General features: G+C 37.3%; 418 protein-coding genes, 1 tRNA gene and 8 pseudogenes (2 of these 427 running past the window's edge). 239 read left to right on the forward strand and 188 right to left on the reverse strand.

Annotation, left to right across the window (positions count from 1 at the left end; translation table 11 throughout):
• From Q2T41_RS06810 to Q2T41_RS06825, 4 genes are all read left to right on the forward strand, one after another.
• A protein-coding gene (locus Q2T41_RS06810; RefSeq protein WP_304435456.1) for a phospholipase D family protein crosses the window boundary here: on the forward strand, positions 1-76 show its 3' end. Its footprint begins 656 nt before the window's first position; only the last 76 of its 732 coding nucleotides appear in the window; the start codon falls outside the window, past its left edge; the stop codon is at positions 74-76.
• A 232-nt stretch (positions 77-308) separates the two neighbouring features.
• Entirely contained in the window at positions 309-1,493 is a 1,185-nt protein-coding gene (locus tag Q2T41_RS06815) for an integrase core domain-containing protein (RefSeq protein ID WP_304435457.1), read from the forward strand.
• 61 nt (positions 1,494-1,554) lie between these two features.
• Complete coding sequence (locus Q2T41_RS06820) at positions 1,555-2,022, forward strand: type II secretion system protein GspG (RefSeq protein WP_304435458.1); 468 nt, start codon at positions 1,555-1,557, stop codon at positions 2,020-2,022.
• Between the two features lie 499 nt (positions 2,023-2,521).
• Positions 2,522-4,174: a hypothetical protein gene (locus Q2T41_RS06825; protein WP_304435459.1), complete on the forward strand. Its 1,653-nt coding sequence runs from the start codon at positions 2,522-2,524 to the stop codon at positions 4,172-4,174.
• A gap of 197 nt (positions 4,175-4,371) precedes the next feature.
• Here the strand turns inward: Q2T41_RS06825 and Q2T41_RS06830 are convergent, their stop codons facing one another.
• The 3 genes from Q2T41_RS06830 to Q2T41_RS06840 form a co-directional block, all read right to left on the reverse strand.
• Entirely contained in the window at positions 4,372-4,935 is a 564-nt protein-coding gene (locus Q2T41_RS06830; protein WP_304435460.1) for a PIN domain-containing protein, read from the reverse strand.
• Positions 4,925-5,380, reverse strand: coding sequence for a helix-turn-helix domain-containing protein (locus Q2T41_RS06835; RefSeq protein WP_304435461.1), 456 nt, complete (start codon positions 5,378-5,380; stop codon positions 4,925-4,927). The genes Q2T41_RS06830 and Q2T41_RS06835 overlap by 11 nt, the downstream gene beginning before the upstream one ends.
• A 419-nt stretch (positions 5,381-5,799) precedes the next feature.
• On the reverse strand, positions 5,800-6,342 hold the full coding sequence (locus Q2T41_RS06840) for a hypothetical protein (RefSeq protein WP_304435462.1): 543 nt from the start codon (positions 6,340-6,342) through the stop codon (positions 5,800-5,802).
• Between the two features lie 265 nt (positions 6,343-6,607).
• On the opposite strand from Q2T41_RS06840, the gene Q2T41_RS06845 reads away from it, so the two are divergent.
• The 4 genes from Q2T41_RS06845 (at position 6,608) to Q2T41_RS06860 (ending at position 10,627) form a co-directional block, all read left to right on the forward strand.
• Entirely contained in the window at positions 6,608-7,792 is a 1,185-nt protein-coding gene (locus Q2T41_RS06845; protein WP_304435457.1) for an integrase core domain-containing protein, read from the forward strand.
• Positions 7,793-7,834: 42 nt separating this feature from the next.
• A complete protein-coding gene (locus Q2T41_RS06850; RefSeq protein ID WP_304435463.1) occupies positions 7,835-8,221 on the forward strand; it encodes a hypothetical protein in 387 nt (128 codons plus the stop codon).
• A 497-nt stretch (positions 8,222-8,718) separates the two neighbouring features.
• Positions 8,719-9,069, forward strand: coding sequence for a hypothetical protein (locus Q2T41_RS06855; protein ID WP_304435454.1), 351 nt, complete (start codon positions 8,719-8,721; stop codon positions 9,067-9,069).
• 919 nt (positions 9,070-9,988) lie between these two features.
• The gene (locus tag Q2T41_RS06860; protein WP_304435464.1) at positions 9,989-10,627 is read left to right on the forward strand and encodes a polysaccharide deacetylase family protein; all 639 of its coding nucleotides are present in this window, start codon (positions 9,989-9,991) and stop codon (positions 10,625-10,627) included.
• Here the strand turns inward: Q2T41_RS06860 and Q2T41_RS06865 are convergent.
• Positions 10,619-10,741: a hypothetical protein gene (locus Q2T41_RS06865; RefSeq protein ID WP_304435465.1), complete on the reverse strand. Its 123-nt coding sequence runs from the start codon at positions 10,739-10,741 to the stop codon at positions 10,619-10,621. The genes Q2T41_RS06860 and Q2T41_RS06865 overlap by 9 nt on opposite strands.
• A 71-nt stretch (positions 10,742-10,812) precedes the next feature.
• Here Q2T41_RS06865 and Q2T41_RS06870 point away from each other — a divergent pair, with 71 nt between their 5' ends.
• The 5 genes from Q2T41_RS06870 to Q2T41_RS06890 all read left to right on the forward strand — a co-directional run bounded on the left by Q2T41_RS06870 (position 10,813) and on the right by Q2T41_RS06890 (position 16,846).
• A complete protein-coding gene (locus Q2T41_RS06870; protein WP_304435466.1) occupies positions 10,813-11,451 on the forward strand; it encodes a hypothetical protein in 639 nt (212 codons plus the stop codon).
• A gap of 1,249 nt (positions 11,452-12,700) precedes the next feature.
• Positions 12,701-13,729, forward strand: coding sequence for a serine hydrolase domain-containing protein (locus Q2T41_RS06875; RefSeq protein WP_304435467.1), 1,029 nt, complete (start codon positions 12,701-12,703; stop codon positions 13,727-13,729).
• Between the two features lie 450 nt (positions 13,730-14,179).
• Entirely contained in the window at positions 14,180-14,656 is a 477-nt protein-coding gene (locus Q2T41_RS06880; RefSeq protein ID WP_304435468.1) for a hypothetical protein, read from the forward strand.
• A 397-nt stretch (positions 14,657-15,053) separates the two neighbouring features.
• Complete coding sequence (locus tag Q2T41_RS06885; RefSeq protein WP_304435469.1) at positions 15,054-15,704, forward strand: SGNH/GDSL hydrolase family protein; 651 nt, start codon at positions 15,054-15,056, stop codon at positions 15,702-15,704.
• A 215-nt stretch (positions 15,705-15,919) separates the two neighbouring features.
• Entirely contained in the window at positions 15,920-16,846 is a 927-nt protein-coding gene (locus Q2T41_RS06890; protein WP_304435470.1) for a ketopantoate reductase family protein, read from the forward strand.
• A gap of 120 nt (positions 16,847-16,966) precedes the next feature.
• On the opposite strand, the pseudogene Q2T41_RS06895 reads toward Q2T41_RS06890, so the two are convergent.
• A pseudogene (locus tag Q2T41_RS06895) lies at positions 16,967-17,933 on the reverse strand (IS110 family transposase).
• Positions 17,934-18,275: 342 nt separating this feature from the next.
• On the opposite strand from Q2T41_RS06895, the pseudogene Q2T41_RS06900 reads away from it, so the two are divergent.
• Together Q2T41_RS06900 and Q2T41_RS06905 are read left to right on the forward strand one after the other, a co-directional pair.
• A pseudogene (locus tag Q2T41_RS06900) lies at positions 18,276-18,644 on the forward strand (DUF6157 family protein).
• Positions 18,645-18,772: 128 nt separating this feature from the next.
• Positions 18,773-19,093, forward strand: a complete 321-nt coding sequence (locus Q2T41_RS06905) for a putative quinol monooxygenase (RefSeq protein ID WP_304435471.1) — start codon at positions 18,773-18,775, stop codon at positions 19,091-19,093.
• Between the two features lie 44 nt (positions 19,094-19,137).
• Here the strand turns inward: Q2T41_RS06905 and Q2T41_RS06910 are convergent.
• Together Q2T41_RS06910 and Q2T41_RS06915 are read right to left on the reverse strand one after the other, a co-directional pair.
• Positions 19,138-19,401: pseudogene (locus tag Q2T41_RS06910) on the reverse strand (transposase); the annotation flags it as partial.
• A gap of 29 nt (positions 19,402-19,430) precedes the next feature.
• Positions 19,431-19,676, reverse strand: coding sequence for a hypothetical protein (locus tag Q2T41_RS06915; protein WP_304435472.1), 246 nt, complete (start codon positions 19,674-19,676; stop codon positions 19,431-19,433).
• A gap of 18 nt (positions 19,677-19,694) precedes the next feature.
• Here Q2T41_RS06915 and Q2T41_RS20720 point away from each other — a divergent pair.
• From Q2T41_RS20720 to Q2T41_RS06945, 7 genes and pseudogenes are all read left to right on the forward strand, one after another.
• A pseudogene (locus Q2T41_RS20720) lies at positions 19,695-19,796 on the forward strand (integrase core domain-containing protein); the annotation flags it as partial.
• Positions 19,797-20,096, forward strand: coding sequence for a hypothetical protein (locus tag Q2T41_RS06920; protein WP_304435473.1), 300 nt, complete (start codon positions 19,797-19,799; stop codon positions 20,094-20,096).
• Positions 20,097-20,290: 194 nt separating this feature from the next.
• Entirely contained in the window at positions 20,291-20,791 is a 501-nt protein-coding gene (locus tag Q2T41_RS06925; RefSeq protein ID WP_304435474.1) for a DinB family protein, read from the forward strand.
• An 8-nt stretch (positions 20,792-20,799) separates the two neighbouring features.
• A complete protein-coding gene (locus tag Q2T41_RS06930) occupies positions 20,800-21,294 on the forward strand; it encodes a DinB family protein (RefSeq protein ID WP_304435475.1) in 495 nt (164 codons plus the stop codon).
• A 122-nt stretch (positions 21,295-21,416) separates the two neighbouring features.
• Entirely contained in the window at positions 21,417-21,914 is a 498-nt protein-coding gene (locus Q2T41_RS06935) for a hypothetical protein (RefSeq protein WP_304435476.1), read from the forward strand.
• Positions 21,915-22,170: 256 nt separating this feature from the next.
• A complete protein-coding gene (locus Q2T41_RS06940; protein ID WP_304435477.1) occupies positions 22,171-22,920 on the forward strand; it encodes a hypothetical protein in 750 nt (249 codons plus the stop codon).
• 244 nt (positions 22,921-23,164) lie between these two features.
• On the forward strand, positions 23,165-24,382 hold the full coding sequence (locus Q2T41_RS06945; RefSeq protein WP_304435478.1) for a DUF3089 domain-containing protein: 1,218 nt from the start codon (positions 23,165-23,167) through the stop codon (positions 24,380-24,382).
• A gap of 314 nt (positions 24,383-24,696) precedes the next feature.
• On the opposite strand, the gene Q2T41_RS06950 is transcribed toward Q2T41_RS06945, so the two are convergent.
• Together Q2T41_RS06950 and Q2T41_RS06955 are read right to left on the reverse strand one after the other, a co-directional pair.
• Entirely contained in the window at positions 24,697-24,843 is a 147-nt protein-coding gene (locus Q2T41_RS06950; protein ID WP_304435479.1) for a hypothetical protein, read from the reverse strand.
• Between the two features lie 5 nt (positions 24,844-24,848).
• The gene (locus Q2T41_RS06955) at positions 24,849-25,235 is read right to left on the reverse strand and encodes a transposase (RefSeq protein WP_304435480.1); all 387 of its coding nucleotides are present in this window, start codon (positions 25,233-25,235) and stop codon (positions 24,849-24,851) included.
• Between the two features lie 204 nt (positions 25,236-25,439).
• Between Q2T41_RS06955 and Q2T41_RS20725 the strand changes: the two genes are divergently transcribed.
• The 17 genes and pseudogenes from Q2T41_RS20725 to map all read left to right on the forward strand — a co-directional run bounded on the left by Q2T41_RS20725 (position 25,440) and on the right by map (position 35,300).
• A complete protein-coding gene (locus tag Q2T41_RS20725; protein WP_367186906.1) occupies positions 25,440-25,571 on the forward strand; it encodes a helix-turn-helix domain-containing protein in 132 nt (43 codons plus the stop codon).
• A 67-nt stretch (positions 25,572-25,638) separates the two neighbouring features.
• Positions 25,639-25,827, forward strand: a complete 189-nt coding sequence (locus Q2T41_RS20730; RefSeq protein WP_367186907.1) for an ankyrin repeat domain-containing protein — start codon at positions 25,639-25,641, stop codon at positions 25,825-25,827.
• Positions 25,828-26,375: 548 nt separating this feature from the next.
• Positions 26,376-26,696 (forward strand): annotated as a pseudogene (locus Q2T41_RS06960) (transglutaminase domain-containing protein); the annotation flags it as partial.
• A 310-nt stretch (positions 26,697-27,006) separates the two neighbouring features.
• A complete protein-coding gene (locus tag Q2T41_RS06965) occupies positions 27,007-27,819 on the forward strand; it encodes a hypothetical protein (protein WP_304435481.1) in 813 nt (270 codons plus the stop codon).
• A gap of 92 nt (positions 27,820-27,911) precedes the next feature.
• Complete coding sequence (locus Q2T41_RS06970; RefSeq protein ID WP_304435482.1) at positions 27,912-28,082, forward strand: hypothetical protein; 171 nt, start codon at positions 27,912-27,914, stop codon at positions 28,080-28,082.
• Between the two features lie 38 nt (positions 28,083-28,120).
• Positions 28,121-28,351, forward strand: a complete 231-nt coding sequence (locus Q2T41_RS06975) for a hypothetical protein (protein ID WP_304435483.1) — start codon at positions 28,121-28,123, stop codon at positions 28,349-28,351.
• 120 nt (positions 28,352-28,471) lie between these two features.
• Positions 28,472-28,942, forward strand: a complete 471-nt coding sequence (locus Q2T41_RS06980; RefSeq protein ID WP_304435484.1) for an anthrone oxygenase family protein — start codon at positions 28,472-28,474, stop codon at positions 28,940-28,942.
• Between the two features lie 474 nt (positions 28,943-29,416).
• Complete coding sequence (locus Q2T41_RS06985) at positions 29,417-29,566, forward strand: hypothetical protein (protein ID WP_304435485.1); 150 nt, start codon at positions 29,417-29,419, stop codon at positions 29,564-29,566.
• 366 nt (positions 29,567-29,932) lie between these two features.
• Positions 29,933-30,505, forward strand: coding sequence for a hypothetical protein (locus tag Q2T41_RS06990; RefSeq protein WP_304435486.1), 573 nt, complete (start codon positions 29,933-29,935; stop codon positions 30,503-30,505).
• 248 nt (positions 30,506-30,753) lie between these two features.
• Positions 30,754-31,101, forward strand: coding sequence for an alpha/beta fold hydrolase (locus tag Q2T41_RS06995; protein WP_367186908.1), 348 nt, complete (start codon positions 30,754-30,756; stop codon positions 31,099-31,101).
• 19 nt (positions 31,102-31,120) lie between these two features.
• Positions 31,121-31,492 (forward strand): alpha/beta fold hydrolase family protein, encoded by a 372-nt coding sequence (locus Q2T41_RS07000; RefSeq protein ID WP_304435488.1) that lies wholly within the window; start codon positions 31,121-31,123, stop codon positions 31,490-31,492.
• A 68-nt stretch (positions 31,493-31,560) separates the two neighbouring features.
• Entirely contained in the window at positions 31,561-31,938 is a 378-nt protein-coding gene (locus Q2T41_RS07005; RefSeq protein ID WP_144802569.1) for a DUF2200 domain-containing protein, read from the forward strand.
• A 182-nt stretch (positions 31,939-32,120) separates the two neighbouring features.
• On the forward strand, positions 32,121-32,612 hold the full coding sequence (locus tag Q2T41_RS07010) for a GNAT family N-acetyltransferase (protein ID WP_144802572.1): 492 nt from the start codon (positions 32,121-32,123) through the stop codon (positions 32,610-32,612).
• A 367-nt stretch (positions 32,613-32,979) separates the two neighbouring features.
• Positions 32,980-33,438 (forward strand): YybH family protein, encoded by a 459-nt coding sequence (locus Q2T41_RS07015; protein ID WP_144802575.1) that lies wholly within the window; start codon positions 32,980-32,982, stop codon positions 33,436-33,438.
• A 207-nt stretch (positions 33,439-33,645) separates the two neighbouring features.
• Positions 33,646-33,849: a hypothetical protein gene (locus tag Q2T41_RS07020; protein WP_304435489.1), complete on the forward strand. Its 204-nt coding sequence runs from the start codon at positions 33,646-33,648 to the stop codon at positions 33,847-33,849.
• Between the two features lie 11 nt (positions 33,850-33,860).
• Complete coding sequence (locus Q2T41_RS07025) at positions 33,861-34,301, forward strand: DsrE family protein (RefSeq protein ID WP_179213186.1); 441 nt, start codon at positions 33,861-33,863, stop codon at positions 34,299-34,301.
• Between the two features lie 236 nt (positions 34,302-34,537).
• A pseudogene (gene map / locus Q2T41_RS07030) lies at positions 34,538-35,300 on the forward strand (type I methionyl aminopeptidase).
• Positions 35,301-35,337: 37 nt separating this feature from the next.
• On the opposite strand, the gene Q2T41_RS07035 reads toward map, so the two are convergent.
• The gene (locus tag Q2T41_RS07035) at positions 35,338-35,715 is read right to left on the reverse strand and encodes a Fur family transcriptional regulator (protein ID WP_304435490.1); all 378 of its coding nucleotides are present in this window, start codon (positions 35,713-35,715) and stop codon (positions 35,338-35,340) included.
• 89 nt (positions 35,716-35,804) lie between these two features.
• On the opposite strand from Q2T41_RS07035, the gene Q2T41_RS07040 reads away from it, so the two are divergent.
• From Q2T41_RS07040 to ribA, 22 genes are all read left to right on the forward strand, one after another.
• Positions 35,805-36,806, forward strand: coding sequence for an NAD(P)/FAD-dependent oxidoreductase (locus Q2T41_RS07040; RefSeq protein WP_304435491.1), 1,002 nt, complete (start codon positions 35,805-35,807; stop codon positions 36,804-36,806).
• Position 36,807: 1 nt separating this feature from the next.
• Positions 36,808-37,053 carry a hypothetical protein gene (locus Q2T41_RS07045; RefSeq protein WP_304435492.1) on the forward strand — a complete coding sequence of 82 codons (246 nt, stop codon included), beginning with the start codon at positions 36,808-36,810 and terminating at the stop codon, positions 37,051-37,053.
• Position 37,054: 1 nt separating this feature from the next.
• On the forward strand, positions 37,055-37,684 hold the full coding sequence (locus Q2T41_RS07050) for a class I SAM-dependent methyltransferase (protein WP_304435493.1): 630 nt from the start codon (positions 37,055-37,057) through the stop codon (positions 37,682-37,684).
• A gap of 248 nt (positions 37,685-37,932) precedes the next feature.
• The gene (locus tag Q2T41_RS07055) at positions 37,933-38,520 is read left to right on the forward strand and encodes a DUF1684 domain-containing protein (RefSeq protein WP_304435494.1); all 588 of its coding nucleotides are present in this window, start codon (positions 37,933-37,935) and stop codon (positions 38,518-38,520) included.
• Between the two features lie 62 nt (positions 38,521-38,582).
• Positions 38,583-41,846 (forward strand): FIDD domain-containing protein, encoded by a 3,264-nt coding sequence (locus Q2T41_RS07060; RefSeq protein ID WP_304435495.1) that lies wholly within the window; start codon positions 38,583-38,585, stop codon positions 41,844-41,846.
• Between the two features lie 167 nt (positions 41,847-42,013).
• On the forward strand, positions 42,014-42,289 hold the full coding sequence (locus Q2T41_RS07065; RefSeq protein WP_304435496.1) for a hypothetical protein: 276 nt from the start codon (positions 42,014-42,016) through the stop codon (positions 42,287-42,289).
• A 348-nt stretch (positions 42,290-42,637) separates the two neighbouring features.
• Positions 42,638-43,015, forward strand: a complete 378-nt coding sequence (locus Q2T41_RS07070) for a hypothetical protein (RefSeq protein ID WP_304435497.1) — start codon at positions 42,638-42,640, stop codon at positions 43,013-43,015.
• A 357-nt stretch (positions 43,016-43,372) separates the two neighbouring features.
• On the forward strand, positions 43,373-44,323 hold the full coding sequence (locus tag Q2T41_RS07075; RefSeq protein ID WP_304435498.1) for an SDR family oxidoreductase: 951 nt from the start codon (positions 43,373-43,375) through the stop codon (positions 44,321-44,323).
• 10 nt (positions 44,324-44,333) lie between these two features.
• Positions 44,334-44,996: an NAD-dependent epimerase/dehydratase family protein gene (locus Q2T41_RS07080; RefSeq protein ID WP_304435499.1), complete on the forward strand. Its 663-nt coding sequence runs from the start codon at positions 44,334-44,336 to the stop codon at positions 44,994-44,996.
• An 8-nt stretch (positions 44,997-45,004) separates the two neighbouring features.
• Positions 45,005-45,916 carry a helix-turn-helix domain-containing protein gene (locus tag Q2T41_RS07085; protein ID WP_304435500.1) on the forward strand — a complete coding sequence of 304 codons (912 nt, stop codon included), beginning with the start codon at positions 45,005-45,007 and terminating at the stop codon, positions 45,914-45,916.
• 3 nt (positions 45,917-45,919) lie between these two features.
• Positions 45,920-46,435: a hypothetical protein gene (locus Q2T41_RS07090; RefSeq protein ID WP_304435501.1), complete on the forward strand. Its 516-nt coding sequence runs from the start codon at positions 45,920-45,922 to the stop codon at positions 46,433-46,435.
• Between the two features lie 84 nt (positions 46,436-46,519).
• Positions 46,520-47,086: a Crp/Fnr family transcriptional regulator gene (locus Q2T41_RS07095; RefSeq protein WP_304435502.1), complete on the forward strand. Its 567-nt coding sequence runs from the start codon at positions 46,520-46,522 to the stop codon at positions 47,084-47,086.
• 50 nt (positions 47,087-47,136) lie between these two features.
• Positions 47,137-47,592 (forward strand): DoxX family protein, encoded by a 456-nt coding sequence (locus Q2T41_RS07100; RefSeq protein WP_304435503.1) that lies wholly within the window; start codon positions 47,137-47,139, stop codon positions 47,590-47,592.
• Between the two features lie 163 nt (positions 47,593-47,755).
• On the forward strand, positions 47,756-48,016 hold the full coding sequence (locus Q2T41_RS07105) for a hypothetical protein (RefSeq protein WP_304435504.1): 261 nt from the start codon (positions 47,756-47,758) through the stop codon (positions 48,014-48,016).
• A gap of 521 nt (positions 48,017-48,537) precedes the next feature.
• Positions 48,538-48,984 (forward strand): hypothetical protein, encoded by a 447-nt coding sequence (locus Q2T41_RS07110; RefSeq protein WP_304435505.1) that lies wholly within the window; start codon positions 48,538-48,540, stop codon positions 48,982-48,984.
• Between the two features lie 253 nt (positions 48,985-49,237).
• The gene (locus tag Q2T41_RS07115) at positions 49,238-49,462 is read left to right on the forward strand and encodes a hypothetical protein (protein WP_304435506.1); all 225 of its coding nucleotides are present in this window, start codon (positions 49,238-49,240) and stop codon (positions 49,460-49,462) included.
• Between the two features lie 68 nt (positions 49,463-49,530).
• On the forward strand, positions 49,531-50,730 hold the full coding sequence (locus tag Q2T41_RS07120) for an amidohydrolase family protein (RefSeq protein ID WP_367186836.1): 1,200 nt from the start codon (positions 49,531-49,533) through the stop codon (positions 50,728-50,730).
• Positions 50,731-50,858: 128 nt separating this feature from the next.
• On the forward strand, positions 50,859-51,836 hold the full coding sequence (locus Q2T41_RS07125) for a DUF3887 domain-containing protein (protein ID WP_304435507.1): 978 nt from the start codon (positions 50,859-50,861) through the stop codon (positions 51,834-51,836).
• Between the two features lie 193 nt (positions 51,837-52,029).
• The gene (locus Q2T41_RS07130) at positions 52,030-52,437 is read left to right on the forward strand and encodes an RDD family protein (RefSeq protein ID WP_304435508.1); all 408 of its coding nucleotides are present in this window, start codon (positions 52,030-52,032) and stop codon (positions 52,435-52,437) included.
• A gap of 204 nt (positions 52,438-52,641) precedes the next feature.
• Positions 52,642-53,181, forward strand: a complete 540-nt coding sequence (locus Q2T41_RS07135) for a sigma-70 family RNA polymerase sigma factor (RefSeq protein ID WP_304435509.1) — start codon at positions 52,642-52,644, stop codon at positions 53,179-53,181.
• Between the two features lie 56 nt (positions 53,182-53,237).
• Positions 53,238-54,119, forward strand: coding sequence for a PhzF family phenazine biosynthesis protein (locus tag Q2T41_RS07140; protein ID WP_304435510.1), 882 nt, complete (start codon positions 53,238-53,240; stop codon positions 54,117-54,119).
• Positions 54,120-54,256: 137 nt separating this feature from the next.
• Positions 54,257-54,892 carry a GTP cyclohydrolase II gene (ribA, locus tag Q2T41_RS07145; protein ID WP_304435511.1) on the forward strand — a complete coding sequence of 212 codons (636 nt, stop codon included), beginning with the start codon at positions 54,257-54,259 and terminating at the stop codon, positions 54,890-54,892.
• A gap of 20 nt (positions 54,893-54,912) precedes the next feature.
• On the opposite strand, the gene Q2T41_RS07150 is transcribed toward ribA, so the two are convergent.
• On the reverse strand, positions 54,913-55,524 hold the full coding sequence (locus Q2T41_RS07150) for a class I SAM-dependent methyltransferase (protein ID WP_379921409.1): 612 nt from the start codon (positions 55,522-55,524) through the stop codon (positions 54,913-54,915).
• Between the two features lie 138 nt (positions 55,525-55,662).
• Positions 55,663-57,465 carry a DUF885 domain-containing protein gene (locus tag Q2T41_RS07155; RefSeq protein WP_304435512.1) on the reverse strand — a complete coding sequence of 601 codons (1,803 nt, stop codon included), beginning with the start codon at positions 57,463-57,465 and terminating at the stop codon, positions 55,663-55,665.
• Positions 57,466-57,666: 201 nt separating this feature from the next.
• Between Q2T41_RS07155 and Q2T41_RS07160 the strand changes: the two genes are divergently transcribed.
• From Q2T41_RS07160 to Q2T41_RS07210, 11 genes and pseudogenes are all read left to right on the forward strand, one after another.
• Positions 57,667-59,199, forward strand: coding sequence for a carboxylesterase/lipase family protein (locus Q2T41_RS07160; protein WP_304435513.1), 1,533 nt, complete (start codon positions 57,667-57,669; stop codon positions 59,197-59,199).
• A gap of 159 nt (positions 59,200-59,358) precedes the next feature.
• The gene (locus Q2T41_RS07165; protein ID WP_304435514.1) at positions 59,359-59,802 is read left to right on the forward strand and encodes a hypothetical protein; all 444 of its coding nucleotides are present in this window, start codon (positions 59,359-59,361) and stop codon (positions 59,800-59,802) included.
• Positions 59,803-59,860: 58 nt separating this feature from the next.
• Positions 59,861-60,079, forward strand: a complete 219-nt coding sequence (locus tag Q2T41_RS07170) for a hypothetical protein (protein WP_304435515.1) — start codon at positions 59,861-59,863, stop codon at positions 60,077-60,079.
• A gap of 50 nt (positions 60,080-60,129) precedes the next feature.
• Positions 60,130-60,834, forward strand: coding sequence for a hypothetical protein (locus tag Q2T41_RS07175; protein ID WP_304435516.1), 705 nt, complete (start codon positions 60,130-60,132; stop codon positions 60,832-60,834).
• A gap of 146 nt (positions 60,835-60,980) precedes the next feature.
• Positions 60,981-61,145: a hypothetical protein gene (locus tag Q2T41_RS07180; protein WP_304435517.1), complete on the forward strand. Its 165-nt coding sequence runs from the start codon at positions 60,981-60,983 to the stop codon at positions 61,143-61,145.
• Between the two features lie 92 nt (positions 61,146-61,237).
• Positions 61,238-61,801 (forward strand): TetR/AcrR family transcriptional regulator, encoded by a 564-nt coding sequence (locus Q2T41_RS07185; protein WP_304435518.1) that lies wholly within the window; start codon positions 61,238-61,240, stop codon positions 61,799-61,801.
• Between the two features lie 62 nt (positions 61,802-61,863).
• Positions 61,864-62,427, forward strand: coding sequence for a carboxymuconolactone decarboxylase family protein (locus tag Q2T41_RS07190; protein WP_304435519.1), 564 nt, complete (start codon positions 61,864-61,866; stop codon positions 62,425-62,427).
• 274 nt (positions 62,428-62,701) lie between these two features.
• Positions 62,702-63,352, forward strand: coding sequence for a hypothetical protein (locus Q2T41_RS07195; RefSeq protein WP_304435520.1), 651 nt, complete (start codon positions 62,702-62,704; stop codon positions 63,350-63,352).
• A gap of 154 nt (positions 63,353-63,506) precedes the next feature.
• Positions 63,507-63,896, forward strand: coding sequence for an MBL fold metallo-hydrolase (locus Q2T41_RS07200; protein WP_304435521.1), 390 nt, complete (start codon positions 63,507-63,509; stop codon positions 63,894-63,896).
• A gap of 35 nt (positions 63,897-63,931) precedes the next feature.
• Positions 63,932-64,718: pseudogene (gene speB / locus Q2T41_RS07205) on the forward strand (agmatinase).
• A gap of 52 nt (positions 64,719-64,770) precedes the next feature.
• Positions 64,771-66,114 carry an MptA/MptB family glycosyltransferase gene (locus Q2T41_RS07210; RefSeq protein WP_304435522.1) on the forward strand — a complete coding sequence of 448 codons (1,344 nt, stop codon included), beginning with the start codon at positions 64,771-64,773 and terminating at the stop codon, positions 66,112-66,114.
• 78 nt (positions 66,115-66,192) lie between these two features.
• Here Q2T41_RS07210 and Q2T41_RS07215 read toward each other — a convergent pair whose 3' ends face one another.
• A complete protein-coding gene (locus Q2T41_RS07215; protein ID WP_304435523.1) occupies positions 66,193-66,315 on the reverse strand; it encodes a hypothetical protein in 123 nt (40 codons plus the stop codon).
• A gap of 35 nt (positions 66,316-66,350) precedes the next feature.
• Here Q2T41_RS07215 and Q2T41_RS07220 point away from each other — a divergent pair, with 35 nt between their 5' ends.
• The 12 genes from Q2T41_RS07220 to argH all read left to right on the forward strand — a co-directional run bounded on the left by Q2T41_RS07220 (position 66,351) and on the right by argH (position 78,511).
• Complete coding sequence (locus tag Q2T41_RS07220) at positions 66,351-66,965, forward strand: GNAT family N-acetyltransferase (protein WP_304435524.1); 615 nt, start codon at positions 66,351-66,353, stop codon at positions 66,963-66,965.
• A gap of 155 nt (positions 66,966-67,120) precedes the next feature.
• Positions 67,121-68,308, forward strand: a complete 1,188-nt coding sequence (locus Q2T41_RS07225) for an argininosuccinate synthase (RefSeq protein WP_304435525.1) — start codon at positions 67,121-67,123, stop codon at positions 68,306-68,308.
• Positions 68,309-68,481: 173 nt separating this feature from the next.
• On the forward strand, positions 68,482-69,456 hold the full coding sequence (argC, locus tag Q2T41_RS07230; protein ID WP_304435526.1) for an N-acetyl-gamma-glutamyl-phosphate reductase: 975 nt from the start codon (positions 68,482-68,484) through the stop codon (positions 69,454-69,456).
• 98 nt (positions 69,457-69,554) lie between these two features.
• Positions 69,555-70,349 carry a pyrroline-5-carboxylate reductase gene (gene proC, locus Q2T41_RS07235; RefSeq protein WP_089260780.1) on the forward strand — a complete coding sequence of 265 codons (795 nt, stop codon included), beginning with the start codon at positions 69,555-69,557 and terminating at the stop codon, positions 70,347-70,349.
• A 59-nt stretch (positions 70,350-70,408) separates the two neighbouring features.
• Complete coding sequence (locus tag Q2T41_RS07240) at positions 70,409-71,536, forward strand: aspartate aminotransferase family protein (protein ID WP_304435527.1); 1,128 nt, start codon at positions 70,409-70,411, stop codon at positions 71,534-71,536.
• Positions 71,533-72,729 carry a glutamate-5-semialdehyde dehydrogenase gene (locus tag Q2T41_RS07245; protein WP_304435528.1) on the forward strand — a complete coding sequence of 399 codons (1,197 nt, stop codon included), beginning with the start codon at positions 71,533-71,535 and terminating at the stop codon, positions 72,727-72,729. Before Q2T41_RS07240 ends, Q2T41_RS07245 begins: the two co-directional genes overlap by 4 nt.
• Before the next feature lie 111 nt (positions 72,730-72,840).
• The gene (proB, locus tag Q2T41_RS07250) at positions 72,841-73,605 is read left to right on the forward strand and encodes a glutamate 5-kinase (protein ID WP_304435529.1); all 765 of its coding nucleotides are present in this window, start codon (positions 72,841-72,843) and stop codon (positions 73,603-73,605) included.
• Entirely contained in the window at positions 73,602-74,546 is a 945-nt protein-coding gene (locus Q2T41_RS07255) for a Rossmann-fold NAD(P)-binding domain-containing protein (RefSeq protein ID WP_304435530.1), read from the forward strand. Before proB ends, Q2T41_RS07255 begins: the two co-directional genes overlap by 4 nt.
• Position 74,547: 1 nt before the next feature.
• Positions 74,548-75,303 (forward strand): SDR family NAD(P)-dependent oxidoreductase, encoded by a 756-nt coding sequence (locus tag Q2T41_RS07260; RefSeq protein WP_304435531.1) that lies wholly within the window; start codon positions 74,548-74,550, stop codon positions 75,301-75,303.
• 1 nt (position 75,304) lies between these two features.
• Positions 75,305-76,084: an acetylglutamate kinase gene (argB, locus tag Q2T41_RS07265; RefSeq protein WP_304435532.1), complete on the forward strand. Its 780-nt coding sequence runs from the start codon at positions 75,305-75,307 to the stop codon at positions 76,082-76,084.
• A 1-nt stretch (position 76,085) separates the two neighbouring features.
• Positions 76,086-77,150 (forward strand): M20 family metallo-hydrolase, encoded by a 1,065-nt coding sequence (locus tag Q2T41_RS07270; protein ID WP_304435533.1) that lies wholly within the window; start codon positions 76,086-76,088, stop codon positions 77,148-77,150.
• Positions 77,151-77,233: 83 nt separating this feature from the next.
• Positions 77,234-78,511, forward strand: coding sequence for an argininosuccinate lyase (argH, locus tag Q2T41_RS07275; RefSeq protein ID WP_304435534.1), 1,278 nt, complete (start codon positions 77,234-77,236; stop codon positions 78,509-78,511).
• Here argH and Q2T41_RS07280 read toward each other — a convergent pair.
• Positions 78,508-79,389 carry a YihY/virulence factor BrkB family protein gene (locus tag Q2T41_RS07280; RefSeq protein WP_304435535.1) on the reverse strand — a complete coding sequence of 294 codons (882 nt, stop codon included), beginning with the start codon at positions 79,387-79,389 and terminating at the stop codon, positions 78,508-78,510. The genes argH and Q2T41_RS07280 overlap by 4 nt on opposite strands.
• 235 nt (positions 79,390-79,624) lie before the next feature.
• On the opposite strand from Q2T41_RS07280, the gene Q2T41_RS07285 reads away from it, so the two are divergent.
• On the forward strand, positions 79,625-87,280 hold the full coding sequence (locus Q2T41_RS07285) for a BspA family leucine-rich repeat surface protein (RefSeq protein WP_304435536.1): 7,656 nt from the start codon (positions 79,625-79,627) through the stop codon (positions 87,278-87,280).
• A gap of 4 nt (positions 87,281-87,284) precedes the next feature.
• Positions 87,285-88,211, forward strand: coding sequence for a PorP/SprF family type IX secretion system membrane protein (locus tag Q2T41_RS07290; protein ID WP_304435537.1), 927 nt, complete (start codon positions 87,285-87,287; stop codon positions 88,209-88,211).
• Positions 88,212-88,227: 16 nt separating this feature from the next.
• Here Q2T41_RS07290 and Q2T41_RS07295 read toward each other — a convergent pair whose 3' ends face one another.
• The 4 genes from Q2T41_RS07295 to Q2T41_RS07310 form a co-directional block, all read right to left on the reverse strand.
• Positions 88,228-89,070: a pseudouridine synthase gene (locus tag Q2T41_RS07295; RefSeq protein WP_304435538.1), complete on the reverse strand. Its 843-nt coding sequence runs from the start codon at positions 89,068-89,070 to the stop codon at positions 88,228-88,230.
• A gap of 75 nt (positions 89,071-89,145) precedes the next feature.
• A complete protein-coding gene (locus tag Q2T41_RS07300) occupies positions 89,146-90,051 on the reverse strand; it encodes a geranylgeranylglycerol-phosphate geranylgeranyltransferase (RefSeq protein ID WP_304435539.1) in 906 nt (301 codons plus the stop codon).
• A gap of 11 nt (positions 90,052-90,062) precedes the next feature.
• On the reverse strand, positions 90,063-91,001 hold the full coding sequence (locus Q2T41_RS07305) for a mevalonate kinase family protein (protein WP_304435540.1): 939 nt from the start codon (positions 90,999-91,001) through the stop codon (positions 90,063-90,065).
• 129 nt (positions 91,002-91,130) lie between these two features.
• Positions 91,131-92,225: a diphosphomevalonate decarboxylase gene (locus Q2T41_RS07310; RefSeq protein ID WP_304435541.1), complete on the reverse strand. Its 1,095-nt coding sequence runs from the start codon at positions 92,223-92,225 to the stop codon at positions 91,131-91,133.
• Between the two features lie 81 nt (positions 92,226-92,306).
• Between Q2T41_RS07310 and Q2T41_RS07315 the strand changes: the two genes are divergently transcribed.
• A complete protein-coding gene (locus Q2T41_RS07315) occupies positions 92,307-92,780 on the forward strand; it encodes a TspO/MBR family protein (protein WP_089260795.1) in 474 nt (157 codons plus the stop codon).
• A gap of 18 nt (positions 92,781-92,798) precedes the next feature.
• Here the strand turns inward: Q2T41_RS07315 and Q2T41_RS07320 are convergent, their stop codons facing one another.
• The 7 genes from Q2T41_RS07320 to Q2T41_RS07350 are packed head-to-tail and all read right to left on the reverse strand — an operon-like array spanning position 92,799 to position 101,264.
• Positions 92,799-93,344 (reverse strand): DUF1697 domain-containing protein, encoded by a 546-nt coding sequence (locus Q2T41_RS07320; protein ID WP_304435542.1) that lies wholly within the window; start codon positions 93,342-93,344, stop codon positions 92,799-92,801.
• On the reverse strand, positions 93,341-94,621 hold the full coding sequence (locus Q2T41_RS07325) for a BaiN/RdsA family NAD(P)/FAD-dependent oxidoreductase (protein WP_304435543.1): 1,281 nt from the start codon (positions 94,619-94,621) through the stop codon (positions 93,341-93,343). Before Q2T41_RS07325 ends, Q2T41_RS07320 begins: the two co-directional genes overlap by 4 nt.
• Entirely contained in the window at positions 94,621-95,367 is a 747-nt protein-coding gene (locus Q2T41_RS07330) for a glycerophosphodiester phosphodiesterase (protein ID WP_304435544.1), read from the reverse strand. Before Q2T41_RS07330 ends, Q2T41_RS07325 begins: the two co-directional genes overlap by 1 nt.
• 6 nt (positions 95,368-95,373) lie before the next feature.
• Positions 95,374-97,146 (reverse strand): alpha-amylase family glycosyl hydrolase, encoded by a 1,773-nt coding sequence (locus Q2T41_RS07335; RefSeq protein WP_304435545.1) that lies wholly within the window; start codon positions 97,144-97,146, stop codon positions 95,374-95,376.
• A 57-nt stretch (positions 97,147-97,203) separates the two neighbouring features.
• Positions 97,204-99,507 carry a glycoside hydrolase family 65 protein gene (locus tag Q2T41_RS07340; protein WP_304435546.1) on the reverse strand — a complete coding sequence of 768 codons (2,304 nt, stop codon included), beginning with the start codon at positions 99,505-99,507 and terminating at the stop codon, positions 97,204-97,206.
• Positions 99,508-99,562: 55 nt separating this feature from the next.
• Positions 99,563-100,231, reverse strand: a complete 669-nt coding sequence (gene pgmB / locus Q2T41_RS07345) for a beta-phosphoglucomutase (RefSeq protein WP_304435547.1) — start codon at positions 100,229-100,231, stop codon at positions 99,563-99,565.
• 13 nt (positions 100,232-100,244) lie between these two features.
• Positions 100,245-101,264 (reverse strand): LacI family DNA-binding transcriptional regulator, encoded by a 1,020-nt coding sequence (locus tag Q2T41_RS07350; RefSeq protein ID WP_304435548.1) that lies wholly within the window; start codon positions 101,262-101,264, stop codon positions 100,245-100,247.
• Positions 101,265-101,594: 330 nt separating this feature from the next.
• Between Q2T41_RS07350 and Q2T41_RS07355 the strand changes: the two genes are divergently transcribed.
• Both Q2T41_RS07355 and Q2T41_RS07360 read left to right on the forward strand, forming a co-directional pair.
• The gene (locus Q2T41_RS07355; RefSeq protein WP_304435549.1) at positions 101,595-104,717 is read left to right on the forward strand and encodes a SusC/RagA family TonB-linked outer membrane protein; all 3,123 of its coding nucleotides are present in this window, start codon (positions 101,595-101,597) and stop codon (positions 104,715-104,717) included.
• A gap of 20 nt (positions 104,718-104,737) precedes the next feature.
• A complete protein-coding gene (locus tag Q2T41_RS07360) occupies positions 104,738-106,351 on the forward strand; it encodes a RagB/SusD family nutrient uptake outer membrane protein (RefSeq protein WP_304435550.1) in 1,614 nt (537 codons plus the stop codon).
• A gap of 417 nt (positions 106,352-106,768) precedes the next feature.
• On the opposite strand, the gene Q2T41_RS07365 is transcribed toward Q2T41_RS07360, so the two are convergent.
• A complete protein-coding gene (locus Q2T41_RS07365; RefSeq protein ID WP_304435551.1) occupies positions 106,769-108,421 on the reverse strand; it encodes a solute:sodium symporter family transporter in 1,653 nt (550 codons plus the stop codon).
• Positions 108,422-108,815: 394 nt separating this feature from the next.
• On the opposite strand from Q2T41_RS07365, the gene Q2T41_RS07370 reads away from it, so the two are divergent.
• Genes Q2T41_RS07370 through Q2T41_RS07390 form a run of 5 tightly spaced genes read left to right on the forward strand, consistent with a single transcriptional unit; the run spans position 108,816 to position 118,518 of the window.
• Entirely contained in the window at positions 108,816-112,175 is a 3,360-nt protein-coding gene (locus tag Q2T41_RS07370) for a VCBS repeat-containing protein (RefSeq protein WP_304437418.1), read from the forward strand.
• On the forward strand, positions 112,165-115,416 hold the full coding sequence (locus Q2T41_RS07375; protein WP_304435552.1) for a VCBS repeat-containing protein: 3,252 nt from the start codon (positions 112,165-112,167) through the stop codon (positions 115,414-115,416). The genes Q2T41_RS07370 and Q2T41_RS07375 overlap by 11 nt, the downstream gene beginning before the upstream one ends.
• A gap of 3 nt (positions 115,417-115,419) precedes the next feature.
• Entirely contained in the window at positions 115,420-116,766 is a 1,347-nt protein-coding gene (locus Q2T41_RS07380) for a vanadium-dependent haloperoxidase (protein WP_304435553.1), read from the forward strand.
• A gap of 2 nt (positions 116,767-116,768) precedes the next feature.
• On the forward strand, positions 116,769-117,668 hold the full coding sequence (locus tag Q2T41_RS07385; protein WP_304435554.1) for a GyrI-like domain-containing protein: 900 nt from the start codon (positions 116,769-116,771) through the stop codon (positions 117,666-117,668).
• Positions 117,661-118,518, forward strand: coding sequence for a hypothetical protein (locus Q2T41_RS07390; protein WP_304435555.1), 858 nt, complete (start codon positions 117,661-117,663; stop codon positions 118,516-118,518). Before Q2T41_RS07385 ends, Q2T41_RS07390 begins: the two co-directional genes overlap by 8 nt.
• A gap of 3 nt (positions 118,519-118,521) precedes the next feature.
• Here the strand turns inward: Q2T41_RS07390 and Q2T41_RS07395 are convergent, their stop codons facing one another.
• Positions 118,522-122,244 carry a metallophosphoesterase gene (locus Q2T41_RS07395; protein ID WP_304435556.1) on the reverse strand — a complete coding sequence of 1,241 codons (3,723 nt, stop codon included), beginning with the start codon at positions 122,242-122,244 and terminating at the stop codon, positions 118,522-118,524.
• A 57-nt stretch (positions 122,245-122,301) separates the two neighbouring features.
• On the opposite strand from Q2T41_RS07395, the gene Q2T41_RS07400 reads away from it, so the two are divergent.
• Positions 122,302-123,519, forward strand: a complete 1,218-nt coding sequence (locus Q2T41_RS07400) for a Pycsar system effector family protein (RefSeq protein ID WP_304435557.1) — start codon at positions 122,302-122,304, stop codon at positions 123,517-123,519.
• Here Q2T41_RS07400 and Q2T41_RS07405 read toward each other — a convergent pair.
• Positions 123,508-125,880, reverse strand: coding sequence for a GAF domain-containing protein (locus Q2T41_RS07405; RefSeq protein ID WP_304435558.1), 2,373 nt, complete (start codon positions 125,878-125,880; stop codon positions 123,508-123,510). The genes Q2T41_RS07400 and Q2T41_RS07405 overlap by 12 nt on opposite strands.
• 110 nt (positions 125,881-125,990) lie before the next feature.
• Here Q2T41_RS07405 and Q2T41_RS07410 point away from each other — a divergent pair, with 110 nt between their 5' ends.
• From Q2T41_RS07410 to Q2T41_RS07460, 11 genes are all read left to right on the forward strand, one after another.
• Positions 125,991-126,887 (forward strand): metallophosphoesterase family protein, encoded by an 897-nt coding sequence (locus tag Q2T41_RS07410; RefSeq protein WP_304435559.1) that lies wholly within the window; start codon positions 125,991-125,993, stop codon positions 126,885-126,887.
• 4 nt (positions 126,888-126,891) lie between these two features.
• On the forward strand, positions 126,892-128,067 hold the full coding sequence (locus Q2T41_RS07415) for a helix-turn-helix domain-containing protein (RefSeq protein WP_304435560.1): 1,176 nt from the start codon (positions 126,892-126,894) through the stop codon (positions 128,065-128,067).
• A gap of 75 nt (positions 128,068-128,142) precedes the next feature.
• Positions 128,143-129,264: an acyltransferase family protein gene (locus Q2T41_RS07420; protein ID WP_304435561.1), complete on the forward strand. Its 1,122-nt coding sequence runs from the start codon at positions 128,143-128,145 to the stop codon at positions 129,262-129,264.
• 115 nt (positions 129,265-129,379) lie between these two features.
• The gene (gene aqpZ / locus Q2T41_RS07425) at positions 129,380-130,069 is read left to right on the forward strand and encodes an aquaporin Z (RefSeq protein WP_304435562.1); all 690 of its coding nucleotides are present in this window, start codon (positions 129,380-129,382) and stop codon (positions 130,067-130,069) included.
• 101 nt (positions 130,070-130,170) lie between these two features.
• Positions 130,171-131,487 (forward strand): gluconate:H+ symporter, encoded by a 1,317-nt coding sequence (locus Q2T41_RS07430; protein WP_304435563.1) that lies wholly within the window; start codon positions 130,171-130,173, stop codon positions 131,485-131,487.
• 10 nt (positions 131,488-131,497) lie between these two features.
• Positions 131,498-131,965, forward strand: a complete 468-nt coding sequence (locus tag Q2T41_RS07435; RefSeq protein ID WP_304435564.1) for a RidA family protein — start codon at positions 131,498-131,500, stop codon at positions 131,963-131,965.
• 5 nt (positions 131,966-131,970) lie between these two features.
• Entirely contained in the window at positions 131,971-133,083 is a 1,113-nt protein-coding gene (locus Q2T41_RS07440; RefSeq protein WP_304435565.1) for a D-TA family PLP-dependent enzyme, read from the forward strand.
• A gap of 2 nt (positions 133,084-133,085) precedes the next feature.
• Positions 133,086-134,150, forward strand: a complete 1,065-nt coding sequence (locus tag Q2T41_RS07445; RefSeq protein WP_304435566.1) for a dipeptidase — start codon at positions 133,086-133,088, stop codon at positions 134,148-134,150.
• Positions 134,151-134,154: 4 nt separating this feature from the next.
• A complete protein-coding gene (locus Q2T41_RS07450) occupies positions 134,155-134,517 on the forward strand; it encodes a hypothetical protein (protein ID WP_304435567.1) in 363 nt (120 codons plus the stop codon).
• A gap of 84 nt (positions 134,518-134,601) precedes the next feature.
• Positions 134,602-134,769 carry a hypothetical protein gene (locus Q2T41_RS07455; RefSeq protein WP_304435568.1) on the forward strand — a complete coding sequence of 56 codons (168 nt, stop codon included), beginning with the start codon at positions 134,602-134,604 and terminating at the stop codon, positions 134,767-134,769.
• A gap of 115 nt (positions 134,770-134,884) precedes the next feature.
• Entirely contained in the window at positions 134,885-135,538 is a 654-nt protein-coding gene (locus Q2T41_RS07460) for a hypothetical protein (RefSeq protein WP_144802783.1), read from the forward strand.
• Between the two features lie 23 nt (positions 135,539-135,561).
• On the opposite strand, the gene Q2T41_RS07465 is transcribed toward Q2T41_RS07460, so the two are convergent.
• On the reverse strand, positions 135,562-137,736 hold the full coding sequence (locus Q2T41_RS07465) for an acylase (protein ID WP_304435569.1): 2,175 nt from the start codon (positions 137,734-137,736) through the stop codon (positions 135,562-135,564).
• Positions 137,737-137,783: 47 nt separating this feature from the next.
• Entirely contained in the window at positions 137,784-138,830 is a 1,047-nt protein-coding gene (locus Q2T41_RS07470) for a TPM domain-containing protein (protein ID WP_304435570.1), read from the reverse strand.
• A gap of 160 nt (positions 138,831-138,990) precedes the next feature.
• Between Q2T41_RS07470 and Q2T41_RS07475 the strand changes: the two genes are divergently transcribed.
• Complete coding sequence (locus Q2T41_RS07475; RefSeq protein WP_304435571.1) at positions 138,991-140,730, forward strand: ABC transporter ATP-binding protein; 1,740 nt, start codon at positions 138,991-138,993, stop codon at positions 140,728-140,730.
• Here the strand turns inward: Q2T41_RS07475 and Q2T41_RS07480 are convergent.
• From Q2T41_RS07480 to Q2T41_RS07500, 5 genes are all read right to left on the reverse strand, one after another.
• Complete coding sequence (locus Q2T41_RS07480) at positions 140,715-140,864, reverse strand: hypothetical protein (protein ID WP_304435572.1); 150 nt, start codon at positions 140,862-140,864, stop codon at positions 140,715-140,717. The two genes, Q2T41_RS07475 and Q2T41_RS07480, sit on opposite strands and share 16 nt — an antisense overlap.
• 120 nt (positions 140,865-140,984) lie before the next feature.
• Positions 140,985-141,317: a 2Fe-2S iron-sulfur cluster-binding family protein gene (locus Q2T41_RS07485; protein WP_144802792.1), complete on the reverse strand. Its 333-nt coding sequence runs from the start codon at positions 141,315-141,317 to the stop codon at positions 140,985-140,987.
• A gap of 263 nt (positions 141,318-141,580) precedes the next feature.
• Complete coding sequence (locus Q2T41_RS07490) at positions 141,581-142,639, reverse strand: NAD(P)/FAD-dependent oxidoreductase (protein WP_304435573.1); 1,059 nt, start codon at positions 142,637-142,639, stop codon at positions 141,581-141,583.
• Positions 142,640-142,708: 69 nt separating this feature from the next.
• Entirely contained in the window at positions 142,709-142,948 is a 240-nt protein-coding gene (locus Q2T41_RS07495; protein ID WP_089260826.1) for a NifU family protein, read from the reverse strand.
• A gap of 5 nt (positions 142,949-142,953) precedes the next feature.
• Positions 142,954-144,096, reverse strand: coding sequence for an Mrp/NBP35 family ATP-binding protein (locus Q2T41_RS07500; protein ID WP_304435574.1), 1,143 nt, complete (start codon positions 144,094-144,096; stop codon positions 142,954-142,956).
• A 227-nt stretch (positions 144,097-144,323) separates the two neighbouring features.
• Between Q2T41_RS07500 and Q2T41_RS07505 the strand changes: the two genes are divergently transcribed.
• A complete protein-coding gene (locus tag Q2T41_RS07505; protein WP_304435575.1) occupies positions 144,324-145,982 on the forward strand; it encodes an amidase in 1,659 nt (552 codons plus the stop codon).
• A 203-nt stretch (positions 145,983-146,185) separates the two neighbouring features.
• On the opposite strand, the gene Q2T41_RS07510 is transcribed toward Q2T41_RS07505, so the two are convergent.
• The 13 genes from Q2T41_RS07510 to Q2T41_RS07570 all read right to left on the reverse strand — a co-directional run bounded on the left by Q2T41_RS07510 (position 146,186) and on the right by Q2T41_RS07570 (position 173,005).
• Positions 146,186-146,851: an ABC transporter ATP-binding protein gene (locus Q2T41_RS07510; RefSeq protein WP_304435576.1), complete on the reverse strand. Its 666-nt coding sequence runs from the start codon at positions 146,849-146,851 to the stop codon at positions 146,186-146,188.
• A 68-nt stretch (positions 146,852-146,919) separates the two neighbouring features.
• Positions 146,920-149,370, reverse strand: a complete 2,451-nt coding sequence (locus Q2T41_RS07515; protein ID WP_304435577.1) for an ABC transporter permease — start codon at positions 149,368-149,370, stop codon at positions 146,920-146,922.
• Between the two features lie 12 nt (positions 149,371-149,382).
• Positions 149,383-151,791, reverse strand: a complete 2,409-nt coding sequence (locus Q2T41_RS07520) for an ABC transporter permease (RefSeq protein ID WP_304435578.1) — start codon at positions 151,789-151,791, stop codon at positions 149,383-149,385.
• A gap of 34 nt (positions 151,792-151,825) precedes the next feature.
• Positions 151,826-154,216, reverse strand: a complete 2,391-nt coding sequence (locus tag Q2T41_RS07525) for an ABC transporter permease (RefSeq protein WP_304435579.1) — start codon at positions 154,214-154,216, stop codon at positions 151,826-151,828.
• A 42-nt stretch (positions 154,217-154,258) separates the two neighbouring features.
• Positions 154,259-156,658, reverse strand: coding sequence for an ABC transporter permease (locus Q2T41_RS07530; RefSeq protein WP_304435580.1), 2,400 nt, complete (start codon positions 156,656-156,658; stop codon positions 154,259-154,261).
• Between the two features lie 258 nt (positions 156,659-156,916).
• Positions 156,917-159,346: an ABC transporter permease gene (locus Q2T41_RS07535; protein ID WP_304435581.1), complete on the reverse strand. Its 2,430-nt coding sequence runs from the start codon at positions 159,344-159,346 to the stop codon at positions 156,917-156,919.
• A 36-nt stretch (positions 159,347-159,382) separates the two neighbouring features.
• On the reverse strand, positions 159,383-161,815 hold the full coding sequence (locus tag Q2T41_RS07540) for an ABC transporter permease (RefSeq protein ID WP_304435582.1): 2,433 nt from the start codon (positions 161,813-161,815) through the stop codon (positions 159,383-159,385).
• A 152-nt stretch (positions 161,816-161,967) separates the two neighbouring features.
• Positions 161,968-164,313: an ABC transporter permease gene (locus Q2T41_RS07545; protein WP_304435583.1), complete on the reverse strand. Its 2,346-nt coding sequence runs from the start codon at positions 164,311-164,313 to the stop codon at positions 161,968-161,970.
• A gap of 101 nt (positions 164,314-164,414) precedes the next feature.
• Complete coding sequence (locus Q2T41_RS07550) at positions 164,415-166,889, reverse strand: ABC transporter permease (RefSeq protein ID WP_304435584.1); 2,475 nt, start codon at positions 166,887-166,889, stop codon at positions 164,415-164,417.
• A gap of 23 nt (positions 166,890-166,912) precedes the next feature.
• The gene (locus tag Q2T41_RS07555; protein ID WP_304435585.1) at positions 166,913-169,330 is read right to left on the reverse strand and encodes an ABC transporter permease; all 2,418 of its coding nucleotides are present in this window, start codon (positions 169,328-169,330) and stop codon (positions 166,913-166,915) included.
• A gap of 147 nt (positions 169,331-169,477) precedes the next feature.
• Positions 169,478-170,173 (reverse strand): ABC transporter ATP-binding protein, encoded by a 696-nt coding sequence (locus Q2T41_RS07560; protein ID WP_058104953.1) that lies wholly within the window; start codon positions 170,171-170,173, stop codon positions 169,478-169,480.
• A gap of 170 nt (positions 170,174-170,343) precedes the next feature.
• On the reverse strand, positions 170,344-171,666 hold the full coding sequence (locus Q2T41_RS07565) for an efflux RND transporter periplasmic adaptor subunit (protein ID WP_367186837.1): 1,323 nt from the start codon (positions 171,664-171,666) through the stop codon (positions 170,344-170,346).
• Positions 171,653-173,005, reverse strand: a complete 1,353-nt coding sequence (locus Q2T41_RS07570) for a TolC family protein (RefSeq protein WP_304435586.1) — start codon at positions 173,003-173,005, stop codon at positions 171,653-171,655. The genes Q2T41_RS07565 and Q2T41_RS07570 overlap by 14 nt, the downstream gene beginning before the upstream one ends.
• A gap of 202 nt (positions 173,006-173,207) precedes the next feature.
• Here Q2T41_RS07570 and Q2T41_RS07575 point away from each other — a divergent pair, with 202 nt between their 5' ends.
• A complete protein-coding gene (locus tag Q2T41_RS07575) occupies positions 173,208-174,572 on the forward strand; it encodes a sigma-54-dependent transcriptional regulator (RefSeq protein WP_304435587.1) in 1,365 nt (454 codons plus the stop codon).
• On the forward strand, positions 174,572-175,918 hold the full coding sequence (locus Q2T41_RS07580) for a sensor histidine kinase (protein WP_304435588.1): 1,347 nt from the start codon (positions 174,572-174,574) through the stop codon (positions 175,916-175,918). Before Q2T41_RS07575 ends, Q2T41_RS07580 begins: the two co-directional genes overlap by 1 nt.
• A gap of 1 nt (position 175,919) precedes the next feature.
• Here the strand turns inward: Q2T41_RS07580 and Q2T41_RS07585 are convergent, their stop codons facing one another.
• Genes Q2T41_RS07585 through Q2T41_RS07605 form a run of 5 tightly spaced genes read right to left on the reverse strand, consistent with a single transcriptional unit; the run spans position 175,920 to position 179,388 of the window.
• Positions 175,920-176,264: an MGMT family protein gene (locus tag Q2T41_RS07585; RefSeq protein WP_304435589.1), complete on the reverse strand. Its 345-nt coding sequence runs from the start codon at positions 176,262-176,264 to the stop codon at positions 175,920-175,922.
• A 14-nt stretch (positions 176,265-176,278) separates the two neighbouring features.
• The gene (locus Q2T41_RS07590) at positions 176,279-176,905 is read right to left on the reverse strand and encodes a LysE family transporter (protein ID WP_304435590.1); all 627 of its coding nucleotides are present in this window, start codon (positions 176,903-176,905) and stop codon (positions 176,279-176,281) included.
• Between the two features lie 4 nt (positions 176,906-176,909).
• Complete coding sequence (gene trmB / locus Q2T41_RS07595; protein WP_304435591.1) at positions 176,910-177,578, reverse strand: tRNA (guanosine(46)-N7)-methyltransferase TrmB; 669 nt, start codon at positions 177,576-177,578, stop codon at positions 176,910-176,912.
• A gap of 52 nt (positions 177,579-177,630) precedes the next feature.
• The gene (locus Q2T41_RS07600; protein WP_245838911.1) at positions 177,631-178,701 is read right to left on the reverse strand and encodes a sensor histidine kinase; all 1,071 of its coding nucleotides are present in this window, start codon (positions 178,699-178,701) and stop codon (positions 177,631-177,633) included.
• Complete coding sequence (locus Q2T41_RS07605) at positions 178,702-179,388, reverse strand: response regulator transcription factor (RefSeq protein ID WP_089260845.1); 687 nt, start codon at positions 179,386-179,388, stop codon at positions 178,702-178,704.
• 184 nt (positions 179,389-179,572) lie between these two features.
• Between Q2T41_RS07605 and Q2T41_RS07610 the strand changes: the two genes are divergently transcribed.
• From Q2T41_RS07610 to Q2T41_RS07635, 6 genes are all read left to right on the forward strand, one after another.
• Positions 179,573-182,398, forward strand: a complete 2,826-nt coding sequence (locus Q2T41_RS07610) for a TonB-dependent receptor (RefSeq protein ID WP_304435592.1) — start codon at positions 179,573-179,575, stop codon at positions 182,396-182,398.
• Positions 182,399-182,439: 41 nt separating this feature from the next.
• Positions 182,440-184,494, forward strand: coding sequence for a beta-helix domain-containing protein (locus Q2T41_RS07615; RefSeq protein WP_304435593.1), 2,055 nt, complete (start codon positions 182,440-182,442; stop codon positions 184,492-184,494).
• Between the two features lie 335 nt (positions 184,495-184,829).
• The gene (locus Q2T41_RS07620) at positions 184,830-185,171 is read left to right on the forward strand and encodes a hypothetical protein (protein ID WP_304435594.1); all 342 of its coding nucleotides are present in this window, start codon (positions 184,830-184,832) and stop codon (positions 185,169-185,171) included.
• A 146-nt stretch (positions 185,172-185,317) separates the two neighbouring features.
• Complete coding sequence (locus Q2T41_RS07625) at positions 185,318-185,626, forward strand: T9SS type A sorting domain-containing protein (protein WP_089261254.1); 309 nt, start codon at positions 185,318-185,320, stop codon at positions 185,624-185,626.
• A gap of 183 nt (positions 185,627-185,809) precedes the next feature.
• Positions 185,810-186,133, forward strand: coding sequence for a T9SS type A sorting domain-containing protein (locus Q2T41_RS07630; protein WP_304435595.1), 324 nt, complete (start codon positions 185,810-185,812; stop codon positions 186,131-186,133).
• 76 nt (positions 186,134-186,209) lie between these two features.
• Positions 186,210-187,187 carry a LuxE/PaaK family acyltransferase gene (locus Q2T41_RS07635; RefSeq protein WP_304435596.1) on the forward strand — a complete coding sequence of 326 codons (978 nt, stop codon included), beginning with the start codon at positions 186,210-186,212 and terminating at the stop codon, positions 187,185-187,187.
• On the opposite strand, the gene Q2T41_RS07640 is transcribed toward Q2T41_RS07635, so the two are convergent.
• The 3 genes from Q2T41_RS07640 to tyrS form a co-directional block, all read right to left on the reverse strand.
• Positions 187,184-187,633 (reverse strand): hypothetical protein, encoded by a 450-nt coding sequence (locus Q2T41_RS07640; RefSeq protein ID WP_144802849.1) that lies wholly within the window; start codon positions 187,631-187,633, stop codon positions 187,184-187,186. The genes Q2T41_RS07635 and Q2T41_RS07640 overlap by 4 nt on opposite strands.
• Positions 187,634-187,702: 69 nt before the next feature.
• Entirely contained in the window at positions 187,703-188,008 is a 306-nt protein-coding gene (locus tag Q2T41_RS07645) for a hypothetical protein (protein ID WP_304435597.1), read from the reverse strand.
• A 319-nt stretch (positions 188,009-188,327) separates the two neighbouring features.
• Positions 188,328-189,626 carry a tyrosine--tRNA ligase gene (gene tyrS, locus Q2T41_RS07650; protein WP_304435598.1) on the reverse strand — a complete coding sequence of 433 codons (1,299 nt, stop codon included), beginning with the start codon at positions 189,624-189,626 and terminating at the stop codon, positions 188,328-188,330.
• Positions 189,627-189,730: 104 nt separating this feature from the next.
• Here tyrS and Q2T41_RS07655 point away from each other — a divergent pair, with 104 nt between their 5' ends.
• Entirely contained in the window at positions 189,731-190,741 is a 1,011-nt protein-coding gene (locus tag Q2T41_RS07655; RefSeq protein WP_304435599.1) for an NAD-dependent epimerase/dehydratase family protein, read from the forward strand.
• Positions 190,742-190,744: 3 nt separating this feature from the next.
• Here the strand turns inward: Q2T41_RS07655 and Q2T41_RS07660 are convergent, their stop codons facing one another.
• The 3 genes from Q2T41_RS07660 to Q2T41_RS07670 are packed head-to-tail and all read right to left on the reverse strand — an operon-like array spanning position 190,745 to position 193,213.
• Positions 190,745-191,149: a DUF4296 domain-containing protein gene (locus tag Q2T41_RS07660; RefSeq protein ID WP_304435600.1), complete on the reverse strand. Its 405-nt coding sequence runs from the start codon at positions 191,147-191,149 to the stop codon at positions 190,745-190,747.
• Entirely contained in the window at positions 191,146-192,483 is a 1,338-nt protein-coding gene (locus Q2T41_RS07665; RefSeq protein WP_304435601.1) for a dihydroorotase, read from the reverse strand. The genes Q2T41_RS07660 and Q2T41_RS07665 overlap by 4 nt, the downstream gene beginning before the upstream one ends.
• Before the next feature lies 1 nt (position 192,484).
• Positions 192,485-193,213 carry a polyprenol monophosphomannose synthase gene (locus tag Q2T41_RS07670; protein ID WP_304435602.1) on the reverse strand — a complete coding sequence of 243 codons (729 nt, stop codon included), beginning with the start codon at positions 193,211-193,213 and terminating at the stop codon, positions 192,485-192,487.
• A 128-nt stretch (positions 193,214-193,341) separates the two neighbouring features.
• On the opposite strand from Q2T41_RS07670, the gene Q2T41_RS07675 reads away from it, so the two are divergent.
• The 3 genes from Q2T41_RS07675 to Q2T41_RS07685 are packed head-to-tail and all read left to right on the forward strand — an operon-like array spanning position 193,342 to position 196,426.
• A complete protein-coding gene (locus Q2T41_RS07675; protein WP_304435603.1) occupies positions 193,342-195,021 on the forward strand; it encodes an ArnT family glycosyltransferase in 1,680 nt (559 codons plus the stop codon).
• The gene (locus tag Q2T41_RS07680) at positions 195,021-195,674 is read left to right on the forward strand and encodes a DUF4271 domain-containing protein (RefSeq protein ID WP_304435604.1); all 654 of its coding nucleotides are present in this window, start codon (positions 195,021-195,023) and stop codon (positions 195,672-195,674) included. Before Q2T41_RS07675 ends, Q2T41_RS07680 begins: the two co-directional genes overlap by 1 nt.
• 8 nt (positions 195,675-195,682) lie before the next feature.
• Positions 195,683-196,426: a uroporphyrinogen-III synthase gene (locus Q2T41_RS07685; protein ID WP_089260858.1), complete on the forward strand. Its 744-nt coding sequence runs from the start codon at positions 195,683-195,685 to the stop codon at positions 196,424-196,426.
• A gap of 51 nt (positions 196,427-196,477) precedes the next feature.
• Here the strand turns inward: Q2T41_RS07685 and pckA are convergent, their stop codons facing one another.
• The 4 genes from pckA to Q2T41_RS07705 form a co-directional block, all read right to left on the reverse strand.
• The gene (gene pckA, locus Q2T41_RS07690; protein WP_304435605.1) at positions 196,478-198,094 is read right to left on the reverse strand and encodes a phosphoenolpyruvate carboxykinase (ATP); all 1,617 of its coding nucleotides are present in this window, start codon (positions 198,092-198,094) and stop codon (positions 196,478-196,480) included.
• 233 nt (positions 198,095-198,327) lie between these two features.
• Positions 198,328-199,479 carry a glycerate kinase gene (locus tag Q2T41_RS07695; protein ID WP_089260860.1) on the reverse strand — a complete coding sequence of 384 codons (1,152 nt, stop codon included), beginning with the start codon at positions 199,477-199,479 and terminating at the stop codon, positions 198,328-198,330.
• Positions 199,476-200,948, reverse strand: a complete 1,473-nt coding sequence (locus Q2T41_RS07700) for an SLC13 family permease (protein WP_304435606.1) — start codon at positions 200,946-200,948, stop codon at positions 199,476-199,478. The genes Q2T41_RS07695 and Q2T41_RS07700 overlap by 4 nt, the downstream gene beginning before the upstream one ends.
• A 41-nt stretch (positions 200,949-200,989) precedes the next feature.
• The gene (locus Q2T41_RS07705; protein WP_144802880.1) at positions 200,990-201,397 is read right to left on the reverse strand and encodes a DUF423 domain-containing protein; all 408 of its coding nucleotides are present in this window, start codon (positions 201,395-201,397) and stop codon (positions 200,990-200,992) included.
• Between the two features lie 81 nt (positions 201,398-201,478).
• On the opposite strand from Q2T41_RS07705, the gene Q2T41_RS07710 reads away from it, so the two are divergent.
• Entirely contained in the window at positions 201,479-202,852 is a 1,374-nt protein-coding gene (locus tag Q2T41_RS07710; RefSeq protein ID WP_304435607.1) for a saccharopine dehydrogenase family protein, read from the forward strand.
• Between the two features lie 63 nt (positions 202,853-202,915).
• Entirely contained in the window at positions 202,916-203,386 is a 471-nt protein-coding gene (locus Q2T41_RS07715) for an Lrp/AsnC ligand binding domain-containing protein (RefSeq protein WP_304435608.1), read from the forward strand.
• Here the strand turns inward: Q2T41_RS07715 and Q2T41_RS07720 are convergent.
• The 4 genes from Q2T41_RS07720 to leuS form a co-directional block, all read right to left on the reverse strand.
• Entirely contained in the window at positions 203,383-203,883 is a 501-nt protein-coding gene (locus Q2T41_RS07720) for a GNAT family N-acetyltransferase (RefSeq protein WP_304435609.1), read from the reverse strand. The two genes, Q2T41_RS07715 and Q2T41_RS07720, sit on opposite strands and share 4 nt — an antisense overlap.
• Positions 203,884-203,948: 65 nt before the next feature.
• Entirely contained in the window at positions 203,949-204,644 is a 696-nt protein-coding gene (locus tag Q2T41_RS07725) for a zinc metallopeptidase (protein WP_304435610.1), read from the reverse strand.
• Positions 204,645-204,779: 135 nt separating this feature from the next.
• A complete protein-coding gene (gene ald, locus Q2T41_RS07730) occupies positions 204,780-205,880 on the reverse strand; it encodes an alanine dehydrogenase (protein ID WP_089260867.1) in 1,101 nt (366 codons plus the stop codon).
• A gap of 434 nt (positions 205,881-206,314) precedes the next feature.
• Positions 206,315-209,137 carry a leucine--tRNA ligase gene (gene leuS / locus Q2T41_RS07735; protein WP_304435611.1) on the reverse strand — a complete coding sequence of 941 codons (2,823 nt, stop codon included), beginning with the start codon at positions 209,135-209,137 and terminating at the stop codon, positions 206,315-206,317.
• Positions 209,138-209,271: 134 nt separating this feature from the next.
• Between leuS and Q2T41_RS07740 the strand changes: the two genes are divergently transcribed.
• The 6 genes from Q2T41_RS07740 (at position 209,272) to Q2T41_RS07765 (ending at position 214,701) form a co-directional block, all read left to right on the forward strand.
• A complete protein-coding gene (locus Q2T41_RS07740) occupies positions 209,272-211,149 on the forward strand; it encodes a T9SS type B sorting domain-containing protein (protein WP_304435612.1) in 1,878 nt (625 codons plus the stop codon).
• A gap of 66 nt (positions 211,150-211,215) precedes the next feature.
• Positions 211,216-212,094, forward strand: a complete 879-nt coding sequence (locus tag Q2T41_RS07745; protein WP_089260870.1) for a cell division protein FtsX — start codon at positions 211,216-211,218, stop codon at positions 212,092-212,094.
• Positions 212,095-212,103: 9 nt separating this feature from the next.
• Positions 212,104-212,367, forward strand: coding sequence for a DUF3098 domain-containing protein (locus Q2T41_RS07750; protein ID WP_089260871.1), 264 nt, complete (start codon positions 212,104-212,106; stop codon positions 212,365-212,367).
• Complete coding sequence (locus Q2T41_RS07755; protein WP_304435613.1) at positions 212,368-213,165, forward strand: undecaprenyl-diphosphate phosphatase; 798 nt, start codon at positions 212,368-212,370, stop codon at positions 213,163-213,165.
• 29 nt (positions 213,166-213,194) lie between these two features.
• Positions 213,195-213,908 carry a tRNA pseudouridine(55) synthase TruB gene (gene truB, locus Q2T41_RS07760; RefSeq protein WP_144802897.1) on the forward strand — a complete coding sequence of 238 codons (714 nt, stop codon included), beginning with the start codon at positions 213,195-213,197 and terminating at the stop codon, positions 213,906-213,908.
• A gap of 64 nt (positions 213,909-213,972) precedes the next feature.
• Entirely contained in the window at positions 213,973-214,701 is a 729-nt protein-coding gene (locus Q2T41_RS07765; protein ID WP_304435614.1) for a hypothetical protein, read from the forward strand.
• On the opposite strand, the gene Q2T41_RS07770 is transcribed toward Q2T41_RS07765, so the two are convergent.
• Genes Q2T41_RS07770 through Q2T41_RS07790 form a run of 5 tightly spaced genes read right to left on the reverse strand, consistent with a single transcriptional unit; the run spans position 214,684 to position 220,463 of the window.
• Complete coding sequence (locus Q2T41_RS07770; RefSeq protein ID WP_304435615.1) at positions 214,684-215,328, reverse strand: thioredoxin family protein; 645 nt, start codon at positions 215,326-215,328, stop codon at positions 214,684-214,686. The genes Q2T41_RS07765 and Q2T41_RS07770 overlap by 18 nt on opposite strands.
• Before the next feature lie 23 nt (positions 215,329-215,351).
• Positions 215,352-216,755 (reverse strand): TolC family protein, encoded by a 1,404-nt coding sequence (locus tag Q2T41_RS07775; protein ID WP_304435616.1) that lies wholly within the window; start codon positions 216,753-216,755, stop codon positions 215,352-215,354.
• A 2-nt stretch (positions 216,756-216,757) separates the two neighbouring features.
• Positions 216,758-218,110 carry an HlyD family secretion protein gene (locus tag Q2T41_RS07780; protein WP_304435617.1) on the reverse strand — a complete coding sequence of 451 codons (1,353 nt, stop codon included), beginning with the start codon at positions 218,108-218,110 and terminating at the stop codon, positions 216,758-216,760.
• Positions 218,111-218,116: 6 nt separating this feature from the next.
• Positions 218,117-219,784, reverse strand: a complete 1,668-nt coding sequence (locus Q2T41_RS07785; protein WP_304435618.1) for a peptidase domain-containing ABC transporter — start codon at positions 219,782-219,784, stop codon at positions 218,117-218,119.
• On the reverse strand, positions 219,777-220,463 hold the full coding sequence (locus Q2T41_RS07790) for a TetR/AcrR family transcriptional regulator (protein WP_304435619.1): 687 nt from the start codon (positions 220,461-220,463) through the stop codon (positions 219,777-219,779). The genes Q2T41_RS07785 and Q2T41_RS07790 overlap by 8 nt, the downstream gene beginning before the upstream one ends.
• A gap of 202 nt (positions 220,464-220,665) precedes the next feature.
• Here Q2T41_RS07790 and Q2T41_RS07795 point away from each other — a divergent pair, with 202 nt between their 5' ends.
• The gene (locus Q2T41_RS07795; protein WP_304435620.1) at positions 220,666-221,232 is read left to right on the forward strand and encodes a DNA-3-methyladenine glycosylase I; all 567 of its coding nucleotides are present in this window, start codon (positions 220,666-220,668) and stop codon (positions 221,230-221,232) included.
• A gap of 18 nt (positions 221,233-221,250) precedes the next feature.
• On the forward strand, positions 221,251-221,835 hold the full coding sequence (locus Q2T41_RS07800) for a hypothetical protein (RefSeq protein ID WP_304435621.1): 585 nt from the start codon (positions 221,251-221,253) through the stop codon (positions 221,833-221,835).
• Positions 221,836-221,848: 13 nt separating this feature from the next.
• Here Q2T41_RS07800 and aat read toward each other — a convergent pair whose 3' ends face one another.
• Together aat and Q2T41_RS07810 are read right to left on the reverse strand one after the other, a co-directional pair.
• Positions 221,849-222,499: a leucyl/phenylalanyl-tRNA--protein transferase gene (gene aat / locus Q2T41_RS07805; RefSeq protein WP_304435622.1), complete on the reverse strand. Its 651-nt coding sequence runs from the start codon at positions 222,497-222,499 to the stop codon at positions 221,849-221,851.
• A 91-nt stretch (positions 222,500-222,590) separates the two neighbouring features.
• Entirely contained in the window at positions 222,591-222,965 is a 375-nt protein-coding gene (locus Q2T41_RS07810; protein WP_089260882.1) for a DUF3127 domain-containing protein, read from the reverse strand.
• Between the two features lie 126 nt (positions 222,966-223,091).
• On the opposite strand from Q2T41_RS07810, the gene Q2T41_RS07815 reads away from it, so the two are divergent.
• A complete protein-coding gene (locus tag Q2T41_RS07815) occupies positions 223,092-224,240 on the forward strand; it encodes a sensor histidine kinase (RefSeq protein WP_089260883.1) in 1,149 nt (382 codons plus the stop codon).
• Between the two features lie 3 nt (positions 224,241-224,243).
• Entirely contained in the window at positions 224,244-224,600 is a 357-nt protein-coding gene (locus tag Q2T41_RS07820; RefSeq protein ID WP_089260884.1) for a hypothetical protein, read from the forward strand.
• Here the strand turns inward: Q2T41_RS07820 and Q2T41_RS07825 are convergent.
• The gene (locus Q2T41_RS07825) at positions 224,587-224,979 is read right to left on the reverse strand and encodes an HIT family protein (protein ID WP_089260885.1); all 393 of its coding nucleotides are present in this window, start codon (positions 224,977-224,979) and stop codon (positions 224,587-224,589) included. The genes Q2T41_RS07820 and Q2T41_RS07825 overlap by 14 nt on opposite strands.
• Before the next feature lie 75 nt (positions 224,980-225,054).
• Positions 225,055-225,531, reverse strand: coding sequence for a transcription elongation factor GreA (greA, locus tag Q2T41_RS07830; protein ID WP_089260886.1), 477 nt, complete (start codon positions 225,529-225,531; stop codon positions 225,055-225,057).
• 132 nt (positions 225,532-225,663) lie between these two features.
• Between greA and Q2T41_RS07835 the strand changes: the two genes are divergently transcribed.
• Positions 225,664-226,101 carry a Rieske (2Fe-2S) protein gene (locus Q2T41_RS07835; RefSeq protein ID WP_089260887.1) on the forward strand — a complete coding sequence of 146 codons (438 nt, stop codon included), beginning with the start codon at positions 225,664-225,666 and terminating at the stop codon, positions 226,099-226,101.
• Here Q2T41_RS07835 and Q2T41_RS07840 read toward each other — a convergent pair whose 3' ends face one another.
• The 3 genes from Q2T41_RS07840 to Q2T41_RS07850 all read right to left on the reverse strand — a co-directional run bounded on the left by Q2T41_RS07840 (position 226,102) and on the right by Q2T41_RS07850 (position 229,278).
• Positions 226,102-226,767, reverse strand: coding sequence for a beta/alpha barrel domain-containing protein (locus Q2T41_RS07840; RefSeq protein WP_304435623.1), 666 nt, complete (start codon positions 226,765-226,767; stop codon positions 226,102-226,104).
• A 105-nt stretch (positions 226,768-226,872) separates the two neighbouring features.
• Positions 226,873-229,047: a TonB-dependent receptor gene (locus tag Q2T41_RS07845; RefSeq protein WP_304435624.1), complete on the reverse strand. Its 2,175-nt coding sequence runs from the start codon at positions 229,045-229,047 to the stop codon at positions 226,873-226,875.
• Between the two features lie 30 nt (positions 229,048-229,077).
• Complete coding sequence (locus tag Q2T41_RS07850) at positions 229,078-229,278, reverse strand: hypothetical protein (protein ID WP_304435625.1); 201 nt, start codon at positions 229,276-229,278, stop codon at positions 229,078-229,080.
• Between the two features lie 98 nt (positions 229,279-229,376).
• Between Q2T41_RS07850 and Q2T41_RS07855 the strand changes: the two genes are divergently transcribed.
• Positions 229,377-231,815, forward strand: a complete 2,439-nt coding sequence (locus tag Q2T41_RS07855) for a hybrid sensor histidine kinase/response regulator (protein WP_304435626.1) — start codon at positions 229,377-229,379, stop codon at positions 231,813-231,815.
• On the opposite strand, the gene Q2T41_RS07860 is transcribed toward Q2T41_RS07855, so the two are convergent.
• The 8 genes from Q2T41_RS07860 to Q2T41_RS07895 all read right to left on the reverse strand — a co-directional run bounded on the left by Q2T41_RS07860 (position 231,812) and on the right by Q2T41_RS07895 (position 238,857).
• Positions 231,812-233,182, reverse strand: a complete 1,371-nt coding sequence (locus Q2T41_RS07860) for a sigma-54-dependent transcriptional regulator (protein ID WP_304435627.1) — start codon at positions 233,180-233,182, stop codon at positions 231,812-231,814. The two genes, Q2T41_RS07855 and Q2T41_RS07860, sit on opposite strands and share 4 nt — an antisense overlap.
• Positions 233,183-233,365: 183 nt before the next feature.
• Positions 233,366-233,683, reverse strand: a complete 318-nt coding sequence (locus tag Q2T41_RS07865) for a hypothetical protein (RefSeq protein ID WP_304435628.1) — start codon at positions 233,681-233,683, stop codon at positions 233,366-233,368.
• Positions 233,684-234,750: 1,067 nt separating this feature from the next.
• Positions 234,751-235,053, reverse strand: a complete 303-nt coding sequence (locus tag Q2T41_RS07870; RefSeq protein WP_304435629.1) for a hypothetical protein — start codon at positions 235,051-235,053, stop codon at positions 234,751-234,753.
• 205 nt (positions 235,054-235,258) lie between these two features.
• The gene (locus Q2T41_RS07875) at positions 235,259-236,797 is read right to left on the reverse strand and encodes a DUF4301 family protein (RefSeq protein WP_304435630.1); all 1,539 of its coding nucleotides are present in this window, start codon (positions 236,795-236,797) and stop codon (positions 235,259-235,261) included.
• Entirely contained in the window at positions 236,794-237,357 is a 564-nt protein-coding gene (locus Q2T41_RS07880; RefSeq protein ID WP_304435631.1) for an AAA family ATPase, read from the reverse strand. Before Q2T41_RS07880 ends, Q2T41_RS07875 begins: the two co-directional genes overlap by 4 nt.
• Positions 237,318-237,950, reverse strand: coding sequence for a nicotinamide riboside transporter PnuC (pnuC, locus tag Q2T41_RS07885; protein WP_304435632.1), 633 nt, complete (start codon positions 237,948-237,950; stop codon positions 237,318-237,320). Before pnuC ends, Q2T41_RS07880 begins: the two co-directional genes overlap by 40 nt.
• A complete protein-coding gene (locus Q2T41_RS07890; RefSeq protein ID WP_304435633.1) occupies positions 237,934-238,194 on the reverse strand; it encodes a thiamine-binding protein in 261 nt (86 codons plus the stop codon). Before Q2T41_RS07890 ends, pnuC begins: the two co-directional genes overlap by 17 nt.
• A gap of 24 nt (positions 238,195-238,218) precedes the next feature.
• On the reverse strand, positions 238,219-238,857 hold the full coding sequence (locus Q2T41_RS07895) for a 4'-phosphopantetheinyl transferase family protein (protein WP_304435634.1): 639 nt from the start codon (positions 238,855-238,857) through the stop codon (positions 238,219-238,221).
• 83 nt (positions 238,858-238,940) lie between these two features.
• On the opposite strand from Q2T41_RS07895, the gene ahcY reads away from it, so the two are divergent.
• A complete protein-coding gene (gene ahcY / locus Q2T41_RS07900; RefSeq protein ID WP_304435635.1) occupies positions 238,941-240,257 on the forward strand; it encodes an adenosylhomocysteinase in 1,317 nt (438 codons plus the stop codon).
• Positions 240,258-240,326: 69 nt separating this feature from the next.
• On the opposite strand, the gene Q2T41_RS07905 is transcribed toward ahcY, so the two are convergent.
• A complete protein-coding gene (locus Q2T41_RS07905; RefSeq protein ID WP_089260902.1) occupies positions 240,327-240,911 on the reverse strand; it encodes a DUF3332 domain-containing protein in 585 nt (194 codons plus the stop codon).
• A 214-nt stretch (positions 240,912-241,125) separates the two neighbouring features.
• On the opposite strand from Q2T41_RS07905, the gene Q2T41_RS07910 reads away from it, so the two are divergent.
• Entirely contained in the window at positions 241,126-241,647 is a 522-nt protein-coding gene (locus Q2T41_RS07910) for a 5' nucleotidase, NT5C type (protein ID WP_304435636.1), read from the forward strand.
• Positions 241,648-241,726: 79 nt separating this feature from the next.
• Here the strand turns inward: Q2T41_RS07910 and Q2T41_RS07915 are convergent.
• The 4 genes and pseudogenes from Q2T41_RS07915 to Q2T41_RS07930 form a co-directional block, all read right to left on the reverse strand.
• Positions 241,727-244,608 (reverse strand): annotated as a pseudogene (locus tag Q2T41_RS07915) (TonB-dependent receptor).
• 186 nt (positions 244,609-244,794) lie between these two features.
• On the reverse strand, positions 244,795-245,055 hold the full coding sequence (gene rpmA / locus Q2T41_RS07920; RefSeq protein ID WP_089260903.1) for a 50S ribosomal protein L27: 261 nt from the start codon (positions 245,053-245,055) through the stop codon (positions 244,795-244,797).
• Between the two features lie 37 nt (positions 245,056-245,092).
• Entirely contained in the window at positions 245,093-245,770 is a 678-nt protein-coding gene (gene rplU / locus Q2T41_RS07925) for a 50S ribosomal protein L21 (protein WP_304435637.1), read from the reverse strand.
• 87 nt (positions 245,771-245,857) lie between these two features.
• Positions 245,858-246,322 (reverse strand): DUF4199 domain-containing protein, encoded by a 465-nt coding sequence (locus tag Q2T41_RS07930; RefSeq protein ID WP_304435638.1) that lies wholly within the window; start codon positions 246,320-246,322, stop codon positions 245,858-245,860.
• A gap of 179 nt (positions 246,323-246,501) precedes the next feature.
• On the opposite strand from Q2T41_RS07930, the gene Q2T41_RS07935 reads away from it, so the two are divergent.
• Positions 246,502-247,824 carry a M16 family metallopeptidase gene (locus tag Q2T41_RS07935; protein WP_304435639.1) on the forward strand — a complete coding sequence of 441 codons (1,323 nt, stop codon included), beginning with the start codon at positions 246,502-246,504 and terminating at the stop codon, positions 247,822-247,824.
• 4 nt (positions 247,825-247,828) lie between these two features.
• On the forward strand, positions 247,829-249,904 hold the full coding sequence (locus Q2T41_RS07940) for a M16 family metallopeptidase (RefSeq protein ID WP_367186840.1): 2,076 nt from the start codon (positions 247,829-247,831) through the stop codon (positions 249,902-249,904).
• A 64-nt stretch (positions 249,905-249,968) separates the two neighbouring features.
• Here the strand turns inward: Q2T41_RS07940 and Q2T41_RS07945 are convergent, their stop codons facing one another.
• Both Q2T41_RS07945 and Q2T41_RS07950 read right to left on the reverse strand, forming a co-directional pair.
• Entirely contained in the window at positions 249,969-250,712 is a 744-nt protein-coding gene (locus Q2T41_RS07945) for a head GIN domain-containing protein (RefSeq protein WP_304435640.1), read from the reverse strand.
• A gap of 83 nt (positions 250,713-250,795) precedes the next feature.
• Positions 250,796-251,674 (reverse strand): DMT family transporter, encoded by an 879-nt coding sequence (locus Q2T41_RS07950; protein ID WP_304435641.1) that lies wholly within the window; start codon positions 251,672-251,674, stop codon positions 250,796-250,798.
• A gap of 148 nt (positions 251,675-251,822) precedes the next feature.
• On the opposite strand from Q2T41_RS07950, the gene Q2T41_RS07955 reads away from it, so the two are divergent.
• Both Q2T41_RS07955 and Q2T41_RS07960 read left to right on the forward strand, forming a co-directional pair.
• Positions 251,823-252,176, forward strand: a complete 354-nt coding sequence (locus Q2T41_RS07955; protein ID WP_304435642.1) for a heavy-metal-associated domain-containing protein — start codon at positions 251,823-251,825, stop codon at positions 252,174-252,176.
• 4 nt (positions 252,177-252,180) lie between these two features.
• Complete coding sequence (locus Q2T41_RS07960) at positions 252,181-252,633, forward strand: hypothetical protein (RefSeq protein ID WP_304435643.1); 453 nt, start codon at positions 252,181-252,183, stop codon at positions 252,631-252,633.
• Between the two features lie 5 nt (positions 252,634-252,638).
• On the opposite strand, the gene Q2T41_RS07965 is transcribed toward Q2T41_RS07960, so the two are convergent.
• Genes Q2T41_RS07965 through mutY form a run of 6 tightly spaced genes read right to left on the reverse strand, consistent with a single transcriptional unit; the run spans position 252,639 to position 258,196 of the window.
• Positions 252,639-253,775: an MBL fold metallo-hydrolase gene (locus Q2T41_RS07965; RefSeq protein ID WP_304435644.1), complete on the reverse strand. Its 1,137-nt coding sequence runs from the start codon at positions 253,773-253,775 to the stop codon at positions 252,639-252,641.
• A gap of 25 nt (positions 253,776-253,800) precedes the next feature.
• Positions 253,801-254,751: a pyridoxal-phosphate dependent enzyme gene (locus tag Q2T41_RS07970; RefSeq protein ID WP_304435645.1), complete on the reverse strand. Its 951-nt coding sequence runs from the start codon at positions 254,749-254,751 to the stop codon at positions 253,801-253,803.
• A 10-nt stretch (positions 254,752-254,761) separates the two neighbouring features.
• A complete protein-coding gene (gene gldD / locus Q2T41_RS07975; protein WP_089260912.1) occupies positions 254,762-255,319 on the reverse strand; it encodes a gliding motility lipoprotein GldD in 558 nt (185 codons plus the stop codon).
• On the reverse strand, positions 255,309-256,637 hold the full coding sequence (locus tag Q2T41_RS07980) for a gliding motility-associated protein GldE (protein ID WP_379921251.1): 1,329 nt from the start codon (positions 256,635-256,637) through the stop codon (positions 255,309-255,311). The genes gldD and Q2T41_RS07980 overlap by 11 nt, the downstream gene beginning before the upstream one ends.
• Positions 256,638-256,657: 20 nt before the next feature.
• A complete protein-coding gene (locus Q2T41_RS07985) occupies positions 256,658-257,119 on the reverse strand; it encodes a single-stranded DNA-binding protein (RefSeq protein WP_144802999.1) in 462 nt (153 codons plus the stop codon).
• 27 nt (positions 257,120-257,146) lie between these two features.
• Entirely contained in the window at positions 257,147-258,196 is a 1,050-nt protein-coding gene (gene mutY, locus Q2T41_RS07990) for an A/G-specific adenine glycosylase (protein ID WP_304437420.1), read from the reverse strand.
• A 127-nt stretch (positions 258,197-258,323) separates the two neighbouring features.
• Between mutY and Q2T41_RS07995 the strand changes: the two genes are divergently transcribed.
• Complete coding sequence (locus Q2T41_RS07995) at positions 258,324-258,614, forward strand: HU family DNA-binding protein (RefSeq protein ID WP_027065813.1); 291 nt, start codon at positions 258,324-258,326, stop codon at positions 258,612-258,614.
• Positions 258,615-258,872: 258 nt separating this feature from the next.
• Positions 258,873-260,420, forward strand: coding sequence for an Rne/Rng family ribonuclease (locus Q2T41_RS08000; protein ID WP_304435646.1), 1,548 nt, complete (start codon positions 258,873-258,875; stop codon positions 260,418-260,420).
• A 55-nt stretch (positions 260,421-260,475) separates the two neighbouring features.
• On the opposite strand, the gene Q2T41_RS08005 is transcribed toward Q2T41_RS08000, so the two are convergent.
• A complete protein-coding gene (locus Q2T41_RS08005; RefSeq protein WP_304435647.1) occupies positions 260,476-262,119 on the reverse strand; it encodes a hypothetical protein in 1,644 nt (547 codons plus the stop codon).
• Positions 262,120-262,234: 115 nt separating this feature from the next.
• On the opposite strand from Q2T41_RS08005, the gene Q2T41_RS08010 reads away from it, so the two are divergent.
• A complete protein-coding gene (locus tag Q2T41_RS08010) occupies positions 262,235-262,720 on the forward strand; it encodes a regulatory protein RecX (protein WP_304435648.1) in 486 nt (161 codons plus the stop codon).
• Here the strand turns inward: Q2T41_RS08010 and Q2T41_RS08015 are convergent.
• The 4 genes from Q2T41_RS08015 to bioA all read right to left on the reverse strand — a co-directional run bounded on the left by Q2T41_RS08015 (position 262,717) and on the right by bioA (position 267,334).
• Complete coding sequence (locus Q2T41_RS08015; RefSeq protein WP_304435649.1) at positions 262,717-263,589, reverse strand: cupin-like domain-containing protein; 873 nt, start codon at positions 263,587-263,589, stop codon at positions 262,717-262,719. The two genes, Q2T41_RS08010 and Q2T41_RS08015, sit on opposite strands and share 4 nt — an antisense overlap.
• A gap of 76 nt (positions 263,590-263,665) precedes the next feature.
• A complete protein-coding gene (gene bioB, locus Q2T41_RS08020; protein ID WP_304437421.1) occupies positions 263,666-264,760 on the reverse strand; it encodes a biotin synthase BioB in 1,095 nt (364 codons plus the stop codon).
• A 102-nt stretch (positions 264,761-264,862) separates the two neighbouring features.
• On the reverse strand, positions 264,863-266,056 hold the full coding sequence (locus Q2T41_RS08025) for a beta-ketoacyl synthase N-terminal-like domain-containing protein (RefSeq protein ID WP_089260920.1): 1,194 nt from the start codon (positions 266,054-266,056) through the stop codon (positions 264,863-264,865).
• A 9-nt stretch (positions 266,057-266,065) separates the two neighbouring features.
• Entirely contained in the window at positions 266,066-267,334 is a 1,269-nt protein-coding gene (gene bioA / locus Q2T41_RS08030) for an adenosylmethionine--8-amino-7-oxononanoate transaminase (RefSeq protein ID WP_379921257.1), read from the reverse strand.
• A 69-nt stretch (positions 267,335-267,403) separates the two neighbouring features.
• Here bioA and Q2T41_RS08035 point away from each other — a divergent pair, with 69 nt between their 5' ends.
• On the forward strand, positions 267,404-268,894 hold the full coding sequence (locus Q2T41_RS08035; protein WP_304435651.1) for an ArnT family glycosyltransferase: 1,491 nt from the start codon (positions 267,404-267,406) through the stop codon (positions 268,892-268,894).
• Here the strand turns inward: Q2T41_RS08035 and bioD are convergent.
• From bioD to Q2T41_RS08050, 3 genes are read right to left on the reverse strand one after another with little or no spacing between them, the layout of a single operon-like run.
• Positions 268,880-269,497 carry a dethiobiotin synthase gene (bioD, locus tag Q2T41_RS08040; protein WP_304435652.1) on the reverse strand — a complete coding sequence of 206 codons (618 nt, stop codon included), beginning with the start codon at positions 269,495-269,497 and terminating at the stop codon, positions 268,880-268,882. The two genes, Q2T41_RS08035 and bioD, sit on opposite strands and share 15 nt — an antisense overlap.
• A gap of 7 nt (positions 269,498-269,504) precedes the next feature.
• Entirely contained in the window at positions 269,505-269,888 is a 384-nt protein-coding gene (locus Q2T41_RS08045) for a putative signal transducing protein (protein WP_304435653.1), read from the reverse strand.
• Between the two features lie 7 nt (positions 269,889-269,895).
• Positions 269,896-271,053, reverse strand: coding sequence for an aminotransferase class I/II-fold pyridoxal phosphate-dependent enzyme (locus Q2T41_RS08050; protein WP_304435654.1), 1,158 nt, complete (start codon positions 271,051-271,053; stop codon positions 269,896-269,898).
• Between the two features lie 298 nt (positions 271,054-271,351).
• Between Q2T41_RS08050 and Q2T41_RS08055 the strand changes: the two genes are divergently transcribed.
• From Q2T41_RS08055 to Q2T41_RS08075, 6 genes are all read left to right on the forward strand, one after another.
• Complete coding sequence (locus Q2T41_RS08055; protein ID WP_304435655.1) at positions 271,352-273,628, forward strand: PAS domain S-box protein; 2,277 nt, start codon at positions 271,352-271,354, stop codon at positions 273,626-273,628.
• Positions 273,625-274,023 (forward strand): response regulator, encoded by a 399-nt coding sequence (locus Q2T41_RS08060; RefSeq protein WP_304435656.1) that lies wholly within the window; start codon positions 273,625-273,627, stop codon positions 274,021-274,023. The genes Q2T41_RS08055 and Q2T41_RS08060 overlap by 4 nt, the downstream gene beginning before the upstream one ends.
• A gap of 78 nt (positions 274,024-274,101) precedes the next feature.
• The gene (locus tag Q2T41_RS08065; RefSeq protein WP_304435657.1) at positions 274,102-275,892 is read left to right on the forward strand and encodes a M61 family metallopeptidase; all 1,791 of its coding nucleotides are present in this window, start codon (positions 274,102-274,104) and stop codon (positions 275,890-275,892) included.
• A 2-nt stretch (positions 275,893-275,894) separates the two neighbouring features.
• Positions 275,895-276,428, forward strand: coding sequence for a GNAT family N-acetyltransferase (locus Q2T41_RS08070; RefSeq protein ID WP_304435658.1), 534 nt, complete (start codon positions 275,895-275,897; stop codon positions 276,426-276,428).
• Positions 276,429-276,507: 79 nt separating this feature from the next.
• Complete coding sequence (locus Q2T41_RS20745) at positions 276,508-276,996, forward strand: DUF2975 domain-containing protein (RefSeq protein ID WP_367186841.1); 489 nt, start codon at positions 276,508-276,510, stop codon at positions 276,994-276,996.
• Between the two features lie 2 nt (positions 276,997-276,998).
• A complete protein-coding gene (locus Q2T41_RS08075; RefSeq protein WP_304435659.1) occupies positions 276,999-277,205 on the forward strand; it encodes a helix-turn-helix domain-containing protein in 207 nt (68 codons plus the stop codon).
• Positions 277,206-277,257: 52 nt separating this feature from the next.
• On the opposite strand, the gene Q2T41_RS08080 is transcribed toward Q2T41_RS08075, so the two are convergent.
• The 7 genes from Q2T41_RS08080 to Q2T41_RS08110 form a co-directional block, all read right to left on the reverse strand.
• Positions 277,258-277,536: a F0F1 ATP synthase subunit delta/epsilon gene (locus Q2T41_RS08080; RefSeq protein ID WP_089260930.1), complete on the reverse strand. Its 279-nt coding sequence runs from the start codon at positions 277,534-277,536 to the stop codon at positions 277,258-277,260.
• An 82-nt stretch (positions 277,537-277,618) separates the two neighbouring features.
• Positions 277,619-279,127 (reverse strand): F0F1 ATP synthase subunit beta, encoded by a 1,509-nt coding sequence (atpD, locus tag Q2T41_RS08085; protein ID WP_304435660.1) that lies wholly within the window; start codon positions 279,125-279,127, stop codon positions 277,619-277,621.
• Positions 279,128-279,294: 167 nt separating this feature from the next.
• Complete coding sequence (locus Q2T41_RS08090; protein ID WP_304435661.1) at positions 279,295-280,830, reverse strand: SGNH/GDSL hydrolase family protein; 1,536 nt, start codon at positions 280,828-280,830, stop codon at positions 279,295-279,297.
• Between the two features lie 20 nt (positions 280,831-280,850).
• On the reverse strand, positions 280,851-283,634 hold the full coding sequence (locus Q2T41_RS08095; RefSeq protein WP_304435662.1) for a TonB-dependent receptor: 2,784 nt from the start codon (positions 283,632-283,634) through the stop codon (positions 280,851-280,853).
• Positions 283,635-283,821: 187 nt separating this feature from the next.
• Complete coding sequence (gene glmS, locus Q2T41_RS08100; RefSeq protein ID WP_304435663.1) at positions 283,822-285,666, reverse strand: glutamine--fructose-6-phosphate transaminase (isomerizing); 1,845 nt, start codon at positions 285,664-285,666, stop codon at positions 283,822-283,824.
• Between the two features lie 153 nt (positions 285,667-285,819).
• Complete coding sequence (locus Q2T41_RS08105) at positions 285,820-287,751, reverse strand: DUF4270 domain-containing protein (protein ID WP_304435664.1); 1,932 nt, start codon at positions 287,749-287,751, stop codon at positions 285,820-285,822.
• A 5-nt stretch (positions 287,752-287,756) separates the two neighbouring features.
• Positions 287,757-288,566 (reverse strand): glycogen/starch synthase, encoded by an 810-nt coding sequence (locus Q2T41_RS08110; RefSeq protein WP_089260936.1) that lies wholly within the window; start codon positions 288,564-288,566, stop codon positions 287,757-287,759.
• A 103-nt stretch (positions 288,567-288,669) separates the two neighbouring features.
• On the opposite strand from Q2T41_RS08110, the gene panC reads away from it, so the two are divergent.
• The 6 genes from panC (at position 288,670) to radA (ending at position 293,666) form a co-directional block, all read left to right on the forward strand.
• Entirely contained in the window at positions 288,670-289,515 is an 846-nt protein-coding gene (panC, locus tag Q2T41_RS08115; RefSeq protein ID WP_304435665.1) for a pantoate--beta-alanine ligase, read from the forward strand.
• 13 nt (positions 289,516-289,528) lie between these two features.
• Positions 289,529-289,879, forward strand: coding sequence for an aspartate 1-decarboxylase (gene panD, locus Q2T41_RS08120; protein ID WP_089260938.1), 351 nt, complete (start codon positions 289,529-289,531; stop codon positions 289,877-289,879).
• Between the two features lie 2 nt (positions 289,880-289,881).
• The gene (locus Q2T41_RS08125) at positions 289,882-290,847 is read left to right on the forward strand and encodes a lysylphosphatidylglycerol synthase transmembrane domain-containing protein (RefSeq protein ID WP_304435666.1); all 966 of its coding nucleotides are present in this window, start codon (positions 289,882-289,884) and stop codon (positions 290,845-290,847) included.
• Between the two features lie 26 nt (positions 290,848-290,873).
• Positions 290,874-292,016: an alpha/beta hydrolase gene (locus Q2T41_RS08130; RefSeq protein ID WP_304435667.1), complete on the forward strand. Its 1,143-nt coding sequence runs from the start codon at positions 290,874-290,876 to the stop codon at positions 292,014-292,016.
• A gap of 43 nt (positions 292,017-292,059) precedes the next feature.
• Positions 292,060-292,230, forward strand: coding sequence for a hypothetical protein (locus tag Q2T41_RS08135; protein WP_179213190.1), 171 nt, complete (start codon positions 292,060-292,062; stop codon positions 292,228-292,230).
• 74 nt (positions 292,231-292,304) lie between these two features.
• Positions 292,305-293,666 (forward strand): DNA repair protein RadA, encoded by a 1,362-nt coding sequence (gene radA, locus Q2T41_RS08140; protein ID WP_304435668.1) that lies wholly within the window; start codon positions 292,305-292,307, stop codon positions 293,664-293,666.
• A gap of 104 nt (positions 293,667-293,770) precedes the next feature.
• Here radA and Q2T41_RS08145 read toward each other — a convergent pair whose 3' ends face one another.
• On the reverse strand, positions 293,771-294,811 hold the full coding sequence (locus tag Q2T41_RS08145) for an aldo/keto reductase (RefSeq protein WP_304435669.1): 1,041 nt from the start codon (positions 294,809-294,811) through the stop codon (positions 293,771-293,773).
• 68 nt (positions 294,812-294,879) lie between these two features.
• A complete protein-coding gene (locus Q2T41_RS08150; protein ID WP_304435670.1) occupies positions 294,880-295,644 on the reverse strand; it encodes an exodeoxyribonuclease III in 765 nt (254 codons plus the stop codon).
• 125 nt (positions 295,645-295,769) lie between these two features.
• Here Q2T41_RS08150 and Q2T41_RS08155 point away from each other — a divergent pair, with 125 nt between their 5' ends.
• The gene (locus Q2T41_RS08155; protein ID WP_304435671.1) at positions 295,770-296,291 is read left to right on the forward strand and encodes a hypothetical protein; all 522 of its coding nucleotides are present in this window, start codon (positions 295,770-295,772) and stop codon (positions 296,289-296,291) included.
• 26 nt (positions 296,292-296,317) lie between these two features.
• Positions 296,318-298,405: a TonB-dependent receptor gene (locus Q2T41_RS08160; protein WP_304435672.1), complete on the forward strand. Its 2,088-nt coding sequence runs from the start codon at positions 296,318-296,320 to the stop codon at positions 298,403-298,405.
• Between the two features lie 4 nt (positions 298,406-298,409).
• Here the strand turns inward: Q2T41_RS08160 and Q2T41_RS08165 are convergent, their stop codons facing one another.
• Positions 298,410-299,954, reverse strand: coding sequence for a glycine--tRNA ligase (locus Q2T41_RS08165; protein ID WP_304435673.1), 1,545 nt, complete (start codon positions 299,952-299,954; stop codon positions 298,410-298,412).
• Between the two features lie 37 nt (positions 299,955-299,991).
• Positions 299,992-300,891 (reverse strand): DUF8428 domain-containing protein, encoded by a 900-nt coding sequence (locus tag Q2T41_RS08170; protein WP_144803075.1) that lies wholly within the window; start codon positions 300,889-300,891, stop codon positions 299,992-299,994.
• 41 nt (positions 300,892-300,932) lie between these two features.
• Here Q2T41_RS08170 and Q2T41_RS08175 point away from each other — a divergent pair, with 41 nt between their 5' ends.
• Together Q2T41_RS08175 and Q2T41_RS08180 are read left to right on the forward strand one after the other, a co-directional pair.
• Entirely contained in the window at positions 300,933-301,634 is a 702-nt protein-coding gene (locus Q2T41_RS08175) for a ComF family protein (protein WP_304435674.1), read from the forward strand.
• A 51-nt stretch (positions 301,635-301,685) separates the two neighbouring features.
• Positions 301,686-303,302 carry an Ig-like domain-containing domain gene (locus Q2T41_RS08180; RefSeq protein WP_304435675.1) on the forward strand — a complete coding sequence of 539 codons (1,617 nt, stop codon included), beginning with the start codon at positions 301,686-301,688 and terminating at the stop codon, positions 303,300-303,302.
• Positions 303,303-303,324: 22 nt separating this feature from the next.
• Here the strand turns inward: Q2T41_RS08180 and Q2T41_RS08185 are convergent, their stop codons facing one another.
• Both Q2T41_RS08185 and Q2T41_RS08190 read right to left on the reverse strand, forming a co-directional pair.
• Positions 303,325-304,110, reverse strand: coding sequence for an amidohydrolase (locus tag Q2T41_RS08185; RefSeq protein ID WP_304435676.1), 786 nt, complete (start codon positions 304,108-304,110; stop codon positions 303,325-303,327).
• Positions 304,111-304,117: 7 nt separating this feature from the next.
• A complete protein-coding gene (locus tag Q2T41_RS08190; RefSeq protein ID WP_304435677.1) occupies positions 304,118-304,582 on the reverse strand; it encodes an ankyrin repeat domain-containing protein in 465 nt (154 codons plus the stop codon).
• Positions 304,583-304,701: 119 nt separating this feature from the next.
• On the opposite strand from Q2T41_RS08190, the gene Q2T41_RS08195 reads away from it, so the two are divergent.
• From Q2T41_RS08195 to Q2T41_RS08205, 3 genes are all read left to right on the forward strand, one after another.
• Entirely contained in the window at positions 304,702-306,900 is a 2,199-nt protein-coding gene (locus Q2T41_RS08195; RefSeq protein ID WP_304435678.1) for a PAS domain S-box protein, read from the forward strand.
• A gap of 5 nt (positions 306,901-306,905) precedes the next feature.
• A complete protein-coding gene (locus tag Q2T41_RS08200) occupies positions 306,906-307,310 on the forward strand; it encodes a response regulator (RefSeq protein WP_089260951.1) in 405 nt (134 codons plus the stop codon).
• A 162-nt stretch (positions 307,311-307,472) separates the two neighbouring features.
• Entirely contained in the window at positions 307,473-307,880 is a 408-nt protein-coding gene (locus Q2T41_RS08205; protein ID WP_304435679.1) for a response regulator, read from the forward strand.
• Between the two features lie 2 nt (positions 307,881-307,882).
• Here the strand turns inward: Q2T41_RS08205 and Q2T41_RS08210 are convergent, their stop codons facing one another.
• The gene (locus Q2T41_RS08210; protein WP_304435680.1) at positions 307,883-309,253 is read right to left on the reverse strand and encodes a DUF5689 domain-containing protein; all 1,371 of its coding nucleotides are present in this window, start codon (positions 309,251-309,253) and stop codon (positions 307,883-307,885) included.
• 11 nt (positions 309,254-309,264) lie between these two features.
• The gene (locus tag Q2T41_RS08215; RefSeq protein WP_304435681.1) at positions 309,265-312,009 is read right to left on the reverse strand and encodes a carboxypeptidase-like regulatory domain-containing protein; all 2,745 of its coding nucleotides are present in this window, start codon (positions 312,007-312,009) and stop codon (positions 309,265-309,267) included.
• Positions 312,010-312,113: 104 nt separating this feature from the next.
• Here Q2T41_RS08215 and Q2T41_RS08220 point away from each other — a divergent pair, with 104 nt between their 5' ends.
• Positions 312,114-313,157 (forward strand): endonuclease/exonuclease/phosphatase family protein, encoded by a 1,044-nt coding sequence (locus Q2T41_RS08220; protein WP_304435682.1) that lies wholly within the window; start codon positions 312,114-312,116, stop codon positions 313,155-313,157.
• A 12-nt stretch (positions 313,158-313,169) separates the two neighbouring features.
• Here the strand turns inward: Q2T41_RS08220 and Q2T41_RS08225 are convergent, their stop codons facing one another.
• From Q2T41_RS08225 to uvrC, 9 genes are all read right to left on the reverse strand, one after another.
• Entirely contained in the window at positions 313,170-313,766 is a 597-nt protein-coding gene (locus tag Q2T41_RS08225) for a 3-keto-disaccharide hydrolase (protein WP_304435683.1), read from the reverse strand.
• 15 nt (positions 313,767-313,781) lie between these two features.
• Positions 313,782-314,222 (reverse strand): hypothetical protein, encoded by a 441-nt coding sequence (locus tag Q2T41_RS08230; RefSeq protein ID WP_304435684.1) that lies wholly within the window; start codon positions 314,220-314,222, stop codon positions 313,782-313,784.
• A gap of 94 nt (positions 314,223-314,316) precedes the next feature.
• Positions 314,317-317,025, reverse strand: a complete 2,709-nt coding sequence (locus tag Q2T41_RS08235; RefSeq protein ID WP_304435685.1) for a TonB-dependent receptor — start codon at positions 317,023-317,025, stop codon at positions 314,317-314,319.
• Positions 317,026-317,196: 171 nt separating this feature from the next.
• On the reverse strand, positions 317,197-318,834 hold the full coding sequence (gene pgi / locus Q2T41_RS08240) for a glucose-6-phosphate isomerase (RefSeq protein WP_304435686.1): 1,638 nt from the start codon (positions 318,832-318,834) through the stop codon (positions 317,197-317,199).
• Position 318,835: 1 nt separating this feature from the next.
• Positions 318,836-320,119, reverse strand: a complete 1,284-nt coding sequence (locus tag Q2T41_RS08245; protein WP_304435687.1) for a M23 family metallopeptidase — start codon at positions 320,117-320,119, stop codon at positions 318,836-318,838.
• A 1-nt stretch (position 320,120) separates the two neighbouring features.
• Entirely contained in the window at positions 320,121-321,089 is a 969-nt protein-coding gene (locus Q2T41_RS08250) for a tryptophan 2,3-dioxygenase family protein (RefSeq protein ID WP_304435688.1), read from the reverse strand.
• A gap of 7 nt (positions 321,090-321,096) precedes the next feature.
• Positions 321,097-321,876, reverse strand: a complete 780-nt coding sequence (locus tag Q2T41_RS08255) for a DUF3108 domain-containing protein (protein WP_304435689.1) — start codon at positions 321,874-321,876, stop codon at positions 321,097-321,099.
• Positions 321,877-322,230: 354 nt separating this feature from the next.
• Positions 322,231-324,525: a patatin-like phospholipase family protein gene (locus Q2T41_RS08260; protein WP_304435690.1), complete on the reverse strand. Its 2,295-nt coding sequence runs from the start codon at positions 324,523-324,525 to the stop codon at positions 322,231-322,233.
• Positions 324,503-326,296: an excinuclease ABC subunit UvrC gene (uvrC, locus tag Q2T41_RS08265; RefSeq protein ID WP_304435691.1), complete on the reverse strand. Its 1,794-nt coding sequence runs from the start codon at positions 326,294-326,296 to the stop codon at positions 324,503-324,505. Before uvrC ends, Q2T41_RS08260 begins: the two co-directional genes overlap by 23 nt.
• A 502-nt stretch (positions 326,297-326,798) precedes the next feature.
• Here uvrC and Q2T41_RS08270 point away from each other — a divergent pair.
• Positions 326,799-327,371: a 5-formyltetrahydrofolate cyclo-ligase gene (locus tag Q2T41_RS08270; protein WP_304435692.1), complete on the forward strand. Its 573-nt coding sequence runs from the start codon at positions 326,799-326,801 to the stop codon at positions 327,369-327,371.
• Here Q2T41_RS08270 and Q2T41_RS08275 read toward each other — a convergent pair.
• From Q2T41_RS08275 to ileS, 4 genes are read right to left on the reverse strand one after another with little or no spacing between them, the layout of a single operon-like run.
• Positions 327,350-328,012, reverse strand: a complete 663-nt coding sequence (locus tag Q2T41_RS08275; RefSeq protein WP_304435693.1) for a lipoprotein signal peptidase — start codon at positions 328,010-328,012, stop codon at positions 327,350-327,352. The two genes, Q2T41_RS08270 and Q2T41_RS08275, sit on opposite strands and share 22 nt — an antisense overlap.
• Positions 328,013-328,045: 33 nt before the next feature.
• The gene (locus Q2T41_RS08280) at positions 328,046-328,663 is read right to left on the reverse strand and encodes a DUF4097 family beta strand repeat-containing protein (protein ID WP_304435694.1); all 618 of its coding nucleotides are present in this window, start codon (positions 328,661-328,663) and stop codon (positions 328,046-328,048) included.
• Positions 328,664-328,701: 38 nt separating this feature from the next.
• On the reverse strand, positions 328,702-329,085 hold the full coding sequence (locus Q2T41_RS08285; RefSeq protein ID WP_089260967.1) for a TraR/DksA family transcriptional regulator: 384 nt from the start codon (positions 329,083-329,085) through the stop codon (positions 328,702-328,704).
• Positions 329,086-329,088: 3 nt separating this feature from the next.
• Positions 329,089-332,487, reverse strand: a complete 3,399-nt coding sequence (gene ileS / locus Q2T41_RS08290) for an isoleucine--tRNA ligase (RefSeq protein ID WP_304435695.1) — start codon at positions 332,485-332,487, stop codon at positions 329,089-329,091.
• A gap of 186 nt (positions 332,488-332,673) precedes the next feature.
• Between ileS and Q2T41_RS08295 the strand changes: the two genes are divergently transcribed.
• The gene (locus Q2T41_RS08295) at positions 332,674-333,045 is read left to right on the forward strand and encodes a hypothetical protein (RefSeq protein ID WP_089260969.1); all 372 of its coding nucleotides are present in this window, start codon (positions 332,674-332,676) and stop codon (positions 333,043-333,045) included.
• 53 nt (positions 333,046-333,098) lie between these two features.
• On the opposite strand, the gene Q2T41_RS08300 is transcribed toward Q2T41_RS08295, so the two are convergent.
• The 4 genes from Q2T41_RS08300 to Q2T41_RS08315 all read right to left on the reverse strand — a co-directional run bounded on the left by Q2T41_RS08300 (position 333,099) and on the right by Q2T41_RS08315 (position 339,014).
• Positions 333,099-335,510 carry a TonB-dependent receptor gene (locus tag Q2T41_RS08300; RefSeq protein ID WP_304435696.1) on the reverse strand — a complete coding sequence of 804 codons (2,412 nt, stop codon included), beginning with the start codon at positions 335,508-335,510 and terminating at the stop codon, positions 333,099-333,101.
• Entirely contained in the window at positions 335,503-336,231 is a 729-nt protein-coding gene (gene recO / locus Q2T41_RS08305; protein ID WP_304437422.1) for a DNA repair protein RecO, read from the reverse strand. The genes Q2T41_RS08300 and recO overlap by 8 nt, the downstream gene beginning before the upstream one ends.
• A gap of 123 nt (positions 336,232-336,354) precedes the next feature.
• Positions 336,355-337,698: an NADP-specific glutamate dehydrogenase gene (gdhA, locus tag Q2T41_RS08310; RefSeq protein ID WP_304435697.1), complete on the reverse strand. Its 1,344-nt coding sequence runs from the start codon at positions 337,696-337,698 to the stop codon at positions 336,355-336,357.
• 161 nt (positions 337,699-337,859) lie between these two features.
• Positions 337,860-339,014, reverse strand: coding sequence for a cystathionine gamma-synthase (locus tag Q2T41_RS08315; RefSeq protein ID WP_304435698.1), 1,155 nt, complete (start codon positions 339,012-339,014; stop codon positions 337,860-337,862).
• 84 nt (positions 339,015-339,098) lie between these two features.
• Between Q2T41_RS08315 and Q2T41_RS08320 the strand changes: the two genes are divergently transcribed.
• Positions 339,099-339,842: a DUF3298 and DUF4163 domain-containing protein gene (locus tag Q2T41_RS08320; RefSeq protein WP_304435699.1), complete on the forward strand. Its 744-nt coding sequence runs from the start codon at positions 339,099-339,101 to the stop codon at positions 339,840-339,842.
• On the opposite strand, the gene Q2T41_RS08325 is transcribed toward Q2T41_RS08320, so the two are convergent.
• Positions 339,839-340,300 (reverse strand): DinB family protein, encoded by a 462-nt coding sequence (locus tag Q2T41_RS08325; RefSeq protein ID WP_304435700.1) that lies wholly within the window; start codon positions 340,298-340,300, stop codon positions 339,839-339,841. The two genes, Q2T41_RS08320 and Q2T41_RS08325, sit on opposite strands and share 4 nt — an antisense overlap.
• Before the next feature lie 100 nt (positions 340,301-340,400).
• On the opposite strand from Q2T41_RS08325, the gene Q2T41_RS08330 reads away from it, so the two are divergent.
• Both Q2T41_RS08330 and Q2T41_RS08335 read left to right on the forward strand, forming a co-directional pair.
• The gene (locus tag Q2T41_RS08330; protein WP_304435701.1) at positions 340,401-340,754 is read left to right on the forward strand and encodes an arsenate reductase family protein; all 354 of its coding nucleotides are present in this window, start codon (positions 340,401-340,403) and stop codon (positions 340,752-340,754) included.
• Entirely contained in the window at positions 340,751-341,668 is a 918-nt protein-coding gene (locus Q2T41_RS08335; RefSeq protein ID WP_304435702.1) for a DMT family transporter, read from the forward strand. Before Q2T41_RS08330 ends, Q2T41_RS08335 begins: the two co-directional genes overlap by 4 nt.
• A gap of 12 nt (positions 341,669-341,680) precedes the next feature.
• On the opposite strand, the gene Q2T41_RS08340 is transcribed toward Q2T41_RS08335, so the two are convergent.
• Positions 341,681-342,301 (reverse strand): GntR family transcriptional regulator, encoded by a 621-nt coding sequence (locus tag Q2T41_RS08340; protein WP_144803147.1) that lies wholly within the window; start codon positions 342,299-342,301, stop codon positions 341,681-341,683.
• 98 nt (positions 342,302-342,399) lie between these two features.
• Positions 342,400-342,876: an acyl-CoA thioesterase gene (locus Q2T41_RS08345; protein WP_089260978.1), complete on the reverse strand. Its 477-nt coding sequence runs from the start codon at positions 342,874-342,876 to the stop codon at positions 342,400-342,402.
• A gap of 122 nt (positions 342,877-342,998) precedes the next feature.
• Here Q2T41_RS08345 and Q2T41_RS08350 point away from each other — a divergent pair, with 122 nt between their 5' ends.
• The 5 genes from Q2T41_RS08350 to trxA all read left to right on the forward strand — a co-directional run bounded on the left by Q2T41_RS08350 (position 342,999) and on the right by trxA (position 346,791).
• Positions 342,999-343,973 carry an NAD(P)H-dependent flavin oxidoreductase gene (locus tag Q2T41_RS08350; protein WP_304435703.1) on the forward strand — a complete coding sequence of 325 codons (975 nt, stop codon included), beginning with the start codon at positions 342,999-343,001 and terminating at the stop codon, positions 343,971-343,973.
• Between the two features lie 27 nt (positions 343,974-344,000).
• On the forward strand, positions 344,001-344,963 hold the full coding sequence (locus Q2T41_RS08355) for a YheT family hydrolase (protein WP_144803156.1): 963 nt from the start codon (positions 344,001-344,003) through the stop codon (positions 344,961-344,963).
• Between the two features lie 169 nt (positions 344,964-345,132).
• Complete coding sequence (locus tag Q2T41_RS08360; protein WP_089260981.1) at positions 345,133-345,612, forward strand: c-type cytochrome; 480 nt, start codon at positions 345,133-345,135, stop codon at positions 345,610-345,612.
• Between the two features lie 152 nt (positions 345,613-345,764).
• Positions 345,765-346,466, forward strand: coding sequence for a DsbA family oxidoreductase (locus Q2T41_RS08365; RefSeq protein ID WP_304435704.1), 702 nt, complete (start codon positions 345,765-345,767; stop codon positions 346,464-346,466).
• 28 nt (positions 346,467-346,494) lie between these two features.
• Complete coding sequence (trxA, locus tag Q2T41_RS08370; RefSeq protein WP_304435705.1) at positions 346,495-346,791, forward strand: thioredoxin; 297 nt, start codon at positions 346,495-346,497, stop codon at positions 346,789-346,791.
• Here trxA and Q2T41_RS08375 read toward each other — a convergent pair.
• Positions 346,788-347,828, reverse strand: coding sequence for a lactonase family protein (locus tag Q2T41_RS08375; RefSeq protein WP_304435706.1), 1,041 nt, complete (start codon positions 347,826-347,828; stop codon positions 346,788-346,790). The genes trxA and Q2T41_RS08375 overlap by 4 nt on opposite strands.
• A 219-nt stretch (positions 347,829-348,047) precedes the next feature.
• On the opposite strand from Q2T41_RS08375, the gene Q2T41_RS08380 reads away from it, so the two are divergent.
• The gene (locus Q2T41_RS08380) at positions 348,048-348,329 is read left to right on the forward strand and encodes a hypothetical protein (protein WP_304435707.1); all 282 of its coding nucleotides are present in this window, start codon (positions 348,048-348,050) and stop codon (positions 348,327-348,329) included.
• 10 nt (positions 348,330-348,339) lie between these two features.
• On the opposite strand, the gene Q2T41_RS08385 is transcribed toward Q2T41_RS08380, so the two are convergent.
• Positions 348,340-349,965, reverse strand: a complete 1,626-nt coding sequence (locus Q2T41_RS08385; RefSeq protein WP_304435708.1) for a SulP family inorganic anion transporter — start codon at positions 349,963-349,965, stop codon at positions 348,340-348,342.
• Between the two features lie 83 nt (positions 349,966-350,048).
• The gene (locus Q2T41_RS08390; RefSeq protein WP_304435709.1) at positions 350,049-351,020 is read right to left on the reverse strand and encodes a phytanoyl-CoA dioxygenase family protein; all 972 of its coding nucleotides are present in this window, start codon (positions 351,018-351,020) and stop codon (positions 350,049-350,051) included.
• Between the two features lie 147 nt (positions 351,021-351,167).
• Between Q2T41_RS08390 and Q2T41_RS08395 the strand changes: the two genes are divergently transcribed.
• Positions 351,168-352,016 carry a helix-turn-helix domain-containing protein gene (locus Q2T41_RS08395; RefSeq protein ID WP_304435710.1) on the forward strand — a complete coding sequence of 283 codons (849 nt, stop codon included), beginning with the start codon at positions 351,168-351,170 and terminating at the stop codon, positions 352,014-352,016.
• A gap of 107 nt (positions 352,017-352,123) precedes the next feature.
• The gene (locus Q2T41_RS08400) at positions 352,124-352,651 is read left to right on the forward strand and encodes a DUF421 domain-containing protein (RefSeq protein ID WP_304435711.1); all 528 of its coding nucleotides are present in this window, start codon (positions 352,124-352,126) and stop codon (positions 352,649-352,651) included.
• Positions 352,652-352,703: 52 nt separating this feature from the next.
• Here the strand turns inward: Q2T41_RS08400 and Q2T41_RS20750 are convergent, their stop codons facing one another.
• Positions 352,704-352,961, reverse strand: coding sequence for a hypothetical protein (locus Q2T41_RS20750; protein WP_367186842.1), 258 nt, complete (start codon positions 352,959-352,961; stop codon positions 352,704-352,706).
• Between the two features lie 162 nt (positions 352,962-353,123).
• Positions 353,124-353,618, reverse strand: coding sequence for a hypothetical protein (locus Q2T41_RS20755; RefSeq protein ID WP_367186843.1), 495 nt, complete (start codon positions 353,616-353,618; stop codon positions 353,124-353,126).
• A 121-nt stretch (positions 353,619-353,739) separates the two neighbouring features.
• Here Q2T41_RS20755 and Q2T41_RS08410 point away from each other — a divergent pair, with 121 nt between their 5' ends.
• Complete coding sequence (locus tag Q2T41_RS08410) at positions 353,740-354,741, forward strand: NAD(P)H-dependent glycerol-3-phosphate dehydrogenase (protein WP_089260991.1); 1,002 nt, start codon at positions 353,740-353,742, stop codon at positions 354,739-354,741.
• On the opposite strand, the gene Q2T41_RS08415 is transcribed toward Q2T41_RS08410, so the two are convergent.
• The 3 genes from Q2T41_RS08415 to Q2T41_RS08425 all read right to left on the reverse strand — a co-directional run bounded on the left by Q2T41_RS08415 (position 354,738) and on the right by Q2T41_RS08425 (position 358,554).
• The gene (locus tag Q2T41_RS08415) at positions 354,738-356,405 is read right to left on the reverse strand and encodes a glycerol-3-phosphate dehydrogenase/oxidase (protein WP_304435712.1); all 1,668 of its coding nucleotides are present in this window, start codon (positions 356,403-356,405) and stop codon (positions 354,738-354,740) included. The genes Q2T41_RS08410 and Q2T41_RS08415 overlap by 4 nt on opposite strands.
• Before the next feature lie 138 nt (positions 356,406-356,543).
• Positions 356,544-358,034 (reverse strand): glycerol kinase GlpK, encoded by a 1,491-nt coding sequence (glpK, locus tag Q2T41_RS08420; RefSeq protein WP_304435713.1) that lies wholly within the window; start codon positions 358,032-358,034, stop codon positions 356,544-356,546.
• 163 nt (positions 358,035-358,197) lie between these two features.
• Complete coding sequence (locus Q2T41_RS08425; protein WP_089260994.1) at positions 358,198-358,554, reverse strand: hypothetical protein; 357 nt, start codon at positions 358,552-358,554, stop codon at positions 358,198-358,200.
• Between the two features lie 79 nt (positions 358,555-358,633).
• Here Q2T41_RS08425 and Q2T41_RS08430 point away from each other — a divergent pair, with 79 nt between their 5' ends.
• From Q2T41_RS08430 to Q2T41_RS08465, 8 genes are all read left to right on the forward strand, one after another.
• A complete protein-coding gene (locus Q2T41_RS08430; RefSeq protein WP_304435714.1) occupies positions 358,634-359,158 on the forward strand; it encodes a CvpA family protein in 525 nt (174 codons plus the stop codon).
• A gap of 187 nt (positions 359,159-359,345) precedes the next feature.
• Positions 359,346-359,825, forward strand: a complete 480-nt coding sequence (locus tag Q2T41_RS08435; protein ID WP_304435715.1) for a CAP domain-containing protein — start codon at positions 359,346-359,348, stop codon at positions 359,823-359,825.
• Between the two features lie 287 nt (positions 359,826-360,112).
• Positions 360,113-360,619, forward strand: a complete 507-nt coding sequence (locus tag Q2T41_RS08440) for a CAP domain-containing protein (protein WP_089260997.1) — start codon at positions 360,113-360,115, stop codon at positions 360,617-360,619.
• A gap of 108 nt (positions 360,620-360,727) precedes the next feature.
• Positions 360,728-361,270: a 3-hydroxyanthranilate 3,4-dioxygenase gene (locus Q2T41_RS08445; protein ID WP_304435716.1), complete on the forward strand. Its 543-nt coding sequence runs from the start codon at positions 360,728-360,730 to the stop codon at positions 361,268-361,270.
• Entirely contained in the window at positions 361,267-361,641 is a 375-nt protein-coding gene (locus tag Q2T41_RS08450) for a DUF1304 domain-containing protein (protein WP_304435717.1), read from the forward strand. Before Q2T41_RS08445 ends, Q2T41_RS08450 begins: the two co-directional genes overlap by 4 nt.
• Before the next feature lie 78 nt (positions 361,642-361,719).
• Positions 361,720-363,273, forward strand: coding sequence for an L-piperidine-6-carboxylate dehydrogenase (gene amaB, locus Q2T41_RS08455; RefSeq protein ID WP_304435718.1), 1,554 nt, complete (start codon positions 361,720-361,722; stop codon positions 363,271-363,273).
• 577 nt (positions 363,274-363,850) lie between these two features.
• Positions 363,851-364,765 carry an OmpA family protein gene (locus Q2T41_RS08460; protein WP_304435719.1) on the forward strand — a complete coding sequence of 305 codons (915 nt, stop codon included), beginning with the start codon at positions 363,851-363,853 and terminating at the stop codon, positions 364,763-364,765.
• 31 nt (positions 364,766-364,796) lie between these two features.
• Positions 364,797-365,396, forward strand: a complete 600-nt coding sequence (locus Q2T41_RS08465; RefSeq protein ID WP_304435720.1) for a helix-hairpin-helix domain-containing protein — start codon at positions 364,797-364,799, stop codon at positions 365,394-365,396.
• A gap of 60 nt (positions 365,397-365,456) precedes the next feature.
• Here Q2T41_RS08465 and Q2T41_RS08470 read toward each other — a convergent pair whose 3' ends face one another.
• The 4 genes from Q2T41_RS08470 to Q2T41_RS08485 all read right to left on the reverse strand — a co-directional run bounded on the left by Q2T41_RS08470 (position 365,457) and on the right by Q2T41_RS08485 (position 369,515).
• Positions 365,457-366,455: an acyl-ACP desaturase gene (locus Q2T41_RS08470; RefSeq protein WP_089261266.1), complete on the reverse strand. Its 999-nt coding sequence runs from the start codon at positions 366,453-366,455 to the stop codon at positions 365,457-365,459.
• A gap of 64 nt (positions 366,456-366,519) precedes the next feature.
• Complete coding sequence (locus Q2T41_RS08475; RefSeq protein ID WP_089261003.1) at positions 366,520-367,254, reverse strand: metallophosphoesterase family protein; 735 nt, start codon at positions 367,252-367,254, stop codon at positions 366,520-366,522.
• Positions 367,251-368,333: a TFIIB-type zinc ribbon-containing protein gene (locus tag Q2T41_RS08480; RefSeq protein ID WP_304435721.1), complete on the reverse strand. Its 1,083-nt coding sequence runs from the start codon at positions 368,331-368,333 to the stop codon at positions 367,251-367,253. Before Q2T41_RS08480 ends, Q2T41_RS08475 begins: the two co-directional genes overlap by 4 nt.
• A gap of 48 nt (positions 368,334-368,381) precedes the next feature.
• Complete coding sequence (locus tag Q2T41_RS08485) at positions 368,382-369,515, reverse strand: SPFH domain-containing protein (RefSeq protein ID WP_304435722.1); 1,134 nt, start codon at positions 369,513-369,515, stop codon at positions 368,382-368,384.
• A 181-nt stretch (positions 369,516-369,696) separates the two neighbouring features.
• Between Q2T41_RS08485 and Q2T41_RS08490 the strand changes: the two genes are divergently transcribed.
• Positions 369,697-370,641, forward strand: coding sequence for a carbohydrate kinase family protein (locus tag Q2T41_RS08490; protein WP_304435723.1), 945 nt, complete (start codon positions 369,697-369,699; stop codon positions 370,639-370,641).
• Position 370,642: 1 nt separating this feature from the next.
• The gene (locus Q2T41_RS08495; RefSeq protein ID WP_304435724.1) at positions 370,643-372,583 is read left to right on the forward strand and encodes an alpha-amylase family protein; all 1,941 of its coding nucleotides are present in this window, start codon (positions 370,643-370,645) and stop codon (positions 372,581-372,583) included.
• Positions 372,584-372,756: 173 nt separating this feature from the next.
• Here the strand turns inward: Q2T41_RS08495 and Q2T41_RS08500 are convergent, their stop codons facing one another.
• From Q2T41_RS08500 to Q2T41_RS08510, 3 genes are read right to left on the reverse strand one after another with little or no spacing between them, the layout of a single operon-like run.
• Positions 372,757-373,893, reverse strand: coding sequence for an ATP-binding protein (locus Q2T41_RS08500; RefSeq protein WP_089261008.1), 1,137 nt, complete (start codon positions 373,891-373,893; stop codon positions 372,757-372,759).
• Positions 373,894-373,914: 21 nt separating this feature from the next.
• Positions 373,915-374,667 (reverse strand): SDR family NAD(P)-dependent oxidoreductase, encoded by a 753-nt coding sequence (locus Q2T41_RS08505; protein ID WP_304435725.1) that lies wholly within the window; start codon positions 374,665-374,667, stop codon positions 373,915-373,917.
• An 11-nt stretch (positions 374,668-374,678) separates the two neighbouring features.
• The gene (locus Q2T41_RS08510; RefSeq protein WP_304435726.1) at positions 374,679-375,554 is read right to left on the reverse strand and encodes an aldo/keto reductase; all 876 of its coding nucleotides are present in this window, start codon (positions 375,552-375,554) and stop codon (positions 374,679-374,681) included.
• Positions 375,555-375,713: 159 nt separating this feature from the next.
• Here Q2T41_RS08510 and Q2T41_RS08515 point away from each other — a divergent pair, with 159 nt between their 5' ends.
• The 16 genes from Q2T41_RS08515 (at position 375,714) to Q2T41_RS08590 (ending at position 392,377) form a co-directional block, all read left to right on the forward strand.
• Positions 375,714-376,715: an AAA family ATPase gene (locus Q2T41_RS08515; protein ID WP_089261011.1), complete on the forward strand. Its 1,002-nt coding sequence runs from the start codon at positions 375,714-375,716 to the stop codon at positions 376,713-376,715.
• A 100-nt stretch (positions 376,716-376,815) separates the two neighbouring features.
• A complete protein-coding gene (locus Q2T41_RS08520) occupies positions 376,816-377,682 on the forward strand; it encodes a DUF58 domain-containing protein (protein ID WP_144803230.1) in 867 nt (288 codons plus the stop codon).
• 5 nt (positions 377,683-377,687) lie between these two features.
• Positions 377,688-379,349, forward strand: coding sequence for a hypothetical protein (locus Q2T41_RS08525; RefSeq protein WP_304437423.1), 1,662 nt, complete (start codon positions 377,688-377,690; stop codon positions 379,347-379,349).
• Positions 379,350-380,348: a vWA domain-containing protein gene (locus Q2T41_RS08530; RefSeq protein ID WP_304435727.1), complete on the forward strand. Its 999-nt coding sequence runs from the start codon at positions 379,350-379,352 to the stop codon at positions 380,346-380,348.
• Position 380,349: 1 nt separating this feature from the next.
• A complete protein-coding gene (locus Q2T41_RS08535) occupies positions 380,350-381,396 on the forward strand; it encodes a vWA domain-containing protein (protein ID WP_089261015.1) in 1,047 nt (348 codons plus the stop codon).
• Entirely contained in the window at positions 381,389-382,243 is an 855-nt protein-coding gene (locus tag Q2T41_RS08540; RefSeq protein ID WP_304435728.1) for a tetratricopeptide repeat protein, read from the forward strand. The genes Q2T41_RS08535 and Q2T41_RS08540 overlap by 8 nt, the downstream gene beginning before the upstream one ends.
• A 56-nt stretch (positions 382,244-382,299) precedes the next feature.
• Positions 382,300-384,027 (forward strand): BatD family protein, encoded by a 1,728-nt coding sequence (locus Q2T41_RS08545; protein WP_089261017.1) that lies wholly within the window; start codon positions 382,300-382,302, stop codon positions 384,025-384,027.
• 2 nt (positions 384,028-384,029) lie between these two features.
• On the forward strand, positions 384,030-384,791 hold the full coding sequence (locus Q2T41_RS08550; RefSeq protein WP_089261018.1) for a tetratricopeptide repeat protein: 762 nt from the start codon (positions 384,030-384,032) through the stop codon (positions 384,789-384,791).
• A gap of 57 nt (positions 384,792-384,848) precedes the next feature.
• Positions 384,849-385,145, forward strand: coding sequence for a hypothetical protein (locus Q2T41_RS08555; protein WP_144803246.1), 297 nt, complete (start codon positions 384,849-384,851; stop codon positions 385,143-385,145).
• 72 nt (positions 385,146-385,217) lie between these two features.
• Positions 385,218-386,810, forward strand: coding sequence for a SulP family inorganic anion transporter (locus tag Q2T41_RS08560; protein ID WP_304435729.1), 1,593 nt, complete (start codon positions 385,218-385,220; stop codon positions 386,808-386,810).
• A 39-nt stretch (positions 386,811-386,849) separates the two neighbouring features.
• Positions 386,850-387,677 carry a universal stress protein gene (locus tag Q2T41_RS08565; protein ID WP_304435730.1) on the forward strand — a complete coding sequence of 276 codons (828 nt, stop codon included), beginning with the start codon at positions 386,850-386,852 and terminating at the stop codon, positions 387,675-387,677.
• A 6-nt stretch (positions 387,678-387,683) separates the two neighbouring features.
• Positions 387,684-388,316 (forward strand): carbonic anhydrase family protein, encoded by a 633-nt coding sequence (locus tag Q2T41_RS08570; RefSeq protein WP_304435731.1) that lies wholly within the window; start codon positions 387,684-387,686, stop codon positions 388,314-388,316.
• A gap of 181 nt (positions 388,317-388,497) precedes the next feature.
• A complete protein-coding gene (locus tag Q2T41_RS08575; RefSeq protein WP_304435732.1) occupies positions 388,498-390,372 on the forward strand; it encodes a SulP family inorganic anion transporter in 1,875 nt (624 codons plus the stop codon).
• 70 nt (positions 390,373-390,442) lie between these two features.
• The gene (pheS, locus tag Q2T41_RS08580) at positions 390,443-391,462 is read left to right on the forward strand and encodes a phenylalanine--tRNA ligase subunit alpha (RefSeq protein WP_304435733.1); all 1,020 of its coding nucleotides are present in this window, start codon (positions 390,443-390,445) and stop codon (positions 391,460-391,462) included.
• 9 nt (positions 391,463-391,471) lie between these two features.
• Positions 391,472-391,867 (forward strand): hypothetical protein, encoded by a 396-nt coding sequence (locus Q2T41_RS08585; RefSeq protein ID WP_089261025.1) that lies wholly within the window; start codon positions 391,472-391,474, stop codon positions 391,865-391,867.
• Between the two features lie 51 nt (positions 391,868-391,918).
• Complete coding sequence (locus tag Q2T41_RS08590) at positions 391,919-392,377, forward strand: hypothetical protein (protein ID WP_304435734.1); 459 nt, start codon at positions 391,919-391,921, stop codon at positions 392,375-392,377.
• A gap of 3 nt (positions 392,378-392,380) precedes the next feature.
• Here the strand turns inward: Q2T41_RS08590 and Q2T41_RS08595 are convergent, their stop codons facing one another.
• Positions 392,381-392,851 carry a CYTH domain-containing protein gene (locus Q2T41_RS08595; protein WP_304435735.1) on the reverse strand — a complete coding sequence of 157 codons (471 nt, stop codon included), beginning with the start codon at positions 392,849-392,851 and terminating at the stop codon, positions 392,381-392,383.
• Between the two features lie 52 nt (positions 392,852-392,903).
• Between Q2T41_RS08595 and dinB the strand changes: the two genes are divergently transcribed.
• From dinB to Q2T41_RS08625, 6 genes are all read left to right on the forward strand, one after another.
• The gene (gene dinB / locus Q2T41_RS08600) at positions 392,904-394,007 is read left to right on the forward strand and encodes a DNA polymerase IV (protein ID WP_304435736.1); all 1,104 of its coding nucleotides are present in this window, start codon (positions 392,904-392,906) and stop codon (positions 394,005-394,007) included.
• 108 nt (positions 394,008-394,115) lie between these two features.
• Complete coding sequence (locus Q2T41_RS08605; protein ID WP_074670558.1) at positions 394,116-394,535, forward strand: hypothetical protein; 420 nt, start codon at positions 394,116-394,118, stop codon at positions 394,533-394,535.
• Positions 394,536-394,688: 153 nt separating this feature from the next.
• Complete coding sequence (locus Q2T41_RS08610; protein WP_304435737.1) at positions 394,689-395,774, forward strand: efflux RND transporter periplasmic adaptor subunit; 1,086 nt, start codon at positions 394,689-394,691, stop codon at positions 395,772-395,774.
• A 16-nt stretch (positions 395,775-395,790) separates the two neighbouring features.
• Positions 395,791-399,033 carry an efflux RND transporter permease subunit gene (locus tag Q2T41_RS08615; protein ID WP_304435738.1) on the forward strand — a complete coding sequence of 1,081 codons (3,243 nt, stop codon included), beginning with the start codon at positions 395,791-395,793 and terminating at the stop codon, positions 399,031-399,033.
• Positions 399,026-400,474, forward strand: coding sequence for a TolC family protein (locus tag Q2T41_RS08620; RefSeq protein WP_304435739.1), 1,449 nt, complete (start codon positions 399,026-399,028; stop codon positions 400,472-400,474). Before Q2T41_RS08615 ends, Q2T41_RS08620 begins: the two co-directional genes overlap by 8 nt.
• 301 nt (positions 400,475-400,775) lie before the next feature.
• The gene (locus Q2T41_RS08625) at positions 400,776-401,300 is read left to right on the forward strand and encodes a PAS domain-containing protein (protein WP_304435740.1); all 525 of its coding nucleotides are present in this window, start codon (positions 400,776-400,778) and stop codon (positions 401,298-401,300) included.
• A 70-nt stretch (positions 401,301-401,370) separates the two neighbouring features.
• On the opposite strand, the gene pyk is transcribed toward Q2T41_RS08625, so the two are convergent.
• From pyk to Q2T41_RS08650, 5 genes are all read right to left on the reverse strand, one after another.
• Positions 401,371-402,813: a pyruvate kinase gene (gene pyk, locus Q2T41_RS08630; RefSeq protein ID WP_304435741.1), complete on the reverse strand. Its 1,443-nt coding sequence runs from the start codon at positions 402,811-402,813 to the stop codon at positions 401,371-401,373.
• A gap of 2 nt (positions 402,814-402,815) precedes the next feature.
• Complete coding sequence (locus tag Q2T41_RS08635) at positions 402,816-403,280, reverse strand: IPExxxVDY family protein (RefSeq protein WP_089261034.1); 465 nt, start codon at positions 403,278-403,280, stop codon at positions 402,816-402,818.
• 116 nt (positions 403,281-403,396) lie between these two features.
• Entirely contained in the window at positions 403,397-404,131 is a 735-nt protein-coding gene (gene rnc, locus Q2T41_RS08640) for a ribonuclease III (protein WP_089261035.1), read from the reverse strand.
• A gap of 10 nt (positions 404,132-404,141) precedes the next feature.
• Entirely contained in the window at positions 404,142-405,392 is a 1,251-nt protein-coding gene (gene fabF, locus Q2T41_RS08645) for a beta-ketoacyl-ACP synthase II (protein WP_304435742.1), read from the reverse strand.
• Between the two features lie 107 nt (positions 405,393-405,499).
• Complete coding sequence (locus Q2T41_RS08650; RefSeq protein WP_008269813.1) at positions 405,500-405,733, reverse strand: acyl carrier protein; 234 nt, start codon at positions 405,731-405,733, stop codon at positions 405,500-405,502.
• 290 nt (positions 405,734-406,023) lie between these two features.
• Between Q2T41_RS08650 and purN the strand changes: the two genes are divergently transcribed.
• The 4 genes from purN (at position 406,024) to Q2T41_RS08670 (ending at position 410,215) form a co-directional block, all read left to right on the forward strand.
• Complete coding sequence (gene purN / locus Q2T41_RS08655; RefSeq protein ID WP_304435743.1) at positions 406,024-406,599, forward strand: phosphoribosylglycinamide formyltransferase; 576 nt, start codon at positions 406,024-406,026, stop codon at positions 406,597-406,599.
• Positions 406,599-407,231 carry a ribonuclease H1 domain-containing protein gene (locus tag Q2T41_RS08660; RefSeq protein ID WP_304435744.1) on the forward strand — a complete coding sequence of 211 codons (633 nt, stop codon included), beginning with the start codon at positions 406,599-406,601 and terminating at the stop codon, positions 407,229-407,231. Before purN ends, Q2T41_RS08660 begins: the two co-directional genes overlap by 1 nt.
• Before the next feature lie 114 nt (positions 407,232-407,345).
• Complete coding sequence (locus Q2T41_RS08665; RefSeq protein ID WP_304435745.1) at positions 407,346-408,272, forward strand: PfkB family carbohydrate kinase; 927 nt, start codon at positions 407,346-407,348, stop codon at positions 408,270-408,272.
• A gap of 44 nt (positions 408,273-408,316) precedes the next feature.
• The gene (locus tag Q2T41_RS08670) at positions 408,317-410,215 is read left to right on the forward strand and encodes an amidophosphoribosyltransferase (protein WP_304435746.1); all 1,899 of its coding nucleotides are present in this window, start codon (positions 408,317-408,319) and stop codon (positions 410,213-410,215) included.
• Between the two features lie 864 nt (positions 410,216-411,079).
• Here the strand turns inward: Q2T41_RS08670 and Q2T41_RS08675 are convergent.
• A complete protein-coding gene (locus tag Q2T41_RS08675) occupies positions 411,080-411,688 on the reverse strand; it encodes a superoxide dismutase (RefSeq protein ID WP_089261041.1) in 609 nt (202 codons plus the stop codon).
• A 119-nt stretch (positions 411,689-411,807) separates the two neighbouring features.
• Here Q2T41_RS08675 and Q2T41_RS08680 point away from each other — a divergent pair, with 119 nt between their 5' ends.
• The 4 genes from Q2T41_RS08680 (at position 411,808) to Q2T41_RS08695 (ending at position 420,369) form a co-directional block, all read left to right on the forward strand.
• Positions 411,808-414,903, forward strand: a complete 3,096-nt coding sequence (locus Q2T41_RS08680; protein ID WP_304435747.1) for a UvrD-helicase domain-containing protein — start codon at positions 411,808-411,810, stop codon at positions 414,901-414,903.
• Between the two features lie 4 nt (positions 414,904-414,907).
• A complete protein-coding gene (gene kbl / locus Q2T41_RS08685) occupies positions 414,908-416,101 on the forward strand; it encodes a glycine C-acetyltransferase (RefSeq protein ID WP_304435748.1) in 1,194 nt (397 codons plus the stop codon).
• A gap of 113 nt (positions 416,102-416,214) precedes the next feature.
• Complete coding sequence (locus Q2T41_RS08690; protein WP_089261044.1) at positions 416,215-417,558, forward strand: OmpA family protein; 1,344 nt, start codon at positions 416,215-416,217, stop codon at positions 417,556-417,558.
• A gap of 69 nt (positions 417,559-417,627) precedes the next feature.
• Positions 417,628-420,369: a PD-(D/E)XK nuclease family protein gene (locus Q2T41_RS08695; RefSeq protein ID WP_304435749.1), complete on the forward strand. Its 2,742-nt coding sequence runs from the start codon at positions 417,628-417,630 to the stop codon at positions 420,367-420,369.
• Position 420,370: 1 nt separating this feature from the next.
• On the opposite strand, the gene Q2T41_RS08700 is transcribed toward Q2T41_RS08695, so the two are convergent.
• Complete coding sequence (locus Q2T41_RS08700) at positions 420,371-421,081, reverse strand: SDR family oxidoreductase (RefSeq protein ID WP_304435750.1); 711 nt, start codon at positions 421,079-421,081, stop codon at positions 420,371-420,373.
• A gap of 115 nt (positions 421,082-421,196) precedes the next feature.
• On the opposite strand from Q2T41_RS08700, the gene Q2T41_RS08705 reads away from it, so the two are divergent.
• The gene (locus Q2T41_RS08705) at positions 421,197-422,516 is read left to right on the forward strand and encodes a sugar porter family MFS transporter (RefSeq protein ID WP_304435751.1); all 1,320 of its coding nucleotides are present in this window, start codon (positions 421,197-421,199) and stop codon (positions 422,514-422,516) included.
• A 561-nt stretch (positions 422,517-423,077) separates the two neighbouring features.
• Here the strand turns inward: Q2T41_RS08705 and Q2T41_RS08710 are convergent.
• The 5 genes from Q2T41_RS08710 to Q2T41_RS08730 form a co-directional block, all read right to left on the reverse strand.
• Positions 423,078-423,344 (reverse strand): family 43 glycosylhydrolase, encoded by a 267-nt coding sequence (locus Q2T41_RS08710; RefSeq protein WP_304435752.1) that lies wholly within the window; start codon positions 423,342-423,344, stop codon positions 423,078-423,080.
• 209 nt (positions 423,345-423,553) lie between these two features.
• Complete coding sequence (locus tag Q2T41_RS08715; RefSeq protein WP_304435753.1) at positions 423,554-423,745, reverse strand: VOC family protein; 192 nt, start codon at positions 423,743-423,745, stop codon at positions 423,554-423,556.
• Between the two features lie 8 nt (positions 423,746-423,753).
• Complete coding sequence (locus tag Q2T41_RS08720) at positions 423,754-423,924, reverse strand: VOC family protein (protein ID WP_304435754.1); 171 nt, start codon at positions 423,922-423,924, stop codon at positions 423,754-423,756.
• A 64-nt stretch (positions 423,925-423,988) separates the two neighbouring features.
• Positions 423,989-424,612, reverse strand: a complete 624-nt coding sequence (locus tag Q2T41_RS08725; RefSeq protein WP_304435755.1) for an MFS transporter — start codon at positions 424,610-424,612, stop codon at positions 423,989-423,991.
• 193 nt (positions 424,613-424,805) lie between these two features.
• Entirely contained in the window at positions 424,806-425,282 is a 477-nt protein-coding gene (locus tag Q2T41_RS08730; RefSeq protein WP_304435756.1) for an MFS transporter, read from the reverse strand.
• Positions 425,283-425,662: 380 nt separating this feature from the next.
• On the opposite strand from Q2T41_RS08730, the gene Q2T41_RS08735 reads away from it, so the two are divergent.
• From Q2T41_RS08735 to Q2T41_RS08745, 3 genes are read left to right on the forward strand one after another with little or no spacing between them, the layout of a single operon-like run.
• Positions 425,663-425,884 (forward strand): hypothetical protein, encoded by a 222-nt coding sequence (locus tag Q2T41_RS08735; protein WP_304435757.1) that lies wholly within the window; start codon positions 425,663-425,665, stop codon positions 425,882-425,884.
• Positions 425,827-428,649, forward strand: a complete 2,823-nt coding sequence (locus Q2T41_RS08740) for a SusC/RagA family TonB-linked outer membrane protein (protein ID WP_304435758.1) — start codon at positions 425,827-425,829, stop codon at positions 428,647-428,649. Before Q2T41_RS08735 ends, Q2T41_RS08740 begins: the two co-directional genes overlap by 58 nt.
• 11 nt (positions 428,650-428,660) lie before the next feature.
• Entirely contained in the window at positions 428,661-430,259 is a 1,599-nt protein-coding gene (locus Q2T41_RS08745) for a RagB/SusD family nutrient uptake outer membrane protein (RefSeq protein ID WP_304435759.1), read from the forward strand.
• Positions 430,260-430,397: 138 nt separating this feature from the next.
• Here the strand turns inward: Q2T41_RS08745 and Q2T41_RS08750 are convergent, their stop codons facing one another.
• The gene (locus tag Q2T41_RS08750) at positions 430,398-431,240 is read right to left on the reverse strand and encodes an AraC family transcriptional regulator (RefSeq protein ID WP_304435760.1); all 843 of its coding nucleotides are present in this window, start codon (positions 431,238-431,240) and stop codon (positions 430,398-430,400) included.
• Between the two features lie 493 nt (positions 431,241-431,733).
• Here Q2T41_RS08750 and Q2T41_RS08755 point away from each other — a divergent pair, with 493 nt between their 5' ends.
• Both Q2T41_RS08755 and Q2T41_RS08760 read left to right on the forward strand, forming a co-directional pair.
• Positions 431,734-434,814 carry a beta-L-arabinofuranosidase domain-containing protein gene (locus tag Q2T41_RS08755; RefSeq protein ID WP_304435761.1) on the forward strand — a complete coding sequence of 1,027 codons (3,081 nt, stop codon included), beginning with the start codon at positions 431,734-431,736 and terminating at the stop codon, positions 434,812-434,814.
• A gap of 81 nt (positions 434,815-434,895) precedes the next feature.
• Entirely contained in the window at positions 434,896-437,610 is a 2,715-nt protein-coding gene (locus tag Q2T41_RS08760) for a DUF5695 domain-containing protein (protein ID WP_304435762.1), read from the forward strand.
• Between the two features lie 111 nt (positions 437,611-437,721).
• Here the strand turns inward: Q2T41_RS08760 and Q2T41_RS08765 are convergent.
• The 3 genes from Q2T41_RS08765 to Q2T41_RS08770 all read right to left on the reverse strand — a co-directional run bounded on the left by Q2T41_RS08765 (position 437,722) and on the right by Q2T41_RS08770 (position 438,646).
• Positions 437,722-437,795 (reverse strand) — tRNA-Ala (locus Q2T41_RS08765).
• Positions 437,796-437,849: 54 nt separating this feature from the next.
• Positions 437,850-438,059: a hypothetical protein gene (locus Q2T41_RS20760; RefSeq protein WP_367186844.1), complete on the reverse strand. Its 210-nt coding sequence runs from the start codon at positions 438,057-438,059 to the stop codon at positions 437,850-437,852.
• 17 nt (positions 438,060-438,076) lie between these two features.
• Positions 438,077-438,646 (reverse strand): universal stress protein, encoded by a 570-nt coding sequence (locus Q2T41_RS08770; protein WP_367186845.1) that lies wholly within the window; start codon positions 438,644-438,646, stop codon positions 438,077-438,079.
• Between the two features lie 53 nt (positions 438,647-438,699).
• Between Q2T41_RS08770 and Q2T41_RS08775 the strand changes: the two genes are divergently transcribed.
• From Q2T41_RS08775 to Q2T41_RS08805, 7 genes are all read left to right on the forward strand, one after another.
• Positions 438,700-439,200, forward strand: a complete 501-nt coding sequence (locus Q2T41_RS08775) for a GNAT family N-acetyltransferase (protein ID WP_304435763.1) — start codon at positions 438,700-438,702, stop codon at positions 439,198-439,200.
• An 11-nt stretch (positions 439,201-439,211) separates the two neighbouring features.
• On the forward strand, positions 439,212-440,546 hold the full coding sequence (locus Q2T41_RS08780) for an MATE family efflux transporter (protein ID WP_304435764.1): 1,335 nt from the start codon (positions 439,212-439,214) through the stop codon (positions 440,544-440,546).
• Between the two features lie 20 nt (positions 440,547-440,566).
• Positions 440,567-441,334 carry an enoyl-CoA hydratase/isomerase family protein gene (locus Q2T41_RS08785; protein ID WP_304435765.1) on the forward strand — a complete coding sequence of 256 codons (768 nt, stop codon included), beginning with the start codon at positions 440,567-440,569 and terminating at the stop codon, positions 441,332-441,334.
• Between the two features lie 207 nt (positions 441,335-441,541).
• A complete protein-coding gene (locus tag Q2T41_RS08790; protein WP_304435766.1) occupies positions 441,542-441,970 on the forward strand; it encodes a hypothetical protein in 429 nt (142 codons plus the stop codon).
• 56 nt (positions 441,971-442,026) lie between these two features.
• Entirely contained in the window at positions 442,027-442,476 is a 450-nt protein-coding gene (locus Q2T41_RS08795; protein ID WP_089261086.1) for a 6-pyruvoyl trahydropterin synthase family protein, read from the forward strand.
• A gap of 83 nt (positions 442,477-442,559) precedes the next feature.
• Positions 442,560-443,543, forward strand: a complete 984-nt coding sequence (locus Q2T41_RS08800; protein ID WP_304435767.1) for an endonuclease/exonuclease/phosphatase family protein — start codon at positions 442,560-442,562, stop codon at positions 443,541-443,543.
• An 86-nt stretch (positions 443,544-443,629) separates the two neighbouring features.
• Positions 443,630-444,397: a UDP-2,3-diacylglucosamine diphosphatase gene (locus Q2T41_RS08805; RefSeq protein ID WP_304435768.1), complete on the forward strand. Its 768-nt coding sequence runs from the start codon at positions 443,630-443,632 to the stop codon at positions 444,395-444,397.
• Positions 444,398-445,036: 639 nt separating this feature from the next.
• Here Q2T41_RS08805 and Q2T41_RS08810 read toward each other — a convergent pair.
• The 5 genes from Q2T41_RS08810 to Q2T41_RS08830 all read right to left on the reverse strand — a co-directional run bounded on the left by Q2T41_RS08810 (position 445,037) and on the right by Q2T41_RS08830 (position 449,586).
• Complete coding sequence (locus Q2T41_RS08810; protein WP_089261089.1) at positions 445,037-446,299, reverse strand: MFS transporter; 1,263 nt, start codon at positions 446,297-446,299, stop codon at positions 445,037-445,039.
• Between the two features lie 106 nt (positions 446,300-446,405).
• On the reverse strand, positions 446,406-446,771 hold the full coding sequence (locus Q2T41_RS08815; protein ID WP_245838922.1) for a hypothetical protein: 366 nt from the start codon (positions 446,769-446,771) through the stop codon (positions 446,406-446,408).
• Positions 446,772-446,965: 194 nt separating this feature from the next.
• The gene (gene recJ / locus Q2T41_RS08820; RefSeq protein WP_304435769.1) at positions 446,966-448,654 is read right to left on the reverse strand and encodes a single-stranded-DNA-specific exonuclease RecJ; all 1,689 of its coding nucleotides are present in this window, start codon (positions 448,652-448,654) and stop codon (positions 446,966-446,968) included.
• Between the two features lie 101 nt (positions 448,655-448,755).
• On the reverse strand, positions 448,756-449,097 hold the full coding sequence (locus tag Q2T41_RS08825; protein ID WP_304435770.1) for a four helix bundle protein: 342 nt from the start codon (positions 449,095-449,097) through the stop codon (positions 448,756-448,758).
• 60 nt (positions 449,098-449,157) lie between these two features.
• The gene (locus Q2T41_RS08830) at positions 449,158-449,586 is read right to left on the reverse strand and encodes an OsmC family protein (RefSeq protein ID WP_304435771.1); all 429 of its coding nucleotides are present in this window, start codon (positions 449,584-449,586) and stop codon (positions 449,158-449,160) included.
• 123 nt (positions 449,587-449,709) lie between these two features.
• Here Q2T41_RS08830 and Q2T41_RS08835 point away from each other — a divergent pair, with 123 nt between their 5' ends.
• From Q2T41_RS08835 to Q2T41_RS08845, 3 genes are all read left to right on the forward strand, one after another.
• The gene (locus tag Q2T41_RS08835; RefSeq protein ID WP_058104690.1) at positions 449,710-450,312 is read left to right on the forward strand and encodes a carboxymuconolactone decarboxylase family protein; all 603 of its coding nucleotides are present in this window, start codon (positions 449,710-449,712) and stop codon (positions 450,310-450,312) included.
• Positions 450,313-450,760: 448 nt separating this feature from the next.
• The gene (locus tag Q2T41_RS08840) at positions 450,761-451,177 is read left to right on the forward strand and encodes a hypothetical protein (RefSeq protein WP_304435772.1); all 417 of its coding nucleotides are present in this window, start codon (positions 450,761-450,763) and stop codon (positions 451,175-451,177) included.
• On the forward strand, positions 451,177-451,371 hold the full coding sequence (locus Q2T41_RS08845) for a helix-turn-helix transcriptional regulator (protein ID WP_304435773.1): 195 nt from the start codon (positions 451,177-451,179) through the stop codon (positions 451,369-451,371). The genes Q2T41_RS08840 and Q2T41_RS08845 overlap by 1 nt, the downstream gene beginning before the upstream one ends.
• A 19-nt stretch (positions 451,372-451,390) precedes the next feature.
• Here Q2T41_RS08845 and Q2T41_RS08850 read toward each other — a convergent pair whose 3' ends face one another.
• From Q2T41_RS08850 to Q2T41_RS08885, 8 genes are all read right to left on the reverse strand, one after another.
• Entirely contained in the window at positions 451,391-451,963 is a 573-nt protein-coding gene (locus Q2T41_RS08850) for a uracil-DNA glycosylase family protein (RefSeq protein ID WP_304437424.1), read from the reverse strand.
• A 109-nt stretch (positions 451,964-452,072) separates the two neighbouring features.
• Positions 452,073-452,417 carry a HopJ type III effector protein gene (locus tag Q2T41_RS08855; RefSeq protein ID WP_304435774.1) on the reverse strand — a complete coding sequence of 115 codons (345 nt, stop codon included), beginning with the start codon at positions 452,415-452,417 and terminating at the stop codon, positions 452,073-452,075.
• A 30-nt stretch (positions 452,418-452,447) separates the two neighbouring features.
• The gene (locus Q2T41_RS08860; protein ID WP_304435775.1) at positions 452,448-453,419 is read right to left on the reverse strand and encodes a transporter family protein; all 972 of its coding nucleotides are present in this window, start codon (positions 453,417-453,419) and stop codon (positions 452,448-452,450) included.
• A 3-nt stretch (positions 453,420-453,422) separates the two neighbouring features.
• Positions 453,423-454,460: a cytochrome-c peroxidase gene (locus Q2T41_RS08865; RefSeq protein WP_304435776.1), complete on the reverse strand. Its 1,038-nt coding sequence runs from the start codon at positions 454,458-454,460 to the stop codon at positions 453,423-453,425.
• A gap of 51 nt (positions 454,461-454,511) precedes the next feature.
• Complete coding sequence (locus Q2T41_RS08870; protein ID WP_304435777.1) at positions 454,512-455,348, reverse strand: MbnP family protein; 837 nt, start codon at positions 455,346-455,348, stop codon at positions 454,512-454,514.
• Positions 455,349-455,522: 174 nt separating this feature from the next.
• Positions 455,523-455,759 (reverse strand): hypothetical protein, encoded by a 237-nt coding sequence (locus tag Q2T41_RS08875; protein WP_304435778.1) that lies wholly within the window; start codon positions 455,757-455,759, stop codon positions 455,523-455,525.
• Between the two features lie 235 nt (positions 455,760-455,994).
• A complete protein-coding gene (rsmI, locus tag Q2T41_RS08880) occupies positions 455,995-456,666 on the reverse strand; it encodes a 16S rRNA (cytidine(1402)-2'-O)-methyltransferase (RefSeq protein ID WP_304435779.1) in 672 nt (223 codons plus the stop codon).
• 61 nt (positions 456,667-456,727) lie between these two features.
• Positions 456,728-457,417: a DUF8457 domain-containing protein gene (locus Q2T41_RS08885; RefSeq protein ID WP_304435780.1), complete on the reverse strand. Its 690-nt coding sequence runs from the start codon at positions 457,415-457,417 to the stop codon at positions 456,728-456,730.
• Positions 457,418-457,522: 105 nt separating this feature from the next.
• On the opposite strand from Q2T41_RS08885, the gene Q2T41_RS08890 reads away from it, so the two are divergent.
• The 5 genes from Q2T41_RS08890 to Q2T41_RS08910 all read left to right on the forward strand — a co-directional run.
• Positions 457,523-458,167, forward strand: coding sequence for a thymidine kinase (locus Q2T41_RS08890; protein ID WP_089261102.1), 645 nt, complete (start codon positions 457,523-457,525; stop codon positions 458,165-458,167).
• On the forward strand, positions 458,160-459,269 hold the full coding sequence (gene alr, locus Q2T41_RS08895) for an alanine racemase (protein WP_304435781.1): 1,110 nt from the start codon (positions 458,160-458,162) through the stop codon (positions 459,267-459,269). Before Q2T41_RS08890 ends, alr begins: the two co-directional genes overlap by 8 nt.
• Before the next feature lie 79 nt (positions 459,270-459,348).
• Complete coding sequence (mscL, locus tag Q2T41_RS08900; protein ID WP_144803424.1) at positions 459,349-459,756, forward strand: large conductance mechanosensitive channel protein MscL; 408 nt, start codon at positions 459,349-459,351, stop codon at positions 459,754-459,756.
• 237 nt (positions 459,757-459,993) lie between these two features.
• Entirely contained in the window at positions 459,994-460,983 is a 990-nt protein-coding gene (locus Q2T41_RS08905; protein ID WP_304435782.1) for an aspartate-semialdehyde dehydrogenase, read from the forward strand.
• An 85-nt stretch (positions 460,984-461,068) separates the two neighbouring features.
• Positions 461,069-461,373: the 5' portion of a prolyl oligopeptidase family serine peptidase gene (locus Q2T41_RS08910; RefSeq protein WP_304435783.1), read on the forward strand. Its footprint extends 1,852 nt past the window's final position; only the first 305 of its 2,157 coding nucleotides appear in the window; its start codon is at positions 461,069-461,071; its stop codon lies off the right edge, out of view.

The raw sequence follows: 461,373 nt of genomic DNA on the forward strand, positions 1-461,373 counted from the left end.
CGGAATTGAAAAAGCTGGTCAATATGGCAAATTTGTAATATGGCCAGAAGGTATTGCAAAACACCTAACCGAATAAAAAAACTGTTTACAACAATGGCTATAAGTAATTGCTTGTTCTCGTCTACTTCTGAAAATCCTAGCGGATTTTCAGTTTGGTGTGTACTTGCAAAGTTTCGTGCTAACCCACGCAACTACTCATAGCCCAACCGTTGTAGCACATTTGGTACGATATACAAACATCCTTTACAAAGTTATAGAAACATCGTTTACACTTTTTAAGTTGCATTTGGAACCAACATTCAGATGCTATGCCTTGGAAAGAACATACGATTATGGAACAAAAAATTGAATTTATCTGTGAATGGCGAACTGGAAAATACACCATCACGGAGCTTTGTAGAGGCTTTAAAATCTCAAGACCGACGGCCTACAAAATCATTGCCCGGTTTGAAAATGAAGGCTATGAAGGGCTAAGGGAACTCTCCAGAAAACCACGTAGCCCACATCCCAATGCTACCAATGAAAAGGTGGTGAACCGTATTCTTGAATTGAAGGAAAAACACAAGGCATGGGGCGCTAAAAAGTTGCACACCTTGTTGTATAAAGATTTCCCCGATGAAATAATCCCAACGGTCTTGACCGTACACAACATCCTTAAAAAACATGGTTTGGTGCCGCCTCAAAAACGGCTTAGAAGAGTGAAGCCAATACACCCTGTTTTCGACCCAAAAGAGTGCAATGAAGTGTGGAGTGCGGACTATAAAGGAAAGTTCCTCATGGGCAACAAAATTTACTGTCATCCGCTCACCATTGCAGACTCAAAGAGCCGATTTGTATTTACCGCAAAAGGGCATTACAAAGAAAACCTTGCCTCTGCAAAAGCCGAGTTCAAAAGGGTTTTCAGGAAATTCGGCATCCCCGGACAAATCCATACCGACAATGGAAGCCCATTTGGTTCTGTTGCCGCAATACAAAGATTCACCAGGTTATCCTATTGGTTCATCGAACTGGGAATCATGCCCGTGTTTTCTGATCCGGCACAGCCACAACAGAACGGACGGCATGAACGAATGCACCGCGACCTGAAGACCGCCTGTGCCAAGCCTTCAGCTTATGACCTGAAAGCGCAACAAAGGCGTCTGAACCAATTTGTAAAAGAATATAATCACGTAAGGCCACATGAGGCATTGGACATGAGAACACCCGCTTCGGTACATGAATTTTCAACAAGACCATTCCCAGAAAAAATACCACACTTTGATTACGATTCCAAAATGAAAGTCTTAAAAGTCACCCAAAATGGAGCTATAAGATGGAAGGCCTATAATTGGGTTTACCTTTCCGCTTCGCTCCAAGGTAAACATATCGGGGCCCTGGACATTGGCAATGGTATTTGGAGGGTATTTTATAGAAACGTATTTTTAGGATACTTTGATGAACATGTGTTTAGAAAAAAAGAACAATCAGTGAGGTTAGAAACTAACTTAGTGTAAACTCTAATCTATAACTTTTGTAAACAATGTATATTAACGAACATTAACCAAAACCAACTAAATGATTGAATTAATACTTTCGACTTTAGCAGAGTTTGGACTAATTCGTGAAGATTATAAACATCGAAAACGAATAAGAATAAAGGAGAAAGAAAAAGGTACGAAAAGACCTATTCAAAAATACCTTCTGCAACCGAGTTCCATAATGGTCATTTCGCTTTTAGTAGTTGGAAGTTTAAGTGCATTCCTATTTTTTGGTTATCAAAGAATGTCTATCTATCCTGATAAAACTGAAAAAGAAATAGCTGAAATGAGCGAGAGAATGGAAAATTGGAATGAAAAGTTCGGAAAATACCCAACGGACCTGAATGAATTAATCGGAAATAGTCCTTTGAGAAAAGATTGGAAAAAAGACGCTTGGAATCGAGAATATAAATTTACGATTACGGAAAAGGGAAAAGGATTTTTGATTACGTCTGCTGGTTCGGATGGGAAGTTTCATACTGAAGATGACATTAAATCGAAATAAAAGAAATTTAAAAATTGTTAGACTTTATATAATTAGTTTAATCTGTATTGTTGGTTATTTCTTGATGGAGAATAATAACATAATAGAAGTACTAGTTGAAAAATCGAGTGATTTTTTCCCAATTGAAGTTACCGGTAAGTTTATTACACTTGTTTTCACAGGAATACTCCAATATGGATTATTAGCTGTCGGAATATGTATTTTTTTAATGCTAAGTTTTATACTAATCAGAGAAAAAATTAAAAGCTATTGAGCAAATAAAAACGTGCTACAACAAAGCCTAAACGTAATGCGGACTTTTGGGCAAAACTGAAAGATCTGTATATATTTATAAAGTCGCTAAATCTTATGGATTTAGCTTTAAAATAGAAAAATAAATCAAAACAATAAGCTTTAGCTTCGTGCGCAGACGGAAACGAAAAGTTTCCTTGCCTCCGCACTACGCTTAGCCCAACCGTTAGCTGCAAGCTGAAAAAACCTATTTCAGGACAAGAAAAATATGAGTGGAAAGAACAGTATTAGAGGTTATTTGTTTCAGTCATTAATAGCTGTCTTAAATTCGTTAAACAAAGATTGGGAAACAATTTGTGTTGAACCAAATACAGAAAAAGACAAGATAGATATAATATGGACTTCTAGCGAAAACATAAAGTCAGTATGTCAGGTTAAGTCTTCGATTAATAACTTTAGTACAAACGGCATTCTTCGTTGGATAGATGGCTTGAGAAGCGATAATATAAATGCAGAACACTATGTTGTTCATTTAGTCGGAAACTCTACCGCCACAACCAAAAAATTCTTCAATGGAATTGCATCTAAAGATGAATCTGATTTCCCAGAGGAGTTTAAAGAACTCTTTTTAATTAAAGATAAAATTCGCGTACATCTAGACCCCGATAATATTGAGACTTTGGAATATGCCCTAACATCAAAATTAGACGAATTCCTATTCACAAAAGATATTCTCACCGATTATCCAACCAAGAAATTAATTGCAAATGGAATGGTTAATCAAATAATTCGTATTTCAACACGGGGTAAAAGTATTACTAAAAAACAGTTTGAAGATAATTTATTAGAATGGTTGAGATTTAATTATGACGACCTAATCACCTCAGATAAAGCAAATTTTGAACTTAGTTTTTATTTAAGTAATCGTGTAAAATTTCAAAATCACATTAACAAAATATCAATCGAGGAAATAGTACCAACAAATCTATACCAGCAAAAAAAGATAGTCTTTAAGAAGTTATTTGATGAAATAAGTAAATTCAATTTTGAAGTTAAAACATTTGAAAAGCCCGTAGACTATACCGATATGAATTCAGTCTTGAATATATCGTTTACAAATCCATTTAATTATAAAGACAAACCAGTAATTATAAATTCATACGAGATTAAACTTATCACCAATGCAATTAATAAAATTTTAAACCAGAAACCCGAAAAGGAGTTTTTCAATTTTGGAAACTTGACAGAATCAAGAAAGATGAAAAATATTAGTTTTGGTAATGATGAAGTTAGTCTTAAAGGTAATGAAGTTGAAAAAGAAAAGAAAAAACTTTATGACGAGTTTTATAGGTCAGCACTTAAACTAATGGATTTACATAAATTGTGGAACAAATTATCTAAATTCTCAATGTTGCCAATAGTTATAACAAACAAAGGTTCAGCTCATAGAGAAAATATTAAAATTCAATTAATGTTTCCAAAAGAGGTAAAAATCTACAAATCAAAAAATTTCCCTATACCAGAAACGTTACAAATTTTGAGAGATTTGAATTCGGAAAATAGCTATTTGATTAACAACTTAAAACACAATCAAGATAGTTTAGTGAATGAATATTATCAGGGCTATCCAATGCACGAACCTATTAATTTTAGTCCTTTAGGTCATCAACATAAAGATTTTGAAATCACAAAAATGCGTAGTGTTTTAAATTATCATTTCGATTTTAAATACTACTATGATAATCCCAAATTCACCATTCTTGAGTGCGAAATTGATGAACTAAATACCAATCAATCTATTTCGTTTCCCTCATATATTTTTGTTTGTAGTAAATCTAATTTTAATATTGAATATAAGATAACTTGTAAAAACGAACCTGAAACCATTAAAGGACAGTTATCGTATAAAGCCAGCAGCTAACAAAACCTATAAACAATACGGGCTTCGGGCTTAAACGAAAGGTTTGTGTATTTTTATAGAGTCCGCAAAATCTTTAGGATTTTGCTTTAAACAAGGAAAAGAAAAAACAAAACAAAAAGATTTTGCTATGTGCGTGGCGGAAAGCAAACGCCAGTTTGCTCCCGTACTGTTCATAGCTAAACCGTTTCATTAATTTCTCAAATCAAAGAGTGTAAATAATCAGCGGAATCCTTAAGACCATTTTTTCTTAAAATATCTAAGACCTCGAACTCATCCAAATCAGGATTTCTTCTATTCAAAACTAATTTACGGAACGCCTCAACAGCCTTCTCATGATTTAAATCGATTATATCGGTAATAAAATCATCTGCTGATTTTACGGACAAACCAAATGTCGCTAAATACTTTTCGGGAAAATCTTTTAGATTATTGGTTACTATTACATTAGCATTTGTTTTTATAGCAGCAGCCATAACATGTCTGTCCTTTAAATCTGGTAAAGTTAAAGTTTCAATTAGCGGTTCATAATTCGAAACAAATGCGTCAGGAAATGCTAAATTAGCCATATTAGCTCTCTTTTTTGCTATTTCTTCGCTAACACCTTTTCTCTTCATTACGCTTTCCCACTCATCAAAAATATGATTACTCCATTTTGGTGTAAACAATTCATAATGTGCAAACCAAAATAACACATCCCGAATTTCAATCGGATAAATAATGTTTGTGTCTAGGACAGCTATAAATCGGACACTATGAATCATACAAGCCTAGTTCTTCATCCGAATTCATAATATCCATCAAAATCTTCTCTTGATGGGCTTTCATCTCATTCTTATAATTAACTACATCTTCAAACTTAACTCTTCTATGCTTTCCAACCTTAGCAAAAGGAATTTTACCATCCTCTAGCAATTTGACAAGATGAGGTCTTGAACATCCTAAAAATTCAGCCGCTGATTGTGTGGTCATTTCTGTAGCCATTGGAACTAGAGAAATAGGCTTTCCTTCACTAGTAGCTTTTAATATTTTAGCTAATAATTTTAGTGCTTTTAATGGAATCTTTATCTTTTCTGAAGTTTCCTCAATCTCAATTTCAGGATTTTTGTTTGTAAGTTCTTCCAAAGTAGCAGCTAGAGCATTATAAGACTCCATAGCTGTAAGTTGCTCTTCCTTTGAGGGTCTTTTTATGTTCTTATATTGTTGCATTTCAATTTCAGTTGTTAAGGTTTTACACAAAAATAAACGAAATAAACGAAACGATGTTGCAAGAGATAGTTAAAATTATTATGCCAAAATAAAACTAATGACAACAATGGCTATAACAAATAGGGCATAAAGTGCTATATTTAATGGCTTGGTCGTGTTTGCCAAGTCCGCCAAATCTTTTGGATTTGGCAATAAAAAAAAGAAAACTAATTACCAAACAAAAAGCTTTAGCTATGAGCTAGACGGAAAGGAAAGTGCTTATCCGCCGCCCTACTTGCCATAGCCGCACCGTTGGCAAACATTTTAAAAGATAATAACATGAATTATAATTTCCACGGACCAGATGATGAAGATTTTGATTTTCCAGACCTTCCGACTGAAAACCCATCACCAGACACGACCGAAATTGATATAGATATTTAAAGTGTTGTAAAAAACGCTATAATTAAATACAATGGAAATAAAACTGCAACAGCTATCATGTTGTTTTTTAGTTTGCCTTGTCGTTTCTCGTTTTTAATTAAGTTGTAATCTATTTTTTCTTGCACGACTTCAATGTCCTGTATTATGAACGCAAGATAATTTTCATTGCCATTTAATTTTGGATTGTTCAAAAATTGAGGTAAAGCTAATTTTTTAGGGATTCTCCCTTTTTGCATAATTTTTCGAGGAAAAATTAACCTACCTAGTTGGATTAAAATAAAAACCAAAACAGCGACAAAGCAGAAATTTAATAAGATTATTTTTTCAAAACCTCCTAAAACCATTTTATTAAAAGTGTATCCAATAACGGCCGATAGTACTGCAAACAAAAGTAATATGATGGAATAGGCCCGACTTGTAATTTTGTTAGATTCGACCAAAGTATAGTCCAAATAATCCTTTGCTTCACTAAGAATAAATTTTACCGACTCAATGGGAATGGATTTCCAGTTAGACTTATCAATTTTGAATTTGCTCATATATTGTAAATTTAATTAATACTGTAAATAAAAACGATTTGCCAACAAAACCTATAATTAATTGCTTGAGTCTTTGCCAGTCCGAAAATCCTAAACGGATTTTCTAATTAAGCGTGTATTTATTGTATTTTGGGCTATGAACACGCAACTAATCATAGCTAAACCGTTAGCTTTAATGTGGTACGATATACAAACATCCTTTACAAAGTTATAGAAACATCGTTTACACTTTTTAAGTTGCATTTGGAACCAACATTCAGATGCTATGCCTTGGAAAGAACATACGATTATGGAACAAAAAATTGAATTTATCTGTGAATGGCGAACTGGAAAATACACCATCACGGAGCTTTGTAGAGGCTTTAAAATCTCAAGACCGACGGCCTACAAAATCATTGCCCGGTTTGAAAATGAAGGCTATGAAGGGCTAAGGGAACTCTCCAGAAAACCACGTAGCCCACATCCCAATGCTACCAATGAAAAGGTGGTGAACCGTATTCTTGAATTGAAGGAAAAACACAAGGCATGGGGCGCTAAAAAGTTGCACACCTTGTTGTATAAAGATTTCCCCGATGAAATAATCCCAACGGTCTTGACCGTACACAACATCCTTAAAAAACATGGTTTGGTGCCGCCTCAAAAACGGCTTAGAAGAGTGAAGCCAATACACCCTGTTTTCGACCCAAAAGAGTGCAATGAAGTGTGGAGTGCGGACTATAAAGGAAAGTTCCTCATGGGCAACAAAATTTACTGTCATCCGCTCACCATTGCAGACTCAAAGAGCCGATTTGTATTTACCGCAAAAGGGCATTACAAAGAAAACCTTGCCTCTGCAAAAGCCGAGTTCAAAAGGGTTTTCAGGAAATTCGGCATCCCCGGACAAATCCATACCGACAATGGAAGCCCATTTGGTTCTGTTGCCGCAATACAAAGATTCACCAGGTTATCCTATTGGTTCATCGAACTGGGAATCATGCCCGTGTTTTCTGATCCGGCACAGCCACAACAGAACGGACGGCATGAACGAATGCACCGCGACCTGAAGACCGCCTGTGCCAAGCCTTCAGCTTATGACCTGAAAGCGCAACAAAGGCGTCTGAACCAATTTGTAAAAGAATATAATCACGTAAGGCCACATGAGGCATTGGACATGAGAACACCCGCTTCGGTACATGAATTTTCAACAAGACCATTCCCAGAAAAAATACCACACTTTGATTACGATTCCAAAATGAAAGTCTTAAAAGTCACCCAAAATGGAGCTATAAGATGGAAGGCCTATAATTGGGTTTACCTTTCCGCTTCGCTCCAAGGTAAACATATCGGGGCCCTGGACATTGGCAATGGTATTTGGAGGGTATTTTATAGAAACGTATTTTTAGGATACTTTGATGAACATGTGTTTAGAAAAAAAGAACAATCAGTGAGGTTAGAAACTAACTTAGTCTAAACTCTAATCTATAACTTTTGTAAACAATGTATATTAACGAACATGTTGAAAAAAATGGAAAACACCACTTGGGACAATGGAAAAGAGGAGCGGAAAAAGTGGTGGAGTGAAAAAAGACTGAAATATAATCTGGGTTTAATAATTAGTGGGTTTTTAGCATTTATTGCTTATTCATTGGTAGTTCAATATGTTATTCCTCCCGCCCCAGACGTGGAAATAACTTTGTTTACAATTATCTTTCAAGGAATAGCTTACTTAATTATGATGGGAATTGCCAATGTTTTCTATAATATTGGACAGTTCTCAGAGAAAATTATAAAGCCTAAAAATGTTGACGGATTCAGAAAATGGACTTTTAATATTGGATTCTGGATTTCGTGTTTTCTTCCTTTTTCAATACCAATAATTTTATTGGTGTATTATTTATGATAGAACCTTTCAATAATGGAATAGAAGGCAAAAGATAATGGAAAACACTAAAGCTAACAAAACCTATAAACAATACGGGCTTAGGTTTTAAAAGCTAAGGTCTGCGTATATTTATAATGTCGCGAAATTTTTGGGATTTCGCTTTGACACAAAAAAAGAAAAAACAAAACCAAAAGATTTCGCTATGTGCATGGCGGAAAGCAAACGCTAGTCTGCTCCCGTACTGTTCATAGCTAAACCGTTGTGTGCTATATTGACAACACCGAAATTGCTGAATGGACATTTTCTTCTTCTACATCCTCATATTGATTGTCTTGTTACTAATAATGGCTGGAATTGTTTGGATAGGTTATTGGATTCCAAAAAAACGTGGTAAAAAAAAACTAGGAAAAGTCATCGCTGGAATTTTAGCCACCGGATTTGTGCTTTTAATACTAGCATATATTTTCGATGACCATTTATTCTTTAAATCGGATGCGAGAAAAAATTTGGCGGAAATGAACATTGAATTGATTGACGACTTTAAAATTTTATCTAATGAAGACGGTGGGCTTATGGATTTTTATCACACGTTCAGGCTAAAAATTAGCGGAAAGGACAAGGATAGGATGATTGACGAGATAAAAGCTTCAATCGGTTACACCGATTCAATTCAGGAATATAGATATCTACCTAGTGAAGCAGAATACAGATATCATGGAGATACATTGAAAGCAAATTATCAAACGGAAAGGGAATACCGAAGGGAAATATTTTATCCGAATGGACAGGGGTATACTCCAACGTACAAGATTATCAGTATTTCGAAATCAAAAAATGAGCTGAAATTTGAACATATTTTGGACTAAAAATACAGCACACAACACGGTGTATAATTAATTGCGGTCGGAATTTCCAAGTGGAAATTCCTGCAATCAATTATCTTTATAGTCGGGCGGACATTTTCCGTTGGAAAAGTCCGCAACTAATCATACACGAACCGTTGTGGTTAATTTAGTACTGAATGCAAAAGACAAAAAAATATATAAAAATCCTGATTTTTGTGATATCAACTTTAGGATTTCTTGACTTAATAATAAATCCAAAACCCTTTCATTTTTTAGGGACAAAATTGAATTTCGCAACTTCTCTTTTGACTATAATAGGACTTCTTATTCTGACCTTAAAAGAGATTTTAAATGATAGATTTCAGATTTCAGAAAAAATCTTGAGTGGAATTAAAATCGGAATTTTGATGCTATTTCTGATTTATCTAAATGTATTTCTTAAATGGTTCACTTTTGTTGGCTATGTGGAATATGTTGTAGTGACTTATTTGACTTTGCCAATAATCTTTATTTTAAAAGACATTATGCCCGACACAATAAAATCAAAATATTTAATATTAATCGGAATTTTAATATTGTTGCCGACATTAATCTATTTTGGGTTCTTTTACGAGTCATATGAAGATTATTCAAGTGACGGAACGCCAATAATGTTTGTTCATCAAAGAATTAGAAATTGGATATGTTACATCGGAATAACATTAATTTTGACATCAATAATTAGAGAAAAAACTAACCACAACACGGTGTATAAAACATAGCTAATAAGTGCTTAACCGAGAGGTTTCTGCTTATTAAAAAAGACCGCCAAATTTTTAATTTGGCTTTTAAAAAGAGAAAAATTAAAACAAAATATAAAAATTAGGCTATGTGTTAATCCGAAAGCATAGCGTCTTTTTACACGCTACGTTTCATACACAAGTCCGTTGTGCGTCATTTGATGAAACCTCTGAAATACATATTAATATTTGGAATTTTGATTTACGGTTGTCAATCAAACCGAGATGGATATCAAATAACGGAGCGGACTGAAATAATAAAAAAAGATAATTGCGAAGTTCCGATTTCCTATCCTGAAATAAGTGGTTTAGCCGACAAGGAAAAAGCACGAAAACTGAATAAAGTTCTAAAAGAGTTTCCTGAACACGAATATTACGCAAATAACTGTGAAGAACTTGGAGAAAGTAATGTAAAAGGCGATTATCGAGTATTGTTAAAAACGGACAGTATTTTAAGCATTGAATTCCGAACTTTAATTGAGCGGAAAAATAAAAAAGTTGATACGATTTATCATTCAGTTGTTCTTAATCCGAAAGCAAAAGACACGACTGAATTTGGGATTGTTGGAATTGAGCCAAATGAAATAATCCCAAACTTTGAACGCGGAAAAATTTATCCGTATGTCAAAAAATATAGTACGGAAAACAATAATTACATAAATCTATTAGCCTACGAAACAGGAAGTAATTATGTGATTACTTGGGCTATTTCTGACAAGGATTTTATAGTTTACGTTGGTGGCGAAGGAGAATGGTTTGGGAATAACCGAATAAAAATTCCATTGAAAGAATTAAAATAAAAACGAACGCACAACAATGGCTATAAGTAATTGCTTGTTCTTGCCTATTTCTGAAAATCCTTTCGGATTTTCAGCTTGGTGTGTACTTGCAAAGTTAAGTGCTAAACCACGCAACTACTCATAGCCGAAACCGTTGTGTGTAAGTTTAAACAAATTCTCAATTGAAAAAAATCTTCCTCATATTTTTGGTTGCCTTGTTTGTTGATTGCAAAACTGAAACGAACAAAATCAAGCAGGAATCGGAAAATTCAATCGTAAGAAAAGACACCACAATTGAAAAAGAAACACCAAATTATTTTCAATATGAAGAATATAAGGTTGGACATGTTAATGATGGTTACGGAAAAAGATTTTATATCGATTCATTACACTACAATGCCGTGGTAAAATACTATCCGTCGGATAGTACAAAATTGTGGTTTAAACACTATGATGACTTTGTAAATGACACAACGTTATTTAAAGAATATTACAAAAACGGCAACTTGAAATTTATCAAAAAGAAAACTTACCACAATTTCATTCCGATAGGTGTCTGGGAGTTCTATAAAAGAAATGGTGAGCTAAAAGAGACTTTGGATTTTGACAATAAATATTATGTTTCTTTTCAAAAGGCAATAACTATTGCGAAAGTAAACGGAATTAAAAAGCCATTTGAAACTCAAATTTCGGGAGACAGTACTTGCTGGAAAATAATTCACTGGAGAAATGTAAAATTTGATTCATTATCAAATCGGGGGTTAGATGTTGGTAGTGGAATTGAAATCAATCGATTTAATGGTCATGCGGACAAATTTCAAACCGAAAGAAGAAGGGTAAGATAAAAACCTACACACAACACGGTGTATAATTAATTGCGGTCGGAATTTCCAGTTGGAAATTCCTGCAATCAATTATCTTTAGTCTCCGGTGGACATTTTCCGTTGGAAAAGTCAGCAACTAAACATACACTAACCGTTACCAACTATTTGAAAATTCAGTTTTAAAAAAATAGACTAAGTAAGAAATGAAAAATTACAATATGTGGAATATCGCAATCTGTTTTATAATATTAGTAATTACTTTTTTTACTTTTCAGGATGTTGAGCCAAGTATGGGAAAAGCAATGTTATTTATATATTTTATGTATCCAATATTTGCTATTTGCGCATTAATGTTCATTATAACTTTAGTAATTGGAATTTCTAGAAAAAAGCTTTTTAATATTTATACTTTACTAAATATTGGGATGATTTTTTTGACTGGAACTTCACCTTTTTGGTTAATATGATGAATTTAATATTCACATAAAAGCACAACGCAGATGGACTTCACTCAGACGGAATAAATTGCGGACGGAATTTCCAATCATTACCGCCTTAAAAAAGAATACGTAATGGACTTGTTACTCGGTCGAATCTAAAAAATAAGAAAAACGCAACTGAAACCAAACAATGGAGAGAATAAAAACAGTTGGTAACAATACCTATAGCAAATAGGGCTTAAAGTGCTATATTTAATGGCTTGGGTTTAACTAATAAGTCCGCCAAATCTTTTGGATTTGACAATTAAAAAAGAAAAAAATAATTATAAAACAAAAAGCTCTGGCTAATAGACCAGACGGAAACGAAAAGTTTCCTTGCCTGCCCTACTTGCCATAGCCGAGACGATGATGTTGCATTCTCCTACGTCGACCCTATGTGCTACATCTCGTACCTCGATTCTCACACAAAGGGAAATGCAACATCATCGCAGCGCTATGTCAGATCACATTAAACCGTAGGATAAGGGTAACTTTTCTAAGTACGACGCTTAACGGAAGAAAACAACCCAACATATCACGTCACTATATGTAATTTATTCATAACTGTTTATTTATTAACGAATTCATGTGTTCGCTACGCTCGGAAGGACCGCCATATTTTATTCCCAATACCGTCGAAAACCAAAAAAGGTTCTCACTATATTTCCATAAAATATCGCGGACTACACATAGCGCTGCGTTAGCAAATATTAGAGAAAAACTGTAACACAAAAGAAATCAATTAGTCTAAATAATAAACATCAATCGAATAAATCAAAATGACTAAAATTATGACCAAAATCTTTCTGCTATGCCTAATTATTTCTCTTTTTAGTTGCAAGAATAATGAGAATATCGATACTTATTTAAACGACCTTCATGAAAAAGGACAACTTAACGGAAATGTATTGGTAACGAAAGACGGAAAAACTCTCTACGAAAAGTCATTTGGTTATACAGATGGCTCAAAAAACACAAAATTGACTATGGAATATCGATTTAATATTGGTTCAATATACAAGGAATTTCCAGCAGTTTCAATAATGCAACTACAAGAGAAAAATCTAATAAATTTAGACGACAAAATTTCCAAATATATTCTTGAATTACCAAATTGGTCTGAAGAGATATCTGTTCAAAATTTATTACAATATTCAAGTGGATTGCCAACAATTGGTTGGGACATTTATTTTAGCAAAGGAATTAATGTAAATGATAATGATATACTAGAAGAGCTGAAATCTATTAAAAACCTTGAATTTGAGCCAGGTTCAGATTATTTATATTCAAATAGTAATCCCATTTTGTTGATTAAAATAGTGGAGAACATAACCAAAACCACGTTTAATAGATATTTGCAAGAAAATATATTCAATGTTTATGGGATGGAAAATACAATCATTAAAGAACAATATCCATATAAGGATAGAACATTAATGGCAATTCCTTTCAATGCAGATTTTAAAGAAGATGATTACAAACTATCAACAAAAAGTCTTTTATTCAGTTCGACCGCCAGAAATATGACAAATTGGTTTGAAGGATTGGGAGATTTTAAGGTTATCAATAAAAAATCTGTAAAAAAACTATCCAAACAAGCTAAAAAAGGTGATAATATTCAATCGCCTCTTGGATATTCCGTATGGGAAAATGATAAGATTATCGAGCATTCTCATCACGGTTCAACTGCGAGTTACGAATGTGTTGCACGAAGATTTAAACAAGACAGAATTACCATTGTGGTCTTAACAAACCAAAAGCACCAAAATGTTTTTGAAATATCAGATAAGATTTATGAAATTATAAAAAAAGATAAATAACATTTGCTAACAATGGCTATAAGTAATTGCTTCTACTCGCCTACTTCTGAAAACCCTCGTGGATTTTCTGTTTGGTGTGCACTTGTATAGTTTCGTGCTAAACCACGCAACTACGCATAGCCGAAACCGATGATGTTGCATTCTCCTACGTCGACCCTATGTGCTACATCTCGTACCTCGATTCTCGCACAAAGGGAAATGCAACATCATCGCAGCGCTATGTCAGATCACATTAAACCGTAGGATAAGGGTAACTTTTCTAAGTACGACGCTTAACGGAAGAAAACAACCCAACATATCACGTCACTATATGTAATCTGGACCGCCATTTTTTATTCCCAATACCGTCGAAAACCAAAAAAGGTTATCACTATATTTCCATAAAATATCGCGGACTACACATAGCGCTGCGTTGTACTTAATGTTGAAAAAACAAACTACTATCAAAATTTGAGAAAAAAAGAAATTTATTGGCTGGTTGGAACTATCGGACTTGTGCTTATTTTGACGCTAACCTTATTTGGTCTAGATGGATTCAAAACAGACTCTACTCTGGACATAAACATCCATGACACTTATTTTGTAATTGCAAACTTTCATTTTGTCACTTTACTTTTTGTTTTCACATTTTTTGTGGTCTATCTCCTAAGAACAATTAGACGAAACTTTAAAAACACTACAGCAAATTTTATTCTAATTATGGTTACGATTTTATTGGTGCTAATTATTGGAAAAACTATTGGAATGTTGGACTTTTTTAGTTTACCCTCTGATGATGGGACATATGTTCAGGACAATAATCCTGTGGGACAAATAATGCGTATTTTATCGAAAATTTTGTTTGGCTTTCAAATCGGACTTCTTTGTTTACTGGCATATTGTGGATTTAAAACTGGACGGAATTACAACTCTGAAGAAAAACACTAAGTACAACAAAACCTATAAACAATACGGGCTTAGGGCTTAAACTTCAAAGACTATGTATATTTATGGTGTCGCGAAATCTTTGGGATTTCGCTTTGACACAAAAAAAGAAAAAGCAAAACCAAAAGATTTCGCTAGGTGCGTGGCGGAAAGTAAACGCTAGTTTGCTCCCGTACTGTTCATAGCTAAGACGTTTAATTTTATGAGAAACATTCTACTGCTTACAATTTGTCTAATAATATCAAGCTGTCGAGCTCAAAAGAAAGAGGAAACAGAAGAGGTAAATGTACTTTTCATAGGGAATAGTTTGACCTATTACCACGATATGCCACAGACTGTTCAAGAGATGTTAAATGAAACCGACCCAAACATTATAATAGAGCAAAGCACATTTCCTGGTATGTCCCTAACTCGACATTTAGAGAACATAATCATATCGAGAACCGACGACGACAATATTAGTACAAGAAAAAAAACTGAAGGAGAAAAAACAGAAACTGAAATTAAGGTTGCGGAGAAAAAATGGGACGTTGTAATTTTACAAGAAGGAACTGTCGATCTTCTTATTCCTGAATTGAGGGATTTGGCTGTAAATAAAGCAATTGAAAAAATAAAGACACTTGTTAACAACCCTGAATGTCGATTCATATTTTTTACTACATGGCCATCAGAAAGACAATACCCAAAGGAATATTGCCGAGGCGGGGGTAGAATTGATGAATCATTAGATGATATGCAAGATTATTGTTCGCCAAAAATTGAAAACTATGAGCAGGAATTTGAACTTATTGACAATGGACATAGCTTGCTTGCGAAAAAAAACGGAATGCTGAAAACGGACAACGGAAAGCTATATCGTATGGTTAAGGAAAATAAACCTGATTTAGCTTTGTTAGAAGACCCTATTCACCCGAATGAAAATGGAGCTTTTTTAAATGCATGCGAGTTTTACGAAATTCTATCGGGTAGAAAAGCATCGAATTTAAAAACGAATGGACAAATCGAGCCTCAAATTGCGGAGTATTTAAAAAATATTGCGGGGAAAAACTAAAGATAACAAAGCTTAAACGTAATGCGGACTTGGAGGCAAACGGCAAAAGTCTGAGTATATTTATGAAGTCGCTAAATCTTTGGGATTTAGCTTTGAACAAGAAAAAATAAAAACTAAACCAAAAGCTTTAGCTTCGTGCTTAGACGGAAACGTAAGGTTTCCTTGCCTCCGCACTACTCATAGCCGAGACCGTTAGCTACAAGCTGAAAAAAAATATGAAGAACACTGAAATATATATTATTGGCTCGGGAGCAATTGGTAAGGCATTAGCTGTATTTTTAAAAAGGGAAAACAAACAGGTAAAAATCATAAGAGGTAGTATTGATAATATTCCAAATATAACAACGGACATAACCGTTGTTGGCAAGGATTACACTTTTAAAGAGAAGGTCGTTACCACTACATTTAGTAACCTATCTTCTATAAATGGAATTGTTTTAATTACTACCAAAACATTTGGCAACACCGAAATTGCAAAAAAACTCAATGCCTTAGAAGGCAATTTTGTTATTATCTTACTTCAAAATGGTCTTAATATAGAACGACCATTTAAAAATTTTAACAAGGTTTACCGTTGTGTTTTACTTTCAACAAGTCAAGTTACAGGTGAAAATGAGATATCCTTTAAAACTGTTTCAGCTTCACCTGTTGGAAACCTGGAAGGACAAAACGAAGGACTTGATAATTTGATTAGAGAGGTTAGTACTCCAAAATTTGAATTTCGTGAAGAGTCAAATATTAGTAAATATGTTTGGACTAAAGTTATCGCTAATTGTGTTTTTAATACAATTTGCCCTTTGCTGGAAATAGACAATGGGATTTTTCACCGTGATTTAGGTGCCAAGCATTTGGCGGAAGGAATAATTGAAGAATGTGTCTCATTGGCTAAGGTTAAAGGGATTCATCTTGACAGTAACGAAGTAATGGAAAACTTAATATTAATTAGTCAAAAGTCTGATGGACAGTTAATTTCCACCTATATGGACATTCTGAATAAGAGACAGACTGAAATAGAAAGTTTAAATTTAGAAATTGCTAAAATTGCTGATGAAGTAGGTCATCCAGAATTGGTGAAAAACACAAGAATCTTAGGGCAACTAATTTTGATTAAGTCGAACTTAATAAATTATAAAAGCCTGTAGCTAACAAAGAACTGAGGTAAAAAACAAACAAATTCTTCCTTAATCCGAGACAATACTATTCTAGGCTCATAGATTCTAAAATCAGATTCTTGAGCTTTTTTCATTCAACTTATCTGCTATTTATTCAGGCAATATTGAAACGTAGGTTTCATCATAGGGCCTTCTAGATTTTGCAATAGCAAAGGACTGTTTTAATAGTTTGTTGGCAACCGCTATCAATGCCGATTTCTTGCTCTTACCCTTGTTCACGATACGCTCATATACCTCTCTGCATGCCTTGTTATGTTTACAGGCATTGAAAGAACATAAAAACAACAGATTACGAAGCTTTCTATTGCCGACCTTACTTATTCGCGCTCGACCCCTTACACTGCTCCCGGAGTCGTATCGTTGGGGTTATACCTACGTAACTACAAAGCTGTGCTGCGGTTTCGAACTTACTGAAACCATCAGTGACCACGATTAAGAACAAGGCAGTCTTTTGACCTATATCAGGTATTGACATCAATAAAGTCAATTGCTCCTGTTGGTCCGCTTTTACCAATGACAGAATCTTTGATTCGATTGCCGTCACTTCTTTATTGAGCTGTTTCTTGTTGCGTATCAAGGAACGATAAACAAACTTTGAGGGTATGCCCAGAACTGCTTCCCCATGTATTTTGTTCTTGGTCGCCGTACGTTGTTTTAAATAGGTATCCAATAACCGGAACAACTGCAAACATTCGCTCTGGGTATCCGTCAAGGCATTGTAAATAGGAACTTCGTTGATAAGGGCATATTCACATATAGCCTTGGCACCGCTCTTGTCCGTTTTTACCTTGGCAAGTTTCATTTGAACGAAACGTTTGACGGATTATGGGTTCACTACTGAAACTACTACCCCATTTTTGTAAGGAAACTGCGCAAGTCTATAGTGATAGTAACCGGTAGCTTCCATAACGGCCAATGAACCTTTGGGTAGTTCCTTAAGGAATTTCTTGAATCTAATTTCATCGTTCTTGTACTGATCGTGACCTACGATACTACCATATACATCAAAGACATCCTTACTGATGTCGACTCCGAAAGTTTCGTTATATTTATTCATAAGTAATGATTTATGAAAGAACTGGCTACCGGTATCACAACTACTTGAAAACGAGATCAAGGTCCCACAGAACTGAACGTGATCTGAGTAGTAAAAGAGAGAGGAATATCAATGTTGTCGAAGTCCGAAGCTTCACCGTGTATAGTAACCTTAATTCTCTCTTTTGTTCTTTCTAGTTATATCAACAATTTACTGAGAATCAAACTTAAGCCATATGAAAATAATTGCGGTTTAGTCCTAAAACAAAGGTAGTTGCATATTTGCTACATAAACGTTAGCTGCAAGCTGAAAAACATACCGAATGAAAGAACATAATACAAATTATAAAACACCTTTATCGAAGTGGCACCAGATTGTCCTGTAGATAAAGGAACTGAACTACCTGAAAGAAATGAAAAAAAGTCAATAGCAAATTATCAGTTGGATATATTAAAAATCAATCCTTACAAATAGACCTCTGATGATGTTTTCTTTAAGGTTTTTGCAATATGAAACGACTTGATTGAACAAGATATGACGGCAGAACGTAAAAAATTCTTTTCAAAAGGAAAACCCTGTTTCAGAGCATCACCATTAACGAAGAAATATGGTTTTGGAATTCATTCAGATACTGGAGGAAAGGTAGCGATGTTCCCTATGGAATCGGAAGAATATGAGAAATTCATAAAACGAAAGGACTTAAAAGTCGTAAAGGCTATGAGGTCAAAGTAATAGTTAACCAAAAAAACATTGGAATGAAAAAAGAAGCCATAATCTTAATATTCTGTCTCGCTTTTTCTTGCTTTTTAAAAGTCAATGCTCAAGAGTCAGAGAAGCAAACTGAACCACCAATCGAGAAAATGGATAACTCGATTAAATATGCATTGCACGGAAAACTTATAGCTCAAGAGGGAAAAGGTAATGAACTGGCTAAAATTCTGCTTTATGCTGCTTCATTAATGAAATCTGCAAAGGGTTGTCATCTTTATATTGTTGGCGTTGGCAACAATAATCCTGACGAAATTTGGATTACCGAAATTTGGGACACTAAAGAAGACCACGATAATTCTTTGAATGTTGCTGGAGTTAGGGAACTGATTGGAAAAGCGTTACCTATTTTAAACGGCAGACCAGAAAAAGGACAGGAATGGAATATATTAGGTGGAACAGGAATAGATTAAAAGCCGGCAGCCAACTAAGAACTGAGCTAAAAAACAAATAAAATTTAGCTCAATCTACCCACAAAATTTCTATCATAATCCAAACCTGATTTTGATATTCCGTAGGCCTGTTTTATACGTTTATTACAAACAGCTATTAGCGCAAGTTTTTTTCTTTTACCCTTTCCAACTATTCGGTCAAATAATGCCTTACATTGTGGGTTATGTACACTTGCCGTAAAGCTGCATAGAAAAAGATGATTTCGTAGCAATGGATCTCCAATCTTACTGATTCTGGTTCTGCCTTTCACGCTGCTGCCCGAGCTCCTTTCATTGGGAGCAAGTCCAAAAAAGGAAGTTACCTGGGATGCACTCTCGAAGTCACGAAAGCATTGGTAGAAACTATCAAGATCATTGCCGTCCTCCTTCCTATTCCCGGTACGGTGTTCAACCTTGAATACAAGCCTTGTTCGTTCGATTTTATCAACTGTTCCATTTCAATTTCGAGCAGACCTATTTCCTTGTCCAAGTTTTTTATCTGTCTCTTTATAGATCTTACAAGTTTATCCTTTGCTTGACCACCTGTCAATAACGAATGTAACATGTTCTTAAGAGCCGTTCGCTGTTTGAAGTACCTTCAGCTTATGACCTGAAAGCGCAACAAAGGCGTCTGAACCAATTTGTAAAAGAATATAATCACGTAAGGCCACATGAGGCATTGGACATGAGAACGCCCGCTTCGGTACATGAATTTTCAACAAGACCATTCCCAGAAAAAATACCACACTTTGATTACGATTCCAAAATGAAAGTCTTAAAAGTCACCCAAAATGGAGCTATAAGATGGAAGGCCTATAATTGGGTTTACCTTTCCGCTTCGCTCCAAGGTAAACATATCGGGGCCCTGGACATTGGCAATGGTATTTGGAGGGTATTTTATAGAAACGTATTTTTAGGATACTTTGATGAACATGTGTTTAGAAAAAAAGAACAATCAGTGAGGTTAGAAACCAACTTAGTGTAAACTCTAATCTATAACTGTTGTAAACAATGTATATTAACAAACATTGTAATGGTGAATACTTGAACGGTTTTATCGTTTAATTAAGTATCTTGTAATCTCATAGTTTAGTAATTTTAATCCGCTACCGCCTATACTCGAATACTTTGGTGGTGATTTTGATAACGCACATCAAATCAAAAAGTAATTTCTGAAATATGGACTATACTCCTAAACAAGGTTTTCCTTATTACTATGAATTAGCCAAGGAAGATGATGTACAATCAATGTTCTCATCTACCCCAACTTTAACACTACTTAAAACAATCAACGAGGAAAATGCGAACTACCGATACGCCTCAGATAAATGGAGCATTAAACAAATAATAGGGCATATCACCGACCACGAAAGGATAAAGATGTTCAGAGCTTTTCAATTAAGCAGAAAAGAGAAAGTTCAACTTTGGGGCTATGACCAAGACTTTTTAGTAATGAACAGTAGATTTGATGAATTGAGCAAACAGATACTACTAACAGATTATATCAACATCAGGAAGGCATCTTTAAGTTTTATAGAAACGCTGTCGCCAGAACAATTAAAAATAAAGGGAATTGCAACGGAACGCGAAATTTCACTTGAGGAATTTCTTAAAACAATAATTGGCCATGAAAGGCATCATTTAAACATTGTTAAAGAGAAATATTTGAATAAAAAATGATAAAGGAAATGAATAAAATGATAAAAGAAACTCTTTGGAGACAATTTGGAGCCAGTATTGATATGCTCGAAAATGCAATTCAACTCTGCCCTGCTGAATATTGGGATTCAAAGAACAAATTTTGGTACAATGCCTATCATTGCCTATTCTGGTTAGATTATTATCTCACCCTAAAACCAGCGGATTTTTCACCTCCAGCACCTTATTCCCTATCCGAATTTGACCCGTCTGGAGCTATGCCCGACAGGACATATAGTAAAGGCGAAATGCTTTCATATCTTGAGCACAGTAGAAAAAAATGTATAGTATTAATTTCTGGATTAACCGACGGACTTGCTAATTCCAGATGGATTAATGATAACAAAAACTATTCAGTGTTTGAAATATTACTCTATAATATGCGGCACGTTCAACATCACGCTGCCCAACTGAATTTGTTACTACGACAAGAGATTAACGATTCACCTAAATGGGTTTCAGTAACGGAGCATAAAATGAACTAAAAAACGACAGTTAATACAGTTTAACCTCAAGAACGGCGGAAATTCCAAATCATAATTTCACACCTTTTTAATATTTAGGTTCGTCAGTAACACAAAACGTTGTGTATAATTAAAAATAAATTATGGAAGTGTTAAAACTAGCTATCGAATGGGCAAAAGCCGAAGTAATCTCAACACGTTTCTTTATTTTATTCGCAATTGTATTTTTAATCGCAAGTGTTGGCTTTTGGCAATTAGGAAAAACAGATTTATCAAAGGCTTATGTCATACCAACGTTAGCAACAGGTATATTACTATTAATAATTGGCAGCGGCACTAATTACGCCAATATTCAAAGAGTTAAACAGTTTAAAAAGGACTTTAATACAGATGAAACTGCCTTTTATAAGTCCGAAATTGAACGTTCTGAAAGCACTTTAAAGCAATTTAGAGTTGTATTTAAAGTTGTTCCAATATTAATAATTGTAGCTGCATTATTAATTCTATTTATTAATACACCAACTTGGAGGGCAATTAGTATTACCACCATTTCAATGTTAATTGTCATTTTGTTAATTGACGGAAATGCACAATCAAGAATTGAGAACTACCATAAAGAATTAAAATTTCTGGACTTATAAATGAAATAAAAAAATAATTCTACACAACCATGGCCATAGCAAATAGGGTATAAAGTATTATATTTAGTAGCTTGAACGTATTTACATAGACCGTAAAATCTGTTATATTTAGCTATTTAGAAAATAAAAAATAATTACAAAACGCTACCTGCCCATTTGAATAATTATGAAATCGACAACTATTATAGTTTTTTTACTTTTTACAACTCTTACAAGCTGTCAATCGAAAAATATACTTACGCAAAATAATTATAAATTGATAGTTGACGACGACGGAATTTTAGTGGAGAAATTTGATTCAACTGTAGATGACGAAAATAGATATAATCATAATAATGTTATTTACAAGGTGGGCAATTGTTTCAAATACAAATTTGAACATATAACAGTTGACAACAGAAAAAAATTCTTTAAAATAATAGCGGATAATAGTGGTTGGGAATTTGTAAATGAAGAAGACAAAAATCAAACACCTATCAAATCTTTAACCATGGAAGTCGCCAATGGAAACCCATTGGCTAATTATATTCCAGATAATAATCAAACCGTTTTAATTTACAAATTAACGGAAGATAGTTACTCTACCACAGGAGCAATTGAAAATGAAGGAAATATTTGGATACATCCACCAAGAGATAAGTATTTTGAAATTTTAGAATTAAATCCCTTTCCATACATAAAAGCACCTTACGAAATAGGTAATAAATGGAGTTGGAATTTAATAATTGGCGATATGTGGGCGGACGGACGATGGAAACTTTGGCAAGGACAAATTGAAAACAAATATGAATATGAAATAACAGATAAGCAAACTTTAAAAACGGACATAGGAAAAATTGAATGTTTTGTTATTGAATCGAATGCAATAAGCAGAATTGGAGAAACAAAACTTACTGCATATTTTAATGTAGATTATGGTTTTGTTAAATTGGACTATATCAATATTGATGGTAGTAAAACAAATTTGGAATTGGCGGAACATGTAGAAAAGAAAAACTTTAAATAACAAAACATAAATGCAATGCAGGCTTTACGGTGAAACCGAAAGGTCTGTGTATCTTTAGTAAGTCGCTAAATCTAATAGATTTCGCTTTGGGCAAAAAAAAAAGAATAAAAACTAAACAATTAGCTTTAGCATTGTGCTTAGTCGGCAACGAAAAGTTTCCTGGCCTCTGCACTTAGACCAGCCGTTAGCAACAAGCTGAATTAAACTATTTAGATGATAGAAAGTCTAAAAGAAAAAAAATTGAATGAAAAATCCAATTTTAATAGTGCTAATCGCTTTATTTTTTTCTTGTTCAAAAAATGATTCTATAGGATTAGAGCAACCTGAAGAAATTGAAACAATCAAAATCCCATCTTCTTCTATTAACTATAATTCTTTAGATAATTGGGCATTTCACCCAAATAAGACAACCATCTTATCCAATTACAACTTAGATATAGATGTTATTGATGAAAATTTACAAGTTGAACAAACTATTCAGATAACAAATAATTCCAACACCAATACTGGTATTGATGTTTTTTGGGTACACCCTACCCAAATTACGGATAACTCATTTATTGGAAATGTGGACATTGCAGACCAACCAAGTACAATAATATCATTGACAATATTGGCCCAAGGTGGACTATTATCGCGATATGGTAGAATGTATGCCCCAAGATACAGGCAGTCGACAGGTCTGGTTTACCGAGATGAAAACATAGATAAAGAACTACAAGCAAACATAATTGCAATATCTTATAGCGATGTAAAAGCAGCATTTCTTGATTATCTTAATAATCACAATAATGGTAATAAAATAATTTTAGCTGGACATTCTCAAGGCTCATACCTATTAGGAATGTTATTACGAGATCTGTTTGACAATGATGCAAACTTAAGAAGTAAGTTAGTAACTGCGGCTCTAGGAGGTATGGGATATGTATATGCGCAAGAAGGAGAATACAAAGGTGGATGGTGGAAAAACATTCCATTATGCACTACAACAAATGAATGTGGATGCATAAATAATTGGGCATCGTTTGATGAAGAACAGGAATTTATTGATATAAATTTTAGCTTACCTGAATTTAACCCATACCTTATTAATAGTGGACTTGTTTACCGTGCTTTTGATGAAAATCAAGATTGGTTTGTACAAGATTTTAGCTATTACGGAGAGACTAGCACACCTTTAGAAAACTACATAACACCAAATGCAAATTACAATCTAGGAAATGGGGCTAATTTTATAGCTTTCAATGGTTTATATAATGTTAGACTAAAAAGAGATGGTGTTCAAAAAGTTGTATTGAGTGTTGACCATAATCCACTAATAAACGACCAAAGGCCTAACGACTTGGAAAGTGAGCAAAATAGCCCTAATTATGTAGATTTAGGTTACCACACAAAAGATTATCATATCTATATATGGTCATTGATGCAACAAATAGATGAAAAACTTAATAATTGTCAATAAAGGCCAATTCGCATCAACCTGTACTATAATAAGGCCTTGACCAGTACTTAAGACACATAATATTTTCTTTATTCTTTAAACCACCTTTTTTTCTTTAAACAAAACTTGCTCAGCATACTATGTGTGACACCCCTTTTCACTAGGGTTCACCTGCATCTGTATGGTTATAAGCTATCATCAACCAGGTCACTTGCTATAGAAATATAATTCCTGTTCCTTAGATTATTCACATTGTTCCGTGATACGGGTTTTCATTACTACTCTGTGAGCTTTATAATGATTTTTCTTTTGATTACCCTTAATATGATTAACGACTATCCGATAAGGTGTCCACGTTTTAATGACCACCAGTGTTCTACTTTGCTGTTTTTTCCTTCTTTGATAATGATACTTTTAGAGCTCCTTCTATGGTGCTGCGATAGTTGGTCTGCAATACCAAGCCCGTACATATAGTCTACCATGCCGCCTAAACAAAATTACTTTTAATGAACCGATAAGTATGCGGCGTTAAGCCCAATGTCCTAGAATTGCCGCCACTTTGATGAACCCCAGGAGCAAAACCCACATAACCCTCCAAATGTTTGATGCTATTAAAGCGCCTGATCTCGTCAAGCTCGCATAAAATACCACAGTTTACGATAGCGCCTATACCGTGTATACTGCGCAGCACCATATTACCTTTCTTATGGTGCTTTATGCAAGACCTTCTGAGCTGTGTTAACACATCCCATAGTTCTAGGTCCAAGAAACAAAAAACGCATACCGCTGTCCAAAGTTGCTTTTGTGGACGAATTTGCGAATACCATATCGTCCAACCATTTTCTATTCCTATAACTTCAATAATCGTTGTCAAATTCTTCCAGCTCTTTAATACCGAAATATTACAACTGTTTTCTAATATAATTTTTATCCTACGGAAACCCTAAACCAGATGTTGCGAAGACAGAAAAGACTCTATAACTCTTCTTTATCAATGTCAGGCACATTGATAATTTTAATCAAATTTTTGGGGTCACACCCTTCCAATATATTTCAAGAAAAATAAGCCAAACGCCAAATATTGAAAACCAATAAAAACATAAAAAAGATTGCTTTTGATATTGGTTATTCAAGTTTTGGTAATTTTAGTAGCTATTTTAAAAATATTGAGAGGAAATCGCCAAGTGCGTTACGAAAAAGTAAAAAGTGATATATAGTAATTCAGTAAACGCTTTTATTATTTCATTTGTAGAAAAGACATTATTACTAAAACCCTAATATCAGTATTTTTCTGCACCCTAACTGGTCCAGCTAAAAATCCGTCTAAAGTTAATGCATTACATTCTGCAATAGCAAAAGAGAACCATGAGCTGTGCAAATTGTTAATCGAATATGGAGTGGATGTGAATACAGTCCAGATGCAAAATGTAACAGCATTGCATTCCGCAGTACACAGAGGAAATTAGGATTTAGTAAAACTTCTAATTGAAAATAATGCGTCAATTACATTAAAAATGGACAATGAAGATACTGCTTTGGTTATTGCCGAACGTGAAAGGCATAAAAATATAGCGGATTATCTTTTGAGTAAATAAAACCGAAAAAGTAGCGGTTTGGGTATTAACTCAAACCGCTATTATGTTTAATTAAATATATTATTGTCAGAAAAGTAGTAGCTATTATATCCGCTACTGTTCTTATAAAAATCGCTAGGTATAGGCTTAAATTAAAATACATGGCAAAATACTTATACAAACTAATTCTCCTTTTTGCATTCAATAATGTAAATGGGAATCCTAACTATTAAAAAATTGACAGGGATTCAAAAAGCGTTCCTGATTCATTAAAAACTACAGATGAAATCGCTGAATACCTGAATACTTAACCTCAAGACTAAAAAGCGAAGATGAAAAAAATAAGGGCACTCTACATATGGATTACCCACAATATTAAATATGATTTAAGCCAAATCAATAGTGAGTTTCAGTATAGTTCTTAAGATAAAAAAGTAGAGGAAACTATAAAAACTCGCAAAGGTATTTGTGGCCATTATGCCCAGCTTTTTCATTCCATGTGCAATTTTATAGGAATTGAATCCTTTGTAATTGCGGGCTACACTCGGCAATTGGACAGCAACGAAATTTTGGAATTGAACCATGCTCATAATGCCGTTAAAATAAATGATAATTATCTATTTGTTGATAATACTTTTGCAGCTGGGTTTGTTGACTACAAAGGCTATGATGTACATGAATTTTCAGATGATTACTTTTTAATCCCTCCGAAGGCCTTTATAAAAACGCACGTGCCATTTGACCCTATCTGGCAATTCTAGATAACCCAATAAGCAATATGGATTTTAAAAACAAAGACTTCTCCCAGCTCAAGCATATGCCTAACTATATTTAGAGCAAATAGGGCATAAAGTGTTATATTTAAAGACTAAGGCGTGTTTGCTAAATCCGTTAAATCTTATGAATTTAGCTTTGGAACAAAATAAGAAAAAAGAAAACCTACCTGTCAGCAGGCAGGCAAAAGGCTTTAGCTATGTCGGCAGAAGGAAACTTGCCAGCGCGCCAACTGGTCCACTGCTTTCGCAGATGTCCTATTTCCGTACTACACTTTGCTCAACCATTAGGCATCATATGAATCTAAAATTGTCCTTATTAATCTTCTTGTGGGTTATTCTTAATTCGTTTGGACAACAATGTGAATACCAGGAATACTTTCTTTTAACCGATTTAGCAAAAGATCAGACTTCCAAAAAGGAATATAAGGCCGCAAAAAATAACTTTAAACAAGCCTTCTTAAAAACTAGTTTTCCCTTGGGGCATGATTTGAGTTATGCCTTATATGTGGCCGACGAGACGAATGATGATGAATGGGCTTTATTGATAGCAAAACAGCTTGCGAAGGGAGGTATTCCATTGAGATACTTCGTGAAATTCAAGAAAAGAAAATGGTACAAAAGATTTGTATCAGAATTCCACAGCTTAAATCAATACCATGAAGAAAATTTCAATTTGGAAATACGCGTTCGTTTTCTAGAATTATCTAAGAAAGACGCTGATTTTACTGAGAAGTATCATTGCTGGCGTGTTCGGGAAATAGAACTAACCAAGGAAGAGTTAATAAACGATGCCACGGAACGATTAAACGACTTCAAGGAATTCAACCAAAAATATGGTTTCCCAAATGAACAAACGATGGGATACAATTATAATAGACGTTTAAATAGAATAGAACCTTACCCTGTTGGAGCAATGATGATTCATATTTATCAAATGGGAGTTTTGCTATACCAAGATTCAATACCAAATTTTGTATGTACCGGGGGACTGCACCCTAGTTATAAAAAAAATCTAAAAACGATTCGCGGATTTGGTAATAGTACGGGAGTTAAACAAGAAATTGAGGCTAGATTTGCAAAATTCAGGGGCGAACCTATTAACCATTAACACGACTGCTTTTCATACGGATAATTTCCTTTGGAAATATATGCAACAAAATCATAGCCGAGGACGTCTTATTTAATTTGAATAATTAAACTTTGAAAAATAGTATCATATTGACTATTGGTATTTTATTTGTTAATATCTCCATAGGACAAGAAATAGAACTGAAACTCAATATTCTTGGGTGCCCATTTGTTCAAAATGGCGAAAATCCAAATTGGTTTGAATTGATAAAAGCAACAGCATCAGTACCTGAGGCTCGTTAATAAAACAGGCCAAATCTCACAATAAAATTATTAATGATGTGTCTACAATCGGTGGCGGTTTTATTGGAATATCGCTTTCTTCTACCGTACTTAATAAAACAAACAAAGGAATTGATAAATATAATCTTTCCATAAAATCCAATTCTGCCAATAGTGTTAAACCTGAATCTAAGATTATAGCAAACATCAACGGATTTGGGCTTTCAACGCGCTTTTTAAAAAAACTATGTATAACAAGGTCTAAAATTCACTACTTGCGGATTTCCTAAACGGAAATCACGCACAAAAAACTACCTTTAGGTTCGGCAGGATCGTCCTACGAATGAATCTCAGCAAAGAAACATAACCTAACCGTAATGCGTCATGCCAAAAACTTAAACACTATAAAGATGAAACAGCTTATTCAATTTTTAGACATAACCCTAACTGGACTAATTGCCGGTGTAATATTCGGAATTTGGATTGGCAATAATCCTCAAGACTTATCAGCAGTTACTTATGTTGAGCAACAACAGAATACCATTAGAGCTTTGAATGTACTGATGCCAATTCTCGGATTAATCTCAATTATACTTACAGGAATATATGCTGTTCTATCTAAAGGTGAAAAATTAAACCGAAACTTATTACTTCTTGCAACTGCCTTCCTGATTATAAGCGGACTAATCACCCGTTTCGGTAATCAACCAATAAATGCTATTGTCATTACTTGGAAACTTGAAAACATTCCAGACATCTGGAGCACATTAAGAGATAAATGGTGGTCATTTCACATCATGCGAACTCTTTCTGCAATGACAGGTTTCGCATTAATTGTATATGTATCAATTTTTAAAAAAATAAAAGGCAGCAACGTATAACAATGTTTACAGCAAATTGGCGTAATACTGTAAATTCAATGATGGTTGCCTTTTTAACTTCGTCCCAGTTCAAATAGTATTGAAGTACTAAATTGCCTACTTGCAACATAATAAATGATGTTGTCGAATTATTTATAAAATTGTTCAATGTTTTTTATAGGTATTCATGTGTTCGCTACGCTCGGAAGGACCGCCATATGTTATTCTCAAAACCGTCGAAAATCAAAAAAGGTTTTCACTATATTTCCATAAAATTGCCCACCAACGTTACAACCCGCCCACTGCTGTCGCAGATGTCGTACATAGCGCTGCGTTGTAAACAATATGGAAAATAGAAATCCAATTATAGTTTATCTTATTTTTATTTTATCATTTACTTTTTCAAATTGCACACTCGCTCCTTGTACAACAGACTCTGATCTTGACTATGTCACGGAAAATCCAAATCCTAAATTTTTAGTTGGCAAATATGAATTGGACACTAAAACGTTGGAAAACGATGTGTTTAGAAATTCAGAGAATTTGGAATTAATTATTAATTCTGACCAAACATTTCGAATCACTAATTTACCCATTGCCGGGTGGCAATTTGGAGTGTTCCAGAAAAAAAGAAAATTCTATTAAATAATAGGAAAATGGGAAACAACCGCAGGCAAAAATGAGTTTCTAAGCAAGGAAAATTCCATTTTTCATGCTAGCTATAAAGTTGAAGGAGACTCATCAAACTACAGTGGCTCTTGGAAAATTTATGCGAAAGACGGCACTGCTGTTATTTTCTATGGTTTTGGCGATCCCGACAATTGTGAGGCTGTGAGATTTATACAAATACAGGAATAAACACTGATTACAACAAAGGCTAAAATTCACTACTTGCGGATTTTCTAAACGGAAATCACGCGCAAAAAACTACCTTTAGGTTTGGCTGGATCGTTCTACGAATGAATCTCAGCAAAGAATCATAACCTAACCGTTATAAAAAATTTAGAAAATTTGAAACGTTTACTTTTTTTAATAGTACTATTTGTAGTTTCCTGCTCAAGCACTTCTCAATTGCCTAGACCTGAAATACAATCCGAAATTCTAGCCTCCAAATTGAATTCACATGGAATTGCCGCCATAAATCCAACTTATAAAAAATCATATTATAGAATCTTACCTTACTTGCTTTTTAATGAAAGTGGCACTTTTAATGAAATTCAAGGTGATTTTTATAATGTAAAATTCAATGTCAATTCTAACTTAAATATTATGCCGGGATTTTGGCGTGATTATGGAAAATATAAAAATTCTTTAATAGTTCTAATAGCAATGAGTAGGTCATCAACGCTACCAATAAAAGGAATACCTATTTCTGTTGAATCAAGTAAACATGGAGTTTTTGAAAAGAAGAAATTGATTGGAAATAGTCAGGTCAATAAATCTCAACAACGAGTTTTATTTGTAAAAATGCTTGAATTGGAAAATCGATATGATGTTTTGAATAAAATTAATGACGACGTAATAACCGTTAAGATTGGCGAACAGGTTTACACATTTTTAAACCCTGAAATTAAACTGGATTAAAACGTTTTATAACACAACCTAAATGTAACGCGGGGTTTTAGTCAAAACCGAAAGGTCTGTGTATATTTATAATGTCACTTAATCTTATGGATTTTGCCTTGGACAAGAAAAAACAAATCAATACATTTTAGCTTCGTACGCGGACAATAATAAACCAGTGCGCCAATGTACTAATCCAATATAACATTTGGCTTATCTCTGTACTAAGCTTAGCTAAAACATTATAGTTCGTAACACAGTAGCACTAAATAGGATTCGGATTTTCAGAAAAGCTTACCGAGAATGGTAGTGATTACGGGTTTAACGCAGATTTATGGCATAAATTAATGCTTAAACTTGGGTATCATAAATATGGACTTCAAGGGGGAGATATTGGTGCGGGTATTAGCATAAGAATTGCACAAAAATATCCTGAAAGCATTATCGGGTTACATTTGAACTACATATCAGGTTCTTATGTGCCATATTTTAAAGAAAATGAACCTATGGACCCCCACATCTTAAGTACCAAAAATCTACCCGGTTGTGGAACGAACGGGAAGGTTCTTATGCTTTGGTCCATAGCACAAAACCTTTGTCATTGGCATATGGATTAAATGACTCCCCTATTGGACTTTGTGGGTGATAATAGAAAAATTTAAGGCTTGGAGCGATAACGATGGGAATATTGAAAATAGTTTCACAAAAAAAGAATTATTGGCAAACGTTACATTGTATTGGTTAACTCAAACTATACATTCATCAATTAGAATGTATCATGAAATCAGTAATAATCCACTAAAATTTGGAAAAGACGATTTTGTAAAAACTCCAGTTGGTTTCGCAATGTTTCCAAAAGAGATTCCCGTACCGCCCAGAGATTATATTGAAAAAGGGTTTAATATTGTTCATTGGACTAAAATGCCTAAAGGAGGACATTTTGCGGCTCTGGAACAGCCTAAATTGTTGGCTGATGATATGATACGATTTTTTATAAATTTGAAATAAAAAAGCACAAAACTTCATACAGAACTATACCTAAACGTTGGTAACGTTAAACTTAAAATCTAACTATAATGAAAGTTACAGCTGAAAAAAACGAAAAAATAGGTGCAATGACCTTTGCATCTGTTTATCCTCATTACTTAAACAGGTTAGAAAAAAACGGAAGAACTAAAGCTGAATTCCATAAAGTAATAACATGGCTAACTGGATTTGATGATAAAACGATTCAGGAATTGATAGATGAAAAAGCCACTTTTAAAACATTCTTTCAGAAAGCTAAATTAAATCCTAATGCACACCTTATTAAAGGCGTGGTTTGTGGCTATAGAATTGAGGAAATACCAGATGAATTTGAATTGTATAGAAACTGTAGATATTTGGATAAGTTGTATGATGAACTCGCAAGAGGTCGTAAAATGGAAAAAATATTACGTGTTGAAAAAAAGTAAAACCGGTGCCAATTAATACCACTTATAAGCATTGCGGCATTTTGGGATAATTAATCTCTTTTTGTTGTATGATGTCCGTAAAATCTTTAGAATTTCACTATTTAAATGGCATAAGGCAAAAAGTTGTTAGTTCCCAACTTGGTTAAAGCTAAATTGTCATAGGTAATCAAGAACCTATAAAAATGATTATTAGAAAAGCAAAAGAATCCGATTTTGACCAGGTTTGGCAAATATTCTCTGAAGTCATTAAAACCGGGGACACCTATGTATTTAATCCAAATACTCCTAAAAAAGACTTGAAAAAGCATTGGTTCGCTGAATATATGGAAACTTATGTAATGGAAGAGAACGAACGAATACTAGGAACATACATTCTTAAACCCAACCAAATTGATTTAGGAAATCATATTGCAAACTGTAGTTATATGGTAAATCCTGATATGCAAGGAAAAGGCGTTGGAAAAAAACTTTGTGAACACTCACTTAAAATGGCAAAGCACCATAATTTCGAAGCTATCCAGTTTAACATTGTGGTTAGCACAAATAAAGGAGCAGTAGCATTATGGAAAAAATACGGATTTGAAATTATTGGTACCACTCCTAAAGGTTTTAGACATTCTGAATTAGGACTGGTTGACACTTACATCATGTATAAAAATTTGAAAGAAGAGTAACCAAAAATAGGCACCATTTAATATATTTTGAACTAAAAATATTACCCCAGCTTCAATATAATATAAAATTTTATGTGCTGTTTCGCTACTGATAATTATATCCTGTTTTATCGCAGTTTATGATTACTAGAAAATACCATTGCCATTACACTACATTAAAACCAACTATTTACCAATAGTAATATTCTTCAGAAATATTGGACAATGACAGTTGACTAAAAGTCCTTACCTATTTCAGGAAAATTCTAACGTTTATCTATTAGGAATATATTTCCTAATTTAAATGCACGAACGGCGCAACTAATTATATACTAGTAAGTTGTAAACTAAAAAACGAACTAATATGAAAAGATTAAAATTTTATCTAATGATACTTATGGCAGGGTTTTTCATTGGATGTAAAAATGAGAAGATAAAAGATAGTGCAACAAAACCAACAGATGCTGAATTAACAGCCCTTATAACTGAGCAGGTAGACAGTCTTTATTCCGTTTATGAACGATTTGACTATGATTGGATTGAATTTTACGCTGACAACTACACTGCTATTTACCCAGATTCACCAATTCAACATTTAACCAAAGATTCCTTAATAGCACAATGGCAAAAAATTTACGCTAAATATGATGTACAGCTTATTCATCGTGGAAGACCAACTATCATTCCGTCTGAAGATATGGCTATTTCATACAACACTTTTAATGAAATATTCATCAATAAGGAAAGTACGGACACCATTAAAAATGTAGGAACCTATATTGTTAATTGGAAGAGACAACCAGATGATTCTTGGAAAATAGTATTTGAAACTTTACAGAATCATTAAAGCTGCACACGGCAACATTCACCCTGTTTCATAAAAAAAATGAACAAATAGATTATTCAAGTTGTTATAGAACATCCATTATGTAAAATCGCAAATAGTAACTTTAGGGTGTAAAGCTAAGGTCTGTTTATATGTATAAAAGCTGCTAACCACAAGCTGAATATAGCCGAGTCATGGTAGTGCAAGTACTATCCACTTTAGAACGGAATGAAAACATATAGCATTAGTGGTTTTGGTGCCGGTACTAGAGTGTTTGAACATTATCCCCTTACACAAGAATTAATTTCAGTTAATTGTACCAAACCAAAAATACAACTCCGGTCCAATAAAAGTAAATACATTGTTTGGTTTTCCAATTGCCAAGGAATGGCTATTTATTCTGTATTTTTAACTAAACCAATATCTACTTAAATATAGAATTCATGGGCAATATTTTCAAAATCGTATTAATAGTTATGGTAATGGCTACTACCGTGACAGTAGTTCATGGTCAAAAAAAATTAGACCAGCAAACCGTTACAGATTTACAAAAAACACCTAAATATGGCTTTATACTAACTACGGAAAGGCATTTTAAAGGGGTACTAAGCATGTATGATTTGCTCATTGAAAACGGTGTTTCAATAGAAAATTACGAGATTGTTGTTAAAGGTAAAGTGGTTACCCAATTGGTGAAAAATTCTGAACTGGAAAAGTTTTTTCAAAAATATAAGGGAAAGGTCAAGGTAAGCGTCTGCAGTGTTGCCATGGAAAAATTAGGCGTAGCGGAAGAGACGCTGTTTGATGGTCTTACTATCACCCCAACTGCTTCTGTACGGATGCTTCAATTACAAGCAAATGGGTACAATACTTTGACGTACTGATACAGATAACGATATTTAGAAAATTCCGATATTGTTAAATATATTTAACGGACAAATGAAAAAAAGAACAATCCCTATAATTATTACAGCTTTGACCGTGACACCAAGGTTTTTATAGTACTCTTTATAGTAATCATACAAAACCAAAAGATTTTGCCAAGTGTATGGCAGAAAGCAAAAGGTAATTTACTGCCGAATTGTTCATTACAAAACCGTTACCCCATTAAAAAAATGATATGTCAATAACGAAAGAATCTGAATTAATAGGAATGCAAAAAATTAGTGAAGTTGTTGGAACTACACTAAAATTAATGAGAGAATATGCTAAAGTTGGGATGTCAACTAAAGAGCTTGATGAATATGGAGGTGAAATTTTAAAGGGTTACGGAGCTAAATCTGCACCATACGAAACCTATGGATTCCCTGGTTACACATGTATAAGTGTAAATAAAGAAGCAGCACACGGAATACCATCAGAGAAAAAAATATTAAAAGAAGGAGATTTAATTAATATTGATGTATCAGCAAAACTAAATGGTTTTTGGTCTGACAATGGTGGTTCTTTTGTTCTTGGAAAAGACATTCATAATCACCAACCTCTTGTAGAAGCTTCTAAGAATATTTTACGCAAAGCAATAAACAATATAAAAGGTGGAGTGAAAATTTCAGAAATTGGATATTTAATAGAAACCGAAGCAAAAAATCTGGGATAAAGTCATTAAAAACTTGGCTGGTCACGGCGTTGGTAGAAGTTTACATGAAGAGCCTGCAAATATATTAAACTACAGAGTTAAATGTAACAGGGAACGATTTAAGAAAAATACAACGGCAGCAATAGAAACTTTTATTTCAACAAGGTCAACTATTGCCGTAGAATTGTATGCTGGTTGGACCTTAGTCGGAAACAAAGGTGGATTTGTTACCCAGCACGAACAAACCATACTTGTAACTGATAAACATCCTGCTATCTTAACAGAATCCAACGATATTTGGGGTTAAGCATATGGATAAATAGCTTTTTTGGGCATTTTAAAACTTACGAACAGTCATTACAAGTTCCCGTAAGAACACAATTTGCGTTTTGAACTTCATACCCATTAGGAACCGAATATTCAACAGGTACTTGCAGGCATTCTATAGAATCACACGACAAACATCTAAAATGAAAATGATGTTGAACAACTTCTGGTTGATTCTCACATTTTTTGCAAATGGCAAAATATTGCTTGCCATCTTCCGCTACAATTTTATGGACTATATCATCCTCACAAAATCTATTTAAGACCCTGTAAATTGTTGCCCTATTGATTTCAATATCCAACTGCCGCTCAATAGCATCTTGACTTAATGCTTTTCTGGAACTTAAAAGTAAGTTCAACACGGCTTCTTTTGTTGGCGTATTTCTTCTATTCATAATTTATTGCGAATAAGTTGCAATAATACGGAAAAACTGTATATTTGACAACAATTACTATTGCGACAATTTCGCGTTAAAGATAGTTTATGATAAGAAGAGAGGTTATAAGACTTTTTGGAGTATCCGGTTTAGTAACTATACTGTCAAAACCTTTATCGGTCTTCGCACAATACACCAACAAAATGAAAAAAAAAGAGTTTGAAGTCATTATTATTGGCGGGAGTTATGCTGGACTTTCCACAGCAATGAGTTTAGGCCGTTCATTGAGAGATACATTGATTATAGATGCCGGTAAACCGTGCAACCGCCAAACACCGCATTCCCATAATTTTCTGACCCAAGATGGGAGCACGCCTCAAAAAATAGCTGAAATTGCCAAGAATCAATTATCTAAATATGACCATATTAATTTCTATAACGGACTTGCCGTAAGTGGAAAAAGAATTCATAAAGGCTTTGAGATAACCACATCTAATGGAACTATTTTAACTGCAAAAAAACTGGTTTTTGCCACAGGGATCAAAGACATAATGCCTGACATAAATGGCTTTGAACAATGTTGGGGAATTTCGGTAGTACATTGCCCCTATTGCCACGGTTATGAAATACGTAATAAAAAAACCGCTATAATCGCCAATGGGGAAAGAGCATTTCACCTTGCATCCTTAGTACACAACCTAACCAAGGAAATAACCATCATTACCTCCAATATAAAAGACTTTGAAGAAGATCAGCTCAAAAAATTACAAAGGAACGCTATTCATATTGTAGAAAAAGAAATTGCAATTATTGAACATAAAAATGGCCAATTAGAATTTATTGTTTTCAAGGATGGAAGTAAAGAAAATTATGACTGCGCCTATGCTGCAGTTCCGTTTATGCAAAATTCTACCATACCTGAGGAATTAGGCTGTAAACTCACCGAACATGGACATATACAGGTCACTGCTATGCAAAAAACCACAGAAGATGGAATTTTTGCCTGTGGCGATAATAGTACATTAATGCGTTCCGTTGCAATGGCAGTTTCCAGTGGTAACATTTCAGGCGCTGTTATCAATAATGAACTAACTCAAGAGCATTTTTAATATGGTTGAAGTACTTATAACAAACGTAAAATTAGAAGGTCACTCAGAAGAAATTCTGCATTTCCTAAAAAACGGCTATCCAACATTAAAAATAAATTTTGATTTGGAGGATTTCAACAGACCATATCCTTGTGGACATTCTATTTTAAGGATAGAAGGAAGATGTATAGATACTGTTGCCATTATACGGCAACTTAGAAAAAAAGGAATTGAGTGTGATTTATTAGATGATAAAATCTGTGTGTAGTATGGCAGTATTTTGGGAAACGGCTTTTAAAAACAAGAAAGAGTTGTGGGGAATGAACCCTGCAAAATCCGCTGAGTTAACAAAGGATTTTTTTGTAGAAAATAAAATAAAGAACGTGCTAATACCAGGTATTGGATATGGACGAAATGCACAACCATTTATTGAAAATGAAATTGCAGTTACGGGAATTGAAATTTCAAATACCGCAATTAAACTTGCCAACAAGCATTACGGTACTGATCTAAATATCTTTCACGGCTCCGTAACCAAAATGCCTTTTGATGACCAAAACTATAACGGAATTTTTTGCTTTGCCCTAATTCATTTATTGGGTAACGAGGAAAGAAAAAAGCTGATAAAAGACTGTTACCATCAACTGAGAGAAAACGGTTATATGGTCTTTACCGCTATAAACAAAAATGCTTCTCAATTTGGAAAAGGAACAAGGATCAGTAAAGACCGCTACGAAATTCATAAAGGCGCAAAAATATTCTACTACGACCAAGAATCCGTTAAAGAAGAGTTTGAAAAGTACGGCCTTATAGAAATAATAGAAATTGAGGAAAATCAACCCATGTACTTAATTAAATGTAAAAAAAGTACTAACAACGCAATCACAACAAACAATTAAGAAGTTATATTCCGGGCACCTATAAAAACGGGCAATTATTTTGAAGCACGCGTTGCTCATATTTGGAAATTAAACGATGGTAGGATTATTAGTTTTGAGCAGTTTGTAGTCAGTAAGTCCGTAGACGAAACAATACGTTAAATTACTCCCTAACCTTGCCAACATTTTGGTAGAAAATTTAAACTAAATTAAGTGTGATATACTTAAAATGGATAGTTTAGAGTTAGTATTACAACAATCTTATTACCATGACAAAAACGTTAACCCTACTTATCATTTTGCAATTATGTATAGCAAATGCCCAATCTTACAACCAATCGGTCTTGGATTTTCAACAACATTTAAACGAGGAATACAAAAACCCAGATGAATCACCTCTTGATAAAAAAGATTTAAAACGGTTTAAAGGTCATGATTTCTTTCCAATCAATGAGAAATATAGGGTAGTTGCAAAATTTACTAAGATTATGAACCCTACCCCATTTTTAATGAAAACCACAACAAGTAGACTTTCTATGTACGAGGTCTACGGGGTCGCTAATTTTGAGTTAGATGGACAAGAATATCAACTTAACGTTTATCAAAATCATAAACTTAGGGAAACTGAAGAATATAAAAATTATTTATTTCTTCCGTTTACGGATTTAACCAATGGCGATCAGACCTACGGTGGTGGTCGGTTTATTGACTTGGAAATTCCCGAAGAAGAAACTATTGTTATTGATTTCAATAAGGCATACAACCCTTATTGCGCCTATAATTCCAATTATTCCTGCCCCATTCCGCCAAAAGAGAATGATTTAGACACCCAAATTATGGCCGGAATAAAAAAATAAAAGTACTTACCCAATAAATATTGGCATTAGGATGTTATCTCCTAGTACAACATACGTTACTTATGCTTAAAAGCTTCCCTATCATTGTATTTATCCTGTTTTACAATGTCATTTCAGCACAAATTACCTTAACGCATAATATTGGTAACACCCCCATTAAAACCAACATGACTTCTTGCCAATATGAAGAATCATGGTCTAGGGCTTTTACGCTTTCTGATTTTGGCATTTCTACTGCAGATCAATTTATCATTACCTCTGGACAGGTTGCCATTAGTAATTCTTATGAAGGTGCAAGATTGATTTTTAATTTTTATAGCCTAAATTCCGAAGCACCTGAATATAACCCCCAACGTATTAGTTACGGAAATTTAGTGCTTGCTCCTGAAATTGGGGATACCCCAGAAATTGTTCAGATAGAGTTTGCTAGCCCAATAACGATTCCTGCAGGGGTGGAAAGAATTTTAGTAGAGGTAACTCAAATGGATGATATTTATAATGATGCGTATAAAAAAGTTTCAATTGCAGGAACGGAGTTTGATAATGACACCTCTTGGTATAGAGGGTGTAGGGTATATTACACCCATATAGCTACCGAAAATTTGATTCCCGCAGTTCCCGATGCCAACTTTTTTATAAATGTAACAGGTTATAAGATTACGCCGTCCAATTTAGGTTCTATAACAACCTTAACGAATAATCCATGTGGAGACCCAATAAAAACTTCTATGTTCTCTTGTTCTTATAGCAAACTTTTCTGGGCAAGACTATTCACTCTTGAAGATTTTGGAATTTCAACAAATGAAGAATTGACCATTAATTTAGGTCAAATAGGAATTACCAGCTCGGATGGTGGTACTGGTATCCAGTTCAATATTTACGAAGTGGATGAAAACTTTCCTGACTCATTTTCAGAAACGAATTTGATAGGTAGTAGCCAAGTACAAAGACTCCCTTATGTTTCTGATTATTACCCACAGATAATAACCGTCAACTTTGAAACCCCCATAACCGTTCCAAGTAATGTGACTAGAATTTTAGTAGAAGTTACGAATGTCATTTCTTGGGGAAGTGGAGTGTTTTTTGTTGCTGGAACAGAACAAGACGTAGGTGATTCCTGGTATAGGGGCTGTGGTTCTGGGTCACCTGGTTATAGTATGGAGGATTATGTAAGTATGGTGGACCCTGCTTTTAGAAAACTTGGGGGGTATCCTGATGCAAAATTTTACATTAATGTAACCGGAAATGTAAATCATGTGACCAATGACTTCTCCATGAACATTTCAAATATCTGTTCAGATTTTTTAAAGGAGTTTAGCGTGACTCCCACGGATAATATGACCTCCATAGCCTGGGATTTTGGTGATCCGGCCTCGGGTGTTGAGAATAGTTCAACGAATTTTTCACCATTCCATGATTTTTCTGCTGATGGTACATATACCATTACCGCAACGGTCACCGCAACCGATGGCAGTATTGAAATACTAACGGAAACCATAGATGTAAAAGAACCTCCAAATGCGTATGGCATTGATGATATCTACGCTTGTGAAGATAGTTATAACACCGGTGTTTCATCATCGTTTAATGTTGGGCAAGTAACCCAACAAGTTCTCGGTGGACAAAATAATATGACGGTCACTTTTATTGATGGCAGTGGCAATTCCTATACCTCACTACCCAATCCGTTTACCAATTCCATTAACAATAGGGAAACAATTACTGTAAGGGTGGCCCATAACAATGCCCCATGTTGTTATTCTGAAACCAGTTTCGATTTGATCGTAAACCCTATTCCAGACCTTTCCTCCGTTACAGACCTTATTGTTTGTAGTAATGAAACAGATGGTTTCGCCACTTTTGATTTGGAACAAGTGCAGCAAGCTATTTTAAGTGGCAACAATATAAATTCAGTTGCTTTTTATCGCGAAAATGGAAATCAAATACAGGCTCCTTTAGACTCGGTTGAAAACCAGACCATAAACGAAGAGGTAATAACGGTTAAAGCATATGAAAATGTGAACAATTGTTATAATGAAACAACGTTTAAACTAATGGTCAATCCGTTACCCATAGCACACGATTTGGATATTCTAATTGGTTGTGATGACAATGGTGATGGTATCTCGGAGTATTTTGACACATCAATGGTAGAATCACAAGTGTTGAACAACCAAATGAACCTAACAGTTTCTTATTTTGATGCCAATGGTAATTCGTTGCCAAGCCCATTGAACAATCCGTATACAAATACTATTGCCGGTGAAGAAACCATAACCGTGAGGGTTACCAATACGCAGACCAGTTGTTATGGCGAGACTCCTTTGGTCTTAAGAACATCTACCCGGCCACAATTGAACATGCCGTCTACGGTATATGCCTGTGATTTGGGGAACGGTTTCGCCAATTTTGACCTTTCTCATATTGAGGAGGAAATTATAGGATCCCAAACAGGATTGAACCTTTTTTATTTTGATGCCAATGGAGTAGAATTAGGTAGTCCGCTAACTGCTTCTTATAAAAATAGTATACCATGGAATGAAACGATAACTGTACGTGCCGAAAACGTATTGAATGCTTCGTGTTATGAGGAAACTAGTTTTAATTTAATAGTAAACGAACTACCTACAACGACTCTTGAAAAAAGTTATTATTTATGTCATTTAGAGCCATCGCTATCGATTGAAGTAGAAAGTGGTTTTGATTATTACAGTTGGAGCCATGAAAATGAAGGCGCCATTTCTAACACCCATGAAGTAGACTTGGTGCATGCCGGTAATTACACCCTCACCATTGGCAAGAGAACCAATGATGAATATTGTGAAAACAGCTTTGAATTTGAATTGATACGTTCTACGCCACCCACAATAACAGAAGTGAGGTACAAAGATCTGTCCGATAATGATTTTATTGAAATATTAGCTTCCGGAGATGGTGATTTTGAATATTCTTTGGATGGAGTGAATTTTCAAGATAGCAATTACTTTTCCGATGCTATCGGTGGCACCTATACCGTAATGGTAAGGGATAAGGAGGGTTGCGGCCAGGATAGTGCAGATGTAATACTAATAGATTATCCAAAGTTTTTTACACCGAACAATGATGGCAATAACGATTACTGGCAGATTTTTGGAATTGATCAATATCCGGATGCTTATGTACATATTTATGACCAATATGGAAAACTATTGGCCCAACTAACTCCAAATGATTTAGGTTGGGATGGTTTGTTCAATGGAAAAGAGATGCCAACCAATGATTATTGGTTTAAAATCAATTTACAAAATGGCACCATTTTTTCTGCACATTTTACGCTAAAAAGATAAAACTATAATTATTACAAACCTGAAGATAAATTTTCAGTTTTTTCCATAAATAACATTCAGTTCAAAACTCTATCTTTAGGTTAGGCCAATTATAAATAAATCATTGTAACTTGATTGACGGATAAATTAATTAGTAATGCACTATTTTAGTTTTAATAGTATTTGAAATGAATAAAGTCAATTTTTCTGAACTTACCGAAGAGGAGCTTAAAATTGAGAAAAAGAAACTAGATAAAAGAAAAGTTACCAATGCCTTGCTAATTGGTTTTTTAGCAGCAATAGTTGCAGTAGGATTAATCTCTTGGATATTAGGTTCTAAAAAAAATCCAATAGCATTACTCCTTCCCATGCTTTTTCCAATTTACTTTATTTATCGAATAAGCAAAAAATCTGAAAAGGACAAAGCCTTAGAAGCTGTATTGAAGGAAAGGAACTTAAAATGAAAAACAGATATAAAAATTATAATGACTACCAAGAAAATAGGTAGACATAGTTAGACCCATTCATCACATTACGGCAGGAATAAAAAAATAAACAATCTTAACCAGTATGTTGGCCTTATGGTTGAAGTTTAAAAGGTGTGTTAATCAGCTATTTTTCTGTTCAAGTCTATCCCCATTCTTACCCTATTACCATAAAAAGGAACCGTAAATGCGAATACGCTAAAACGTAATATTATTCTATTCATTAGAATTTGCAAAGGCACATGCCGTATCAAAAAAAATTATTACCTTAATGGCTTACACCCGGTTTACGGGTAGTTTGCTTCTAAAATCCAAAATTTCAAAACCATGAAAATCAACAATATTTTAATAGGTGTTTTTTCTCTTATCACGTTTACTGCATGTGCACAGCATGAAAAAAGTGACCATATGGAATTAGCAACTGCCGTAACCGAACTGAAATTGAAAACGGAAAATTTTGATGAATTAAAGAATTTTGATTGGAATATGGTCAAGGAAATTTTTCAAGAAAACAATACCGATCAAGAAATCACCCTTGCCATTGCATATGTGAATACCTCTGAAGTTGACAAATCAAAAGTTAGAATTGATAATTTTGAAATGGAATTTACCGGGAAACTAGCTGACTTGGATAATTTGACCGCAAGGCTTAAAAAATCGATTGACAAATTGGATGAATTTAACGTTCAAAATACCAATAACTAAAGTTGATAATAGCATTTTACAACTACCTTAAGCTACATCCTTTATAATCATATGGGGTTTTTATGGAATTGTTGATATCAGTTATCGTCTGTCTAATTATTCCATGAAATACACTTGCAACAAATAAAAAAGGTTGCATTTTATCTACTTAATGTATTTCCATAGGCAAACACATATTAAATGCTATAACAATCGTTCAATAAACATTCTTTTCCCTCAGCCTACCCTAACAACCTTAACTTGTCCTTTATAATTCAACCAAAAAGTATACGTCTTTCGAAAATCCGTATACAGTATTAAGCTTACTCCTGCCCGACCTTTGACCTGTACTTTTCATTAGTATTAAAAAAAGGCAAAATGGATACAAATCAATATGGTAAAACGGGATGGACACCGGACAGCATTGAAAACCTGAATGGTAAAATTTTCATTATTACGGGCACTACTAGCGGAACAGGTTTTGAAGCAGCAAAAATTTTACTTTCAAAAGGCGCAAAAGTGGTCATGCTTAACAGGAACCCAAAAAAGGCAGCGGACACCATTAAAACGCTAAAACAAGAATTAGGCAACCACATTGATGTGCTAGCCATACAAATGGACTTGGCGGTACAAGCTTCCGTAAAAAAAGCAGCCAAAGAAGTTCTAAGTACCGTTACCCAAATAGATGCGCTTATCTGCAATGCGGCTATTGCCCAAGTACCTAAACAGATATTAACGGTTGACGGTTGGGAAAGTCAAATGGGCACGAATTACTTTGGCAATTTCACGCTTCAGGCATTATTGTTTCCGCTCATTAAAAAATCCAAGGGACGCATTGTAACTGTTGGAAGTATGGGATATGACATGGGAATTAAAACCATAAAATTCGACGACCTCAACTGGGACAATGATTATACGCCAAATGAAGCCTATAGTCAAAGTAAACTGGCACAGATCATGACTATCTATGAACTACAGGATAAATTGGCTGCAGCAGGCAAAACAGATGTAAAAGCATATGCTTGTCACCCGGGTTCATCAAGAACCAACCTAATTAATACAAGTGGTAGTTTTGTGATGAAATTTATCTTTAACTTAATGAAATTATCTCCTCTGACACAATCGGCAGAAAAAGGGGCCTACCCGCAACTCATGTGTGCCACAGAACCAAATTTGGACCAAAGTGGTTTTTACGGCCCAACGGGGAGAAACTTTTGGACCGGTCCGGTGGGGGCACATAAATTGGAACCGCATGCCAAAGATAAAGCAGTGGCTAAAAGACTATGGGAACTTTCAGAAAAAGAGACCGGTGTAAAATGGAATATTTAAAGCAAAACAAATGAACGTAATAATTACAGGCGCTACAGGAATGGTTGGCAAAGGTGTTTTGTTAGAATGTTTAGATGATAAGAGAATTAAAAAAATCCTCTTAATAAATAGATCTTCTATAGGCCTTAAAAATCCTAAAATCAGTGAAATCATCCATCAAAATTTCACTGATTTTAGTGCCATTCAACATACTTTTAAAGCGTACAATGCCTGTTTTCATTGCATGGGAGTTTCTTCTGCTGGAATGACAGAAGAACAATACTATAAACTAACCTATACCGTTACAGAGGCTTTGGTCAATGCTACCTTTGAAGCCAACCCAAATTTAACCTTCGTTTATGTTTCAGGGGAAGGCACGGACAGCACTGAAAAAAGTAAAACCATGTGGGCAAGGGTAAAAGGTAAAACAGAAAATTTTATATTTAACAAAGGCTTTAAAGATGCCTATGCGTTTAGACCAGGAGTTATTTTACCAAAACGTGGAATTAAATCTAAAACTAGACTGTACAATGTTTTTTATGTACTAACACGTCCTTTTTTTTCAATAATGCAAAGAATGAAATCCGTTACTACTACAATAACCATAGGTAAAGCCATGATTTCTTTAGTAGCAAGGCCTCAAAATTTGAAAATCTTGAATGGTAGAGCTATTAATGAAATACTATTGAACTGATTAAAATTATGCAACACTTTAAAACATTAGCATCGTATTTAGATTATTTAGGATTGCCCAGACCAGAGCATCCTATGTTGAGCGTGTTCAATTCTAAAGGTGATGGTTTTTTGCCTTGCCCTAGAGAAAGTTCGCCTGCAATTACCAATGATTGCTATTCCATAAGTTTTAAAAAGTATGTGGATGGAGATTTAAATTACGGGCGAACCCAGTATGATTTTACCAATGGCGCCTTAATTTTTATAGCACCCAGACAGGTCTTGCAATGGGACAAAAGTGTGGTATTCGAACAAAAAGGGTTTTCCATAAACTTTCATGAAGATTTTTTAAAAGGAACGGCATTGGCCCATCAAATTAAAAAATATGGGTTCTTTTCCTATTCGGTCAACGAAGCGTTGCATCTATCGCCAAAAGAAGAAAAGCAATTGGAATCCATTGTAGAAAATATTGAAATTGAATATCAAAATAACCAAGATGTATTTAGTAAGGAAATCATTATTTCTCAATTGGATACGCTATTGAAATATGCCAATCGATTTTATGAACGCCAATTTTTACATAGAAAGGAAATAGCCAACAATTTATTGGAGCAATTTAACCAACACCTTACCCAGTATTTTGAATCGGGACAATTACAGGAAAAAGGCATTCCAAGTATAGAGCAGATAGCTGATAAGATGTCCGTTTCTAAACGTTATTTAAGTGATACGCTGAAAAAGGAAACAGGTAAAACTACCACTGAGCATTTGCAATTACTCATAATTGATGAAGCAAAGAATATATTGCTGCAACCCAGTAAGAGTATTTCTGAAGTGGCCTATGAACTAGGGTTTGAATATCCGCCCTATTTTTCAAGATTGTTCAAGAAAAAAGAAGGAATAAGTCCAACCCAGTACAGGGAAAAATATAAACTGAATTAAACTATGGAAATTTTAAAACTAGCCACGGAGTGGGCAAAAGCCGAGGTATTCTCTACACGGTTCTTCATCATTTTCGCCATTTTATTTTTACTGGCAAGCATCGGGTTTTGGCAGTTGGGAAAAACAGATTTAGCAAAGGCTTACATTATTCCAACCTTAGTTGCAGGTATACTTCTTATGACCATAGGTCTCGGTCTTTTTTATACCAACAAATCTAGAATCAATCAATTTGAAAAAGAGTTCAATGCAGATGCACCTGCCTTTTATCAGTCAGAAATAGAACGTACCGAAAGTACCTTAAAAGAGTACACCGTTGTATTTAAGGTCATTCCTATCTTAATTATTATTGCTGCATTGCTAATCCTCTTTATCCAAACTCCCACGTGGAGAGCCATAAGCATTACAACAATTGCGATGTTGACCGTTATCATATTGGTTGACGGAACGGCATATTCAAGAATTGAAGCCTACCATACAGCATTGAAATTGATAGATTTAAAAAACTACATCAAAAAATAAAACCTATCTTATAATAGGAGTTAGCGGTTCAGGTAGTGTCCTGAATTAAAACGGCCAGCAACAAGAAGAACTAAACAACGGTCAATGTATAGGATTAGAGCTTTTTTTGAGGAAATTGTGACAATTAACGATGAAGATTGGAAACTGTTCTCCTCTAAACTTGAAAAAACCGAATATCCCAAAAAAACCATACTATTAAAAACGGGACAAACAGAAACGTATCTTTCGTTCATTGAAAAAGGAGCGGTTAGGCTTTATATCCCAGGTTTGGAAAACGATCTTACATTTGGTTTCTGCTTTGAAAACCAATTTGTTTGTGCATACGATTCGTTCATAAGGCAATCTCCTTGTACGTATCAGCTAGAAACATTGTCCAAGACGATCTTATGGCGTATCTCCCATACAGATTTACAAGAAATATATGCCCGGACAGCAATAGGCAATACCATTGGTAGATTGACCGCTGAAAACCTATATTTAATAAAATCAGATAGGGAACAATCACTTTTAAACCAAACTGCGCAAGAACGTTATTTGTCGCTCTTTAAAAATAGACCAAATCTTTTCAAGGACATACCATTGAAATATATTGCTTCCTATATTGGCATAACCCCACAAGCTTTAAGTAGAATTAGAAAGCGAATTTCTTAACCTGGGTTCATTGTTTGAAGCGCCAATAGTCTTCAACTTTACAATAAAAAATGAAACCCTTAATTGTTTTACTAGTTGCCACATTAATTACAGGAATAGCCTTTAAATCCATACATGGAACGTACGAGATTTCCTTGTACGCTAGAATTGGCATGTCCGTAATGCTACTCTTCACTGCAATAGGTCATTTTATGTTCACTGAAGGGATGGCCATGATGATTCCCAATTTCATACCGTACAAAAAAGAAATAGTCTATTTTACCGGGATAATTGAAATTTTTGGTGCAATTGGGTTACATATTCCACAATATATAACGTTGACAGCCTATCTACTAATTTTGTTTTTTATTTTGATAATACCAGCAAACATAAAAGCTGCAATTGAACATATAGAGTATCAAAAAGCCACGTTTAACGGACATGGATTGTACTATTTATGGTTCAGAATTCCGTTACAATTATTTTATATAACATGGGTATACTTATCCTCGATCAAGTACGGTTAAAGACCTAGAAAAACTCTAAACGAACTATATTAGTTATAGCTACATATCAAATTATTTATAAACATTTTTATGAGAAAATTCACACAGATTTGTTAACATTAAAGAACAAGAAATTTTTGGTCCAAATTTTATCCTAATACTCATTTTTTAAAGGAAACAATAAATGATGAACACAAATTTCAAATTTATTATCGGTTTAGTTTTAGTCTTAAGTTTTCTTTCCTGCAAGAGTAATAGGGTAGCCCTAAACCATCTTGAAGGATTATGGTTGCTTACGGATAATGAAAAGAATTTGAAATATGTAAAAATTGATGAGACCAAAGAACATTATGGATCTATCTTAAAAATAGCAGAGGACAGCACCATCATTGATTCGTACGTCATGAATTGTTTATTTGGAACAGGCAAATCAAAATTCTACTGAAGGTACTTGGAATATTGCCAAAAATTCAAAGTACATTTTAAGCACAGTTCCTATTGACCTTCAAGGTCATAATTTTAAAATACTAAAACTTAACGACACCAGTTTTATTTTGAATAAATGTCGATAAGAAAAAAACAGCACTTGCTCAAAATGGCCATAATCCTTAAGTGCAAACATGTACAATTGGTCAACAATAACCGCTGTTTTACATTCTAGAACAGGAAAAAAATCATTTTCAACACTGTCCCGGCACATTAAGTTTTTTACTAAATTTCCCAAGAATAGTAAGTACTCCTATCTATGCCAATTTTTAGAATATTAGATTAGTGCCTACTACTATCCAAACTTAAAAACTTGAGCCTGAAATAAGAAACAGAACATGAGAATGTCAAGTTTAGGATACATGAAAAACATAGGATTTCAAAAAATTCAATCAAAACTAAAAAGAACTATACAATTCAATTTTTCAACTGAAATCAAGAACCTAATATGTTGTGGTATGTTAATACAGAAACCGATCAATGTCCATTCTAACTAACTACCAAGAAATTCTGGTGGTAGATAAGGGTATCGAGGAGCTAAAAAAATCGATCCTCCATGAAAAGCACATTTTTGTCAAATGGATTTCGCAAACGGATTGTATCCTAAGCCTACCATTTTCAATTGGTACAAACTACGCCCTTGATTTAAACAATGATGCAAAAAGCGCAATCATTGTATATGCAACCTTTTCTAACTTGTCTAAAACAAGAACACAAATTAAACTATATACAACGTTTAAATATGGTCTGTTGTTAATACTGTTAATTCCTATTATTATGTTGGCTTTGGAACTAACTGTAGACCTGGGAATTCCGTTAGCCTTTTATTTTGTTTTTCCTATTGTTTATGTAATGCTCTTAATTTTTATTAGGGCCGAGGAAAAAAAACTAATCAACCGGTTTAAAGGTCTTATAATTAATGTGTAGTCCATTTGGGATATTAAAAACAACGATATTATTTATTCATACACTTTAAAAGAATAAGGGCAAAACAAGCACTAATCCTTCAAACGAAACTTGTGAAAATTTTAATTACAATTTGATAAAAGCGGTTGCTATAACCCTAAATAATTTAGAATTACCTACCATACCACATATACCTTGGCAACAGTAAACACTTCAAAATCAATTACATTTCTTATACTTGTACTACCCCATGGCAAACATAAAACAAAGCTTTATGAAAAAGGCTATAGTACTATTTATCACAATATTGGCATTATCATGCCAAGAAACCCAAGAGCGACTAAAACTGACAAAAGGGGTATATATTTCAAACATTACCATCATTACCTCAGAAGACGGCAACTACCATCCGTATAATGGTCATTTGGTAATCAATAACGATTCTATTGTTTACCTCGATAAAAAAAACCTACCCTTAGTGGCACTTTTGAACAAATAGATGGCACGGGTAAATATATTATTCCCGGCCTAATAGATAGTCACGTTCATATTACGGAAGTTCAAGGAATGTTGCCCCATCATATGGAAGCCAACCCAGAACTCGCCAAACAATTTACCTCGCAAATGCCCAACAGTTACCTGTATTATGGCTTTACCTCACTCATTAATCTTGGTGGCATATCCAATGAACAATTAACCGCTATCAATACCCGGCCTATTCATCCGGATATTTACCATACAGGTCGCTCTGGGGCATCCGTTGCAAATGGTTATCCAATGAATTTTGCACCGGAACAATACCGGTTTGAATCTACCCCAAATTTTATTTACCTGGAAAGCCAGGCAGCACATATCCCTGATAAATACGATCCTGCGGACCACACACCTAAGGAGGTAGTGCAACGTATAAAAAATACAGGAGCCATTGCCGTGAAATCCTATTACGAATCAGGATTTAGGGGCATGCCAAAATTACCCGTGCCCACAAAGGAAATCATGAGCGAATTAATATCAGAATCGCACGTCAACGATTTGGTATTGACCGTGCATGGCAATTCCCTAGAGGCTCATTCCTTTTTGGCAGATGTAGGGGTAGATGTCATTGCACATGGGTTATGGAATTGGGAAACCTATAGGGATGTACCATTAGATTCACTACCGCTAGAAGTAAAACAAACCTTGGATAAAATAATAGAAAAACAAATAGGCTACACCCCCACCCTAACCGTCCTTTCCGGTGAAGAGGCACTAGCGGACCTAGCCTTTCTTGACCAACCCGAATTACAAAAGGTAGTACCCAAAAAATTGCTAGATTGGTATAAAACCGAAGAAGGACAGTGGTTTGCCAAAGAACTTTTCAGCGAGCTTGAAACCGGTGAGGTGCATAAGATATATGGCAATATCCAGGCACATGCCATGCTTGCGTTAAAATACCTTTCCGATCACAATGCATTACTGTTATTTGGTACGGATACGCCCTCTGCTCCAACATATGGCAACCAACCGGGCCATAATGGGTATTGGGAACTGCAATTGATGAAAGAGGCCGGTGTACCATTGGATAAAATCTTATCTTCAGCTACGATCAATAATGCCAAAGCATTTCATTTAGATGCTAACATAGGTTCCATAAAAACAGGTAAAAAGGCCAATATGCTCATTTTAACCAAAAATCCTTTGCTGGATATTGAAGCTTACAACGCTATTGAACATGTAATAATTGGAGGCAAACTGGTCACTAGGGAGGATTTGGCTGTGAAAAATTAATGGCTAGGCAAGGTACATAACTTGTTAAGGGCATATTGATGAATATATTTCCTGATGAGGCTGAAAAGACCTTATACGTACAGCCTGTATACACAACGCAGTATTTTATATTTTAAACAACCTAACACATGATGAAATCAATAATACCAATGCTACTTCTAATGCCATTATTATTCTTTGGTCAAGAAGAAAAAGAAACCATAAAAAAAGTAGCCAACGAATTTCAGGAATTATATAATGCAGAGCAGTACAAGGACATATTTGAGCTCTTTGCCCCAGATATGAAGTCGGCCCTACCATTGGAACAAACCACCGATTTTCTAAAAGGTCTTAAGAGCCAAGCCGGTAAAATGGTGAACAGAACATTCATTACTTATGAAAATGGCACTTACGCTTCGTACAGAACTAATTTTGAGCGGGCACTCTTGGCCGTAAACATTTCGCTTGATAAAACAGGAAAAATAAACGGGTTGTTCGTTAAGCCCTTCAAAGATCCCGATCTGCCTAAGGTTGTAAGGAACACTACAGATTTTATACTACCCTTTAATGACGAATGGACCATTTTCTGGGGAGGAGACACCAAGGAATTAAACTATCATGTAAATAACGAGGCCCAAAAAAATGCATTTGATATCGTCATTACGGATCATACTGGAAAATCATATAAAACCGACGGAAAAACAAACGAAGACTATTACGCCTTTGGTAAAGAACTTATTGCTCCCTGCAATGCGGAAGTTGTTCTGGTCGTGGACGGTATAAAGGACAATATTCCCGGAGAGATGAATCCTATCTATGTTCCTGGCAATACGGTCATCTTAAAAACAGACCTGAATGAATTTCTATTTTTTGCCCACTTTAAACAAAATTCTATTGTAGTAAAGCAAGGACAGCACGTAAAACAAGGAGATTTATTAGGACTTTGTGGAAATTCAGGTAATTCATCAGAGGCCCATTTGCATTTTCATTTGCAAAATATAGAGGATATGAACAAAGCCACTGGGGCAAAAAGCTACTTTACCAATATTCTTGTGAACGGGGAGCTTAAAAAGGAATACTCACCTATTAAAGGGGAAAAGGTCCAGAACAAAACAAAAACACCTTAAATGATTCAGGTAACAACCTAACACCTATTAAAGCGCCAGTAATACACAAACCAAATGCCTTTTCAATGCCATTGCAACAAAAAACAAACTAGGAACGCGATAAGCAAAGCTTTAGTTAACTTATTCTAAATCAGCTTAAAAAATTACTAAATTTATCCGTAGCCATCGCGCCAATCATACTAAAAATAACGCCATGCAAGTCCTAACAAAATCCGATTACGCTATATTGCCAGATCGTATAAAAGCAGCAATTATTGATGCATTGCTTTTAATAGCTGCAATGTACGCAGCCTCAGAACTATTGAATTTATTTGACAATGTCCCCAATTATGTTCGTATTGTCATAGCCGTACTATTGTTCATTTTATACGACCCTCTTTTTACGAGTCAATTTGGTGGTACAATTGGCCACTCCTTTAGTAATATTACGGTAAGAAAAGATACTGATAGGGAAAATTATATTGGCTTTCCCTCCGCCCTTGTGCGGTTTATTTTCAAATTCACCTTAGGCTGGGTATCTCTTTTAACGGTAACCGGAAATAAAAAGAAAAAGGCCGTACACGACTATATTGCAAACTCTGTAGTAGTTACTGACAAATAAATAAACACCTGTAAAAAGCTGAATTATAGGATTTGCTTTGCCACTTTATTTTCATGTTATTTCATACATAAACAATTTCCTGTTTCCAGAAAAACTATGATTTAGTCCCTTGATAGGAAAACGAACATGCTTAATTTATTACTATATTGATAAACTCACTGTTCATAACTGACAGTGGTGTACAAAAGTTTGTAGATTTAAGGCATGGAAAAGGAAATCACGATTATTTGGAAAGACCTTAGCGAAGAACTCTTTACGTTTATTTTAAACAAAGTTAAAGATAAGCAATCCGCAAAGGATATACATCAGGAGGTTTTTATTAAAGTAATGACCAACATCCATCAATTAAAGCAACTTTCCAGACTTACTTCATGGATTTATCAAATTACCAGAAATAGTATCATTGACCATTTTAGAGGTATTCAGAAAAAACAGGACATTTCAGTAGCCGAAATTGAATTGCCCGTTTTAGAGTCCAACAATTTTGACTATTCAAGACTCAGCCACTGTATCAACCAAAAAATCAATGCCCTATCCCAACAGCATAAAGAAGCAATTGTGCTGACTACTTTTCAAAATTACTCCCAAAAAGAATTGGCCGCCCATTTAAAAATCTCCTATTCCGGCACAAAATCCAGAGTGCAAACAGCCAAGAAAATTTTAAAGGAAACGATTTTGGATTGCCCTAATGTAACATCTGACAAAACCGGCAAATTATTGGATTTTAAAAAAAATGATTTTTAACTCCGTCTTTTTCCTCTCCTCTACGTCCCTATTATATAACATAAAAATTGTATCCTATGGACAATTCTAAAAAAACAGTTACCGTACAGATTTTGAACGCATTTGCAGAAAATGGCCAAGGTGGCAATCCTGCAGGAGTGGTATTAAATGCAGATGACTTATCGGTTCAGGACAAGCTTCAAATTTCAAAACAGGTGGGGTTGTCAGAGACCGCTTTTGTTTCAACATCAAAGACCGAAGATTTTAAATTGGATTTTTTTACGCCTACCAGACAAATTGCCCATTGTGGCCATGCTACCGTAGCAACCTTCTCCTACCTTAAACAACTAGGTAAACTGAAAAAAAATATATCTTCCAAGGAAACCATAGATGGTAAGAGATCCATAGAACTTAAAGGAGATTTAGCTTTTATGGAACAACTGGCGCCGACCTATACCCAAGTAGATGAACAAACCCATGTCATTTTGAAGTCATTGGGAATTCAACAAACGGACTTATTACCCAATGCCCCTATTCTCGTAGTAAATACGGGCAATTCTTTTTTAATGGTACCCGTAAAAGATGAAAATGTACTTGCAAAACTAACCCCACAATTTCAATTGATTACCGAACTCAGTAACACACTAAATCTAATTGGCTATTATGTATTTGCTCCCAGCACCCAGTATGATGCCACGGCCAGAATGTTTGCCCCTAGTTACGGCATACTGGAAGAATCGGGAACTGGTATGGCAGCAGGACCCTTAGCATGTTATTTGTATGACAAACTGCATATTACAAAGGAGGCGTTTCATATTCAACAAGGAAAATATATGTCAAAACCTTCTCCCAGTTTGATCATTGTGCACTTAAAATTACAACAGCATAGTATTAAAAGTGTAATGGCGGGCGGAAAAGGTATCGCTTCCAAAAAAATGAAAATTATTATTAATGCTTAAGTTTTTTGGTGCAAAAAAAAAGAAAGGTCTCCGTTTTGGTTGTTCAACGATGTTTTCCATGAAATTTGAAATTTCTTATACTACTTTAATATTTATCCGTTGAAATGTAATTAGTTTTGTTCTGTACGACAAAGTAGATGGAAAAGAACGGTTTTGTTCCATTTTATTTGAAATTAGTAGATTTTATCATGAACATTCAATATTCGAATACCGCACAATTACCAACGGCATATGGAAAATTTAACATCATTTCCTTTAAGGAAGAAGGTGTTGATTTTGAGCATTGTGTACTTTACAAAGGGGAACTAGAGACTAAGGAAAATGTGTTGACAAGGTTGCATTCAGAGTGTCTTACCGGAGATGTGTTCGCTTCAAAAAAGTGCGATTGCGGAGAACAGCTTGAGGAAAGCCTAAGGGCCATTGCCGAAAAAGGTAGCGGTATTGTGCTGTACTTAAGACAGGAAGGTAGAGGTATAGGACTTTTTAACAAAATTAACGCCTATGCATTACAGGATGAGGGACAAGATACTATACAAGCTAACCATTCCTTGGGGTTTGATACGGATTTGAGGGATTTTACCATTGCGGCCAAGGTTCTTGAACATTTAAAAGTAAAATCCATAGAACTGTTATCAAACAACCCGGAAAAAATTGAAGTATTGGAAAATGCCGGAATCATTATTACAAAAAGAGTTCCGCTCATCACCAAAACTAATGTACACAACCAAGATTACCTAAATATAAAAAAGGTAAAGCTTAAGCATTTACTTTAACTCCAAAAACCAACTAATCCTTAAAATACTTGGTATAATTTGGTTACGATTTTCCCTTTGGCAACCTGCAGACTCAATAATTGAGTCTCCTTTTTTACCTTGAAATTGAACGGTGGGGCCAACAAGTCTACCCCGCTATGGTTTTTTAAACGTATGCCCTGCCCCGATATGATATCCTTGTTGGGTTCAAATTCTTGATCAGGCAAATGTTCGGTAAGCAGCACATATTTATATTGGGCCAATTTTTCCACGATCTGTTGTATTTCCTGATTGCTAAGATGTTGTAAAACTTGCCGTACCACTGCACAATCCGCTTTGGGCAAGGGGTCTACGGCAATATCCAAACAATGAAATTCCAAATTTTCCTGGAGAAATGTTTTTTGATTGTGAACTATAAGACTTTCAACTATATCAATAGCTATATAATGCGCTGTGTAGGCTACTAATGTACTGCCTATATTAAAATCACCACAACCAAGATCGCACACTCGTAAAGGGCGTTCAAAGGAACCTAGGAACGAGGAGACTACCTCTATATAAGGGGTTACGATCTTTGGTAAGTGAGACCCTTCTCCGGAATAAAATGCTGTTCCGTTTTCTCCCCAAAGTTGCATGGCATAAACCTGTTCCATAGCCGCCTTGGTGGGCCATGGTCTTTTTACTTTTTTAGATGTATTCCCTTTCACGATGCCGTACAACTATTGTCCTTACTGATATAGAAATGCCATAAGGTATTCATCCTTACAGCACTTTACAATAAATTAAAGCATTTACTTTTGTGTGGCTATCCATGTTCTTACCCTACGTTCTAATAATTCTAATGGTAAGGCTCCGCCACCAAGTATGGTATCATGAAATCCTTTGATATCAAAGCTATCGCCCAATTCAGTTTCTGCCATTTTACGTAATTCTTGAATCTTGAGCATCCCTATTTTATAGGATGTTGCCTGCCCTGGCATCACCATATACCGCTGTACTTCCGCTTTCATGGCTCCCTGGGCAATAGATGAATTTTCAGTAAAGTACTTTATACCGTCAGCTTCCGTCCATCCCTTGGCATGTAAGCCCGTATCGACCACTAATCTAATGGCCCGCCAAATTTCGTTCACCAAACGTCCAAAATCATAGTATGGATTTTGATATCCGCCCATTTCCTTGGCCAATGCTTCTGAATATAAGCCCCAGCCTTCACTGTACACACTAAAACCGGCCTGCGTCCTAAACTTAGGTACGGATTCCAATTCCTGTGCAATGGAGATTTGCATGTGGTGCCCAGGATTACCTTCATGATAGGCTACGCCTTCCATTGTTGATTTTGGCATAGCGTTCATATCCGATAAATGCACATAGTAGGTCCCTTTTCTGGAACCATCCGGGGTACCTGCAGAATAATGTTGTGGCGCACCGTCCTGCTCACGAAATGCTTCCACTCGTTTTACCTGTAATTCCGCTTTGGGCAAAATGCCAAAATAGTCCGGTAGCTTCTTGGTCAAATCGTCCAAATATTTTGTGGATTCATCCAAGTATCCTTGTCTTCCTTCATCCGTATTTGGAAAAAAAAACTGCTCATCAGAATTTACGAACTTAAAAAATGCGTTTAAATCGCCCTCAAATCCTACGTTCTCCATTATCGCCAACATTTCACTCTTTATTCTAGCTACCTCCTTTAAGCCTATTTCATGAACCTCATCCGCGGTCATACCGGTGGTGGTAAATACCTTTAAACGATAGTTATAAAAATCTTTGCCATTTTCATGCCTACTAACCCCAGTGGGCTTTTCTTCTGCATTATCCACTTCGCTTTCCAACCAACTCAACAGATCGGCATATGCCGGCTTAAAATAGTCATTGATCGCTTTTTCCGATTTCCCGATTAGTTCCGTCGCCTCTTCTTCCGTAATCTTATCCCCGGTCAAAAGCGCGTTTATCTTACTTTTCATATCATTAAAGACAGGCGTACCGTCCTTTAAAGCCTTTGTTTGGACAATTACGGTTTCAAAGGCAAACCTTGGCGGCAATATACCCGCTGCAGCCTGCTCCTTTGCACGCACTACCAGTTGATTCATTGCCCTACCTGTTTCCTTGATTCTGGAGATATAGGAATTCATATCCGCAATACTGTCCACTTTATGAAAGTTGATCAAGTAACTGGGCAACCGTGTATGCATGCCATGCATTTGGTCAAACACATAATCCATATGGCTATAGGCCTCACCTTCTTTCATGATTTCATATTGGTACGTCCATAGATCATAGGATGTGCGGTCCGCATCGCTTAAACTATCATAATCAAACTTTTCATGCAGCTCCTTTGTACTTGCCGCCATCCACGCCAATTCGTTTTCCTCTGCCGCTTTGCTAAGGTCATCGATTTTATCATATTGGTCCTTTCTTCCTTGGGCGGTAAGTGCCAACGGACTCATTTGCAACCGTTCTTCGTATTTGTCATCAAACCATTGGTTCAATTCTGCTGTTTGGTCAATTATGGGCTTTTCTTCTTCCTTACAAGAGGATACCATTAGTAATGCCGTTAAGAACACGCCTTGAGTTACTTGGGTTAGTATTTGTTTCATGTTTGATCAGTTTATATTTAGTTAGTTAAATACTCATAAGATATGATTAGGGAGGTAATTTAAAGATATAGTAAATTGTTTATACCAGCTTCATCAGTACCTATCAAAAAGAAAATAACAATGGGATATTTAGTACCTTGTGATGTCCTCCATAAAAATCAAGACTAACAACAAAAAGTAAATGAACTATAAAACAAATCCATGAAATATTTGCATCTGCTACTTTGTTGCCTAACCTTAGGCTGTAATTTCCACAGTGAAACCATTGTTGATACGGACAAGGGTAAAATAGAAGGGCGTTATAACACGGATAAAACGGTGCGTATATTTAAAGGTATTCCCTTTGCCTCACCTCCAGTAGGTAATTTAAGATGGAAAGCTCCGCAACCGGTTTTATCTTGGAACGGAATTCTACAATGTACCGAATTTGGGCCAAGCCCCATTCAAAATACCCCGGAACCTTTCTATTGTTGGACAGAAGAGTTTATTGCCTTACCCGAACCTTTAAATGAGGATTGCCTATACTTGAACGTATGGACGACTGCAAAGAACAAAACAGAAAAACAACCGGTTTTTGTATGGATCTATGGTGGCGGACTTTCAAGTGGTTCTGCCAATTGTGCTATTTATGATGGTGAGGAATTGGCCAAGAAAGGCGTTGTATTCGTAAGTTTTAACTATCGTGTAGGTATACTTGGTTTTATGGCTCACCCAGAGTTGACTGCTGAATCCGGGAAAAATGCATCGGGCAATTATGGAATAATGGACCAAATAGCCGCCTTAAAATGGATAAAGAACAATATTGCCTCATTTGGTGGCGACCCTAACAATGTAACTATCGCCGGACAGTCGGCAGGGGCGTTTAGCGTGAATACCTTAATTGCCTCTCCCCTTTCCGATGAGTTGTTCCATAAGGCCATATTACAAAGCGGGGGTCTATTGGGAAGCACAAGGACACAATCCCTGGCCGATGCCGAAGCTACCGGAATACGCTTTATGGAAAAGGTCAAGGCAACCACTATCAACGAATTACGAAATTTACCTGCGAAAGATGTACATCTTATCAGTAATGACACCAATGTAGGGCGGTTTGGCATTACAACAGAAGGCTACGTAGTTCCTAAGGATATAATAGGCCATTTTAAAAATGGCAGACAGCATCAAATACCTATAATAAGCGGCTGGGTAACCGGGGACGGAAATTTTTTAGGAGATAATGAAATGACCGTTGAGGCTTATTATAACGAGGCCCAAGAAGAATACGGCGCTAAGGCATCGGATTTTCTAACTATTTTTCCTGCCGAAACAAAAAAGGATGTCAAAAAAGTAAAAAGCAAATTGGGTATGCTGCACTTTGCGGGAGTGCCATCACATCTCTTGGCAACGTATAACACACAACCCACCTACCTATACCAGTTTGGTCACGTACCACCGGATAAACAGGGTTTTCCCAATTACGGAGCTTTTCATACAAGTGACGTTCCCTATACATTGCACACCTTGCATACATGGAAACGGAATTGGCAACCAAGTGACAAGATGATAGAGGACGTACTTTCTTCTTACTGGGTGAACTTTGCAAAAACCGGAAACCCAAATAATGACGGTCTACCCACTTGGAATTCTTACGACGAACAAACTGGAAATATTATGGTCATAAAAGATAATGAACCAAATTCTGAAGAAGGGTTTCTTGGCAATGAATTAAAATTCTTGACGATCAATAGGGATTGAAAGTTTAATCTATTACATCTAATAACAATTTAATCACCTATCAATTAGCCTGTTATGTGAAATTATAGTGCGAAACCGATTTTTTATATTTTCGATTATTTTCGTTTTTTAAATATTATCTTCCATTATCGAAAATAAACGAAATATACCGATGCTATTATGAAAACCTATATACTCACTATTGTAGTGCTCATTTTGAATGATCATTTATCTTTTTCACAACACCGGCAGAATGCCTTACCAGAAAACAACACGGCATTTGCCTACTGGTTAAAAAAATATATTCCGGAAAACTATAAAAATGCCACTTTTGACCATCTTAACGATTGGTTTCAGGTTAATTTGCCAGAACATAAGCTTACCATTAGTTGGGGAAAAGTAACCTCTACACAATCTGAACTTAGGGAAGTTGAAGGGTTAACAGAAAACGAGTCTCTTTTTATAGGTAGACAAAAAGAGGAAAATTGGACGGATCTGCCAGGTATTGAATACTACCCTGAAATAGGCTATTATATTACCCAATACAAAGAGGCCACCATGGGCAGTTTTAAAGTTAGGCCTTTGACCATACTACAGTTTGATGGAGATTCTAAAAATTCATAGATGAGTTGGTTAATGCCTTTTCCCGGACATCTTCGGTTTCCGAGCATGATTTTATCTATTGGGTCAAAGATTACATAAACAACATCTACCCTCACAAAAAGTAGCATATCACGGTGCATGGTACCAATCTGTCATACCGGAACTTTACCTAACGGTCACTTGGGGAACAATGGACAAACAGCAAATGGTCATTAAAGACCTTTATGGGGTACGTGAAGACAAATCATTTTTTATCGAAAAAATTCTGTTGAAGATTGGAATAAATTTCCGACCATAACTCACAAGCAAGGTCTTGGCTATTACCTATCTACTTATAACGCATCTATCATGGGCAATTTTCTGGTAGGCAATAGGTGCGTAATCCAATTTAACGGCAATGCCAATGCGTTCGTTGACCAAATGTACCAAGCATGGCAAGCATCTGCACACTTTTATCAACATAATGGCACTGAACCTACAGCAGGTATAGGATATCAACCATTTCCTAAAAACGTAAGGGTAACCAGGGTAAAACATTTTGATAATATGTGTTGGAAAATTGCCGCTGCCGGTGGTACCTGGTATTTTGAAAATGGGGAAACAGATGGTAAAACTGGCTTTAGCAGTGCCTTTGATCAAGCCGGCAATGATTGGATCGGGAACGATGCGGATAAAGGCTATAATACCTCATCATCCAATGGAGGTAAAGATGAGTACCGGGGCTGGCCAAACTTTGGAGTAGGTAATTTTAACCATCCACAGCGCAAAAGCAACGCTACATCTTATTGGCCGGATGCAAAAGGAAATCCATTAGCATTTAATCACGTCCTAGAGGGCGATCATTTAATCATGAGAACTTCAAACGAAACGTATGATCTGGAATATCACATTTACCCTACACATGCCACTATTAAAATAATAAAGGTGAAAGACAACAACGCATTTTTATATGAAGGTCCTGTGGAAGGCGAACAAGAAGCACCGATAGAAAAAGATTATTATGTATTGAAGGATGGCGTCCATAGAACATTTGTAGAAGGCGGTTTAGGTTAGTTAAATCCTGAGTTCGGCAACAAATTTCCTTCCCCTTACTTCTATTTGGCCGATAGTGACCCTAAGGATACCCAGATTTTTATGTTGGAGTAAAAGACAGAGGTCCAACTGCTGCAGGAGATGAAGGTTGGCGACAAGGCGATAATATGGCAATCTTCAGTTATGGAAGGGATGAGGACAAGCGCGCTTATACCGGTAACGAGACCATATGTGTTTTTGGATTTTACCCTAATGGCCCACATGATCAGATTTCAACCTTCATTAAATCTAAATTAAAGCAACCCTTTACACCGGTCATGAAAACGGATTGACACCAAAATTTAAACATGCTTTACACAAACATTTGTTAAAAGGTTTTTATATAACTAAACGAATGGTTAGTTTTGTAATGGATTTATAGCATATGGCGCGTAAAAAACAATATATAGAAAGTGAGGTTATTGACAAGGCAATGCAATTGTTCTGGCGTAACGGATATGAAAGTACTTCTATGCATATGTTGGAGCGTGAAATGGGCATTAATAAATTTTCAATTTATTCCAGTTTTGGCAATAAGCATGGTGTTTTTTTAGAATGCTTAAAATCTTACAAAACACGTGTACATGCCATTTTTGAAAAATTTAAAAAGGCCAAAAATGGCGTTGAGGATATTAAGGCATTTTTTTACGACTCTGTTGCAATAGGAAATATGAACGGAAATCAAAAAGGCTGCCTAGTTACTAATACATACTATGAATTTGCCCATAGTGATGATCAATTGGTGAAAGAGGAAATGGAAAGTTTTATGAAGGACCTCAAACAACTTTTTATAGAAAAACTTAAAATAAACACTGAAAAGGACCTTGCTACTATAGAGCAACAGGCCAATTATTTGTTACTTGCCAAACATGGCTTGGCGGCGGCAACAAAAGTAAATTCCAACAAAGAAATTGAAGATTATATTGAAATGACATTCAATAACATTTAACCCTTTTTTTTAACCTAAAACTAAACGATTGTTTAGTTATTATTTTATTTAAATTTTATATTATGACAACATTAAAAGTACATAACATTGCATCTGCTCCTGAAGGAAGTAAAACGCAATTAGAGGAATCCGTAAAAAGCTTTGGAATGCTTCCTGGGCTACATGGAGTTCTTGCCGGATCACCCCCATTGTTACAGGCATACAAATCATTACATGAACTATTTACAAACTCATCGTTCAACAATGATGAGTTGACCGTAGTGTGGCAAACGATCAATGTAGAGCATGCCTGTCATTATTGTGTGCCCGCGCATACTGGAATTGCAAAAATGATGAAGGTTGATGATCGCATAACCAATGCCCTTCGCAATGAAACACCATTGGAAAATACCAAGCTAGAGGCGCTACGTAAAATGACCTTGACCGTTGTTAGAAATAGAGGCCATGTAACCTCTGATGATTTAGAGGCGTTCTACGCCGCAGGTTATGGTGAACAACACGTATTGGACATTATTTTGGGTGTATCTCAAAAAGTGATCAGCAATTATACCAACCATATTGCCAACACACCGGTAGATGCCCCTTTTCAAAAATTTGCATGGTCCAAGGATAATGTAGGCGTATAGCCCTTAAAAATAACTAGGCAAACCTTCTACCCTTACGGTAGAAGGCTTTTTGTTTCAAACTACTTATTTATTGATCCGCGCATTCCCCCACGCCAACCAAGACATTTTTTTTTATCAAAATTCAAGCCCTTCAATGTTAGCTGTGTTTAAAAAATACTATTGTGCCAATAAACACTTTATTCCGTTGCATAGATTCCTATACCATAAGCTCTTGGTGAAAATTAGATTTTAAGAATATGTATCTTTAGCGCACCATTAACTAAAGCTTGATTTCATGTACAAAAAAACATTATTCGTAGTATTGACTACTCTATTACTTACCTCTTGCTGGAAAGATAAAAGTCCAGAAGACCTTATACGCTTAAAGGATAAATTTAAATCACAGGTCAACGCATTTGAAAACAAAAAAGAGACCGCTAATAAAAATGTAAATAAGGGCTTGGCATCTTTGAACGCTTTAAAAAGTGCTTTGGAAGAAACCAAAAACGAGGACAAGGAATTCGCCAAGGTTTATGGGGATTGGGAAAAAGTAGATCGCCGTGTTCAAATCCTAAACAAGGAATATGAAGATTTAAAGGATAAGGCATCCAATCTATTTGCTGCCATGGAAAAGCAAACAAACAGCCTTAGTGACGAGACCAGTAAAAAAACCCTTTTAAGCGCCATAGAAAAGGCCCGTGACAAATATAATGGCACCTTGGCCAATACCTCTAAAGCAATAAATAAACTAAAATTACTTCATGGAGATGCCGTAGAAGTGGTCAAAGCTTTGGAAGTTGCAGCGGCACTTAATTCTTTTGATAATATCAACGACCAAATGAAAAGTATTGAAGGTAGGGTAGACGGTATTATGCAAGAACTTAATGTAGCCGTAGTTGAAAGTAAAAAGTTATATGAAAAAAAAATTACGGAATTAGGTGAGTAACCTTGCTACCCCAACCCTTATTTAACTTTATTTCAATCTATTTCTTGCTTGATTAACGGTATCGTTTTACAACTTTTTTAAAATTGATTATTTTAAAACGGACCTCTAATTACAGTGGTTGCATGAATGTTTTTGTAAAAATAAATCGCATAAAATGAAACAAATAATTTTCCTATTAAGTATTGTATTCATATTTGGTTGTAATTCAAAAAAACAGCAAACAGGTAATCCCTCTAATACTTCAAGCAAACTTAAGAGCAACAAAGACGAAATACCTGAAGGTATACGCAATTACCCCTTATTCGATGCCAATGTAGTAGCGCCAACCCAATTTTTTGATAATATTTATTATGTAGGATTTAAAGGGGTTGAATCTTTTATTGTCGCCACTTCGGAAGGCTTTATCCTTATAGATGCAATGTGGACCTCAAATGAAGTAGAAACCGTCATTGTTCCCAATATTAAAGAACTTGGATTGGACACCAATTCCATAAAAAACTTATTGTCAACCATAAACATGTTTCTTTTTGAACAACGTTTTTAGTATTATAAATATTGAATTGTAATGCCCTTTAACTTATGCAAAATATTATTATTCAAGGTATAAATTGGGACGCAAAATCCTCTTTTCAAAAAGGTCCTGCCAAAGCTCCAAAACAAATAAGAAAGGCTTTATACAGTGACTCCATGAATCTATATTCAGAATTGGGCACATCCATAGAGCACCAAACAATTGTTGATGCTGGAGACTATGTAATAACCGACTATTTTGACATAGAATCCATCACAAAAAATAACCTTTCAAAAAAAACTGCCCAAAATACTTACTCTAGGTGGCGACCACTCGGTCACCTTTCCAATTATAAAAGCGTTTCACGGTTTTTATCCTAAATTGGACATACTACATATTGATGCACATGCCGATCTGTACCATGCATATGACGGAGACCCTTACTCCCATGCATGTCCGTTTGCCCGGATAATGGAAAACGGTTATGCGGTAAAACTAGTTCAGGTAGGTATCCGAACCTTAAACCCACATCAGGCGGAACAGGCAAAAAAATTTAATGTAGAATTGCACGAGATGCGCAATTTGGATATCAATACAATATCCAAATTTGAAAACCCAGTATATATTTCATTGGATATGGACGGATTTGACCCTGCCTTTGCCCCAGGGGTTTCACACCATGAGCCAGGCGGACTTACTTCTAGGCAAGTCCTAGATTTAATTCATTGTATTGATACAAAAATTGTAGGAGCAGATATTGTGGAATACAATCCAGATAGGGATTTTCAAGATATGACCGCTTACCTAGCCGCCAAAATGATGAAGGAACTTTTAGGTAAAATGCTACAGTCCTAAACAAAATATATGCAAAAATCTTATATTGCCTTAATACAAAACCTAACCAATAATGCCTAATTCCCTAAGTACATTTTTGAAGCTACATAAGGTTTCAATACTTTTGGCAGTGATGGGTTCAGTGTTTTATATCACTTTTGCCTATTATCTTCCCCGTACAGATTTTATAAAATTGTTGACTTTATTTGTAGCCCTGTTTTTCCTGTGCTACAAATTAATACAGTTTGAAAAATGGAATTTTAAATTTCTTTTGGCAATAGGTATTTTCTTTAGGCTACTATTTACCATTGCAGAACCCAATCTATCACAAGATTTTTATCGTTTTATTTGGGATGGGCATTTAGTAGCCAACACTATGAATCCGTATTTACACATACCCCAAGAACTGATATTAGCACCTAATAATAGCATCCCCAATGCACAGCAACTTTTTAATGGTATGGGCAGCCTTAGTGCAAAGCACTATAGTAATTACCCACCTTTGAACCAGTTCATATTTGGGCTTTCTTCTTTAATTGGCGGAAACAGCATTTTAGGCTCTCTTGTTATAATGCGCGGTGGCATAATCATGGCTGATATTGGCATTCTTTATTTTGGAAGAAAGTTGCTGAAAAACCTGAACAGATCACCTCAGTTGATTTTTTGGTATTTCCTTAATCCACTGGTTATTGTTGAATTAACGGGTAATCTTCATTTTGAAGGAGTCATGCTATTCTTCTTTATAACTGCCATGTACTTATTATCAATGAAAAAGTGGCATTTGGCGGCAGTAGTCATGGGATGTTCCATTTCAATAAAATTGGTGCCTTTATTGTTTCTCCCCCTATTTTTCACCTATTTGGGCTGGAAGAAAAGCTTATTATTCTATGCCATAACGGGACTTACATGTCTGCTCCTGTTTTTACCTTTTTATACCCCATTATTTATAGACCATTATATGAGTACCCTTAGGCTTTGGTTCTCCAATTTTGAATTCAATGCCAGCTTATATAATATAACAAAATATACTGCCATGCATTTTGATGCCAAACCATGGGAATTCATAAAAGAAAATGGAAAAATAACACCTTGGGCTACAATTACGATAGTTCTCCTATTTACTTTTATACAGAAAAAACGCAATTTAAATGCAGTACTAGCATCAATGATGTGGGTATTGACCCTTTATTATTTTATGTCCACTACGGTACACCCGTGGTACATTATCTTTTTGGTGTTGCTAGCCCTATTTACTTCCTTTAGATACGCCTTGGTTTGGTCTATGGCCATAGTCCTGAGCTATTTTGCCTATTCCCAATTAGATTACAAGGAAAATTTATGGTTGTTGGCCATTGAATATATTTCAGTATTTTGCTTTTTAAGCTTTGAAATTATTGCACAACGTAACAAAAAGTAAAGTTTTTGTAAAAAAATAACCATCGTTGATGTCGATTAAATATAATTTGTACATTTACCCCGTAATGAACGAAGAAATCTACTTTTTATACAGTACCGTGAGTCCAGTTGCTCTTGCACGTCCGTTCACATCTCGCCGTCGTCGCCCGTAAGGGTAATATATATTTATGGAATTAGGTGAGTCCATTTCCGCACAGAACATCAAAACTTTTTTTTACACTTTAAATCCAATTGGCAATGAACTTAATTGTTGCTAACGAATCACATTTTAAATACGCACAAGACATTTGCGATACCATTGCAGAATCTGCAAAGATCCGTGGTACCGGAATTGCTAAACGTACCCCGGAATATATTCAAAAAAAACTTTCCAACGGTAATGCTATATTAGCCTTGGACGGAGAAAAATTTGCAGGTTTCTGCTATATAGAAGTCTGGGGACACGAAAAATTTGTAGCAAATTCCGGCCTTATAGTACACCCGGACTATCGTGGTCAAGGACTTGCCAAAAAAATAAAGGCCAAAGTATTTGAACTTAGCAGAAAGAAATTCCCAGATGCCAAAATCTTTGGCATTACCACAGGTTTGGCCGTTATGAAAATTAACTATGAGCTTGGTTATAAACCGGTAACCTTTTCTGAACTTACTGATGATCCAGAATTCTGGAAAGGCTGTCAAACATGCAAGAACTTTGATATTCTTACACGTACGGAACAAAAAATGTGCCTATGCACCGGTATGCTTTACGATCCAGCACATAACAAAAAACCGGAAGAAGGAAAGCAGATGAACGGAAAGGCATTTACTAGGTTAAAGAGTATAAAGGAAAGTCTGTTCTTGAAAAAGAAATAAGAGTGTAGAGAATAGAAGTTAGGGAGCTTAAAATGACTTGTACCAATTACAGATTTAATGATCGAAGCCTAATTTCTTTCTTCTAACCTCTCAACGCTAAACTTATAGAACCAAAATAAATAATTATCCGGCTTGCCGGAATTGAACATCATACAATGAAAAAATTAGTACTAGCATACAGCGGCGGATTGGATACTTCTTATTGCGCCAAGCATTTATCAAAGGACAAAGGATTTGAAGTTCATGCAGTAAGCGTGAACACAGGAGGTTTCTCTGTAAAGGAAATAAAGGAAATTGAAAAGAAAGCCATTGAATTAGGGGCGTCTTCTTACACCTCTATTGATGCCGTACAGACCTTTTACGATAAAGTAGTGAAGTATCTTATTTTCGGTAACGTACTTAAAAACAATACTTACCCCCTTTCCGTAAGTGCAGAACGAATTGTACAGGCCATAGAAATTGTTAACTACGCTAAAAAAATAGGCGCTGGTTATATTGCCCACGGTAGTACAGGCGCCGGTAATGACCAAGTACGTTTTGATATAATTTTCCAGATCATTGCCCCGGAAATTGAAATCATCACTCCAATCAGAGATAATAAACTAGCTAGGGAAGAAGAGATAGGATACTTAAAAGAAAACGGTGTAGATTATCCTTGGGAAAAAGCAAAATACTCTATCAATAGAGGACTTTGGGGTACTTCCGTTGGTGGTGAAGAGACATTAACTTCAGAAAAACCTTTACCAGATAGTGCCTACCCAAGTCAATTACAGGAAAAGAACCCTACAGAGGTGAAACTTACTTTTGAAAATGGCGAATTGGTTGCTATTGATGGCGCAAAAGACAACCCCGTTGCAAATATTGAAAAACTAGAGGCTTTGGCATCTAAATATGCCATTGGCAGGGATATTCATGTTGGCGATACTATTATAGGTACCAAAGGTAGAGTTGGTTTTGAGGCTCCTGCTTCCTTAATTATTATAAAAGCACACCACTTATTAGAGAAACATACGCTTACAAAATGGCAACAATATCAAAAAGAGCAACAAGGGAACTTCTATGGTATGCTATTGCATGAAGGCAATTACCTAGATGCTGTAATGCGCAATATAGAAACCTTCTTGACAGATACCCAAAAAACGGTTTCTGGAGATGTATTTGTAGGCTTATATCCATTTCAATTTAGGTTACACGGTATTTCATCTAAACATGATTTAATGACCGATGCTTTTGGCAAATATGGCGAGGTCAATAAAGGATGGACAGCAGATGATGCCAAAGGATTTATTAAGATTCTTTCAAATTCCGGTAAAATCTACAACCATGTAAATGGGGATAAATAGTTAGGAGTTAGGAGTTAGGAGTTAGGAGTTAGGAGTTAGGAGTTAGGAAAAAATAGTATTAAGTACTGAGTACAAAGTATTAAGTGAAAATTTAAAATATTGGATAAAGTACTTCGTACTTAATACTTATTACTTGATACTTTTTACTTAATACTTATTCAGAAAATAAAATTATGATTAAAGCAGGTATTATTGGCGGTTCTGGTTATACGGGAGGTGAGCTTATTCGCATCTTATTACATCACCCGGCAACTGAAATCGATTTTGTATTCAGTACTACTAGAGCTGGAAAAAAGGTAACAACGGCTCATCCAGATCTATTGGGTGTTACGGATATTGCGTTTACGGGTAATGTAAATTTAAATGTAAACGTTGTTTTTCTCTGTTTAGGCCATGGTAATTCTACCACATTTTTAAACGAGCATCATTTTTCAAAAGATACCGTAATCATAGATCTGAGCAATGATTTTAGATTACACGCCGATGCCAATTTCAATGGTAAGGAGTTTGTTTATGGTTTACCGGAATTATTCAAATCTGATATTGAAAATGCAAAATATATAGCTAATCCAGGTTGTTTTGCAACTACTATCCAATTGGCATTGCTTCCATTGGCTAAAGCTAAGTTATTGGACAACGAAGTACATATAAATGCTGTAACCGGTAGTACCGGCGCGGGTGTTAGTCCGTCTGCCACTTCGCACTTTTCATGGAGAAACAATAATGTAAGCTGGTACAAGCCTTTTACACATCAGCATTTAGGGGAAATCAACGAGAGCTTACATTCATTTCAAAAAGATACTGGTAATCTGTATTTTATGCCCAATAGAGGGAATTTTACCCGTGGTATTTTGGCGACTTCTTACACCAAATTTGAAGGCGGTTTAGAAGATGCTAAAAAAATCTATCAGGAATTTTATAAGAATGCGGTGTTCACCCAAATATCAGATGAGCCCATCAATTTAAAACAAGTGGTAAATACAAATCAGTGTCACATCCATTTACATAAACATGATGATGTGCTATTGATTACTTCTGCCATAGATAACTTATTAAAAGGTGCATCTGGGCAAGCGGTACAGAACATGAACTTAATTTTTGGACTGGAAGAGAACTTGGGCCTTAATTTAAAAGCGGGCGTATTTTAACATAATTAAGCATTGGGCATTTTGTACAAAGCCAAATACATAATATTGTAACCGTTTTGTACCGTTTAATCTGCCCTTGATAAAACAACGACACTAACATGAAAATAGCAATTATAGGAGCTGGAAACTTAGGACTTTCAATAGCCACGGGTATTTTGAACAGCAATGGCGCCACCAGTATGTATTTGACCAAACGGGATATAAAGTCCATTGCCGATTTTGAAAAATACGATAAGGTTACCGTAACGGATGACAATAGACTGGCCGTACAACGATCTGATATCTTAATATTTGCCGTACAACCCGTACATTTTGCTGAAATTTTGGAAAGTGTAAAGGATCTATTGACAGACAACCATGTGTTGATTTCTACCATTACCGGTTTTGGAATTGCTAAGATCGAGGCCGTCATAGGAAAGGACCATTATATTATTAGGAGTATGCCCAACACGGCTATTTCGGTCGGCAAATCCATGACCTGTATCTGTAGTAATGAAAAAGGTAAGAAAAGGGTTGAGCTTGCAAAGGCAATTTTCAATAGAATGGGACATTCCATGGAAATTCCTGAAAGTCAAATGCAGGCGGCAACCGTTATCTGTGCAAGTGGGATCGCTTTTTGGATGCGCTTGATACGTGCCACTACCCAAGGGGCCATACAATTAGGGTTTGATGCCCATGAAGCACAGGAATTAGCTATGCACACCTGTAACGGAGCTGCAAGCCTGCTTATTGAATCAGGCAATCATCCGGAAGAGGAAATCGATAGGGTCACCACACCCATGGGATGTACCATAAAAGGCCTGAACGAAATGGAGCACCAAGGACTAAGCTCATCCCTAATAAGGGGAATAGTGGCATCTTTTGACAAAATTACCGAGTTTAAGAACAGCTGAGCGTTACGAACATGCCTGCTTAAAATTTAATATGAGCTATTAACGAAAAGTGATAAAATATGAAATTATTTGACGTTTACCCTTTATATAATGTAACCCCGGTCTCATCTCAAGGTATTGTAGTGACGGATGAAAAAGGACAGGAATATTTGGATTTTTATGGCGGTCATGCCGTAATCTCCATTGGCCACACGCACCCGCACTATGTAAAACGGCTAAAAGATCAGTTGAATAAAATAGGCTTTTACAGTAACGCCGTTCAAAATCCATTACAGGAAGAGTTAGCGGAAAAACTGGGTGCGGTATCCAATTGCGAGGATTATAACTTATTTATGTGCAATTCTGGGGCAGAGGCAAATGAGAATGCCCTAAAAATGGCATCATTTGTTACCGGTAAATCCAAGGTCATTGCTTTTAACAATGGTTTTCATGGACGTACCTCAGCCGCGGTGGCCGCAACGGATAACCCCTCGATCAACGCCCCTATTAACCAACAACAAAAAGTTACTTTTCTAACGCTCAACGATATTAAAAGTTTTGAGAATGAAATTGTCAAAAAAAATATCTGTGCAGTTATAATTGAATCTATACAGGGTGTTGGCGGTTTGGATGAACCTACTTCGGAATTTTACCAAAACGTGGCCGCTTTGTGTAAAGAGAACAATGTCATGTTAATTGCAGATGAAGTACAATGTGGATTTGGCAGAAGCGGTAAATTTTTTGGTTTTCAACATCATAACATTAAGCCGGATATTATCAGCATTGCAAAAGGTATGGGCAACGGTTTCCCCGTTGGCGGAATTTTAATTCATGAGCGCATTAAAGCTAAATACGGTATGTTAGGTACAACCTTTGGAGGTAACCATTTGGCATGTACCGCAACCTTGGCCGTATTGGAAGTCATTGAAAATGAAAATTTAATTGCCAATGCAGAAAAGCTTGGACATTATTTTAGGCAAAAGGCAACAGAAATACCGCATGTAAAACGAGTAAAAGGAAGAGGTTTAATGCTTGGTTTGGAGTTCGATTTTCAAGTAGCGGAATTACGTAAGAAATTGATACATGAACATCATCTCTTTACTGGTGGTGCCAAGGATAAAACCGTTTTAAGAATATTACCGGCCCTGAATATCACGGAACAACATCTAGATGCATTCTTTGTGGCCCTCAAAACCGCATTATCATGAGTATAACCCTAAGCCTTGAAAAACGAAATGCGGTATTGTTATGCATGGCAGAATTGATAAGGCAAGAAGAATCCATTTTATTATCCGCCAATGACAAAGATTTAACTTCTTTTGAATCTGGGGACATTGCAATGACAGACCGTTTAAAGGTCAATAAAAAAAAGGTGGGGGAAATGATACTTTCCCTAAAGCAATTGGCCGCACAGGATGATCCGCTATATGTAGAGCGTTTTAAGTTTACCCATGATAACGGATTGGAGATAAGCAATAGAACGGCTCCTTTTGGAACCATAATGATTATTTACGAATCTCGGCCAGATGTTACTATTGAGGCTGCAGGAATTGCGTTCAAATCAGGAAATAAAATACTATTAAAAGGAGGTAAGGAATCGTTGAATTCCAATTTGGTACTGGTCAACCTTTGGCATAAGGCCTTAGAGGCCTGTGACTGTTCCAAGGAATGGGTAACATATTTAAATTATTCTAGGGAAGAAACACAACGGTTTTTGGAAAACCCTTCCCAAAAACTAGATCTGATCGTACCAAGGGGTGGTGAAAAACTCATTGCTTTTGTTAAAACACATGCACAATGTCCAGTTATTGTTAGCGGGCGGGGCAATAATTTCGTCTATGTCTCACATGAGGCAGACCTACAAATGGCACTCGATGTTATTGTAAATGCCAAGACCACTAAAATTTCCGCTTGCAACGCCGTGGATAAAGTGATTATTTCCAGAGATTTACCTCGAAAAATGGAATTCTTAAATCATTTGGTACAGACCCTAAGAAAATATAACGTGGATATCATAACCGATGCAAAATTGGCAGGCTTGGAAGGAACGACCAAAATGGACAATGAATCAGTTTGGTATGAGGAATTTTTAGATTACAAAATTGTAATAGGACAAGTACCTGATGTAGATGAGGCTATACAACACATCAACACGTACGGAGGTGGCCATTCGGCTGCCATAATAACCGTAAATGAAGAAGAAGCATCGGTTTTTATGCAATCTGTGGATAGTGCCGCAGTTTACCACAATGCATCTACCCGATTTACGGACGGTGGGCAATTTGGACTAGGTGGTGAGCTTGCTATCAGTACGGATAAGTTACACCAACGCGGCCCTATTGGCCTGCAGCATTTGGTGACTAACAAATGGTATGTAAAAGGAAACGGACAAGTTAGATAAGTGATTCGTTGTTCGTTGTTCGTTGTTCGTAAAATAAATAACAATAGTGTCGGGTTATGCGCAATCGAAACCTAAAAAAGGGCTAATAGTTAAGACTAAAAGCAAAGAAGCATGTTGAAAAAGAGAATTTTATTAAAAATTGGTTCCAATACCCTAACCAAGGATACCGACCATATTTCTCGCGGTAAAATTGAGGATATAGGAAGGCAAATTGCGGCATTAAAGGACCAATATGAATTCATCATTGTGAGTTCCGGAGCTATAGCCGCAGCAAAGCAATTTGTAAAACTAGAACATAATGGCGAGGAAATTGATGTCAAGCAAGCTCTTGCATCCATAGGACAACCACATCTTATGAGGATTTTCCAGGAAAATTTCCGTGAATTGGGCTTATTTACCTCCCAATGCCTTTTATCCTATTCTGACTTTGAAAAAGAAGGTTCAAAAATAAATATTAAGAACACCATTAACGTTTTGGTCGCCAATAACTTTATCCCCATAATCAATGAGAACGATACCGTTGCCACAGATGAAATCAAGTTTGGGGACAATGATAAATTGGCCGGTCTAACCGCTGCCCTTCTTGCAGCAGATATTTTAATAATCGCGACCAATACGGATGGTATTTACACTAAGGCCTCATTGGCCAGCAATACCCCTAAAACCATTACGAGTGTATCCGATCTTGATGAGTTGAGCCAAGAAATAGGCGACTCTAAATCCACACACGGTACCGGGGGTATGCAGTCCAAGATAGATGCCGCAACAATTGCCAAGAACGCAGGCATAGAAACTTGGATCACCAATGGCCTTGCGGATAATTTCATAATAGATGCTATTGAAAACAAAAGTGTATTTACAAAAATAAAAGCATGAAGAATTACCTTTCCATAAATGATATAGATGTATTGTCCAATTGGGTAAAAGAAGCCATATCATTAAAAAAAGACCCTAAAAAATTTAAGAAACTTGGTAGCGATAAGACGATCGGACTCCTATTTTTCAACAATTCTCTACGTACCCGATTAAGCACACAAAAGGCCGCAATGAATTTGGGTATGGATGTGATTGTAATGAATTTTGGAAGCGAAGGGTGGGCGTTGGAATATGCCGATGGCACTATTATGGACCAAGGCACATCTGAACATATAAAAGAGGCGGCGCAAGTAATTTCCCAATATTGTGATATCATTGCCATACGTGCATTTGCCGGTCTGATAGATAAGAAACTAGATGAAGCGGAAGAAGTATTGAACGGATTTAAAAAATATGCCAATGTTCCCATCGTTAACATGGAAAGTTCCGTTGGGCATCCATTACAGGCCCTTACCGATGCCATTACCATGGAAGAACATAATTTTAAAAACAATCCTAAAGTGGTATTATCTTGGGCTCCCCACCCTAAATCCTTACCGCACGCCGTAGCCAATTCCTTTGTGCAAATGATGCAGAAACAACATGCGGAATTTGTAATCACCCACCCAATAGGATATGAACTAGACCCTAACATCACAAAAGATTGTACTATTGAGCACGACCAAGAAAAAGCTTTAGAAAACGCCGATTTTGTTTATGTAAAAAACTGGAGCAGCTATAACGATTATGGTCAAATAAAATCGCAAGACCCAAACTGGCAAATGACGCTTAAGAAATTAGGCAAGGCAAAATTTATGCATTGCCTACCCGTACGTAGAAATGTAGTGGTAGCAGATGAAGTTTTGGATAGTGACCAATCTTTGGTCATTGAGCAGGCAAACAATAGGACCTATGCGGCGCAGTTGGTACTAAAAAAAATACTGGAGAATTTAAAATACTAACGTGGGCCATAAACTTGAACATAAGGTAGCGATAGTAACAGGGGCAACCAGCGGCATGGGCAAAGCCATTGCAAGATCCTTTGTTGCCAATGGCGCCAGCGTTGTATTATCTGGCAGGAATATAGAACGTGGTAAAAAGTTGGCAAAGGAACTAGGAGATCAGGCCCTGTTTTTAAGTGGTGATGTAAGCATTGGTACCTATAACGAACAACTTGTGCGGTTGGCCGTGGAACGATTTGGAAGATTGGATATCCTTTCCTTGAATGCCGGAATTTTAGGTATAGGTAGTGTCACAGATTTAGAGGAACACGTATGGAATACCACGTTACATACCAACCTTTCCTCTATATTTCTCCTTTCAAAATATGCCATTCCAGAATTGCAAAAGCAACCGGGAAGTTCAATACTTATCAATGCCTCTATAGCCGCCTATAAAAGTTTTCCGCAACATCCGGCATATTGTGCCTCAAAGGCGGGTTCTCTTGCCTTAATGCGCCAAATGGCGGTAGAGTACGCCCCAAGCATTAGGGTAAATGCCATGTGTCCAGGACCTGTAGACACCCCATTGCTACATGATTCCGCCAAAGCGTTCAACGATCCTTCCAAGGCCGTGGAAAATGCCGGTAAGAGTACACTTTTAAATAGGCTTGGAAAAGCTAGTGATGTTGCCAACCTAGCGTTGTTCCTGGTTTCTGAAGATGCGTCTTGGATTACAGGTTCTGCAATGACCATTGATGGAGGTAAAATAAACACATAACATGAAAGAAGTAGTTTCCATAGTTAAAATTGGAGGTAACGTTATTGAGGATGACCATGCCCTAGACCAATTTTTGAATTCCTTTTCTAAATTAAAAGGACCAAAAGTATTGATTCATGGAGGTGGAAAATTAGCCACCAAATTGTCCACTAGATTGGGCATACCATCTAATATGGTAGATGGTAGACGTATTACGGACAAGGAAACCGTAGATGTCATTACCATGGTGTATGCTGGTTTGGCCAATAAAAAAATTGTAGCCCAACTTCAGTCCAAAGGTACTAATGCGTTAGGTATGAGCGGCGCGGACGGCAATAGCATTCAAGCTCATAAAAGACCTGTAAAAGAGATAGATTATGGTTTTGTTGGCGATATTGACGAGATAAATTCCAAAATGATCGCCAATTTATTGGGTACAGGAATTACACCTGTATTTTGTGCTATTTCCCATGATGGAAAAGGTCAGTTACTAAATACCAACGCAGATACCATAGCCGCTGAAATTTCCATTGCAATGGCATCTTATTATGAAGTTATACTATATTATTGTTTTGAGAAAAAAGGGGTTTTAATGCATATAGAGGACGAAAATTCGGTCATAGAACATATAAACAGAACAACCTATAAGGAACTTTTGGACAAAGGTATCATTGCCGATGGCATGTTGCCCAAGCTACATAACTGCTTTCATGCATTAGAGCACAATGTTGCAAAGGTATGCTTGGGAGATGTGGGCATGCTCCAAAAAAACGCAGAACTGTTCACTACCATAACGCTTTAAAATGAATCAAGAACAACTTACGAAAAGCGCACTTGAATTACTTAAAAATTTAATTGCAATAGAATCTTTCTCCAAAGAAGAGGATAAGACCGCAGCTGCCATACAGGCTTGGTTGGCCAGTTATAATATCCCAACCGAGCGAGATATAAACAACGTTATTGCCAAAAATAAATATTGGAATGATAGTAAACCTACACTGCTCCTAAACTCCCACCATGATACGGTTAAACCAAATACGGCCTATACCAAAAATCCGTTTGACCCTCATATAGAGGATGGTAAGTTATTTGGACTCGGAAGTAATGATGCCGGCGGACCATTGGTATCACTTTTGGCTACATTCGTTAATTTTTACGAGGCCGAAAACCTCAACCATAACATTTTAATGGTGGCTTCCGCAGAAGAGGAAAATGCCGGGGAAAATAGTCTTAGGGGGCTATTGCCCAAACTTCCACCAATTGACGTGGCCATTGTAGGAGAACCTACCCTTATGCAGTTAGCCATAGCGGAAAAAGGTTTGGTCGTTTTTGATGCTGTGGTAAAAGGCACCCCATCACATGCCGCACATCCTAATACGGACAATGCAATCTATAATACAATTGATGCACTCAATTGGTTCAAGAATTATAAATTCAAAAAAACTTCAGAGGCACTTGGAGATGTAAAATTGACCGTTACCCAAATTAATGCCGGCACCCAGCACAACGTAGTGCCTGCACATGTAGATTTAGTCGTAGATGTAAGGGTTAACGATGCATATTCAAATAAGGAAATAGCAGATATTTTGAAGAAAGAGGCCCCTTGTTCTATCAAGGAACGGTCTTTACGTTTAAATTCTTCTAAAATAGACAAGGACCATCCTTTGGTACAATCCGGTATTGCGTTGGGAAGGTCCACTTACGGCTCTCCCACCCTGTCCGATCAGGCGGCATTAAGTTGCCAATCCTTAAAATTAGGACCAGGTGATAGTACACGTTCCCATTCTGCCAATGAATTTATTTATGTTCATGAAATTGAGGAAGGCATAGATTTGTATATTAAATTATTAAAAGGATTTTTGCAATAGGCAGTTCACTTAGAATTAACATACCATACTGTACGGATAGCATATTTAAATATGATATTTGAACTACTAATTGAAATTGAATTATGAAACTTTGGGATAAAGGATTTAGCACTGATAAAAAAATAGACCATTTTACAGTGGGCAATGATAGGGAGTTAGACCTTCACTTGGCAAAATATGATGTCATAGCCTCAAAAGCCCATGCGAAAATGCTAGGCAAAATTGGTTTGTTGACCACTAAGGAAACCAAGGAATTGGTAGATGAGCTAAATCTAATTGCAGCCAGAATTGAAAAAGGTACGTTTTCTATAGAAAAATCCTTTGAGGACATGCATTCAAAAATTGAATACATGCTTACTTTGAGCCTAGGAGATACCGGTAAAAAAATACATACCGCACGATCAAGAAACGATCAGGTTTTAGTGGCCATGCATCTTTATTTAAAAGATGAATTGAAAGAAATTAAGTCAATGACAAAGTCCTTGTTCAACCTTTTAATAGTAAAGGCGGAAGAACACAAGGAGGTACTGTTGCCTGGTTATACCCACCTACAAATAGCCATGCCGTCCTCTTTTGGGCTTTGGTTCTCTGCCTATGCTGAAAGTTTAATAGACGACCTATATTTTATAGAGGCCGCTTTTAAAGTAGCGGACCAAAACCCGTTGGGAAGTGCCGCAGGATATGGCAGCTCTTTTGATATAGACCGTAGTTTCACCACAAAGGAAATGGGCTTTGAAACAATGAAATATAATGTTGTAGCAGCTCAAATGAGCCGTGGAAAGGCAGAAAAAGCTGCAGCCTTTGGTTTGGCAAATATTGCCGCAACCCTCTCTAAAATGGCTATGGACATATGTCTTTACATGAGTCAGAACTTTAATTTTATTTCTTTTCCGGACGAGTTGACCACAGGCTCAAGTATAATGCCGCACAAAAAAAATCCGGATGTATTTGAATTGATAAGAGGTAAATGCAACAAACTCCAATCCATTCCCAATCAATTGACATTAGTCATCAACAATCTTCCCAGCGGATATCATAGGGACCTTCAATTGGTAAAGGAAATTATTGTACCTGCCATTCAGGATATGAAAGCCTGTATTGAAATACTTACTTTCAGCCTTAAGGAAATACAAGTTAACACTGCTATTCTGGAAGACCCTAAATATGACTATTTATTTAGTGTGGACACCCTTAACGAGCTTGTGCAAAATGGTATGCCGTTTAGGGATGCCTATAAAAAAATGGGTATGGAAATTCAGGAAGGTACATTTTCACCAAAAAGGGATATACATCATACCCATGAAGGAAGTTTAGGTAACTTGTGCCTAAAAGAAATTGCGGAAAAGATGAAAAAGGTCTAGTCCCTTTTCACATACTTGTCCGAATATATTTTGGTGAATTGTGCACCAAATGTAACGATCAAGCTAGAGTACGAAACCCAGAGCATAACCAAAATTATGCTTCCGGCGGCTCCATATGTTGACCCAGGCTCTGCCTTTCCAAAATAGAAAGCCAAAGCATATTTTCCAATTAAAAATGAAAAAGTGGTCAATGCGGCCCCTACTTTAACCGCCTTCCAACGTACAAGGGTACTGGGTAAATACTTGAACATTGCGCCAAACAACAAGTAGATAAATGTGAGTGACAATAGAATATCCAAAACAAAACCCAAAGCTAACATGCCTTCTGGCAACAACCTGGACAAATGAGCTGAAAAAGCGGATAAAAATGAAGTAAGTACAAAACTTATAAGCAATAAAAAACCGAATATTAGTATGAAACCAAATCCTTTCAACCGCATGAAAAGTGTAGAAAGTACTTCATTGGTATATTTTGGTTTTGCATTCCAAATATCGTTCAACGCATTTTGTAATTGATAAAATACTCCGGTCGCACCATAAATGAGAACCCCAACCCCTAGAATAGTGGCAATTACGGAGGTATTTTCGCTACCTCTATCTGCAATCATTTCTTGGATAGATTGTGCGGTTTCCGGCCCCATAGCAGATGAAATCTCGGCGAATAATTCTCCACGCACAATTTCTTTTCCCCATATACCTCCTACCAGTTCCAAAATCAATATTAAAAGACCCGGTAATGAAAGTATAGCGTAATAAGCGATTACGGCACTTATTTGAAATGGTTCTTTAGCCATCCATGCCTTAAAGGTATCTACCATTAACCTTGGTAGATGCCTAAAATTAAATGTGGATGTATTTAAATCTTGGGTATTAGACATTAAGATTATTTTTTGCTGACCCTAAAATATACCATGTTCAAAACCCACACTGATTCTATTGCGTAAAATACTACCCCTTAAGCAATAACGAACCATATACAATTAACTGATTTTGACCAACTTCAACAGTATTGTTATGGTTCACACTTATTATTTGCCCTTACACAACAAATAATTTTAACACTTAGCGTTCATTATCATATTTGATGATACTACATCGCACAAAACCAACAACATGCCTAACTTAACGAAAGTTATATCCCTCTTACTTTTATTCATAAGCATAAACCTATCCTCCCAAGAATTTACGACCATTTGGACTACCACTAATAGTAGTTCCGGCTCTTCGGGGAACAATGAAGTCAGCATTCCTACCAACCCTGCATATACCACATATAATTATAATGTAGATTGGGGAGATGGTACTTCAAATGCCAATGTAACCGGCAATATAGTACACACGTACGCCACCTCTGGAACCTATACCATAAAAATCAGCGGTAGTTTTCCCGCTATATATTTTAATGATACCGGAGATAGAAATAAAATCATAGAAATTTTAGATTGGGGAAACATTCAATGGCAAAGTATGGAAAATGCCTTTTTTGGATGTGAAAACCTAAATTTTGATGCTATAGCCGCTCCGGACCTATCCCAAGTAAGCAGTTTAAAAAATACGTTTAGGGAATGTTATTCATTTAACGGAATTGTTAATTCTTGGGATGTGAGCAACGTAACGGATATATCAGGAATGTTTGCAAGTTGCTCCGTATTTAATAGGCCATTGGACAACTGGACGACGAACTTGGTTACCGATATGTCTGAAACATTTAAAAACTGTTCATCGTTCAACGAACCATTGGACAATTGGAATACATCTGCAGTTTCCTCCATGAAAGAAATGTTCTATTCCTGTGTGAACTTTAACCAAAACATCAGTAACTGGAACGTTAGTCAAGTTACGGACATGGCCGGTATGTTCGTTGCCTGTAGAAAATTCAATCAACCTTTGGGCAATTGGGACGTAAGCCAAGTTACCGATATGAACTTAATGTTCTTCAGGACCAACGACTTTAACCAAGACCTTAGCTCATGGCAGGTAGGCAATGTTACAGATATGACCCGTATGTTTCACGAATCTGCCATTAGTTATCCTATGAAAGACTGGGATGTTGCCAAGGTAACCTCTATGCAGCAAATGTTTGCCGATACCCCTAATTTTAATCAACCTTTGAGCAATTGGGATGTAAGCAATGTTACCAACATGGCCCAAATGTTCCGTAATGCAAGACTTTTTGACCAACCGTTGAATGATTGGGATGTATCTGCAGTAACGACCATGCAATCTATGTTTGCAGGAACTTCATCCCCTACCTCTACGTCATTTAACCAGCCTTTGAACAATTGGGACGTTAGCAACGTAACGGATATGAGCTCTATGTTCTACAATAGCACTACGTTCAACCAAAATATCAATAACTGGAACGTTTCATCAGTGACCAATATGTCACAAATGTTCCGCAATGCAGACGCCTTTAACCAACCCTTGAACAATTGGAACGTTAGCAATGTAAGCAACATGCAATATATGTTTCAACAAAATGATGGTTTTGACCAACCCTTGAACAATTGGACAACGAGCAGCCTTACCAATATTTCATTTATTTTTGCCAGTAATTCTATTTACAACCACCCTCTCAACAACTGGGACGTAAGTAAGGTAACCAACATGGGAAGCGCATTTAACAATGCTTCCGCGTATAATCAAAACCTTGGGGTTTGGGATATAGGTTCCGTTACCAATTTAGGTAATATGCTTTCTAACAGTGGTATCTCCCAACAAAATTACGATGCCATCCTTACCGCTTGGTCCAACCAAACGGTACGTACAGGATTAACCTTAGGCGCAACCAATCTACAATATTGTGATGCCTTACCACAACGGCAGAGTTTGATCGATGATGATGGATGGAACATTTTAGGAGATGCCGTAAACTGCTCTTACGTACTTTGTACGGATATTACCATGCCACATGCCAGTGATACCGCTACTCCCGCAAATAGTGATATACGTTGGGACCCTGCCCCAAATGCAGATGGTTATAGGGTTACCATAGAAGTTGAAAGAGGTGGCACAAGAAGTTATGTAAGTATAAACGGCAACCCTGCAAACAATTATGATATTGGAAATGTAGTGGGCGTAAGTTTCACCAATGAGTTTTTGGCTGGGGATACGGTATTTGTAACCGTAGTTCCGTACAACAGCGAAGGCCCTGCCACAGGATGCCAGGAGATTAGTTTTACCGTGGTTGAAAGTTGGGTCAATAATCCCGATGCGTTTAAATTCACGATCGACACCAGAAATTTAGATACCCAGTCTACGGCCACTAATCAATATAGATTACAATTGTTAAGTAGCTTGGATTATGATTTTAATATAGATTGGGGAGATGGACAATACAACAATAATGTAAGTAGTGATATTACCCATACCTATTTGGCCCCAGGTATATATACCATATCTATTATAGGAGATTTCCCATCATTTTACCATGCCTCCTCCAACAGGGACAACCTTAAATTAATTTCAATGGACCAATGGGGATCGCAGGTATGGGAAAGTATGAGACAAACATTTTACTTCTGTGAGAATATGGAGTATAATGCTACGGATATCCCTAATTTGTCTATGGTGACAGACATGCGAAGTATGTTCAGAAGAGCAACTTTGTTCAATACCAACATCAATAATTGGGATGTAAGCAATGTTACGGACATGAGCGCCATGTTTTACCAAGCATACATTTACAACCAGCCCATGGATACCTGGAATGTAAGTAATGTCACCAGAATGGACAATATGTTTGATACCGCAAATGAATTCAATCAAAATATCAACGGTTGGGATGTTTCAAAGGTTACCAGTATGTATAACATGTTCTCCAATACGGACAATTATAACCAACCATTGAATAATTGGAATGTATCCTCCGTAACCTCTATGCGCCAAATGTTCCAAAGAGCAGATGTCTTTAACCAACCTTTGGATAATTGGGATGTTTCATCGGTAACCAATATGCATGAAATGTTCTATGATGCAGAACTATTTAATCAAAATATTGATAATTGGGACGTAAGCAATGTTACCCTTACCAGTGGTATGTTCTATAGCGCTAAAGCATTTAACCAACCCTTAAACTCATGGGATGTTTCTAAAGTAACCAATATGTCATCTATGTTTTATGGTGCCAGTGTATTTGACCAACCGCTTAACGATTGGACCGTAGACAATGTAACCAATATGTCCTCAATGTTCAGCTCAGCAACTTCATTTAATCAAAATATTGAAAGCTGGAACGTAACCAATGTTATCAGCATGTCCTATATGTTCAATTACGCCACCTCATACAACCAAGCACTAAATAATTGGGACGTAAATTCAGTAGTGAATATGAGCGGCATGTTCAGGGGCACCCAAAGTTTTAACCAACCCTTAAACAATTGGGATGTAAGTGCAGTGGCCAATATGAGCGCTATGTTTGAAGATGCCATTATTTTTAACCAACCTCTTGACAACTGGAACGTAAGTTCCGTAACATTAATGGAGTCCATGTTTGAAGATGCCGAGGCATATAATCAACCTATGAACAATTGGAATGTTTTTGTAGTTACCAATTTTGAATCAATGTTCCAAAATGCTGCAGTGTTCAACCAACCCTTAAATAATTGGAATACCGAAAAAGCCAAAAATATGGCCTCAATGTTTTATGGGGCAAATGTTTTCGACCAAGATATTGATTCCTGGAACGTAACCTATGTAACCACTATGGCAAATATGTTTAGGGAGGCATATGCGTTCAACAGGTCCTTGAACAGTTGGAACGTGGCATCTGTAAATACAATGAGCAGCATGTTCCAAAACGCAACCAGTTTTAATGAAAATATAGCGGGTTGGAACGTTCGTGGGGTCACTACCATGCAAAATATGTTCAATGGAGCTAGCTCTTTTAACCAAAATCTCAATAATTGGCGTGTTTCCGGTGTGGATAATATGGATTATATGTTTAGGGACGCTACCGCTTATAATCAAGCTATGGATTTATGGAATTTAGGTGATGTAAGTATGCGCTCCGCTTTTTATAATGCAACTACTTTTAACCAATATCTGGGAGATTGGGATATTAGTGGTGTCAATAACATGACCGATATGTTGGACAATACGGCGCTAACTAGGGAAAATTACGACAATACTTTAATTGCTTGGTCTGATCAAACCCTTACCAATGGAATTACGTTAGGTGCACAAGGATTACCCTATTGTGATGCCCAAGAAGAAAGATTGTCCATCATGACCAGTTTTGGTTGGACATTTGATTTGGATGTTCGCGATTGCCCTATACCCGAGTGTACATTATTGGCGTCCCCATTAAATGGCGATACAGATGTACCGGTAAATACGAACATTACATGGGAACCCACTTTGTTTGCCCAAGGATATCGGTTAACCGTAGGCACCTCTGCAGGAGGTAATGATATCGTGGACGATGAAACCATTATCAACGAAACATCCTATGAATTTGCAACCAATTTCAATACAGGGGATATCATATTTGTAACTTTAATTCCTTTTAACGATGAAGGGGAAGCCGTTGGTCCGTGTACGGAAGAAAGCTTTACCATATCCAATGATCCCGCAACTATACCTGAATGTACTTCCTTGACAGCTCCCTTAAACGGAGCCAATGACATTTCCGTTGGCACAGATTTAAGTTGGAACCCTATTTCCAATGCAGATGGCTACCTATTAAATGTGGGTACATCGTCCGGAGCTACTGATATCTTGAACGGATTAGATGTGGGCAATACCATACATTACGAATTTACCACAGATCTACCGGAGGACAGTGATATTTATGTTACTATTACCCCATATAATGATGAGGGCAACGCCACTTGTACAGAAGAAGTTTTCCATACAGAAATAATTCCCGTACCTCCTACCTGTACCAATCTAACACTGCCCCTTAATGGTGCCGTTGATGTTGCTAAAGACACTCATTTGACTTGGAACGCCATATATAATGCTACAGGATATTTGGTCAAAGTTGGTACGACTGCCGGAGGAAATGAAGTTGCGAACAATATAGATGTAGGCAATGTTACCACTTATGATATTCCTGTAGACCTGCAGGAAGGAAGATTACATTATGTAACGATTACACCGTATAATTTGGAAGGTGATGCCGCTAACTGTACGGAAGAGACTTTTACTACTGGAGATTCCAGTATTCCCCCTTCATGTACCATGTTGACCTCACCTAGCAACAATGCTACCGGTGTTGATCCAAGTACCAATCTAACCTGGGTAGAACAGACCTCGGCTACAGGATATTTACTGACCGTAGGAACTTCATCGGGTGGTTCGGATATTTTTTCCGGAGACGTAGGTAACGTCATTACCTATGATCTAGCAACAGACTTGCCTGAGAATACTACAATTTTTGTTACTATAACTCCTTATAACGACAACGGCAATCCAACATGTGGCGAAGAACGTTTTACTACCAACGGTCCTCCCCAGTGCACAAGCCTATCAAGCCCTGCAAATTTAGCGGTCAATGTACCCGTAGACACAGGTATTGAATGGAATGCTACTGCCGGTGCAGTTGGTTATAAGTTAACGGTAAACGCTAGTATTACTACAGCAAACAATGTTATGGGGCTAGACATATCTTCAGGAACTACCTATAACTTTCCCAATAACTTTGAACAAGGGGAAACGGTTACCGTGACCATTGTTCCTTACAATAGTTTTGGTGATGCGGTAGGCCCTTGTACTCCAGAAAGCTTTACCATTGTTCCACCACCTAGACCAAATTGTACAACGTTAACAGAACCTCTTTCCAATGCGGTAGATGTTAACACGGACACTAACATAGAATGGACACCCGTTATAGGCGCCGAAGGTTACAAATTAACCGTAACGGCCAGTAACAGTACGGCAAATAATTTAACGGATACCAATGTTACCACAGGTAACTCCTATAATTTCCTCAATGATTTTGAACAAGGGGAAACCGTAACGGTAACCGTAATACCTTATAATACTTCAGGTGATGCCATAGGGTGTAATTCAGAATCTTTTACCATTAAACCTGTACCTAGTTGTACAACCTTAAGCGCACCGCTAAATGAAGCTACAAATGTAGATTTGGACACTTCTATTTCATGGAATGCAGTGAGCGATGCGATCGGATATTTTGTATCTGTAACCGCAAATGCCAGTACTGCAAATAATATAACCGAACTTAAAACTACGGATACCTCGTATACTTTTAATTCCAGTTTTGACCAAGGTGAAACGGTATCCGTACAAATTGTTCCTTATAATGAATCAGGAAACGCCATTGGCTGCGCTACGGAACGTTTTACCATAGAGTCCGTACCGGTTTGTACCAACTTAATATCACCTGTAAATGGTGCAATTGACCTACCTGTTGACCCAACCTTGGAATGGATGCACATTGATACAGCTGTGGGGTACAGACTTTCAGTAACGGCGAGCAGTAGTACAGTAAACAATGTTATAGATCTTGACATAACTTCTGGCAACACCTATACGTTCCCTAACGAATTTGAGCAAGGGGAAACGGTTACCGTTTCCATTACTCCCTACAACGATGCCGGTGAAGCTATAAACTGCCCAGCAGAAAGCTTCACGATAAAACCAATTCCTAACTGTACCAATCTTAATTCTCCGGAAAATGGTCAAGTGTTGGCACAGGTAAATGAAATATCCTGGAATGAGGACCCTTATGCAAACGGTTATAGGCTAACAGTAACGGCAGATTCTAGCACGATCAACAATGTTGACAATTTGGACATTACAGATACGTCGTACACATTTCCTCAGAATTTTAATGAGGGAGAAACCGTAACGGTTACCATAGTTCCCTACAATGAGCTTGGAAATGCAGCGGGATGCTCTCCCGAAAGTTTTACCATACGCCCTTTACCTGTATGTACCGATCTAAATGCACCATTGCAAAATGGAATAAATATCCCCGTTACTACAGATATAGAATGGAACAGTGTGTTTGATGCCGATGGCTATAGAATATCGGTAGGTACAACACCCAACGGTACGGATATTGTTGAAAACGAAGATGTTGCATCTTTGACGAGCTACACGTTCGCAGAAAATCTTCCATCGGAAACAATGATCTATGTAAGCATAATTCCATACAATACATCGGGAGATGCTCAAAATTGCTCGTATGATAGCTTTGAAACCGGTAGGATAGCTCCGGATTGTGCCACAATAGTATCCCCTGCAAATGGGGAACGTGATGTTCCGTTGGAAAGTGTTATAACATGGAACGAGGTAGAAAAAACAGATGGTTATCGCATATCTATTGGTACTTCATCACAAAAAAATGACCTGGCAGACAATTTGGATATGGGTACGGAAACAAGCTATACACACCCTGAAGAATTCCCTTTTGGCACTGAAATCCATGTAACCATAACGGCCTATAATACTGTTGGAGACGCAATGGATTGTGATAAATTTACCTTTACCACTTTAGTACCGGAAGACGATACAAAATACGGATTCTCACCAAATGGAGATGGTATAAATGACTATTGGCATATTGAACATATAGAATATTATCCGCAAAATGTTGTCACCATTTATAACCGTTGGGGCGATATGGTTTTTCAAATTGAAAATTATGATAATGCATCACACATTTTCTCGGGAACCGCCAATATGAAAACCAAAATGGGAGCGGATATACTGCCATCTGGTACTTACTTCTTCAATATACAAATAGAGGGTGAAACTATTTTAAACAAAACTCAAGGTTTCCTTGTATTAAAGCGATAGTCACATGAAACATTTATATAAAAACATCGCTTTTGCAGCACTACTTTTCATATTTGCCATACATAGCATTTTAGCACAACAGTCACCTAGTTTTTCTGAATACAATTATAATCCGTATTTGGTAAATTCTGCTTTTGCCGGATTGGCCCCAAGCGCGGAAATAGGCATAAGTAATACAGGTTTTTTTAATCAAATAGAAGGAAGTCCCACAAGTTTTGCACTTAGTTTCCATAGTCCGTTCAACAGAGGCAAGATAGGACTTGGTGCCGGACTCATAAGGGATGAGATCGGTGTAACCACTTCAACGAGTGGTTTTGCAACCTATTCCTATAAGATTTTCTTTGATACAAAAAAGAATAGACCCTATTGGCAAATATATACGCCCAACTCACTATCTTTTTCCATCTCTCCTGGTGTACAACAATACCAGGACAATCTATTGGAATTGGGCATAATGAACGATCCTAATTTTGCAATGAACATTAATGCGACCATACCTACGGTGGGCCTAGGTTTTCTTTTAAATCTAGCGGACGTTTATGTTGGCTTGTCCACACCCAATGTAATTGGTGATTTATTGGTTTCTGATGATAATGTGGAAATCAACGTCCCTTATTATGGATATTTGGGATACCGGTTTTTCTCCAATAAATTTGAGGAACTGATGGTCAAGCCCAACTTACTTTTAAAGTATGAAAAAGGATCTCCATTTCAAGTAGATATGAATGTTGCCATAAGTTTTAAAAATAAATTTGAACTTGGCACAGGGTATAGGACAAACTCCTCAATAAATTTATTGGCAGGAATTTATCTGTTTAAAAATATAAGGGCCATTTACAGTTACAATATTGCCACGAACAATTCTCCTCTGGGCAATTCCCACGGAATAATTGCTACTTATAGATTTGGCGAAGGATTCCCTACAGAGTAATTAAGAAAACATAGGATTATTTGATCATTTTTAGATTAATGATTTCTTGTTGGGTCAAATACCTCCAATGCCCTCTAGGTAAATCCTTTTTGGTCAACCCGCCATAAACTACCCGGTCCAATCTTTGAATATTGTAACCCAAGGTTTCAAACAGGCGCTTAACAATTTTATTCCTGGAACTATAGATTTCAATCCCTACCTCTCTCTTAGGTGCATCTGCGATATAACTGATGTCCTGCACGCGTACGGGTTTTTCATCGACTACAACACCTTCCTGTATCTTCTTTAAATCTGCGCTACGTAGTTCAACATCCAGCACTACATGATAAATTTTGCGCATTCCGTTTATTGGACTTTTCAAAATTTTGGTCATACTACCATCATTGGTAAAAAGTAATAAGCCGGTATCTTCCTTTTCCAATTTATCTATCGGTAACAATTTTGATTTCGAGGCACTTGAAATTAATCCAGAAACATGCCTTTTGCCCTTTTCATCCCTAATTGTAGTAACAAAGTCCTTTGGTTTGTTAAGCAGCACATATTCCTTTTTTACAGGGTTCAGTAATTGACCATCAAACTTTACCTCATCTGTCAGTTTTACTTTATAGCCCATTTCGGTAATTGGCTTACCATTGACCGTTACATTACCTGCAGCAATGTAAATGTCCGCATCTCTACGTGAACAAACACCAGAGTTGGCCACATATTTATTTAGACGTATAGAATTTGGATCGTAGGGCTTGTTTGGTGTAACATTCTTTTTTATTGGCGCATTGCCACGGGCGTAGCTTTTTTTCTTGAAATTACCACCCTGTCTACCTGAAGCCTTTTTTCCCCTACTTGAATCATCCCTACTCATAACTGTACCAATTTTATACAAAGGTAGCAAATTGCACTACCGTTCAAATTTTTATCTTCAACATAATCCTAGGAACTACAAAATTCTATTGAGTACCAAGTCAATATCTATTAACAATATACTAAAGACCCCCGCTACAATGATAAGTTTTAGAATATTATGCAACCATACATAATCTTTCTTGTTCTTTGATTTTAACAACAAAATAATGAACAAAAGAAGTAATCCTATACACCCGATAAAGTAAAAATTCATATAACCAATATCAAACTTGAATATCAATAATAATGATGGCAATAGGGTAAATAAAATTAAACATGTAATAATCGTTTTAGAAATGTTAGCCCCATAAATTATAGGTATAGTACTATAATTTTGCGCAACATCACCAGAAATATTTTCCAGATCTTTTACCATTTCACGTGCCAAAATCAGTAAAAAAAGAAATATAGCATGGACAAAAATTACATTCTCAAAATTTTTATAATATACAAATACCACAAAGAACGGTGTTATGGCCAAAGTAGCGGAAATAAAATTTCCCAATAGGGGAACTCTCTTAAGTTTATGGGAGTATAACCAGATTCCAAAAATATAGGATGAAAAAAAGAATACGGCCCTGAACGAAACATAACTTGCCGCAATAACCGCCAAAAAGTTCAATACGAAATAAGTAGTCAATTTAAAGCGTTGGCTCACCAAACGATCCAACATACTTTTTCTTGGTTTGTTGATGAGGTCTTTTTCTGCATCATAAAAATTATTAATGATATAACCTGCCGCAATGACCATGGCAGATGCCATGACGATAACCAATAAATTAACATCAAAAACCACTTGTCTTAAAGGTAAATCTGGCGCTAAAATATAAATAGAGGCTAAATATTGCGCTAAGGCAATCACCAAAATATTATAGCCCCTTACTACCGAAAAAAGACTCAGTACCTTTAAAAGTAAGAGTTTGTTTTTTCTATTGAGCATTTTGGTAGGTCCTAAAAATTATAAACGACCTCTAGTTTGTAGTCCTTAAGTGCAGTTTGTGCTTTTTCAAAATCTTCCGTAAAGCCTAAAATATATCCTCCACCTCCAGATCCGCATAATTTAAGATAATAGTCATTGGTTTCTATCCCTTTTTTCCACAGTTCATGAAATTTTACTGGAATCATAGGTTTAAAATTATCCAAAACAACATGGGACAATTGTTTTAAATTACCGAACAATGACTTAATGTTGCCACTCACAAAATCCTCTACACAGGCATCTGTATGCTTAATAAATTGATTTTTGAGCATATTACGGAAACCATCATTCTTCATTTGCTCCATGAATATCTGTACCATAGGGGCAGTTTCACCTACAGTACCGCTATCCAGTAAGAATACGGCACCCTTACCTTCACTGTTTTGGGAAGGTATACTGGTAGATTCTATATTATCCTTGGAATTTATAAGTATAGGTAAACTTAAATAACTATTCAATGGGTCTAGTCCAGATGATTTTCCATGGAAAAACGACTCCATAGCCCCAAAAATAGATTTAAGTTTTAAAAGCTTTTCCCTGGTCAGGTTTTCCAACACCGTAATCTTATCCTTGGCATATTTATCATAGATTGCGGCTACCAAAGCACCGCTACTACCTACCCCATACCCTTGTGGTATAGAACTATCAAAATACATTCCTGATGAAATGTCGTTTTTAAGCAGTTGCAAATCAAATGTCACAAAATCATCATCATTTTCTGATAGTTCTTCCAAATAATCTGCAAAGGCAGCTAAACTTTTATTTGATTTCTCTGCTTCTGGTGATAGAACGGAATCAGATTTTAAAGCGCCATTATAAAAATTATAAGGTATAGATAATCCTTTGGAGTCTTTAATGATTCCATACTCCCCAAAAAGAAGAATTTTTGAATAAAATAATGGTCCTTTCATATGTAAAGTCTTGGCAAATATCTAAAAAACTAACCAAATATGATCAAAGATTCAGTTAAAGTTTAACCTTTTACCTATAAAGGTTAAACAAAATATATATGATATATTATACATAACGTCTGTACAACCTTAAACGTATATTACTTTTTTTTTTGCTCCTTGACCTATTTGGTCGCAAATATACTGTCCGTTTTGACAAAAAGGAACTAATTTCTCCTTAATGAAAGAAAACACCTTATCTTTTTCATTTTCAGGGTATAATACATGTACATTAGCTCCTGCATCCAATGTAAAACAAACATGTGTATTGGAGGTTTCCCTAAATTCCCAAATTGCATTAATAATAGAAAGTGTATTGGGTTTCATTAATATAAAATACGGGTTACTGGTCATCATCATGGAATGTAGGGTAAGCGCCTCACTTTCTACAATTTTCATAAATTCCTTTATATTACCACTTTCCAACACTCCTATAATTTTTCCTAAATTATCATCTGCCTGCTTAAATCTATTTGCAGCAAAAGGATGGCCGTGCATTAAATCATGACCCACTGTACTGCTAACCTGTTTTTCACCTTTATCAACCAATAATATGGTATCGTGAAAATTATTAAAAATGGGGTGTACGTCATAGGGAAAAGGAATTCCATAAAGATTTGAACTACTTTCTACATAATTACTTTTACCCCATTGCACCAAAGGTCCGTTTATGCTTCTACATGCACTACCAGAACCCAATCTGGATAAAAAAGATGCTTTTCTGTCAAAATAATCATCTGTCATATTTTTAGTAAAACTTCGTTCCATCTCCATGAGGCACAAGGCCAGGGCAGACATTCCACTTGCAGAGGACGCAATACCGCTACTATGCGGAAAAGTGTTGCTGGTATGTATTGAAAGCCTATACTCCAACAAAAAGGGCATATAGGTAATTATGCGCTTAAAAAAGGTAGTTATCTTCGGCTTAAATTCCTCTTTGGGCAACCCTTCAAAATAAAGATCGAAAGAAAAATCCGAAGCCCTTTTCCCTAACTTTACATATTCAATTTTTGTTGTGGTAGAGCAAGCATTGAGCGTAAAACTGATTGATGGATTTGCCGGAATTTGATTTTCCAGCTTGCCCCAATATTTGATCAAGGCAATATTGCTAGGTGAAGTATACTGAACAATACCATGATCTTTATCTAAAATTAACGAATCGGGAATAAAATCTGTTTCAATCATTGAATATTCTCTTTGCGCAAAGATAGTTTTTAGGACCGTCAATTAAAATAAATCCTTATTTTAGAGCTAAACACCTACAGATTGAAAAGCAAACTTACCTATGTAACCATTGGCATATTAGTATGCTTAACCATTGGCTTTCTTGCTAGTGTAGCCACCCAAAGTTCTGTAAATACGTGGTACACTACATTGAACAAACCAGCATTGAACCCTCCAAATTGGGTATTTGCCCCTGTATGGACCGTTCTTTATATATTTATGGGTATTTCAGCTGGTTGGGTATGGGCCAAAGGATTTTACCACAAATGGGTGAAAACCGGCCTCTATCATTTTGGCTTTCAATTGTTATTAAATGCCTTATGGAGTATTATCTTCTTTGGTCTAAGACAACCATTTTTAGGTCTTTTGATCATCATAACCCTTTTAATAGTATTACTATTGACTATTAAATGGTTTAAATTGGTAAGTAAACTTGCCGCTATATTGTTGGTACCTTATGTGCTATGGGTTTGTTTTGCCACCTATTTAAATTATAGTATTTGGATATTAAATTAGATTGACTGCACCCACTACCTATTGTTCTTTGGCCATTGCCCATAATTTATGCATAGTCCTATAATTTCTTGTGGTCGCCGTAATGTTCAACCGTTTTTCAATTAAATTGTTGTTCAATTTTGCCTTTCCATAACCTTGGTTACACTTAAGATAGATACAGTTTTCCTCTACTTGAAATGTTTCATTTTGAAAAGATTCTAATTTGAGCTCATTTACCCTCTCAATAGCGGGTTTTTGAAATGGCAAAACAAAATATACCCTATTCCCCAAAATCTCCTTTTCATCTACATATGGATTTTGCTTTAGTATTTCCGTTACTTCGTTTACCGTTTTTACTAAAACAGGCACATCAAAACCAAATTTGTCCGCAATGGCCTTTGCTAACTGATTTTTTAAAAAATTAATATTGGTTTCTTGACATTTAAAGATCATATTACCGCTTTGAATATATGTCCTAACATTCTGGAATCCCAAACCTGAACATAACTCCCTTAGTGATTGCATAGCCATTTTCTTTGTGCCACTTACATTAATGCCCCTTAAAAAAGCTATATAAGTATTCATTCCTTTTTTTTCTGTCCCAAATTGTCCACTACCCCTTTTGCGGCCAGATAACCCCCAGTCCAAGCATTTTGAAAATTAAATCCACCCGTAATGGCATCCACATTAATGATTTCACCAGCAAAAAATAAATTAGGTATGAGCTTACTTTGAAAATTTTTAAAATTGACCTCTTTTAAATCCAAACCACCTGCGGTCACAAATTCTTCCTTAAAGGTACTTTTACCATTAACCTGGTATACCCCTTTTGTCAATTGCTCGGCAAGGGCCATCAATTGTTGTTTAGAAACTTCTGGCCAAGTAATCTCATCTGCAATATGCGCAGCTCTCACTAAATTCACCCATAAGCGTTTGGGTATTTCCAACACTTTGGTCCTTAAAACAGTTTTCTTCTCTACTTGTTTTACTTGCATAAACAATTCCAAAAGTCCATTTTGATGATATTCCGGAACCCAATTTACCTGTATCTTGAATTGATATCCATATTGCTCAAGAACCCTGGCTCCCCATGCGGACAATTTTAAAATAGCGGGGCCACTCATCCCCCAATGGGTAATCAGTAAAGGACCATCCGTAGAAAGTAACGTATTCAATTTATCCTTGGCTACAATTTTCCCCTGTTTTCTTTTGGGCAAAACCTCTACCTCAGCATAGGTAGATACACCTGGTATACTGGCAATCCGTTCATCCTTTATATTGAAAGTAAACAGGGACGGCACCGGTGGTATTATGGTATGCCCTAAATCTTTGATCAGCTTCCAAATCTTAGGGTTGCTACCCGTAGCCAATACCAGCTGCTTGGCTTTCAAATTTCCGCTAGTCATCAATACATTCCAATATGCACCTTCATCACTTTCTTCTTGTACCAGCCCAGTAACCGAGCATAGTGTCTTGACTTCAATCCCCAAGCGTTCAGCTTCGGAAAGAAAACAATTTATTATGGTTTGGGAACTATCTGACTGCGGAAACATTCTGCCATCTTCCTCAATCTTTAAGGCCACCCCTCGTGCTTCAAAAAAACCTACGGTATCAGCACTGGCATATTGATGAAAGGGACCTAACAATTCCTTTTCCCCTCTGGGATAATTCTTACTTAGCTCGCTAGGGTTAAATTCCGCATGGGTTACATTGCACCTGCCCCCACCGGATATCCGCACTTTGGTCAACACTTCCTTGCCTCGTTCCAAAATTGCTATTTTCGCTGCTGGCAAGGCCTCTGCAATATGAATGGCCGTGTAAAAACCGGCCGCGCCTCCCCCTACGATCAGTACATCGTACATTAGCGAACCCTTTCAGGAAAATTGGTGATAATACCATCAACACCAATTTTTTTCATAGCAGTAATATCTTCAGGTTCGTTTACGGTCCAGGTATAGATTTTTAGTCCCGCATCATGAATTTTATTGGCCATTTCTTGATCTAGTTTTTCAAAAAAGGGATTTATGGCCACTGCATTCAATTCTTTTGCAACCTCTATGGCATCCTCTGGATTATCCTCTGTAAGAACAGCAATGTCTATTGTTGGATTGTATTTTCTCATTTCCCTTAATTCATCCCAATTAAAACTTGAAATCAAAAAATTATCCGGTGACCAGTTTCGTTGTTCAATATAAAAATTAGTAATGAAGTTAACCTTATCCGCCGTGCCGGCCCCTTTTAATTCTATGTTCAACGCCACTTTGTTATTGATAAGTTTTAATACATCTTGCAGCGTAGGAATCTTATGCCCACCATCCACGATCAATTGATGAAGCTGTATAATGTTATATTCCTCAATATTGCCAGGGCCATTGGTCAATCTATCTACCGTATCATCATGAAAAACTACAATTTCTCCACTTTTTATCTTAAAGACGTCTATTTCTATCATATCTACCCCAAGATCCAATGCTTTTTGTATGGATGGCAGTGTGTTTTCAGTTTCATGCCCCATGGCTCCTCTATGCCCTATGACCAGCGGTTCTTTCATATTACAGGATATTAATGATGTGCAAATCAACAAAAAGATTAAAATCTTATTTAACATAACGTCTTATTTTAATTCAAAAATAAAGGATTCCAACGGATTTAAATTGACATCTATATGACCCTCGCCACTTCTAATCTCCAATTGATGCTTACTTCCGTATAGTATATCTATCAAATCATAAGATTCTCCCGTCAACTGCCACTGGTTTACAACATCTACGGGAAGTTTTAAATCAAAGGAAAAATGTTCGTTAACATCAAAATTAACGACCACAATAAGTTTTTGATTGGAAGACCAGCGCACATAGGAAAGAACTCTATGATTATAATTTTCAGTAAGTTCCTTATTATAAAAATGAATTTCACGGTAATGCCCCATTAAGGCATCACTCTGTATGGTGAAGTTTAACAACCTCTTATAAAAATCGCGCAAATCCGCTTCATTTTTATTGAGCTGTCCACCGTCAAATTTTTTATTGTTTACCCACCTTTGATGGTGCGGAACACCAATATAATCAAAAATAGATGTTCGTGAAGGACTACCAAAACCAGCATGTTCGGCCGCAGGTTCCCCAACTTCCTGTCCAAAATAAATCATTGTTGGCGATGTCCCTATTGTTGCAGATACGACCATTGCAGGTTTCCCAATTTCGGCATTGCCTACGAATTCCGGACTTGCTATTCGTTGTTCATCGTGATTTTCCAAAAAATGAAGCATATGGTGTTCTATATCCTGAAGGCCGTTTTGAACCACCGGCAGGTGATCGGACCACCCGTAACCTTTCATAATATGCTTTAAACCATCATAAAAGTCCACCTTGTCATACAAATAATCCATTTTACCCTTATGGATGAATGTCCTGTACAAATCCGGATTATAGACTTCCGCCATTAAAAATGCATCTGGATTTTTCATTTTAATGGATGAATTCATAAAACTCCAAAATTCAACAGGTACCATTTCTGCCATATCATACCTAAAACCATCTACACCCATTTGTAACCAGTACAGTGCTATATCCCTAAATTTCCTCCATGAACTGGGTACGGTTTTCTTTTTCCAGTAATTAAAATGCTCTTTATAATCCTGTTCCCCATAATCATTGGGCAACATATCAAAATCCAAAGCTCCATCTGGACTTACCCCGTAATTTATACGTACAGTTTCATACCAATCGTTCATGTCCGGTTGTGGACTTCTTGATCCGTTCCCTGTCCATTTTGCGGGTACCTCAACCAAAGTGGCATTAGGTATGTCTAGGGTATCGCCGCCCAAAGGCCTATACCCATCTCTCCATACAGGATGTTGAAAGGTTGAACCCGGTATATAATAGAAATTGTTATCCTTTTGGTATTGAACAGATGTATCGTCACCAAAACCAAAATCGGTTACACCATTTGGGTTCGTTATACCTTCATACCTTCTTGCAACATGATTGGGCACAATATCAATAATCACCTTCATACCTGCATTATGGGTACGCTCAACCAAAGACTTGAACTCTTTTAACCTATTGGATGGGTCAATTGCCAAATCTGGGTTAACATTATAATAATCCTTTACTGCATATGGTGAACCAGCTCTCCCCTTAACCACATTGGGATCATCATTAGAAATACCATATTCGGTATAATCATTAATTACTGCGTGATGTGGAACCCCAGTATACCAAATATGTGTTACACCCAAATTTTTAATCTCTTTCAATGCCTTTTTGGTAAAATCCGCAAATTTACCTACGCCATTTTCTTCAATGGTACCCCAAGGCTTATTAGCGGTTTCAGTGTTTCCAAAAAGTCTTGTAAAAACATGGTAAATAACAATTTTCCTATTCATTGACACAATATCATATTTCTTGTCCTTTCTAAATTATAAAGTATAGACCTACCGTTTTTAAACAGTAATAATCTCATCTGGATAAAGCACCACCTTTTCACCGTTGACCCTTATTGAAACTTCCTTAGAACCTGACAATTGAAAGGTTACGGCCTTGGCACTAACATGAACCTTAATAATCCTGTTTCTAAAGTTCACCTTAAAGGAATATGCATTCCATTGTTCCGGTATTTGTGGCTGAAAGGATAATTTATCATTGATTACCCGCATACCGCCAAAACCTTCAACAATGCTCATCCAGGTACCTGCCATTGATGTTATATGTAACCCTTCCTCGACTTCTTTATTATAATCGTCCAAATCCAATCTAGAAGTTCTCAAGTAAAAATTATAAGCCTGTTCCATTCTACCCAACTTTGCAGCTTGTATACTATGTACGCAAGGAGACAAGGAAGATTCATGTACGGTAAACGGCTCATAAAAATCAAAATGCTTTTGTAATTGTTCCAAGGAGAAATCTTCTTCAAAAAAATAAAATCCCTGTAGGACATCTGCCTGTTTAATATAGGGCGACCTTAAAATTCTGTCCCAGCTCCATTTCTGGTTTATGGGCCTATCGGTTTTAGGCAAATCGTTCACTTTTACCAGATGTTTGTCCAAAAAACCATCCTGCTGTAAGAACACTCCATATTTTTTATCGTATGGAAAGTGCATGTTGACAGCTACCTTTTTCCAAGATTCACATTCCCTATCCGTGAGTTTGGTCTTTCCAATAATACGATGGTAATCATCCGGATATCCATTCTTTACTTTATCCAATTGTTCCAAAGTATAATCAATACACCATTTGGCCAAGTAATTTGTATACCAATTGTTGTTCACATTATTCTCGTATTCATTAGGGCCGGTAACACCCAGCATGACATACTTATTTTTATCCTCGGAAAAATTGACCCGCTGATGCCAGAACCTAGCTATACTTATCAAGACCTCCAGACCCATTTCCGGAATGTAGCTATAATCACCGGTATACCTGTAATAATTGTATATAGCAAAGGCTATTGCCCCATTTCTATGGATTTCCTCAAAGGTTATTTCCCACTCATTATGGCATTCTTCACCATTCATGGTCACCATAGGATATAGAGCCGCACCATTGCTAAACCCTAATTTTGTAGCATTCTCTATTGCCTTCTCTAAATGATTATATCTATATTTCAACAGTTTTTTGGCTACCTTATCATCTTTTGTAGCCATGTAAAACGGAATGCAATATGCTTCTGTATCCCAGTAAGTACTACCTCCATATTTTTCTCCCGTAAACCCTTTTGGACCAATATTCAATCTAGAATCTGTTCCTAAATAGGTTTGGTTAAGTTGAAAAATATTAAAACGAATACCCTGTTGCGCCTTTACATCTCCTTCTATGACGATATCGCTCATTTCCCAAATAGATGCCCATGCTTTTTTCTGTAGCTCCAACAAACCATCAAATCCTAAAGAGATGGCTTTAACAAGAACTGTATTGGCAGCGGTCACAAGCTCGTTTGCCTTATGATTTCTAGAGACGGTATACCCGCCAAATTTTGTTAATGTAATGGTTGTGCCCGCAAGTACCTTTTGCTTAAACTCTAAGGAGGCATAGGTTTCGTTGCGTTTACCTACCTCTCCGGCGATATGCTTACCGTCATATTGTAAAGTAGCCTGCATAAATGTACAGGTTTGAAAATTTGTTTTCATGGTATGCGCCTCTATAAAGGCCCGGTCACCTATAATGGAAGTGTTGGTGGTATTCCAAAATTTATCGTCCCAGTTACTATCCTCATTGGTTATACCACTATCCAAATAAGGTTCAAAAACAACTTCCGCATTGGCCTTTAGAACCTTTATTGAATATGAAATTGCACCTATTTCGTCTATATCCAAACTTAAGAAGCGCCTTACCGTTACTTCAATCTCAATATTATTTGAAGTAACCGCTTCAAAGCTTCTGGTATAACAACCCTCCTTCATGTTCAGCTCCCTTCTAAAAGCCGAAACCTTTTTACAGGTAGATAGATCTAGCTCCTGTTCATTAATGTAGACCCTGATTCCTATCCAATTTGGTGCATTGAGCACTTTTGCAAAATATTCAGGATATCCGTTTTTCCACCAGCCTACACGTGTTTTATCAGGATAATACACCCCGGCGATATAACTACCTTGGAATGTAGCACCGGAATAGCTTTCCTCAAAATTGGCCCTTTGACCCATTGCCCCATTTCCTATACTGAAAATGCTCTCTGATGATTTAACATTTTCCTTATCAAAACCCTCTTCAACAATGCACCATTTATCTGCCTTTATATAATTCTGATTCATACATTTAAATTCATTAGTCCGTAAAATTAAGTGAACTTTATGCAGATATCCCTATCTACTTTGCAAGATTTTTTTGCACCAGAGATGCAATGAAATCCGTACCCATCTCCGTGAAATCCTTAAAATTATAGTGTGCATCGCTGAGCACATTTTCCTCTCCTATACCTATACTGGTCATATTGGCACGATTTGCCGCTTCAATACCCGCAACCGCATCCTCAAAAACTACACAGCCTTCTGGATCAACCTGTAAATTACGCGCTGCAATTAAAAATACTTCTGGATCAGGCTTGGCCTTCGTTACCTGGTTCCCGTCCACAATACTGTCAAAATACGATAAAAGGCCTACCTTCTTTAATATGGGCCTGGCATTTTTACTTGCAGAGCCCAATGCAATTGGAATGTTCTTATCCTTTAAATAATCTAATACGCGCGGTACATCCGGTAGAATTTCACTGGAGTCCATGTTTTCAATATAAGCTAGATAATCAAGGTTCTTTTCAACCATCCAAGTATCAAACTGTTCTTGGGTCGCTTTAACCTGGCCAATATCCAGCAATATTTCCAAACATCTTTTTCTACTTACTCCCTTAAAAAGCTCATTTTGCTCAACCGTGAATTCAATTCCCAGTTCATTGGCCAATTTCTTCCAAGCCAAATAATGATACTTGGCGGTATCTACGATAACCCCGTCCAAATCAAAAATAAATCCTACTTTTTTCATAGCTGCAAAAGTATCAATTGATGGTGGATCCACGTTTAATTAATGTAGCATTTATGATTTCGGTCTTAAACGGCTCCTCTTCTTCCAAAGATTCCATTCTTCTTATCAGCATTTGGGCCGCCCTTTCTCCCATAATGTCTCCATGTTGGGCCACCGTGCTCAAGCTAGGATGGGAATATTTGGACAGCATACCGTTGGTGAAAGCTATTATTGAAATATCATCTGGAACCTCAAATCCCAGTTCCTTAATAATATTCATACATTGCACTGCAAATATTTCGTTTACGCACAAAACAGCATCTATTTTATGCCTTTTGAAAAAATCCCTGATCAAGCTGTCGTTCTCCATATTGTAAGGTAGTGTCAGTATCAAATTATCGTCTACCGCAATATTATTTTTGGATAAAGCCGATAAATATCCGTCCCTTCTATATTCACTTACATTAAAATAGTTCTCAGTAGTTACCAGGGCTATTTTGCTAGCACCACTATTAATAAAGTGTTGTGTTGCCTCAAACGCAATTTCCTTGTCGTTCAATATGACTTTATCACAATCGATCTCTGATGTTACCCGATCAAAAAGCACCACAGGTATTCCTTGACCTATAAGCTCCCGCAAATGAGTAAAATCATTTTTAAGTTGGGTCTCAGCACTTAACGAGAGAATAAATCCATCTATACTGCCGTTGGCAAGCATTTCCATATTTATTACCTCCTTATCAAATGACTCATCGGATATACATACTATAACATTATATCCTTTTTGATTGGCATATTTTTCAATACCCCTAAATACCGTTGTAAAAAAATGGTGTACAATATCCGGTATGACGACACCTATATTCTTGGTTCTTTTATTTTTTAGGCTAAGGGCAATATTATTGGGCCGATAATTATAAAATTTGGCGAATGCCTTGATCTTATCCTTGGTATCCTTACTGATTTCAGGACTATTTTTCAATGCCTTGGATACGGTGGAAATAGAAACATCAAGTTCCTTGGCAATATCCTTAAGTGTAATTTTTGGCTTCAAAACAGGTAGTTTAAATTAAAAAATTTTAAGATAAGAACTTAAAGTCTTTCTAAAAATTAAAAGGGCATTTTTGGTCAAAAATTGGCATTTTAAATAAAATAAGTATTTTTATATCATAAATTATTATCCTATATTCTCAATTAGCATTTATCTAAATTATGAATTGTATAAATTAAAGGGGTTTGAACCATTAACCTCATAATTATTTAAAGTTATCAACACGAAACCGTTTTCGTAGTATTTTATATTAGCCCACATATATACCGAAGTCTACATTTTACATATTTTTAACACTTGAAATTATATTAACTCAACTTAAATTAACAATTTATGAAGATTACATTAGTTAAAAGCTTGTTGGTACTAAGTACATTTTTGTGCTTTAGTTTAACGCAAGCTCAAGAAGTATCTGGTACCGTATCGGACGCCAGTGGACCTTTACCCGGAGCTAGTGTTCTTGAAAAAGGCACTACGAACGGTACACAGACCGATTTTGATGGTAACTATACCTTAACTGTTGAAGATGGAGCAGTACTTATTGTTAGTTATATCGGATACAAAACACAGGAAGTTGCCGTAAATGGTAGAAGCACTATAAACTTTTCTCTTGAAGAAGATGCCGAAGCTCTTGAAGAAGTTGTTATCATTGGTTATGGTACAACGACGGTTAAAGATGCAACAGGCTCGGTAACCGCAGTTACTGCAGAGGACTTTAACGGAGGTAACATTGCTTCTCCAGAACAATTGATTCAAGGTAAGACTGCAGGTGTCAATATTCAGGAAACCAGTGGTGAACCAGGAGCAGGTATTCAAATCAACATTAGAGGTTCTAACTCGGTTCGTGCCAACAACAACCCATTGTTTGTTGTTGACGGTGTTCCATTAGGTGGTGGAGACACTTCTCCACAAGGTGAAACCGGTTTTGGTCAAAGTGCCGTTAAAAACCCGTTGAACTTTATCAACCCTAACGATATTGAAAGCATTAGTATATTAAAAGATGCTTCCGCAACCGCTATCTACGGTTCTCGTGGTGCAAACGGTGTTGTTATCATTACAACAAAAAGTGGTAAAGGTAGCAGCCAAGGTGTTTTTGACTTTTCAAGTTCTTTGAGTATAGCTACAGCAGCGAATACTTTTGATTTATTGGATGCCTCTGAGTTCCTTTCTGGGGTTACTTCTGTTGGTGGAGATGCCAGCGCCGTAAATTTTGGGTCCAATACAGATTGGCAACAAGTAGTATTACGTTCTACTGCTTCTCAAAACCAAAACTTATCCTATTCCAAAAATTATGGAAACGGAAATGTTAGGGCTACTTTTGGTTACGGAAAGCAATTTGGTATCGTTGAAAATTCCGATCTTGAAAGAATTACAGGGAGAATTAATTTAAACCATAGATTCTTGGATGATAAATTGGTCCTTGGACTTCAGACATCCATCGCTAGAATAAACGATTCCCAAGCGCCCATTAGTGCACAGGCAGGTGCAGCCGGTGATGTATTAGGTGGTGCTTATGCCGCCAACCCAACATGGCCAGCCAGTTCTAGTTTTAATGCAGGCGGACTTAACGTAAACCCACAAAATGCTTTGGACGAAACCCAAAACATTACAAATACAAACAGATATTTATTGAATGGTTCTGTTCAGTATAACTTTACCTCAGAAATTTCCGCAAAATTAAATGCGGGTCTTGATATTGCAGAAGCATCAAACACTTCTGTGATCTCTAGGGATATCAATAATATTAACGGTGTTTCTGGTGTAGGTCGTGGAAACTATGGCGTTTTGGAAAGAAACAACAAAACGTTAGAAGCTACGGTCAACTATAACAAGGAGTTTGAAAATTCTAACCTTGAGGCCTTAGTAGGTTTTGGATACCAAGATTTTAGAACGTTTGGTTTTAATGGAGGTGGTAGAGGATATACTACTGGCGACTTAAACCAAATGGGTGCTGACCTAAGAAGTGCTGTATCTGATTTACAGAATGCAGTAACAGGCTCATATCAACAAGCTTACTATGCACCCAATACAGGTGGTGTATTGGTAAACAGACTTCTTCCAACTGTTGCTCCTCAGGAAGCATTGGGCAGAAGCCTAAACAGTGCCGTAACTTCAGTATTTACAAATGCTTTTGACAATACTGACGAGTTACAGTCATTCTTTGCCAGGGTTAACTATACCTTAAATAACAAATATTTATTTACAGGTACAATGAGAGCGGATGGTTCTTCAAGATTTGGACCTGAAAACCAATACGGATACTTCCCTTCAGGTGCATTTGCATGGAAAATGAACGAAGAAGATTTCGTAGGAGAAAATGTATCTACCCTTAAATTACGTTTAAGTGCGGGTATTACTGGTAACCAAGATGGTTTAGGTTATGGTAACTTTGTTGCAAGACAGCGTTTTTCTGATTTAGTTATACAGCAAAACCTTGAAATTAACAACAACGGTACTGAAATTGTTGCTACTGATAGACCTGACCTTAAATGGGAATCTTCTTTCAACTTAAATGCAGGTATCGATTTTGGTTTTAACAACGATCGCTTTAGCGGTAGTCTTGATGTCTATAGAACAGAAACGACAGATGTATTGTTACAAACACCTCCTGCAGCTCCTGCAGTTGACCCGTTCCAATTCCAAAATGTTGATGCCAGCATTATCAACCAAGGTATTGAACTTGCATTGGCGTATGATTTTATTCAATCTGAGGATGCTACATTCTCCGCTGATTTCAATATCGCATACAACAACAACGAAGTACAGAATTTTGCCGGTTTAATAGATACGGGTGAAGTTAATGGTCCTGGTTTAACCGGTGCCTTCGCACAACGATTTGCTTCTGGCCAATCTTTATATTCTTACTACCTACCAATATTTACTGGTTTTGACAGTAATGGTTCACCAACTTATCAAGATGTTGATGGAAATGGGACGGGTGACCCGTTCCAAGACAAGACTTTTGTTGGAGAGGATGCCTTACCTGATGTTACTACGGGTCTAAGCTTAAATTTAAAAGTGAAGGATTTTGATGCGTCCGTATTCTTCCAAGGACAGTTTGGTTTCTCTGTATACAATAATACAGAAAACGCTTACTTTACAGCCGGTGCACTTTCTAACTCTAGAAACGTTACACAAAATGTACTTACTAGTGGAGAAGACCCTGGAGCTTCTGCAGATGCATCTACAAGATTCTTGGAAAAAGGAGATTTCGTACGTTTCCAAAATGCTAGCATTGGCTACAATGTTCCATTATCCGGAGAAGGTGCCTTAAACTCATTACGACTGTCAATTACTGGTCAAAACCTATTCTTAATTACTGACTATAGTGGTTTAGATCCTGAAGTTACCGCAAATACCGGTGATTTAGGTTCAGGTGTGCCATCAAGAGGATTGGATTATGGCTCATACCCAAGACCTAGAACAATCACTTTTGGTATTAACGCATCATTTTAATTAAAAAAAAATTGTATATCATGAAAAACAATCATTTTAAAATCTTAACACTTTCTATTCTATCGTTGGTAGGGGTCTCCTCTTGTACCGACTTAGAAATAGAAGAAACAGATTCAATTATATCTGATGGGTTCCAAGGCTTGGCCGACCCTTCATCTACCGTAACCAATTTATACGGTTCTCTTGCCGGACAATATGCAGGGCAGGACAATTACTTTGCCTTACAGGAAGTAACTTCAGATGAACATTTAATTCCTACCCGTGGTGGTGACTGGGGTGATAATGGTTTATGGAGAGTATTGCATACCCATGACTGGAACGGACAACATGCATTTATCACAAATGTATTTCAGTTGTGGAACGGTAATCAATTGCAAGCTTCTCAGGTTTTAGACTCAAGAAGTAACCCTTCCGCAACAAACATAGGGGATGCAAGCTTTATTAGGGCTTATAGTATGTGGGTTATTTTGGACAATTATGGACAAGTACCTTTTAGGGATACTTCATTACCTTCCACATCAGTTCCTGAAGTATTGACAGGGCAAGCTGCAGTAGATTTTATCCTAGCGGATATTGAGACTGCCATTGCCAATGCTCCTGCAACACAAGCAGCTAGTGGTGAAGCTAACTTAAGAGCCAGTAAAGCAGCGGCTAGATATTTAAAAGCTAAGGTTCTTTTAAATAAGCATATCTATGTTGGTGGTGAACCAAATGGTGCAGATATGGCCGAAGTTATTTCTTTGGTTGATGCCATTACCGCAGATGGTTATGCATTGCAAGAAGGTTATTTTGACTTATTCTTACCAGATGCAGATACTGAAACTATTTGGGCTTTAGAAGCCAATACCATTAACAAAGTGGTAATGGGACTTCACTATAACAACACCAGTATTCAAGGTGGTGGTTGGAACGGGTTTAGTACCCTTGCTGAATTCTATGATCTTTTTGAAGGTGATGCCGAATTCAACGAACTGGATGCCAACCAAGAACCAGCAAACGGACAGGAAGAGCGTAGAGGTGGTGTGCCAACAATTGGTGTTCCTTTTGACAACCAACCTTATGCATCAGAATTGGATGGATATGTAAATGGTTCCAATGTTGGATATGGTTTCCTAATCAACCAACAATATGCTTTGGATGGTACTCCTTTAAAAGACAGGCAAGGTGCCCCTTTAACTTTCAAAAGAGAATTTAAAGATGGTACAGGTGCTGTTAATTTCATTAACAATGATGAAACTACAGGTATTAGAATCCAAAAGTATGCCGCTAGAAATGGGGAAGCTTCTATTAGTCATCAAATTGTATTTAGATATGCAGATGCCCATTTAATGAAAGCAGAAGCTATGTTCAGAAGTGGTGGTGACCCAACATCTATGATCAACGACCTAAGAACAATTCGTAATACTGAGGAGTTACTAGGTACTGTTACCGCACAGGATATCTTAGATGAAAGAGGAAGAGAATTGTATCAAGAGGCTTGGAGACGTAATGATTTAATTCGCTTTGGCCAGTTTGGCAGAGATTGGTTGTTCAAGGCACCTGGAACAATTGATAACGATGATTATAACGTTTTCCCAATTCCACCAGCACAATTATTGGCAAATCCAAACTTGGTACAGAACCCAGGTTATTAATAAGTTAAGTTAAGTGTAAGTAAAAGGACCTCCATTTTTGGAGGTCTTTTTTTTTTGCACTTATACCATTGGGTTTAAGGATAAAAACATTTTTATTACATGTTAGCAGCTATTCTAACCCCAATTACCAACCTACAATTATAGAAAGGAATTGTCATTCCTAGTAGCCAGACCTATTAAGAAATTCCTGATTTTTAATAGTATTTAAGGTTCACAATAAATGTATTTAATTACATTCTGCCCTACCAGATACATCTATACAAGCCATATAAACAAATAATAAATCTGCAATGCTAAAATTATACCCGTTCGATACAGATACCATGTTACCCATGCATAAAAAAAAACCTTAAGCAACTTTTAAAGTTACCTAAGGTGTTTATTCCAAATTCATTTTACCATGAATTTAACTTGATATTATTTAGCAAAGTATATATAGATACCCACTACAATACAGCATATAGCAATACCGACTTGATTTACGTATTTGTATGGTGTAATGGATACTTGATTGGTATATTCCAACACAAAAGGTTCCTTCCTAGGCCTTAATGATCCTATAATCAGCATGATTACTATGTTGGTGATAAACAGAATCGCCATTATATGCAAATAATGAGGATATGCTTCAGCCTCAATTAGCTTTAGTGCACCGGCATCCGTAATTCCATTTGCATTGGCCTGCGCCAAGGCATCATCAACAAATTTATTTTTAAGCCAAAACTGGCTAATGATATATAATGCCGAACCAGAAAGTATTCCAATTTTTGCAGCCAATGCAGGAACTCTCTTTGTTAAATAGCCTACAACTATTATAGTGAAAATTGGTATACTGTAAATTCCGTTTATTTCTTGCAAATAATTGAACAAACTACCTGCATTGGCAATTAGCGGAGCTATAAACATTGCCGCCAGCGCCAAACATATTCCAAATATCTTACCATATTTAACTACGGTAGTTTCAGAAGCATCCTTATTGATATGTTGTTTATAGATGTCGATACCAAAAAGGGTTACGGAACTATTTAACACACTATTAAACGAACTCAATATGGCACCAAAAAGTACCGCGGCAAAAAAACCAACCAAAGGTTTGGGCAATACGGCCCTAACAAGTTCTGGATAGGCCAGGTCACTTGAATCTAAATTACCGTCAAAATAATGATAGGCGATCATTCCCGGTAAAACTAAAATTAATGGCCCCAATATCTTTAAAAACGATGCCAGTAATAAGCCTTTTTGCCCTTCTGCAAGGTTCTTGGCGCCTAAGGCTCTTTGTATAATTTGTTGGTTGGTACCCCAATAAAACAATTGCACTAACATCATTCCGGTAAAGATGGTACTAAAAGGTACTTCTTGACCTGTATTACCGGTAGAATCAAATCGTTCTGGGTTTGTGCTCATTAGCGTATCCAAACCACCAAACACACTACCGTCACCAATAGCCATCAATCCAAAAATGGGTATTAAAAGCCCCCCCACCAATAGCCCTATGGCGTTAATGGAATCAGAAACGGCAACCGCCTTTAAGCCCCCGAACACCGCATAAACGGAACCGATGATACCTATTCCCCATATACATATTACCAATGCCGTACTATCCGTTACGTTCAACAATTGCGGTACATTGAACATACCGCTGATAGCCACTGACCCTGAATATAAAATTACCGGAAGCAAAACCACTACATAACCGGTAAGGAAAAGACCAGAGGTCAATGTTTTTGTAGCAACATCAAACCGTTTGGCCAAAAATTGAGGCACTGTAGTCAAACCACCTTTTAAATATCTGGGCAATAAGCATATAGCGGCAACAACGATGGCAATGGCAGCCAATGTTTCCCATGCCATTACGGACAATCCGTCCGTATAGGCACTACCGTTAAGTCCAACAATTTGTTCCGTAGAAAGATTGGTCAGCAACAATGATCCTGCAATTACCCCAGCCGTTAAACTTCTGCCTCCTAAAAAATAGCCGTCAGAAGATTGTTCATCTGTACTTCTTGTCGCAAAATATGATACTATGGCCACCAATAAAGTAAAGCCTAAAAAAGATAAAATCCCTATCATTTGGTATGTTGTTTATGATTAAGTCAATGCTAAATATATTGGATTATTTTCATTACTTCTAAAATAGGACCATGAAAAACATTTTTATCACAATTAAACACCTAATCTATAACGATTTCGATAAATATTAACATACAGTTTTTTCAATAAAACGCAACAAATAGTAGGTATTTGGCTATCTTGCAATTTAATTTTCCGTATAGTGAATATGGAGTTTAAAACCAATTTTAATAGTTTTACAACATCATATTTATCGAGATGAAATTAGAGTTGACCATCTGCAAAAAAAAGGCATCTTGCAACGCTGATTATTTACTTATAAAGTTCATTTAATAATATGACATTTTCCTTGTCCATACCCCAATACAAATTGATATTTCAAACATACTTTAAAATGGGTCCGCAGTCGCTTAAACTCCTCTGCTTAAGCTTGCTCACACTTTTATGTATTTCCTGCGACCCAAAAGAACAAAAAGATACTATCGATACCAATTCTCCAGAATCTACTTTATTTACCCTTTTAGAGCCAAAAGAATCAGGTATTGAATTTGTAAACAAAGTGGAAAATTCCAAAGAATTCAACATATTCAAGTACAGGAACTTTTACAATGGCGGAGGAGTTGCAATAGGTGATATTAATAATGACGGATTATCAGATGTTTTTCTTACCGGAAACATGGAACCCAACAAATTGTATTTGAACAAAGGCGGGTTAAAATTTGAGGATATATCGGAAAAAGCAGGAATTCAAGGTAGCAAACCATGGTCTACCGGGGTAGTAATGGCAGACATTAATAATGACGGCTTACTAGATATATATGTAAGTAATGCGGGCAATATGGAAGGTAACAACCATGATAACGACCTCTACATAAATAATGGGGACGGTACATTTACAGAAAAAGCGCATGAATATAATTTGGCAGAAACAGGCTTTTCTACCCATGCCTCTTTTTTTGATTATGACAAGGATGGTGATCTTGATGCCTATATCCTGAACAACAGTAATATTCCCGTAAGTAGTTTAGGTTATGCCGAACAACGAGATGTAAGGGCTCAGGATTGGGAAGGCGTTCCTAAAATTTTTAGGGGTGTTGGCGATATGCTTCTGAGAAACGACAACGGAAAATTTGTTGATGTTAGTGAACAAGCGGGTATTTATGGCAGTCTTATTGGTTTTGGACTGGGAGTAATGGTTACCGACATTAACAATGATCTATACCCGGACATTTACATTTCCAATGATTTTTATGAACGGGACTATTTATATATCAACAACCAAGATGGAACATTTAGCGAGGAAATTCAGGAATGGACAAACCATTTAAGCCTGTCGGCAATGGGTATTGATATGGCAGATATAAATAACGATGGGCTGACAGATATTTTTATTACAGATATGCTTCCGGAACCGGACCAACGTGTAAAATCTGTAATGGAGTTTGAAGGATATAATGTCTTTAAGCTCAAACAAAGTAAAGATTTCCATCAGCAGTATATTCAAAATACCTTGCAACTAAATAACGGGAACGGCTCTTTTTCTGAAATTGCCTATTACAGCGGTATTGAAGCAACTGATTGGAGTTGGGCCGGTTTATTGTTCGACATGGATAATGACGGGTTAAAGGATATATATATTACCAATGGTATTAACCATGACTTGACAGATTTGGATTTTGTAGATTTCTTTGCCAATGAAATCATTCAAAAAATGGCATTGACCGGAAAGAAGGAATCCATTGATTCCATTATCCAGAAAATGCCGGTTACACCACTTCCTAATTATGCCTACCGTAACAATGGCGATTTAACCTTCAGTAAATACAACAAGGAATGGGGTTTTGAAATTCCAAGTCGTTCTAATGGTACCGCCTATGGAGACCTGGACAATGACGGTGATTTAGATCTGATCGTCAATAATGTTAATATGGAAACCTTTGTATATAGAAACAATGCAGAATCTAAAACCGACAACAATTATATTAAATTGAATTTTAAAGGTGCGGATGGCAATAAATTTGGTATAGGAACTATTGCACGTTTATATTACCCAGACAATATAATTGACCAAACATTAATGCCCTCAAGAGGATTTCAATCTTCTGTAGAATACGCTATGACCATAGGTTTGGGCACTACCTCAATATTAGACTCCATTAGAATTATTTGGCCAAACGATGCAACAGAAAAATTGGTGAACGTAAAAGCCAACCAGACCCTTACATTCGTTCAAGATAATGCAAAGGAAATATTTAAAGTCGCAAAAAAACCCCAGGCAACCTTGTTGAACGAAATACAAAATAGTACGCTTTTACAGCATGAAGAAAACAATTATGTAGATTTTGACAATGAAGGATTAATATCAAGATCATTATCTGAAGAAGGACCTGGAATGGCCATTGGCGATGTGGACAATGATGGCAATGAAGATATATTTATTGGTGGTGGCAAAAACCAATCTGGCGCATTGTACTTGCATAAAGGTAACGGAAAGTTATCCAAGCCTATTTTAAACCATTTTAAAGACGAGGCTTCTTACGAGGACACTTCTGCCGCTTTTCTTGATGCAGATGCAGATGGCGATTTGGATTTACTTGTAGGGACTGGTGGCAATGAACTGAGAATGCAGGCCACATATGGCATACGCCTATATCTTAATGATGGTAAAGGTAACTTTACCTTAAGCACGGAAAAATTACCCTCTACCAATAAAAATGTTGCTGTCATTACCCCTTCGGATTTTGACGATGACGGGGACATGGACATTTTTGTTGGTTCAAGAAGTGTAGTAGGTACCTATGGTATAGATCCGGACCATTTATTATTATTGAATAATGGCGATGGCACTTTCACGGATGTTACGGAACGCAGGGCATATGACCTAAAGGATGCCGGCATGATCACCGATGCCAAATGGCTTGATATGGACGGTGACGGCAAAAAAGATTTGGTCACGGTCTCTGATTGGGGCAGTCCAAAAATTTATAAAAATTCTGGCAGAAGATTAAGCAATTTTAAAAGTTCGTTAGATAGTTTAAGTGGATGGTGGGGCGCAGTTGAAGGATACGACCTTGACAATGATGGTGACCAAGATTTGATCTTAGGGAACATGGGCAGCAATCTACATTATAAACCTACCACCGGGCAACCTATGAGAATGTGGGTCAACGATTTTGACAATGACGGTACCATTGAACAGATTACTACACAACACTATGATAATGGAGATTATCCGTTACATCAAAAAAAGGAATTGACCTCACAGATTCTAGCCCTAAAAAAGAAAAATATCAAAGCTTCTGAATATGCGAACAAAACCATTCATCAGCTTTTTGATAAGGATATACTCGATAATACTATTATAAAAGAAGCACGTATCTCAGAATCCATTATAGCGATCAATAATGGTAACGGTAATTTCACAATACAAATTTTACCTCCCCAAGTACAGTTTTCCTGTATTTGTGGAATTCAATGCCTGGATGTGGATAAAGATGGTAATCTAGACTTGGTCATGGCGGGCAACAACTTTGAATTTAAACCTCAATACTCTAGATTAGATGCCAATTATGGTAATGTCCTTTTAGGGGATGGAGCACTTAACTTTACATGGCAAAATTACTTGGACAGCGGATTTTTTATTAGAGATGAGGTCAAACAATTGAAAATAGTTAAGGACAATAAGGGCAATGAATTCATAATAGCGGCCATTAACAATGAACTGCCCAAACTGTACAGCTTAAATGAAAAATAGATTATCAATACTTTTCTTGCTCTTGGTCATTGCAAGCTGCACCAACAAAGGTGGCGAAGTCTTTACCAAACGTTCACCTAAAGATTCTGGTATTACGTTTGAAAACACGCTTACAGATTCAAAAGACCTGAGCATACTGGATTATCTTTATTATTACAATGGCGGCGGTGTGGCCATTGGGGACATCAACAACGACAGCCTGCCCGATATCTTTTTTTCCGGCAATCAGGTCAAGAACAAGCTGTACCTTAATAAAGGTAATTTAGAATTTGAGGATATCTCCAAGAGTGCCGGAGTTGAAGGCAACAGTTCATGGAATACAGGTGCCGTAATGGGAGATATCAACGGAGACGGTTTGTTGGATATTTATGTATGTGCCGTGGTTGGCCTTAACGGGTTTAATGGTTACAACGAACTATATATCAACCAAGGCAACAACACATTTATGGAGAGCGCTGCCCAATATGGGTTGGACTTTGAATCCTATAGCTCTTCGGCCGCTTTTTTAGATTATGACCTTGATGGCGATTTGGATATCTACCTATTGAACCATGCCGTGCATTCACAAGATTCTTATGGCACAGCTTCCTTACGAACAAAGCGTACATACGAAACCGGTGATAAGCTATTGCGCAATGACAATGGCAAGTTTACGGATGTTAGTGAAGAGGCAGGTATTTACGGTGGCATCAATGGATATGGATTGGGCATTGCGGTTTCTGATTTTAATCAAGATGGCTACCCTGACCTTTATATAGGAAATGATTTTCATGAAGATGATTATTATTACCTTAATAATGGCGATGGCACTTTTAAGGAAAGCTTAAGGGAGTATTTTGGACATACCACTAGGTTTTCTATGGGAAGTGATGTAGCGGACATTAACCATGACGGGCTTCCTGATCTTATTTCATTAGATATGTTAGCGGGAGATGAGAAAGTCCTAAAATCATCAGATGGGGATGATGATATTCAAATCCATAAACTAAAGACCGGCAAATTTGGGTACTATAACCAATACACACGAAACATGCTGTTCATCAACCAACCAAATGGTACATTCTTGGAAACCGCATTGTTGAGCGGTGTTGCAGCTACGGATTGGAGCTGGAGCGCGTTGTTTGGAGATTATGACCAAGATGGTGAGCAAGATCTGTACATTAGTAACGGTATTCCAAAAAGGCCCAATAATCTGGACTACATCAATTACATTTCCAACGAAAACATTAAACAAAAAATCAATAATACCAACCTTGTTGATCAAAAGGCATTGACACTAATGCCTTCTGGCTATGTGAGCAATATGGTGTTCAAGGGAGCAGCAAACCTTAAATTTATTGATGAATCACAAAATTGGCTAGAAAAAGATTCCATTATTTCCGGTGCCACGGCCTATGGGGATTTGGATAACGACGGGGACCTTGACCTTGTGACGAACAATCTCAACCATCCTTCATTAATTTTGGAAAACACTACCAATGCACAGCGTAATTGGCTCAAAATTAAGTTGTCCTATCAAAAAGGTAACAATTTTGGCATAGGGACAAAAATATATGCATATACCAATGGTGTGCAGCAATTTAAAGAGCTTTATACTGTAAGGGGGTTTCAAGCATCATCAGAACCCGTGATACATTTTGGTTTCAATACGGTAGAAAAAATAGATTCCATTAAAATTGTATGGCCAAACAAAAAATATCAGACACTCAAGAATATTCCTGTCAACCAAACATTATATATTCAGCCAGAAAATACCAAAACTGTTCCGGTAAAGGCTAAAAACGGTGCATCCTTGCTCTTTAAAAAATCAGCCAATAATCTAGGGATAGATTATGTACATATAGAGGACTCATATAGTGACTACTTACGCCAGAAATTGATTCCATATCAGATTTCTGATAGAGGCCCTGCCGTTAGCATTGGAGATCTGAATGGTGATGGAACGGATGATATATTTTTTGGCGGGGCTAAATACGTTGCATCACAAATATACATTCAAGGAGATACGTTATTTCAACAAAAGCAGTTTCCAAAAGTTAAAAATGATAGTATCAAGGAAGATATTTCTTCCTTGATTGCCGATTTTAATGCGGATGGCAACAATGACCTCATGATAGGTACCGGGGGAGCGGATTTCTTTGGACAGATGAAACCATTGACAAATTCTTACTACACCAATAACGGACAAACTATGGTGGAAGCAGAATTACCCCAACTTTATGAAAACACGGCAGTTCTGTTAAAATTAGATTTTGACCATGATAATGATATAGATGTGTGGGTAGGAAACCAGTCCATTACCGCAGATTATGGAAACAAACCCAACAGTTATTTATTGGAGAACACTAATGGGTCATTTTCAATTTCCAACCAAAACGTCTTTAAGAATTTAGGACTTGTTACAGATGCCCTTATTGCCGATTTCAATAATGACGGCTGGGAAGACATCATTGTTATAGGTGAATGGATGTCCCCTAAATTTTTTCAGAACAATAATGGCATTTTTACCGAGGTCAATGTATTGCACAATGACAAAATAAACGGATTATGGCAAGCAATTACAAGTTTTGATATCGATGCGGACGGAGATTTAGATTTTCTTTTAGGGAATTGGGGCACAAACACCAAATTTTCGGCTACGCAAGAGCACCCAATGCGTATGTATTATGGAGATTTGGACCTAAACGGGTCTACAGAAACAGTCATCAGCACATATAAAAGTGGCAAAAATTATCCCATTGACGGACTTAAGGAATTGTCCAGCCAATTGGTATTTTTACGTAAAAAATTCACCGATTATAGCTCATTTGCCGGAAAATCAATAGAAGAAGTTCTGGGCAAAGAAGCCATTAAAAATACCGAGATTTTGGAAGTTCATACATTAAACTCCGGATTTTTAAGAAATGATAACGGTAAATTCTCGTTTATTCCTTTTAATTTTGAATTACAAACAGCTCCGATCATGGACTTTTTGGAATATGATTTTGATGGTGATACCAAGACCGAAGTTTTGGCCGCCGGAAATTATTTTGGGGTTAAACCCTACCATGGGCGTTTTGACTCGTTTCCCGGTGCAATGATCGCCCAAGGCCCAGCGGTATCGCTAACAGGTGATCTAGGCCTTGATCTTAAGGGAAAATCAATTAGGAACATGCAAACTATCACATTTAAAGGACATACGTACCTACTGCTAACATTCAACAATGAAGCGGCACAGGTATATCAAATACTTAAACAATAGAACATGAAAAAGTATCTTGCTTTACTATGTTTTGGTTTACTCTTTTTAAATTGTAAAAAGAAGGATGAGCCAATACAAATTACCCCGGAAGAACTACACAACTCTATAGATTTAGTGGTGGATATCATGATCCATGATATTTTTTCTCCCCCGGTCGCAAGTAGAATTTTTGCCTACCCAAATATTGCAGCATATGAAATTATTGCCCAGGTTAACCCTGAATACAATTCATTGGCAGGACAGGTAACAGATTTAAAACCAATACCTGAAATAGACACTGTACAAGGCATAAATCCTCAACTGGCAGCATTGATCGCCCACATGAACATAAGTAGGCAATTAATATTTTCAGAAGATAAATTTGATGTTCTTCAGGATAGTTTGTTTACCCAATGGAAAAATCAAAATGAGACAGAATTTGAGGTTTCCAAGACCTATGGACTAAAAGTCGCCGAGCATATCAAGGACTGGATGGGAAAAGATCAATATAGCCAAACCCGTACCATGCCAAAATTTACCGTTAATACAGACGAAGCGGCAAGGTGGCAACCTACCCCACCGGCCTATATGGATGGTATTGAACCCCATTGGAACAAAATACGTCCTTTTGTATTGGATTCCGCAGCCCAGTTCAAACCCATTCCGCCACCGGAATTTTCATTGGATAAAGACTCCCATTTTTATAAAGAGCTAAAGGAAGTATATGATATAAATAATGAAATCACCAAAAACGGTGATGAGTCCGAAGAAGTGGCCATAGCCAAATTTTGGGACTGTAACCCTTATGTCTCCGTTACCAGGGGGCATTTAATGTTCGCTACCAAAAAAATTACACCCGGTGCACATTGGATAGGAATAACCAAAATTGCCTGTAGAACTACAGAATCTAATTTTGATGATACGGTATATGCCTATACTAAAACCTCCTTGGCCATTGCAGATGGATTCATAAGTTGTTGGGACGAAAAATACAGAAGTAATCTGATAAGACCGGAAACCTTGATCAACCAGCATATTGATGAAAACTGGAAACCCATTTTACAGACCCCTCCGTTTCCTGAATATACCAGCGGGCATAGTGTGGTTTCTGGCGCGGCCGCTACTGCCCTGACCAGTATTTTTGGAGAGGATTTTTCTTTTGAGGACGATACTGAAATACCTTATGGACTTCCGGTCCGTTCATTCAATTCCTTCAATGAAGCTGCAGATGAAGCGGCCATTAGCAGAATGTATGGAGGTATTCACTACCGTGCCGCCGTAGAGGTTGGCGTAGGACAGGGAAGAAAGATCGGTGCATTATTGAACTCAAAAATTAAAATGAAAAACACAAATTCAATAGCCCAGAACTAAACATGAAAAAAGGATTTACCATTGCAACTACCATTATTGTCATTGGCTTACTTTGGTACTTTTTTATAAAACCACAAGATTACCAAGTAAGGGTATTGGCAAAATCATTTCCAGGAACCATCAACCAATCATTGAAGTCATGGAACAACACTTTGCCAAACGCTACCATTCAGCAACTAAACGACCTAAACCATCTTGAGCAAAAAATAACTTTTGGAGATTCTACCAATATCTATAACTGGGAAATTACACCAATAACGGATTCAACCTCCAAATTAAAGGTTGATATTAAAGATGTGGACCATAGTTTTTTCAATAAACTTTATGTTCCGTTCACGGATACCGATTTTGAAAAAAGATCACGTAAAACGGTAACCGAATTTATGGAGAGCCTAAACCAACATTTAAAGGATATCAAAATTACATTTGAAGGTATAGAAGAATTGCCGTCTACCTATTGCGCTTGTGTTGAACACACCACCATACAAAGCAATAAGGCATTTGCCATGATGAAAAGTTATCCGTTTTTAAACTCGGTCATTATCAATAATGAAATACAAATGAACGGTATTCCATTCATAGAAACCACTGAATGGAATATGCAAACGGACAGTATTTCGTTCAATTTTTGTTATCCAATTATCCGAACAGATTCCTTACCTACGATAAAGGATGTTGTTTTTAAGGAATTCATAGGCAAAAAATCATTGAAAGCTACATATAACGGTAACTATATGACCTCTGACAGGGCTTGGTATTCTTTGTTGGATTATGCCAAAGCAGAAAATATTTCCGTAGAACAAACCCCAATAGAATATTTTTTCAACAACCCTAATATGGGCGGAGATGCGTTGCGATGGAAGGCCGAAATATTCTTGCCCATAAAAGAGACCGATGAATAAATTTCTTCCTGTTTTAATCATAGCGGCATCTGTACTAATTTCATGTACCAATTATGGTCAACTGAAAGTGGTTACGGACCTACCCTCTAGCCTAGAAGAAATTTCTGGAATGGTCACCTATAATGATTCTACAATTTGGGCCATTGAGGATAACGGCAATAAAGATGAAATCTATCAAGTGGACCAAAAAGGTAAAATTCTAAAAAGCCTGAAGGTTAAAAATGGGGACAATACGGATTGGGAAGACCTGACCAAGGACAAAGACGGCAATCTTTATATTGCTGACATTGGGAATAACGCCAATACAAGAAAAAATCTAGTTATCTATAAAGTTCCCAACCCCTCCCAGGAACCAGGAGAAAAAATAGATGCCGAACAAATTGCATTTTACTATCCAGAACAAAAAAAATTCCCCCCAAATAGAAACGCCCTATTTTATGATGCAGAAGCTATATTCCACAAGAACAACAAATTATTTATTGTAACGAAAAATAGATCTAACCCATTTACAGGTGAGGCATTCATTTATACCGTACCAGATAGCAAAGGAACTTACGAAGCATCGCTGATTGGGACTTTTACCCCTTGTATAGATTGGAAATTATGCCAGATTACCGCAATAGATATTTCTCCAAACGGGGAGAAAATTGTAGCTCTCAGCTATGGTAAACTATTTGTTTTTACAAATTTTAGCTGGGATGATTTTTCCAATGGCAAAATGGAAGAAATAGATTTGGGTGCAAGAACCCAATTAGAATCCATTTGTTTTATAGATAATAAAACCATTTTACTTGCTGATGAAAGAAGCCATGGTACGGGTGGCAATCTGTACACCTACACACTTCCTTAAACCTTAAAATCCAAATCCCAGACCAAAACTAAACCTTGCCCCATCATCACTTGCAAACAATGCCGTATTAATAGAAATAACGTCTGAGGCATTCAAGAAAAAACCACCTCCATAAGAAGTATGCCAACGCTTGGAACTTATTTCCGGATACCACACCCTACCATAATCAAATCCACCAAAAATACCCATGGCCATTGGCAAAAGAGAAGTACGTTTCTTTTTTAGGCTTAAGCGTATATCCGTATTTTGGTAAAAACTGGTCTTCCCGGTGAACCGCTGGTTTCTAAAACCACGAAGTCCGTCCGTACCCCCAATACTTGCCGCTTGATAAAATTCATAACCGTTACCTACATTAAAATGTGCCTTCCATTTGGTGGCCAACACCAATCTCCCATTTGGTACCAGCCTATAATCGAACCCTAATGAAGGAATAATATACCCAAAATCTCCACCACCTTTGGAAATATTGTCCTTAAACCCAACATTTACACTGGTAGACATGCCCATGGTAGGAAAAGCTTCATTGTCCTTATTTTCATAGGAATAACCTGCATGAACCCCTAAAAAATCACTGTTTGTTTCTTCTCCGTTTTGTTGATAGAACGTATTTATAAACCTATCCGCCGTTTCTTCTACACTGATATTTTGATAGGAAACCCCAAATTTAACTTTTGCCCCCAGTTGACCCCGCCACACCAAGGATGGGGAAAATTCTATTTGTCTCAATTTGACCCTATTGTAATCCAATTCCAAATCATCATCAAGGTTTACGGTGTTGTTACCAAAACCAAAAAAGTTGACGGCAAAATTAGGACTGGTAAATCTTGCATGTAATTCAGCGTTCCAATTCTCTAAAATATGTGCAAATTCTCCCTGATATTTAAAATCAAAGCCACTTGTAGCAAAATAATAAGAAGCTGCAAACGTATGTTGTTGAGTAAATGGATTTTGTCTAAAACCATTATAAGTATATGTATTTAAAAATCCAATACGCACCCCATCATCCGGATTAAAACCTATGGTAGGTATAATTTGGTTAAAGCTATTTCTAACATTTAAAGGCTGGTAAGTATTTAACTCATAATCATCTGAGCGCTTTACTTTTGCCCCGGACGTTTCTTCAAATGTATTTTTCTTGCTCTTAAAATCATAGAGTGCCACATTTCTACCATTGCCAACTTTATATAAATCATTATTTTGACCACCAATGACCCTAACTTTTATTCCCTTAAAATTTGAAGGATTCTCAATTTCAAAAATATCATCGTCATCTAAACCATATACCCAAATTTCTTTGGTATCCGCTTTTGTAAAAATTTTATGATAGAAAAGTTTTTCCTTTTTATCATCTATATTCCTATACACCTTTACTTCCGTTTGCCTTTCGTTTAGCCTATGAATTTCAAACCAATCGTCTTTATCAGTACCTGCAACCACTGCATACTTATTAAGGACACCATAATATTCTTGGGCCGTTTCCCGTATATGACTCAGCCGTGCCAACAAAACTTTCTTTATTTCATCTATGGTTTCATCCCTAACCTCATCCGGAAAAGCGGTAAACGCTTTATCTATTACTTCCGGAGTTAAATTCTTTTGCAAATAATCCGCTTGCGCCAACCATTGGCCTTTTTCCGTTTCGCCCAATAAAGCCAAGTCCAATACATAGGTTTTTGGAGATGAATTAAAGCCTTTGACACTTCTTATCTCTTCCGTAAAACCTTCCATTAAACGTAACCCCGGTATAATACGGGTTGCAATGTTCATTAAGGCACCATCGCCCATTTTGGAAAACACCTGATCACGATCCCTGGGTACAGGTCTATAGATTATTTTATCTCTCTCCTTGTCCTTAAATTCTGCCCACCTCCATTGGTCTACATGTCTATCCCAGTCTCCCAAAGCCATATCAAACAATCTTGCCCGTAGGTATAAATCTTTGTCCACCTCATATTTTTCATCATCCCGTAAATCTTCCAACATACTATCTGTACTCTTAAGCTCATTGGAATATCCAAAACTTGCCAAATTTCCATGGCCATCACCGGCATGTTCCTCTATCATATAAAGTTCGTCACCAAAAGTATCGTTGTATTCCTTTAGAGCAGGTTGTTTGGGAACATAATACAATACGGGATTGGTATGGTAAAGTCCCACGGCATCAGAAAGTGCCGCAATGGTAAAAGGCCCATAAGGATGCGACCCAGTATAAAAATCCTGTAATAGCTCTTGGGTATAGGTTTCCTTTAAGTCTTCCAATACATACTGGTCTTGAAATGCCATGGACTGCAGGTAAAGTTCAGCACTTTTTTTCAATGCCCTCATTACATATTCCCTACCGTCCTTTCGTTGTAACCGCAATGATTTGGATTGATGACCGCCCCCTTTCCTTACGGGTATAAGACCCCCCATTAACGTATCCAAATTAACGGTTGGTGCTGTAATTTTGGTGCCATAATACTTGCGGTAACGTTCTCCCCAAATAGTCCTGAAAAATTTACTCTTATCAATATCCTCTTGCGTATATACCGACGCTTTTACGGTTTTAGGAAATGAATCCGTATACTCACCCGTATACTCTACTTGGGTAGGTGGCAATACGGTATTGGTAAACAAAAACTCTTCATTGCCATTAGCCCCAACACCATAGAACCTAACCCTAGACGAACCGTCTTTGTATACTTCTAGTGTGGCATAGCCCATTTTTCCGGTATTGAACTGCGACCCGTTCAATAATCTAGTGGTACCTTCCTTGGCCCCAGATCCGCTTACAATTTGCGGTGTATTGTTTTCAACAATGTATTGTAAAGTGTGTTCGTGACCGGAAGCGAATATTACACGATCGGAAAATTGGGCCAAAGTAGTTACCCTTTTCATCAATTCATTGTATCGCTTGTTGTTCAGATCCTCAACAGATGCACCGGAAGTATTTCTAAGTATATTAATAAATGTTCCCAATACGGGTACCGGTACAGGAAGTTCTTTGGGATAGAATTGTTTACGTAATGAAAATTGGCCACCATGGGGACCATAACTTGTGCTAGGGTGATGCATGGCTATAATCGTAGTTCTATCCCTATAATCCTTTATGGCGTCCTCCAATTCCAGAAAAAATTTCTCCCTACTTTTAATATCGCATTTATCGTTCATATCCGGGCGTTTGTCCCAATTCGTCAAGTACCACTCCGTATCTATCGTAATAATAGCAACATCATCCGATACCTCTATGACATCCAAGGGACATCCATTTTCTGGTAAAAATGGGTCTTTTTCTTTCTTTTTCAATGCATCCTTGATATAGTTCTCTTCCCGCTCAAGACCAATTAAACCTTCTGTATACCAATCATGATTTCCTGGTATGAACAATGGTCTACCCTTAAAATTATCAAGGGTCTTCAACTGGGCATCAAGATCATTTTTGGCATTAAAATATGCGACTGTAGAATCCTTGGGGTCTGGCAAACCAGCAGGATATATATTGTCTCCCAAAAAAATAGCAGTACTGTTCTTTTTCGCTTTGTCCAGTCTTTTCTTGAAAATTTTCAAGGCAGCGTTCATATCTCCCATTGGGGACAGGCCAGCATCACCTATAAGATAAAACGTATGGATTATTTCTTTTTCCTCTTGAACGTCCAACGCATATTTTTCATCTACATATTTAGTATCAATGGTGGCGCAACCGGTAATTACGGATACTATTAATAGGTAAGCATAATATTTTCTCATAGTAATGTAACCCTCTTTAAAATTTTGTAATTTGGGTATTTCTAACCAAAATTTCCTATGTCGAATATCTTAGCCAAGGCACAAGATTTTGTGACCGATCTACTTACTAACAAGTTGGATAAGAATTTCCTATATCATAACCTCAGGCACACTCAACGTGTCGTTAAAAGTACTAAAGAATTATTGGACTCATGTTCTCTATCCGATCAAGAAAGGGAATTATTACTACTTGTTGCCTGGCTGCATGATACAGGATACACCAAAGGGATAATAGATCATGAGGAGAACAGCTGTACCATAGCCGAGACTTTCCTAACAAAGGAAGGTTATGAACCCAATAAAATAGAACAGATAAAAACGTGTATACTGGCCACAAAATGGAATGCAAAGCCATCTAATTTAATGGAGGAAATCATAAGGGATGCGGATTCCTCACATTTTGCCCAAAGTAGTTATATTGAAACATCTGAATTACTACGTGAGGAGCTAAAATTACTGGGGGTTAAAAATTTTAGCCAAAAGGAATGGTTGCAAGGCAACATTCAAGTATTTAGAACAGACCACCAATATTACACGGACTATGCCAAGGAACATTGGTCAGAAAAAAAAGATAAGAATTTAAAAAAGCTGATCAAGGATAAAAAATCCGAGAAAAAAATTGCAAAAAAAGAACGGCTCAAAGCCAAATTTAAGGGCGAAAGTCCAGATCGGGGCATACAGACCTTATATAGGGTTACGCTTAAAAATCATATTACCTTAAGTGACATTGCGGATACCAAGGCCAATATTCTTCTTTCTGTGAATGCTATCATAATATCGTTGGCATTATCCAATTTAATTCCAAAATTGGACAACCCGTCCAACGATTATCTGATATACCCAACCGTAATTTTTGTTCTCTTTGCTATAGTATCAATGATATTAGCGGTTTTGGCAACTAGACCCAATGTAACCAGTGGTTCTTTTACCAAAGAAGATGTGGCCAACAAAAATGTGAATTTATTGTTTTTTGGTAATTTTCATAAAATGAAATTAGGGGAGTACGAGTGGGCCATACAAGAAATGCTAAAGGATAAGGATTACATATATTCTTCCTTGACCAAAGACCTTTATTTTTTAGGAATAGTGCTCAATAGAAAATACACCTTGTTGCGTTGGACCTACACTATATTTATGATAGGCATGATCCTCTCCGTTATTGCATTTGCAATCTCGTTCAAGTTCTATGGCCCGGACAGAAAACTAGAATTATTGAGCCAAGTACTATTCCTTTAAGGTATCGATCAAATCATTGTAAGTATAGGTTTTATCCGGAGCTTTCTCCGTTTTGTATAGGATTTCGGCACGTATGGCCTTAAGACCCGATACGCCCTGCAACCCCTCCAACTCAACAATCTCTATTTTGTTGGTAAAATAACCTTTAGATTTTAAGAACTTAATATATCTTAAATACTCCAGCTCATCTTTTTTCTGTGAATACACGATTGAAAGCATGCCTTTCTTGGTCAATCTTTCCTCGGTTCCCTTAATATATGATTTGTCTATCCTTTTCTTGATTACCTCATAACGGGCGTTATAGGTTCCATCAACATCAAATTGTTTTTCATCCATTCTAAATCGAATGGATAATGAGGTATTGTACACCAGTATTAATGAGGTGGCGTCTAACGGAACGGGCAACTCAGGTTTTAGGGCATAGTGTACATTTTCCATTTCACACATTACCTGTAATTGCCAAAGTCGAAGATTATTAAGATATAGCTGGTTATATTCCAAATCTTCTGATATAGATTCACCAATGTACATATTATGTTCTACTCCATCCGTCTTAAAGCGCTCATAATAATGTGGATACATGTTTTGTGCACTTTCTTGCTTCTTATCAATAACGGCAGATAATTTTTTATTGATCAGGGTTACACTTTCATCATAGTTTTTTCTATGATCGTAATAGGAACCCGTACCCATATCAATCTTTGCCTCATAGGCAAGAATATGTTTTTCAATGGTACTATCGGATTTTTTTAAATGCTCAAAAACCGGTGTGATTTCATCGTGTACAAAATCAAATATGGCCTGCTCACTATTGGTGTACAACATTTCCTTTATACTTTCAAGGTGATTGTTCACCCTAAATATCAATTCTTCATAAATGGGCAGGTGCCACTTATCCATAGCCAAAGTAAGAACATTGGCTATTTCAGAAAGCTGTATCATTAAATCTCGCTGAATGGCAAGGTTTCTGGCCTTGGAAGAATCCTTAATATCAATTTGACCAAATAGCGGATACACATCCTTAAAGATAATTTCCCTGAACGCAGTTGGTCTTCCTTCCAACTCATCTCCCATAAACCTTTTGGCCTCTTCCTGAAATTTCCAATATACAGAGGAATGCACAGAGGTACATTCATTCTGTATAATTGCATCTATCCTATTATTTTCCTCATTTTTGGCGCGTACCACAGCAGATACGATAAAGGGCATTACATCGTCTAGCTTTTGCGCATTTACACCATTCAGCACTCCTTTTCGTTCAGAAACTACTTCTAGAACGCCCAATAATTTTCCTTCAAAGGCAATGGGAGCAAAAATTGCACTCTTAATTTGCTGCTCCTTTAATGCAGTATAAGGCTCCACACCCCCATTTGTCTCCACAAAACGGTCAATATCGGTTATGATGAAATAAGCATTGTCATTGATTAACTTGTCATACGACTCCATGCACAAAGCGGTCTTGCAGCTTAAATGATCTTGACCATGTAAAAGAAAACTATTGAAGCTCATGCCTATAATCTCCTCAAACCTATCGCTCTTGGAATCATATGAGGCAAAACCCACCTTTATATTGGGCAGTTTAAAGAAGGATTTGAAGGTCTCTTGCAATTCCTCCATGAAATTTACGGGACGCAAATTATTCTTGGAAATCAATTTTGATTTTATATCTGATATAGCCTGCTCTGCCGTAACGTCAAACAAGTTTGCTATGACAAAACCCTTGCTAATAAAACTTTCTGGCGGAATCTTCTCCATCCACAATGCTACGTCATATGGGTTTTCCAATAATTCATCTACATCGTCCTGGGTAATGTCTTTTGCTTTTTCAGTAGCAATAATCTCTATAAAATCTGCATTGTATAAAATTCTGTAGTGGCGCATAACCCCCTGCGCATCTGGTATATCATAAAAATAAGGTCTGCTAAAATCAAATTCAAATCCATAGTGGAAATTCAAGATCACAACACAGCTCATGATATAGTCCATATCTTCGCCAAGGCTTCTCATTTCTGGCTGATATTCCTTACCAGCTTCACTGATTATCTTTTGAAAGCGTTTTGTTGACTTAATGATAACATCCCTGTACGGCAACGTGGCAACCTTAATTTCGTTGGTACTCAATGCCTCGGTAAAGGTATCCTGTAAAATTGTATCGATAACCTCCTTGTATTCTTCCAATAGAGCAAAATCCGTAAATCCGTCACGCAGTTCCGGATATTGGCTTTGGGCATCCAATATGCGTTTGGCCGTTGCGGCCAAAAAAGGGTCATCTCCGGTCAATTGTTCCTCATACTTCCGCAGAAGTTTGTCAAAACTGACCAGATGCTTTAAAGGCATAACACTATTGTACGGATGGTTCATGTAATTCTTAGTCTACATTTATGCTGTAAAGTTACAAAACACCACAAGTTTTTTGGAAACTACTCCCATATGGTTGGCGGGATTTTCGGATATTTAACGAAAAATAGACCATGTCATCGGAAACCAGACTTAATAAAGCCCTTAAAAATGCCAAAGTCCTTTCCTTTGACGATACTTCCAAATTCATTCTGTTTAGTGACTGTCATAGAGGCGACAATAGTTTTGCCGATGATTTTGCCAATAATAGAAACATTTACTATCACGCCCTAAAATTCTATTTTTCAGAAGGATATCAATATTGCGAGCTTGGTGATGGTGATGAACTATGGGAAAATATTCACTTTGAATCTATTTTTGAAGCACATAAAAATGTATTTAAATTATTAAAACAGTTTCATCTAGAACATAGATTGCACATGATCTGGGGCAATCATGATATGGTCTACAAGGATGAAGCTTATGTTAAAAAACACCTTTCAAGTTATTTTGAGCCTATTGACGATAAGGACAAATCGCTCTTTGAGGGCATAAAATACCATGAGGCCATTATATTAAGGCATAAGGATACCCAACAAGAAATTTTTCTTACCCATGGCCACCAAGCAGATTGGTGGAACTATACTTTTTGGAGATGGGGCCGATTTTTAGTCAGGGTCCTTTGGAAACCTTTACAGGTATGGGGCATTGCCGATCCTACCTCTCCCGCAAAGAACTACACGGAACTTATAAAAGTAGAACGGCGTATAAAAAAATGGATTTTAAAGCACAACCTTTTGGTTACGGTCATAGGGCATACCCACAGGCCCCGTTTTCCAGAACCTGGTGATATCCCCCTTTTTAACGATGGTAGTTGTGTGCACCCTAGGAGTATAACAGGAATTGAGATAGAAAACGGAAAGATTTCATTGATCAAATGGCAGATCAACACAACCGATGATGGTACTTTACGTGTTGTACGTATTTTACTTGAAGGTCCCCAAAAACTAGAGGACTATAGAGAAAAGTAATGTAATGGTTACAATAAACGAACTTATAGACCAAATTCCTGTTAGGCATAATCTAACATCGGGCATTATGTTGTTGGGGGTGGTACAAAACATCTTTATAAGTCTTATAATGTTGTTAAAAAGTAAGGGAAACCCGCCCTTAAAATATTTGGCCCTAGCAATTTTGTTCGGTGCCATAATATTTTTAGATGTATATGTCTGTTACACCGGGCTAATGAAGCATGTACTTTTTTTAAACGATTCTACGGAACCTTTGGTCCTTTTATTAGGACCCATGATTTATTTTTCCATTTATGGTTTCTTAAAGCGGAGGCACATATCCCTAAAACAAGGTTGGTGGCATTTTGTGCTTCCAGTGGGCTATTTTATGTCTCAAATTCCTTTTTACCTTGCACCACTATCAGTTAAACTTAATGCTTATCTAGGTGCATATTTTAATGATTTTCCCACTGCTAACGTAACAGAAAACTTTAATTACAGCTATCATTTTTTCAAGGATATTTTTGATTGGCTTATTCTGATAAGTCTTTTAACCTATACCATCCTATCAATGATCTTGGTTAGGGAAGAACATGCTAGAATTACTCAAAATGCGTCTACCGGCAACTATGCCAAATATATATTTACAAGAAACTCCGCGCTTATACTGTGTTTCTTTTTCTTACTTGTCTTTTGCGTATTTTATGTATATGATGATGATAAGGGTGATCAATATATAGCAATTTTTGAAACCGTAGTGGCATTTGCAACCACCTATATTATAGTTTCGGAATCACGCTTTTTTGATAAATCTTGGGTAGCGGACAAATATGAAACTTTAGGAAAACCTACCAAACAAATTTCATTTAAGGAAATAGAAACATTTGTTGATACAGAAGAGTATGTGCTATCCATAAATGCAAGTTTAAATGACCTGGCCGGACGCTTACAGATGCACCCCAACCAAATTTCAAAGGCAATTAATCTAGGGTTTGGCTCAAACTTTAATTCCTACATCAATTCTAAACGAATAGCCCTTGCAAAACATAGACTTATAGATGCGCAATATAACCATCTCACCATTGAAGCTATAGGAGCATCTGTTGGTTTTAAATCCAAATCTGCCTTTTACAATGCTTTTAAGAAAGAAATAGGGTCTTCCCCTTCAAAATTTCAAAAAACAATTTATCCAAAATTGTAATTGTGGAGAGATTGGCGGTCCATTAAAACCACAAAGACATCTAAAATCTTCAAATTTGACCAAAACTTAACGGTCATGGATAAAAGGTTTAGAAGATACGATTTGGATTGGTTGCGTGTATTTGTCTTTTCGCTATTAATATTCTATCACGTGGGAATGTTCTTTGTTCCTTGGGGGTGGCATTTAAAAAACAATATCATTTATGAATGGCTAACCTGGCCTATGCTTTTTTTAAACCAATGGAGATTGCCCATTCTATTCCTTATTTCTGGTATGGGAACCTACTACGCTTTTTCTAAACGCACCCTGTTGGAATTTAACAAAGAACGTTTTCTACGATTAGGTGTGCCCCTGCTCTTTGGTATGTTGGTCATTGTACCCCCTCAAATTTATTTTGAACGTCTGGCGGAAAATCAATTTCACGGATCCTATCTGGAATATCTTGGTACTATTGCATATAAGGGTGTTTACCCAGAAGGTAACATTAGCTGGCACCATTTATGGTTTTTGCCTTACCTATTAATATTTTCCATTCTGCTATCCCCCGTTTTCATTTTTTTAAAACATAGAAAAAATAAACTGATCAGTTGGACCAAGGGAATACTTCATAAACCACTGGGACCTTACATTTTTATAATACCATTGTATTTGCTAGAAGCATTTATGGAACCTTTTTTTGATATTACCCATGACCTCCTTAATGACTGGTTTAACTTCACTTCTTCCATGACCTTGTTTTTCTTTGGCTTTGTCCTTGTTGCCAATGAAGAGGTTTTCTGGATAGCTCTATCAAAAATCAGACAAAAAGCACTGAGATTTGGTATTTTAGGATTTATAGGTCTACTCTTAATCTGGCAATTGGAAGATGGTTACGTGGTACATTTTACTGAAGCATTTTTAAAAGTCTTTAATTTTTGGTCATGGATTCTTGTACTATTGGGCTATGCAGCAACCTATAAGAACAAACCAAGCAAATACCTAAATTATGCCAATAGAGGAGTATACCCATTTTACATCCTGCACCAAACAGTCACAATTGCATTGGCCTATTATGTAAAGGATTTAAACTGGGGGCTGCTTACCAAGTCATTTGTTCTTATCATAGGTACATTCCTAATTTGCTGGTTAATCTATCATTTTATAATCTTAAAAATAAAAATTTTACATCCCCTATTTGGATTGAAAAAAATGGTTTAACATCTCATTGATCATAAAAAACTAGTTTAAAAAAACGCCCTAAAACTTCAACAATTATGTGACTTACATAAGGTTTTGGTTTCTAAATATATAGAATCAATTAAACCTTATTAAAATGAAAAAATTTATTGCAGAATTTATCGGGACGCTATGGTTGGTCTTAGGTGGTTGCGGTAGTGCCGTCCTTGCAGCAGGATTTCCAGAAATGGGTATTGGCTTTGTTGGGGTATCCTTGGCCTTTGGACTCACCGTGGTTACCATGGCGTACGGCATAGGCCATATTTCCGGATGTCATTTAAATCCGGCCGTATCCATTGGTCTCTGGGTAGGGGGACGTTTTGACGGTAAAGATCTATTTCCTTATATCATTGCCCAATGTATGGGGGCTATTGCGGGTGCTGCCATACTATTTCTTATTGCTTCGGGTAAATCAGATTTTGTATTGGGCAATTTTGCCGCCAACGGTTATGGAGAGCATTCCCCGGGAGGATATAGTATGACTTCTGCATTCTTCATTGAAGTGGTTATGACCTTTATTTTTCTTTTTGTGATTTTAGGTTCTACATATACAAAGGCCCCAAGAGGATTTGCCGGCTTGGCCATTGGCCTTTGCCTTACGCTTATACACCTTATTAGCATACCGGTCACCAATACTTCTGTAAACCCTGCCCGTAGTACCAGTCAAGCACTTTTTGTCAACGATTGGGCACTAGGACAACTATGGTTGTTCTGGTTGGCCCCAATTATCGGTGCTATTCTAGCAGGAATTGTCTACAAAGTTATCACCCCCGAAACTACGGATTAAGTTATTTTCACATTAAGAATACGCATCATATTAATATAAAATATGATGCGCTTTTATTTTATGGTATATTTAAAGTATCAACCAATCAACTCAACTTTAACATGCCATTATTCATTGTAATTTTAGGAATACTTCTACTCTTTGTACTTATTGCCCGTTTTAAATTAAATGCTTTTATCACCTTTATCATCGTATCCCTGTTCGTTGGTATCGCAGAAGGTATGGACCCCTTAAGTGTTGTGGACTCCATTCAGAAAGGTATAGGCAATATATTAGGTTTTCTCGTCATTATTTTAGGTTTGGGAGCCATGTTGGGCAAATTGGTGGCAGATAGTGGCGCTGCCCAACGTATAACTACAAAACTGGTAGAAAAATTCGGTAAAAAGAATATTCAATGGGCCGTTGTCCTAACGGGGTTTATAGTAGGTATTCCCATGTTCTATTCCGTTGGTTTCGTAATTTTGGTACCCTTGGTATTTACCATTGCCGCAGCTACCGGGCTGCCCTTATTATATGTTGGACTTCCAATGTTGGCCTCCCTCTCGGTAACCCATGGATATCTGCCGCCACACCCAGCCCCTACTGCATTGGCATCTATGTTCAATGCCGATATTGGCAAGACATTATTATACGGTATTTTAGTGGCCATCCCAGCAATTATCGTGGCAGGACCCTTATTTTCAAGAACTTTAAAAAATATAAACGCTACCCCTTTAAAGGAATTTATAAATCCTGTAATTTTAAAGGAAGATGAAATGCCCAGTATGGCCAATAGTATCATCAGTGCACTTTTACCCGTAATTCTTATAGCAATTGCCGCTCTTGCCCAACTCTTTATGCCTACGGATTTCTTTCTAACAAAAATTTTGGTGTTTATGGGTAATCCTGCCATAGCCATGTTGATTTCGGTATTGGTGGCTATTTATACCTTGGGATTGGGACGAGGCAAAAGTATGGCGGAAGTTATGGGGTCGGTAAGCAGTGCCATTACCGGTATTACCATGGTACTTCTAATCATTGCCGGATCCGGAGCTTTAAAACAGGTATTGATCGATAGTGGAGTAAGCGAATATATTGGTGGTATTTTGGAACAATCTTCAGTATCTCCTTTAATTTTAGCTTGGCTGATCGCTACGGTCATCCGTGTTTGCGTAGGTTCCGCAACCGTAGCCGGTTTAACGGCAGCAGGTATTGTACTGCCATTGGTGCAAGGCACCGGAGTTAGTCCAGAATTAATGGTGCTAGCCATTGGTTCCGGAAGTTTAATGTTATCCCACGTAAACGATAGCGGCTTTTGGCTCTTTAAAGAATACTTCAACTTGTCCGTAAACGATACCCTTAAAAGTTGGACCGTTATGGAAACAACTGTAGGGGTTATGGGGTTGATCGGTGTTCTGGTAATAAATATGTTCATTTAAAAAAATAAATATGCAAAAGAAACCTTCTGAAATAATTAAGGAATTAGGGTTGGTACTTCCACCCGCACCGCCACCTGCAGGATTGTACAAACCGGTTCTTGTCGTGGACCATTTTCTTTATATATCCGGACAAGGACCCATGCAGAATGATGGTTCTTTGATCATTGGCAGAGCAGGCGATGATATGACCATGGAAGAGGCAAAATTAGCCGCAAGGCAAGTGGCCTTGACCATGCTATCCACTATACAGACCCATTTTGGCGATATCGATAAAATTAAACGTATTGTAAAGACCTTGGGAATGGTAAATTCCACTCCAGATTTTGGGCAGCAACCTTTGGTCATTAATGGTTTCAGCGAACTTATGGCAGCTATTTTTGGTCCCGATAACGGTGTTGGTGTTCGTAGTGCAGTTGGTATGATACTACCTGGCGGAATACCTGTTGAAATTGAGGCTCATTTTGAATTACATCATTAAATCTCATGAAAGACGACCACTGGTATTCCTTACACTATCCTGAGGAGGTTATTTCCCCCTCACTGCTTGTCTATCCAGATAGAATACAGCATAATATCAATACCATGATTTCTATGGTAGGTGATGTAAATAGATTAAGGCCCCATGTAAAAACCTTCAAAAATGCCAACATCATTGGAATGCAAATGTTATCTGGAATCCACAAATTTAAATGTGCCACGATTCCCGAAGCGGAATTGCTTGGAGATTGCAACGCCAAAGATGTCCTATTGGCAATGCAACCTATTGGCCCAAATACTAAACGCTTTGTTGAACTCATAAAAAAATATGGCAACACCAAATTCTCTACCCTCGTAGACAACGCCAAAACTGTAAATCTGCTAGGTGATCTAGCTAAAGCTAATAATATTAAAATTCCGCTGTGGATAGATATCAATAACGGTATGAACCGAACAGGTTTAGCTCCTGACCAAAAAGCATTGGCCCTATATAGAGCATTAAATGAACATGAGCATTTAATTGCCGAAGGTTTACATGTGTACGATGGTCATTTACGAAATACGGATCCCACTATACGCCAAGCAGATTGCAGTACCGCTTTTGAACCAGTATTAAAATTAAAAGCCGCTATTGAGCAACTACGGATACCAAATCCAAAAATAGTGGCTGGTGGTTCACCAACATTTCCATTTCACTGCAAGCGGAAAGATGTGGAGGCCAGCCCAGGTACCACATTACTTTGGGATTCCGGCTATGGAAATCTTTTTCCAGAGATGAATTTTTTACCTGCGGCAGTTTTAATAACACGTATACTCAGCAAACCCACTACTGGTATTCTTTGTTTTGATCTAGGTCATAAATCCATAGCACCGGAAATGCCTTTTCCCCGAATAGAATTTTTAGACCTTGAACACAGTAAGCAAATTAGTCAGTCAGAAGAGCATTTGGTAGTTGAATATGACGACCTTACCATACCTGAGATAGGTGATGTGCACTACGCAGTTCCTAAACATATTTGTCCTACCGTAGCTAAATACGATACCCTTACCGTCGTTAAAGATAATGAGGTTATCGATCATTGGCCGGTAACTGCAAGAACCCAAAAATCTACTATTTAAACATGTTTATATTCGATGCCCATTTAGACCTATCTATGAATGCCATGGAGTGGAACCGCGACCTTACTTGGTCTGTTGAAGATATTAGAAAAGGTGAGCAAGGTATGACCGACAAACCGGATAGAGGTAACAATACAGTATCGTTAGATGCTATGCGAAAAGGTAATATAGGGCTCTGTATGGCAACGCAAATTGCCCGTTATGTCCATAAGGACAATACACTACCGGGGTGGAAATCACCCCAACAGGCATGGGCACAGACACAAGGGCAACTGGCATGGTACAGAAGCATGGAAGATGCTAAAGAAATGGTTCAAATCACCAACAAAACCCAACTTGATGCGCACCTGGAACTTTGGAAAACCGATAATGAAAAGAAACCTATTGGCTATATATTAAGTTTAGAAGGTGCAGATTCTATCATTGATATCTCATACTTAAAACGTTCATATGATCAAGGGTTACGCGCCATTGGCCCCGCACATTATGGCCCCGGCACATATGCCCATGGTACCAACTCATCTGGTGGAATAGGTACCAAAGGAAGAGCGCTATTAAAGGAAATTCAACGTTTAGGAATAATTTTAGACGTAACCCATCTATGCGATATCAGTTTTTGGGAAACTATGGTGAATTATGACGGTCCTCTTTGGGCCAGCCACAATAATTGCAGGGCCCTAGTTAACCACCATAGGCAATTTACAGATGAACAGATCAAGGAAATTATATCACGTAAAGGTGTTATTGGTGTTGTACTTGATGCTTGGATGATGGTTCCAAATTGGGAAAGAGGGGTTTCTACACCGCAATCTGCAGGGGTTAGTCTACAGCAAATGCTCGATAATATCGATCACATTTGTCAACTTGCCGGTAATGCCAATCATGTAGGCATTGGTTCTGACCTAGATGGCGGATTTGGAAAAGAACAAGGTCCTGCCGATGTAGATACCATTGCAGATTTGCAAAAAAGCGTACATTTATTAGAAAACAGAGGGTATGCACCTCTAGACATTGAGAAAATAATGAGCGGAAATTTCATTTCATTCGTAAGGGAAAATTTAAAATAATGTATTGAAAAAATTATACGCATATTTAGTCTCACTCATATTATTGCTCGGACTTTCGGCAAATCGGGTATGTTCAAGTACATGTAACTATTCGCGCATAAATTTTGAAATTTCTTTATTTGATCCATCTAGGGAGTATTTAACCTATCAGGATAACCTATCTGCCCCATACCATCAAAACACTGCAATTGCTCCTAACACCTCTGGTATTTGTAAAAGTATCCGTGGTATAACTATAGTTTCCGAAAGTAGATTACAGCTTAAACTAAAAAGTCAGAACCTTATCTTTTCAACAAATGCAACAGGTATAAAACAAGCTACATTTCTTAATTCAATCTTTTCCTCTATATATCAAAGAACTGCATAAAAGAAAATAATCTTTAAGATTATTTTTTAGTGTACCAAGTGTACGCATGATAAAACCTATCTCTACTAATTTATCATCACTTTTATGCATTGCAAAAAAATCAACAAAGCCTTCCTTTGGCTTAAAAGGAAGGTAACCATCGTTATGGCTGCGGTCATGATAGGAATATCAAACGTTATTTATGAAGAAGAAAAGATGATTCATGGTGATTTCATCAAAACAGAGCAAAAACAAGAAAAAGACAGCGACTAACACTGCTAACAGCTACATTTCAACGAATTATATGATAATGAATTAATTTTTAACGAAGCCTTAAGTGCCCATGGCAGGGTATTTGTTATCTTTATTTCATCATATTGAGTAATAAATGAGAAATTCTTTTTTTCTTTTAATAGTTATGGTTTGTTGTGCATTAACCAAGGTTTCCGCACAGTCCGAATTTCCTACTCCAAAACCCTTAAAAATTGAGGCGGCAAAACCTATTGAGCCGCAAGGCAAGACAAGTACGGGTAATGCTTTAAATATGCCTTCTCTGATCAAGGAACAGCCCAATATTGATATGAATTCCAGAAATCCGGTAAAAATGTTGCCCGATGAAGAATTGGTACAGGCAGGCACGGGCATGAAAATTGACCCAAGGGTTGGTCCTGGAGAGCGCCTAAATGGATCTGGACAATTTTTTGCAGACCAGTATTTAGGAGATATTAAAAGTAACGGAAAATATATTGGTATTGTTTGTAGAGATCATGAATATGTAGACGGTGACCGTGTTAAGATTTATATGAACGATATGGTCATTGAGCAAAATCTATTACTGACCGGAGCTTTTAAAGGAATTAATGTAGACCTACAAGATGGCTTTAACCGTTTGGACTTTGAAGCTTTGAACCACGGTTCCTCTGCACCTAACACCGCACAGGTAGATGTGTACAATGATAAAGGAGAGCTGATCTACTCTAACAAATGGTTATTATCCGCGGGTTCTAAGGCTACTTTGATCGTTACCAAAGAATCAATGTAGTCCTAATTTTTTACTTAGTTTTTTTACTTACCAGGAACATACGTGCGTTTTGCGTTTTTTAGAACATCATTACGATAATAAAGTACATCTTTCCAATTTGCATTCCTGTAACTATCAATCTGATCGTTAAAATGTGGCGAACCGGGATTACCACTTTGTCCGCCTGCCAGAATACTTTTAGCCTTTACCGTATCCCCAAATTCAACAACTGCGGCAAAACTGTTGCCCCTTGTACCATATAAATTTTTAGCACCATCCGTTGTATACCGAGCGCCATAAGCGGCCAATGCCCCCCACCTACCGGATGCAAAGCCTATAGGAATGCTTGGTTGTGCATCATCAAAATGTTGTACAATATCTCCTGTAGTTCGCTGATATCTATTTACCGTTCCCCACGGCATTTTCCACGTACCAAAATCCGCCGTTAGTTCATCAATCACCTCTTCAAATATCTTTAATGCTTCTTCTGTATGTATACCAAAATAAATCATACGTTCCATGTCACTCAACCCTTCCGGATGCGCTGCCCTACTGCCCATTGCCGTTCCATAAAAGTGGGCCAAGGTCATAGCTACTTGATCTTCTCCAGTAGTGTAATCCCAATCTTCTAAAATTTTTATTGGTCCCCTTAATTTTGGATTTTTATCGTCATGCGAATTATAAGCCTTTACCAATCCAGGAATGAGCGCCTTAAAGGCTGGTAAAAATGGATCATGTGCCAATTGAATTAAACTATCTATGGTATATCCTTTACGATCTTTCAATAAGCCAATAGCATGTACTCCCCTAAAATTCTCTTGATCCCTGGACATATAATAGGGGTAATCTTCTTTGCTAGGACTAAATTCCAACGCTGCAGTATACGGAGTAGAATTACAATTCTGGATCCAACCATTTTCAGGATTCTTTATTAGAATATTTTCATCTACGGTATGCAATCCTTGCCAATCTGTCTTAGGGTCACTACCATCTACAGGTTGGGAATAGTTGAACTGAACGTCTCTTTTTGGAACAAAATTTCCATGAAAGTATGCAATGTTGCCTTCCGCATCTGCATAAACCGTATTGTTGCTTGAGTTGGTTCGGATATCCATCATGGTCCTAAAACCTTTGTATCCACTTTGTTTTGTACGGATAAACGATTGTTCCAAGGCTTTTACAGGTTCCCACATCATGGCAGATGCCGTCCATTGCCCATCGGCAACATGGGTTATGGGTCCGTGGTGCGTTCTGTATGCAGGAAATTTTTTCTCTTTCAATACTTCTCCATCCAGATACTTTAATATTATTTCAGACGATGCCACAGGACGTAATTCTTCTCCGTATTGATACATCAATTCGTCATCGTTTTTTATAATCGTTTCCTTGAATTCATCCATAACATCGGTATAGGTTGATGTATGCATCCATCCGGTTTTATCGTTAAATCCTTGGTAAACGAAAAACTGGCCCCAAGTTACCGCACCATAGGCATTTAATCCCTCTTCAGAAACTACATGAACTTCTCCCCTAAAATAAAACGAGGTATGCGGATTGATCAATAACAAAGGGTTACCGGACCGTGTCAGCTTACCCGTAATTGCAATTCCGTTAGAACCTTGAGGCTCCTCCACTTCCTTCTCTTTATTTAATTGCAATATTTCCATCTTGGGCAGCTCCATATCACTCTCATAAAAAGCGGCGATCTTCCTAGTAGAAATGCGCTCAATATCCCCACCAATAGAGCCTTCACTAAAATACATGGGCATCCATGGTTCAAAATGCGTCAGCAATTTCGGTTTTACTTCTGGGTGCGTATAGAGATAGTAATTTATTCCGTCTGCAAAAGCATCACATAACTCTTTTAACCAAGTAGGACTCTTTTCATAATTCGCTTTAGCCTCTTCTTTGGTCATGAACAGTTTTGCGCGCAAATCGCTGTACAAGGCTTCTTCACCAACTACTTCTGCCAATCTACCCGTTGCCCATATGTAGTTTTGCTCTACACGGTTAAAATCATCCTCGCACTGTGCATACAACAATCCAAAAACGGCATCTGCATCTGTCTTACCATAAATATGAGGCACACCATAACCATCCCTTATAATCTCAACATTTGCCGCTTGTGCCTCCCACTTATTCACTTTGGGGTTACCGGCTTTCTCCGTATTACAAGATAAAAATAGGATGAAGACCAACACATAAACTATTTTATTCATAACCACTATACTTTTAGATCATTAAGGCTTATAAATGTACTTTATTTTTACCAGCTGCCACTTGCACCACCACCGCCAGAACTGCCGCCCCCGCCAGAAAATGAACTAGAACTACCACCAGAAGAACGACTGCCCGAACCAAATGAATGGCTTCCTGATGAGGAGAATGTTTTTCTATAATAAGTCTTGTCATTTTTTAACCATGAAATACTTAGTTTGTCCTTGCCCGTTATTTTTAGTTTTATAAATGCAATGATAGCCGCTATACCAAAAAAGGGTAACAATAGCCATAATAAAAGCTTTGGTTCATCAAAAATGTGCATTACCATATCTTGGTCAGACGTATAAATACTATATGCAATGAACAAAGGAATTACCATGAACACCATACCAAACAAAGTTGATATAGAGCCTCCTAATAACATAAAAATACCGGGCAGTACACCTAACTTACCAATGAACACCCCTCTAAACACCTCTATTACGTTTTGATAACTCCTAAAGAAGAAAAAACCACCTACACCCATGAATATGGAAAGAAAAACACCAAGGAAGATGTTCATGTAAAGTTTTTCCTTGTCATGTTCATCAGCTATTTCTTGTTTAAATTCTTCTAATGCTTCGGGGTCATTAAGAAATTCAATAAGCTGATTCGTCGCATGATCAATACCATTAAAATATGCCTCTTCCTTAAAATTAGGAATCATGGTATTTCTTATGATTCTTGAGGCAACGGCATCGGTAATATAAGGCTCTAACCCATAACCTACCTCTATTCTTACTTCTCGGTCCAATTCTGAAAATAGAATCAGTAGTCCGTTATCTTTTCCTTCTTGACCAATTCCGTTTTGGTTGAACAGCCCATTGGCATAAGTCTCAATGGTTTCATAACCTAGTTGCTCTATAGTTACAATGACCAATTGATTGGTAGTAGCGGTTTCAAAATCTACCAAACGCTGATTTAAATCCATTTCTTGTTCTGGCGTAAAAATGTAGGCACTATCGGTTACAAAATCACGCAGCTCATAATATTGTTCTTGAGCATTGGCACACAAACCAATTAGAAGAAAAAAGAAGATCGTTTTTTTAAACATTGAGCGGTAGTCTGGTTACTCAAATATAAAAACCTTTATCGATACCTTACATCAATATCAAAATCTATTCTAGATTCGGTTAAACTTTAGAATTGAAGTAACTTGCGATTCATTACCGGTAGGTCTTGACCGGACATTAAAAACCAAACAAATTACCCCAATGGCAGAAAAAAAAGTAAGTATACTAACCGCATTTAAAACTATAATTTGGCCCAGAAGAAAACTTGTGTTATTGGGTTTATTATTGATCGTTATCAGTAAAGCGGCCAGTTTTGTGGCTCCGGTATCCTTGCGTTATTTTCTGGATGATATTGTTCCCAATAAAGATTATGATCTGTTAAAAGTTTTGGTGGCCGTGGTTATCCTATCCTTTTTGGTTCAGGCAGTCATGTCCTTTTTATTGACCAAAGTTCTTAGTATACAGGCCCAATATATGATTTCCGAACTACGAGCACAGGTTCAAAAACAAGTTCTTTCCTTGCCCATACGTTTTTTTGACAATACAAAATCAGGTGCGTTGGTATCCAGGATAATGAGCGATGTGGAAGGTGTACGTAATTTGATCGGTACCGGACTCGTACAATTGGTAGGAGGTACCATTACGGCGGTGGTTTCACTCATTTTATTATTGAGAATTAGCCCAACCATGACCTTGCTGACCTTTATACCACTTATTCTTTTTGCCCTTATAGCGCTAAAAGCATTTAAAATTATACGACCTGTTTTTAGGGAACGTGGAAAAATTAATGCGGAAGTAAAGGGTAGGTTGACCGAAACCCTTGGAGGTATACGTGTCATTAAAGGTTTTAATGCTGAAGAACAAGAGAGTAAGGTTTTTGAGGAAGGTGTTGACCGTTTGTATCAAAATGTGAAGAAAAGTTTGACCGCGACCGCAATTATGACAAGTTCATCCACATTTTTACTAGGCCTTGCTACTACGGGCATAATGATGGGGTTTGGAGGGTATAAGATGATGCAAGGAGAATTGACCACGGGCGAGTATTTTGAATTTACATTTTTACTTGCGCTGATGGTGGCCCCTATTGTTCAAATGAGCAATATTGGGAGTCAATTGACCGAAGCCTTGGCCGGATTGGACCGTACCGAAGAATTGATGAACAAAGTATCTGAATCTGATGAAAAGAACCGTACGATCAACCTGAGCAATATAAAAGGAGACATGGTTTTCAATGATGTGTCCTTTGCATACGAGGAGGACAAGGAGGTTTTGCACAACATAAGTTTTGAAGCGAAACCTGGTGACGTCATTGCCTTGGTGGGTAGTTCAGGGTCTGGAAAATCTACTATTGCTGGCTTGGCCGCCAGTTTTTTAAATCCAGACTCAGGAGAGATTACCATTGACGGGGTCGATATGGCCAAAGTGGACCTGACGAGTTTTAGAAAATACTTGGGAGTGGTTCTGCAGGATGATTTTTTATTTGAAGGAAGTATTAGGGAAAACATTCTTTTTCCAAGACCCGATGCTTCTGAACAGGAATTACAGGATGCAATCAAAGCGGCTTATGTTAATGAATTTACAGATCGCTTTGAGGATGGATTGGATACCGTAATAGGAGAGCGTGGTGTAAAACTATCTGGTGGGCAACGGCAACGAATAGCCATTGCAAGGGCCGTACTGGCCAACCCAAGAATCTTGATTTTGGACGAGGCAACCTCAAATCTGGATACCGAAAGTGAATCATTAATACAAAAAAGTTTGGCCGAACTTACCAAGGGAAGAACAACCTTTGTCATAGCCCACCGCTTGAGCACCATTAGAAAGGCCAATCAAATTTTGGTCATTGAAAACGGACGTATTGCGGAACAGGGCACCCATGAAGAACTGATTGCCAAAGAAGGCAGATACCATAACTTGTTCACCTATCAGGCAAGGATATAAGATTGTTGTTGTTGGTTGTTGGTTGTTGGTTGTTGGTTGTTGGTTGTTGGTTGTTGGTTGTTGGTTGTTGGAAAATAAAAATATGTCAATTCGAGTGAATTGTCAAAGTATAAGAAGATTTGTATCGAGAACACTCATTTATATCTCAGATATTCTCGATACACTTTTATATCTATGCTTTACTGCAAACTACAATCACGCGAAATGACTATAGTTCTGGAAAACCATTGTATTGTTTTATTGATAAGAAACAGTTATACATCCTCTGGAGCTAGCTCTACTTTGAGTCCGTCCATTTCTTCAGAAATATGCAATTGACAACCTAAACGCGAATTTTCCTTAACATTAAAAGCTTCGGACAACATGGCTTCTTCGTCATCGCTCATTTCCGGCAATTCGTGGTCAGATTCCACATAACACTGACAAGATGCACACATTGCCATACCTCCACAAATACCTATGGTTCCTTCTGGTGCCAGTTCATACGAACGTACCACTTCCATAAGGTTCATATTCATATCCGTAGGAGCATCTATTTCGTGGGTTACTCCGTCGCGGTCTATTATTGTAATTTTTATATCGGTCATTAATAGGGTTTAGTAGTTAGAGCTTAGTTTATTCACTGAATTAGTACGTAAAGTATTCTATAAATTTCATTTGACTTTTCAATTAACTCAACTGTTTTTCTTAACAACACTTGACGCTTCAAGTTTAAAGATTTTTTAGAAACTAAAACTCTTAAATCTTGTGATTTTTACCACACCTTTAAATCTTGAAAACGCTGTATCTTCATTGCACAAAATCACTAGTTCACTTTTGCACTATTTCACTAATGAACTAATTCACTTATTTATTCAATCTTCTTCACCACTGCTTTAGGCGCTTCTTTTTTAGTTCCATCAAAACCGCTTACACCACCTACCGTAGTATATTTCATAACGTACTTTTTATCTGGATGAATTTTCTGGAAAGCGCTTTGACACATTAGCGTTGCCTCGTGAAAACCACATAGAATCAGTTTTAGTTTACCAGGATAGGTATTGACATCGCCTATGGCATAAATACCGGGAATATTGGTCTGATAATCAAATGTATCTACCTTAATTGCATTCTTTTCTATTTCTAGTCCCCAGTCGCCAATAGGTCCCAATTTTGGGGATAGACCAAACAAGGGTATAAAATGATCAACCTCCAATACTAGTTCTTCCTTAGCATCGGATATTTTTCTAATTAGAACAGATTCCAATATATCTTCGCCATTTAAGGCAATAATTTCAGCGGGAGTAATCAGATTAAGCTTGCCTTGATTCTTCAGTTCCTGAACTTTTTCTACAGAATCCAAAGCGCCCCTAAACTCATTTCTTCTGTGCACCAATGTCACCTGTGCAGCTACATCTGCCAAAAATATACTCCAGTCCAATGCAGAGTCTCCACCCCCAGCAATGACCACCCTTTTATTACGGTACACTTCAGGGTCCTTGATCATGTAAGCAACACCGTTGTCCTCATATTTGGACAAGTTATGCAACAGGGGTTTTCTAGGCTCAAAACTGCCCAAACCACCGGCGATTGCCACAATAGGGGCATGGTGTTCCGTTCCCTTATTTGTAATGACCACAAAAGTACCGTCGTCTAATTTCTTAATGGTTTCCGCTCTTTCACCCAACGTAAATCCGGGCTGAAAGGATTTTATCTGTTCCATTAAGTTATTTACTAAATCACCGGCCAATATCTCTGGAAATCCAGGAATATCATATATGGGTTTTTTGGGGTAGATTTCAGCACATTGACCACCTGCCTGTGGCAAGGCATCGATCAAATGACATTTTAATTTTAATAGTCCTGCTTCAAAAACGGCAAAAAGACCCGTAGGTCCTGCGCCAATTATCAATATATCGGTCTTAATCATTGAAGAAATCGTTTACGCCTTTCAAAATTATAAATCCATTGATTCATAAAGTATGATAATCATCAAGGTTTAACCACCTATATTAATTACGTTCTGTATTTGTGGCGCATATTTCTTAATGGTCATTTCCACACCGCTTTTAAGGGTCATTTGATTGACGCTGCAACCAACACAAGCGCCTTCTAACCTTACGGTTACCGACTCTTCCTCAACAGAGATCAGGCTTATGTCACCCCCATCACTCTGTAAAAAAGGTCTAATTTCAGCCAAAGCTTTTTCAACATTCAATGTTAGTTCTTCAAACGTCATATCTACTATTTCTTAACTGCAGCACAACCTGCCATTGTTGTAATCTTTATTGCTTCCGTAGGTGGTAAAGTCTTATTTCTACCTACAACTTCCAGTACTACCTGCTTGGTAATCTCCTCAAATGCAGATTCTACAGGTGTTTGCGTCTGTAAAGCGGCGGGTCTTCCTACATCGCCCGCTTCACGAATACTTTGCACCAAAGGTATTTCTCCCAAGAAAGGTACGTTTAAATCTTCTGATAGATGCTTGGCACCTTCCTTTCCGAAAATATAGTATTTATTCTCCGGTAATTCCGCAGGTGTAAAATAGGCCATATTCTCAATAATTCCCAATACCGGAACATTAATGGATTCTTGTTGGAACATAGCCACCCCCTTTCTTGCATCTGCAAGGGCCACTTCCTGTGGGGTACTTACCACAACGGCTCCCGTTACCGGTAACGACTGCATTATACTTAAATGAATATCTCCCGTACCCGGTGGAAGATCGATCAGCATAAAATCCAATTCGCCCCAATGTGCATCAAAAATCATTTGGTTCAAAGCCTTACTGGCCATTGGCCCTCTCCAAATTACCGCTTGATCTCTTTGGGTAAAGAACCCTATCGATAACAATTTAACCCCATAGCTTTCTACAGGTTTCATTTTAGATTTACCCGCTACATTTACCGCCAATGGTTTTTCATTGGCCACATCAAACATAATGGGCATGGAGGGTCCATAAATATCAGCATCCAAAAGGCCAACCTTAAATCCCATTTTTGCAAGGGTTACCGCCAAATTAGCGGTAACGGTAGACTTGCCCACCCCCCCTTTACCGGAGGCAACAGCAATTATATTGGTAATACCTGGAATTGGTTTCCCCTTTATTTCATTGACCTTATTGGGCTTTGCCACAGGGGCTTCCACCTTTACATTGATCTTGATCTTAGCTTTCTCATAGACCTCCCTATGTATAATCTTTAAAATCTCGACCTCCGTTTTCTTTCGCGCCTGTAAACTTGGGTTCTTAATCGTTATATCTACCTCAACCTCATCACCAAAAATTTGAACATTGGTTACCGAACCGCTCTCTACCATATTCTGACCTTCACCAGGAACCGTAATTTGCTCTAAAGCTTTAAGGACATCTTTTTTCTCTATCTTCATTATATAAATTCATTCTTGACCTGCCCGTTTGCAAGTAGGTTACAAAGATAATCCTTAGATGTTAGATTATGAAGTTAGCGTATTGAAAATGAAGATGCCATTATAAATAGAATCTGTTATTGCCATAAGTTAAATTCTTACGGAAATCTGGCTTTTCAATAAGCGGAACCTAGCAAAATCTGTACCTTAGAATTCCAGCACAATTTAAATAATAGCACGCCCCAGCCATGATACGCATAAGACCACTTTTTACATTTATAACACTCTGTTTTATTTTAGCCTGTTCAGGCACCAAAAATCAATTTTCAAAAAAAGATGTTCAACGCTCCCAAAAACTTGTAGGGCTTAATTTTGACAAAAAATATATTGATACCCTTTACCCCTACCTACAGCGAAATAAAGAAGGTTTTGACAGTTTAAGAAAATACACTTTGGATGCCAACACCATTCCTGCCGTACAGTTTAACCCCCTACCCTTGAATTTTATACCGCGTGCGCACAAAGGTTTTCCTGATTGGAAAATTCCTGCAGATGTTGGGCTTCCTGCAAAAGAAGCCGATCTGGCCTTTTTTACCATTCCAGAACTAGCATCCCTTATTAAAAACAAAAAAATAAGTTCCGTAAAACTTACGCAGTTCTTTATTGACCGTTTAAAAAAATATAGCCCCATACTTCAATGCACTATTACCATTACCGAAGAAATGGCACTGAAACAGGCCAAACTACTAGATGAAGAGCTTGCCGCAGGCCTTTACAGAGGTATCTTACACGGCATACCCTATGGAGTAAAGGACTTGATGGCAGTAGAGGGCTATAGAACCACTTGGGGCGCAGCACCGTATAGAGACCAAGAAATTAATATGACGGCCACGGTGGTCAAGAAATTACAGGCTGCGGGTGGGGTTTTGGTAGCAAAATTGGTCTCCGGCTCCTTGGCTCGTGGTGATGTATGGTTCAATGGCAAGACCAAAAACCCATGGGATACGGATCAAGGGGCCTCTGGCTCCTCTGCAGGTTCCGGCGCAGCAACTTCGGCCGGATTGGTTCCTTTTGCATTGGGAACGGAAACATTGGGCTCTATAACCTCACCCAGTACCCGAAACGGAATAACAGGTTTACGCCCCACGTACGGTAGGGTAAGTAGGCATGGCGTAATGAGCTTAAGCTGGTCAATGGACAAAGTAGGGCCTATGGCCAGAAGTGCAGAAGACTGTGCCATTGTGTACAGTGTAATAGCCGGAAAAGATTCCCTGGACGCTATGACCATGGATTTTCCTGACGGATTTGACCCTGCACGAAATTATAACAATCTAAAAGTTGCCTACCTAAAGAAAGATATAGAAAAAGATTCCTCGCTTAGCAAGGCCAATGTAGAAAAAGCCATTAAGACCTTTATAGAGATGGGGATAGACCTACATGAAGTGGAATTGCCAAAGGATATACCCTACTCTAGCTTTGATGTTATCCTAAGAGCAGAAGCCGGTGCATTTTTTGACGACTTGGTCCGTTCTAAAAATGTGGACAAAATGGTGGAACAAGATCAACGCTCAAGGGCCAATTCTTTACGCCAGGCGCGGTTTATACCAGCGGTAGAATATTTACAGGCCAATAGGCATAGACAGGTATTGATAGAGAAAATGCAGACAATCATGAAAAATTTCGATGTACTCATCTCACCGTCATTTGGCAATAGGCAATTGATCATTACCAACCTTACCGGTCATCCTGCCATAGCCATACCAACAGGACTGGACAAGGAGAAACACCCAACAAGTATTACCTTGGTGGGCAACCTATATGACGAAGCAAGTATACTCTTACTTGCCAAAGCATTCCAAGACCAAACTACGTTCGATGAAATGCATCCTGAAGGGTATACAGATTAGTTAGTGGTTGGTGGTTGTTGGATGATTGAAATTCCAAATTAAGTCCAGAACTATTTGTTTTTAAATGGATTATGACAACCTCATTATTCAATTAAAAAATTGCAAATGGATACGTTAACTGATATTCTAAAATAACAGTCTTACCCTAAGGTTCTCAACTAGGATCAAAATGACATTCCGTGAAAATCCAATTTTCAATACCGTTAAATCTTTCTACCGTCCAAAAGGTTGATAATTCTTGAACCATAGCCGGCATTTTTTTCCGAATGGGTTACTTGAATAATGGTTACACCATCTTCCTTGTTCAATTTTTTGAACAGTTCCATAATTTCCTCACTTTGTTGCGAGTTTAAATTTCCGGTAGGCTCATCGGCCAATATTAATTTTGGATTGCCGATCAATGCACGGGCTATACCTACCAATTGTTGTTGCCCTCCACTAAGCTGGGTCGGAAACAAATCTTTCTTGCCCACAATATTAAATCTATCCAACATATCTGCTACCAAGGCTTTTCGCTCAGAGCCTTTTACTTTCTTATAAAGCAAAGGCATCTCTAAATTTTCCTCTACCGTAAGTTCATCTAATAAATGATACGATTGAAACACAAAGCCGATATACTCTTTGTACAAATTAGATCGGTATTTTTCTTTTAAGTTATGTACAGATTCACTTAAGAAATCATACTCACCTTCATCAAAAGTATCTAACATACCAATTACGTTCAGCAATGTAGATTTACCTGAACCGGAAGGCCCCATAATAGAAATGAACTCCCCTTCTGCAACCTCTAGGTTTATATCCTTAAGCAAGAAAACACGTTGCCCGCCTTGTTGAACCCATTTAAAAATATTTCTTAATTGTAATAACATCTTATATATAGTGAATTAATTGATTAGTAATATAGTGTATAAGTGGTTGATGGTTAAAATCATATTTATTATTCCGCTCTTAAACTTTTAACAGGATTTATATTAGCGGAATTTACCGTTTTTACCATCATAATCATCAATGAAACCAATACCATTGCCAATCCGCTGATGGCAAAAATCCACCAACTGATTTCTGTCTTATTGGCAAATTCCTGAAGCCAGATATATAATCCGTACCATGCAAGGGGTGCCGCAATGACAAATGCTATTAAAACCAGTTTTAAAAAGTCTTTTGACAGTAAAAAATTAAGCTGTATTAAATTGGCACCAAGTACCTTACGTATTCCTATTTCCTTGGTTCTACGTTCCGTGGTGTGTATGACCAGACCAAACAGCCCTAAACAGCTGATCAGAATTGCAAGACCGGTAGCCCATTGTAACAAGATTGAGGTTTTTTGCTCACTTTCGTAAAAACGTTTTACGGTATCATCCATAAACGTGTATTCAAAATCAGATGACGGGTACAGCTTGTTCCAAATCGTTTCAATTTTAGAAAAAGTAGCAGGCCAATCACCGGTGTTTTTACTGTTCAATTTAAAATGAATGGTTTTGAACTGTGTCCACCTACCCCTATAGGAACCTCCTGTGAACGCCATTGGAGCCACACCATATTTTAAGGAATGTTGGTTAAAATCATCCATTACTCCAACAATGGGCAAGTTTTCATCATCCACCTTTAGATTTTTGCCCACTATATCTTCTGGTTCCGTTATTCCCAACACTTTTAAATACGATCTGTTGACCACAAATTCCCGAATGGAATCGTTCAATGGCATTCTACCGGCCACCAACTTTAAATCATAAAGTTGAAAATAACGGGCATTACCGTACATCAATTGTAAATTAGAGTTTACTTCCTTATCCCCTTCAACGAACTTAACACCCATGCTCATTGTAGAAAATGATGCCGGCGGATTTCCAGAAAGTACCACCTGATCAACTCCCGGCAATTCCTCCATCTGGCGAACGAACCTTGCTCGTTTTACGGCAGAGGTATCTCGCCATGGTGTTCGGAAATACGCAATAGCCTCTGTTTTAAAGCCCATATCCTTTTTCATGATATAGTTCAATTGCTTACCCACCATTAATGTAGCAATGATAAATACCTGTGCAATGACAAATTGAAATACGGTTAAATATTTTCGTAACGAACCCTTATCCGAACTGGGCAGTACCCGCTGTTTCAACACAGAAACCGGTTTGTACTTGGACATGACAATAGCAGGATAAAAACCCGATAAGACCGTTACCAAGAACAACATGAGGATTATACCCATAATTATCCAAGGATTATAGAAAAGTTCAAAAGTGAGTCCCTTAGGTATGAAATCCGAAAATTGGGCAAGCAGCCATTTGGACAGGAAAAAAGAAAGTGTTGCAGCGGCCAAACTCAAAATGAACGTTTCTCCCAAGAATTGGAGTACCAACTGCTTCCTTGAACTTCCCAAGGTTTTTCTGATTCCTATTTCCTTTGCTCGTTGTATGGCTTGGGCCGTATTTAAGTTGATAAAGTTTATACATCCCAAAAGGACAAGAATCACCGCCAAAATCAATAAACTTTTTAATGCCGATAACGAAGTGCGACTATCATCAAAATCAAATGTATGATAATTTGGATTTAAGTGAATATCCGCCAAGGGTTGCAAATGGTATGCACTGGTTCTGCCTATTGCCACCATTTCCGGTTCATCATGCTCTTTTGCTATACGTGAAAGGGTTTCTTGAACCTTTACAGGGTCTGCCCCTTGGGATAATTTCATAAACAATTGAGAGGCCGAGTTGGTATTGTTCCAATTTGCTTCGTTCACGGCATTGGTCATATCTTGGGTAGCAGCGGTTTTTAAAGAGATGAATTCTTCAAAAACAATATCCGTTCTTCCTTTAAAATTTTCCACAATGCCCGATACAGTTGCCAAAATAGTATCATTATAAACTACGGAATTTCCAATAATATTTTGCAGTTCCTGATCGGGGAAATATTTTTTTGCCCGTTCCTGGCTCAAAACAACCCTATTTGGCTCCGTTAGAGCATTATCGCTATTACCCACCAACCATTGATAATCAAACACCTTAAAATAAGAGGGGGAGGCATAGGCCACAAATTCAGGATCTTTGAACAAGTGACCCGTTGCCTTATTTTGTACATGTAACGGGAATGCTGTGAATATTGGTGCAACAGCATTAAACTCGTTCATTTTAAGGTCCACCAACGCTTGCGCCAATGGCACGGTTACGCCTGCATTGTAAAAATCTCCATCCGGACTTTTAAAGGACGTAGTAACCCTATATATTTTATCCCCATCTGGATGAAACTTATCAAAAGTAAGATCATAAAATACCATTGCCCCAATTACAAAAGCAGCGCTAAGACCAATAGAAAGCCCTAAAATGTTTATCAAGGAAAACACTTTATTTTTCCAAACATTACGAAATGCGATTTTTAAATAATTACGTAGCATATTGGTTTAAATTTATTCCGTTCGTAAACTTTTTACCGGGTTGGCCCTAGCTGCCGAAATAGTTCGCGAACCGATAGTAAGCAAAGCAATAAGTACGGCAATAGAACCCGCACCTATAAAGAACCAAACACTAAGATTTATTCTATAGGTATAGTTTTGCAACCATTCTCGAATTACCAACCAGGCAATTGGCGAGGCAATTATAAAAGCCACGAAAACCAACTTCAAGAAATCTTTTGTAAGAATATAGGTGATAGAGACTACACTGGCACCTACTACTTTTCTAATACCTATTTCTTTGGTGCGTTGTGAAACGATTAACAACGACATTGCAAATAGCCCCATACAACTTAATATAATTGCCAGTACAGAACCACTAGTTATCATTTTGGCCGTTGTCTTTTCTCGTTTAAAGGTTCTATCTACATTTTCATCTAAAAACGACCCTAAAAATTCAGCATTTGGTTCAAGCTTTTTCCAAGCATTTTCCAGAGCTGTAAAAGCGTTTGCCATATTGTTCGGCGCTACTTTGACATAACCGTATGTTATGCCCCATTCCCTGCTGATATAAAATGTAATTGGCTCAATAGCCCTGTCCAAATCATTGAAATTATAGTCTTTTACTACCCCTAAAACAGGATAATACACCCCATCATTAATTTCCAATTGAGCGGTTAAAGGATCCTCTGCCCCTAATTCTTTTGCCATGGCTTCATTGATTACAACACCTAAACTATCTGCAGCACTTTCAAAATTTCTGCCAGCAACCATGTTGATGCCCAAGGTTTTAACAAACTCATGATCTACAACCAAAAAATTAGTGGTTACAGCACGCCCCTCATATTCAAAACCAATTTTACTTGAAGACCTACTGCCGTCTCTTCCTAATCCTAAATTATTATCTGCGCCACTGATTGATATAATATCTGGATTCCCTTTTAATTCATCTCGAAGTAATTCTACAATAGTATTGCTGTTTATCTTGCCATTTAAAGGGAATGAAACTACCTGCTCTTTATCATAACCTAAATCTTTATTACCCATGTAATCAATTTGCCCCCATAATACCAGTGTCCCAGTAATCATTAAAATGGCGATACCAAATTGAAATACCATAAGCACGTCTCTCACGCTATTACTTCCGGTAGATTCTAGTTTACCTTTTAAAGATTGTATGGTACCTAAGCGGCTCATTAACAATGCAGGATAACCACCAACAAAAATTGTAATTAGTATTACTATACCCATTAACCCCAGCAAAAATGAAGGCTTCAAAAGCATATCTGCATTCACATTGGTATTGAACACCGTTTTAAAATCTTTTAAAAACGCAAAGCTCAATAATACACCTATACCTATTGATACCATAAATACGAAAAGACTTTCGCCCCAAAATTGGAAAAACAATTGCTTTTTTTGAGCTCCAAGAGTTTTTCGCATTCCTATTTCTTTTAATCGTTTGGCAGATTTGGCGATACTCATATTAATATAGTTAACACATGCGATGAACAAAATTAAAAATGCAACACCAAGAATTAAATAGGGTAGGCTTCTACTTACTACTACAGTACCACTTTTAAGACTGGCAAAGTGCACATCGGTCAATGGAACCAAATTCAAATTTATATATCGACCATCTGAGTCGGCAGACGCACCGTCTCTTATTAACATTTCTATATTCTTGTTGTAATGAAAATCCACATAAGACCGACTACTTTTTTCAAAACCTTCTGCTGTGACCCCATCCTCTAATTCTACGTATACATCATGATATTGCGAATCCCAGTGATCCTTTAAATCCAAATAATCTCGATGGCCTTCAAAACGGGCAACTATCTCAAAACCTAAATTACTTTGCGAAACAACATTTTCTGCAATGGCACTGACCCTAAATGGCTTTTCTTGGCCACTTATTAATAAGTTGAAGGTTTTCCCAATTATATCTGTTGAACCAAACAAATTGTTTGCCGCTTTTTTAGTCAATACTACCGAAGACAAATCATTTAAAGGGGTATTTTGGTCGCCACTACTAATCGGAAAATCGAACATGGAAAAGAAATCTTCATCTACCCATACGACATCCATATCAATTTCTTTATCGGCCTGTATTGCTAATGTACCATCTTGCAAATATCTCGTAATGCGCTTTACCCCTGGTACCTCGTTTGCTAAAGTAGGTGAAAAAGGAGCTGGATGAACTGTGCCTGCTTGCGGACCTTTGGGTGTTTGTAGCGTTTTTACAATCTTATAAATGGCATCTCCATTTTTATGAAAACCCTCAAATGATAGTTGATACATGGCTGCCATTCCCAATAATATGGCAACGGCGAAAGCCACAGATAATCCAATTACATTTAAACCCGTATTCAGCTTATCTTTTATTAAGTTTCTCCAAGCAATTTTTAAATAGTTTATAAACATGATTCTCGTTTTTGATTGATTGATGACGTATCTATCACTCCGTTCGTAAACTCTTTACGGGATTCGCCAAAGCCGCACTTATGGCCTGAAAACTAACCGTAAACAGCGCTATTAAAAGGGCTAGAATTCCTGCTAATGCAAACACGGTCCAACCCAAGTCAACCCTATATGCAAAATCTTGCAGCCAATTGGTCATTAGCCAATATGCCATTGGGAACGCAATGGTAACAGCAACCAAAACCAATTTGAGGAAATCCTTGGACAACATTTGCGCAATACCTAATACAGAAGCGCCCAATACCTTCCTGACACCAATTTCCTTTTTACGTTGTTCTGCCGTATAAGCCGCCAAGCCAAAAAGACCCAAACAGGCTACAAAAATTGCCAATACGCAAAAGATAAGCCCCATGAACACTGTCTTACGTTCTTGTGCATAAAGGCGTTCCATATTTTTGTCCAAAAAGACATATTCAAAGGCGGCATCTGAAATAACGGATTCAAAGGTTGATTTCAATTGGTTCAACGTTTCCGTTAGGTCTGCACTTTTAACCCGCATAAGCACAAAGGATTTAGCCTCACTTCTATAATTATGGAACGCATAGGCCCCTATTGGCCTATGAAGAGATTCGTAATTAAAGTCATCCACTATTCCGGTTATTTTTGCTTTATTACCAAAACCTCCTATCAAAACATTTTTACCTATTGCTTCTTCCGGTGAATACCCCAAATAGTCTATAGCCTTTTTGTTCAAAACAACTTCTATAAGCGTATCTCCTTCCTGTTTTACCAATGGCAATGTTTTACCTGCCAACAGTTTTAATTTTAATAGCTCAATAATTTCGGCGTCAGAATGATTAGTACTTAATTGGAGACCGCTTTCATCGTTCTCATTTTTGAACAACGTACGTCCGCTAACGGAAATGCCCGGAAAACCTTGGGCCATGGCTACATCAGATACCGAACTTAGTGATTTAAACTCCTCTACCAATGTTTGTTTAATAGCTGCTCCACGTATTCCTCCCGTGGTTACAGCAATTGTATTTTCAGGCTCATAACCCAGTTTCTGTTGCTGCATAAATTGTAATTGCTGGTAAATAACCGTTACGGCAACTATTAAAACCACCGATGCCGCAAATTGCAGAACCACCAATCCTTTCCTTAAAGTTATAACCCCTTTACCACTATTGGCACCTGTATTTAAAACAGCTTTTGGTGAGGACCTGGAAAGATAAAAAGCAGGATAGGAACCGGCAACCAAGCTGGTAATTAACCAGAACGAACCCAATCCTAATAACATTTCTACGTGTAACAACAATGAAATTTGCAATTCCTGACCTGTTATAGCATTAAATGCCGGAATCAATAAAGCCGAAATACCTATACCAATGAGCAGGGAAATAAATGTTACCAAGCCTGTTTCCGCATAAAAACGTACAACCAAACTTTTTGAGGATGCCCCTAAAGTTTTATTTATACCAACATCTTTGGTACGCTTTTGCGATTTTGCCGTCATCAAGTTCATGTAGTTGACACAAGCGATCAATAAAATCAATAGTGCAAGAAATGTCAAGTTGCGTATTTCAGCAATGTCCCCAATATTGTTTGAATAGGAATTGACATATCCTGCAGAAAATAAATGTACTTTTTCCAAAGGCTGCAATGAAAACGAGAACCATTGCCCTGCCTTATCTACATTTTTATCCAAAACCGTTTGCATTTGCATCTCTGTGGTAGCAACAGATGCATTAGGTTCTAACTGGACATAGGTCTCAAAACTGGAATTTCCCCAACTTGGCTCCTTATACGCAAAAGTGGAACTAAATGAACCTATGGCATTATATGAGATCGAACTGTTGGACGCAAAATCCTTAAAAACACCTATAACCTCTAAATGATCTTCATTGTCCACTAAAATAGTTTTCCCAATAGGGTTTTCACCGCCAAAATATTTTTTTGCCGTACTCTGGGACAACGCTACCGTATTGGGTCTTTCCAAAGCCTTGTATGATTTGCCCTCTACGATCTGTATATTAAAAATCTCAAACAGTTCCGGGTCGCACCAGTAAAGTTCTTTTTCTAAAAAATTGGTGTTGCCAACCTTAACAAAAGCTGTTTCGCCAAAACCATGTCTTAAGATGCGGGCCGCTTTTTTTACGGTAGGTATATCAGTCTTAAGCGCTGGAGCTACTGCCGCGGGTGCCGTACACAGTACTTGCTTATCATAACTTTCATCAGTATGGACCAAAACCCTAAAAATATCTTTCTTTTGCTCATATTCTGAATCAAAACTCCGTTCATAACTGATAAATAAGAATAGGACAATGGTAATGGCCAAGCCAAGGGAAAGCCCTAAAATATTTATTCCTGAGAACAATCTATTTGTCCTTAGACTTCTCCAAGCAATTTTTAAGTTGTTATTGAACATGATTTATATTTTTGGTTTGATTGATACGTTATGACCTTTCCCTTATTCTGTTCGTAAACTTTTCACCGGGTTTGCCCTTGCTGCCTTAATAGCTTGAAAACTTACCGTGGCAATGGTCACTAACATTGCGCCCAACATGGCTACCGCAAAAATCCACCATTTGAGTACTACTCTATACGGATACTCCTGCAACCATCCGTTCATAATGAAATAAGCTATAGGTACGGCAATAAAACAAGAGATAACCACCAGTTTTAAAAAGTCCTTGGACAACATATTCCATACATTGAAAATAGACGCTCCCAATACCTTACGCACCCCTATTTCTTTCTTTCTTTGCTCGGCTACAAAAGATGTCAGGCCAAATAACCCCAAACAACTTATTAAAATTGCCAGTGCCGTAAATACTCCCGAGAGTGTACCAATACGTTCTTCCGATGCAAACTTTTGACCATATTCGCTATCTATAAATTCATATTCAAAAGGAATATCCGGAAAATGCTCCTTAAACACATTCTCTACGGTAGCAATACTCTGCGATGCATTGTTATTAGGATTCAACCTTAGGTTATAGTAACTGGCATTATTGAACCTATCATACACATAAACACCTTGTTTTACCGGTTCATAAGGTGATTGGGTGATCATGTCTTGAACAACACCTATAATTTTTAATGGCGGATTAGGGTCTTCTTCGTCATCGTCTCGTAGCAGCTGCCCTACAGGATTCTCCATACCCAGATATTTCTTTGCGGTTTCATTGATCAACACCCCTAATGAATCAGTTGCAAAATCTCTTGAAAAATCGCGCCCTTCTAAAATTTTAAGATTTAGGGATTTTGCGTACTCCGGTGAAACTTCTGTCCACGCTAGATCTTCTTGAAAACCTTCTGGTTTGCCTTCCCATGTAAAGCCGCCTCTATTAGACCATATTTGGGTTGTTGGGCTGCTCGATGTTGACATTTCCACTACCGCTCCAGATCCTATGAATTCGGTTCGCATTAAATCATATTTCCCCACAAAATCTTGACTAAAAGTAGGTATCTGTATCAACCCTTCCTTATCATACCCAACAGGTCTATTTTTTGCAAAATTGATTTGCTGCATCACAATCACCGTACCTATAATAAAAGCTACCGAGACCGTAAACTGAACTACAACCAATACCTTTCTTGGCAACCCTGCATACTTTCCGGTCTTAAACGTACCCTTAAGCACATCTACCGGTCTAAAAGATGATAGGTATAACGCCGGATAGCTACCTGCCAACAAGGAAGTGAACACTATAAACACCAATGACACCATCCAAAACATACCATTATTCCACGGAAAGGATATTTCTTTTCTAGATAGTTCATTAAATCCGTTCAAGGAAAGTAATACCAACAATATGGCTACTACAAATGCAAAAACAACCACAAGAAACGATTCGCTCAAAAATTGATAGATTAATTGCCCTCTTTGAGAACCAATAGATTTACGTATGCCAACTTCCTTGCCCCTTTTCTCTGAACGGGCGGTACTCAAATTCATAAAATTGATGCATGCCAACAGTAATACAAAAGCTCCAATGACACCAAATAACCACACGTACTTTATGCGCCCACCTTCTTGTTTTCCATTCTCAAAACTGCTACGCAAATACCAATCTTTCATTGGGAACAAAAAGATCTGCGGATTAAATTGAGCTGTATCTTCGTTTAAATCTTTCTTTACGTTTTTAATATTATTGGTTACCTGCTCAATGGTTGTATTATCTGCCAATTGTACGAACATTTGAAATGAATTGTTGCCCCATTGATCTTCGGCATTTTTTATCCATTCGTTCACTGCCAAATACTTCTCCCAAGGAATAATATAATCGGTATCGTTAAATGAATTATTGACAGGTATATCCCTGTACACCGCGCTTACATTCAACTTGTGCTCATTACTTACGGTAACCGTTTTACCTATGGGGTCTTCATTACCGAACAAGGCATCTGCCGTTGATGCTGATAACATAATGGAATTGATCTCCCGTAGCCCATCTTGCTCTCCTTTAATAATTTCCAGACCAAAAAGCTCAGGTCCATTTTGTTGCATGTAATTACCTGGTCTAGATATGCTCTTTTCACCATATTTTAAGTAATGGTCATTAGTCCAAGAACACATGACCAAATGCTTAAAGTTATCACCGTAACCATCTCTTAAGGCTTTCTCCAAAGGTCTTGGTATGGCAGGTCCTGTTCCTGTTTCGCCATTAAAGGTTTGCGATTGAAAAACTTGAGCTATACTTTCTTTATTCTTGAAGTAGCTATTATAGGACAGCTCATCTTGGATCCAAAGCCCAATAATTAAAGTTACCGCCATACCAAGGGCAAGTCCGCCCACATTTATAACGGTATACCCCTTATTCTTAAGTAGATTTCGCCAAGCAACTTTTAAATAGTTCTTAAACATGATCTTTCGTTTTTTGATTGATGATTAGTTGATGCTAAACATTGATTGATTGATTGATTGATGATATAAAATATGAAACTAATTCCGTGCCACTATAGTAAACATCTAATTATCAATTACTTAAAATAAAAATACATTCTCGTGTGTAAAATATTTTGACAAAAGATGTACAATATATTTACAATGACTACTTAAAAATTAGAATGTTACACCATTGTCATCAATGCTAAACCAAGTTTTGACCATACATTTCAAAAATTACTCTGAACGCAAGCTTTTTACGGGATTTGCAGCTGCTGATTTTAATGATTGCAGTCCCACGGTCAAAAATGTGATTACCATAACAAGTACACCACTTGCCAAAAATACCCACCACTTAATTTCAATACGATACGTAAATCCCTCTAACCATCTAGAGATAAAGTAATAGGCTATTGGTGATGCCAATACAAAAGCAATGAGTACCAGTTTAATAAAGTCTTTCGTTAGTAATTTAACTACTGACCGTACACTTGCGCCCAACACTTTACGTACACCTATTTCTTTTTTCTTTTGCTCCGCTACATATGAGATAAGTCCAAATAAGCCCAAGCAGCTTATGAATATTGCTAAAATGGTAAATCCTACAGAGATAAACCCTAAACGCTTTTCTTCTTCGTATAACTTTTCTACTTCTTTATCTACAAATCTATAATCAAAAGGGATGTTACTTAACGTAGATTTCCATTGTTGTTCCAAACCTTGTAGCAACTGACCATAATTTTCTGTGTTCGCCTTAATAAACAGCCAATTAGGTTCCGTCTCCTTATGCAAGAACAAAGGCTGAATCTCTTCTTTTAAGGAAGCAAAATGATAGTTTTTTACCACACCTATAATTCGTAATTCGTCAATTTCATCGCCATAACTTTGCATCAAAGTGGCACTTAACGCGTTTTCAATATCAATATTAAAAGCCTTTAACGTAGCCTCGTTCACTATGATCTGGTCTACGGTATCGGCAGCATTGAAATCCCTACCTTTCAACAATTCTATACCCATGGTGTTAAAATAGCCATCGCTAACGCCGTTACGTTTTACCACTGTTTTATTTTCCTTATTTCCGCCTGGCAAGTAAAATCCATTATCTGCCAATATAATTTCCGACGGCGAATAATTTCCACTTGACACTTGTAATACGCCCGGTACTTTTAAAAATGATGCTTTTAAAGATTCAAACTTATTAGATGATTCTTCGGTCCCTACCCGCAATGCCAATAGGTTATCTTTTATATAACCTAAGTCTTTGGTTTGGGCATATTTAAACTGTTGGCCTATAATAATTACCGTACTTATTAAACATATAGAAATTACAAATTGAAATACTACTAAAGCCTTTCTAAAGGTACCGCTACCAGATTGTAAAATAGCCGAACTTTTTAATGCTCTCACCGGTTTTATAGAAGACAGGACTATAGCAGGATAAACACCTGAAGCCAAACCTGTAATTACGCCTATAGCCAATAATATTACCAAAATCTGCCATTGGTACAAACTTGTATAGGTCAATGATTCCTGTGTTACTTCATTTACAAATGGCAAAAGCAATATAACTATAGGAATACTGATCAACATAGCGAATATGGACAGTAACAAAGACTCGCCCAAAAATTGCCGCATTAATGCATTTTTACCTGCGCCAACTACTTTTCTAACCCCAATTTCACGCGCCCTTTTACTAGCCCTAGCCGTACTAAGATTTATAAAATTAATACATGCCACCAATTGTATAAAAAATGCCAAACTCAGTAAAAAATAAAGGTAGGTACTATTGGATACGCGACCCAGCTGATTTTTTCTACCGTTGGAGTACAAGTGAATATCAGTAACCTTTGTAAGCTCTAGCGTCTTACTGCTCATACCGGCATCTTTTAAATCTTGCGCTCCTCTATCTTCCATAAACTGGGGCAATTTCCGTTGAAGACCTAAGCCACTACCATTTGAGGTCAATTTCACATAACTGTAGGCAAAATTATTGGTGGCAAAGCTCTGGAAGTTCTGTACAAAGGTCCCCATTCCCGGAGTACTCATGCTTACAATGTAACTAGGATTAAAATGCGTTTTATAAGCCTTTTCATCATAAACTCCTTTTACGGTAAGGGTTAACGCACTTTCCCCACTGCCCCAAACTACAGTTTTGTCCAAAGGACTGGTTTTGCCGAATAACTTATCGGACAAGTATGATGACAGCATTACGATATTGGGTTCATCTAAAGCCGTTTTTACATCACCTTCAAGTATTTTAAAATTGAATACTTTGAAAAAAGTTGAATCTGCCAAATAGACCCTTGGTTCATAGTAAGCATCTTCGCTATTTGTCGCTCTTATTAATGGACTGAAAAATACATCGGTCAACACAACTCTGGTTGCTTCTTCTACCTCGGCAAAATCTTCTTTTAACGCAAATGCTATTGGTGGCGACGAGGTGGCGGAATCAAAAGATTCTTGACCATCACGATCTATAATTGTCTCCACCCTATAAATTGATGACGCCTGGTTATGGTGCTGATCATAACCCAACTGCGCAAATACATATAACAATATTACTAAACAGCTTACGGTACCCAGCGTAAGACCCAATAAGTTGATGATAGTTTGCTGCTTGTTCTTTATTAAATTACGCCAAGCTATCTTGATATAATTCTTTAACATGATGTTCTTTTTGATTGATGAAGTTTGATGCTTTACTTATTCTGACCGTAAACTCTTAACAGGATTTACAATTGCCGCTTTTATACTTTGGTAGCTTACTGTTAGTATTGCCACGATAATGGCAAGCACAGCCGCCAACAGGAATAACCCAACACCAATCTCAATTCTGTATGAGAAATCTTCAAGCCATTTATTCATGACATACCAGCCTATAGGCAAAGAAATCAAAATGGCTACGCCCACTAATTTTAGGAAATCTACCGTAAGTCGGTAAGAAATTTGACTTACAGTAGCTCCCAACACTTTTCTAACACCGATTTCTTTTGTTCGTTTTTCGGCATTAAAGGCAGCTAATCCAAATAATCCCAAACAAGCAATAAAAATGGACAGCATAGTAAAAATGAAAAATATCTGACTCAGTTTTTGTTCGGCTTCGTAGGTGGTGTTAAAGGCTTCGTCCATAAACCGGAAATCGAATGGTTGACCTGGCGCCATGGTGTTCCACGTATTTTCAATGGCTTTAATATTATCTATATAATTTCCACCACTCATTCTTACCGCCATGTTCTGTGCATTTGAATTTAAATGCATCCCCAAGGCACCTATATTAGTTCTTAACGTTCTATAATGAAAGTCTTTAACTACCCCTATTATGGTATAATATGTAGGGTTTTCTTGTTCTATTTCTTCTGAAATACGTAATCCTAAAGCTTCTTCTGCCGTTACATTTAAAATAGGCAGCGTAGCTTCATTTATAATCATAGCTGTGGAGTCTGATGCATACGTCGGATTAAAATCGCGACCGGCAACCAGTTCCATTTCCATAGTTTTTAGATAATCCGTATCTACATCCCACTCTTGCATTTGAATGGCACTTTCTTGATCTCTAGAACCTTCTTCAAAGAACGAACTATCTGATCGCCATGAAGGTGTTGGGTAATAATTGCTTAATGTAGCGCTCTCTACAAAACCCATATTCGCAATCTGTTCTTTAAAAGCATTGGTTTTGAACCCTAATGCTCCCAATTCATTTATTAGCAATACTTGGTCCTTGGAGAAGCCCAAATCTTTATTCTGTATGTAATTCAATTGCTGAAATACTACCAAGGTGCTGATAATAAGAAATACCGAAATTGAAAATTGAAAAATTACCAAGGCATTACGTACCCTACCATTGCCCACACTTTCAGAACTGTTACCTTTTAACGTTTTAACAGGTGTAAACCTCGACATAAAAAACGCCGGATAACTTCCTGACAACAGCCCAAGTAACATAGTTGCCCCCAATAACGCCAACCAGAATAAGGGCCGCGTAAACGGAATTTCAATTGATTTACCTGTAAAGCCATTGAAAAACGGCAAAGCTACCAGTGTAATCAATAGTGCCGCTAACAAAGACACAAATGCAATTAATCCTGATTCGGTTAAAAATTGAAAGACCAAATTCAGTTTATTTGAGCCCAAGGTTTTTCGCACCCCTACTTCTTTTGCTCTCTTTAACGAATGAGCCGTAGACAAATTCATAAAATTAACACTTGCCAATATGATCAAGAACAGCCCAATAAAAGAAAGAATGTAGATATTCTGAATACTGCTCGTTGCACTCATTTCCGAGCTTTTATCTGAATGCAAATGAATATCGGTCAAGGGCATGGTGTGGTACCTAATATAATTACCGGATGCCGCAAACGACTCTGCCGTCATACCAGGAAAATATTTTTGCGCCCATGGCAACATATAACGCTCTAACATACCTTGTAAGGGCTCTTGAAAATCTTCAGCCTTTGCACCGGGAATTAACTTTATAAATGTAAAATAATTATTACCGCCCCAATTATCTTCCCTGGATGCCACATTGCCCGCCATTGCCAAAAACACACTATAATCATTGAAATAAGAATTTTTGGGCATATCTTCTATGACACCGGTTACCGTATAGGTATCTGTATTATCCAACAATAAATTTTGACCTATAACATCTGTAGAACCAAAATGTTTTTCTGCTGCAGTTTTAGTAAGCACCAAAGAGTTGATACCCGTTAATGCCGTTTTGGCATCACCCGCAAGTAAGTCTATCCCAAAAAATTCAAAAACAGTGGAATCGGCATAGGTGATATGGTTTTCCTTGGCACTTCTGTTTCCCCCAACTTTCTTTACATAAGCACTACCTATGGTCCTAAAACGCACTGAAGCTTCTACCTGTGGATAGTCTCTCTTTAAGGTTTCCGCCATTGGTGCGGCAGCTTCCCCTGCCTTAATTTCCGCTCCACCAAATTTGATATCAGAGTCTATACGATAAATCCTATCTGCATTGGCAAACATTTTATCATAACTAAGCTCATCGTAGATATAAAGCGATATAATTAATGCCCCCGCCATTCCTATGGCTAGACCGAAGGTGTTTAGAAAAGTGAAAAAGGCTTGCTTTTTTAGACTCCTCCAGGCGATTTTTAGATAGTTTTTAAACATGGTTCTCGTTTTTTGATGCTTGATTACGGAGTATCAAATTCTATTTCTATGCCAAGAATACAAAATATTGATTTTCAATTATTTATGTAAATACACAAAATACTAAGTGTCAAATATTTAGACAGATTATGTCCAATATATTTACAAAGCCACTACTCCGTTCTTAGACTTTTTACCGGGTTTACCCTTGCTGCATTAATAGCTTGAAAACTAATGGTCAATAACGCTATTACAATGGCTACCGCACCGGCAATTATGAACGCCCAAACATCGATTGACGTTCTGTATGCAAAACCTTCTAACCAATTCTGCATTAACAACCAGGCTATTGGCGTTGCAATGACTATGGCCATACCTACCAATTTCATAAAATCTTTAGATAATAAGCCCACAATACCTGTAACACTTGAACCAAGCACTTTTCGCACGCCTATTTCCTTTCTACGTTGGTCTGCAGTAAAAGCGGACAAGCCAAAGAGTCCCAAACAAGATATTAGGATGGCCAGCAGTGCAAAAACCTGGGATAGGTTGCCTATTAATTGCTCACTCTTAAATTTGGCATCGTAAGTGTCATCCACAAATTCATATTCAAAAGGAAACGCAGGGTTAAACTTGTGCAACGTTGCTTCCATTGCATTTAGTGCCAATGCTGTTTCTATTCCCGTTTTAGTTTTTACATACATAAAACGTGCTTGACTAGGATCGTTGAAAAAAATGACAGGGTCACTTGAACCATACATATCTCCGTACACATAATCTTTTACAACCCCTATCACAGGATAATCTTCTTCTATAGTTTTACCAATGGCACTGCCGCTACCCATAAGTTTTGCAAAAGATTCACTTACAATAATATTGACACTGTCCTGTGCAGGATTGTTACTAAATCCGCGTCCTTCAATAATTTTCATTCCTGTAGTGTTGAAGAAATCTACTGTAATATCTCTAACCGATACCAGTACATCTTCAGTATCTACACCGCCTTGCCAGCTTAACCCCGATGTATTATTTCCACCGGATAAAATATCAGAATTAATGAATCCGATGCTTTCTATCATCCCCGAAGCTTTCATGTCTTCTTCAATAGGTTTGAAGTTTTTGATCATATCTCCGTTAACGGGAATTTTCACCAGATTATCTTTATTATAGCCTAAATCTCGTCCTTTTACATGCTGTACTTGTTGATAGACGATAATGGTGCTGATGATAAATACTATGGATACAACAAACTGAGTAGCTACCAGCCCTTTTCTTATCATTGAGGCACTTCCTTTTGACCTTCTTGCTCCTTTTAAAACGTCTACAGGTTTAAAAGATGACAGATAAAATGCCGGATACCAGCCTGCAACCAAGCCACAAATCAATGTGATACCTAACAGCGTTAACAAATGCGTTGGGTTTACCAGGTTTAACGCTAATTGTTTGCCGATCATGGTATTAAATTGCGGCACCAATAACTTTAAAAATAGCACACTTAACACGGCAGATAACCCTGCTGTGATTATCGCTTCTGCCATAAATTGAGAGATCAGTCCTTTTCTCCCAGAGCCTAAAACTTTACGCACCCCTACTTCATTTGCTCTTTTCTCGCTGCGTGCCGTAGCCAAGTTCATAAAATTGATACAGGCAATTAATAAAATAATGAGTGCAATAAGACTAAACAGCCGTACATAGGTTATTTGTCCTCCTATATTTTTACCGCCTTCAAATGCCGAACGTAAATGCCAATCTTTCATGGAGAATAAAAAGGCGATGGTTTCATCGTCCTCGGTTTTCATTGGTAGTATTGCCTTTACTTTACTATTGACCACATCAAAATTTGCTTCTGGAGAAAGTTCCACAAAAGTGTCCGCGAAGTTTCTATCATATTCGTTTACCCATTCATTATCCTTTGCAAATCGTTCAAAAGGAACAACCCAATCAAAACTATAGGTTACATTGTGCGGCAAATCTTCGTAAACTCCTGAAACGGTATAACTTTCTTCGTTGTTTATTTTAATTACTTTGTTAATTGCTGAAATATTCTCACCAAATAATTGTGTAGCCGTTTCTTGTGAAATAACAATGGCATCTACATCATTAAAAGCAGTTTCCAAATTTCCTTCCACAAATGACAGACTGAACATACTTAAAAAATCAGGATCTGCGTAACGTCCATTTTTATTGATGGCCGTTTCACCTACCTGAAACAAAAAATCTTCTTCTTTTGTTCGGGCTGCACCTACAATACCTGGCACCTCTTCCTTTAAAACTTCTGCCAACGGACCGGGAGTTGAATGAAATGTACGCCACTCACCTTCATATTGCTGATTTGTGGGTACATAATATACCACGTCTTGCTTATCAAAATTAGCATCATAACCAACCTCATCTTCTACCCAAAGCAAAATCATGGCTGCACAGGTGATACCTATTGCCAAACCAAAGATATTCAGCATACTATAGCCTTTGTTCTTCCAAAGGTTTCTCCAAGCGATTTTTAAATAGTTCTTGATCATGATTTTTGTTTTTAGCCCCCTTACTCTTTACCTAGGGGAGTAGATTTGATGAATTCTATAGTGTACCCACTTTTCTTTCAAGAGAACATATGGGATGTATTTTACTCTGTTCGCAAACTCTGAGCGGGGTTTGCAACCGCTGCCTTCACTGCTTGAAATCCCATAGTAAAAAGGGCAATGACCAGGGCCATTCCGCCGGATACTATAAACACCCACCAAGGTATTTCTATTTTATAGGCGAAATCTTGCAGCCATTTATTCATAAAATACCATGCAACCGGTGTCGCTATCAACATGGCTATTACAATTACCATCACAAAATCGCGAGCAAGCATCTGTACAATTTCACTAATGCTTGCACCCAAAACTTTCCTTATCCCAATTTCTTTTGTTTTCTGTTGGGCTATGAACGCTATTAACCCCAACAACCCCATACAGGCAATAAATATGGTCAAGAAAGAAAACACCCCAAACAAATTTGCCTGTCTTTGGTCTGATATATATGCGGTATTTAAATCATCATCCAAAAAAGAATATTCAAAAGGCACATTTGGTTGATAGTCATTCCATTTCTTTTCTATAGAAGACATCAATTTTCCAATATTTTCCGAACTCACCTTTAAAGTGATGTAGGAAACGCCAGTTTCATAACTCTCTGAGGTATTCGAAAACAATGCGAATGGTGTAATATGACTATGCAACGATTCTAAATTAAAATCCTTTAAAACTCCCACCACTTTGTATGATTCCATTTTACCGCCAGGATACTGAATCATTCTTCCAATAGGGTTTTCCCATCCTATTTGCTTTGCTGCTGCTTCATTGATCACAACTGACAACGAATCATTGAAGTTATTATCAAACGCTCTACCTTTGATTAACTTTAAATCTAGGGTCTTCATAAAATGTTCATCAACCATGTAAGATTGTAACATAATATCCTTAGCGACCTTTTCGTCAGAATTAGATGCTTCTGGAAAATAAAAATCACCAAAACTACCTCTGGTAAGCATACCTGAAGAAACAGCGGCATTTTTTACTTCTGATAGCGCCTCTAGTTCCGATCTAAAGGTTTTTTCGCTACCGTCCAATTTTTCTGCATTACGAATTACAAGCAAGTTTTCTTTATCATAACCTAAATCACGGTTTTGTGTATAGTTCAATTGCAGATACACAACACTAGTTGCTATAATCATGATTATGGCAACGGTAAATTGAAAAATCACTAATCCGTTTCTAATAAAACCGTCTTTACTGTTAGCTACTTTAGAAACCCCTTTTAAAACATTTGCCGCTTTAAAAGAAGTTAGATAAAACGCTGGATAAATGCCCGCCAGAAGAGCGGTAAATAAACTAAGGCAAATAATAAATAACCAAATACCATTATCATATATAGAATTGAAATTAATGGTTTTACCAGCTAACTGATTAAATAACGGCAAAAACACCCATACCAACACTACAGCTAAAAACGTGGATACTACGGTATAAAAAATGGCTTCCGCCAAAAACTGTTTTATAAGTTGAATTCTGGGAGAACCCAGCACTTTTCTAATACCAATTTCCTTACTTCTCTTAGAGGCCTGTGCTGTAGCTAAATTGACAAAATTAACCGAGGCCAGTATTATAATAAAAAAAGCAATTATTGCAAAAATGTATAAATTCTTAACACTGTTCTGTTCAGTAATTGCAGATTCAATATCATTAGAATGTAGATGAATATCGGTTAGTGCCTGCAAGTGTAAATCCCATTTGTTCCCATTTTCCAAAAACTCTTCATAAGGCTGCCCTATCCTGTCAAAAGCATTTGCTGCATGTAACCTAATCAATTCTGGAAACTGTGATTCTAAATGATTAATCACTTCTGGGTTTGCCGCTGCTTTTTCAGTCAATTTCACATAAGTAGCCATTTGTAACCATACCCAACTCCAATTAAATCGTTTTACATTTGAAAAATTTGAAACAGGAACTAGTATATCAAATTCTACAGAGGTTTGTAGATTGTCCATATCTTCTAAAACACCCGTAACCTTCAACGGTATTCTTTCCTTTCCATAAAAAAGAATTTTACCAAGCGGATCTGCATCTCCAAAATACTTCTCTGCAATACTATTGGTTATAACTACACTGTTCCCTTCTTGCAAACTTTTTATGGAATCACCTTTTAACATAGGATAGCTTAAAACCTCTAAAAAATTAGCATCAACCGCAAATACGTTTTCTTCGTTGAAAATTTGTTTTTCAGAACCATTGGAATATTCAAGAACATCAACCCCGGGTCTGTATATACGAGTATAACTTTCAATTTCAGGAAAATTGGCAACCAAAGTCTCACCTGCTGGCGGAGGTGTATAACCCGCATAGAACTCATCATCGCCCATTTTACCATTTAAATTGACCCTATACACTTGGTCCGCATCATTAAAAAAACGATCATAGCTTAATTCATCGTTTATAAAAAGGGCTATCAAAATAACACAGGTTAAACCAATTGCAAGTCCAGCTATATTAATGATACTATTGCCCTTATATCTAAATGCATTTCTAAAGGCGATTTTTAAATAGATCTTGAACATGATTTTTGTTTTTTGATGGTGAATTATTCTTTACGCAAGCTCTTTAAAGGCTGTATCAGCGCAGCACCTATAGATTGATAGCTTATGGTCAAAATAGCTATGGTCAGTGCAATGAATCCTGCGATAAAGAATATGCCCCAACCAATAGTGATGTGGTAGGCAAAATCCTCTAACCAACGGCTCATTAAATACCACCCTACAGGTATGGCAATGGCGATAGAAATTATAATCAGTTTCATAAAATCTACGGTAAGCAATTTATAGATGCTTTTAAACGGAGCCCCTAAAACCAAACGGATGCTGATCTCTTTTTTACGTTGTTCTACCATAAAGGCAGACAGTGCAAACAAACCTAAACAAGCAACTAAAATGGCGAACAGGGCAAAGCTGTTGAATATTTTACCCATGCGTTCCACATCATCATGCATATGGCTGAACTCTTGATCTAAAAAACTATAATTAATGGACTGACTGGGCACATTTTTATCCCAAACCGAAGTAATTGAAGCCAAGGCTTCATTCACATTTCCTTTTTCCAACTTTAGCGATATAGACCCTAAATCCTTACCGATTACGAGCGATAGCGAAGAAATATCTTCTTTTAATGACTTAAAATGAAAATCATCTATTACACCTATGACCTTAAACTGTTGACCGTTATTGTTTATTTCTTTACCAATAGCATTTTCCAAGCCCAATTCACGTTGCATATTGGCGTTTATAATAATTGAGTTCAAACCATCAGATGCAAATTGCTTAGAAAAATTTCTTCCTGTTTTAACCGTAATACCCAGCGTTTTAATGTAATCATAATCTACTCTCCAGATTTGGGCCGGTATACCTCTACCTTCATTTCCTTCATCTTCCCTTCTAAATGTATTACCGTTTCTACTACCACCATCTACCGGCAAATAATTAGAAATGGTAGCCGATTTCACTTGTGGTAACTGCAGTAATTGTTCTTTAAAATTTTCAGCACTTTCCCCCAAGATTCCGGTACCTTCTAGAACAACAACCTGTTCCTTATCATACCCCAATTCTTTTTGAAGAATAAAGTCCATCTGTTTGTAAATAATCAAGGTGGCAATGATCAGCACTACCGATGTGGTAAATTGAAAAATAACGAGTCCGCTCCTTAATTTGCCACTTTTACTGCCAATACTAAGACTTCCCTTTAAAACATTTACCGGTTTAAATGCCGATAAATAAAATGCCGGATATAAGCCCGCCAAAGCACCTACCAAAAGAGCAGCAACTATTATTACCGGAACAAACCACCAAGCAGACCACGGCATTTCTATAGTTTTAGATGCCATGTTGTTAAATGTTGGCAGTAATGCCCAAGCCAATAGCACGCCTAATAGAAAAGACACAAAACTAAACACGATAGATTCGGTCAAAAATTGCGTTATCAAATTGCTTTTAAAAGCACCAATGGTTTTTCTTAAGCCAACTTCTTTAGCCCTATTGGCAGATTTTGCGGTAGAAAGATTAATAAAGTTGATTACCGCCAATAATAGCACAAAACCGGCTACAGCGGCAAAAAGCCAAACAAAACGGATATCGCCGTGTTTAAGTCCGTCTGACATTTTAATATCCGAATACAGATGAATATCGGTTATGGGCTGAAGTTTGTACTTCATGGTTCTAAGCACCTCAATAAAGTCTGGAGCACGCCCTCGTTCGCGCTGTGCAGGTATAATATAGTCTTCAACAATAGAAACCATTTTTTGTTCCAATTCCCGCACGTTCGTATGGTCATCTACCAACACATAGGTAAAGTAATTCTGGTTGGTCCAGTTTGCATTGGTATCTTCTATAGGTAAAAGAAAGTCATAGGCTAGATGTGAGCTTTTTGGAGCATCTTTCATGACCCCGGTTACCGTATACGGAGTACTCGCATCATTATCTAAAATGATGGTTTCGCCCAAAATTTTATCACTATTAAAATACTTTGCCGCTTTGGATTCCGATATGACAATACTTTTTGGATTTGTCAATGCGGTTTTAGGATTTCCTTGTTGCAACTTCACCTCTAAAAGTTCAAATGCTTCTTGATCCGCAAGCACAAAGCCGGTTTCCAAGTTATTTTGAGCTGCCCCAGCTAAGCGAATACCGCGTTTACCTGCCCCAAAAATTTCAATTGTATTTATTTTCCCTGCCTTTATAATTTCTGGAAAATCATTTTGCAAGGCTTCCGCAAAGGGTAATTGAAAGTGAGTGCTTTTCATGACTTCACCTTTGTACATGCCTTCTAACACTACCCTATATAACTGATCTTTTTTGGTATAGTGCTGATCATAACCCACTTCATTGTGAATGAATAAGGCTATTAAAAGACAAGCCGCTATACCAACAGCAAAGCCACCAATTTTAATGGTGGCAAATAGCGTATCCTTCTTAATACTTCTCCAAGCTATTTTAAGATGGTTTCTGAACATGGCTCTCGTTTTTATTGATCGATGATTTAATTATTATCCATGATTAAGGGATAAGTTTGGTTGGTTTGGTTTGTTGGTCGATTAGTAATCTTCACTTCGGCTCCGCTCAGTGAACAGAATTAATAATTGATTGATGAATAAACTCCCTTACATCATGGCGCCTATAGCCCTATTCTGACTTTCAGTTACGATTTGACCGTCGAATAGATTTACAACTCTATGCGCGTAATGTGAGTCTCTGTCCGAGTGTGTTACCATTACTATTGTGGTTCCTTCTTGGTTTAATTCTGTCAACAAGTTCATTACCTCAATTCCGTTTTTAGAATCCAAGTTCCCCGTTGGCTCATCGGCAAGTATTAATTTCGGATTGGTAACCACCGCTCTTGATATTGCCACACGTTGCTGCTGACCACCTGATAATTGCTGGGGAAAATGTTTTTCCCTATGTGCTATTTTCATACGTTCCAGCACTTTCATTACTTTCTCCTTACGTTCTGCCTTTCCCATTTTTAAATAGATCAATGGTAGCTCTACGTTTTCAAAAACGGTAAGCTCATCTATTAAATTAAAGCTCTGAAATACAAAACCTAAATTACCTTTACGCAGTTGGGTACGCTCGCTCTCCTTTAAGCCTCCCACTTCATTACCTGCAAAATTGTAGCTACCCTCCGTTGGGTTGTCCAACATACCAATAATATTCAATAATGTAGATTTACCACAGCCAGATGGTCCCATAATGGCAACAAACTCACCATCTTCTACTTTTAGGTTGACACTATTTAACGCCAAGGTTTCTACTTCTTCTGTTCTAAAACTCTTTTTTAGGTTTGTAATGGTTATCATGTTTCTTTCTTTTTGATTGTTATAATGACATCGAAAATTCTCTGATGTGACAGTTTTATTTTAAGATAATTCTTTCCTACTTTCTACCCTTCGACTACGCTCAGGGTTCGAAACCAAACACTTAAGGTAGCTGAGAATTTCGACTACGCTCAATTTAAACTTAGCCGAAGCTATTTTAGTACAATTCTTTCCGCTTCCCCGAAGTTATCGTAGTTACTAGTTATTACTTTTTCCCCTGGTTCCAAGCCTTCCAATACTTCATAGTATCTAGAATTCTGTTTTCCTATTCTTATATTTCTTTTTATGGCTTCTCCGCCATCTGGGTTTAGTACAAATATCCATTGACCGCCAGTACTCTGAAAAAAGCTTCCTTTTGGTAATAAAAGCGCATCATTAGATTCTCCCAATTGTAATTTAATATTGTAGCTCTGTCCTGAACGTATGGTCTCTGGCTTATTATCGGTAAATACTAAATCTACCTTGAACCTACCATTTCTAACTTCTGGATATACTTTACGTAAACGCAATGGAAATTCTGCGCCATTACGCTCTAAAACCGCAGTAAGGTCTCTTTTTACACGATCAATATAATGCTCGTCTATATCTGCCTCTATTTTATAATCTGTTAATACGTTAATTTGCCCTATACGCTGCCCTTGGGCAATACTCTGACCAATTTCAGCATCTAAAAATCCTAATTGACCATCTGCAGGAGCGCGAACATTTAAATGGTCCAGCCTTTGGTACACCATACCCAATGTTTTTTGCATACGTGCCAAATCTGTATCCAGGCCTCTTAGTGAAGTTTCGCGTAACTCATCATCCTGCTCTGTCTGTAGTTTTACAATTTCATGCTGCTTTTGAGAAAGTTCATAGTTTTCTTTTGATAGTTGATAGGCTTCCCTAGATATTAATTCCTCATCGAACAACGCTTTGTTCTGCTCATAATTTCTCTTTAACCGCTGCAGATCTGTACTTGCCGTTGCCAATGACTTTCTACCTTCTACCTGTCTAGAATCGAAATTCAATTTTGTGGATCTTAAATCGTTTTGCTTTAATGCCAGGTTACTTTCACTCGCCAAAATCTGTTCGTACAGATTCATGTTTTCCAGCTTTAAGATGATATCGCCTTTTTTCACCATAGCACCTTCTTCTATTAACTTTTCGCTTACACGACCACCTTCATAGGCATCCATATAAATAGTTGCAATAGGCGCAACGTTACCATTAATGGTAATATAATCATCGAATTTTCCTGCAGACACCTCAGCAACCGAAAGTTTATCTTTCTCGGTTCTAAATGTGGATACCGAACTGGCAAATAACAGTTGGTAACCTACAAATAGTAGCAATACACCCAGAGCAATGTAACCGTAGTGTTTTGGTTTTAATCCTTTTTTCTTTTCTAATTTTATATCCATGGTAATCGTTTGTTCGTTGTTCTTTGTTCGTTTTTGGTTGCTGGTTCCAAATAAAAATTTAGTTGGCTTCAATATTAAATACTGGTAGTCCTCGGTAAAAGTCCAATGTGCTTTTATTGATCTCTGAACGTAATTTTACCTGTAAATTCTCATTTTGTGCACTAGCATATAAATTTTTGGCAGTAAAAAGCTCTAAAGCATTTATCAGTCCTTTTTCATATCTTTTTTGAGCAATGGTAAAGGCTAAATTCTGCGCCTCCATTTTTTGGTTGCTCTGCACCAATTCTACCAATAATGAATTATAATCTTGCACTAGTTGCTGAATGGTTTGAAACAGCTCTTGCTCTTGTGTCTTTAAATTATTCTCTGCACGAAGCTTTTCTATTTTAGATTGCTTTACCTGTGATCGTGCAGACCAACCGTTACTAATAGGTACACTTAAATTTATTCCCCAGTACTGAGAAGTATTATCCCTAAACTGCTGCCTAAAAGGCAAGGTATTCCCCAATGTATCTCTTGTAGTTTCAAAATACCCAGTACCAATACCTGCAAAGAAAGAAAGTGACGGGTACAATCTTCCCCTGGAGACCGCAACTTGCTTTTTTGCTGCCTTGGCTCTTAATTCCTGTGCTTTTATCAATGGTAAAAACTCGCGAGCTTCGTTGTAAACAGAATCAGATGTTATTTCGTTAACCGCTGCATCTGCAACTACTTGCGGCAATTCTTTTGTTATTTCAATTTCAGAAGTGTTCTCCAAGTTCATTTCTTGAATCAAGGTGAATTTTGCCGTCGCTAATTGATTGGCACTTTGTGTAACGTTCAATTTATCGGTCAATAGTAACGACTCTGCCTCATAAAGATCAGCACCGGCTTTTAAGCCTAATTCTACCTGCTTTTCAACCAAACTGTAATTGGTTTGCGATACCGTTAATTGTTCTTTTGAGATTTCTACCAATCCTTCAAAAAACTGAATATCATAAAAGGCTTGCATTACCCTAAATGCCAGTAAATATTTTTGTTGCAGCACATCTTCTTTGGTTGCCTTGAACAATAATTTAGATGCTTTAATGGCATTTATTTTTTGAAATCCCTGAAACAAATCAATGGAGGACTCCAACGAATAATTATTAGAGTAGAAATCCTGATTTACAAATGTTCCCGTATTGGGATCTTCTGCCCTACCATAATTAACAAGATAACTAGATGATGCATTTACCGAAGGCAACAAGTTACGAACCGATTGTCTATAGGTTTCTTTATTAGATTGATTGGTATACTTAAAATCATTCAACTGTAAATTATGCGCTAAGGCATATGAAACACATTCATCTAATGTCCAGCTTTCTTGAGCAAATACAGATGCCCAAATGGTCAGCAGCAAAAGTGTCGTTATTTTAAATTTTTTGATCATTTTTCTATTGGTATGCCATTCTCTATACTATATGCGTGCCATAATTTTAAATTATTCATTTTCAGTTATTTACATCATAATTAAATTTAATATTAATTTATCAGTGTAAAAATGTTGTACAGATATTGTCAAAATTTTTTACAGTGATATGAAAATACAAACTTCTATGTGTAGATTTAAATGAGTTAAAAAGAATGTAACCATGATCGATGCAAAGATTCTTGTAATAGATGATACCAAAAGCGTGCTCAGCGCTCTTGAGATTTTGCTACAGTTTGAATATAAAAGTGTACAAACCATTTCTAACCCAAATTTACTTTCATCTTTTCCTAACCTTAAGGAAATAGATATCATATTATTGGATATGAATTTTTCTGCCGGAGTGAATACCGGTAACGAAGGATTGTATTGGCTGCGAGAAATCAAGAAAAAGGCTCCGCACATATCGGTTATTATGATGACGGCCTATGGTGCCGTTGAGCTTGCAGTAGAAGCCATTAAAGAAGGGGCAACAGATTTTGTATTGAAACCTTGGAATAACGAACGACTTTTAACTACGGTAAAATCTGCCTACGAGCTTAGAAAATCACAGAAAGAAGTACAACACTTAAAACAGAAAGAGAGTAACCTAAAACAGGTTATCAATCAGAATTCCAATTACATTATTGGTAATTCAAAAGCACTTAATAGTGTACTGAGCCTTGTGCAGAAAGTTGCCAAAACCGATGTAAATATTTTAGTAACCGGGGAGAACGGTACTGGAAAGGAACTTATCGCCAGAGAACTTCATAAATCATCTGCCCGAAATAATGAGGTTTTTATTTCGGTGGATATGGGGTCTATTTCCGAAAATTTATTTGAGAGCGAACTTTTTGGCCACGTAAAAGGCTCCTTTACAGATGCCAAAGATGACCGTGCCGGTAAGTTTGAAGCTGCCAATGGAGGTACTTTGTTCCTAGATGAAATAGGAAATCTTTCTTTGCAGATGCAAGCCAAATTATTATCGGTCATACAAAACAGAGTGGTGGTACGGGTAGGATCAAACAAACCCATACCTGTAGATATAAGATTGGTATGCGCAACCAATTGTAATTTAGAACAAATGGTGGCAGACGGACTTTTTAGAGAAGATCTGTTATATAGAATAAATACCATTCAAGTACAGGTGCCTGCATTAAGAGATAGAGATAATGATGTTTTGGTATTGTCTGATTTCTTTTTGAAAAAATTTGCTAACAAATACGGGAAGCCTAGTTTAAAAATAAACCAAACGGCACAAGAAAAACTAATGGCCTACCCCTGGCCAGGCAATGTACGGGAGCTTTTACATACCATGGAACGTGCCGTAATCTTATCTGAAGGCAATGTACTACAACCGACTGATTTTTTATTGGACGCGAAACCAACCGTTGCTATGGAAGCCGGACCAAAAACCCTTGAAGAAATGGAATTGTTGATGATAACCAAAGCCCTTAACGACAATGACGGTAATTACAGTGCCGCAGCGGACCAATTGGGTATTTCCAGACAAACACTTTACAATAAACTTAAAAAATCAGGGAAATAATGGTCAGCAAAAGCATATACTACCAACTTGTATTTCGCATTGTTCTCATTGCTATTTGTGCACTTTGTACCGCTTTTCTTTTTTCTAAAGAACAGTATTTACTCGGTGTTATTTTAACCGTTGTATTTATAGGATTGGTGTACGCTCTTATACATTACGTAAACCAGACGAATAGAAAAATAGCCTATTTTTTTGATGCTATAAAAAATGAGGATTTCACCCTACGATTTCCCGAAAAACTAAGCGTAAAGTCTATTGAAGAATTGAACCATAGTTTGAATATGTTAAACAATATGATTCAAGATATTCACCTTAAAAAACAGGCGCAAGAACAATACTACCAAGAGATTTTACGACAAGCGGATATAGGTATTTTTACCGTCAATGATAAAGGGCACATTCTCTATGCCAACCCTACCGTACAAGATTTGCTCAATTACAGACCTTTAAACCATGTAAAGCAATTAAAGCAAATAGACCCTAGTCTTTATGGCTTGTTTGAAAATCTACAACCGTTTGAAAGTACTATACACTCACTTGGCAATGAACGAGGAAAAAAAGAGCTAACTTTAAAATGCACCCCAATTTCCATTGAAGGACAGCAACTCCTATTAGTCGTAGTTCATGATATACAAAAAGAATTGGATGACAGAGAAACCGATTCCTGGGCAAAACTTATACGTGTACTTACGCATGAAATCATGAATACCATTACACCAATAACCTCTATTTCTGAATCTATTTTAAAATACTTTAAGAAAGGAAATGAACTGACTACCCCAGAAGAATTTGGAGAACTACAAATAAAGAATTCCGCTAAAGGTCTTGAGGTCATTAAAGAGCAGGGTAATGACCTTATGAGTTTTGTACAGTCTTACCGTACATTTTTAAGTGTACCTGAACCTGACAGGGAACTAATACCAGCGACCAAAATTTTGGAAAAAGTACGCCTCCTACTACAAGAATATACCAATGCACACGACATCACTCTTGAGGTAACCGCAGAACCTGAAGATCTAGAACTGTATATTGATGAAAAACAACTTACCCAAATACTGCTAAATCTGGGAAAAAATGCACAACAAGCGTTAGAAGGTCAAGAAGAAGGAAAAATAGTGATCACGGCAGGTGAATCTCCACAAGGCAAGAAATATATTACCGTCACGGATAATGGCCCCGGTATTTCTCCTGAAATGTTAGATGAAGTTTTTGTTCCCTTTTTTACGACAAAAAGTACTGGTACCGGAATAGGGCTTAGTTTAAGCAAACAGATTATGCGTTTACATGGGGGATCAATACGTGTAACATCAAATGAAACAACGACGTTTACGCTAACCTTTCAATAGATTACAATTCTGCTTTAAGCTCAGTAAACGGATCCCAGAAATGTTTATCCAAATCCACTATTTGCAGATTTTTAATTTGAACACCTTCTGCCTCTAACAATTGTTGCATTAGGTTGGTGCCGTCAAAATGGTGTTTTCCGGTTAATATCCCAGCCTTATTGACGACCCTATGCGCTGGTATATCATCCATATTGTGAGATGCGTTCATTGCCCAACCTACCATTCTTGCACTGCGGGCTGCACCTAAATATTTGGCAATGGCACCATAGGAGGTCACGCGACCCTCTGGTATTAACCTAACCACTTGGTACACCCTTTCAAAAAAATTTTCATTTTCAGGTTTCATAGAATGACAAAGGTTTAATTAAACAATCTTAAGCAAGTAGTAATGAACAATAGTACCATTAATCCACTTAAAATGTAATTACTGTTCTTGGTAAAGGCGGTTGTTTTATGCTCCCACTTTTTAAAGTAGATGACGTACAAGTACATGGCCCAAAACGTTCCGCTACCCGCGGCAAGAATGAACAAGACCTCGTCCATAATCATATAGGTCATAAAACCTTGGGAATGAAAAACGGTATTCAACCCACTATAATAAGGAATTGCCAAAAGATTGATAAGGGCCAGAAAAATTCCCTTGGAGAAACTGTTGCGCTTTTTGGCATCGGTAATGATAAATGGCCTATTTACTTGTTTTCTTCCTTTTATAAAAAAGAAAATGGCCAATATAAAAAATACCAAAAGCGCTGTTTGCAACAATAATTCCACCACATGTTGGTTTCGGGAAATCAATTTTGCTATACGCACCGCAATATAGGTTTGCAGCATCACCGCAATGGCCACGCCCAAAGCAAAAATCAATCCGTTTGCCTTTCCTTTTTCTACACTGGTCTTGGCTGCATTTAAATTAAGCAGCCCCGGTGGCAACGATGCTAAAAAAGCGGCTGCGAAGGTAAATACAAATAAGGTTGGCAATTGTTGCATTTGATCAGTTTACCTTGAACCTAATAAAGGTAATAGGTTTTCCCTTTTCAAGATACTGATTTTCATAGAAAGTCTGTATTTCCAAAACCTCTTTGGGGCTTCCTTCATTCTTATACACATCATGGTTGGCATAGAGGACTTCCAATCCTAGTCCATGTAGCAGTCCTAAGGTATAACCGTGCATAAATTCACTATCGGTCTTAAGATTTACAGTACCGTTGGACTTTAAAATCTGCCGATACCGTTCCAAAAACGCCTTATTGGTCATACGGTGTTTGGTGCGCTTATATTTAATCTGTGGATCGGGAAAAGTAATCCATATCTCGGTAACTTCCTGTGCCCCAAAAATATGGTCAATCAATTCTATTTGGGTACGTACAAAAGCAACATTGGACAAGTTTTGCTCAATGGCCGTCTTGGCACCTTTCCAAAAACGGGCGCCCTTAATATCAATACCTATAAAATTCCTATCCGGAAATTTCTTCGCCAGACCAATGGTATATTCCCCTTTTCCACAGCCAAGTTCCAAAACTATAGGATTATCATTTTTAAAGTGTGCCTGCCATTTTCCTTTAAGCGAAAATCCGCCCACAACCTCTTCCCTAGTTGGCTGAATAACGTTTGAAAACGTTTCGTTTTCCTGAAATCTCTTTAATTTATTTTTGCTCCCCACAATTTTCTTATCAATACAAGGGCAAAGCTAAGAAAAAACAGAAGCTTAGCGCTTACTGCTTATCCTCTATTTGGGAAGAACTTTTCTCTAGGGTAAAGGAAAACTCAGAACCTACCTCAACTGCACTTTCCACGAAAATTTTCTCCCCGTGTGCCTCAATGACATGTTTTACAATGGCAAGGCCCAAACCAGAACCACCCTCACGCCTACTACCACTTTGGTCTACCCTATAAAAACGTTCAAAAAGCCTTGGAATATGTACTGCCGGTATTCCCTCACCATTGTCCGTGACCCTTACAATTACTTTATTCTTCACTAAATTTTCAACACTAATTTCCGTGGTACCTTTTTCATTTCCGTATTTAATGGAATTGACCAAAAGATTGGTCAATACCTGCTGTATTTTTTCTTTATCAGCATAAACCATAATGGGCTCCGGGTAAGGAATATCAAAGGTGAGGGTTATATTTTTCTTATCGGCCTTCATTTCCAACAGGTCAAAAACGCTCTGTATCAACTCTATGATATTGAACGATTGTTTTTCCAACCTAAGGTCCCCAACTTCCAATTTGGTAATAAGGTCCAGGTCTTTAACAATATAGATCAATCTATCAACCGCCTTATTCGCCCTATAAATATATTTTTTCCTGACGTTTTTATCATCGATCGCACCATCCAATAACGTTTCCAAATATCCTTGTACGGTAAAAAGCGGTGTCTTGAGCTCATGGGATACGTTGCCCAAAAAATCCTTACGGTACTCTTCCCGTATTTTTAAAGTATCGATTTCTATTTTCTTGTCCTTGGCAAATTTTTCAATTTCCGCGGTCAATGTGCGCATATCCGTGGTTACCGGATATGAGGGCAAAGTGGAAGACTCCAACAACTCCACATCATCATAGATCTTTTTGATCTTTTTGTAAATAAACTTATCTATTCTTATCTGTAGGGTCACGAAGGAGGTCACAAAAAGTGTAAGCGCGGTAACTATAACCACTACCCAGTTCAACTCATTGAACGACCACAGCAAAAAGGCCATGACCATTGTACTGATCAAAGCGATATAAACAGATGAGCGAAATGCAAATCGATATGATTTTTTGGAACGTACCGGCGCTGCCATTTATAGTACAAACTTATATCCTACCCCTTTTACCGTCTTAAAATGGTCCTCACCAATTTTTTCCCTAAGTTTTCTAATATGGACGTCTATGGTACGGCCTCCTACGACCACCTCATTACCCCAAACCTTGTCCAGAATTACATCTCTTTTAAATACTTTACTGGGCTTGGAGGTCAACAATGCAAGGAGTTCAAATTCCTTTCTGGGCAGAATAATCTCAACTCCTTTTTTAATGATTTTATACTCTTCCCTATTGATAACGATATCACCTACCTTAACAATATCCTCTTGGGCGTTTTCCTCGTTCTTAAGACGTCTTAAAAGTGCATTGACCTTACTTACCAATACTTTTGGTTTTATGGGCTTGGTAATATAATCATCTGCACCAGCATCAAAACCGGCCACTTGGGAATAATCCTCTCCCCTTGCGGTCAAAAAGGTTATGATGGTATTTTCCATACCAGGTGTCTTTCTTAAAATTTCACAAGCTTCAATACCATCCATCTCTGGCATCATTACATCTAAAATAATCAAGTGTGGCAATTTTTTCTTTGCCTTGGATACTCCGTCCGCCCCGTTTTTGGCGGTATATACATCATACCCCTCTGCAGAAAGATTATAAGCTACGATTTCAAGAATATCTGGCTCATCATCAACTAAAAGTATCCTAATATCCTTCTTTTTCATGGTTTTCTAATTGGATTGATTCGCTCAAAAGTAAAGATAATACTATTACAGAAACGTCTCTTAACATTGATTTAATGTAGTAACATTTAGGTAACACTAAAAAAATAAAGGTTTAACATGGGGGTAACCCGACCTTTACAACTACTGACGTCCTTTGCCGCTGATTAAAGAATAGAAATAACTGATGAACAAATTATTAATTTTTACATTCCTATTTGCGCTGGTAAATGTGACTGCACAGGATACCGGAAGCATTGTTGGTACATTAACGGACAAAGAAGTTAATGACGAACCCTTGGCATTTGCCAATGTTTTGATCAAAGGTACTACAAAAGGTACAACCTCTGATTTTGATGGATTATATGAAATATCCGGTGTAGAGCCTGGTATATACACAATTTCCTATAGCTATTTAGGATATGAAACGGTAGAAATACCCAATGTTGAGGTAATTGCGGGTAAAGTTACCACTATAGATGTACCCCTAAGTGCATCTCAAGGAGTTTCCCTTGACGAAGTAACCGTTACGACCGTGGCAAGAAAGGACTCTGAAACCGCTTTGTTATTGGATCAGAAGAGAGCCGTTGAGATAAAGGAAAGTATTGGCGCCGTAGAACTTGCGAAAATTGGAGTTTCCGATGCCGCAACGGCAACTACTAAAATCTCTGGAGTTACCAGTAGTGAAGCTACCGGGGATGTTTTCGTAAGAGGATTGGGCGACAGATATCTGTCCTCTACCTTAAATGGTTTGCCCGTACCATCTGACGACATCGACAAAAAGAACATAAACCTATCCTTATTTCCTACGCGTGTGCTCCAGAATGTGAGCATCAGTAAAACATACGGGGTAGACGGGTCCGCAGACCAAGCTTCAGGTAACATCAATATTACCTCTAGGGAATTGGCCGGGTCAAGCGAATTGGCCGTAGGAGTATCCGGCGGTGTAAATTCAAATGTGGCCAAAAGCGGTGTATTCGATAATTTCAAAATCTCGCAAAATTCAAAAAATACCACATTTGGATTTTATGACCAAAGCCTTACCACCCAACAGTTAATCACAAATCAAGGCTGGAATACTTTGCAGCAGGAAAACCCAATGGATTATTCCATGTCCATAACCGCAGGTAAAAAAATAGCGGAACAACTTTCTGTTTTCTTTACCGCTTCCCATTCACGATCTTTTGAACATAGGGAAGGTTTATTTAGACAATTTCGTTCCAACTTTATAGATGATACCATTACCGATGCAACTACGTATCAAAAGAAAATTGTTAATAGTGGCCTATTGGACATAACGTACTTGGCCAATGCCAAGAACAAGATAAAATCTAGTACATTTTTTGTAAACAAGCTAGACGAAAATGTTTTTGAAGGCGGGCGCAACGGGGAAGCTACTATTTTTGAGGAAACCAGTCCAAGTGAAGGTTTGTTCCAATTTATCAGGGACCAAAATACAAAGCAGACAAGATTGTTGATTACCCAGTTAATAGGTAGACACCAAATTGGTGAAAAAAATACTTTGCAATGGGCAGGTGGATATAACCTTCTAAATGCGGATGAACCAAACAGAATTAGGAACGAAGTCAATTTTGACCCAGATGGCACATTGGTGCAACTTGGTAGAAATGGCGGTTTTCAACAACGAAAATCAAACCAGAAAATAAAGGACAACGAATTCAGTGCCTATTTAAAGGATGAACTTAAGGTTATTGATGAGGAAAATAGAAACTTTAAACTCAACTTTGGAGTTTCCTACAGGAACAAGGAGCGTGATTTCAGCTCTGAGTTTGTTGGTTTAGAAGAAATAAATACCAATGCGGTCAACCCTACCTCTATTGACAATTTAGGTGCAATTTTTCGCCAATCATATTTTGATGCCGGACTTTTGGAAATTAATCTTTTAGGTTCCAATGCAAATGGTGAAAGAAAGGATATTTATTTGGGAACCCTAGATTCAAAAGCGGCGTTCTTCTCCTTTAACGTAGGTCTGGACCAATGGAATTTTGATGCAGGATTAAGATACCAGAGAGATGAAATAGATGTAACCTATGACATAGGCAACCTATCTCCAAGAACAGGTGAAAGTAATCAAGATTACAGCAATTTTTACCCTAGCTTAAATGTAAAATATACGATCAATGACCTTCATGCATTGCGTTTGGCGGTTAGCCGTACTATTACCCTTCCGGAATTCAAGGAGATCGCACCTTTCAGTTATGTTTCCCCAACAGGGCAGATTACACGCGGTAATCCAGATTTGATCGCTTCCAAGGATATCAACCTAGATTTAAAATGGGAATATTTCCCATCTGCGGGAGAATTAATTTCAGTAGCCGCTTTCTATAAAGATATCTCGGATCCTATCAACAGGGTTAGGGAAAGAGGTTCCGCCGGTATTTTCTCATATTTCAATTCTGGTGAAAAAGCAGAGATATTCGGTCTGGAAGCAGAGACCAAATTAGACCTTGTAAAACCGACCTTTAACGATGATGGCGATGCATCTGGTTATAATCTGAACATGGTTCTTAACGTAACCCGTATGTGGCACCAACAAGATCTAAAGGAAATATATAATGAGCAAGGCGGTCTACTAAGAAGCTTCCAATACAAAGGAATTACAGAGACCGATTTACAAGGCGCCTCTGATTGGATTTTTAACACCAGCCTAAATTATGATACGGCAGGTGACAATCCTTTTGCCATATCCTTGAACGCCAATTATGCATCAGATAAAATTTATTCTTTAGGCGTACCAACGGATCAAACCAATAGAGACATATTTTATGATGACGCTATTGTAGAAAAGGGATTTGTAGTACTAAATGCACAAATCAGCAAAGAATTTGGCGAGCATCTTAAAGTAAGCCTTTTAGGAAATAATTTATTGAATCCAGAAATAAAACAAACTCAACTCGTTCGCAATCCTGTTACAGAAATAGAGCAGGAACAAACTGTAAGTTCATACTCAACCGGCATGGGCATTAGCCTAGGTCTTAATTACAAGTTTTAATGCAAACCAATTAATAATTAGTAACCTTAACGATTTTTATTATGAAATTGAAAACGAGAAATTTTGTAAAAGTTTTTGTCCTAATGGCAGCAATGACATTTGTGAGCTGTAGCAATGATGACAACGATCCGGACGATGGTCCAGATGCAGTAACACCAACTTGTACCGATGGTATAAAAAACGGTGATGAAACAGGGGTTGACTGTGGTGGTTCTTGTACTGCTTGCGAAGATACCAACCCAGAAGAAAGCACTACTTTAACCGGACAATTATCCGAAGAAAGAACGCTGGATGCTTCTAAAACCTACACTTTAGAGAAAAACTACAGTATTGAAGCCGGTGGTAAATTAATTATCCCTGCAGGTACGGTAATCAATGCAACGGTGGAGTCCGGTGATGAAACCGAAACGTATATCGTTGTTCAAAGAGGTGGGGAAATAGATATCCAAGGTACTGCCGCGGCTCCCGTGATTATGCAATCTACAGGTGGAGAAGCCGGTCAATGGGGTGGTTTGGTCTTATTAGGAGACGCTACTACTACTGAAGGTGTTGACGCAACAGCAGAAGTTGGCAACTTTAAATACGGGGGGTCTAACGATGCCGATAATTCCGGATCCATTAGTTACTTGATCATAAAACATGCCGGTGCGCAAATTAATGCGGAATCGCAGTACAACGGACTTACACTTTACGCAGTAGGTTCTGAAACTACTATAGATAACGTAGCTATGATCGATGGGGACGATGATGGTGTTGAGTTTTTTGGCGGAACAGTTTCTGCTACCAACTTATATTTTGAAAACAACCAAGACGATTCTATCGATTGGACAGAAGGTTGGAACGGAACCGTTACCAATGCGTATGTACTGCATACAAAAGAAGGGTTTTCAACTGCGGTTGAAGCCGATAAAGCAAACGGAAATCCTAAGCTAATAAACTTTACGGCAGTTTCAACGGTAGGTGGTACCGCTTTGCAATTTAAAGCAACTTCCGGGGCAACAATTACCGGACTTTCTTTAAGTGGATATGCTACTTCAATAGACATGAAGGACAATGGTCCTTTGGCCAACGTAATCATAGATGGTGTAGCTGGCGACCCAGAAAATAGCTATAATGCCAATGCAACTGTAGATATCGCTATTTTTGATTGGGTAAATACAGATACCACTGTTGGAAGCAGTATTTTAACAGGGAACTTGACCAGTGACCTTACCTTAGATGCTAACATCAACTACTTATTGTCTAAAAACTATAGCGTTGAAGATGGTGCAACACTTACTATTCCTGCAGGTACCACCATTAGTGCTCAAGTGGAGTCAGGTGATGAAACCGAAACTTACATCGTTGTTCAAAGAGGAGGTAAAATTGTTATAGAAGGAACAGAAGCCGATCCTGTTGTAATGACCTCTACGAACGATAATCCTGGCGATTGGGGCGGATTGGTGATTTTAGGAGATGCCACTACTACAGAAGGTATTGATGCTACTGCTGAAGTAGGCGATTTCAAATACGGTGGCACTAATGATACAGATAATTCAGGTTCTATAAGCTACTTGATCATAAAAAATGCAGGTGCCCAGATTAATGCCGAGTCTCAGTATAACGGTCTTACTCTGTATGCTGTAGGTTCTGAAACTACTATTGACAACGTTGCAATGATCGATGGTGAAGATGATGGTGTTGAGTTCTTTGGCGGTACAGTTTCTGCTTCAAACTTATACTTCGAAAACAACCAAGATGATTCTATTGACTGGACAGAAGGTTGGAACGGAACCGTAACTACGGCTTACGTTTTGCATAATCAAGAAGGTTTCTCTACTGCTGTTGAAGCCGATAAAGCAAACGGAAATCCTAAGTTAATAAATTTCACTGCTGTTTCTACAGTTGGTGGTACAGCTTTACAATTCAAAGCTACTTCTGGAGCTACGCTAACAAACGTTAGTCTTTCTGGTTATGATACCAATGTTGACATGAAAGACAACGGACCATTAGAGAATGTCATCGTAGACGGTACAGCTCTTACTACCGTAGATGATGATGTTTTTAACGGTACTGCTGTTGATGTGGCTATTTTCGCTTGGGCAACTGGAAACTAAATTATCGCATATTTTTTAATAATAAGCCCGCAAATTGCGGGCTTATTTATTTACAATTAATTAATATCTAATTAACTGATTCATAGATTTTTAAAATTAATTTTAATAGAAACATATAATAGCTTTTATTAAATAAATTTAAGTTTTGTACTATGGAACGCCGTAAATCTATTCTATTTTGTGTCTTATTTTCTTTTTTAATTATATCGTCTTGCTCAAAAGAAGAAAATATAGACGAGTCAACATCTGATGAAATATTAACACCGATTTCTAATGATAATGCCTTTTTAATTCCTTTAGGAACACAAATCATAAAAGACTCATTGCAATTTACAATGAGACTAAAAGACTTTGATCTGGAAATCGATTTTAACGAAATTCACTCAATATCATTGTTTTTTAAAGACCCCAGTTCAAATGAAATGACACCTTTAACATATATCGATTTAGATAGAGACTATCGCATATATTATGAAGGGGGGAGCAATCTTGAGGAAATAAACTATACCATTTATATTGAAAATGCCGAAGGAACCGATTATTTTGATTCAAGTTTTGAACTTAAAAGCCTAACGATTATAGGCTTAAATATTTCCAAAACTAGAGATATTCCTGCAGGAACTATTGATTTTAGAGATTTTAATCAGTTAGTAGATTATTTTGATCTTGACGATTAATTCTTCTCTTATTTTTTAATAATAAGCCCGCAAATTGCGGGCTTTTTTGCATTTCATCGAAAAAATTAAAAGAAACGTGCTAGTCCCTTGACATTCAGGAATCAATATTCCTATATTTGTGGTATACATTTTGTATGTAAATGCGTATGAAGCATCTTTACCTCGTTATCTTTTTCCTATTTGTATCCTTCAGCTATGGGCAAAGTACCCAAAGCAATGGGGATATTGATGGTTTTAGCATGTACCCAAATCCGGTTACTACAGGTAAAGTTTTTATTTCAACCGACCTAAATGCTCCCAAGGAAATTTTTATCTACGATGTTTTTGGAACGGTATTGTTAAAAACAACCATATTGGGAAAAGAACTTAATCTTTCCGACCTTGATGCCGGTGTATATGTGTTGCGTGTTTTTGAAAAAGATAAAATGGCCACCAGAAAACTGATCGTAAAATAAATAGGTAAACTATCTCTATTTATTAAGCCATACCCCAATTACTACAATCGATTAAATACATAAAATTCCGATAAAGGACATTCCGTATCTAATTGACCTACATAATCTTAGCTTTCACAACATTTTCAAACCCATAGTTTAGCATATAAGTACCTTTATATTGTTGATCCCAAATCAATTAAAATGAAGAAAATCTACTTTTTGCTATTTATGGTACTTTCCTTTGGTGTTTACGCCCAAGAAACCATTGATATAAATCAATTACACAATGACGAAATTGCTGGATTTAAACTCTATCCAAATCCTGTAATAGCAGATGTGGTCTACGTAACTACAGAAAAAAACAATTTAAAGGAAGTTAGAATCTATGACGTTTTCGGTGAATTGGTGCTTACGGATAGATTGCACACCAAGGCCTTGAACATTTCCAGACTTTCTGCCGGTGTCTATGTTGTTCAGGTTACCGAGGACCAAAAAACCATTACCCGAAAGTTGATCGTTAAATAACGCCCCTTACAATATGCCCCCAACGAACCAATAAAATAAATTGGTTCAGTACCTTTGCTTTAAGCGGATATATTCCATGGAGCAAAATTCTATATTTACTATACGCAACCGCGAGGATTTTTTAGCCCACGCCCTGCGCATATTTTCATTTCAATACCACAATAACGTTATATACCGTTCCTTTTGTAATCATTTGGGCGTTGATACAGGTACCGTGACGAAATTGGAACAGATTCCGTTTTTACCCATAGAATTTTTCAAATCTAAAAAAGTAGTAAGTTCTACCGGCCACGAAGAAATTATTTTTACCAGTAGCGGTACAACGGGCAGCCAAACAAGCAAACATTTTGTTACCCACCTACAAGTATATGAACATAGTTATTTAAAGGCTTTTACGCATTTTTACGGCGCTATTGAGGACTATTGTGTACTGGCTCTCTTGCCATCGTATTTAGAGCGCACAGGCTCTTCGCTAATTTATATGGTTGAGGACCTGATCACAAAATCCCAACACCCAAAAAGTGGTTTTTTCCTGAATGAATATGATTGTTTGCACCAGTTGATTTTAGAACTGCAAAAAACCAATACCAAGCTACTTATCATTGGTGTTTCTTTTGCTCTTTTGGAGTTTACGGAAAAATATCAGTTATCACTCCAAAATACCATTATTATGGAAACCGGTGGTATGAAAGGCAGACGTAAGGAGCTTGTTCGCCAAGAGTTGCATCATTTATTAAAAGGTGGTTTTGGAGTATCTGAAATTCATTCCGAATATGGCATGACGGAGTTATTGTCACAGGCGTATTCTAAAGGTGAAGGTATATTCCATTGCCCTCCTTGGATGCAGGTACTGATTCGTGATACTGAAGATCCGTTAAGCTATCAAAAAATAGGAAAAAACGGTGGCATCAATATTATTGACCTGGCCAACATAAATTCTTGTTCCTTTATTGCTACCCAAGACCTTGGAAAAGTCAACAATGATGGCTCTTTTGAAGTAATTGGCAGATTTGACAACTCTGATATAAGAGGCTGCAACTTAATGGTGCTTTAATTCTTACTCAGCACATAATCAAGACCTGGACCATCACAAGCCATCCATAAACTGGAAATCATACTGGAAGTTCTATACATTAACAGTTCCTTATCATCACCTGTACAATTTGCCGCAAGAACATTTCCTGTAGTAAAGGTAAGTTCCAAATAATGTGCATCATCATCTTCAAACTCCATAACCTCAAAAGTTCCCTCGGCTATAGTATTGACTTCATCAACCGTACGCGATTTCAAAAAAGTACCTTCTGGGGTAAATATATAGTACTCTTGCCATGCCATATCACTACCAGTAGTTTCAGTATTTGCCCAACTTTCCGTCATTTTGACCAGCTCCCATTTTTGCTCAGAGAAAACAAATTGTGTTGATTCCAACCCAAAGTCATCCTCACTGGAACATGAAATCAATAGTAACAATACTAATGTAAAAGCAGCAAATTTTCCCATATGATGACAGTTTTAACCTATTAAGTAGATGCCTTAAAACAAAAACGTTGCGTAAAATTCGCCAATAAATTATAATCCTAAAATCTTAGCATCCACAAAAAAGGTAGAATTGACTTCCAGCTCGTGATCGGTACTCATTAATTCATCTGTAACCGTATTAAGACGTAAGGAAAACTCGTCTTTTTTTATATATTCCTTTAAATCGGCATCAGAAGTCAATAAGCTAATGGTATTACCGGCGTTTTCCGGAACTTCGTTCAAGTAAGCAATTTGTATTTCTTCCAAGCCTTCTGCAGAAATGAATACCTCAATGGAATTTAAAAAACTAAAATCAGAATCATCGGGAGAAAGAATGACCATTTCCAATTCTGTCAATACGATTTCCTCAATAAGGTCTTTTCTGGTATCGTTTACCGCAAATTTAGATTCTGAGTTTGTTTCGGTCTCCGGGTAAATACATCAAAAGGTAAATCTATACCCGCAGAAGAAGGTATGGTAGCGCGCTGGCTATATTCCATATCAAATTTTGTTAATTCGTCTAGTTTATCACAAGAAGAAAAAAGAGCGAGTAGACATATAATTGAGATATATTTTTTGATCATAGTTCAGGGGTTTTATCCTTTATAACGAAGTATCCCCTTAATTATTTTAAAAATTAAGGGGATACATATACGATATAAAAAAGAACTATTTGCTAATCATTGAATACCAGTACAAAATAATTTTTTTTACCTCTTTGCAAGAGTACAAACTTATTATTGATCAAGTCATTGGGCGTAATGAGATAATCTTCCTTTACTTTCTCTTTATTTACCGAAATGGAATTTTGTTTCAGTTCTCTCCTTGCTTCCCCGTTGGATCCCAAGAAACTGGTTTTTGCGGACAAGGCACCGATCATATCCAAACCATCAGTCAGCTCGGATTTTGAAAGTTCCGCTTGGGGGACCCCTTCAAAAATTTCCAAAAACGTTTTTTCGTTCAAGCCTTTTAAATCGGACCCAGTAGATCTTCCAAACAATATTTCACTGGCGCGAACGGCATTGTCCAAATCGTCCTGTGAATGAACCATAACGGTGACCTCATCTGCCAAACGTTTCTGCAGTAATCGTAAATGGGGGGCTTCTTGATGTTTCTCTATCAATGCTTCAATTTCCTGTTGGCCCAGGAAGGTAAAAATCTTTATATATTTTTCCGCATCGGTATCTGAGGTATTCAACCAATATTGATAAAATTTATACGGTGAAGTACGCTCTGCATCCAACCAAATATTTCCCCCTTCTGTCTTACCGAATTTTGTGCCATCTGCTTTGGTGATCAGCGGACATGTAAGCGCATAGCCCTTTCCACCGGCTATTCTTCTAATCAGTTCCGTTCCCGTAGTTATATTGCCCCATTGATCACTACCACCCATTTGAAGGCTACAGTAATGCTCACGATATAGGTGAAGAAAATCATAACCTTGTACCAATTGGTAGGTAAATTCCGTAAAGGACATGCCCTCCTTGGCTTCCGCGGACAACCTTTTTTTAACCGAATCCTTGGACATCATGTAGTTAACGGTAATATGCTTGCCTACATCCCTTATGAACTCTAAAAAAGAAAAATTCTTCATCCAGTCGTAATTGTTGACCAAGACCGCCGCATTATCTCCACCTACCGAAAAATCCAAAAAACGAGACAATTGTTCCTTAAGCGCATTTTCGTTATGACGCAAAGTTTTTTCATCAAGCAAATTACGCTCGGCAGATTTTCCCGATGGATCACCGATCATTCCTGTGGCCCCTCCTATCAATGCATAGGGCTTGTGGCCCGCCAATTGAAAGTGGCGCAACATCATGACACCGACCAAATGACCAATATGCAACGAATCTGCGGTTGGATCAATACCAACGTATGCAGCCTGCATTCCTTCCATAAGATGTTCTTCTGTTCCCGGCATTGCATCATGCAACATTCCACGCCATTGTAACTCCTTGACAAAATTTGTTGTCATCGTATTCTAAATTTTAATTGAAATGCAAATATAAATGGAATTCTTGCCAGTACACAGTAGAACAAAGCATGAATTTATCGGCTTGTATTCCCTAACTTTGAAATATGGTTTTAGTAACGGGAGGTACAGGTCTTGTTGGATCGCATTTGCTATTGAAATTGGCTATGCAAAATGTACCTGTACGTGCAATTTATAGATCAGTGGAAAAACTGGAACAGGTCAAAAAGACCTTTTCCTACTACACCACCAACGTTACGGCCCTGTATAATAAAATAGATTGGGTACAAGGGGATATTTTGGATATACCTTCCCTAGATGACGCGTTCCAAAACGTTACCCATGTTTATCACTGTGCGGCATTAATTTCCTTTAGTCCTTCCGATTTTAACATATTGGACCGTGTCAATAGAGAAGGTACTGCCAATATCGTTAACATGTGCATTGCCAAAAACGTACAAAAACTTTGTTATGTAAGTACTATTGGAACTATAGGAAGGACCTCCACCAGCTTGGCAGCAGATGAAGAAACGGAATTTAACCGACAATTTGCCAACCCTTACGCCATTACCAAACATTTGGCGGAAATGGAAGTGTGGCGCGGTGCTCAGGAACAAATACAAGTTGTAATCATAAATCCCGGTGTTATCCTTGGACCTGGCTATTGGGAAAATGGTAGTGGTTCGTTTTTTAAAACCGCCCATAAAAATTATTCATATTATCCACCAGGTGGTTCAGGATTTGTTGCGGTTGTAGATGTGACCGCTATTATGGTTCGGCTAATGAATACAGATATTCACGGCGAACGATATATTGTAGTAACTTCCAATAACACTTATAAGGAAGTATTGGAAATGATTTCAAGAGCAATGAACAAAAAGGCTCCTTATAAGAAATTGCAGCCTTGGCAACTTCAAATAGGTAAATATCTGGACCGTTTAAGACATTTACTAACAGGAAAGCCTAGAACCATAACCCACAGCACTATACACGGACTATTGCACCCTACCACTTTTGATAGTTCTAAAATTATTAAAACGTTGGATTATACATTTGAACCCTTGGAAAATTCAATTACATTTTCCTCCAGAATTTTCATGAAGGAACATGCAGAATAAGTTCTACTTATCAACAGCTTCCTTCTTTTTAGGTGCGTTTTTCAACAAATTTAAACTGTCCTTTACTTTTTTTGCGGTTTCCACCTGTTCCCGTTGTTGTTCCAAACTAGTCTCTACCTGTTTATAGAGCGATTCATAAACCAATGGTAACGAAGCGTAATAACGGTCACTATCCACAAACTGTGCGCTATCTATTTCATACTTTTCAAAAATAAACACCGTAGGTTCAATTCCATTATCCTTTAACTTCCCTAAATTGGTTCCCTTTGCCGCATTTACTATGGCCATGTCCTTAAGGATCAATACCATTTTTTCCTTAGGTATTAAATTATCTGGCTTTTCTATTAAACTTTCGGCACAGGATACAAAAACCAGCATCAATAAAACTATTCCTAGGTATTTTTTCATGGCCTATTATAGGTTAATCTTTTGGCATTCCTCATTTCTGAAAACTTTCCGTTGCTATACCCTAAATGGCCGTTAATAAAAGTATGGACCACTTTTGATGAAAACTCAACCCCTTCAAACGGAGACCATTGACATTTGTAGGCTATATTATCCTTGGTCACCTTCCAGGTATCATTTAAATTTGCAACCACCAAATCTGCGTAATACCCTTCACGGATATAACCACGTTTTTTTATCTGGAATAATATTGCTGGGTTATGGCACATTTTCTGTACAACTTTTTCTAATGAAATAACACCTTGTGAAACCTTCTCCAGCATTGCGGGCAACGCATGTTGTACCAAAGGACCGCCAGAAGGTGCCTTGGTATACACATTGTCCTTTTCCTCCAATAAATGAGGTGCATGATCGGTAGCAATGACATCCAATCTATCGTCTAAAAGTGCTTTCCATAACAAATTACGATCATTGGCCGTTTTCACTGCAGGATTCCATTTGATCAATGACCCTTTTTCATGATAATCTTCATTGGAAAACCACAAATGATGAATGCATACCTCTGCAGTGATCTTCTTTTCCTCTAACGGAATATCATTTCGGAACAACTCAGTTTCCTTACCGGTGGATAAGTGGAAAACATGTAAGCGTGCACTAGTTTTCTTTGCCAAAGCAATGGCCCTGGACGATGATAGGTAACAGGCTTCCTCACTTCTAATAATAGGATGGTATTTCATTGGGATATCATCCCCAAATTCTGCCTTGTACTTGGCCAGATTTTCTTTAATAGTAGTTTCATCCTCACAATGTGCAGAAATAACCATTTCCGTATTACAGAAAATATTTTCTATAACCTTTTCATCATCTACCAACATATTACCTGTAGAGGACCCCAAAAACAATTTAATTCCGGAACAGGCATTTTTATCCAATCGTTTTAACTCCTCTAGATTATCATTTGTACCACCAAATAAAAATGAATAATTGGCAAAAGATGAGTTCGCCGCAATTTGAAATTTTTCCTCAAGCTTTTCTATGGTGGTGGTCTGTGGCATAGTGTTGGGCTGCTCCATATAAGTAGTGATACCACCTGCCAGTGCCGCTCTACTCTCTGTAGCAATGGTTCCCTTATGGGTTAAACCCGGCTCCCTAAAATGCACCTGATCATCTATGACACCAGGTAAAATATGCAACCCCTGTACATTGACCACCTCTGCGTTGGCATCGGTAATATCTTTTGCAATCTTTATGATAATGTCATTTTCGATCAGGACGTCATTTTCGGCAATGATACCCTCATTTACCGTAATGCCATTTTTTAAAAGTATTTTACCCATATTAAAATTTATTTTTAAGAAAAAGACTTCTCATTTTCATCACAAACACCCCCCAAATAGCTTCACTAATTATCGATGAGCTCATTTTGGACTTGCCCAAAACTCGATCTCTAAAAATTATGGAAACTTCTTCTATCTTGAATTTTTTTAAGTAGGCCCTGAATTTCATTTCTATTTGAAAGGCATACCCAACAAAACGGACAGAATCCAAATCTATAGCCTCCAAGACCTCTCGTTTATAACATACAAAACCGGCCGTGGGATCATGCACCCGCATACCAGTGATCAATTTAACGTAAAAGGACGCCCCGTAAGAGAGTAACACCCTATACAGTGGCCAATCTACAACGTTGACCCCTTTTTTATACCTTGAACCCACAGCAACATCCGCCCCGTTCATACATGCCCTTTGCAACCTGATCAAATCTGAAGGGGTATGGGAAAAATCGGCATCCATTTCAAATATGTAATCATATCCCTTGTTTATTGCCCATTTAAAACCGTGAATATATGCCGTACCCAAACCTGATTTTTCTAACCTAGTTTCCAGAAATAGTTTGCCCAAGAATTCTGCTTGTAGCTCCTTAACGCGTTTTCCCGTCTGATCGGGAGAATTATCATCAACGATCAACACATGAAAATCTTTTTGCAAATCAAATACCGCCCTAATGATGGCCTCAACATTTTCAATTTCATTATAGGTGGGTATTATTACAAGACTTTTAGCCATATGTTGAGCAATATATTTTCACAAAAGTAAGGTTTTAATAGTCGTATTAAAACGGGCAATGCTACCTTTATGATTTTTTTAGACCGGGCACATGACCTTAAATTTGTAATTTTACGCACAAGTATCCTATGCGAATGTTAACAAAAATTCCAAAGCAATTCTATTTTTTTCTCGCTGTCCTATTTGTACTCAATCTTATACAATCCAATTTTACGCAGCTTATATTTGACGAAGCCTACTATTGGTATTATAGCCAAAATATGGCTTGGGGATATTTTGACCACCCACCAATGGTGGCATTAATGATTAAAATAAGTAGTTATTTCTTTGATGGGGAACTGGGTGTTAGACTGGTTAGTTGCCTATTATCGGCACTGAACATTGTTTTGCTATGGTTAATGATAGACAACCCCAAAAAAAACCAATACATTGTTCATTTCTTTGTTTTGGTCTTTTCCATGACACTACTCAACGCTTACGGATTTTTTACCTTGCCGGATACTCCGCTACTTTTTTTTACCAGTTGTTTTTTATTGACGTACAAGCATTTTATTAAAAATGAGAGCTTACCCTTAGCCATACTATTGGGCATATTTATGGCAGCACTGATGTACAGTAAATACCACGCTGTACTGGTCATTTTTTTTGTATTGCTTTCCAATATAAAACTAATTACCAAACCCTATGCTTGGCTGGCAGTACTTATTGCTTTATGTTGTTATGCACCCCATTTTTATTGGTTGTACGACAATGATTTTGTTTCCATAAAATATCATTTGTACGAAAGGCCCAACGGAGCGTATAGCTTTGAGAAATACACATTGGGCTTTTTTGTAAACCTGGTGGCCATTTTTGGCCTTACATTTCCCTTTATCTATAAGGCCCTTTTAAAGACCAAAAACACCAATTTGTTCAACAAGGCATTGATATATCTTACTTATGGGGTTATTCTGTTCTTTTTTATCTCTAGCTTCAACAGAAGAATACAGACCCAATGGATTATAATTATCTGCATTCCCATGGTTGTTATAGCGTTTAATTATATGTTGAACAACAAACAGGCATTGACATGGATATTTCGATTGGGATTAATCAATGTTATCTTAATTGCCTATTTAAGAATAGGACTTGTACATCAACCTCTTTTATTTAACTTTTATTACGAAAGTCATGGCAACATCGAATGGGCAGCCGCCATTAAGAAGGAAGCAGGCAACAGGCCCGTGGTCTTTGAAAATTCTTATCGAAATGCCCCCATGTATTCCTTCTATACAAATGGTAGCCCCACATTTTCACTAAATAACTATATGTACCGAAAAAATCAGTATAGTATAGACAATTCTGAAGACAACGTACGGGGAAAAGATGTGGCCTATATATCCAAATACCTAAATGACTTTTCATTTTCCTACCAAAGAGAAGATGGCGGACTTTATAAAGGTATATTTATTCCTAATTTTCAGTCTTTTAGAAAAGTGGAGTGTATTGTTGAAGAACAAGAGTTAACACTTACTACAGAAAAATCAATTGAACTATCTGTTTACAATCCCTATGAACAAAACATTTCATTGCAAGATTTAAAGTTTGGCATAACTTATATGGATGCGTATAAAACCCCTATACAGACATTGGGTATTACACCCACTGCCAATACCCCAAATACCACACAATTGCAAGCAAAGGACACTACAAAATTTAAATTTAGCCTGCCTACAACCAAAAATGAAAACATTGGTTATTTTAGGGTCGTCATTTCAGAAAACAATCTACTATTTGGATTGAATGGAAAACCTATCCCCATAAACTAATGGAACCGATCAACAGAACAATTTTACAGACAGATTGGATTACAATTACGTTGTTCACTAGTTTTATCTGCGTTCTGATCGCAAAAAGTTTTGATTATACACGCTTTGTCAATTTTATTATCCTGCCGTTCAACAACAAGTATATTACCATATACACCAAGAAAGAAAAACTGTTCAATTGGTTTCATATCCTAATAAGTCTCTTTCAAATTATTAATACTACGCTTTTTATTTATTTTATTTGGCGCGAATTTTTAAATACCGGGGTCGTAAAAAACCCTTTCTTATTTCCCATTTTGTTGGTCGTTATTTTTTTGTTCATCACCTTAAAGACTGTAGTACAATTGGCCAATGGCTTTGTGTTCAATTCCTACAAAACATTCAATGAATTGATATTCAAGAAATTGACCTACTTAAATTATTCCGGCATTGTGCTATGTATCGCCAATATATTTTTGACCTACGTGGCAATAGATCATAAAATCATCATTATAATTGGCTCAATTTTATTTATAGCAATCAATATAATAGGCTGGTTGACAGTACTCAGGAATTATCAAAATTTTATTAGCTCCTATTTCTTCTATTTTATTTTGTACCTTTGCGCACTCGAAATTGCACCCTTAGTTATAATGGGAAGCTTTCTTAAATAGTGCACCGTATGAAAGTAAAAACGATTTTAGTCTCTCAACCAGAGCCGAAAATGGATAATTCTCCCTATTCCAAACTTATTGAAAAGGAGAAAGTAAAGGTTGATTTTAGGCCATTCATTCATGTAGAAGCGGTAGATGCAAAAAATGTGCGTCAGCAAAAGATAGATTTAAACGATTTTACCGCAATGATACTGACCAGCAGAAATGCGGTAGATCATTTTTTTAGAATTGCCGATGAAATGCGTTTTAAGGTTCCGGATTCCATGAAGTATTTCTGCCAGTCCGAAGCTGTCGCCTATTATTTACAAAAATATGTAGTTTACAGAAAGCGAAAGATTTACGTAGGCAAGCGTTTATTTACAGATCTTGTACCCTTGATCAAAAAGTATAAGGATGAAAAATTCCTTCTGCCCTCTTCTGATGCCCTAAAGCCAGAAGTACCGGAAACTCTAGAATCATTAGGTATACATTGGAAAAGAGCTATTTTTTATAAAACGGTCATAAGCGACCTTTCTGATCTTAGAAATGTTTATTATGATATTCTGGTTTTCTTTAGTCCGTCCGGTATAGAATCCTTACTTCAAAACTTCCCTGATTTTGACCAAAAGGATACTAGAATCGCCGTATTTGGTAATTCTACAGTAGAGGCCGCTACAGGTGCAGGTTTACGTATTGATATAAAGGCACCAACGCCTGAGACACCGTCCATGACAATGGCATTACAGAAATATATTACCAGCGTAAATAAATAAAATTTCCATCGAATTCATATAAAAAGCCTTGCATTAGCAAGGCTTTTTATTTTAGAAAGCATATCGTTGTGGACCTCCACGCCGTATCTCCTCACTGGCATAACTTTCATATTTTTTAAAGTTTTCCCTAAAAGCATTGGTAAGCTTAAATGCTGTGGTGTAATATTTTTCATCATTGTTCCAAGTTGCCCTAGGACTTAAAACTGAAGTAGGAACACCAGGACATTCCCTAGGTTGCGCAACACCAAACACAGAGTGTATGTGGTATTTATCATACGAGTAAAGACCAAGCTCACCATTTAGTGCCGCCGTAATCATTGCTCGCGTATATTTTAACTTCATTCGGGTACCAACGCCGTAAGGACCTCCTGTCCACCCCGTATTGACCAACCAAACATCCACTCCTGACTCTTTCATTTTCTTACTTAACATTTCTGCATACTTAGTGGGGTGCAACGGCATAAAAGGTGCACCAAAACAGGCAGAAAAAGAAGGTACCGGTTCTACCACACCGGCCTCAGTACCTGCAACCTTGGCCGTATAACCAGAAATAAAATGGTATGCAGCTTGGCTGGGGGTAAGTTTTGATATAGGAGGCAATACCCCAAAAGCATCCGCTGTTAAAAAGAATATATTTTTGACGTTTTTACCAATAGAAGGCAACTGTATATTATCAATATGGTGAATAGGATAACTAACCCTGGTGTTCTGCGTTATGGAAGTATCGGTAAAATCCACATTGCCCTTTTCATCCAAAACCACGTTCTCAAGTATAGCGCCTGGTTTAATTGCCCCAAAAATTTCAGGCTCCTGTTCTTGGGAAAGGTTGATGACCTTGGCATAACACCCACCTTCAAAATTGAATACGGTATTTCTGCTGGTCCATCCATGTTCATCATCACCAATTAATTTTCTGTTGGGATCGGTTGACAAGGTTGTTTTTCCAGTACCCGATAATCCAAAAAATATAGCGGTATCACCCTCCTTACCCACATTCGCTGAACAGTGCATGGGCAACGTCTCCTTATAAACGGGAAGAATAAAATTCAATGCCGAGAAAATTCCTTTCTTTATTTCACCCGTATAACCTGTCCCACCTATCAAGGCGATTTTTCTAGTAAAATTTAAAATAGCGAAGTTATGTTGTCTAGTTCCATCTGTTGCTGCATCTGCCATAAACCCCGGAGCATTTATAACCGTCCATTCCGGTGTAAAATCATCTAGTTCAGAGGCAGTTGGTCTCAAAAACATATTATATGCAAACATATTGGACCAAGGGTATTCATTGATTACCCTAATATTTAGCCTGTAATCTTGATCTGCACACGCATAACTGTCACGCACAAAAAGCTCTTTTTCGTTTAAATAATCAATGACTTTAGCATATAAAGCATCAAATTTTTCACTCTCAAACGGAATATTAACCGGTCCCCACCATACCTTATCTTTCGTAATATTATCTTTTACGATGAACCGGTCCATGGGAGACCTGCCCGTAAACTCTCCCGTATTTACCGCTAATGTTCCATTACTGGTTTCGACACCCATATTTTTATCTATGGTTGCCTTTTGAAGTTGTTCCGGCTCTTCTTGATAATGAAAATTGGCGTTTAAAATCCCATATTGTTTTAAAGAAATGGTATTCGCATTTGTTGCTGAGCTTTTCATGTTTTAAAGAATTAGTTCACGTAAAACTAAAAAATTTAAACATGAACCCTTGAAATTCAGAGCTTAATTAGCCTTTATACTCGTCGAAATACGAATTCTATGAAAGATTGGAAGAAAAGGAAAAATATTCACAGATTATTTATTCAAAATATTGCATTATATGAATCAAATATTGATTTTGAATAAATAATTAGTGATTTTTATTTAAAATTTTAAGAAATAAGCAATTTTCATCACTTTTTCAAAGGGCTATTTTCCTGCCTTAACAGAAAGAATTCTTTCGCTTTTTGTGATAATAATTCCTTGGCATTTTGCAAATTATACGCAAGATCCTTAGATGGGTTTTGAATTTCAAATACATCATAAATACCATGGTCCATTAATTGGTTTTTGGAAATATCCAACTTACCACAAATTGCTATTACTCTAGTATTGTATTTTTCACCAAGCCTCATTACACCCTGAATTAATTTACCGTTCATTGTCTGATCATCTATTTTACCCTCGCCAGTAACAATAAAATCAAAGGCCTTGGCCGCCAACAACTTTTCTACTCCAGACAGACCAAGGATAAAATCAATACCACTTAAGAAATTTGCGCCAAGAAAGGTTTTTAGACCATATGCAGCTCCACCTGCTGCACCTGATCCTGGCAAATGGGCATTTAAAAGGCCGTATGTTTCCGCCACTACCCGATCCAAATTTTCCAATCCTTGGTCAAGTACTTTTATAATTTCATCCGTAGCCCCCTTTTGGCCTGCATACACATAAGCTGCACCCTTAATGCCAAATAACGGATTGCTGACATCATTGACAGCATAAAAGGATACCTCTTTTAAATCATTACCCACCCAACTGTCATCTATACTTCTAATCTGCTCTAAACTATTGCCAATGGCCGGCAATTTTTTCCCTTTGGCATCCAGGAACACATAACCCAATGCACGGGCAATTCCCATACCCCCATCATTGGTAGCACTGCCCCCTAGACCTATGTATATATTCTTAATTCCTTTTTGAACGGCATCCTTTATCTGTAGCCCGGTACCGTACGTACTGGTCAACATAGGATTTCTTTCTTCGGGCTTTAATAGTTCCATCCCAGAAGCATTGGCCAGCTCAATATATGCAGCATTATCCTTTTTATTGTACAGGTAATGGGAGCGTAATGGTTTTCCTAAGGGGTTTTCAGTGACAACCTCAACGGAAATACAGGGCTTATAACTGGCTACGGCATCCATAAAACCATCGCCACCATCAGATGCCTTTATGAATTTATAGGTAAAATCCACCCCTGCTTTTTGCACTCCATCAATAAAGGCTTTTGAAACTTCTTCACTGGTTAAGGAGCCTTTAAACTTATCTGGTATGAGTAGTAGTTTCATTTAGTAATATTTTTTAGGGGGAAACTATCTATGGAAATGTCCCATAATTCTGGGAGTATAAAATATACGAAAAAGGTTAATATAATGATTGATATGATATTCATAAAAAATCCTTTGCTGACCATATCAGGAATTCTTAAATAACCCGATCCAAAAACTACAGCATTTGGTGGCGTGGCTACCGGTAACATAAAAGCACAGGAAGCTGCTACCGCAGCACCTACCATAAGGATAAATGGATGCACATCTATTGATAAGGCCATTGGTGCCAAAACAGGTAAGAGCATAGCGGTAGTTGCCAAATTTGATGTGATTTCGGTTAAAAAATTTACCGCGGTAATGAGCACCACGATCAATAAAAATATAGGCAATCCTGCCAATGATGTCATTTGGTTGCCAATAAAGACGGCCAGCCCACTTACTTCAAATCCTTTGGCCAAAGCCATACCCCCGCCAAATAATAATATAATACCCCAAGGCATTTTTACCGCCTCCTCCCAATTAATCAATTGGTGCCCCTTCTTTTTGGACGGAATCAGAAATAACAAAATAGCAAAAAATATAGCAATAATTGTATCATCTAAATTTGGCAATATCCGCTGTAACAAAAAAGAGCGGGTTATCCAGCAAAATGCCGTTAATGCAAACACAAAGGCAATAATCTTTTCTTCATAACTGATTTTACCTAAAATGGACAATAAACGTTTTATCTCCTGTTTGCCCCCCGGAAATGATTTTTGCTTAAACGAAAAAGCAAATCTGGTCAAGTATTTCCAGCATATGAACAATAACAATACGGATATTGGCAGCCCAAACATAAACCACTGCATAAATGTTATTTCATACCCGTAGGTATCTAATACAACACCTGCCAATACTAGATTAGGGGGTGTGCCGATCAAGGTTGCCAAACCTCCAATAGAGGCACTATATGCAATGGCCAACATCAATGCCTTGCCAAATATTTGGTTTTCATCCTCTATAGTATCTGGGTTGTCCCTTAATTGCTTTATAATAGCTAGTCCTATGGGCAACATCATTACTGAAGTGGCCGTATTGGAAATCCACATCGATAAAAATGCGGTTGCCACCATAAACCCTAAAATTATCTTACGAACATCTGAACCTATTAAATTAATGATATGGAGGGCAATACGCCTATGCAGGTTCCATTTTTCAATGGCAATGGCAATTACAAAGCCACCCATGTAAAGAAATACATATTTATGACCAAATGACCCGGATGTAGCCGCCAAATCCAATCCACCGGACAGTGGAAACAAGACCAAGGGCAACAATGCGGTGACCGCTATGGGAATTACCTCCGTAATCCACCAAATGGCTATCCATAATGTAGATGCAAGTACGGCGTTCGCTTCTTTAGAAAGTCCTTCCGGATGAAAAAAGGAGATAATTAGTATAAAGGATAGCGGACCTAGAACCAAGCCTAACCATTTAATTTTATGCATACATCTTACATTGTAGATTGAATTTACGGTTTTATCCAATGCTATTCAACGCCATATTGCTTTTTGCCAGTATTTGACCGTAAAATACTATAACCCAATAATCCCCAACCAGCAATTAAGAAAACTCCGCCTATTGGTGTTAAAAAACCAATGGACCTAAAATCATAGTCTACTACATCATTGAGCGACAAAAGGTAAATTGAAAACGAAAACAGCACCACCCCTATTAACGTACTTATATATATTGATTTTTTGAACAGGATATTTTCTGGCAACAAACCCAACACAAATAAGAAAAAAGCATGGTACATTTGATACCGAACACCGGTTTCAAAAGTTGTTACCGCTTCTGTACCTACCAAATTTTTTAAGCCATGGGCACCAAAAGCTCCAAAAACTACCGCCAACAAACCAAATACGCATGCTGTACTTAAAATTGTTTTTTTCATAACTTTATTCTATTGTTTTCTTATAAATGTAACATTTTGATACCTTAGTGAATAAATACCAATCAAAAATACTGAAATCGTATGATGCGCAAAATTCTAGTTATAGGGGCAGGAAAATCCACTTCATTTTTATTGGATTATCTTTTAAAAAAGGCTGATGCAGAACAATTAGAAATAACCATTGGCGATATAAATCCCAGTATCATACCCGCTCAAATTACAGACCATGCCCATTGCACCGTAATAACGCTAGATATTTTTGTAGAAACCGAACGTAAGCTTGCTATTGCCAATGCTGATCTTGTCATATCTATGTTACCGGCACGATTTCATATCAAAGTGGCCCAAGATTGCGTTAAACTTAAAAAACACTTGGTAACCGCCTCATATATTAGTCCGGAACTGTTGGCCCTAAACGAAAGCGTAAAGAAAAATAACTTGGTTTTTATGAACGAGATCGGACTAGACCCCGGCTTGGACCATATGAGCGCAATGCAAGTCATTGACCGTATTCGTGAAAACGGGGGAGAAATCATTCTGTTCGAATCTTTTTGCGGAGGATTGGTAGCTCCCGAAAACGATAATAACCTCTGGAACTATAAGTTTACCTGGAACCCAAGAAATGTGGTACTTGCCGGACAGGGCGGTACGGCTAAATTCATTCAAGAAGGCACCTATAAATATATCCCTTACCATAGACTTTTTAGAAGAACGGAATTTTTTGAAATTGAAGGGTATGGCCGTTTTGAAGGGTATGCCAATAGGGATTCCCTTAATTATAGGGAAGCCTATAAATTACAGGATGCCCTCACTATTTATAGGGGAACCATGCGCCGTGTTGGGTTTTCCAAAGCTTGGAATATGTTTATTGAATTAGGGGTAACGGACGATTCCTACACCATTGAAAATTCCGAAAATATGAGCTATAGGGAATTCATTAACCTATTTCTGCCTTATTCGCCCACAGATTCCGTAGAACTAAAATTAAGACATTATCTGAAACTTGACCAAGATGATATTAGGTGGGACAAACTCTTGGAACTGAATATTTTTGATCATAAAAAAATAATAGGAATACCGAATGCCACACCCGCACAAGCACTGCAAAAAATCCTTGAGGATAGTTGGACCTTAAAAGCAGACGAAAAAGATATGATCGTTATGTACCATAAATTTGGATATAGATTAAATGGTCAAGAAAAACAAATAGATTCCAAACTAGTGGTCACCGGTGAAAACCAAACCTATACCGCAATGGCCAAAACCGTAGGACTACCCGTGGCCATTGCAGCATTAAAGATTTTAAATGGCAATATTACTACCCCAGGAGTGCAAATACCTATTACCAAAGAGGTTTACGAGCCCATTCTGAAAGAGTTGAAAACCTATGGTATCAATTTTAAGGAATACGATGTACCCTACTTGGGCTACAACCCTAATGCCATAGTAAATTGAGCAAATACCAGTATCAATTTAAAAGCAATTAGGTATTTTTATATTTTAATTTGAAACTACTGAATGAAAACACCTACTAGTTTGGCTAAAATTGATGGTATTGACAAGAAAATCCTAAGATTTTTAATGAAAGATGCCAGAAAACCGGTTCTGGAAATTGCGCGAAGCATTGGAATATCTGGAGCTGCCATACACCAGCGCTTACGTAAACTTGAAGCATCTGGCCTATTGGCAGGTTCAAAATTCGTAATCAATCCAAAATCACTTGGATATACCACTATGGCCTATATTGGTATTTATTTGGACAAAGCCATGAGTAATCCTGCGGCCGTAAAGCAATTGGAAAAAATTCCGGAAATACTTGAATGTCACTATACCACGGGCAACTGGTCTATTCTTATAAAAGTGTTATGTAGGGACAATGAACATTTAATGCAGGTATTGAACAAGGAAATTCAGCAAATTGAAGGTGTTTCCAGAACAGAAACCTTTATTTCGCTTGCACAACAAATAGACCGGCAAATATCAATTTAAATGGAGAGCAACAATAGTTCTTCTGAACCAGAACCTAGTTGTATCCTATCTATTTTTGTAAAACCCAATTTACGCAACAATGCCAAGGATCGGGTATTGGTTTCCATACATATGGCTAGAATACGTGAGCTTTGTAATTGATTCTTACCAAATTCCAACATAGCCATTGATGCTTCATAGGCATATCCAAAACCTTCGTAAGCAGGCAAGAAGGCAAAGCCCAAATCTATATTATCTAAATAATCCCTTTTCAAAAGTCCGCAAATACCGATAGGTACACCATTGCCCAAACAAACCTTTAACAATCCAAAGCCATGTTTTTGATATCCTGCCATAAAATTGTTCACAATATAATCTTCCGCTTTTTTTACGGTAGATATCTGCTTGTCTCCTATAAACTGTAGCCAACCTGCACTGTTCAATAGTTCATATATAAACGTGGCATCTTTCAAGCAAATGGGTTCCAAACGCAACCTTTTGGTATTTATCCGATTCATAAAAACCCATTTTAAACAAAAAACCCGTCTTTGAGACGGGTTTTCTTATGATTATTGTTTTCGTATTAATCTCTACCGCCAAATACTTGTAACCCCCAGTAAACCAAAGTAGCCAGTGAACCTATTGCAGCAACCAAATAGGTACGAGCCGCCCATTTTAATGCATCTTCAGAACCTTTGTACTCTTGTGGAGTAACTACGTTTTTATTCTTTAACCAAGCCAAGGCACGGTTACTGGCATCATATTCAACAGGTAAGGTCACAAAACTGAACAACGTTGCCAGTCCCATCATTACCAAACCTGCAATGGCTACCCAGTATCCCAAACCTACACCTGCAGCGGCACCCAATGCCAATCCACCGAATACGACCCACATGGACATGCTTGAGGTTACGCTGACAATTGGCACCAATTTGGAACGCATACCCAACCATTCATAAGCTTGGGCATGTTGTACGGCATGACCCACCTCATGGGCAGAAACTGCCGCAGCGGCTGCATTTCTTTGGTTATACACCCCTTCACTTAAATTTACGGTTTTGTTCTTTGGATTGTAGTGATCCGTTAACATACCAGGGGTTGATACCACCTTAACATCTCTAATGCCGTGATCCGCCAACATTTTCTCTGCAATTTCTGCACCACTCATTCCATTTTGCAAATGCACCTTGGAATAAAACTTAAACTTACTCTTTAACTTACTGCTTACCAACCAGCTTACCAATGCTATGGCTCCGATCAATATATAATATCCCATCATAACGTTTCAATTTTTAAATCAATTAAATATACTAAAGATTCATACTTCAATTAGAATCCAACCATATAAAAGCAAAAACCCCGCCAAAATCCTTTTGATCTTGACGAGGTCTATTTTACTGACAAAATGTACTTGTTATGCTACAATGCCTTCCCAGCCAAAAGCTTCTATTATCTCTTGATATACTACATTACCATCTACTATATTTAAGCCTCTCCTTAAGGAAGCATCCTTATCACACGCTGTCTCCCATCCTAAATTGGCCAATTTTAAGGCATAGGGCAAAGTTACATTGGTCAATGCCATTGTAGAGGTATACGGTACTGCCCCTGGCATATTCGCCACCGAATAATGTACAACATCGTCAATAATATATATAGGATCCTCATGAGTTGTAGGCCTTGTGGTTTCCACACATCCGCCTTGGTCTACGGCCACATCTACGATTACTGTACCCGGTCTCATTTCTTTAAGCATATCCCTGGTTATTAAATTTGGTGCCTTGGCCCCTTTTAATAATACACCCCCTATAATTAGATCATGGGTCTTTATAAGCCTTCTAATATTAAATTCGTTTGAAAATTCGGTTACGACATGTGGTGGCATCACATCATTAACATAGCGCAGACGTTTCATGTTAATATCCAATATAGTAACGTGTGCACCCAAACCTGCTGCCATTTTTGCAGCTTGGATACCTACTACACCTGCACCTAGTACCAACACTTTGCCCGGTGCCACACCTGGTACACCGCCTAACAATACCCCACGGCCCTTTACCGGTTTCTCCAAATATTTGGCACCTTGCTGTATGGCCATTCTTCCCGCTACTTCGGACATTGGCGTTAATAAAGGTAACGTACCTTCTTCATCTTCCACGGTCTCATATGCTATACATACCGCTTTTTGTCTTATCATGGCCTTTGTCAACTCTTCACTTGAAGCAAAATGAAAATATGTAAACAGTATTTGACCCTTTTGTATTAAATCATATTCTTCCTCTATAGGCTCTTTTACCTTAACGATCATTTCACTCATGGCATATACCTGGCCTATAGTATCCAAAATAATAGCACCTGCTTGTTGATAGTCTTGATTAAAGAATCCGCTTCCTTCCCCAGCGCCAGATTGCACATAGACTTTGTGATTGTTCTTTACCAATTCAAAAACACCGGCCGGCGTCATGCCTACCCTGCTTTCATTGTTCTTAATTTCTTTTGGAATACCAACGATCATGATGTTATCATTTTATGTTATGCCACAAAATTGAAACTAATTATACACATATCAAACATAAAATCGATAAAATGTAGGGGTTAAATGTTTAAATAAGTAATTATATTGAATATACCCCCTAAATTTTTAGGGGTAAACTTAATTAAAATGAAATAAATTACACTGCACCCCCTAAATTTTAAAAATTCTGATAAAATGATGATAAGTATAAATGTATTTATTGTAACAAACCACAATCGTTAAACCCTCTAAAATAAACGGCACTTTCATGGAATAACAACACTACGCTTAACGTTATATGGGCCGTCGTTTCGTTTAGCGGAACTATAAAAATTCAAAAACGTCATTACGTGATTAAGAAGCAATCTGCTAAATCCCAGTTGAGGACTTACTGACCACATCTTTTCGCCGTAATGACGTTTTACAAATAAGTATTACCCTACGATATTTACAATCTTACCGGGTACTACAATTACTTTCTTAGGTTCACGACCTTGTAATTGCTGTTGTGTTTTTTCGTTGGCCATGACCGCTGCCTCAATTTCATCTTTGGACAAATCCAAGGAAAGCTCCATGGTAAATTTCATTTTACCATTAAACGAGATAGGATACTCCTTGCTACTTTCCTTTAAGTATTTTTCCTCGAATTTTGGAAAGGGTGCCGTTGCAATGGACTCCGTATGGCCCAATTTACTCCAAAGTTCTTCTGCTATATGGGGAGCATAAGGTGATACCAATATAATCAATGCTTCTAACACTTCCTTATTTGCGCATTTTTGCGCAGACAGTTCATTAACGGCAATCATGAATGTAGATACTGATGTGTTGAAGGAAAAGTTCTCAATATCTTCCTGAACCTTTTTAATAGTTTTATGCAAAGTCTTCAACGCCTCTTTTGAGGGTTCTTCCTGACCATTATCCTGCGAACCATCTATAAACGGCGCATATAACTTCCATAATTTTTTCAAGAAACCATGGGTACCTGTTATCCCTGCAGTATTCCAAGGTTTGGATTGTTCCAAAGGACCCAAGAACATTTCATACAAACGTAGACTGTCTGCCCCATATTCTTCACATATGGCATCGGGGTTTACAACATTAAATTTGGATTTGGACATTTTTTCAACCTCACGACCTACTTTAAATGTTCCATCCTCTTCAGTGATAAATTCCGCATCCGCATATTCCTCTCTCCACTTTTTGAAACCATCAATATCCAATTCATCCGATGCGTTTACCAATGATACATCTGCGTGTATGGGGACTACATTTTTATCAGCTATAAGCCCTTTGGAAATCATAGTTTTACCATTTTCTGCCCTATACACAAAAGCACTTGTCCCCGTAATCATTCCTTGGTTGATCAGCTTTTTCGCGAACTCATCTTTGGGCACCAAACCTTTATCGAACATGAATTTTTGCCAGAAACGGCTATACAACAAATGCCCGGTTGCGTGTTCACTTCCTCCAATATACAAGTCTACATCCTCCCAATAATCAATGGCTTTCTTTGAAAAAATCTCATCACTATTATTTGGGTCCATATACCTATTAAAGTATTGGGAACTACCTGCCCAACCCGGCATGGTATTCAACTCCAACGGAAAAACTGTTTTATGATCAATCTTACTATTTGCAACTACCTTATTCGCTACGGTATCCCACGCCCAAACATCGGCATTGCCCAAAGGCGGCTCTCCGGTTTCGGTGGGCAAGTACTTTTCAACTTCGGGCAACTCAATGGGCAGATGCTCTTTTGCAATCATCTGTGGCATACCATCTACATAATACACCGGGAAAGGTTCCCCCCAATATCTTTGGCGACTAAATACGGCATCGCGAAGCCTATAATTTACCTTGCCTTTTCCTTGACCTAATTTTTCCAATTCAAATATGGCACGCTTTACCGCTTTCTTATAGGGCAAGCCGTTTAAAAAATCAGAATTGGCAATTATGGTTTTATCCTTATCCGCAAATGCTTCTTCAGAAATATCAATTCCTTCAAAAATATTGGGAATTGGCAGGTTAAAATGTTTAGCAAAATCATAATCCCGTTGATCTCCACAAGGTACAGACATTACGGCACCGGTACCATAACCAGCCAATACGTAATCCCCGATCCAGATCGGAATTGGTTCTTTTGTAAATGGATGCTCCGCATAAGCACCCGTAAATGCACCGGATATGGTTTTTACATCGGCCATACGGTCGCGCTCAGAACGTTTTGCCGTAGCTTCTATATATGCCTCCACCTCGTCCTTATACTCTGCTGTTGTAATTTTGCCCACCAATTCATGTTCCGGAGCCAAGGTCATAAAAGAAACTCCGAAAATAGTATCGGGTCTAGTCGTAAACACTTCTATGGTTTCATCGTGCCCATTGACATTGAAAATTGCCGAAGCTCCTTCACTCCTACCGATCCAATTGGTCTGGGAATCCTTTAGAGGCTGTGGCCAATCTATGGTATCCAAACCATCTAACAACCGCTGGGCATAGGCAGAAATACGCATACTCCACTGGGTCATCTTTTTACGAACTACCGGGTGACCGCCACGTTCCGATACTCCGTTTACAATTTCGTCATTTGCCAATACCGTTCCCAATGCCGGACACCAGTTTACCTCGGTATCCGCCAAGTATGTCAACCTATATTTTAATAGTATTTCTTGCTTTTCCACCTCTGAAAAAGCGGTCCAATCTTCCGCTGAAAAAACAGCAATATCATCATCGCATACGGCATTTACATTGGCATTACCTTCTGTCTCCAATATAGCGATCAAGGTATCTATATCTTCTGCCTTATCCGTATCCGTATTATACCAAGAATTAAAGATCTGGATAAAGATCCACTGGGTCCATTTATAATATTCAGGACTGGACGTACGCACCTCCCTGCTCCAATCAAAAGAAAAGCCCAACTGATCTAATTGCCTCCTATAGGTTTTAATGTTCGCCGCCGTAGTTATGGCAGGATGCTGCCCGGTCTGTATGGCATACTGCTCCGCTGGTAACCCAAAAGAATCATACCCTTGTGGGTGCAATACGTTAAAACCTTGGTGCCTTTTATAACGTGCATAAATATCACTGGCTATATACCCCAATGGGTGTCCAACGTGCAAACCTGCACCTGATGGATAAGGGAACATATCCAACACATAGAATTTTTTCTTATCAGAATTGTTCTCCGCCCTAAAGGTTTGGTTTTCTGCCCAATATTTTTGCCACTTGGCCTCAATTTCGTTGAAATTGTATTGCATGATTTTAACTTCTTTGCTGTAAGTCGCAAAAATAGGTGGAATCAACGAGAGTTAAAAAGATATTGGAAATAACAGTGCTCTCATGATTTTCAAACTAGGCTATGGCAGTGATGTAAATTTGGTATCTTAGGATCGTGAAAACAAAATGTCCCAAAATATTTTTTTCCTTCATAACGCTACTTTGCCTTTCTAACACGGTACTCCAAGCACAACTTGGCTTTTGCGGAGGTAGCTCCGGAGACCCAATATTTACTGAGGATTTTGGATCCGGAACCACAGACGGACCGGCGCTTCCTGCAGGTACAACATCCTATAATTTTACCACGGGAACACCCAATGACGGAGATTATACCATATCTAGCACCACCAATTATTTTGATTGGATTTCCGTACAGGACCATACGCCGGGAGACACCAATGGAAAGTCATTCATTGTCAACGCAAGCTTCACCGCCGGGGAGTTCTACCAAAGACAGGTCATGGGTCTATGCGAAAATACCACCTATGAATTTTCATCATGGCTTATCAATTTACAATCTATAGGAAGTTGTGAAGGCAATAGCATACCAGTTAACGTAAGATTTCAGATTTGGGATGAAACGGATACCAATTTATTGGCGCAGGGAGATACCGGAAGTATTACAGCAAATTCCAATACGGAATGGCAACAATATGCCTTGGTTTTTACCACTGAACCCGGACAAACCTCGGTTATTCTTAAGATGAGGAACAATAGCAACGGAGGTTGTGGTAACGACCTGGCCATTGATGATATTGTCTTTAAATCTTGTGGGGACAACGTTACCGTAAGCACCAATTCCGCCGAAGAAAGTTTAACCATATGTGAAGACCAAGGCAGCGTAACAAGTACCATTATTGCCACACCGGATAATTCTATTTTCTCTACCCATGCCTATCAATGGCAACAAAGTAACGATCAACAACTATGGTCGGATATCCCTAATGAAACCAGCAATACGTTGTCAACCCCACCCATAACGGAAACCACGTATTACAGGGTAAAAATTGCGGAAGATCCCATAAATGTCAACAATGACCTTTGCAATATTGTGTCCAATGTATTTGATATTATAGTGCAAACTATACCCAATGCCCCTATTAGTAATGGGAATGTTACTATTTGCCAAGGTGAAACCGGTATTCTTACCGCCACTACCGTTAATAGTTATACCGTGAACTGGTATGACCAGCCTACCGGTGGCTCCTTATTATTGGAGGACTCCATAAATTTTGAAACAGAACTTGCAGGCACCTATTATGCCGAAGCCGTATCAACAACTATAACTTGTTCCTCAACTTCTAGAACGGCCATTTCATTAACCGTAAACCAACCTCCTAATGTACAGGATGAAACCGTTACTTTTTGCGAGGGAACCATGGCCATCTTAACCGCCAATATGGACAATGCCAACTATGAATGGAACACAGGGGCAACTACCCAGGAAATTACAACAGACACCCCAGGGATATATACGGTCCTAATAACTGACAGTAACGGTTGCTCCGCAACCAAAACGATTACCGCAGAACAGATAGACCTGCCTATAATAAGCACTATTAGATCCAACGGACCATCTATTGAAATCAATATAGAAAATGAAGGGGAATTTGAGTACTCCCTAGACGGATTTAATTATCAAAACAGTCCGGTTTTTGAAGCTGCAAATGGGGGAAATTATACCGTATATGTTAGGGATACATTTAACTGCGGAGTGGTTACACAAAATTTCGACCATTTGGTAATCCCCTCTTTTTTTACACCAAATGGAGATAACGTAAACGATGTATTTGAGCTTGAAGGAACAAATGCCTTCCCCAACCTAACCATATCCATTTTTGACCGTTATGGCAAATTATTGAAATTCGCCAATTCCGACGCCGCTTATTGGGATGGGACTTTTCAAGGAAAACAAATGCCATCAGATGATTATTGGTATAAGATCATTGCAAGAAGTAAACAAATTGACGGACACTTTACACTGAAACGTTAACAGGTTGAAAATTTCAAGCTACATTTAACTTTACTTTGCTATTTTTACTGCACTTTTAAGTGCTATATGGCGAACTCTTTTGAAAATTATCAACGACGTAAACTAATCTCATCATACTTTTCCGTAGTGCTAAGTATTGCTTTGGTACTGTTTTTATTAGGTATCCTGGGCCTTTTGGTATTAAATACCAAAAAATTGGCCGATCGCTCAAAGGAACAGATTACTATTTCGGTCTTCCTAAAAGAGAATACCAAGGAGATTGAAGTAGAACAACTTCAAAAAACCTTGGCCATGTCAGAATATACCAAATCGTCTACCTATGTCTCCAAGGAAGAGGCCGCAAAACAACATAGTGAAGATATTGGAGAGGATTTTGTGGACTATCTTGGATACAACCCTCTAAAAAATTCCATTGATGTAAAATTGAAGGCCGATTTTGTTACCGCAGAAAAAGTGGAGGAAATTGCTGCTACGCTTGCGGAAAAAAGTTTTGTGGACGAAGTCAGTTATGACCGTGTTTTGGTCAGTATGGTAGCTAAAAGTGTAGAGCAAATTGGTTTTTGGATCTTGGTAGCCAGTGCCATATTTACTTTTATTGCCGTACTATTGATCAACAGCTCCATAAGATTGTCGATCTATTCCAAAAGGTTCATCATCAAGACCATGCAAATGGTAGGGGCCACAAAGACTTTTATCAGAAGACCTTTTATTTGGCAAAACATTAAACTGGGTATGATCGGCGCTGCGATTGCCTTATTGGCCATTGCCGGAGTCGTCTATTATTTAAATACCAATTTTCAGGATTTTGGGCTTTTTGACGAACCATACATTTTAATCATCCTTTTTGTCAGTGTATTTCTTTTGGGTATCCTTATTTCGTTCATCAGTACGTATTTTGCGACCCAACGTTTCCTAAACCTTAGAACCGACGAATTATATTATTAAATTTGCGCCATGAGTAAAAAGAACAAAGTAGAACAACCGCCTAAACAGGAGTTTATCTTTCAAAAGAAGAATTACACGTTTATGTTCATAGGCATTGCTTGTATCGCATTAGGTTTTATATTAATGAGCGGAGGAGGAAGTGACGACCCCAATGTATTCAATCCGGAAATATATAATTTTAGGAGAATTCGTTTGGCCCCTACTTTAGTGTTGATCGGCCTAGGCATTGAAATCTACGCAATCTTATTGAACCCACACAAAAAGAAAGCATAATTGGATACTTTAGATGCTATACTGCTCGGGATCATTCAAGGATTGACCGAGTTCTTACCCGTATCATCAAGCGGTCATTTGGAATTGGGCAAAGCAATACTTGGTGATAATTCCTTACAGGAAGAGAGTTTATTGTTCACCGTTGTCCTACATTTTGCAACTGCGCTTAGTACCATAGTTGTGTTCAGAAAGGATATTTGGGAAATTATAAGTGGATTGTTTCAATTTAAATGGAACGAAGAAAGTCAGTTTTCCGTAAAGATTATTATTTCCATGATACCGGCCGTCATTGTAGGCCTCTTTTTCGAGGAGCAACTAGAAGCATTTTTTGGCGGCAATATTAGATTTGTCGGCTTAATGTTGATCATAACCGCCGTATTACTTTATTTTGCAGATAAAGCCAAGGATACCCAAAAAAAAGTAAGTTTTGGAAACGCCTTTATTGTAGGCATATCTCAAGCAATTGCTATGCTACCGGGTATTTCAAGAAGTGGCGCTACAATTTCAACGTCCGTTCTATTAGGGGTAGACAAATCCAAAGCAGCAAGATTTTCATTCTTGATGGTAGTACCTCTAATTTTTGGCAAGATTGCCAAAGACCTAATGAGCGGGGATCTTAACTTTACCGGAGAAAACAATGTTGCCATGGGTGCAGGGTTTATCGCCGCCTTTATAGCAGGTTTGGCCGCATGTACCTGGATGATCAAACTGGTACGTAAAAGCAAACTTTCCTATTTTGCCATCTACTGCCTTATCGTAGGATTAATTGCCGTGATTTACGGTTTTACCAACTCATAACACCCACCATAAACAAACCCAAAACCTACATGGAAAATTTAACGAAAGAAGATTTCCTAAACGGTAAGGTGTTATTGATCGATAAGCCTTTGGGATGGTCCTCTTTCCAGGCCGTAAACAAATTAAAATGGGCCATTAGAAAAAAATTCAGTCTTAAGAAATTTAAAATTGGCCATGCCGGTACATTAGATCCATTGGCAACCGGACTTTTAATTATCTGCACAGGTAAATTCACCAAAAAAATTACCGAGTTTCAAGGTCAGGAAAAAGAATATACTGGCATTTTCACCTTAGGTGCTACAACACCTTCCTATGACTTGGAGACCGTTATTGATAACACTTACCCCACAGACCATATTACACCGGCGTTGATTAAGGAGACCACCCACCAATTTATTGGGGAAATAGCGCAAGCACCCCCTGTATTCTCCGCATTAAAAAAGGATGGTAAGCGCCTGTATGAACTGGCAAGGGAGGGTAAGACCGTAGAAATTTCCAAACGTATTGTTACGATTAGGGAATTTGAAATAACCAAAATTGATGACCTTAACGTTCATTTTAGAATTACATGTAGCAAAGGCACTTACATCCGTTCCATAGCCAATGATTTTGGCCTTGCACTAGGTTCAGGGGCACATTTATCTGCCCTAAGGAGAACCAAAATAGGTGATTTTAACGTAGATATAGCCCAAGACCCTATGATATTTGCCAATGTATTATTGGGTACCGAACATGGTTCTTGAACGACTTTTAAGGATTAGGCATACGGGTTTTAAAATATTTTGGTATAATTGAGGTTATATTACCATGAATTTAAACAGACAACAACTATCATTGCTTATTACGTTTCTTAGCATGGCTATAGTGGTCCTGGTATTGTTCAGTATTCATTTAGGAGGCAAGGAAGAAAGGCATGATGACTATGTTGTTGAAATGGTGATGGACGAGGAAATTATTGAAAAATTACTGGAGGAAGAAGAAACCAAGGAAGAGCAGGCCAATATAGATCCAATTAAAAGTCATTTGGCCTATAACGAAACGGCCAAACCTAGTTATGGTAATCCCGAGCCCTTAAAAACATTGGACGAAATTTTACAGGAGCGCAGTGAAATGGAAGAAAGCGCTACAACGGACAATGCAACTGACGATGAAGGTTATGCTGAACGAATAAAGGCTTTGGCCAAAAAAAGGGAAGAAAAACGACAACTTCTTGGTGAAAAGGAAGCCCAAAAAAAGGAATTTACCAATAACCTCGCCGCGCGCAGGACTTCCGTTTCCTATTCATTGCTTAACAGGACCAATTATAGGTTGCCTCCCCCAATCTATACATGTATTGAAGGTGGTAAAGTAGTCATCAATATAGTGGTAAACGAATTGGGCTATGTTACGGATGCGGACTTTAACGAACGTAGTTCCGGCACCTCTAATGGTTGCCTTGTGGAAAATGCAATAGCCTATGCTTTAAAATCCCGTTTCAATTCATCTGATAAGAAATCTCAAAAAGGCTCTATCACCTATTTATTTCAAGGGAAGTAACCTTAATAAATCCTCTAGAATACTCTGCCCTTTATCCTTATTATAAAATAGCTGTTGATCCTGCTTGAACTCGGGCGTAAGCTTGCCATGCGTACTCTTATACTTTTCTACCATTACCGTGGCCTTCATAGATCGTGGCCCCCATGTTGCCACTGGGACACCACTATTTTGATCAATAGCAACTAATTTAGGAATAGACCTTGTTCCATTTGTCAAAAAACGGTCCATAATCGCCAAATTCATATCACGTAAAATTATAGTCAACGAAACTTTAGGATTGATTTCCGTTATCTTATGCATTACCGGCAGTGCGGGGGAAGCATCTCCGCACCAACTTTCCGTCAATACCAACCAAGAAACAGGTTGATCTACAGATTTGATTTTGGCAATATCTTCATCACTGAACCTTAAGGTTTTGTCCCACCTCCTCATTCGGCTATCGTTCAACCGGGTATACTGCACGAAAGCTTCCTTTTGCTCGGGGCCCGTAGTAGCACCCTTTTTCGCTAAGCTGGCCACCAAGGCCCTGTATGCACCATACGTGTACCCGCTAACCAAACTTTTTTCAATTAAATCCTCTACGGCAAGCTCCATATTATCCTTGTTCAATACATTAATCGTAGCCATTAGTAGCCAACACCATCCAATACTTACAAATTTTCCGGATTCACCGCCAAGCTATTGAACAATTTGGCCTTTGCCGTAAAATATTTATTCTCTACTAGATTTTGTTTTAAGACGGCATCAATCAATTTTGTCTCTCTTGAATTAATCAAGAACAATGAACTTTCACCAAAACTGAACTTACGTTCCTCCGCTGCCAAAAGTGCCTGATAACTTGCCACAATATCCTCTATTAAGCTGTTTTGTTTCTCAAAAGATTCCAGTTCATTATAGATAGCCACTATTTTGTTCTGAATTTGTACTTGGGCATTATCAAACTCAAACTGGGCATCCCTTAGTTTCAGTTTTGCCAATTTTAAATCTCCCCGCTCCTTTCTTAGAAACAAGGGAAGTTCAAAATTTAACCCGCCTTTATAATTCTGTGGCTCCAATGAATTTAGATAATTGGGCGTATCCGTAATAAATTTATATTCTACATCTATCCTAGGCAGCAGCTTATTGGTCTTTAATCGTTTATCCACGGTCAACCCGTCTATTTTATAACCTAATGATTTTAACTTGGGATGGTTCTCCAGCACAAAACTGTCCAACGGTTTTCCTAAAATTTCCAATGCCTGATCTATTTCTACATCCAAGGAGAGATCTGGTAAGACATTTTCCTGAAGTTCCATGGGAATATTCTCTCCCATCCAAAGAAAATTTGAGAGTTCCAACCTGGCATTACGTAAAGTAACCTTAGCCTGTTCAAGTTCTAACGCCCTGTTCTGAACGGCAATTTTGGCCTCAACGGTATCTATTGCGGCAATTTCTCCTGCCAATGCACTTTGATTGATGCCTTTTAGCCTAACCTTAGCATTATCCAAAAAATCATTGAACAACAAACTATTTCTATAGGCCTGAAGCCAGTTAAAATAGGCCAAGGAAGCATCATATAAGATTTGATTGACCAAAATATCCCTATCCGCTTTGGATTGTTCCCTAAAGAACTTTGCTTTTTTTAAGGTGGCCATTCTCTCATTGATCCAGGAACCACGGCCCAAGGACAAGGCTACCCCAGCGCTGTACAAACCATCTTCCGGCACATTACGTTCCGCATTAACGTATTCACCTGTATACTGTTCAAAATCTCCCTTGAGCTCTATACCGTACCATGTAGGCACCTTGAAAGTGGCATTTAGCAAATCATAATACTCCGTACCCTTGAACCCCTTCCCTGAATAATCGACCTCAATTTTTGGATCGAACCCACCTCTGGCCTTCATTAAATTGGCCTGCCCAATATCCAAGGCCATATTTGCTTGTCTTGCTATAGGATGGTATTTTTTGACATAGCCTAAATACTCCCTGAAATTTAGCTGTAGGGAATCCACGTTTTGAGCATTTGCAAAACAACCGGCACAAAAACAAATTATAAGGATAGATAATCTCATCTTTATTTTTTTACAGGTTTGTCCTGGGCACCATTGGGCTGATAATAATTTGGCGGAAAGCCATTTAACTGCCTCCATAGTTCATACCAAATTGGAACATCTTCCAATAAGGCAATGGTATTGGCTCCGGAACCTACCCTAAGGGCGTCGGGCCAAGGTTGATCGCTCTTATCCGGTGATAACAACACCCTATACTTTCCATTGGGATTTATAAAGGTTTCTATAGCTACTACCTCACCGGCGTACGTACCGTAAGAGGCGTTGGGCCAACCACTGAATACGATAGCGGGCCAACCATCAAATTGTATCCTTACTTTTTCTCCCAAATGAATCAACGGCAGGTCAATGGGGTTTACAAATGTCTCTACGGCCATGTCATAATCTGCAGGCATAATGCCAACCAATGGTGCTCCTTCCTTAAATGCCTCACCAATACCCGCTTTTATCACCTGGTTAATATACCCGTTTTGCGGGGCCCTTATATAACGCAGGTCATTTCTCATTTGGTAATTGGTAAAGTCATTTTCCAACTTGCTAACCTGTGCCTCAGAGTCAAACTGATTGGACATGGCTGTATACTTATCACTTTGGGCCTTGGATATCTTATCGGTATAGGAGGCCTGTACCCTGTTAATCTCAACCTCTGCATTCAAAATTTCATTCTTAGCGGCCAGTAATTTGTTCTGTTGTGAAATTAGCTTTGCTTGGGTTTCCTGTAATTTCAGCCTTTTTTCCTCCACATCCGTAACCGCTTTCAACCCTTCGCTCTGTAATTGCTCCGTCCTTTCATATTGGCGCTCCGCAATCTTGATATTGGTTTTAGCGGCCTCAAATTCTATACTATCGCTCTGTGCCTTTAACCTTGCCTGCAATAATTTGTTTTTGGCCTGCTCCAATTTTAACTTTCTTTCGTTATACAGGGCGGCAACCTGGTTGTCCAGTGCCTTAACCTTATCCTCATAAGAAGTAACGGAGGACGCTTTGGACTTTAACTGTAGCCCGGTACGTTCCACCAAATCAGGATCAAAATACTCCGATTTAATTTCAGATATAAAAAGTATAGTATCTCCCTTGCTTACATAATCACCTTCCCTTACAAACCATTTTTCTATTCTGCCCGGTATGGGGGACTGTATGGTCTGCGGCCTTTGCCCAGGCTCCAAGGTGGTTAGATATCCTCTGGCATTAATGGTCTGTGTCCAAGGCAAGAACAGTACAATGATACCAATGACCGCAAATGCGAACAAAAAACGATTAAAATGCTTGTAATGCCTATAATGAAAGACTTTTTGGGCAGATTTAAAATGGTCCAAAGAAACCTTTTTATTAAGTTTTTTATGAGATATATTCAACATATGTGCTTACAATTCGTTAATTATTTTTCCTTTTTCCATCGTAATTACACGAGAACATGTATTGATCCATTTATCATTTTCACTAACCACCACCAATGCCCAACCATTGACAGGATCGCTTAAAAATTTCAAGATTTTATCAGCTTCATCAATATTGAATTGTTCCAAAGGATCTTTTAATAGCAATAGTTTGGGTTTTCTCACGATACTTCTTGCCAAAACTATTTTTTTGGATACCGTATGGGGTATCTGTTTGCCCTCAGGATAAATTATGGTATTCAATCCTTTTGCCTGGCTCTTAACAAAATCGGTCAAGCCTACTTTGTCCAAAGCCCAATATACCTGCTCATTAGTAACATCCTTGTCCCCAAAAGTTATGTTATTCAAAATGGTCCCTTCAAAAGGAGATTCTTCCAACAATGATTGGCCTAGCTTGGAGCGGTAATAATTTAAGTTCATACCCCTTAGGGAAACGCCGTTTACATACACTCCACCGCTATCCGGTTCTAAAATTCCTGCTATGATTCTCAACAACGTATTTTTTCCCGAACCGCTGTTACCCCGTAATAAGATGGTACAATTTGGGGTAATGGTCAAGTTAAGGTTTGAAATGATTACCCGTTTGTCATGCGGAACACTATAGGTTATATCATTTAATTCTATGGTCAACGATTCATCATCGGTAAAGGGTTTTTCACCATCTTGAGGCTCTAGCTCCTTATCTACCACCTGGCCCATTTTTTCCAAGGAGGTCAATAGGTCATAAAAAGTTTCCAGACCCAAAATCAATTTTTCCACCGAGGTTATCACCAAAAGGATAATAATTTCCGCCGCTACAAATTGTCCAATATTCATTTCTTGGTTTAAAACCAAAAGCCCCCCGATCAATAAAAGTCCGGCCGTTACCAAGACTTTAAAACCGATCATCTGTATAAACTGGAGCACCAATATCCTAAAATGGCTTTCCCTAGCATTGAGATACCCCACAACCAAGGTATCATTCTTTTCCAATGCATGGGATGTTTTACCGGATAGCTTAAAACTAACAATACACCTTGCCACTTCCTGCAGCCAATGCACTACCTGGTATTTGCTTTTTGACTCATCTAAACTTGTGTCCAGCCCTCTTTGTGCGGTAAACTTGAACACGATATAAATAAGCAGTAACAACAGCAAACCATAGGCTATAAAAAATGGATGGTAAAAGGATAGTAGCAACAACCCAAAAACAATCTGCAGTAAGGCAGCCGGGAAATCTATTAAAACTTTGGACAACGACTTTTGAATGGTCAACGTATCAAAAAACCTATTTGCCAATTCCGGTGGATAGTAGTTGTGCAGCTCACTCATTTTAATTTTGGGAAACCTATAGGCAAATTCAAATGAAGAACGGGTGAAGATTTTTTGCTGTACATTTTCAATGATCCGTATCTGCATTAATTGCAATATTCCTACGAACGCCACTCCAAGAGTCACCAATATTACCAGTACGATCCACGATGTACTCACCTGGGCGCCTTGCAACAAGTTTATAATAGCCTGTATACCCAATGGCAAGGATAGGTTGACAATACCTGCAAATACGGCATAATAAAATACTTGGAATATATCTCGTTTGTCCAGTTTTAAAAGTCCTAGAAAACGCTGCCATGAGGTTAGAAGTTTCTTACTCATTTATTGGTCTATTTAGTGTATTAAAAACTAGATGTGTCAGGTACTCGGCAATAGTTACCTTGTCGTTGCAATCTGTTAATGTAGAGAAATGGTCCTTTAAAAAATGTTGATGTAAAGCACTTTCCAAAAGGGTGCTTGCCAAACTGGAAGGAAACTTATAAGAGTCGTTGACATCCTTGATCATTTCACCAATTCTACCCACCATTCTTTTATATACTGTAAAATATCCTTCCTTATTCTCCTGATCTACCTCTTTGGTCAAATAGGATTTGGAATATTCATTGATCACTATTTCATTTAAAACAACTTCGTTAATATGTGAAAAGGACGAATCCATTTTAACTTCACTGGTTAGAATATTTATTCCCTTTTGTAGCTTTTCCTTAGGATCTTGAATACTATGGGTAGCAAAGACCAAATGATACTCCATCCAACCCCAATACCATGACGTCAGGTATAACAACAGCTTATGTTTATTTTCAAAATAGCGGTATATAGAACTTTCGTTGGATCCTATTTCCTTTCCCAATTTTTTAAATGTAAAGCTCTCCCATCCTAATTTGTTAATCATTAGTATGCTGTGCTCAATGATCTTTTTACCAAGCTCTGAAGATTCCGGATCCTTAACATATAACTTATCGTTAATACTAATCTTGACTCCCTGTAATAATCTTTCCATATCAAAAAAATAAAACAAACACAAATTTAATAGTATTACTATTATTAAATAATAGTTTTACAAATTTTAACGATAGTTTTGCTATTCTGTTTAAGGAAATATTATCCGTAATAATTTTAAAGATTTAACAAAAAAGGGCTACTTCTCCTAAACCTCAAAGAGTTAACTACATTTAAAGTATTTTTAAGGACAGTTATATTATATGGAAAAATTAAACAAATGCGGATGGTGCTTAGGTGATGATCTATACGAAGCTTATCATGATATTGAATGGGGATCACCAGTAAAGGACGATGCAACTTTATTTGAGTTCCTGGTGTTGGAAACTTTTCAAGCAGGCTTAAGTTGGATTACAATTTTACGCAAACGAGAAAATTTCAGAAAAGCTTTTGATAATTTTGATTACCAAAAAATTGCACGGTACAAAGAAAAGAAAGTTTTGTCGTTAATGGAAAATGAAGGTATTATAAGAAACCGATTAAAGATAAGGTCTACGGTAAGTAATGCAACCAGTTTCATTGCAATCCAAAACGAATTTGGCAGTTTTAGTAATTATATTTGGGGGTTTGTAAACCATAGGCCTATAACAAACAATGTGCTTCATTATAAAGAGGCACCAGCCAATACACCACTATCCGACAAAATTAGTAAAGATTTGAAGAAACGCGGTTTTAAATTTGTTGGCAGCACTGTTATATATGCCTTTATGCAGGCAACCGGAATGGTGAACGATCATGAAATCAATTGTTTTAGATATCACCAAGTTTAACTCTTAATGCAAATTCCTTTGAGCAGATCATTAGTCCTTATATCCGTCTTATTTATTACTTGCTGTTCCGTACTTAGCGCTCAAGAGATATTTGAACGAGAGTTTAGAATATTAAAAAGCCAATTTCCGGCACGTTCCCTTTCATTGATCCATCAACATGTGCAAGAAATTAAACGACTAAAGTTTTACCAGGAAATAGACAGTTCTATACCCGTCTATCTTGCAAAATTTAAAAAAGACAAACTTTGGTATGGCGTACAATTTCAAGAAAATGGTGATTTAGAGTTGATACAGATTAAGATAAAGCGTATGGATATCCCCAATGATTCATATTCCCAAATAGATTCATATTTAGACAATATGTTCTCCAAATACAAAATAAAGAGTATACAACAGCAATATCATTCAAATAACGAAACTATAGACGTAACTTTTAAAAACGCCTTTCAAAATCTACTATTACCTACGGTACACTATAAATTTATTGTTGCTGGCAAAAAGAATAAGCGCCACGATCAGTATGAATTGTTATTTGATGCAGATGGAAATTTAAGGCAAGAACGCATAGCACTACCGCAGAATTATGACCATGTCCTCTATTAAGGTATTACCATGATTATTTCAACAACTCCATAAATTTTTTCCTAGGCATTTCCTGTGCACCCAAGCTGGCCAAATGCGCAGTATATAATTGGCAATCTATGGCTTTATATCCTTTAGCATGTAAATCTTCCGCCAATTTGATAAAGGCAAATTTGGATGCATTGGATGTTAAACTGAACATACTCTCCCCACAAAAAATATGACCTAGATCAATACCGTACAGACCACCAACCAGTTCATTTTGCTCCCACACCTCATAGGATGTTGCATAGCCCTTTTCATACATTGCACAGTAGGCCTTTTTCATATTTTGCGTTATCCAAGTACCATCTAGCCCTTCTCTTTCAATACTAGAACAATGCTCCAAAACTTGTTGAAAACAGGTATTCTTGGTCAATCTAAAACGATTGTCCCTAAGTACCTTACGCATACTTTTGGAAATTTTTACTTTATCCGGATACAAGACCATTCTAGGGTCGGGACTCCACCACAATATGGGCGATTCATCATTGAACCACGGAAATATTCCGTTTGTATAGGCCAATACCAACCGCTCCACGGACAAATCACCACCAACGGCCAAAAGACCTTCGCTATTTGCAGTTTCAACAGGTGGAAATTCTAACCTATCCGTTAAATAGAACAATCTATGTGGACTTTTCACTTATCTGAAATTTATTGTCCTAAAATAAAAAACTTGCCCAACTTATAGCTGAACAAGTTTTATACTTAAACCATTTATAATAATTACCTTTTTAAAAAGGTAGATCGTCATGGTCTTCTTCGTTTAAATTGTCTGCCGGCTCAAAAGCTTCCATTGGAGGTACCGGTGGCATTCCTTCTGGTTGGGATTGTGATACGTTCTCTATTCTCCAACCCTGTATAGAATTGAAATATTTAACCTGGCCCTGAGGGTTGGTCCATTCCCTTCCCCTTAAATTAATACTGACCTTAACATCTTGTCCAACCGCATAGCTATTCAACATGTCACATTTATCCTGTACAAACTCAATCATTATATGTTGCGGGTACTGTTCATCCGTAGTGACGACCAATTCTCTTTTTCTAAACCCATTATTACCAAATGTTTGGGTTTCTCCGATCAATTTTACTTTACCTTCTATTTCCATGTTGAACTCTTTTTACAATAAAGTCCAAAAATACATAAAATGATGCGGTATTAAAACAAGCAAGGACAATAACAACACAACAATTATTTACATTTGGTGTTATCCTTAATATTAGAATACACGTGGATGAACTTTATTCCTAAAAACAAGATTTCCAACATTTTTCTATTGATAGGTTCTTTTGTAGTGGTGAGCCTTATCTTATGGAATACAAACAGTTTTTTTAAACAATTTAAGGAAGAGGAACGTTTAAAAATGGAAATTTGGGCCACTGCGCAATCAGAATTTCTACAATCTTCCGAAACCGTTGATCTAGGTAGTTTACATTTAAAGGTATTTCAAAACAACACCTCTACCCCAATGATCCTTATTAACAAGGATAAATCCATTAGGGTCAATAATTTCCCTCCATCAAAGGTTGATGACTCCCTATATATCCAACGACAGTTAAACAAGTTCAAGAACGAGAACACCCCAATTTCAATAGACCAACAAGGCGAACATTTAGCTACTTTGTATTACGGAAATTCTGAGGTACTCAACAAGTTAAAGTTTTACCCTATTGCCCTTCTTTTGATCATATTTCTTTTTGCCGCCGTTATCTATTTTCTTTTCAAAACCAACAAGGCCGCGGAGCAAAATAAACTATGGGCAGGTATGGCCAAGGAAACTGCCCATCAAATAGGTACGCCCCTTTCATCATTGCTAGGATGGAACGAGCTATTGAAAACAGAAGACATTAACCCGAGTATCACCAAGGAAATAGACAAGGATATAGATCGGTTACAAACCATTACAGAACGCTTTTCACAAATAGGATCTTTACCTAAACTTGTTGAAAGTGATATTGTAAAGGAAACAAAGGATGCTTATGATTATTTAAAGAGAAGAAGCTCCAAACTCATTCATTTTAGCTTGCAGACCAAGGTGGAAAAGTTACCCGTTATGCTCAATAGTTCCCTTTATAATTGGACCATAGAGAATTTAGTCAAGAACGGAATAGACGCTATGCGCGGCAAGGGCAGTATCGCCATAGAAATCGTCCCTGAAGGTAAATTTGTGAATATATTGATTGCCGATACCGGTCACGGTATTTCAAAAAGCAACTATAATAGTATCTTTACACCTGGTTTCACTTCTAAAAAAAGAGGATGGGGCCTTGGCCTTTCTTTGGTAAAACGTATTGTGGAAGAATATCATGATGGCAAAATAAAAGTATTGTCATCTGGCAAAGAAGGTACTATAATGCAAATATCGCTTAAAGTATTACATTGATCTATGGCAAAGGAAAAACTGAACATCATAAAGGAGGCAAATCTTAACAATAATTGTCCCGAGTGCTTCAACCAAGATTTGAACCTTACCTTTTTTCAAAAACACACCTATGGCCGTTTTTTTCATAAAATTACGGGAGAACTAAGTCACAAATTGGTATGCAATACCTGTAAGACCACTATTTACCCTATAAGTTGGACGGAAGATATTGAACGTATGTACAATTACTATCAAAAAACTGCTGTGCCTGCCAAAAAATCCTCTAAACCTACACTATTATTTTATAGTCTCTTTTTGGTTATCATAGCACTCATAGCAGGGGTAATCTATCTTTATATCACAGGCGCTATTCAACTTTAGCACCTATGGCCTTGGCAAGATCTGTAAATTCCTTATCACTAAGTGATACCTTGTGCTGAAATGTAATATCCTTCATATTGTTCAAGGGAATTAAATGAACATGTACATGGGGAACCTCTAAACCTATTACGGACATACCCACTCTTTTGCACGCTACGGTTTGCTGCAATGCCTTGCCCACTTTCCTAGAAAAAGCCATTAGGCCTATATATGTCTCTTCATCCAAGTCCAAAATTTTATCCACCTCTTTTTTGGGTATGCAAAGCGTATGCCCTTTGGCATTAGGATTAATGTCCAAAAAAGCTAAAAAATTTTCATCTTCGGCTACCTTAAAACATGGTATTTCACCATTGATGATCTTTGTAAAAATAGTTGGCATCTTTTTTTAATATTAAATGGCACAAAAAAATCCTATCCAGAATGGGATAGGATTAAATATAACAAATTACAATTTCTATGTTCTAGAAATTTCAAGAATTTCAAATTTGATAGCTCCACTGGGCACAACAATTTCTGCCGTATCGCCCACTTTTTTTCCCAAAAGACCCTTACCGATCGGTGAACTTACCGAAATCTTGCCCGCTTTTAGGTCCGCTTCGCTTTCGGCCACCAGTTTATAGGTCATCTCCATTCCGTTATTTTGGTTTTTAAGTTTTACGGTAGACAGCACCAATACCTTAGAAGTATCTAGTTGCGACTCGTCTATTAAACGTGCATTGGCTACCGTATTCTCCAATTTTGAGATTTTCATTTCCAAAAGTCCTTGGGCCTCTTTTGCCGCGTCATATTCTGCGTTCTCGGATAGGTCTCCCTTGTCCCTAGCCTCCGCAATAGCCTGAGATGCCTTTGGGCGTTCTACGTCCCTTAAATGGTTTAGTTCCGCTTTTAGCCTTTTTAACCCTTCGGCAGTATAATAAGATACGTTACTCATAACATCCTCGTTTTATAAATAGACAAATCCTCTGCAAATGCCTTTTATAACGGCTTTTTAAGAGAGGATTTAACACAAATATACATATTTTTTACGCACATTTGCTGAAGTTTTTCAAAACAAAATTACACCATGATCCGATATTTAAGTATTCTATTTCTACTAATTTTTATCTCATGTAGTAATGATGGCACCAATAGAAATCCTTATTTATTGGAGGTAAGTTTTAGGTTCGATGCCAATTTGAACCTACCAGAATATAACCCACTAACAAATATTGGAACTGCTATACCTATATCAAGTAATTTGGCCGGAACAAGGGGTGTTTTTGTCATAAATACAGGTTTTGATCAGTTTAGGGCGTTTGAAGCCAGTTGTCCCAATCATGCACCAAATGATTGTTCTACCATGAGCTTAAACGGCCAAGTAGTTACGTGTTCCTGCGAAGATTATGAATATAGTTTATTTACCGGTCAACTTTTAAACCGGCCGGAAGACGGAAAACGGTATTATGACTTGTTGGAATACCGCGCCTCTTTAACCGGGAATACCGTTGTGATCTCTAATTGATTATTCCTCTAACCTATATTTTTCCATAATACCTTTGAACAATTCACCCGTACTGGGTGGGGTATAACTTATGGCATTGGCCCCTGCCTCTATGGCTTCCAATATTGTTTCATTGGTTTTACCTCCTGTTGCAATTATAGCCACATTGGTATCTATGTCCCGTATCTTTTTAATAATATCAACCGTATTGCCTGCCCCGGACACATTAAAAATATCTACTCCCGCTTTTATCCTACCTTGAATATCCTCTTTTCCGGATACCACGGTGACCGTAACCGGAATATCTATTTTCTCCTTTAATTTTGTTATTAGACTATTAGGCGTTGGTTTATTGAGTACTACTCCCAAAGCGCCTTGGAATTCTGCATGGATGGCCAACTCCAAAGAACGTACACCTGTGGTAATACCGCCACCCACACCACAGAAAATGGGCTTGTCCGCGGCCAAGATCAAAGCATTTGAAATTACGGGCTGTGGGGTAAAAGGATATACCGCTATTATAGCATTGGCATTCGTATTCCTTATAATGGCCACATCTGTACTAAAGAGGAATGATTTAATGGACTGTCCAAAAACCCGTATACCAGAGCATTGGGAAATGACTTCCGGAACAATAACAATATTGTTTCTGAGCTTACTTCCAAATACCGGAACATTACCCTCCATAACCCCTGAATATTAGGGTCCTAAATTAGAGTATTCTTTCTTACCTAATTGATTTACATTAAATATTTAAGACAAATTTACAATGCCGTTTTCTTCATAATATTCCTAGAAATTTATTGTGGCACCAAGAAGGAAATTAGTACCTGCTTGAGGATAATAACCTGCACCTTCTATGGTAGTTGTAGTGCCAGAAACGCTAAACGTATCGTCATAGGTATAGAAATAACCATTAGACACGTATTTGGCATTGAATACATTATTGACCAAACCAGATAAAACAATACTTTTTAAGAATCCATTACATGTTATGGTATACTGTAAATTCAAATCGCTTTGCGAATAGGCATCCAATATAGAATTATCAGAATCTATATTCCCCATATACTGCTTTCCTACATATTTGGACAAAAATGAAATGTTCAATTCATTGACCGGGTTATATGAAATAATATTTCCAAAAATGAAGTTAGGAGAAAAGGCAATGTTGGTCTTTCCAAGTTCTTGCAGTACTCCATCCCTTTCAAATACAAAATCTTGGTTCTTATTAGTACTTATTGCCACATTGGGTTTTACTAACAGTTTTTCCCCTAATCCTATATTGGCATCTATTTCTAGTCCTAAACGATAACTCTCCCCTACATTTTCACGTAATGGGGCGCCAACATCGTTTAACTCACCGGTCAAAACCAATTGGTCCCTATAATTCATATAATAAACGTTAGTGTTGAATTGAACATCTGCAGATATATAACGCCACCCCAATTCAAAATCATTTAAACGTTCCGGTTTTGGATTTCCACTCTCATAATCATTTCTATTAGGCTCCCTATTGGCCACTGCATATGATAAATAAAAATTATTGTTCTTATTAAGATCAAAGATTATCCCTGCCTTTGGATTAAAAAAGTTGAAGGTATCGTCAACCAAACCGGTATCCTCACCATTAGCCTCATAACCAACAGTTCTATATTGCACATCTCCATATAGTGACCATTGCTCGTTTAATTGATAATTTGCCTTTGTATATAGATTAAAATCTGTTTTAGCGGAACTATCATCATAATAACGGTCTTGGTAATTACTATTACTGGCATATCTAGCCCAGATAACCTCACCAAAATGATCGCCTTCATATTTATTTAGACCACCACCTATTATTAAATCTAACTTTTCTTTCTTGTAATTCGCAGAAAAAACCGTTCCATAGAAATCATTATCCAACCAACGTCTTCTTATGATATCCGTTTCGGTGATTTCCTCGCCATTGACGGTTATAGGCTCAAAACCATAGGTTGCAAAATCATCATCTTCCTTATATTGTTCAAAGTAACCCCTACCCCTTGTATAGTGCAATGCTAAATTAGTACTCCACTCATTGGAAATCTGCTCGTTCCATAATAATTGCGCATGGTCTTGTTTGTAATTATCCACTTCATTATCATGAAATTGAGTGTTTCCGTTTTCATCGGTATATATACCTGAAGGGTTAAAGGTTCTATCTTCCTTTAAGGTTTCGGCATCTATACCGTACCAAGCTTGGTACGTAATTTCATGACCACCAAAAAGCAGTGCTTTGACCAAGGTATTATCATCCTTATAGGCTCCCTGCAAAAAATAGGAGTCTAAATCTGATCTGGCCCTATCGATATAACCGTCCGAGTTAATTTTTGATAGTCGTCCTGAAATTTCAACCTGGTCATTCAACATACCTGTACTAAACTTCAAGTTGTTCCTAAGTGTATTGTAGCTCCCGACAGATGTAGAGATTTGACCATAAGCTTCTTGAGAAAAGCCATCGGTCAATACATTTAAACTTGCCCCAAAAGCGCCGGCACCGTTTGTAGAAGTACCAACACCACGCTGTAATTGCAAACTTTCCGTAGAAGAGGCAAAATCTGGCATATTAACCCAAAAGGTCCCTTGAGATTCTGCATCATTATAAGGAACGCCGTTAATGGTAACATTGACTCTGGTGGCATCACTACCCCTAACACGTATACCGGTATAACCTACACCGGCACCTGCATCTGTGGTAGTAACCACTGAGGGTAAAAAATTCATTAATACAGGAATATCCTGCCCTAAATTCCTAGGTTTAATTTCTTCCTTGGTCAAATTTGAAAAAGTTACCGGAGACGATTTGGTTACCCTTAGGGCAGATACAAACACCTCATCTAAAACAACCTTACTACCTTGTAAAGAATCTATTTCCTGCTCTTGAGCCAGTAAGCCCAAGTTAAAAGTAAAAAATGCGACAATTGTAAAAATAACTGGTTTCATCCGTATATATTCTACGAATAAAAGGGGCTATTATTCTAAAGTTCCTATTGATTTTTGTTGTCTAAATTTTAGTTTTTGACAACGTTTGCACCTAATGGCGATCATCGCCTCCCTTGGCAGCATTACCTGCCCAGGTTCTTTGGGTATAATCTCAGCTTTGGGCCAACATTTGTCAGCTTTGGGCACCCCTTTGAGATGGTACAAATGTAGTACCATAATTTCATCTCTCATAACATAATCATGAAAAATAATGCCTTCATAATTAACACCAATTTAAAACTACGGATGAGCGTTTAAACGTACATTCAAAGAGGATTTAATTTATTTATATGGACACCAAGAAAAATAATTTCACCATAAAAATCACTTTAAGTTATTTATTGCTTATCCTATTGGCCATTATAGCATCTTATTATATATATAATGAGGTCAACGCATATATTGCTACTGAAACTACCACAGAAAAGGACAACAAACTCTTAAGGACCAACTCTTTTCTAGCCCAACTATATGAAGCAGAAAGCTTGTCAAAACTTGCCATACAGACCAGAAGTAAATCTAACTTTACGGCATACCAAAACAAAATAGATTCCATTTACACGGATATTGAGGCGCTTAAACTTTTGACCGAAAACACATATCAAAAAGGTCTATTGGATAGTCTACATTCATTGTTACGAAAAAAAGCAACCAACATCAATGCCCTTAGAACCCTAAAAATTAATGATCAAACGAGTTCAGCCATTGACTCCGCATTAAAGGAATTCGATAAACTTGAGGAATCCTTAGGAATTATAAAACCAGAAAGTTTGGCACCCAACATAGATGAACTATCCCCAAAAGCCCAAAGCGCCATTAAAAAAGTAGCGGACTATCTTAACGCCAATATACCACAGGATGAAAATCCCCAATTAAAAGCTCAACGTATGGATAGTGTACTTACTATTTCTAAAAATCTTCTAAAAGACGTTCAGCAGGAAAACAATAATACCGAAAATTCCTTGGCAATGCGCGAAAACTCCATTAATAGGACCGATATGGAACTTACCCAGCAATTGCGAAGCATACTGTCCTCCTTTGAGCATGAAATTACTATGAACAGTTTGGCCAATTCCATTAAAAAGGAAACGTTATTGAACAGAAGTATAAAATTGGCCGTTATTGCGGCGATACTAGGTTTTTTGGTGGTCGGGGTATTCATCTTTATCCTGAACCGCGATTTTTGGAAAGTGAACTTACTCAGGGAAAAACTGGAGAAGGAAAAACAGCTTTCAGAATCCTTGTTAAAAAGTAGGGAACAACTTATAGCGACCGTAAGCCATGATTTAAGAACACCCCTTAATACCATTTCTGGGTATACCCAACTTATTGAAACATCTAAAACCATAGACAAAGAACATTTGAACCATATTAAATCTGCCACCGGATATGTAAACAATCTTGTGAACGACCTATTGGATTTCTCACAATTGGAGGCCGGAAAAATGGTTGCCAAGAACAATACTTTTCTCGTGGACCAACTGCTGCGGGAAAGTGCTACCAACATTGCTACACAATATTCTCAAAAAAACATTGATCTCATTCTTAATCTGGACACATCTTTAACGAAACCAATAGTTTTAGATGATTTTAGGTTAAGGCAGATTCTATCTAACCTATTGGGAAATGCCTTCAAATTTACAGATCAGGGCAAAATATCCTTATCTGCTTTCATTAAACAGATAAGAAATGAACCCGTATTGTACATTATCATAGAAGATACGGGTATTGGGATATCCAAAGAACAGCAAAAGCTTATTTTTAAGGAATTTACACAGGCCGGCACTACTACAAATAAAAAACATGAAGGCTATGGATTGGGCCTCACCATTACCAAAAAACTTACGGAACTACTGAACGGAAAAATTATTTTGAAAAGTGAAATTGGGAGTGGCAGCAAGTTTACTTTAAAAATACCTACACAATTTGGTGTATTAAATACCGTACCACAATCTGGCAGCAATAAAAAGAAACGAATTAATAGTGCTCTAGTAATCGATGATGACCCTTCATTTTTACAACTAATTGGAGAGATGATGAAATCCGCACACATTAACACCCGTTTATATACCGATTTTAATACATACGACACAGCCGTCAATTTTCATTATGATGTTGTCTTGACCGATATTGAAATGCCCAACGCCACAGGTTATGATGTCGTCACTAAACTGCGATCACCATTATTTCCTAACCATACCGACCAGCCCATTATTGCAATGACCGGAAGGAACGACCTAAGCGTTGAACATTTTAAGAATAAAGGATTTGATGAACTGTTTCGCAAACCATTCTCTAAAACAGAATTGCTGCAAAAACTAAAGCTATTTGGCCCCATAACCTTTACAGAAAAAGTGAATACCACAACTCCTATACAAACTAAGGTCAAAGAAGGTCCATTTACCTTTGATACCCTAAAAATGTTCATTGGAAACGATGAAGCGGCGCTTAACGAAATTCTTTCAACTTTTTTAAAAGATACAGAAGAGAATGCTAAAAATCTGACTGCTGCCGTTGACGCTTTGAATATTACTGAAATTAACAAAACGGCCCATAAAATGCTTCCTATGTTCCGCCAATTGAATGCCAAAAAAGTAGTAGATGTTCTAGAACAATTTGAGCGCTTAAAACGCAAGGAACTTACTGCTCAACAAATAAAGGAAAAACATCTTGCGGTAAAACAAAATATCAACGTTATTATTAAGGCCATATCATTGCGCTTGGATTAAAGCACATCCAAATCATAATAATTTATACGGTTGTACAATGTTTTTCGGGTAACCTGCAATAATTTGGCCGCCTTGGACTTATTGTAATTTGTTTTTTTTAAGGCATTTATTATTTGTTCCTTTTCAAAATCTGCTTTTGATAATGCTCCAAAATCTTTGGGAACATCCTTTTTTTCAAGTAACTCCGCAGGTAAAGCATGTATTTCTATTGTGTTTTCCGTTGATAATAAAACGGCCCGTTGAATTACATTTTGCAATTCACGTATATTACCAGGCCAGGTGTATGTATTGAAAACATTCCAAACCTCAGGGGAAAAATCGGCCACTTGCTTGCCTAATTTTCCATTGAACTTTTCTAAAAAATAATTTGCAAAAGCCTTTAAATCCCCATGTCTATCCTTAAGTGCGGGTATTTGCAAAGAAAATTCATTTAGCCTATGATATAGATCTTCCCTAAATGTACCCTTCTCTACCGCAGCCTTTAAATCTTCATTGGTGGCAGAGAGAATTCTGACATCTACATTAATTTCCTTGTTACTACCAATTCTTTTGATTTTACGCTCCTGCAAAGCCCTTAGCAATTGCATTTGGTTTTCGTAAGAAAGATTACCTACCTCATCTAAAAAAAGGGTTCCACCATTGGCCGCTTCAAAACTTCCTATTTTATCTGCTATGGCTCCTGTAAAACTACCCTTTAAATGACCAAAAAATTCACTGGATGCCAATTCCTTGGGTATGGCACCACAATCCAAAGCAACAAACGGCTGCTCTTTTCGCAAGCTTTTTTCATGAATGGCCTTGGCGGTCACCTCCTTACCTGTACCGCTTTCTCCAATGATGAGAACGGACATATCCGTTGGCGCTACCAACGAAATATATTCTTCCAGTTTCTGCGTGGCATCACTCACAAGTAATAGCCCCGTAGTTTTATCTGATGATACCCCTTGTTGTGCCCGTTGCACTTGTAATTCTTTTTCCTGATTCTTATCAGCACTTTTTACCTTAGGTTCTAAAGGCTTGGCCTGTAAAGCTCCATCGATAACGGCCAACATTTGATCGGGCGTAAAGGGTTTGGAGATATAGTCATAAGCACCCATTTTCATAGCCTTGACCGCTGAGGCCACTTCTGCATAACCGGTCATGACAATTATAGGTATCTTTCCCTGTAATGCCGATACCAAATCCAAGCCATCATAATTGGGCAACCTAAGGTCAGTAATGACCAATTGTAAATTTCCTTCTTTTATTATATTCTCGGCATCGGCACCTGTATGACTAACCAAAACCTCAAAATTGTTTCTGATCAAAAACTTTTGAAGCATTTGGGCAAAAGCAGCATCATCTTCAATTATTAGGATTTTGGCCATAGTTGTTTACGTGTTCTAAAGTATCTACGTAAAAATACCATATGCCAGCTATTTGTATTTTAAAATTATCTTAAACCTTTTAATTCTATTTTCCATAAAAAAAGGTAAGAGTAGTATATGACCTACTCTTACCCGACCAAACCAACTTGTATATACAAGTTACACTTAAATTACACTTAAAATTTACATGTCCAGCCAATTACCATCCTCATCTGCATATACTGTTCCTTGAGTACCATCCTCTAATGAAAGGACTAATTTATACTGCTTTTCCTCATTGGTAAATGCCTTATCCAAATTTGCCGTTGGAAAATTAGCTGAAATGGCATCCATTACGGCTTGGGGAACCTGTGAAACTGAAATTTCCGTGAAATCATTGGCCGTAACCATTATTTCCTTTACTTCATTATGTACGATTCCTGATTGAGAAAATAAAGCATCTTGTGCATTTGCCGTAAACCCTCCTAAAGTTATTGCTCCTAATAAAAATAATGTCTTCATCTTAATCTATTTTAAATTAATAATCATTCTGTTATCTATACTTAAGTAATAAATATGCCAAAGAATCACACACCCAGCAAAACACTGAAAATTAGGTGTTTATGGTTATATATAAGTTTTACAAGTTGGGTAATATTGGTAAACCAAGTATAGAGTGGGTAAACTTTACACACCCTTAATGAACAAGTCGGAGAGACGTATACCTATTAAAAAAAAAGGAGTTGCAAATGCAACTCCTTAAAACCACCTATCAAACTTTACTTTTAAAATTTTAAATCAACTCCTTTATTAATTTTGCATCAAATCAAACAAGACTTAGTCAACCTCGGGGAATATTTTAAAATTCAATTAATTCTGGTGGCACCTTCATAGTTAACGGTTAGTGTTTACGCGAAAGTGATTTTTTAATTTTTACCGTTCCCAACATATTTTTGAAATTACCGCTACTGTCAATATCGTAATCGCCATTGTTATCGAAATAAAAATTATAGTGACCATTTGTTCATAATTCTGCTATACTTATTTAGACACCACTTTTTTAAACAGGTCACATTTAAAATAAAAAAAACTGCAGATTGCAGTTTTTTTTTGATCTTAATGACCAAATAAGTTTATTTTTTATTTATCCAATTGCCATATTGGTCAATATAAACAGTCCTTCTTGTACCGCTCTTCAAAACCATTATCAATTTAAATTCACCACTATTATTTTTATAGGCGGCACCAAGTTTTGATGTTGGATATTGTTTTAAAATTTCCTCTATTACCGGAGGAGTAAGGTCACTTGACTTAATTTTGACATATTCATCAGTATTATTGATGACAATTTTATTATTTGCTATTCAGAAACGTTCATGGCAGAAACATTACACATAATGCCTATTGCCATTAAAGAAAGTAACACACTCTTTTTCATCCTAAATATTTTAATCATTAAAAAATTTCTCTCTCTACTTATCTACGGTCTAAATGTAGGAATGGATTACAGCTCTAGTTTTTTTACTTATTACAACTAATAAAAGCTGCCTAGGCAGCTTTTACATAAACAACTAAATATTTGGGGGAATTTACATATTCAACCAATTTCCATCTTCATCGGCAAATAATTCTACCATGGTCCCATCTTCATTGGTTACCTCTAACTTATATGTCTTGTTTTCATCTACATAAGCCTTATTTAAAACTGCTCCCGCATAATCTTCTTCCAATGCCTGGATAACCGGAGACGGAACTTCTGATACCGCTATCTCCTGAAAATCCTGTTGCATGACTTCTTCCATGATACCATCATGAAAAATTATGGGTGTTGCCGCCGTTCCTATTGATATACTACCTATTGCCAATGCTGTGGCCAAAACTATTTTTCTCATCTGTATTGCTTTTAAATTAAACATTCTTACTATCCCTACTTAGAATAATTATGCCAAAAAAGAACAAGACCAGATAAATTGATTAATTAATTGATTATTATATAGTTAACAAACAATAAATCAAAATCAATACTGTGTAAAATTGTATCCAAATAAAAAAGTGTATAGAAACTACACACTTTTTTATTTTCATAATAAGTTAGTGTTAAACCTGATGCGACTCCTTTAATAAATCTACAACACTCTTAACAGGATTAAAGGTCACCAAAGGAACCTCAACAAAAATAGTATTCCAAAATGCCATTGCTCCGTTCCATAATCCTGGTAATTCCAAAGCTTTCAGCTCCTTACCGTCTTTGGTCTTCCCCGTAATAAAACCCTGTTTATCATCAACGAATTTGAGCAAATTATACTTTTCCCCTTTAAAATTTCTTACTCCGCACACTAAATCCACAGGATTAAAATGTGTTGAGTTCCTCATAATATCCGCTTGTTGACTATCCTCCATATTTATCTGTGCGGATTCTATAATCTGTAATGAAACTTCACCATTGGCATTGGTCACCCAAAAAGGCCCACCACCTGGTTCGCCCTCATTTTTAACCATACCGGCAATACGTATTGGCCTATTGATCTTGTCTCTCAATACTGCAATCTGTTCATTCATGGAAATTGTTGAAAAATCTTTATTGAACCTAACATTAAGTTCATCCCTTAAAAAAGAACTGATTTCCTCAATTTCATTTTCCGTTAGTTGCCCTTCCTCTATTTGTTTGGCATATTCAAACGCCTTTCCCTGTACTTTCAATAACGTTCCGGCCAAAACCTTTTTACTATCGGCCACCTCTTTGGCATCTTTCATAACGGCTACATTATCTATGTTTTTAATAAAAATAATATCCGCATCCTGATCATTTAAATTTTCTATCAATGCACCGTGACCGCCCGGCCTAAAAAGTACCGTACCATCTGGATTTCTAAAAGGTTTGTTCTCCATATCAACGGCCAACGTATCCGTAGACGATTTTTGAAATGAATAGTCAATCTCATATTGTAATCCGGTATCGTTAGTTACTCTAGGACCTACTTTTGCAAACTCTTCCTTAAACATTTCCTCATGTTGGCCAGATACCGTAAAATGTAATTTTGCCTTACCATTGGCACCTGCATAAAGAGCGCCTTCCTTTAAATGTTCTTCAAAAGGAGTGGCCGTAGTACCGTTGTAATTATGAAAAGGCAATAAACCTTTAGGAAAAAAACCATAATTCAATGCATTTTCACCTAAAAGCTCTGTTACAAAATGATAAACAACTTCACCTTCTGTTCCATTTTTCTTGGGCAATCTTCTGATTACCAATTCATAAAAAGGCAAGCGTTCCATGCCTTCAGAAAAAATCTTGATATCCTTATCACCTGTTCTCCCCAGATAATCTTTAAGCGTTTCCTTAGCTGGATCGTAAACATCCAAGAAATTGAACAAAGCCTTGAACATTCTAGAAGCAGCCCCAGAAGCCGGTACAAATTTCATAACCTCCAAATTGGTCAATTTGTGCTCGTATAACTTGATCAGCTCATTCTCTTCGGATGGGCTGAATTTTAAGATTCCATTTCCAATTATGGCCGCATTGCGAAGGTTAACAAAGGGGATACCCTCTTTAAAGGTATTGATCTGTTCCATTACCTTTTCCTTGGCAATACCTTTTTCCTTCAATTGTTTTTCGTCGTTCTCTGTAAACTGTATCATGTATTTAATAACTGGTCTATATGGTTAATGGCTTTTTTCAATCTGGTTTTCTTGTCACCCTTCAAGGTAATAAAATTTTTACCGTATTTTTCCAAGGTTTCCTTAAAATAGGAAAACATTTCTGCGCGTTCATTTGGTTTGTCCCGTAGATCGTCCGCCTCCCATGGTATATCAATATAGGTCAGCAAATACAGGTCATAGGCATTCTCCAAGGCGTACTTTTCAAGGATAGGGTCACAATCACCAATATAATATGCCTCCGAATATACTTTTGTTTCCAAAAGATCAGTGTCGCAAATCAAAATATTAGTTGCTTTTTTGGTCAGTTCGTTTTCCAGCCTCATTTGGCCTGCTGCTATAGGTAACAAATCATGAGGTTCACAGGTCTTGCGTTCATTGTTCCATTTATCCTGTAAATATTCTCTGGCATATTCCGGGACCCATACCGTATGGTAATGCCTGGCCAACTGCTCTGATAATGTTGTTTTTCCCGTAGACTCGGGCCCAAAAAGAACAACCTTTAAGATATTGGACGGCTGCTGTTTATATTTTTCTTCCATGCATTATAACCATATATGGCCAGTATTGTAAAGATTAAATACTGAAAACTAGTGAATGTAAAACCTTTATAAAAATATAATGGGACGGATATTATATCTCCAATAATCCAATATATCCAATTTTCTACTTTTCTCTTTGCCATTAACCACATTCCCACAAAAAAGATTGCTGTTGTTATCGTATCTACATAAGCGGTCCAACTATTCCATTTATCAAAAACTTGATACACAATATAAACAAATACAATGGTTGTCAGGAAAATAAGTAATGAGATTATATGCTCTCTTTTGGTAACGGTAGTAATAGGGGTAACATGGGTCTCATCTATCTTTCTAGTCCATATATACCAACCATATAAACTCATTATAAAGTAATAGACATTGATAAGCATATCTCCCAATAACCCCCATTTAAATAATAAATAGACGAAAATTGATGTGCTTAACAATCCGGTAGGATATACCCAAATATTGTTTTGTTTGGAAAACCAAACTGACAGTAAGCCAAAAATTACGGCAGTGATTTCAAGTATTATATCTATAGTGTCATACGTACTGTACTGCCCAAAAAAATAATCAAAAATGGGGCTCATAGTTACTTCTATCAGATTTTACAATTTTCATGAACAGAAGTCCACGGTCCATTAAATTGAATGCAATTTTAATTTCTTGGTTCAATACTTCCATAACTTTATCATAAGATCCATAGACCTGTGTGCTCAGCGGGTTTTCCAAAATGGTCAATCCAGATTGCCTTAACTTCTGTATGAATTGAATGATATGTTCCTCAAAATCGTTCTGTAGGGGTGAAAAAGTTAATTCTACTGAAATTTCCATAAAAATTTATTGAAAAATGATTAGTTATATTCTATTCTTTGCCGCATACACACAAGTGAAATCCTCAAATTCCAAAAAATGTATTTGATAATGAGAAAGGGTACCCTTGTAAATTATTTCAGCTGTTGTGCTACAATCATCAAATAAAAAATCCTGTACATTTATATGCTGCAGAAAGCTTAATCCGCGTTCCCCATAAATTTTATATAAGGATTCTTTAGCGCCCCAAACAATGGTAAGTTTCCTAATAATGGCAGCAGTATTTGCCAAGGTACGGTATTCCTCAAACGGGGTAAACTTATGCGCAATGCGCAATATTTTATCTCGCTGCATCTCAATATCAATGCCAACCTCTAGCGTACTGCTAATAATGATTCCCGTAAAATTATGGGAATGGGTTATAGAAATATATTTCCCATCTTTTAAATGTGGTTTACCATTATCATCATACACCAGATCAAAATCCGTATACCCATACTGGGCCAACAAGTGCCTAATACTTAAAAAGGCCCTTCTGTGCAAAGTTGATTTCATACCATTGAACCGTGATTGGCAATGTGGACTGAGCTCAACATTATCCCACAACATTTCCTCAGTTTCCTCAACCTTCCAAATGGCAAGGGAGGTATCATTATCAATTGTTATTGTTTTGTAAAGCGGCATGGGATTCTTAGGGTTATTCGTACCTTTGTGACTTCATAAAAATTGCTGATCACGGATAAACGAAAGTATAAAATAATATAGATATGAGCACGAAAACTATACCGTATGTGCCTTATAAGGTTAAGGATATTACACTTGCCGATTGGGGAAGGAAAGAAATTGAACTGGCAGAAGCTGAAATGCCGGGATTAATGTCGTTAAGAGAAGAGTACAAAAATGAACAACCTTTAAAGGGCGCGCGTATTGCCGGATGTCTACATATGACCATACAGACAGCTGTGTTGATCGAAACATTGACCGCATTGGGCGCAGAGGTAACTTGGAGCTCATGTAATATATTTTCTACCCAAGATCAGGCTGCTGCCGCAATTGCCGCAACCGGTGTGCCTGTTTATGCCTGGAAGGGTATGAACGAAGAAGAGTTTGATTGGTGCATTGAACAAACCTTATTTTTTGGAGAGGACAGAAAACCGTTGAACATGATCCTTGATGATGGCGGCGACCTTACCAATATGGTGCTGGATAAATATCCTGAAATGGCCGCAGGTATTAAAGGACTTTCAGAAGAAACTACTACAGGAGTACATCGTTTATATGAGCGTGTAAAAAATGGTACACTACCTATGCCCGCCATTAATGTGAACGACTCTGTTACCAAATCAAAATTTGATAATAAATATGGGTGTAGGGAAAGTGCGGTAGATGCCATACGTAGGGCCACGGATACCATGTTGGCAGGTAAACGCGTTGTTGTTGCGGGTTATGGAGATGTTGGCAAAGGTACGGCGGCTTCGTTCAAAGGTGCCGGATCTATAGTTACGGTTACCGAAATTGACCCAATCTGCGCCCTACAAGCTTGTATGGACGGATTTGAAGTCAAAAAATTGGAAACGGTAATAGGTAATGCGGATATCGTTATTACCACCACAGGTAATAAGGATATTATCAGAGCCGAGCATTTTGAAGCATTAAAGGATAAGGCCATTGTTTGTAACATAGGCCACTTTGACAATGAAATAGATATGGGCTGGTTAAACAAAAACCATGGCCACACCAAGGATGAAATCAAGCCACAGGTAGATAAATATACCATTAACGGCAAGGATCTAATTGTATTGGCAGAAGGAAGATTGGTAAACTTAGGTTGTGCCACAGGACATCCTAGTTTTGTAATGAGCAATTCTTTTACCAACCAGACCTTGGCACAGATAGAGCTTTGGAAAAATAGCGATTCTTATGAGAACAAGGTATACATGCTACCTAAACATTTAGATGAAAAGGTTGCCAAATTACACTTATCCCGCTTAGGGGCGGAACTTACCGAATTAAAGCAAGATCAAGCCGAATATATTGGGGTAACCGTAGAAGGTCCGTTTAAACCGGAATACTATAGATACTAATAAGTTCATTATACAAAAAAAGGTCCTGACGAAAATCAGGACCTTTTTTATTTGTTGACCACTATGTTATTAATTATTTGAAGCTAACATTCCTTCTAAATAATAACAATCTGTCTGTTCCTTAATTTGGGCCAAACCTTCCTCTTTTGAACTTAACGGATTAATTTTTATTTCCTGTCCATTGGGCATATAAACAATATAAAATCCTTCTTCAAAGGAAGATAATTTAATAATTTCTCCATTTGGTCTTACCGCGTTCCAAGATTTTTCGCTTGGCTTATAAACCAAATCTATCTTTTTTCCTTTTTTAGGTCCCTCAACAACCGTAATCTGCATTCTGTTTTTAGTAGCGGTCATTTCAAAAGTATTTCCGTCTCTTTCTACCATTTGCGTTTCTTGTTCTCCTTCTTTCATGGCAATTGGATTAGAACCGCTCCAAAATTCAATAACATTGAAAATTATGGTATCTCCCAAAAAGAACAGACCATAAACCGGTATTATATTTAGACCCCAAAATACAAGGTTGTTTACAAATTTACTGTCAGACACTCCTTGGTTCCAATCCTTTAGATTATTAAAGGCACTAAAAGAACCTAGACAGCTAGAAAATAATAATGTACTGGCCATTGCAACACAAATAATTGATTTTTTCATAATTAAGATTGTTTAGAATTAACTATCAAATTAGATGATTTTAAATTGAAAACCTATGCTTGTTTACAAATTTTATTGCCTTTAATGCTCTTTGAAAGCTTTAAATGAATCAACAAAATCCCAATTTTTTGACTTTTATAAAATTACAGCTGGTTCAATATCCCATTTTATTATAAGGTGTAATTTTACGTACTTCGTCATAAAATTGAACAACATGATCATATTTGTGGATATGGACGAGGTCATAGCGGATACCTACGGAGCGCACATTGAGCTTTACAATCAAGAATTTAAAGGGGAATTGACTACAGAATTATGTGCGGGCTCTGAAGTATGGCGTATGGTACCGGAAGCCCACCAAGAGAGTGTTAAAAAACATGCTACCAGACGTGGTTTTTTCAGAAACTTAAAACCTATACCAGGTAGCCAGGAAATACTTGCACAATTATCTAACAAACATGATGTCTATATAGCCTCGGCAGCTATGCAGTTTCCTAATTCATTAGAGGAAAAGAGCGATTGGCTAGATGAACATTTTCCTTTTATTCCATGGCAGAATAGAATTCTATGCGGACATAAGCATATTTTAAAGGGTGATGTCCTGATCGATGACAGAAATTACAATCTTGAAAAATTTAATGGGCGTGCGTTGCAATTTACCTCACCACATAACATCAATACATCAGGATTTGAACGTGTAGACACCTGGTTTGAAATTGGAAATAAATTGATGTAACACCATGTAAAAATGTTGCTAAAAAAACAGCGACCAAATAAACGGCCGCTGTTGTATATACTACTTACTGTTATCAACATTATTTTTTAAATAGGTCATATTTTAGACCCACTGTAAAGCGCTGACCATAAAATTCCATTTGCTGCGTACGCTCCTTAACACCTTGAAAATATCGCAAAGGCTGATTGGTGACATTATTTAAGTCCGCATAAATACTTAGATTACCATTAATTTGATACGATGCGTTCATATCTATAAATAACTGGGTATCATAGTACCTGTCCTCAAAATTGTTCCCCCCAATTTCATCTATATAACTATCCGAAAAATTGGCAGATAAACGTGCACTGAATTTTTTATCCGCATAGGCCAAAGAACCGTTGAACATATTGGGCGAGGTATTTGGCAAATCCAAATCGTTCCGCTCATCTCCATCCTCATTTCTAATCCCATCTGCAGAAGAAGATAAATAGGTATAATTTAAATAGATACTAAAATTTCTTGCAAAACCCGGGAGAAAATCCAATTGACGCTGAAAAGCAAGTTCCATACCAAATATGGTTGCACTGTCCCCATTTAAAGGTTGAAATACATCATACCCTTCTGTACCAGCACCTAAACTGTCATCTGGGGCCTCATAGATAAAAGTATAGATAAAATCATCTATATTTTTGTAAAATAAGCCGCCGGATAGCAACCCAACACTTTGAAAATAATGCTCTGCCATGATATCAAAATTCATGGATGTCGTAGGACTTAAATCGGCATTACCCAAAACCAACTCCTTATCCTCATTGATAACCTCTGCCCTTGGTATTAAATCTTGATAGTTTGGTCTTGCCAAGGTGTTTGTCCACGCAAACCGCAATATGGTATTATTCGTGAGATTGTATTTAAAATGTACTCCGGGCAGTATATTTGAATATGAGTTTTCGCCATTTACTTCTTCTACGACTATAGCTTCCTCAATACCCGCATCTTCGTCCTCTTCTATATAAATGACCCTATTACCCTTAGATTCTAAATTTGTGTTTTCTATACGCAATCCGGCTAAGACGCTAAATTTTTCACTAAGTTTTTGATTGACCATTACATAACCGGCAAACACATCCTCATTAACGTTAAAATTAGCGGGTGCAAATTCATCTACGATCAACTCTCCATTGGTAGGAACTAAATTCAAAGCCCCCAACCAATCTTCACTTGCAAATGAACCTATTTGATATTGACTTCCGGCCAAAAAATTAGGATCACTGTACTCCTTGACAGGCACATCTGCCAAGGTAGGAAAGTCATCCTCTAGGTCAAATTCATAAAAATTGTTTTCCCTTAACTTGGATTTGAACCTGCCCCTTGCACCAAATTTTAACGTACCGTCCCCTTGACCAAAAACATCAAGCGGCAGCTGAAAATTAATAAATACGTTTACATCTTCTTCTTCGGTATATTGGTTTTCTTCGGTAATCTCACTGTACTCAAAATTGGTTAAGGCGGCATCCTCGGCATTTGCCACTGAAAATCTTGGATATCTGGAATTCAACACATCATTATTAACGATATATTCAGATTCAAACTCCGCGTAACGCTCATTAAGTCGTTCCTCACTGGCTTTGGCGTAGGATGTCATCCAATCTACCTTGACATTGCCCCAAAGATGATTTCCCCCCAAACTATAATTCTGCATTCTTTGGTCCTCTAGGCGTCGGTTTTTATTCCTTTTGCTATCAATACCTCCTTTAGACTGCCTTTTCACCTCCACGGGAAAACTTGTGGGCATCCCGTCCGTAATTGTAAAATCTCCCAATTCAATATCTTCGGCATCTAAAATCTCATGTTCCAATCTAAAACGATTTTCCCTATCGTCACGCCAATTGTACATGGTTTTTAAAAATACCGTATTATTTACATCAAACTTATAATCCAAGTTCGCGGAAAAGCTTCTTCTAATACGCTGTACTAAATATTCCCGTTGCTCATACACGTTTACGTAAGGAGCTACATTTACCTCTTCCAAAATAGGCTCCCCTTCATCATCCTCTACTCCTGTATTATATTCAAATTCATTGGTCCATTCCGCCTCAACGTTGTCCGATCCAAAATCATTATCGTTTCCAGAAACGGCAAGCATCCATCCAAACTTATCGTTTTTACTACGGTCACCCAATAGCACGGAACCATTCAGAATTGGCTTATCTGTTATAAAATTAATTCCCGACCCAAGAGTGGCAGAAAGTCTAAAGCCTTGTGGAGACGTTCTTGTAATAAGGTTTATGGAACCACCAAGGGCATCTGCATCCATATCTGGGGTAACCGCCTTACTAACTTCTATGGACTGGATCATATCTGCCGGAATTAAATCCATCTGTACGTTTCTATTATCCCCTTCGGCAGAGGGCACCCTACTTCCATTAAGGGTCACGGAATTTAGTTGAGGCGAAAGTCCACGTACAATAACGTTTCTTGCCTCACCTTGATCTACCTGCATGGTTATTCCCGGTATTCTTTTAACTGCATCACCAATATTGGCATCAGGAAACTTGCCGATCTGATCGGTAGATACCACATTGGTAATATTTAGGTTTGTCCTTTGGGTATTCAAGGCTTTAGATTGGCCACTTAAGCCATAGGCAGAAACCTCAACACCATCAAGCTCCATAGTTTTGGGCTCAATGGAAAAATTAACACTGATCGTGGTATTTTCCTCTACCGTAATTTCCTTGTAAAGTTCCGCATAACCTAAATAAGAGATTTCTATTGTGTATGTTCCTACCGGTACGTCTACTATAGCGAACCTACCATCAAAATCCGTAATTGCCCCTTTGGAGAGCGAAGTAATAATTGCATTTGCCCGGGCAAATAAAGGCCGTTCTCATCTGTTACGGTACCCTGAACATTTCCTGATTGTGCCATGGCAATCATAGGCACAAGTAATACTAAGTAAAAAAATACAGCATTTTTCATTTTCTAAGTGGTTGTTATTTGGCCACAAAGAAATTAAAGTGCAAACAAAACAATGTTGTGTAAACCTTAAAGATATTTTAAGCTTATTTCAATTTACAGGCCAGTTTACCATTACTTAACCCTAGCCTAACAAAAAAACCCCTCTTCAAAAAGAAGAGGGGTTTTTTAACTTAATATTTCTAATGATTAAGCTTCGAAAGGCTCAATGGAAACAAAAGATTTTCCACCTGCTTTTTTCGTAAACTTTACCAAACCATCTACACGTGCGTGTAATGTATGATCTTTTCCTGCGTAAACATTTTCACCAGGATTGTGTCTTGTTCCTCGCTGTCTAACAATAATGTTACCAGCAACAGCGGCCTGACCACCAAAAATCTTAACTCCTAATCGTTTCGATTCTGATTCCCTACCGTTTTTTGAACTACCTACACCTTTCTTATGTGCCATTGTCTAAGGTTTTAAATATTATACTAAAATGGTACGCTTACTTAGCGACACCACCATCTAATTCATCTTGCCATTTTTGTAACTCTTCCCATTTACCGTCAGCAGCTAATTCTGCTTGCTTTGGCCAAGTATCAGTTACATGGTTTCCACGAACGTCAGCAATGATTTCAGAAATCTTGGCCGCGTCTGTTTTTGCCAACTCTGCAAAAGTCGAAATTCCTGCAGCGTTTAAGGTTTCGGCTATTTTTGGCCCAATACCTTCAATCTTTTTTAAATCATCACCCTTTGCCGTTGCCTTTTTTGCTTTTGGCTTGGATGCTACGGAAACATCTACTGGAGCTGCCTTACCATTAGCTTTCTTTGCCTTAGGCTCAGCTTTCTTGGTTTCGGTCTTCTTTGCTCCTTTTGAAATGATGGACTCAATAACAATCTCAGTCAAGGATTGACGATGTCCATTTTTCTTTTTGTAACCTTTACGTCTTTTCTTGTGAAAAACGATTACCTTATCTCCTCTAAGGTGTTTAACGACTTTAGCCTCTACTGCGGCTCCGTCTATAGCCGGGGCGCCAACGGTAACATTCGATCCATCTGCCAAAAGAAGAACATTGTCAAAAGTAACCTTTTTCCCTTCTTCTGTCTGTAAACGGTGAACGTACACTTTCTGGTCTTTTGCAACTTTAAATTGCTGCCCTGCCATCTCTACAATTGCGTACATATTGTTAAATGTAAAAATTAAACCTAATGGATTTTTTCCATAGGCGGGTGCAAATATACTTCTTAATCGTGAATTTACAAGTGTTTTTTAGGAATTTTGCACCTGTTTTATTTTTGTAGTCTTCGTAGCCTTAAACAGTTGCATATAGGCCAAGGTCAAAACCAAGCTTGTAGTAAAGCCCATAACCGCTACAACAAGAAAAACTATAGCCTCAAAACTGCGGTAAGTACTTGCCCATTTTGTAGATAATTCCTCTAAAAATCCTGGCTGTAATTCTGTGGAATACAACGCAAAAAATAAGGTGAATATGAATGTTGCCACCCCACCGGTTACCAAACCGGCCACAAACCCTTCTCCATACGTAAAGTCCCTACCCTTTTGGACTTTATAATATTTTATGGCCTCATAAATGGCAAAACCGGTAATAACCACATTAAACAAACTGTAGAAAACATTGACATGGAGCCCAAGAAGAGACAAAATTAAAAAGTAAGCTATTAAACAACCACTTGCCGCAACTCCGAAACGAATAGGTAACGCATAATTTTTCATACCTTAAAGCCTTGATTATTAACTCCTTTAAGGTAATAAATAAACTTTAAATTTATAAAAAATTGATGTTAAAGAATTAACATTAATAAAAATTTACCTACAATTCTTTATTTTTAGTGTAACACTATTAATATTTTAATCACTAAACATATACAACCTTTATACTAAACACTATTTAAATGAAAAAACTATTACTCCGATCATCGGCTATCTTGTTATGTGGAATTACAACTTTTGCCCAAGAGGTAAATTATGAGGAATACGACCTGGACAACGGCCTCCACGTAATATTACATCAAGATAAAACCACACCTATTGTAACGACTTCTGTTATGTACCATGTTGGGGGCAAGGATAGAACCGAAGGAAGAACCGGCTTTGCTCATTTGTTTGAACACCTGTTGTTTGAAGGAACCAAGAATATAGAAAAAGGCAAATGGTTTGAAATCGTTTCCTCTAATGGCGGCACCAATAACGCCAATACCACCCAAGACCGTACCTATTATTATGAAGTTTTTCCTTCCAACAACTTAAAATTAGGTCTTTGGTTAGAATCAGAACGGATGCTACATCCCATTATAGACCAAAGCGGTATAGATACCCAAAACGAGGTAGTCAAAGAAGAAAAAAGACTTAGCTATGACAACTCACCTTACGGACAGTTCTTACCGGTTTTAGGAAAAAACCTATTTGATGTACACCCTTATAAAGATCCAAACATTGGTTATATGAAAGACTTGGATGCAGCAACATTGGATGATGTTCTTGTCTACAACCAAAAATATTATGTACCTAACAATGCCGTTTTAGTGGTTGCTGGAGATATAGACCTTACCGAAACCAAAAAATTGGTCAAAGACTATTTTGGACCAATACCAAAGGGTAACGCCATCACTCGTAATTACCCAAAGGAAACCCCTATTACAACACAGAAAAAAGCAACTTTCAATGACCCCAATATTCAGATACCGGCTGCCATGGTTGCATATAGAACCCCAGGATTCACAGAAAGGGATGCTTATGTACTGGATGTTATTTCCACATATTTAAGCGATGGGCCATCATCCAAATTATATAAAAAAATGGTGGATGACCAAAAACAAGCCTTACAAGTTGGAGCATTTAATATTTCCCAAGAAGATTACGGTATGTACGTAGTCTTTGGGCTACCTGTAGGAGAGACCACTCTAGAAGTTCTATATACCGAAATGGAGGAAGAAATTGAAAAAGTAAGGACAACATTGATTTCTGAAAAAGACTATCAAAAAATCCAAAATAAATTTGAAAATCAATTTGTCAACTCCAATTCAAGTGTTGAGGGAATCGCGAATTCTTTGGCCAGATACTATTTGTTATACGGGGATACATCTTTGATCAACAAGGAAATTGAAGTTTATAGATCAATTACCCGCGAAGAGATAAAGAATGTAGCCAGCAAATATTTAAACACCAACCAAAGACTTTTATTAGAATACCTACCTGAGGAAAACCCTGCAAACTAACACAATGATGAAAAGAATAACGATATTAATTGCGGCATTTTTTATAAGTATAGCCGCTCAAGCACAAGTAGACCGCACAGTAATGCCTAAGCCCGGGCCAGCTCCGGAAATTAACTTAAAGACTCCTACCAGTTTTAAACTGAACAACGGGTTAAAGGTAATGGTCGTGGAAAACCATAAACTACCCAGGGTCAGCATTCAACTAACTATAGACAACCCACCTATTTTGGAAGGAAATAAGGCGGGAGTAAGTAGTCTTACCGGGAGCCTTCTTGGTAACGGGTCTACCAATATTCCAAAAGATGAGTTTAACGAAGAGATAGATTTCTTAGGCGCCCGTTTAAATTTTGGTTCCCAAGGTGCATATGCCAGTTCTCTTTCCAAGTATTTTCCACGTATGATGGAACTGATGGCAGATGCCGCCATTAATCCTAATTTTACACAAGAAGAATTTGAAAAAGAAAAAAATAAACTGATTACAGGCCTTAAGACCGAAGAGAAAGATGTATCGGCAATTGCCAACAGGGTGCAATTGGCATTGGCTTACGGCAAAGACCATCCTTACGGGGAAATAACATCTGAAGAAACGGTAAAAAACATTTCCTTGACGGATGTAGAAGCATTTTACAGAGACTATTTTGTACCTGCCAATGCATACTTGATCATCATTGGAGATATAACCATAGATCAGGTAAAACAATTGACAGAAGAATATTTTACTTCTTGGACAAAAGCCGTTCCTCCTTCATTTTCATATTCACAACCCATAAACGTTCCAAACACACAGATTAATTTTGTTGATTTGCCCAATGCCGTCCAATCTGAAATTACGGTACAGAATATCGTTAATCTAAAGATGAAAGACAGTGATTATTTAGCCGCCCTGGTGGCAAATCAAATTTTAGGAGGCGGTGCAGAAGGTCGTCTGTTCTTAAACTTAAGAGAAGATAAAGGGTATACTTACAGCTCCTCATCTGCCATTAGGAACAACAAATTTGTGCCTACAAGATTTACTGCGGGAGCAAGCGTGAGAAATATGGTGACAGATAGTGCCATTGTAGAATTACTAAAGGAAATTAAACGCATTACCGTAGAACCTGTTAGTGAAAGAGAACTGAAAAATACAAAGGCCAAATATGCCGGTAGATTTGTTCTTGCACTTGAAAATCCGCAAACAGTTGCCCAATATGCCCTAAATATAGAAACCGAGGACTTGCCCAAGGATTTTTACAAGACCTATTTGGAAAGACTTGATAAGATAAGTACAGAGGAAGTGCAAATGGCAGCGCAAAAATTTTTCAACGTGGATAATGCCAGAATTGTGGTAGCAGGAAAAGGAAGCGAAATACTATCCAATTTGGAGCAAATTGACCTAAACGGCAAAAAAATACCCGTTTTACACTATACCAAGAACGCAGAACGGACAGAAGCCCCTAACTACGAAAGTTCAGTTCCCGAAAACTTGACCGCAAACGAGGTTATCAGTTCTTATATTACCGCTATTGGTGGTAAAGAAAAATTAGAGAATGTAAATACTTTCTTAATGACCGCTGCAGCTGAGATGCAAGGAATGCAACTAGACCTTGAAATTAAAAAAACATCAGCCAACCAATTTATGCAAGATATAAAGATGATGGGGAATTCAGTGAGCAAACAGGTATTGGACGGTGATACTGGCTATATGGTAAACCAAGGTCAACGAATGGAACTCTCCGGTGAAGAACTTCTGAAAATTAAAGCGGAATCCGCCCCCTTTGTTGAACTCCAATATTTGACCAATTCAGATATTTCCTTGGACGGAGCAGAAATGGTCGGTGACAAAAGTGCATTTAAAGTAAAAGTTTCCGATGATAAAACTATTTTCTATGATGTAGAAACAGGCCTTAAACTACAAGAGGTAAATATTGCAGAAATGCAAGGTCAGCAAATACAGTCCACCTTTACCTATGAAGATTACAGGGAAGTGAACGGAATATTGTTTCCTTTTAAACTTACACAGACAATGGGCCCACAATCTTTTGAATTTATAGTATCCGAAATCAAGGTTAACGAAGGTGTATCTGAAGAAGATTTTAAATAATTATTAATTGTATTCATAAAAAAACCCGCTAAAAAGCGGGTTTTTTATTTTCTGTATATTGAAATTATCCAATTTTATGAACCTTTGCCTCTCCAATGATTATACCTTTGTCCACTTCTGGATCACCAATATAACTAACATTCGTCTCACCATAACAGGTTACTTTTAAACGTTCTGCTACATTTACCCTAAAATTACTTTCACCATAGGCGGTAATCTTTGTTTCATCCGCATGCATTCCCAAAGTATTTACCTCACTTTCACCATAGGCCCTATATACCTGTCTGTTTATATTTCCCTTACTGATTTCCAAATAGCTACTTCCATAGATTGCAACCGTAAACGCATCAAAATCCACGTCACTTAAATAAACCTTAGCTTCACCGTATAAAGACATTTTAAAATCATTGGCTTTCAAAGGACCTTCGCTCCTTACTATTTCCTCTCCCCTAACCGATAAGTTCCTTAATTCCCTATAGGTAATCGTTGCAGTTACCATGGTGCCGTTATATAATGGTTTGCTACCTCTCCGATGGTCACTGGAAACACGTTCTGATTTGGTGACCACCTTTGCACCATCCAAATAAAGCCTTAACACATTACCTTCTACTTCAACATTTATTTTATCCATGGGAACTTTGGCATTATTGATAACAACACCTTCTTGATCACCTTCCACTAAATTTACCTCTATATGCGGACTTACAATTATTTTATTGAAAGATGTTACCGCAAATGAGCTGTCTTGTGCCCATAGACCACAAACCACACCTATAATCATAAAAACGGAAAGAATAATTTTTTTCATATGTACCATACCTTATAATTTTATTTTCAAAGTAAAGACAATCATTGTTTTAACTTGTTACAGTTGCTTCTACAATAAACGCCTTAAACTTTCCTTTTTCGGTTTACCAACCACACCCCAAACAAGATAACCAATCCACCAAAAAGTTGGAAAATGCTTATTGACTCGCCATCCAACCACCCCCATAATACTGCAACAAGTGGAATTAAATAAGTTACCGAAGCCGCAAATACCGGGCTGGACAATTTTATAAGTTTATTGAACATAATATTTGCCAAAGCTGTACCCAACAAGGCCAATATCAATACATACCATACTGCGTTATGCATTGCCCCATTTTCTGAAAACGTCACTAAAACATCAGTATACAAAAGTACTGCAAGGGCTGGAAAAAAAGCGACCCCAAAACTTGCAGTAGTTACCGACAACGGACTTAAATGCGCCAAATGTTTTTTAATGATATTGATATTGAACGCGTAGCCCAATGCAGAGGCTATAATAAAAAAGGAATACCAATAATTTTGATCCGGATTAAAATCCATACCCGCTACAATTAATATTACAGTACCCAAAAGCCCAACAAAAACACCCCATATTTGCCTTTGCTTAAATGCCAGACCAAATAATGTAATACCCACCAACGTTGTAAACAATGGAGCTACCGAATTTAAAATTGACGTAACACCACTACTAATTTGCATTTGCGCAATTGCAAAGAAAAAAGGCGGAAAAAAAGAACTGCACAATCCTGCTATCCCAATATACTTCCAATCCTTACCGGATAAAGCCCTCAAAGATTTAAATCCCAACAAAAACAACAACATTGATGCAAATACTATTCGTAATCCGCCAACTTGTAATGGGGTAAATCCAAGTAAGGATTTTTTAATTAAAATAAATGAGGAACCCCAAATCAAAGCCAAAACAACGAGGTATAACCACTTTTGATCAATATTTTTCAAAGTCTTTTATTTATGACAAATGTGAGGTTTTTTACAGAAAGTTGATTTATCACTTCTTTTATTTATATGAACATGTTATCATTTTACATATTTGGTATCTTTACATTAAGGTACATTTTTAAGACCTATTGGTACAAACATTCTGATTATGGGCAATAAGCTATTTATATCGTTCTTTTTTCTTTCTGCATTGTCGTTTAGTGATATTTCTGCACAAGAATCTACTTCTAAAATTGTCATGCAGACCCCTAACAATATTACCCATGCAACCATAGCCATAGATGGCATGGCTTGCCAAGAGGGCTGTGCAAATAAAATTGGAGCTAATTTAAAAGAGGCCAAAGGCATTCTTTCCGCAGACATTAGTTTTGAGAATAAAAATGGGACAATAGTTTTTGACCCAACAGTTATTGGTTTAGAGGAAATTGAACATATTATTACAAATACCAAGGTCAAGAATTACGTGTACACAATAAAATCAATTCAAATCAATAAAGAATAATTACATGAAAAATTTAGTCGTCATTTTAGCTCTATTAGGAATGTTCAGTGCCTTTTCTTGCAACGAAACAAAGAGAGCAGAGGCAGATTCAAAGGAGAAGGTAAATCTAGAGGAGCCTACAAAAATGGAGCATGTAATGAAAATTCATGATGAGGTTATGCCCAAAATGGGCACTTTAGGAAAATTGGTCGGACAATTAAAACCACTAGCCGACTCTCTAGGAATAAATTCTGCAGAAGCCAAAGCCATGAAAGATCTTCAGGATGCCAATAAAGCCATGATGGATTGGATGCAAGGTTTTGGAAACCGTTTTGATGCAGAAGAAATTATGAAAGGAAAGGAACTTTCCGATGAAAAAAAGAAATGGTTATTGGAAGAGGAAGAAAAAGTTATTCAAGTAAAGAAAGATATCAATACCAGTATTAAAAAGGCTCAAGAACTTTTAAGCCAACAGTAAAAGCTTTAAAATTTTAACCACCATTGCTCATTAATGGCCAATGGTTTGTCCAGATATATTGGCTGTCCTATTTTTGGAGCTATCATATCCACCCCTAATTCCTTGGCCTTTACCGAAACCCGCTCTATGGGCTCCGTCCAAGGATGCATAGCTAATTTAAATGCGCCCCAGTGTATAGGCATCATACGTTTTGCCCTAACATCTATACTTGCCTGGGCGGTTTCTTCTGGCATCATATGAATTGCTTTCCATAGTTCATTGTATTGACCACACTCCATCATTGCAAAATCAAACGGACCAAATTTATCTCCTATTTCCTGAAAATGGGAACCATAGCCACTATCTCCACTGAAGAATATTTTTTCATTTCCAAGATTAATTACCCATGAACTCCATAAAGTATTTCCCCTATCTGATATGCCCCTTCCAGAAAAATGCTGAGCAGGTGTGCAAATAAATTCCATTCCTAAATAATTGGTTGTATTCCACCAATCCAGCTCTACAATATCTTTTTGTTCCACCCCCCATTCTGTCAAATGTACTCCCAAACCCAAGGGGGTTATAAATTTGTTTACTTTGTCCTTTAATAGTAAAACCGATCCATAATCCAAGTGATCATAATGGTCATGAGAAAACACTACGGCATCAATGCTTGGCAATTGGTCAATTTCTATTGGTAATTTTTTACTGAACCTAGAAGTGCCCAACATTGAGTTTGGTGCAGGCACTTCCCCGAACATGGGATCAATTAATATATTTTTGGTGGCACTTTGCAAAAGGAACGTTGAATGGCCAAACCAAATTAACCGCGTAGGACCAACGTAATCAGCAATTGCGACAGAATCTATAGCCTCTACGGAAATATTGTGTTCAGGTATGGTTTTGGGTAAAGGAAAAAAATAACCTTTTAAAGATTTCATCATATCGCCAAAACCCAAATTGACATCCGCCCCGTTAACATTAACAAATTTTCCGTCCTTATAATTAGGTGAAACCACGTAACGTTCTTTTTGTTCCTTGGTCATTTTACCCCCAAATTGTGGACTATTGGTTACAAACAAAAATACGCTTAACACAATTAAACCTACAATCACTAAGATTACCAATGCCATTTTCTTAACTAATTTTTTTAGGTTTAACATACATTTTATGGATGGTCAATAGCAATTAAAAGGGTAATTTCTGTAAATCTACGTTACCGCCGGATATGATTATGCCCACTTTTTTATTTTTAAATACTTTGTAATTATTCTTTGAATAGCTAATGGCGGCAGCAACGGCTACAGCACTGGAGGGTTCAATAATAAGCTTCATTCGTTCCCAAATCATTTGCATAGCCATAACTATTTCTTCTTCATCTACCCTTATGATACCTTCAACATTGTTTTGAATAATTGGAAAATTAATATCTCCTAAAGTTGTTTTTAATCCGTCTGCAATAGTATTTACACTGGTATTTCCCTCAATTTTTCCACTGATCAATGAGCGGTATGCATCATCTGCTTCAAAAGGTTCCCCACCCAATACCCTGCATTTTGAACCAAAATATTTGACCGCCAACGAAGATCCGGCAATTAATCCCCCACCTCCTACAGGACAGAACAAATATTCTAAATGGGGCTGTTCCCCTAGCAGTTCCATGGCGGCTGTACCTTGCCCTATGATAACATGCTCATCATTAGAAGGATGAATAAATGTAGCCCCGGTCTCATTTGCAATGTTGTTTGCCATTGCCTGTCTAGCCTCTACCGTAGGAGTACATTCGTGAATTATTCCACCATATTCCCTTACACCAATTTTTTTTACCTCCGGTGCCGTACTGGGCATGACTATATGGGCTACAACACCTATACTTTGTGCTGCCAATGACAACGCCTGTGCAAAATTACCGGAAGAATGGGTTACCACTCCGTTTTTCTTTTGATCCTTGGATAATTGTAAAATGGCGTTGGTTGCACCCCTCATTTTATAAGCACCTGCACGTTGAAAATTTTCACACTTAAAAAACAGATTGGCGCCTAATTCCTTATTTACCAACCGTGAAGTAAAAACCGGGGTGTTATGTATGTAGGGCTTTATTCGTGCATGACATACCGATAATTGATTAGCTGTCACCATACCTACTTTTTTAATGTTTCCATTCTAAGGTTTCAATTATACCTCTTATATCATTTTGCAGATAGGCCGCTGCAGGGAGAATAGAATCATAGTTGGGCTTTGTGTAAAAATATACCGATCCCGTAAGAAAGTGCGACGTACTGTCCGTAACGAAAAATTGTGACTGTGAAGCGGCATTGCCCTGCACTTCAAACAAAGCACCATACACCCTTTTGTTGGGATTAACATATGGTTGCTCTACAATATTATCCGCTTTTGCGGCATGTTCATAGCTTAAACGTTTGGAATCATGGATCAATTTTTCCAAATTTCCATCAATCTTCATATAACTAAGGAATATTGCCCCCTTCATTTCTGGATATGAAATCGTAAAAGCCTTGTCATCATTAAGTTCCGCAATGGCTAGTTCATTATATTTAAAACTAAAATTCTCGGTTTCCAATTCCGCCAATTTTCCTTGAGGATATTCCAGGCGCATTTTTGCCTTTGGCTTAGGAATGGGGTCATCTTGGCAACCGGCTACAAACAACAAGGATACTATTAAACCTATCAATACACTATTCTTCATGAGGTAAAGTAACTTTTATCTGTTTCAGTCTTTTTTTATCCATAGCTTCAACAACAAAGGTATAAGCTTCAAAATGTATTTTTTCTCCACGTTTGGGAAAACTTCCCGCTTTTTCCAATACAAAACCGGCAAGGGTTTCGGACTCGCCCTTGTTTTCTTCAAAAATTTCGGTATCCTCTAGACGAATTACCCTGTAAAAATCCTTAAGTGGGGTTTTGCCTTCAAAAACATAATTGAAATCATCCAATTTGGAATAAATAAGATCTTCATCATCAAATTCATCACTTATATCTCCAACTATTTCCTCTATAATATCTTCCAAGGTCACCAGACCAGAGGTGCCGCCGTATTCATCAACCACAATGGCCAAATGATTTTTCTTATCTTGAAATTCCGCCAAAAGATCATCTAACTTTTTATTTTCAGGAACAAAATATGGCTCCCTTATCAACGTCATCCAATTAAATGTCTTTCTATCCAGATATGGCAATAGGTCTTTTACATACAAAACCCCTTTGACCGTATCAATATTTTCCCCAAAAACCGGAATCCTGGAATATCCGTTCTTTTTTATCTCTCCCAAAACTTCTGGGAATTTCATTTGTTCGTTTAAGGCAAATATATCTATACGTGGCCTCATAACCTGCTTGGTATCCGTGTTGCCAAAGGTCACGATACCTTCTAAAATCTTTTTCTCCTCTTTGGTTGTATCGCCCTGTGAGGTTAAATCCAAGGCTTGGGATAGATGATCCACACTTAAATTAGATTTTTGTTTTCCCAATTTATTGTACAAAAACAATGTTCCCGATCGCATAGGCAAGCTTAAAGGGGAAAAAACAAAATCCAAGACCCTTAATGGAAATGCCATAAAATGGGAAAAGCTCATTCTATTTCTATTGGCATATACTTTGGGCAATATCTCCCCAAACATTAAAATAAGAAATGTTGCTACCACAACCTCTAATAGAAAACGGGCAGAAACAATACCAAACCATACTTTGGTTACATTGGCGAACAAGGTATCCCCAATTATGCTGAACAATAGGACCACCCCAATATTAATGGCATTATTGGCAATCAATATAGTGGCCAATAGTTTTTTGGGCCGCTCTAAGAGTTTTATAAGGATGGTACCCTTTGCCGTTTTTTTATCCTGTAATTCCTTAATTTCCGTAGAAGAAAGTCCAAACAAGGCCACCTCTGCACCAGAGATCAGTGCAGAACAGATAAGCAATATACATAGCACGACTATATTTATCGCAAATACACCGCTTACTACTAAAGATATCATTGCTAACGGTAAGGGGTCTGGGTCCAATAGTTATTGTTTAATATTAATTAGAATGGCAAATCGTCATCCGCCTCTTGACTTAAAGGCGCAGGTGATTTAGGGGGAGTCCTATCCTCTGTATTTGCCCTTTGCGGACTAGGAGCAGACCCACCACCACTCTGCATACTTTCTTTCTTAGTGGTCAAAAATGTAAATTCCTGCACATGTACCTCAGTAGAATATCTGGTATTACCATCTTCTCCCTGCCATTGGCGATTTTTTAATCTGCCCTCCACATACACCTTATCTCCTTTGCTCAAATACTTTTCACATATTTCCGCAGCCTTGTTCCTTACCACACAATTGTGCCAATCCGTATTGGTTACACGCTCACCCGTAGACTTATTGGTATATGTCTCATTAGTGGCTATAGGAAACCTACCTATACTACCGCCACCTTCAAAATAATGCATTTTCACCTCGTCTCCTAAATGCCCGATCAGCATTACCTTATTTAATGTCCCGCTCATAGTATAAATGTATAAAAATCAAAAGTACTAAAATTTAAATGCTTTCATAAAATCTGCAATTAAAACTGGTACCGGATATTGTTCAATATTTTGGACCTTTACCTTAAATGGGATATCTACCGTAGTATTCAATATCCAAAAAGAAGTATGTAAATTTTGATGGGAAAGCTTATGCACGATCGGACGGTCATGATACGAAAGGATTTCTACCTTGCCTAAATCACCAAATATGTCATGGTACTTTGTGTTTATTTCTTGAAGATTCATATTAGCACTGGTTTCCAATAAAGGAAACTCCCATAAATTTTGCCAAATGCCCTTCGCGTTTCTTTTTTGTAGGCTGGTGAACACATCACCTTTTTCATCCTTATATATAGGTACTAAATAATTAAAATACCTATCGCGGACTTTAACCTTTCTAATCTTGACCGGTAATTGACCTACAAGTCCTTTTTGCAGGGCTACACAACTTTCGCTTAAAGGACAATGCAGGCATAGTGGCTTTTTAGGAGAGCATTGTATTGCACCAAATTCCATTATAGCTTGATTATAGTCCCTAATATGTTCAACATCCATGACCTTTTGGGCCAATGATTTAAAATATTGAATACCCTTACTACTATTAATGGGAATATCCACTCCAAAATAACGTGCCAGAACCCTGTAGACGTTACCATCAACTACCGCTTTAGCCTCATTAAAACAAATAGAAGAGATTGCACTTGCGGTATAATCACCTACACCTTTTAATTTTAACAGTTCATTATAACTGTCCGGAAACACAGAATTATACTCATTGACAATTATTTTTGCGGTAGCATGTAAATTTCTTGCCCTGGAATAATACCCTAATCCCTGCCATAATTTAAGCACTTCTTCTTCCTTAGCTTTGGCCATATCGTCTACCGTTGGAAAAGCTTCCAAAAAGCTTAGATAATACGGTGTACCTTGGGCTACACGGGTTTGTTGCAATATGATTTCCGACAGCCATATCCTATAAGGATCTATGCTATTTCGCCAAGGCAAGGACCGTTTATTTTGTCCGTACCACTTTAAAATTTTACTCGAAAACGACATACTCATCAATGCTAAGGGATAAAAGTAGCAGTTTATCTACTTAAAATTAACCCATTAGAAAGAAAGATTGAATTTAATTTATATATTTGCAACCCGAAAAAACATACAGAAAATCTAATATTGAAAGATGACGAAAGCGGAAATTGTATCGAAAATCTCAGATAAACTGGGAATTGAAAAAGGAGATGTACAAGCTACAGTTGAATCCTTTATGGAAGAGGTAAAGACATCATTGGAAAGTGGTGACAATGTTTACCTTAGAGGTTTTGGAAGTTTCATAATCAAAACCAGAGCCGAAAAGACCGGTAGAAATATTTCCAAGAATACAACTATTAAAATACCCGCCCATAACATTCCGGCATTTAAACCTGCCAAGGTTTTTGTTGAAGGAGTTAAGAGCAACGTACACGTAAAATAATTAATCTTAAAAAAAGAACTTTATGCCAAGCGGTAAAAAAAGAAAGAGACATAAGGTAGCTACACACAAGCGCAAAAAGCGTAGAAGAGCTAACCGACACAAGAAAAAGTAGTTTTTTAACTACTTTTTCTTTTTACGTTCATTGACATAGAGATCCCTGTATTGGATCTCGGCAAATACAAATTGTGTTTGCTTTTGGTATTGTTTAATCAGCTCGTTTCCTATACTATATAGTGGAACGACTAAAAATATATTCAGGTGAATAGAGAATTAATCGTAAGATCTAGTTCCCAAGCCGTAGACTTTGCCTTGCTAAAAGACGGAAAACTCACTGAACTGCATAAAGAGGAAAACAGTAACGACTTTTCTGTAGGCGATATTTTTCTTGCCAAGATCAGGAAGCCGGTTACAGGCCTAAACGCTGCCTTTGTGAACGTAGGATATGAAAAAGATGCATTTTTGCACTATCATGACCTTGGCCCACAGCTATCCTCCATGCTAAAGTTCATTAAACAGGTGAGTACCGGAAAACTAAAGGATTACACCTTAAAAAACTTTCCGTTCGAAACCGATATTGACAAGAACGGGGTAATAACCGATGTCATTAAAGCAAACCAATCCTTATTGGTGCAGATTGTAAAAGAACCTATATCTACTAAAGGACCAAGAATTAGCTCAGAGCTTTCAATAGCAGGACGTTATTTGGTCATGGTTCCTTTCTCGGAACGTGTTTCCGTTTCCCAAAAAATAGGAAGCAAAGAAGAGAAAGACCGGTTAAAAAGACTTGTTAAGAGTATTAAGCCAAAAGGATTTGGTGTAATAATCAGAACAGTTGCAGAAGGGCAAAAAGTTGCGGAACTTGACAAAGATCTAGAAAACTTGCTGGCAAAATGGACAGCAATGTGTAAAAAATTATATCGTGCTCAAACACCTTCAAAAGTATTCGTAGAACTCAATAGGGCATCCTCTATATTAAGAGATGTTTTTAATGATAGTTTTACGGGTATACACGTAGATGACGCCACTCTTTATAATGAAATAAAAGAATATGTGGCCGAAATTGCTCCTGCAAAGGAGAGTATCGTAAAGCACTATGACTCTAACGTGCCAATTTTTGAAAAATTTGGTATCGAGAGACAAATTAAAACGTCTTTTGGACGTACCGCCACCATGAGCAAAGGAGCCTATTTAATTATAGAGCATACCGAAGCCCTACACGTGGTAGATGTAAACAGCGGCAATAGGTCCAATAAGGCCAAAAACCAAGAAGATACGGCCCTAGAGGTCAACTTATTGGCGGCTTCGGAAATTGCCAGGCAATTACGCCTTCGTGATATGGGAGGCATTATTGTAGTGGATTTTATCGATATGGTAAAATCACAGCATAGAAAAAAGCTTTTTGAACATCTTAGGGATGAGATGAAAGATGATCGCGCCAAACACAAAATACTACCCCCAAGTAAATTTGGTTTGATTCAGATTACCCGACAAAGGGTACGACCTGAAATGAATATTAAAACAACCGAAGAGGATCCTAACCAAACCGGAAAAGAGGTGGAAGCACCTATTGTTTTAATAGACAAAATTACAGTGGATCTTGAAAAACTCCTTAAAGGACCTGCAAAGGACAATAGTATAACACTAAATATACACCCCTTTATTGCAGCCTATATTACAAAAGGATTTCCTTCGTTAAGGACAAAATGGTTCTTGGAATACAAACGATGGATAAAAATTCAACCACGTGATGCGTATACGTATCTTGAATACCGTTTTAAGAACAAGGACGGTAAAACAATATATTAATAAAAAAGCGACTCTATAACAGAGTCGCTTTTTTTGTTTTAGGTTTTTTTAATTGTTAATCAAAAAATGTATCTGAATCGAACATAAAATTACTATACTTGTCGTTAGATATAAATTTTGCCTCAAACAAAGGACTTACTTGAAATAGAATTTTATTCTCCCTTATAATTTGATTTAAATAATTATCATAATCTTCTATATTTTCATACCTCTCTACTCTAAACCATTTAACATTTAGATTAGATGAATTATAAAATTTTCCAAAACTCCAATTTTTAATTTCTTGAGGAACCTCAGGAAGTGTAATTATTGATGTTTTATTACTATCAAAATTAATGTTCCAAGTATAATAGTTTAATTTTCCTTCAACAGTGGGGATTTCATCAACCGAATTTCCCGAAGAAATTAATAATTTACCTACGTTGTGACCACTTCCATTTACTGTTAGATTTATTTGCCTATCAATAATTTGAAAATCTAAATCCCAATTTGGTATATTATATTTTTCAAGAGGGATACCTACCCTATTTGTTATATAATCCTCTAAACGTAAGAAATGTGAATATTTATAAAATGAAGTATTTAATACATAATCTTCTATAGACTGAATGTACATATCAGGAGATTGTATCGTAGTATGACCACTACGCCAAATTTCATGATAATTATTATTTTTAAAATCTTTTCCATTTTGGTATCCTCTTATCTGAAGTCCTCTAGTATGATCATTCTCTAAACCATCAGAATAATTTGTATCTACAAAACCTTCAATCTGGTCTTCTGTAGATAATTCATTCGCATTTAATTCTTGATTGTTTAATAAGGTATCATGGTTAATCCACATATGACTTACTTGTCTAGTATTTCGATTATAAGCGTTGATATAATAATTATCTATTGTATTTTCCTCGTTAAAATATTCATACTTAATAAGTGAAAAAGAAAAATCCAAATGATCATAACCTGTGGAATACCCTGGGTTGATTGATCCTTCAATTATTACATCCTCCGAAAAACCAATAGTGTTTAATTTATATTGTTTAGAATACTCACTTCTTCGTGGAGATTTTGGTCTAAATTCATTAAAACTTGACCTTGTTACATCCATTACAGTATATAAATTTGCATATTCTATATCTACAAATTCATTTCTTGAGGCAATAGTGAACATATAAGGTGTTTCTAAATCTATATCTACTTCAGTAGATAAAACAAAAGATGTTGGGGTAGAATCAATCAACCTAGTAGCTAACAATGAACCATCATATGCTGATGCAAAAATCATAAAATCTTTATTTCCAATGCGAAAAAAGTAATTGTCTAATTCAACATCTAATAACTTTCTATGTATTGTAATTGGATAGTCTTTTGAAATAATACTACCAGATTTTTCAATTATTTCAATCTTAATATTTGCTGATCCAGTTGGGTATAGTTCAGGATTAAAACTAAAGTTGACATTTGAATCATTCTCTAAATTCAAAAGAATTTCATCATTAAAATAAACTACTATAGATTCTATTGCCCCACTATTATTTTCAACTGTAATATTGACATCAGTTGACTCATAAATAATAGGGTTATTTATTAAAATGTTACTTGTAATATCTTTTAACTCTATTTCATTAACTATTATTTCTTCTTCGTCACAAGCAGTTAACATCGAAAAAACAAATACTAGCAATAACAATTTTTTCATTTTTAATATTTTTTTATAAAACTCGCAATCGCCCAAAATATTATAAAATTTCAACTTATAGATAAGTTATGGTAAATTTACCTAACGTTTATTCTCAATTATAATAAATATACTTTTGACTACTTCAAAAACCAAAGGCTACACTATTCAAGAAGCCACTAAAAAAATAGAAAGCTATTGTGCATACCAAGATCGCTGCCATAAGGAAGTGGTTTCCAAACTAAAGGAAATGGGTATGATACCTATTGCCATAGATACTATAATAGGGCAACTAATTGAAGATCGATTTTTAAATGAAGAACGATTTGCCAAAAGTTTTGCAAGAGGTAAATTCAACATTAAAAAATGGGGTAAAAACAGAATTGTAAGGGAATTAAAACAACGAAATATTTCCAAATACAATATTACCACGGCCCTGAAAGAAATTGACCCTACTGCATATATGAAAGCATTGGACGAATTGGCCCAAAAAAGACTACTTCAATTTACCGATACGGATATACAAAAGCGCAGAAAAAAACTGGCGGACTACTTATTATACAGAGGTTGGGAAAGCCATTTGGTCTATGAAAAAGTTCAAGAGCTGGTCAACAAAATTTAATCCCTAACCAATTCACCTATTCTTTTATGTGTTCTAGATACGGCTTTTTCATTTTTTAAGTCTATCCAATCTTGCCCCTTTAATTTACGCATTAGAACATCATAGTAACGCATAATCAAAATATTGTACGTGGCTTTGGCCAAATTTTTAGGATTACGGGCAATTGCCCTTAAACTCATGGAAAAGCCAGGTGTTTTATATTTCATATAATGCCAATAACCTTCTGGCATATATAATACATCACCATGGGAAAGTGTAGCCTTAAAACCATTGGCTTGCTTTAACGCCGGCCACTTATCATAGTCCGGGTCCGAGAAATCTATGCTTTCATGGGTAATCAAAGAATGTGGTACTTTATACAATTTTTTCGTTTCGGACTGTGGAAAGAGTATTACCTCTTTTTCTCCATCAAAATGAAAATGAAAGATATTGGCCAAATCAATATCATAATGCATGAATGTATAGGAATCCCGGCCACCAAAAAATAACATTGGCAAACCTTTCATCAACTTTAGACCAAAATCCGGAAAACTATAATCGTTCTGCAACGCAGGCACCTCCTTTAAAATATTCCAAAGAAATATTCTAAACCTAGTAGGTTCCTTTTTCAGCAAATCAACATAATCCGCCATTTTCATTTTGGCATGTGGTTCATTAAAACCATCCTTATGTTGTACCGGCCTATCATCATACAAGGGTACGGTAATTGCACCGGCTACTTCCTTCATGTAGTCAAGATTCCACTTACGAAAGGCAGGCCAATCCGTAATTGCATTTTCAAGAACTACAGGTTGCTGCGGTTTAAAATAATCGTTAATAAAAATGTCCTTGGTAATATTACTTACCCTTGGAATATCGGCTAACTTCAATTACACATGGTTTTTAGGGAACCCAAAGGTAATTAACGATTAGAAAATAATTTCTTAAAAATGTATTAATGTAGTATTATTCAACAATTTTTGCCTTTTGCTTGGCATTTTCATTACGCTCTATGGTATGCCCGGGTCTTGACCACTTTGGCTTTTCGCCTAAAGGTTGTAGTTGTGAATCCGCAGCTTCCACAGTTTTGGGCTGGGCCACTTTGGTAAATGGTTTTTGAGGATTTAACCCCAACATTTTGAACATAGCCATGTCCTCATTTACATCTGGATTTGGGGTCGTCAACAATTTATCTCCCGCAAAAATGGAATTTGCACCCGCAAAAAAGCACATTGCCTGACCTTCCCTACTCATTTCCGTGCGGCCTGCGGATAAACGTACTTGAGTCTCTGGCATTACAATCCTGGTAGTGGCCACCATTCTGATCATGTCCCAAATAGAAACCGGCTCTATATCTTCCATAGGAGTACCCTCTACGGCAACCAAAGCATTAATGGGAACAGATTCCGGTTGCGGATTAAGTGAGGTCAAAGCGACCAACATACCTGCCCTATCTTCCAATGCCTCCCCCATACCAATGATACCTCCACTACAGACGGTAACATTACTTTTGCGCACATTTTCTATCGTATCCAAACGGTCCTCAAAAGCGCGCGTAGAAATTACATCTTTATAATAATCCTCTGAGGTATCCAAGTTGTGGTTATAAGCGTACAAACCTGCTTCTGCCAAACGTTTGGCCTGGTTTTCCGTTATCATCCCCAGTGTACAGCATACTTCCATATCCAGCTTATTGATGGTACGCACCATTTCCAATACTTGCTCAAATTCCGGACCATCCTTTACATTTCTCCATGCAGCCCCCATACAAACACGTGAACTACCAGATGCCTTTGCCCTTAACGCTTGAGCTTTTACCTGAGATACGGCCATAAGGTCGTTACCTTCTATATCCGTATGGTAACGTGCCGCTTGCGGACAGTACCCACAATCCTCCGGACAACCGCCCGTTTTAATTGAAAGTAGGGTTGAAACCTGCACCGTGTTGGGATCGTGATGTTTCCTGTGTACGGTTGCAGCCTCATATAGAAGCTCCATTAAAGGCTTATTATATATTGCTAAGATTTCGTCTTTTGTCCAATTATGTCTTGCGTCGCTCATATCATCATAGGTTGTTACCAAGTTCAAAAATAACTGAATTTAAATTGAAAATATAATTGGTTGGTTTTAAAATGAAGACTACACTAGAGTCCTTTTCATAACCTATTCATTTTTAGATACTAATATACTTACAGCATTACCACCAAAACCTACGGCATTGACCAAGACCCTTTTTATCTGCTTATTATTCACTTTGTTCTTAAAAAAAGGTGATGGTATAAATTTATTATGTTGAATCATTAAAATTGCCAACTCTAGGTTTAGCATACCAGAAGACGCAAACGTATGCCCAAATTTCCACTTATTGGTCGTTAAAAGTGGCATTGTACTTCCAAACACCTGTTGCACCGCATTAAATTCAGACAAATCTCCTTTAATGGTGCCAGGTGCATGCATAACTATGACATCAATATCGGAAAGGGATAAGTTCCCCATGGCCATTTTCATCGATTTTTGAAAACATTCCGCATTTGCCGATATGGAGGTATTATGTTTTAAAATTTCAGTTGCATACCCAACCCCTTCTATTAGCGCAAGGGCATTGTTCACCGTACCGGTTTCCAAACATGCTACAGTGGCAGCTTCACCCAAAATCATGGAATTGGTCTCCTTTTCAAGATATAAAGCCTGGCAGGGGTACTCCTTTCCAAGTTCATCTACCGGAGGCTCATGAACAGCCGTAGTTCTAGCATAAATTTTTAATGCTTTCATCTGGGCAATGGTAAAATTGGTCAATGGCGCTTCACTAGCTCCTACCAAAAATTTGTCCGCCATTCCGCTATTGAGCCATGCCACCCCGTTCAATACGGAATGTAAGCCCGTGGAACAAGTAATGGAATGGGAGATATCCGGACCTGTGGCCCCAAGGTCATGAGATACCCATGATGATATATTGCCCAACGTTGTTGTAGGTGAGCTTAAGGTTGACGTTACTCCCGTTTCCAAATATTCTTGGTGGTATTCCTCAAAAAGTTTTGTAGCGCCCCTTGATGAACCCATATTAACACCAAAAATTGAGGTATTTTTCCATCCTGCTTGATCAACTGCCTTTCTCGATGCTAAAATTGCAAAGAGAACACTATCGTCCAACTTTTTATATTTATTATCAGAAAACCTTAATTCATCTACTTTAAGCTTTGAGGCTTGGGACAATGGGGCTACCCATACTTGTTGTCCATTGTAATCCTTTAAAGAAAAATAATGATTGTCGCTTAAATAAGCCTTCCAGGTTTCATTCAATGTATCTCCCAAAGGTGAAAGGGAGGCAAGGGCCGTTATGGATATTTTTTCTTTCAATATATTAATCTAAAAAGTATCTAATGCCTTTTTAATGGCGGCATATATTTTTTGAAGTTGTATGTTGGTAATTACATAAGGGGGCAGTACATAAACGGTATTGCCCAATGGCCTAAGCAAAACGCCACTGTTTAAGAAAAATTGATACAGCTCATCACGCAAGTTGCCATACCGTTCCATTTTCAGTTGTAGGTCTATAGCCAAAATGACCCCCTTGACCCTTACCTCAGCTATCTTTTCATGGTTTTTAACTTCTGCAGCAAATACGTTGTGCTCCTTTTCTATATACTGCCTTCTTTCCTTAATTTCAGAAGAATTTAAAAGGCTAATTCCGGCTAAAGCCGCAGCACATCCAATAGGATGTGCGCTGAAAGTGTGCGCATGAAAAAAACCTTTGTGTACCTCATCACTTAAAAACCTATCATACAGCTTTTGTGAACAACTGGTAATACTTAAAGGGAACATACCTGCCGTAAGCGCTTTGCTCAGACAGATAATATCTGGTTTGTTCACAAGGACTTCAGAAGCGAAATCCGTTCCCGTTTTCCCAAATCCTGTCATTATTTCATCGGCAATACACAGCACATCATGAGTTTGACATAGTTGAATCAACTCATCAAGCCCTTGTGCGGAATGAAATTTCATTCCTGCGGCACCTTGTACCAGCGGTTCAAATATAAAGGCCGCACAGCTGTTTTCACTTAAAATATTCGTCAATTGTTTTTTGACCAATTCCAGATTGTTTTCTTGCGGTACAGGAATGCGCACAACCTTTAATAGAAAATCTTCAAACGGTCCATTATACGAAGAAAGTCCAGAAGCACTCATTGCCCCAAAGGTATCTCCATGAAATCCGTCTTCAAATGCTATTAACGTATCTCTTTTTTTTCCATCATTATGAAAATATTGAAACGCCATTTTTATGGCCGCATCAATTGCCGTAGAACCATTATCATTAAAAAAAAGTTTTGCTTGATTGTCAGGCAAAATATTGATAAGCTGTTCTGAAAGTTCAATAGCCGGTTCATGTGTTAAGCCACTGAACATTACAAAATCCAACTTTTGCATCTGTTTGGTCATTGCGGCAATTATCTGGTCATTGCCGTGCCCATACATTGTGGTGTACCAAGATGCAATACCATCTATATATTCATTACCGTCCTCATCAAACAAAAGTGCCCCTTTTGCCTTTACAATAGGTAATTGGGGCTTGTTTAACTTATGTTGAGTTAAAGGATGCCACAAATACTTTTTATCTCTAGTTGATAGATTTTCCACGGCCATAAAATTTATAATTCCTCATTTTATCTATCTTGCAAAGATCGGGAAATAAACCGCAAATTTAAGATGTCCTTGAAAAGAAACGAAAATGTATTTTATACCATTTCCAAATGGAAAAATTCCACCATTCTTTTATTCTTTTTTTGCATCACCTTTTTTATACGGTTCCCTTTTTTCTTCAGGGACTATATTGACAGGGACGAAAGTACGTTTATATTACTTGGGCAATCTTGGGCCAACGGTTTTTTGCCCTATACCCAATTATGGGACTTAAAGCCCCCGTTAACCTTTGCTTTCTTTGCCTCCATAATCACCCTATTCGGCAAAAGCTTTATTGCCATTAGATTAGCAGGAGTGTTCACCGTTTTGATTACAGCATTCTTTACCTTTAAAATTGCACGTACCATATTGGCCAAAACATCATCTATAATTGTTGCCGTGTCCTGTATTGTATTGCTCAGCTTGTTTGGCAGTTTGCAAGGTGTAATGTCAGAACATATCTGCGTTGCTTTCTTTGTTCCTGCAATCTACCTGATACTGAAAAAAAAATCTGCGTTTGCCATCTTTTTTGCCGGACTGCTCATGGGAGTTACGGTAATGGTCAAACTGAATATGGCATTCCCCATATGCTTTATTGGCTTGTTCCTTTTGCACGAAGCATTGCTTACTAAAAAAAAGAAGGGTTTTTTAAAAGTCATTTTATTTGGTATAGCAATACTTAGCGTGATTCTCGCTACCATAGTCCCTTATTATATAACCGGGCAAACCTTAGTATGGTGGAAATCAGTAATTCTGGCCCCTTTGGAATATACCGAGGCTAGAAGATACTCATTCCTTAAACTTGCTCCTATATTCGTTATTATAGGTTTGTTTCTCATCTATGCCTATAAAAACAAATACATTGATTTTAAAAACAGAACCCACCAGTTACTGCTGGTCTCTATTTTTGGGATATTGTTATCGTTTATAAAAGGCGGAAGGATAAACGGCCATTACCTCATACAATTACACCCTCTATTTCTAATCCTTTTGGGCGTAGTGATTTCAAATATTTTATTACGTTATAAACCAAGAATACCGGTTTTCCTTGCATTTGTAGGAATGTTGATACCTGCAGAAAGTTATTTGGAATATATCAATGTCGCCAAAAACTATTATGAAAAAAATACACTTTATAATGGCGAGGGTTTCTCTGTACCACAATATATTACAGATCACAATTTAGAGACCAAAAACATACTTTTTTTTGAATACCATATTGGTTATTGGAATTTAAATACGCTACCGCCCACCATTGCGGCTACACATCCCAGTAATATTTGCAGGGATGAACTGTTCCCATTTTTCAACAACCCTAGAAAAATTGCTATTGAAGAATTACAATACATTATGGAGGTCATACGGCCCAAAACGGTAATAACAAGAAAAGGCAAACGGATTTTCGACAAGAAATTGATAGAAGTAAATACCTATATAGATGATTACCTTTCTACACATTATGTAAAACTGGCCGATGTTGAAAATGCAGAAGTATTACAACGACTAGAGCGACCTTAATATACCCTCAAATTTATTGGCATATTTTTTGATCACTTCCTTGGTAAACTCCTTTTCCTCATCTATTCTACCAATCAAGGATACACCAGTTTTATGCAATATGATATTTTCGGTCTGCGGATTTGCTTCCCCACTGAACAGTACGGATACATCATAACCTTTATGTAAAAGCCAATTGATCGTCAATAAAGAATGATTAATACTGCCCAGATAATTTCTGGAAACTACTACCACCTTGTAGTCTGGCATAATAATATCAAACATGGTATCCTCATCATTTAAGGGTACCAATATTCCCCCAGAACCCTCAATGATCAAATTATTATCGGTTTCCGGTTCATTGATATGGAACCTATCTATTCTAATACCTTCCAACTCTGCCGCGGCATGCGGACTCATAGCTGCCTTCAACTCATAGCTGCACGGATGAAACTTAGATTTATCATTGGAAATCAACCTTTTCACCTTATCTACATCTGTATTGTCCAAATCTCCCGCTTGCACAGGTTTCCAATAATCTGCCGTTAGAGCTTCGGTAAAAATAGCAGAAGCAATTGTTTTGCCTACTTCTGTTGAAATTCCAGTCACAAATATCTTTTGCATTATATTCTTACTTTGAGTTCGTAATCATTTTACAATTTAGGCACTTATACTTTCTTTTTTCAAAAAATGGAAAAAGTTTATAAAATACCCCCTTACTGTTATAATATGGTTCTGATCGTTTTGCCTTACAATTTGGACATACAATAGGATTACCTTGTTCATCTACGGCATAGGCCCTGATTTCATCATAAATAGCAATTGCCCTTTCCTTATCCTTTGAATATACCTGCAATTTTACGCCCCCAATGGCATTGCTAATAAGAGGATCGGAATTTAAGGTATTCTCATCCCTTAAAAAAACCGGAATACCCTCTGACTCCAGTTTACCCTTTACAATCTGTACATCGGCAACATATTCAAAACTAGCCAATTGATAAAATTTATCTTCCATGCCCATACTAAATAAAACTGGATAACAATTTAAGCAATAGTCCTATTTCTTCCTTGGAATTAAAGCTATGCAAACAAATTCTAAGTCGCTCTTGACCTTCGGCCACCGTTGGAGATACAATGGCCTTAACATGAAATCCTTTATCCAATAGTTTTTTGGATACCGTCTTTACCTTTTTTGTACCAGGGACCACGCAACATTGTATAGCTGTATCGCTAGCAATAAAATAATCATTTAATTTATATGCTTTGACCTGATCTTTAAAACATGCAATATTTTCCGCTAACCTTACTTTTGGCTCTTTACTTAATTCATTAAAAAATGTATGGGCCGTAAGAATAGTGGCCAATGTATGTGGCGTTAAGCCTGTGGTGTATATTAACGGTTTTGCAAAATTGACCAAAAATGCCTTAAGGTCATTACTGCCCAAAACCGCTGCACCATGACACCCAAATGCTTTTCCAAAGGTTATGGTCCTTGCGAAAACAGCTTCCTGCAACCCCAATTTTGCCACTAGACCTTCTCCATTTTTACCTAACACGCCACCGCCATGGGCCTCATCAACAATTAAATGATAGCCGTTAGTATTGGTATAATCCGCAAAAGCTTTTAAGTCGGGAGAATCTCCATCCATTGAAAAAACACTTTCGGTAGCCACATATACCATACTATCTTTTTGATCATTTCTCGCCAAATTCAATGCAATTCGGTCTTTTAGGCTAGACAAATCATTGTGTAAGAAACTATATGATTTTGCATTGCTCATTCGTATCCCCTCACGTATACTTGCATGAACATACTCATCATAAAATATAATATCACCGCGTTGTGGTACGGCGCCGAATAAGCCAAGGTTAGCATCATAACCAGAATTGAAGACCAATGCTTCCCCCGCTTTATAAAAATTAGTTAACAAAGGTTCCAATTGGCCATAAAGTTTGTGATTACCGGACAAAAGACGCGACCCTCCTGATCCATTGGAAGCTATCCCTTCATTTAAAAGCACCTGAAAAGTTTTAGAAAACAGTGTTTCACTATTGGCAAATCCCAAATAATCGTTGGACAAAAAATCTATTAGGCCACTCTGTGAAGTTAAATGCCTAAAGGTGTCTTCTTCCTTACGGTCTGCCAATAATCTTACTAACCTAGCGGGTGTTTTACTCATTGAGCAAAAATAACTTTTCTATGAATTGAAACGGAAGTTTTTAATGAAATGAAGAATTATTTACTCCTAAGTTGAGAAAAAATCTGTTTTTTAAGAAAACCGGCTTTAAATCACCATTTACAATCATTTAGAACGTTGATAAATAGGAGTTTACATTTATTTTTTATCAAAAATAAACGTGAAATAATGTTTAAGTGTTAAAGAATAAACATATTTTTGCACAATTTTTAAGGAATTTTCCTACTATTAATATTGTATATTGCTATTAGCGCTATAATTTTTTTCTGATTGATTGGCTATGAAAAGAGATAAAATTGCAGACAAAGAAAGATTAGAAGCTTTAGGTTCTTATACTATTATGGATTCTGAAGAGGAATCCCTATACAATGATGTCACGGCTTTGGCAGCAGCTATATGCAACACCCCTATAAGCCTTATTTCTTTAGTGGACGATAATCGACAATTTTTTAAATCGCATCATGGATTGGATTTATCTAGTACTACACTAGATGATTCTTTTTGCAAATATTTAATTCTTGATGATTTAGATGTTTTAATCGTAGAAGACCCAAACCAGGATAAACGATTTTCAGAATATGCTTCTGTCAAAGGAGATTTGAAAATTGGTTTCTACGCTGGAGTTTCCTTAACTAACGATGATGGATATCAATTAGGTTCATTATGTGTCATGGACCAAAAATCAAAACAACTCAATGAGCTGCAAATAAATGGCTTAAAAACACTTGCCAAGCAGATCATACAATTATTTGAATTAAGAAAATCAAAAAAAATATCACGGCACCAAAAAAATAAATTAGAACAAAAAGGTATACTTCTTGATAACATCGTTTCTGCAACTGGTATCGGTATTTGGGAACGGGATATCAAGATTAATTTAATGAAATTAAATTATGAATGTCTAAAAATTCTAGGTTATTCCGCCGAAGCAAAAAAAACCTTACAATATTCTGATTGGGAAAATTTTATACATCCGGAAGACCTAAAATTGGTCAGGGCAAAACTAGAACGTTGTTTTGAGCAAAAGACTGAAATTTATGATATTAAATACCGAATTATAAACTTAAGGGGGGAAACTAATTGGGTTCATGATAACGGTAAAATATTGTCTTGGGACAATGATCAACCGCTTTTGATGTACGGTACCATTCAGAATATTACGCAAAAAGTAAATGATGATTTTGAACTGGTAAAGCTTAAAAATAACCAGGAAGCCATTATCAATAACACCAAGGATCTTTTATGGTCCGTTGATACCGAATACAGATTAATAATGGCAAATAACGCCTATCATGAATTGATAAGGGACAATATTGGCTATCAGTTTAATGTTGGGGATGTTGTGTTTTCTGAAAATTTTGATGATGATATCAATAATAAATGGAGAAATAATTATGCCCGGGCATTAAACGGAGAACAGTTTTCCATTAAAGGTAAATTTTACAATCCGGTAAAACTTAGAACCACCTATGGGTTGACCTCTTTTAACCCCCTTTATGACAACAATGGTAAATTATTAGGTCTTACCTGCTATTCTAAAGACATAACATCAGAGGTTTTGTCACAGCAGGTATTGATAAGTGCCAAAGAGGAAATGCAAAAAATATTGGATGCATCCTTGGATATCATTTGTACCATAGATGAAGAAGGATATTTCCTGAGCATTAACAAGGCCTGCCAAAAAATTTGGGGATATGAACCAAAGGACTTGATCGGTAAGCAATATTTAGAATTTGTACATGAAAAGGACAAAAAATTGTCCTCGAATGAAGCATCCGCAATTTTAGAAGGTGAAAAGGTTACGGGATTTGAAAATAGATATATTCACAAGAACAATACTATAGTACCCATGCTTTGGTCCGCAAATTGGGACGAAAAAGAAAGGGTAGTGTACTGTATAGGCCGTGATATAACCGAGAAGAAAAAAGCTGACGTACAACTTGAACAATCAGAACGCCGATTTAAATCTTTGGTACAAGATGGTAGTGATTTAATTGCCATATTAAATACAGAAGCCAATTTCCTATATGTAAGTCCAACTTCTACCAGAATTTTGAAAACAACCCCAAAGGAATATTTAGGCACCAATGCATTTGACTATGTACACCCTGAAGATTATGATGAAGTCCTAAAACAATTTTATGAAATCTTGGAAGTACCCCAAACCAAAATTAGGCCATTTAGGTTCAGAATGAAAAACCACCAATATATTTGGATGGAGACAACTGTAACCAATAAATTGGACGAACCTTCCATAAACGGTATTGTAGTAAATTCACGAGATGTAAGTAACCGTATCAACTACTTAAAGGCCATTGAAAAACAAAATGCAAAATTAAAGGAAATTGCATGGACACAATCCCATGAACTAAGAGCTCCTGTTGCAAGATTAATGGGCTTGGTTAATCTTATTAGGGACGAAAATCATGATCTTGATTCTGAAGAAAAAAACCGTATGCTGCAATACATTATAGATTCTGCAGATGAGATAGATGTGGTCATAAAGAAAATAGTAGACAGTACCGTACAACGAATGAATATAGAAGAAATCGAATGAGTTATAAAATAATTATTATAGAAGATGATCCAATATTTACCTTTTTGTTGGAAAAAGGTTTAAAGGCAACTGATATTATAGGCGATATAACATTGTTCACTAACGGATTAACGGCTATCAACTTTTTAAAGGAAGATTATAGCAAAGATAACAACTACATTGTGTTTTTAGATTTGAATATGCCCGTAATGAACGGTTGGAAATTTATGGAACATTTTGAAGTCCTTGCCAACCCTTCAAATTGTATGGTTTTTGTATTGACCTCCTCTGGCAATAAGCTAGATATCGATAATCTTATGGCTAGCCCATTAGTGACGGATTTTGTCATAAAACCCATAAATGATATTGTTTTCAAAAAAATTAAAAATGCCATTCAATCTAAATTTGGAGAATAATCCCTTCTTCACGCTTAATAATTAGAATCAAATTTTACAAACATGCATTAGCTTCATTATATTAGCTAAAAACATTGTATGCGTTATTTGTACCTAATTTTTCTCTTTTTGACAGCACCATCTCTTAGTGCGCAAACGATAAGTTATTCCATATCTTTTGATAATGCCATACACCATGAGGCCGTGGTTACGGTAAACTTCCTAGATATTGATCAAGATACATTGTCCGTAAGAATGAGCAGAACATCTCCGGGAAGATATGCCCTACATGAATTTGCCAAGAACGTTTATGCTTTTAAAGCCAAAGATGCCCAAGGTAATTTACTTAAAATCCATAGGCCCAACCCATATGAATGGCAAATTAACGGGCATAACGGAAGTGTAACAATTGAATACATCTTATTTGCAGATAGAGGGGACGGTACCTATTCACAAATAGATGAATCCCATGCGCATTTAAATATACCGGCCACATTTATTTATGCTCCTTCTTTAAGGGACAGACCCATTGAAGTTGATTTTGTAAATAGAGAAGATTTAGAATGGAAAATTGCCACTCAATTAGTAAAGGTTAAAAACAACACTTATAGCGCTCCAAACCTTTATTATTTTATGGATAGCCCCACAGAACTAAGTAACCACAAGGTAAGGGAATTCATTATTGATGATCAAACCGTAAAACTTGCTCTTCATGACCTAGAAACTGAAGAAGAAGCAGATAAGTATTTTGAGAAAGTAAAAAAAGTAGTAATTGCCGAAAAAGAGGTGTTCGGTGAGTTGCCACAATTCGATTATAATACCTACACTTTTCTAGCCTGCTATATACCAAACGCATCCGGTGATGGCATGGAACATAGAAATTCAACAATACTAACAAGCACAAGAACATTGGCAAATGGTGGTATGGATGGAAATATAGGTACGGTTTCCCATGAGTTTTTCCATAGTTGGAACGTGGAACGTATACGACCAAAATCTTTGGAACCATTTAATTTTGAAGAAGCAAATATGAGCGGAGCCCTATGGTTTGCAGAAGGTTTTACTAGTTATTATACTAATCTAATTTTATGTAGAGCCGGACTTATATCACCAGAAAAATATATTGAAGGATTGACGGGTACATTTAATTATGTTTGGAATTCGCCGGCCCTACAATTTTTTAATCCTATTGAAATGAGCTATCAAGCTCCTTTTGTAGATGCTGCCACATCCGTAGATCCCGTTAACAGGGAAAATACATTTATATCTTACTATTCCTACGGTAGTGTTTTAGGTTTGGCGTTGGACCTTTCCCTAAGGGAACAAAAATTGAACTTAGATGATTTTATGAAGCTTGTTTGGTCTCAATATGGTAAAACTGAAATACCTTATACGCTAGAAAATTTACACCAAACCTTGAACACTTATGCCGGCGAGGAATTTGGTAACCAATTTTTCAATAATTACATATATAAGAGTGGTATGCCCAAATACAAGGAACTTTTAGAAAGTGTTGGTGTTTCTATTTCTCAAGATTCCAATACTGTATATTTTGGGGCTGCGGTAACAATTTCCAATGAGAACAATGGTATAATTAAAAGTAATCCAACTATAGGAAGTCCTGCTTATACCGCTGGTTTGGACAAGGGTGATTTAATTACCCACATTAACGGTAGGCCATTGCAAGAAGATATTGCATTCAATGCTTTATTGAAACAATTTAGGCCAACAGATAAGCTTTCTATTGACTTTATAAGAGATGGCAATAAAAAAAATACCGTGTTAACGCTTGAACCAGATCCACACTATACCATTCAATTGATGGAAAAAACAGAAAATTTACCTTCTAAGCAAATGCTTAATGCTCGTAATTCTTGGTTAAAACTGTAATTATGGAAATCAATTACACCAGTGCAAGTACTACGGAAGAATTAATGCAAATTCTTTCCATACAACAAATGAATTTAAGATCTTCCGTTACCGCTACGGAGATGGCAAGAGAAGGATTTGTCACCGTTGAACATAGTTTGGAACTTCTTACTAAAATGAACAATGCTTTTCCGCATACTATTGCCAAACACAAGGGTAAGGTAGTTGGTTATGCACTATCCATGACACAAGATTTTAAGGATGATATTTCCGTCCTAAGACCTATGTTTACGGAAATAGAAAAAAATCATCTGCAGAATTATATTACCATGGGTCAAATCTGTGTTGCAAAGACCCATAGAAAACAAGGTGTTTTTAGAGGGTTGTACGCGGCAATGAAAAAAATAGCCTTTCCTATTTATACCAGTATCATAACTGAAGTGGATGCCACGAATAGCCGTTCTTTGAGCGCCCATTATGCTATTGGTTTTACAAAAATATGCACCTATCGTTCCTTAGGTCAAGATTGGGAATTGATATCTTTGAGGACATCATAATCCAATAAATTTAGATTTTATTATTGTTTTTCGATAATTTTTATATATTTATTATCGTTAAACGATAATAATTGTAAATATGAAGAATCTTATTTTTTTTCTATACCTATTAATTTGTCTTTGGATTATAGGAGGATTAGTTGCAATTTTTAGATCAAGTTCAGATCTTTACAACTTGATATTAATTGAAAACATCTACGATAACTTAACAATTCCTATTTGCATTTTAATAGCAAAAATTAGTATCAGCAGTATTTTAACCTTTTATTTATTCAAATTTAGTAGAGTCATAAATAAAATAAACCTTGAAAATTTTCTATCCAAGAAAAACGGAAAATCTTTTAAAACTATTGGAAGAGTATTTTTGTACTATTCTTTTATAAGATTATTTATTAACATAATTGAAATTTCGCTAGGTGAAAATTACCAGAAATTAATAGAATATAATACTAAAGGAGTCATCGAAGGTGTTGTAACGTTATTAATTACTTCTTTATTCCTTTTAATTATATCAAAAATAATTGATCAGGGTTATTACTTTAAGAATGAAAACGACCTAACCATATAATTATGAGCATTGTCGTTAACTTAAATACCGTATTAGCAGACCGTAATTTAAAAAGTAAAGAACTGGCAGAAATGATTGGTATTACCGAAGCTAATCTATCCATACTTAAATCAGGTAAAGCAAAAGCCATTCGCTTTTCTACACTGGATGCTATTTGCAAAGCATTAGATTGTCAACCTGCTGATATACTCGCATATGAAATTGAATAAAAAAGGCTACACTTTAAGGTGTAGCCTTTATAATTTATAACAATTGTACGCCTTAATCCGCCAGTACAATAACCTTATTATTCTTTAATTCAATGGTACCACTAGTTATAGGTAGCACAGTGTTTCCATCAGAATCTTTACTGAATTTTGATGCGTGAGCCTTTTCCAAAGTCACATTTCCGGCAATTTTAACCTTCCCTTCCTGTAACAAAGAAACTATTGGAGCGTGATCTTTTAACATCTGAAACTCTCCGTTAATACCGGGTACGGTAACAGATGTTACTTCTCCTGCAAACAAAGTGGCCTCTGGCGATACAATTTCTAAATACATATTTTTTAAGTATTCAGTACTCAGTATTCAGCATACAGTAGCAAACAAAGTGCAAACTGTTACTGCTTACTGCTTACTAGTTCTAAGCTTCAGTCAACATTTTCTCACCAGCCTCTATCGCTTCTTCTATAGTACCTTTCAAGTTAAAAGCAGATTCAGGTAAGTGATCCAATTCACCATCCATGATCATATTAAATCCTTTAATGGTATCCTTGATATCTACCAATACACCTTTAAGCCCAGTAAACTGCTCCGCTACGTGGAAAGGTTGAGAAAGGAAACGTTGTACACGACGTGCCCTACCAACTGCTAATTTATCTTCTTCAGATAATTCTTCCATACCTAAAATGGCAATAATATCTTGTAGCTCTTTATATCGTTGTAAAAGCTCCTTAACTCTTTGCGCACAGGCATAGTGATCTTTTCCTAAAATTTCAGCAGTTAATATTCTTGATGTAGAATCCAATGGATCCACAGCAGGATAAATACCTAGCTCAGCAATTTTACGAGATAATACGGTTGTAGCATCCAAGTGGGCAAATGTAGTTGCCGGAGCTGGATCCGTTAAATCATCCGCAGGTACGTATACCGCTTGTACAGAGGTAATAGAACCTCTTTTCGTTGATGTAATACGTTCTTGCATTGCACCCATCTCCGTTGCCAAAGTTGGTTGGTAACCTACCGCAGATGGCATACGACCCAATAGTGCCGATACCTCTGAACCTGCTTGGGTAAAACGGAAGATATTATCAACGAAGAATAGAACATCTTTACCTTGACCTTCACCAGCTCCATCACGGAAATATTCCGCTATGGTCAACCCAGAAAGAGCAACCCTTGCACGGGCTCCAGGTGGTTCGTTCATTTGACCAAAAACAAACGTTGCCTTTGATTCTTTCATTATATTTTTATCTACCTTGTTCAAATCCCAACCGCCTTCTTCCATAGAATGCATGAAATCATCACCATATTTGATAATACCAGACTCCAACATCTCACGAAGTAAATCATTTCCTTCACGTGTTCTTTCACCTACACCGGCAAAAACAGAAAGTCCACCATGTCCTTTTGCAATGTTATTGATCAATTCCTGAATAAGAACCGTCTTACCAACACCTGCACCACCAAATAATCCAATTTTACCACCTTTTGCATAAGGCTCGATCAAATCAATTACTTTAATACCTGTATATAAAACCTCTGTTGAAGTCGAAAGGTCCTCAAATTTTGGAGCCTCCCTGTGTATTGGCAGACCATTTTCTCCAGATTTAGGTAAATTTCCCAAACCATCAATAGCATCACCGATTACATTGAACAAACGGCCATAAACATCATCCCCAACAGGCATTTGGATCGCACTTCCCGTAGCCACTACTTCAACACCTCTACTTAGACCATCGGTAGAATCCATAGATATGGTTCTTACCGTATTTTCGCCAACATGGGATTGTACCTCTAAAACCAAAATTGACTTATCCTTGTTTACAATTTCCAAGGAATCATAGATTCTAGGTAGATCAGCACCTGATTGAAATTCTACATCAACCACTGGCCCAATGATTTGCGAAACTTTACCTGTAACTTTTGACATTACTTTTATGTTTATGTATTACGTTTAATATAACCTTAAAAATGCTCTCATTTTCAGGCTGCAAAGATATGCTATTCAATTTTAAACAAAAACTGTTTTTTAGCTTTTTTACAAAACTAAAAAGGTGCCCTAAGAGCACCTTTATTTATTGATAATTATATATTCTATTACTGTAACGTGGGAGAATAATTTGTAGGATAATCACCTACATTAAGCAAATTGCCCGATGCCTCAAAGTTTGAACCATAAGTAGCATCAATCGCCTTCATGAACTCATTTGCCAATAACGCATACCCGCGTGCAGTAGGATGGACACCATCCAAAGAAAATGCACTACCCGTCACCAAACTAGAGGTTAACGTAAAATCTCCACTGGTAATACCACCATTGGCCAACTGGTTCAATAAGGAATTTGCATCTACCAAGGCAAGACCTGCTTGGGCGGCCGTTGTTTCAATAATTTGGTTGAACGCCTCAATAGCCACTGCAATTTCTTCTTGTTCACTAGGAATTAATACCCACTTGTCCGCAAGCGGTACGGCAACTCCATTTACTGATAAAGGATTGCCCGGTACTGCAAGTGTACCAATAAAATTTGATGCCGTTAATACCAATAAATCATTCGCCGTGGCCTGTCTAATTTTTGGCAATGCAGCAAATGCCGGATTAATAGCTCCTAAATCCGTCAATGATTCATCCTCTATGACTACCGCATTATTAGGTCCTTCGACAAAATTTATCGTTCTGGCCTCTAATTCTTCCTGTGTAAACAATCCCGTACCTGCCAAAGCACCAAAGGCAGCCTGCAGACCACCATTATATTGGGCATAAGCCCCGTTCACCGCAGCTGCAGTAGCAGCATCCAGAGGTACCGGATTATGGGGAACTGTAGTAAAATGCGGAATATCTACCACATTAGGAATATTGGCAACCACTCCTTTTGCACCACCTGCAGTTAAAGTTGCGATTAAAGCTCCGTAACTACCGTCAAAACCAACACCTGGTACTCCTGAAACAGGAGTTATTGGGTTAGTACCGTCACCACCTGTAGTTGCATAGCCCAGTACATCGTTATTACCTATCCAAAGAGAGAAAAAGCTAGGAGCTTGACTTACTGCCATTTCTAATACGCTAATATCAGGTGTATTTCCTGTCATCCTTACGAAATAAGGGTTTGCCAAACCTAAAGATACATTTGCCAAATTTCCATATCCTGGCGCCAGTAGATGAAAGCTTTTAGCTCCTGGCACGCCTAGATTATTAAATGGACCGGTAGGGTTGTTCAATACTATATCCGTCGAAACAGTAACCGATGCGCCCAAAGCGGCTTCTAACGGTACAGGACCAGCACCTCCAAAAACCAATCTAGGGTCTTGAATTCTTTCTCCACCGGCAGCAAGTCCACCAAAATTATCGTTGGTAAGCGGTTGTACAAAACTTCCGCCACCCGCTAAACTAAATTTCTGGGACAATAAATTTGGCAACGACATACTTTGACTAGCTTGGAACAAAGCTCCGTCCGTAAAACCTGCAGTCAATGAATTGCCCAAGGCCACATAATTTGAAAAATCAGCAGAGCCAGCGGTCAATTCAACAGGGTCTTCCACAATCACTTCTGGTGAAAGATCAACATCTTCTGGATCATTACAAGCCGTAAAAGCCAAGATCCCTATAGAAATATATATAAATTTTAAATTTTTCATTTCAACTCCTTATTTAAAAATTAGTTGTTAATAGTCCAAGATAAGTAGTACATAGACCCTATAAATCCAGTACCGAATGCAGTAAAATATTCCTTATTAGTAAGGTTGGTACCTCCTAGTTTAAACGTGGACTTAATACTGGGCACATCATAATTAATCTGCGCATCCACTACATGAAATTCAGGTACTACACCATTACCGAAAGTAGCTTCCCAGAAATAATCATCGCTAAATCTATAGGATACGTTGAAACCAAAATTATTGAACAGTTCCTTGTTCCCAAAAGAAGCCTTGAATTTATGCTCTGGAGTGTTGAAATTCAACATTACATCTGGGTTTGCATCACGGTCAAAATCAAGTTTAGTAAAAGTGTAACTTCCTTCCAGATCAAAATTACCAAGTACTTTCATACTTAAACCTAGTGAAGCACCATAGGAATTTACATCTGCATCTGTATTTGTATATGCACTATAAGCTTGGAAATCCCCGTTTGAAATTGCCGCAATGGATAAACCACCATCACCAACAGTACCGTAATATGGGGCAACAACCACTTCCTGGGAAATAAAGTTTTGATAAGAATTAAAATAAGTACTAAAATCAATTACCAATTTATCAACCTTTCCCCTATAACCTACTTCAAAGGAAGTTACTTTTTCGGGCTTTATAATATCAGGGTTGGCTACTTCCAAATCGGCAGGATTTCCCGTTTCCGACAAACGAGTTACGGATGCTGCGGAATAAGAATTGTTATATGCCGCCGCCCCGGTTTGGTTTATTGTACTTGGCTGCCCTAAAAGCTGACCACCTCCACTGACTTCAAAATCCCTGGAATAACGATCCAAATTGTTTGGTGCGGACCCCACCAAGATTGCCCTACCTGCATCTAACCCAATAAAAAGATCTTGGGTAGTTGGGTTTCTAAAACCAGTTTGTGCAGAGGCCCTTATGTTATGATCTCTGTTCAGGGTAAAACCTGCAGATAACCTAGGCGATATAAATCCGTCAAAAAATTCTGACTTATCATAACGAATAGATCCGGTAAGTTTTAAGCTCTTTTCATTTTGAAAAGGCAATGTCTTTTGTACTTGTGAATAAATACCAAATTCAGAGTAATTTATGGGTCCATCAAAATCAGTATATATAGTACCGGAAGAATTTAAACTGTACTCCCTAAAAGAACCACCAACCTGAATTTCTGCCCAATCTATTAAATGGCTGAAATTGTAATTGGCATCTGCATGATAGTATTTGGATGCATCCTGAAATTTTGATCCCGTTGTCAAATCCGGATCGTTGATACTTCTATCAAAAGCAGCTTGAAACTCCGGTGTTCCAGGCAAAAACCTACCTGTCTCCGCTTGTGCCCTAGCCGCTGCATGTGCTTGCTCATCGGTTGCTCCTGCCAAGGTGGCCTGTACATATGTACCGGTGTATTCACCAAACCAAGTATTGTCATCTTTCCAAGCCCTGTTAATATTAATACCTGTAAACACCATGTCATAAGAATCACCGGCTTTATCAGCTACTACATAGCCCCTTACAAAGAAGTTGTCGTTCTTTACTTCCAACTTGTGCTGTTCCTGAAAAAAGCCAGCTATATTGTATCTGTTGGTTCCTTGGTAAATTGTATTACCCGTACCTACCTTACCTACATAGGACAATTCCAAACTATTATCTTCAATTGGCCTATAATATAGACCCCAATCCGCTTTAATACTTTCCGCATTGTAATTGGTCAACACATTTTCATTATAACCGGTTCTACTTACAATTTGCGAAGGAACCAATGCATTTGCACCGGCAGGTAAAATACCTAATCCTTCTAATGTAAGCGCCACATCCTTAATATCTGTTGCAACCTCATCACCATAGACATTGATACCGTCATAATTTAAATCTGCCCTAGTACCTCCGGGCCTAGTCTTATCTACTTCACTCGTAGCGGCCCAATCCGTACCTTTCAAATAACCAAAATTGACCTTTCCCGCAAATTTATCGCTGAATTTATGAGCAGCCCTAATCCCAACATCCGTATAGGCGTTATCCCCTGCAGATTTTTGAGAAGTAATACCTCTTTTTATAGAAACACTTATTCCTTCATGGTCAAACGGACTCTTACTGCGCATAAACAATATTCCGTTAAATGCATTAGCACCATACAATGCCGATGATGCCCCTGGTAATAACTCCACACTGGAAACATCCGTTTCTATCATACCTACCAAGTTTCCAATAGGAAAATTAAGTGCGGGCGTAGAATTGTCCATACCATCTACCAACTGCATAAATCGAGTATTGGCAAAGGAGGCAAATCCTCTGGTATTTACCGATTTAAATGTTAAACTGTTCGTATTTACATCAACTCCCTTTAAATTTTCCAAACCGCCATAAAAATCTGCAGCCGTGGTACTTTTTATTTCGGAAATACCAATTCTTTCCACAGTAACGGGGGATTCAAAAATTCGTTCAGGGGTTCTTGATGCAGAAATAACGACCTCATCCAAAAATGTTTGGGATTCTGTCAAAATAATATTTACCGTCTGATTATTACTTGTAATCGTTTCGGTGGCATTGGTATACCCAATACTTGAGACTTCTATTTTAAAAGGTGGAACCTCAGAAGTTTCTAAATTGAAATTACCGTCAAAATCCGATACAGTCCCAATAGTTTTACCAACAATAACAATATTGGCCCCGGGGATAGGCTGGTTGTTCTGATCAACAACCGTACCATTGATATTGGTCTGTGCAAACCCTAAGGCTCCAAAACCAAACAATGCTATAAGTAGTATTGCTCTCATTCTTAATTTAAGTTTAAAATTAGTTCGGGCTCAAGATACAGATTATTTTATCTCGAAAATAGTAATTTGAAAAAAATTATGCATGCATAGTATTATTTTGATAATTATACCTTACAAATATTGTGTATTGCGCAAAAAAAAGCGGTATGGATTGCTCCATACCGCTTTAATATAATTTATCTTACTACTATTCCACCGTTACCGATTTGGCTAAATTTCTGGGTTGATCCACATTACAGCCTCTCATTACCGCAATATGATAAGAAAGTAGTTGCAACGGAATGGTAGTCAAAAGTGGAGTCAAGCTTTCCAACGTTTCCGGGACCTCAATCACATGGTCGGCCAAATCTCTCACTTGTTCATCACCTTCGGTAACAATAGCGATAATCTTACCCTTTCTTGATTTAATCTCCTGAATATTACTTACTACCTTTTCATAATGTCCTTTTTTAGTGGCAATAACGAAAACGGGCATATGTTCATCAATTAAGGCTATAGGTCCGTGCTTCATTTCCGCAGCAGGATATCCTTCTGCATGAATATAACTTATTTCCTTCAATTTTAACGCCCCTTCTAACGCTACTGGGAAATTATATCCTCTACCCAAGTATAAACAATTGGTAGAATCCTTGTATACATCAGCAATAATTTCTATTAAAGCATTGGACTCCAACGATTTTTCAACCTTGGAAGGTATTGTTTCCAATTCCGTCAAATATTCACGGTATTTAGTTTCGGAAAATTCACCTTTTGCCTTGGCCAACCTTAAGGCTATTAACGTTAATACTGTAATCTGTGTAGTAAAGGCCTTTGTAGAAGCCACACCTATTTCTGGACCCGCATGCGTATAAGCACCTGCATCTGTCTCTCTAGCAATAGAGGACCCTACAACGTTACAAACACCAAAAACAAATGCACCTTTCTCTTTTGCAAGTTTAATTGCCGCCAAGGTATCCGCTGTTTCTCCAGATTGGGATATCGCAATTAAAACATCCTTATCCGTAATAACCGGATTTCTATACCTGAACTCAGACGCATATTCAACCTCAACAGGTATTCTTGCCAAATCTTCAAAAATATATTCCGCCACCAGACCTGCATGCCATGAAGTTCCACAAGCCACTATGATGATTCTATTGGCATTAATGAATTTCTCCATATTTTGCTCAATACCGGACATTTTTACCAATCCTTGATCTGCCAATAATCTTCCTCTATAAGTGTCCTTTATAGCCCTAGGTTGTTCGTAAATTTCCTTTAACATAAAGTGGTCATATCCACCTTTTTCTATTTCCTCCAAATTCATTTGCAATTCTAAAATCCTTGGATACGCAACTGAATCATCCTTAATCTTTCTTAATTTAATCTCCTTACCCAATCTAATAATAGCCATTTCCTCGTCTTCCAGATAGACGGCATTATTGGTAAATTCGATAAAAGGCGAAGCATCAGAAGCAATAAAAAATTCATTGTCGCCAATACCAATAGCCAATGGGCTACCTAATTTTGCAACTACAATTTCATCTGGCTTTTCAACATCAAAAACGGCAATTGCATAGGCACCAACAACTTGATTAAGCGCTATTTGCACCGCCTTACCCAACTTCACATCTTCCGTTTTCTTAACTTCCTCTATTAAATTGACCAAGACTTCAGTATCCGTATCCGACTTAAATACATAACCCCTTTTGGTCAACTCCTGCTTAATGGCCTCATAATTTTCAATGATACCATTGTGAATGATTACCAGATTTCCTGAATTTGAATAGTGCGGGTGGGAATTGACATCATTTGGAACACCATGGGTAGCCCAGCGGGTATGACCAATTCCTATACTTCCTTCCAAAGAAATCTCCTTGGCCTTGTTTTTTAAATCTTCTACCTTTCCCTTAGTTTTAGAGAGGTTGATTTTGTTCCCATCATACAACGCAATACCTGCACTGTCATAACCACGATATTCTAATCGCTGAAGACCTTTAATTACTATGGGAAAAGCATCCCTATGACCTATATAACCTACAATTCCACACATATAACTATTATTTGCTGACTTATTTTTTAACTATCCTACACGAAAATATACCATCGTGACCAAATTTTATACCATTTAGGGTATACAACGTGAATAATCTATAAAATGATATACGAATACCAAATTAATTATAGGAAATAGAAATAGGTTTACCTAGTCGGCCTTTGTATAAAAAATCTCAAGCCTTAAACGCTTATCAAAATTAGGATCGGTACTTGGCACATTACTACCATATAGTACTGTTCCCAAAGGAGTTAAATTAGAAGTTGTAGCTATAGATTTTTCTTCTCCCGTTACTTTGGCCGGTGCTACGTTCCAATTTTGGATATTGGTAGACAAGGTCAATGCCAGAGTGGCATTAGCAGAGTCCCTCACAACCAAATTGTTGATATGGTCTGTTATCTTAACAGAATATTTTAGCCCTTTTCCATCAGTTTTTTGCAAAATACCATCGTAATTCAGAAAAAGCCCCGTAATTGGATTGGCCTCAAGATTATTTTGTTCTGTATTTTGATTGATTAAGGGAAAGTTGTTTTCTGAATTATAAAGATATAGCCTTATTGGCTCCAAAGCACTTCCGTTAACATCCAACATCTCCCTATCTACATAGAATACCAGATTGGCTTCATTGATTACCCAGTTTTCAGCACGTATTTGTTCAACAATACTTTCCCCTCCATTCTCCTCGAACAAATTAATTTCGGCATAGGTACCTGGCCCTCCTTTTAAATATATTCTTGATGCATTTTCCTCATTATCCAAAGATTGTGCAATTTCCGGCGAATAACTTTCAGCTGTAATCGTATTTACGGCATTACCGCTTACGGATCCACTTGATATTTGGGTCAAAAAGTTAAGAACAAAATCTTTCTCTTTTTTTACGTTGACAATATCATCACTTGTATCATCTGCTGTTCCATTGGTATCATAACTATCGTAACTATAAGTTACGGTAATATTGGCCGTTTTAAGGTCGAACATAAAATAAACCTCATTACCAACTTCGTCCGTAATTGAAAAGTGTAGCCCCCTTAAAAACTCCTTGAAATTAGCTTGGCTCAATAATTCCGAACTTCCTTCCTTGTCCAAAAGATTGGTTTGAAAAAATTCATTATCCAATTTCACGCGAATTCCCGGATTCAATTTTGTATTGGTCAATGATTCATCTACCTCCGTAGTTGTCTCATCATCCTCATTAGGTATCAATTTTTCTTTATTATCAATTTTTACCTCACCGTCAAACAATACATCTGAAACAAATGAAGGTGAAATCTCTTGAGAAGTAAAATATTCCTGTGATTCTTGAAAATTAGCATCTGGATCAAGGTCCCTTAAATAATACGTAGACCTTTCTACCTTTAAATTAAATGTAGGTAGATTTTCATCTGTTATAGCATCGTAATACAGACTGTTATCAAACTTTTTTCCGTTGATATAAATACTGTCCAATTCTATACGCTCCGCAAAATTATTTGATATGATGGCTTCTCCATTATCATCATATAAACCGTCACCATCAGCATCTACACTACCACCATCCAATGGATCGGTTCCTGCAGCCGTTTCCAAAATATTGGATACACCATCCAAATCGTTATCATTGTCCGGATTCAATGGTTCATTATCAAATTCATCATTCACCCCATCATTATCACTATCCGGAGTTATGGACTTTGACAAAAAGGGGATATACAGATATACCTCCTCCACAGTTTCATTTTCCTGAATAACCGTAATGGCCTCATCTGCACTGCCTGCATTATTTTCCTTTTCTTGAGAAAAATTACCAAATGTTGGGTTTTGCAAGGACAATAATAATTGAGAAGTTACAGAAGCTCTTGTTTTACCATATATTGGGTCATTATAAGTCCCTATTTGATATATTGGCAACTTATTGGACTGTACCGCCTCTATATTCTTGTTATACACAAATACATCATAGACTTCCTGTCCTGTAGTAAAAGGTTCGTTACCAACTACTCCTGCACCTACCGTAGTCAAATCTTGTTCACAAGAAACCAAAAAAGCCAATATCAAAAACAATCCCACAAACCTGGGAGTGGCGGACTTATCAAAAAAATTCATTCAGATTATTTTAAAACTTCTGTGTTATAAAAATTAGCATACGCCTCTTCAAATTCCTGCACAGGTACGTATGGCAACACTGGTTTTTCTTGGTTGGATATATGGTTCTCTAATTCTTCCGGAATTTCTTCCGAAGCTAAAATAATTGCATCCGCGTAATCTACGGCCACCTTTAACAAATTATTATAAGTAGGCTCTGCCAAAGAAGAAATAGCTTCTTCAGGAATACCATCAAATGCAATTTTTTTGATCATTTCTGGATCTAAAGTGCCATCAAAAGTTTTACCGTATACAGACAACACGATCTTACTATCCCCAAACAAAGGCTCATCCGCGTAGTATTTTTTAAGATATAATGGCAAAAGACTAGCCATCCAACCATGTACGTGAATAATATCCGGAGACCAATTTAATTTCTTGACCGTTTCCATGACCCCTTTAGCAAAGAAAATCGCCCTTTGATCATTATCAGGAAACAATACTCCTTGCTTATCGGTAAACGTAGCCTTTCTCTTAAAATATTCTTCGTTATCAATAAAATAAACCTGGATACGTTCTTTTGGTATTGATGCAACCTTAATGATCAATGGCATATCCATATCATTAATTACCAAATTCATACCGGAAAGACGTATTACTTCGTGCAGTTGATGCCTCCTTTCATTGATATTCCCATAACGTGGCATGAATATCCTTATCTGGCCACCATTGCTGTTGACCATTCTAGGTGCTTCATAAGACATTAGGGAAACTTCGTTTTCGGGTAAGTAAGGAACTAATTCAGAAGATACAAATAATATCTTTTTACCATTCATAAAGGTTATATTTTATTTTTCACAAGAACGCAAGTGCAAAATTACAAAAAATATAGAGATTAGCAGTAATTATAGTAAGTTTGCTCGCTAAATTACATTTTACATGTTGGTAATCAAGACCAAAAATGACCTGAGGGCAGAACTGGATAAAATTGACAAAGAGCAGGGTCTAGGCTTTGTACCTACAATGGGCGCACTTCATGAAGGGCATGTTTCCTTAATCGAAAGAGCGGCAGAAGAAAACAATTATATTGTTGTAAGCATTTTTGTAAACCCTACACAATTTAATAATAGTGAGGATTTGGAGAAATATCCTAAAACTTTGGAAAATGATATTAACCTTATTGCTTCGGTAGCAGATGAAGCTATTGTGTTTGCACCTTCCGTTAGTGAAATCTACGAGAAAAATGTCACCCATAACCTATATGATTTTGACGGATTGGATAAAGTAATGGAAGGTGAATTCAGAGACAACCATTTTAACGGAGTAGGTACCATAGTTGAAAAATTGCTTAGGCTAGTGTCTCCCAACAAAGCTTATTTTGGAGAAAAAGACTTTCAACAACTAAGGATTATTCAAAAAATGACAGAATTACAGCATTTACCCGTTGAAATATTAGGCTGTGAAATTGTACGTGAAAAAAACGGTTTGGCAATGAGCTCCCGAAATGAAAGGTTAAGCGATACAATACGACTAAAAGCGGCGTTCATTTACGAGACGCTAAAAACCGCTAAACAAAAATTTGGCACAGAAAATGTTATAAGTATTAAGGATTGGGTTCATAAGGCCTTTGAGCAAAACGCTGATTTTCAGTTAGAATATTTTGAAATAACCGATAGCGAAACCTTGACCCCGATCAAACAGAAAAGCAATAATATTAAATACAGGGCGTTTATTGCAGCCTATGCCGAAAATGTTAGGCTTATAGACAATTTAGCCCTTAATTAACTAATTTCGTAAGATGCAAGTACAAGTTGTAAAATCAAAGATACATAGAGTAAAAGTCACTGGTGCCGACCTTAACTATATCGGCAGCATTACCATTGATGAGGACTTAATGGATGCCGCTAACATAATTAGGGGGGAAAAAGTACAAATTGTTAACAATAACAATGGTGAACGCCTTGAGACCTATGCAATACCAGGTCCTAGATCTAGTGGTGAAATAACATTGAACGGTGCGGCAGCAAGGAAAGTTGCCGTAGGAGACATCCTAATTCTCATTACTTACGCTTGGATGGACATAGAAGCTGCCAAAAAATTCAATCCTTCATTGGTGTTCCCTAACGAAACAAACAACTTATTGAATTAAATTTGACGACCGGTCTAAAACATAAATTAAAGATTATACTCCCAATTGCATTGGGAGTTTTTTTAGTTTGGTATTCCTATACCAATACTACTCCCGAAAATAGGTCGCAAATAGTATTCTATATTAAGGAAGCCGACCCCCTTTATGTCTTTCTTTCCGTGCTCATGGGTATTTTAGGCCATGTATCAAGAGCTATTAGATGGAACTATCTTTTGGAGCCTCTTGGATATAAACCACGTATAAAGAACAATATACTGATCATACTCACCTCTTATTTTGCCAATCTTGGAATACCTAGAACTGGTGAGGTGCTAAGAGCTACAGCACTTACTACATATGAAAATGTACCCTTTGAAAAAGGATTTGGGACCATAGTCACGGAAAGGGTCATAGATGTAATCATGCTGTTGGCCATAGTTTTAATTACTTTTTTATTACAGACAGATATCATAATGTCCATGCTCATTGAGCGAGGCATTAATTTTACCGGCATCCTTTTATTACTTGGGGCGGGCATATTGTCCTTTGGAATATTTATCTTATTTATTAAAAAAAGCTCAACTTCAATTGCCAAAAAAATAAAAATGTTCGTAAAAGGCCTTTTGGATGGTGTTTTCAGCATTTTTAAGATGAAACATAAATGGTTGTTCATCTTTCATACATTATTTATTTGGGCTTGTTATATTGGCATGTTCTGGGTCATTAAATTTACGCTTCCTGAAACCCTGCACCTCTCCCTTGGGCAATTAATGGTTGCATTTATTGCAGGTTCATTTGCCATGGCAACCACCAATGGCGGAATAGGTCTTTATCCTATTGCAGTAAGTAGTGCTTTGGCCATTTATGGCATAAGTGCTGTTTCCGGAGATGCATTTGGTTGGATCATCTGGATTGCCCAGACCATGATGATAGTTGTTTTCGGTGCAATATCTTTTCTTCTATTACCGTTATTAAACAGAAACAAATAGTACCAACTATTTAGAACTTGCCTTATATGCGTAATCTCATTGTTGTATACGCGCTTTTTTTAAGTGTGATATCTTACTCCCAAGTCTCCCAGGAAATCTTTGAATCCTTTAAACTACAGGAAAGAAGGGACGTGCATTACTATTTTCCGGAAAACTTGGATGACACCAAAAAATATCCGCTTATTATAGTCTTGGATGGTGAATATCTGTTTGAACAAGTTGTGGCATCATCTAAATTTTATAGTCAATTCCACGGTATGCCCCAAAGTATCGTTGTTGGAATAAACCAAAACGAAAACGAGCTTAGGTTTGAGGATTGTGCCTTTGACCCGGATAGTGGGCTCCCGTCTGAAAAAGGCAAAAGTTTTTATGAATTCATTGGCATGGAACTAATTCCATATTTGGACCTAAACTACAGTACCGCTCCTTTTAAAATGATCGTTGGTTATGATATTACCGCCAATTTTGAAAACTATTGGCTTTTTAAGGATAATTCCATTTTTGATGCTTATATCTGTATTTCACCTACCCTTGCCCCTGATATGGAAACAAGAGTACCTATGAGACTGAATACATTTGACAACCAAATATTTTATCAATTGATTGTTGAAGGGGAACAGAACAAGGATACCAAAAAAATAATGGCAATGGACCAGGGCATTAAGGCTTTGGAAAAAGAAACCTTGCACTATTATTTTGATGAATATAAAAACGCAGACCATATTTCCGTAGCCACTTACGGAATAGGAAAATCTTTTGACAATATATTTGGCATGTTCAAGCCCATTAGCCCACAAGAATATAAAACCCAAATACTTACCAGTGAAGAACCGGTTTATAATTATCTGGAAAAAAAGTATCAAAACATTGTGGATATATTCGGTTTTAGCAAACCCGTAGAATTAAATGATATTATGGCCATATATGCGGCCTCAAGAAAAAAAGAGGATTTTGAGTCCCTAAAACCCTTATCGGAACTTTGTAAAAAAGAATATCCTGAAACCATGCTCGGATTTTATTTTGAAGGGGAATATTATGAGCAGTTAGGTGAACCCAAAAAAGCATTAAGAACATTTGAAAAAGCTTTTCAAATGAAAGAAATAGATTTTTTAACTAAAGAAATGGCCCTTGAAAAAATGGATGCCTTAAAAGCCGATTTCGGATTTTAATAAATTAAAAAGCTAGTTCCCAAATTAGCCAAACCTACTTATTATGATTAAAATCAATGCAATGTATTTTGTATTCTCAGGAGTACTATTTACTTATTTTGGATTAAAAGGAGAATTTGTTTTACCCTATAACGGAATTGCCCTATTTATGGCCTGGGCCTCTTTCTTTTTAGCATTTAGCGCCCATAAAAAAGAACGTTCCGGTAATAATTAATTCAAAACCAATTTTAAAACTTTAGCACTTTATAAACTTCTTGTTACCTTTAACCCGCACGGTAAATACTAAAGATGGCAAAAGTAAAAACTGCATTTTTTTGTCAAAATTGCGGAACTCAATATGCAAAATGGGTAGGGCAATGTTCTGCTTGTAAACAATGGAACACAGTTGTAGAAGAAGTGGTCCAAAAAGAGGAAAAAACCACATGGAAAACCAATACTCCTGCTAATAAAAGAATTTCGAAACCATTATTGGTCAATGAAATAAGTATTGAAAAAGAAGTGCGTTTAAACACTTTTGACCTAGAGTTCAACAGGGTTCTTGGAGGTGGCCTGGTACCTGGTGCATTAGTACTATTAGGCGGGGAACCCGGTGTAGGAAAAAGTACTTTACTTCTACAAATTGCCTTAAAATTACCGTACAAAACTTTATATGTCTCTGGCGAAGAAAGTCAAAAGCAAATTAAAATGCGAGCAGATAGGATTTTTCCCAATAGTGAAACTTGCCTAATCCTTACCGAAACCAAGACACAGAATATTTTTAAGCAAATTGAAGCCACTGCACCTGATATTGTAGTCATAGATTCCATACAGACCCTACATACGGACTATATTGAATCTGCCGCAGGTAGCATATCCCAAATACGTGAATGTACCGCTGAACTTATAAAATTTGCCAAAGAAACGAACACCCCTGTAATCCTTATCGGACACATTACAAAGGATGGTTCCATTGCCGGTCCAAAAATTTTGGAACATATGGTAGATACCGTCTTACAGTTTGAGGGAGACCGTAACTATGTCTACAGAATACTTAGATCTTTAAAAAATAGATTTGGTTCTACCGCTGAACTTGGAATTTATGAAATGCAGGGCAGTGGTTTAAGAGAGGTCAATAATCCTTCTGAGGTCTTGATATCTAAAAACGAAGAAGGACTTAGCGGAACGGCAATTGCATCAACCGTTGAGGGCATGCGACCTTTATTGATAGAAATCCAGGCATTGGTAAGCACCGCAGTTTATGGCACACCACAACGTTCTACCACAGGATACAATGCTAAACGCTTAAATATGCTTTTGGCCGTATTGGAAAAACGTGCCGGCTTTAGGCTTGGGGCTAAAGATGTATTCCTTAATATTACAGGAGGTATTTCCGTAGATGATCCGGCAATAGACCTCGCTGTTGTTGCAGCCATACTTTCCAGTAACGAAGATATACCAATTTCAAAGGGCGTATGTTTTGCCGCAGAAGTTGGTCTGGCCGGGGAAATTAGACCTGTTCAACGTGTCGAACAACGTATAACAGAGGCAGAAAAACTAGGTTACACCACTATTATAGTTTCCAAAAACAATAAAATTGGACTTAAGTCAACAACGATCAAGGTACTTATGGCCTCAAAAATTGAAGAGGTGGTACGTCATTTGTTCGGTTAACGTTTATCACGCATTATCCTGGCAAAAACCATAATAACTATAATAACGGCGGCAATAACTATAATCTGCCAGAATCCTACTTTTAAAAAAATATGCTCAATCATCTATGGTGCCGGATTTGGAATACTTTCATGAATAGCTTCAATTTCATCTATTATTTCATTGGATAGCGCTACTTCTATACTTCCAATATTTTCTTCTAATTGACGCATTGTTGTAGCTCCAATAATAGTACTGGTGACAAAACGCGTTGAATTCACGAAAGCCAATGACATTTGAGCCAGTGTAAGTCCGTTGGACTGGGCTAGTTCGTAATATTTCTTCGTTGCTTTAGATGCGGTTTCACCAACATATCTATTGTACTGAGGAAAACGTTCCAATCGTGACCCCTTGGGCAGACGGTCCCCTAAATATTTTCCACTTAAAGCTCCAAAACCCAATGGGGAATATGCCAACAATCCTATTTGTTCCCGTGCGGATATTTCTGCCATACCCACTTCATACAACCTGTTCAACAAGCTATAAGGATTTTGCACCGTAATCATTCTAGGTAAGGTACCATGAACCTTGCTTTCCTCTAAATAGCGCATGGTTCCCCATGGTGTTTCATTGGATACCCCCACGTGCCTGATCTTACCTTCACGAACCAAGTCCCTTAAGGTCTCCAATATCTGGTGTATGTTATCTTCCCAATGATCGGTAATATCATGCTTATACCCTCTTTTTCCAAAATAATTGGTCGTACGTTCAGGCCAGTGTAACTGATATAAATCAATATAATCGGTTCCTAATCGCTGCAGACTTCCTTCGACCGCTTCTATAATAGAATCTCTTGTGAACCCCGTAGTTCTTATAAATTTTGACATTTCTGCCCTTCCGGCAATCTTACTTGCAAGCACTATATCTTCTCTATTGCCTCTTTTCTTAAACCAGCTCCCAATAATTTTCTCGGTAACCGCATATCTATCTTTATGTGCCGGAATGGGGTAAAGCTCTGCAGTATCAAAAAAATTGACTCCTTGTTCTACAGCAAAATCCATTTGTCCATGTCCTTCGGCCTCTGTATTTTGATTGCCCCATGTCATGGTTCCCAAACAAATTTTACTTACTTCAATATCTGTGTGTGGTAAATTGGTGTAGATCATTCAATTAAAAAATTTATCATTTTAATGCAAAGCTAGCAATTATATTGAGGGTACTTACCTCATTTCCCTTATCTATCTAGCTCTATTAAAATAGGACAATGATCGCTATGCCTTGCTTCGGACAGAATTACGGACCTGGACAAACGATTTTTTATCGATTTGGCGACCATAGCATAATCAAGTCGCCACCCTTTATTATTGTTCCTAGCATTGGCCCTATAGCTCCACCAGGTATAATGTTCCGGCTCCTCATTAAACTCCCTAAAACTATCTACAAATCCGCTAGCAATAAAATTACCTATCCATTTACGCTCAACGGGTAAAAAACCGGAAACGTTCTTTAATCCTATTGGATTATGGATATCCCTAGCTTCGTGACAAATATTGTAATCCCCCAAAACAATTAAATTTGGATGGGATTTCCTTAATTTATTTACATATTCCTGAAAATCATCCATATAGGTAAGTTTTAGATCTAAGCGTTGGATATTGGTCCCCGAGGGTAAATACATACTCATAATAGAAATATCACCAAAATCAGCCCTAATATTTCTCCCTTCAAAATCCATATATTCTACACCTGTACCATAAACCACTGAATCCGGTTTGGTTTTCGAAAGTATGGCCACACCACTGTATCCTTTCTTTTGCGCGCTATACCAATAATTATATGAATAACCCGCTTGCTCGAACAAGGATAGATCCAACTGCTCTTCATGCGCCTTGATCTCTTGTAGACAAACTACATCTGGCGAAACGGTCGTCAACCATTCTAAAAATCCTTTTTTTAAAGCGGCCCTAATTCCGTTTACATTATAGGATATAATTTTCATTTCTATGTTTTGTTTCAAAAATAGAAAAGGATCGTAGATTTTAGGAATAAAAAACCCATTAAAAAACCCTAATTTCACGGTTTTGGAACATCATTTAAACCATTATGTACTACCAAAATAGAAATATGATGAAGTTTTTAGTATCCCTTACAGCAGTACTTTTTTCGATATCAATGGCCGGCCAAGCCTATTATAATGACTCTAACCGGCATGAAATAAAATTCAATGTTGGTCAGTTTCTTGTTACTTCCGTAATAGAAAGTTCATATGAATATTATTTGAACGAGGATACCAGTATTGGTGGCACCCTTTATTTTAGTGGAGATGCTACCGCTTATAATGGAAATTTTGGTATAGGCCCAAATGTTAGGGCCTATTTTGGTTATGCACCGCAAAGCGGTTTTTTTGCAGAAGTTTTTGGGTTGTACTATACTGGTGAAGATGATGAAGTTTCCCAAAATTTAGGCGGAAGGGATTATGACTATGCCACTACCGCCATAGGTCTTGGAGCGGGTTCAAAATGGACAACAAGAAGCCAACGTTTCATTATTGAAATAAATGGTGGGCTAAGCAGAAATATAAACCCAGAAGATTTTCAGAGCGATTTTATGTTCAAAGCGGGACTGTCCCTAGGTTTTCGATTTTAATAAGTATTTTTGAGGTTTAAATCCTTATGAAAATTATACTTACCCTTATTTTTTCGGTTATTTTCTGCATTAACCTTCTTGCCCAAAACACAATCTTAAAAGATAGCGTTACACAACTTAAGGAAGTCATAGTAATAGACACCCTTACTGCCAAAAACGCTATAGGAATCATTCCTTCCAAAATTATAGGTGCATCTGTATTCAATAACTATAGCCCTGTAGATTTTATTGGCGCTTTAAACCAAGTTTCTGGTGTATATGCATTATCCGGAGCCTTGAACACCAATAGAATTACTATAAGGGGCGTTGGGTCAAGAACCCCTTTCGGTACAGATAAATTAAGATTATATTACAATGATATACCGGTAACAAATGGTACAGGGTTCTCTACCATAGAGGCCTATGATCTGGAAAACCTAACTTCCGTAGAATTTATCAAAGGACCTAAAGGTACTGGTTTTGGAACCAACTTGGGAGGAGCCATTATCTTGAACACAAAACAACCGAGCAACAGACCTACAACTTTTACCAACAAGACCACACTAGGTTCTTACGGCCTGTTTAAAAATAATCTTGGTTTTTCCCATCATCAAAAAGATTTATATCTCTCTTTTCAATACGGACATATGGAAATTGATGGCTATAGAGAGAATAATAGGTTTGAACGTGATGGATATTTGCTGAATTCAATCTATAGTATTTCCAACAAAAGTGAAATAGGTTTACTGATAAACCACATAGACTATTCTGCCCAAATTGCCAGTTCCATCAATCAATCCGACTTTGATGAAGACCCAACACAAGCGGCATTTACATGGAAAAATTCCCAAGGTTACGAGGACAACAACTACAGTCTTATTGGTGTAAGCCACACCTATAGACCTACTATCAATTTAACTAACACAAGTAGTGTTTTCTACACCTACCTGGACCATTATGAACCCAGACCATTTAATATATTGGATGAGTACACCAATGGATTTGGTTTTAGGAGTTTATTTTCCGGCAACTTCAATGCATTTCAAAAAAACCTTTCCTATACTATTGGAGGAGAACTCTATAAGGATGAGTATACATGGGCGATTTTTGAAAATTTATATGAGCAGAATAACGGCAATGGCAGTTTTCAAGGAGATCGACTTAATGACAACAAAGAGTTTAGAACACAAATTAACGGTTTTGCCACTTTAGGATACTCACCGTTAAAGAATCTTGCCGCCCAGATCGGACTAAATATAAATAAAACACAATATGATTTTAGAGACCGTTTTACTACCGGAGAATTTAATAAAAGTGCCCAACGGAATTTTAAAACGCTCCTGTTACCAAGTTTAGACTTAAAATATACGGCTACGGCCTTAAGCCAAATATATGTCAATATCAGCAGGGGATATTCTAACCCTAGTCTTGAAGAAACACTTACTCCCGAAGGAGTCATTAATCCGGACATCAAGCAAGAAATTGGTATGAATTACGAAGTGGGCACCAAACTTACGGACAGGGAGCAAAGGATGCATTTAAACATTGCAATTTATTTGATGCCCATTAACAATCTCTTGGTGGCAAAAAGAATAGGTGAAGACCAATATATAGGCAGAAATGCAGGAAAGACAGAACATAAAGGTCTTGACATTGACTGGAATTATGTCTTTAAAATTTCTCCCCGTATATCCATTGCACCTTTTTTAAATTATTCGTTTAGCGCCCATAGGTTTGTGGAATTTGAAGACGAGGAAGCTGAACAGGATTATGCCGGCAATTCATTGACAGGGGTCCCTAAGCACAGAATAAATTTTGGATTACAAACTAGTTATGGAAATGGTTTCTTTGCTAATTTAACACATCAGTTCGTAGATAGGATTCCATTGACCGATGCTAATAGTATATACAGCAACTCCTTTCATTTATTAAATGCAAAACTGGGTTATGGCAGCCCGATCAATGACCATTTACATCTAAGTGTTCAATTGGGAGTCAACAATATTACGGATACAAAATATGCGCAATCCGTATTGATAAACGCAACTAGTTTTGGAGGTAGTGCCCCAAGATATTTCTATCCTGGGAACAATACCAACCTATATGGTGGTGTACAGTTAAAATATAGTTTATAACTACCTATTCCATCTTCTTTAACCAGGTCCTCATATCAACCGCACCATGAATGATTTGGTTCAATGAGGATATTGCTACGCGTTCTTGGTCCATAGAATCTCTATGTCTAATGGTTACCGTTTGATCTTCCTTGGTTTGGTGATCCACGGTAATACAAAAAGGCGTACCATTGGCATCTTGTCTTCTATACCTTCTACCGACCGCATCTTTTTCGTCATAGACCACATTAAAATCCCACTTAAGGTCATCTATAATACCATGGGCTATTTCGGGGAGACCATCCTTTTTCAGCAATGGTAAAATTGCCGCTTTAACCGGTGCTAAAACCGGTGGCAACTTAAGTACAGTTCTAGTTGTATTATTTTCCAATTCCTCTTCCTTAAGGGAGTTTGAGAATACAGCCAAGAACATTCTGTCCAAGCCAATAGAGGTTTCAAGGACATAAGGTACATAGTTCTTGTTCACCTCATGATCAAAATATTGTAGTTTTTTACCGGAATATTTCTCATGACTACCTAGGTCAAAATCCGTTCTGGAATGGATACCTTCAAGCTCTTTGAAGCCAAACGGAAAACGAAATTCAATATCTGCGGCCGCATCTGCGTAATGGGCTAATTTTTCATGATCATGAAAGCGATAGTTTTCTTCGCCCAAACCTAAGGACAAATGCCATTTCATACGCTTTTCCTTCCAAACCTCATACCACTCTTTTTGGGTACCCGGCTGAATGAAAAATTGCATTTCCATTTGCTCAAACTCGCGCATCCTGAATATAAACTGTCTAGCGACAATTTCATTTCTAAAAGCCTTACCGGTCTGTGCAATCCCAAACGGAATTTTCATTCGGCCAGATTTTTGGACATTTAAAAAGTTCACAAAGATACCTTGGGCAGTTTCTGGCCTCAGGTAAAGATCCATGGCAGTATCTGCATTGGCACCTAGTTTGGTACCGAACATGAGATTAAACTGCTTTACATCAGTCCAATTTTTAGAACCGGACATAGGACATGCAATATCCAATTCCTCGATCAAGGCCTTTACATCTGCCAAATCCTCATTCTGCAATGATTTTCCCAATCTTGACAAAATTGTTTTTCCTTGCAATTGATAATCAACTACCCTTTGGTTGGTTTCCAAAAAAGTTTGTTTATCAAAGGCATCACCAAATCTCTTGGCCGCCTTATTGACCTCCTTTTCAATTTTGGCATCGATCTTGGCCACGTAGTCCTCTACCAAGACATCTGCCCTATATCTCTTTTTGGAATCCTTATTATCTATTAATGGATCGTTGAAAGCATCTATATGTCCAGATGCTTTCCAGGTTGTAGGATGCATAAAAATTGCCGCATCCAAGCCTACAATATTATCGTTGAGCTGCACCATTGCCTTCCACCAATAGTCGCGTATGTTCTTTTTGAGTTCCACACCATTTTGACCATAGTCATAAACGGCACTTAACCCATCATAAATTTCACTAGATTGAAATACGTATCCGTATTCCTTTGCGTGGGATATTACACGCTTAAAATCATCTTCTTGCTTTGCCATGCGGCAAAAATAGAACAATAGCCCAAAAAATGAATAATTATTTTAACTGAAATTCTGAAGAAGTGATCAACCGCTCATCCTCAAAGACATTTAAGGTATAATTACCAGGGATCAGAGAACCTTCTGGTATCGTAATGGCCTCGCATATATAAGACTCCAATCCTGTAAATACAAACTCAACCCTTTTACTATACACATTACCGTTTACCGTAATGGTATTAGCATTATCCTCTATGATCTGTTTATTGGGGTCCAAGAACTGTAAATAGATAATTTTTTCGCTATCCGCTTCGCTCTCGTCCGCCAATATGGTTACACAGCCCCTTAATTTTTCAATAATAGATGCTTTATTGGTTTTGGTAGGCCTGGTATTTCTTACGATCCTGAAACCGCTACCCTCAGCATTGGCCATTTTTAAATAGCTCTTTGTCTTTAGTTTTTGATTCAATTCCAGAATTTTCCTGCGCTGTAAGGCTTCTGCCTCTGCCAATGAATTACTATTGGCACGTAATTGTTCTACCTGCTTACGCGATTCGTCATACTTATCGGTCAACAGCATGTTGTTATAGCGAAGGAAATTATTCTTTAATATTAAACTGTCGTTTTTAGACTCCAATCTTCTAAGTTCACTTTTAAATTCCCTTAGTTTTTCTACGGTAAAGTTTAACCTGCCCACAGAATCCAAAAGTTCCTGTACCCTAAATTTGGAATCTTGTAATTCTATCTCGTTCATTTCATTTTTGGCGGCAAGGCGATCTACATCTGCCTTCATAATGGTAAGGTCCCTTACCAATATAGCTTTTTCCTGCTCCAAAAAGTCTATTTGGGCACTAGACTGCGCATAACTGTAATAAAATGCAATCAATAGCGCAATGATTACAGCCACAAATGCAGCGAGCAGAATTTTATAATTGAATTTGTTATCTTGATTGTCCATTTAAAACACGGCCTGTAGGTTAATTTAATCTGTAAAATTCGATGCAAAACAGAATTTCAAATATACTAAAGGATGTTACTAACATTCTCCTGCCCATATCATGTTTTGGATGTAATGCACGATTATACGGAGGAGAGGTTATGCTTTGCACACTTTGCCGACATCAATTACCACTCACCGAGTATAATTTTAACGAAGAAAATGCAGTTGACCGTATTTTTTATGGTCGAATTAACATCAAAAAGGCAAATTCTTTCCTTTTCTTCACCGATATTGGAATAGTAAAAAACCTTATTCACAATTTAAAATACAAAAATCAGGAAAAAATTGGCGAGTTTTTAGGCGACTGGTTTGGACAAATATTGAAAAAAAATGGGCACCTTAATAGTATTGATTATGTTATACCCATGCCCTTACATCAAAAAAAATTTAGAAAACGTGGATACAATCAAGTTTCCTTATTTGCCCAACGTATTGCTTTTCACATCAACGCAACATACGCAGATGATTTGCTCATTAAAACCGCCAATACAAAAACACAGACCAAAAAAAATAGATTGGGAAGATGGTATGACAACCGTTCCCTGTTTGAAATTAGGAATAGTGACATGCTTAAACATAAGAACATCTTGCTTTTGGATGATGTTATTACAACGGGTGCAACTATGGAAATTTGCGCAAGTAGTTTAAAAAAAATAGACGGTGTTGGTATTTATATTGCCAGCATGGCCTTTGTACAATAGGCTTACAATTGTACAAAATATGTTGTTTCTTTGTGGTCGATTATAGCACGTATGGGTAGAAAAATTCTAGGTTTTATATTTTTATTTATCATTTTGTTGGTATCCTATCAATGTGCTCAAAGAGGCACACCTACAGGAGGACCAAAGGACATTACGCCACCAAAACTGCTAAAGGCGGAACCCGCCAATTTATCTACCAATTTCAACGAAAAAAAGATTCGCCTGTATTTTGACGAACTAGTGAAATTAAAAGATATACAAAAACAACTTATCATATCCCCTCCCTTAAAGTACGCCCCTATCCTATCACCACTTGGAGGTGCCAATAAATTTATTGAAATCACCTTAAAGGATACTTTGGAGCCCAATACTACCTACACTCTTAATTTTGGGCGAGGTATTGTGGACAACAATGAAGAAAATGCCATTCCGTTCTTTACCTACATATTTTCTACCGGGGATTATATAGATTCCCTTGAATTATCAGGTGTGGTCACAGATGCCTTCAATAAAAAAGTGGATCAGTTTATTAGTGTAATGTTATATAAAATTGACACTAGCTATACTGATTCTACCGTATATAAACGTCCTCCAAATTACATTACAAATACCTTGGATAGCGCCGTAATTTTTAAACTTAAAAATTTAAAAGAAGGCAAATACGCGCTATTTGGTATTAAGGATGCCGCTAACAATAATATATTTGATCAAAAAACGGACAAAATAGGTTTTGTGGAAGACACTATTAACTTACCTACAGATTCTATTTACCTATTGAATCTGTTCAAGGAAATTCCCGATTATGGGGTAGCCGTGCCCAGTATGGTTGCAAGTAACAAAATAAGCTTCGGTTATTATGGCGATGGTTCCGCAATTAGCATAGAACCAATAAATGCGCTTCCGGATACTGTAAAATCCATTGTGGTAAAAGAAAGGGACAAAGACACCTTAAACTTTTGGTTCACCCCTTTTGAGATGGATTCTATCCTATTTTCAATTACTAACGAACAACTCAAGTTAAAGGATACGTTTAACGTTAAAAACAGAAAAGTTGCTTTTGATTCCCTGAAAATTTCAATGAACCAAAGGGGAAATATTGAATTTGATCAACCTATTAATTTACAAATCAATACTCCCTTGATTAGTTTTGATACCACCAAGATAAAATTAATGGACAAAGATTCTGTACCGATTGTTCATACCATTACGTTGGACACACTGGAAAATCAGTTAAATTTCGACTTTACCATAGCAACCGGTCAAAATTATCAGCTTGATCTTTTCCCCGGTGCCATTACAGATTTTTTTGAACAAACTAACGATACCGTTTCATATAACTTAAGGACCAAAAGTCCTGCCGATTATGGAAACTTAACTTTAAACCTTAATGCCAATACCGTTCAATATCCAATCATAGTGCAATTAACCAATGAAAAAGGAGAGGTTCAACGTGAAATTTATGCTAAAGAATCACAATCATTTGAATTCATAAACTTAAATCCGGGTAAATATTTGGCCAGGGTAATTTATGACTTGAACGGAAATGGAAAATGGGATACCGGAAACTACCTTAAAAAAGTACAGCCAGAACGGGTAAGCTATTACCCAACAACTATTGAGTTACGTGCCAATTGGGAGAAGATTGAAACTTTTAACCTTATTGAATAAACACCTTGTATAGCTTAGGTGATTAATGAATTGTAAAAATATCCCTATCCTCCAAAAACCTTAATTTTTCACGGCTCTTATTAACAATTGCTTTATCCAGAGTCCTAATTATAGTTTCATCTTTTTCAGAAAAACCTATGCGCTGCCCTAATGGATCATAAATTCCAGAATGACCTGTATATAAATGACCTTCATTATCCTTTCCTACACGGTTAACACCAATACAATACACCATATTTTCTATAGCCCTTGCCTTTAAGAGTGCATCCCAAGCGTTAATTCTTGGAGCCGGCCAATTGGCTACATAAAGCAAAAGGTCAACATCTTCAGTATTTCTGCTCCAAACAGGGAATCTAAGGTCATAGCATATAAAAGGGTATATTCTAAACCCTTTATATTCCACAATACATTTTTTGGTACCTTTTGTATATTTCTTATGCTCGCCTGCCAAGGTAAACGTATGCCTTTTATCATACGATTCATAATGGCCGTTAGGGAACACAAAAAATAGTCGATTATAATAATGGTTTTCCTCTTTGTATACCATACTTCCGGTAATGGCACAATCTCTTTTTTGCGCCATTTTCTGCATCCACTGCAAGGTAATATCGCCTTCCTTTTCATGAATATTTTCTGGCGACATCGTAAAACCGGTGCTAAACATTTCTGGCAAAATGATCAAATCTACCTTTTCCTTTACTTGATCTATTTTTTGGCCAAAAAATGACCTGTTGCCTTGGGGATCTTCCCATTTGATAGGAGATTGTACCAAAGCTACCTTCAGATGCAAGTTATTTTGATTGGACATTATCAATTTATTCAAATAAATCTATCAACGCACTTAAACCTTGGGTCTTGGCATGGTCCAAAGCACTATTGCCCCTGTTGTCCTTTATGGACTTGTCCGCACCATTGGCAATCAATAATTTTGCAATCTCCAGTCTATTGAACTGTGCTGCATAAATAAGGCATGTAGCCCCCATTGCATTCCTTTCGTTAAGGGCCGCACCCTTCTCTATCAAAAGTTTGGCAATATCCGTAAATCCTTTAAAACAAACCCCCATTAAGGCTGTATTTCCGGATGCGTCCACAGCATCTATCTTTGCTCCTTTTTCAAGTAACAAGCGGGCTATTTCCGTTTCATCATAATACGTTGCCAAAATTAATGGGGTAGAGCCTCTAGAATCCTTACTGTTGACCAAAACGGCATTTTTATCTAACATTGCCTTAACCTCATTATAATTACCTTCCCTTATTGCCTTAAAAAAAAATTCGTTCATAATTGAAAATGTTACTGTTATTAAGTTATAAAAAGGTTGTTTTCCAAGTTTTTTCCTACTAATTTCATTCTTTCCTACAATGCTAATAATTGTACCTTTAAATAAAAATTAAATTTCTTTTGAAAACATTAGCTATTGACTTTCTTTTAAAGGAAGCTCCCATCGCAATCGCTATGGTAGATACTAAGTTAAACTTTATTAACTATTCAAACCAATGGCGTAAGGATTTTACTTTGAATAATTCCGATTATATCGGCAAGAATTTATTTGAGGTTATTGGTGAAACTCCTGGGCAATTTGATGAAGATTTAAAAAAAGGATTAAAAGGGAAGAAAATAGAAAATTTTGGTCAAAAATATATTTTACCCAGTGGCAAATTACAATGGCTAAAATGGAAAATTTCTCCCGTAAAAATAGACGATAGAAAGAATTTGGATGGTCTACTTATCTTTTTAGAAGACGTAACAGAAGATAAAAAAGAGATAGAATTATTACATAAAGCCGAGGCTGTTGCCAGGATTGGATGCTGGGAAGTTGATTTGATCAATAATTCCCTGTACTGGACCAAAACTACCAAGGATATTCACGAAGTAAGTGAAGATTTTGTACCCGATGTGGCCCGAGGTATTAATTTTTATAAAGAAGGTCCTCACAGGGATAAAATTACAGAACTTGTAAATATAGCCATTGAACAAGGTAAGTCATGGGATACCGAACTAATCATCATAACAGCCAAAGGTAATGAGGTTTGGGTTAGGGCAAAAGGTGAGGTTGAGATGGCCAATGGTCAACCCGTACGCATTATTGGCACTTTTCAGGATATAGACCAAACCAAAAAAATTCAATTGGCCCATGAAGAAATATCAGAGCGATTAAAAATTACTACCCAAACCGCACAAATAGGGATTTGGGATTTTAATCTGGAAACCAATGAGTTGGTTTGGGACAATGAAATGTACCAAATTTTTGGTGTAGAAAAAGATGATTTTTCAGGAGTTTTTGAAGCATGGGAATCAACCATTCATCCAGAGGACAAGGAAAAAGCTTTAAAAGCGACTGAAAATGCTATAACCGGTGTCAAGGATTTTGACGAAGAGTTTAGAATCATCTTAAAAGATGGTAGTATAAGACATGTTAAAGGAACTTCCAAAACCATAAAGGATTATAACGGTAAACCCATTAAACTTACCGGAGCCAACTGGGACATTACAGATTTAAGAAGTACAGAGCTAAAGTTAATAAGAAGTACAGAGTCTTTTACAGAAACCTTTGACAATGCATCTATTGGTATGGCATTGATAAGTCCGGATTTTAAATGGCTAAAGGTCAATAAAAGTTTATTGAACAGTTTAGGCTATACGGAAAAAGAACTGCTTAACATGAAAACTTTGGACATAACCCACCCAGAGGATATTATTACCAGCAAGTCCTTTCATACCAGTGCATATGACGGCCTAAATGATACATATCAATTAGAAAAAAGGTATTTTCACAAGGATGGTCATCTGGTACATGTTGTATTGGGGGTAACGGTAGTAAAGGACATGAACGGCAACCCTAGCCATACCATTGCCCAGTTTTTGGATATTACGGACAGGATAGAATCTGAAAAAAGATTGCAAACCTTGGTCGAAGTCACCAAAAGCCAGAACGACAGCCTTATGAACTTTGCCCATATCGTATCCCATAATCTAAGGTCGCACTCTACCAATATGACTATGCTGACCAAATTTCTTACTAAAGAAGAAGACGAGGAAGAGCGTAAAAACCTACATGAGATGATATCCAATGCTGCAGAAAGCTTGGCAGAAACCATTGCCCATTTAAATGATGTCGTACAAGTAAAAACAGGTACGCTAGAACATTTAAAAAGTATTGGCGTACTGAACACAATACATCACATTAAAAAAAGTATAGGCGGACTTTTAGAGGAACAGGATGCCGTATTGAACATTAATGTATCTAAAACTCATTTTGTAAATGCAGTACCGGCCTACTTGGAAAGTATCTTTTTGAACGTAATTACAAATGCTTTAAAATATAGATCTCAGGATAGAACTCCTATTATCGAAATCTCCTCAAAAATAAAAGGAGACTATGTATTGATCACATTTTCAGACAATGGTCAAGGCATAGATTTAAAAAGACATGGCGATAAAATATTTGGAATGTACAAGACGTTTCATAAGCACAAGGATGCCAAGGGAATTGGCCTTTTCATTACCAAAAACCAAATTGAAGCAATGGGCGGAAAAATTAATCTTAAAAGTACCGTAGATGTGGGTACAACAATTTTTATTGAATTAAAAAAAGCATAATAAGCATGAAAAACGTACAAATTTGCTGTATAATCGATGATGACCCTATTTTTATTTATGGTACTAAAAGGATTATGAAAGAAGTGGATTTTGCCGAAACTATCCTGGTCTTCAACAATGGGCAAGAAGCAGTGGAAGGGTTAATGGAAATTAGCCAAAGTGGAGAATTAATGCCAGAAGTTATTTTCCTGGATTTGAACATGCCTATTATGAACGGTTGGGAATTTCTGGACGAATACAAAAATTTACCAAACCATAATACGGAGAAGACCATTATCTACATTATTAGTTCATCTGTTGACCCTAGAGATCTGGAACGTGTAAAAAATTACGAGCAAGTAAACAATTATATTCTTAAACCAATTACACCAGATGATTTATCAAATATCTTAAAAGCTACAAAGACATAGTCTGTCTATATCTTACGACATAGATATATTCAAAATTTACTATTAGTATATAGAATCATTGGTATTAAAATGATTAATATTGAACTAATCGTTTTATTTATAGTGTCCAAAAGTATATCTTGACCCAAGCCAAATTTAAGAACTGTAAAAAAGATTAATTTAATGGGCGTATTTTCTAGTTGCTGCATTATCGATGATGATGAATTTTTTATTTTGAGCAGTAAGAAAACCTTACAACAAATAGATTTCAGTACGAACATTCTATATTATACCAATGGTCAGAAAGCATTAGATGGACTAGTAGGCCTTATCGTTGAAAATATAACCCTGCCTACCATTATCTTTCTTGACCTAAATATGCCAAAAAGGGATGGATGGTCTTTTTTAGAAGAATTTGAGGAATTTCCTGAAGATAAAATTAAACACATTCAAATCTATATTACCAGTTCCTTTATTAGTCCGTCACTGATCGAAAAAGCAAAAAAGTATAAATTGGTCAAAGATTATATTGTAAAACCCTTAACGGAAAATACGTTGCAGAAAATAATTTCCTCCAATAAAATTATTTGATGCTACCTAACCCCGGGCGTAAAATCTTCAGGTGCAATTTGTGGGTCATTTAACGTACCGCTACCTCCACTATCATTAATGATTATCCATTCTTGGGGATTGTACTCAGCATTGGCAATGTTAATTTCCGGTTTGCGTAAAGCCCTACCATCTTCAAACTCATGATCGGTTCCACTACCATCTTCACCAATTACCCCATAAAGATCTATAATCGTACCAAAAGGATCAACCAACGCTATATTATCATCACCGTTAGAATCCGCAGGTGAATTTGTTCCTACGATAATGTCCGGTGCAAAACCATACACCCGTTCAAACTCCTCAGCATTGGGCGATATTACCAAAAGGGACTTTGCCCCAATAGTATAGTTTGATAAATCTATGGAGGAACTTACGGTCAAATTTGCATTGGTATACCTTACCAAACTCCATCCTTTTAAAGACAATTTACTATCCGATGAATGATATATTTCAACGAACCTTGCGCCGGCATTATTGTTAGGGTCCGCTAGTTCCGAAATAAAGACATTGTTAGAGCTGTATTCATCAATTACATCCTTACATCTATCATTCATTAAATTTATGTCCTCCACATTCCTTACCGTTAAAAGAAAAGAATTCCCCTTTTTAGTCAATATTCCTGTAATGGTCCCAGATTGTGCCGGAATCAATTGTTCATGAAAAGTTGAATAACCGCTATTAAGTAGTCCCAGCTCATTGTCCTCACAATCCATTACGGTCCTAATAGTTTCTTCATTGGAAATTGCAAAGGGTTCGCCGATCAAATTTTCAGCAAATTCCACATTTTCCAGCTTAACCAAAGTACTTATCATATTGTCACTTAAATTGGTCAAGGACACCAATGTGGGCTCAACCCCAACATTATCCTTACATGAAGTAAAAATATGGTCAAAAACAACCGTTTTAGGTAGTCTGCCAACACTACGATTCCCAAATGAGGTAAATACGCCACCTATTTTAAAAAGGTCGTTAGATTCACCTATATAAAGTCCTTTTAATTTAACCTTGATATGTTGGCCAACATTAAAAAATAGATGGGAATCCCTAAGTTCCAGTTCTATCTGTAATCCATGGGTAGGATTACTGCGACTGTCCTGAATATGTAGAACGTTATAAAAATTTCCCGATTGATCGGAAGAGGTCACATAGCCTTCAATAACCAAATCTTCCTGTATTTGAGCAGTATCACCTGTAAACATCGCTTTAAGCTCACCAATTGTAATCGTATCATATTGTTCGTCGTTACAAAAGGTTTCCAATTTGTCAAAATCCCTGTCATCAACACAACCCGTTATTAATAAGACCAAGCTGGCCATCAATGAATTCAATATTTTATTTTTCGTTACGCACATATACCGAGGTTTTAAAAGCTAAATGCCAAATTCAAAAAATAGGTTCTACCAAATCCATACCAGTATTTAGGGGCAAAAGAAGGTGTACCACTTAGATTATCCTGATTTAACTGGCCATAATTACCATTTCTACTTTGCTCATAACCTCCTGTTCTAAAGGTCGTATCAAATACATTATTAACACTTGCGAACACACTCAAATATTTTCCGTTCCTTAACCATGACTTGCCACCTATAAGATTGAGCAAGTAAAAATTGTCCAATGGACGCTGTTTTAATAAATTTTGTACATTTTGAGTTGTGGCTTCTGGAAACTTCTCACCTGTTTCCGGGTCGGTCAGAAAACTTTCCGTTCTAATAATTGTAGAGATGTTGGCATAATTATTTGCCAAATAATTTGCGGTTGTACCAACCCACCAATATTTTGGATCTCTATACTCTAACCCTATAGCAATAGCTTTTTGTGGACCTTGGGCCAGTTTGTATCCTTTTATGGCCGCAATACCTAGAGATTTTGAACCGGTAACATCAATGACATCCTCGTTGGAACCGGCCGTATCAAAATTTATGGTTACAGAAGGATCACTGGCATATGTATGTTTGGCAATAGATGAAACAAAGGATAATTTAACGGCACTTGACAATTGGTATTCCAATCCTAGTTCCGTACCCATATGTAACTTATCCATATCAGTTAACACCTCTTGTACGAAATCTGACCCAATTCCTGAATCCACAAAGAAAAAATTTATATCGGTGGTATTTTGAAAACGGGTGTAATAGCCTGTTAACCTACCGGTAAGTTTAGGCAATCTTAAAAAATAGGTTGCATCTACAGTGGTAATTTTTTCATTATTCAAATTTGGCACAACGGTATTGGATTCCCTGGGATTTACAAAAACATTTTGGAGTATAGGTGCTTTTTGGATTAGGCCAATATTTCCAGAAACCCAATGCCTACCCGTTACCTTATAATTTATCCCAGATTTTAGGGACCTATTGGAAAATTTGATCTTTTCACTTTTCCCTAAGGAGTTGTCCAAAAATCTTTCATTTTGGTACAAACCGCTACGTTGATATTTTACTAGTTCATATTTTCCAGATAGAAACCAAGATAATTTATGAAGACGTAGGTTCAATTGGGTATATGCACTTGTACTATTACCTAACAATTTATAATGATAATTGAATATGTCTCCTTTCTTCTTATTTACATCCGTTGCTAAATCATTGCGCGTTTCTGAAAATATATCAATATCATTATGATATTCAGCACCCAATAAATCATTGATCAGTGCATAGTTTTTAGAGTGCAATTCTTGAAAGGTTGTTCCAAAATCTATCCTTATACTATCGCTTAAATTTATATTTGAATTTAGGTTCAAGGTTAATTGATCATCAGCAATAGTGTCGTCATAGAGAACATACGCAGCTTTTCCATTTTGACCTAAACTAGTATTGGCCGTATAAAAAGAACCCCAATTTAACTCTGGGTTTTTTAAAAAGCCATCCTTGGCGATTATAGCACTTTCAAAATTAGCACCTATTGGACTATTGATATAAAAACTAGGCAGATACCTATAATACGTTGGGTCTGGATTAGGCGCATTGTAATATCCTAATCTACTTCTTTTATAAAATCCGGTTTGATAACTTAACCCTGCATCTACCTTTACCCTATTGGATTCAAAAATGTAATTCAATAAGAACAATGGTTCCTTAATATGTCTTTCCCTGGAATTTCTGATTTTACCATTCTGTTCGCCCCAATACGGATTATATTTTCTGCCTTGAATTTCAAATACCTCCTCAGCTAACGCCGAAGAGCGACCTCTTCTATTGGAACCTACAATTCCTGCAATGTTTAAGGTATGTTTTTTATTAAACTGATATTCCAAATTACCATATAAAGAATAAGCGTCATATAAAGTTCCATCAATATAACCCTCTTTTGCCCATCTTCTAGACGCCGATAACATGAAGGCAAACTTTTCATTTTTCAATCCGGAATTATAAGTCGCCATTAATCTACCGGAATAGGTCCTGTTAGATATAGAGGAAGACAGCCTAGTACCAGGTCTTAATCTAGATGGGCGTAAATCTATATTGGTGTTGCCCAAAATACTCCCAAAAGAAAAATCCGAAACTTCCAGTCCATTGGCATATAACTGGTTTCTTATTACATCATTAAGACCTCCCCAGTTATTCCATTGCGGCCTACCATCTAACAATTTATTCATGGGCAACCCATTTAACCGAACTTCACCATATTGAGAATCATACCCCCTGACCCTGAAAAATGCCTGGCCAAAATCAAACGCGGCCCTATTTAAAAAAACATCTTTTGTGGCCTGGAGCAAGGCCAAGGAATTGGAATTCATTTCGTCATCCAACAACTCATCTTCAGAAATATTGATTAAATGTAAACTCTTCTCTAACGTTATATCCTTCTCTATTAAAATAACACCCAGTTCCAAATCTTTGCCCTCTAAAAAAACTGGTATACGTTTACTAACATAATCCTTAATAGATATTTGAAGAATGTAGGACCCACTACCATGATCAGTTAAATAAAATTCTCCTTTATAATTAGAAAGAACTTTATTAGAATTTCCTTCTAAAAAAATTTCAGCATTCTGTAGGACCTTCTCATTTTGTGCATCTTTTATAACTCCCTTTATATATAAATTGGTTTGTGCTTGAGACCATGAGATACCAAAAATGAAAATTAAAAAGACAATTATTTTTCTATTCATATAACAGCTTAAGACCTTACCATCAGGTCATTAAGATATCAATTACTTAATAATTACCATAAATTTTCCGTATACTAGTATTTTTTTAAGTCAAAATACCATTCGTGAGGCATTATTATTTTTTGTTATTAATTTTTCTTTATTCAGGAGTTTTTAGTCAAGATTCCAATATGTATCAAATTAGAACTATAGCTTTTTACAACTTGGAAAATTTATTTGACACAGAGAATGATAGCTTAATATTTGATGATGACCGCACACCTTCCGGCAAAGACCAATGGACCAAGGAGCGTTATCTTGGAAAGATTGAGAACATGTCTAGGGTACTTTCGGAAATAGGCTCTTCTGCCCATACATCGGTTCCAGACATTATTGGAGTTTGCGAAGTAGAGAATTTAGATGTTTTACAAGACCTAGTTGACCACCAAAATCTAAAACCTTATAATTTTGGTATTATTCATTTTGATTCCCCAGATGAGCGTGGTATAGATGTAGCCCTATTATACAAAAGGGATGCATTTATTCCGGTTAATTTTAATAGCCATAGATTATTATTGTTCACAGACGACGGAAACCGTAATTATACCCGCGATCAGTTGATCTTAGAGGGCTTACTGGATAATGAAACCATATATTTTATGGTTAACCATTGGCCTTCCAGAAGTGGTGGTGAAGCCAGAAGTAGGCCTTACAGATTAGAAGCGGCCAAATTGAACAAACGCATAATAGACTCGGTTAGAAGAGAGGATATCAATGCCAAAATAATTAGTATGGGAGACTTTAACGACGACCCCATAGACCCAAGTTTCAAAAAAGTTCTTGAGGTACGAAAAAATGCCAATAAATTGGATAGTCTAGACTTATACGGTCCTATGGAAAAATTGTATAGGAAAGGAAATGGCTCGTTGGCCTATAGGGATAAATGGAATTTATTTGACCAACTTTATATGACCGCTAACCTAATCGATAAATCCAAAAAAACGTATAGCTTTTGGAAAGCTGGTATTCATACCCCAGACTATCTAATAGACCAGAAGGGAAAATATAAAGGATACCCTTTACGCACCTATGCAGGCGGAACATATATTGGTGGGTACAGCGATCATTTTCCCGTTTTCCTTTATTTGATAAAAAAGGCCGCGCCTTAGGTCAGCAAAAAATCAATCCAACTCCTGGATCTCTATATTCTTCCACCGTACTTTAATACCGCCACCATCGTGAATTTGCAATAAAATAGAACCTACCCCAGCACCGATTATCTCATCCTCTAACGATACCATTTCCATACCATTGACCCAAGAGGTGACAGTATTGCCATCTACTTTAATTTTCATATGGTTCCATTCACCGAATTTTAAGGCATTGTCCTTTTCAAGTTCTGGTTTTACCAACCATTTTCTACCATAAGATTCATAAATGCCCCCAGTGAAATAACCCGGTGGAGCAACTTCTATTTGCCAACCACTTACCGTTGTACCTTCTACGGTAGACCTTATAAAGACTCCACTATTTCCATTGGCCTCTTGTTTAAAATCTAGGTTCAACACGTAATTTTTATAATGTTGGTCTGTAGACAAATATCCATAACCTTTATCCTTGCCGCTTTCGCAAACCAATTCTCCATTTTCTACATACCATTTTTCGGTTCCAAAAACGGACCAGCCTTCCAAGTCCACACCATTGAACAGCGGTCTACTTTGCGCATGCATAGAAACAGTACAAAGCACCATCAATAATAACGATGTAACATTACCCATCTACCTCTTATTGGGTTAATTGAACCATTGCCCCCAAGGAATTCTACTTAATATAAGTAATAGGCCTAAACCATAGAAAATAGCAATACTCTTAAATTTTTTATCACCTTCCACAAATTTCTTGTGCCTGGACCACCCTATGGTTATTAACACAATTGCAGCAATATTGATAAATGGGTGCTCTACGGCCAATAAACGTGCAGCGGAAGACAAACCTCCCATGCCAAATTCCTGTAAGGCACTAAGCCCACTTGGTGACACAAAGTATAGCACAAGGCCTACCAATAGTTGTATATGACAAAGAATTAGGGCAAAAAGACTGAGCCTTAAATCTTTGTTCATGTTGAAGATCCGTTTTCCAATAAGACCGGTTATGGCATTGGCAACCGCCAAAATTAACACCGCCAATGCAACATAGGCCAAATAAGAATGAAGCATTTGAATAGTTTCGTACATAGTTGTTTAGTTTTCAAATTTAAAAGTACTGAAATTTAAGCATAAAAAAACCCTGACTTTGCAGCCAGGGTCTATATTTTTTCTAAGAATTATTTTAGAAATTAAATCTTGCACTTAAGTTCCAAGTTGTACCAAAACCAAAGAATACACGGTTACTAGTATTTATACCATCATAAGTATCATCACCTGGCTGAGCAAATATATTAGTATCTGACTCCGCTATATACGTAGTATCAAAAAGGTTGTTCACGTTCAATCTAAAACTTAACATTTTATCATCGAATGGAATGTTGTAAGTAGCACCTGCATCAGCAAGACCAAAAGAAGGTAATTTTAAAGCTCCGTCAGGACCAACACTTGTAGCATCAAATTGAGCATATAGATTACCAGCAAAACGGTAACCAAAATCAACATTTAAATTCTCAACTACGTTGTAATCTGCGCCAATAAATGCTGTAAACTGTGCAGCATCACCAACTTTAACACCACCTAATTCCAATGTCTCAACTTGCTCAACACCTCCTATAACAATTGGCGCTTGGTCGTTGTCAAAATACGTTGCGGTAACATCATCCTTATACTCCCAATTACCAATGGACATCATACCTGTTAATGTAAATTTGTCACTAACAAGATATCTACCGTCAAGCTCAATACCGGTATGAACCTGAGTAATTCCTAAAATGTTAGCAGTTCCACGAATTTCATCAGGTTGACCTGCATTAAAAGTTGCTCCAACAGATTCAAACCTATCTTTCCAACTTGTGTAATATAAATTTACATTTCCTCTAAACTTAGAACTTCTGTAACCATATCCTAATTCAAAACCTGTGATTTTTTCATTAGTTAAATTTGGATTTAAATTATTGCCAAAATTGATATAAACTGCATCAAATAAAGGCTGCTTAGAATAATATCCTGCATTCGCGAAGAAGTTATTTTTAGCATCAACATTCCAGTTTAAACCACCTTTAACGTTTCCGCCAAGAATATTTTCATAGTCTGTCTTTTCTGCAGGTACTTCATTAAAGAATTCCTCCCTAGCAAAACCTTGATTAGACAATGCACCTTGGACAAATCCTGTTATATCTTCAGTAAAGTTATATTCAACTTGACCGAATACTCCTAACCAGTTTACTAAACCAGTATTATAGTAATCAATTTTTTCTTCATCATCAATATTACCAAATACCCACCATGGTTGGTTTGACTTATATGTTTCAGAAAATAATTGGTTAGGGTCATTCCTATTATCCGTCTCTTGGTAAACATCACCTCCTAAACGGTCATCTACCCTTCTATAATGATACCCTGTGTATTTTCTTAAATCAACACCAAAATCAATGGTTAAATCGTTGGAAATTCGATTATTGAAATTTGCCAAAATTCCATACCAGTTATGAGAATTTACGGATGCCCTTCTAGTGATACCATTTGTATTATTCTCATTTGGATTTTGGTCACTGTTGTTTACATATTGACCATTAATCTGTTCTCTTGGTGTATCACTAAAATCCGGAACTAATTGACCACTATTATATGCAACAATATCATCAACCCTAATCAAACCGTCAGCAGTTCTAGGTAGCGCAAATTGTCTTCTACCATTAATCTCACCAATTTCTCCAGTACCACCACCACGGCCAAAAGAAGCATAGGTAGAAGTCTCCAATGTAGTTTTATCACTTAAATTCCAGCTCCAGTTTAAACTAATAACCGGTTTATGATAGAAATTACGACGAAAGCTATACTCTTCACCGTTTCTATATCCCCAATCTTCATTATATTTTCTATTTGGCTCACCATCGCCATCACCATAAAGAATTTGAGTTTCTATTGATGTAGCCCTACTTCTCTGGTGGTGCCATTGTGGTGCTCCAGTAACCATGAACTCTAGATTATGATCACCTGCGGTATATCCTAATCCCATAAAGAAATTATAACCTTCAAATTTTGTTCCGTCAGCATACATATTACCACCGGTTCTACTAATTAACATAGAAGCAGAAAAACCATTGTCCAAAAGACCTGAAGAATATGACGCCAACGTTTTAACATAACCGTCATTACCTACAGTTGCACCAATTGCCCCGCCTTCCGCATTTAATGAAGTTTTAGTGACAACATTAATTGTTCCACCAACAGAAGATACCGCAAGTTTTGAAGAACCAAGACCTCTTTGTACCTGAATTGCAGATGTCACATCTGAAAGACCTGCCCAGTTACTCCAGTATACTTGACCATTTTCCATATCATTTACAGGAACACCATTAATCATCACTGCAGAATTATTGGTGTCAAAACCACGTATGTTAACACGTGCATCACCAAAACCACCACCAGATTTGGTAGCATATATAGAAGGAGTAGTGTTTAGCAACTCCGGAAATTCCTGAGAACCTAATTTCAATTGAATTTCTTCCGCCTTAATTGTAGAAACGGCAACAGGTGTTTTACGGTCCTTAGCAATATCTTGAACACCTACTACGACAACACCTTCCAATTCCTGTGCATTTGGCACCAATACAATAGAACCTATACTTCCTGTAGCAGTAAAAGCTACTTGCTTGGAATCAAAGCCAATGTAAGAAACTACAAGTGTACCGGTAGCAGCATTTACATTGATCGTAAAGTTACCGTCAAAATCCGTTGACGTACCATTAGAGGTACCTTTTACCATTACCGTAGCTCCCGGCAATGGAGAATTAGTGTCCCCATCTAGTACGGTACCTGTAATAGTTCCTTGTGAAAAAGCAGTTACGGTCATTAAAAATGCCGCTAATGCAAAATACATTTTTTTCATTTTTTTCAAGTTTTTTGTTAGTTTTTAACTCGCTGCAAAAGTCTTTTAATTTTTGTCCTCTAACGTTAAGGTAACGTTAAATCAGCCATGCAAAAATACCGGAAATAATGATAAAAATGAACTGTAAATGAATAAGTTATACTTTTTTGAAGAACTTAATGGAATTCTAGATTATTTCTTAAAATATTGCAAAAGTCGCAATGTAGAGCTATCATGGTTTGACAATTCCGAACTTTCTATATCCTTCAATATTGTACCTGCCAATTGTTTACCTAGTTCTACTCCCCATTGATCGTAACTATAAATATTCCAAATAACCCCCTGGACAAAAATTTTGTGTTCATAAAATGCAATAAGGGCACCCAAACTTTTTGGAGTTAATTTGTCTATTAATATTGTATTTGTTGGTTTGTTACCTGCAAAAACCTTAAAAGGAGTTAAAGCATCTATTTCTTCTTGGTCCGTGTTTTTGGCCTGTAGCTCAGAAACAACCTCTTCCTTGGTTTTTCCGTTCATCAAAGCCTCGGTTTGGGCAAAAAAATTGGCCATAAGTTTATTATGGTGTCCTTTATCACCATGTAACGAATGTTTATAACCAATAAAATCCGTAGGAATCAATTTTGTACCCTGGTGTATTAATTGAAAGAATGCATGTTGCGAGTTTGTTCCTGGTTCTCCCCAAATAATCGTTCCAGTTTCATAACCAACGACATTACCACTACGGTCAACACTTTTTCCATTACTTTCCATGATACCCTGTTGCAGGTAAGCAGAAAATCTGCTCAAATATTGGGTATAAGGTATAATTGCTTCTGTCTCGGCACCATAAAAGTTGTTGTACCACACACTTAACAATGCCATAATCACCGGGATGTTTTCTGAAAAATCCGTTTCCTTGAAATGAATATCGGCTTCATTGGCTCCTTTCAACATATCATTGAAATTATCATAACCAACCGCCAGTGCAATGGTTAGCCCAACTGCACTCCATAATGAAAACCGGCCTCCTACCCAATCCCACATTGGAAAAACATTGGCAGCATCAATACCAAATTCCGCTATTTTTTCCGAATTTGTAGATACCGCAGCAAAATGTTTTGCAATATCCTGTTGGGTGGCATGACGTAAGAACCACTTCTTTATCGTCGTGGCATTACTTAAGGTCTCTTGGGTCGTAAACGTTTTGGACACTACCACAAACAATGTAGTTTCAGGATCCAATGTCTTTAATACTTCGTTCACATGATCCCCATCCACATTACTTACAAAATGAACGGAAAGATGATTTTTATAATATTTAAGGGCTTCCGTGACCATAGCCGGACCCAAATCAGAACCTCCAATTCCTATATTGACAACATCGGTAAAAGGTTTGCCGGTATACCCTTTTAATTCCCCATTTATTACCGCGTTCGTAAATTCTTTTATATGCGCTTTGACCTCATAGACCTCTGGCATTACATTAACACCATCTACGCGTACATTATCCGTTTCTTTTGACCTCAACGCAGTGTGCAATACCGCTCTACCTTCAGTCTCATTTATTGCATCACCGTTAAAGTATTTCTTAATTGAATCTTCCAAACTTACTTCATTGGCCAATTGCATTAACAATTCCATAGTAGATTCATCTATTCTATTTTTGGAATAATCAAATAAGAAATCGTTCCATTGCAGCGTAAACTTTTCCGCTCTTTTGGCATCTGAAGCGAACATACTTCTTAAATGTTCATTTTTAATATTATTGTAATGGTTATTAAGCTTGATCCAAGCAGGAGTTTGCGTTGGGTTAATTCTATTTAATGACATATTATTGATTAAGCGTTATTAAATCATCTTCATCTTCCAATAAAACCTTTGGATAAATAATACAATCCAATTGTTCCTTAATTGGTGTTATATAAGTGAAATAGTCCGGTTTTAAGGATTCGTTCAAAGGTTCTGCCTGGGGCAATTCCTCCTTTAGAGGATCTACCTGTTTACCATGCTTCCAAAAACGATAACACACATGTGGGCCACCTGTATTACCTGTCATACCTACCCAACCGATAACATCACCTTGGCGCACAAATTGGCCTTTTTTCACTTTTTGGGCTTTCATATGTAAGTATTGGGTAGCATAAGTGCCATTGTGCCTGATTTTTACATATTTACCATTACCGCCCCTTCTGGTAGATTCTATAACTGTACCATCTGCCGTTGCCATAATTGGTGTGCCTATTGGCGCTGCATAGTCCGTACCTTTATGTGGCCGTACTTTATACCCGTAATATTTTATTCGTCTATTTAGATTATACCTTGATGATAACCTGCCAAATTCAACCGGCATTCTTAAAAATGTCCTGCGAAGATTATTGGCATCTTGATCAAAATAATCTACAATATTTTTCAAGGAATCATTTTCATAGGCAAAAGCATAGATCGGTTTGCCATTATGTTCAAAATATGCAGCTTCTACCGGTTCTGCTCCAGCGTAAATAGTATCATTGATGTATTTTTCCTTATAGATGACCTTAAATTTATCTTTTTTCTGAAGCCTTGAAAAATCTATGGTCCAAGCATACACATTTGCCAGATTATGGGTAACATTGTAATCTATGCCCTGATCCAAAATTGCTTCTGATAAACTGGTTTCAATAACCCCTGATACTTCTCGCTGTATGTATTTAACCTTTCTTTTACTTCTATAAGCGTGTGCGCTATCCCGCATATCTACTACAGTATAATTTATGGGGTCATTATGATAAATAAACACCTGCGCCTGCCCAACCGTATCTTTGGATTTTAGGATTACATAAGGTTTGCCGACCCTAATTTTTCTTACATCAAAGGTATCTCTATACCGTTCTGAAATAGCTGCAACCTTTGGGTATGCAACCCTATTTTTTTGCATTAACTCACCAAAACTGTCGCCATTTCTGACCGTATCTAGATGTACCGTAAATTCATCTAGATTAAATCCGTACTGCTCATTTACCTTTGGCAGTTCCTTTACCTGTTGCACCTGTTGTGCAAACTCTTTTGCTTGCCCATTATCGTCCTTACAGGAGACCGCAATCGTCAATGCCAATATTATGCCCCAATATCTATGCATTCTAATGTTTTGATTTATCTGGATTAAACATATGGTCTACCCATTGTTTCCCCCAATTATTTAATTCATCTTCTGTGTAAATCTCTGGAAAAAAAACTATTTTCTGAAAACTGGGCGGAAGGTATTCTTTCCAATTGGTTCCACCGGTAGCATCTATATCTCCCGTATCCTTGCGCAAATATCTATGAGCAGAGCCCATATGCATCAATTGCCAGTTTACATTTGCATTTACATCCAGTGCCTTTAGCGCCTCTATAAGATCTGTGTCCTTCTTTTGAGATTTGGACAATCCTAAATATTTATGATAGATGGTAGCTTCCTTTACTTGCTTAGCAATCCTGATTAACCTTGGCGTATACCTATATTCAAACTGTTTCAAGGTCAATGTTTTTTCTCCGGTACTTAAATCAGTGGCACCTTTTTTCCAATAAATATGCTCATACAGTTGTTCAATGGAATCTGCTTTGGAAAATTGATTTCTTTCACTTACATGTACCAAATTCTCAAGACCGGTGGCGTAAATCTCGATCATTCTAAACTGTGCGGACTGAAATCCACTGGCAGGCAGTAAAGCCATACGGTATTGAAGAAATTGCTCCCTTTCCATTCCTTTAATCATAATACCAAAAGAAGAAATGAGCACCGTATAATAACTATTGATTCGTCTTAATTTTTCTGCAAAAAAATTAACATCGTCACTTTTGTCATCTACCAACTGTTTTTGCTCGTGGAGAATAAGCTTAAAATATAATTCCGTAATCTGGTGGTACATGATGAAAATCTCTTCATCTGGGAAATGGGTTCTTGGAACCTGTAAACTTAACAAAGTGTCTAAATGAATATAATCCCAATACGTTAGGTAACGCTGATGAAGCAAACCGTCTAAATATGAGCTGAGATCTTGGCCTGAATCCTTATATTTTTCTTCAAGTTTAGAAATTTGGGAATTGATCTGCTCTCTATTTTTCATTTAAACGTTAATCCATTATAATTTTAAACTGATGTTTAAGACCATTGTAACCATCCAAATCTGCTTTAATGGCACCTACCGCCAAATCTGCCTTTATACGTATAGGTATTCTATTTTGATCATTTGAAACCCATAATGACAAACTTTCCTGCTCTTTAAAAACACGTCCAGATTGTACCAAGGGCCTAAATTTTAAACATTCCACCTTACCGTATTTGGTATTAACAACTTCCAAACCTAAATACTTAAGCTTAAAATTGAAAACCCCATCATCATCATAAAGCATTTTTAAGGTAATGGCCTTACCTTCCTCGAGATCATCTGTCTTATAATTGTTTCTTAAATAATAAAAAGCAGAAATAAGATCTTGGATATTCTCTTGTAGCGTAAAATTAAGCTTTTTCTTGTTTTTCTTATCATTTAACTCAGCTTTCGCTTCCTCATAATCAAAGTTTATTTCAACATCTTTAGTATATCCGCCCTCGTTGATTTTTCTAACAAACCTATAGGGCCTACCATCCTCCTTATCAAAGTAACTTTCATATGTATCATCTACCTTAAAAAACCAACTGGCAACACCGGTGGTCTCACCATGGCCTACAACATGGTATACAGATTTATCGTCAATAGTGGCATTTTTGACTTGTAAGGTTGCATAACTGGCGTTTAAAAATCCATAGTGCAACCTAAATTTTAACCACTCGCCCGTATTAAATGCAGTTTGCGCTTTTTGACCAAAAACACTTAGATTTATACTAAGAAGGGAAAGCAACATAAATTTTCTCATAGTCCTTACTTTAAGGCAAAAGTAGCAATTGAAGTTTCTCGATTGCTATCCTTACAATAACTTAAACAAAATTTGTTCCAAAGTATTGCACAAAAAAAGCCCAGTCTTAAAACTGGGCTTTTCCTAAATAACCAACCAAACTTTAAATTATGAAAAACCACTACTTAAAGTTGTAAGGGAACCACCCCTTAGTTGGTGTAAATTTACAGCACTATTTTCTTCCTGTAATACGGTTTAACTTACTTTAACGATAAACTTAACAGTTATTCACACTTAAGGTTAATATTTATGAAAGTATTAAGAACAAAGGTGCAAGAGCTAAATTTATTGCGTTAAATTCTTACTCGATAAAGCCTAAAACCAATACCCTACGCTGACAAAAAATTGGGAATTATCCGTTTCTGGTGACCAAGAATATAACAGATTGATCGGACCTAAAAAAGATTGCCAGCCATAGCCTACACCAAAACCGGAATACATAGGGACCTTGAACCAATCTCCTGTCCTAAATAAATCATCATCTACATTGGCAAAATTGGCCGAGAAAAGTGCATGGTGCTTTTGTGCGAATTCATAATCTAATCTTCCATAGGCCTTCACATAACTATTTCCGAACAAGCTAATAAAATCATATCCTATAAATGGGGCAAAATTGTTAATAAAGTCCGTACCGAACCCCCCTAATAAAAAATCAAAACTGGTAACCTTGGAGGTACCCAACTTAAACCCACCTTCTGTTTCCAAATTTAAGGACAGTTTTTTAAACAAAGGGAATGCCATACCCATTCTTGCCTTTGAAACCGAGAAATCCTTGAAATTATCATTGAAATCAGATGACAAGAGGTAATAATGCATGTCCCCGTTAAAATATAGTCCGCGTTTAGGAAAATATTTATCATCATAGGTATCTAGTTTTAATGCACCAAAGACACTTATATAATTACTCTTTTCAAAATAGGTCCTACCATTTTCAGTTTGGGTATTTATTGGCACATTGGGATCGGTTATTTCCCCAAAGGTCCTGGTACTGTACTTTAGATCCTTATATTCTGCACCTAAAGTAAAAGCAAATTCCTCTTTGACCACGGTTTGCACATAGATTTGATTGGTAAAATCCGATACCGATAGATTAATGGAATTAATCCTGGTATTTTGTGTAACATCAAAATTATCGCCAATAAGATCAAAATCTATTTCCTGTTCAAAATCATTGAACCTGGAGTTAATACCAAAACTCCAATAGGTGCCTTTATCCATATAATATTCAAAGTTATACCGAATATTATCCCCTAGAATAAGATCAAAAGAAGCCACATCGTCCCTTGACAAAACTTTACGTTTGGTCAGGTTTATGATTGCCCCACTTTTATACAAGTCATCATAATGGGCCCCAAGTCTCAAAAAAGAAGTGGTAGGTGTTTCATCTAGCGGTAAAACCAAATCCTCACCATCATCAACATTGGTCAATAATTTGTATCTAATTGTCTTAAAATTTCCGGTTGCAGCGAGGTTGCCTATACCTTGTTGTAGTTTATGAAAGGTTATAGGTTCGTTTAGGTTAAATCTTAATTTACCTTTTACATATCCGCGTGTATGACTTGTATTGCCCTCGATCATCAATCTATTCAAAACAATATTTTCATCGGTTTTATAATTAACCGTCTTTTCCTTTCCAGAGCCGTTGGACAGCGCTTTTAATTCTTCGAATTTTAAAAATGCGGCATCTTCCCCGGTCTTAATTATAGCCTTTAGCTTATTGAATTCTATAACCGAATACTGTTCTATTTGAGGTTTAATATAGATGTCCGTCCTTTCGGATTTTTGTTTCATATCCGCTACCGTTCTATAATTATTGATCTGTAGTAAAATTTCTGTTGCGGATATGAGCGATTCCCTATCCGACAGGTCATGCTGCACATCAACGCCTATAATAAGATCAGCGCCCATTGCCAAAACTTCATCTATGGGATAATTGTTCACCACACCACCATCTATTAAAACCTTATCATCTATAATCGTTGGCTCAAATAACGATGGCAAGGTTCCACTTGCCAAAACGGCCTCTGGCAGATATCCTTTGTTCAAGATTACCTGTTTGCCGGTTTCAATATCAGTGGCCACACAAACAAACGGCGTAGGTAGCTTATTGAAATCCTTGACATCTTTTACATGATATAATAATTTCACCAGTTCATTATAGATATTCTGACCTCCGGAATATGCAGGTGGAACGGACACCTTAAAATTATCAAACGGTAATGACAAAGCATACCTTTCAGAATCTTCCTTCTCATAAAACGTTTTTGCACTTCTTGGAAGATTATCTTGAATCAACGATCCAAAATTTGTTGCATTGAACATTGAGTCAAGTTCCATGGCCGTATATCCAGAAGCATATAACGCACCAACAATAGCACCCATACTAGAGCCGCCAATATAATCTATCTTGATACCTGCCCGCTCAATCACCTTTAAGGCCCCAATATGTGCCATGCCCTTTGCCCCACCACCACTGAGTACCAGACCTATCTTAGGCCTTTCATTCCCTTGACCCTCTTGTCCGATCAACAATGATACGTTGAGCAAACAAAATGCTAGGCCAAATAAAATGCATTTAAGACCGGCGCTATGTGGTATGAAATGATTCATAAATTTTATTTGCTTTTGATGCACCAACTATTTCTGCCAAACTTTCTTTGGACGCCTCTTTAATACGTTTAACGGATTTAAATTGCTTTAACAATTGTTGCGCGGTTTTTTCACCCACACCTTCAATACCTATTAATTCCGAATTTATAGCACCCTTACTCCTTTTATTTCTATGTAGGGTAATACCAAACCTGTGCGCTTCATTTCTTGCATTTTGAATGATTTTTAAACTTTCGCTCTTTTTATCCAAATATAACGGTACAGGGTCTTCGGGAAAATAAATTTCCTCTAGCCGTTTGGCTATACCCACTATGGCAATTTTACCCCTTAATCCTAATGCATCTATACTTTTAAGCGCTGAAGACAACTGACCTTTACCACCATCTATTACAATAAGTTGGGGCAAAGGCTCCATTTCCTCCAATAATCGTTTATACCGTCTAAAGACAACTTCTTCCATAGAGGCAAAATCATCTGGACCAACAACTGTTTTAATATTGTAATGCCGGTAATCTTTTTTGGATGGTTTACCGTCCTTGAACACTACACACGCAGCTACCGGATTACTCCCCTGTATGTTACTATTATCAAAACACTCTATATGCCTAGGTTCTACGGACAAATGCAAATCTTTTTTCATTTGCGCCATGATCCTATTGGTATGGCGGTCCGGGTCAATTATCTTAATTTGGTTAAAACGTTCCTGTCTAAAAAATTTAGCATTACGTTCAGAAAGGTCAAGTATGCGTTTTTTATCTCCTAATTTGGGTACGGTAATTTTTAAATCGGGAGTAAGGGCAACCTTAAACGGCACATACAGTTCCTTGGATTTTGACTGGAACCGTTCCCTTATTTCCACTATTGCCAATTCCAGTAATTCTTCGTCCTTCTCCTCAAGCTTTTTCTTGATTTCCATAGTGTGCGACCTAATAATAGACCCATGGGATAATTGTAAAAAATTAACATATGCAAAAGCATTGTCAGAAATTATACTAAATACATCTACATTACTGATTTTTGGATTTACAATGGTAGATTTTACCTGATAATTTTCCAATACATCTATCTTGTCCTTAATAACCTGCGCTTCTTCAAACTTCATTTCAGCGGCCAGCGCCTTCATCTGACCTTTAAAGTAAGTAATAGACGATTTAAAATTCCCCTTTACTATTTCCCTTATATCATCTATTTGACGGTCATATTCCACTATAGATTGATACCCTTCACATGGTCCTTTACAATTGCCCAAATGATATTCTAAACAAACCTTATATTTACCCGCGTTGATCTTCTCCGCAGAAAGGTCATAATTGCATGTCCTCAACGGATAAACACTCTTAATCAAGTCCAACAATGTACGTACCGTTTTCATACTGGTATAAGGACCGTAATATTCTGAACCATCCTTAATAACCCTTCTTGTAGGAAACAACCTTGGAAAACGTTCATTTTTTAAGCATAACCATGGGTAGGATTTGTCATCTTTTAGCAAGACATTATACCGCGGTCTAAGTTCCTTGATCAGGTTATTTTCCAATAATAGGGCATCTGATTCTGTAGGTACTACTATATGTCTTATCTCCTTTATCTTTTTGACCAGAACACGGGTTTTACCATATTCATGGTTTTTATTAAAATATGAGGAAACCCTTTTTTTTAGATTTTTTGCCTTACCTACATATAAAATACCTCCATTTGCATCATAAAATTGATATACCCCAGGACTGGAGGGCAATGCGCTTAACTGTATATTTAATGGAATCCCTGACATAGTTCTACACTACGAATTTAGTCTATAATACTAATTTAAATAACACTATACCTTATATATAATGATACAAAAAAGTAGATTAACTCCCCAACGCTTCAAATTGCGTATTTAATAATTAGAATGAATTTAATTATGAAGTGTTTAAAAAAGCAATAGCTAAATTACATAGTGCGTAATCTGAAAATTTTGTATTCTCGTAATCTTTTGATTTTCAATTATTTACAACATCCACTTCTTTTTAATATTTACTACAACGTTAATTTTTTAATAAAAAAGCGCTGTTTAACGATAAAAAAGTGCAGTTCATAGATATCTTATTAATTATTTTACCTATTTTTAACGTGATTACGAATCATTTTACCACTATAAGAACATTATAATTATGGAAAGCTATATCATCACTCTTGGAACATATCTTATATTAATGTTATTTTTTAAGGTATTTTTTGCTGTTGCAGGTAAAGAATAATCTAAGAATTTTCAGCACACTATTCACTTCACGATGCTGAAGAAAGATATACGCTATAAATATTCCAAACTTAGAAGTTCCCTATCTCAATCACAGATTACCGATAATAGTATTGCTATTGCGAACTCAGCATTAAGTCTACCTATATGGAGCTACCACTATTTCCATATTTTTTTATCCATTAAAAATAAATTAGAAATAGATACAGAAGGCCTAATTTCCATATTATTAGGTTACGATAAACATGTAGTGGTGCCCAAAATAGTTTCCAACAATCAATTAGAACATTACCTTCTTACAGATAGTACTAAATTTTCATATAATTCCTTACATATACCTGAACCCGTAGATGGTATAACCATAGATCCATTAAAATTAGAAGTGGTATTTATACCCCTCCTTGCTTTTGACATTAAAGGAAATAGAATTGGTTATGGTAAAGGTTATTATGATCGCTTTTTAAAAGAATGCAGAAGAGATGTTGTAAAAATAGGCCTTTCCTTTTTTGAAGCTGAAAAAGAACCATTTGATGATGTTCTACCTACCGATATACCATTGGATTATTGTATAACACCCAACAAAACCTACACGTTCAATGCGCTATAATCCTCATTGTCCGGATCTTTTTTATCCAGATCCTTACCAAATGCTTTTTTATTGAATACTAATAAAATACCCACTCCGGTGCTAATTGCGGTATCCGCTATATTGAATACAGGCTCAAAAAACCTAAAATTCTTTCCACCAAAACCAGGCACCCAATTAGGCCAGGTAGTGTCTACCATTGGAAAATACAACATGTCTACCACCTTACCATAAAACAACTTTCCATAGGGCTCGTTTGAAAAGAGAGTAGCTACTTCATTATAGCTATCATTAAAAATTATTCCATAAAAAACAGAATCTAAAATGTTACCCAATGCACCGGCAAAAATTAAGGATACCGCCCAAATAAGTGTAGTGGAAGCTTTTTTTCTAATTACGTCAAAAAGCCAATACCCTATACCAAAAATGGCGAATAACCTAAAAATGGTCAATACCAATTTACCTATTTCATCCGAAATGGGTAAAATGTCGCTTAATTTAGCTCCCCATGCCGCACCTTCATTTTCTATAAAGAGAATCTTAAACCAACTAAATACCTCAACGGATTCACCCAGTACAAAGTGGGTCTTAATATATATTTTACTCCATTGATCTATTACTAGTATCAATACAATAAATAAAATGGATTTTTTAATATTCATGGGTTCAAATCAATGTGGGCAAAAATATAAATATTATTCGGTTTTAATGAGTTCAATATTGCCTGTAACGGTTTGCAGGTCATATGTGGAGAAACCATTTGGGATTATATTTGGACCGACCTCACCATATTTGGTCGTTGCAGATATATTTGCGGCATTGGACAATACCTTAATTGCACCACTTTGTGTTTTGACCTTTATAGCTCCAACTGCATTGTTTACTTCGCATACCCCATCGGACAAGATAATGTTCAGTTTCTTATAGGCGCCATTTACAACTACTCTTGAACTGGTACCGTAAACTTCAACATTTCTGTTTTTTGGTAGTGATATATTCAATACGATGGAAACCACTTTATGGGCGCTTAATTTATCATTAGGGTTACTGAAATTAGGTAAAAAACCGGCGTCAATGAATATAGTTGAACCCCTGGAAACTACTTGTAGATTTAAATTATCAACATATTCACCTTCAATATTTGCCTCGGCATTGACCACCTGCTCGTCTACAGTATTAACTTGAACCTCAAAACAGTTTGCCGTATTGACTTGAATCAAACCTATATCTTCCGTAAGCAGAATTCTCTGAACATGTTTTTGGGCAAAAAGACCCAAAGGACAAAGGACCAGTAAAAATAAAAATCTACCCAAAATAATGGTATTAAAAAACGCCCCTTAAGGCGTTTTATTTAAGACTGCATATTTTTAGCCTCTATACTAAGAGTGGCGTGCGGTACAAGTTTTAAACGCTCCTTATTAATAAGTTTACCGGTTACACGGCAAATACCGTAAGTCTTGTTCTCTATACGCAACAAAGCGTTCTTAAGGTCTCGAATAAATTTCTCTTGCCTAATGGCCAATTGGGTGTTGGCTTCCTTACTCATTGTTTCCGACCCTTCCTCAAAGGCCTTAAAAGTTGGAGAAGTATCATCTGTACCATTATTACCATCGTTCATGTAGGCACTTTTTAATAGCTCCAAATGACTTTTAGCCTTTTCTATCTTGTCTTCTATTAAATCTTTGAATTCTGCCAAATCCTTGTCAGAATACCTTACTTTTAAATCTTCTGCCATCTTTTAATATTTTTCAATAAATAATTTTGTGTTTACTTCATCAAATGCAATATCCGTACCTTTTTCCAATTTACCCTCAAAATTCAATACTGCCGTTAATGTCTCGGTTTTAATATAGTCAATATTTTTCTCAACCGCCTTCTCGACAAAACCATCTTTCAAGATTTTAATTGCAATTTTATCAGTTACTTCATAACCGGAATCTTTTCTAATATTCTGAATCCTGTTAACCAATTCCCTAGCTATGCCCTCATTGCGCAAATCCTCATTTATGGTAACATCCAAGGCAACAGTTAATTTCCCTGAAGTGGCCACCATCCAACCTTCTATATCCTGAGAACTAATTTCTACATCTTGTAACTGTAAATTAATACTTTTATTCTCTAATTTAATTGTTAATTCGCCATTCTGTTCAATTTTCTGGATATCAGTCTGCGAAAATGCATTGACCACTTGTGCAATGGCTTTCATATCCTTTCCAAATTTTGGCCCTAACGTCTTGAAATTAGGCTTTATACGCTTTACCAATATACCCGAGGCATCATCTAGCAACTGAATATCCTTAACGTTAACTTCTGACTTAATTAATTCTGAAACCGCCTTGATATCTTTCTTGTCCTGCTCATCCAGTACGGGAATCATAATTTTCTGCAATGGCTGGCGTACCTTGATCTTCTCTTTTTGACGTATGGAAAGAACCAAAGAGGATATAGTCTGCGCTTTTTGCATTCTAACTTCCAAACCTTTATCTATCAAAGATTCATCGGCTACCGGAAAATCCGATAAATGTACACTTTCAAAACCGCCCTTTACGGTTGCCTTGTTCAGGTCCAAATACAAACGATCCATAAAAAATGGTGCTATAGGAGCAGATAATCTTGCCACTACATCCAAACATGTATATAATGTTTGATAGGCCGCAATTTTATCCTGTGCATATTCTCCTTTCCAAAAACGTCTCCTGCACAATCGTACATACCAGTTGCTTAAATTTTCTTGAACAAAGTCAGAAATTGACCTTGCCGCCCTTGTGGGTTCATATTCTCCATACGCCGTATCCACTACCTTGATCAGGGAATTTAATTCTGACAAAATCCAACGGTCTATCTCTGGACGTTCTTGAACCGGTACATCTGGCTCTTTATAAGAGAACGCATCTAGATTGGCATATAAACCAAAGAAAGAATACGTATTATAAATGGTACCAAAGAACTTTCTTTTGACTTCAATGATGCCTTCCGTATCAAACTTTAAATTATCCCATGGATTTGCATTACTGATCATATACCACCTGGTTGCATCTGCACCATGTTCGTTCATGGTTTCAAAGGGATCAACGGCATTGCCCAAACGTTTTGACATTTTTTTGCCTTCCTTATCCAACACTAAACCGTTGGATACCACATTCTTATAGGCAACGGAATCAAAAACCATAGTAGCTATTGCATGAAGGGTGTAGAACCAACCACGTGTTTGGTCAACACCTTCGGCGATAAAATCTGCAGGAAACGTTTTTCCTTCATCTATCAAATCCTTATTCTCAAATGGATAATGCCATTGTGCGTACGGCATAGACCCACTATCAAACCAAACATCTATAAGATCGCTCTCACGCTTCATAGGCTTTCCAGAAGCCGATACCAATGTAATTTGATCTACGATATTCTTATGTAAATCTATTTTATCATAATTTTCCTCTGACATGTCTCCCACAACGAAATCCGCATAGATATCTTCTTGCAATACACCGGCCTCAATGGCTTTTGCCATTTCAGATTTCAGTTCGGCAACGGAACCAATAATTAATTCTTCCTTGCCATCCTCGGTTCTCCATATAGGTAAAGGAATACCCCAGTAACGTGATCTTGATAAATTCCAATCATTGGCATTTGCCAACCAGTTTCCAAACCTGCCTTCCCCTGTGGCTTTTGGTTTCCAATTTATGGTCTGGTTCAATTTAAACATTCGTTCCTTGACGTCTGCCACTTTTATAAACCACGAATCCAAGGGATAATACAAAATAGGCTTATCCGTACGCCAGCAATTAGGATAACTATGTACGTATTTTTCAACCTTAAAGGCCTTATTCTCTTCCTTGAGCTTTATGGCAATCTCTACATCTACCGATCGTTCTGGAGCCTTACCATCTTCGTAATACTCGTTTTTCACATATTTACCGCCTAGCTCCTTTAATTCCGGTCTAAATTTACCCTGTAAATCTACCAAAGGCACCAAGTTTCCATTCTCGTCCAATACCAACATTGGCGGAATTTCCGGTACGGCCTGTTTGGCCACCATAGCATCATCTGCCCCAAATGTTGGTGCGGTATGCACAATACCGGTACCATCCTCTGTAGTCACAAAATCCCCAGCTATTATTCTAAATGCATTTTCAGCATTTTCATAAGGCAATACATAATCTAACAGTTGCTCATATTTAATGTTCAACAAGTCTTTACCCTTAAATTCTTTTACGACATAAAAAGGAATTTTTTTATCACCAGACGCATAAGACAACAAATCCGATTTCTCCGACACCTGATTGTATTTACCCGAGAATTGTTTTCCTACCAAATTCTTGGCAAGTATAACGTTCATGGGTTCAAACGTATATTGGTTATACGTTTCTACTAACACGTAATCAATTTTCGGCCCTACAGTTAACGCAGTGTTAGACGGCAATGTCCAAGGTGTCGTCGTCCAAGCTAAAAAGTAGACAGTACCTTCGTTTTGTAAAAAATCCGGTAAGGTTTCTTCTACTGCTTTAAATTGTGCGGTAACTGTAGTATCCGTCACATCTTGATAGGTACCCGGCTGGTTTAGTTCATGTGAGCTTAATCCCGTACCGGCTTTTGGCGAGTATGGTTGAATGGTGTACCCCTTGTAAATAAGGTCCTTGGAATATATTTGTTTTAACAACCACCATACGGTCTCCATGTATTTGGACTTGTAGGTAATATACGGGTCATCCATATCAACCCAATAACCAACCTGTTGGGTCATGGCGTTCCATACATCCGTATAGCGCATTACCGCTTTCTTACAAGCCGCATTGTATTCCTCAACGGATATCTTTACCCCAATATCCTCTTTGGTAATGCCCAGCTCTTTTTCCACTCCCAATTCTATTGGTAGTCCATGGGTATCCCAACCCGCTTTTCTTTTTACCTGAAACCCTTTCATGGTCTTATACCTAGGAAAAATATCCTTAATGGTACGTGCCATTACGTGATGGATACCAGGCATACCATTGGCCGATGGAGGACCTTCGTAAAACACATAGCTCTCCTTTCCCTCACGGGTAGAGATACTTTTCTCAAAAATGGCACGGGTGGCCCAATAGTCCAAAATTTCTTCTGCAACCTTTGGTAAATCTAATCCTTGGTATTCTGCGAACTTCATACTAAAATGCTTATGGGACTGGAATTTAAAGGCTGCAAAATTATAAAATTTAGATTTAAATTATGGGTTTTGTCCTCATTGAAATAGTAGGTTATACGCTAATGTGAAAAATATTAACATGTTTTACGTCCAAAATGTAAAATGACCCGTATATAACTCTAAACAATAACCATTTAACATAACACAATGAAAAAAGTAATTTTAGGATCATTAGCAATTTTAGCATTAAGTATGTCCATTTCCTGTAGAGAAACTGCAGACAAGGCAAAATCCGCTACAGAAGAAGCTGGTGCCGCTTTAGAGGAAGCTGGAGAAAGCTTGAAAGAAGCTGGTGAAGAGCTTGAAGAAGCTGGTGAAGGTGCTATGGATGCCGCAAAGGAAGCCAGTGAGGATGCCATGAAAGCTGCTGAAGATGCGGCCGAGACCGTAAAGGAAGCCGGTGAAAAAACTATGGATGCCGCAAAAGAAGCAGGTAACGACGTTAAGGATGCGGCCAATGAAGCTGCTGACAAGGCTGCAAAAAAAGCCAATGAAATAGAAAAAGCGGTTAAAAACTAAATTAACCTCTCTTTTGAATTCTTAAAGACCCGTTATTGCGGGTCTTTTTTTGTTTAAAAATAGTAGCCAAGACCTAAGATGACATTACGCCCTGGTGCAACAATACCTGAGGAATAAGTCCTGTAACGTTGGTCCGTTATATTTTCCATACTAGCGGATGCCTTTAAACTCTGTGAAATATCAAACTGCGAACGAAAATTCAACGTATACCATGATGGTGCAAACGGATTTCCATTTTCATCAACAGCATAGATATATTCCTTTGATCGCTCAGACATTGAAAGATCATCATAAACTATCTCTCCATTATAGTTGACATAAAGATCTGTCTTTAACCTTTGGTTTTTCCACATAATATGGAAATCCCCAAATGTAGGTGCGGCATGTCTTGCAGGAGTCTCCGTACCATCTTCTTCCTCTTCCACACCTTGGGTAAAAGTAAGGTTGGATCTCATGGACCATTGCTCGGTCAAATAGGCTTCCAAGCCAAATTCAAATCCGTAAACGAAAGCCTTGGCCGCATTTTGTATTGCTTGTACGTTACTTAGCTCACCGCCATATTCTATTTCAGAAACCCCATTATAACTAAAATCCCTGCGCACCAATGCATCAACCAAATACGTATAATAGGCCGTACCCTTTATAATTACCTTGTCCTTAATATTACGATGTATTCCAAATTCTACATTATACGCATATTCAGGCTCCAGGTCTGGGTTGGGAACTACTACGGATCCCGGTTCAGAATCGAATATTTTACCTACATCATCAATATTGGGCGCCCTAAATCCTGTTGAACCGTTCAAGGTTATTTGTAAATTAGCCTTGGGAAACCAACTTAAACCTAAACTACCCGTCAACGCCCCTGTACTTAAATCTGCCTTTTGAAATGGAAAGTCGTAAAACGTGTCATCAAAATCCGCATTTACCCATACATGGCTATAACGAAGGCCGGACATTAATGTTAAATTAGGTTTGGCCTTATACTCACCATTGATATAACCCGCCAAACTCTGCCAAGTAGATCCATCTGGATAACGTGATGCCGATGGGTATTCCTCGTCGGTCACAATATTTCTATCGTTACCTAAAGAACCAACCGTATTAAAAATATACTCCCCACCGTAATAAGTTTTAAAATTACCTATTTTCTTATTCTCCAAATCAATATTTACGTTCAATGCATTGACCTGTTCCTTGGTGGAATTCAACACATCATCCTGAAAATCCCTATTATGCCTACTTTCCTCAAAATGTTGATATGCCAAACCAAGCTTTAACCCATCATATACTTTACCATCACCTTTTCTTAAAACCTGGGCATTGGCCATAAACCATTTTTGAGGACCATAATACCATTCTGCCGATCTTAACCCTTGCCCATCACTTGAAGGACGTATTAATCTATCATATCTAGAATAATCCGATGTTTCTGAAAAATATGCCCCCAGATTTAAATTCCATTTTGCATTGGGCCTGAACAATACTTTTTGCATTAGATTTATTTGATCATACCCTGTTGTAACCTGTGTTCTAGGTGACCCATTTTCCATTAATACATCCACACCGTTATTGCGCGTTACATATGAATTCCTTAAATAAGAATCCGGTCCATGGGAACCCATTTTTAAATCTTGAAAATCGTTGTAGGTCACACTTGTTAGCGATGCCCACTTTTTTTTACCGATATTTATATTTACATGCAATGTATTTTCACTGTTGGCCGATGAAAACCTATAATTGGTATTTCCCGCTACCAACAGGCTATCATTTTCTGCGAGTACTGGTTTTTTCGTGTAAAAGTTCATAACGCCCCCAATGGCATCACTCCCATAAATTACCGAACCAGGACCAAATATTATTTCAGTATTCTTAATTGTATACGGATCTATTGAAATTACGTTTTGAATATTACCGCCCCTAAAAATAGCATTATTCATACGTACACCGTCTACGGACAATAGCAACCTATTAGTGGCAAAGCCCCTTATCATAGGACTACCACCACCTAATTGACTTTTTTGCACAAAGACCTTTCCACTGCTTTCAAGTAAATCTGCGGAAGTCTGGGGGGCAGTAAATGAAATAGACTTGGCATCTATGGATATAATTTTATTGGGTATATCCTTTTTCTGTTGCTCCCATTTGGAAACCGACATTACCACTTCATCCAATTGTTGGGCCTTCATAAATAAGTACACCTTATTTCCTTGTCGTAGCAACTGCTGTTTGGTGGTTTTATATTCTTCATAACCAATATGCCGCAAGGTAATGCGTTCCCTATCCAAAAATAGGGATGCATTGAACCTCCCATCAAAATCTGAAAGGGTTATCTTGGATTTATCCTTATTATATATGGCTACATTGGATATGGCCTCGCCACTATCCTCATCTAGAACAGATATATACTGCGCATTGCCAAAAAAGGCAATGAAAAACCATATGCCTAAAAAAAATTTATACATAAGTGTTAAAGACTTCGTTTAATACGGCAAGAGATTTTGGTTTTCTAAATCCCTGTAAATGCAATTCAAAATATAACACCAAAGATTTAAGCAACTCTTGTCTATTGGTTTTTTTCATCTTTATGGTGTGAATTGCATCAAAATTTGTGCCTAAGAACGTCTTGAAATAATAAAAATTTTCTCCCCTCAACATTGGATTCAAGGTTTCCTTGCCCACAAATTCACCTTCCAAAAGGTCAAAATACGGTCTATCTTGTTGATAGACATCTGGATAAAAACCAAGGAACTTTGTAAGGGACAGCATAAAATAAAGATGAAAATTTGCAATATCATCATGTACGTCCAACCATTGTAGCGAAGCCTCTAAAAACTGATACAAGTCTTCGTTTCTTTCTTCTTCACGGATACTGTTACCCAATAATTCCGCCAGAAATAGGGCCATGGCATTCTTGGCCATATTGGCGTATAACGTTTGGTAGTGGCAATATACCTTGGCCTCCCTTATAGATTCCAATGAACCCTTGTTCTTATGGTTGGCCACAATTTCCAATTGGGTAAGAGGTTGAAAATAGGCCGACTTTAATTTTCCTTTTTTAGAAGCTAATACCCCGCGCAATAAATAAGACTTAACTCCGTCCGAAGCTGTAAATGCCTTAACGATTAGACTGGTATCGCCATATTTAAGTGCCGTAAATACTATTGCCTTGGTCGTAACTTGCATTGGAACGTGCTGTAAGACCACAAAGATAGCGGTTTGTATATTGGCCTTTGTACAAAAAAAAGCGAGGTCTTTAGAAAGACCTCGCAAATAAGTACTTTAACCTTTTATTTATGGACCAGGATTTTAAATCACCCCTTGGGCCAACATAGCATCGGCAACTTTCACAAAACCTGCAATATTAGCACCTTTTACATAGTTACAGAACCCATCTTCTTCCTTACCATATTGAATACAAGAATCATGTATATCTTCCATGATATCCCTTAATCGTTCATCTACTTCTTCCCTAGTCCAACTAATACGAAGGGAATTTTGGGACATTTCAAGTCCTGATGTGGCCACACCACCGGCATTTGATGCCTTCCCGGGAGCAAACAAAATTTTTGCGTTATTAAACTCATGAACGGCATCTGCATTACAAGGCATATTAGCTCCTTCCGCAACACACATACAGCCATTATTTAATAAATTTTTGGCATCATTCTGGTCTAGTTCGTTTTGGGTGGCACAGGGCAAGGCAATATCACACTTTACGTTCCAAGGAGTCTGGCCTCCATGGAATTCTGCCGTTGGATATTTGTTGACGTATTCTGATATTCTACCGCGTTTGTTATTTTTCAAATCCATCACAAAGGCAAGTTTTTCATCATTTAATCCGTCTTTGTCATAAATAAATCCACTAGAATCCGAAAGAGTTACCACTTTGGCACCTAGGACAATAGCCTTTTCTGCTGCATACTGGGCAACGTTTCCAGAACCGGAAATCACCACGGTTTTACCATTAAAACTTTCGTTTCTGGTCTTTAACATACTCTCAGCAAAATATACGGTACCATAGCCAGTAGCCTCTGGTCTAATCTTAGACCCTCCCCAAGAAAGTCCCTTACCGGTCAATACACCCGTAAACTCATTTCTAATTTTTTTGTACATGCCAAAAAGGAATCCTATTTCACGCGCACCCACTCCAATATCTCCGGCAGGGACATCTGTATTGGGTCCTATGTGCCTATTAAGCTCCAACATAAAGGCATGGCAAAAACGCATGACCTCATCATCTGACTTACCTTTTGGGTCAAAATCAGAACCCCCTTTACCACCACCCATAGGTAGGGTAGTTAGACTGTTCTTAAATACTTGCTCAAAAGCCAAAAACTTTAAGATACTTGCATTTACGGTTGGGTGAAAACGCAACCCTCCTTTATAAGGCCCAATGGCTGAGTTCATCTGAATTCTATATCCGCGGTTTACATGAATTTCCCCATCATCATCTACCCATGCTACCCTAAACGACACTAAACGCTCTGGCTCAACCATTCTCAAAAGAATGTTCTTGCCATTATATATTTCATGCTTTGCAATATATGGTATAACAGTTTCTGCAACTTCTTGCACCGCCTGTATGAATTCTGGTTCGTGCCCATTCCTGGCAATAACCTCATCCATAAATGCTTTTATTTTATCTTCCATAAAGCTATTTACAATTGTATTAATTTATTGATTTCAAAATATAACGGCAAAATTATGTTATTCATGTAATTTATTGCGTACTTTTTTTAAAAGTTGATAATTTTTGTTGTTTTAACAACAAATAATCGATTTTAGATTCTAAAGTTCAATAAAATTACATTTTAACTTAACGCTTGCTTTAAATCCGCAATTAAATCCTCAGAATCCTCAATACCAACACTTAAGCGAATCAGTGCGTCTACTACACCACTTTTTTCCCGCTCTTCTTTAGGAATACTGGCATGGGTCATACTTGCAGGGTGCCCAGCAAGACTTTCTACCCCTCCCAATGATTCCGCCAACGTAAATACTCGCAAGCTTTCAACAATTTTTATAGCATCTTCATAACTGCCGCCTTTTGGTATAAATGATATCATACCTCCAAAATCCTTCATTTGTGTCTTGGCAATGTCGTGGTTGGGATGATCGTCAAAACCTGGCCAATATACTTTTTCAACGTTTGGACTGTTCCGTAAAAAATGGGCTATGGCCTTACCGTTTTCACAATGGCGCTGCATTCTTACATGAAGGGTCTTGATACCCCGCAATACCAAAAAACTATCCATTGGACCACATACGGCGCCGCTGGCATTCTGGATAAAATACAACCTATCTGCCAAAACTTTATCCTTAACAACCAATGCCCCCACGACCGTATCACTATGCCCCCCTAAATATTTGGTAGCGGAATGCATTACGATATCAGCACCCAAATCTAATGGAGTTTGTAAATAGGGGGTTGCAAAGGTATTATCAACACCCAAAAGTATATTCTTTCCTTGTACCAAATTTGCTACAGCCTTAATATCAATGATACCCATCATAGGATTGGTAGGTGTTTCTACCCAGATAAGTTTGGTATTTTTATTGATTTTGGACTGTATGGCAGCTGTACTTCTCATCCCCACAAAATGAAAAACAATACCATACTTTTCAAAAATTTTCTTGAAAATTCTATAGGTACCCCCATAAAGATCATGCGTAGAAATTACCTCGTCTCCCGGTTCCAATAATTTTATTACGGCATCTATGGCTGCCAAACCACTTCCAAAAGCCAAACCATGGGTGCCGTTCTCAATACTGGCCAAAGCATTTTCCAAAGCTGTCCTTGTAGGATTTGCACTTCTAGAATATTCATATCCTTTATGCCCTCCAGGTGTAGTTTGCGCATAGGTAGAGGTTTGATAGATAGGAGGCATTACGGCACCATATGCCTTTTCCGGTATTTGACCTCCATGAATTGCCTTTGTATTGAACTTTAAATCCTTACCACCCATAGCTAACAAATATTTTACACAAATGTATCGTTATCTTCTGACGAATACAATGAAGGTGTATTTTTACATAAAACTTGACCTTACATGAACAATAGATTCTTTTGCCTACTTACACTATTCTTTATCTTAAGTTGTGAAACCAAAGAAGAACTGATCTTTGAACCTTTATCCATTTCAAAAAAAGAGTGCCAAGACTGTTCCTTTGTAACCATTAACGTTCCTAAGGCCATAGGAAATTCTAAATTGGCAAACGCAATAAACATTGCCATTAGTGAGGAAATTATTTCATGGTTAAGCTTTAACGAGACCGGGAAGGCCAATAATATCAAAGAAGGTATAGATGCATTTATAACGGACTATAACGAACTTAAAAATAAATATCCAGAGGAATCCATGCCATGGGAGGCTACTATAAATGGAGATATTGTTTTTGACAATGGGCAGATATTGACCATACAATTAAAATCTTACCTTTTTACAGGAGGGGCACACGGCATTAATTCTGTACGATTTTTGAATTTTGACAAGTTAAACGCAACGGAACTCTACAGAGAAGAATTATTTACATCCATAGAAACTATTACCTCCTATGCCGAAGAAGCTTTTAGAACACAGGAACATATACCTAAAGAAGCGGATATTAATAGTACTGGTTTTATGTTTGAAACAGAAACTTATTATTTACCTGAAAATATTGGATACACTGATGACGGGCTCCTACTTTATTATGAACCATATGAAATTGCATCCTATGCTGATGGGCCCATTACCTTGTTACTACCCTATAAAGAAGTAAACAGCTATTTAAAACTTGCCGTAACGCCTTAACCTAAATGTTTTAAAAGCAAGGTTATGGTATTAGCATGCAAGCCTTCATGAAATAAATTAAACCCTATGGCGTCCTCTACGTTTCTTAAGGTAACTTTTGCGCTGGTAGTATATTCTTTATACTCTTTAAAAAGTTGGGTTTCATAATCCTCTTTGATCCATTCTACGGTAGAAATCAAAAAATCCGCAACTATCATTATTTCCTCATCCGAAGCCGTTCCATCAGGAACGGTGCCCTTCATAAATTTATCCACTAATTCTTTTGGTACTCTCATTTGAAGCCCACTGAATTTATAACATAAAAGCTGTTGGGTCACTACCGTATGCGCAATATTCCAAAAAATATTATTGTTGAACCCTTCTGGTATTGCCAATAATTTTTCTTTGGGGGTATTCGTTAAAACTTTATGTAGATTTTTTCGATTTTGAAGAGTGATTTCCAATAAATTCTCGACCATTATTTCCTGTTTATAAGGTGTAAAAATAGTACAATTAAAGGGAAATGGGTTTCTTTGCAAACGATTAAGCAAAGAAAACAAAACAAACGTTTAACCTATCATGAAAAAAATATACCACCTAAGTTCTTGCTCTACGTGCCAGCGAATTATCAAAGAACTGCAACCGCTTACCAATTTTGAACTACAGGATATTAAAACATCTCCTATTACCAAAAAGCAATTAGAACACATGCATACCTTATCCAATAGTTATGAAGCATTGTTCAGCAAAAGGGCCATACTATATAGGGAACGCAATTTAAAGGAACAGAACCTTACAGAGGAAGATTTTAAAAATTTAATCTTGGAACAATATACCTTCTTAAAAAGACCTGTAATCATTAATGAGAATGATATTTTTATTGGGAATAGCAAAAAAGTGGTAGAAGCCGCAAAAAAGGCTATACACCATTGAGCAAAAGACTACTTGCAATACTAGCGGCCGTAGGGGCAACTACTATCTATGGTATTAACCACACTATAGCAAAAGGCGTTATGCCCCATTATGTGCAGCCCTTTGGTTTTATAATCTTAAGGGTGTTGGGTGCGGCCATTTTGTTTTGGGCCATTTCCTTCCTTGGACCCAAAGAACGAATAGACCCAAGAGATTACCTTAGAATGCTTGTTTGTGCCCTTTTGGGCATGGCCCTTAATATGTTGGTCTTTTTTAAAGGCTTATCCTTATCTACTCCGATCAACAGTGCGGTATTGATTACAACCACGCCGATCATTGTATTGATTTTATCCGCAGTTATTCTCAAGGAAAAGATTTCCGGTAGAAAAATTCTTGGTATAAGTATTGGTTTAATTGGTGCACTGGGCCTTATACTCTTTGGAACCGAGATACGTATGGATGCTCCAAATATACCGTTGGGAAATTTTTTAATCTTTATGAATTCCATGTTCTACGGCTCATACCTAGTTGTAGTAAAAGTACTTATTACAAAATATCACCCCTTTACCTTTATGAAATGGCTTTTTAGTTTAGGGGTACTTATATGTCTACCCTTTGGATATGAAGAATTTATGGACATATCATGGTCCACTCTTCCAATAAATGCATATGGAGCTATTGCTTTTGTAATATTGGGCACAACTTTTTGTACCTATCTATTTAACATATTTGCCCTTTCCCAACTAAAGGCATCTACCTTAAGTGCATTTGTATATGTACAACCTCTAGTTGGTATTGCCTACGCCATTATCAGCGGACAAGACCATCTTACTTTTATTAAAATTATAGCAGCATGTCTTGTTCTAATTGGGGTTTATTTGGCCAGCAGAAAACCCAAATTATCCGGTAACAGGGTCAGCAATGGAGACAACTAAAGAAATATTGTATTAACTTAAATGAGATTTCCTGGTGTTTTCCAGGTGCACCTTTATGGCATTCACAGCCACGTCCTCATCTCTATGGTGCATGGCAGATATTATATTCAAATGTTCCTGCATGACCATATTCAAAGGCCTTGAAATACCAACAAGATCCATAAGTGATGTAATCTTAGCAGTTTTAAAAAGGTTGTATAACATACTATTTCCACAATTTTTAGCAATAAATTCATGGAAATAACAATCTATCTTATGAAATACATAGAGGCTTTGAGGACCTTTTTCAAAAGGTACCAGCAATTGCCTTAAATCGTCTATTTTAGATTGCGGCGCATTTTTGGTAAAAAGTTGTACCGTCATGGTTTCAATGGCCATTCTACAATCAAACAAATCAGAAATTTCAATTTCACTCAACTCCCTCACGGTAAGACCACTATCCGGTTCACCAACCAATAAGGACTCTTCCCTTAATTGTTGCAACACAATAGCAATGGAGCCATCGTTAATATTCAAGGTATGGGTCAAACGTTGATCGGTTATTAACTGTCCAGGAGATAATTTCTTGGTTACGATCAATTTTTTCACCTTTCCATATGTGTCTTGAAAAATATCTTCTGGGAGGTTGGCCATAAAGTAAATATACTAAAATAGGGTTATCAAATATAATAGAACACAATACAAATCAATGGGTTGCATAATTTGTTTAAAAAAATATCCTTTCTGTAATTTTATAACCCTTTATTGGGTACACGTGCAAACTTTCTTGAATCCTCTTTGGTAAGCACTTTAAAATTGGCCCCTTTTTCTACTGCGCTGAATGTTTTCAACAAATCATTGGTCAAGCCGGTCAATTTTCTAGTTTTCAAATCCATCCAAGCGCCCATCATTTCACAACGGGCTACATTTTCTCCTTTATGATTATAAAAATTATGTTCAAATTCAAAAAACTTGGCATCTTCGCTCATCCCAACAATTTCCAACGAAACCTTCACTGGCTTTCCAGGAAACACTTCCTTGAAATAATAAATATGCTCATAGAATACCACTGGCCCTATTTCATGAATTGCCATTGCCCTATGGTCAAACCCCAATTCCATTAAAAATGCCATTCTGGTATGACTCATAAAATTCACATAGGCCGAATTAGCCAAATGCCGGTTTGCATCAACATCACTCCACCTAACTTCAAATTCTTTTAAGTACATAAAATTATTTTTTTGCTATGCATGCATAATACTCCCTAAAAATAACATAGTTTTGATTCGTATGGAATAAAGAACACGGTTTTTTATCCTTAATTTTAATTCTAGTTAAAAAATTACATATTATGTCTAACAAACCTGCATTCATTAATGAATTGGCATTACCGATCGTTGCTGCACCCATGTTTTTAATATCAGGGCCTCAATTGGTCATAGAATGTTGTAAAAATGGTATCGTAGGTACTTTTCCTGCGCTAAACCAACGAACTAGCGAAGGTTTTGAAGAATGGCTGATAGAAATAAAGACCGCATTGAAGAAATATGAAGCGGAAACCGGCAAAAAAGCAGCACCCTTCGGCGTAAATTTAATAGTACATCCTACCAATCCTAGATTAGAGGCGGATATTAAACTGTGCGTAAAACATCAAGTACCATTGATAATTACTTCTTTAGGGGCAGTGTCGCAAGTAGTAGATGCCATTCATAGTTATGGCGGACTCGTATTCCATGATATCATTAAGAAAAGACATGCGGAAAAAGCGGCAGAGGCCGGGGTTGACGGATTAATTCTTGTTGCTGCGGGTGCAGGGGGTCATGCGGGTACCATTAATCCCATGCCATTGGTAGCAGAAATAAAAAAGTTCTTTCACAAGACCATCTTACTTTCCGGCTGTATTAGTACCGGTAGAGATGTTGCATCTGCACTTCAAATGGGAGCCGACCTTGCCTACATGGGAACCCGATTTATAAATACGGACGAAAGTAAGGCTACACCGGAGTATAGAAAAATGATTATTGAAGCTGGAGCTAGCGATGTTGTATATACCGCAGCAATCTCTGGAGTTCACGCCAACTTTCTAGGAGCAAGCCTTAAAGCCGCAGGTATTACCGAGGAGGATTTAAAAAAAGATGTAAAGATAGATTTTGGAAAAGAATTGGATACCGAAGCAAAGGCATGGAAAACCATTTGGTCTGCAGGGCAAGGTTCCGCTCTTATAAATGATACCGTACCTGTTTCAACCTTAGTATCAAATTTAAAAACGGAATTTAAAGAGGCTATCCAGGAACAAATAAAAGTTTTGGAAACCTATCCTAAATAAATTTGTATTTAAAAGTTAACCTCATAAATGCCCATAATAGATTCATCATACCATCCTTCCCCAATATTTAGGAACGGACATTTCTCTACCATATATAACGGTCTATTCAGAAAGGTTGATGATTTAGAACAGAAACGTATTAGAATAAACCTGCCCGATGAAGATTTTTTGGATACGGATTGGAGCTATGCCGCTGAAACCTCCAAAAAATTGGTCATTATCATCCATGGACTGGAAGGAAGCTCCCAAAGGGCCTATGTAAAAGGCAGTGCCAAATTACTCTCACAAAAAGGTTTTGATGTCTGCGCCATTAATCTAAGAGGCTGTAGCGGAACGGCCAACAATCTTTTTAGATCCTACCATTCTGGTGCTACGGAGGACTTACAATATGTAATGGACCATATCCTGAACTTAAAAGTATACCAGCAAATATTCCTGCATGGTTTTAGCCTTGGAGGCAATCTTTTACTAAAATATTTAGGGGAAAAAAGAAGCGTTCCGGCCCAAATAAAAGGTGCATCCGCCATTTCTGTACCCTGTCAACTAGCAGACTCCCTTTATCAACTATTGCAATATAAGAACGTACTTTATGCAAGAAGGTTTAAAGGAAACCTTTTAGAAAAATTAAAACAAAAGCAACAAGTATTTCCTGACCTGATCTCCAATGATGACATTAAAAACATAAAAAATCTTAAGGATTTTGATGATATCTATACCAGTAGGGCCCATGGTTTCAAAGATGCTATGGACTATTATGCAAAGAGCAGCAGTCTACAATTTTTAAAACATATTAATGTTCCTACTTTAATCATCAATGCCTTGAACGATTCCTTTTTAGGTCCTGAATGTTACCCTATAGAAATTGCAAAAAACCATACACACTTGTTCTTGGAGACTCCAAAATATGGTGGTCATGTTGGTTTTCATGGTGCAAAAAACCAAACGTATGCCGAAAGACGTACATTAGAATTTTTCGAGAATCTTTCCTGAACATGAACATTTATACGTGTAATTTTTCATAAATTTTTACAAAAATGTTAACCGTCTAAATATATTCCCTAAATCTATACGTACATTGCGTTTAAAAGCTAGGGTCACCATTAAAAATTCATATCTTAGACCCTAAATTGAGAGACAACTTTTAAAATATCGTAAACGTATGCGCAAATTATTAACCTTATTAGCTCTTGGCACAATGATTATAGGTTGTGGTGAGAAAAAGGAAGAGAAGAAGGAAGGTTTTGAAATGAACAGAACCAAGAAGGAAGCTAAAACAGAAACTGCAACTGAAGGTGTTCCGGTTGATTTGGACAATAAAGGTGTTGGTCCAATAACCAGTGTAAAGTTCGATGATACTATAAACGAGGAAATGGCCGCTGCAGGAAAAGAAAAATTCCAAGCTATTTGTACCGCTTGCCATATGGCAGAACAACGTATGATAGGACCTGCGTTAAAAGGTGTTTATGAAAGAAGAAGTCCAGAATGGGTAATGAACATGATCATTAATCCAGACAAAATGTTGAAAGAAGACCCAATTGCCAAAGCTTTGTTGAAAGAATACAACAATGCCATTATGCTGAATCAAAACCTAAATGAGGAAGAAGCTCGCAACCTAGCGGAGTATTTACGTACTCTATAACTTCCATTGAAATTATACGCAAACCCTTTCAACAGTCTTGAAAGGGTTTTTTTATGCTTTTTTTGTAATCTAGTACTCCCCCAATCGGGGTGAAGTATAAGAGAAAAATGTAATGAAAGGGTATTGCCTTACGACCAATGTAACCTAAGATAATGAACATTACTATGCAAAATGATAAAATAAAAATAGATATAGTTTCTGATGTCGCCTGCCCTTGGTGCTATGTCGGAAAAAAAAGATTGGAAAAAGCCATTGCACAATGGAAAGGAGCTCCAATAGATATAGAATGGCACCCTTTTCAATTAGATGCCAATATGCCTAAGGAAGGCTTGGACAGAGACACCTATCTTATAAATAAGTTCGGCAATTTGGAAGGCCCTTTGGAAATGACCAAGCGTTTGGTAGAAAACGGCAAAGAGGAAGGAATTACCTTTAACTTTGGACCAGAATGGCGCGCAGTAAACACGCTACCGCTTCACCAATTACTGCATGTTGCCGGTGAAGAAGGATTCAAGGATGTATTGAAAGAGCGATTGATGAAGGCATATTTTGATGAAAATCTCCATTTGAACAAACCGGAAGTACTCACTACCATTATGGAAGAATACGGCTGGCCAGAGGAAAAAACACAAGAAATTTTAAAGAACGAAGACATTGCCTATAGTGTAAAACAAGAAATTGCACATTATCAGCAACGTGGCGTAAACAGTGTACCGTTTTTTATCATAAATGATAAATATGGAATTAGCGGAGCACAACCTGCCACTGCTTTTTTAGAGGCATTTGAGCAAGTGGCACCATTGACCATTTTGAGCGAAGGTGACCATTGTGATTCCACAACAGGTATTTGTTAAGCTATAAACCTATAAAAAGTAAGCTATTATGAAAACATCATTTTCAAACATTATAGCCGGTGATACTCCGGTACTGGTAGACTTTTTTGCCGAATGGTGCGGCCCTTGTAAAACATTGGCCCCTATCCTTAAAGATGTCAAGGATGAACTGGGCGATGCAATTAAAATAGTAAAAATAGATGTCGATAAAAATCAATCCCTTGCCACTACCTATCAGGTAAGAGGGGTGCCTACCATGATATTGTACAAGAACGGAAAACAAGTTTGGAGACAATCTGGTGTAATACAGAAACGGGATTTGGTTGAAATCATAAAATCCCATTAATAAAATTTTAAACATACAGGACTTGGCAAATCAACCTCGTTGATAAAACTTAAGGTGCCTTTTTCAATATCCCTTTTGAAAACCACAATATTATTACTGCGTTGATTTGCCACAACTACGTATGACCCACTGGGATCAATAGTAAAATTCCTAGGCCAATCACCCTTTACAGGTTCTCTTCCCACCAAAGCTAATTTTCCGCTAGTTTCATTTACCTTGAAAATTACGATGGTATTTTCTCCACGATTAGATCCATAAAGATATTTACCGTCTGGGGACAAATGAATATCGGCACAGAAACTCTCGCCTTTAAAATTATCAGACAGGGTATTATAAACCGCTACGGTTTCATAACTCCCCCCTATTTTTTTAAACAAGGTAATCGTAGAGTTCAGCTCATTAATGACATATAAAAAAATTCCATTGGCAGAAGCCACAAAATGCCTTGGGCCTGCACCGCTTGCCAATACAAGTTCTTTCTGTTCGCTGGGAACAAAAACGTTCTCCTGTTTACTATATTTTTTAATACGGTCCAAACCTAGATCGGCAACGAACAGTTCACCGTCCAAAAACTTGGCCATATGGGCATGGGCCGTCTTAGTTGTATCTAATACCTTATGGTCAATTACTTGTGGAGATGGAAGCAAAGCTCCATTTTCTTGGGTATTATAAATTGTAAAATTGCCTCCTGTATAATTTGCCACTGCAACATGACGACCATTGCTACTAACACCAACATAGCAAGGATTTGCCCCAAATGTGGACATCATATCCAATTTGGTAAGTACCGTATCCTTGACATCAAAAGTGGTAATTACTCCACTACCATCCTTATAATTATCTACCTCACCAACTGCATACAACGTTTTTTTATCCGGTGAAAACGTTATAAAGGAAGGATTTTCTATTTGGGCAGCCAAAGTTTGGTCACTAAGCCTTCCCGTATCCACATTAAAGTTGAACCTATAAATTCCCTCACTTCCATTCTTTGTGTACGTGCCTACAAAAAGTATTGCATCATTTGTATTTTTATCCATATCACAGCCAATCAAAAAAATGAAACCAAAAAACATTGGTAACAAAAATATTTTACTTTTCATGTTGAAATAAATTTATCAGAATACTATAATTAAATATGATTCATATACCTATATAATTACTTCTATTAAAAATAGGAAAGTATTCGTCTATACGTATGAATTTACACAGGAATGTAACATTTACACTTTTATGGTACTAATATATAAAGTGATGATATGGGCGGTTATGGTGGACAACCAATGAAGGTAATCAAGGCCAATAGGGCGCTACTTAAAAAAAGTAGAAGCTTTAGGGAGCTACGCAAAGACTATATGGACCATACCCATAAAACAAAACTTCAATTCAAGGAGCTTACTGAGGGTGAACGTAAAAAAATAAGGGCAGCTATTATTTTACAGGCAAGAAAAAACCGTACTCAAGAAATAATTTATTATATCATGGCACTGATAGGGACCATCTGTTTGCTATATGCCATTTACTATTTTGCCCAGTCCTAACTATCTAGCCTTATAAGCCCCAGAGTTTAAAAGGGTTGTTTTCTGAATCGTTATTTTTTATGGGCTTGTCTATCATAACCTTGTATGTGGGATCCTCCATTACGTTCACATCTATTATTTCCTCGGCATTTTCCAATAAGCGAATACAGTCTTTACTTAAATGGCGCAAATGAACTTTTTTACCAAGCTTGGCATACCGTTCCGTAATTTTGTTCAAAGCTTCAATACCACTCATATCTGCCACCCTACTCTCTTTAAAGTCTATAATAACTTGTTCTGGATCTCCAGGTACATCAAATTTTTCACTAAATAACGTAGTAGAACCAAAAAATAATGGACCATAGATTTCATAATGCTTAACTCCGTTTTCATCTATATGCTTTCTTGCACGGATTCTTTTGGCATTTTCCCATGAATAGGCCAATGCAGAAATGACAACCCCTAAAAGCACAGCAATGGCCAAATTATGGGTAATAGCGGTAATCAATGTTACCAAAATCATAACCACAACATCTGAATTTGGCATTTTCCGAAAGGTCTTAAAACTTGCCCATTCAAAAGTCCCAATGGCAACCATGAACATAAGTCCTACCAAAGCCGCCATAGGCAAACGCTCTATAACACTAGATCCAAACATAATAAATACCAATAACATTACGGCCGCAGTAATACCGGATAACCTAGCCCTTGCACCAGAAGAGGTATTGATCAAACTCTGACCGATCATTGCACAACCCCCCATGCCCGATAAAAATCCAGAAAGTATGTTCGCCGAACCTTGCGCAACACATTCCCTATTACTGTTACCCCTGGTTTCAGTTATTTCATCAATAATATTTAGGGTAAGCAAACTTTCTATAAGTCCTACACCGGCAACAATGGCTGCATATGGAAAAATTATTTTAAAAGATTCAAAAGTTAGGGGTATCTGTGGTATGGACAATGGCGGAAAACCTCCCTTAATAGATTCACCTTCACGCATTGTATCCGCAACCGTAAGAGTATCTATTCCAAAACCCAATACAATTGCAGAAACCACTACAATGGCCACCAATGATGAAGGCACCGCTTTGGTCAATTTGGGTAAACCCCATATGATCAACATGGTCAATAAGGTAAGTCCCAACATCATTGCCATATTTGTTCCCGTCAACAACTGATCGGTCCCTTTCTGATAAAAATTTGGGAACTGCGCCATAAAAATGATGATTGCCAAACCATTGACAAAGCCGAACATAACCGGGTGAGGCACCAACCTGATAAACTTTCCTAATTTTAAAACTCCGGCCAGTATTTGTAATATCCCCGCAATAATTACGGTTGCGAACACATAGTTTAAAATAGTTTCTGGCGCTATACCCGGAAAGTTTCTCTTTAATTCAAGTATTAAACCAATGAATACGACAGCAACTGCTCCCGTTGCACCCGAAATCATACCCGGTCTACCACCAAAAATTGAGGTAATCAATGCCAGAACAAAAGCGGCATATAAACCGGTTAAGGGAGAAAACCCTGGTATTAATGCAAATGCTATTGCTTCTGGCACCAAGGCCAACGCTACGGTAAGTCCAGATAAAATTTCTGTCTTATAATCTACCTTTTGATTAAAATCAAATAAATTGAAAATCTTCGCCATGTATCAAAACCTTTAAAGGGCGCAAAAATAGTAATATTTACCGGCCCTGCCACAAACATGTAGATTATTACCAAATTATCTGTTTACCAGTCCTTTAATCCCAATAACTTCTCTCCCAAAGGAGATAATTTGGCAGTATCGTATTTGGTTTGTTCCCAATTACGGGGATCACCAGGAAAAGCATAGCCTTCCGGTGCAATCCTATTTTTCCAAGAATTGATTCTCCATTTTTTTAACGGAGTATTCTCAGGCTCTGCAGGCATCATGGAAATATATTGTGCAATTCTTACTTTGTCCTTAGATTTATTAGGTCTTATACCATGGGGTTCGGTACTATTAAAAATTAAAAGATCACCCGCTTTCATTTTTACCTTAACAATTTTACCTTCCAAACCTTTTAAGCTTGGTTGAAAACGGTCACGGTCATTAGGTTGGGTCAATTTCCAAGAATCATAATTTCTATATAACCATGGAATACATTGAAAACCGCCCATTTGCTCATCATCTTGATCTGCAAGGGCCAGTACACCTTGAACATTCTGTGGCTTAGTTTCCGGATCATAATCCCAATGAATAAATCCTTTCTTATCCACTCCTTCCGGCAATGGAAAATTTAAATTGGCACGGTCAATGGTTACCCATAATTTTTCCGTTCCCCACACATCTACAAAGGCATCATAGACTTTTTGTGTTTGCCTGTTATTCCATAAGTGCTGATGATTATATACCTCAACCATTCCAGTTCCTGTAAGTTCTTTCATTTTCATTTCCGCTCTCGGTGCAGCATACCAAGAGGATTTATCATTTGGGTCTTTTTCATCGAACTCCCAAAGAAAATCAGCGGTTGCTTTTGCCTGCTCCAAAGGCACGGCATTTTTAATTACAATATACCCGTTCTCTATCCAAAATTGCCAATCATCCTCGCTGAGTACACGAAGTGGAACACCGTTAGATCGATCATTTAATTGCTGTTTGCTACTAGTTGCCGTAGACGGATTTCCCGGTATATCCTTATGGCCTTTATTTCCAAGCTCTACCTTGTTTACATGTTTCATGGTCTTAAAATTTAAGTTGAATCTATGATATAAATCTACTGACCTTTAAGCCCTTACACCACCTTGATATTAACCACAATTTGAACAATATTGATTTTTAAGCCAGCTATATTTATATATGTGCGCAATTTTGTTACATTTATCCCTATGAAAATTGAACTGGAAACTATAGAACCTGAATCTAAAAGTCTTTTTAGATTGCTACATGACCCAAAATTAAGTCATCTTTTTTATTGGCACTTTCATCCAGAATATGAATTGGTCTACATTGAAGGTGCCAATGGAACAAGACATGTTGGTGATCATATTTCTGAATATGAAGAGACAGATTTGGTGCTAATTGGCTCTAACATACCCCACTTAAATTTTGACTATGGGGTAAAGACGACCTATAGGGAAGAAGTATTACATATTAAACCTTCGTTCAAAAATACCTTTGTTGAACCAATGCCAGAATTACAGAGCCTTAACAGATTACTTGATTTGTCCCGTTATGGCATAGCATTTCATGGCGAGACAAAAAAAACGGTAGGTAAATTGCTTAAGGAACTTCATGCCTTAAAACCTTTTGAATATTTTATGGCTATAATGAATATTCTAAAAAGGCTTTCTCAAAGTAATGAATTTCAATTACTGCACAAAAAGCCGTACAAAAACAGGTACAGTAAAAAAGAACAAAGTAGAATTCGTGAAATTTATGCCTTGATCGATGAACGCTACCAAGGTAAGATTTCTGTAGATGAAGTGGCTCAATTTTGTAATTTGACCAAACCTGCATTTTGCCGATACTTCAAAAAAGCTACAGGTAGTACTTTTATAGAATTCCTGAACCAGTACCGTATAAGCCAATCTAAACGTTTGCTCTTAAGCGGTAAGAACGTTAGTGAAACCTGTTTTGAATGTGGCTTTGAAAGCCTATCATACTTTAATAGAACGTTTAAAAAAGTTACGGGAGAAAATCCTTCGGCATTTAAAAAAAGATTGCTTAACATTTAAATGAAGTAGTATTATAGGTAATAGAGGAAAGTAATTGTGTACTAACGGGTTACCTTTATTATACCAAGATACAGGCATTGTAAAACATACCTCATAACCTAGAACACATGGAAATTTTTGAACCATTAACACTACAGACCGTATTGCAAATGTGCATTGCCGCAATTTGTATTTATCTTTATATCATGCTCATTACCCGGGTTACAGGCAAACGAACCTTTGCAAAAATGACCAGCTTTGATTTTGCCGTAACCATAGCAATGGGCTCCATTTTAGCGGATGCGGTAAACAAACCAGTGTCAAGCCTTATGCCCGCAATTGTTTCCCTGGCCTTGCTTGCAGGGTTACAAGCGCTGTTCGCCAAAATATTATCTTCTTCTGACAAAGCTCAAAAAATAGTCACGAACACACCTATTTTATTGATGAAAGACGGAAAAATTTTCAAGGAGAACCTAAATAAGGCTCTGGTAAGCCAAGCCGACCTTATGGGTAAATTAAGAGAGGCGAACGTATTGCAGCTTTCCCAAGTAAAAGCGGTAGTTTTTGAAACAACTGGAGATATTTCCGTATTACATACAGATTCTCCTGTAGAAATTGATGATATTATAATGACCGATGTAGCTGCCACTATATAAAAATACCCCGTTCTAAAAGACCGGGGCATTCCTAAGACAATCAACCTAAAAACTATTTTACCTTCTTTCTCTCCACTTTCATGATAGGGTTAGAAGTCTTTGTTCTTTTCTTGGTTTGGATATCCTTACCGGTTTTTAAATATTGCTGATATCCTCTACCACTAAATTCATAAGTAGTTCCACTACTAGGGTGATAAAGCTCAATAGTGCTATCGTTAATGACATATAACTCAAAATAATCATCACCAAAAAAATCATAATCCAGCGTCAAGGCCTTTAAGGTATTATCTCCTTGTACATCATATACCACATAATTTCCTTCATAATCCCATTGCAGATTTGAAACCCTTGTATTAGGAGCATCTAAGGAAGACCTGAAAAAATCGGGTAGAAACTGTATATAATTTTCATTGTCAAAATCATTTATAGCACCTGCCTGACTTGTATAAATTTTCTCCCAAGCATCATATTCCTATATAAAATAATTGATGTTGTCATAGAATACCATATCATAATCAAATGAATTGGTCTGGTATCCTTTTAAAAAATAGGATGTATCCGTACTTGCATCATAAAGCTCAATAGTATTTCTATTAACCGCATAGACTTCCAAGGCCCAACGCCCATCGACATCATGATCAATTTCTACTATGCCCCTTAACGTACTATACGTACCTACATCAATACCGTAGCCGCCACCGGTTTTACCAATGCCTACAATGTTATTGTTGGCATAAACGATGCCACGGTCAAAGGAAATGGTAAAGGCACGTTGCAAAAATGGTACTTCCCCATATCCACGCGTTTCATTGATATCTACATACCACAAATCATAGTCTTGCAATACTTGATCGGTATTATAGGCAGATTCCTCAATAAAATTATCTTCTATGATTACATCTGCATAACAAGAAACCATAAGCGTGGCCAAAAGAACATATCCTGTAAGTAGTTTTAATGTTTTCATACAATTTTATTTAAAGGTTATGTACTGATAAACAATCTCTATGCCAAAATCATCATAACCCTATAAACCAACGTATTACAAGCATCTAAATAAATAGTAAATTTGTACCATAAACATAGGCATGAAAAAGGACGCTAAATTTGCAGTATTGGGAGGTGGTAGCTGGGCTACCGCCATAGTGAAGATGTTGACCGAAAACCAAGAACGAGTAGGATGGTACATGCGAAATTCCGATGCTATTGGTTATATTAAAATACAAAAGCATAATCCCAATTACCTCACTTCAGTTGAATTTAAGACAGAACAATTACTGTTAACGAACGATATTAACGATGCGGTAAATAATGCCGATATATTAATTTTTGCCATCCCCTCTGCCTTTTTGGTATCCGAGTTGGAAAAATTAAATGAATCCATTAAGGATAAAATTATTTTTTCTGCCATAAAAGGGATTGTACCAGAATCCGGATTAATCGTAGGTGAGCATTTTCATGAGGTATACAACATACCTTTTGACCATATTGGTGTAATTACCGGACCATGCCATGCAGAGGAAGTTGCCATGGAACGTTTATCCTATTTGACCATTGCCTGTGCCGATAAGCAAAAAGCGGAGTACGTAGCCAAAAACCTGTCCGGCAATTATATAAAAACTAATATCAGCAAGGATATTATAGGTACGGAATATGCGGCAATGTTAAAGAATATTTATGCCATTGCAGCGGGTATTGCTCACGGACTAGGCTATGGGGATAATTTTCAAAGTGTTTTGATGAGCAATGCCATAAGGGAAATGAAACGCTATACCAAAAGAATACACAACATTGACCGCAACATTAACAAATCTGCTTATTTAGGTGATCTGTTGGTCACAGGATATTCCATTTTTAGCCGTAACCGCATGTTCGGCAATATGATCGGTAAAGGTTATACGGTAAAGAGTGCCCAAATGGAAATGAACATGGTGGCAGAAGGATATTATGCCGCCAAAAGTGCATATGTCATCAAAGAAAAATTCAAGAAAAAAGTAAAGACTCCCATCATAGACGCCGTTTACCAAGTTCTTTACGAAAATAAAAACCCTAAAAAGGTGTTTCTTGCCCTAACGGATAAGCTGGACTAGTTTCTGGTAAGGGAAAAATCTGAATGCTCTTTTAATTCTTCTTCTAACGTAGTTCTCCAACCTTGAACTATTTTATCTGACACCCCAAATTTGTTCTGGAATTCCTTTAAGATAGGCTCTATAAGCGTTCTGATGCTGTCAATATCAAAATATAACCTACCGGTTCTTCTTATAAAGAAATCCATTGGGTTTTGTACCATTTCATAATCAATACCAAAGGTAAGTTCCGCTTTGGCCAACCTAATGTATTTATCTTCTTCTACCAATTTTGTGTAGGTATCTAAAATAACTTCTGTCTGTTTGCCATAGTTGGTTACCAAAAACCAAGCGTCATGCTGTGTAAAACCGTCGTCTTTTATCTTATCAAACACTTGGGCAATATATTTTTTTACATGCTTGAATTTTTTAAAATCATCATTTCCGCACAGATATATTTTTTCCGTATAACATTCTTTGAGTTCAATATTATATTCCTCATCCATTTTCTTTGCAATACGATCAACTACCCTTTCGGCCATTTTGCGATAACCCGTCAACTTACCGCCGGCAATACTGATCAACCCCGTTGCGGAAACAAATATTTCATCTTTCCTGGAAAGTTCAGAAGCGGACTTACCTTCCTCATGTATCAGTGGGCGTAGACCTGCCCAAGAAGAAACTATATCCTCCAATTCCAAATTAATATCAGGAAACATATTATTTACGGCCGATATTAAATAGATCGCATCGGCAATATCTGTCCTTACCTCATCTTTACTATCATTATAATTGGTATCCGTAGTGCCTACATAAGTAATTTTACCTCTTGGAATAGCGAACATCATTCGCCCATCGGGTATATCAAAATATACTGATTGCTTTACGGGAAGTTTCTCATATGGAAAAACTAAATGGACACCTTTGGTCAAATGTAATTGTTTTCCCTTCTTGGAATTGTTCAGGCTCCTTAACTCATCTACCCAAGGTCCCGCAGCACTGATTACATATTTGGAATTAATGGTAAATTCACTGCCTGAAATCATATCTACAGCCTTTACCCCCGCAACTTTATCATTTTCATATAGAAAGTCGTTTACCTTGGCATAGTTCAAGGCTTTAGCACCAAAAAGTAGACTGGTCTTTATATTTTCAATGGTAAGCCTTGCATCATCCGTTCTATATTCCGCATAGTAGCCCGCCCCGTTCAATATCTTTTTAGGTAATAAAGGTTCCAATTTAAGGGCCTCCTTCTTTTCAAGCATTTTTCGTTTATCATCACCCGTTACCTGTGCAAGTATATCATAGACTTTAAGTCCAATAGAAGTTAGCCACTTACCATACGATCCATTTTCTATTAACGGAAGCAACATCTTTTCCGGTAGGACCAAATGTGGAGCCAATTTATGCACAATGGCCCTTTCCGAGCCTACTTCCTTTACCAACCAAAAATCAAATTGTTTCAGGTATCGCAATCCGCCATGTATCAATTTGGTCGATTTACTGCTGGTGCCCGATGCAAAATCACCTTTTTCCAAAAGGGCAACCTTTAGTCCACGTGATGCCGCATCCAATGCAATACCACCGCCTGTTATACCGCCACCTATGACCACAAGATCAAACTCTTCTCCCTGCAGTGATGCTATTGTTTTTTGACGTTCTAAATTGGTGAATTTTATATTTTTCATCAAAGATGTTTATTTGCTATTAAAAAGTTGATTTCCAACATTGTACTTTTACAACTCTAAGCAGCCCAAAGATATGGTTAGGACCACATTTAAATATGCTCGATAAAATTATTTAATTGTAAAATTGATGTTTTAAAACTATTCTTCGTCTTCCCAACCTTTTGTACGTTCAACCGCCTTCTGCCATTTCTTATAGAGGCGCTTTCTTTTTACGCGATCAAATGTGGGTTTAAAAATACGGTCCATGGGTCTGTTCTCATCAATATCAGATTGCTCCCAAAAGCCAACTTGTATGCCCGCCAAAAAAGCGGCTCCCATTGCGGTAGATTCAATAATTTCCGGCCTATGCACCTCCGAATCCAAAATATCGGCCTGAAATTGCATTAAATGGTTATTGGCACATGCGCCTCCGTCTACCCTAAGATTTTTAAGTTGAATACCGGAATCATCTTCCATTGCCTTTAGAATATCCTTGGTCTGATAGGCAAGGGCCTCTAAAGTGGCCTTGGCTATATGTGCCTTACCGGTATCACGTGTTAATCCAAATATGGCACCTCTGGCATACATATCCCAATAAGGGGCGCCTAAACCTGCAAAAGCCGGTACTACATACACAGAATTTTCACCTTCAATTGAATTGGCCAATTCCTCTGTCTCCTTAGCATGCGCTATAAGCTCTAAGCCATCTCTTAACCATTGTACCGCTGCCCCGGCAATGAAAATACTACCTTCCAAGGCATAATTTACCTTACCGTTTAAACCATAGGCAATTGTGGTCAATAATCCATTTTTTGAGAATTGCGGTTCTTCGCCTGTGTTCATTAGCATAAAGCACCCTGTCCCATAGGTGTTTTTTGCCGAACCTTTCTTAAAACAAGCCTGACCGAACAAAGCCGCCTGCTGATCACCGGCTATACCGGCTATAGGTATCTTAACACTATCGATTTCATAGTCCCCAAAATGGGCAGAAGAAGGCTTTACTTCTGGCAACATACTTTTTGGAATACCCAGAGCTTTCAACATTTTATCGTCCCATTTTAAATTTACGATATCATATATCATGGTACGTGATGCATTGGTATAATCGGTAAAATGCTTATGGTCCTTGGTCATATTCCACACCAGCCACGTATCTATGGTCCCCATCAACAGGTCCCCTGCTTCTGCTTTTTTCTTGGCTCCCTCAACATTGTCCAATATCCATTTTACCTTAGTACCTGAAAAATAAGAATCTATTACCAGACCGGTAGTTTTCCTTACATGTTCCGTTAAGCCTGTCTTCTTTAAATGTTCACAGATATCCGCTGTACGCTTGTCCTGCCAAACAATGGCATTATATACAGGTTTGCCGGTATTTTTGTCCCAAACCACCGTAGTTTCACGCTGATTGGTAATACCTATACCCACTATTTCAGATGGCAACACATTTTCATTGTCCAAAAGTTCCTTTAACACACCCATTTGCGTGGTCAAAATTTCCTCTGCATCATGTTCTACCCAACCAGAATGTGGAAATATTTGCTTGAACTCTTTTTGGACCATTCCCTTAATGGTACCTGCATGGTCAACCAATAAAGCTCTAGAGCTTGTGGTACCCTGATCTAATGATATAATAAATTTCCTTGACATTTTTTACGATATTTTTTTAAATATAGCAGATTTAATATCGATTTCAAAGAAGATAAAAACTAACTTATGCTATTCTATGCTACAGTAAATATTCTACACTTATATAATACCAAATTAACTTACAATTTTTATACTTTTAACTTTAAAAAGTTTTTGAAGTCCCTTACTTAATAAACTCTTTTTCCAAAAAATAATTTACAATCGCCTCCTTCATCAATACGGTTTGTTCACCTGCTTTTAGAGGGGGCAACTCTTCGTTAATGGTATAATGGGGCCAACCATCTTCATCAAAAAAACTAAATTCATAAAATCCATAAGGTTCCAACAGCCTACAGATGGCAATATGCATTAAATCTAATTTATCATCTTTCTTATACTTTCTATGGTATTGGCCCAACTCTTGGACACCAACTAAATAAATAATGGCATCCAGTTCCAATGGGTCCCCATCAGAAAATTTCACGGAAAGCTTTTCTACCAAATTCTCCCAACGTTCCTTTAATTGTATATCCCTGGCCATAATATTTAATTTCTATCGTACTTTTTGGACATTTCAAAGGTACAACTCAAAGTTCTATATTTGTGAAAACACATTGCAAATGGGCCTTTTAGATATTTTACTACTATTACCATTGGTCTGGGGTCTTTACAAAGGCTTTAAAAATGGACTTTTTATGGAATTGGCTTCCATAGTAGCACTAGTAGCAGGCATATTTGGGGCCATACACTTTTCATATATTACAGGTAACTATTTATCTACCCATTTAGAATGGAATGAACGCAACATGAGTATTTTGGCGTTCATAATTACATTTATCCTAATCATCATTTTAGTAAACCTAGCGGGTAAATTACTGACCAAAGTGGCCAACTTGGCCATGTTGGGCCTTTTAAATAAAATAGCAGGAGCTATTTTTGGCGCCTTAAAAATAGCCATCATATTAGGTGCTGCATTCATTTTTTTTGACCGTGTGGACAACACCCTTAACCTTCTTGATGAACAAACAAAAAAAAATTCCATACTGTACCAACCCATAAAGGAAATTGGCGCCTTATTGTTCGATCAAGTCCTCAACAATAACAAACATTCCAAAGAATCTACTAACGAGCCTGTTGTCATTTAGTGTAATTAAAGCACTTATTCCCTTAATTTTGACCTTTTAACGAATAAAGAACCAAGTATACCCTACAATGCCAAGATTTCTTTAATATTACTTATCGATATCCCCTATCGATAGAGAACTTAGAACATTCTCATCTTACAAACCTACTTCGCTACGCCAAAAAGGCTTTATTACAAAATGACACTATATGAAAATGAGATTGCATTATGCGGTCACTGTCCTATTTGTAGTAATTCTTGGTTCTTGCACCAGTGACCCTGTAGAAGGTTTGCCCTATGTAGAAACAGAGAATGTACTTGATATAGAACTCGACCTATTGGAGATTGTAAACAAGCACAGAATTGGTTTAAACATCAATGCGCTTGAATTTAGTGAAGTGGCCTATAAATACGCCAATGTTCACACTGACTATATGATTGCAAAAGGCAGCATAAGCCATGATAATTTTAGTTCCAGGGCCGCTAAGATCAATTCTGAGATAGAAGTGAAAATGGTGGCAGAGAACGTGGCCAAGGATTATAAGTCTGCTATAGAGGCCTTTGAAGGGTGGTATTTAAGCAGTAGTCACAAAAAAACAATGGAAGGAGATTTTACCCATACCGGTGTTAGTGTCAAAAAGGATGAATTAGGGAATTATTATTTTACGCAGCTTTTTTATAAGCTGTAATCTAATTTCAGATAATTTATACACTTTTTGGGATAAAAAGTACCTTAAGAGATTTCTTACATATAGATATTTCCGTTCATCCGTTTTATTTAGCGGATGAAGTGCAAAAAACCATACGAAATACACTTTTTAACGATGAAATGACCCTTGCACTTGGTCGATAAGCGCCCATTAATGCTAAATTTACAGCTTATCGAGTTTTTTGGCACCTCTATGGATATATTTCTTCCTAACATGATTCTTGGGAGTACTTTTGAACTGTAATTAAAAATTAAAGTTTCCCAAAAATGAAATTATCCTTACCTACTTTAGCATTGTTCATCATCTTAATGTCCTCATGTTCCAAATATGAAAATTTTGCAGGTTATGAAGAAGTAAACGAAGAGCCGGCAACAAAGGTTACCTTAGTCAGTTCTGATAAACACAATGCTTTGGAAGCTGAACTGTTTGATATAATCAATACGTATAGAGTAAGTATTGGCCTAAACGAGATGACTTTTGAAGGTACTACCTATTATTATGCGGGCCTTCATACAGACTATATGATACAAAAAGGAAACACAAGCCATGCTAAATTTGGGGAACGTGCAGAAAAAATCTCAAAAAGAACAGGAGCCGTATATGTAGCGGAGAATGTAGCAAGAAATTATGATACGGTACAAGAAGCTTTTGAAGCTTGGATCGATAGCCCGGGACATAGAGTCAATATAGAAGGAGATTATGACTACTCTGCCATAAGCATTAAGGAAAACAACAATGGAGATCTATATTTCACACAATTGTTCTTTAGATAGTCAAATAATATAGTTTTTAAAAAGCCTTTGTTGAACAAAGGCTTTTTTTATGTCCAAGTTTTAGGTAAGCGCCATCCGTTTTTATAACTTTCAATTAAAATTATAACTATGAGTATCAGAGCACCCTTTAATCTTAATAAATGGATTGAAGAAAATAGAGCTTCCTTAAAACCTCCCGTAGGCAATAAAAACCTTTACAAAGATGCCGGAGATTATATTGTCATGATCGTAGCGGGACCCAACGCAAGAAAAGATTACCACTATAACGAAACGGAAGAGCTTTTTTATCAATTAGAAGGAAATATTGAAGTGCATATTCAAGAAGATGGTAAAAAAAGAACCATGCACCTAGGGCCGGGAGATATGTATCTACATCCTGCAAAAATACCTCATTCCCCTGTGCGTAAGGAAGGATCCATTGGCTTAGTGATAGAACGAAAAAGAGCAGATATGAATGTTGATGACGGCTTGCTCTGGTTCTGTGATAATTGCAACCACAAATTATATGAAGCGTACTTTACCCTGACCGATATTGAAAAGGATTTTTTATCCCATTTTAAACACTTCTATAGCTCTAAAGCATTGCGAACATGTAATAATTGTGGTACGGTAATGCCTGTAGATGAACGTTTTATTGCAAAAGAAGAATGATTTTCCTAGCTAAGGTCATAACGATTGTGGTAGCCACTATGCATATCTATTTTTTATATCTGGAAATGTTTGCTTGGACAACAAAAGGCAAAAAGGTTTTTAGAAATTTTCCTAGTGACCTTTTTGAACCCACTAAAAAAATGGCCGCAAATCAAGGCCTCTATAATGGATTTTTGGCGGCCGGCCTACTATGGTCCTTATTCATTAACGACCCAGAATGGTCGGCAAATATAGCGTTGTTCTTTTTGGGCTGTGTAGTTGTTGCAGGGGTATATGGGGCATATTCCGTTGCTAAAAAAATATTTATTGTTCAAGGTATGCCCGCATTGATAGGTTTTGTTCTATGGGCAGTCATAAAATATTTTTTATAAATTCTACCCGCCTATATTACATGATATTCTTTGTATTTTTGTAATATATCTAACATTAATTGCTTTAAAAGTTATAAAATGTCAAAAACAGCCTCAGATTTCGGTATTTACGATGCCCTAAAAGTTTTAGGAATAAAGGAAATCAACGAAGGTTCCTCTACAGGTACCAACAATTTTTCATCCGGTGAAACTATAGCGTCATTTTCACCCGTAGACGGTTCCTTGATCGCCAAGGTTAAAACCACTACTAAAGAAGATTATGAACAAGTAATGGGCACCGCAACTGCCGCTTTTAAGGAATGGAGGACCAAACCTGCACCACAAAGAGGTGAAATTGTTAGGCAATTTGGCGATAAACTTCGTGAACTCAAGGAACCGTTAGGGAAGTTGGTCTCTTATGAAATGGGTAAAAGCTACCAAGAAGGTTTGGGAGAAGTTCAGGAAATGATAGACATCTGCGATTTTGCGGTTGGTCTATCCAGGCAATTGCATGGTTTGACCATGCATTCGGAAAGACCAGGACATAGAATGTATGAACAATATCACCCCCTTGGTGTGGTGGGCATAATATCCGCATTTAATTTTCCTGTAGCCGTTTGGGCCTGGAATACTGCATTGGCATGGATCTGTGGAGATGTTTGTATTTGGAAACCTTCAGAAAAAACACCTCTGTGCGGCATTGCTTGTCAACATATAGCGGCTACTGTCTTCAAAGAGAATAATCTACCGGAAGGAATTTCATGTTTGATCAACGGGGATTACAACGTAGGTGAATTAATGACCGGTGATGCCCGTATTCCTTTGGTATCAGCAACGGGATCTATACGAATGGGCAAAATTGTTGCCCAGGCCGTCGCGGCGCGGTTAGGTAAATCGTTATTGGAGTTAGGTGGCAACAATGCCATTATAGTAACTCCAGATGCCGATATTAAAATGACGGTAATCGGAGCAGTTTTTGGTGCAGTAGGAACAGCAGGGCAACGTTGTACATCTACCAGAAGATTGATTATACATGAATCTATGTATGATAAAGTAAAGAATGCCATAGTCGCTGCCTATAACCAATTAAGAATAGGAAATCCCTTAGATGAAAATAATCATGTGGGGCCATTGATTGATACGGATGCCGTATTGCAATATAATAAAGCATTGCAACAAGTGGTCAACGAGGGCGGCAACCTCATTGTAGAAGGTGGAGTATTGGAAGGACAAGGGTATGAAAGCGGTTGCTATGTACGTCCGGCCATAGCAGAGGCAGAAAACCACTTTAAAATTGTGCAGCATGAAACATTTGCTCCAGTTCTATATCTAATAAAATATTCCGGTGACGTGGAAAATGCCATTGCCATACAAAATGGTGTGGTACAGGGACTATCTTCAGCAATAATGACCAATAACCTTCGTGAAGCGGAACAATTTCTTTCCGCTTGGGGAAGTGATTGTGGAATTGCCAATGTAAATATAGGTACTTCAGGTGCTGAAATTGGTGGTGCTTTTGGTGGAGAAAAAGAAACAGGTGGCGGTAGGGAAAGTGGCTCAGATGCATGGAAAGTGTATATGAGAAGACAAACCAATACCATTAATTATACCACGGAACTGCCATTGGCCCAAGGTATAAAGTTCGACCTTTAAAATAGTAGATTAATTCCTTTGCATGTTTTAAGCGGTCTTACCGTTTGCTGGCTCATTGGACCAGCTTCCTTGTAGCAGGGTTTGAAGCCCAAGTAGGAAGAACATGCAGAGGAAATTAAATATGTTTCTTATCCTTTTTTTCATTCCACTCCTTCATTTATAGTGCTTTAGAAAGCTAGCATTTTATATTTTATAGAGTTATAAAATCTGTACAACTCACCGTAAAAATTGTATAATTGGATTTTTGCTACCTGAATATTTAGCATAAAAAAATCTTGTCGACATGATAGAAGACAAGATTTTTTAACCAACTAACTCAAAACTTTAAAGGTCATATCAATGCCCAATCTTTGTGGGGAGATATATACCTGAAAACTATATTGCAAAAATGCAATAATTAAAGGTGTATACATTTCAACTTTTCATGTATAAACCCCAAGATTGTACAAATAGTCTTCTTTTAAGTATATCTGGAAAATAACCTACAGATTGACTATAAGGCAATTAGCTTTTAAAATTTTAACATTGTTAAGATTTTTTTAATACATTGTACATCAAACACTAAACACTATATATAATGTCTAAAACAACCACCAATTTATTATTGATGTTGATTACCATTGTAGCCGGTACGTTCCTGTATATTTATTTTTGCAGCGAATGTGGTTCATTTACCAAAGAGCCAGCCAAAACCGTTACGGAAACACCGGCAACCGTGGTAACTCCTAAAGCCACTTCTTTTCCCTTTGCCATTCAGGGAGAAGGTCTCAATTTTTCCTCGAACGATAATTATAACTTCAACCTTTCATCCAATGATTTTGTTCAACCTTTAAGTGCTGAAGTTAACATGGGAATTTCAGAACTAAAATCATATTTGGACGGTAACGAAAATCAAATTCTTAATATCACCGGGTATTATACCAGTGATGAAGAAAACAATACAGCTTTTCCAAATTTAGGACTTGCAAGGGCCAATTCCGTTAAAAATGACTTGGCTTCTAAAGGCGTCTCAACAAGCCAAATCAATACTTTGGGCAAACTTATGGATGATATGGTCGCTAAAGACGGTATATATTATGGTCCGGTTTCATTTGGTCTTGACACTAAATCAGAAACGGCGGATGATGAACTTAAAGCTCTTTATGATGCTATTCAGGCCGATCCCCTTATCCTATATTTCAACACCGCTCAAGCATCAATTACACTAGATGCGGCACAGCGTCAAAAAATTGCCGATATCTCTAAATATCTTGATAGAGTAAAAGGAGCACAAGTTGACATTGTAGGCCATACCGATAACACCGGAAAAGCCAGCACCAATATGAGATTAGGTTTGGACCGCGCAAATTTTGCCAAAGACTACCTATTAAAAAATGGTATATCCGAAGATAAGATCATAACATCCTCAAAAGGTCAAACTGATCCAATTGCCGATAATGCCACTGAAGAGGGCAGGGACAAAAACAGAAGAACCGTTATTACTTTAAAATAAACATACACTAATCTCCTAAATTAAATTAAAAATGAATTTTGAAACTATGAATATTTGGTGCTGGATCATTCCAGCTTTAGTTGGAATCATCTGTGGTATCCTGGGCTATTTGATCGGCAAAGGTTCAAACAACGAAATTGATAATTCTGCAGAAATCTCAACGCTAAAAGTAAGTAACAGCAAATTACAAGCAGACTTGGATGCGTGCAACAAAAAAGTCATTGCCGCCAGTAAAACAGTAGAACCGTCACCGGTGGCCAAAAGTGCTCCAAGCACCAATTTAGGTGCCACTGCAGCTTCTTTTGCAGCTGGGGCAGCAACAAGTTCCATTGCTTTTGATGCTACTGCGGCCAAGGCTGTGTATGGAAAAACCATTAAACAGGACGATTTAAAAATTGTTGAGGGTATTGGTCCTAAAATTGAAGGCATGTTCAAGGACCATGGTATTAAAACATGGAAAGCACTATCTGAATCTACCGTAGCGGACTGCCAGAAAGTATTGGACACCGGCGGTAAAAGATATAAAATTCATGACCCTGCCTCTTGGCCTATGCAGGCAAAAATGTGTTATGAAGGTAAATGGAAAGAACTTGCCAAATGGCAAGAAGAACATAAACATGGCAAACTGTAACTACTGTTCAATAGCGATAATAAAAAAATCCCGATTCATTGAATCGGGATTTTTTATATCCTATAGTGCACCATTGGCCTCTACCCATTTAAAATGGTATTGGTCTTCCGGAAACTTCATGCGTTCCGCAATTCGTTCCAACCTTGCTGGCAACTTCAATAGATAATCCCTGGCCTTTTCTGCTTCCTCGTTCAAGGAACGCATGCTTTCCAGCTCCCAAAATGCATTTAGCTTAGCCAAAATATCTACATAATCCTGTGCCGTATATACTCCTAAACGTTGGGCACAATTTGAAAAGTTCTCAAATGCAGAACCAATGGTACCGCCAGATTCCCTTAAGAAATGGGCGGGCATTACAATTTTTTTCTTCATCATATCGGCAAATGCGATCATCATACCTGATGGGTCTTCACCAAATATAGTTTTCACAAATTCCCTATAGGCCAAATGATGCCTCATTTCATCACCTGCAATAATAGTACACATTTTTCCTAATAGTGCATTTCCTTTTTTCTTGGCCAATTGACCAACACGTTTGTGCGAAATATTGGTAGCCAATTCCTGAAAAGAAGTATATACAAAGTTCTTATAGGGATCGCGATCGGTTCCAATATCAAAACCATCTGAAATTAAGTGTTGGGTCGTAAGTTCAACCTCTCTCATATTTACCCTACCGGACAGGTATAAATATTTGTTCAATACATCACCATGCCTATTTTCCTCTGCAGTCCATGCACGTACCCACTTGGCCCAGCCATTGGTCTTATAATCACCATGTTGGTCAATACCTACAACATCCATTAACCAAGATTCATAGGTTGGTAAAGCTTCTTCAGTAATTGTATCTGCAACCATGGTCACCCAAAAGTCATATCCCAAATCCTTGGACTCCTCACGCAATTCCTTTACTTCTTGCAAAAACGTATCTTTTTCTGAATTTGGAAGAAAATCCGTTGGCTGCCATATATCTTCAGGTTTTATAAGGAAAGAATCCATAAATCCCTCAACCTTAGGCTCCAATGCCTGCATCACTTCCAATCTTATATTTTTAATCGGCATAGTATCTTTTTTTTCAAAGTTCGTCAATAAAACCCTCTCTTTTAAGGTAAAGTTACAGGTTTTATCAATTCCTACCCATTTCATTGGGATAAAACGTATAAACCGGCTCACTTTGCCAATATTCCTTGGTATCTATATCCATAATGGTCAACGGCCCCTTAAAGGCGGCCCCAGTATCTATGTTCCAAACATTGGCCGCATTTTGTGGTGTAGTCTTACCAATTCTTGTAACTGGGGTATGGCCTATATAAATCTCATTATAGTTCTTAAGCCTTTTTGGATAATGAATATGTTCCTCATCCAATTTACGGTCCAAGGACAGGGCAAGTTCCCATAGGGTACGGTCCCAATAAAATGTTTTTTGGAAATACTCATGCTCAATACCTTTTAAATTGGTAAAACCTGCATGCAGGAACAACCTGTTATTATTATCCAAATGATAATTGTTTAGCCCTTCATAGAAATTCATATGAATTTCCTTAGCGGCCTCCGTTATCTTGTTATATGAATTAACGGTTGCTTCACCACCGTGCATGAACCAAGTAGGATTGTCTGCGGCACCCCTTAGCCATTCGTAACAAAGCTCGTCATGATTTCCCCGTAAAAATATGCAGTGGTACTGTTCCCTTAACGACAAAAGGAAATTAATGGTTTCTACCGCCTGGCTCCATCCGTCAATATAATCCCCTAAAAATACAAGGGTATCGTTTGTTGTTACAGCGGCCCTATCTAATACCTGCTCTAACCCTTTTAATCCTGAGTGGATATCCCCTACAACCAATGTTCGTTTTGTACTCATTTAGCAAAAATCGCAAATACCGCAATTACAACAATGATAAAAACCACTAAAAAGAAAATTTTCCAGAAAGAATATGGCCTTCTACCACTTAACACACCGGTTTGCCCGTTTATATAAAAACTATACTCCTTACCGTCATATCTATAAGAGCTTATATACACCGGTACCAAAATATGTTTAAAGGTTTCGTTGAACAATTTAATGTCCGCATTGGAAATTCTTTGGGTATCTCCACCTATATCCCTTCTAATCCAGTTATAAGCCCTGTTTTTGGCTTCTTGAAAAGAACGATGATGACCTTCCTTTAATGAAACGGAATATTTTTCAGTTACAAATCCAGATAAATATTTTGAATTGAATGCCACTAATTCCTTTAAATTCCAATGGCCTACTTTTGGTGGAATTTCCCTTTGTTTTTTTTCTGATGCGTTTATAAGAATATCATCTACAAAGCCACTGATATTACCGGAAACATATGTCCATTTGGTTTTTCTTACCTGCCTTGTCCTTTTACCTTTATTACTGTTATAGGTTTGCGTTTCATAATAATAATCTCCACGCTGCCCTTGATAGGATGCTTTTAAATTGGCATCAAAAGTCCAATAGGGCACATAAAGGCCATGTAACCCTTCTGGATCCAATGCGGCCCTTTTTAATTTATTGGGGGCAAACCAAAGTTTTGCTACCCAATTCCTGAACACTGTCTGGGCTTTTCTTGCATCTAACTGAAAAGGTACTAGGGCTCCGGGCAATATCCATCCTTCTTTTTCTACATCTTCACGTATTAAAGGTTCACTACAATACACACATTGTAACGATTTGTAATTTTCTTCTACATGTTGGTTTGCACCACAATTTTTACAATGTAGCAGTTCAATCGTCTGGGTATATGCATTTTCCCCAACTATCCGTAAATAGTGTTCCAGTTCAAGCTCCTCAAAACTGCTTTTGGATTGTTCTATAAACTCCTCGTACCCACAATAATCACAAGTTAACTGATGCGAACCAGGTTTAAACTTTAACTCTGCCCCACAATTGGCACATGCTTTTTTGTATTCTGACTTTTGAATTTCGTCCATAGTAAATTCCCTTGTGGTTAAAGGGTAGTGACCTACTTATAATCTTGTTTAGGCGGAGGGTAAAGGTGGCGGGGTATTTCCTCCTAAAAATGATTTAAGCTCCTCTATTTCCTTTAATGGTGCCCATTGTTCCATTCCCTGTTTCCAAATAAGAGAATCTCTATTGATAGTCCTACTAGCAAACAATTCCTTTAATTTATCTATAGGTACCGGACCGGATTGCTGCCCACCAACGGCATAAAAATATCCTACGGCAACCGGTATTGGTGGTGGACTTGGCGGTTGTACCTGTTGCCCACCAAAAGGTTGTCCACTAGGTTGCCCCATCATACCGCCCATCTGTTGCGCCAATACAAAACCCATACCCATGCCCATACCCGCACCGGCGGTACCACCTTCATTTTTTGCAGCGAGCTCCATTGCTTTGGCCGCCTTGAACTGAGCCAACTTGCCCATATCCAACTTATCTAACCTACTATATTCAAATATTTCCTTTTTAAGTTCTTCCGGCATGGAAACATTTTCAATATAGAATTTTTCCAATTCTATACCTACCCTATTAAATTCTGGTTGCATGACCTCTTGGCAAGTTTCCGACAATTCACTAGTATTTGCAGCATATAGTTCTATAGGAAGGTTTGCCTCGCCTACGGTATCGGTAAAACGGGTTACGATCAAACTTTTTAAGTGCTCATTGACTTCATAGTTGGTAAAATTACCATCTGTACCCACCACATCGATCACAAATTTTCCTGGATCATTTATTCTAAAGCTATAAGTCCCAAAAGCCCGGATCTCTACCAACCCAAACCTGTCGTCACTTAGCATGAAAGGGTTTTTGGTTCCCCACTTCTCATCAGTAAAAAGTCTTGTATTAACAAAGTATACCTCAGCCTTGAACGGACTATCAAAACCATATTTCCAACCTTTTAGTGTGGTAAGAATAGGCAGGTTTTTAGTGTTCAATGTATAGGTGCCAGGTTTAAACACATCTGCCAATTGCCCCTCATTAATAAATACCGCCACTTGCCCTTCACGAACAATTAATTGTGCGTTATTTTTAATTTCGTTCTGATAGCGCTCAAAACGATGGACTATTGTTTCATTGTTAACATCTAGCCACTCTATTATATCTATAAATTCGTGACTAAGTTTTTTTTTAATTTCATCGAATATGCTCATGGTCAGCTAATTTTGTTTTGTGCAATTCAAGATATGCATTTCAAGAGCAGAGCCAAAATATCACGGAATAATAATCGTTAATAATGCTGCCCATAGTGGTATTTTATTATTTCATTAAGAATTTTTAGGAAATAGGTATATTTTCTAATTAAATTAGAATTTCTAATTACGGTCTAGATTTATGAAAAAGATATTTTGTATTGGGGAATTATTGATTGATTTTGTTGCCGAAAATCAGGGGAGCGATTTATCTAAAGCAAATGAATTCACAAAAAAAGCAGGCGGAGCACCGGCAAATGTGGCTTGTGCCATCAGTAAATTAGGAGGTGACAGCTTCTTTATAGGCTGTGTAGGAAACGACCCTTTTGGAAAATTTCTTTTAAGGATATTAGAGGATGAAAAGGTAGATATATCCATGGCCCAAGAATCTGACATCTTTACGACCTTGGCCTTTGTTTCATTGGACGAGGATGGTGAAAGGGATTTTGTTTTCAGTAGAGGGGCAGACAGGGAACTGGTTTATGACTCCTCCCTTAAAACTTATTTTGAGCACAACATTGTGCATTTTGGAGCCGCTACCGCATTATTGGGCGGCACTTTAGAAGAAGCATATAGCAGATATTTATTTGACGGCCTTACCAAAAACGCATTTATAAGTTTTGACCCCAATTATAGGGTTGACCTATGGAAAAACAAGGTGGATGTATTCAAACGTAAGTGCGAAACTTTCATAGAAAAATCACAATTATGTAAATTTAGTTTGGAAGAAGCACTATTGCTTTCCAGTAAAGAGAACGTAGAGGAAGCCTGTGAAGTTTTACATGAAATGGGAACGGAAATCATAGTAGTGACCTTAGGAAGTGAAGGGACCTGGTTGAGTACTAAAAAATTTCAAAAAAATATAGCGAGTATTACTGTAACCCCCAAAGATACTACGGGTGCAGGTGATGCCTTCATAGGCTGCCTATTGTATCAAATTGCCAAATATCCTACTATTGAAACATTATTGGATAATGAAGAGGTACTTACCAATATGGTAACCAAAGCCAATAAAGCGGGTGCTATTACCACGACCAATTTTGGAGCCATAGAATCTTTGCCAACTATGCAACAACTAGACGCTTAAAATGAACCAAGCGGAACTACATCGTTATTTGGTTTCCAAAGAACCAAAGATAGATGATGCACAACAGCTCAAAACCTATTTTGACCTGAGGCTGGCAACCAATCTCTCATTAATAAAATCTTTGTTTTTTTCACTTTATAACGAAAAGGAATATGTAGATCAGTTCTATGTGCTCATTGAACAGCTTGAAACTCTTTACGGTCAACGTTCCTTGGCGTTACAACAACAAGATATTGAACGCTTAAGGGCGGGTAACTGGTACCAGAGCGAACAAATGGTCGGCATGCAACTTTATGTGGACCGTTTTAACAAAAACATTAGCGGTCTAAATGAAAAATTGCCCTATTTCAAAGATTTAGGAATCAATTTTTTACACTTAATGCCTGTAACCACCAGGCCAGCCGGGGAAAATGACGGTGGGTATGCAGTAAACAGCTATCATGAAATAGACCCCAGATATGGCACTAAGGACGAGTTTGTTGCCTTGACCAAAAATGCCCGTAAAAAAGGAATTTTCCTAATGCTGGATTTTGTGGTCAACCATACGAGCGATGAGTTTGAATGGGCCAAAAAAGCAAAAGCGGGCAATGCTAAATATCAAGGGTATTATTACACATACCCAACACGCCATATTCCAGATGAATTTGAAAAAACGCTCCCCGAAATCTTTCCACAGTCTGCACCGGGCAATTTTACCTATAACAAAGAAATGGAAAAATGGGTAATGACCTGTTTTAATCATTACCAATGGGATCTAAACTATAGAAACCCCGAAGTTTTTATAGAAATGTTGGCCAACTTAATGTCCTTGGCCAATTTGGGCGTTGACGTAATCCGTTTTGATGCCTTGGCCTTTCTATGGAAAAAGCTCGGCACCCAATCACAGAACTTACCGGAGGCCCACGCCTTAATCTCCCTTTTTAGAATGTGCCTTCAGGTTATTGCGCCAGGAGTAATACTTTTGGCCGAGGCCATTGTAGCCCCAAGAAACATTCTCAAGTATTTTGGCGAAGGAATGTTAGAGGGCAATGAATGTGAAATTGCCTATAATGCTTCTTTGATGGCGTTACTGTGGAACTCCATTGCAACCAAACAGGCATCTCTCATGCTAAAGAGCTTAACCGAGATACCAACCAAACCCAAAGACGCTACTTGGATAAATTATATTAGGTGCCATGATGATATCGGTCTTGGATATGACGATAATTTTATAGCCTCTATGGGTTGGGACCCAAGGGTACACAAAGAGTTTTTATTAAATTACTATTGTGGTAAATTGGCATGGTCACCTGCCAAAGGATTAATGTTTATGTACAATCCTAAAAATGGAGACGGAAGAATTACCGGTAGTGCCGCATCCCTTTTGGGTCTTGAAACCGCATTGGCACAAAATAACAAAAACATAATTGATTACGCCATTGCCAAAATATTAATGATGCACGGTATCATCTTAACGATTGGCGGCATACCTATGATCTACGCCGGGGATGAAATAGGCACCTTGAACGACTATACTTTTGAGCAAGATGCCGATCATGTAAACGATAACCGTTGGGTGAATAGGCCACTTCAAGATTGGAATACTATTTCCACATTGAACAAAACATCAGATAGCCCCCCAACAATTATATTTAAAGGATTAAAAAATATGATCCGTATAAGGAAAGATCATACTGTCTTCAAAGACACCAATAACCTTAAAATATATGGATGTCCCAATCCGCATATATTCGTTTACGAACGTACAGAGGGTGAATGCAACATCTATATCCTTTCAAATTTTAACGAGGTAACGGAAAAATTAGATATTGGCTGGCTGCATTCCATTGGCATTCAAACTGGTAATACGACTATTGATCTTCTAACCGATCATCCTCTTGAGCTTATAAATAACGAGCTGCCCTTAAAACCTTTTCAACAACTGTGGATTAAAAATAGTTAATGGTCGTTAAATAATAACGAATACCTATTCATTAAAAAAATGCATTTGGGCAACCTTTCTATTTGTAAATTGTTTGGTCACTATGGTTTTGATGAAGCCATATTAAAACATCAGTATACCACAAATAAAATTCTAACTTATAGACCAAAAAGTGGTTTTTATATCATGGAATTTTAATTGTACCTAACCTTCCTAAGTATTCTCAGTGCCTCTTTTATTGAGGTATTAACCTTGGGGTAGGCATGTTTTAAAAGCCCCCTTGCTATTTCCATCTGTTCCTTGGCCTGTTCAAATCCATTTAAATAACAAATAAGATAAGTATCTGCCAAATATTTTAAACTTTTGACCTCCATAGGACTAAATGCAATGTTAGCTTTGGCCTTCTCTATAATTAAATTATTGTTTTTATAAATTTCCCCCAGTTTCTTTTGATTGTATTTAGGCGGATTAAAAAGCAAATCACTGTTAATTTGATAAGTGCCATTTTCATTAAAATTAATTACCACTTTTTCTAATGGATAATATTTTTGTTTGGCCCCTAGTCCCAATTGCACAAATTCTATTGTTGTAAATGAATTTTCATCAATACTGATTTTTACCTCATCTAAATTAGAGTAGAACAATTTCACCTGTTCGTTAATCAATTCAATATCTACCCTATAATAAAAGGTTTCCCCGTTCACTACTTTTTTATTGCCGGCCCAACAAACTACAAATTGCTCTTTAAAAACCTTATAATCACTTTCTAAATCTTTATGCCTATTGTTTAAAAAATCAATTACTCCGTCTAAGGTTAATTTTATATTGTTCTTTGCATGTTGCTCTATGGTAGCGACAGCCTCATTATTTATTTCCTTAAGTTCTATATCATACGCTTTTGGCAAACTAATGCTCCCTTCCCTAAAAAATACAGAACCTGCGTAATATTTCCAGATGGTCTTTCTTAGGGAACATACCTTACCTATGGATTTTATGGTGACCAACCCTACAACCTTGCCGTCCGGCAAATGCGGAAACGGTATATTCTCATATGAGATCAAGGGAGGGTTGTTTAAATATGCATTGACCAGATTTTGGATTTTACTATCATCAAAAAAATCTACCCCAACAATATTATTGTCCTCATCCTCTACACCTATTACTATAAAAGAATTATTGGAAGGATTGCTATTGGCCAAAGCACAGACATGCTTTAAAAATTTTGCCTTTCCCTCTTTTTCCCCAATGGATATAAAACGCTTTTTATCGTAAAAACTATTCTCGTCGTTATGGGCGAGCAAGTTTTTAACCAATAGGCGTTTATTAATCATTTGTTATAATGTTTTCAATACCTAAGATTTATTTACAATGGTACTGGATGCCTGTGCCGTGGGCATGACAATTAAATCTGCAATATTTACATGATAGGGTCTTGTTACCACAAAATGGATAATGTCCGCAATATCTTCCGGATTTAGTGGCTGAAAACCTTTATATACATTATCCGCACGATCATCATCTCCCTTAAAGCGCACATTACTGAACTCCGTTTCCACCAAACCAGGGTTTATGGCCCCAACCCTAATTCCAAATGGGTTAAGGTCTATTCTCATGCCTTGGTTTATGGCGTCTACGGCATGTTTGCTTGCACAATAAACATTTCCTTTAGGGTATACTTCCTTTCCGGCGGTGGATCCTATGTTGATAATGTGCCCGGATTTTCTCTGTACCATCTGTGGTATAAGTGCCTTGGAAACATACAATAAGCCTTTTACGTTTATATCCAACATGGCATCCCAATCTTCTAGATTCCCTTCATGAACGGGGTCTAACCCATGCGCATTTCCTGCATTATTGATAAGAATATCTATTTGGGAAAATTCTTCCGGCAAGCCATCTATTCCCTTGTTAACCATGGTTTTATCCCTTATATCAAAATTTAAGGTATGGATATCGACTTCTTTTTCCAATTCATTTTTAAGTTGGTCCAACCGCTCTTGACGCCTACCGCAGATTACCAAGTTTATTCCATTTTTGGCAAAAAGTACGGCGGTTGCTTTACCTATACCACTGGTAGCTCCCGTTATAAATGCTGTTTTTTTCATCTTCAACTTTTTTATGCGACTTCATGACCTTCGTTGGCTTCAAGTAAGATAAACCAATCTTGTAAATCCATCTCTATGCGTACTGCTTCCATAGCTAATTTTAATCGCTCCGGAGTTGCCGTACCTACCACAGGATGTATTTTAGAAGGGTGTTTAAGTATCCATGCCAATAACAACTGATCTTCAGTAGCATTATATTTCTTGGTAAATTCTTTTAACAATTTACCAATTCTTTGGTTTGCAGGGGTATCATTTCTAAAATAAGAACCTAAGGGACTCCATGACATGGCAAGCCTATCTTGAACGATACAATCATCTAAAACACCATTGTTCATTGCTTCATTGGAAGTCAATGAATACTCTATCTGATTGGCCTCTACCGAAACCTTCTTTTCAATAAGCTTTATTTGGGACGGTGTAAAATTTGAGACCCCAAATTGTTTGATCTTTCCTTGTTGCTTTAAATGATCAATAGCCTCTGCAATCTCAAACGGATCCATGAGCGGACTTGGCCTGTGCAATAACAATAGGTCCAAAAAATCTGTTCGTAAGAGTTTTAAGGACCTTTCCACAGATGCTATGATATAATCCTTTCCATACTCATAGTGTTTTACCCTATTGGTTCTATCCTTTACATTAAACTGTATACCACACTTACTGATCAATTGTACGTTCTCCCTGGCAATACCGCATTGTGCAAAGGCTTTACCAAATTGGTCCTCGTTCGTATAATCCCCATAAATATCGGCATGATCAAAAGAGGTAATTTTATTCTCCATACATTGGTTCATTAAAGAAACCATTTCCGTAATAGAAAGTTGTTTGCCCCAATTACCCCATGTCATGGTACCTGCTATAATTCTAGAATACGTGGTCGTGTTGTTCATAGGTCGATGAATTTAAAAAGAAATCCCTTAAAGGCTTCATAAAAATATAGGGTTTTCGTTATTTTTAACCTATCATTAACAGCTACTGAGTGATTTAATTTTCAATTTGCATGACTGTTAAAATTCAGAAGGCTAATAACCAATTATATAACGATTTAAATGGAAGAAAATACTTCAGTTGACATTAGTGCCGTAAATGAGAAAATTACTCGTGAAAGTGCTTTTATCGATTTATTGATGCTTGAAATGAACAAGGTAATCGTGGGCCAAAAATATATGGTAGAACGGTTATTGATAGGTCTTCTGGGCCAGGGACATATTTTATTGGAAGGTGTACCCGGGCTGGCAAAAACATTAGCAATAAACACCCTCTCCAAAGCCGTTAAAGGAAGTTTTAGCAGAATACAGTTTACCCCAGACCTGCTTCCAGCGGATGTTGTAGGTACTATGATATACAATATGAAAGTGAACGATTTTTCTATTAAGAAAGGTCCCATTTTCGCTAATTTTGTTTTGGCAGATGAAATTAACCGTGCCCCGGCAAAAGTACAGTCCGCCCTTTTGGAGGCCATGCAGGAAAAACAGGTAACCATTGGTGATGAAACGTTTACCTTGGACAAGCCTTTTTTGGTAATGGCTACCCAAAACCCGGTAGAACAGGAAGGCACTTACCCTTTACCTGAAGCACAGGTGGATCGTTTTATGTTGAAGACGGTTATTGATTATCCAAAAATCAATGAGGAGCAACTCATAATGCGCCAAAATTTACTTGGTAATTATGAAGCGGTCAACGCCGTAGTATCCATAGATCAGATTCTTAGTGCCCAAAAAGCAGTTAGAGAAGTATATATGGACGAAAAAATAGAAAAGTATATTCTAGATATCGTATTTGCTACCAGGTATCCAGAAAAATACAACCTTGAAAGTTTAAAACCGTTGATAAGTTTTGGTGCCTCTCCAAGGGGTAGTATAAACTTAGGTGTTGCCGCCAAGTGTTATGCGTTCATTAAAAGAAGGGGCTATGTGGTACCCGAGGATGTAAGGGCCGTTGTACACGATGTATTAAGGCATAGAATTGGTATTACCTATGAAGCGGAAGCAGAAAATATCACCTCTGTAGATATTATCAATAAAATCGTAAACGAGATAGAAGTACCATAACGTTATTCGTTGGCGTTCAGCGTACAATTGGCGTATGTAAACCCAATTGCATTTATTTTATGCTGACAATTTTAGAAATAACGGCTGTTTCAATAACAAAATGGATACCAAAGAACTACTCAAAAAAGTACGAAAGATAGAGATAAAGACCAGGCGTCTTTCCGACCATATATTTGGTGGGGAATACCACTCTACCTTTAAGGGTAGGGGCATGACGTTTAGTGAAGTACGCCAGTATCAATTTGGGGATGATGTCAGAAATATAGATTGGAACGTAACGGCCCGGTACAATGAACCGTTCATAAAAGTATTTGAGGAAGAACGGGAACTGACCATGATGCTTCTTGTGGATATAAGCGGTTCTGAACTGTTCGGTACCACCAACCAGTTCAAAAATGAGATCATAACTGAAATTACGGCAACATTGGCATTCAGTGCATTGCAAAACAACGATAAGGTAGGATTGATCTTGTTCTCTGACCAAGTTGAACTGTTCATACCTCCAAAAAAAGGAAAGACCCATGCACTACGCATCATTAGGGAACTGTTGGAATTTAAACCAAAAAGTAACAAAACGGATATTGGCCAGGCACTAAAATTTTTGAGCAGTGTCATGAAAAAGAAGGCCATTGTCTTTGTCCTTTCTGATTTTATTGGCGATGACTACGAAAAAACATTAAAAATTACCGGAAACAAGCACGACGTTACCGGAATAAGGATTTATGATGAAAGGGAGCAGACTATTCCTAATTTGGGAATGGTTCAACTAGAAGATGTAGAAACAGGTAAATTACAATTGGTCAATACACAGTCTAAAAAAGTACGTAATGCGTACGCCCAATTCAACAAGGAACGTGTTGCCTACTTCAAAGAGGCTTTTACAAAGGCCGGTTGTGGCACATTGGACTGTAGGGTAGATGAAAGTTATGTAAAGAAATTATTGGGCTATTTTAAAAGAAGAGGTTGATACGAATGATTAATGATAAGTACTTACTTAAAATAAGCTTTTCGTTCTATAAACGATATGTGCCGGTATTGGTTTTTTTAAGCTGTTTACTTCAGCTGTCCGCACAGGAAAAACCAATTTTACAAACTTCAATAGATACGATTTCCATAAAAATAGGCGAGCAGGTTCAATGGACCGTTACCGTTGAAGTGGATACCACTGCACAAGTCATTTTTCCTGAAGGACAAACATTTTCACCACTAGAGACCGTTGAGGCATTTGCTACCGATACTACTAGAAAAAAAGACCGCCTGACCTTGCAAAAAATTTATGCCCTTACCCAGTTTGATTCCGGTGCATATAAATTGCCTTCACAACGAATTGAAATTAATGGTACCGGCTATATGACGGATTCAATGTTGATCAATGTTGCAACTGTGCCCGTAGACACCTTAAATCAAAAAATGTACGACATTAAACCCATTATAAATGTCGAAAAGAGCAATTCGGAAATTTTAAAATTTATACTTTACGGTATACTGATTTTACTTCTTTTGGGCGGTATGTTCTATTGGTTCGTTCTTAGAAAAAAACCATTGACAGAGGAAGAAAAAGTAGCGCTTTTGCCCCCATATGATAGAGCTATTTTGGAACTTAAGCGATTGGAGAATTCCAAATACTTAATACAGGATGAATACAAAGAATATTACTCTGAACTAACGACTATAGTACGTTCTTATTTAGAAGAAGATGTGCATGTTACGGCACTGGAAAGTACTACTGGCCAACTAATTGAAAAACTGGAACTTTTAAAGGATGCCGGTGAGCTAAATTTGGATGACGATACTATAAAACAGTTTCAACAGATATTGCAAACGGCAGATTTGGTGAAATTTGCAAGAAACAAACCATCTACCCAAGTAGCGGAACAAGATCGCAAATTAGTAGAGCAAATTGTGGAGAAAACACATGAAGCCCTACCTGAACCTACTGAAGAGGAATTACTGGAGCAAGCGGAATACCAAGAAGAGCTGGAAAGAAAACAGAAAAAGAAAAAAATCATCATTGGTATTGCATCGCTAGTGGCATTACTACTCGTTGCTACTACAATTGCCGGTATAAAGTTTGGGTTTGGATATGTAAAGGATACCGTTCTTGGACATCCTACCATGGAATTGCTTGAAGGGGATTGGGTACGTAGTTCATATGGTTTTCCACCTATTGAACTGGAAACGCCTAAAGTAATGGTCAGGCAAGAGGTAAAATTACCACCAGAAGCCAAAGCTGCCATAGCGGACATACAAGCTTTTACCTACTCAAGCCAAATTGGTCTGTTTAGTGTTGCCGCTACTTCCATTACATTGAACGATCCCAATGCAGAGCCCGATTTTGATAAGACCATTGAGCAGATTTTATCCAATTTTGAGGCCCAAGGGGCAAAAAACATTATTACCAAACAAGAAGAATTCTCTACGATAAGCGGTGTCACGGGTGTTAAGGTTTTTGGTAGTGGCAAATTTTCTACGCCAAAAGTAACCGAATCGCTAGACGGCAAATACACTGTTTTATTATTTGGCGGCAAGGGTTTTCAACAGTATGTAATCTTAACTTGGTTAGAAGATGATGATTACGCACAAGAAATAGTTGACCGAATTTTAGCATCGGTAGAAGTTAAAACAGAAGTATAAATGTTAGAAAATATATCTTTTGCAAATCCAGGGTTCTTTTGGCTGTTTCTACTACTGCCATTAGCCATTGCATGGTATATCTTTAAGCAAAAAGAACAGACTGCGTCTCTTCGTATATCAAGTTTAAAAGGGTTTGATCAAAATAGCTTATTGCCAAAACTTAAACCCTTGTTGTTCTTCTTGCGTCTTATGGCTTTGAGTGCTATTATCGTAGCAATGGCAAGACCCCAGACAGAAGACATATCAACACGTACCAAAACGACCAAGGGTATAGATATCGTTATGGCAATAGATGTGTCTTCAAGTATGTTGGCCCGTGATCTTAAGCCAAACAGATTATCAGCTTTAAAAGAAGTAGCCGCAGATTTTATAAAGAAAAGACCAAATGACCGTATAGGACTGGTAGCCTATGCTGGTGAAGGATATACCAAGACGCCAATTACTACGGATAAAGCTATTGTCATCAATGCACTTTCCGAAATTAGTTATGGTCAATTGGAAGATGGTACGGCTATTGGTATGGGACTGGCAACTTCAGTCAATAGACTAAAGGAAAGCAAGGCAAAGAGTAAAATAATCATTTTACTTACGGACGGTGTAAACAACTCTGGGTTCATAGAACCACAGACCGCAGCGGATTTGGCCATTGAATTCGGAATTAAGACGTATACAATTGGCCTTGGCACCAATGGCAATGCATTGTCCCCGGTATCCTATAACGCAGACGGTTCGTTTAGATACGGTATGAGACAAGTAGAAATAGATGAAGCACTTTTAAAGGAAATTGCACAGGCCACAGGCGGAAGATATTTTAGGGCTACGGATAATGAGTCTCTAGAAGAAATCTATGATGAGATCAACAAATTGGAAAAAACCGAAGTTGAAGAATTCAAATATTATCGTTATGAAGAGAAATTTAGACCTTGGATTTTATTAGCAGGGGCGCTTCTATTATTTGAATGGATTTTAAGGAACACTCTTTTTAGAAGTTTTGTATAATATGGTACAGTTAGACGAAAAAATATATTTCTACTTGCTCATTATCATTCCGGTAATTGTGGTACTGTACCTAATGGTCTTGATTTGGAAAAAAAGAACCCAAAGAAAATTTGCGGATACCGCACTGCTTAAAAGACTTACCCCAAGCTACTCCACAAATAAAAGTGCTTTAAAGCTAATACTCTTCATCTTAAGCTTAGGATTATTGATCGTAGGTTTGGTCAATCCCAAAATTGGTACAAAATTAGAGACCGTTAAACGTGAAGGGGTAGATATTGTATTTGCTGTTGATGTTTCTAAAAGTATGTTGGCCGAAGATATTGCCCCTAACCGATTGGAAAAAGCAAAAAGACTGGTTTCGGAAATAATCAATCAATTGGCCAGTGATCGTATAGGGATTATTGCATATGCCGGACAAGCATATCCACAACTGCCCATAACTACGGATTACGGAGCGGCAAAAATGTTCTTGCAAGGTATGAACACAGATATGTTGACCTCACAAGGTACCGCTATAGACCAAGCCATTGAACTTGCCAGCACGTATTACGATGATGCGGAGCAAACAAACAGGGTACTGTTCATTATTTCTGATGGAGAAGACCATTCCGAGGGTTCTACTATAGATGCCGTAGAGGATGCCGTAGATGAGGGCATAACCATTTATACCATTGGTGTCGGAAAAGCAAAAGGTGCACCAATTCCTATCAAAAGAAACGGAATTTTAGAGAGCTTAAAGAAAGATAATCAAGGGGAAACCGTAATAACCAGGTTAAATGAAGCTGTATTGGTTGATATTGCCAATGAAGGTAAAGGACAATATATAGATGGTTCCAACACAGATGCAGCTGTGGAATTCATTAAAGAGGAATTGTTGAAAATGGACAAAAAGGAGTTTGAGGCCAAACAATTTGCAGAATACAAAGATCAGTTTCAATGGTTCATTGGGGCGGCCCTTTTGCTTCTCTTTTTAGATATTTTTATATTGGACCGTAAAACAAGCTGGTTAAAGAAATTAAACCTGTTCAACGAAAAAAGACATGAATAAAATCAGAATTATCACCCTATCGGTTTTTGTTTCTTTGTCTGCTAATAGTATTGCTCAGGAAATGAACGAGCAAGAAAAGGAAAAGGCATTGAAAACCTCTACCAATCTTACATGGGAAGGCAATAAATCCTTATCCGAAGATGATTTTATTGCCGCAGAGGTCAATTATAGAAAAGCCATATCAGAAAGTCCGGAAAATAGTGCCGCTCCTTATAATTTGGGCAATGCCTATTATTTGAACGAGACCTATAACGAAGCTTTCAGTAGATTTAAGGAAGCAGGAGAAACATCGACCTCCAAAAAAGACAAGCACAGCGCTTACCACAATATGGGCAACGTTTTTATGAAACGTAAGGAATATGAAAAAGCTGTTGAAGCTTATAAGGAAGCTTTAAGAAATGACCCTACGGACGAAGAGACAAGGTACAACCTTGCCCTAGCAAAAGAACTACTTAAAAAAGACGAGGAAAACAAACAACAGAACCAAGACGATAAGGACGAGGACAAAAAGGACCAGGACGAAAACAAGGACCAGGACAAAAAAGACGAAGGGGAAAACGAGGACAAAAAAGACCAAGGAGATGAAGGGGACAAAGGTGAGGAAGGCGATAAAAATGAAGAGCAAAAAGACGAGAACAAAGATGGTGAAGGCGATAAAAAAAATCAAAAGAAACAACCTGAACAAGGGGATAAGGAGCAACAGCAGCAACCTAGGCCAAATCAACTTTCCAAACAGCAAGTTGAAAATTTATTAAGGGCAATGCAAAACGCCGAGAAAAAAGTTCAAGATAAAATTGACGCCAAAAAAGTTAAAGGTGTTAAGATTAAAAACGAAAAAGATTGGTAAAGATTAAGGGCATTTTAAAATACTCATTGGCACTATTGTTTTTGCTATCGTCCTCTATGGTGATGGCACAGGACAATAGTGGAGTAACGTTTGAAATGAAATTAAGCAAACCCAAATTAGGCTTAAATGAACGTTTGCGGGTAGATTTTGTCATGAACCGTGACGGCGATAATTTTAATCCCCCGGATTTTGAAGGATTTAGGGTCATCATGGGTCCGTCACAATCCATAAGTTCTTCATGGATAAATGGGGTAAGGAGTTACTCCAAATCCTATTCCTATACATTGGCCCCTACAGCAAAGGGAAAATTTACCATTAAGCAGGCATCCATATCAATTGGGGGAGAAACCTACAAATCCTTGGCAAAGGAAGTTGAAGTGACCGCTGCGGTAGATAAACCAAGTGATCAAATGACGGCAGATGACATTGCCGATGAAAACTTACATTTAGTTGCTGAGATTTCCAAAACCAACCCCTATTTGAACGAGGCTATTACAGTGGTCTACAAATTATATGTAAGTCCAAATATTAGTGTATCCAATTATCAACCCTTGGACAATCCTACCTATAATAATTTCTGGAGCCAAGATATTAAGGTATCCGCGTTAAGTGCCCAAAATGGAACTTATAAGGGCAAACCTTACAGATACGTAACTTTAAAACGTGTAGTGCTGTATCCCCAAAAATCCGGTAAGCTAGACATTGAACCCTTATCCTTGGATGTAACCGTGGACGTTCCCACAGGAAGACGCGATTTTTTTGGTAGCCGTATGTACGCCCAAACCAATAAAACGGTTTCCGCAGGCAGTAGGACCATAAATGTAAAGCCGTTACCGGTTGAAAACCAACCGGCTAATTTTAACGGTGCCGTAGGGGAATTCAATTTTAACGTGTCTACCAGTAAAACAAGTTTAAACGCTACGGAGTCATTACAGGCTACCGTAGAGGTCAGCGGTAAGGGAAACCTTAAACTTTTTAAACTTCCAGAACCTGAATTACCTAGTGCTTTAGAAGTATACGAACCTGAATTTACGGAAGGGGTAAGAACTACGTTGAGCGGCATGCAGGGAAAAATCAGTAACCAATATACCATTGTACCGGCCTTTAGGGGAAAATACCCAATTGCCCCAATGAGTTTTAGCTATTTTAACCCTTCAACAGAAAAGTACACTACCTTAACCTCTGATGAAATTATCATCAATGTCATAGAAGGTCCTTTAAATGGATTGAATACCCCATCTCCAAATGTAGCGAATAGCAAACAGGCCGTGATCGCCAGTGGTACAAAGTTCAATTTTATAAAACTGACCCCTAACCTATCCGATAAAACAGTTTCATACTTTTTTAGGTCCACCAAATTTTATCTTTGGCTGCTACTACCTTTGTTATTAATACCCTTGGCAATCATTTTTAGGAAAAAGAGAGACGCCATAGCAGGAGACGTTGCCGGAAACAAGGTCAGAAAGGCCAATAAATTGGCTCGTAAATATTTGTCGGCGGCTAAAAAGGAATTGGGTAACAAAGATTCCTTTTATGTGGCATTGGAAAGGGCATTGCATAATTATTTAAAGGCCAAGCTTAAAATTGAGACCTCAGAATTCAGTAAAGATAAAATTGCCGTGTTATTGGACAAAAAAGGCATTGAAGAAAGCACCATTACCAATTTCATATCCTTATTGCAAAGTTGCGAAGCCGCAAGATATAGTCCATTTTCCGATGTTCAAATGCAGGCAGATTATGAAAAGGCCAGTGAGGTAATTTCATTAATGGATAAACAATTATAATCATGTTTAAAAAGATAGCATTCATCATTGGTCTTTTTACGGTTATTTGCTGTAGCGCCCAGAACAATAAATTGTTCGATCAAGCTACCACAGCCTATAATGCCGGTGAATATGATAGTGCCATAGAGTATTATACCCAAATATTGGATAACGGCAAGCATTCTGCCGCGGTTTATTTTAATATGGGCAACGCCTATTATAAACTTAATAAAATTGCCGAAAGCATATATTACTACGAAAAAGCTTTGTTGCTGGCGCCAAATGACCAAGAAATAAAGACCAATCTCAGTTATGCCCAAAATATGACCTTGGACGCTATAGATACCCTGCCAGAAACCGGACTATCCAAATTATATAAGAATATAACCGGCAAGCTAACCTTTGATCAATGGGCATACCTAGCAATTGCCGCTATGTTGGCATTTGTAATTCTGTACATCCTATTTTATTTTTCAAATTATTCCACACGAAAAAGGTGGACCTTTATTGGTAGCCTTTTAGCATTGTTCGTTAGTTTGGTGGCCATTGTATTCGCCTATATTCAACAGAGCGATTTCAACGCTTGGCAACCGGCCATTATTTTTGCTGAAGAAAGCGTCATAAAGTCCGAACCCAATACTGCCGGCCAACAATTATTTATTCTCCATTCGGGAACCAAAGTGAATGTGTTGGATGAATTGGAGCAATGGAACAAAATACAATTGACCGATGGTAAGACAGGGTGGGCCAATAAGGAAGATTTAAGGCTGTTGAAAGATTTTTAGATATAATTTAACAGATATTTAAAGACTCGGGCTTATCTTTGTCATCGATTCAAAAAAATGAAACATATAGCGCGCATTACTTTGTTATTATTATGGCTTTTTGCAATTACTGCACCTAGCATAATAACCTTGTGCGATACCGAAAACCCTATTGTGGTTACCAATCTTAATGAAGAGGAACAACAAGAGACCGGTAAAAAGTCAATGGGCGAAGAAAAATATGTAAAGGAAAATGCTATTGATTTTTCCTTAATTGCGCTTACCCAAAACACCAACAGCCGTAAGCATTATTTACTAGGCTGTTTTGATTTTGCTTTAGAAGTTATCTCTCCCCCACCGGAATACCTAGGTTAGTTTACCATTTTAATTTTTTTTAAGTAACTAATCAATCCTAAGCAGAGCGCTAGGATATAATTTCATTATTTTATGTTTAAGCACATTAAGAGCGATATTCCATCAAGTATCGTAGTATTTTTCGTAGCACTACCTTTATGTTTAGGTATTGCGTTGGCCAGTGGGGCCCCATTGTTTTCAGGATTAATTGCCGGTATTATTGGCGGTATAGTAGTAGGAGGTTTAAGTGGCTCTAAAATTGGGGTCAGTGGACCAGCAGCAGGTTTGGCGGCAATTGTATTAACAGCAATTGGAGCCTTGGGCGGTTACCAGAATTTTTTGGTTGCCGTTGTTTTAGGTGGCATGATCCAAATTATTTTTGGTGTTTTAAAGGCCGGTGTCATTGGATATTATTTTCCTTCTTCCGTTATTAAAGGAATGCTTACCGGTATTGGTATTATCATTATTTTGAAACAAATACCTCATTTTTTTGGTTATGACCCTGATCCGGAAGGAGATTGGGCCTTTTTCCAGGTTGATGGTGAAAACACTTTTTCAGAAATAATCAATACCGTTAACAATATAAGTCCAGGAGCTACACTAATTGCAATTATAGGGTTCTCAATTTTGTTATTATGGGACAAGGTTTTATCTAAAAAAGGCAAAGTATTTCAACTGATTCAAGGACCATTGGTGGCCGTGGCCGTAGGTATTTTGTTTTATGTGCTGACCAAGGACAGTGATGTACTTGCAATATCCTCTGACCATTTGGTAAGTGTACCTGTACCAGAAGATGCCGCATCGTTTTTGGGACAATTTAGCTTTCCTAATTTCAGCGCCATAACTAACCCACAAGTTTGGGTTACTGCATTTACTATAGCTTTGGTGGCCAGTCTTGAAACCTTGCTTTGTGTTGAGGCAACGGATAAATTGGATCCCCACAAAAATGTTACCCCAACCAATAGGGAACTTTTGGCGCAAGGTACAGGCAATATTATATCTGGTTTAATCGGTGGATTGCCAATTACACAGGTAATCGTTAGGAGTTCTGCCAATATACAATCTGGGGGTAGAACTAAATTATCTGCTATAATACATGGTTTCCTTTTATTGATCTCGGTGATTCTTATTCCAAGATTGTTGAACATGATTCCATTATCGGTCTTGGCAGCAATTCTGTTCATAGTAGGGTACAAATTGGCAAAACCTGCCCTTTTCAAAAAAATGTATAAACTAGGGTGGAAACAATCCGTGCCATTTTTCGTAACCGTACTTGGTATTGTATTTACCGATCTTCTAATAGGTATAAGTCTAGGATTAGCGGTTGGTATTGTAGTTATTCTTTTAAAGAGTTACCAAAACTCGCATTTTTTACATATTGAGGACAATAGTAATGGTAAACACAAGATTAAGATGACCTTGGCAGAAGAAGTGACCTTTTTTAACAAAGGTGCTATTTTGAACGAGTTGGATAGTTTACCACGAGATACCTATTTAGAAATAGATATTATGAAAACGAGATATTTAGATCATGATATCGTTGAAATTCTAGAGGACTTTAGCCTTAAGGCCAAAGAAAGAAACATAGATATAAAATTGGTTTCTAAACGTGGGGTGGTAGAAAATCCTCCAAGCTACATTGGATTCTTTGAAGAAAGGCCCAAGTCAAAATTGAGCCTCAGTTAATTAACATGACCAAATCTTACGGTCTATAAACTTGTAATTATGAAAACTAAAAAATATAAAATTGTCATTTTTACAGAATTAAAGGATTCCTTGGAAAATACCCTTAAAAGCACATTAAACTTGGCAAAGGTATTTAAAGGTGAAATTGCCTTGTTCCATGTAAAAAAAGCAACCGATGTTGTAAAAAAAGAAAGTCAATTATCTGCCATGCGCAATCTAAATGCAGGGTATATGGAAATGGAAAAGCAAATAAATGCCATAGTAAACACCTATTCTAAAAAATTTGGTGTTCCATTATCCTATTCCTGTGCCATAGGTAACGTAAAACATGAAATTGAACATTATATAGATAATGAGAAACCGGATTTTATAGTCATGGGCAAAAGAAAGCCTAAACTATTTAATTTATTAGGTGACCATATCATACCTTTCGTCCTTAAAAAACATCATGGACCGGTATTTTTTACCGATCAAAAAAATGTTCTGGAATTAAATGGAGACCTTTCTTTGGGTATGTTAAGCGATTCTGAGGAAAATTCATTGACAGAATTGGTTACACGGTTGGTAACACATACTCAAAAACCATTGAAATCGTTTAAAATTTCCAAAAACAGTATACCAAAAAGTAGTGAAAAAGAGGAAATTGGCACTAAAAATATTGAATTTGTATTTGATAAAAACGACAATACCTCAAAAACCATTTCCAACTATATAACCTTCAACAAGGTAAATCTACTATGTGTGGATAGAGGTGAATTAAGCACGGATAAAAAGGGAAAATCTTTTTCAACGACCACCAATATTACCGATATTTTAGATAACCTTAATATTCCTTTATTATTAACAGGACAAATAACTAAAAATTAAAAACATATGAAAGCACATACTAAGGAAACACAAGCCACAATGACACCGCAAAAGTCATTGGACTTTCTTAAGGAAGGAAATTTAAGATTTCAAAATAACCTTAAGGCCAATAGAAATCTTTTAGAACAAGTAAATGATACTAGTGAAGGACAATTTCCTTTTGCTACGATATTGAGCTGTATAGACTCTAGGGTCTCTGCAGAGTTGGTGTTTGATCAAGGCTTGGGAGATATTTTCAGTGTAAGGATTGCAGGTAATTTTGTGAACGAGGATATCTTGGGCAGTATGGAATTTGGCTGTAAACTTGCAGGCACAAAACTTATAGTAGTTTTGGGACACACAAGTTGTGGTGCAATAAAAGGGGCGTGTGATCACGCAAGGTTGGGTAACCTAACTGCATTGATCAACAAGATAGAACCTGCAGTAGATGCCGTTACAGAACCAAAGGACGAAAGCCTTAGAAATTCTAAGAATCTTGATTTCGTTGATAAAGTTGCCGCTAAAAATGTAGAAATGACCATTGCCAATATAAAAAAGGACAGTCCGGTATTGGCAGAAATGGAGAAAAACGGAGAAGTTTTGATCGTGGGCGCCATGTATGATATATCTACAGGTGCCGTGGAATTTTTCGAACAATAATTATCCTTGGTTTAATCGATTATGAGAAACCGATGAATACTTCATCGGTTTTTTTAAACCATTATGTTAAAGCCAATACACCACTGTTTACTACTGGAATTTTGTAATTTAACTTTCACTAAGAAGCAAGAATCACTTCTAACAAATTTGATACTATTTCATTAAATTATAATTAAAATATATGAAGAATCTGTTTTCAAATTTTAAGGGAGATTTATTTGGCGGTATCACCGCTGGAATCGTAGCATTGCCATTGGCATTGGCATTTGGTGTAAGTTCTGGAATGGGTCCCAGTGCCGGTCTGTACGGAGCAATTTTCATTAGCTTTTTTGCTGCACTATTTGGAGGTACCAATACCCAAATTTCAGGACCTACCGCTCCCATGACAGCAGTTAGTATGGTCGTCATTGCCGGTATCGTTGCCATTAACGATGGTAGCTTAGAAAAAGCCCTGCCCGCCATATTAATTGTTTTTCTACTTGCCGGACTTATGCAAATAGGTCTCGGACTATTGGGAATTGGTAAATATATACGTTACATACCATATCCTGTAGTTTCCGGCTTTATGACGGCAATTGGTGTCATAATCTTGGTTACCCAAATTTTACCTGCCATAGGGTACTACCCTAAGGAAGATTCCGAATTTGTAGCACAATACAAACCCATGGCCGAAGAAATCATCCTTGACAATATTTTAAAGGAAGAAGCGGGCGAAGGTATTTTGGTTCTTGAAAATTTTAAGGAAACCATAGCACGTGCCGAGCATATTACCGATGAGGACATGCTCAAAGAAGCCCAAACTTTGGCAAAATCCGAAGCTTCTGGAGTTATCGGTGCAATTAAAGTAATGCCAAGGGCCTTGAAAAATATAAATTGGTTAGAATTGATCTTGGCACTTTCTACCATTATCATCATTTATGGATTTAAACGCATTACCACCACTATACCAAGTGCCCTTGTGGCTTTGGTAGTAGTTTCTGGGGTGGCCTATGGTTTGGACCTGGACTATAGGCCCATTGAGCAGATACCCGGTGGTTTCCCAATTCCTAACCTTGGTATATTTACCCAATTTGAACTTTCATCTGTTACGCCATACATATTTACGGCATTGACCCTAGCACTTTTAGGTGCCATAGATTCCCTTTTAACTTCTATAGTTGCGGATAATATGACAAAGACAAAGCACCAGCCCAACAAAGAACTTGTGGGTCAAGGTATAGGGAACAGTATTGCCGCAGTTTTTGGTGGTATACCAGGTGCCGGTGCAACCATTAGAACCGTAGTCAATATCAATGCAGGCGGAAAAACCAAATTATCAGGAATGGTAGCCGGAGTTCTACTGTTGATAATTCTTCTAGCTTTAGGTCCGGTTGCTTCACAGATTCCTGCGGCCGTACTAGCGGGAATATTGGTAACAGTGGGTATAGGTGTAATGGATTATAAAGGCTTAAAGGCCATACCCAGCCTTCCCAAAGATATGAGTTTGGGTCCTTTTAAATTTAGCTCAGAAGTAGTGATCATGTTAGTGGTATTGGTACTTTCATCAGTATGGAACTTGGTTTATGCAGTAGGTATTGGTTTAGTGATCGCATCTTTAATGTTCATGAAAAAAATGGGAGATTTGACCGCGGAACGGTCAGATGTCAAAACGTTGGAAAAGGAAGTGAATTGGCCGGACGAAGCAGGGTTTCCCAAAAATTTACAGGAAGAGGTTTTTATTAAACATTTAAAAGGACCTCTATTCTTTGGATCTACCAGTGATTTCCAGCAAATGGCAGATCAAATTCCACGAACGGCATCTACTGTAATCATTAGGATGGGAAGAATGCAATATATGGATCAATCCGGACTTTATACTTTGGAAGATGTACTTATCAGCCTTAAAAAATCTGGGATTACCATATTATTCGTTGATGTCCTAAAACAACCAAGGTATATGATGGAACGTGTAGGCGTCATTCCAGATTTAATTCCAGAGGAACATATATTTGATAATTTTAAGGAATGTCTGGTTTGGGTCAAAGTGAACGTTAAGGACAAAATACCGTCAATGTAACCATCAAAAGGCAGAAAAACATATTCTACCTTTTTTAAAAGTTATAAATTTGCGGCTTTAATCAACATGTATGATTGATAAGATAAAGGAACAGATTACGGAAGTCAATGCGTTTACGGCCAACTCTTTAAAGGATGTAGAAACGTTTAGGATCAAATATTTGGGCAAGAAGGGAATTTTAAATGATTTTTTTGCCGAATTTAAAAATGTTCCTAACGAACAAAAGAAAGAATTTGGACAGACCATAAACCAGTTGAAACAAGCGGCAACTGAAAAAGTGGACGCTTTAAAAGAAGCCTTGGAGCATTCTGGACAGGACGAAAAAATATTTGGAGACCTTACCAGACCGGGCAACCCAATTGAACTTGGTGCGCGACATCCTATTTCTATCGTAAAAAATAAAATCATAGATGTTTTTTCCAGAATAGGTTTCAATGTATCAGAAGGTCCGGAAATAGAGGACGACTGGCATAATTTTACCGCATTAAACCTACCAGAATACCATCCGGCAAGAGATATGCAGGATACTTTTTTTGTTCAAACAGATCCAGATATATTGTTGCGTACCCATACCTCATCGGTACAAGTACGCTACATGGAAAACAACCAACCTCCCATAAGAACCATATCACCTGGTAGAGTTTATAGGAACGAGGCTATTTCCGCTAGATCTCACTGTTTCTTTCATCAAGTAGAAGGGCTTTATATTGACAAGGATGTTTCTTTTGCAGATTTAAAACAAACACTACAATATTTTACAACAGAACTTTTTGGGAAATCCAAAATTAGACTTAGACCTTCTTATTTTCCTTTTACCGAACCAAGTGCAGAAGTAGATGTTTATTGGGGACTGGAAACTGAAACGGATTATAAAATGACAAAAGGTACCGGTTGGTTAGAGATTATGGGCTGCGGTATGGTAGACCCCAACGTGCTTAAGAACTGTGGTATAGACCCAGATATATATTCCGGATTTGCCTTTGGGATGGGTATTGACCGTATTGCACTTTTACTGCATCAAATTTCAGATATCCGATTATTGAGCGAGAACGACCTTCGTTTTCTAGAGCAGTTTAAAAGTACCCTATAAAATTCCTTGGTGAAAAAAGATATTGAAATACCTATTTCCAAAGATGTATATATAGCCATTGTCCATGAATGGAACGATGAATTTTTGGATAAGGATTGGAATGCCTACATTATTAATGACCGCCCCAATGCCATAGAAATGACCATGGTCGTTTCTAAAGGATATGATGGTGATCGTAAAACTTCTATCATGAGACATGCCGTAGATGTGGTCCATGCCAAATCCTATAAAAAAATAGAAGTAGTTCAGGAAGATGTACTAGGCCTGCACAACGAGTTTTATGTAACCTATTTTGCTGACCAAAAATTATTTGAAAGAAAGTTCATTTTTGAGAAGAATACCGTAAACATTCAAAATTTGGTAACCATACCCCTTATTGAAAAAGAGGGAGTTCTTGCAAAATAGTACTTTTCCAAAGCAACCATTTTTTATTTATACGTCTTAGAGAAAAAGAATATGAGCTTTAAATTATTCGTTTCCCTATTTCTTTTAGCTTTCCTATATAACTGTAAAATTGATGACGGATTAGATTGTGCCGTAATTGATTGTGCTACCGAACAAATATTTTCCATTGAATTTCTGGATGAAGAAGGAACTAATTTAATTACCAACGAAACCTATAAACTAGATACCATTGAAATTAAAATTGATGGAACCAGTGTAGAGTTAATTCCGCTGGATTCTACCAAACTAGTAACTTTCATAATCGTTGGTGCTATTGGGGAAACCAGCTATTCCATAAAGCTAAACCCAAACGAAACCGATACCTTGGTCTTGACAACGGTTGAACCTAGAACAAACATAAATCAATGTTGTACCGCACTACCTATTATAGAGAAGGTTAGTTATAATCTAAAACAGAAAAACATAATACAAATGGACAATGGTTTTGAAAAGATAAGTGTTATTAAATAACCTTTAGTGCCATTTCTTAAAAGGGTTTTTACTCAATTGGGAATTATAATATTTAATCATGCCCGTAACCTCTTCACCCAACCAACTGGGTTTTTTAAATGATTCGTTTTCCGATTCCAGTTCTACCTCTGCAATGGTTAAACCCTCATTATCCCCAAAAAACTCATCCACTTCATATATATGCTTACCTAAAGGAACGTCATATCGGCATTTTTCAAGTACTCCTTTTTCACACAATTTCAATAACTCTTCAGCATCTACTACAGAAATTTCCTTTTCCCATTCAAACCTGGATGTGCCCGAAGCATTGGATTTCCCCTTTACGGTAATAAAGCCTAAATCTCCCTTTATTCTAATTCTAACCGTTCTGCTGGGGTCTGTATTTAAAAAGCCTTGTACTATTCTAGTTTTAGATCTTGCTTCAGATTTATAATCTTCTGATCCTACCAAAAATTTACGCTCTATTTCTAACATATGAATGGATAAAACTACTATTCATAAACTAAGATAAGTCTTAAATTTGCTTATGCCCAATGAATTGCCTCTTCGAAAAATTATTCATGTTGATATGGATGCCTTTTATGCGTCCGTAGAAGAGTTGGACAACCCAGATTTAAAGGGCAAGCCCTTGGCCGTTGGTGGCAGTGAGAAAAGAGGCGTGGTATCGGCAGCTAATTATGAAGCCCGTAAATTTGGTGTGCGTAGTGCTATGAGCGGATTTCAAGCTAGAAAAAACTGTCCTCACCTTACTTTTGTAAAACCCCGGTTTGATCGTTATAAGGAAATCTCAAAACAAATACGGGCCATTTTCTTTGAATACACAGATTTGGTAGAACCATTGTCACTTGATGAAGCATACCTTGATGTAACCATAAATAAAAAAGGAAACCCTTCTGCCACTATGCTTGCCACAGAAATTAGGCAACGTATTCTAGAAAAGACAGGCTTAAATGCATCCGCAGGAATTTCGATCAATAAATTTATAGCCAAAGTAGCAAGTGATATCAATAAACCTAACGGACAAAAAACGGTTAATCCAGAAGAGGTAATTCCGTTTTTAGAAAATTTAGATATACGTAAGTTCTATGGCGTTGGTAAGGTTACTGCAGAAAAAATGTATAAGCTGGGCATTTTTACGGGCAAGGACTTAAAATCAAAATCCATTGAATTTCTTGCCGAAAATTTTGGCAAAAGCGGTCCATACTATTATCATGTAGTACGTGGCATTCATAATATTGAAGTTAAACCGCACCGCATACCAAAATCTGTTGGAGCGGAACGTACATTCAACGAAAACCTCAGCAGTGAAATTTTTATGCTGGAAAGGTTAGAGCATATTGCGCAAGAATTGGAGCGAAGATTAAAAAAATCTACCATTGCCGGAAAAACTCTAACACTCAAAATAAAATACAGTGATTTTACCCTGAATACCAGAAGCAAGACCATACCTTATTTTATTTCTGATAAAGCCTTGATCCTGGAGACTGCCAAAGAGTTACTTTATCAAGAAGAGCTTCAGAATTCGGTTAGACTGTTGGGTATTTCTTTATCTAACTTAAATACAGATGATAAAAAGGCGAAAAAAGTTGACGATAAATCGATTTTAGTGCAATTAAAGTTTGATTTTTAATTATTCACCCCATTTTTTAGCCTTTTGACCAATAATTGAAAATGTTAACAAAAATTAACGGCTTTTAGTTGTACAGCAACAATAGCTAGAATAATTTTGGCTCCTTAAATGAAAAAGAGTTTTTTAAAATTTCTTCTTTCCATCTGTATACTACTAACTGGTATATACAGCCCTCTATACGGTAACTACAATATAGAGCATACCTCTTTTCATAATATTCAGCAATTTCAACATGCTATAGGCAATACCCAAGAAACGGTTGCTTTACACAAAACTGTTCTTAAAAACTCATTTGGCAACCTAGATAAGGTAATGGCAATTGAGGCCATTGAAATTGAAGAAGAAGAAAGTAAACAATCTCATTTTCAAAAAGATGTAGCGCAGCAACAAGCTTCTGCTTCATTTTATTTATTAGCTGTTTTATTCTTATTCAGCTATTTTACAAATAGCAGCACACTACAAAAGCTATTTACTTTTCTACCCATAGCAAATAGGCGCTTTGTCCTATATCAGGTATTTCGTATTTAAAATTTCTTCAGGTCAAGTCTCTATTTGACCCAAAACACGTCTACATTTTTTTAGCAGCAGCCAATTTTAAGATGTAATCATCTTCTGCTTTATGAATTGTGCGTGTCTCCACATATTCACATTTTATTTTCCAATCAATTAAATATTATACTTATGACCAAGAGCGTACTCCTGATCGCTACCGCATGCACTTTGTTCATTGTGGCAAGCTGTAATTCTAAAAAAGAAAAAAAAGAAGAGCACACCAAATTCTTAATTACCAGTCCAATTAAAAAAGACACTTCAATTACCAAAGATTATGTATGTCAAATACATTCATTTAAACACATTGAACTTAGGGCCCTTGAAAAAGGATATTTGAACGAAATTCATGTAGACGAAGGACAGATAGTGAAAAAAGGGCAAAAAATGTTCAATATAATGCCCAACATTTATGAAGCAGATTTACAAAAAGCAAAGGCAGAGGCTAAAGTTGCCGAAATAGAACTACAAAACACCCAACTTTTAGCTGATGGAAATGTGGTTTCTGAAAACGAATTATCCATGGCAAAAGCCAATTTTGATAAGGCCAACGCAGAAGTTTCTCTCGCACAGACCCATTTAGGCTTTACCAATATTCGAGCTCCCTTTGATGGTATCATGGACCATTTACATGTTAGGGAAGGTAGCCTTTTAGACGAGGGAGAACTACTTACCACCTTATCCGATAATTCTAAAATGTGGGTCTATTTCAATGTACCAGAGGCTGAGTATCTAGACTATATCATGAGTACGGACAAAGACTCTAAAAAAGAGGTTCAACTATTAATGGCCAACAATAAAAGGTTCAACCAAAAGGGAATTGTTGAAACTATTGAAGGAGAATTCAATAATGAAACCGGTAACATTGCCTTTAGGGCCACTTTCCCTAACCCAGATCAGATTTTAAGACACGGTGAAACCGGTAGCGTACTCATGTCCATTCCTTTCAATGACGCTTTGATCATACCACAAAAAGCAACTTTTGAGATATTGGACAAACGCTACGTTTTTGTTCTTGATAATGATAATGTTGTTCACCAAACCGAAATTTCGGTTGCCGCTGAATTGCCTCACCTTTTTGTAGTCAACAAAGGTCTTCAACTTAAAGACAGAATTTTGGTAGACGGTATCAGAATGGTTAAAAACAATGAAAAGATTGAAACCCTATTTGCCGAACCTACCGAGGTAATGTCAAAATTGGCCGTTTACGCCGAATAACCAAAAAACAAAGAACATGTTCAGTAAGTTTATAAAAAGACCGGTATTGGCTATCGTCATATCGGTAATCATAGTATTCGTAGGGTTGCTCTCCATAAAGCAATTACCTATTTCACAGTTTCCGGATATTGCGCCCACCACGGTAAATATTTTTATAGCCTACCCGGGCTCTAGTGCAGACGTACTGGTAAAATCAACGCTTATTCCATTAGAAACCGCAATTAATGGTGTACAAGATATGCGCTATATTGCTTCTGATGCTACAAGTGCCGGTGAAGGTACCATCCGTATCATCTTTGAGCCTGGCACAGACCCTGATCAAGCAGTTGTGAGGGTCAAAACAAGAGTGGATCAAGTAATGCCGTTATTACCAGAACTGGTACAACGTGAAGGTGTTATCATTACTCCTGTACAGCCAAGTATGCTTATGTACGTAAATCTGTATAGTGACAATGCAGATGATAACGAGCTGTTTCTATACAACTATGCATACACCAAAATGATTCCTGAAATTCAAAGAATAGATGGTATTGCAAGTGCACAGATCTTAGGTAGCCGTAAGTTTGCCATGCGCGTATGGTTAAAACCTGATCGTATGCGTGCCTATAATATTTCTGCCGAAGAAATTCTTGAGGCTATGGAAGAGCAAAGTATTTTGGCACGCCCCGGTAGAATTGGGCAAAGTTCCGGCAAAACCTCACAGTCCCTGGAATATGTTCTCATGTACCAAGATAGGTATGATGAACCTCAACAATACAAGGACATTATTCTTAAGGCAAATGCCGAAGGCGAAATCTTAACGCTTGGTGATGTAGCAGACGTGGAGCTTGGTAGCGAATTTTTTGATATTTACTCTAATCTAGATGGAAAACCATCAGCATCTATAGTATTGAAACAAACTTTTGGCAGTAATGCCAGTGATGTTATAGATGAGGTAAAATCCAAGTTGAACGAGCTTAAAAAAGACCTTCCCACAGGTCTGGATTACAAAATTAGTTATGACGTTTCAAACTTTTTAAATGCATCCATAGAACAAGTAATACACACACTAAGAGATGCCTTTATTCTGGTTGCCATAGTTGTCTTTCTCTTTTTGGGCGATTGGCGCTCTACCTTAATTCCCATTATTGCCGTACCCGTTTCCTTGATCGGGGCATTTTTTATTATGCAGTTATTTGGACTCTCCATTAACCTAATTACCCTTTTTGCATTGGTACTGGCCATTGGTATTGTGGTTGATGATGCTATAGTAGTGGTTGAAGCCGTACATGCCAAAATGGAAGAAACCCATGTGGGACCTTATGAAGCCGTAAAATTAGTAGTCAACGAAATAGGGGGTGCCATAATAGCCATTACTTTGGTAATGGTTTCGGTGTTCATTCCTATTGCTTTTATGACGGGACCTGTTGGGGTTTTCTACCGTCAGTTTTCTATAACCATGGCCGGCTCAATAATTCTATCGGCTATTGTAGCCCTAACCTTAACACCTGTGCTCTGTGCCATGATTCTTAAAAACAACCATGGTAAACAACGTAAAAAAACAATTGTAGATAAATTCATTGATTGGTTTAATAGAGGTTTTGAAAAACTTACGGGTAGGTATGGTAACATCCTTAATAAAATTGTTGCAAGAAGAGTATTGACCTTTGGTATTCTGGGTGCTTTTTGTGTAGCCATATTTTTCACCAACAAAAGTTTACCTGCTGGTTTTATTCCAAACGAGGATCAAGGTATGATCTATGCAATTATACAAACACCACCAGGTTCTACCTTAGAACGTACCAATGATGTAGCCCATAAATTACAGCAAATCTGTGAAGAGACCGAAGGTGTGGAGTCCGCCTCTTCATTGGCTGGTTATGAAATCATGACCGAAGGGCGTGGATCAAATGCCGGTACGGTGTTGATCAACCTTAAGCCCTGGAGCCAACGTCATCATTCCGTTCATGAAATCATGGAAGAGCTAGAGGAAGAAACCAAAGATCTAGGTGCGGTAATTGAATACTTTGAACCACCTGCGGTACCCGGTTTTGGATCCTCTGGCGGATTCTCCATGCGTCTTTTAGATAAAACGGACGGAACCGATTATCACGAATTTGAAAAAATCAACAATGATTTTATGGAAGCGTTGTCTAAACGGGATGAACTTACCGGACTGTTTACTTTTTACTCTGCCAACTATCCCCAGTATGAATTAAAAATCAACAACAAAATTGCCATGCAAAAAGGGGTTTCCATAGATAAAGCCATGGAAAACCTGAATATATTAATTGGTAGTACCTATGAACAAGGTTTTATTCGCTTTGGTAGATTTTTCAAGGTGTATACCCAAGCTGCTCCTGAATACAGGGCGTTACCATCTGACCTAGAAAAACTGTTCGTAAAGAACGAAGAGGGAGAAATGGTTCCATATTCCGCCTTTATGTCCATGGAAAAGAGACTGGGACCAAATGAGATCACCAGATATAATTTATACAATTCGGCTTCTATAAGAGGGCTTCCTGCTAGTGGTTATACCAGTGGTGATGCTATACAAGCTATTAACGAAGTTGCAGAGCAAACCTTACCTAGAGGCTTTGATGTGGCTTGGGAAGGTCTGTCATATGATGAGGCGCAAAGAGGAAATGAATCGCTCTACATTTTTATGGTGGTATTGATCTTCGTATACTTTGTTTTGGCGGCCCAGTATGAAAGTTTCCTACTTCCGTTCGCCATCATTCTATCACTACCGGTAGGTGTTCTTGGGTCTTTCTTTATGCTAAAGGCAATGGGACTAGCAAATGATGTTTATGCACAAATCGGACTCATTATGCTTGTTGGCCTACTGGGTAAAAATGCCGTGCTTATCGTGGAATTCGCAGTTCAAAAAAGAAGACAGGGGAGCACTATTCTAGAAGCCGCAATTGAAGGTGCAAAGGTGCGTTTTAGACCTATTCTAATGACTTCCTTTGCTTTTATAGCTGGACTAATTCCTTTGGTTATTGCACATGGCGCAGGGGCAATAGGCAATAGAACCATTGGTGGGTCGGCAATGGGCGGTATGCTTATGGGTACACTAATAGGTGTACTTATTATCCCTGGCCTGTATTACATTTTCGCAAAAATGGCAGATGGTCGTGGACTTATTAAAGGGGAGTCGGACGAACCCGTATCGGAAGAGTTTATGAGACTAAGCGAAGGTGAAAGTAAAACACGCCAAAAGCTTCGCGAATTAAAGCAAATGATTAAAAAACTAACCAAAAAAGAAGATAATGATTAAGATAAACAATACCATGAAGCATGGTAAGATCCTATTGCTATATTTAATACTAATGGGTCTCTTCTATTCTTGTGTGCCCACAAAGCAATTAAAATCGGCAAATACGGACTTACCTTCAAGTTTTAATGGTTTGCCCGTAGATACTTTAAATAGTGCTCAATTAAAATGGAGCCATTTCTTTGAAGATGAGCATCTTGTTGCATTGATAGATACTGCCTTGGCAAATAACCAAGAGTTGCGCATTATGATGCAACAAATTGATGTTGCCCAGAACGAAGTGAAGGCAAGAAAAGGAGAATATTTGCCTTTTATAAATTATGGTACCGGAGGTGAAGTAGAAAAAGTTGGCGAATATACCCGTAATGGTGCTGTTGAAAAAAACCTGGATATCAAGGAAGGTGAAGAATTTCCTGAGCCTTTAACAGATTACTCCGCCGGTCTATTTGCTACCTGGGAATTGGATGTTTGGAAAAAACTACGCAATTCCAAAAAGGCCGCCACCTTAGAATACCTATCTACTATTGAAGGCAAAAACTTTATGGTTACCAGGTTAATTGCAGAAATAGCCCAATCATATTACGAATTGATCACATTGGATAACCAATTGGCAATCATTGAGCAAAATCTAGAATTACAAGGTAATGCCCTAAAAATGGTCCGGCTACAAAAGCAAGCAGCTAGAGCTACCGAATTAGCGGTAAAAAGATTTGAGGCAGAAGTAGCTAAAAACAAAAGCCACAAATTTGAAGTTCAGCAAGAAATTGTTGAAATGGAAAATAAGCTGAATTTTTTGGTAGGTAGACAACCACAGCATATTGCCCGTAATTCCGATGATTTTATAGCAACAAAAATACATGCTATTGATGCCGGTATACCATCACAGTTACTTTTAAATAGACCGGATATTAGGCAAGCGGAATTTGAACTGGAAGCGGCAAAATTAAATATAAAGGTTGCTAGGGCAAATTTTTATCCTTCAATAGGATTGAAGGCTGGCGTTGGACTACAGGCATTTAAAGCAAAATACCTGACACATACCCCAGAATCTTTGATTTATAGCGCCGTTGGAGATATTGTAGGCCCTTTGATCAATAGAAATGCCATTAAAGCAGATTACAATACCGCAAATTCCAAACAAATACAAGCAGTCTATGAATATGAAAAAGCTGTTTTAGGCGGATATATTGAAGTTGTAAATATGCTTTCTAAAATTGAAAATCTTAAGCAGCGTTATATGCTGAAAGAGGACCAAGTAGTAGCTTTGACCGCTTCGATCGATTTGTCTACCCGGCTGTTTCAATCTGCTAGAATTGAATATACGGAGGTATTGTTTACTCAACGTGAGGCATTGGAATCTAGAATGGAACTTGTTGAGACCAAGAAAGAACAGCTTATGGCAAGGGTTCAAATGTACCAAGCTTTGGGAGGTGGTTGGTTTTAGTCCATACATTAAAAGAACATAACAACTCCTTTAAAAAAAGGAGTTGTTTCGTTATTTATATATATTAAAAAGGAAAAAGCTATGGTGATAAGTATATTTAAAACCGGCAAACACACCTATTTTTCAGCGCTTTACACAATATAATGTTGATACTTTTAATAGTTAAGCAACTAAAATACACTCCAATTGTTAAACACTTTTGTTAATCCACTGGCAAAATTTTTAATCGCCCTTCGGTTTTTATAGTTTTAACAAAAATTGCTATGATAAGAAATTTAATGTATCACCATAAATATCATTTATGAACGAGTTAACAGATTATGATGATGCCATTGTCAAATTCAGAAAAAGTTTAAAACAATCTATTTTGCCGGTAATCTCTTGGGATTTTTATGGCAAAAATTATGAAGCCATTAATAATTCTGAAAATGACATGAATTCCCTATTGGCCTTAAGTTCAATAAATTCCTGGTCTATTGACACCAAGATACTTGACAAAAAGCTAAAAACGGACAAGAATATAATTGTAATTACCGATACTAATTTAAATATCGTTTTTGCCACTAGAAATATGTGGGATATGAGCCAATATCATCCTGAAGAAATCATTGGAAAATCTCCTAAAATGTTTCAAGGTAAACTCACCACTACGGCACCTCTTAAGATAATATCAAAGGCTGTCAAGGAACAACAACCATTTGAGGTTACGGTGGTCAATTACAGAAAGGACGGTTCTATCTATAATTGTTGTATTAAGGGTGCTCCTATATTCAACACAAAAGGAAAGGTCGTTAATTTTATTGCTTTTGAAAAAGAAGTAGCTTAACCGTTGTTAAGCTACATAAAAAAAGGGACCGTTGAAGAACGGTCCCTTTTTTTATACAATATTCTAAATACTAAATATCTTCAGATTCTATTTCCGTAACCCTTAAGGTATTTACCATGCCCTTATCCTTTATTGGCATTGCAGCTAAACTAACCAACATATCTCCCACTTCCAAAAATCCTTTGTTGAATGCAATTCTGTTTACGTCATCAATAGTATCATCCGTAGAAACAAAGCGATCATAGTAAAACGCTTTAACCCCCCAAAGTAAGTTTAATTGGGAAAGTATTCTTTTATTTGATGTAAACACCAAAATGTGCGCACTTGGCCTCCATGCCGAAATTTGAAATGCGGTATACCCACTATTGGTCAAGGTAGAAATAGCCTTTGCCTTAATTTCATTGGCCATTAAGGCCGCATGGTAACATATGGATTTTGTAATAAATCTTTTGGTACGAATGTGCGGTGGGTCATGCGGAACATGTATAAGTTCCGATCCCTCTACACTCTGTAAAATACTTGACATTTTCTCAATTACTTGTACCGGATAATTACCTACGGAAGTTTCTCCGGATAACATAACGGCATCTGCACCATCCATAACAGAATTGGCAACATCATTGACCTCTGCCCTAGTAGGTGTAAGACTGGTAATCATGGTTTCCATCATTTGCGTGGCAATGATCACCGGTATTCTAGCTTTTTTGGCACGTAATACCAACTGCTTTTGAATTAGCGGCACTTCATGTGCAGGCACCTCAACACCTAAATCTCCACGGGCCACCATTAAGCCGTCACAATAGGCAACAATCTTGTCTATATTTTCTACAGCCTCTGGCTTTTCTATTTTAGCAATAATAGGAATTTTATGATTGGAATGCTTATTTATGATATTCTGAAGATCAATTAAATCTTGACTAAAACGTACAAATGATAAAGCCAACCAATCTACTTCAAGACCAATAGCAAATTCTGCATCCTTAATATCCTTTTTGGTAAGTGCCGGCAAGGAAATATTGGTGTTAGGTAGATTTACACCTTTTTTGGATTTTAGGGGTCCACCTTGGATAACTTTGGCCAAAACTTCGTCCTCACCGTTGGTATTTACCACTTCGAACATTAATTTACCATCATCCAAAAGAATACGCTCCCCAGCCTTAACATCCCTAGGAAATTCCTTATAGTTCATGTAAACACGTTTGGCAGTGCCTTCAAAAGGTGTTCCCGTAACAAAGGTAATTTCATCACCTGGGCTTACCACTACATCACCGGCCATTACTCCTACACGCAATTTTGGACCTTGTAAATCGGCCAAAATGGATGTATTTGTATCTAATTCCGCATTGAGTTCACGAATCATCTTAACACGTTCCTTTACATCTTCATAATCCGCATGGGAAAAATTTATTCTAAAGACATCTACTCCTGCATTGATCATGCTCCTGAGTACCTCTTTCTTGCTAGTTGCAGGCCCTAATGTGGCTACAATTTTCGTCTTTTTTACAGTTGGCATTTTTAAAATATTAAATTGTTCTTTGACTTTAGTTTTTCTGTACTTATTTCATATGCGGCCATAACCCTAGGCAGCATAAGTATATTCTTAATCAACGAATTGGTATCGAAATCTTTCTCTGTCTCTATCTTTAATAGATAATCCACATCCTTATATTCCGGTATTAGCCTTGGCTTTGTAAAGGTTGATTCGTTCTGAAATAAATCGTTGTTGCTAATTACTTCTTGTTCACTACTGTGGTTTGCAACAAGCACCCAATACATGTCATGAAATTCATCTTCCCATTCAAAAATTGGAAACGATTTGTTTTCAGCAAGGTTAAAATTTTTTTTAGCTCTTTTAAATTTTGATTTTATACTTTGATTTAAACCGTATACCAAGGCATAATCATCTAATGTAGTATGCAAAGCTATTAAAATAAAGGATTCATCATAGAAATCATCGTTTATTTTATAAATAGCTGCCATACTTTTGGAAAAGGGGTAAATATAGAACTTAAAAGCTTTAAAGCCTAGCGTACCTTTTTGATATAAATGGTATAAAAGTTATTAAAATGTTAGCATTTGTTACCGCTGTAACCATTTTAATTTTCCATCTTATCCTGTAGCGCAAAAAATGCCCTTTTTGCGGCTCTTTCCTCAGCCTTTTTTTTTGATGTTGCTCTTGCTTTGGCTACCACGCTGTCCCCTATTGAAAGTTTTACCGCAAAATGTTTCAATGGGTCGTTGCCCGTGTCCTCGTAAACATCAAAATCAAACGATTTTTTCTTTTTTTGACACCATTCAATGACCAAACTTTTATAGCTGATAACCCTGCCTTCCAATTGTTCTATATCTACATAAGGTCCAATAACCCTATGTTGAATGAACTTTTCGCAATACTTATACCCCCTGTCCAAATAAATGGCACCTACCAATGCCTCAAAGACATTACCATGAATATTTTGTCCAAAATGCGACTTAGGAATTCTGCTTTCCACAAAATTGATAAGTCCAAGGTCTTTCCCCAATTCATTAAGATGTTCCCTGCTTACGATCTTTGATCGCATTTTGGTAAGATACCCTTCATCCCCATCAGGGACTTCACTGTAAAGATGTTTGGATATAATGGTTCCCAGCATAGAATCTCCCAAAAACTCTAACCGCTCATAATTCATTGCATTACCATTAGCGTCCTTCTTATTCATGGACCTATGTAAGAATGCCTTTTTATATACGGACAATGTTTTAGGCTTAAACCCAAGTATTTTGGTTATTCCCAAAAAAAAATCCCCATCCTCTTTAGAATGGGAATTAAATAAATTTTTTGGAAAGGTCATAAAAATTAAATTAATCTAATTTTTTAAAAACCACACAAGCATTGTGACCTCCAAAACCGAACGTATTGCTCATGGCAACCTTTACATCCCGTTTTTGGGCCTTGTTCAACGTAAGGTTGAGGCTTGGGTCTATATTTTCATCTACAGTGGTATGATTGATCGTAGGGGGCACTATACCATGCTCCATTGATAAAATGGATGCAATGGCCTCAATAGCCCCGGCAGCACCCAGTAAATGACCGGTCATGGATTTTGTAGAATTGATGTTTATTGTTTTGGCATGTTCTCCAAATACCTTGGTAATTGCCTTTAGCTCTGCTACATCACCTAAAGGTGTTGACGTACCATGTGTATTTATGGTATCTACATCCTCTATGGACATTTGGGCATCCCTAAGACAATTCTCCATTACCCTTACCACCCCAATTCCGTCTGGATGTGGTGCGGTCATATGGTATGCATCACTTGACATACCGCCACCAGCAACTTCTGCATAAATCTTTGCTCCTCTTGCAACTGCATGTTCATATTCCTCTAGAACCAAGGCACCTGCTCCTTCTCCAAGTACAAAACCGTCCCTTGTTGCATCAAATGGTCTAGATGCCGTTTTCGGACTTTCATTTCTTGTAGACAATGCATGCATTGCTCCAAAACCGCCCATACCTGCTATGGTTACGGCTGCCTCGCTACCTCCTGTTACAATCACATCGCAATGTCCCAACCTAATATAGTTCAAGGCATCTATCATTGCATTGGCAGATGATGCACAAGCGGAAACCGTGGTATAATTTGGGCCCATAAAACCATGCTTTATGGAAATATTGCCCGGTGCAATATCAGCGATCATCTTTGGAATAAAGAATGGATTGAACCTGGGAGTACCATCACCATTGGCAAAATTCATAACTTCGTTCTGGAAAGTTTCCAACCCACCAATACCTGCTCCCCAAATAACACCTACTCGAAACTTATCCAGTTTGTCCAAATCTAATTTAGAATCGCGAATAGCCTCATCTGAAGATACCAATGCATATTGTGCAAATCTATCCAGCTTACGCCCTTCCTTTCTATCGAAATGATCTTCTGTGTTATAATTCTTGAGCTCGCAAGCGAACTTTACCTTAAATTTTTCCGTATCGTAATAAGTTATTGGTGCAGAGCCACTTTTACCGCTAACCAATGCATCCCAATACTCCTCTATATTATTACCAATTGGGGTAAGTGCCCCCAAACCTGTAACTACAACTCGCTTTAACTGCATTTAACTTCTTATTTGTTTAAATCTAAACCAAGCGTAAATTAAAAAAAATTATCCATGCGGAGCATTTACCACATGGATAATTTGGATTCTATTTAAGAAAACATGTTTTACTTCGCTTCTTCTATATAGCTGATGGCTTGACCAACAGTTGCGATATTTTCGGCTTGGTCGTCTGGAATCTGAATATCAAATTCTTTTTCGAACTCCATTATCAACTCTACCGTGTCCAATGAATCTGCGCCTAAATCGTTAGTAAAGCTAGCTTCGGTTACCACTTCGTTCTCATCAACTCCTAATTTATCAACGATGATAGCTTTAACTCTTGATGCAATGTCTGACATAATAATATTTGTTTTAAAAATTTAAATTGAAGGCAAAAATAAAAAACTTTGGATTAAAACCACTAATTGTCGTTAAAATGTATTGTAATTTAATAAAATTAAGGACATGTGCTGTAATTTTACCATATTAATATTTTGTTTCGGTAACCATTAAAAAGGTAGTGAAAAGTAGTGAGGTAATAGAACTATAAATTGATAATCGTTTTTTTCTAATCGCTGACAAGCTTTTTATTTACTTTTTTTTGCCGAATTTAATTTAACCGTTAGCCCCCTTATAAAGACCACAACTATTGAAAACCAAAAAAATTATTCTTTTTGCCTCCGGTTCCGGATCTAATGTAGAGAACATTGCCAATTATTTTAAACTCCGCAATGATGTTACTATATGCTGTGTACTTACTAACAAAAGCGATGCCAAAGTCATTGACCGTTGCAATAGATTAGGATTAAACGCCCTTTATTTTAACCGACAAGCCTTTTCTAAAAGCGATTTCATTCTTAATATGTTACGTTCGTTAGAACCTGATTTAATTGTATTGGCCGGATTTCTATGGAAAATACCGGAAGCTATTACCCAATCATTTCCCAGTAAGATCATTAATATTCACCCTGCCCTATTACCCAAATACGGCGGTAAGGGAATGTATGGCATGAACGTTCATAATGCCGTAAAGGAACACAACGAACAGGAAACCGGTATTACCATACATTATGTCAATGCCAACTATGATGAAGGTGCAATCATAAAGCAGGTAAACGTTGAACTTTTGCCCAATGATAGCCCAGAAGACATTGCCGCTAAAGTTCACCAATTGGAATACGAATATTTTCCAAAAGTCATCGATAATTTACTATCATCGTTATAATGGCAAAGAAAAAGTTTTATGTGGTCTGGAAAGGAAAAAAGCCAGGTATATACGAGTCATGGAAAGATTGTAAAAAATCTATTGATGGTTATGCAGGTGCCGAATACAAATCATTTGAATCTTTTGAGGTTGCCAAAAAAGCGTATAATGGCACATATGCAGATTTTAAAGGAAAAAAGAAGGCAACAACTACCTTGTCTAAAGAAGAATTGCTTAGAATAGGACAGCCAAATTACAATTCTATTTCCGTAGATGCCGCATCTAGTGGAAATCCTGGGGTTATGGAATACCAAGGCGTAGATACCAAAACCGGCAAAAAATTGTTCAAACAAGGCCCTTTTCCCCAAGGCACTAACAATATTGGGGAGTTTTTGGCCATTGTCCACGGACTAGCATTCTTAAAAGAACGCAAAAGTGACCGGATGATTTATACCGATTCCAGAACGGCCATGAGCTGGGTCCGCAAAAAAAAATGCAATACAAAACTGGCCGCATCCGCTAAAAACGCATCGCTATTTAATCTGATCAAAAGAGCTGAGGAGTGGTTGAAGAACAATCAGTACACTACCGTAATCGTAAAATGGGAAACAAAGGCGTGGGGTGAAATTCCTGCTGATTTTGGTAGGAAATAATTTGCAAAAAATTTTATCAACCTTTGTTTGATAATTAATGTAAGGAGTAATCGTAAAACCATTTTAATTAGCTTACCAAAACCGTATATTTGCAGCTTAAATTTTTTAAACTTTATGGGCAAACTTTTAATTGTTGGTACTGTCGCTTTTGATGCTATAGAAACTCCGTTCGGCAAAACGGATAAAATTTTGGGCGGCGCAGCTACCTATATTGCACTTGCTGCATCTCAATTTGAAGTAGATTCTGCCATTGTTTCTATTGTAGGTGATGATTTGCCCCAAGAATATTTAGATCTTTTGACCGATAGGGATATTGATATCTCTGCCCTAGAGATCGTAAAAGGTGGCAAGACCTTTTATTGGAAAGGAAAATATCATAATGACCTGAATACAAGGGATACACTTGTGACCGAATTAAATACATTAGAGGATTTTAACCCGGTAGTGCCCCAAGATTATAATGATGCAGATGTTGTTATGCTAGGAAATCTTCACCCTATAGTTCAATTAGGTGTAATTAACCAAATGAAAAAACGACCAAAGTTGATCATATTGGATACCATGAACTTTTGGATGGACAATGCTTTGGAGGATTTAATGGAAGTGATCAAACACATTGATGTACTTACCATTAATGATGAAGAGGCAAGACAGCTTACAGGAGAATATTCATTGGTAAGGGCAGCACAGAAAATATTTACTATGGGCCCTAAATTTGTGGTAATCAAAAAAGGTGAACATGGTGCCTTGCTGTTCAATGAAAGTCAAATATTTTTTGCCCCTGCTTTGCCCCTAGAGGAAGTTTTTGATCCAACTGGTGCAGGTGATACTTTTGCCGGTGGTTTTGCAGGATTCTTGGCAGCTAGTAACGACAGTTCTTTTGAAAATATGAAGAAGGCCGTTATCCATGGGTCTAATCTAGCATCATTTAGTGTTGAAAAGTTTGGTGCAGAAAGAATGCTGAAACTTGATCGAAAGGAAATAAGAGAAAGACTGCATCAATTTAAAAAATTAACGCAGTTTGATATAGAATTACAATAAACCCCTAGCCCCAATTTTTGGGGTTTTTTTAATACCAATACGCAATGAGTGACGCAATTAAGCATGAATGTGGTATTTCCGTAATACGGTTGTTAAAACCCTTGGAATATTACAAGGAAAAATACGGAACGGCTTTCTATGGTGTAAACAAAATGTACCTGATGATGGAAAAACAGCACAATCGTGGACAGGATGGTGCAGGTTTTGCCAGTATTAAATTAGATGTAAAAGCCGGGGAACGTTATATGAGCCGTGTAAGGTCATGCCAGCAACAGCCAATACAGGATATTTTTGCCCAAATAAACGATCGCATAAATACTGAGCTGAAAGAACATCCTGAGTATGAACATGATGTTGCATTGCAGAAAAGGAATATTCCCTATATAGGTGAATTGTTACTGGGCCATGTTCGCTATGGTACTTTTGGCAAGAACAGTATAGAAAGTGTTCATCCATTTTTAAGACAGAATAACTGGATGCACCGTAACCTTATTGTTGCAGGTAACTTCAACATGACCAATGTCCATGAACTTTTTGACAATTTGGTGCAGTTAGGCCAACACCCCAAGGAAATGGCAGATACCGTTACCGTTATGGAGAAAATAGGCCATTTTCTTGATGATGCCGTTGCCAAACTCTATAAACAGATCAAAAAAGAAGGCTATACCAAAGAGCAGGCTTCACCTATAATTGCAGAACGCTTAAAAATTTCCAAAATACTTAAAAGGGCCGCTAAAAATTTTGATGGTGGTTATGCTATGGCCGGTTTACTGGGCCATGGAGATGCTTTTGTTCTTAGGGACCCAAGCGGAATAAGACCTGCTTATTACTACAAAGATGACGAGGTCGTGGTGGTCGCATCTGAACGACCGGCAATACAGACCGTATTCAACGTACCTTATGATGAGGTAAAAGAATTAGATCCCGGTGCCGCTATAATCATTAAAAAGAACGGTACAAGTGCCATAAAACAAATACAGGAACCCAAAGAGCGTAAAGCTTGTTCTTTTGAACGTATCTATTTTTCAAGAGGAAGCGATAAGGAAATTTATCAAGAACGTAAAGCATTGGGCAAGCTTGTGTTTCCCCAAATTCTGGATGCCATTCAAGAAGATATCAAGAACACTGTTTTTTCTTATATACCAAACACGGCAGAAACCTCTTTCTACGGCATGGTCAAAGAGGCCCAAAACTATCTGAACAAGAAAAAAGAAGAACAAATCTTAGCCTTAGGACCTAAAATTACAGGTGAACAATTACACGAAATACTGGAAGTAAGGCCAAGGATTGAAAAAGTGGCCATTAAAGATGCCAAACTGCGGACGTTTATAACCCAAGATAGTAGTAGGGACGATTTAGTGGCTCACGTCTACGATATTTCCTACGGTTCAGTTAAAAAAGGAGATAATCTTGTCATCATAGATGATAGCATTGTTAGGGGTACCACTTTAAAGAAGAGTATTTTAAGGATTTTAGATCGTCTTTCACCTAAAAAAATAATTGTTGTTTCATCTGCACCCCAGATTAGATATCCTGATTGTTATGGTATAGATATGGCCAAATTGGAAGATTTTATTGCCTTTAAAGCTGCTTTGGCACTTCATGAAGAACACAATACCCTACATATTGTAGAGGAAATTTATCAAAAATGTTTAACTCAGGTTAAAAGCAAGGATAAGGATGTCATTAATTATGTAAAGGATTTTTACAAACCCTTTAGCGCCAATCAAATATCCACTAAAATTGGACAGTTATTAAGTCCGGAAGGTATTAATGCAGAAGTCTCTATTATATACCAAACCATTTCTAGTTTACACCAAGCCTGCCCTAAAAATCTTGGGGATTGGTATTTTACCGGCAATTATCCTACCCCTGGTGGAAATAGAGTTGTAAATAGAGCCTTCATTAATTTTTACGAAGGAAATAACGAAAGGGCGTATTAATAAAATTTTCGATGAAATGCACTCTAATTGTGTATTTCATCGACAAAAAGTGTATTTCATCGACTGAATAGTCAGAATGAACTCCATGGCTTTACATTTAAACTTACCATAGCATAAGTAGGTTAAGTTCATGGTAAGATTTGGGGCAAAAAAGGTGGAGAACTCTCCGCCTTTTTTATTTTCTGCTCTATTTTAAAATAACGTTCAACTGCTATTTTTTATTAAAGATGACCTTTTAACGTCTTTAAGGGGCGTTTAACAAATACCTTTTACCAGTTTGGTCAAGGATTATATCTTTGAAGGACCATAGCATAAGTAGGTTAAGTTCATGGTAAGATTTGGGGAAAAGACGGGGCTATGCTCCGTCTTTTTATTTTACACCCTTTTGTATTTCCGCTGCACGATTATAGCACGATTAATAAAGTAAACTTACCGTTTGACCAATGTTTAGGGAGTTCAACGCAAAACTTTTATAACAAACCAAACCAACAATATATTTGGAGGACCATAGCATAAGTAGGTTAAGTTCATGGTAAGATTTGGGGAAAAGGCGGGGCTATGCTCCGTCTTTTTATTTTGCACCTATTTTTGTGCTAAACCCTTATATTACCTTAGATGAACGGCATTTATTGAAAAAGTGCAATGCAATAAATGCAATTATTTTTCTTAAATTTTCTTTTTTTATTTACTCAATACCAGTAATTTAGTATTGCCATAGCATAAGTAGGTTAAGTTTATGGTAAGATTTGGGACGAAAAGGGTGGAGATTTCTCCGCCCTTTTCTATTTTACATCCACAAAAAAACCACCTAAGTAATTTTTAGGTGGTCTTTAAAGTATTACAATAAACTTTTATTGCATCTATTTATTTATTAGCTGCATATAAGTTAGAAACTTCTTCCCAGTTGATCAGGTTAAAAAAGGCCTCAATATATTCCGGTCTTTTATTTTGATAATTTAGGTAATAAGCGTGTTCCCAAACATCTAAGCCCAAGATTGGAAAACCGCCACAACCTACGCCTGGCATAATTGGATTGTCTTGATTAGGAGTTGAGCAAATTTCTAATTTACCCCCTTTATGAACACATAGCCACGCCCAACCTGAACCAAATCTGGTACCAGCGGCACTTGAAAATTTATCCTTAAACGCATCAAAAGAGCCAAAAGCACTATCTATGGCCCCAGCAAGTTCCCCACTTGGCTTACCTCCTCCGTTAGGAGATAAAATGGTCCAGAACAAAGAATGGTTGTAAAAACCACCACCGTTATTTCTAACAGCACCGTTATCCATGTCCAACCCAGTTAAAATATCCTCAATAGATTTTTTTTCCAAATCAGTACCTTCTATGGCAGCGTTTAATTTAGAAGTATATCCATTATGATGTTTTGTATGATGTATTTCCATTGTCCTAGCATCTATATGAGGCTCTAAAGCATCATAGGCATAAGGCAATTTCGGTAATTGAAAAGCCATAATTTATTTATTTTTATGTTAATATTAATTGTCTATCAAAGCTACGAATTTTAACATTTATATTCACTAAATAATTTGTTAAGAACTGTACAGGAATCCTTAATTTGCGGTAAAAATCCGTGCCCAGTAATTCTTTTACCATATATAATGCTTCAGCAGGTTCAGGCAAAACCTATGCCCTTGCTAAAGTATATTTGAAAATTATTCTGGCATCTCCTCAAAACTTCAGAAAAATATTGGCCATAACATTTACCAACAAAGCGGTAAATGAAATGAAGCATCGTATATTAAACAGCCTTTATGAATTTTCCAGAACGTCCTCTATTGATCAGGCCAATCCGTTATTAAAGGATATTCTTAATGAAACGGACTATACCTTTGAAGAACTTACAAAATTAAGTTCTCTGCGTCTAAAGCAAATATTGCACAATTATGCTTTTTTCGACATCTCTACCATAGATAAATTTACGCACAGGCTTATTAGAACATTTGCCAAGGATTTAAAAATTCCCCAAAACTTTGAAGTTGTGCTTGATGTGGACCTGCTCTTACAAGAAGCGGTTGAACGCGTAATAGACAAAGCTGGTGAAAATGCCGAGTTTACCAAAGTGTTGTTGGACTTTGCCCTGGAAAAAATAGAAGATGACCGCAGCTGGGACATTGCGTTTGACCTATTAAAAATTGGCAAACTTCTTTTTGACGAAAACAATGCCGAACATCTTAAAAACCTGAAAGACCATGACATTGGCGATTTTCTTAAGCTACAAGACTTATTAAAAACCAAAGTCAATACACTTGAAAAACAAGTAAAAGAGATTGCGGCCAAAGTTTTGGATTATATCATAAACCAAGGTTTGGATCATAAGGATTTTCCAAGAGAGACATTGCCCAATCATTTCAAAAAAATTATAGATGGTAATTTTAAGCCAAGCCAATTATATAACAATAAGCTTGAAGAGAACTTAGTGGAGGGTAAGATTTTAAAAGCATCCATTAAAAATGTTCCGCAAGAGCTGTCCGCCCAAATACTTCAAGACTATCTTCAAATAAAGGACAGTATTTATAAAATGGGCCTATATAGTAATGTCAACAGAAACATTATACCCTTTGCCCTATTGAATGCCATACAAAAAGAACTAAAAATAATACAGGAAGAAAAGGATCAATTATCAATTTCTGAATTCAATACTTTAATTGCCAATGAGGTAAAAGATCAGCCGGCACCATTTATATATGAGCGTCTTGGAGAAAAATACCGTCATTATTTTATAGATGAATTTCAGGACACCTCCCAAATGCAATGGGAAAACCTAATCCCTTTAATAGGAAATGCCATGGAAGGCCAAGATGAACTGGGAGGTACCGGTTCCCTATTTTTGGTCGGTGACCCAAAACAGGCCATATATAGGTGGAGAGGTGGAAAGGCCGAGCAATTTTTAGATTTGGCAACACAGCAAACACACCCCTTTACCATAGCATCAACCTTGGTCACCCTTCCTAAAAATTATAGAAGTTGCGCAGAAATCATCAATTTCAACAATACATTCTTTCAAAGTATTAGCCCGTTCTTGGAAAATACACTTTATCAAGATTTTTTTAAACTGGGAAACCAACAGGAAACTTCAGGTAAAGATGGCGGATATGTTAACATTTCCTTTCTAGAAGAGGAAGAGGACAAGGCGTATGCAGAACAAACCTTGCAAACCATTGCCACGTGTCTATCTAAGGGCTATACCTATAGTGATATTTGTGTCATTATCAGAAAAAAGAAACATGGGTTAATACTTGCCAATTACCTCATGGAACATAACATTCCCGTTGTTTCATCTGACTCCCTATTATTGAGCGGTAGCCCCAAAACCATATTTTTGGTCCAACTGGTACGCTATATGGTTCAACCTGCAGAATTGGATATCCAATATGGCCTCTTAGATTTTCTATCACAAGGCAAACAGGACAAACATACCTACATCTATCAAAACCTTAACCATTTAGATGCCCACTTATTGGAGGCCTACGGTTTTGATAGTGGAAAACTACGCCAAGTTTCGGTTTTTGACGGGCTGGCCTACGCCATTAGGGTGTTTAATTTAAATGCTGATTCAGATGCGCATCTTTCCGCATTCATGGACCTGGTTTTTGATATTGAACAAAAATATGGGTCAGATATGCAATCCTTTTTAGATTATTGGGACAAGAAAGGAAACTCTACAAGCATTAGTACTCCGGAAAATCTGGAATCAGTTCAGATCATGACCATTCATAAATCAAAAGGTTTGGAGTTTCCCGTAGTCATTTTTCCCTATGCCAATTCCAACATTTATGAGGAAATTGACCCTAAATTATGGCTCTCGGTAGATAGCAATGAATTTTTAGGTTTCAATGAACTATTGATCAATAAAAAACAGGAAGTAAGGCATTATGGTCAGTTAGAATCCATGCTATATGATACCGACCACCAAAAACTACAATTAGATGCGTACAATCTTTTATATGTGGTATTGACCAGAGCGGTTAATGCCTTATTTGTTATAAGTGCCCATATGATCGACAGGAAAGGGGACCATAACGTCAATTATTATTCAGGATTATTCATACATTTTCTTAAGAATGCCGGAATTTGGCAACCAAATCAATTTACCTATGCCTTTGGCACATTGCAACATTGTACTAGAATTGCCACCGTAAATCCTGGACAAAAAACCATACCTTATATATATACGTTTAAAGACCGACCAGAATTTAAAATTTTAGCCACATCCGGAATTCTTTGGAACGAGGGTATGGATACGGCTATTGACCAAGGAAATGTTGTTCATTTTATTTTAAGCATGATTCAAAAAGCCTCTGACCTTGACCGTGCCATGCAGCTGGCCGTACAAAAAGGATTGATCAAAGAAATAGAGCGGGACAAATATAAAAAAAAGGTACAACAAGTAATTTTTCATAAGGACCTCAAACATTTTTATGAAGAGGACTGGGAAGTACTTAATGAAAGAGACCTCCTATTACCTGATGGTACTGTACTAAGGCCCGATCGTGTTGTCATCAAAAATAAAGGTGCCGTTATAATAGATTACAAAACCGGTGAGCGCAGTACTGCATATCACAACCAAATAACTAGCTACGGACAAGGATTTGCAAGTATGGGCTATACCATTGAACAAAAAATCATTGTGTATATTAATACCAAAATAGAACTAGAATATATCTAAGCATATGTACGGAAAAATAAAGGAATATTTAGAACAGGAAATTCAATCCATTAAGAATGACGGACTTTTTAAAGAAGAACGGATAATCGTTTCTCCGCAAGATGCCGTTATTAAGATAGATACAGGTCAAGAGGTAATAAATTTTTGTGCCAATAATTATTTAGGGCTTTCTTCCCACCCAGATGTCATACAAGCTGCCAAAGATGCAATGGACACCCACGGCTTTGGAATGTCATCTGTAAGGTTTATCTGTGGTACGCAGGACATCCATAAAGAGTTGGAAAAAAAAATAGCGGATTTCTATGAAACCGAAGACACCATACTGTATGCCGCGGCATTTGATGCCAATGGTGGTGTGTTTGAACCTTTGTTCACTGCCGAAGATGCCATTATATCAGATTCATTGAACCATGCCTCTATCATCGATGGCGTACGGTTGTGCAAAGCAAAGCGCTATCGGTATGCGAATAGCGACATGGCAGACTTAGAGGCTCAGTTGATCAAGGCCAATGAAGACAAGGCCCGGTTTAAAATAATTGTTACGGACGGTGTGTTCTCCATGGATGGACTGGTTGCTCCCTTGGATAAAATATGTGACCTGGCCGATAAGTATGATGCCCTAGTGATGATAGATGAATGCCATGCCACCGGATTTATAGGTGAAAAAGGAAAGGGTACGTTAGAGGAAAAAGGTGTTATGGGCAGAATAGACATTATAACAGGAACATTGGGTAAAGCCTTGGGCGGTGCAATGGGTGGTTATACTACAGGAAAAAAAGAAATTATCACCTTGCTTAGACAACGGTCCAGACCCTACCTTTTTTCTAACTCGTTGGCACCGGCCATAGTGGGGGCTTCCATTAAGGTGTTCGATATGTTGAAGAACGATCCCTCCCTTAGGGATAAATTGCAGGTAAATACGGCATACTTTAAAAAAGGCATCAAACAGGCTGGTTTTGATATCGTTGATGGAGATTCCGCCATTGTACCCGTAATGCTATATGACGCAAAGCTCTCCCAAGATATGGCGAACAAACTTTTGGAAAAAGGTATTTATGTCATTGGTTTTTTCTATCCGGTAGTACCAAAAGGAAAAGCACGTATACGGGTTCAACTATCGGCAGCACATTCAAAGGAACATTTAGATGCTGCCATAAACGCATTTACCGAAGTCGGAAAAGAGCTAAAAATCGTTTAAATGCGCCTTTTAATCTATTAAATGCGTTAAAAAAAATAGGAAATTGATTTTGTTAATAATATTTAACAAGTTACATTTGCAGCTAATAAACACTTAAACTTAAAAATTAATACATGAAACATCTTAGCAAATTATTGGTTGCTGCCCTACTTGTTGTAGGTATTAACAGCATACAAGCGCAAGACGAGAATAATCCTTGGCAAGTACAGTTCGGGGTTAATGCCATTGACCCATACCCAACTGGAGATATGAGTTCTTTCGGTAACGAATTCTTTAATGTGAACGACCACTGGAACATTTTACCTTCTATTTCTTACGTAGGCGTATCTAAGCACGTTGGTGACGGCTTCTCTATTGGAGCAAGAGGTTCTCTTAATAAAATTAGCAAATTAGGTGACGTTAGTGTTGACGATCTTTCTCACTATGCTATAGATGGTACAATAAAATATGATTTCATCAAAAGAGAAACCGTTATTGATCCTTTCGTAGAGATAGGTGGTGGTTATACTTGGGTTGATGAAATTGGTGCTGGTACTGTAAATGGTGGTCTTGGTTTGAACATTTGGTTCTCTGACAACTTAGGTCTTACATTACAATCTAACTACAAGCATGCTTTTGAAGATTACGGTGTTAAGCATTTCCAACACTTAGCTGGTATTTCAGTTAAATTTGGTGGTACTGATACTGATGGTGATGGTATCTATGACAAAGATGATGCTTGTCCAGAAGTTGCTGGTCTTGAAGCTTTCAACGGTTGTCCAGATGCTGACGGTGACGGTATAGAAGATAGCAAAGATAGCTGTCCTAACGAAGCTGGTTCTAAAGAAATGAACGGATGTCCAGATGCTGACGGTGACGGTGTTGCAGATAAAGATGATGCTTGTCCTAACGAAGCTGGTCTTCCTGCTTTAGCTGGTTGTCCTGATGCTGATAGCGATGGTGTTGCAGATAAGGATGATTCTTGTCCTTCTGAAGCTGGTCCTGCTGAAAATAAAGGTTGCCCATGGCCAGATACTGATGGTGACGGTGTTCTTGACAAAGATGATCAATGTCCAGATGTTGCTGGTACAGTAGCTAACGCTGGTTGTCCTGAAGTAACTGCTGAAGTACAAAAGCAATTGAACGATTACGCTAGAACTATCTTGTTCGATACTGGTAAATCTTCTATCAAAGCTGAGTCTACTTCTGTAATGGTTGATATTATTACAATCCTTAAAGAATATCCTAACGCTAAGTTTACCGTTGAAGGTCATACTGATAGCGTAGGTAGTGAAAAATTAAATCAGAGTCTTTCTGAGTCAAGAGCTCTTTCTGTAAAAGAATTCTTAGTTGACAAAGGAATTGAAGAGTTCAGATTATCTGCAGTTGGTTACGGTGAGTCTAAGCCTATCGCTACTAACAACACAAGAGCTGGTAGAACTCAAAACAGAAGGGTAGAAATTAACTTAGTAAAATAAGTTTACACAAACCTTAAGTGTTTTAATAAAAGCTCCGCATTATATGCGGAGCTTTTTTATTTTTACCCTATGCAAAGTTTTATAAAGGATGTGGTCAAAGAGGTATTGAATACGGAACAACGTATTCAGGAAATCATATTTGTTTTACCCAGTAAACGTGCTGGAGTTTTTCTAAAAAGGGAATTAAGCAAGAACATTAACCAAACCGTTTTAGCTCCGGAAATTTATAGCATAGAAGATTTCATAGCGCATATTTCTGGTCTGGTAACCGCAAATGCCACTACACAACTTTTTGAACTTTATAAAGCATATCTACAAGTTGGGGAATATGAAAAGGAATCCTTTGATTCTTTTTTAAAATGGGGTCAGATACTACTACAGGATTTTAATGAAATTGACCGGTACCTTGTCAATGCCAAAACATTATACCAAAATGTAGCCGCCATTCAAGAAGTAAATCATTGGTCATTAAATGCGGATAAGTCTGAAATGATAGAAAATTACCTACATTTCTGGAGACATTTAGAGGATATATACCAACACTTTAATAAAAATTTAATTCAACAAGGTTTAGGCCACCAAGGACTAATCTACAAGACATCTGTTGAAAAACTACCACAGTATTTAGAAAACAATACCAAAAAACATGTCTTTTTAGGATTCAACGCCTTAAATAAAGCAGAAAGCCTGCTAATACAGTCCATTCTGCAGCAAACCAATGCATCTGCATATTGGGATATTGATACCTATTTTTTAAAGGATCCCATTCACGATGCAGGATACTTTATTAGAACTTATCAAAACACATGGCCCGTATTAAAAAACAAGGATTTGCAGGGCGTTTCCAATCATTATCTATCCCAAAAGAACATTGAAATTATAGGTGTTCCCAAAAATATATCACAGGTAAATTATGTGGGTCATTTACTGAAAAACATCAAGACTAAAAATCCGGAACAACTTAAAAATGCAGCTATAGTACTGGGCAATGAAGAATTATTGAATCCGTTATTACATTTTATACCCAAAGAAATAACGGCTACCAATATTACCATGGGTCAAAAATTGGAATTGACCACATTGGCTAGTTTCTTTTTACATGTAATTGAATTTCATGAGCAACGAACAGAAAAAGGATGGTTTTACAAACACCTCTTAAACCTACTAACCCATTCCTATACCGTTACACTATTAAATGCAGAAAACATCTCCGCACAGGAGCTTATCACCAAAATTAAGACCAATAACTGGTCCTATATTACCATGGCCCAAATTGCATCCCTTATTGGCCAACATAATACCATAGATTTACTTTTTAAGGATGTACAGAACGACCCAAAAATTTTAATTGACCATTTTTTATCCTTGGTGCAAGCCTTAAGAGCTATAGATTCCTTGAGCAATGATGTTCTAATACTTGAGCAATTATATAAGTTTTATACGCTCTTTAACCAACTTAAGGACCTATGCAATACGTTTACCTATATAAATAGCCTTAAGAGTTTAAAACAACTATTTAGACAATTATTAAGTACGGAAACGTTGGATTTTCAAGGTAATCCTACAGAAGGTATTCAAATTATGGGAATGCTGGAAAGTAGGTTGTTAGATTTTAAGACCGTTATACTTACTTCAGTGAACGAAGGAATTTTACCCTCAGGTAAATCCAATAATTCCTTTATTCCCTTTGACCTTAAAACCAAAAATGACCTACCAACCTATAAAGAAAAAGATGCGGTATATACCTATCACTTTTATAGATTGTTGCAACGGGCCAAAAATGTATATATCTTATATAATACGGAACCGGACGCTTTGGAAGGGGGAGAAAAAAGTAGGTTGATTACCCAGTTATTAACGGATGAACAAAGAACCGGCATCACCGAATATATTGCTACTCCCCAGATACAGTCGTATCCTTATACCAAAGAGACCATTCCTAAAACCGAAAGTCTACTGACGCTTATACATTCTAAAGCAGCAAAAGGATTTTCGCCAAGTTCACTTAGCAATTATATTAGGAACCCCATAGATTTTTATAAACAAAACCTATTGAACATTAACGATGTTCTAGAGGTCGAAGAGACTTTGGCCCCTAATACTTTTGGAACTATTGTACATGATTCCTTAGAAGCGCTATACACCCCTTTGATCAACACCAACCTTACCAAGGAGGGATTAACCGCTATAAAAAAAGATGTCCATAAAACGGTGCTCTTTAATTTAAAAAAGACCTTTAAGGAAGGTAATATAGAATCAGGGAAAAACTACATTACCTTTCACGTCATCCTTAAATATATTCAAACATTTATTGATGTTGAAATTGACCAACTAGCCCATCATACCATTAAGATTATAGGTTTGGAGCAAGATTTACAGGTTCCCCTTCATATAGATGGTTTGGACTTCCCCATTATCTTAAAGGGAAAATTAGATCGTATTGATGAATTTGATGGGGTAACAAGAATTATAGATTACAAAACAGGTCGCGTGGACCGCAGAAATGTTGAACTAATGGATTGGGATGTACTGACACAAGATTATCAGTACAGCAAAGCATTTCAGTTACTTTGTTATGGCCTTATGTATTTTAAGACCAACCCTACACCAAATTTAGCAGTACAAGCAGGAATCATTTCATTAAAAAACTTTACCGATGGCACCTTGCTTTTTGCACAAAAAGAATCTGCTCGAGGAGCAAAGAAAAACATCATTACCCATGATGTAATTTCAGATTTCGAGCAGATTCTTGGTCAATTAATTACAGAAATATGTAATCCTGAAATTCCGTTCACAGAAAAAGAAGTATAACCTATTTTTTATCAGGTCTGGTTGGTCTAACCTCTATTTTACTTGGTAAGGTCCTTGGATTCATTTTTAATAGATCCAACACCAGTTCCCCAATATCCTCTGGTTGAATTTTCCATGCATCTTTTTCACTTGGTTCGTTATTGTTAAACTGTGAAGCTACAGATCCGGGCATTATTGTAGATACCTTTATATCATATTTACGTAGGTCAAGCATTGCAGCTTGGGTAAAACCAACTACCCCAAATTTAGACGCATTGTAACCCGCACCTTGAGCAAAGAAATTGGTCCCCGCTAAACTTGCCAATGTAATATAATAACCCTTGGTTTTTTTCAAGGCCTCTACAGATGCCTTAAGCGTATGAAAAACACCATTTAAATTGGTATCTATCATTTGGTGCCATGCTTCGTCCGTCATTTCATCTATGGGTGCAAAATTACCTACGCCTGCATTGGCCAAAACCGCATCTAATTGTCCCCATTTATCCAAAATCTTGGAAACAGCATTTTTTTCATCCTCCAATTTTGCAACATTGGATACCACACCCAATACCGCATCATTTTCAAACTCTTTTAACGCTTGGTCCACACTCTGTTGTGTTCTGCCACTAATTGCAACCTTCATGCCTTCTGCCAAAAGTGACTTGGCTACACCTAACCCTATTCCTTTTGTTCCACCGGTAATATACACTACCTTATTTTTTAAATCTTTCATTATTTCATTTTAAAAATTATAACAAGTTACTGCTTATATGAAATTAATGTAGCCTATAAAGAACAAGATTTAACGATTTTGATTTATTATATTTAGCAAATTTTAAAACATTAAAATGAATAGGATACTCGTTTGGTCTATTACCGTAGCATTAGCAGGTTTTTTATTTGGATTTGATACCGTTGTTATTTCGGGAGCAGATAAACAACTACAAGCGTTATGGGAAAGTTCTGATTCCTTTCATGGTTGGGTAGTCATTTCCGGTGCATTATGGGGTACAGTTCTAGGTGCACTGTTTGCAGGAATACCCACCAATAAATTTGGAAGAAAAATTACCCTTATTTGGATTGGTATCTTATTCAGTGTTTCCGCCATTGGCTCTGCCTTGGCCAATGACCCCATAACATTTGCCATTTTTAGGTTTATTGGAGGTATTGGTGTTGGGGTTTCAACCATTGCAGCACCTGCCTATATTTCTGAAATTTCTCCTGCCAATAGCCGTGGTAAACTAGTGGGGTTTTATCAATTCAGTTTGGTATTCGGTATTCTTATAGCCTTTCTTTCCAACTATATGCTTAGCGGCTTGGGCGAAAATTCTTGGAGATGGATGGTTGGTGTAGAAGGCATTCCGGCCATAATCTATACCTTGTTTGTTTTGACCGTACCCAAAAGTCCCCGTTGGTTGATTACCCAAGGACGAATTGATGAGGCACGTAAGGTATTGAAAATGATCAATCCTGATCAAGATGTTGATGAAGCAATCAACTTAATTCAGCAAGATGACAATGATACGGAAGTTGGGGAATCCATTTTTATGAAGAAATATCGTTTTCCGTTGATATTGGCTTTTCTTATTGCGTTTTTCAACCAGGTGTCCGGTATCAACGCGTTTTTATACTACGCCCCAAGAATATTTGAGGAGGCCGGTCTTGGTGCAAGTACAGCTTTATTAAGCAGTGTGGGTATTGGGGTAACCAACATGCTTTTTACCTTATTGGGCATCAATTTAATAGATAGGTTAGGACGTAAACAGTTAATGTATATTGGTTCTCTTGGCTATATTGTTTCTTTATCCCTTGTAGCCTGTGCATTTTTCTTTGAATGGCAGGGTATGGCCGTTCCAATATTTTTGTTCGTGTTCATAGCCTCGCACGCTATTGGCCAGGGTAGTGTTATTTGGGTCTTTATTTCGGAAATATTCCCCAATCATTTACGGGGTAGCGGTCAAGCGTTCGGTAGTTCGGTACACTGGATATTGGCCGCGGCCATTCCGGCGGCAGTACCGTTCCTGTTCTCAACTATTGGCGCAGGTACCGTATTCCTTTTCTTTGCCTTTATGATGGTTTTACAATTGCTTTGGGTACATTTTATGATGCCGGAAACAAAAGGGGTGTCATTAGAAGAACTGAGTAAAAAATTGACCAAGGATAACTAATCAATTTAAGAAAACCCTTTACTTAACGAAAACCTTAATTGCTTAAAGTTATCATTTACGGTAGCTACATTGGTGGTATTAAATACCCCAATTTTATAAGACCGTTTCATTTTTAACAAAGTATATATAGTAGTTCACAAACAAATTGTTCTTAAGCTAAAAATGCCAATCCTACAATTCTCGAAGAGTGTTAATTGTAGGCCACTGATAAATGGGACAAAAAAACTGTAATCGGTTTTGATTGATTACAGTTTTATTTATGAACGATGCTTTTATAGTTATATACCCATAATTTTTTATAATTTGCCGTAAGTCCTTTTTTGTTCTTTTTAAAGGTTTAATAATGCCATCTTTATTGAAGTACAGGTATTCGGCATTTATTTTTCGCTCTAGCTTTGGTCTTCACATGAAAATTCCTTTGTACCCACGGCCCTTTTGGACTGTTTGTCATGTAATAGGATAGATGTCTATTGTTCTCGGCAATGGTGTAGTAGTAATTATCATTTTCTTAAAGATAAACGGGCCTTCCTTTTTGGCTCGTATCCGCCCATATCCATTTTTTTAAACTCCTTCTACCGCCTCCATGTCATCGGTAAGCTCAATTACCTTGTAATCTGCTCCCATGGCATGTACATACAAATAAGGCGTGCCGTCATCATCTACTAATAGGCATGGGTCATTGGCGTAAGGCTCTGTCCATAATGGCGCGCTTATATGGTCTACAAACGGACCCGTAGGGGAATTGCTCACTCCTAATCCTATTCCCATCCACTTTGCGCTATTTTCAGAATTTATACAGCCTTCAAAACCGATTAAGTCAATTGGCACTTTAGCTACGCCCGGTTTAACATTTTCGCTTCGTTAAATGCCTTTAATCTAAGTAAATTTGTTGCCTATACTTAAATGCTATTAAGACCATTCCAAGCAATCTTCTCCAAAACTGTCGTCAATTCTTCTTAAATGATAAGGCTATTTTGCCAAAAAAATGAATAAGACACTAGAATTAAAAAAGTAAAATACTATTCTTTTCCAAGTTCTTACCGTTGAACAGGAGTGCAGATTTCAATAACAAATCCGTTATCATCGCGGAAGTACCCTACTTTTTGTCCCCAGGGTTTTTCTACAATGGCTTCATACAATACCGCACCGGCATCAATGGCTTTTTGAAAATCGGTTTCAATGGTTTCGGTGGTGAATGCCATTTCAATACCAAATGGTTGCTTAGACACCTCACTTTTTACATACCTCTTTTAAAGTTTGCATTTCCCAAAGGTATAAATGCAAAAGCAATGGTTGTATCTCCTAAAATCAATTCCCCATCATCATTTTCCGGGGTGCTGAACTTTTTTGGAAAACCAAATGCCTTTTCATAAAATGCAATGGTATCGTTTACATTTTCTACATACAAAAATGGTATACCCGTATTTCATAACTCTATTTTCAGGGATTAAAATGCACTTATTCCAGTAAATTTAGGCAATATCCTTTGATGAAATAAAATAGGTAACTACCCCTGCCAAAAGCGCAGGAACGGCAAAAATCATAAAATTGGCGGACATCGAAAGCCCCCAACCTACCAGAACCCCACCAAGTGCAGGACCCAATACACCTCCCAGTCTCCCTGCTCCAATGGCCCAACCCACACCTGTAGTCCTAAATTCTGCAGGATATAGTCTTGCTGCCACGGCGTACAAACCCACAAAACCACCTTGGAGGGTAAACCCTAAAAGACCAAATATGAGCAAGATAAAGTCCGAACCTATGAATACATTGAATGTTGCCATCAACAAGGCTGTTATCCCCAAGAATAGGGCAATAGTTTTTCTTAGTCCCATTTTAGATGATGTATACCCTTGAATGACAATTCCAAAAAATGCCCCAATATTGAATACCGTACCGGCATAAATGGCAAGCTCCATGGACAATCCTCCATAGGTGGCCAATTTAGGTATCCAGCTAATTAAAAAATATAAACACCCAAAGGCAAAGAACAGGGCTGTCGATAATTTAATAGTGGATAGTCTATAGGTGCTGGAACGTAAGCGATCAACGGAAATAATGGCCGACTTAAGTGCTTTCTCCGGTAATTCCGACAATGTGGGTATTTGTAGTTTTTTTAAAATCCGGTTAATTTTTTCTAGGGCGTTCTGGGCTGCTTGCTGACATAAAATTCAATAGACTCCGATAGGAATATATAAATAATATGTATTGTAATCAATGTAGCTGTCCCTGCGAGTTTAAACATCATGGGCCACCCCTTTATAGGAATGATGGATGCAGCAACATAACCTACATGGCCCCAACAGGATAGCCGGCCAAAACAAAACTCACCAAAAAATCTTTAAATCTGTTGGGCAAATATTCTGAGGTCAGTGACGCCGTGGTCGCCAACATGCTACCAATACCTAGACCACTAATTAAACGAAGCACTATCAATTGTGGTACGGTATTGGCAAAACCTTTGCATAATACACTGATCCCCATAAGAAATGAACTTATTAAAATCATTCGCTTACGCCCAATATGGTCCGCATAAGGGGCCATGACCAAGGCTCCCAACGCCATGCCCGCCAAACCGACACTAAAAACAACGCCCAACGTTTCAGGACCAACTTCCCAAGATATAGCAATGGCGGGTGCACAAAAGGAAATGATCAACACATCCATGCCGTCCAATACATTCATTAAAAAACAAATTATGATCGTGGCATACTGCAGCTTGGAAATGCATTGGTCGTTTAATTGATAAAATGGAATTTTAGACATTTTGGAGAATTACTAAGACTCATTATAAATGTTAAAATAAAATATAAACTGTAAGTTTCTTTTTTAAAATTAATTCTTTCCACACATTCAATTTGGACAACGTTAAAAATTATGACGTTATACAATTACCATTACGCAACTTTACGCAACCTTCTTCCCGTAAAAATTGTTAAATGTTGCTTTTTAGCCAAAAAAAATTAACAAATGGACCAATGTGGGTAATATAGTATAAGAACAGGATAATTATCTAAAAAAGTACAGTTGATTTAATATTTAAGTTTACAAGTGTAAAATATACGTTTAATAAACTTTTCGTAATTCTTACGTTAAAATATAACACATTTTACAACAAACAATCCAAACATCAACGTATTATGAAGATGATCAAATTACTACCAAAAATTCTTTGGGGACCAAATTGTCTCACAAAAAGAACACTGTTATCCAGCCTTTGCTTTTTGATTGTTCAGGTGGCCCTTGCACAGCAGGAAGTTTCCGGAACTATCACGGACCAGAAAGGTATACCGATCTCCGGGCTACCGTTATGGAAAAAAACACCACCAACGGTGTGGTATCAGATTTTGACGGAAATTATGCGATGACCACCACAAAAGCAGATGCCATGTTGGTTTTTTCGTATTTAGGTTTTAAAACTATCGAAATCCCTGCGAATTCATCTACCGTTAACGTAGTATTACAAGAAGATTTGGAACAACTTTCTGAGGTTGTAGTAATAGGATACGGAACACAAAAACGTGCAGATGTAACCAGCTCCGTCGCTACGGTTAAATCAGAAGATTTTGTACAGGGCAATGTTAAGGATGCCGCACAACTTATACAGGGTAAGGTAGCCGGCTTATCCGTATCTGCCCCTTCTGGTGATCCAACCGAAGGAACACAGATTAGCTTAAGAGGTACTTCCTCTATACTAGGGGGAACAAATCCATTAGTATTGGTTGACGGCGTTCCCGGAAGCCTGAATACAGTGGCACCGGAAGATATTGCTTCAATTGATGTATTGAAAGATGGTTCCGCAACGGCCATTTACGGAACCCGCGGTACCAATGGGGTAATTATAATTACAACGAAAAAAGGAAGCAATGACATGAAGTCTAACATAGAATACAATGGTTACATGTCTATCTCCAGCATAGCAAATAGGTTGAACTTTTTAAATGCGGACGAACTACGGCAGAAATTTGACGAAGGTTACACATTCAACGGGGCAAATTTGGAGGATTTTGGCTCCAATACAGATTGGATAGATGAAATAACACGAGATGCCTATAGTCAAGTACACAACCTCATCTTTAGGGGCGGTAACGCTACTTCTAATATGACCGCATCCTTGAACTATCGTGACCTAGAAGGTATTTTTCTAAAATCCAATAGCGAAAAATATACGGCAAGGGTAAGTGGTAACCACGCCATGTTCGACAACCGATTAAAGGCCAATGTGGGTGTTATATTAAGTGAACAAATGTACAATGCCTTAGGAGACGGCACTAGCTTTAACCCTTACATCTATAGACAGGCCGTTATTAGAAACCCTACGGAACCGGTACGGGACGTGGATGGCAATTGGTACGAAAGGGATGTATATTTCTATGATAACCCTGTAGGTTACATTGAAGAAACAATTGGGGAAAACAAACTAAGGAATACTAGGTTTGATTTTTCATTAAGCTATGATTTTGGCGATCATGTTACCCTTAAAGGGCTATATACACGTAAAGGTGAGTCTAACATTCGCGGGTTTTATCAAACTAAAAACCATGTTTCCACTACAAAGAACGGACAAGAAGGATATGCGTCTAGAGGTACGGATGACTATGTGGGCAACTACGGCCAATTTACTTTAGATTATGACAATACCTTTGGAAAACATAAAGTAACCGGTTTGGTGGGTTATAATTATGAGGACAATACCAATGAAGGTTTCTATGCCACCAATCGTCGTTTCCCTACAGATGGGTTTACGTATAACAATCTAGGTAGTGGACAAGGTTTGCAATTGGGAGAAGCTGGCATGGGGAGCTACAAAAACTCGGATAAGTTGATCGCATTCTTTTCTAGGGTAACCTATAACTATGATGACCGTTATCTTCTAATGGCAAGTATACGGCGTGAAGGTTCGTCTCGTTTTGGCGAGGATAACAAATGGGGTAATTTTCCCGGTATTTCTTTGGGTTGGCGTATAGACCAAGAATCCTTTGCAGAAGATTGGGACTGGTTATCAAATCTAAAGTTAAGAACTGGTTTTGGGGTAACGGGTATTAATGCCGGTGCCAATTATCAAGCATTGAGTGGCCTAACCTACGGATCTTACTTTTTAAACAATGGGCAATGGGTAAGGGAGTTGGTGCCATCACGTAACGCAAACCCAGATTTGAGATGGGAAAAGAAAGAAGAGTTCAACGTTGGTCTTGATTTTGGCATCCTTGACGGTCGTATAAACGGATCTATCGATTACTATAACAGAACCACTAAAGATGCCTTGTTCAATTATAGCGTGCCAACACCTCCATACTTTTTTGGAACCATAGCGGCCAACGTTGCAGAGATCAAAAATACGGGTCTTGAATTCTTGTTGAACGTTACTCCGGTACAAACGGAAAATTTTAATTGGACGGCAAACCTGACTTATTCAACCAATACCAACGAAATTGTTTCACTTTCCAATGACGCCTTTCAGTTGACCAACGATTTCTTTGATCAAGGATATACCGGTGAGCCTATACAAATAAGCACCCATAGGGTTCAGGAAGGGCAACCAATAGGTAATTTCTTTGGCCTTAAAAGTGTGGACATAACAGATGACGGCATTTGGATCATTGAACGACCGGACGGGTCCTTGGTACCTGCAACGGAAGCTACTACGGACGACCGACAAGTTTTAGGGAACGGATTACCAAAAGCCTACTATAGCTGGAACAATACCCTTAGCTACAAGAATTGGGATTTAATGGTAAACTTAAGGGGTGCCCTGGATTATCAAATACTCAACTTTTCGCGTATGTTCTATGAAAATCCAACCGTTAGTTACAATACCTTGGATTCTGCCTACGATCTTGTCTATGGCAAGACAGAACTACAAGATGTACAACGTTTTGTAAGCTATTATGTAGAGGATGGCGATTTTCTTAAAATAGATAACGTTACCCTAGGGTACACTTTACCGAAATATGCCATTAAATTTGCAGAAACCTTCCGGATCTATGCTTCTGGCCTGAACTTGGCCACCATTACGGACTACAAGGGTATTGACCCCGAAGTGAATAGGGAAGGATTGGCTCCCGGTAATGATGAACGGGACAAGTACCCATCTATTACAACTTTTTCCCTAGGTATCAATTTTACATTCTAAACGAAACGACTATGAAAAATATAAGAAACAAAGTGGCTACACTTAAAACTAAAATATCGATCCTAGCGGTTTGTGCATTGTTTGTACCCATAGGGTGTACCGATTTGGAAGAGGAAGTATTCTCAGAAGTGACGGAATCATCATTTGTTCCCTCGGAATCTGATATAGTATCGGTCATGGCATCGGCCTATACCCCAATGCGCTATGTAATGGGCTGGCAAGGTTGGTTTGACCTACAGGAAGAACCAGCCGATATGTTCATTACCCCTACACGGCCTAACGGTTGGGACGATGGCGGCACCTATAAAAGAATGCATTTTCATGAATGGAGTTCAACACAATGGCAGCCTAGAAATACATGGATCAACTGTTTTAACGGTATCAATAGCGCCAACAGGGTAATTTTACAAATAGAATCAGAACAACTGCCGGTTAGTGCAGAGCAGGCTACTTCCATTATTTCTGAAATGAGGGCCCTAAGGGCATTATACTATTCTATGTTGGTAGATTCTCACGGCAACGTGCCCATCATAGCTAGTTATGGGGACGACCTGCCCGTTCAAAGCTCACGTGAAGAAGTATACAACTTTATTGTAAATGAGCTAACGGAAGTTATCCCTAACCTTACCGAAACAGTGGATACCGGTACCTATGGCCGTATGACCAAATGGGCAGCATATCATATACTGGCAAGGGTTTACCAAAACTCGGAAGTATATGCCGGTACTACTAATTGGGACAAGGTCATAGATGCGTGCAACGAAATTATAGACAGTGGCGCTTTCCAATTGTCCGAAAGTTATACCGATATTTTTAGTACCGATAATGAGAGCAATAGCGAATTGGTCTTTGCCATTCCCTACGATCAAATATTTGCGGGACAATGGAACGCCCATATGAAGATGTTACTTCCGGACCACAGACTGGTCTTTGGTATGCAAGCACAACCTTGGGGCGGTTCTAGCTGTAATCCACAATTCATTGATAGCTATTCCCCGACCGATAAACGTTTGTCCGATACTTGGTTAATGGGCGATCAGTTAAGTGCCTCTGACGGTAGCGTGGTCATGACATTGGTAAAGGAAATGCCCAGTATTTACGATTGTGATTTTACAGATGGTTTTAGATGTGGCAAGTATGAGATAGAACCTGGTGCTACCGGGGGGCTTAGCGTAGATTTTCCGTTTTTAAGGTATACCGATGTGTTGATGATGAAAGCAGAGGCATTGCTTAGGACGGGCAGTAGTGATGAGGCTGCAACAATTGTCACCCAAGTACGTGCACGTTCATTTGACGATCTTGCCGATGCAACCGTGACGGGTGCAGAACTGGAAGGGGACACAACGGTACAATACGGAACCTTGGCAGAGGACGGCACTATAGCCGATGCCGGAGACCAAGCAACCGTACCTTACGGACGTTTTTTGGATGAACTGGGATGGGAATTTGCCGGTGAGGCCAGAAGAAGAACAGACTTGATAAGATTTGGGGTATACCAAACCAAAAGTTGGTATAACCATACTCCAAAAGGAGACTATACCACCATATTCCCAATTGGTTTAGAAGAATTGAATACCAATTCTAACTTAAGCCAAAACCCTGGATATTAAAAATAGTTTTATTTGTTTGAGTTATTTTAGTGTGAGTGAGGAAAGCGAACGGTATACCGTTCGCTTTTTTTGTATATCCTTGAAAAGGAACTTTGCACCAATAAGACAATAGATATCACTTATGCCAAGGTAGTTCCCTTAAAACCGTGACCGGTACTGTGTTGGGGAACACCCCTTTAGTTCCTTGAACTTTCTATTGAAATTGGCAATATTATTGAACCCGCATTCTTCGGAAACCAATGAGATGGATAGTTCTGGTTTGTTTACAATTAGCTTACAAGCATTCTCTATCCGTATTTCAATTAAAAATTGAAAAAATGTTTTATTGGTTCGCTTCTTAAAATAGCGACAAAATGCATTGCGGCTCATGTTGGCCACACTTGAAATTTCTTCCAGACTAATAGGCTCGCTATACTGTTCCATTGCATATTTGTACACATTGTTCATTCGTTTTCCCTCATCATCGGAAAAAGATTTTTTATAGACAAAAGAAGATAAGGGAGCCGTTTTCGATTTTGTTACAAGACTGATAATCGTTAGCAACGTAGCTATCTGTTCCACTTTGTTCTGGGAAGCTAGTTTATGGAATTCTCCTATAATCTGTTGTGTATTGCTAAGCACCCTCATGCCCAACTCAGATTTTTTAAAAAACTCTTTGGTCAGCGAAAGGTCCGCAATTTCAAAAAAATCCTTCCCAAAGGAATGTAAATCAAAAAAGAGCGTATGCATTTCCGATCTGGGAGAAGCAACCGTATCGCTCTTAAAAACGTGGGGCACAAAGCCCCCAATGACTAGAATATCGTGCGCTTTGTATTCATTTATTGAATCTCCGACTATCAAAGTACCTTCGCCTTGGGGAATATAACTTATCTGTATTTCTCCATGTTGATGCAGTTGGTCATAAAATGCCTCTTCCCTATCCACTTGGTAAACAAGGGCTTCATTTCTAGGTTTAGGAATTTTAAACGGTAAAACTTTCAATATTTAAATTTTAAGTTAATCAACTCTAGATAGATTCCAATCTTATCGTCAACATCATCAAGTAAACACTACCAATGGTATACGCTACAGGTATATTTTAGATATGTTATCATACCAATACCCTCATAATCCATAATGTTCTTTACACGGATCAAAAATGGACCATAAAATTGAATTCTATTCAAAATTCACTTTTTTATTTGACATTTCCAGTTTAAGGATAATATAGTATCAGTATCTGTTAATATGGATTATTAAAAGGCGCAAGAATATCAATAGTTTTATTCTAGATTATTCTTTGTGGCTTTATAAAAAACAAATAAGTGCGTTTTATACATTTATTTATTATGCTTCATACAATCTGTACTTGTTATGGCTACGCCAAAGAAATAATCTAGCTGTATATAAAACCAAATTTACCGCTTGTATGAATCCCGTTCAGGTCAATTTTACAAGCTATTAGATATAAAAAAAACCTTTAGGCAAGGTTATCATGAAAATTGAAATTGACAAAATGATATATACCCGTACAATCATTTATTTTTTAAGTGTAGTCTCATTCCTGTCCTCTTTTTTAACTTCTGCACAGGACGGCAACCAAATTTTGGACGGAATAGGTGAAACCGGACTCATAGCACGCTATCTCTTTAATGGCGATGCAAAAGATTGGTCCAGGAACAATTTACATGCCTCCATAGAAGGATCGGGCGCTTCTTTTGTTCATGACGAAACATTTGGCAAGGTACTATCATTGAACAAAAGCGGCAAAAACTTTATTTCCCTGCCCCATGACGCCATTTTGCAAGAAGAATCCCTTAGTATTACCGGATGGGTAAAGCTTCATACGAACAAATTAGGTCAATTTTTCTTTGATTTTGGTAAGAACAATGCTTCCCGTATGTATCTGGCACCAATGGGCACTATGGATACGGAAGGGTTACAAAATGTGCTCAACACAACCAACGGCCGTTCGTACAGTATAGGGTCAAAAGCTTTTGAAACGGGTCAATGGTACCATATAGCCATGGTTATCAACACCCCATCAAAAGCAATTAGCACCTACCTAAATGGTGAGCTTGTGGATACGGCCAATGATGTAACAGTGGCCTTGGAACAGTTTTTTGCTCAAGCATCCAACCAAAAAAATAAATTATATATCGGTAAATCAATAACGGGCAATGATTCTTACCTTTTTGGCCTGTTACATGATTTTAGAATCTACCGCATTCCCTTAAGCCATAAACAAGTTTCAAGAATTTATGAGAGTGCCGGTAACTCAGAAACATCCAATAATAAACCTAAAAAAGATCGCGAAGATGACCTTCAAAAATTTCCCGATACTGTTCCGCAGTTATACAACGCCTATTTACAAAAGATAAAAGATGTTCATGTAACCACCCAGGTGGGACACTTACCACGATTGCCCCGTTTTGTTAAGGGAACATACACTAATAATATACAGGGGCCGGCAATACGCATTCTCTGGCCAGCCCCTAAAGATAATGCACAAGTGCTAAGGCCTGGCACCTATCAAATACTAGGAAATATACCGGGATCACCACTAAAAGCAAAGGCCACGGTAACTGTAAAAGAAAACATGGAAATTAAACGCCCTGATCAACGGTTGGCCTCCTTTACCTTGGAACAGGTTTCCTTGACCAAAGACTTGGCGGGCAACGATACCAAGTTCATAGAAAACAGGGACAAATTTATATCTACACTGGCACAGACCGATCCAGATGCCTTTCTCTATATGTTTAGAAACGCATTTGGAATAGCCCAACCTAGCGGTGCCGAACCTCTTGGTGTTTGGAACAGTCAAGAAACTAAATTGAGGGGGCATGCCACCGGGCATTACCTTACGGCAATTGCCCAAGCCTATGCAAGTACCGGTTACGATAAGGAATTACAAAACAATTTTGGCCGTAAAATGGAATATATGGTGAATACGCTGTATAAACTTTCCCAAATGTCCGGTCAACCCAAGGAAAACGGAGGAGCATTTGTAGCGGATCCCAACGAAGTGCCCTTTGGTCCCGGAAAGACGGCGTATGATTCCGATATACGCGAAACCAGTATACGTACCGATTATTGGAATTGGGGAAGAGGCTTTATTAGCGCTTATCCACCAGATCAATTTATCATGTTGGAAAAAGGTGCTACCTATGGTACCAACGACACACAAATATGGGCCCCATATTACACCTTGCATAAGATACTTGCCGGTTTAATAGATGTATATGAGATAAGTGGTAACCAAAAAGCACTTGAAATCACCAAGGGAATGGGAAATTGGATTCATACCCGTCTAAGTAAATTGCCGAAAGCAACCCTTATTAAAATGTGGAACACCTATATAGCCGGTGAATATGGTGGTATGAACGAAGCAATGGCCAGGCTATACAAGCTTACTAACGACAGCCGCTACTTAGAAACTGCCCAATTGTTCGATAATATAAAAATGTTCTATGGCGATGCCGAACACACCCATGGAATCACTAAAAATGTAGACACTTTCCGCGGTTTGCACGCCAACCAACATATTCCCCAAATAATGGGTGCATTGACCACTTACCAAGCATCCAACGATCATAAATACTACCAAGTGGCAGATAATTTTTGGTATAAAACAACCAATGATTATATGTATAGTATTGGTGGGGTCGCAGGAGCACGAAACCCCACCAACGCCGAATGCTTTATTGGAGAACCGGCCACCTTATATGAAAATGGGCTGTCCTCCGGTGGACAAAATGAAACCTGTGCAACCTATAACATGTTAAAGTTATCCCGAAACCTTTTTCTTTTTGACCACAGGGCAGAACTAATGGATTATTATGAACGCGGACTTTACAATCATATTTTGGCTTCTGTGGCAGAGGACAGTCCTGCAAATACATATCATGTACCCTTAAGGCCAAGTTCCGTAAAGCACTTTGGAAACCCCCACATGAAGGGCTTTACCTGTTGCAACGGCACAGCGTTGGAAAGCAATACCAAACTTCAAAACTCCATTTACTTTAGAAGCGTGGACAACCAAGCGCTATATGTAAATCTTTATGTGCCTTCAACACTAGACTGGACCGAAAAAAATATCAGTATACAACAAGCTACCAATTTTCCACATGAGGACAGAACACGGTTGACCGTAACCGGCAAGGGTAAATTTGACCTGAATGTAAGGGTGCCATATTGGGCAACCAAGGGATTCTTTGTTCATATAAACGGTAAACCCCTAAAAGTAGAGGCCACCCCTGGCAGCTATCTTACCCTTAACCGCAAATGGAAAAACGGTGATATCATAGAATTACAGATGCCTTTTCAATTTCACTTATCGCCCATTATGGATCAACAGAATATTGCAAGTCTATTTTATGGACCTATCCTTTTGGCCGCACAGGAATCCGAGCCCCGTAAAGAATGGAGAAAAGTGACCTTGGATTTGAAAGATTTAGGCAAGACCATAAAAGGAGACCCAAAAAAATTGGAATTTTCCATTGACGGTACGGTCTTTAAACCCTTTTATGAAACTTATGGCCGACATTCCGTTTATCTGGATGTTTCGCTAAAATAATTCCTATTGTAAGATGGGGGCCAATTACCTAAATCAGTTTTTCCTATTAAACAATATATCCATGCCTAAGGGTTATAATGAATGACTAATACCATGAAGAAAATGCACACAAAATTTTGGCTATTAACAGGACTAGTTTTAATTGTCTCATGTAAACTATCCGCTCAAAAAAGCTATTGGAGCAACGTAGAGCATAGGGAGCCTACATTAGGGGTTGCGGAGGTGTTCCAAAAACATAACACGCCAGAATTTCAGCTGAAATTGGTAAAAGCTTCGCAAACCGTAGCGGCATTGAGACCAATGGACGAGTTATCATTTGACTACACCCCAGGCGAAAGGTTGGAAGTAAGGGACAAGGACAGCCTTTACCATCTAGGGGATATCAATCTAAGGATCAAGACTTCATCTGGCCATTGGAAAACATATTCAACGGCCAGCAATAGAGCTCCGGTCACCCCACTGGCAGTAACGGATAGTGTGCTGGCAGCTGCAGATTTGGCCAATACCCTACCAAAGGATATACCCGTTTCCATAAAACGTTTCTATGAATTGGATAAAGGGCAATTGGTCATGCGTTTTGAAATTACAAACATGCAGGATACGCCAATAGAGATAGGTGCTTTGGGTGTACCCATGATTTTTAACAATATTCTAGAAGGTAAATCATTGACTGAGGCCCATAAGCAAAATGTTTTTTTTGATCCATATATTGGCAAGGATGCAGGATATTTAGAGGTAAAAAGGTTAAGTGGAAAAGGGCCTGCCTTATTGGTCATACCAAAAGAACACATGGCCTTTGAGGCATACCGTCCTCTATTGGACGATCTCACAAGAAAAAGCATTGTATTTGAAGGTTTTCATGAATGGATGGCACATAGCAAGGCCTATGCGGAAAATGAATGGCAAGGCGTAGAACAATGGAACAAACCAACATCTGTAGTACTACAACCCAATACCACTAAAAATTATGCCTTAAAGTTTGTCCTGTCCAAAGGTGTTAAGCATATTCAAGAAACTTTGATCAAGGAGGAAAGACCCGTTGTTGTAGGCGTACCTGGTTATGTAATCCCAATGGATGTAAAGGCACATATTTACGTGAATTATAAAAGTGAGATTAAGTCTTTTGATGTTTATCCAAAAAATGCATTGAAAATTAAGGAAGACGGTACTACTACAACCGGCTTAAAAAAGTACCTCGTCTCCGGTAAAAAATGGGGAAGGGCAAGGTTGACCATTAGCTATAACAACGGTGTTGAACAGACCGTTAACTATAAGGTCATTAAGCCTGAAGCGGAAGTCATTAAGGATTTTGGAAATTTTTTGACCACGGAGCAATGGTATGATAACCCATATGATCCTTTTGGCAGAAGTCCATCACCCATCTCCTATGACTATGAAAAAAAGGAACAGGTTACCCAAGACGGCAGGGTTTGGATCAGTGGTCTTAGTGATGAAGGTGGTGCGGGAAGTTGGCTTGCGGCAATTATGAAACAATTGGTACAACCTAACAGAACAGAAATTCAAAAACTTCAGGAATTTATAGACCATGTGCTATGGGGAAATATTCAATATAGCGAAGGACCGTACAAATATGGGGTCAAAAAAAGCCTTTTTTATTATGAACCGGATTCATTGCCAAAAGGCACCTATGAAAAAAATATTGATTATACCACCTGGGCAGCTTGGGACCATAAGCACGCCAATGATCGCGGTAGATCTTTTAATTATCCGCATGTAGCCGCCTCCTATTGGGTCATGTACCGCTTGGCACGATATCATAACGGACTGGTAGATAATAAAAATTGGGATTGGTATCTGAAAAATGCTTACCATACTACCATAGCTATGATGGAACAGGCTCCCTATTATGCCCAATTTGGACAAATGGAAGGTTCCGTGTTCCTATCGATCCTTAAAGATCTGCAGAATGAAAACTATGATGAAATGGCCACTGAGCTAGAAGCAAGAATGAAAGAACGCGCAGACCATTGGAAATCGCTTGACTATCCTTTTGGCAGTGAAATGCCATGGGATTCCACAGGGCAGGAGGAAGTCTATACCTGGACAGACTATTTTGGTTATGAACATAAGGCCAATATTACCTTAAATGCCATACTGGCCTATATGCCAACCATGCCACATTGGGCCTATAACGGTAATGCCAGGAGATATTGGGATTTTCTTTATGGTGGCAAGGCCGGGGAAACCTCAAGGGTAGAACGCCAAATACATCATTATGGCTCTGGAATTAATGCCATACCGGTGCTTAAGCAATACCGAAAAACTCCAGATTTTTATTTGATCAAAGTGGGGTATGGAGGGCTTATGGGAAGTATTTCAAATATTACCCAAGACGGATTTGGACCTGCCGCATTCCATTCTTATCCTTCATCATTAAAAATAGATGGAATATCCGGTGATTATGGTTCCGGCTTCTATGGATATGCGGTAAACTCGGCAACCTACATCACCAACAACGACGAATTGGGCTGGTTGGCCTTTGGGGGCAATGTTTCACAAAAAGGAACTGCCATTGAAGTGACACCTACTACAGCGGCTAAATCCAAAATATATCTTACACCCAAAAAACTATGGATGACTCTGGATGCGGGAAGCATAAATAAAATAGTATACGATACTTCTACGGAAAAGGTCACCCTGGTTTTGGACCCAAAAACCGAACATACGTCAAAGGCTTATTTGCGGGTAGATGACAGTATAGTTCTACCCTATAAAAAGGTTAGAGGAGCCTATGAAATTGAATTGGATGATACTGTAAAAGAAATTACGTTGTAAGAAGCAATTGTGCGCTTTTGTCCAAGATAAAATCATCTATTATTATACCTTAAGGTTAAGGTCCAAACCTCTACGCATAAAAAAGGCTTCCAAATTAGGAAGCCTTTTTTGTGGAGAATACCGGATTCGAACCGGTGACCTCTTGCCTGCCAGGCAAGCGCTCTAGCCAACTGAGCTAATCCCCCAATTTTTAGAACGGCTCAAAGGAAATACTTTTTGGCAAAGTATCAAAATACTATCTAATCTTTCTTTACGCTAAGGACCAATACCGGTACCGGAGCATAAAACTCGGCCTTGGAAATCGTACTTTTCTCCCATAACTTTTTAAAGAATCCCCTTTTTCTTCTAAAAACGCATAACAAATCTGGATGTTGAGCTTGAAAATGTTCCAACACACCTAAATAAGTGGTTTGGTTCTGGGTAAACGTCATTTGAGAACTAATGTCCATTAATGCGGTATTGACCTTCAGGTCATCATCAGAATAACCGGGGGTTTTACCAATAATAGATTTACTTCAGAACTATGTTTTTTCTTGATGTCGATCAAAGGATCAAGAATACGTTTTCTTTTTAGTATGCCAGATTTAAATGCCACAAGAATGGTCTTGAATTTTTTATAGGTTGTTCCCTTTGGCACGATAAGGGTAGGTATATTGGTTCTTTTGATAATAGCCCCTGAGGTCTGGCCCAAATAAAATTCTTCCTGTACGTCATTACTTCTTGGGGCCAAGATAATAAGTTCTATTCCCAATTCTTTGTCCAATTCCCTTAACCCGTCCGCCAATTCGCCATTGAAATTAACGATCTTGATTTCATTACCGTCAACTTTGACTTGCCCCACAATATCCTTAAGTCGCTCCCTGCTATTTTCCGCAATTTTTTGGGTTATGTTGGTTAAGGTGCCTGTCTTTCCAGTAACGTTAAAAACCTCCATTACATAAATCTGGGCGTTAAAATCAGCTGCAAAATCTACTGCATATTGCAATGTTTCGTGGGCGTCCGTAGAGGTTCCAATTGGTACAAGAATGTTCATCATATTAAGAATTGTTGTTTATTACCCTAAATTTACGATTTATATAAATCGGTTTTATGATTGAGCTGGCAAAGATATCGGAATTAAATGAAATTTTACGTTTAACGGATGCCTGTAGAATTGCAATGGAAAACAATGGGATTTATCAATGGACCACTGATTACCCCTCGCGCAAAGCTTTTTTGAACGATCTAGACCGTAATGAACTTTTTACTCTAAAAAACCAACAAACCATTATAGGATGCATTGTAATATCAACCTATATGGATACCGAATATTCACCCGTGTCATGGTTGACCCCTAATGGATTAAATTACTACATCCACAGATTAGCGGTACATCCTAATTTTCAAGGTAAGGGTTTTGCCCAGCGCCTTATGGATTTTGGAGAGGATTTTGCCAAAAAAAACAAGGCCCTTTCCATTAGGTTGGATACCTTTAGCCAAAATAAACGTAACCAGAAATTTTACGAACAGCGTGGCTATAAAAGATTACAAGATATCTTTTTTCACCAACAAAGCCCATACCCTTTTCATTGCTATGAACTCGTCTTATAGAATCCCTTTTTTTGAAAACTTCAGTTAATTTCAAAGCAATCAATAAATTGGCCATACCCGCTACCATTGCAGGTATAGCAGAACCCCTTTTGTCTATTACGGATACCGCAATTGTAGGCAATATTCCCGTAGATGGACTTGAATCCTTGGCAGCGGCAGGAATTGTGGGATCCTTCCTTTCTGCACTTATCTGGATTTTGGGACAGACCCGTAGCGCCATATCGGCCATAATTTCTCAATATTTGGGTGCTGGAAAATTAGCGGAAGTCAAAACCTTACCGGCACAGGCCATCTTCTTGAACATTGGTTTAAGTGTCCTCATATTGTTATCCACCATTTTTGTTATCAGGGATATTTTTGAACTATTAAATGCATCGGGCAAAATATTGGAATACTGTATTAGCTATTACACCATACGTGTATGGGGTTTTCCGTTGACTCTTTTTGTATTTGCCGTTATGGGAATCTTTAGGGGTCTTCAAAATACATATTGGCCCATGGTAATTGCCATTACAGGTGCCGTATTGAACGTAATTTTTGATTTTGCCTTTGTGTACGGCATAGAGGGTTTCATTGATCCTATGTTTCTGGAAGGTGCCGCTTGGGCTAGTTTATTGGCACAGGCCGTTATGGCCATTTTGGCATTTTACCTACTATGGACAAAGACAGATATCAGCCTAAAATTAAGGTTTCCCATACATCCTGAACTGGAGAGGTTGGTGGTCATGAGCCTAAATTTATTTGTACGCGCAATTGCCTTGAACACGGCCATTGTACTTGCAGCACGTGAGGCTACGGCACTTGGAGGTCAGTTTATAGGTGCGCACACCATTGCCATAAACCTATGGCTGTTATCGGCATTCTTTATAGATGGTTATGGTGCTGCAGGAAATATTATGGCCGGTAGGCTTCTAGGGGAACGAAACTATGATGGACTTTGGACCTTGGCAAAAAAAATCATTAAGTACGGACTTTGGGTCAGTGTATTGATTATGGGGCTTGCCAGTATATTTTATAGACCCTTGGGAAGTTTGTTTACAAATGAAACTTTAGTGCTCACTACGTTCTATAGTATATTTTATATCATTATTTTAGGATTGCCCATTAATACCGTTGCCTTTGTATTGGATGGCGTTTTTAAAGGATTGGGTGAAATGAAATATTTACGAAATACCCTATTGGTGGCAACCTTTTTAGGTTTTGTACCTATGCTTTTCTTAGGAAAGTATTTTAATTGGGGACTTACCGGAATATGGCTTGCATTCACCGTTTGGATGCTGATAAGGGGCGGCGCCTTGGTATGGAAGTTTAGAAACAAGTTTAAACCTTTATTGCAAAATCCGTAATTTTATCACAAAGAAATGCTATGGTCACTACACGAAAGAATGGAAGCTTATATACGCGTATAAACGGTAAGGTCGCCGAAGTGGAATTTGGCCATCCGGCTAGTAATTCATTTGTATCCGAGTTGTTGGAACGACTTACGAATACTATCGACGAACTATCTGAAAATGATGGTATTTCCGTAATTCTTTTAAAGTCCGAAGGTGAGAAAGCGTTCTGTGCAGGTGCTTCTTTTGATGAATTATTGGAAGTGACCACCCTAGAGGAAGGTAAGGCTTTTTTTAGCGGTTTTGCCCATGTTATAAACGCCATGCGCAAGTGCAAAAAGATTATCGTAGGCCGTGTTCACGGTAAGACCGTAGGCGGCGGTGTAGGTCTGGCCGCAGCGTGCGATTATGTTTTTGCCAATGTAGACTCATCCATAAAACTATCGGAATTAAGTATTGGTATTGCGCCCTTGGTAATAGCCCCAGTGGTAGAACGAAAAATAGGCAAAGCAGCCATGGGAGAATTGTCCTTGGCTCCTACAGATTGGAAAAATGCATATTGGGCCCAAGAAAAAGGATTGTTTTCCAAAGTATTTGAAACGGCACAGGAAATGGATAAGGAACTAGAATTTTATATCCATAAATTGGCCAGCTATCATCCTGATGCATTAACGGAGTGGAAGACCGTGTTATGGGAAGGAACGGACCATTGGGACGTTCTATTGAAGGAGAGAGCTGCTATAACCGGTAAATTGGCACTTTCGGAATTTACCAGAAACGCATTATCAAAATTTAAAAAATAAACAATAAGCGCCACGCGCATTCGTTCTTTCCCTAAAATAGTTCTTATGGAAATTTTTCAATTATTAAACGGAAACCTAGTTTTTCCAATTTTGGCACTTCTAGTAGTGGTTATCTATTTTGTGAATAAAATACGTGCCAATAGAAAATTTAAAAGATAACGACACGCAACGTTTATAAGAAATTGCATCTTTTATAAAAATTTGACAATGGTTTATAAATTCTTAAGTTTTGCTTTTTTCATTTTCATTGCATCATGCTCCAATACCGATGATACTGTTAAAGAGGATTGTAATGAAAATACAGTTTGTACCCAAAATTTTGTTACGATAGGGGTTACCGTAAAAGATGCGTCTGGCGTAAACGTACCGCTTGATCGTTTTAAGGTTGTGGATACAAAGACAGATGAAGATATTACCCTTGTGCAAAACCAAGAAGAATTTGAGGATTATGCCAAAGACGGGTATTACCCTATTTTCAGTGATGCCTACAGACTTGATTACCAAAACCAGACTACTACCATTGCCTTTATAGGATATAATGCTGATAAAGAAATTGTAAACGAAGAATTTACAGTAGGCGCGGACTGCTGTCATGTACTTCTAATTTCGGGCAATACGGATATTATCATTGACTGATCCCAAACTATAATTGCTTTTAAAGATTCCCTACCTTTGCCATTTAATTATAGGCTATGAGCAACATACGTATTACCAAACAGTTTAATTTTGAAACAGGTCATGCGCTTTTCGGTTATGATGGTAAATGCAGAAATGTACATGGCCATAGTTATAAACTATCCGTAACCGTTATAGGTACGCCCATTACGGATACTTCGCACGTTAAATTAGGAATGGTCATTGATTTTGGCGACCTGAAAAAAATAGTAAAGGAGGAAATTGTGGATAAATTTGACCATGCTACCGTTTTCAATAAGAATACACCCCATGTAGAGTTGGCCAAGGAATTAACGGACCGCGGGCACAACGTTATCTTGGCAGACTATCAGCCTACCAGTGAGAATATGGTCATTGATTTTGCCGCAAAAATTAAATCAAGACTTCCAGAAAACATCACATTGTTCTCATTGAAATTACAGGAAACCGATTCTTCATTCGCAGAATGGTTTGCCAGTGATAATTAAATTTATCAAAATTTAATCCAAAACACTGTTTTCATCTTTCAATAATGTGTTATTTTAAGGGTAATCCCTTAATTTACAATAACATGGTCAAACATCATATTTACTGGTGGAATCTTGAAAATTTGTTCGACATTGAAAATTCACCCCGTAGAAGCCAATTTTTAAACGATCATTTAGGGTCTGAGCTCCATGGGTGGAATACCAATATCCTAAACAAAAAAATTACTAATCTCACCTCTATAATTTCCCAGTTTAACGATAACCAAGGCCCTGATATTTTGGGTGTCTGCGAGGTAGAGAACGAATTTGTAATTGAATTGTTGATCACCGCAATGAACGTTGCCCTTAACAGGCAATACGCTTTTGTTATTTCGGAAAGTGAGGACAAGCGTGGAATAGATACGGCCCTGATCTATGATACCGAAAAATACGGTCCTGAACAACTTACTTTCAGCCTACGCATTATTAAAAGAAATAGTACCAGGGATTTATTTCAGGTGCATATTAATACCGCTAACGGAAATAAGTTAATCTGTATTTTGAACCATTGGCCATCACGGTCCGGTGGTGAACTTACCAGTGAGCCCTTTAGGATCATGGTTGCAGAAAATTTATCCTATTGGATAGAGCGCATCTATGAGGAACAAGGAGATGATGCCGCAATTCTCTTAATGGGAGACTTTAACGATAATCCTTTTAACAAATCTATTACCAATTACTTAATGGCAATTAACAATAAGGCCTTGGTCAAAAGTAACCGTGTGCGACTTAAATACTTTTATAACGTAATGTATAGGTTTATGGATGACCAAATAGGCACTTTTGTTTTTGGTAATGAATATAACCTTTTGGACCAATTTATGGTTTCAAAAAGTATCCTTTCCGAAAAACCGACGTTACAATTTAAATTAAGTTCCGCAGCTATAGTAGATTTTCCGGAACTTACATCCGGCTCTTACAATAAACCCGTTAAGTTTGGCAGACCCAATGCCTCAAAATTTAATCTAAATGGATATAGCGATCACTTGCCCATAAAAATCGTTCTCAGTGAAAAAGCTTTAATCTAGTAGCAACACAGCTTTGGTCAACTTGGTAGCATATAAAACAAATACCTGATTTATACGCAAAACAGTTTTTATATATTTACATCCGCATGACGAACATTGAACTTCCAAAAGGGAAAAAAGTATATTTTGCCAGTGACAACCACCTTGGTGCCCCTACTATGGAGCAGAGCAAGGTTAGGGAGTTGAAATTTGTTCATTGGCTGGAGACCATTAAAGCTGATGCCGGAGTAATTTTCTTAATGGGAGATTTATTCGATTTTTGGTTTGAGTACAAAACCGTTATCCCTAAAGGCTTTACGAGAACCCTGGGCAAATTGGCAGAATTATCCGATGCCGGCATAGCCATTCATTATTTTGTTGGCAACCATGATTTATGGATGAACGGGTATTTTGAGGAGGAACTGAATATACCGGTCTATCATTCACCCCAACAATATCTAATCAATAATACTTCATTTTTTATAGGGCATGGAGATGGTCTGGGACCACACGATAAAGGCTATAAAAGAATGAAAAAACTTTTTACCAACCCATTGGCCAAATGGTTCTTTAATTGGCTACATCCTGATATTGGTGTGCGATTGGCCCAATATTTTTCCGTAAAGAATAAATTGATTTCCGGTGATGATGATGCCACGTATTTGGGCGATGATAAAGAATGGCTGGTACAATATGCCCACAGAAAACTGGAGAACCAACATTTTGATCATTTTATATTTGGTCACAGGCACCTTCCTTTAGAGATACCTTTAAATGAAAATGCTACATACACTAACCTTGGTGATTGGGTCAATTTTTATACGTATGCCGAGTTTGACGGTATACACCTGTCTTTAAAAAAGTTTGCGGAATAAGTATATTGCACACTGAAAATTTATTCATACAACATGTAATACTTTTCTTACAACTTATTCTTACATGTTCACAACAATAGTTTTATAAAAAAACATCTATTCCATAAATTTACAGTGTTGTTATTTAAGTATTTATAATCCAAATCTAATTATTACCTACAAATTCCCCCGTTTAAGATTCCAAATCTTAAAAATTACCTACAGTAAAGAAAAGTCCCTAAAATAGGGGGCTTTTCTTTGTTCAATAATTTGACTAATACTACAGAAAAAAGGAGGCACAGAATTGTTAACCTGCAGGTATGCCTATAAATATTTACCCCAAACTAGCGATATGAAAACTATATAAAATACAGCAGTTATTTCCTTATATATTCTTACAAAAAGTAACCTACTGTCCATTTCAAAAGCACTAAACAATGTGTAATCTTTTTCTTACAACATAATTTAAGGTGTTCACAACAATAGTTTTATAAAATTTGCACCACCCTATATCTTTACTTTGTTGTTAGTTTAATGGTTGATTCCCAAATCTTCAATTACCTACAAGTTCCCCCGCTTAAGTACCCAAATCTTGAGCACTACCTACAATAAAAAAAGCCCTGTAAAAAAGGGCTTTTTTTATAACTAACAATTCAGTTTTTATTTTTCATGCTCATCTATATCTTTTTGAAGGTCCAGTTTACGAAAACCTGGAGATACAATTGCCGTAAGACCAACGGTCAAAAGTGTCATGGTTCCTCCAAATACAACTGCGGTAACCGTACCCATTAATTTAGCGGTAACACCACTTTCAAACGCTCCTAGTTCATTGGACGAACCCACAAACATTGAATTTACAGATGCTACACGACCGCGCATATTGTCAGGTGTTTTTAATTGTAAGATCGTTTGCCTAATAATCATGGAAACCCCATCTACCGCTCCACTAATAAACAAGGCAATAACGGATAACCAAAAATAGGTAGACAATCCAAAAACGATCATACAGACCCCAAAACCAAATACGGCCAATAGCAATTTTTTACCCGCATTTTTGTGTAAAGGAAAACGTGTGGAACCAAGCATAGTAATGGCCGCCCCTACGGCAGGTGCCGCCCTCAATACTCCAAAACCTTCTGAACCTACATGCAATATATCTTGGGCGAAAATTGGTAACAAGGCTACCGCGCCACCAAATAAAACCGCGATCATATCCAAGGTCAAAGCTCCCAATACCGCCCTGGTCTTAAAAACAAAGCTCAACCCTTCCTTTAAACTTTCAAAGACGGGCTCACCAATTTTAGGATTTAAAATTGGTTTCCTGGATATATTGAACAACGCGGTCAATGCCAAAAGTGAAAACCCGAATATGACACACATAGACCAATGTACACCTATTAAACTTATTGAAAAACCCGCCAAAGCCGGACCTAATACCGCAGCCATTTGCCATGTGGTACTACTCCAAGTAGCGGCATTGGGATATATCTTCTTGGGAACAATTAAGGCAATCAATGAAAATATGGTGGGACCTAAAAAAGCACGTACCAAACCACCAAAAAAAACTAAAGTATAAATGCCATATAAAATGGTCTTGGTTTCATAGGTTTCCAAGACGGAAGGCAGGCTTAATATAAATAACCCAAAACTAATTACGGAGAAACCAAATATACATTTCATCAGTAGATTTCGCTTTTCTTTTTGATCTACTATATGACCTGCAAAAAGTGCCATACCCACCGCAGGTATTACCTCCATTAAACCTATAATCCCCAAGGACAAGGGGTCTTTGGTAATGGTATAGACCTGCCATTCTATAACAATGAATTGCATAGACCATGCAAAAACCATTGCAAAACGAACCAGAAGAAAAATATTGAATTCCCTAAACCTTAAGGCAGCATACGGGTCATTTACATTCATAGGGTAAGCGCTAATTAAACATCAAAGATATTTAATAAATAATGTGCAGTTTAAGGAAGTTGAAACTTATTTAATGCAATTTTGCTTTCTAAAAAAACAAATGAAATTAGCTTATTCCTATATCGTTGAAGTAGGCATCTAGTTGTATTTTGAACAATGTGCCGTCTATTAAATCCTTTATTTTTAATGCTTCGGTATAACTTACGGCAAACGACACTTGATGTGCCGGCGAGTTCAGCAATAACGACCTGCATTCGCCTTTAATTTGGCAGTCATTACACAAATTACCGTTACCGCTCTGCAACGTATCATGTATACATTTTGAAAAATAGTGTATTTCCTTTTTGGTAAGCAATAAACCCGTATCCCTAAAGATTATTTGGACCTTATTGGTTTTGCTGGGTTTTTCCGGTTTCCATTTAAAAGCAATACCGTATTCATTTTGATAAATGGGCGTTATATCGTTCATCATTTTCTACATATTTCATATAAATATATTAAATTTATTTAGACTCAATATAAATAGTGGGATTTATATCCCATAATCGACCTACTTAATAGACTATAAACGGCAATTTATTGATGAATTTTTGAAATTAATAACAGCAAATAACCCATAGCTAATAGTAAAACTATGCGTATTCTTAAAATTATAATGCGCCAGACTTATTTAATATCCCTTATTTTTAATTGTAGACTTACCGTACCTTGCCACTCATTTTCATCAATGGAGAAAACAACATCAAAAGGTTTTCTGCCCGTAACCAGCGGTAATTTATCTCCTAAATTAAAACCAATACCGTCAATTTTATAACTGTCCTGCTGTACTACCGCTACCTTTAAATGTGCACCATTGGCCCCGACACCTTTTGCATAACCCGTGTCGGCCACATTTTCCGCTATAAATACAGGTGACATATTCCCTGGGCCAAAAGGAGCAAATTGCTTTAATATGCGCATTAATTTTGGTGTTATCTGCTTAAGGGTAATTTTGGAATCAATGGTTATTTCCGGGATAAGTAAATGTGGCTCTATGGTTTCCTTGACCACCTTCTCAAACTGATGTTTAAAATTATGGTACTGCTCTTCCAATAAAGTGAGACCCGCTGCGTATTTATGTCCTCCAAATTGTTCTATATAATCTGCACACCCCTCCAATGCGTTGTACACATCAAACCCTTTTACAGATCTTGCGGAAGCCGCCAATTTGTCCCCGCTTTTTGTAAATACCAATGTAGGCCTGTAATAGGTTTCTATTAAACGCGAAGCAACAATGCCAATTACGCCCTTATGCCACGAATCATGATATACCACAGATGTAAAACCTTCTATTTCTCCATTTTCCTTGATCTGGACCAATGCTTCTTCAGTTATGGATTTATCCAGACCTTTTCTATCCGCATTGAATTTCTCTATTTCCGCAGCAAATTTCAAGGCCTGTCCCATATCGGTTTCTGTCAACAGATTTACGGCATGTTGCCCATGTTTCATTCTACCGGCAGCATTTATTCTAGGAGCAATAATGAACACAACATCTGTAATAGTAAGTTCCTTTTTATTGATTTGGTCAATTATAGCTTTAAAACCAATTCTAGGCTGCTGGTTGATAACCTGTAGGCCATAAAAAGCCAATATACGATTCTCCCCAGTTATCGGTACAATGTCCGCTCCTATTGCAGTTGCCACTAAATCAAGATAATAGATTACATCATCTATAGTTTCACCTCTACGGGAACCCAATGCCTGAATCAGCTTAAAACCAACACCACAACCACATAATTCATCATACGGATATGAACAATCTTCTCTTTTAGGGTCTAAGACAGCTACAGCACTTGGTAATATTGTACCAGGTCTATGGTGGTCACAAATAATAAAATCAATTCCTTTTTGTTGAGCATAGGCAATTTTATCTATCGCCTTTACCCCACAATCCAAAGCAATGATCAGTGAAAAACCGTTGTCCTCGGCAAAGTCGATACCTTTAAAGGAAACCCCATACCCTTCATCATAGCGATCGGGAATATAGGTTGCCACATTTGGGTAATAACTTAACAGATAGGATGACATTAAAGCCACGGCCGTTGTACCATCAACATCATAATCTCCATACACTAAAATATTCTCACCATTGGCAATGGCTTCTTCAATTCTATGAACGGCAATATCCATATCCTTCATTAAAAAAGGATCATGAAGATCACTTAACTGTGGTCGAAAAAAATGCTTTGCCTCATCATAGGTAGATATACCTCTTTGCAACAACAATTGCGCCACCAACTCATCGACCTTTAACGCATCGGCTAAAGCATTGATATCTTCTTGTTTTGGTTTCGGTTTAATTGTCCAGCGCATGGTTTTAGTAATCAGTTTTCAGTAACAGTTGGCAGTGTTCAAAACTTAAATACAAACTCAAATAATAAATTCAATCTAAATGTGAAATTAAAAACTAAAATCTAAGTATTCGTTTGTTTCTTGTTTTTAATAATAGTTGCTAAAATTTTTATTAGTTGCTCAACTTCATCCAATATCTTTAATCTTCTGGCACTATCACCATATTGTTTCTTAGTTAGAATCTTTAAATTGATTCTAGATTCATTTAATTCTTTTAAGGAGATTGTTGCCTTATTCTTAAAATCTTTATCTGTTTGAGCACCTTGCATTTCTCCAAAATTAAGGACCGAACTACCTGCAGACCTTAAAAGTTGATGTCCATAGTACTGTCCTGTAAAATCATTCAGAATCCCTTTACAAAATAGAGCAGCATCAGCTGCAAAATTTACTAATCTTTCCTCCAAATCATACGGCTTTTTAGACATCTACTTGTATTTGATTTTTGAATTTGTATTTGAGTTTTTTTACTTCTTATGAAATACAGTCTTAATCTCCAGTTCAGCAAATTGTCTAAACATCTCCATTACTCCACAATACTTATCAATGGATAGGTCTACTGCTCTTTGCAGTTTTTTCTCCGCTAAATCTGCACCGTGAAAATGATACTCAATCACTACCTTATCGTAGTACTTTGGGTGTTCATCCGTAAGATTTGCAATGGTTTCAATATGAAACTCATCTACCTCTAACTTCATTTTTTTGAACATTGCCGCAACATCCAGTCCTGAACAACCGGCCAATGAAGAAAGCATAAGTGCTTTTGGTCTTAACCCACTACTGTCACCACCATCTTCTTTGGCGATATCAATTTTTAAAGAATGCCCAGATGGGTTGTTACTTTCAAAGGACATATTGCCTAACCATTTCGTGGTAATATGATTTGTTGTGCTCATAATTTTTTGTTTCTTGTAGAATACAAAAATACGATAATCTAAGCGGTTATTCTGAGCACCACAACATGGGTTACCCCATCAATTTAGAGATATCACTAACAAACAATTCCTTAAGATTCAACTATGGCATTAGTAACACCACTTGACCCAAATCATGATCCCGAGACCAAAGAACTGGCTGCATTTTTCAACGAAACACTTGGATTTTGCCCTAATTCAGTCTTGACCATGCAGCACCGACCCGCAATATCCAAAGCTTTCATTAATCTTAACAAAGCCGTTATGGCCAATGAAGGCAGGGTTACCTCTGCCCTAAAAAGAATGATTGCGTGGGTGAGTAGCAATGCTACGGGTTGTAGATATTGCCAAGCTCATGCCATACGCGCTGCAGAACGCTATGGTGCGGAACAAGAACAGCTAGATAATATTTGGGAATACAGAACACACCCTGCGTTTTCCGATGCGGAACGTGCCGCTTTAGATTTCTCCTTACAGGCCTCACAAGTACCCAACGGTGTTGATGCCGAAATAAAAGAACGTTTATACCAACACTGGAACGAAGGTGAAATTGTTGAAATGCTAGGCGTAATCTCCCTCTTTGGATATCTTAACCGCTGGAACGATTCTATGGGGACATCTATTGAAACAGGAGCTGTTGAAAGTGCCGACCAATACCTAGGTAAACATGGCTGGGAAAAAGGAAAGCATGATGGGTCGGTTTATTAGTTGATGGTTGATGGTTGATGGTTGATGGTTGATGGTTGATGGTTGATGGAAATTAAAAAATTCGTCATTGCAAGGAACGACGCAATCTGTTTAATTCTGAATATAAACCCTTAGCTTTTACTACGGTCAGTTGGAGTGGTTTTGCTTACAGTAGAACAAAAAGAAAAAATGTATCTAGAACCTTTTGGAATACGTAAGCTTCTCGATACTAATTTTCTCGTGCCTCAAAAATTCACTCGAAGTGATCATTAAATACTTGTAACAATTACAAAAGACTTGTTTTAAACTTCATTGGAAAAAATAGCCGGAATCGTTTGAATTTAGTTGCACTCTTTACCATATCACAACATTTATTTATAACCTTAAAACTCTTTACTATTAGATAAAATAACTATTATAGTTGTCATTATGTAAAGTATTATTTACTTTTAGTGTATAATAATAGATTATGAGTTTACAAATACTACCTAATAAGTTTAAAATAGTTGGACTATTTACTTTCATTATTTTCTGTGGAATACCTTCAATTATTTCTTTTTTTATGGGATTTACCCAACCTTTTGAAAGCAATGAAAATTCACCATTTATTCATGAATTATTGCATCCTACCATAATGAAATATGCAAATATTTTGACGATTCTAGGAATGTTGGTTTATATGTTGTCCAAAGAAAAAGTAGAGGATGATTATATTACCAAATTAAGGTTAGAATCATATCAACTAGCTACTATAATATGTTTAGCGACAACCCTCATTTTACATTTAATCAATGCCGAAATGATGTTTAACCTTTCCTATCCCCTATATATCTTCATTATTATATTTCTAATGATATTTTATTTTAAGAAAAGACAATTTCACTAATGAAAAACCTAGTAAAAGTAGAACGCGCTCGATTGGATCTTACCCAAGCAGATTTAGCAGAAAAACTAGGGGTTTCAAGACAAACTATTCACGCGATAGAGAAAAACAAATTTAACCCTTCAGTAATTTTAGCAATCAAAATGGCAAAATTGTTCAGCCTTAGTGTAGAAGAATTATTTTTATTAGAAGAATAGCTCATTCATGTTTATATATTCAACCTAAAATACCAGCAACCAATTTCTGCAATTCTCCAACCAACTCATCTTCAAACCAAGGATTTTTACTGCGCCAAAAACGATTTACGGGAGAAGGATGCGGTAAAAGAAAAAACTTGGGTAAATATTCTTCATAATGAAGTACATTCTCTGTCAGGTTCTTTTTTGATTGTTTACCTAAATACTGGTCTTGTGCATATTTACCTATCAACAAAATCAATTTTACATTCTCAAATTGTTCCCACACTTTAGAATGCCACAAGGGTGCACATTCTTTTCTTGGTGGTAAATCGCCTGTTTTTCCTTTTCCAGGATAACAAAATCCCATTGGTAATATTCCGAAATTACCTGGATTATAGAACTCATCGTCCGTAACACCAAGCCATTCCCGTAATTTTCTACCACTAGGGTCATCCCAAGCTTTATTTTCGACATGGGCTTTTCTACCTGGTGCCTGACTTACCAATATAATCTTAGAATTTATAGATCCTGCAACAATTGGTCGTGGTTCTAAAGGCAAATGGGCCTTACACACTTGACATCCTCTTATTTCAGTTAATAAATCTTGCATATCGTTCTCTTGTAAATCGTACCAAAACCCCAAGAACCTGACTTTTAATTACTGAAGTCATACGGATTTAAAACCTTGATACTAATTGGGTCACAATTACGCTTGACTTCTAAAGTGGCATTAAAGGCTCACCATTAAAATGCAATCCTTCAAATCCTGTTTTCATGAAATTTCTAATATTTTGATGCCCCTCACCATTAGGTTCCTTTAAAACTTCATCGAAATAATAAGAGCCAAAACAGGCTAAAGTTTCGTCTTTGGACAACCCCGCTTTCTTGGCAAAAGCAAAAACCTTGCACGAACCGGAATTTTGGCCGGCCTCGTTATCTAATTCCCCATTGGTAAATGATGTTGGAGTAAATTGATAATTGGCATCAATTACATCCATGGTTTCCGAAAAAGACATCTCCTTAGGCCGTATTGCCAATTTTATCTTGTACTCTTCTATTGTCATTAATTCTATATTTAATCTAATTATGCTTCTTCATATATTAATGTTTAAATATAAGGAAACCCTATTTTTTACTTCCACCTTTCCGTTATTTAAGTTTTGGGATATTGGCAACATGCTTGAGATACCAAATGAATACCTCTTGTAATTCGTTTCAGAACCCAATCGGGCAAAATAAACTTCGCCACCTGTATCTGATACCTTTAAACCAAATTCCTTGTTCTCGGAAAAAATTTCGCTTCCCAGTCCTACTTGCGGTGTAAGTGAAATTGTATTGGACACATAGTAGGTCTTATAGGTGTTTAGTGTTAAATTCCATTGATTTCCAAATTGATAATTTGTACTATTTTCTGTCTTGAGCGTATAATTTACTGATGCGGACAGACCCCAATTTCTATGTACCACCCCATAATTTGTGGCAAAAAGATAATCCCAACTACCCGTACCTAATTGAAAACTTGGGTTTACGGTGCCTTCAATATTTGCAGCATCAAAACTTCCCGTGGGCACCTTGACCCCGCCACCAATCTGTAAAGTGTGTTCCGCTCCTATGGAGACCAAACTATCCGGAGTTTGGCTAAGTAATAGATAATACGCCAATACCGTAGCATCACCAACACCTTCAATACGTTGTTCGGTATTATCCGCAAAGGTCCTATTATGAAAATGATAAGGTAAAAGAGCATTTAACAATACCCGTTTACTCACCGGGAATTTACCCCAGGCCTGTACCGTATTGAAGTTTTCGTTGATCCAAGGCGAATTATCAAAAATACCATCTCTTGAACGATACTTCTGACCTATATATCTCAACCCTACGAAATTATTGTTCAACCCTGTACCAAAACCCATGCTACCACCATTACCCCCGCAGCCACAGGTGTCGCAGAAATATTCAAAATCGGTATTTTTCCAAATACAATCAGATTCTACTTCTAGCAAATCATTTGCTTTGGCACTAAATAGTCCGCCAAGCAAAAACATATATATTATAATCTTGTTCATTTTTTAATATTCTGAAAATCGTTCGTCATTTATAAAAGTCTCATCTGTCAATAGTTCAAAGAAGGCCAATAGCCCTTCTTTTTCCGCATCGCTTAATGCTATTCCAAGTCCGTCATCCGTTCTTAAAGAATCATCCAATGTTTCTGAATCTACAACGCCATTGGCATAAAAATTCAGTACGGATTCTAGGCTACCGAACCTACCATCGTGCATGTAAGGAGCCGTTAGCGCTACATTACGTAAACTGGGCACTTTAAACTTGTAATTATCATTAACACTACCGCTAACCTCAGCCCTACCAACATCGTTCAACTGAGGATTGGGCGGCAAGCCATTGTTTCTAAAACTACCATCGGTAAATAGATCAGTGGCATGGCAAGTGGCACACTTTTGCTGAAAAACCGATAAACCAAAAACTTCAACTTCGGTTAATTCGCCGCCCTCTTCATTCCGTACAAATTTGTCATACTTAGCATTTGAGGAAATCATCATGACCATAAACTGGGATAAGGCCTTTAAAAAATTCTCGGCGTTTACACCACCTTCTTCAAAAGCATTTTCAAACTGTTGCTGATATTCACTGTCCGCTATGAGTTTATTGATGACTCCCGTCATGGTTTCCCCCATTTCTACCTCATTGGTTATAGGTATGATTGGAAAAAGGTCTAAATGCGATGTAGCGCCATCCCAAGCAAATTCATTAAAAAATGCCATGTTAGAAATGGTAGGCGTATTTCTTGTGCCTTCCAAATCATCTACACCATGACTAAATTGATGACCGTGGTGGGTGAATGCAAAATTTTGCTCATGGCAGAACCCGCACGAGATAAAACCGTTAGAAGAGAGATTACCATCATAGAATAATTTCTTACCCAACTCAATACCTAATTGTGTTGGCGGGTTGGCTTCTATATCATATACCAAATCAGGAAAATTCTCAGGAACTTCTACGGTCAACAAGGTATTCTCCAATGGTAGATATTCCTCATTATTACAGGACACCAAACACACTAACAGCAATACCCAAAATAGATATTTCATCTGTTTTAATTTTAAAACAGGGCCGCTAAAATTTAGCGACCCCATATGTGATTAATGTGAGTGTTCTGATCCGTTATGTACGTGATCTACCGTAAACATACTTGCCGTATTTAAGGCCACCAATGGCGACTTTTCTTCGCTTACCATAATTACGGACTGTTTAGAAAGTGATAATTTATGCGCTCCGTCTAAAATAGCATTGGCATCTGCCACTAGGTGAACAATGGGAGACATTTCATCACTTACCAAAGCATCTGTACCCAGGCTTAGGGTAACTTCCTTATAATTATCCAAGCTTGAACCATGACTACCCATATGCACTTTAAAATCTGTGGTTTCGGTCACGGTATCCGAAGTAAACGTTCCTTCGAAATTTAAAAACTTATAGCCTGCCTGCCATGACCACATCATATTGGTCTCTTCGGCTACGGTTAAAAAATCGCCCTGACCTTCAGCACCTTGAAGGTACTTTTCTTGATCTACACCCACACCAAAAGTGATAGACACATAGGTTCCCGCAGGTATATTCTCTAACACTACCTCTGTATTACCGGTTTCTTCACTGGTAACAAAGTAGCTGTCATCTTTTTCATAAGTAAAGGTTTCACCTTGATCATTGGTTAAACGAAAATTACTGACAATATAATTGAGCCTTGTAATTGTCAATGTTTCATTTTGGGAATTGGTATAGCTAGATGTTGCCAGTAAAAGATCATCTGATCCCACACTGTTATCAAACTCAAGCGTTACACTGTTCTCGCCAGTTAACTCCGTAGCAGTATCATCATCGCTGCTACAACTAACAAATACGGTTAACACTAAGGTTATTGCCAAAATTTTATATATAGATTTCATCTGTTGATATATTATTATGAATGCAGAAGCCATGTAAAACTGGCTTGTTACATTCTTGTCATTGTAATGGTTTCACCTTATGCACAGGCATAAGATATTTTTAAATAAAATAATTGATCAGTTACCCCCGACTTCAGGATTTGAGTCGTGGTAATAACACATAGCTGGGCATCACTTTAAATAAGCTTGCCTAATCTATAATGCTATTTAGGAGATGAAATTTGGTGGACGAAAAACAGTAGATATAAACTGTTGTTCGTTCAAGTTAGGATGCATTGAATCCAAAGCTGTTTTGATCAATACACTTTCAAAATGAACATCAAGAATATTTACAAAGCCAATAGGATATTCGCGAAGATCGGCAGAAGGTATATCTTGATGATCTTTTTCTTGTTGCTCTTTGATCATTTGTGCCAAGTAACATTTACCATCACAATTAAGCATGGGTTTGTCTTTATTGATACACAGTACTTCAGCAATATAATCTTGATTTATCACATATTCTAACACAGGCAATACCGGCTTTACCATTGCAGTGAGGTAAAGAAGAATAAAGGTATATGTGAGAATTTTTTTCATGCTAAACTGGAGTAAAGGTAATTCTCATTTTTGAAAATTTCTTATTTATTTCTCCAAATTAACACTTAGGGTTCTTTATTTTGAATGATTTGAATCACTCCTATTTATTCCCTCCAACAATAATAACAATCTCACCTTTTGGCGGTTTTTCCGTAAAATGTTTTAAAACTTCTTCGGCAGTTCCACGAAAGGTTTCTTCGTACAACTTAGTTAATTCCCTTGATACGGAAACCGGTCTTTCTGCACCAAAAAATTCAACAAAATTTCCTAATGTCTTTAAAAGTTTATGTGGAGATTCATAAAAGATAATGGTGCGCGGTTCTTCTGCCAATAACTTTAAACGTGTTTGCCTTCCCTTCTTTACCGGAAGAAATCCTTCAAAAACAAATTTGTCATTTGGCAAACCACTGTTGACCAATGCGGGTACAAAAGCCGTGGCTCCTGGCAAGCATTCTACCTCAACACCTGCTTCTACACAGGCACGGGTCAATAAAAATCCAGGATCTGAAATTGCCGGCGTGCCAGCATCGGAAATCAATGCAATATGCTCACCACCTTTTAGTTTTCCCACTAAAAAATCGACCATTTTATGCTCATTGTGCATATGATGACTTTTCATTGGTGTAGCAATTTCAAAATGTTGCAAGAGCTTTCCACTGGTACGGGTATCTTCTGCAAGAATAAGATCCACCTCCTTAAGAACACGTATGGCCCTTAGGGTCATATCTTCCAAATTGCCTATTGGTGTAGGCACTAAATACAGTTTTCCCATCTATTCTAAAGTAAAACACCCAACACAAGTGCCGGGTGTGTACAGTGATTCAAAAATATTTTTAAGCGAATCTACGTGATACCAATTCTAAAAATCGCTCTTCAAAAGGTTCCTTGCCCTCCCAATTGTTATAATCGGGTTTTACCATATTTTGTATAAAAGCAATAGATCGCTCTTCAGTATCTATAGTATTTAATTGGGATAGTACACGGTTGTAGTCTTCCATATTATTATTGAACAAATGTTTTACAAATGCCAAACGGTCATTAAGATCAACCTTGACATTGCTTTTTCCCAAACGATCGTTCAGTGACTTAGGTGCCAACTCTTTTTTCTGCAAGTCTTCATTTGAAGGCATAAAAAGCTCCTTATCGTTTTTCATATAATTGGGCTTTGACATAAAATCTGCCAAAACATCCTCTAACTCCCCATTACTGGGCATTTCTGACACCATATCCTTAATGGTATCCATGCCGGGAATCATGATATCTTCCTCATGTGGATTGTTTTCAGGAACCGATTTGTTGGAATCCAACACGGCATTGGCCAATTCTTCAAACTTGGCGGCAATGGCGTTTTTGGAGACATTTACTTCCATGTCTTTAAGTTCAACTTCTATAAACTTAAGGACGGCCAATTTTTCATAAAGTAATCGGGACTTTTCATAAAGCCCTGCAATATCATCGAGATCATCTGCCGTAAGAATATCGGTAGATAATTTCCTTAACTCCTTTTTCAACTTATTTTTCATCTCACAATTTTTTATGTCAAGACCAAGAAGGCGGCTTTTTTTAATAACTTTATCCTCGTTTAAATAATAAACGAAAAACCCCTTATTTTCGTCTAAAATTACAAAATGTTTCTTGAAAACACAGTGAATCCGAAAGAACAATTCGGATGGATAGAAGTCATTGCCGGGTCCATGTTTTCTGGAAAGACAGAAGAATTGATCAGAAGGCTAAAACGTGCCCAATTTGCCAAGCTAAAGGTTGAAATCTTTAAGCCTATGGTAGATACACGTTATGATGACGAAATGGTTGTCTCCCATGATGCAAACGAAATTCGTTCTACACCGGTACCAGCTGCCGCAAATATTAGGATTCTTGCAGATACCTGTGATGTTATCGGAATAGATGAGGCTCAGTTCTTCGATGACGAAATCGTTACGGTTTGCAATGACCTGGCAAATAAAGGGGTCAGAGTTATCGTGGCCGGTCTGGATATGGACTTTAAAGGTAAACCTTTTGGTCCAATGCCCGCTTTAATGGCAACTGCAGAATATGTTACCAAAGTACATGCCATATGCACACGTACCGGTAATTTGGCCAATTATAGTTTTAGAAAATCCAGCAATGACAACTTGGTTATGCTGGGTGAAGTAGACGAATATGAACCTTTAAGCCGTGGGGCATTCTATAAAGCAAAACTTAAGGAAAGTGTAAAGTCGCTAGAGGTCAAATCGCAAGAAATCAAAGTCCCAAAACAGCATAAAAATGGCTAAAGCAACAGAAACGGTTTTAGAGATCGATTTGAACGCATTAGTGCACAATTACCGTTATCTACGCTCACGCATAAGGCCAGAAACCAAATTCATGGCTGTCGTCAAGGCCTACGGTTATGGGAGCGATGCCCAAGAAATAGCCATGTGCCTACAAAAGGCTCAAGTGGACTATTTTGCAGTAGCTTATGTTAATGAAGGTATAGCACTTAGAAAGGCAGGTATAACCATTCCTATTTTGGTGCTTCACCCCCAAAAAGTACACTTTAAAACGCTGATCGAACATAATTTGGAACCCAGCATTTACTCCCACGCCATTTTAGAACAATTTATTAGAACGGCACAAGAACTGGGCAAATTGGCTTATCCAATTCATTTGAAATTTAATACCGGTTTAAACAGGTTAGGTTTTACCTATGCGGATTTACCAAAAATTTATACCGCTACAGAGGCACAACATGCTATAAAGGTCAAAGCTATTTTATCTCATTTGGCCGCAACGGAAGACCGTAATGAAACCGAATTTACCCAATTACAATTAAATCGATTTGAAGCCATTTGCAATAAGGCCGAAACATTATTCGGCTATAAACTAATCAAACATGTACTAAATACCTCTGGCATTATTAATTACCCAAACGCGCAATTGGATATGGTACGTAGCGGTATTGGCCTTTACGGATACGGAAACGATGCAACTATAGATGCGGATTTAATACCCGTGGTAACATTAAAGACCATAATAGCCCAGAAACATACTATTCCGGCAGGAGAGTCCGTAGGTTATAATCGAAAGTATGTATCCAAAAAACCAACGGTCACCGCCACCTTGCCCCTAGGCCATGCAGATGGTATAGGTAGGCAATACGGCCAAGGCAATACTTTTGTTCGTATTAATGGCCAATTAGCGCCAATAGTGGGAAATGTTTGTATGGATATGATTATGGTAGATGTTACCGAAATTGAATGTGAGGAAGGCGATGAAGTCATAATTTTTGGGAAGAAACTGCCGGCCACGGAATTTTCTGGTACCGCGGATACTATTTCCTATGAACTATTGACCGGAATATCCCAACGTATACCACGCGTTATATACAAGAATTAATTTAACATTATTTTAAGGATTGAAAATTTTTAGTACCTTGCCGTAGTTTAATATTAACCATTAATAAAACACTAGAAACATGTTAAAAGAATTTAAGGAGTTTATTATGACGGGTAACGTCATAGATTTAGCCGTAGCCGTATTACTTGCCGGCGCTATGGGATTAGTTGTTAGCGGGTTCGTTAGCGACGTTATGATGCCAATTGTTGGTCATTTTAGCGGTGGTCTTGATTTTGCCGATATGAAAGTTGTATTGGACGAAGCAGTTGTTGCTGCCGATGGTACGGTTACTAAACCAGAAAATGCCATTCTTTACGGAAAATGGATCAATGCGATCATCAACTTGGTTATCGTTGGTTTTGTATTGTTCATAATTGTAAAAGCTTACAACAAGACCAAAACTCCTCCTGCTCCAGTAGAAGAGGCTCCAGCTGGTCCTACTGCCGAAGAATTATTGGCAGAGATCAGAGATGCTTTAAAAAAGTAATTAAAAACATACCCTATCTAAGGGAACCGTTGCACTGCAACAAATTTTAACTTAAACCGTCAACGCTGTTTCGCTAACAACGTTGACGGTTCTTTTTTTTAATCAATACCTTATTTACAACATAATGAAAATGTTATAAATTAAACATTTTGTTATATTTTGATTAATCTTTGCGTTTTTGCTTGTAGAGGTAGAAGTATTAGTTATTTTTGCCGCATAATTTATAATGTATAAAAAATGAAAGTAGCTGTAATCGGTGCCACAGGTATGGTTGGCGAAGTAATGATTAAAGTCTTGGCAGAACGTAATTTTCCGTTGACCGAATTGTTGTTGGTAGCGTCTGAACGTTCCGTAGGTAAAAAAATGAACTTTCAAGGTAAGGAATATACCGTTATCGGGCTAGCGGATGCAGTAGCGGCAAAACCAAATATCGCCATATTTTCAGCTGGTGGAGACACCTCTTTGGAATGGGCTCCAAAATTTGCGGAAGTAGGTACAACAGTGGTAGACAATTCTTCTGCCTGGAGAATGGACCCTACAAAAAAGTTGATCGTACCAGAGATCAATGCTTATGAATTAACGGCACAAGATAAGATTATAGCCAATCCTAATTGCTCTACCATTCAATTGGTTATGTGCCTTCATCCATTACACCAAAAATACCATATGAAGCGTGTAATCGTTTCCACATACCAATCCGTTTCCGGTACGGGTGTCAAAGCTGTAAAACAGTTAGAAAATGAGGTTGCCGGTGTACAGGGGGAAATGGCGTATCCTTATCCTATTGGAAGAAATGCCCTCCCTCATTGCGATGTCTTTTTAGAGAACGGTTATACAAAAGAAGAAATGAAATTGGCCAGGGAACCGCAAAAGATATTAGATGACCGCACGTTTTCGGTAAGTGCAACTGCAGTACGTATTCCTACCGCAGGAGGACATTCAGAGTCTGTCAACGTAGAGTTTGAAAATGATTTTGACTTAAATGAAGTACGTCAACTTTTAAATGATATGCCCGGTGTAACGGTACAGGATAATCCAGACACAAACACCTACCCAATGCCTATCTATGCCCATGATAAGGACGAAGTGTTCGTAGGACGCATACGTAGAGATGAGACCCAACGTAATACATTGAATATGTGGATAGTTGCAGACAACCTAAGAAAAGGTGCCGCAACAAATGCCGTACAAATTTCAGAATATTTGGTAGAAAAAGGTTTGGTCTAAACCTTATTAACAGAACGTTAAAACCTTCAAAACATATATGTTTTGGAGGTTTTTTTATCTTAATTTAGTAGAAACTCAACTACTAATGAAAATAATACTACCCGGTCTTTTGACCCTTATTTTAATTTCTTCATGTAAAAATGAAGCCAAACCACAACCTATTATCGTGAATTACCCCACCACTGCAAAAGTAGATACTAAGGACACCTATTTTGGAACTGAAGTAAAAGACCCTTATCGTTGGTTAGAAGATGATAGAAGCCCAGAGACAGAGTCTTGGGTGAAAGACCAGAACAAAACAACTTTTGGCTATTTGGAACAAATTCCATTTAGGGAAGATTTAAAAAAAAGACTGGAAAAATTATGGAACTATGAGAAGTTAGGTTCTCC

The sequence above is a fragment of the Maribacter confluentis genome, assembly GCF_030505015.1.
GTDB lineage: Bacteria > Bacteroidota > Bacteroidia > Flavobacteriales > Flavobacteriaceae > Maribacter > Maribacter sedimenticola.

Bases quoted from the DNA above. Each gene is read 5' to 3' on its own strand.
- Q2T41_RS08805 (WP_304435768.1), top strand. From the start codon at position 443,630: ATGACGAACATTGAACTTCCAAAAGGGAAAAAAGTATATTTTGCCAGT.
- Q2T41_RS08525 (WP_304437423.1), top strand. From the start codon at position 377,688: ATGATTAATGATAAGTACTTACTTAAAATAAGCTTTTCGTTCTATAAA.
- Q2T41_RS07505 (WP_304435575.1), top strand. From the start codon at position 144,324: ATGATACGCATAAGACCACTTTTTACATTTATAACACTCTGTTTTATT.
- Q2T41_RS07270 (WP_304435533.1), top strand. From the start codon at position 76,086: ATGAATCAAGAACAACTTACGAAAAGCGCACTTGAATTACTTAAAAAT.
- Q2T41_RS07155 (WP_304435512.1), bottom strand. From the start codon at position 57,465: ATGAAACAAATACTAACCCAAGTAACTCAAGGCGTGTTCTTAACGGCA.
- Q2T41_RS08230 (WP_304435684.1), bottom strand. From the start codon at position 314,222: ATGTACGAAACTATTCAAATGCTTCATTCTTATTTGGCCTATGTTGCA.
- Q2T41_RS08390 (WP_304435709.1), bottom strand. From the start codon at position 351,020: ATGAAACATGTAAACAAGGTAGAGCTTGGAAATAAAGGCCATAAGGAT.
- Q2T41_RS07525 (WP_304435579.1), bottom strand. From the start codon at position 154,216: ATGTTCAATAACAACTTAAAAATTGCTTGGAGAAGTCTAAGGACAAAT.
- Q2T41_RS07055 (WP_304435494.1), top strand. From the start codon at position 37,933: ATGACAAAAACGTTAACCCTACTTATCATTTTGCAATTATGTATAGCA.
- Q2T41_RS07415 (WP_304435560.1), top strand. From the start codon at position 126,892: ATGGTTACAATAAACGAACTTATAGACCAAATTCCTGTTAGGCATAAT.
- Q2T41_RS07795 (WP_304435620.1), top strand. From the start codon at position 220,666: ATGGAAAAATTAAACAAATGCGGATGGTGCTTAGGTGATGATCTATAC.
- Q2T41_RS08360 (WP_089260981.1), top strand. From the start codon at position 345,133: ATGCGCAAATTATTAACCTTATTAGCTCTTGGCACAATGATTATAGGT.
- Q2T41_RS07670 (WP_304435602.1), bottom strand. From the start codon at position 193,213: ATGGCTAAAAGTCTTGTAATAATACCCACCTATAATGAAATTGAAAAT.
- Q2T41_RS08440 (WP_089260997.1), top strand. From the start codon at position 360,113: ATGAAATTATCCTTACCTACTTTAGCATTGTTCATCATCTTAATGTCC.
- Q2T41_RS08450 (WP_304435717.1), top strand. From the start codon at position 361,267: ATGATTTTCCTAGCTAAGGTCATAACGATTGTGGTAGCCACTATGCAT.
- Q2T41_RS07255 (WP_304435530.1), top strand. From the start codon at position 73,602: ATGAAGAATTACCTTTCCATAAATGATATAGATGTATTGTCCAATTGG.
- ahcY (WP_304435635.1), top strand. From the start codon at position 238,941: ATGAGCACGAAAACTATACCGTATGTGCCTTATAAGGTTAAGGATATT.
- Q2T41_RS07215 (WP_304435523.1), bottom strand. From the start codon at position 66,315: ATGTTCTGTGCGGAAATGGACTCACCTAATTCCATAAATATATATTAC.
- Q2T41_RS07125 (WP_304435507.1), top strand. From the start codon at position 50,859: ATGATGAAATCAATAATACCAATGCTACTTCTAATGCCATTATTATTC.
- Q2T41_RS08845 (WP_304435773.1), top strand. From the start codon at position 451,177: ATGAAAAACCTAGTAAAAGTAGAACGCGCTCGATTGGATCTTACCCAA.
- Q2T41_RS08690 (WP_089261044.1), top strand. From the start codon at position 416,215: ATGAAACATCTTAGCAAATTATTGGTTGCTGCCCTACTTGTTGTAGGT.
- Q2T41_RS08595 (WP_304435735.1), bottom strand. From the start codon at position 392,851: ATGTTAGAAATAGAGCGTAAATTTTTGGTAGGATCAGAAGATTATAAA.
- Q2T41_RS07970 (WP_304435645.1), bottom strand. From the start codon at position 254,751: ATGGTGACAGCTAATCAATTATCGGTATGTCATGCACGAATAAAGCCC.
- Q2T41_RS08795 (WP_089261086.1), top strand. From the start codon at position 442,027: ATGAGCAACATACGTATTACCAAACAGTTTAATTTTGAAACAGGTCAT.
- Q2T41_RS07490 (WP_304435573.1), bottom strand. From the start codon at position 142,639: ATGATTAAGACCGATATATTGATAATTGGCGCAGGACCTACGGGTCTT.
- Q2T41_RS07520 (WP_304435578.1), bottom strand. From the start codon at position 151,791: ATGTTTATAAACTATTTAAAAATTGCTTGGAGAAACTTAATAAAAGAT.
- Q2T41_RS08870 (WP_304435777.1), bottom strand. From the start codon at position 455,348: ATGGCTTCTGCATTCATAATAATATATCAACAGATGAAATCTATATAT.
- Q2T41_RS07725 (WP_304435610.1), bottom strand. From the start codon at position 204,644: ATGATGGGATATTATATATTGATCGGAGCCATAGCATTGGTAAGCTGG.
- Q2T41_RS06835 (WP_304435461.1), bottom strand. From the start codon at position 5,380: ATGCAACAATATAAGAACATAAAAAGACCCTCAAAGGAAGAGCAACTT.
- Q2T41_RS07705 (WP_144802880.1), bottom strand. From the start codon at position 201,397: ATGAAAAAAACAATTTTAAGTACAGCATGCGTATTTGGTTTGTTGGCG.
- Q2T41_RS07630 (WP_304435595.1), top strand. From the start codon at position 185,810: ATGAAGAAAATCTACTTTTTGCTATTTATGGTACTTTCCTTTGGTGTT.
- Q2T41_RS07625 (WP_089261254.1), top strand. From the start codon at position 185,318: ATGAAGCATCTTTACCTCGTTATCTTTTTCCTATTTGTATCCTTCAGC.
- Q2T41_RS08540 (WP_304435728.1), top strand. From the start codon at position 381,389: ATGAATAAAATCAGAATTATCACCCTATCGGTTTTTGTTTCTTTGTCT.
- Q2T41_RS08160 (WP_304435672.1), top strand. From the start codon at position 296,318: ATGAAAATTATACTTACCCTTATTTTTTCGGTTATTTTCTGCATTAAC.
- Q2T41_RS07080 (WP_304435499.1), top strand. From the start codon at position 44,334: ATGAACGTAATAATTACAGGCGCTACAGGAATGGTTGGCAAAGGTGTT.
- Q2T41_RS07745 (WP_089260870.1), top strand. From the start codon at position 211,216: ATGGCGAACTCTTTTGAAAATTATCAACGACGTAAACTAATCTCATCA.
- Q2T41_RS06935 (WP_304435476.1), top strand. From the start codon at position 21,417: ATGGAAGTGTTAAAACTAGCTATCGAATGGGCAAAAGCCGAAGTAATC.
- Q2T41_RS08705 (WP_304435751.1), top strand. From the start codon at position 421,197: ATGAATAGGATACTCGTTTGGTCTATTACCGTAGCATTAGCAGGTTTT.
- Q2T41_RS07750 (WP_089260871.1), top strand. From the start codon at position 212,104: ATGAGTAAAAAGAACAAAGTAGAACAACCGCCTAAACAGGAGTTTATC.
- Q2T41_RS07430 (WP_304435563.1), top strand. From the start codon at position 130,171: ATGCCATTATTCATTGTAATTTTAGGAATACTTCTACTCTTTGTACTT.
- Q2T41_RS07555 (WP_304435585.1), bottom strand. From the start codon at position 169,330: ATGTTCAGAAACCATCTTAAAATAGCTTGGAGAAGTATTAAGAAGGAT.
- recJ (WP_304435769.1), bottom strand. From the start codon at position 448,654: ATGCGCTGGACAATTAAACCGAAACCAAAACAAGAAGATATCAATGCT.
- Q2T41_RS07210 (WP_304435522.1), top strand. From the start codon at position 64,771: ATGCCTAATTCCCTAAGTACATTTTTGAAGCTACATAAGGTTTCAATA.
- Q2T41_RS08465 (WP_304435720.1), top strand. From the start codon at position 364,797: ATGAATTTTGAAACTATGAATATTTGGTGCTGGATCATTCCAGCTTTA.
- rpmA (WP_089260903.1), bottom strand. From the start codon at position 245,055: ATGGCACATAAGAAAGGTGTAGGTAGTTCAAAAAACGGTAGGGAATCA.
- Q2T41_RS07790 (WP_304435619.1), bottom strand. From the start codon at position 220,463: ATGGAAAGATTATTACAGGGAGTCAAGATTAGTATTAACGATAAGTTA.
- Q2T41_RS08760 (WP_304435762.1), top strand. From the start codon at position 434,896: ATGACTAATACCATGAAGAAAATGCACACAAAATTTTGGCTATTAACA.
- Q2T41_RS07945 (WP_304435640.1), bottom strand. From the start codon at position 250,712: ATGAAAAAAATTATTCTTTCCGTTTTTATGATTATAGGTGTGGTTTGT.
- Q2T41_RS08775 (WP_304435763.1), top strand. From the start codon at position 438,700: ATGATTGAGCTGGCAAAGATATCGGAATTAAATGAAATTTTACGTTTA.
- Q2T41_RS07550 (WP_304435584.1), bottom strand. From the start codon at position 166,889: ATGTTCAAGATCTATTTAAAAATCGCCTTTAGAAATGCATTTAGATAT.
- Q2T41_RS08055 (WP_304435655.1), top strand. From the start codon at position 271,352: ATGAAAAGAGATAAAATTGCAGACAAAGAAAGATTAGAAGCTTTAGGT.
- rnc (WP_089261035.1), bottom strand. From the start codon at position 404,131: ATGACCTTTCCAAAAAATTTATTTAATTCCCATTCTAAAGAGGATGGG.
- Q2T41_RS07025 (WP_179213186.1), top strand. From the start codon at position 33,861: ATGGGCAATATTTTCAAAATCGTATTAATAGTTATGGTAATGGCTACT.
- Q2T41_RS07615 (WP_304435593.1), top strand. From the start codon at position 182,440: ATGAAATTGAAAACGAGAAATTTTGTAAAAGTTTTTGTCCTAATGGCA.
- bioD (WP_304435652.1), bottom strand. From the start codon at position 269,497: ATGCAAAAGATATTTGTGACTGGAATTTCAACAGAAGTAGGCAAAACA.
- Q2T41_RS08510 (WP_304435726.1), bottom strand. From the start codon at position 375,554: ATGAACAACACGACCACGTATTCTAGAATTATAGCAGGTACCATGACA.
- Q2T41_RS08550 (WP_089261018.1), top strand. From the start codon at position 384,030: ATGTTTAAAAAGATAGCATTCATCATTGGTCTTTTTACGGTTATTTGC.
- Q2T41_RS07905 (WP_089260902.1), bottom strand. From the start codon at position 240,911: ATGAAAAAATCAATTATTTGTGTTGCAATGGCCAGTACATTATTATTT.
- Q2T41_RS08695 (WP_304435749.1), top strand. From the start codon at position 417,628: ATGCAAAGTTTTATAAAGGATGTGGTCAAAGAGGTATTGAATACGGAA.
- Q2T41_RS07810 (WP_089260882.1), bottom strand. From the start codon at position 222,965: ATGGAAATAGAAGGTAAAGTAAAATTGATCGGAGAAACCCAAACATTT.
- Q2T41_RS07940 (WP_367186840.1), top strand. From the start codon at position 247,829: ATGATGAAAAGAATAACGATATTAATTGCGGCATTTTTTATAAGTATA.
- Q2T41_RS07720 (WP_304435609.1), bottom strand. From the start codon at position 203,883: ATGAATCGGATAAATACCAAAAGGTTGCGTTTGGAACCCATTTGCTTG.
- Q2T41_RS08155 (WP_304435671.1), top strand. From the start codon at position 295,770: ATGATGAAGTTTTTAGTATCCCTTACAGCAGTACTTTTTTCGATATCA.
- Q2T41_RS07495 (WP_089260826.1), bottom strand. From the start codon at position 142,948: ATGACGTTTGAAGAACTAACATTGAATGTTGAAAAAGCTTTGGCTGAA.
- rplU (WP_304435637.1), bottom strand. From the start codon at position 245,770: ATGTACGCAATTGTAGAGATGGCAGGGCAGCAATTTAAAGTTGCAAAA.
- Q2T41_RS07995 (WP_027065813.1), top strand. From the start codon at position 258,324: ATGACGAAAGCGGAAATTGTATCGAAAATCTCAGATAAACTGGGAATT.
- Q2T41_RS06815 (WP_304435457.1), top strand. From the start codon at position 309: ATGCCTTGGAAAGAACATACGATTATGGAACAAAAAATTGAATTTATC.
- Q2T41_RS08080 (WP_089260930.1), bottom strand. From the start codon at position 277,536: ATGTATTTAGAAATTGTATCGCCAGAGGCCACTTTGTTTGCAGGAGAA.
- Q2T41_RS08480 (WP_304435721.1), bottom strand. From the start codon at position 368,333: ATGGACGAAATTCAAAAGTCAGAATACAAAAAAGCATGTGCCAATTGT.
- Q2T41_RS08355 (WP_144803156.1), top strand. From the start codon at position 344,001: ATGCCCATAATAGATTCATCATACCATCCTTCCCCAATATTTAGGAAC.
- Q2T41_RS08005 (WP_304435647.1), bottom strand. From the start codon at position 262,119: ATGAAAAAATTGTTATTGCTAGTATTTGTTTTTTCGATGTTAACTGCT.
- Q2T41_RS07040 (WP_304435491.1), top strand. From the start codon at position 35,805: ATGATAAGAAGAGAGGTTATAAGACTTTTTGGAGTATCCGGTTTAGTA.
- Q2T41_RS07500 (WP_304435574.1), bottom strand. From the start codon at position 144,096: ATGAAGATAGAGAAAAAAGATGTCCTTAAAGCTTTAGAGCAAATTACG.
- Q2T41_RS08365 (WP_304435704.1), top strand. From the start codon at position 345,765: ATGAACATTACTATGCAAAATGATAAAATAAAAATAGATATAGTTTCT.
- Q2T41_RS07880 (WP_304435631.1), bottom strand. From the start codon at position 237,357: ATGGAAGAAAAATATAAACAGCAGCCGTCCAATATCTTAAAGGTTGTT.
- Q2T41_RS08830 (WP_304435771.1), bottom strand. From the start codon at position 449,586: ATGAGCACAACAAATCATATTACCACGAAATGGTTAGGCAATATGTCC.
- Q2T41_RS07115 (WP_304435506.1), top strand. From the start codon at position 49,238: ATGAAAAAGGCTATAGTACTATTTATCACAATATTGGCATTATCATGC.
- Q2T41_RS08615 (WP_304435738.1), top strand. From the start codon at position 395,791: ATGTTCAGTAAGTTTATAAAAAGACCGGTATTGGCTATCGTCATATCG.
- Q2T41_RS08260 (WP_304435690.1), bottom strand. From the start codon at position 324,525: ATGAATCATTTCATACCACATAGCGCCGGTCTTAAATGCATTTTATTT.
- Q2T41_RS07465 (WP_304435569.1), bottom strand. From the start codon at position 137,736: ATGAATAAAATAGTTTATGTGTTGGTCTTCATCCTATTTTTATCTTGT.
- Q2T41_RS07385 (WP_304435554.1), top strand. From the start codon at position 116,769: ATGAAAAAAGGATTTACCATTGCAACTACCATTATTGTCATTGGCTTA.
- Q2T41_RS07470 (WP_304435570.1), bottom strand. From the start codon at position 138,830: ATGTTTAAAAAAACGATCTTCTTTTTTCTTCTAATTGGTTTGTGTGCC.
- Q2T41_RS07090 (WP_304435501.1), top strand. From the start codon at position 45,920: ATGGAAATTTTAAAACTAGCCACGGAGTGGGCAAAAGCCGAGGTATTC.
- Q2T41_RS08105 (WP_304435664.1), bottom strand. From the start codon at position 287,751: ATGAATTTTTTTGATAAGTCCGCCACTCCCAGGTTTGTGGGATTGTTT.
- Q2T41_RS07160 (WP_304435513.1), top strand. From the start codon at position 57,667: ATGAAATATTTGCATCTGCTACTTTGTTGCCTAACCTTAGGCTGTAAT.
- Q2T41_RS07475 (WP_304435571.1), top strand. From the start codon at position 138,991: ATGGCAGAAAAAAAAGTAAGTATACTAACCGCATTTAAAACTATAATT.
- Q2T41_RS07960 (WP_304435643.1), top strand. From the start codon at position 252,181: ATGAAAAATTTAGTCGTCATTTTAGCTCTATTAGGAATGTTCAGTGCC.
- Q2T41_RS07485 (WP_144802792.1), bottom strand. From the start codon at position 141,317: ATGACCGATATAAAAATTACAATAATAGACCGCGACGGAGTAACCCAC.
- Q2T41_RS07865 (WP_304435628.1), bottom strand. From the start codon at position 233,683: ATGAAGACATTATTTTTATTAGGAGCAATAACTTTAGGAGGGTTTACG.
- Q2T41_RS07095 (WP_304435502.1), top strand. From the start codon at position 46,520: ATGTATAGGATTAGAGCTTTTTTTGAGGAAATTGTGACAATTAACGAT.
- Q2T41_RS08650 (WP_008269813.1), bottom strand. From the start codon at position 405,733: ATGTCAGACATTGCATCAAGAGTTAAAGCTATCATCGTTGATAAATTA.
- Q2T41_RS08700 (WP_304435750.1), bottom strand. From the start codon at position 421,081: ATGAAAGATTTAAAAAATAAGGTAGTGTATATTACCGGTGGAACAAAA.
- Q2T41_RS08835 (WP_058104690.1), top strand. From the start codon at position 449,710: ATGGCATTAGTAACACCACTTGACCCAAATCATGATCCCGAGACCAAA.
- Q2T41_RS07935 (WP_304435639.1), top strand. From the start codon at position 246,502: ATGAAAAAACTATTACTCCGATCATCGGCTATCTTGTTATGTGGAATT.
- Q2T41_RS07295 (WP_304435538.1), bottom strand. From the start codon at position 89,070: ATGAGTAGGGATGATTCAAGTAGGGGAAAAAAGGCTTCAGGTAGACAG.
- Q2T41_RS07715 (WP_304435608.1), top strand. From the start codon at position 202,916: ATGAAAACACCTACTAGTTTGGCTAAAATTGATGGTATTGACAAGAAA.
- Q2T41_RS08545 (WP_089261017.1), top strand. From the start codon at position 382,300: ATGGTGATGGCACAGGACAATAGTGGAGTAACGTTTGAAATGAAATTA.
- Q2T41_RS07340 (WP_304435546.1), bottom strand. From the start codon at position 99,507: ATGAATCAGAATTATATAAAGGCAGATAAATGGTGCATTGTTGAAGAG.
- Q2T41_RS08315 (WP_304435698.1), bottom strand. From the start codon at position 339,014: ATGGGTGGTAAGGATTTAAAGTTCAATACAAAGGCAATTCATGGAGGT.
- Q2T41_RS08225 (WP_304435683.1), bottom strand. From the start codon at position 313,766: ATGGGTAATGTTACATCGTTATTATTGATGGTGCTTTGTACTGTTTCT.
- Q2T41_RS07955 (WP_304435642.1), top strand. From the start codon at position 251,823: ATGGGCAATAAGCTATTTATATCGTTCTTTTTTCTTTCTGCATTGTCG.
- Q2T41_RS08610 (WP_304435737.1), top strand. From the start codon at position 394,689: ATGACCAAGAGCGTACTCCTGATCGCTACCGCATGCACTTTGTTCATT.
- trxA (WP_304435705.1), top strand. From the start codon at position 346,495: ATGAAAACATCATTTTCAAACATTATAGCCGGTGATACTCCGGTACTG.
- tyrS (WP_304435598.1), bottom strand. From the start codon at position 189,626: ATGACAACAAATTTTGTCAAGGAGTTACAATGGCGTGGAATGTTGCAT.
- Q2T41_RS06890 (WP_304435470.1), top strand. From the start codon at position 15,920: ATGAAGAACACTGAAATATATATTATTGGCTCGGGAGCAATTGGTAAG.
- Q2T41_RS08635 (WP_089261034.1), bottom strand. From the start codon at position 403,280: ATGGCAGCTATTTATAAAATAAACGATGATTTCTATGATGAATCCTTT.
- kbl (WP_304435748.1), top strand. From the start codon at position 414,908: ATGTACGGAAAAATAAAGGAATATTTAGAACAGGAAATTCAATCCATT.
- Q2T41_RS07280 (WP_304435535.1), bottom strand. From the start codon at position 79,389: ATGTCTAATACCCAAGATTTAAATACATCCACATTTAATTTTAGGCAT.
- Q2T41_RS08430 (WP_304435714.1), top strand. From the start codon at position 358,634: ATGGGCCTTTTAGATATTTTACTACTATTACCATTGGTCTGGGGTCTT.
- panD (WP_089260938.1), top strand. From the start codon at position 289,529: ATGCAAGTACAAGTTGTAAAATCAAAGATACATAGAGTAAAAGTCACT.
- Q2T41_RS07910 (WP_304435636.1), top strand. From the start codon at position 241,126: ATGATCATATTTGTGGATATGGACGAGGTCATAGCGGATACCTACGGA.
- Q2T41_RS07370 (WP_304437418.1), top strand. From the start codon at position 108,816: ATGGGTCCGCAGTCGCTTAAACTCCTCTGCTTAAGCTTGCTCACACTT.
- Q2T41_RS06915 (WP_304435472.1), bottom strand. From the start codon at position 19,676: ATGTTACATTCGTTATTGACAGGTGGTCAAGCAAAGGATAAACTTGTA.
- Q2T41_RS07300 (WP_304435539.1), bottom strand. From the start codon at position 90,051: ATGCTCAATAGAAAAAACAAACTCTTACTTTTAAAGGTACTGAGTCTT.
- truB (WP_144802897.1), top strand. From the start codon at position 213,195: ATGGAAAATTTAACGAAAGAAGATTTCCTAAACGGTAAGGTGTTATTG.
- Q2T41_RS08890 (WP_089261102.1), top strand. From the start codon at position 457,523: ATGTTTCTTGAAAACACAGTGAATCCGAAAGAACAATTCGGATGGATA.
- Q2T41_RS06950 (WP_304435479.1), bottom strand. From the start codon at position 24,843: ATGGTAGACTATATGTACGGGCTTGGTATTGCAGACCAACTATCGCAG.
- Q2T41_RS06905 (WP_304435471.1), top strand. From the start codon at position 18,773: ATGGATAACTCGATTAAATATGCATTGCACGGAAAACTTATAGCTCAA.
- ribA (WP_304435511.1), top strand. From the start codon at position 54,257: ATGGAAAAGAACGGTTTTGTTCCATTTTATTTGAAATTAGTAGATTTT.
- Q2T41_RS07585 (WP_304435589.1), bottom strand. From the start codon at position 176,264: ATGAAACCTGAAAATGAAAATTTTTTTGAAAGGGTGTACCAAGTGGTT.
- Q2T41_RS08190 (WP_304435677.1), bottom strand. From the start codon at position 304,582: ATGAACGAATTTTTTTTTAAGGCAATAAGGGAAGGTAATTATAATGAG.
- pgi (WP_304435686.1), bottom strand. From the start codon at position 318,834: ATGTCATTAAATAGAATTAACCCAACGCAAACTCCTGCTTGGATCAAG.
- Q2T41_RS07110 (WP_304435505.1), top strand. From the start codon at position 48,538: ATGTCCATTCTAACTAACTACCAAGAAATTCTGGTGGTAGATAAGGGT.
- Q2T41_RS07510 (WP_304435576.1), bottom strand. From the start codon at position 146,851: ATGTTATTACAATTAAGAAATATTTTTAAATGGGTTCAACAAGGCGGG.
- gldD (WP_089260912.1), bottom strand. From the start codon at position 255,319: ATGAAGAATAGTGTATTGATAGGTTTAATAGTATCCTTGTTGTTTGTA.
- Q2T41_RS08535 (WP_089261015.1), top strand. From the start codon at position 380,350: ATGGTACAGTTAGACGAAAAAATATATTTCTACTTGCTCATTATCATT.
- Q2T41_RS20755 (WP_367186843.1), bottom strand. From the start codon at position 353,618: ATGAAAACATTAAAACTACTTACAGGATATGTTCTTTTGGCCACGCTT.
- Q2T41_RS08875 (WP_304435778.1), bottom strand. From the start codon at position 455,759: ATGCTTAATTGTGATGGTAAATGTTACTTGGCACAAATGATCAAAGAG.
- Q2T41_RS08485 (WP_304435722.1), bottom strand. From the start codon at position 369,515: ATGAGCATATTCGATGAAATTAAAAAAAAACTTAGTCACGAATTTATA.
- Q2T41_RS07310 (WP_304435541.1), bottom strand. From the start codon at position 92,225: ATGATTGAAACAGATTTTATTCCCGATTCGTTAATTTTAGATAAAGAT.
- panC (WP_304435665.1), top strand. From the start codon at position 288,670: ATGTTGGTAATCAAGACCAAAAATGACCTGAGGGCAGAACTGGATAAA.
- Q2T41_RS07365 (WP_304435551.1), bottom strand. From the start codon at position 108,421: ATGATAGGGATTTTATCTTTTTTAGGCTTTACTTTATTGGTGGCCATA.
- Q2T41_RS08150 (WP_304435670.1), bottom strand. From the start codon at position 295,644: ATGAAAATTATATCCTATAATGTAAACGGAATTAGGGCCGCTTTAAAA.
- Q2T41_RS07180 (WP_304435517.1), top strand. From the start codon at position 60,981: ATGGCAATCTTCAGTTATGGAAGGGATGAGGACAAGCGCGCTTATACC.
- Q2T41_RS07420 (WP_304435561.1), top strand. From the start codon at position 128,143: ATGGATAAAAGGTTTAGAAGATACGATTTGGATTGGTTGCGTGTATTT.
- Q2T41_RS08270 (WP_304435692.1), top strand. From the start codon at position 326,799: ATGCTGAAGAAAGATATACGCTATAAATATTCCAAACTTAGAAGTTCC.
- Q2T41_RS07845 (WP_304435624.1), bottom strand. From the start codon at position 229,047: ATGAAACCAGTTATTTTTACAATTGTCGCATTTTTTACTTTTAACTTG.
- Q2T41_RS07165 (WP_304435514.1), top strand. From the start codon at position 59,359: ATGAAAACCTATATACTCACTATTGTAGTGCTCATTTTGAATGATCAT.
- Q2T41_RS08570 (WP_304435731.1), top strand. From the start codon at position 387,684: ATGAAAGCACATACTAAGGAAACACAAGCCACAATGACACCGCAAAAG.
- Q2T41_RS08060 (WP_304435656.1), top strand. From the start codon at position 273,625: ATGAGTTATAAAATAATTATTATAGAAGATGATCCAATATTTACCTTT.
- Q2T41_RS08470 (WP_089261266.1), bottom strand. From the start codon at position 366,455: ATGCCGATTAAAAATATAAGATTGGAAGTGATGCAGGCATTGGAGCCT.
- Q2T41_RS06925 (WP_304435474.1), top strand. From the start codon at position 20,291: ATGGACTATACTCCTAAACAAGGTTTTCCTTATTACTATGAATTAGCC.
- pheS (WP_304435733.1), top strand. From the start codon at position 390,443: ATGATTGATAAGATAAAGGAACAGATTACGGAAGTCAATGCGTTTACG.
- Q2T41_RS07195 (WP_304435520.1), top strand. From the start codon at position 62,702: ATGTACAAAAAAACATTATTCGTAGTATTGACTACTCTATTACTTACC.
- greA (WP_089260886.1), bottom strand. From the start codon at position 225,531: ATGAGTAACGTATCTTATTATACTGCCGAAGGGTTAAAAAGGCTAAAA.
- Q2T41_RS07815 (WP_089260883.1), top strand. From the start codon at position 223,092: ATGAACTTTATTCCTAAAAACAAGATTTCCAACATTTTTCTATTGATA.
- Q2T41_RS07440 (WP_304435565.1), top strand. From the start codon at position 131,971: ATGAAAGACGACCACTGGTATTCCTTACACTATCCTGAGGAGGTTATT.
- Q2T41_RS08770 (WP_367186845.1), bottom strand. From the start codon at position 438,646: ATGATGAACATTCTTGTACCAATTGGAACCTCTACGGACGCCCACGAA.
- radA (WP_304435668.1), top strand. From the start codon at position 292,305: ATGGCAAAAGTAAAAACTGCATTTTTTTGTCAAAATTGCGGAACTCAA.
- Q2T41_RS08345 (WP_089260978.1), bottom strand. From the start codon at position 342,876: ATGTACTTAAAAGAATTTGAAGTTAGGTGGAGTGATGTTGATGCAAAC.
- Q2T41_RS06945 (WP_304435478.1), top strand. From the start codon at position 23,165: ATGAAAAATCCAATTTTAATAGTGCTAATCGCTTTATTTTTTTCTTGT.
- Q2T41_RS06845 (WP_304435457.1), top strand. From the start codon at position 6,608: ATGCCTTGGAAAGAACATACGATTATGGAACAAAAAATTGAATTTATC.
- Q2T41_RS07460 (WP_144802783.1), top strand. From the start codon at position 134,885: ATGAGAAATTCTTTTTTTCTTTTAATAGTTATGGTTTGTTGTGCATTA.
- Q2T41_RS08670 (WP_304435746.1), top strand. From the start codon at position 408,317: ATGAGTGACGCAATTAAGCATGAATGTGGTATTTCCGTAATACGGTTG.
- Q2T41_RS08675 (WP_089261041.1), bottom strand. From the start codon at position 411,688: ATGGCTTTTCAATTACCGAAATTGCCTTATGCCTATGATGCTTTAGAG.
- Q2T41_RS07635 (WP_304435596.1), top strand. From the start codon at position 186,210: ATGGAGCAAAATTCTATATTTACTATACGCAACCGCGAGGATTTTTTA.
- Q2T41_RS08560 (WP_304435729.1), top strand. From the start codon at position 385,218: ATGTTTAAGCACATTAAGAGCGATATTCCATCAAGTATCGTAGTATTT.
- Q2T41_RS08330 (WP_304435701.1), top strand. From the start codon at position 340,401: ATGAAAAAAATATACCACCTAAGTTCTTGCTCTACGTGCCAGCGAATT.
- Q2T41_RS07540 (WP_304435582.1), bottom strand. From the start codon at position 161,815: ATGTTTAAAAACTATCTAAAAATCGCCTGGAGGAGTCTAAAAAAGCAA.
- gdhA (WP_304435697.1), bottom strand. From the start codon at position 337,698: ATGGAAGATAAAATAAAAGCATTTATGGATGAGGTTATTGCCAGGAAT.
- Q2T41_RS08885 (WP_304435780.1), bottom strand. From the start codon at position 457,417: ATGAAAAATAAGTTGAAAAAGGAGTTAAGGAAATTATCTACCGATATT.
- glpK (WP_304435713.1), bottom strand. From the start codon at position 358,034: ATGTCAAGGAAATTTATTATATCATTAGATCAGGGTACCACAAGCTCT.
- Q2T41_RS07700 (WP_304435606.1), bottom strand. From the start codon at position 200,948: ATGCATAAAATTAAATGGTTAGGCTTGGTTCTAGGTCCGCTATCCTTT.
- Q2T41_RS07325 (WP_304435543.1), bottom strand. From the start codon at position 94,621: ATGTACGATGTACTGATCGTAGGGGGAGGCGCGGCCGGTTTTTACACG.
- Q2T41_RS08840 (WP_304435772.1), top strand. From the start codon at position 450,761: ATGAGTTTACAAATACTACCTAATAAGTTTAAAATAGTTGGACTATTT.
- Q2T41_RS08490 (WP_304435723.1), top strand. From the start codon at position 369,697: ATGAAAAAGATATTTTGTATTGGGGAATTATTGATTGATTTTGTTGCC.
- Q2T41_RS07010 (WP_144802572.1), top strand. From the start codon at position 32,121: ATGATTATTAGAAAAGCAAAAGAATCCGATTTTGACCAGGTTTGGCAA.
- Q2T41_RS08250 (WP_304435688.1), bottom strand. From the start codon at position 321,089: ATGAAAAATAGAGAGCAGATCAATTCCCAAATTTCTAAACTTGAAGAA.
- Q2T41_RS08620 (WP_304435739.1), top strand. From the start codon at position 399,026: ATGATTAAGATAAACAATACCATGAAGCATGGTAAGATCCTATTGCTA.
- uvrC (WP_304435691.1), bottom strand. From the start codon at position 326,296: ATGTCAGGGATTCCATTAAATATACAGTTAAGCGCATTGCCCTCCAGT.
- Q2T41_RS08035 (WP_304435651.1), top strand. From the start codon at position 267,404: ATGTCCTTGAAAAGAAACGAAAATGTATTTTATACCATTTCCAAATGG.
- Q2T41_RS07855 (WP_304435626.1), top strand. From the start codon at position 229,377: ATGGACACCAAGAAAAATAATTTCACCATAAAAATCACTTTAAGTTAT.
- Q2T41_RS07710 (WP_304435607.1), top strand. From the start codon at position 201,479: ATGATGCGCAAAATTCTAGTTATAGGGGCAGGAAAATCCACTTCATTT.
- argC (WP_304435526.1), top strand. From the start codon at position 68,482: ATGATTAAAGCAGGTATTATTGGCGGTTCTGGTTATACGGGAGGTGAG.
- Q2T41_RS06875 (WP_304435467.1), top strand. From the start codon at position 12,701: ATGACCAAAATCTTTCTGCTATGCCTAATTATTTCTCTTTTTAGTTGC.
- argB (WP_304435532.1), top strand. From the start codon at position 75,305: ATGAAAGAAGTAGTTTCCATAGTTAAAATTGGAGGTAACGTTATTGAG.
- Q2T41_RS08065 (WP_304435657.1), top strand. From the start codon at position 274,102: ATGCGTTATTTGTACCTAATTTTTCTCTTTTTGACAGCACCATCTCTT.
- Q2T41_RS07225 (WP_304435525.1), top strand. From the start codon at position 67,121: ATGAAAAAATTAGTACTAGCATACAGCGGCGGATTGGATACTTCTTAT.
- mscL (WP_144803424.1), top strand. From the start codon at position 459,349: ATGTTAAAAGAATTTAAGGAGTTTATTATGACGGGTAACGTCATAGAT.
- Q2T41_RS07620 (WP_304435594.1), top strand. From the start codon at position 184,830: ATGAGACTAAAAGACTTTGATCTGGAAATCGATTTTAACGAAATTCAC.
- Q2T41_RS08460 (WP_304435719.1), top strand. From the start codon at position 363,851: ATGTCTAAAACAACCACCAATTTATTATTGATGTTGATTACCATTGTA.
- Q2T41_RS08445 (WP_304435716.1), top strand. From the start codon at position 360,728: ATGAGTATCAGAGCACCCTTTAATCTTAATAAATGGATTGAAGAAAAT.
- Q2T41_RS07045 (WP_304435492.1), top strand. From the start codon at position 36,808: ATGGTTGAAGTACTTATAACAAACGTAAAATTAGAAGGTCACTCAGAA.
- pyk (WP_304435741.1), bottom strand. From the start codon at position 402,813: ATGCCAACTGTAAAAAAGACGAAAATTGTAGCCACATTAGGGCCTGCA.
- Q2T41_RS07020 (WP_304435489.1), top strand. From the start codon at position 33,646: ATGAAAACATATAGCATTAGTGGTTTTGGTGCCGGTACTAGAGTGTTT.
- Q2T41_RS07895 (WP_304435634.1), bottom strand. From the start codon at position 238,857: ATGCCGCTTTACAAAACAATAACAATTGATAATGATACCTCCCTTGCC.
- Q2T41_RS07085 (WP_304435500.1), top strand. From the start codon at position 45,005: ATGCAACACTTTAAAACATTAGCATCGTATTTAGATTATTTAGGATTG.
- Q2T41_RS07140 (WP_304435510.1), top strand. From the start codon at position 53,238: ATGGACAATTCTAAAAAAACAGTTACCGTACAGATTTTGAACGCATTT.
- Q2T41_RS07860 (WP_304435627.1), bottom strand. From the start codon at position 233,182: ATGGCCAAAATCCTAATAATTGAAGATGATGCTGCTTTTGCCCAAATG.
- Q2T41_RS07655 (WP_304435599.1), top strand. From the start codon at position 189,731: ATGGTTTTAGTAACGGGAGGTACAGGTCTTGTTGGATCGCATTTGCTA.
- Q2T41_RS08855 (WP_304435774.1), bottom strand. From the start codon at position 452,417: ATGACAATAGAAGAGTACAAGATAAAATTGGCAATACGGCCTAAGGAG.
- Q2T41_RS08520 (WP_144803230.1), top strand. From the start codon at position 376,816: ATGGATACCAAAGAACTACTCAAAAAAGTACGAAAGATAGAGATAAAG.
- Q2T41_RS06885 (WP_304435469.1), top strand. From the start codon at position 15,054: ATGTCCCTAACTCGACATTTAGAGAACATAATCATATCGAGAACCGAC.
- amaB (WP_304435718.1), top strand. From the start codon at position 361,720: ATGTCAAAAACAGCCTCAGATTTCGGTATTTACGATGCCCTAAAAGTT.
- Q2T41_RS07355 (WP_304435549.1), top strand. From the start codon at position 101,595: ATGAAGATTACATTAGTTAAAAGCTTGTTGGTACTAAGTACATTTTTG.
- Q2T41_RS07680 (WP_304435604.1), top strand. From the start codon at position 195,021: ATGGAACCGATCAACAGAACAATTTTACAGACAGATTGGATTACAATT.
- Q2T41_RS08590 (WP_304435734.1), top strand. From the start codon at position 391,919: ATGAGCTTTAAATTATTCGTTTCCCTATTTCTTTTAGCTTTCCTATAT.
- Q2T41_RS08565 (WP_304435730.1), top strand. From the start codon at position 386,850: ATGAAAACTAAAAAATATAAAATTGTCATTTTTACAGAATTAAAGGAT.
- aqpZ (WP_304435562.1), top strand. From the start codon at position 129,380: ATGAAAAAATTTATTGCAGAATTTATCGGGACGCTATGGTTGGTCTTA.
- Q2T41_RS08800 (WP_304435767.1), top strand. From the start codon at position 442,560: ATGGTCAAACATCATATTTACTGGTGGAATCTTGAAAATTTGTTCGAC.
- Q2T41_RS08505 (WP_304435725.1), bottom strand. From the start codon at position 374,667: ATGAAAAAAACAGCATTTATAACGGGAGCTACCAGTGGTATAGGTAAA.
- Q2T41_RS07535 (WP_304435581.1), bottom strand. From the start codon at position 159,346: ATGTTAAAGAATTATATCAAGATAGCTTGGCGTAATTTAATAAAGAAC.
- recO (WP_304437422.1), bottom strand. From the start codon at position 336,231: ATGCAAGTTACGACCAAGGCAATAGTATTTACGGCACTTAAATATGGC.
- Q2T41_RS07965 (WP_304435644.1), bottom strand. From the start codon at position 253,775: ATGTTAAACCTAAAAAAATTAGTTAAGAAAATGGCATTGGTAATCTTA.
- Q2T41_RS07570 (WP_304435586.1), bottom strand. From the start codon at position 173,005: ATGATCAAAAAATTTAAAATAACGACACTTTTGCTGCTGACCATTTGG.
- Q2T41_RS06980 (WP_304435484.1), top strand. From the start codon at position 28,472: ATGAAACAGCTTATTCAATTTTTAGACATAACCCTAACTGGACTAATT.
- fabF (WP_304435742.1), bottom strand. From the start codon at position 405,392: ATGCAGTTAAAGCGAGTTGTAGTTACAGGTTTGGGGGCACTTACCCCA.
- Q2T41_RS07820 (WP_089260884.1), top strand. From the start codon at position 224,244: ATGGCAAAGGAAAAACTGAACATCATAAAGGAGGCAAATCTTAACAAT.
- Q2T41_RS07320 (WP_304435542.1), bottom strand. From the start codon at position 93,344: ATGAATACTTATATAGCTTTTTTAAGGGGCATTAATGTAAGTGGCACA.
- ileS (WP_304435695.1), bottom strand. From the start codon at position 332,487: ATGAAGTTCGCAGAATACCAAGGATTAGATTTACCAAAGGTTGCAGAA.
- Q2T41_RS07580 (WP_304435588.1), top strand. From the start codon at position 174,572: ATGGTCAGCAAAAGCATATACTACCAACTTGTATTTCGCATTGTTCTC.
- Q2T41_RS07530 (WP_304435580.1), bottom strand. From the start codon at position 156,658: ATGTTTAAGAACTATTTAAAAGTTGCTTGGCGAAATCTACTTAAGAAT.
- argH (WP_304435534.1), top strand. From the start codon at position 77,234: ATGAAACTTTGGGATAAAGGATTTAGCACTGATAAAAAAATAGACCAT.
- Q2T41_RS06930 (WP_304435475.1), top strand. From the start codon at position 20,800: ATGAATAAAATGATAAAAGAAACTCTTTGGAGACAATTTGGAGCCAGT.
- Q2T41_RS08165 (WP_304435673.1), bottom strand. From the start codon at position 299,954: ATGGCAAAGCAAGAAGATGATTTTAAGCGTGTAATATCCCACGCAAAG.
- glmS (WP_304435663.1), bottom strand. From the start codon at position 285,666: ATGTGTGGAATTGTAGGTTATATAGGTCATAGGGATGCTTTTCCCATA.
- Q2T41_RS07545 (WP_304435583.1), bottom strand. From the start codon at position 164,313: ATGATCAAGAACTATTTAAAAATCGCTTGGAGAAACCTTTGGAAGAAC.
- Q2T41_RS08070 (WP_304435658.1), top strand. From the start codon at position 275,895: ATGGAAATCAATTACACCAGTGCAAGTACTACGGAAGAATTAATGCAA.
- Q2T41_RS08410 (WP_089260991.1), top strand. From the start codon at position 353,740: ATGAAAAAGGACGCTAAATTTGCAGTATTGGGAGGTGGTAGCTGGGCT.
- Q2T41_RS07665 (WP_304435601.1), bottom strand. From the start codon at position 192,483: ATGGGTAAAATACTTTTAAAAAATGGCATTACGGTAAATGAGGGTATC.
- Q2T41_RS07150 (WP_379921409.1), bottom strand. From the start codon at position 55,524: ATGGAACAGGTTTATGCCATGCAACTTTGGGGAGAAAACGGAACAGCA.
- Q2T41_RS08340 (WP_144803147.1), bottom strand. From the start codon at position 342,301: ATGGCCAACCTCCCAGAAGATATTTTTCAAGACACATATGGAAAGGTG.
- Q2T41_RS07015 (WP_144802575.1), top strand. From the start codon at position 32,980: ATGATACTTATGGCAGGGTTTTTCATTGGATGTAAAAATGAGAAGATA.
- Q2T41_RS07575 (WP_304435587.1), top strand. From the start codon at position 173,208: ATGATCGATGCAAAGATTCTTGTAATAGATGATACCAAAAGCGTGCTC.
- Q2T41_RS06920 (WP_304435473.1), top strand. From the start codon at position 19,797: ATGAGAACGCCCGCTTCGGTACATGAATTTTCAACAAGACCATTCCCA.
- Q2T41_RS07005 (WP_144802569.1), top strand. From the start codon at position 31,561: ATGAAAGTTACAGCTGAAAAAAACGAAAAAATAGGTGCAATGACCTTT.
- ald (WP_089260867.1), bottom strand. From the start codon at position 205,880: ATGATCGTTGGTATTCCAAAAGAAATTAAGAACAATGAAAGCAGGGTA.
- Q2T41_RS08415 (WP_304435712.1), bottom strand. From the start codon at position 356,405: ATGAAAAATATAAAATTCACCAATTTAGAACGTCAAAAAACAATAGCA.
- Q2T41_RS08625 (WP_304435740.1), top strand. From the start codon at position 400,776: ATGAACGAGTTAACAGATTATGATGATGCCATTGTCAAATTCAGAAAA.
- Q2T41_RS07930 (WP_304435638.1), bottom strand. From the start codon at position 246,322: ATGAAAAATTATGCGTTACCTATTCGTTTCGGAGTTGCGGCAAGTGGT.
- Q2T41_RS08860 (WP_304435775.1), bottom strand. From the start codon at position 453,419: ATGAACAAGATTATAATATATATGTTTTTGCTTGGCGGACTATTTAGT.
- Q2T41_RS07240 (WP_304435527.1), top strand. From the start codon at position 70,409: ATGAAATTATTTGACGTTTACCCTTTATATAATGTAACCCCGGTCTCA.
- Q2T41_RS08245 (WP_304435687.1), bottom strand. From the start codon at position 320,119: ATGCATAGATATTGGGGCATAATATTGGCATTGACGATTGCGGTCTCC.
- Q2T41_RS07200 (WP_304435521.1), top strand. From the start codon at position 63,507: ATGAAACAAATAATTTTCCTATTAAGTATTGTATTCATATTTGGTTGT.
- Q2T41_RS07405 (WP_304435558.1), bottom strand. From the start codon at position 125,880: ATGAACCATCCGTACAATAGTGTTATGCCTTTAAAGCATCTGGTCAGT.
- Q2T41_RS08665 (WP_304435745.1), top strand. From the start codon at position 407,346: ATGGGCAAACTTTTAATTGTTGGTACTGTCGCTTTTGATGCTATAGAA.
- Q2T41_RS07060 (WP_304435495.1), top strand. From the start codon at position 38,583: ATGCTTAAAAGCTTCCCTATCATTGTATTTATCCTGTTTTACAATGTC.
- Q2T41_RS07660 (WP_304435600.1), bottom strand. From the start codon at position 191,149: ATGAAAAAATACCTAGGAATAGTTTTATTGATGCTGGTTTTTGTATCC.
- Q2T41_RS06830 (WP_304435460.1), bottom strand. From the start codon at position 4,935: ATGATTCATAGTGTCCGATTTATAGCTGTCCTAGACACAAACATTATT.
- Q2T41_RS08500 (WP_089261008.1), bottom strand. From the start codon at position 373,893: ATGATTAATAAACGCCTATTGGTTAAAAACTTGCTCGCCCATAACGAC.
- Q2T41_RS08050 (WP_304435654.1), bottom strand. From the start codon at position 271,053: ATGAGTAAAACACCCGCTAGGTTAGTAAGATTATTGGCAGACCGTAAG.
- Q2T41_RS07840 (WP_304435623.1), bottom strand. From the start codon at position 226,767: ATGGAGGGTAATGTTCCGGTATTTGGAAGTAAGCTCAGAAACAATATT.
- Q2T41_RS07245 (WP_304435528.1), top strand. From the start codon at position 71,533: ATGAGTATAACCCTAAGCCTTGAAAAACGAAATGCGGTATTGTTATGC.
- Q2T41_RS07335 (WP_304435545.1), bottom strand. From the start codon at position 97,146: ATGAATAGGAAAATTGTTATTTACCATGTTTTTACAAGACTTTTTGGA.
- proC (WP_089260780.1), top strand. From the start codon at position 69,555: ATGAAAATAGCAATTATAGGAGCTGGAAACTTAGGACTTTCAATAGCC.
- Q2T41_RS08235 (WP_304435685.1), bottom strand. From the start codon at position 317,025: ATGAAAAAAATGTATTTTGCATTAGCGGCATTTTTAATGACCGTAACT.
- Q2T41_RS07075 (WP_304435498.1), top strand. From the start codon at position 43,373: ATGGATACAAATCAATATGGTAAAACGGGATGGACACCGGACAGCATT.
- Q2T41_RS08730 (WP_304435756.1), bottom strand. From the start codon at position 425,282: ATGTCTAAAATTCCATTTTATCAATTAAACGACCAATGCATTTCCAAG.
- Q2T41_RS07185 (WP_304435518.1), top strand. From the start codon at position 61,238: ATGGCGCGTAAAAAACAATATATAGAAAGTGAGGTTATTGACAAGGCA.
- Q2T41_RS08815 (WP_245838922.1), bottom strand. From the start codon at position 446,771: ATGATGAACGATATAACGCCCATTTATCAAAATGAATACGGTATTGCT.
- Q2T41_RS08740 (WP_304435758.1), top strand. From the start codon at position 425,827: ATGGAAAAAAACACCACCAACGGTGTGGTATCAGATTTTGACGGAAAT.
- Q2T41_RS08555 (WP_144803246.1), top strand. From the start codon at position 384,849: ATGAAACATATAGCGCGCATTACTTTGTTATTATTATGGCTTTTTGCA.
- Q2T41_RS07390 (WP_304435555.1), top strand. From the start codon at position 117,661: ATGAATAAATTTCTTCCTGTTTTAATCATAGCGGCATCTGTACTAATT.
- Q2T41_RS07290 (WP_304435537.1), top strand. From the start codon at position 87,285: ATGAAACATTTATATAAAAACATCGCTTTTGCAGCACTACTTTTCATA.
- Q2T41_RS07305 (WP_304435540.1), bottom strand. From the start codon at position 91,001: ATGAAAGGACCATTATTTTATTCAAAAATTCTTCTTTTTGGGGAGTAT.
- Q2T41_RS20745 (WP_367186841.1), top strand. From the start codon at position 276,508: ATGAAGAATCTTATTTTTTTTCTATACCTATTAATTTGTCTTTGGATT.
- Q2T41_RS08145 (WP_304435669.1), bottom strand. From the start codon at position 294,811: ATGATCTACACCAATTTACCACACACAGATATTGAAGTAAGTAAAATT.
- Q2T41_RS08135 (WP_179213190.1), top strand. From the start codon at position 292,060: ATGATTAAAATCAATGCAATGTATTTTGTATTCTCAGGAGTACTATTT.
- alr (WP_304435781.1), top strand. From the start codon at position 458,160: ATGGCTAAAGCAACAGAAACGGTTTTAGAGATCGATTTGAACGCATTA.
- Q2T41_RS08755 (WP_304435761.1), top strand. From the start codon at position 431,734: ATGAAAATTGAAATTGACAAAATGATATATACCCGTACAATCATTTAT.
- mutY (WP_304437420.1), bottom strand. From the start codon at position 258,196: ATGTCGTTTTCGAGTAAAATTTTAAAGTGGTACGGACAAAATAAACGG.
- Q2T41_RS07175 (WP_304435516.1), top strand. From the start codon at position 60,130: ATGGGCAATTTTCTGGTAGGCAATAGGTGCGTAATCCAATTTAACGGC.
- Q2T41_RS07065 (WP_304435496.1), top strand. From the start codon at position 42,014: ATGAATAAAGTCAATTTTTCTGAACTTACCGAAGAGGAGCTTAAAATT.
- Q2T41_RS07455 (WP_304435568.1), top strand. From the start codon at position 134,602: ATGCATTGCAAAAAAATCAACAAAGCCTTCCTTTGGCTTAAAAGGAAG.
- bioB (WP_304437421.1), bottom strand. From the start codon at position 264,760: ATGAGCGACGCAAGACATAATTGGACAAAAGACGAAATCTTAGCAATA.
- Q2T41_RS07395 (WP_304435556.1), bottom strand. From the start codon at position 122,244: ATGAGAAAATATTATGCTTACCTATTAATAGTATCCGTAATTACCGGT.
- Q2T41_RS08380 (WP_304435707.1), top strand. From the start codon at position 348,048: ATGGGCGGTTATGGTGGACAACCAATGAAGGTAATCAAGGCCAATAGG.
- Q2T41_RS08785 (WP_304435765.1), top strand. From the start codon at position 440,567: ATGGTCACTACACGAAAGAATGGAAGCTTATATACGCGTATAAACGGT.
- Q2T41_RS08320 (WP_304435699.1), top strand. From the start codon at position 339,099: ATGAACAATAGATTCTTTTGCCTACTTACACTATTCTTTATCTTAAGT.
- Q2T41_RS06825 (WP_304435459.1), top strand. From the start codon at position 2,522: ATGAGTGGAAAGAACAGTATTAGAGGTTATTTGTTTCAGTCATTAATA.
- Q2T41_RS08660 (WP_304435744.1), top strand. From the start codon at position 406,599: ATGGCAAAGAAAAAGTTTTATGTGGTCTGGAAAGGAAAAAAGCCAGGT.
- Q2T41_RS08495 (WP_304435724.1), top strand. From the start codon at position 370,643: ATGAACCAAGCGGAACTACATCGTTATTTGGTTTCCAAAGAACCAAAG.
- Q2T41_RS08170 (WP_144803075.1), bottom strand. From the start codon at position 300,891: ATGGACAATCAAGATAACAAATTCAATTATAAAATTCTGCTCGCTGCA.
- Q2T41_RS08210 (WP_304435680.1), bottom strand. From the start codon at position 309,253: ATGTGCGTAACGAAAAATAAAATATTGAATTCATTGATGGCCAGCTTG.
- Q2T41_RS07560 (WP_058104953.1), bottom strand. From the start codon at position 170,173: ATGATAACCATTACAAACCTAAAAAAGAGTTTTAGAACAGAAGAAGTA.
- pgmB (WP_304435547.1), bottom strand. From the start codon at position 100,231: ATGAAAAAAGTAGGATTTATTTTTGATTTGGACGGGGTTATCGTAGAT.
- Q2T41_RS07890 (WP_304435633.1), bottom strand. From the start codon at position 238,194: ATGGAAATTTCAGTAGAATTAACTTTTTCACCCCTACAGAACGATTTT.
- pckA (WP_304435605.1), bottom strand. From the start codon at position 198,094: ATGAAAAGCTCAGCAACAAATGCGAATACCATTTCTTTAAAACAATAT.
- Q2T41_RS07105 (WP_304435504.1), top strand. From the start codon at position 47,756: ATGATGAACACAAATTTCAAATTTATTATCGGTTTAGTTTTAGTCTTA.
- Q2T41_RS08745 (WP_304435759.1), top strand. From the start codon at position 428,661: ATGAAAAATATAAGAAACAAAGTGGCTACACTTAAAACTAAAATATCG.
- Q2T41_RS07695 (WP_089260860.1), bottom strand. From the start codon at position 199,479: ATGAAACTACTACTCATACCAGATAAGTTTAAAGGCTCCTTAACCAGT.
- Q2T41_RS08200 (WP_089260951.1), top strand. From the start codon at position 306,906: ATGAAAAACGTACAAATTTGCTGTATAATCGATGATGACCCTATTTTT.
- Q2T41_RS08275 (WP_304435693.1), bottom strand. From the start codon at position 328,012: ATGAATATTAAAAAATCCATTTTATTTATTGTATTGATACTAGTAATA.
- Q2T41_RS08255 (WP_304435689.1), bottom strand. From the start codon at position 321,876: ATGAGAAAATTTATGTTGCTTTCCCTTCTTAGTATAAATCTAAGTGTT.
- Q2T41_RS08215 (WP_304435681.1), bottom strand. From the start codon at position 312,009: ATGAATAGAAAAATAATTGTCTTTTTAATTTTCATTTTTGGTATCTCA.
- Q2T41_RS08130 (WP_304435667.1), top strand. From the start codon at position 290,874: ATGCGTAATCTCATTGTTGTATACGCGCTTTTTTTAAGTGTGATATCT.
- Q2T41_RS08300 (WP_304435696.1), bottom strand. From the start codon at position 335,510: ATGTATAAATTTTTTTTAGGCATATGGTTTTTCATTGCCTTTTTTGGC.
- Q2T41_RS07600 (WP_245838911.1), bottom strand. From the start codon at position 178,701: ATGGCAGCGCCGGTACGTTCCAAAAAATCATATCGATTTGCATTTCGC.
- Q2T41_RS07875 (WP_304435630.1), bottom strand. From the start codon at position 236,797: ATGATACAGTTTACAGAGAACGACGAAAAACAATTGAAGGAAAAAGGT.
- Q2T41_RS06850 (WP_304435463.1), top strand. From the start codon at position 7,835: ATGTTGAAAAAAATGGAAAACACCACTTGGGACAATGGAAAAGAGGAG.
- Q2T41_RS06855 (WP_304435454.1), top strand. From the start codon at position 8,719: ATGAACATTGAATTGATTGACGACTTTAAAATTTTATCTAATGAAGAC.
- Q2T41_RS08530 (WP_304435727.1), top strand. From the start codon at position 379,350: ATGTTAGAAAATATATCTTTTGCAAATCCAGGGTTCTTTTGGCTGTTT.
- Q2T41_RS06820 (WP_304435458.1), top strand. From the start codon at position 1,555: ATGATTGAATTAATACTTTCGACTTTAGCAGAGTTTGGACTAATTCGT.
- Q2T41_RS20760 (WP_367186844.1), bottom strand. From the start codon at position 438,059: ATGGACATTAGTTCTCAAATGACGTTTACCCAGAACCAAACCACTTAT.
- Q2T41_RS07835 (WP_089260887.1), top strand. From the start codon at position 225,664: ATGATCCGATATTTAAGTATTCTATTTCTACTAATTTTTATCTCATGT.
- Q2T41_RS07640 (WP_144802849.1), bottom strand. From the start codon at position 187,633: ATGGGAAAATTTGCTGCTTTTACATTAGTATTGTTACTATTGATTTCA.
- Q2T41_RS07120 (WP_367186836.1), top strand. From the start codon at position 49,531: ATGTTGCCCCATCATATGGAAGCCAACCCAGAACTCGCCAAACAATTT.
- Q2T41_RS08435 (WP_304435715.1), top strand. From the start codon at position 359,346: ATGAAAATGAGATTGCATTATGCGGTCACTGTCCTATTTGTAGTAATT.
- Q2T41_RS07770 (WP_304435615.1), bottom strand. From the start codon at position 215,328: ATGGCTACGATTAATGTATTGAACAAGGATAATATGGAGCTTGCCGTA.
- Q2T41_RS08375 (WP_304435706.1), bottom strand. From the start codon at position 347,828: ATGGATAAAAATACAAATGATGCAATACTTTTTGTAGGCACGTACACA.
- rsmI (WP_304435779.1), bottom strand. From the start codon at position 456,666: ATGGGAAAACTGTATTTAGTGCCTACACCAATAGGCAATTTGGAAGAT.
- Q2T41_RS08395 (WP_304435710.1), top strand. From the start codon at position 351,168: ATGAAAATTGAACTGGAAACTATAGAACCTGAATCTAAAAGTCTTTTT.
- Q2T41_RS08425 (WP_089260994.1), bottom strand. From the start codon at position 358,554: ATGGCCAGGGATATACAATTAAAGGAACGTTGGGAGAATTTGGTAGAA.
- Q2T41_RS08735 (WP_304435757.1), top strand. From the start codon at position 425,663: ATGATCAAATTACTACCAAAAATTCTTTGGGGACCAAATTGTCTCACA.
- Q2T41_RS07685 (WP_089260858.1), top strand. From the start codon at position 195,683: ATGAAAGTAAAAACGATTTTAGTCTCTCAACCAGAGCCGAAAATGGAT.
- Q2T41_RS07070 (WP_304435497.1), top strand. From the start codon at position 42,638: ATGAAAATCAACAATATTTTAATAGGTGTTTTTTCTCTTATCACGTTT.
- Q2T41_RS07130 (WP_304435508.1), top strand. From the start codon at position 52,030: ATGCAAGTCCTAACAAAATCCGATTACGCTATATTGCCAGATCGTATA.
- Q2T41_RS07870 (WP_304435629.1), bottom strand. From the start codon at position 235,053: ATGAGAAAAATAGTTTTGGCCACAGCATTGGCAATAGGTAGTATATCA.
- Q2T41_RS07785 (WP_304435618.1), bottom strand. From the start codon at position 219,784: ATGAGTAAGAAACTTCTAACCTCATGGCAGCGTTTTCTAGGACTTTTA.
- Q2T41_RS08285 (WP_089260967.1), bottom strand. From the start codon at position 329,085: ATGGCAGAAGATTTAAAAGTAAGGTATTCTGACAAGGATTTGGCAGAA.
- Q2T41_RS07330 (WP_304435544.1), bottom strand. From the start codon at position 95,367: ATGTTAAATAAGATTTTAATCTTTTTGTTGATTTGCACATCATTAATA.
- Q2T41_RS08095 (WP_304435662.1), bottom strand. From the start codon at position 283,634: ATGAGAGCAATACTACTTATAGCATTGTTTGGTTTTGGAGCCTTAGGG.
- Q2T41_RS08475 (WP_089261003.1), bottom strand. From the start codon at position 367,254: ATGAGTACAAAACGAACATTGGTTGTAGGGGATATCCACTCAGGATTA.
- Q2T41_RS08515 (WP_089261011.1), top strand. From the start codon at position 375,714: ATGGAAGAAAATACTTCAGTTGACATTAGTGCCGTAAATGAGAAAATT.
- Q2T41_RS07380 (WP_304435553.1), top strand. From the start codon at position 115,420: ATGAAAAAGTATCTTGCTTTACTATGTTTTGGTTTACTCTTTTTAAAT.
- Q2T41_RS07850 (WP_304435625.1), bottom strand. From the start codon at position 229,278: ATGAGAGATGAAATTATGGTACTACATTTGTACCATCTCAAAGGGGTG.
- Q2T41_RS07825 (WP_089260885.1), bottom strand. From the start codon at position 224,979: ATGCCAACTATTTTTACAAAGATCATCAATGGTGAAATACCATGTTTT.
- Q2T41_RS08325 (WP_304435700.1), bottom strand. From the start codon at position 340,300: ATGGTCGAGAATTTATTGGAAATCACTCTTCAAAATCGAAAAAATCTA.
- Q2T41_RS08295 (WP_089260969.1), top strand. From the start codon at position 332,674: ATGAAAAAAGTAATTTTAGGATCATTAGCAATTTTAGCATTAAGTATG.
- Q2T41_RS08385 (WP_304435708.1), bottom strand. From the start codon at position 349,965: ATGGCGAAGATTTTCAATTTATTTGATTTTAATCAAAAGGTAGATTAT.
- Q2T41_RS08605 (WP_074670558.1), top strand. From the start codon at position 394,116: ATGAAAAAGAGTTTTTTAAAATTTCTTCTTTCCATCTGTATACTACTA.
- Q2T41_RS07135 (WP_304435509.1), top strand. From the start codon at position 52,642: ATGGAAAAGGAAATCACGATTATTTGGAAAGACCTTAGCGAAGAACTC.
- Q2T41_RS08850 (WP_304437424.1), bottom strand. From the start codon at position 451,963: ATGCAAGATTTATTAACTGAAATAAGAGGATGTCAAGTGTGTAAGGCC.
- Q2T41_RS07445 (WP_304435566.1), top strand. From the start codon at position 133,086: ATGTTTATATTCGATGCCCATTTAGACCTATCTATGAATGCCATGGAG.
- Q2T41_RS08400 (WP_304435711.1), top strand. From the start codon at position 352,124: ATGGAAATTTTTGAACCATTAACACTACAGACCGTATTGCAAATGTGC.
- Q2T41_RS07985 (WP_144802999.1), bottom strand. From the start codon at position 257,119: ATGAGCGGGACATTAAATAAGGTAATGCTGATCGGGCATTTAGGAGAC.
- Q2T41_RS07775 (WP_304435616.1), bottom strand. From the start codon at position 216,755: ATGAGATTATCTATCCTTATAATTTGTTTTTGTGCCGGTTGTTTTGCA.
- Q2T41_RS08205 (WP_304435679.1), top strand. From the start codon at position 307,473: ATGGGCGTATTTTCTAGTTGCTGCATTATCGATGATGATGAATTTTTT.
- Q2T41_RS06965 (WP_304435481.1), top strand. From the start codon at position 27,007: ATGAATCTAAAATTGTCCTTATTAATCTTCTTGTGGGTTATTCTTAAT.
- Q2T41_RS08175 (WP_304435674.1), top strand. From the start codon at position 300,933: ATGCAAAACAGAATTTCAAATATACTAAAGGATGTTACTAACATTCTC.
- Q2T41_RS07675 (WP_304435603.1), top strand. From the start codon at position 193,342: ATGCGAATGTTAACAAAAATTCCAAAGCAATTCTATTTTTTTCTCGCT.
- Q2T41_RS07375 (WP_304435552.1), top strand. From the start codon at position 112,165: ATGAAAAATAGATTATCAATACTTTTCTTGCTCTTGGTCATTGCAAGC.
- Q2T41_RS07610 (WP_304435592.1), top strand. From the start codon at position 179,573: ATGAACAAATTATTAATTTTTACATTCCTATTTGCGCTGGTAAATGTG.
- Q2T41_RS07590 (WP_304435590.1), bottom strand. From the start codon at position 176,905: ATGCAACAATTGCCAACCTTATTTGTATTTACCTTCGCAGCCGCTTTT.
- Q2T41_RS08865 (WP_304435776.1), bottom strand. From the start codon at position 454,460: ATGAAATATCTATTTTGGGTATTGCTGTTAGTGTGTTTGGTGTCCTGT.
- Q2T41_RS08575 (WP_304435732.1), top strand. From the start codon at position 388,498: ATGAAGAATCTGTTTTCAAATTTTAAGGGAGATTTATTTGGCGGTATC.
- Q2T41_RS07400 (WP_304435557.1), top strand. From the start codon at position 122,302: ATGTCGAATATCTTAGCCAAGGCACAAGATTTTGTGACCGATCTACTT.
- Q2T41_RS08090 (WP_304435661.1), bottom strand. From the start codon at position 280,830: ATGAAAAATTTAAAATTTATATATATTTCTATAGGGATCTTGGCTTTT.
- Q2T41_RS07285 (WP_304435536.1), top strand. From the start codon at position 79,625: ATGCCTAACTTAACGAAAGTTATATCCCTCTTACTTTTATTCATAAGC.
- atpD (WP_304435660.1), bottom strand. From the start codon at position 279,127: ATGTCAAAAGTTACAGGTAAAGTTTCGCAAATCATTGGGCCAGTGGTT.
- Q2T41_RS08180 (WP_304435675.1), top strand. From the start codon at position 301,686: ATGGGTAGAAAAATTCTAGGTTTTATATTTTTATTTATCATTTTGTTG.
- Q2T41_RS07765 (WP_304435614.1), top strand. From the start codon at position 213,973: ATGAATTTAAACAGACAACAACTATCATTGCTTATTACGTTTCTTAGC.
- pnuC (WP_304435632.1), bottom strand. From the start codon at position 237,950: ATGAGCCCCATTTTTGATTATTTTTTTGGGCAGTACAGTACGTATGAC.
- Q2T41_RS08075 (WP_304435659.1), top strand. From the start codon at position 276,999: ATGAGCATTGTCGTTAACTTAAATACCGTATTAGCAGACCGTAATTTA.
- Q2T41_RS08810 (WP_089261089.1), bottom strand. From the start codon at position 446,299: ATGAATGTAAATGACCCGTATGCTGCCTTAAGGTTTAGGGAATTCAAT.
- Q2T41_RS07435 (WP_304435564.1), top strand. From the start codon at position 131,498: ATGCAAAAGAAACCTTCTGAAATAATTAAGGAATTAGGGTTGGTACTT.
- Q2T41_RS07190 (WP_304435519.1), top strand. From the start codon at position 61,864: ATGACAACATTAAAAGTACATAACATTGCATCTGCTCCTGAAGGAAGT.
- Q2T41_RS08185 (WP_304435676.1), bottom strand. From the start codon at position 304,110: ATGTCCAATCAAAATAACTTGCATCTGAAGGTAGCTTTGGTACAATCT.
- Q2T41_RS08045 (WP_304435653.1), bottom strand. From the start codon at position 269,888: ATGGAAGATAAATTTTATCAATTGGCTAGTTTTGAATATGTTGCCGAT.
- Q2T41_RS07035 (WP_304435490.1), bottom strand. From the start codon at position 35,715: ATGAATAGAAGAAATACGCCAACAAAAGAAGCCGTGTTGAACTTACTT.
- Q2T41_RS07050 (WP_304435493.1), top strand. From the start codon at position 37,055: ATGGCAGTATTTTGGGAAACGGCTTTTAAAAACAAGAAAGAGTTGTGG.
- Q2T41_RS08905 (WP_304435782.1), top strand. From the start codon at position 459,994: ATGAAAGTAGCTGTAATCGGTGCCACAGGTATGGTTGGCGAAGTAATG.
- Q2T41_RS07220 (WP_304435524.1), top strand. From the start codon at position 66,351: ATGAACTTAATTGTTGCTAACGAATCACATTTTAAATACGCACAAGAC.
- leuS (WP_304435611.1), bottom strand. From the start codon at position 209,137: ATGCAATACAATTTCAACGAAATTGAGGCCAAGTGGCAAAAATATTGG.
- Q2T41_RS06840 (WP_304435462.1), bottom strand. From the start codon at position 6,342: ATGAGCAAATTCAAAATTGATAAGTCTAACTGGAAATCCATTCCCATT.
- Q2T41_RS07605 (WP_089260845.1), bottom strand. From the start codon at position 179,388: ATGAAAAAGAAGGATATTAGGATACTTTTAGTTGATGATGAGCCAGAT.
- Q2T41_RS08790 (WP_304435766.1), top strand. From the start codon at position 441,542: ATGGTTTATAAATTCTTAAGTTTTGCTTTTTTCATTTTCATTGCATCA.
- Q2T41_RS07360 (WP_304435550.1), top strand. From the start codon at position 104,738: ATGAAAAACAATCATTTTAAAATCTTAACACTTTCTATTCTATCGTTG.
- Q2T41_RS07780 (WP_304435617.1), bottom strand. From the start codon at position 218,110: ATGTTGAATATATCTCATAAAAAACTTAATAAAAAGGTTTCTTTGGAC.
- Q2T41_RS06860 (WP_304435464.1), top strand. From the start codon at position 9,989: ATGAAACCTCTGAAATACATATTAATATTTGGAATTTTGATTTACGGT.
- proB (WP_304435529.1), top strand. From the start codon at position 72,841: ATGTTGAAAAAGAGAATTTTATTAAAAATTGGTTCCAATACCCTAACC.
- Q2T41_RS07100 (WP_304435503.1), top strand. From the start codon at position 47,137: ATGAAACCCTTAATTGTTTTACTAGTTGCCACATTAATTACAGGAATA.
- Q2T41_RS07410 (WP_304435559.1), top strand. From the start codon at position 125,991: ATGTCATCGGAAACCAGACTTAATAAAGCCCTTAAAAATGCCAAAGTC.
- dinB (WP_304435736.1), top strand. From the start codon at position 392,904: ATGCCCAATGAATTGCCTCTTCGAAAAATTATTCATGTTGATATGGAT.
- Q2T41_RS08350 (WP_304435703.1), top strand. From the start codon at position 342,999: ATGTCTAACAAACCTGCATTCATTAATGAATTGGCATTACCGATCGTT.
- Q2T41_RS07515 (WP_304435577.1), bottom strand. From the start codon at position 149,370: ATGCTACGTAATTATTTAAAAATCGCATTTCGTAATGTTTGGAAAAAT.
- Q2T41_RS08110 (WP_089260936.1), bottom strand. From the start codon at position 288,566: ATGAATGGTAAAAAGATATTATTTGTATCTTCTGAATTAGTTCCTTAC.